Consider the following 461,373-nt stretch of genomic DNA (forward strand, 5'->3'; position numbering starts at 1 on the left):
CGAATCCAGTCCGGCCTCGACGCATTCGTGCATGAACACCGAGTTCAGCACCTGGCGCGCGGCGGGGTTCAGGCCGAAGGAGATGTTCGACAGACCGAGGGTGGTCTGCACGTCCGGGTGCCTGCGCTTCAATTCCCGGATGGCCTCGATGGTTTCGACGCCGTCGCGACGCGACTCCTCCTGGCCGGTGCCGAGGGTGAAGGTGAGCGTGTCGATGATGATGTCGCTCTCCAGCAGGCCCCAGTTGCCGGTGATGTCGGCGATGAGCCGTTCGGCGATCTCGACCTTCTTGGCCGCGGTGCGGGCCTGGCCCTCCTCGTCGATGGTGAGCGCGACCACGGCGGCGCCGTGCTCGGCCACCAGCGCCATGGTCTGCTGGAAGCGCGATTCGGGGCCCGCGCCGTCCTCGTAGTTCACCGAGTTCACCGCGCAGCGACCGCCGAGGTGTTCCAGACCGGCGCGCAGCACCGGGGTCTCGGTGGAGTCGAGCATGATCGGCAGGGTCGAGGAGGTGGCCAGGCGGCTCGCGAGCGCCTCCATGTCCTTCGCGCCGTCGCGACCGACGTAGTCGACGCACAGGTCGAGCATGTGCGCGCCGTCGCGGGTCTGGTCCTTGGCGATATCCAGGCACTTCTGCCAGTCCTCGGCGAGCATCGCTTCGCGGAATGCCTTGGAGCCGTTGGCGTTCGTGCGCTCGCCGATCATCATGATCGAGGCGTCCTGCGCGAACGGCACGGCCGTGTACATGCTGGCCACGCTCGGCTCGTGCTCGGGCCTGCGCCGCTCGTCGATCGGCGGCAGGCTCGGCTCGATCTCGCGCACCGCCGCGGTGACCTGGCGGATGTGTTCCGGCGTCGTGCCGCAGCAGCCGCCGACGAGCGCGAGCCCGAACTCGGAGACGAAGCCGCTCAGCGCGATCGCCAATTCCTCCGGCGTGAGCGGGTATTCGGCGCCGTGCGCGCCGAGCACCGGCAGGCCGGCGTTCGGCATCACCGACACCGGCACCTGCGCGTGCCGGGACAGGTGCCGCAGGTGCTCGCTCATCTCGGCGGGACCGGTCGCGCAGTTCAGGCCGATCATGTCGATGCCGAGCGGTTCGAGCGCGGTGAGCGCCGCGCCGATCTCGCTGCCGACCAGCATGGTGCCGGTGGTCTCCACGGTGACGTGGGTGATGATCGGAATCCGGCGCCCGGCCTGACGCATCGCCGCCCTGCTGCCGGTGATCGCCGCCTTGACCTGTAACAGATCCTGGCAGGTCTCGACCAGGATGGCGTCGGCGCCGCCGTCGAGCATGCCGAGCGCGGCCTCGGTGTAGGCGTCGCGCAGCACGGTATAGGGAGCATGGCCCAGGGTCGGCAGTTTGGTGCCGGGGCCCATCGAGCCGAGCACGTAGCGCGGCGTCCCGTCGGCGGCGGGGCCCATCTCGTCGGCCACCTCGCGGGCCAGCCGGGTGCCGCGCTCGGACAGGTCGCGGATGCGATCGGCGATGTCGTAGTCCGCCAGGTTCGGCAGATTGCAGCCGAAGGTATTGGTCTCCACCGCGTCCGCACCCGCCTCGAAGTACGCGCGATGGATATGGCGCAGCACGTCGGGGCGGGTTTCGTTGAGGATCTCGTTGCAGCCTTCGAGCCCGCGGAAATCGTCCAGGGTCAGCTCGGCGGCCTGCAACATCGTGCCCATCGCACCGTCACCGATCACGACACGGCGACGCAGCGTGTCGAGTAGCGTGGTGTCGAACTCGGCGGGAATGGACGCAGACATGTGTTCAAGCGTAATGGTCGCCTCTGACGTCACGGCCTGCCGCATCTTTGTCTGTCCTGCCACAGTCGCCTTCGCGGCGCTCGCGAACACGCCGAACCCGGTCGGGCCGCGCCGAGCGAGCACACACCGCGGCCATCCGGCGCGCCGTCGGCCGCGCCGTCGCCGTGCGCGATTCGATGACGGACTTCGCCGCGCGCCGCCCACTATGCTGACCGAGTGAACCCCAGTGAAACTCCCGATCCGGAACTGCCGACGTTGCGGGATCCGGTGTTGGTCGCGGCCTTCGAGGGCTGGAACGACGCGGGCGACGCCGCGAGCGGCGCCGTAGAGCATCTGGAACTGATCTGGGACGCCGAGCCCCTAGCCGAACTCGACTCCGAGGACTACTACGACTATCAGGTCAACCGGCCGACCGTACGTCAGGTCGACGGTGTGACCAGGGAGATCCAGTGGCCCTCGACCATGCTCTCGGTGTGCTCGCCGCCCGGTAGCGACCGCGATATCGTGCTGCTGCGCGGCATCGAACCCAATATGCGCTGGCGCAGCTTCTGCGCGGATCTGCTGGAGTTCATCGAACAGCTCGGCGTGCAGACCGTCGTCATCCTGGGCGCGCTGCTCGCCGACACCCCGCACACCCGTCCCGTTCCGGTCACCGGCTCCGCGTACAGCAAGGAGGCCGCGGAACGGTTCAACCTGGAACAGACCCGCTACGAGGGACCGACCGGCATCACCGGCGTGCTGCAGGACCAGTGTGTGAAGGCGGGCGTGCCCGCGGTGTCGTTCTGGGCCGCGGTGCCGCACTACGTGTCGCAGCCGCCCAACCCCAAGGCCACCATCGCGCTGCTGCACCGGGTCGAGGACGTGCTCGACATCGAGGTGCCGCTCGGCGAGCTGCCCAAGCAGGCCGAGGACTGGGAGACCGCGGTCAACGAGATGACCGAGGGCGACGACGAGGTCAGCGAGTACGTCCGCTCGCTCGAGGAGCGCGGCGACGCCGCCGTGGACGTGAACGAGGCGATGGCCAAGATCGACGGCGACGCCATCGCGGCCGAGTTCGAGAAGTATCTGCGCAGGCGAGGTCCGGGCAGCTTCGGCCTCTGATCCGTTCGGGGCCGCGCGATTCCGATACCCCGCGAGCCTTCCCGTTCGTGGTGACGTGTGCCGGGCGCGGTACGGCACACGTCGCACGGTCGCTGCGGTAGCCGTCGCGTTGCTGTTCGCCGGGTAGCGCGACCGGCGGAACCGGCCGCGCTCCTCGAGATCCTCGGCGCGCGTGCCAGCGATCGCCGGGCATGCCGGACGGCGCAGCGATCGTTTCCTGTCATGGGGCCTGAACACGTCGGCGCGGCGCGCCGGGCCGATTCGGACCGGGTGTCGCGCGGTCGCGCGGCGAAGAACGCGCAATCCTCGCCGCATCCGGCGGGTTTCCGGGCCGGTGGTCAAGGGACCGGGACGACGCACGACCATGCGACCGCACCGGCGGCGGCAGTTACGCGGCGACGCGTACCGCGGTAATCACCATCGCGGCGAAGTGGGGAAGAGGTCTGGTTGCCTTGTGCGCCCGGCTGTTTCGGCATCCCGATCGGGAGCGGCGCACCCGCCGCGAAGTCGGGCCGGAGCAGCGCACCCGGTACAGAGCCAGGGCGGAGCAGCGCACCCGCCGCGAAGTCGAATCGAAGCAGCGCACCCGGTACGAAGTCGGGTGCCGCGGCGGTCTCGCTCGTCGCGTGGCAAGGCGGGATAGGGCCGGACCGTCACGGTAAACGGCGACAGCACGGCCGGACCGCACGGGTTCCGGAGTTCGATTACCGGGCCGGACCAGCGATCCGGCTACCCGCGCTCCGGACGTCAACCTCTGATGGCGAGATCGCCGCGGTGCCGGACAAGGGCCGGATATCGGTGTAACCGCCACTGCGGCAGGTGTATCCACTGTTCGGCAGCACCGTGGTGTGGGCTGCTCGGCTCGCTGCCGGCCGGTGTGGCCGCGACGAGGGTGGGTAGGGCGGGCGACGGCGGCGGGGACCGGCCTGAAGCGCGGGGTGGCGCGTGCGGCGATCAGCGGTGCCGTCCGGCTCTTCAGGTCTCGATGGTCCAGACCTGGGCCGCGGCCTCCTGCGCCAGCTTCGCGAGCAGTATGTCGCGCGGAATCGTCTGGCCGGCAAGGTGATCGAGGGACGGGACCACGACGTGGTGCGCGTCGGCTCGCTTGAGTTCCTGGGTCAGCTCGACGAATGCCGTGCCGTCACCGGAAGTCGATTCATGGAACGTTGCGGCGAAGCAGAGCCCTTCCTCGCGGGCGAGGGTGTTCATCGCATCCTCGAGCTCTTCGCTGTGGCCATCGGCCAGATCGTCACGCACGTATCCATAGATCAACGCTTCCACCCGAACCTCCGTTGGATTGGGTACCGCTGTTCTCATGTGGATCTTCTCATGTCTAGCACTTGAGTGTGCAAGGACAGATGCAATTGCATCTGTGTCGAACGAAACGGGTCCGGCAAACTTTCCGCTCCCATGTCCAGCATGCACAACGCCAAACTGCGAATGCAGATGTCAACCCACTGACACCTATATGCCCTATCTCGGCCACCGAGCGTTAACTGGTGCGATACTACTGTCGTGGCCGCTGGAGACGATCGACCCGTCTGGGCAGTCCGGATGCGCTCCGAACGCGATGCGCGGGGGTGGTCACAGGCCGACGCCGTCCGCGTGATGCGCGCCAAGTCCTCGCACAACTTGCCGACCGACAGTACACTGCTGCGTAACTGGCGCCGCTGGGAATCAGGCGAGTCGCGACCGGACGATTTCTACGCCCCTATCATCGCCGCCGCCTTCGACACCGTCACGGCGGCGTTCTTCCCCAAGGCCAGGCCGAATCGCGACGACGAGGTGCTCTCGGCAACCGGCATGGACACCCTGGAGTTCATCGGCAGACTGCGCATGTCCGACGTCTCCCCCGCCACCCTCGACGCCATCCGGATCACCGCCGAGCGGCTGTGCTGCGAGTACTCCTACGCCGATCCGCACGAGCTGCACGCCGAGGGCACCGGCTGGTTACGCCGGATCACCGCGCTGCTGGACGGCCGACTGACCCTGGCCCAGCACCGCGACATCCTGGTGCTGGCCGGCTGGGTCGCGCTGCTCGTCGGTTGCGTCGACTACGACCTGGGTCGCCGGACCGCCGCGGAGGCCACCCGCCGGGCCGCGTATTCGCTCGGCCAGGAGGCCGACAACGCCGAAATCATGGGCTGGAGTGCGGAAATGGCCGCGTGGTTCGCCCTGACCCAGGGCAACTACCGTGGCGCGATCGACGCCGCCGACCAGGCATTAGAGGCCAGCCGGAATCTGGGCGTCGGGGTGCAGCTGGCCGCGCAACGCGCCAAGGCCTGGGCCCGCCTCGGCGATCGACACGAGGTCGAGACGGCACTGGATGAGGGCCGGGCAATTTTGCGGCGACTCGACCATCCGATCAATCTGGACAACCACTTCGTCGTCGATCCGCAGAAGTTCGACTTCTACGCGATGGATTGCTGCCGGGTCGCGGGCGAGGATCGACTCGCCGAGACCTACGCCAACGAGGTCATCCGCAACTCGACCAGGGCCGACGGCACCGTTCGCAATCCGATGCGGGTGTCCGAGGCCCATCTGACCCTCGCGGTGGTCGCGGTCCGCAACCGCGATCTGGAACTCGCGGTCGACGAGGGGCTGCGCGCGTTCGCGGGCAAGCGCCGGTCGCTGCCCTCGCTGATGTGGATCGCGGGCGAGGCGGCCCGTGAGATCATCGCCCGCTACCCCGGCGATCCGCGCACCCGCGTCTACCTGGATCAGCTGCGCGCGCTCTCGACCGAGTGACCGCGCGGGCGACCGACCAGCCGAATCGAGCGGCGAACATACGGCAAACCGGACACGGCCACGCCGAACCGGCCCCGTTCGTGCCGTGGGCGACCGGCCCGCTACTACCCTGTTCCCGGTGACCGACTCCGCCGACGGCGCCGCGAACGCCGCCTCCGTCCTCTGGGACGACCGGCTGCGGCTGTTCTCCTTCGCCACCGCAGAGCGCCGCACCGACTACCTGTGGGTGTTGCGCGCGTTCGACAGCGCCCGCGCGGCCTACGTGGTGTTGCTGCACGCCGACGATGTGGCGGAGTGGATCGAGCGCAACGGACAGTCGGCGCGTACGCCGGACCGGCTCGACGCCCCGCCCGCACCCGTGGCGACCGCGTCCGTCACAACTACACCCGGCACCGCCGAGGCTGCCCCGGATGCCGCTGACGTCGGAGGCCAGCAACCAACTGAGGACAATCGAGCCGCCGAGCACGCCCCCGACGACGGTCCCGCGAGTGCCGCCGCCTGGTCAGACGTCCAGGGCGACCGGCCGGCCGCACCGCGCCTGAGCGCCGCCGAGATCGGCCCGCTGCTGGATCAGTTGCACCAGTGGGGCGTGCTGGAACGCAGTTACGACGGCACCCGCGCCGCCACGCTGGCCGAGTATCGCAACCGGCACTTCGTCTATCAGTTCTCCCAGGCGGGTTTTCAGGCCTATCGCGCGGTGGCTGGCGTGCTCAACGCCCGGCTCGACGAGGCATCGCTGTCGCGGCTGGTGCTGCCCGAGTTGCTGGCCGATCTGCACACCCTGGCCGTGGCCAACCGCGACGGCGACGCCGAGCGCGTGTATCGCACGCTGCGCCGCCTCGACGCCGCGCTCACCGACATGGCCGCGCGCGCCGCGCATTTCTATCTCTCGCTCGGCGATCTGGTGCGAACCACCGAGATCACCCCGGAATCGTTTCTGGCGCACAAGGACGCGCTGCTCGCGCACATGCGCGAGTTCAGCCTGGACCTGGCCCGGTTCACCCCGCGGCTGGCCGCCGCGATCGCCGAGATCGAGGAGACCGGCGTCGAGGAGTTGATCGAACGCGCGGCGGGCTGTGACGAACGGGTTCTGCTGAGTCCGGCCGAACGACAGGCGGATTGGCAGGCCCGCTGGGACGGCTTGCGCACCTGGTTCGTCGCCGCGGGCTCGGGCGAGTCGGCGGGCACGACCGAGGCCGAGCGGTTGCGCGAGGCCACGATGAGCGCGATCGCGGCGGTGCTGTCGCTGCTGCGCCGGGTCACCGAGACCCGCCGCGGCGGGGTGAGCCGGGAGTCGGCGCTGCGCCATCTGGCCGGCTGGTTCACCGCCGCGCCCAGCGCCGACAGCGCGCACGCGCTCTTCGACGCGGTGTTCGGGCTCGGCAGGCCACGCCATCTCGCGATGGAGCATCCCGACGCCGACCTCATCCCGGCGCTGCGTTCCTGGTGGGAGGCGCCGCCGCTGGAGATCTCGCGCACCCTGGCCGAGACCGGGCGGCCGCCCTCGGCGGGCGCACCCGCCCGAATCCACCGCAACGACGCGGGAATTCGGCGGCTGCGCGAGGCGCAACTGGACGCACAGCGCGCCCGCGCCGCGGCGGCGAAGTCGCTGGCCGGGACCGATGTGCACAACCGGGTGCTCGACGAGCGGGAGACCGAAGTACTGTTGCGGCTGCTCGACGCGGCCTCCACCGCGTGGGTGCCGGTGAGCGGGCGGGTCGCGGGGACAACGGGATCCGACAGCGGGGTCACCCTGACCGTGTCCGAGCATCCGGGTTCGACGGTGGTGCGGACCGCGCACGGCCTGCTGCACCTGAACAACCGCAGGCTAGAGGTGCGCGAGACAACGCGGACCCGGGCGAAGCGGGACGCGCGATGACGGCCGCCGCGGTGGCGAGCGGTGCCGGCACGCACGCACGCGCGCGACGGGCGGGCCGCGATCTGCCGGACACACTGGAGCGCTCATGATGCACGGACGCAAGATCGACGCGCTCGCGCTGGACAACTACCAGCGCGCGGCCCGGGTCATCCTCGCCAATCATCTGGTGACCAGGACCTATCCGGACCGGATCGCGCTGCCGCTGATCCGGCGCTGGGCCACGGAATTGCGCGAGGACCTTGCCGAGCTGTTCGGCTACCGGCTCGAGGTCACCGAGACCACGGCCCGGGTGTTCCCGATCATCGATCGGCTCGATGCCGGCAAGCCCGCGCGCACGCCCGCCGACCGGGTGTTCGACCGCAGGCGCTACGCCTATCTCGCGCTCTCGCTGGCCGCGCTGGGTCGGGCGGGCGATCAGATCACGCTGTCCGAGTTGGCCGATCAGGTCGCCGCGTACGCGGGCCGGGTCGAGGGGCTGGAACTGTCCACCGACCGGGCCGCGGACCGGGACGCCTTCGTCGACGCGGTCGGCTGGCTGACCCACCGCGGCGCGCTCACCCTGGCCGACGGCGACGCGGGCGGCTGGGCCAGCGATCCGGAGGCGGGCGAGGCGCTCTACGACATCGACCGGCCCGTGGTGTTCGCGCTGTTCCGCCCGCCGCGGGCGCTGCAGCACCTGCACAGCGTGCGCGGTCTGCTCACCGAAGAGGGCGCGGGCGCAACGCATCCGCCCACCGCCGCGGACCTGGCCCGGCGGGTGCGCCGCACCCTGGTGGAACGGCCGGTGGTGTATCTCGAGGACCTGTCCCCCGCCGAACGTCCGGTGCTGGGCCAGGACCGGATCGTGGCCGACGTCGAACTGTTCACGGGGCTGCGCGCCGAACGCCGGGCCGAGGGCGTCGCGCTGATCGACACGTCGGGGCGGCTGTCCGACATCCGCTTCCCCAGCACCGGCACGCTGGCGCAGGTCGGTCTGCTGCTGGCGGGTGAGATCGCCGACCGGGTGCTCGATATCGACAACCCCCTGCCGCGCCGCGCCGCCGCGCCCGACGCAGGCGAGGCGCTGGCCGCGCAACTGGACGGCGCGATCCCCGAGTCCACCGTCTTCGCGCCGCTGGCCGAGCTGCGCAGCGTCTTCGAAGACGAACTGGCCCAAGCGGACTCAGCGATCGAGGCCGACGCCGACGAGCCGTTCGATGCCACCTACCCGCTGGTCGACACGGCGTGGGTCCGCGAGACCATGCAGGCGCTCGCCGACCGCTACGGCGCCACCTTCGCCGCCCAGTGGCAGGCCGACGTACCGGGGCTGACCACCGAGGTGGTCACGCTGCTCGAACGGCTGCGCCTGGTCCGGTCGGTCGAGGACGGACTGCTTGTCCTGCCCGCCCTCGCGCGCTATCGCGGCGCGGTGGTCACCGTACGCACCAAGCGCACCGAGGAACTGTTCGTCACCGCGGCCGACACCTACGGGTCCGACAGCACTGGCACGGAAGGGAACTGAGGCGATGTCGCTCATTCACGGTGGAGTGCGGTTCATTCCGACCCGCGCCGGGATCATCAACCTGTGGGACTACCGCGACCAGGAATACTGCTTCGCCGACGGCAGATTGGTGCTGCGCGGCCCCAACGGGTCGGGCAAGACCAAGGCGCTCGAGGTGCTGTTCCCGTTCGTGCTCGACGGCCGGATCGAACCGCGCAGGCTCAACCCGTTCGCCGGTGAAGAACGCACGATGAAGTCGAATCTGCTGTACCGCAAGCAAGAGTCGGCGTACTCGTATGTCTGGATGGAGTTCGCGCGCGGCGACTGGGACGACCCGGAGGCGGTGACCATCGGCATCGGCATGCGCGCCACCCGCTCCTCGGACAAGGTCACCCGGTGGTATTTCGTCGCCGACGGCCGGGTGGGCGTGGACTTCTCGCTGATCGGCCCCGACGACCGGCCGTTCACCCGCAAGCAACTCGCCGAGCAGATCGGCACCGACGCCATCGTCGATCGGCCGGTCGAGTATCGCAACGCGATCGACGCCCGCATGTTCGGCCTCGGCACCCAGCGCTACGACCAGCTGATCAATCTGATCCTCACGCTGCGCCGCCCGCAGCTGGCGAAAAACCTGGACCCGCGCGGACTTTCGCAGGCGCTCACCGACGGCCTGCGCCCGCTCGACGAGCAGCTCATCCTGGACGCGGCCCGCTCGTTCAGCGATATGGAGGAGGTCGGACGCACCCTGGAGGGCCTGGTGCACGCCGACAGCGCCACCAGGACCTTCGTCGAGGTCTATCGCAAATACCTTGCGGTGCAGGCCAAGACCGATGTCGACCAGCTGCGCACCCGGCTCGACGCGGTGACCCACGCGAGCACCGCGCTGTTCGCCGCGACCGCGCTGCGGGAACGGCGCGAGGCCGAACGCGCCACCGCCGAGACCCGCGCCGACGATGCCGACCGCGCCTACGAGCAGGCCCTCGGCGACCGGGAGAACCTGCAGCGTTCCAGCGCGTACGAGGGCAAACAGCAGCTCGACGACCTCGCCGACGCGGTGCGCAGGCTGGAGACCTCGGCAGGCGTGCACGGCGACAAGGCGCTCAAGGCGCGCCAGACCCTGGACCAACGGGCCCAGGAGGCCGAGCGGGCGCGCACCGCGGTGCAGAGCGCGGCCGCCGCGCTGTCCCGCGGCGAGGACGAATTGCGTTCCGCCGCAGCGGAAGCGGGCATCGACTGGACGCCGCTGTCGGAGGCGGCGCGGGCCGACCAGCTCACCACCGCGGTGCGCTCGCACGCCGAGGAACGCGATGCCGACGTGCGCCAGGTCCGGCAGGCGCTCGGCCTGATGGAGAAGGCGGCCGCCGAACGCACCAGGGCCGAGCGGCTCGCCGAACGCGCCCGCGAGCTGAAGGAGGCCGCCGCGGCCGAGGTCGCGCACGCCGAGGCCGCGGTCGTGCTGGCCCGCACCGAGGCCGCGGGCGCGCTGCGCGGTTGGTGGACCGAGCACCGCTCGGTATATGCCCCCATTGAGGACGGTTTGTTCGAGGCGCTCGATACCGCACTGGCCCAGGCGGGCTCGGAGGAGGCTACGGTCGCCGAGGTGCTCGCCGAGCGCACCGAGCCGCTGTTGGACGACATCCGCAACCGGCGCCAGGAGGCGCGCGGGCGGGCGGCGACGGCGGCCGCGCAGCTCGCCGAGCTCACCGCCGAACGCGACCGCGTCGCCGCGCAAACCGAGGACGCGCCACCGGCTTTCGCCGCGCGAGCCCGCGACGCGGCGGATCGGCCCGGCGCTCCGCTGTGGCGGCTGGTCCGGTTCGCCGACGACGTGACACCGGCGGCCGCCGCGGGCGTCGAGGCCGCGCTGCACGCCGCCGATCTGCTGGACGGGTGGGTGTGCGCCGAGCCGCCCGCGCGCTACGACTCCGACCAGTTCCTCGTCCCGCTGCCCGCCGCGCAGCGGCCGAAGGGCCGCACGCTCGCCGATGTGCTTGTCGTCGAGGAGGATTCGGACACGCTGACGGTGCCGCGACAGGCGGTCGCCGACCTGCTCGCCTCCATCGCGCTGCACGAGGGCAAGGGTGATCCGGCCGAAGCCATCGCGGTGAGCACCGCGGGCGGATTCCGGCAGGGCGTGCAACTCGGCAGGCATCACAAGACCGACGCCGAGTTCATCGGCGCCACCGCGCGGGCGCGCAGGCGCGAACTGCGGCTGACCGAACTCGCCGCCGCCTGTTCGGCCGCTGCGGCGGCCGAACAGGCGGCCAAGGACGAGGAGAGCGCCGCCACGGCCGAGCTCGCGCGAATCGCCGCGGCGGCCAAGGCGTTACCGCGCGCCACCGCGGTCGCCACCGCGCTGCGGGCGGTCTCGGAGACCGCGGGCATGATGCGCTCGCGCGCGGAGGCCGCCGCCCAGGCCGAGCGCGACCTCGACCAGGCGGTGGCCGAGGTCACCGCGGTCGAGAAGAAGCTGCGCGCGGCCGCCGTCAAGCACCGGACACCGCGCGACCCACGCGAGCTCGACGCGCTCGCCGCGGCGATCCGGCATTTCGAGAACACCGGCACCGGCCTGCTCCGCCTGCGCACCGAGCACGAACGCGAACGCGAGCGCGAACGCGAGGGCGCCGACCGCTACGCCGAGGCCAAGGATCTCGCCGAGGCCTTCGCCGAGGAGGCCGAGGCCGCGAGATCCGGCTACCAGGAACAGTTGCGCAAGCTCGAAACGCTGCGCGAGGCGCTGGGCGCGGGCGCCGCCGACATCGATCAGGAGCTGGAGAAGGCCCGCGCGAAGATCGAGGCGACCAAGGCCGCGCAGAAGGCCGCGCGCAAGGCCGCCAACGAGGCGATCGAGGCGATCGGCGATGCCGAGGCCGCCTACCGGACCGCACACGAATCGCTCGGCACCGCGCTCACCGAGGTGCTCGCCGACGTGAAAGCCCTTGCCCCGTACGCCCGTCCGGACCTGCTGCGGCTGCTCGGCGCGCCCGCCGACGGCCGCTGGCCCAGCAGCGATGCCGCCTGGTCCACCCCGGAGCAGCTGCTGTACCGGATCGCCCAGGCCGGCCCGGAGGCCGAACCGCAGGTACTGCCCGAGGAGGTCGCCGAACTCTTCGAAAGCCTGAGCACCGCAACGGCGTCCGTGCGCGCCAGCGAGGCGACCCGCAAGTCGACGCGCAGCGCGGTCACCGCGGCGCTGCAGGAATTCGACGCGGCCCTCGCCGGGTCCGGCCGGGACTACCGCCTGCAGTGGGATGCCGCCGACGGGCTCACCGTGGTGCAGGTGCAGGACGACGACGGCCTGTCGGCGCTTGCCGATTTCGCCGCCCGCATCGACAGCGCGCGCAAGGATCAGGAGCTGCTGCTCACCGACGCCGAGCGCCGCATACTCGAGGACGCGCTGCTGACCGGGCTCGCCCAGCAGATCTACGAACGCACCAGTGACGCCCGCGAGCTCATCGCCAAGATGGGCGCGGAGATGAAGCAGCGCCGGATGTCCTCGGGCAACACCATCGGCGTGCACTGGGTGCTCGCCGACACGCTCTCCGATCCCGCGCGCGCCATGTGCAAACTGCTCGACCGGGACGCCTCCGCGCTGGGCGCGGACGAACTGGCCACGATCCGAGCGCATTTCGCGTCCGAGATCCGCGCCGCACGGGCCGCGCATCCGGAACGCTCGTACCCCGAGATCCTGGCGGCGACACTGGACTACCGCACCTGGCGGGTGTTCTCGTTCACCCTCATCTCCGCCGACGGCAGCGAGGACAAGCTGACGGTGGCCAGGCACAGCGCGCTGTCCGGCGGTGAGCAGTCGGTCTCGCTGCACCTGCCGCTGTTCGCCGCCGCGCACGTGATGCTGGACTCCGCCGATCCGCAGGCGCCGCGGCTGCTCGCGCTCGACGAGGCCTTCGCCGGCGTCGACGACAACGGCCGCAGCGAGCTGCTCGGCCTCAGCGTGCAATTCGACCTCGACCTGTTCATGACCGGCTATGACCTGTGGATCACCTACCCGCACGTGCCCGGCTGCGCGCATTACGATCTCGCACACGCCGCCGCCGAGAACACGGTCAGCGCGACGCTGCTGGTGTGGGACAGCGGCGAACTGCTCGCCGAGCACGACGGCACCGATCTCACCGCCGCGCTCGGCTCCCCCAACCGCCGCCGCACCCACACCACCATCGAAGGAGGCCTGGAACTGACACCGGTCAGTTAGCCGATCTGCCCGATGGCATCGAGCAGGCCCGCCGTAGCGGACGGACCGGCACGGTCACCGCCGCGAGGTCAGTGCACGCTCGCGTCGGGTTTCATCGGCGGGCACACGCCGCCGGGCGTGGTGGCCAATTCGAAATGCCACCATTCGTTGTCGAACATGCGGCACAGGCCCCACGTGTTGCCGTTGACCTCCAGCCAGTGCGCCCCCTCCTGCGGGCCGACGTCGACCGCGCGGCCGGACACGTGTGTCGACTCCTCGGGCGGCAACACCCAGCGTCGCGCCTCGTCGGGACTGCCGTACTGCGCCAGGCCGTCGTTCCAGAGCCACTGCTGTTCCTCGTGCGAGCGATACCCCGAGGTGATCGACAGCGGCACCCCCTGAGCGTGCGCTTCGGCCTCGGCCAGCGTGTACGCCAGCGCCAAACGCGGCTGCAACCCTTCGGTTCCGGCCGCCGACCCCAACGCCGCACGTTGATCTATCGCCACGCCGGGCACCGCCGCCGCCCGCGGCGCCACCAACCCCGCCACCACCAACGGCAGCACCGCCACCGGTAGACCGATCAGCACCCGCCCGCGCACACCACTCCGCAACACCATGCGGGCGATGGTAGTGCCTATACCCCACCCACCCCGGCACCCCGAGTCGGCTCAGAGATCCTGTGCGGCGCGCAGTGCTGCCGAAACCCGGTCCATCGTCTCCGGATCCGCGACACCGACGCACTGATCGAGCCGCCGACGCACCGTCGCTTCCGGGTGCAGCGCGGAGGCCCACCCGTGCGAACCTACCTCGACGGCGAGCAGACCACCCGGATCGGAATCGAGCACATGCAGCGTCAACACGACCTTCAGGTGCGGATTCTCGTTGATCGGCGCGGCACTGATGATCAACCGGCGGGTCGAGGCTCCGGGGCGATGAAGAATCGGTTCATAGTTCCAGATCTCGCCGCGATTCACGCGAGCCCGGCTTCGCGCGCGGCCGCCTCGGCCTCTTCCGCGGCCGCCTCGGCGTAGCCGGGATGCGCGGCATCCCAGTCCACATAGGAGGCGACGGATTCGCGCACCGCCTGCTCGCGGAAGTGGCGTTCGACCCAGGCCGACACATTTCCACCCGCGGCCGCCGCCTGCCGCGTGATGTAGTCGGCGGTGGCCTGCTCCAGACTCAATGTCATCCGGGCCTTCATACCCAGCATCATACAGTCGATCGCACGCTTCGGTGACGAAATCGGCTCCCCTGGCCGCGGACGGGCAAACCATTCAGCCCGCGACGGCGAGCGGCCACCAAAGGGAAGGGACATCGGGTCATAGTCGTTGGACATGGACCCGTTGTACCCGAATCACGTTGCGCGGCAATCTTTTCATCCACAAGGAACGGGGGTTGTCCACAATCCGTTCCAGTGTTGTGGACCACATGATTCCAAAGGTGGCTATAAGTCTGTTTCGCGAAAAATGCGTCGTTCTCGCGGGATTGGGCGAGCGCGGGCAGTGCGATATGGGCGTGCCGGCGATCGCGGTCGGGTGGCGCCCGGGCGGCCGACACGAGCGACGACACCCCGGACGGGAGAGGTTGTGCACAGCCGGGGGCCGGTGTGCACAGTCGCTCCCCATCGATGTGAACAGCCACTGCAACGGACAATCCCCCAAGGGGCACCGGACAATTGGGGTGAATCACTCCCGTAACGGGGTGACCAGCGAAAGGTGGTCGCGGTCGGGCGCGGGTCGGCGCGGGGGCGCGGCACGCCGGATGACCTCGACGGCGGCGCGATTGCGTTCGATTCGCTCGATGATCTCGCCGCCGTGGTCGCGCGCGTAGGCGATGGCGGTCTTGATCTTGCCCTGGTGCAGACTCGAGCGGGCGCTGAGTATTTCGATGCGTCGCTCGACCGGACCGTCCAGTTCCTGCAGGCGCGCAACCACTTCCCAGACCTCGGGGCCCGCGACCAGCGCCGCGCGCCGATCGTTCATCGGCCCGCGGAAGATGATGCCGGGATGATCGAGCTGATCGACACCCTCGCGGATGAGGCGGTCCAGCAGTGCGGCGGAAGTGGTTCCTTCCCTGGCCGCGCGTGCGGCGAGCCTGCGCCCTGCCGATTGCGAGAGACGCAGCGTTCTCGTGACTGTTCGGAACGTACTCATTGCCCTCCTCGATCTGATGGCGTCTGCGATCAAGCACCTGGAATCAACGACGTACATCGCTAAGGGTGCCTCGCGAATCGGCCACCCGACCCCCGGCGATCGGGGGGACACTGCCATGTCCGCCAAAGCCGCAGAACCAGGTCAAACGCCCAGATAAGCCGCTACCTGGCGTCACCGCGCCACGCGACAAGCGGGTCCGCGGCAACCCGGAGCGGACAGCCGAGCATCCGAGCCCGCGCCGGGTCGCACGCGGGCGCGGCGCCCGATCCGGCGCCTTGGGCGATCGCCTGGCGGTAGATCGAGACGAGCTCGCTCGTGTAGGTCGACTGACGCACCCCGTCGGCACAGCCGACCAAAACCTTGCGCATCTCGACCAGCCGTTGCGGCGACTTCGTGAGCCTGCCGAGCGCCTCGGCCAGCGCCAGCATCGAGGGGCCGAGGGTGCGTACGCCGCCGCCGTTCGGCACGACCTCGTCCAGGTCCGGGTCGCAGTACAGGATGGGCAGGCCGACGGCGACAGCCTCCCGCAACACCATGTGCCGACTCTGCGCGCCGTACGAGCACGAGAGCAGGATGTCGTGGGTGCGCATGGCGGCCAGGCATTCGGCCTGGCCGACCTCGCCGTGCAACCGGACCCGATCGTGCAGACCGTGCCGTTCGACGAACGACCAGGCGCGATCGAGCAACAGCCCGGTGCCGTACATATCCAGCGTGCAGGAGCCGGGGGCGGCGTCCAACGCCAGGCGCACCGCCTCGAGCGCGGCGAGCGGTCGCTTCTCCAGCGCGAACCGGCCACACCAGAGCAGGCGCAAGGGTTGTTGCGCGGCAGTGGATTCCACGCTCGGGTCGTGCACGGTGAAGCGCGGATCGGGGGCGGCGTCGAGCAGCTCGTCATCGATCCCGTTGGGCACCACGTGAATCGGGCCGCGGACCCCCGCCGCGATCAGGTCGCGCGCGACCCGTCGCGACGGCGCCACGATCCGGTCGGCGGCCTGCCCCCGGCCCGGGAGCGGTTGGGCGGCGCGCAGACGCCGCAGGATCGAGGCCGACAGCAGGCGCATCGCGGAATACCGTTCGACCAACGCCTCGTCCTGCCTGCGCAGCGTCTGGACGAGCGGAATGCCGTGGCGGCGCGCCGCGTGCAGTCCGGCGATCCCGGCACCGGACGCGGTGAGCACGTGCACCACGTCGACCGGCCCACGCTCGGCGAAGGCGGCGTCGATCAGTCCGGCATTGGCGCCGTTCGGCACCACCAGCACCGACCCGTCCGCGCGCCAGCCGGAAACCCCCTCCAGCACAACCAGATCCGGGTCGGCCGCCGCGGCAGTGGCGGCCGATGCGAACATCGTGACCCGATGCCGGTGTCGCCGCAACGCGTTGCGCTGCGCGACCAGCGCGGAGGGCAATCCACCGACCGTTCCGAACGAGACGTCGGCGAAGATCGCGACGTGCAACCGAACTCCTCCCTTCGCGTTCCGACCATAACGCGTTCCCGCGACGGTCGCCCCACAACCGGAGCCCGGCGCCGATCGCCGCGAAAGCCGCTCGGCCCAACCGGATGCCCGAAGTTTGCTAATTAGCAAGGCGAACGCTTCCCGGTGCCGGGTGGGTGTGGTCGCGGCGGACGCCGCGAAGGAATACACTCACTTCGCTCTCGTAACGACTGACATATTCGCGGCGACTCCACTGTTGAAGGCACCGGGTTCACCGTGAATGTCGGCGAGGCGCAGCAGGTTCCGGCCGCGCGGTTCGCCGGAGTGTTACCGGAAGAGGAATGAAGATCAACCGTCGACCCCAACGAGGTCAGGATTCGAAGCGCCCGTTGTGGGTTCTCGGCCTTATCGCGCCGTCGTGCGCGCTGCTCCCGTCCCAGCTCGTGCTGCACACCGGCGCGCCCGTGTTCTGGTGGATCGGCCCGGTCATCGTGCTGATCGTGATCCCGGTGCTGGACTGGGTGGTCGGCGAGGACGGCGAGAATCCACGCGACGAAGACTACGAATTGCTCTCCAACGACCGGTATTACCGGTGGTGCACCTATCTCTTCCTGCCGATCCAGCTGACCGGCCTCGCCATCGCCTGCTACCTGTGGGCCGGACCCGAACTCGGCATCGCCGACAAACTCGGCCTCGCCGCCACCCTTGGCTTCGTCAGCGGCATCGGTATCAACGCCGCGCACGAATTGGGGCACCGGGTAGAACATCTGGAACGCTGGCTGGCGAAGATCGCACTCGCGCAATCGGGTTACGGGCATTTCTTCGTCGAGCACAATCGCGGCCACCACGTCCGGGTGGCCACGCCTGCGGACCCGGCCAGCGCCCGGTTCGGCGAATCCCTCTGGGAGTTCTTGCCGCGCAGCGTGTCCGGCGGCTTCAGCTCCGCGGTGCAGCTCGAGCGCGAGCGGCTGGCGCGCAAGGGCAAGGGCTGGTGGCACGTGGACAACCACATCCTGCAGGCCTGGTCGATGACCGTGGCGCTGTTCGGCGCGCTGGTCGCGGCGTTCGGTGTCGCGGTGCTGCCGTGGCTGGCCTTGCAGGCGGTGATCGGCATCGCGCTGCTGGAAACGGTGAACTACGTCGAGCACTACGGGCTGTTGCGCGAACGCCGCCCGAACGGCAACTACGCGCGCTGCTCGCCGCGCGACAGCTGGAACAGCGACCGGCTCGTCACCAACATCTTCCTGTTCCATCTGCAGCGCCACAGCGACCATCACGCCAACCCGGGCCGCCGGTATCAGACGCTACGCAGCTCGGCACAGGCACCACAGCTACCGGCCGGCTACGCGACCATGATCGTGCTCGCCGCGCTGCCTCCGCTGTGGCGGGCGGTGATGGACCCGCGGGTACTCGCGCACTACGACGGCGATCTCGCCAAGGTCAACGTCCAGCCCCGCAGATTCGGCCGGTTGCGCGCCGCCCTGACCTACCGGCGCGCGACCAGCTGAGGGCCTAGACCCGTTCGGCGCTGCGGGTGCGCACCCGCAGGGCGATCGGCTTCTGGGTTTCGGCGAAGAAGTCGTTGCCCTTGTCGTCGACCACGATGAAGGCAGGGAAGTCCTCGACCTCGATCTTCCACACCGCCTCCATGCCCAGCTCCGGGTACTCGAGCACCTCGACCGACTTGATGCAGTCGAGCGCGAGGCGGGCGGCGGGCCCGCCGATCGAGCCGAGGTAGAACCCGCCGTGCTCCTTGCACGCCTTGGTGACCTGCGCGGAGCGATTTCCCTTGGCCAGCATGACGAACGAGCCCCCCGCGGCCTGGAACTGGTCGACGTAGGAGTCCATCCGTCCCGCGGTGGTCGGCCCGAACGAACCGGAGGCGTAGCCCTCCGGCGTCTTGGCCGGGCCCGCGTAGTAGACGGCCATCTCGCGCAGGTACTCCGGCATCGGCTCGCCGGCGTCGAGCCGTTCCTTGATCTTGGCGTGCGCGATGTCGCGGGCGACCACCAGCGGCCCGGTCAGCGAAAGCCGGGTCTTCACCGGGTATTTCGACAGCTCGGCGCGGATCTCCGACATCGGCCGGTTCAGATCGACGCGCACCACGTCGCCGCCGAGGATCGAGTCGGTCTGCTCGGGCAGGTAGTGCGCGGGTTCGCGTTCGAGCTGTTCGAGGAACACGCCCTCGGCGGTGATCTTGGCCAGCGCCTGCCGGTCCGCCGAGCAGGACACCGCGATCGCCACCGGGCAGCTGGCGCCGTGCCGCGGCAGCCGGACAACGCGCACGTCGTGGCAGAAGTACTTGCCGCCGAATTGCGCGCCGATGCCGAAGGATTGGGTGAGCTTGAAGACCTCTTCCTCCAGCGCTAGGTCGCGGAAGCCGTGCGCGGCAAGCGAACCCTCGGTCGGCAGGTTGTCCAGGTAGTGCGCGGAGGCGTACTTCGCGGTCTTCAGCGCGAATTCGGCACTGGTACCGCCGATCACAACCGCGAGGTGATAGGGCGGGCAGGCCGCGGTGCCGAGCGAACGGATCTTCTCGTCCAGGAACTCCAGCATCCTGGTGGGATTGAGCACGGCCTTGGTCTCCTGGTACAGGAACGACTTGTTCGCCGAGCCGCCACCCTTGGCCATGAACAGGAACTTGTACGCAGGCTGCGCGGGATCGCCTGGCGTGGAATACAACTCGATCTGTGCGGGCAGGTTGTTGCCGGTGTTCTTCTCCTCCCACATCGTCATCGGGGCGAGCTGGGAGTAGCGCAGGTTCAGCTTGGTGTATGCGTCGTAGACGCCGCGGCTGATCCACTCGGCGTCGTCGACGCCGGTGAGCACGCCCTCGGACTTCTTGCCCATGACGATCGCGGTGCCGGTGTCCTGGCACATCGGCAGGATGCCGCCCGCGGAGATGTTCACGTTCTTGAGCAGGTCGAGCGCGACGAAACGATCGTTGCCGCTGGACTCCGGGTCATCGATGATCTTGCGCAGCTGGCCGAGGTGGGCCGGGCGCAGATAGTGGCTGATGTCGTGCATCGCCTCGGCGGTGAGCAGGCGCAGCGTCTCGGGCTCCACCTGCAGGAAGGTGCGGCCGCCCGCTTCGAAGGTGTGCACGCCCTCGGTGGTGAGCAACCGGTACGACGTGTCGTCGGGGCCGATCGGCAGCAGGTCTGAGTAGCGGAAGTCCGGCGCGGTCACGAGACGCACTCCTTCGAGGTGGGCCGGGCCGAGAGGCCGCGGCTGGTCACGAGCAGAGCGAGCCTATCCATCCGGCCGCATCCCACCCCGGATTAGGCAAGCCTAATCGCGGCGAACAACCAGGTGGCCCGCGTTCGTCCAGTTGGCACAAAAGGTTGCACGTTCAACCCCGGTAGTGCTACCTGTCGTCTCACACAAAACGCTCGGACGTTCCGACCGTCCGGTCGCCACACAAACCGTCACGCGAACGTACAACGGCGCGCGACAATGTATGACACGCCAGAGTTTGGAGCGCTATCGTGACCGATCCCCATTGGCTCGATGACGTCGAAATGCGCGCATGGGTGGGTTTCGTGCGCACACGCGACCTCATCGCCGCGGCGGTCGGGCGGGACTCGACACGGGAGTCCAACCTCACCTACGTCGAGTACTCGGTGCTGGCCTTCCTGAGCGGCACCCCGGATCACCGGTGCACCTTCGCCGATCTCGCCCTCAGCCTGGAGTGGTCGCAGAGCAGGCTCTCGCACCAGATCACCCGAATGGAGAAGCGCGGGTTGGTCGTTCGCGAACCCATCCCCGACGACGCGCGGCGCACCGCGGCGCGGCTGACCCAGCGCGGCGCCGAGGTGCTGACCGGCGCCGCGCCAGCGCACGTGAACAGCGTGCGCAGGCACATGATCGACGTGCTGGACCGGCAGCAGCTGGCCGCGCTCGCCGACATCTACGACACCCTGCTCGCCCACCACCGCAAGGCGACCAGCGAGAACTGACCGATCAGCCGATGGCCACCGGCTCGGCCGCACCCGAAGCCGTGACCGCCCGGCTCGAATCCGTTGCGGCCGTGCCGGACTCACCCGGCGCCGGGGCGGGCACACCGAGCGCGCGCTCGAATCCGTCCGGCACCACCAGATCGGCGCGTTCGAGTTCGGTGACACTGGTCTTACGCAGGCCGAGCAGCGCCGAATCGATGCCGCCGCGCAGGATGTCGAGCACGTTCTCCACGCCCGCTTGCCCATTGGCGGCCAGACCCCACAGGTAGGCGCGCCCGAGCAGCACCGCGCGCGCACCGAGGGCCACCGCCTTGACCACATCGCTACCGCGCCGGATGCCACCGTCGAGCAGCACCTCGATCTGATCGCCGACGGCGTCGGCGATGGCGGGCAGCGCCCGGATCGAGGCGGGCGTGCCGTCGAGGTTGTTGCCGCCGTGATTGGACACCGAGATGGCGGCGACGCCCGCGTCCACCGCGCGCAACGCGTCGTCGACCCGGATCACGCCCTTGAGCAGCACCGGTCCGTCCCACTGTGCGCAGATCCAGCGCACATCGGCCCAGTCCGGCGGCGGCGTGCCCATCCATTCGCCGTAGGCGCCGAAGAACCCGGGGGCCGCGGCGTCGCCGATCGCCATGTTCGGCGCGGTGAGGTCGGGGATGTGCCCGGACCTCACGTAGGCCGCGAGCCAGCGCGGCCGGGCCAGGGTCTGCGGCGCGAACTTCAGCATGGTGCGCAGATCGAGCCGCTCCGGGATCACCGGACTCCCCCAGTCCCTGCCGTGCGAGAACGACCAGTCCAGGGTCAGGATCAAGCCGACCGCGCCCGCGGCCTTCGCGCGCGCCATCCGCTGCGCGATCTCGTCTTTACCGCCGCACCAATACAACTGGAAGAAGGTCGCGGGGTTGGCGGCGATCACCTCTTCGATCGGCTTGCTGGCGAACGAACTGAGCCCCATCGCGATGCCACGCGCCGCGGCCGCACGGGCGACCGCGACCTCACCGTCGGGGTGCACCGCCTGCACGCCGGTCGGCGAGATCAGCACCGGCATCGAAAGCTGTTGGCCGAGTACGGTCGTCGACTGGTCGCGGGTGCCGATCGGGCCCGCGACATGGGGCGCGAAACCGAGTTCGGTGAAGGCCCGCTGGTTGTCCTCGATGGTCTGCCCGCGTTCCGATCCGGCGATCAGCGCGCCGTACACCGACTTCGGCAGTCGTTTCTTCGCACGCCGCTGCGCCTCGGCGACGGTTTCGAACCATGGGTTCATGGTCGGATCCTTTCAGGCGGAATCCGGCCACCACAGCCGGATTCGGTCGAGCAGGTCGGTGGTGAGGTGGTCCAGTAGCGCGGCGCCCTCAGGGGCCGCGGCGCCCGCCGGATCGCCGAGCACGCCGTTGGGGCTGATCGCGCGCACTCCCGAGGAGCGCAGCAGCGTGAGCAGTTCCGGCAGCGGCCGCGGGTCACCGGGTGCGGCACGATCGAGCAGCACCCGCCGCGGGGTCAGCGCCAGTTGCACCGAGGTCTCCGAGCGGCCCGCGTGCAGATCCCCGGGAAAGCGCGGCAGATACAGGCGCACGTCCCGGGATTCGCGCTGCAGCAGCGCCTGCGCGCGCCGCAACGGCTCCAGGTTGCCGCCGTGCCAGTTGACGAGCAGGATGCGGTCGAAAGTGTCGGTCGCCGAGCGGCACAGCTCGACGATCAGCAGTTCCAGCGCGGCCTGGCCGATCGAGAGCGTGCCGGGGAAGCCGGCGTGCTCGCCACTGGCCCCGTAGGGAATCGGCGGCGCGACAAGCACATCCGAGCGCAGCGCGGCCAGGCGCAGGCACAGGGCCGCGGCGATATCGGTGTCGGTGGACAGCGGCAGGTGCGGACCGTGCTGTTCGGTGGCGCCGACGGCGATCGCGAGAATCGCTCCGGCAGCGGCCCGTTCGCCCGCTTCCGGCCAGGTCAGCTCGGCGGCCTCGGACAGCCGCGCGCGAGCGCGCACCGCCTCGGCGCCCGCGGGTTCGGTCGCGGCGCCGGTGTGGCGTGCGACACTCCGGGACATGCCGCGAGATTATCGTCAGTCACTGACATAATCAATAGCCGTGACCGCCCGCAACACCCGAGGCCGCCCCCGCGGCACCACCAAACGCGAGCTCGAACTGATCGCCATGCGGTTGTTCAGCGAGCAGGGCTTCGACGACACCACCGTCGAACAGATCGCGGCCGCGGCCGGTATCAGCGGCCGCACCTTCTTCCGCTACTTCCCCACCAAGGCCGAGGTGCTCTGGTACCAGTTCGATGACGAAGTCGCCGCTCTGCGCTCGGCATTCGCCACCGTGCCCGACGATGTTGCGATGATGACCGCGGTCCGTCGAGTTGTCGTGGACGCCAATCGATATCGCGCTGAGGACGTCCCTGAGCTCCGTATCCGTATGCAGCTGGTCGCCACGAACCCAGCGCTGGCCGCCACCGCGGGCGCGCACTATGACGCCTGGGAGCGCGCCGTGAGCGCCTTCGCCGCGCGCAGGCTGGGTCAGCCCGCGGACGGATTGATCCCGCTGGCCGTGGGCCGCACCACACTCGCCGCGGCCAGGGCCGCCTTCGACGCCTGGCTCGCCCGCGCCGACGCGGACCTCACCGTCTACCTGGACCAGGCGTTGCTCGGTCTGGAGCGGGGATTCGCCACCCCGCCGTGAATCACTGGAGAACAACCGGCAGGTTTCGTCGTGGACTGCCATGGGGTATGACTAGGCTCGGTGTCGGTCCGACGACCGAGACGCACGATGATCCCGACTGTAACCGTCGAAAGGGGCAGGAGTTTCCATGTCCGAGGTGTCCATGAGCCTTTCGGCGGATTCGTTGCGCGCGGGACCGGTCGACAACCTGTTGCCACAGCTGGTCGAGCACCTGCGCCAGAACCGCACCGCGCTGCGCGAGGAATGGGCGCGCCGCATCACCGACGCGCAACTGCTCACCGCGATGACCCCGGAGGAGATCTTCTCCGAGGCGACCTCCGTCTACGACAACTACGTCGAGGTGCTCGAGACCGGTAGCGTCGAGGCGCTGCAGGCCTACGCGCGTGACCTGTCCGAGCGCATCATTCCGAGAGGCGTCGAAACCGACGAGGTGCTCGGCATCGTGCTGCTGCTGCGCGACGTGCTCGCACGCTCGCTGTTCGAGAAGTACCAGGCCGACTTCCAGCTGCTCAACGCCGTCCTCGACGCCTACGAGCCCGCCGCCAACCGCATCGCCAACACCGTGGGCGTCTCGTTCGTCCAGGAGCGCGAGCGCGTCATCCGCCAGCAGCAGGAAGCCATCCGCGAACTGTCCACCCCGGTGCTGCAGGTCCGCGAACAACTGCTCATCCTGCCGATCATCGGCGTGCTCGACAGCCAGCGCGCCCGCCAGCTCACCGAACAGCTGTTGCGCGCGATCCGGGCCAACCGCGCCAAGGTCGTCGTCATCGACATCACCGGTGTGCCGCAGATCGACTCCACCGTGGCCAACCACCTGGTGCAAACCGTCGACGCGTCCGGCCTCATGGGTGCCAACGTGATCATCACCGGCCTGTCCTCGGAGATCGCGCTGACGCTGGTGACGATCGGTCTCGACCTGTCGAAGATGAATGCCGTCGGTGACCTCCAGGGCGGTATCGAGGAAGCGGAACGTCTGCTGGGCTATGAGGTTTCCCGAGTCGCCGAGCGGGTCACCGAACGCGACGGCCGCTAGATCGGGGCGGGCACATGCCGGTACCGATTCTCAAACAGGGCACCTATCTCATCGCTTCGGTGCAATCCGCGTTGACCGACGCGGATACCGAACGACTGCAGGACGACCTGATGAAACAGGTCAGCAAATACCGGGCACACGGCATCATCGTCGACGTCACCGCGATCGACATCATGGATTCCTTCGCGGCGAGATCCTTGCGTACCATCGCGCACATGACGCAGCTGCGGGGCGCCGAAACGGTGATCGTCGGGCTGCAGCCGGAAGTCGCCTTCGCCATGGTGCAGCTCGGGCTCACGTTCGAAGACATGCACACCGCTCTCGACCTGGAAGAGGGCCTGGCCTGGTTGAACCGCAAGACCACCACCCGACGCCAGCGAGACGGTCGTGACAGTGGCCGCTGAGAATCTGGTGATCGCGGTCAGAGTGTCGGGCGACATCGTGATCGCACGTCAGGCCGGACACGAACTGGCCGCGAAGCTCGGATTCTCTCTGACGGACCGCACCATGATCTCGACGGCGATCTCCGAAATCGCCCGCAACATCACCAGTTACGCAGGCAGCGGCGAGATCCGCCTGCTCGTGGACGAACGGGAAGGCAGGCAGGCGCTGGTGGTGCAGGCCGAGGACCAGGGCCCCGGCATCATCGACATTCCTCGCGCGCTCGAGGACGGCTACTCCACCGGACGTGGACTCGGCCTCGGTCTGCCCGGCGCCCGCCGACTGATGGACCGGCTCACCATCGACTCCGCACCCGGCCGCGGCACGTTGGTCGAGATGTGGAAGTGGGTACCCAACGGTGCATGACGACGGGTTCATCGGCCGAATCGAGTGGGCGGTGGCCGGTCGGGCCCTGCCCGGACAGCGGGTCTCCGGTGATCGCAGCGTCGTGCTCGACACCGGCGGCGGCACAGTGCTTTTCGCGGTGCTCGACGGCCTCGGGCACGGCGCACCGGCCGCCGACGCCGCCGACCGCGCCACCCAGGTGCTCGCCGAGAACCGCGCCGAACCGCTGGACGTGCTGATGGTGCTGTGTCATCGAGCCATGGCCGACACCCGAGGTGCCGCGGTCTCGCTCGCGCTGTTCGATCCCAGCGACACGGTGCGCTGGCTCGGCGTCGGCAACGTCGAATCACGGGTGCTCACCGTGAGTCCCGGCGGCCTCACGGTGCGTGCCACCGTGTTGCTGACCGCGGGCATCGTCGGCTACCGGCTGCCGCAGAATCTGCAGCCGCAGACCATTCAGGTCCGGCCGGGCGATCTGCTGCTGATGTCCACCGACGGCATCGTCAGCGAATCCGCCGACGGCATCGACCTGTCCAAATCCACCGCGGAGATCACCGCCGACATCCTGGCCAGGCACGCCAAGGACACCGACGACGCGCTGGTGCTCGCCGCGCGGCACCGCGGCAGCGCGCACGGACCGAAGACATGAGCCATCTCGCGATCCCGACCAGACCCGGCGAGGCGTTCAGATGACCGCCCAGCTGGCCGAATTCCTCGACGCGTACGCGCAGGCGCTGCGTAGACACCTCGACGCGACGGCGGAGGACAGCCTCGCCGAGGGGTACGAACTCGGCAGACGAGCACTGGTCGAGGGCGTCAGCCTGCTCGACCTCACCGAGCAGCATTTCCGCGTGGTGCGCGCCGCGGAGCAGGCCGCGGGCAGCACCGACAACCGGCTGGAGGAGGCCGGTCTGGAGTTTCTGCTGCAAACCCTTGCGGCACTGGACATCGCGACCCGCGGCTACCTGGACGGTGTCGGCCGCTACGAGCAACAGCGTTCGCGCGCGGACGATCTCGCAGGCCGCGACGCCTTCCGCACCGCCCTGGTCGAGTCGCTGCAGGACGGCTTCTTCGTCGCCGACGCGCAGGGCACCATTGTCGAGGTCAACTCCGCGTTCGGCGCGCTGACCGGATACGGCGCGGCCGAGGTGCCCTATCCCCTGCCCCACCCGTGGTCGATCTCCGACGGGCCCCGCTACCCCGATCTCGGTACGGCCGCACAGCGATTCGTCATTCCGGTGCGCCATCGCGACGGTCGTTCGGTCTGGCTCGCGGTCAGCACGAGCACGCTGGTCAAGCCGGAGAACAACGAGCGGATCTTCGTCGGCACCATCCGCGACGTCACCGCGGAGCACGACGCGCAGGCGCGGGATCAGGCGGCCTCCCGGCTTGCCACCGCCGTCGGCGCGGCCACCAGCGTGGTCGAGGTGCTCGCGGTCGGCCTGGACGAATTGCGGCGCACGGTCGGCGCGCAGACCGCGGTGGTCGCGGTGTGGCCGAACCGGCAAGGCGCACCGGAGGTGTACGTCTCCGGCACCGAAGGCACACCGGACGGGCCGGAGCGCACCGAACTCGACGCGCGGGCACAGGCCCTGCTGGATCGGGCCAGGCGACGGCCGGGCCGCAGCCTGTTCGCGATCCCGGAGGGCACCGAGAGTTCCGAGGGCATCGTCGCACCGCTCGGGGAGACCGGTGATGCCGCGATCTGGTTGCGCTTCGCCGCGCCGCGCGCGGTCAGCGCCGCCGACTGGACCCTGTTCTCCCTGCTGATCGGGCACCTCAGCCTCGCCGTGCAGCGGGCGCGCAACTTCGACCAGGCCCGCTCGACCTCGCTGACGCTGCAGCGGGCGATGCTCGGGCCGATCGAGTTGCCGCCCCGGTTCTCGGTGCACTACGAGCCCGCGCTGCCGCCGCTGGAGATCGGCGGCGACTGGTACGACGTGGTGCCGCTGCGCGACGGCACCATCGGTGTCGTGGTCGGCGACTGCGTCGGCCGCGGTTTGTCCGCCGCCGTCGTGATGGGCCAATTACGCACGGCCGCACGGGCGTTGCTGTTACGCGGCGCCGGTCCGGCGCAGTTGCTCGCCGAGCTCGACACGGTGGCGGGCCGGATTCCCGGCGCGATGTGCACGACCGTGTGCGCGGCGGTGCTCGACCCGGTGCGGGGGCTGGTCCGCTACAGCAGCGCCGGGCACATGCCGCCGATCCTCGCCGATGTCGGCACCGTCGGACGGATGCTGGAGGGCGGCCGATCGGTGCCGCTGGCCACCTTCGATCCGCCCCGTCGGCCGGAGGCGACCACCGCGCTGACCCCGGGCTCCACGCTGGTCCTGTTCACCGACGGGCTGGTCGAACAGCGCGGCGTCGACATCGACGACAGCTTCGCCAAGATCGCCGACGTGCTCGCGGGCACCGCGACCAAGCTGCCGCGCGAGGTGGCCGACGCGGTGCTGTCGCGGCTGCGCCCGGCCGCGGGCTACGACGACGACGTCGCCATGGTGGTGTACCGGCAACCGCCGGCACCGCTGCGGCTCGAGGTGCCCGCGCACCCGGATGAGCTTGCGGCACTGCGTCGTACGCTCAAGGCGTGGCTGGCCGCCGCCGCGGTCCCGCACGATCTGGCCTCGGATCTGGTCGCCGCGGCGAACGAGGCGTGCAGCAACAGCATCGAGCACGCCTATCGCGAGGGTGCGCGGCCCAGCGGCAAGCCCGCCAGCACCGACCTGTCCATGGGACGTACCGGCACCGCGGCGCCGCGCGAGCTCGCCGCCGACGCGGACCGGGTCGTGCTCACCGCCACCTGCAACGTCGAGACCGTCGTGATCACCGTGACCGATACCGGAGCCTGGAAGCCGCGCGCGGCCGACCCGGGTCATCGCGGCCGCGGCATCGACATGATGCGCGCCCTCACCGAGGAACTCGACATCGATCACAGCGGGCCCGGCACGCACGTGCGCATGTCCGTCACCCTCCCGGCCATCACCTTCCCCGTGGCCAACCCGCTGCGCGGGATGACCCCCCGCATCACGAGCTAGCACGTCGGCCGGTCTCGGCCGTCCCGGCAGGGGTGACCGACGCCTCGTCCGGGCGCGTGGCCGTCGCGGCGCGGCGACGGCGGCGCGGGCCCAGGCGGGCGAATCCGATAGCGCCACAACGGCAACTTCGGTATGCGTCCTACGGTAGGGTTGACCCCTATGAGCACGCCGAGGTTGCGAATTCGCCGCTACTTGTGTGTTGTGATCGCGTGAGCAATACATCCGGAGACGCGTACCCCGTAGCGGACACGATGACGACCACCGTCGCCTCGCAGGACGGTGCGACGGTCCTGACGGTGGCCGGAGAGGTCGATCTGGCGACCGCGCCCGCGCTGGAGAGCTCGATCGAGGCCATCCTCGACGGCAAGCCAGCGGCCCTGATCATCGACCTGACGGCCGTCAGCTTCCTGGCCTCGGCCGGCATGGCGGTCCTCGTGGCCACCCATCAGCGCGCGGGCACCACCACCGCGATCGCCGTCGTCGCCGACGGCCCCGCCACCAGCAGACAACTCCGCATGACCAACCTCGACCAGGTCTTCGCCGTCCACTCCACCCTGCAAGCCGCCCTCACCGGGTTGCGCGAGCGCTGACCTCGAGCCCGCGAGCGGTCGCCGCGTCGCGGGACCGGTCGCGTTCCCCGGGCTCCACGACATCGAGGGCAGCGCGACCGAGAGCGGCGGCGGCATCGACACCATCGCCGAGCTGGCCGGGCTCGGCTGATCCGGGCTCAGTCGCAGAGTTCGCGCAGCTGCTCGATCAGCTTGACCCGCTCGGCGGGGGTGGCCGCCATCGGGATCACGTTGAGCACGGTCACACCCGCCTCGGCGAACGCCGCCACCCGCTCCTTGACGTAGCCCGCCGAACCGACCAGCGAGACGTCGCGCACCAGCGCGTCCGGCACCGCCTTGGCCGCCTCTTCTTTCTTGCCCGCGAGGTAGAGCTCCTGGATGCGATCGGCCTCGGCGCCGTAGCCGTACTTGGTGGCCAGCGTGTGATAGAAGTTCTTGCCCTTGGCGCCCATGCCGCCGATGTAGAGGGCCAGGTGCGGCTTGACGAACTCGAGCAGCGGTTCGACGTTGTCGCCGATGGCCAGCGCCGGGCCCGCGTACACCTGGAGCGCACCGAGCTGCGGGTCGCGCTTGGCCAGGCCGGCCGCCAGGGACTCACCCCAGACGTCCTTGGCCTTCTCGGGCAGGAAGAAGACCGGCTGCCATCCCTCGGCGATCTCCGCGGTCAACTCCACGTTCTTCGGGCCGAGCGAGGCGAGCAGCACCGGAATGCGTTCGCGCACCGGATGATTGATCAGCTTGAGGCTCTTGCCCAGACCGGTGCCCTGCCCCTCGGGCAGCGGGATCTGGTAGTACTTGCCGTGGTATTCGAGCCGTTCGCGACGCCATACCTTGCGGCAGATCTCGACCAGTTCCCTGGTGCGGCCGATCGGCGCGTCGTAGGGCACACCGTGGAAGCCCTCGATCACCTGCGGGCCCGAGGCGCCGAGGCCGAGGATGTAGCGCCCGTCGGAGACGAAGTCGAGCCCGGCCGCGGTCATCGCGGTCAGGCTGGGCGTGCGGGTGTAGATCTGCAGGATGCCGGAGGCCAGCTCCAACCGTGAGGTCTTGGCGGCGAGGTAGCCCAGCGCGCTCACCGCGTCGAAGGAGTAGGCCTCTGGCACGAAGACGATGTCCAGACCGGCCCGTTCGAGGTCGGCTACCTCGGCGGCCGCCTCTTTGAAACCGCCCGAGTAGTTGATGCTCAATCCGATCCGCATGGCACTCAACATAACGCCGTATACGGCAGGGCGGTGCAGTGGGCCGGGCACGGGGGCCAACCGGTAGCGTTGACCGCGCATTGCCACCCCTCTCCGGATACCGAAAGGGCCACCCACCCGTGTCGCAGCCGAGCACTTCGTCCCAGGAAACCGCATCGTCCTTCGGCGAGGCCACGCTCGCGCAGTACCTGTCCGACCTGGCCGCCAAGATCCCCGCGCCGGGCGGCGGCGCGGTCGCCGCGCTGCACGCGGCGCAGGCCGCCGCGCTGGTCGCGATGGTCGCGCGCTACACCACCCGGGCCAAGGACGCCGAGAACCGCCCCGTGGTCGAGCGCATCATCGAGGCCGCCGACACCGCGCGCGGGCGGGCACTGGCCCTCGCCGACGCCGACGCGGCCGCGTTCACCGCGGTCGGCGCCGCCTACAAGCTGCCCAAGGGCACCCCGGAGGAGGAGGCGGCCCGCACGACGGCGATCAACACCGCGCTGCTGGAGGCCGCGCGGGTGCCCGCCGCCGTCGTCGACGAGGCCGACGAGGTGCTCTCGCTGGCCGCCGAGCTCTTCCCGATCGGCAACCCGAACGTGGTCACCGATATCGGCGCGGCCGCCGACGCGTGCCGGGCCGCCGCGGCGAGCTCGCAGCTCAATATCGAGATCAACGTGGCCTCGCTGCCCGCCACCGAGGGCGACCGGTTCGCCCCGGTGCTGCTCCGGATCGAGGAGCTGGTCGCCCGCGCCGACGCCCTGCACGCCGACGTGGTGCACGCGCTGCGCAAGTAGCCCACAACGTTTCCGGTCCGCACGTCCGGGTATGTCGGCGCTGAACGCCAGGTGCGCACGGTCGATCCGGCCGTGCCCGACAGTGCCGAGGAGGTAGCCGTGCGGATCGGATACAAGTTGGCCGCGGAGGCATTCGGGCCGAAAGAGCTGATCCGCCAGGCGGTTCGGGCGGAGTCGGCCGGCTTCGACTTCGTCGAGATCAGCGATCACTATCACCCGTGGCTCGACGAGCAGGGACATTCTCCGTTCGCCTGGACCGTGCTCGGTGCGATCGCGGCGCGGACCGAGCGGATCGGCCTGGCCACCGGCGTGACCTGTCCGACGGTGCGGTATCACCCGGCGATCATCGCCCAGGCCGCGGCGACGCTCGCGCTGGTCTGCGACGGCCGGTTCACGCTGGGGTGGGTTCGGGCGAGCGGTTGAACGAGCATGTGGTCGCGCGCGAGTTCCCGGACGCCAGGATCCGGCAGGAGATGTTGCGCGAGGCGCTGGAGATCATCCGGCTGCTGTGGCGCGGCGGCTACCAGTCCTACGACGGGCGCTACCTGTCGCTGTCGGACGCGCGCGTCTTCGATCTGCCCGAGCGACTGCCCGTGATCGCGGTCGCGGCCAGCGGCCCGCCCTCGGCCCGGATCGCCGCGGAACTCGGCGACGGACTGTTCGCCACCGAACCGAAGTCCGAGATCATCGAGCACTATCGGGAGCACGGCGGCACGGGACCGCGGTACGCCGAGGTGCCGATGGCGTGGGCGCTGGACGAGTCGAGCGCGGCGAAGGCGGTGCTGGAAACCAGCAGGTGGGCGCTCACCGGCTGGAAGGTGATGAGTGAGCTGCCCAACCCGGTGAACTTCGACGCCGCGTCGCGCACCGTGCGCGAGGACGACGTGCTGGCCCAGTTCGCCTGCGGCCCAGACCCTGCCCGCTACGTGGAGGTCGCTCAGCGCTACGTCGACGCGGGCTTCGACCATCTCGTCATGCAGAACGCGGGCCCGGACCCCGACGGCTTCCTCGATTTCTTCCAGCAGGAACTCGAGCCCAGGCTGCGCACGCTCACTCCCGCGCCCGCCTGATCAGCCCGGGGTGAGCACGATTTTGCCGTGACCGCGAACCGTGGTCGCCGCCGACGAGGTCGCCCACGAAATCGACACCGCGGGCTACCGCGGCGAAATCTACTGCGGTGTAATAGATCAGCTCGGCCGCCGCGTGCACCAGGACCCGCTGTCCCGCGCCGACGGCGGCCAGCGCCTGCCCACCGAGATTCGAATATTCGCTCACCCGCTCGGGCGCGGCATCGGCGAAATCGGCGACGCCATGGGGCAATGGTCGATGGCACATCCAGACCACACCGGTCGAACCGCTTTCGCCCTGAATACTGTTCCCGCGCACGAGATGTTTTCCGTGCCCGTACGAGACCGCATACAGGTCACTGATCTGCACGAACGAGTATTTCAGCGAGTTGGCCAAGGTTTGGCCGAAGTCACGGCGGGTAGGCGAAACAATGAGGGGCATGGTCCGGGTTACGACTGGACTACGGCCGAGATCGATGCGTAGACCGAGTTGATCATGAGGCCTAAAATTGTCTTCCTGCCTACCCATATCTCGTAAGGGGTGGAGCCATGAGAAATGTGCTCCGGTATCTGTTCTTGATGATCTTGGTCGCGGCAATGGCCCTCTGGTGGTCCGGTATCGCGACGGCCGGTATGGCCGGCCCGGCGACAGCGAATCCGATCGAGCTGATCGCACCCTCCGACGGACAGGTGGTCGGTGTCGCCCACCCGGTCACCATCCGGTTCACTCAGCCGGTCGCCGACCGGGCCGCCACCGAACGAGCCGTCCACATCGCAGCCACCGATCCGCTGCCGGGCACGTTCGCGTGGACGAACGATCGGGAACTCGTCTGGACGCCGACCGGGTTCCTGCCCGCCAGTGCCCGCATCGACGTCGGCATCGGCCAGGCCCGCACCGAATTCCGCACCAACGTAGGCGTTTACGGTGACGCCGACATGTCGAGGCACACCTTTACCCTGACCGTCGGCGGCGTGCCGACGCAGATGCCGGCCTCGATGGGCAAGCCCGGCTTCGAGACGCCCTCCGGCCGGTTCCCCGTGCTGCAGAAGCAGCGCTCGGTCGTATTCGACTCCAGGACCATCGGCATTCCGCTGAGTTCACCCGAGGGCTATGTGATCAACGGCGAATTCGCCGAGCGCCTCACCTGGGGCGGGGTGTACATCCACTCCGCACCGTGGTCGGTGGCCCAGCAGGGCAACTCCAACGTCAGCCACGGCTGCATCAACTTGGCCCCCGAGAACGCCGAGTGGGTGTTCAACACCATCAGCGTCGGCGATCCCGTCACCACCCACTGGTGACCAGCCACCGCCGTCACCGCCCGGATGCGCGGCGACGGCAACCCGCCCGCTGTGACGGGCGCCACCGTCCTATGCCCCCGATTCGTGCCATGATCGAAGCGATTGGGACACAGGGTCTCTTTCGATGGCATCAGGAGCTGACGGATGGCACCACGTTCGGACATCGAATTCCGTTCGCATGGAACGACACTGCGCGGCTGGCTGTACCGGCCCGCGACCACGGGCGGCGACGTCCCGCTGGTCGTGCTGGCCCACGGGCTCGGCGCGGTGAAGGAGATGCGACTGGATGCCTTCGCCGAACGCTTCGCCGCCGCGGGTATCGCCGCCCTCGTCTTCGACTACCGCCACTTCGGCGCGAGCGACGGCACGCCCCGCCAGCTGCTGAGCATCAGCCGTCAGCTGGCGGACTGGTCGGCCGCGATCGACTACGCGAGCACCCTCGACGGCATCGACGCGACCCGAATCGCTTTGTTCGGAACCTCTTTCAGCGGCGGCCACGTGCTGCGGGTCGCGGCGCGGGACCGTAGGGTCGCGGCGGTCGTCGCGCAGTGCCCGTTCACCGACGGCCCCAGTTCCACGACCACCGTCGGGCTGCGGCCGCTGCTCGGCATCGCGGTCCGGGCCGGTCTCGACGTCGGCGCCGCCGTGCTGCGCCGCCCGCCGGTCACCGTCGCGCTGACCGGCGCACCGGGCACCACCGCCCTGATGAACGCGCCCGACGCGGCCCCCGGGTACACCGGACTGGTGCCCGCCGAGTTCACCCACCAGGACGCGATCGCCGCGCGGATCGGGCTCACCCTCCCCCTCTACCGGCCGGGCCGCGACCTGCGCAAGATCCAGTGCCCCGTCTTCCTCGGCGTCTGCCTGACCGACTCCGTTGCGCCGCCCGAGCGCACCCTGCGCTACGCCGCTGCCGCCGGGCCGAACGTGCAGGTGCACGAGTACCAGGCGGGCCACTTCGACATCTACGTCGCGCCCGACTTCGACAGGGTGGTGGCCGATGAAACCGCCTTCCTCGTCGAACATCTACGGCCGCAGCCGGTTTCGGCCTGACCGCGCTCAGGCGGCGGTAGCCGACGCGGCGTTGCGCGAAACCAGGGCCGCGTAGCGGTTCTCGCGGGCCATGAGCTCCTCGTGCGTCCCGCTCTCCACGATCCGCCCGTGGTCGAGCACCACGATCTGATCGGCGTCACGGATGGTCGAGAGCCGGTGCGCGATGGTGATCGTGGTGCGACCGGCCGAAAGCGCATCGATGGCCTGCTGCACCTGCTGCTCGGTCCTGGTGTCCAGGGCGCTGGTCGCCTCGTCGAGCACCAGGATCGGCGGGTCGCGCAGAATCGCGCGGGCCACCGCGAGCCGCTGCTTCTCCCCGCCGGAGAACCGGTAACCGCGCTCGCCCACCATGGTGGCGTAGCCGTCGGGCAGGCTCATGATGTGGTCGTGGATCCGCGCGGCGCGCGCGGCGGCGTGCAGTTCCCGGTCTGTCGCATCGGGTTTCGCGAAACGCAGGTTGTCCGCGACCGAAGCGTGGAACAGGTAGGTCTCTTGCGAGACCACGCCGACCGCGGCGGCCAGATCGGCGAAAGACACCTCGCGCACGTCTTTTCCGTCGATGGTGATCCGCCCGGAACTCACGTCGTAGAGCCGGGCCACGAGGTAGCCGAGTGTGGTCTTGCCGGAACCGGTTGCACCGACAACCGCCAGGCTGGTCCCGGCGGGCACGGTGATATCGATATCGCTCAGCACCGCACGCTCCCCGCCGTCGTAGGAGAATCCCACGTGCTCGAAGCGCACCGCGCCGGTTACCGGCCCGAGCGGCACCGGGCGCGCCGGCTCCTCGATATCCGGTGTGAGATCGAGGTATTCGAAGATCCGGCCGAACAGCGCGAGCGAGCTCTGCACCTCGACGCCGGTCGAGAGCAGCTGCACCATCGGGCGCAGCAGGGTGGTCTGCAAGGTGGTGAACGCGACCAGGGTGCCGATCGACACCAGCGGCTTACCCGCCGTGACGGTCAGACCGGCCGCCCAATAGATCACCGCGGGCATCGCCGACATGACGATCGTGATGGTCGACTGCCGCCAGCGCCCCGCCATGCTCGCGCGGATCTCCAGGTCGACCAGCCCGCGCGATTCGCGCGCGAACGCGTCCACCAGCGCGGGTGAGCGGCCCATCGTGCGGCCGAGCAGAATGCCGCTCACCGACAGCGATTCCTCCACGATCGCGGACATGCCCGCCAGCTTCTGCTGGCGCTGGGCGGTGATCTTACGGCGCTCGTCGCCGACCCGGCGGCTCACCCAGACGAAGAACGGCAACATGACCAGCGAGACGAGGGTGAGCCGCCAGTCGAGCACGATCATGGCGATCACCGCGGCGAGCACCGTGGTGAAGTTCGAGACCAGCGAGGTCGCGGTGGAGGTGACCGTGGACTGCATGCCGCCGATGTCGTTGGCGATGCGCGACTGCACCTCGCCGGTGCGCGTTCTGGTGAAGAACGCCAACGGCATTCGCTGCAATCGCGCGTACACCGCCGAGCGCAGGTCGTGCATCACGTCCTGGCCGACGGTGGTCGAGATATAGGTCTGCAATACGCCGAACACACTGGTCAGCGCCGCGACCGCGACCATGCCCGCGGCGAGCAGGGTGAGCAGCCCGGTGCGCCCGTGCGGCAGCGCGTCGTCGAGCACCGCGCGCAGCATGAACGGCGAAGCGAGGGCGACCACGGAGGACAATCCGACCAGTGCGGCCACGGCGGCCAAGCGCGCCCGATAGGGCTGGAACAGCCGGAGGATCCGGCGAAGCTGAGCTGGGGGCCGCATAGGCGCCTCCTTCCGAGAAGACTATGACATGAAACTGAGCATGGCTCATAATTGTTCCAGAAACAATGAGTTATGCTCAGAATCATGGAGCCCGCCGAGACCGACCTCCCCGAGCTATTCCTGCGCGCGGCCAAGCGCATCCGCCGCAACCAGGCGGCGCGGCTCGCCCCGCTCGGCCTCACCCCGGCTCAGGCCCGAGCCCTGCGGATCATCGGTCACCAGGAACAACCACTGCACATGACCGCGCTCGCGGAGCGGCTCGGCATCGTGCCGCGCTCGGCGACCACCGTCGTCGACGCGCTCGCCGCCGCAGGCCTGGTGGCCCGCGGCACCGATCCGGCCAACCGGCGCGCCACCCTGGTCACGCTCACCGACACCGGCCGCGCCACGCTCACCCGCATGGCCGAGGCGCGGCGCGAGGCCGCGGCGGAATTGTTCGACACGCTCACCCCGCGGCAGCGCGAAACCCTGCGCGCCTTGCTGGCCGCCTTGGACACGGCAACCTGCTAGCTTCGGCAACTCGCCTGGATTCTGGTCGTAGAATTGGGCAATTCGCCCATTTCGCGAGACTTACCGATCGGCACCCGCCCGCTGTGCGGGTGTACCCGCAAATGGGCAGTATTCTGCCCGGGGCGACGGCGTCGTCGACGGGACTTGCGGGTCCGAGTGTTGCTGCATTCCGGGAACGCTGCGGATAACCTGGCGGTATGACCTGAAGAAGGTGGGGCGATGGATCGACCGGAGCGAGGCTCACGGCCCGAATACGATTACGGGCGGGGGCCACAGATGACGCGACACGGCGGGCCGTATCAGCGGCCCGGGATCGGCGACCGGTATCAGGGGGCGTATTCGGATTGGATGGACCAGCTGCCGGAGCCGGAACCGGAGCCGTCTTTCGAACCCGGTTACGAGTCCGGCTATTTCGAGGACGAGTTCAGTGGGCTGATCGATCGGTCCCGCGGTAAGCGTTCGGTCAAGCGGTGGCTGCTGCCCGTGCTCGGCGTGGTCGTGGTGGGTGCGCTGGCGGCCGTCGGGTTCCTGATGTTCGGCGGCGGCGCCACCACCGACACCGCGGCCGCGCCGACCCAGGCCCCGACACCGGCCGCGGCACCGGACGGCCCGTGCACGGCGGAACGGGTGGGCAACCGGATCAAGGGGAACGATCCCGGCGGCTTCGACTCCGGCCCTGCCGCGATCTTCGCCTTTCAGCACGCCTACTACGTCGAGCGTTCGGGTGCGGCGGTGCGCGCGGCGACGACCGCCGATGCCGCGGTGGAGTCGGCCGAGGCCATCCAGCGCGGTATCGACAGCATCCCGGTGGGCACCACCTACTGCGTCGCGATCACGCCGGGCGCGTTCGCCGGCCAGTACATGGTGGTGGTGACCGAGAACCGGCCCGGCCGTACCCCGGTCACCTACAACCCGCAGCTGGTCACCACCACCCAAGCGGGCGCGCGCACCCTCATCAGCGCCATCAGCCCCGGCCAATAAGACCGGGCGCCAGGCGAATTCGTACACCCGGCCGGCCCGGAGAACGCCGACGGCCGGACCGGGAGCCTTGCGGGCCGGGTCCGGCCGTGGGAGCAGCGACGCGCGCGGATCAGCGGCGGGCGTTCGCCGCGGCGACGACGACGTGCCGCATCAGCAGCGCGGTGGTCACCGGGCCGATGCCGCCGGGGACCGGGGTGAGCGCGGCGGCCTTGCCGCGCACCGATTCGGCGTCGACATCGCCGACGATGCCGCCGTCGGCGGCCTCGTTGGTGCCGACGTCGACCACCACCGCGCCCTCGCGGATGTGCTTGCCGGTGACCAGGCCGATCCGGCCCGCGGCCGCGACGACGATGTCGGCGGCCGAGGTGACGGCGGGCAGGTCGGTGGTCTTCGAATGACAGACGGTGACCGTGGCGTTCTCCGCCAGCAGCAGCTGTGCCAGCGGCTTGCCGACGATATTGGAGCGGCCGACCACAGCGACATGCCTACCGGCGAGCGGCACCTGGTGGTGCTTGAGCAGCTCGACGACCGACTCTGAGGTCGCGGCCACGAAACCGGGCAGCCCGGAGGCGAGCAGTCCCAGCGAGAGCGGGCTCACCCCGTCGACGTCCTTCGACGCCGCGATCGCCGAGCTCACGTCCTCTAGCGTGATGCCGGCGGGCAGCGGCGTCTGCAGCATGATCCCGTCGGTCGCGGGGTCGGCGCTGCGCGCGGTGAGTTCCGCACGGATCGTCTCGACGGTCGCGTCGGCGCCGAGATCGACGGTGTCGCAGGCGATGCCGAGCCGCTCGGCGGCCTTGCGCAGCGAGTTGACATACCAGGCGCTGGCCGGGTCGTCGTTCGCCACGATCAGCGCAAGGCGCGGTGCGGCACCGGACTCGGCGTGCGCGGCGGCGCGCTGCTTGGTGTCGGCGTTGAGGGCGGCGGCGAGTTCCTTGCCGGTCAGCGAAACGGTATCCACGGTGTGACACCCTATCGGGCGCCCGCGCGGGCCCCGCCCCACGGCACCGGCGGCGCTTTCGGACAACGGTGACGACTCGCCCACACGGCCGGTCCGATTTGTCCTCGTGTCCGAAATAAACCTCAGAATCCCCCCGGTTAATACGTGATTTCCAGATCAACCCACCGTAGGGTGAGCACTGCTTGCCCCCGGCTAACTGCCAGCACGTGCCCAACCCGGTCTCATTCGCGGAAAGGTGTCGACTGTAGTGAAGATCTCGAGGCACTGGACACATCTCGCCGCGACGGTGCTCGCGGCGTGCACCCTCACCGCCCTATCCGTGGTCCCGGCCGAGGCCGCCCCGGAGACGGACGCCCTCTACAACTCCGCCCAGCGCCACTTCACCGACGGCGACGACGCCGCCGGACGCGCCGACCTGCGCAACCTGATCGGCGCGGACCCCACCGACGCCGAAGCCCTTTCGCTGCAGGCGATCTGGTCGCACTACGCGAACGACCTGCCCGCCCTCGCCGACGCGATGGCCCGGTTGACCGCGGTCGATCCGCAGCTGGCGGCCGGCACCAACAACGTGCTCGGTGCCATCGGCGCGGCCGTTGGCACGCTGCCCAACCCGATGCCCGCGCTCATCGGCCCCGAGACCGGCATCGTCGTGCTGGGCTACGGGCTGCTGCCCGACGGCGCGTTGCGGCCCGAGCTGGTGAACCGGTTGATCGCGGCCTGGTTGCAGTCGGTCGCGGCGCCGCTGTCGCCCATCGTGGTGACCGGCGGCAACCCGCAGAACGGGATCGCCGAGGCCGACGCGATGGCAGGCTGGCTGATCGGGCACGGGGTGCCCCCGTCGCGCATCCACGTGGAGAACCGGGCCGGTTCGACCGTCCAGAACGCGCTGTTCTCCAGCAGGATGCTGCGGGATATCGGCGCGACCAGCGCGGTGGTGGTCACCTCCCCCAACCACATTCGGCGCGCGGTCGCCGACTTCATCGTCGCGGGCACCAGGGTGGTGGGTGCGACCACGTCGCTGGATCAGCTGGTCTCGCAGCTGCCCCCGCCCTCGCGACAGTCCCAGCGCGGCATCTATCTGGACGCGACCCGCACGTTCCAGCTGGACACGTCCCGCTGAACCGCGCCTGCCGCGCGCGTGTTCGTCCCGACGCGCGCGCACGCACGGTTCATGTGCGCCCGCCGGGGCCCGAGAGCGACGTCACCGGATAACCGCTGGCCAGTCCATCTCCCGGCACGGCAGGATGGCCGGGTGATGGCAGGTGGAACCGAGGTGGTGGCGACATTGCGGGCGGCGGGATGCGTGTTCGCCGAGGACGAGGCCCGCCTGCTCACCGCCGCCGCGGCCGACACCGGCATCGCGCTCGACGAGCTCGTCGCCCGGCGGGTGTCCGGCACTCCGCTCGAGCACCTGCTCGGCTGGGCCGAGTTCCACGGATTGCGGGTGACCGTCGCACCGGGCGTGTTCGTGCCGCGACAGCGCACCGCGTTCCTGGTCGAGCAGGCGGCGGCGCTGGCACGCACCAGGACCCGCCATCAGATGGTGGTCGATCTGTGTTGCGGCTCCGGCGCTTTGGGTCTGGCCCTGGTCACCGTCCTGGCCGCGGAGAACCGTCCGGTGACGCTGGCCGCCGCCGACATCGATCCGGTCGCGGTGGACTGCGCGCGCCGCAACCTGACCGCGCTCGGCGCGCCGGTCTATCAGGGCGACCTGTTCGATCCGCTGCCCGAGGAACTGCTCGGCTGCATCGATATCCTGCTCGCCAACACCCCGTACGTCCCCTCGGACATGATCGCGCGGATGCCACCGGAGGCCAGGGATCACGAGCCGCGCACCGCCCTCGACGGCGGCCCCGACGGCCTCGACGTCTTCCGCCGGGTGGCCGCCGGCGCCAGGTCCTGGCTCGCCCCGGGCGGACACCTGCTGGTGGAGGCCGGGGAAACGCAGGCGCGGCGCGCGCTCGCGGTGCTCGCCGAGCACGGCCTCGCCGGCCGGATCGCCGAATCCGAGGAGCAGTACGCCACCGTCGTCATCGGCACCAACCCGGCCGGCTGAGCTCCTACTTCTTGCGGCCGGTGAACTCCTCCATCGAGTGGTAGACGCCGACCGAGTTGAGGAACAGGTCGCGCAGCTTAACCGGGAGCAGCCCGGAGATCGCCTTGTTGAGCCGCGAGGTCCAGGGCAGGATCACCAGCGGCGTGCCGTTCTTCATCTCGCGCCACGAGGTGTCGACCACTTCGTCCTGCTCCAGGATCGGCGTGAACAGAAAGCCTTTCGCGCCGTCGAACATGCCGGTGTTGATGTAGGTCGGGCAGACCGTGGTCACCTTGACGTGCTCGTGGCCCGCCTGTTCGAGTTCGATCCGCACCGAATCGGACCAGCCGAGCGCCGCCCACTTGGACGCGGCGTAGACGCTCATCCGCGGATTGGCGACCAGACCCGCCGAGGAGGCGATGGTCAGCACGCGCGCCTCGGTCGAGCCCGCCACCATCGCGGGCAGGAATTCCAGCGTGACGTACATGGGCGCGTGCGCGTTGATGGCCATCGTCTGCGCGATGTCGGCGCGGTTCTCGGTGTCCCAGAAGTAGCTGTTGCCGCGCACGATGCCCGCGTTGTTGACCAGGATGTCGATGCCGCCGACCGCGGCGCGCACCGACTCGGCGGCCTCGGCGATCGCCTGCGGCGCCGACACGTCGACGACGAAGTGGTGGATGGTGCCGCCCTGGGCGATCAGCTCCGCGGCGGTCTCCTTCAGCGCCACCTCGTTGATGTCCCAGAGCACCACCGCGGCAGCGCCTTCGCGCACCGCGCGCGCGGCGAACAGCTTGCCAAGCCCCATGGCGGCACCCGTGATGAGCACCTTCTTACCCGCAACCGTGTCGAGTTTCATCCGTTCCTGTCTCTTGGTCGATGCCGCCGGAAGTCACTTCTGGCGCAGTGTTTTCATGACGCCGAAGTAGAACGTCATGGTCTTGGCCCACAGCTGCTCGGACATGCCGGGCAGCGGCGCGATCGGCAGCACCCGCTGGACCGCGATGGTCTGGGTGTCGATGTATTTCAGCAGGCCCTCCGGCCCGTGTCGACGACCGGTGCCGGAGATACCGAGCCCGCCCGACGGCGCGTCGGCGCTGCCCCATGCCGCGATGAAGCCCTCGTTGACGTTCACCGAACCGGCGTTGATCCGGGCCGCGACCGCGCGACCGCGCTCGGTGTCCCTGGTCCAGACGCTGGCGTTGAGGCCGTAGGCGGTGTCGTTGGCCTGCTCGACCGCCTCGTCGTCACTGCCGACCCGATAGATCGAGACGACCGGGCCGAAGGTCTCCTCGCGGTACACCGTCATGCCGGGGCGCACCCCGCTCAGCACGGTCGGCTCGTAGAAGTACGGCCCGAGGTCGGGCCGGGCACGGCCGCCGGCGAGCACCGTCGCGCCCTTGGCCACCGCGTCCTCGACATGCGCTCGCACCGTGTCCAATTGACGCGGGAAGGTGAGCGAGCCCATGTCACTGTCGTAGTTCAGGTCGGCGCCGAGCACGATCTGCCGCACGTGCCCGACGAATTCGCTGACGAACTGGTCATAGACCTTCTCGTGCACATAGATTCGCTCCATCGATTCGCACAGCTGCCCGGCCGAGGCGAAGCAAGCGCGGATGGCGATCTTCGCGGCGCGCGGCACGTCGGCGTCGGCCAGCACCACCAGCGGGTTCTTCCCGCCGAGTTCGAGCGAGTAGCCGATGAGCCGCTCGCCCGCCTGCCGCGCGATGGTGCGCCCGGTGGCGCTGGACCCGGTGTAGTCGACATAGTCGGCACGACCGATCACCTCGGCGCCGATCACCGACCCGCGCCCGAGCACCGCCTGCCACAGGCCCTTAGGCAGTCCGGCCCGTTCGGCGGCGTCGATCGCCCACAGCGCGGCGAGCGCGGTCTGGTTGTCCGGCCGCGCCACCACCGCGTTGCCCGCGACCAGGGCGGGCAGCGCGTCGGAAACGGCAAGGGCGAGCGGATAATTCCACGGTGAGATGACCGCGACCACGCCCTTCGCACGGTGCCGCACATCGACGCTGGTCAGCACCGGCAGCACCCCGCGCGGCTTGCGGGTGGCCAGCAGCTTCGCGGCGACCTGCGCGTAATACCTGGCGTTGACCGCGACGTCGCCGACCTCGTCGAAGGCGTGCGCGCGGGACTTACCGGTCTCGGTCTGCACGATGTCGAGCACGACGTCCTGCTCGGCGAGCACGATGTCGTGGAACCGGCGCAGCACCGCGGCTCGCTCCCGGATCGGACGGCGGGCCCACTCCCGCTGGGCCGCCCGCGCGCTGGCGAAGGCCCGGTCGATATCGGCGACCGAGGACTGCGGCAGATCGGCGATCTTGCGGCCGGTGGCGGGTGCCAACACCTCGACGGCGGGCGCGCCGCCCGCGACCGCGCGCGCGAGCAACGGCTGGACCAGTGCCGACGGCAGCGCGTCGGCGGCGGCCAGCGGGGAGGCGGTGGTCATCGTCGGCCCTCTCGATGGGTGCTTCATTAACTGAACACTGGTGTTAGATTAATGGGCGTGCCGCGCTTCGTGTCAAGCTGTTCGTCATGGGACACAGACATGGCAGGCTGCCGATTGTGAGGCAGCACCATGGGAGTGGCGCCGCGTCGTGACCGAGACGACCACGCGGCGCGGTCGCCCGCCGCAGACCAGAGAACAGGCCGAGGAGATCCGGGCCAGGATCGTGCTCGCCACCGCGGAAGTGTTCACCCGCAACGGTTCTCGCGGCCTGAGCGTCGCCCAGATCATCGAGCGGGCCGGGCTGGCCCGGCCGACCTTCTACCGCTACTTCGGCAACGCGACCGAGCCGCTGCACGTGCTGCTGGAATCCTCGAACGCCGGGTTGGTCGACGGCATCGCGCAGGCGCTCACCGGCACCGATGAGCCCGTTGAGCTGGGCATCCGGCTGATCGACGCCTATCTGGCCTGGGCGGGCGGGCACGGCGCGATGCTGCGGCCGCTGTTCGCGGAGCTGCACGACCCGGCCTCACCGGTCTCCGCCTACCGCGAACGCGCGCTCGACGACATCCGCGAACTGGTCCGCGCGACCTTCACCGAGCTGGGCCGCCCGGTCCCGAGCCCGCTCGACCTCGACGCGGCCCTGCATGTCTGCGAATACGTCGTCTACCGGATCTCCGCGGGCACCGCACCGGGCGCCGAGCCCGATCCGGCGACCGTCGCCGAGGCACGGCTCACCATGATCCGGGTGCTGCTGACCACCCTCGGCACGCGCACCGATCTGGCCTACGCACTGGAGCTGCCCGGCATCTTCCCGCACTGACGGACACCGGGTCACATCGTTTCAGCCCCGCGAACTCGGCGAGCATCGTTGATCGCCGAGTTCACAGGCTCATTGGGATGCGTTGTCCCGCATCGGTACCGGGGCGAAACGTTCGGTGTGCACCGTGGCGGTGGGATCGTGCAGGGCCAGCAGTTCCCGGCCCGCCTCGGCGAGCACGGGCGGGCCGCAGACGTAAACCGCGGCGCCGGTGGGGGTCTGCGCGAAGATCATGCGCGGATCGGGCATGCCGTATTCGTCATCGGGCCGCACCACCACGTCGCCGCCGGTGAGCCGGGCCAGTTCGCACAGGAACGGCATCCGGCTGCGCGAACGGCCGAAATACATGAGCCGCCACGGTATTCCGGCGCGCTCGACGGCGCCGACCATCGGCAGGATCGGCGTGATGCCGATCCCACCGGCGACGAACAGATAACGGGTCGCCGCGAGAAGCGGAAAGGCGTTGCGCGGACCTCGGATCGACAACCGGTCACCGACGCGCAGCCGCTCGTGTATCTCACGCGAGCCACCCGCACCATTTTTGATGTAGCGCACCGCGATTCGGTAGTGCTCACGCTCGGCCGGGTCGTTGGTCAGCGAATAGTGGCGCAGCAGGCCCGACGGCAGGCACAGCTCGACATGCGCGCCGGGCGTCCACGCGGGCAGCGAACCACCGTCGGGATCGCGGAGCCACAGGCCAACCACCTCTTCGGCTTCGGCTTCGATCTGGTCGACCACGACCTCGAAACCGTTGCGGCGCAGTGGCTGCGGTAATGTCTCGGGCAGCATCGCAGGGTGCTGCACGGCCGCTGCCACCGGTCGGCGCTGTCCGACACGAGGCGTGACCGTCGGCTCGCCGGAGCGGAAAGCTGCTGGGCCCGTACCGAACTCGAGGGTCACGGCGCATGTGCGACGCACCTGCGGCTGATCGACGTAGCCAGTAGAGCCCATCTCGCATCCTCATCTCTGATCGGCGAAGCACAAGCGTTCTCGCAATCTATTGATGACATCAACTGCTGTCAACATCACTCGATCTCCGTGACCAGGCTGTGAGAAGATGGCGCCATGGCCGCCGAAGACGACGGAGCGATCCCGGGAATGCGCCGCTGGCGCGGCCGGTCACCCGCCGCTCGGGTCGGTATGCGCCGCGACCAGCTGATCGAGGCGTGCACCGAACTGATGGCGACGGTCGGCGCGGCGGAAACCTCGATGCGCGGAGTATGCCGACAGGCCGGACTCACCGAGCGCTACTTCTACGAGAGTTTCCCCAACCTCGACGCGCTGCTCACCACCGTGCTGGACACCGTTGTGCTCGGCGCCCGCGACCGACTACTCGCGGCGCTACCCTCGGCACCCATCGACCGCGCCGCCATGTTCCGGCACCTGGTCGCCGTGTTCACCGACTACCTCACCGAGGACCGCCGCCGCGGCCGGATCATGTTCATCGAATCGCAGGCCACCCCGGTGCTCATGCCACGCGCCAATCAGCTGATCGGGTTATTCACGGCGCCGATCGCATTGACGATCGGCGCCGGCGACTACACCAATCCCGTACCGGACGAGCTCGACAACGCACTCAACGCCAGCGCCATCTTCGGCGCGCTGGCCTATCTCTACCGGCCGTGGCTGGACGGCGAGATCCCAGTATCCCGAGAACGATTCGATGAGCACGCCGCGACCGTGCTGGAAAATGTTGCCCGCGTACGCTCTTCGGCCGAATCACAGCCCTGAGCGATAATTCATCCGATGTATCCCGGGTCGCGCGCACCAGGCACGAACCCGCGCAGCACACGGGTTCCCTTCGGCCGCAACGCAGTTGATGACATGACAGGTGATGCCACCCGGACACTTTCCGGCCATCGTTCCCGCATGACTCGCAGTGAAGTCACTCACATCCAACCCATACCCGCACCCAGCGACGCGCCAATTCAAGTACGTTAACTACATGTTTGCCACAACGCCGCCGATGGCCCCATGGAACGATCGGTCCAGCCGGGGGTTGTTGGAGCCAAACCCATTGGCAAGCACCGAAATTTACCCCCGCACGACACTGTCGACACGCCTTAGCCAGTCGGTCACCAGTTAGTGATACCTCACGGAACATGTACTCGAAAATGCATGCGCAGCTGGACATGTGGACCAGAGCGCTTGTTGTTACCGTCGGGTAGTGTCCGATCCACCGAAGATCGAAGACGATCCCGGAACCGTATATTCTCAACGATTTCAGGAGCGCGCGTGTCGCATTCTCGATTCGAATCCATCGGCGCCTATCTGCCCGCGAATGTCGTGACCACCCAGGAGCTGCTCTCCCGGTTGAAGGAACCACCGTCGTTCGATCTCGAGAAAATCACGGGCGTCAAGGAACGCCGCGTGCACGACACCCGGCCGGAGTCCTACGAGGACTCGTTCGCGATCGCGATGAACGCCGCGCAGGATTGTCTTTCCAGGTCACGATACGAAGCGGCAGAACTCGACGTGATCATCTCCACCTCGATCACGCGGAGCAACCACGCCACCCGCATGTACATGGAGCCGTCGTTCGCCGGCTCGATAAGCCGCCTTATCGGTGCGAAGAACGCCATTACCTTCGACGTTTCCAACGCTTGCGCCGGAATGCTCACGGGTACCTACATTCTCGATCGGATGATCCGCTCCGGCGCCGTGCGCAACGGCATGGTGGTCAGCGGTGAGGCCATTACTCCGATCGCGGACACCGCGGTCGCGGAGATTTCCGAGAAATACGATCTGCAGTTCGCGTCGCTGTCGGTGGGCGACTCGGGCGCCGCGGTCGTGCTCGATCAGGCCGTGGACGACAACGACAAGATCCACTACATCGAGTTGATGACCGCGTCGGAGTACTCGCACCTGTGTCTCGGCATGCCGAGCGACAAGAGCCAGGGTGTTGCGCTGTACACCGACAACCGCAAGATGCACAACGAAGACCGCTTCCTGTTGGGCACCAACAGCCAGATCAACTATCTGGAGGCGCGGGGGCGCACCTTCGCCGACGAGAAGTTCGACTACGTCATCCACCACCAGTTCGGCGCCGCCGCGATCCCGTGGATGAACGCCATCTGCGAGCGCGAGTTCGGCGCCCCGATGCCGCCCGATCTGCGGGTCATCGAGAAGTACGGAAATACCTCCACCACTTCGCATTTCATCGTTCTGCACGACCAACTCAGCGAGCAGAACATTCCGGCGGGCTCGAAGCTGCTGATGATCCCGGCCGCCTCCGGCATCGTGACCGGCTTCCTGTCCACCACCATCTCGTCTCTGAAGGTCTGAGGTCAGCCATGGGCGTTCGCATCAAATCCACCGGCGTCAGCCGCGCCGAGGACACCAACAGCAGCGTGGAGAACAGCGGCCGTGCCGCCAAGCAGAGCCTGGAGCGGGCCGGCGTGCGGCCCGATCAGGTCGGCGTGCTGATCAACGCCGGGGTGTTCCGTGACTCCAACACCGTGGAACCCGCGGTGTCCGCGCTGATCCAGAAGGCGGCGGGCATCGGCCTCGAATACGCCAAGGACGATCCGCGGACCTTCTCCTTCGACCTGATGAACGGCGCGACCGGCGTGCTCAACGCGGTCGGCGTCGCCACCTCGATCCTCGAGACGGGCAGCGCCGAACACGTGCTGATCGTCGCGGGCGACGCACATCCGTCGATGACCCGCAAGGCCGCCACCGACGACTTCCCCTATGCCGCATCGGGTGCCGCGCTGCTGCTGGAGCGCACCGACGAGCCGGAGGGCTTCGGCCGGGTGCACACTGTCAACGGCGAGGGCACACCCGCGATCGAGGCCTACGTCGACACCGCGACGATGGGCAGCGTCGGGCGCGGCCTGATGACGGTCGAGCGGGAACCCGACTTCGCCGCGCGGCTGCTGAACGTCGCGGTCGAGGCCGCGCTGGCCGCCCTCAACGAGGCCGGACACCGCGACCTGGCCGGCACCGCCCTGATCGCGTCCACGCCGACCGCCGAGTTCCCCGTGCAACTCGCCGACGCGCTCGGCATCGACGAGGACGCGGTCCGCACCCCCGACCTCACCGACGGCGACCCGCACACCGCCTCCCTGCCGCAGGCCTACCACCGCGCGATCGTGGACGAGACGCTGCGCGAGTTCAGCCACGTGCTGTTCGTCGCCGCGGGCGCCGGTCCTTCGGCGGCGGCGGTGCTGTACCGGTTGCCCGCGCTCGCCGGGGCGACTGCGTGACCTCGGCCACCTATTGGCAGGCCATCGACCGGTTCCGTGCGTTCGCGCGCACGGAACCGGATCGTGCGGCCGTCATCTACCCGGACGGCACGGATGCCGCGGGCCTGCCGGCCTACCGGCACGTGAGCTACCGCGAGCTCGACGACTGGTCCGAGACCATCGCCGAACGGCTCACCGAGGCGGGCGTCGGGTCGGGCACGCGCACCATCGTGCTCGTGCTACCGAGCCCCGAGCTGTACGCGATTCTGTTCGCGCTGTTGAAGATCGGCGCCGTGCCGGTGGTGATCGACCCCGGCATGGGCTTGCGCAAGATGGTGCACTGCCTGCGCGCGGTCGAGGCGGAGGCGTTCATCGGCATCCCGCCCGCGCACGCGGTGCGCGTGCTGTTCCGGCGCAGCTTCCGCAAGGTGCGCACCACGGTGACGGTGGGCAGGCGCTGGTTCTGGCGGGGTGCGAAGCTGGCCGATTGGGGCACCACACCGAGCCGGACCGGCGCGGACCGGACCCCCGCCGACCCCGACGACGTGCTGGTCATCGGATTCACCACGGGCAGTACCGGACCCGCCAAGGCGGTGGAGCTGACCCACGGCAATCTGGCGTCGATGATCGACCAGGTGCACACCGCGCGCGGCGAGATCGCGCCGGACACCTCGCTGATCACCCTGCCGCTGGTCGGCATTCTCGATCTGCTGCTCGGCTCGCGGTGCGTGCTGCCGCCGTTGATCCCGAGCAAGGTCGGCTCGACCGACCCGGCGCATGTCGCGCACGCCATCGAAACCTTCGGCGTGCGAACGATGTTCGCCTCCCCCGCGCTGCTGATCCCGCTGCTGCGCCACCTCGAGCAGCAGCCGAACGAGCTGAAGACGCTGGCCAGCATCTACTCCGGTGGCGCGCCGGTGCCCGACTGGTGCATCGCGGGGTTGCGCGCGGCGCTCAGCGAGGATGTACAGATCTACGCGGGGTACGGGTCCACCGAGGCGTTGCCCATGTCGCTCATCGAGTCCCGCGAACTGTTCGACGGTCTGGTCGAGCGGACCCACCGCGGCGAGGGCACCTGCATCGGACGGCCCGCCGATCGGATCGACGCCAGGATCGTCGCCATCACCGACGACGCGCTCCCGGACTGGGCGCGGGTCGAGGAATTGGCCGGCGAGCTCGAACACTCCCGTGGCATCGGCGAACTCGTCGTCGCGGGGCCGAATGTCAGTACGCACTACTACTGGCCGGAGTCGGCCAACCGGCAGGGCAAGATCGTCGACGGGGACCGGATCTGGCACCGCACCGGCGATCTCGCCTGGATCGACGACCTCGGCCGGATCTGGTTCTGCGGGCGCAAGAGTCAGCGGGTGGACACCGCCGCTGGACCGATGTTCACCGTGCAGGTAGAACAGATCTTCAATACCGTTGCGGGCGTGGCACGGACGGCATTGGTCGGGGTCGGCGCCAAGGGTGCCCAGCGCCCGGTGCTGTGCGTCGAACTGGACGCCGATGCCGATGGCGCCGCGGTCGGGGCGGCACTGCGGACACGCGGATCCGAGTCCGAGCTCACCGCGTCGATCACCGATTTCCTGATCCATCCCGGCTTCCCGGTCGATATCCGGCACAACGCCAAGATCGGCCGCGAGCAGCTCGCGCAATGGGCGGCCAAGCAGCTGGGAGCATCGGCATGAGCGTGAAGACCCTCGCGCTGCGGGCGATTCCGGTGCTCGGCTGGATATATCTCGCGGGCGGACTCGTCGCGCTGGCGCAGGACCGGGTGCCCGCGAACCGGTTGTTGCGCGCGGCGTGGTGGATCGATGCGTTTCTCAGCATCGTGGTGCACGCCGCGCAGATCCGGCCCGCGTTGCGCGCGGCGCGGGGGTCGGGGCGGTCCCCGCTCGAAACGGCAGTATTGACCCAGATCTTCGGAATGACTTGGTGGCGAACGCAATGAGCAAGGTTTTGGTCACGGGCGCGTCCGGCTTTCTCGGCGGGGCGCTGGTGCGCAGGCTGGTCCGCGACGGTGTGCACGACGTGTCGATTCTGGTGCGGCGCACCAGCAATCTGGCCGACCTCGGCCCCGACGTGGACAAGGTGCAACTGGTCTACGGCGACCTCACCGACGCCGCGTCGCTGGTGCAGGCCACCAGCGGGGTCGACATCGTATTCCACAGCGCGGCCAGGGTGGACGAGCGCGGCACCCGCGCGCAGTTCTGGCAGGAGAACGTCCGCGCCACCGAGCTGCTGCTCGATGCCGCGCGCCGCGGTGGCGCGTCGCGGTTCGTATTCATCTCCAGCCCCAGCGCACTGATGGACTACGACGGCGGCGACCAGCTCGACATCGACGAGTCGGTGCCGTATCCGCGCCGCTACCTCAACCTGTACTCCGAGACCAAGGCCGCCGCCGAGCGCGCCGTATTGGCCGCGAACACCACGAATTTCCGGACCTGCGCGCTGCGGCCGCGGGCGATCTGGGGCGCGGGCGACCGGTCCGGGCCTATCGTGCGGCTGCTCGGCCGCACCGGCACGGGCAAGCTGCCCGACATCTCGTTCGGGCGCGAGGTGTACGCCTCGCTGTGCCACGTGGACAACATCGTCGACGCGTGCGTCAAGGCGGCGAACTCCGAAGCCGTCGGCGGCAAGGCCTACTTCATCGCCGACGCCGAACAGACCAACGTGTGGGCGTTCCTCGGCGAGGTGGCAACGCGGCTCGGCTATCAGCCGCCGAGCCGCAAGCCCAACCCCAAGGTGATCAACGCGGTGGTCGGCGTCATCGAGACCATCTGGCGCGTTCCCGCGGTGGCCACCCGCTGGTCGCCGCCGCTCTCGCGCTACGCCGTCGCGCTGATGACCCGCAGCGCGACCTACGACACCGGCGCCGCCGCACGCGATTTCGGCTATCAGCCCGTCGTCGACCGCGACACCGGGCTGGCGACCTTCCTGACCTGGCTCGAAAAGCAGGGCGGGGCCGTGGAACTCACCCGCGCCCTGCGCTGACTCCCGACGAAAGCCGCCATCGGAGGCACTGATGACCAACGACACCGTCTTCCGCAGGAAGATCTCGCCCACCGAGCGGCTGTACTTCTTCACCCGTGAGGTGACACCGCCGTTCCTGATGCATCTGGCCGTGCACGGCGCGGGCACGATCGACCCGGAGGCGCTGCGGCGCGCCGTCGAGGTGGCCTCGGCCGCCAACCCGGGCGCCCGGCTGGTCCGCGACGGAAAGTACTGGGTGGACAGCGGTGTCGCGGCCGCGGTCCGGGTGGTGCCGGACTGGACGCTCGATTACCGCGCACTGGAAAACGATGCGGTGCTGAACAGTGCGATCGGGCCGACCCCGGAGCGCACCACCGAGGTGCTGCTGCTCACCGGCGCCGAGACGACCATCGTGTTCCGGGTGTTCCACGGCGTGATGGACGGCATGGGGATGCGGATGTGGGCCGACGACGTACTGCGCGCGCTGCGCGGTGTCGAGCCGCTCGGCGCTCCGGACGCGATCGCCGACACCGAACTGGTCGCACAGGTGGGCGCGCCGGGCAGGCAGACGTTGGTGCTGCCGACCTATCGGTCCGCCATCGGCACCGGCCGCCAGGACCCGAACGCGGTGCGCTGGCTGCTGCGCCATCGCACCATCGACGCCACCGGCAAGGGCATCGTGGCGCGGGTCTCGGCGATCCTGGCGGAGGCGACCGGGGCGAAGTCCCGCTTCATGGTTCCGGTCGATCTGCGCCGCCACGACCCGGCGCTGCGCTCCACCGGCAACCTCGCGCTGCCGCTGTTCCTCGACGTGCGGCCGGGCGAGAGCTGGGAAGCGGTGAGCGCCCAGATGCGCACCGGCCTGCAGGACAAGCGGGAGCTGAACCAGCTGGACAACGGCGGGCTGTCGAAGTTCCCGCCCGCCGTCATCCGCGCGGTGCTGCGGGCGAGTAACTGGCTCGGCGCGCGATGCAACCGGAACATGGTCTCCGCCACGGTCTCCCACATGGGCAAGGTCGACCTCGACGAGCTGGCCGTGCCCGGCTGGACACCGACCACGATGCGGGTGCTACCGCAGCACACCGGATCGATGCCGCTGCTGTTCGGCATGGTCGAGGTAGGCGGGCGGATCGAGCTGATGGTCTCGGCGCGCAACGGCGCCGGCATCGAAGCGCGGCTGGAGGCACTGCTGGACCGGATCGCCCAGACGCTGGAAGCCGAACTCGCGCCACAAGATTCGCCGACCCGATGACCGCGTGGGCACGGTTCGTCAGCGCCCGGCCGCGTACCGTGCTCGCGGTGGTGGTCGGGGCGATGCTGCTGTTCGGGCTGCTCGGCATGAACACCGCCGACAAGGTGAGCGCCGCCGGATTCACCGACCCGCACAGCGAATCCGCCGCGGTAGACCGGCTGGTGCGGGCGCACTTCGGGCCGCAGACCCCGGACGCGATCGCGCTCTACACCGCACCGGACGGGCAAACGCTCGACGACATCGGCCCGGCCGTGCAGAACTCGCTCGCCCGGATCGACCCCGCGCTGCTGCAGCGACCGGTCGAAACCTATTGGAACAGCGTGCCGCCGCGAAAGCAGTTCCTGCGCTCATCGGACAACCGGCAGGCGATCGCCGCGGTGTACCTGGCCGGTGACGACAACCGGCGCGTCGCCGCGTATCCGGATATCGAAGCCGCCCTTCGGGTTCCCGGCATCGACACCAAGTTGTCCGGCTACAGTGCGCTGGCCACCGAGATCAACAAACAGTCCCAGCACGATCTGGTCCGGGCCGAATCCCTTTCGCTGCCACTGACGCTGCTGATCCTGGTGCTGGTGTTCGGCGGCGTGGTCGCCGCCTCGTTCCCGGTGGCGGTCGGCGTGCTCGCGGTGCTCGGCGCGATGGGCGCCATCCGCGTGCTCACCGAGTTCACCGAGGTGAGCACGTTCGCGGTGAATATCGCGTCGCTGCTCGGCCTCGGCATGGCGATCGACTACGGGCTGTTCCTGGTGACCAGATTCCGGGAGGAGCGCGCCAACGGCCGTGCACTCGACGCGGCGATCGAACGCACCTGCGCCACCGCCGGCCGGACCGTCGCGTTCTCGGCACTGCTGCTGATCTGTGCTTTCGCGGGCACTTTCGTGTTCCCGCAGGCGGTGCTGCGCTCGCTCGGATTCGGCGCGATCGCCGCGGTCGCGCTGGCGGCGGGGCTTTCGCTGACCGTGCTCCCCGCGATGCTCGCGCTGTTCGGTGCGCGCATCGGCAAGGCGGCGGAAAAGGATCGGACCGAACGCTTCTGGGGCCGGGTGGTGGACGCGGTGCTGCGGCGCCCCGGCCTGGTCACCGTCGTGGTCGGCGTCGTGCTCGTGCTGCTGGCGCTGCCGCTGAGCGGGGCGAAGCTCGGCGACATCGATCATCGCGCGTTGCCCGCGGGCAACGAGATGCGTACCACCGTCGAGGAACTCACCGCAGGCTTCCCTGCCGCGAGCAGCGGTGTCACCGCCGTCCTGCACGGCACGGACGGCCCACCGCAGTCGGCGGCGGTGGACGCGGCGCACACCGCGCTCGGCGCGGTCGACGGTGTCCGGCAGGTGCTCCAGGTCGGGCGCGCCGACGACTTCGTGGTCTACCACGTCTTCCTGGACGCCACCGACCGCAGCGAACGGGCAACGGCGACGGTCGAAAGCCTGCGCGCGCTGTCCGCGCCGGACGGCACGACCCTGCGCTTCGGCGGTGACACCGCCGCCACCCTGGACAGCGTGCACTCCATCGTGGCGGGCATGCCGTGGATGATCCTGGTGATGGTGGCCGCCACGGTGCTGCTGCTCGCGGCGGCGTTCCGCTCGATCGTATTGCCGCTCAAGGCGGTCGCGATGGCCTTCCTCAGCCTTGCCGCCACCTTCGGCGTACTCACCTGGATCTTCGGCGAGGGTCACCTCGCCGGCGTGCTCGGCGTCAGCCCGGGACCGCTCGCGGCGGGCATGCTCGTGCTGATCATCGCGGTCGTCTTCGGCCTGTCCACCGACTACGAGGTTTTCCTGTTGTCGCGCATGGTGGAAGCGCACGCCGCGGGCGCGGACACCGCCGCCGCGGTGCGGATCGGCACGCTCAAAACCGCAAGGGTCATCACCGCGGCCGCCACCCTGCTGGTCATCGTCACCGGCGCGTTCACCCTTTCCCCATTGACGCCCATGCGTTTTCTGGGTCTCGGCATGATCGTCGCACTGCTCATCGATGCCACGCTGGTGCGCATGCTGCTGGTGCCCGCGCTGGTGAAGCTGATGGGCCCGGCCAACTGGTGGAGTCCCTTCGGCGGACCGCGGCGGATTCCCGCCACCGTGGAACGGGTGCAGGAGTCGGCCCCGATCCGCTGAATCGCGGGTATTTCCAGAAAGATCGCGCGCCACGCCGCCGCGAAGGTTGCAATACATCCGATCACTACCCAGGCTTAGCACCCATGTCCGCCGCCTGCCCCGCCTGCTCCTGGCCATCGCCGATGCTCGTCTCCAGGCACGGGTCGGTGCGCTATCTGCGCTGCGTGTGCGGGAAGTTCCTGGTAGCGCACGGCGGCGGGGTGAACCTGCTGAGCGACCGAAGCGCTTGCGCCACACCGAAGGCCGCCGAGCATCTGGAGCTGATTCCGCTGCCCGAGGCCTGAGGGACCTCCGAGGGCTTCACAGGCCGTGTCTGCGCTCGGCGCAGACCAACTCGCCGACGCGCATCTCGTTTCGCGCCGAGAACGGGTCCTCGTCGGCCTGCCGCGCCGGCATCGGCGCACCGTTCGATCCGGCGGCGTCCTTACCGATCTCCACCGCGTCGCCGCCGTCCTGCCGCTGTTCAGTCACCATGACCACCACCTCCGCGACCACCTTGCGGGTGCGCGCACCGAATGCGCAAACTTTGTTGCGGTATCGGCAACGGTGCCGAGCAAATCCTTCGACCGTGTGCCAGTGGTTCACTACGCTCCGAGGCCATGGAGTGATGCCGTGTCCGCCCGCACCGCGCTGCCGCCGAGGCGGTTTCAGCGCGCGAGCGGCGCTGCCCCTATCCGTCACTCCGATCGAAGGAACTCCGTGACCGACGAACAGTTTCTCACCCAGGTCACCGCACGACTGGCCGCACTACCCGGAGTCGGCACGGTGACGCTCGGCGGCTCCCGCGCACAGGGCACGCACACGCCGGCGAGCGATTGGGATCTCGCCATCTATTACCGCGACACGTTCGATCCCGCCGCATTGCGCGAGATCGGCTGGGACGGTGCGGTATCCGAGCTCGGCGGCTGGGGCGGTGGCGTCTTCAACGGCGGCGGCCGGTTCACCATCGAGGGCCGCGAGGTCGATGTGCACTATCGCGACCTCGACGTGGTCGAGCACGAACTCCGCGAGGCCGAACAGGGCCGATTCCATTGGGAGCCACTGATGTTCCACCTCGCGGGCATACCGAGCTATCTGGTGGTCGCCGAGCTGGCCGTCAACAGGGTGCTGCACGGCGAGCTTGTTCGCCCCGACTACCCAGCGGCTCTACGCGCCGCCGCACCACCCTTCTGGCGCGACCGGGCCGCGCTGACCCTGCGCTACGCCGCGGCCGCCTACGTCCAGCGCGGCCAGGTCACCGCGGTCGCCGGGTCGATCGCCACTGCCGCGATGAGCACGGCGCACGCGGTTCTCGCGGCGCGCGGCGAATGGGTGACCAACGAGAAGAGGCTGCTCGATCGGGCGGGCCTGCGCGGCGTCGACGCGATCGTGCGGCAGCCGGCACCGGACCCGAAGTCGTTGGCGCGGCAGATCGGTGCGGCGCGGGAAATGTTCGCCGCGGCAACTTGATCGGCGCCCGCCTGGTGCGAATCGGCGAAAATCACCGGTTCGCATCGGGTTTCACGCGGAGACCGTCGACGATCAGGTCCAGGATGCGCGCCACCCGCGCGGCGCCGCCGTTGTCCGGATCGATACGCCACAGCACGCTCAACTGCAGCAGCACATCCTCGGGATCGAGCTCCGGCTTGAGCAGGCCTGCCGCGATGCCTGGCGCGAGCAGCCCGGCGATCGCGTCGACGAACGGCCGGTAGTACTCGTCGTCGAGGCCGCCCGCGGTCGCCGCGTGGACGACCTCGGCCACACCGTATTTCAGGTGCCCGTACCGGGCGAGTTCGTCGAGCCACCGGCGTAGCGCGACCAGCGGCGGCCGGGTGTCCAGTAGGGTCGGCGCGAGGTCGATGAGTTCCTGGAGATCGTGCCGGTACAGGGCGACGATCAGCGCCTCGCGATTCGGGAAGTGCCGGTAGAGCGTGCCGATGCCGACACCGGCCCGCTTGGCGATCGCGGTGAGCGACGCGCCACCGGATGCGGCGAACTCGTCCCTGGCCGCGGCGAGGATGCGGGCACGGTTGGTTCGCGCGTCCGATCTGGCCTGCTTCGCCGAGTTCACCAAGGTCAGCGCTCCATCCGTAACACTTTGCAAAAACGGAGGCCCCTCCGGTACCTTGGGGCGGCATTAGCGGAGGGGTCTCCGTTTCATTCTGGCACAGCGTACCGGACAGTGGAGGACGACATGAGTGAGCTCGTTCTGGTTACCGGAGGAACTGGCTATATCGCGGGGTGGTGCATCGTGTCGCTACTCGAGCGCGGTTACGACGTACGCACCACGGTGCGCGGACCCGACCGGGAGCAGGCGGTGATCGATGCCGTCGCCACGGTCATCGATCCCGCGGGCCGGTTGAGCTTCGCCGTCGCCGACCTGACCGCCGACGACGGCTGGGCCGACGCGGTGCGCGATGTCGACTACGTGCTCCATGTCGCGTCGCCGCTCGGGATCAACGCGGCGGGCGATCCCGACGCCATGCTCGCGACCGCCCGCGACGGCGCGTTGCGCGTGCTGCGCGCCGCGACCGCGGCCGGGGTGCGCCGGGTGGTCATGACGTCCGCGGCGAACGCGGCCAGCCCCTCGTCCTATGCCACCGACGGGTGCACCGACGAGACGCTGTGGACCGACCACGACGACCCGACACTCATCCCCTACCGTCGCTCGAAAACCCTTGCAGAGCGCGCGGCTTGGGACTTCATCGCGTCCACCGACGGCACGACCGAGCTCACCACGGTGCTGCCGGGCGCGGTGTTCGGCCCGATCCTGAGCACCGGCACGACGGGGTCGGTCGACATCGTCGGGCGCATGGTGTCCGGCAAGATGCCCGGTGTGCCGCGCATCGGGCTCGAGATCGTGGACGTGCGCGATCTCGCCGACATCCACATCAAGGCGATGACCGCGCCCGCCGCCGCGGGCGAACGTTTCCTCGCCACCGGCGAATTCACCTGGATGCGCGATATGGCGCGCACCCTGCACGAGGGTCTCGGCCCGCGCGGCAAACAGGTGTCCACCCGCCAACTCCCGGATTTCGCGGTCAAGCTCGCCGCCCGCTTCAGCGACGCGCCGCTCGGCGAGATCACCCCCGCGCTCGGGCGCCGCAACCAGCACAGCACCGACAAGGCCAAGCGGCTGCTCGACTGGCAGCCCCGGCCCGCAAAGCAGACCGTCCTCGACTGCGCCAACAGTCTGATCGCGCACAGCGTCGCGTGACGCGCGCGCCCCACACCGCCGCAACCGGTGTGGGGCGCGCACGAAGGCCGGGCTCAGGGCCGCGCGGACCCCGAACCGAGCAGGCTCGGCGCGCCGAGCACCGCGTTCAGCAACTCGCCGAGCCGCTCCCCCGCCAGGCGCAGCCGGGTCTCAGCCACCGGCAGGAACTGCTGGGTGTACTCGTCGCCGATGGTGGACGACGCGGGGTAGAAGCCGGGCGTGTCCACGACCCGGCAGCTGTCCTCGGCCCACCGCACCGGGTCGGCGTCCGGCTGCGCGGGCGGCAGGGCGGGCGCGGGCAACGCGAGCAGGCGCCGCAATTCCTCGGCGTCACTGGCGTGGCGGGTGTCGAGCAACCGGCTGTCCCACACCGAGTGCAGGTTGGTGGCGTGGCCGAGGTAGGTCACGTGGAACTCGTTGCCGCCGCGGTCGCGGGCATACCCGGCGTGCAGCGGCTGGTGGATGTCGCCGACGAAGTGCACGACGAACTTCAGCGCCTGCGCACGGTCGGTGTCCGAGCGCGACCGGTCGGCCAGGATCTTGGTCTGCGCGCGCAGGGCGTCGACGACATTGTCGCCGTTGTTGCCGTTGATCGCCGCGTCGTAGACGCAGCCGTTCTCCCCGATGTTCACGTAATGCCATGGCGCCGTGCGCTTCCCGAGGTCCGGATCATCGCGGCGGAGTTCGTCGGCCCAATTGGCGACGCCGGCCAGCGTCGGATTCGCCTCGCCCGCCAGCAGCTTGCCCACCTGGTCCCGTGCCACGGGATCGAGCCGGAGGTCGGCGATCGCGCCGACGGTGTTGTGCCCCTGCACACCCCACGCGTTGGCCGGCGGCGCGCCGGCGAACAAGAGTGCACCGAGCGCGCATACGCTCGCCAAAGCTGCTCTACCTCGCATCGAGAAGAATCCTTTCGCCCGCGTGCCATGACTACCGCCCAGAATGCCCGCGACGATTCCATCCGGAATTTAACATCGGATAAACGGCGTGCTACGAGCACGGTCATCCGTCCAGCATGCCCGAATTGTCGGCCCGCACGGGCACACTCGGCACCTATACGGCGAAATCACGCTGCCGCGGTAGCTCGCCCGGACGACGGGCGTATGGCGTCGAGCTCAGGAGGCGAGGTCGTCGGCGCGACGGGCGCGCAGCAGACGCCGGGCGCCGGTGAGAGTTTCGGCGCCGAGGACATCCTCCAGTTGCTCCCACCGGCAGACCAGATCGGCGAGCATCATCATCATGACGTCAGGGAACGCGTAGAGGAACGTCTTGTAGCGGTAGTGATCCAGGTAGTAGGCGCGCACGTCGGTCACCGCCGTGACGGACGTGGTTCTGGCGTCGAAGAACAGGTCGTGGCCGCCGAGCACGCTGCCGCGCGCGAGCACGGCGCGGTCGTAGATGCCGCCGAAGTCCACCTCGACCTCGCCCGCGGCGACGACGTAGACCCCGTGCGCGGCATCGTCTTCCCGGCAGATCGGATCGCCCGGCCCATAGGCGAGTTCGTCGAACATCGACGCCAAGGTCTCGAGATCGGCGTCGACGAGCGCGCCGAACAGCCGCACCCCGAAGGGATCGACGCCGTCGGCCAGGCACGCCACCCGTTCCCGGAGCTGGTCGAAACTCAAGTGGCTCATGCGCATTCGGGCGAAGCGCTTCATCCGTTCGATGTCGCGGCGCTGCCTGCGCGAGGTCTCGGTGGCGGGCGGGCTGTAGATCGCCGGGGCGTCGGCGATCCGCGCCGCCTCCCGCAGTCCCGACTCGTACGCGCTGTGCACACAGCCCCAGTGGAAGCTGTTGGTCGCCTCCCCCGCGAAGAACAGGCGGCCGCCCACCGGTTCGGCGAGGGTGTCGAGATCACGCGGGGACGCGCCGACGCCGATGCACGCGTAGGACCCGTGCGCGAACGGGTCCGAGGCCCACGCCGTGCGCGAAATATGCTTGGGCGCGGGTGTATCCGCGCCGAAGATGTCGCGCACCACGGTGTTCGCGTAGTCCTCGACCCGCGCGTCGGACCAGCTCTCCATCGCACGTCCCAGTGACGCCCCGAGCAGCAGCACCAGGATCGGTGTGCCGTGGGACTTCCACATGCTGATCACGACGGTCGGATAGCTGTCGGTCTCTCGGCACAGGTAGCCGAACACGTATTGCTCGGCGGGCCAGAACCTTTCGTCGTAGTGCAGGGCGATCTTGTTGAGCGTGCCGAAGCCGAGCGCGTCGATGGCGCGGCGCTTGTTCTCCGGCAGGGCGGGAACGAACTCGATCTCGTTCGCTTTCAGCACGCCGAGCGGCACGGTGACCAGCACCTTGTCGGCCTCGCGCCGGCCGCGATCGGTCAGCACCCGCACCGGCCCAGCGCCGTCGCCGAGGTCCACCCGGCGCACCACGGTCTCCCGCTCGATGTCGAGTCCGTCGGCGAGCGCGTCCACCACCGCCTGGTAGCCGCCGTGCAGCACGCTGTCGCCGTAGCCGTACAGGCGATAGCCGTCCTCCCAGAACTTGAACGAGAGCTTGCCCGGGTCCTCGGCCACGTCTTCGCGCAGAATCACGTTGAGGTGGTAGCGAATCGCTTGTTCGTCGTCGTGGCCATAACTCGCCTCGGCGAGGATCTGATCGACCACGACCGCCAGCGGCATATCCGGAAGGCCGCGCCTTCGGGCGATTTCGGCACGCTGCTCGATTTCGTGCAGCACTTTGTCGGCGAGTTCCAGCGTACGATTCTTCGTCGGCGCCGGTGCGATCAGCCGATCCGGGCCGAACAATGTCAGACTGTCGAATCCGCCGGTGTACGAACTGTCCCCGCCGACATAGCTGTAGGGAATTTCGAGTTCTTCGACCAATTCGGTGAGCGGGTTTCCCTCGGTACCGTGAATCCAGTGCGCGCCCAGATCGACCCCGTCCGCGTCGGTCCAGATCCGCCCGCCGATCCGCGCCCGCGCCTCCAGCACGGTCACCGGGTGCCCGAGCTTGCGAAGTGCCTGTGCGGCAGCAAGTCCCGCGATTCCCGCGCCCACGATCAGTACGCTCGACGGCCGCCCGGCCGTGGGCTCGCCGACGATGATCTGCCCCGCGAGTGCGGGCTCCGAGCCATTGTCCGTCGCGATATCACCCGGCTGCGCCATCACCCCAGTATCGGACAATCGCGCCGCGCCACACCCCGAATTACCATATTTCCCCCACCCCACTATCTGAAACAGAAACCCCCAAATTTCCGCACGAACCAGACCGGCTCAAGCTGGACAATTGATCACCAGGTAATGATGGCGGCATCGTTCGAGTTGCCGCCGCCACCATTACCTGGTGATCGCGTGTCCAGAAACATTCGCCCGCGGAGACGGCCGAATAGCGCGTCCCGTCAGGCGGCCGCGGGGACGGGCTCCGGGGTGCGCGGGGTGGCGGCGGTGAGTGGGGCGGCCGGTTGGTCGAAGGCCGCTTTGTCGAGGATGCCTTCGCGCTTGGCGACCAGGACCGGGACGACCATCTGGCCCGCGACATTCGTTGCGGTGCGGATCATGTCGAGGATGGGGTCGATGGCCAGCAGCAGGCCCGCGCCTGCCAGCGGGAGGCCGAGGGTGGACAGGGTGAGGGTCAGCATGACGATCGCGCCGGTGAGTCCGGCGGTGGCGGCGGAGCCGACCACCGAGACGAACGCGATCAGCAGGTAGTCGCGCAGGTCGAGGTGGGTGCCGGTGACCTGGGCGACGAAGATCGCGGCCAGGGCCGGGTACACCGCCGCGCAGCCGTCCATCTTGGTGGTCGCGCCGAAAGGCACTGCGAAGGAGGCATATTCGTTGGGGACACCGAGCCGCTCGGTGACCATCCGCTGGGTCAGCGGCATCGTGCCGATCGAGGAACGAGACACGAACGCCAATTCGACGGCGGGCCACGCCTTGGCATAGAACCGCAGCGGGTTGACGCCGCCGACGACGCGCAACAGCACAGGGTACACCACGACGAGCACGATCAAGCAGCCCGCGTAGACCGCGATGGTGAAGGTGGCCAACGGCCGCAGCAGATTCCAGCCGTAGCTGGCGATCGCCTTGCCGATCAGCCCCGCGGTGCCGATCGGAGCGAGCCGGATCACCCACCACAGCGCCTTCTGCACCAGCTCGAGCACCGATTCGGCAAGGGTGAGAAACGGTTTGGCGGCCTCGCCGAGTTTCAGCGCGGCGACACCGAGCACCGCGCCGAGGAAGACCAGTTGCAGCACATTGCCGTTGGTGAACGCGCCGATCACGTTGGTGGGGATGATGCCGGTGAGGAAATCGGTCCAGCCGCCCTTGGACTGTGGCTCCTTGGCCCCGGCCAGCGAAAGGTCGACGCCCTGACCGGGATTGCTGAGCAATCCGAGCACGATGCCGACCGCCACCGCGACCAGGGCGGTGCCCATGAACCACAGCAGGGTGCGGCCCGCCAGCCGCGCCGCGTTCGTGACGTGGCGCAGCCCGGCCACGCTGACCAGCACCGCGGTGAACACCAGCGGCGGCACCGCGAGCTTGAGCAGCTGCACGAAAAAGCTGCCGACCTGAGTCAGGGTGCCGGTGAGCCAGGCGGAGCCGGTCGCGCGGGCCAGCAGGCCCGCGACTATCCCGACTGCGAGACCGAGCAGGATCTGCACGCCGAACGACCAGCGCACCGGATTCAGGGCACGGCTACGCGAACTGGGTGAGGACATGGTGGAACTCCAAGACAATCAAGGGATCTGGTGAGACGGACGCAGGCGTCAGCGACACAACTGCGCGGCCAAGCGGCCCAGATCCACGTGCAGCCTGGCCACCAGGTGCACAACCGTCAGAGAGAGATTCACAACCCATCCAGCCTAAGAGCTCCTATCGGGTTCGATTGCTGAGTCGTCGCCAGCAGATCAGTGCTGCGGCGAGGTCGAGGAATCCGTGGTGGATGTCGGTGCGGCGTTCCCATCGGATGGCCAGTCGCCGGTACTGGTGCAGCAGGGCGAAAGTTTGCTCAACGATCCAGCGCCCGGCGGTGACCTTGTCGCGGGTGCCGCGGCGGGCGATGTAGCCGGTGATATGTCGTTGCCGCAGTTCGGCATACACGCTGGGATAGTCGTATCCCTTGTCGGCGATCAGGGTGGTGATCCGGCGCCGAGGTCGGCCCGCACGCCCACGCAGGGGGCGAACCCGATCGAGCAGTGTGGGCAACATCAGGTGATCGTTGACGTTGGCCGCAGACAACGTCAACGCGAGCGGGAATCCGTTCGCGCAGGTCAGGATGTGGTGCTTGGTCCCGGTCTTGGCGCGGTCGACCGGGCTCGGACCTGTTGCAGCGCCCCTTTTTTCGCCCGCACGTGCGAGCCGTCGACCATGACCCGGTCGAAGTCGATCAGCCTGGCGGCATGGGCGCGGGCGAGCACGGCCTGATGGATCTGCTCGAACACCCCGGCCGCTTGCCAGTCCCGCAACCTGCGCCAACAGGTCATCCCGGACCCGAACCCCAACTCCTGGGGCAGGTCCTCCCATCCGATCCCGGTGATCAGCACGAACAAGATCCCCTGCAGCACCAGACGGGAGTCCATCCGTGGCGGTCCCGGCGCCCCGGTCGGCTTCACCGGGAGTAGCGGTTCGATTACTGCCCACAACTCGTCATCCACGATCCATGGTGCTGCCACAGCGAAACATCCTGCACTGCAACATAACCCAACGCCACTCGAAGGAACCTGTTAGGAGCTCTAAGCGATTCGTCCGACCAATTTTCCCCAGTGCCGCGCAACAGCGTTATGCCATGGGTCACATGTCCGCGTCGGCGCGCGCCCGCCGTGACAGCAGTGACTCGAGCACGACGAGTGCGCCGAGTCCGAGCACGGCCACACCGATCACCCACAACCCGAGATCCGCGCTCGACACGAACGCCGCGACAACGTCGCCGGAGCGCGCGTCCGTGGTCGCGGCGAGCGCCTCGGCCACGGTGTGCGGATCGTGCTCGGCCCGGATGTCCGGCGGCAGCGCGGCGGCGAACCGGGCGGTGAGCACCGTGCCGATGACCGCGACACCGAGCGCGCTGCCGAATTCGCGAGTGGTGGCCTGCAATCCGGCGCCGACGCCGGCCTGCGCGGGCGGGAGCGCACTCGCGATGGCGCCGGACAGGCTCGGCAGCGCCAGCGTCAACCCGATCCCCAGCACCACCAGCCATGCCGCGTAGCAGAGATACGGCGTCCGCGCACCGCTGGTGGACAACCCGAGCAGCCCGCCGCCGATCAGCACGAACGCCGACGCGACGGTGGCGTCGAGCCCGATGCGCGCCACCAGGCCGCCGACGTAACGCGGCCCGAACAGCATCGGGATGGTCAGCGGCACGATCCCCAGTCCGGTCGACAGCACCCCGAATCCCTTGGCGTACTGCAAGAACGACGCGTTGACATAGAATAGCGCGAACATACCGAAGAAGACCGTTGTCATGCCGAGGCAGGCACCGCGCAGTCGAGGCAGCCGAAACAGGCGCGGATCGAGCAGCGGGTGTTCGACTTTCAGCTCGACCACCGTCCAGGCAACGAAAAGCACTGCCGCACAGACGAACCCTGAGATGACCGGGACGCTACCCCACCCCGCCTCCGGCCCTTCAACGATCCCGAGCAGCAGCGCGACCGACGCGCCGACCAGCAGCAGGGTGCCGAGCGGGTCGATCCGGCGCGCGTGCCGCGGCGAGACCGGCGCGATCAGGGCCGAGAGCGCTAGCAGCGCCAGGGTCAGCGGCACGGCCGCGAGGAACAGCCAGCGCCACGATCCGCTCGAAAGGATCGCTCCACCACCGATATTGCCGATCACGCCGCCGAGCCCCGACATCGACGCCCAGGTCGCGATCGTCGCGGCCCTGCGGTCGGCGGGGACTGCGTGCAGCAGGACGGCCAGCGTATTGGGCAGCACGGCGGCGGCGCCGACACCGGTGATCGCGCGCCCGACGAGCAGGACGACCACGGTGGGCGCGCCCGCCGAGACCAGCGCGCCCGCCGCGAACAACCCGAGCCCGGCCAGCAGCACGCCCTTGCGCCCGAACCGATCTCCCGCGGCCCCACCGGGAATCACCAAGCAGGCGAAGAAGATCACATACATATCGACGATCCAGATGAGTGCCGAGGCGGACGGGTGCAGCTCGCCCGCGGCGAGCAGGGGCACGGCCAGATTGGTCGCGGCGATCATCCCGACGACGAGCGCCACGCAGGCGCGCATGACGGCGACCAGGCCGGCTCGCGCGCTCGGCCGAGCGTGCGGCGCGAGCGTCCGGCCGCGGCGCAGAGCATTCGATGACATGATCCGAACGCTAGGTACGCAGGCAGTATGCGTGCCATGCAATCTCGGCAAAAACTTCTTGCCTACGATGCAAACATGCCCCAGCAGCTCGACCTGAATCTCCTGCGCGTGTTCGACGCGCTGCTCCAAGACGGCAGCGTCACCGCCGCCGCTGAGCGCCTGCACCTGTCCATCCCGGCGACCAGCCGGGCACTCGGCCGGTTGCGCAGGGCCATGCAGGACCCGATCCTGGTGCGCGCCGGGCGCGGCTTGGCGCCGACACCGTTCGCGTTGCGCACCGCGCCGCGGGTGCGCTCGCTGCTCGACGAGGCGGCGGCGTTGATCAGCGCCGACCGCGAGATCAGCATCGCGGAACTGGAACGCACCTTCACGATTCGGATCAACGACGGGGTGGCCGCGACGCTGGCGACCACGGCGGTCGAGGCCACCTCGGCGGTGGCGCCCGGGGTGGTGCTGCGCTTCGTCGCGGAGGGCAGCGAGAGCGCAGAGGCGCTGCGTGACGGCTCGGTCGATCTGGACATCGGCGCGAGCGAGGTCGCGGCGCCTGACATCCGCTCGGCCACGCTGTATCGCGAACGGGTGGTCGGCATCGTGCGCACCGACAGCGCGCTCGGCCGCGACGGCGAGCCCACCCTCGCGCAGCTGTGCGAGTATCCGCATGTCTCCGCGTCCCGTCGAGGTCGTCAGCGTGGCCCGCTCGACGACGTGCTCGCCGCGGCGGGCCTGCACCGCCACGTCGCTGCCGTCGTGCCGACCTCGGCGGTGGCCGCGCTGCTGGTCTCGACGAGCGGCTACGTCGGTCTCGTCCCGCAGCGCCTCGCCGAACAGCACGGCCGCGCCCTCGACTTGCGCTGGTTCCCGATCCCGGCTGAACTACCCGACGTCGAGGTGCGTCTGCTGTGGCACGCTCGCCTCGACGCCGACCCCGCTCAGCGCTGGCTCCGCGACACCCTCCGCACCGCCCTCGGCGCTGATATGCGCGCCAACTAATGTCTGGGTCATGTCACGGGACGAGCGCGGGGTAACCGCCCAGAGTGAGGATTTCGCTTCCTGGTACAACGAGGTCGTTTTCAAGGCCGGCCTCGTCGATCGGGGCCCGGCCAAAGGCACCATGGTCATCCGACCGTATGGGTACCGGTTATGGGAGCAACTGCAGGCCGAACTCGACCGCCGCATCAAGGCCACCGGGCACGAGAACGCCTACTTTCCGCTGCTGATCCCCGAAAGCTACCTCAGCCGCGAAGCCGAACACGTCGAAGGCTTTTCGCCGGAATTGGCCGTCGTCACCCACGCGGGCGGTAAGGAACTCGAAGAGCCGCTGGTGGTGCGACCCACCTCGGAAACCATCATCGGCGAGATGATGTCGAAGTGGATCAACTCGCACCGCGATCTGCCGCTGCTGCTCAATCAATGGGCGAACGTGGTGCGTTGGGAGTTGCGGCCGCGAATGTTCCTGCGCACCACCGAATTCCTGTGGCAGGAGGGGCACACCGCGCACGCCGACGAGGACGATGCCCGGCGCGAAACCATGCTCGCCCTCGACATCTACGACGAGGTGGCCCGAGATCTGGCCGCGATGCCGGTGATCGCGGGCGAGAAGACCCCTGGCGAACGTTTCGCGGGCGCGGTCACCACCTACACCATCGAGGGCATGATGCGCGACGGCCGCGCACTCCAGTGCGGCACTTCGCATTACATGGGCACCAATTTCGCGACCGCCTTCGATATCCGCTTCACCGGCGAATCGGGCCGGGAAGAGTTGTGCCACACCACCTCCTGGGGCATGACCACGCGCATGATCGGCGCCATCGTGATGACCCACGGCGACGACAAGGGCCTGGTCTTCCCGCCGCGGCTCGCGCCGTACCAGGTGGTGATCGTGCCGATCACCCGTGGCGGCAACACCGAGGTCGAGGCCGCCGCCGAGGGGTTGGCCACCGCGTTGCGCGAGGCGGGCGTGCGCACCCATGTCGACGCGCGGGCGCAGCTCACCCCGGGGTTCAAGTACAACGAGTGGGAGCTGCGCGGCGTGCCGATCCGGCTCGAGCTCGGCCCGCGCGATCTCGAGGCAGGCACCGCCATGCTGGTGCGGCGGCTCGGCGACGAGGGCAAACAGGCGGTCCCGCTCGACACGCTGCCCGAGGTGCTGCCGCGCATCCTGGACGAGTTCCAGGCGTTCCTGCTCGCCAGGGCCACCGAGTTCCGCGACACCCACACCCGCACCGTCGACAGCTGGGCAGCGTTCACCGAGGCGGTCGCCACCGGCTGGGCACTCGCCCTGCACTGCGGCAACACCGCCTGCGAGGAAGACATCAAGTCCGTCACCGCGGCCACCCCGAGATGCATTCCCGCACAGGCTGACCCGGCCTCCGGCACCTGCGTCCGCTGCGGCTCCCCCGCCGCCTACGGCAAACGAGTGATCTTCGCCCGCGCCTACTGACCTGGACATTCGATCACCAGGTAATGGTGGCGGAGGCTACTCGGCCGATGCCGCCACCATTACCTGGTGATCAGCTGTCCAACCGTGCGCCCCGAGCGCGGCACGGACTCGATCGAGCACCACGTGCGGGCGGTGTCGCAGCAGGGCGGCGTTCACGCGGACCACGCGCCAACCGGAGGCTTCGAGTGTCGCTATGCGGTCGATGTCCTTGGTGCGTTGCCCGGGGTCGGACCAATGCTGAATGCCGTCGTATTCGACCGCGACCCGCCATCGCTCCCAGCCCATGTCGACGCGAGCGATGAATCCACCGCCCCCACCGCGTACCACCAACTGGGTTGTCGGCCTTGGTAATCCGTCATCCAACAGCAGCAGCCGGGTGTGTGATTCCTGCGGCGATTCGGCGCCGCCGTCGATGACCTCGAGCAACGCCGACAGGCGATGCGCGCCGCGCGCGCCGGGATGGGCGGCGGCGACGGCCGCGATCTGCGCGGCCGCCAATCCGGTTGCGGCACAGAGCGCATCGATGACCGGCACGGCTTCCTCCCGCGGCAGGCGACGGCCGAGGTCGAAGGCCGTCCTGGCCGGTGTCGTCACCAGAAACCCCGCCGCCGTGCAGCATTCGGCGGGGCCGAGTTCGACCTGCACCGCACGGATTCCGGCGGGCGCCTTGTAATGTCCGGCCCGTGCGATCTCCGGTGGCTGCCGCGGGTCCAGCCAGCGAGTACCGTGCAGGGCCGCCGCCGAGTACCCGACCAGGATCCCGTCCCCCTTGGCCCAGTGCCCTGCCGCTCGGGCTCGCGTGACAGCGTCGATCGGACATCCCTTGCGCAGGTAGACATCCGGGAGCAGCCGCACGAAGTTGTGCCGGAGTTCCCATCGAGAGACCAGCCCTGCCCGCCGCGCCCAAGACCCGGGAAACGGTTCATCGAGTACCCCCATGCCCGAGCACTATGCCGCCACCCACCGACAAGTTCCCGCTGCGCGACCGTCCCACGCTCTCGCGCGGTCGAACCTGGCGCCACCACCGCGACGCTCGACACCACACCTCGCGTCTGCACGCTGAACTCCGCGGCTGAGCCCGGTCGCACAAGTCCGGCCGGACGCCCGCACGGTTCGGCTCGTCATTTGGCAAGGCGGAGCAGGAGGCCGACATCCGGGGGTTGTACCGGTACGGACGACAACGCCGCCAGACAGAGAGCCGAACCGCGAAGGCGTCGGATGACAGGGCCTAGCCACGCCGAGCAGTCCGGTATCAGCCCGGTCAACGGCTATCGAGCCGGTAAGCCACGAAATCCCCTCAGCCACTTTACATCTCGGACAATCTGTACATCAGCAGGCATCCTCACGACGTCGGGTATCCGATCGGCCACGCGATGCGCGTTCCGGGTGCGCTGAGCAAGGAAGGAACGTAGACAATTGAGGGCGCAATCAGACGACGCCCACCCACCCGGGCACCCCTTGCCGACGATCACATCGAACCGGACCGGCCCCCGCCACTGCCACGTTGCAGCGCGGCACCCAACCTGCACGACTGCACCTGTAGCAACGCGGGTATCGCTGCCACCAACGGCGAACAAAGCCAGCGACGCGGTGCCTCGCCCCCGTCCCGTGGCCATGGCCGCGACGAGCATTGACCACACACACTCCTGGACACTCGATCACCAGGTAATGGTGGCGGAGGCCACTCGGCCGATGCCGCCACCATTACCTGGTGATCAGGTGACCAGGTCAAGAAGGCCCACCATCGTCAAATTGCAGCGCGGCACCCAACCTGCACAAATGCACCTGTAGCAACGCGGGTATCGCTGCCACCAACGGCGAACAGGGCCAGCAACGCGGCGCCACCCTCCGTCGCACCCCGATGGCCGCAACAAGCCGGGCATTGGCCACACACACTCATGGTCGTCTGATCACCAGGTAATGGTGGCGGAGGCCACTCGGGCGATACCGCCACCATCACCTGGTGATCGAGTGCCCAGGTCAGGACCGGCCCGCCACCAGCACGTTGCAGCGCGGCGACCATCCTGCACGAACGCACCTGTGGCACGCGGGTATCGCTGCTGCCAGTGGTGAACAGGCCAGCGGCGCGATGCCTACCCCCGTCGCGCACCGGTGGCACGCGGTGTCGCTGCCACCAACGGTGAACAGAGCCAGCAACGCGGTGCCTGGCCCCCCGTCCCGCGGCCATGGCCGCGACGAGCATCGGCCACGCACCCTCCTGGACACTCGATCACCAGGTAATGGTGGCGGAGGCCACTCGGCCGATGCCGCCACCATTACCTGGTGATCAGGTGACCAGGTGCGGGCTCGGCGTGGCGGGGCGGCGGGGCGGGCTCGGCGGGGATCAGTTGCTCTGCACTGCGATTCGGAGGCCGAAGGCTACTAGGAGGGTGCCCATTACGGTGTCGATGGCGCGGCGGACGCTTTGGCGCGCCAGGACTCCGCGTAGCGCGTCGACGACGTTCGCGATGACGGTGAACCAGGTCAGCGAGACCAGTGCGGCGATGACGCCGAGCGAAATGCTGTCTACGGCAGTCGGTTCGGCGGGCAGGAACTGGGGCAGCAGCGCGATGAAGAACACCGCGACCTTCGGATTGAGCAGGTTGGTCAGCATTCCCTGCCGGAACGCCGCCGCCGCGCTCAACCGATTGTCCAGAACATCGGCGTTCACGTCGTAACCACCGCGCCGGGCCGCCAGCAGCGCCCGCACACCGAGCACCACCAGATACGCCGCCCCGATCAGTTTGACCACGGTGAACGCCACCGCCGACGCGGCGAGCAGCCCGGCGACGCCGAGCGCGCTCACCACCGACCAGCCGAAGACCCCCACGGCTATCCCCGCCGCACACGCCATCCCCGCCCGTCGTCCCGACAGCACCGAACTCCGGGTGACGATCACGAAATCCGGCCCCGGCGACATCGCCGCCACCCAAACCACGCCCCCCAAAGCGAGCGCCTGCGCTGTAGACATCACCCCGCCACCCTAAACGAGCCCCCGCCCGCCGGAACCCGCCAACTACCCGGCTCCATCACCCGCACCCGCGCCCTGCTCGACTGGGCGGCCCCACGCCTCGGCGAACCGCTCACCGCCGAGGATCTGGCCCGCGCAGGCCGGTGTCCGCTACACCCTCGCGCGCCGGATCATCGACCAGCTGGGCACCGGCTCGCCCAGCGCATCACCCGCGCCCTGCTCGAGTAGGCGGCCCGGGGCTCGGTGATCCACTTACCGTCGAAGGGACCTGGCCGCGCGGGCCAGTGTCTCGCCGCACACCCTCGCACGCCGATTCACCGACCAGCTGGGCACCTGCCCCGGGCAGGGGCTGCTCGCCCAGCGCATCAGGTGCGGCCGCGCCCTGCTCGAAATAACCGAGCTCCCAGTGGAATTCGTTGCGCGACGGGTCGGTCTGTCTTCCGCGACCAACCTCCGCCGCCGGTTTCTCCTGCACTCGGCACGACGCCTGGCGCCTACCGTCGAGCCTTTCGTACCGAGGGTTGACCCGCGCTGAACCATCGAGCAGGACAGTCTGGGGCATGCCGCCGGCCCGAGAGGTGATTCGCCTGCGACCCGCCGCCCGAGGCATGTCGTCGACCCGGAGGGCGACCCCAGCGGGCAACCCCAGCGGGCAACCCCAGCGGGCAACCCCAGCGGGCGACCCGGACGAAGCATCTACGGGGGCGCGCTGTCGATACGTCGTCGTCCGCTGCTGGGTGGACCGGTAGGAGGCATGCCTGAAGATGGTGCCGCCTATAACACCAGGGCTTCTGTTTCGTGTTGATCGACGTGCTCAGGATGCTTCTGGCGCACAATGGGCCCAGCCGGGTTTTGGGTCCGGGTGGCCGAGCTGGGAGGTCCTGGGGTGCGGTCGAGGAGCTGGTTCGGGATGCGGGCGGGGGCCGCGGTGGTAGTGCTCGTTGCGCTCTGTGGATGTGGATCCGGGGGCGACGGGGCGGCGAGCAGTTCGCCGCAGGCGCAGCAGCAGCGGGGTACCTCAACGACGCCGGCGCCGCCGAGCGAAGGGGCCGACGCGGGCGAGATCACTTCTGGGGGAAAGACGTACGCGGTCAGGCGGGTGGAGGTGCCCAATGGTGTCGGCACCACCGACATCGCCGCGTCGCTGGAGCTGGTCGGTGGTGACGCGCGGGTGAGCGAGGTGTTCAACCGTGGGGTGCGCACCTACGTCAAGGAGCAGGTCGATCTGGTGAACGGTGGTGACGATCAACGCCAACGCTCCGTCGGCACCGACGGCAAGATCTTCAGTACCGACAGCACCGTCAGCGAGGTAGTGTCGGGCCTCATCGTCTACCGGGACGCGGCGCACCCCAACAAGATTCTGGGCACCATCACCACCGACAGCCGCACCGCGACGCCCGTGCTGATCGGTGACCTGTTCACCGACCCCAGCACCGGCATCGCCGAATTGGCCAGGGCCACCGCGGAAGCGGTCCGCGCGGTGCGCCCTCAGCTGGCCGACGACAAGCCCATCACCGACGCGCTGCGACCGACCGAACGGAATTTCGCGAATTGGGTGCCCACACCCACCGGTGTGCGGATCTATATCGACACCGGCGTCTACCTCTACGGCTATCCCTGCGTAGAAGTGCCCTGGTCGCGGCTGCGCCCGGTGCTCGGCCCGGCCTTGCGCGCGGTCGCCGAGCAGGCACCCGACGCACCGCCGAAGACCTGCGGCGAACACTGAACGAACCCCACTCGGCGCACACGGTACCTATGCCGCGCGGCTTAGTCGACGCGTGCGGATTTCGGTAGCCGGGTAGATGCCCGCGATGCGCCCGGATCCTTAGGTTCAGCAGTGCGCCTGCCGCTCTCGGCAGGTCGTCGCGGCGCGTTGCCGCGACACGACGCTACTGTCTGTGAGGTTTCGATGGGTGTACACAGCCACGTCCGCGTGGCGGCCATGACGGTCTCGATCGCGGTCGCGGCGTTGGCGCCGACGGGTTGCGGCACCGACGCCGAGTCGCCGGTGCGCGGACTGCCGAATGCGTTGTGGGACCGGGTGATCGGCTGGCACGACTGCCGGACCGGACCGGAGGACGAGATCGGCGCGCGGCTGGCGGCGGTCGGTGCGGAATGCGGAGAATTCCAGGCGCCGTTGGATTATGCCGATCCGGGCGGGCCCGCGCTCTCGATCGCGGTGGCGCGCCGCGCCGCCACGGACACCGCGCATCGCCTGGGCACCTTGCTGGTCCAGACCGGCGGCCCCGGCCCGTCCCGGGACGGGGTGGCGATCATGGTGACCGGACCCGAGGGCGGCCATCCCGCCGCGGCGGACCTGGTCGCCCGCTACGACCTGGTCGGCATGGATCCGCGGTTCTTCGGTGCCAGCTCACCGCTCGACTGTGGTTGGCCCACCGGCGATTACCTCACGCTCGCGCAGGCGGCGCCGCGCGCACGCGCCGACTTCGACCGCACCGTCCAGGCCGCGCGCGACCTCGCCGCACGCTGCGAACCGCAGCGGGCACTGCTCCCGCACGCGTCGACGCGGGCCGTCGCGCGCGACACCGATCTGCTGCGCGAGCTTCTGGGCGAGCCGAAGATCTCCTACCTCGGCTGGTCCTGGGGCACATATCTGGGCGCGGTGTACCTGAGTTCATTCAGCGAGCGGGTCGACCGGATCGTGCTGGACAGCGCGCTGGATCCGAGCGCGCCCGGCCCGGACCTGACCAGGACCACGGCCACGGCTACGGCGGCGGCCCTGCGGGACTGGGCGCGCTGGGTGTCCGCGCGCGACAATGAATTCGGCTTCGGCAGCACCGCGGACGCGGTGCTGGACTCCGTGACGGAGCTGGTCCGCGCGATCGCCGAGCGGCCGATCTCGCTCGGCGGGTTGACGATCACCGCCGACCTGGTGCCCGGCCTGCTGCTGACCGTCGACGATTCCGACGAGTACTACACCGAGTTCGCCAGGCAGGTGGGCACATTGCGCGACGCGTCGCTTGGGCGTACCCCAGACCTCGCGCCGGGCCTCGCGCAAAAGCTCGCGCTGTACACCGAACCCAGCTCCGTGGCCGAATTCGGTTTCAGCGCAACGGTGGCCAACCAATGCGCCGACCGCCCCGCCCGTGACGTGGAGTCCTACTTCACCGATATCCAGCGACATCGCGACCAGGAACCGCTGTTCGGCGCGCTGGCCAGACACCTCACCCCGTGCGCGGTATGGCCGGCGGGCCCAGCCGAGCCCGCCGTCGAGGTAGCGAGCCCACATCCGGCGCTGCTCGTCGGCGCGTCCGGTGACCCGGTCGCACCCGAGACCGGGCAGCGGGCGCTGCGCCGGGCACTGCCGGGCGCCCGATCGGTCACGCTGGCGAACGCGTTCCGCCACGGCGTATACCTGTTCGACCCCGCGCCGTGCGTCGACGCGGCGGTGACGGGCTATCTGCTCGACGGCACCCTCCCCGCCACCGACACGGTGTGCGAACGAGACTGAGCCAGAACAGGTGTCGAAGCCTTGTCGAGTGCGAAACACGATGGGCTTCGACACCTGGGCTCTGCCTCGAGGTCCCATTCGGCGCCGCCACGGTTCAGCTCGCCGCCTGACCGCGTTGTCGTCGGCACCGATACAACCCCGGTATCGGCTCCTCCGCCTTGCCAGGCGACGAGCTGAACCGCGGCGGCATCCGGCCGGACTTCGAGACGGAGCCTAGTCCGCGCCGGGACGCCGCAGCCCCGCCTCGTGCGCGATGATCACCGCCTGCACCCGGTCGCGCACCGCGAGTTTCGTAAGGATATGGCGCACATGTGTTTTCACGGTCCCCGCACCGACCGCGAGCTCGGCCGCGATCTCGGCGTTGGACAGTCCGCGCGCCATCACCCGCAGCACCGTGGTCTCCCGTTCGGTCAGGGTCGACACGAGCGCGCGGGCGGCGAGATCGATCGGCGGCGCGAGCCGGTCGAGCAGCCGCCGTGTCGTCGAGGCGGCCAGCACCGCGTCCCCGGCGTGCACCGACCGCACCGCGGACAGGAACTGTTCCGGCGGCGCGTCTTTGAGCAGGAAGCCGCTGGCGCCCGCGCGCACCGCCGCCACGGCGTAGTCGTCCAGATCGTAGGTGGTCAGCACCAGCACCCGCGGCGGGCGCGCGCTCGCCAGCACGCGCCGGGTGGCCTCGATGCCGTCCAGCCTCGGCATGCGCACATCCATCACCACCACGTCGGGGGCGAGCCGAGCGGCCGCGGCGACCCCGTCCACCCCGTCGCCCGCCTCGCCGACCACGCGCAGGTCCGGCTGGGAATCGATGACCATCCGGAACCCGGTGCGCACCAGCGTCTGATCCTCGACCAGCAGCACGTCGATCATCGGCCATCCCTCGACCGCAACGGAATTCGCGCCGTCAACACGTGCCCCTCGGCATCGGGACGCGCCAGCAACTCCAGCTCTCCGCCGTAGGCCTCGACCCGTTCTCGCATGCCGATCAGACCGTAACCGGGGCGCGCCGACCGCCGCACGGGGCGGCCGTCGTCGGCGACGCTGACCCGCCACCGGTCCCGCTCGCGCCGCACCGAAACCTCCGCTCGCGCACCGGGTCCGGCGTGTTTGACGACATTGGTCAGTCCCTCCTGCACGATCCGATAGATCACCAACCACACCCCCGCGTCGGCGGGCTCGGCAGGCACATCGAGGTCGAGGGTCACCGGCAGCCCCGCACCGCGCACCTCCTCGACCAGCCGGGTGATATCCGAAACAGCCACGCGCGCGGCCGGATCCGGGTCGGTCTCCGCGCGCAGCACGCCGATCGCGCGCCGGGCCTCGGCGAGCGCCCGCCGCCCCTGTTCGCCGATGGCCCGCAGCGCGTCGATCGCGGAGCGCGGATCGGCGGGCGCGGCATACCGGCCGCCGTCGGCCTGCGCGACGATCACCGCCAGCGAGTGCGCGAGGATGTCGTGCATGTCGCGCGCGATCCTGGTGCGCTCGGACAGCACCGCCAGCCGGGTCCGCTCGTCCCTGGCCCGCTCGAGCAGCGCGGCATGTTCGGCCAGCGCACGGAACTCGCCGCGGCGCGACCGCTGCCAGGCCCCGCCCAGCCAGGCCGCGAGCACGGTGCTCGCCAAGAACCCGCCGACGAGCAGGTGCGCCAGGGCCGGCATCGGCAGTTGTGGCCAACTCCAGCCGCCGAGCACCGCCCCGACCAACCCGAGCACCAATCCGCCTCGGCTCCATATCCGCGTGCTGTGCGCGGCCAGGGTGTACACCGCGATCGGCACGGCGATGTCGGCGGGCAGCGCGCCGGTGGTGTCGCGCACCGTGCACCACTGCGCGAAGGCCACCGCCGCGATCGCGACGGCCATCGCCTCCGGCCACCGTCGCCGCACCGTCAAGGGGGCGAGCAGCAGCACCGAGAGCGCGAAGTAGGCAACGTCGGCGCCGATCAAGAGCCCGAACAGCACCGCGACGAGCACCAGCAGCCCGGCGGTCCCGGCGTCCACCAGCGCCGTGCGCCGACGCAGCCACCCCACCACCCGCTCGTCGACCATCCGACCACCCTAGATACCCGGGCGGCACCGCCACCTCTGCCCACAGGATGACCTCGCGCCACGATCGGTCCACCGCGCGGCATACCGGCGGGCTGCCCACCGATAGCCGATCGGTCGCGCGCGCCACGCGGACGACGCACCGGACAATCGAATCCGCCGAGGAAGTCCGGTGGAAGTTGCCTTGAAACTGGAACCTCTAGGGCTACGATCGAAATCAGCCACGGTTTGTGTAGCGATGCTCAGGCGCGTGCATCATACTGTCGGCTTTTTGCGAGCAGCGGAAGTAGGAGTCCATGATCATGGAACCGGGACGGGTCGGCGGTGTCGACCCTCGGGTCGCGGACCGCGGCCCGACCGCGCTGCGGATCGCGGTCGGCGGTCAGCTGCGCGCGCTGCGGGAGAAGTGCGGTATCACGCGCGAGGCCGCGGGTGATCACATCCGCGGCTCACACGCCAAGATCAGCCGCCTCGAGCTGGGCCGCACCGGTTTCAAGGAACGCGACATCCTCGATCTGCTGACCCTGTACGGCGTCTCGGATCCGGACCAGCGCGCGATGCTGGTCGAATTGGCACGCAAGGCGAATCAGCCCGGCTGGTGGCACAGCTACAACGACCTGCTCCCGTCGTGGTTCGAGACCTACCTCGGCCTCGAAGGCGCCGCGCAGACGATCAGAACCTTTGAGGGCCAACTGGTCCCGGGCCTGTTACAGACCGACGACTACACCCACGCGGTGATCGCGGTCAGCCACCACAACGCCGAGGCGACGCGCCGCGTCGAGCTACGCCGCAAACGCCAGGAGATCTTGGACCTCGAGAACGGTCCCGCGCTGTGGGCGGTGCTGGACGAGGCGGTGCTGCATCGACCGATCGGCGGCAGCGAGGTGCTGCGTGACCAGATCCGGCATCTGGTCGAGATGTCCGACAAGCGCAACGTGACCATCCAGGTGCTGCCGTATCGGGCGGGCGGACACCCGGCGGCGGGCAGCTCGTTCACCATGCTGCGCTTCGCCGAACGCGAACTGCCCGACATCGTGTATCTGGAGCAACTCACCAGCGCGCTCTACCTGGACCGCCGGGAAGACCTGCAGCTGTATCGCGAGGTGATGGACCGGCTCGCCGTCCAAGCCGAGCAGCCGGCCCGCTCACGTGAGTTGCTGGTCGCCGCGGCGGAAGCGCTGTAGGTCCGAATCACCGCGGTGCCGCCGCCGAGGCGAACTCGGCGCAGGCTCACCAGAATTTGCGGGAGCGCTTCGGACGCACGGTCCAATCCGGCTGATAGTCCGGGTGATCGTCGTACGGCTTTGCCAGCGCACGCAGGACCTCGGTTGCCAGCTTCTTGGCCTTGTCCTCGTTCGAGTCCCCGAACAGCCAGGAGATCGCGGACTCCTCGTCCAGCCAATCCCATGCGTCCGCATCGGCGTTCGCCTTCACGTCGCGCGCCAGGACCGCGAGCACCTCCCGTTTGGCGGCGCACTCGGCGAGCACCCGATGCGAGGGCCAGCCACCCGCCCAGCCGATGTGCGCGGCCGCCTCGTCCTCCTGGATCCGGGCTTGGAGAAAGTGCACGAGCGATTTCATGAGCCAACGCTAAGGGCGCGCAAACCCCGTGCGCGTCCGCCGAAAGGACGACCGGAGCAACTATTTCTCGTTGTCGCGCAGCCGGGCGTAGAGCGCATCGAAGCGGTTGCCGAGCACCGTGTAGAGGTCCAGCCACCCGCTGCTCGCGGCGATCTCGCAGAGCGAACCGGTGGGCGCGAAGACGAGACTCAGCTCGTCCAATCGACTCAGATCGTGCCGCCGGATGCGGCCGACGCAGTCGTCCAGATCATCGATGAGCTCTTGCTCGTTCGCATACCGCCGCTGCCAGGTCAGATCCTGCGGCACCGCGCGCACCGCGGCGAGCACCTGGTCGAGGAGGTCGACCAGTTCGGTCTCGGGCGACTGCATACCGACAGCATGGCAGGTGCGCCTGCTCAATACCGACGCAGGATGAGATCGGTCTTCAGCACCGCGGCCGGGGCCAGCCAGCCCCGGGCACGCAGTGTGCCGATCGCCTTGTCGCGCAGATCGCGCGCCTGCGCCGAACCGTCTGTCTTGAAAGACAGTTCGATGATCGTCTCGGTGCCCTCGCCCGTGGCGGCGCGCACCGGCACCACCTCCAGGTCGAGGTCGACGCCTTGCCAGCGGCCGGACCAGGTTCTGGCCTGCACCGGGCCGTGCTGCCGCGAGTCCGCGAGCGTCGTTCTGCCCCAGTTCGATCCGGACCAGTTCCGCAGCTTTCCGGGCAGCTGATCGAGCAGGAGTTCGCGCGCCGCAGGCTCGGCGGGCAACGCGGTGCCCTGGTAGCCCTTCGCCGCGGCGGACTTCTTGTTCGCGAAGCTCAACGTCATCTTGTCGGAGGTCCAGTCGACCTGGGCGTCGTAGTTGGTGTCGGAGGAGTCGAAGCCCTGCGCGTTGGCCTCGGTCAGCGCGGCGTCGAGATCCTCGCCGGTGACCGGGAAGCGCTTCTTGTAGTTGAGGTCGAAGGAGCTGCCGTCCTTGTGCCGCAACCGCACGCTCCAACCCGCGCTGTTCAGCTCGAGCGGCGCGGTGTCGAAGTATTCGTAGGCCAGCGCCTTTGCGGTGCCGCCGAGCCCGAAGGTGGTGCGCACGTCCGCGTTCGGCGCGCCGGACCCGTCCAGCGCCCCTGGCGCCAGGTTGAGCTTCACCTCGAAACTCGGTGTCGCGTTCGAGGCCGCCGCCGCTACCGGAACCCGCACGGGCGCGATCGCGCTCAGCGGCACGGCCAGCGCCGCGACCGCCGCGAGCAGGCCACGCCTGATCTTCGTTGTCGACATCATCGAAGCGTGCGAGCGCGAGGTGGCCGCAGGGCAAGGGGCAGGCGGCCGCAACGTGAAGTCTCCCGGGCGAACACACCGCTACCCTACGGAGCCGTTGGCACTAGCGACGAACCGGACGTCGATAGGCGAGCCAGCGACCGGTCGAAGGGGCGAGCGCACAGCACAGCGGGATCAGGACCAGGACCAGCCCGATGCCGACGGCGGTCTGGTCGATCAGATAGTGCGAGATGCCGCCCAGCAGCTCGAACATCGCGGCAAGCACGGTGCACAGGCAACCCCACACCACCATGGTCCTGCCGATGCGCTTGCGCGCCAGCAAGATCACCGCGCCGATACCGAGCAGCGCGGCGAGCACGACGCCGACGAACCCCACCGCGAGATGCTCGACGGCGAAGCCGAAGCCCGCCCCCTGTCTGCGGGCCGCACGCAACTCGGTCACCACGGTAAGCGTGGGCAGCACCGAAACCAGGACGTACAGCCCGGCCAGCCCGGCGAGTACGGCGGCCGTGCGCGCGAGCGCCCCCGACGGCGGCGGCGCATCGCCCACCGGCGACATGTTCCATGGGTAGACCGACCCGGGCGAACCGACCGCACCCGAGGGCTGGGCGACCATCGTCGGCCCGACCCCACGCCGCGGATCGCTGTCTCCGGCACCCGACCGCCGCGTCTCGGGCAGCTGCGGGTCGGCGTGCGCCGGGTCCGGACGATGGGGCTCGGGGCGAAGGAGTTCGTGACGCAGAGGTTCCGCGCGCTGAGAATCCGCGCGTTGCGGTTCCGAGCGCAGAGGTTCCGCGCGCTGAGGGTCCGGACGCAGAGGTTCTACGCGCTGAGCATCGTGGCGCGCGGGAGCCGGGCGCGCGTTGAGCGCCGTCGGCGAGACCCGCGCGGCGGGGACCACGGCACGACCGTGCAGCGCGGCCGCCGCCGCGTGCGCGAATTCACTACAGGTGCCGAATCTTTCGTGCTGCGTCTTGGCCATCGCGCGGGCGATCACCTCGTCGAGCGCAGCGGGCAGGTCACGACGGCTTTCGCTGAGCCGGGGCACCGGCTTGGTGAGGTGGCCCGCGATGATCTGGCCGGGGTTGGTCGCCGGGTACGGCGGCTGTCCGGCCAGCAGCGTGAACAGCGTGCAGGCGAGCGAGTACTGGTCGGCGCGATGATCGATCGCCGTCCCGGAGAGCTGCTCGGGCGAAGCGTAGGCGAGGGTGGCGGTGAACGTACCGGTGGCGGTCAGCTTGGTGTCGGAGTCGAGCTGGCGGGCGATGCCGAAATCGGTGAGGATCGCGCGCGGCCCGCGCCCGGAATCGGGTTCGGACAGCAGGATGTTCGCGGGTTTGATGTCGCGGTGCAGCACGCCGCGGCTGTGCGCGTAGTCGAGCGCGTCGGCGGTCTCGGCGACCAGCCGCACGATCTGCGCGGGCGCCGTCGCGCGTGCGTTCATCCGCGCCGCGTCGGTGCCCGCGACGTACTGCATCGAGATCCACAGGTGCCCGTCCTGGGTGCCGCGATCATAGATGCCGACGATGCCCGGATGTTCCAGGCGGGCAACGACATTGGCCTCGTGCTCGAACCGGCGGCGCAGCTCCGGGTCCTCGGAGATCGCCCGGTGCAGCAGTTTGAGCGCGACCAGCCGGGGCAACCGGGGATGTCTGGCCCGGTAGACGGTGCCCATTCCACCGTGTCCGAGCACGCCGTCGACGAGGTAGTCCGCGAATGTGTCACCCACCCCTAACACTGCGATCCTTCCCGTCGAACGTCACGCTCATCGACGGCGAGCATAACGTGCGAACGCGGTACGGCACCCGCCGACAACGCGAGGCGCCCGCCACCACACCGCGCCGCTCGACAGCGACGGCAACCCGGTCCGGCGGCCGCCCGTGACAGCTGAGCATCATCCCCCCGGCAGCATCTCCGGCTGCACGCGCAGATCCGCGACCGCGGGCCGACCCGGGACGCGCCAGGGCCTGGCCGAGTTCGGATCGTCCGGTGCGGCGACCACGACGGCATTGCCGCCGAGCCGCTTCGCCCGGTACATGGCCGAGTCGGAACCGCGCAGGAGTTCGCGATAGAGCGCGGGAGTGTGCCCGGCCTCGGCGTGGTCCGGATCGAGGACCGCGACGCCCACACTGGCCGTGATCCGCACCGGCAGGCCCGGCATGGTGGCCAGCGCCTCGCGCAAGCGCTCGCCGACTGCCGCCGGGTCCGTGCGCAGATGGCCGACCACCACGAACTCCTCGCCGCCGGTGCGCGCGATCAACGCGTCGGCATCGACGGCCGCCGCCAGCCGCCGCGCCGTGCGCACCAGGACTTCGTCGCCGAACGGATGTCCGAAGGTGTCGTTGACGACCTTGAACCGGTCCAGGTCGAGCGTGGCGACATAGGCCGCACAGCGCCTGCCCTGGCCGAGGTAGCACGAGAGCTTGTTGTCGAGCCCGCGCCGGTTGAGCAGCCCGGTCAGCGGGTCCGAGAGCGCGTCGCGGCGCAGCAGCCAGTGACTGAACTGCATGAACGGCAGCATCACACCGACGACGACCATCATCACGAGCACCACCGCGAGACCGAGGGCCAGATCGGCGGTGCGCGTGGTCCGCCCCTCGCCCGCCAGCGCGCCGAACACCATCAACGCCGCGAGCGCCACGCTCGTCAGCAAGGTCCACCCGATGTGCAACGCGAGCACCCGCGGACCGTGGAAGACGGCCACATAGGTGCCGATCGCGGTCAGCAGCACCACGCCGAGCACGCCGACGACCCGATCGTGCACCAGCACATCGTTGGCGGCGGTGTCGAGATCGAAGAAGACGATCCACAGCAGCGACTCGGTCTCGCGCGGCCAGGGCAGAAACCACCAGCGCACGGTCCACACCCCGGCGACGAGCGCCTCCACGATGCCCTGCACCACGCCGACCGGGCCCGCCTCGTCACCCTGGGCGATCGAGGCAAGCACCGCGATGGTCAGCATGACGATGCCGCCCGCGCCGAGCATGAATTTGAATCCGCCCAGCGCGGACTGCGACCCGAAGGTTTCGACCAACCTGCGATAGTCGACCGGGTCCAGCCACCACGTTCGAAACATCGATCGCCCGTCGGCCATCGGTTCACCGCCTCAGGTCGGACTTCTCCTGGTCATCCAACTCGGCACGCTGATCGACAGTAGAACGGGTTTTATCATCGACGCAAGGTGAGCTATCCCCTAGCTAAACGAGAATCGCGGTCGGACCGGCCTGCGGGTCACGGACCTGGGGCGATGATCGCCCCGGTGTCGGCGTCCCTGACCCGGATCGCCTCGATCGGGCACGATTCGGCGGCGTCGACGACGAATTCGTCCGGGGCGACGATCTCGGCGATCGGCCTGGACCGGCCGTCGACCAGGGTGAAGTGCTCGGGGGCCATCCCGACGCACATTCCGGAACCGAGACACTGCTCCCGGTCGACTTCGATCTGCCACTTCTGCTCGGTCATGGGTCTCACCAGCTCACCGGTAGCGCCTTCGGCCCCCGCACCAGGAGGCCGGATTTCCACGGCACGTCCTCGATCGGCACCGCGAGGCGCAGGGTCGGGAACTTCCGCAGCAACGAGCCTAGCGCCACCTGCAGCTCGACCCTGGCCAGTTGCGCGCCGAGGCAGTGGTGCACGCCGTGCCCGAACGCCAGGTGCGGATTGTGCCGCCGGTCCAGATCGAGGGTCTCCGGGTCGGCGAACACGGACTCGTCGCGGTTGGCGGCCTGGGTGTTCACGAACACCGCCTCCCCCGCCCGGACGGTGACGCCGCACAGCTCGATGTCCTCGGTGGCGATCCTGGGCGAGGAACCGCCGGAACCCAATTGGACGTAGCGCAGCAGTTCCTCGATCGCGCCCGGCACCGCATCCGGTCTGGCGCACAGCATTTCCCACTGGTCCGGGTTGGTGAGCAGGACGTAGGTGAAGTTCGCCAGCTGGTTGGCCGTCGTCTCGTGGCCCGCGATCAACAGGCCGATACCGAGGTTGACCAGTTCGTCCTCGGTCAGGCGGTCCTCGTCGTCGCGGGCGGCGACCAGCGCGCCGAGCAGATCGTCGGACGGCTCGGCCCGGCGCTGGGCCACCAACTCGGCGAGGTAGGCCTCCAGATTCACCCGCGCGGCGGCGATCTGCTCGCGCGTGTAGGCGGTGGTGGACAGCACGGTGTCGGAGAAGTCGCGGAACCGATGCTGGTCTCGCGGTGGCACACCGAGCATTTCGCAGATCACGGTGACCGGCAGGGGCAGCGCGAGCTGCTGGACCAGATCGGCGGGCGGGCCGAGCCGTGCCATCTCGGCAAGGCGCTCGTCCACGATCTGCTGTGCGCGCGGCCGCAGCAGCTCGACCCGGCGGCCGGTGAACGCCTTGGCCACCAGCTTGCGCAGCCTGCTGTGCTCGGGCGGGTCCATGCTGAGCAACGAGTTGGGGCGGGCGGGTTCCGGGGTCGCGCGCGGGATGTCCTCGCGGTCCACCGCCGCGGCCCGGCTGAAGCGCTGATCGGCGAGCACGAGTTTGACGTCGTCGTAGCGGGTGACCAGCCAGCCCGCACCGCCGTAGGGCAGCTCGACGCGGGTGATCGGCTCCTCGCGGCGCAACTTCGCGTAGAGCGGGTCCATGTCGAGACGGAACGGTTCACCGAAGGGGTATCGGCGAACCTCGGCACTCGCGGTCATGAGCTCTCCCTTCCCCGGCGCCGGCACCCGGCGATGTAAGCGCCCGCTTACATTCATCCCATGTTAGGCAGCGCACAATGCCCCGTCAACGGACGGATTCCGTTACGGCGGAGGGAAATTCACCTCGACCCGGGTCAACAGCACCTGCGCGGCGCGCAGCACATGCCGGGCAACCACCTCGGCATCGGCGCTCGCCAACGGTTCGCGCCGGTGCACCGAACGCATCAACCCGATGCCGAGCACCCAGGCCAGCACCAGGTCGGCCAGTAGCTCCGCGTCCGGCTCGTCGCTCAATGAGGACAGCGCGCGCACGTAGTCGTCGCCCAGTTCGCGCCGGATCGCTGAGGCGCCCTCGTCGTGGCCGCTCGAGCGCAGCGCCGCCTGCAACCAATTGCCGCGGGCCGGGGCGCCTTCGGCCTCCAGCACCCGGGCGAGCACCCTGGCGAGCAGTCCCTCGGCCGAGCCCTGCTCGAGCACCCGGCGCTCGCGATCGGCGAGCGCGGCCCGGAACAGCTCGTCCTTGTTGCCGAAATACCGGAACAGCAGAGCCTGATTCACCTCGGCGCGCGCCGCGATATCGCGCACCGTGGCGCGCTCGTATCCGCGCTCGGCGAACAGCTCCTGGGCCGCGTTCAGGATCGCGGCCCGCGTGCCCGCCGCGTCCTTCTTGCGGCCGACCGGCTGGTCGTCACTGGTCATACATCCTCCGCCTCGACCGATCTCGGAAGAGCAGCGTATTGCAGCGCCGACCGGGCGGGCGGGTACCGAGCCCGACCCGGATTGCGGTGCCCCGGTTTCTCAGGGCCACCGCGCCGCCGCCGCGGCTCGTAGCCTGGAAGCCGGGCGGTAACTGCGGCGCGGACGTACGAAGCGGTACGCGAAAGCGTTTCGCTCGCGTCCGGGCCGCTGCGGCCGGGCGGTTCTGGATCGGGACGCGGCGCAGGGGGTTTCAGCATGATCATCCAGCGGTATTTCGAAAGGATGGCGTTGACAAAGTCGTTGACCTACGCGGCCGGGGTGCTGCTCGCGTGTGCCGTGGTGTCGGTACTGGCCATCCGGCCCGCCGCGGCGCAGGCCCGCCTGGTGGCGGAGGTGCCGCTGGCCGAGACCATCTCACGGATCGACGTCTACTCCCCCGCGATGGATCGGGTGGTGAGCAACCGTGTGATCCGCGCCGCGGGTGGGCCGGCGCCCACCCTGTACCTGCTCACCGGCATCGGCGGCGGCGAGGACGGCATCTCCTGGTGGGACGACACCGACGTGCGGGAGTTCTTCGCGGACAAGCACGTCAACGTGGTGATGCCGGTGGGCGGCAAGTTCAGTCTGTACACCGACTGGGTGGCCGACGATCCGGTGATCGGCCGCAACAAGTGGCAGACCTACCTCACCGGGGAACTGCCCGGCGTACTCGACGCGCGGCTCGGCAGCACCGGGCGCAACGCGATCGTCGGGGTCTCGATGAGCGCGGGCTCCGCGGTCGATCTCGCGATCCAGTCCGGCGGCCACTACAGCGCGGTCGCGGCCCTCAGCGGCTGCCCGTGGACCGCCGACGCGCTCGGCACCGCGATGATCAACGCGCAGGTGGGACGCGGCGGCGCGAACACCGCCAACATGTGGGGCGCGCCCGGCGACCCGATCTGGCGGGCGCACGACGCCTTCGCCAACGCGGGCGCGCTCGCCGGGAAGACGATCTATCTGTCCGCCGCCACCGGAGCGCCGGGCGCGATCGACCAGGGCGGGCTGCCCTTCCCGCCGGTCGAGGCGATCGCGAGCGCCTGCACCGCGGCCTTCGCGGCCCGGCTGACCCAGCTCGGCCTGCCGGTGATGCACGTCAACCGACCGGAGGGCGCGCACACCTGGGGGCAGTTCGAGACCGACCTGCACGACGCGTGGCCGCACCTGGCGCGCGCCATCGGCGCCTGAGCCGAGCACGGTGACCGCGGGCACGACCGTCTCCGTTCGGAAGTAGCTCGGCGCGCGCGGCCCCGGTCGGCGCGCGCCGGTCAGATCGCCAGAGGCAGGCGCAGATCGGCGGATTCGAGGTCGAGCAGCGCGCGTTTCGCGGGCAGCCCGCCCGCGTAACCGGTGAGCGCGCCGTCCGCGCCGAGGACCCGATGACACGGGATGAGCAGCAGCAGCGGATTTCTGGCGAGCGCGCCACCGATCTTGCGCGCGTCGGCGGGCCCGCGACCGAGCGCGCGGGCGAGCGCGCCGTAGGTGGTGGTGTGGCCGTACGGGGTGCTGTCCTCGAGCGCGCACAGCACGTCGCGATCGAAGGAGCTCAACGCGGAACGGTCTAGAGGAACGGTGAATTCGCGGCGGCTGCCCGCCAGGTAGGCATCGATCTGACGGGTCGCGGCGAGCAGATACTCCAGCGCGCAGGAGTTCTCGGCGCTCGGCGCGGCCGCGGGCGCGTCGGTGAACGCCACGCGGGTCAGGCCCGCGGGCCCGGCGGCCAGACGCAGATTGCCCAGGGCCGAGGCGTGCACGGTGCGGGCGGCGGTGTTCATGACTGACTCCTGTTTCGTCGATCTTGTGTCAGCTGGTAGACGTCCGGCGCGGACGGAACGTGAGATCACGCGGAGTCGTGCTGCCGCAGCGCCTTCCACGCCGCGTACCGCTCGGGCAGGCAGACCGCGCACGGTCGATAGCCCGCGCCGATCGCGGTCGCCTCGTCGGCGAAGAACACCCGGTGCGCGCGATACGCACCGCGCGCGAGCGCGCGCAGCGCGGACGGGCAGTCCAGCCGTCCGTAGAGCTTGCCGCGGCGATGGCCGCCGTACCGCCCCGGCGTCGGGCTGCGGTACGGCCGGCCCGCGGCGTCGAGCAGCGTGTACATCCTGCCGGAATTCCTGGGCGAGGCGCTAACGCGCGTCGTGCAGGACCAGGCCCACCGTGTGCCGGACTCCGCTGCGAATTCGGCTGACGCCGTGCCGGACCGGCGCGCGGGACCAGCCGCGGCTCGACGGCGTCGGACGGTCACGGGTGGTGAAGATCAGGCCGTGGCCCTGCTCTAGCACGGTGACCGTGGCCTTCGACTGGGCGCGTGGGCGTTGCTCGACGAGCAGGAACTCCCCGCCGGTGTGATCGAGGCCGGCGCGGTCGAGGCCGAGCACGACCTGCAACGGGAAGACCAGGTCGCCGTAGAGGTCGCGGTGCAGCGCGTTCCAGTCACCCGCGGTGTAGCGCAACAGGATCGGGGTCGGCTTGGTCTGTCCCGCCGCATGGCAGTCCGCGAGCCACTCCTCGAAGTCGTCGGGCCACGGCGCCGGATCACCCAGTCGCTCGGCCCAGGAACGGGCCACGGGCAACAACTTTCGGTAGAAGGCCGCGCGTAGCGCCATGATCGGCGCGGGCACCGGGTCGGCGAAGTAGCGGTAGGTGCCCTGGCCGAAGCGGTAGCGGCCCATGTCGATGGTCGCGCGGAAGCGCTTCAGGTCGTCCCACATGGCGCTGAATTCGGCGCATTCGGCCGGGGTCAGCAGTGGCCCGGTCTGGGCGCAGCCGTATGCGTCGAGTTCCGCGATGAGGTCGGGCCAGGGTTGCGCGGCCACTCGGTCGGTCAGCGCGGCAAGGGTATTCGTGTTCGTCATACCGCCTCCAAGATCAGCGGGACTGTCCGCCGCGCGGGCACTCGGCCTGCGCGGCAGCGGAATTCATGCGGCTTCGAGGGTGAGCAGCGTGGACTTGGCGGCACTGCCGCCGACGTACTGGCCGATCGAGCCGTCACTGCGGACCACCCGGTGGCACGGGATCACCACGGGCAACGGGTTGTGCGCGCAGGCCGAGCCGACCGCGCGCACCGCGCGCGGATTGCCGACCGCGGCCGCGACCTCGGCATAGCTTTCCCTGCGGCCGTAGCCGATCGCGCTCAGATGCTCGATCACCTGGCGCCGGAAGCCGGCCGTCAGCCGCAGGTCCAGCCGCAGGTCGAACCGGGTGCGCGCGCCCGCGAAGTACTCGTCGAGCTCGCGGGCCGCGGTGTCGAGCCGGGCCGGGGCCGCGAGCACCCGGGGGCTGACCCGCTCGGCGAGCAGCGACAGCACCGCGTCGTGGTTCTCGTTGGGGTAGGCGACCCGCACCAGTCCGGTCGGCGTCGCCGCGAGCAGCAGCGTGCCGACGGGGGTGTCCACGGTGCGATAGGCGACGTCGAGCAGGCCCGCGTCCTGCGCCTGCTCGGCCAGCCGTCCGCGCAGCGTCGCCAGCAGCTCGGCGCTGCCGGACGCGAGGCCGTCGAACAGGCCGTCCGGGTCGCCACGGTCGATGGTGGCCATCATGTCTCATCCTTCGGGTAGAGCGTGCGCAGCGATTTGAGGCCGTCCGCGGCGGCACGGCGGGCGGCGTCGGTGGAATTGCCGAGCAGCACGGCGATCTCGGCGTAAGGCAGGCCTGCCAGGTAGTGGTAGGCGACCGCCTGACGTTGCTTGGGCGGCAACGCTTTCAAGGCGGCCCACAGGTCGGGGTCGTAATCCGCCGGGTCGGGGCTCGCGGCGGGGCGCTCGGGCAGGGTCGGCGCCGGAACGGGCGCGCGGGTCAGTGCGCGGCCGACGTCGATCGCGCGCCGATGCGCGATGGTGACCAGCCATGCCTCGATGTTCGCGTCGGCGTCCAGGTCGGGGTAGGCGCGCAGCGCGGAAAGAAACGTCTCCGACCACGCGTCGGCCGCGTCCGTCGGGCCGAGCACCGCCCGGCAGACGCGCAACACCATCGGGCCGTACTCGGCCACCACTTCCTCGAACGGAGGCAATCTCACACCGGGTAGACGCACGGGGCGCCGCGAACGTGAGATCCCCAGGTCATCGCCCGTCCGCTCCGCCCGGCCTGGACAACCCGCTGGCGCGCAGCACGCGGCGGGCGATACCGGCCCTGATCGACTCGTCGGTGCCGATGACACGCACGTGCCCGCGCGCGCGGGTGATCGCGGTGTAGAGCAGTTCCCTGGTCAACAGGGTGGACTCGGGTTCGGGCAGCACCACCGACACGGTGTCGTACTGACTGCCCTGACTGCGGTGGATGGTCATGGCGAACACGGTGACCACCGCCGGGAATTGGGTCGGGTGCACCAGATAGGGCTCGCTGCCGCGCTGCAGCGCGGCACGTAGCGAGCCGTCGGGCATGCGCACCACCACACCCGTGTCGCCGTTGTAGATGCGGGCCTCGTGGTCGTTCGCGGTGACGAGCAGCGGCTGCCCGGGATACCAAGGCGCGTGCTGGGATTCGGGCCCGGCGCCGCCCGCGGCCGCCCATTCCGCGGCCAACCGATCCCAGCGCTCGACGCCGAACGGACCCTGCCGGTGCGCGCACAGCAGGCGATGGGATTCCAGCGCGGTGAGCGCGCCCGCCGCGTCGCCGTCGAGCGCGGCGGCCGTCACCGCGCGGGCCGCGCGCACGACATCGGCACGCACGGCGGCCATTTCGTCGGGCGCGCTGAGCGAGAGCTCGTCCCCGCCCGCGCGGAGCAGGTCGAGCGCGGTCTCGGCGTCGCCTGCGCGCACCGCGACCGCGAGGTCGGCGATGCGGCCGCCGAAGCGGCGACCACGGGTCAGCCGGACGATGCCGCCGCGCAGGCGGGTGCGTTCGAGCGCGCTCAGCGCGGCCGGATGCTGGTGCGGCGCGGCCGATTCCGGCGAGTCCGGACCGAGGATCTGATCGAGCACCGGATTGGGCGTCCCGGCGACCGGCCCAGCGACGAGGTCGGCGAGCACCGCGCCCGCGTCCACCGAGGCCAGCTGGTCCGGGTCACCGACGAGCACCAGCCTGGTGTCCGGGCGCAGCGCGGCGAACAACCTGCTCATCATGGTCAGCGACACCATCGAGGTCTCGTCGACGACGATCACGTCGTAGGGCAGGCGGTTGAATTCGTGATACTTGAACCGGGTGGTGCGCCCGCGCTGCCAGCCGAGCAGCCGGTGCAGGGTGGCCGCGGTGAGATCGGGCAGCCCGAGCGCGTCGGCTTGTTCGCGCACCGCCTCCTGCAACCGGGCCGCCGCCTTGCCCGTCGGCGCGGCCAGCGCGATACGCAACGCGGGCAGTTTGGGATTGGCTTTGCGATGCGCGTCGAGCAGGCCGATGATGCGCGCGATGGTGTGCGTCTTGCCGGTGCCGGGACCGCCCGCCACCACGGTGGTCCAGTGCGTCGCGGCGAGCGCGGCGGCCAGCCGCTGCCGGTCCGGCGCCCCGTCCACCGGAGCGTCGAACAGCCGATCCAGTTCGCGCCGAACGATGTTCGGGTCGACCACCGGATGATCGCCGCTGCGCTCGGTGAGCACCCGGCGCACCGTCTGTTCCTGCTGGTAGTACCGATCGAGATAGAGCAGCGGGCCCGAATCACCGCCCGGTGACTCGACCAGCCGCAGCGGACGCAAGGGGCCGGCGGGCCCGCCGGTCACCAGCGGGCTCGCCCGCAGCGCGGAGACCACCGCCTCGATATCGGGCCACGGCAAGGTCGCCGGGTCGATCCGTTCACCGGTGTCCCAGGTCTCGTCGGCATCGATGCCGATCTCGCGCATCCGGTGCAGCTCGAGGCACACCGAGCCGGACCGCACCGCGCGCACCGCCAGTGCCGCCGCGAACAGCACCTCGCCGTTCTGTTCGCGCCCCAGACGGCCGAGCCGCACCGCGACGTGCACGTCCGCGGCCGACAGCACGCCCGCCTCGTTGAACGTGCGCAACAGCCCGGTTCCCCGCTGCGCCAACTGGATCGAGGTCATCGCGTCCTCCGCTCACCGCGCGCGCACCACGTCCGCACGCCCGTGCCGACACGCGCCGGCGGGCGCGGCGAGCCAGAAACCGTACCGCTCACCGCACGTCCCCTGCCAGCAGCGCGGACAACGCGACGATCAGCGACGCGGGCGGATCCCAGTCGAAAACGCCGTGGCCCGGCGGGGTCTCGGGACCGACCATGCCGCGGACGAACAGGTAGCGGGCGCCGCCGAGGTGACGGGCCGGGTCGTAACCGGGCAACCGCCATCGCAGATAACGGTGCAGCGCAACCGAATACAGCAGTGCCTGCAACGGGTAATGGGAGCGGATCATCTCGGCGGCCATCCGCTCGCGGGTGTAGTGCTCGACGGTGAGATCGCCGGTGCCGAGCCGGTTGGTCTTGTAGTCGACGATCACGTAGCGGGTGTCGGCGCCGTCGGCGACCCGAAGGACGGCGTCGATGCTGCCGGTGAGGTAGCCGCGCAGCGGCAGGTCCTCCAGGGTGGCCAGGTGCTCGGCGTAGTCGAAAAGGACATCACCGGAAGGCAAATGGGTACCTAGCAGCTCGGCGATCCGGCGCAGCGTGGCCGACGTGGCGCTCGGCGCGTCACCGCCCGCCAGTGGCAACTCGAATTCCAGCTCGTTCAACCGATCCCGGCTGGAGATGTCGGCGAGCGCGCCGATGCCCAGCGGGGTGCGCAGCACGGCGAGCAGCGCGGTTGCGAGCACCTCTGGGTCCACTTCGGCCATGATCTCACCGATCACGGCACGACACCGCGTGCGCACCTCGGCGGCCAGATCCGGTGTGTCGGTGTCGATCAGCTCCAGCACGCCGTGCACCAGCGTGCCGAACTCCGCGCCGTAGGGCAGGGCGTTCATCAGTGACGGCGCGCCACCGAACACCTCGGCGAGCGCCTCGACCGGTGCGCCGTCCGGCTCGTCGCCGAGGCCGCGGCTGTCCTCGGGCTCGAGCGCCTCGACCGCGGCCGGACCGTGTGCGGCGGCGGTCAGCGCCGAATACGAAGTCCGGCGCCACTGTTGGTCGAGGGTGCGGTCGAACCGCGCGGTGGCGAGCTCGCCGGTGACCTGCTCGGTCCGCACTCGGCGGATCGCCACATCCTCGGCCCCGGCCACCGCGGTCACCGAGACCGCGGCCGCCGCGCCCGCGGCCCACGCCGAAAGCAGCCCCGGCGCAACGGCATCCGCGGGGACCGCGGCCCGTGGCGGCACGACGTCGCCGCCGTCGGGCCTGCCGAGCACCATCCGGTGCAGCGGCGAGGCGGCCGTGGTGATCGCGGGCGCCCACCACGCGACGACCTGGCACATGGCCCTGGTCAACGCGACATACAGCAGGCGGAGCTCCTCGCCCGCCTCCTCGGTTTCGCTGCGCAGCTTGCGTTCGGCGTAGCCGGGCGCGTCCGGCCCGCCGACATCGAGCACGCGCGCCCCGTCGTCGTCGTGGAACAGCAGCGTCGCCGGGTAGGGGTTCTTCGCGTTGTCCCAGGCGAAAGGCAAATAGACGATCGGGAATTCGAGCCCCTTGCTGGCGTGCACGGTGGCGATCTGCACGGCCGCGGCGTCCCGGTCGAGCCTGCGGCTGCGGTCGGCGACCGTGCCGGAGGCGGGATCGCGCACCCGGTCGGCCAGCCAGCGGGACAGCGCGGTGAGCCCGAGCGACTCGGTGAGCGCCACCTGATCGAGCAACTGCGCGACGTGGCGCAGATCGGTGAGCTGACGTTCGCCGTTCTCCACCGCGAGCAGCCGCTGCGCCAGATCCGCCTCGGCCGAGATCTTCTCGAAGACGGCCGCGAACCCCGCGCGCGCGAACAAACGGGCCGCGTCGCGCAGCTGCGCGCTCACCCGGCCGACCAGATCCGCACCGCCGCTGTCGATCTCGGCGGCGGTGACACCGATCAACGGGGTACACGCGGCCAGGCGCACCCGGTCGGCGCGGTGCGGCTGTTCGAGTGCGCGCAGCACCCACAGCCAGTCGGTGGCGCTGCTTGTCGCGAACACGCTGGTGCCACCGGCGAGCACCGAGGCGACGCCGACCCGGTCCAGCGCCGCGCGCACCACATCGATCTGCGAACGGGTCCGGACCAGCACGGCGATATCACCCGGACCGATCAGCCGGTGCTGCGGCGGTTCGGCGTCATCGGCGCTGTCCGCCGTATCCGGCTGCCGCGCAGGGGCATTCGAAGTCTTGGGACGGTGCGGCGCGGTGACCAGCAGCATCCCGGACTCGAGCAGCCGGACGATATCGGCGGCCAGGTCGTCGGCCACCTTCGCCCGCATCCGGCCGACCGCCGGGAACCCGGACTTGTTCAGCGGGCCCGCACCGGTGCGGGTGAGGCAGCGCACGCGCAGCGGGGTGCGCAGCTCCTGCGGCCCGCTCAGCCGCGACCACGGCCGGGTGGCGGCGACCGGGTAGACGTTGATCTCCTTGTGCCCCAACGCCGCACCGCCTTGCAGGTGGTCCAGCGCGGCGATCAGCCCGGCGTCGCTGCGCCAATTGGTGGTGAGCTCCTTGCGCGTGTCGGCGTGCGCGACCGCGTCCAGGTAGCTGAGCACCTCCGCGCCGCGGAAGGCGTAGATGGCCTGCTTCGGGTCACCGACGAGCACCATCGTGGTGTGGCCGTGAAAGGCCCGGCGCAGGATGTCCCACTGCAGCGGGTCGGTGTCCTGGAACTCGTCGACCAGCGCGACCCGGTAGCGCGCCCTGATGCGACGGCAGGCGCGCGGCCCGTGCTCGGGATCGGCGAGCACGTCGTGCAGCAGCACCAGCAGATCGTCGAAATCGCGCAGCCCGGCCAGGCGCTTGCGGCGTTCGGTTTCGGCCCGCACCGCGGTCGCGAACGCCACCCGTTCGCCCGACGCGGACGCACCGGCGGGCACCAGCACGGCGTGGCGATCCCGCACCGCGGCCAGCGCGAGAATGTGCGCCTCCTTGACCGTGAACGGCGGTTCGCCGCGGGCGTACCGATGCAGGTACAGGTCGTCGGCCACGGTGGCGACCAACTCGTCGACGGATTCGACCAGCCGCGCGCCGGGGTCGTGCTCCCCCGCGAGGCCGAGCTCGTCGAGCATCCGCTGACAGAAGCTGTGCGTGGTCGCGATGGTGCCCGCGTCGAAATCCGACAGCGCGGCCAGCAGGCGGGCGCGGCGGCGCCGCACCTCGTCCGGATCGGCCTGCGCCAGCTGGCGAATCAGGTCGTCGGCGTGCGCGCGCGCCAGTTCCGGGTCCGCCAAACCCGCTGCCACCAGCACGAACCGATCCCTGGTCCGCTCGCGCAGCTCCTGGGTCGCGGCCCGGCTGAACGTGACGAGCAGCAATTCGGAGATGTCGATGCCCGCCTCGGCCACGTACCGCACCGCGAGCCCGACGATGGCGTGTGTCTTGCCCGTCCCGGCGCTGGCCTCGAGCACGGTCGTCCCGGTGGGCAGCGGGCCGTATGGCTCGAAGGCATCGGGCCCGTCGACCTCGGGCACCACGAACGAGGTGTCTTGCACGGTCACGCGAACACCCGCCTCTCGACCCGCCGAAACCGCCATTCTGCCCGGTAGACACGCGAATCCGGCCCACCGACACGCGTGTGCCGCCACACTCGTGCACCACTCACGACCGCACCTCGGCGACGTTCGGCGCCGCGCACGCGCGCGGCGCGCTGTGACCTGATTCCCTCTCTCATGGCTGGCCCTGGCTCTCCGCGGTCAGCAGCGGCGCCCACAGCCTGCGCGCGAGCGCGCCGAAGCGCGTGGTCTCGCCCGGTTCGCCGGCCTGGGCGGGAATCGCCATGAGGTGTTCTAGACGGGGCGCAGGCCCCCACACGTAGCGCAGGTGCCGGTCGGTGTGGTCGCCGAACGGGCCGGGGCCGTTCGGGCCGCCGTTGAACTCGCGTTCCGCGGCGACGACGGCCTCCTCGACGGTCGCGCCGCGGAAGCGGCGTTCGGCGTAGGCGGCGGTGGCGCCGGGCGTGATCGGCAGCGGCTCGGTGAGCCCGGCATCGCGCAAGGCGACGAGCTCACGCAGGATCGTGCGGGCGGCGGGCATTTCGGGTGCGGTGATCTCCGAACGCCAGGCGGGACGGCCGAATTGGCCGCGACCGGTGGTGACGGCCCGCCAGGTTCGATCCTCGGTGACCGCGAGGGCGAGCAGGGAAACCCACGCCGCCAGCCGGTGTTTCGGGGCCAGCCGGGAAAACGTGGTGCGCACCAGGGTTTCTCCGCGCACCTCGGGGACGGTGCCGGTGAGCCTGCGGCCGTTGCCGAGATCGACCGCGACATCGACCGCGCGCGCCGGGCCCTCGTAGTCGGCCCGCGAGGCGCGCACCAGCTTGTCCACCGTGTGCTCGACCTCGTCCAGCACCGCGGCGCCGAAACCGAAGGGCGGCAAGGTTCCCCGGCGCCACTCGGCCGCGCGCAGGGCCGCCGGATCCGCCCCGTTCAAGCGGGCGGCGAGCAGGCGCTCCCCCAGCTCCCACTTGGCCAACCCGTCGAGTTCGATGGGCAGCCGGTCGGCGATGTCCTCGTCGTGTTCTGGCACGCGCAACCCGAGCCGCTGCCACAGAAACGCGCGCACCGGATGCTCGACGAACGAGATCAGGTCGGCCAGTGCGACATCGGTGAGCTCCGGAGTCGACAGCGGCTCGGGCAGGAACGCGGGCCGCGGCCGCGCCGGCTGCCCCGCGGCCACGGCGCCGGTCAGCGCCACCGTGTCGAAACTGAACGGCGCGTCGGCCCGGAAATTGCGACGATCGAAACCCTGCAACGGATGCCGGGTCACCACCGCGTCCATCCCCGCCGCGCCGACGTGGGCCCGCAGCACGTCGAGCAGCTCGGCGACCGGGATCGCGGGCGGACGGTGCGCGCCGGTCACCGGGTCGGCGCCGGTGTGCAACACCAGCAGCCGCTGCTCGGCCGCGAGAACGGCGTCGAGCAACAGCTGACGGTCCTCGCTGCGCGGATCGCGTTCGCCCAGCAGCGGATCGCGCGCGAGCACGTCGTCACCGTCCACGCCGCCCGCGCGCGGGAACACGTCGTCGTCCAGGCCGAGCAGCACCACCACCCGGTGCGGCACCGAACGCATGGGTGTCAGGCCGCACACAGTCAGCTCGCCGGTGCGGAAGTTGGCGCGGGCGGGGCGCGCGGCCAGGCGCGTGTGCAGCAGCACCGCGACATCGGCCAGGCGCAGGTCGACCTCGTCCGCGCGTTCGAGGGCGGCGGCGAGTTCGGTGCGCGCCTCGGTTCGTATCCAGGACTGCGCGCTCGGCACGTCGGTCAGCAGATCCAGCGCGCGGCCCAGCACCTCCGCCCACTCGTGTGCGGGGCGGGGACCACGCAGATCGCGCAGGCACACCGCGAGCCGATCGATGAATTCGGCGAATCGGCCCGCCAGATCGACATCGTTGCTGTCCACGTCGTCCAGCGGCAGGGCGAGATCGAGCCAGTCCTCGGAGGTTTCGCCCGCGGTCACACCGAGCAGGATCCGATCCACCGCGCTGTTCAAGGTGTTCTGCGCGAAGTCGGCAAGGCCGAAGGCCTGCCGCTGGCGCTGGCCGATCCCCCAGCGCGCACCCGACTCGGCGGCCCACTCGCGCAACCGCTCGATATCGTCGTCGTCGAATCCGCAACGCCGCCGGACGGTTTCGGCCGCCGCCAGATCGAGCACCTGGGTGACCGTGACGCGTCCGTCGGCCAGCTCGAGCAGCACGCCGATCACCGCGAGCAGCGGATTGGTGACACCACGACCGCGGTCGGCGAGACGCACCCGCAGCTGGTGCGCCGGATGGGCCGAATCCGTTACGGGCCCAGCCGATCCCGTGCCCTGCTGCCCGAAGGCCGCCCGCACCAGCGGGGCGTAGGTCTCCACCTCCGGGCACAGCACCAGCACGTCACGCGGTTCCAGGGTGTGGTCCGCGGCGAACAGGCCGAGCAGGCACTCGCGCAGCACCTCGACCTGGCGCGCGGGTCCGTGGCAGGCGTGCACCCGCACCGTCCCGTCACCGGCGTGCCGGGTATCGGGCGGCCACCGGTCGTCCCGGACACCCGCCTGCACCGCTTCCAGCAGCGTCGCGGCGCGCGGCGCCGCGGGGTCGGCCGCGACCGGGTGATAGGTGTCGGTATCGGCCACACCGGCCAAGCGCTGCTGCAACTCCCGCACGTCACGGGCGAGCCCCGCGAGCAACGGATGGTGCGGCACCACCGCGCTGTTGTGCGCGGCGCGGGTGCCGGAATTCGCGACGGCGGCGGCGAGATCCGTTGTGCGGGTACCGGACTCTGCCGCACCGGCGCTCGGGGCGGATGCCTCGGCCACGGCGCGCCACATGGCCGGGCTCGGGTGCGGGAGCCACAGGTGGATGTCCCGGGATCGGGCCAGGGCGCTCAGGACGGCGAGTTGATCGGTCGACATCCGGGCCGCGCCGAAGAGCGAGAAGCGTTCAGGCAGGGGCACGAGTTCCGGCTCTGCGCGCAACCGGGCGCAGGCGGCTTCGAGTCGTTCCGCCGGGCTGGGAGTGCCGACCTCGGCGCGCAACCGCCGCCACAGCTGCGGCTGCCACAGCAGGTCCTCCGGCACTGGGTGGCCGGCGCCGTCGGTGTCCGACTCCGCGGCCCACGCGGCGATCAGGCCGGGCCGTTGACTCGCGTAGCTGTCGAACAGCGCGGCCAGGTGCGCGGCGGTGGCGTAGCGGCGACCGATCCGGTGCTCGCCGCCGGTGCCGTCCTGGCCGCCTAGGTGCCGGGTCAGCACCGCGCACCACGGTTGCCCGAGCGAGGCGTCGATCACCCGCAGCAAGGTCCACACCAGCTGCTCCGGCGCCCACGGGTCGTCCTCGGGCCGAATCCCGCTCGCCGCGGCCAACGCGGTGGCGACCAGTGCGGCGGGCGTGGGGAACTCGATGTTCGCGGCGACGCCGTCGGTCGCCGGGGTGCCGGTCGACGGGGCGAAGGCCATCGCGCCCGACCCCGCGGCGACACCGAGCATCGTGGACAGCCGCTGGGTCAGCCACCGCTGCACGCCCTTCGCGGGCACCGCGACCACCTCCGCCGCGAACGGGTCCGGCAGCGGCGTGGCCAGCAGCCCGGCCAGTTCGTCCGCCAGCACGCCGGCGCGCTCGGCACGGTGGATGTGCAACGGCATCTGCGCCCTCTCGGTCGGTCGGGTGTCGGACTGCGGGTGGCTTGCGCGCGGCTGCTCGCTCGCGCACGAACCACGCGATGTCCCGCACGTTTATACGCCCAACCCGCACAAGACGGCCGCGCTACCCGCTGAACCCCACCCGCGCGCCGGTCGAACGGCCCGCCGAACCCCACCCCCATGCCGGCCGCACTACCCGCCGAGCCCCAGCCCCGCACCGGTCGAACGGCTCACAGAGCCCCACCCCCGTTCCGGTCGCACTATCCGCAGAACCGCACCCCGCACCGACCGAACCGCCCGGCACCGCCCCACCGCTTCACCCACGCAGTGCGGCCACGACGAGGTCGGCGACACCGCGCGCCCCGCGCGTGTTCGGATGGAACGGAGTGGTGGGTGCGGCGGGAATCAGCGGCTCGACCCACCGGACGCCGGGCGGTCGGCACATATCGTGTCCGAGCACGTCGTAGGCGTTGACTCCGACACCGCCGACGGCCGTCGCCTCTTCCAGCAACGCCTGCACCAACCGGCGCATCGTGTCGTACAGGTAGCCGACGTCACCGGCCGCGACGGGCACCGCGGGGAAGCAGCCCTCGGACGGCGGCAACGGTGCGAGATAACCGACCGCGACGATCGTCGCGTGCGGTGACCGGGCGCGGATCTCGCGCAGCACCGCGGCGAGCGCGGGGCGGATCTCGGTCTCGATCCGGTGCGCCGCCCGGTCGACATCGTCGCGCACGGAGCGCCGCGGGCACGGGTCACCGCCCGGTGCGCTCGGCTCCCCCGCCGCACACGCATCCGCTGTCTCGGGGAGCTGGAGGTCGTTGCCGCCGAGGGTGATCGTGACGAGATCGGTGTCGGCGGAGAGCGCGTCCAACTGCGGCGGGTTCACACCCACACCGAGTTCCTGCGGCCGGGTCATGTGCTGGGTTTGCGCATTGCCGCACGAGACGTCGCGGAAATGCGCGGGGGTGAGAGCGGCGGCGACCAGCGCGGGGTAGTTCGATCGGGAGCGGAAGCAGCCCGGCGTGCCGTACAGGTCGGTGAGGTCCGCCACTGCCACGAACGAATCCCCCAGCGCGACATAGGTATCCACCGCGGGCGCGGCCACGGCGGGCCCGGACCACGGCGGCGCGACCATGAGTGCGATTACCACCAGGAGCTTGCGCATCAGCGGGTTCCTCTCGGCGCTGCCGATGATCGGGGCGTCGGCCGCCTGGACCGATCATCGAGGATTCCTCCGAGTTTAAGCGAACATGCTTAAATTCGGAAGGTAATGCGCTCAGTCCGTGACTCGCTGTGGAGACGCGCCGGTCTGCCCGGCGACGACCGTGTTGCCGCCCAGCTGTTTCGCGCGGTACATCGCGGAATCGGCGTGCCGGAACAGGTCTCGCACCGTCGCGGCCGCGCGGCACACCGATACCGCGGTGCCGATGCTCGCGGTGATCGGGATCGGCAGCGCGGCGATCGCGCGCCGCACGCGCTCGGCGAGCTCGCCGACGGCCTGCTCGCCCAGCTTGCCGACCACCACGAACTCGTCGCCGCCGGTGCGCGCGATGACCGCGTCGGGCGGCACCGCGGCGCGCAGGCAGTCCGCGGTCCGCACCAGCACCTCGTCGCCGAGCGAATGCCCGGCGGTGTCGTTGACGGACTTGAAACGGTCCAGATCGATGATCACGACGTAGATCGGATCCTTGCGCCGCGCGTTGGTGTATTGCGCGAGACGGGAATCGAGGCCGCGCCGGTTCAGCAGGCGGGTCAGCGGGTCCGACAGCGCGTCGAGGCGCAGCAGCCAGTGACAGAACTGCACCACCGGCAGCACCACACCGGTCACCGCGATATTGGCGAGCACCACCCCGACCGCCAGCGCCGGATCCCCGGTGGCGTGCGTGTCGCCGCCCGGCATCCCGAGCACCAGCAGCACGGCGAGCAGCACGATCGACAGCAGCGACCAGCCGAGATGCCAGGCCAGGATCCGGGGACCGTGGAAGATCGTCACGTAGCCCCCGGTGGTGGCCAGCAGCACAATGCCGAGGGCGCCGAGCAGCCGATCCTGGACCAGGATGTTGTTCGCGGTGATGCCGACATCGATGGCCGCGACCCACACCAGGGATTCGCGCTCGGACGGCCACGGCAGCAGCCACCAGCGCACGGTCCACAGCCCGGCCAGCACGCTCACCGCGACCGCCTGGGTGACGCCGATCGGTCCGCTCTGCCCGGCCCGCGAGGCCAACGCCAGCAGGGTGATCGCCATCATCACCAGACCGGCCGTGCCGACCATCAGCTTCAGCGCCGCGAGCGCGGAGTGCGAGGCGAAAGTCTCGACCAGCCAGCGATAGTCGACCCGCTCGCGCCACCAGGCCCGCAGGATCCGTCGGATGTCGGTCATGGTCACCGCCTCGCGTCGCCTTCGAGCGTCCGGCCGGTTGTGCGCCTGCCCACAACGGCGCCGCACAGTTGCGGCATATTAACTGTAACCGAATGTAACATCATGATTCGCGCGCCGCCCGCCCCGAACGTGTTCACTCCCCCGCATCACCCCCGGCCACCTGCGTCGATACCGAACGGCCGCCCGTCAGGCAGGCAAAGCGACCAAAAGGTCTACCCACCAACGAGAGTGAGTTAAACCACACCAGAACACGTTCCTTCGCCGTGTCCGCTCGGATCCGCGCCGCCGATGTGCGACAGTGCTCATCCGGGGAGGAACGAGAGAGCTGCACCGAAAGGCTGGTTCGCGTTCATGGATGCGATGGTGATTCCCCTGGTCCCGAGGGGCGGGTTCACAGTCCGCCGCGTGGGTGACCGCTGGGAGCTCGTCAACTCGCGAGGCTACGGCCGCACCGTCGTCCTACATTCCTGGCCGCGCGATCAACACTCCGAGGCGTTCGCCCACTGCTACCGGCTCAACGGCCGCACCGTAGAGGAACTACAGGCCGCGTTCCGGTGAACGGCCGGCGGGTGACCGAAACCCGCTGGGGCACAAGCGCGCAACGACCCCGATAGCACAAGCCGCACCGGAGCTCAAGACGTGCGTCCTGGGCTCCGATGTGCGATCGTGTTCCACCGTGCGTTACCCGTCGCCCGCCACCCGTGCCGTTCCCCGCGTGGCCGCCTCCGCCTGTGTCCTCGCCGCCGCGGCGATCCTCATCCCGAGCGCGCCCGGCCTGCTCCCGAACGCGGCCGCCGTGCCGGTGCCGCTGGCGCATGCCGATGCGTGCCGATCCGGCTTCGACTGCGATATGAGCAACCGGATCACCAAGGTCGACAACTATCTGAAGGGGCGCCCCGGCGTCACCGGTTATGTTGTGCGCGACCGGGTTTCCGGCGGCGTGTACGCCAACGAGAACGCGGAGAACGCGGTGTGGACCGCGTCGACCATCAAGCTGGCCATCGCCGAGGATCTGCTGAACCGGGCCAGGGTCGGCGCGATCAACCTGACGCCGGAAGACCGCGGCCTGATGGAATCCATGCTGGCCACCTCCAACGACCGCGCGGCCGACGTGCTCTGGGCCAAGTACGCGGGCCTGGACCGGATGGCGTTCAACAACGCCTTCCGCGCCAACGGCATGGCCACCCTGGTCCCGCAGCCGACCAACACCGCGCTGTTCCCGGACTGGTCGTTCCAGAAGTGCACCGCCGCCGACCTGGACCGGCTGATGGACAACATCCTGACCCAGATGCACCCCGACGACCGCGCCTACCTGCTGGACCGGATGCGCTCGGTGGACAGCAACCAGCACTGGGGCGTGTGGGGCGCGGGCGCGCCGATGCGGCCGGGCCTGAAGAACGGCTGGTCCGCCGAACAGGGCGGCTGGGTGGTGAACTCGGTCGGCTTCGCGGGGCCCGGCGAGCGCTACACCCTGTCGATCATGACCGCGCTCGGCGATGCGGGCGGCTACGAGGACGGTGCCGCCACCGACACCAAGGTCGCGGAGATGCTGTTCGCCGGACGCTGACTCCCGCTGCCCCGCACCGGCATTCGGGTGCGGGGCGGAGGCGTCCCGGATTCAACGGCGGCACAGGGTGATCGGCGCGCCGTCCCTGGGGAACGGAATACTGGTGAAGCCCCATGGCATTCGATAGTCCTCGGGGATCTGCCAGGTGTACGCACGCACCAGCGCGGCGATCACCGTCTTCACCTCGAACGTGCCGAAATGCATGCCGATGCACTTGTGCGCGCCCGCGCCGAACGGCAGGAACGCCAGCCGGTGCGATTTGTCCTCGTGCCGTTGCTCGTTGAAGCGTTCGGGATCGAATCGCTGCGGCTCGGTCCACAATTCGTCGAGCAGATGGTTGACCTGGTAGGCGAGGTCGATCTGGGTGCCCGCCGGAATGTAGTGACCGGCGATCTCGGTGTCGCGCACCGCGCGCCGGCACAGACCGGGCACCGGCGGCATCAGCCGCAGGCTCTCCTTGACCACCAGATCCAGGTCGCGCATGCCCTCCAGGTCGGCGATGGTCGGTGCGGCACCGTCGGTTTCGGCGTCGAGCGCGAGCACCTCGGCGCGCACCCGCCGCTGCCAGTCCGGATGCTTGCCCAGGTAGTAGGTGACGGCGGTGGCCGCGGTCGTGGTGGTGTCGTGCGCGGCCATGATCAGAAAGATCATGTGGTTCACCACGTCCGCGTCGCCGAACACGCCGCCGTCCTCGCTGCGCGCGTGACACAGGCCGGAGAACAGATCCCCGCCCTCGGTCCGTCGCTTGTCCGGCAGCATCGCCCGGAAATAGTCCTCCAGCACACGCCTGCCGCGCAGCCCGGCCCGCCAGTTGCCGCCGGGCACCGGATGTCGGATCAGCGCGAGCGCCGCGTGGGTGCAGTCGAGGAACGCCTCGATCAACTCGCGCCGCCGCGCACCGACATCGGCGGCCATGAACATCTCCCCCGCGATGTCGAGGGTCAGTTCCTTGAAGGTCGGATAGAGCCGCACGGTCCGTTCGGCGTTGCCGCCCTGCGGAACCCAGCGTTCGATGCTGGTGCGCACCACCGGGGTCAGCGCCGCCAGGTGCGCGGCCAGCCGGTCCCTGGTGAAGGCCTGCTGCATGATCCGGCGATGGAATTTGTGCTCGTCGAACTCGAGCAGTAACAGACCGCGCCGGAAGAACGGGCCGATGAAATAATCCCAGCCCTGGCCGAAATCGCGGCGCCGCCTGCCGAGCACCTCGTCGATCGCCTCCGGCCCCGCGACCAGCACCCGATCGACGCCGAGCGAGGTATTCATCGAGACCGGTCCGTATTTTCGATATCGGCCCATCATTTCCGCGGGCCCCCAGCGCATGTACTGCAGCATGCGGCCCAGATAGGGCAGGCCCGCGTCGCCGTGCACCGCGGTGGTCGCGCTGTCACTCGGCGGCTCGGCGAGAATATGGTGGCGTTCCGGAATCAGATCGAGTGCGCGATCGAGCAGATGATCGTGCGGAATTTCGATCAAACCGATGTTCTCCGAATCGGGTGGTATTCCGGATTTCCCGCGCACGCTGGGCTTTCTGCCAACGATGCGGTCCCCGGCGACCATGGCAAACCTCCCTGAACGACCGTATTCATCGTATTCTCTTTCGCATATTCCCAAGGTCGGTTCGCCGCAACGCACTACGGCCCGGGCGGGTCGGCGTCCGCGCGCGACACACCCGGAACAGGGATGTCGTCGCGACGGCGAAGATGGACCCGACTACGGTTGAGCCCTGTCAGCAACCGTTCTCGGGGGACGAACACCCCGGTCTGTCGAGGAGCAGGACGATGAACACAGCATCGCGCGGCGATTCGGTGCGGGGTGATGCTCCCGCGACGGGAGCACACGAGAAGCGGCGGCACCAGGTGGTGGTGATCGGTTCGGGCTTCGGCGGCCTGTTCGGCACCAAACACCTCAAGCGCGCCGACGTCGATGTCACGCTGATCTCCAAGACCACCTCCCACCTGTTCCAGCCGCTGCTCTACCAGGTCGCGACCGGCATTCTCTCGGTCGGCGAGATCGCGCCCGCGACCCGGCTGGTGCTGCGCAAGCAGAAGAACGCGCAGGTGCTGCTCGGCGATGTCATCGACATCGATCTGGCGGCGAAGACCGTCACGTCCCGGTTACTCAATTCGAACACGGTCACCCCGTTCGACAGCCTGATCGTGGCCACCGGCGCGCAGCAGTCCTATTTCGGCAACGACCATTTCGCGACCTACGCGCCGGGCATGAAGTCCATCGATGACGCGCTGGAATTGCGCGCGCGCATTCTCGGTTCGTTCGAGGGCGCCGAGCTGGCCACCACCCAGGAGATGCGCGACCGGCTGCTCACCTTCGTGGTGGTCGGCGCCGGGCCGACCGGTGTCGAATTGGCCGGGCAGATCGCCGAACTCGCCGACCGCACGCTCGAGGGCACCTTCCACAACATCGATCCGCGCGACGCGCGGGTGGTGCTGCTGGAGGGTGCGGGCGCGGTGCTCGGCCCGATGGGCCCCAAGCTCGGCAACAAGGCCAGGAAGCGGCTGGAGAAGATGGGCGTCGAGATCCAGCTCAACGCCATGGTCACCGATATCGACGCGCTCGGCGTCACGGTCAAGGATCCCGACGGCACGATCCGCCGGATCGAGTCCTCGTGCAAGGTGTGGTCGGCGGGCGTGCAGGCCAGTCCGCTGGGCAAGATGCTCGCCGAGCGCTCCGACGGCACCGAGGTGGACCGGGCCGGGCGGGTCATCGTCGAACCGGACCTGACGATCAAGGGCCACCCGAACGTCTTCGTGGTCGGCGACCTGATGTCGGTGCCGAACGTGCCAGGCCAGGCGCAGGGCGCCATCCAGGGCGCGACCTACGCCGCCAAGCAGATCAAGGCGGGCCTGCGCGGCCAGTCGCCGCAGGAACGCAAGCCGTTCAAGTACTTCAACAAGGGCAGCATGGCGACCGTGTCGCGGTTCAACGCCGTGTGCCAGATCGGCAAGCTGGAGTTCAGCGGGTTCTTCGCCTGGCTGGCCTGGCTCGCGCTGCACCTGTATTACCTGATCGGCTACCGCAGCCGGATCGTCACCGTCATCCAATGGTTCGTCACGTTCCTCGGCCGCAGCCGCGGTCAGATGGCGGCCACCGAGCAGTGGGTGTTCGCCCGGCTCGCGCTCGAGCAGGTCAATGCCGACGAGGAGGAGGCCGACGAGCTCGCGGCCGCGCTCGGCGCACCGCCCGCGGACAGCCGCAAGCTGGTCGAGAAGGCCAAGGCCGCGGTGGAGGGCCGGGTCAGCTGACTCATCGGTAGCTATTTCCAGGCAACGCGAAAGCTGTTGTGGCGCCCCCAATTCGACCCATCCAGGTGCCCGGTGGGTCCGAATGTCGGGCGTCGAACCTGACAGCTATTCCGACCTGACGAAAGGCGATCTACCTATGGGCACAGGCAAGCACAGAGCCCCCAACCCGCAGCGGCAGAAGGTGGGCTCGATGGTCGCGGCCGGTGCGGTTCCGCTGGTCCTCGCACTGGTCGGCACCGGCACCGCGAATGCCGAGCCTGCACACCCCGCCCCCGCCACCCAGCCCGACCAGCCCGCGCAGTGGCCGGCCGCCGAGCCGCCCAACGCGGTGCCCTACGAGGGTTTGAACATCCCGGACAACACCTACAGCTCGCTGCAGTGGTCGCGCCCGATGCCGGAGAAGAAGTACCTCGCGCCGGTCGGCGTGCTGCACGCGCCGGTCCCGGTCGCCCCGGTGCCCCCGATCGCGCCGCCGTCGGGCAAGTTCCGCTTCGGTGACGTGCAGGTGGACGCGCCGGCCTGGATGGACCAGGAACAGGCGATCCAGATCAACGACAACGCGGCCATGGCCGAGGCCAACCTGGCCACGTTCCTCGACTCGATCGGCATGGAGCGCAGCCGCTCCGACCGGATCGCGGGCCAGACCGTCGGCACCGCCGCCATGGGCGCGGTCGCCGGTGCCGCAGCGGCCGTGCCGGTGGCCGCGACCTCCGCGCTCGTCGGCGGCGCGGTGGGCCTGGTGCTCGGGCTGCCGCTGCTGCCGGTCGGCGTGGTCGCGGGCCCGATGCTCGGCGCGAGCGTCGGCGCGGCCGTGATCACCGTGCCCGCCGCCGCGATCGGCGCGGCGGCCGGTGCGGCCGTCGGCGCGGTCAACGCGTTCAATGCCCCCTCGCGGGTCGTCGGCGACTGATCGTCGGCTAGTGCGCGACCCCCACTCAGGGTGGGAACCCGACCACGCTGTCGAGTTCCCACCCTTCCCTTTTGTCCCGATCCGGGTGCGCTAACCCTCGAGGTGACGTGCGCCACTCCCCCATCGGCGCGCCGCGCGAGTCGGGCTCTGGCGAGTCGCCTTACCGTACGGCGTCGTGCAACACAACAGCAAACGCCGGGCAGCGACCGAATGGAAACCGGCGCGCACACAGGAACACGTGCGCGAGTCCGACGGTCAGCAGCAGACGCGCACCCGTGCCGCGGTCAGCGGTTCCGTCGAGGCGCGGACTCAGCGATCGGCGGCGAGGACGCCGCTGGTGCGGGTGCGCAGGGTGCCGCCCGCGGCAAGCGGGAGGCGAGATTCGGTGAGTCCCACGGTTTCCGCCGGTCGATCATCCGGATAGCACAGCTCGCTGGCGAGGGCGCGCGGGGCGTCGATGGGGTCGTCGACGGCGGTGCCCAGCCCCAGTTCCAGGCGATGGCGCAGCAGCGGCGTCGGGCCGATATCGGCGATCAGGTCGCCGCGCCAGCCGCCGTGCGCCTCGCCGGAACGACCGATCTGCACGCGCTCGCGCAGCCGCAGCCTGGCGTCGGGCGCGAGCCGGACCGTGCTGACGGTGTGGTGCCGCGCGCCGCCTGCGACAATGGTCGGCTCGGGATCGAAGTCCAGTTCACCGCCGCTGCCCACCTCGAACCGCCAGTGCGCCAACGACATCGGCGTCGACGCACTGGGCAGCGCGATGGTCGCCGCGACCGAGCGCACGACCAGGCGCGCCCCGGGCCCGACCACCAGGGTGACCTCGATCTCGTCACCGCCGAGCGGCGTCGCGGCGGTACCGATCAGATGGACCGTGTCGGGCCCGGTGCGGCGGGCCGAGAGCCCGCCGCTGGCGTGGATCTCGGGCAGCGTCGCGGCCCGCGCGACAATCCGGACCTCAGTGCGCAACAGCGGCTTCGGCGTCGGCGCGGTCCTGCTCGGCGAGCAGTCGCAGTTGCTCGCGCACCCAGGCGAGCACCGGGGTGGCGGCCGGGTCGTCGGTCAGCGAGATCAGCGCGGTCGGGCGGCCCTCGCGCACCTTGGCCGCGTCGCGCTCCATCACCGCGAGATCCGCGCCGACCAGCGGGGCCAGGTCGGTCTTGTTGACCACCAGCAGATCCGAGAAGGTCACGCCCGGCCCGCCTTTGCGCGGCACCTTGTCCCCGCCCGCCACGTCGACCACGAAGATCTGCACGTCGATCAGGCCGGAGGAGAAGGTCGCGGTGAGGTTGTCGCCGCCGGATTCCACCAGGATCAGATCCAGCGGCGGATTCGCCGCGATCAGATCGTCGATCGCGTCCAGGTTGGCGGTGATGTCGTCGCGGATGGCGGTGTGCGGGCAGCCACCGGTCTGCACCGCGGTGATCCGCTCGTCCGGCAGCACCGCGTGCTTGCGCAGGAAGTCCGCGTCCTCGGTGGTGTAGATGTCGTTGGTCAGCACGGCCAGCGACAGCTCGTCGCGCAGCTGCCTGCACAGCGCCGCGACCAGCGCGGTCTTGCCGGAGCCGACCGGACCGCCGATGCCGACGCGCAGCGCCTCGCCGGCGGTGCGCTCGCGCTTGGGCCGATCGTGCGAATGGTCGTGCGGTTCACCGTCGATCAGGTGCGGTGGCATGGTGAGCTCTCCTTCTTCCGGGATTCAACTGGCGAACAGCGGCATGTCGCGACACAGGTGACGTTGCGCGAGCACATCTTGCAGCGGGTCGGACAGGCAGGCGAGGCCGTCGATCGCGTCGGCGGCGGTGCGGTCGCACAGGTCGGCGAGGCGGACCGTGCAGGCGGCGATGGCCGCCGGATCGAGCGCGAGCAGCCGTTGCGCGGCGGTCGCGGCGCCGGTCAGCGTGGTGTAGACGACCACGCCCGCGATCTCCTGCGGCGTCACCAGGCAGGCGGCGCCCACCATGCCGAACACCGTGGACAGGTGCGGGCGCGGACCCACCGCGGCCCAATCATGATGCGGCCACAGTTGTTTCGACAGCCGCAGCAGGCCACGCCCCTGCGCCCGGGACGCGGTGCGCGCGGCGGGCGCCGGGGTGCGCGCGTCGGCCTCGGCCTCGGCCCGCTCCGGTGTCAGCGCGCCCGCGCAGACCGCGGCCGCCAGCGACGCCGCGACCAATCCCGACGTCCGGATGCGCCGCCGCAGGTACAGCTCGACCGTCGTCACATCCCGCACCACGCCCGCGGCGATCGCCTCCTCGACCCCGCCGGAGTGCACGTGCCCGCCGATCGGCAACCGCGAATCCGCCAACGCGAACAGCGTCGCCAGACTCGCCGAACCGATTTCACCCACCGACGGATCTTATGCCCGGCGTGTCGCGCGGGCGTGTCCCGGTCACCCGAGTGAGCTCGGGCACGACCGCGATTCCGATACCGACCGCCGAATTGACGCTGCGCTAATAAAGTCGGAGGGGTGACTGAGACTCCGGCCAAGAGCAACGGCCGGCCGATCGCCGAGCGAGTGGCCAGCCGCCTGTTGTATCCGACCACCCGCCCGCGCGAACAGACGTTGCGCGCGGCGGTCGCGGGCAAGGTCGTGCTGGTGACCGGCGCGTCGCACGGCATCGGCAAGGCGAGCGCGCGCAAGCTCGGCGCGGCGGGTGCGATCGTGCTACTGGTCGCCCGCTCGGCCGAGGATCTGCACCGGGTCGCCGCCGAGATCACCGCCGAGGGCGGCACCGCGCACGTCTACCCCACCGACCTCACCGACATGGACGCGGTCGAGCTGCTGGCGCGCGGGCTGCTCGCCGAGCACGGACACCTGGACGTGGTGATCAACAACGCGGGCAAGTCGATTCGCAGGCCGATCGAGGAGTCCTACGACCGTTTCCACGATTTCACCCGCACCATCGACATCAACTATCTCGGCCCGGTGCGGTTGCTGCTCACGCTCCTACCGGACATGCGCGAGCGCGGGCAGGGCCACATCGTCAACATCTCCACCTGGGGCGTGCTCATGCCGCCCGCGCCGCAGTGGGCGGCCTACGGCGCGTCGAAGTCCGCCTTCGACGTCTGGCTGCGCAGCGTCGCCGCCGAGGTGTCCGGCGACGGGATCACCACCACGTCGATCTACATGCCGCTGGTGCACACCAGGATGAGCGCGCCCACCGACTTCAGCCGGGTCCCCGGCCTCACCGTCGACGAGGCCGCCGACCTGGTCTGTCACGCGGTGACGGCGAAGCCGCGCGAGATCGCGCCCTGGTGGTCCAGCCCCGTCCAGGCCTGGACCAACCTGACCCGCAATCAAGTTCAGCGCTTCTTCGAACGCGCCTTCCGCCGCTGAGCGCTCAGTGCGCCGCACCGCCGCCGGCTCGCAGCCCGCGCGGCGAGGCGAAGAACGCGATCAGCGCCATGGCGACCAGGATCGTCGCGCCCACCGCGGTCGCGATATGCATTCCGGCGACGAAGGATTCGCGCGCGGACTCGATGAGCGCGGCATTGCCGTTCGCCTCCTGGATGGTCTCCCCGATCGTGGCCGCGTAGTCGCCGCCGGAGCGGAAGATCAGCGCCGCGAGCGATCCGAGCAGCGCCAGGCCCAGCGAGTTACCGAGTTCGAAGCTGGTCTCGGAGATCCCGACGGCCGAGCCGGCCCGCTCGGGCGGCACCGAGGACACCGCGACATCGGAGACCAGGGTGAAGGCGATGCCGTAACCGACACCGGCGACGGTGGATCCGACCAGATACCACCAGATTCCGCCGTGCACACCGACGCCGAGCAGCATCAGGTTGCCGATCGCCGCGGCGACCAGCGCGAAGGTGAAGCTGTTGCGGGCGCCGAAGCGTTGCCCGACCCGCGCCCCGCTCATCGAGAAGATGAACACCGCCACCGCCATCGGGATGCCGAGCAGCGCCGCGGCGAGCGGATCGCGTCCGGTCACCGATTGCAGGTAGATGCTGGTGAGGTAGCTCAACGCGGCCAGCGACATCATGCCGACGAGGCTGGAGCCGATCGCCACCGAGAACCCGGCGCGGGTGAACAGCCGCAGATCCAGCAGCGGGTCGGCGAGCTTGCGCTGCCTGCGCACGAAGACCGTCAGCACCACGACACCGACCAGCGCGATGACGATCGATTCGGCGTCGATCCCTTCGGCCGCGGCGTGTTTGATGCCGTAGACCAGCGGCAGGATGCCGCCGATCGACAGCGCGACGCTGGGCAGATCCAGCGGTCCGCGCACGCCGGCGCGGTGCTCGGGCAGCACGAACGGACCGAGCGCGAGCAGCACCAGCAGCACCGGAATGTTGATGAGAAATACCGAGCCCCACCAGAATTGGTGCAGCAGCAGGCCGCCGATGATCGGGCCGACCGCCGAGCCGCCCGCGAAGAACGCGGTCCACACGCCGATGGCCGCGGCCCGCTCCTTGGCCTCGGGGAACAGGCTCGAGATCAGCGCGAGGCTGGACGGCAGCAGGGTCGCGCCGCCGACGCCCATCAACGCGCGCGCCGCGATCAGCACCGCGGAGCTGGGCGCCAACGCGGCGAGCACCGAGGCGATGCCGAAGATGGTGGCGCCCGCGAGCAGGATGTTGCGCCTGCCGATCCGGTCGCCGAGGTTGCCCATGGTGATCAGCAGGCCCGCGATGAGGAACCCGTAGATGTCGAGGATCCACAGCTGCTGCGCGGCCGACGGATCGAGGTCCGCGGTGAGCGTCGGCATAGCCAGGAACAGCACTGAGATGTCCATCGACACCAGCAGCACCGGTAGCAGCAATACCGCCAGGCCCAGCCAGGCACGGCGCGACCCGACGGGCTGCGCCTGCGCGGCGCGCGCGGCCTCGACGTCTGTCATTCTGTAACTTCCTCTCCATCTCGCGTACGCCGTACGCACAAGGTCGGGTACAGTGTACGCAACCTCCCCCGGAAGTGAAAGTGAGTCATGGGATGACTGAGCTCAAGCTCAATCGGGCCGCCATCATCGACACCGCCATCACGCTTGCCGACGAGGAGGGACTCGACGCCCTGTCGATGCGCCGGATCGCCGACACCATGGGCGTCGGCGCCATGTCGCTGTACCGGCACGTCGCGAACAAGGACGAACTGCTCGCGGCGATGACCGACGAGGTCGCGCGGCGCAATCCGTATCCGTCGCCGGAGGGACAGCAGTGGACCTGGCGCGACCGGGTACGCATCGCCGCCGAGGTCGATTGGGCGCTCTATCTGCAACATCCGTGGGTCCTGCTCACCTTCGCCACGCCGCGCTACAGCTTCGGCCCGCAGAGTCTGGCCTGCCTGGCATGGATGGTCGAGGGGTTGTCCGAACTGAATGTTTCCACGCGCGAGGCCACGACGATGGCGTTCACGATCTGGAACTACATCTCCGGCGCGACGCTGCCGCACATCAGCGCCACGCTGATGGCGCGCAAGGGCATGAACCCCGAAGGCGACAACGGGCTGCGCACCATGCTGAAAGGAGAATCACAGTATCCGGTGCCGCCCGCGCTCGCCGATTTGGAGGGCACCGGGGTCAGCGACCTCACCCAGGAGGAACTGCTCTACATCGGGCTGTCGGCGCTCTGCGACGGTTTCGAGGCCAGGGCGAAGCTGCACGCAGCTTCGTCCTGACCAAAGCCGTACCCGGGGATTGACCTGAACCCAACTTGATGTTGCACGGTGGTGGAGATCTACACCACGAACAGGAGCCACCGTGCACGCGATTCGTCTTCACGCCTTCGGCCCGGCCGAAAACCTGCGCTACGAAACCGTTTCCGACCCGGCACCGGCACCGGGCCAGGTGCGCATCGCCGTGGCGGCGGCGGGCGTCCACCTCATCGACACCACCCTGCGCCGGGGCGTGGCCGGGCCGTATCCGGTGCCCGAACTGCCGACGGTGCCGGGGCGTGAGGTGGCCGGAACCATCGATCGGGTCGGCGCCGACGTCGACCCGAGCTGGCTCGGCAAGCAGGTGGTGGCGCATCTCGGCACGGCGCCCGGCGGCTACGCCGAGCTCGCCGTGACCGAAGTCGCTCGGCTGCACGAGATTCCGGACGCGCTCGGGCCGGACACCGCGGTGGCGATGATCGGCACCGGGCGCACCGTGCTGGGCGTGCTGCTGTTCGCCGACCTCGGCCCGGACAGCGTCGCGATCGTGACGGCGGCCGCAGGCGGCCTCGGCACGCTGCTGGTGCAGGCCGCGAAGAACGCCGGCGCGACGGTCATCGGCCTGGCCGGCGGTCCCGCGAAAGTCGAACTGGTGCAGGACAATGGGGCCGACCTCGCGGTCGACTACCTGCGCCCCGACTGGCCCGAGCAGGTCCGCGCCTTCCTCGGCGAGCGCGCCGCGACCATCCTGTTCGACTCGGTCGGCGGCGACATCGCCCGCGCCGCCCTCGACCTCGTCGGCAAGGGCGGGCAGCACCTGGTGTACGGCGCGTCCGGCGGCGACCCCAAAGATGCTGCCACGCCGCCCCTTTCCGAGGACGAGCTGGCGGCGCGCGGGATAACCTCGCAACTGGTGGTCGGTCCCGCCATGCTGCGGCGCACCGGTGGCGACACCCGGCCGCTCGAAACATCGGCCCTGGCCGCCGCCGCGGCGGGCCGGCTGCGCCCCGCCGTGCACCGCTTCGCCCTCGCCGAGGCCGCGGCCGCGCACCGCGCCCTGGAACAGCGTGGCACCACCGGCAAGGTCGTGCTCATCCCCTGACCCGAACTCGCGACCGATGCCGCCGCGGATCGCCGTGATCCGCGACGGCATCACGAAACTCAGTCGTGCGCTTCGTCTTTCACGACGGCGTAGGCGAAGCCGTCCCAGCCCTTACCACCCACGGTCTGCACCACGGTGGCCTCGAGGGTCGGTTCCGCGGCGAGCAGCGCGATGACCTCGCGGCTGGCCTTGATGGCCGGGTCGTCGGAGTTCGCGTCGGCCACGCCGCCCTGGCGCACGACGTTGTCCACGATGATCACCGAGCCAGGACCGGTCAGCCGCAGCGCCCACTGCACATAGTTCGCGTTGTTGACCTTGTCGGCGTCGATGAACACCAGATCGAACGGCTCGGGGTGCTCCGCGGCCAGTCCGGGCAGGTTGTCCAGTGCCGCACCGACCCTGATCTCGACGCGCTCGCCGACCCCGGCACGGTCCAGATTCCGCCTGGCCACCTCGGCGTGCTTCGGCTGGTATTCGAAGGTGATCACCTGCCCCTTCGCACCGACGGCGCGAGCCAGCCAGATCGTGCTGTACCCGCCGAGCGTGCCGATCTCGAGCACCCGCCGCGCCCGCGCGGACTTCGCCAGCAGATACAAGAACTTGCCCTGCGGCGGGGACACGTCGATCGCGGGCAGCTCCGCGGCGGCATTGGCGGTCAACGCCGCCGCCGTCGCCCCGTCCTGCACCAGCGAGTCCACCAAGTACCGATCCACCTCGGCCCATTCACCTGTCGTCATACCGCAGAGTCTGCCACCGCCCCGCGGCCCCCGCGGTGCGCGCTGTCGCGCACCCGTCCCGGGCACGGTGTCAGTCGGGCGGGTCGGTGGCGGGGAGGGGCCAGCGGTCGATCTCGGTCAAGGGGGCGTGCGATGGGGTGCGGTCGAGGAGCGCGCGCAGGCCAGTGCGGCGGGTGCCCCCGAGTTGGGCCTCGGCTTGTGCCGCATAGTGTTCGGCGTAACGCAGGTCGCGGTGCAGGCGGCGGGCCGTGGCGAGCCAGCCGGTGACCTGACGGGTCACCTCCAGGCGAGACAGGCCGGGTCCGAGCAGCGTCTCGGCATGGCCGGGGTCCTCGAGCAGGGCCGAGCCGAGGTGTTGCAGGCAGCGGGCGATGCCGTGATCGTCGGCCATGACGCGATATTCGCCGAGCGCCTGTTGCCAGCGGTGCAGCGCCTTGGCCGCGTCGCCGCGCACCCACCAGACCAGGCCCATGGTCTCGTGCACGTGCGCGCGACCGTCCGGGTCGCGGCCGGTGCGGGTGAGCGCGTCGGCCAGGTCGAGGCGGTCCTTGGCGGCGTCGAGGCGCCCCTGCCACAGGTGCGCGACGGCAAGATTTATCAACGCGCACACCTCACCGGCCACGTCCTCTCTCGGCAGCAGCCACCACGACGCCTCCAGCTGCGCGACCACGGCGGGCAGTTCCCGCGGCCCGGGCCGCTCCAGCCTGCGCAGCGCCGCACGATGCTCCCAGCGCGCGGCCAAACCGGTGGACAGGCTGCGCGGCCGATACCGTCCTGGCCGTTCGCGCAGCCGGTCCGCCCGCAAGCGGGCCAGATCCCGGTGCAGCACATGGTCGTTCAGTCCCGGTAGCGCACACAAGTCGGCCGCGAGGCCCGCGTGGTTCTCCTCCAACCCGATTCGGGCGTACCAGACGTCCAGCGCGTCACCGATGCGCGCCAGCTCCGGCACCACGGCCGCCGGGAGCTCGGCGCCGAGTTCGGCGCACCGGTGGACGAGGGTGCACAGATACGGTTCCTCGGCCTCGAACCAGCGCCGGGCTCCTGCCGCGAAACGCACCGTCTCCAGCGCGGTCGCCCAGCGCGCGGAGCGATCGGCGTAGTGGTGCACCAGCGCGGTCAGCGCCGCGGGCCAGCGCGCGCCCCCGCGCACGTCCGCGCGGTCGGGCAGCACGGGCACCTTGCGCAGACAATAGCGTTGCGCGCCCGCGGTATTCACGATGCCGTCCCGGCGCAGCTCGCCGAGCAGCACCGCGGCCGTCGGCGGCGCGGCCAACCGCTCCACCGGCAATCGCGCGGGCGCGTCGAGCGCCGCGTCCAGGACGGCGAGCAGCGCCGCGGTCTCGAAGTCGCGCACCGGCAGCTCGCGCAGCACCGCGACGATGATCCGATCGTTCAAGGCCGCGGTACTGCGCGGCGGGCCCGAACACCGGTGCGCGGTGGCCCGCTGCGGCGCAGGCTCGATCAGATCCGCGAGCAACGCGAGTTCCTCGGTGACGCGCACCTTTTCGCGATACCACTGGACGAACCGGTAGCCGACGTACACGGCCGCGGCGACGATCACGAGCACCGACAACCAGCGCAGGGTGCCCGCGAGCACCTTCACCCCCGTGCTGTCGCCGAGGGAGTTGATCACCAGGCTGCGCGCCAGTTCGAACAGCAGCGCGTACGCCACCACCGAGGCGGTGCCAAGAAACCCTTGCCAGACGGTCGATCTCGGGGTGCTCGGCGCAGCGGGATCGTCGGGGCGCGCCTGTTCGTCCGGATTACGCACGGGCAGGCCTCCGCTCGCTCGGCACCGCCGCACGCCATGACCCGACGCTCACCGCAACGCTCCCCCGGTGAGTCCGGGAACCAGCCAGCGCCGCCAGGTGACCAGCAGCAATGCGACCGGCAGCACCGCCGAGATCAGCGCGCCCGCGGCCAATTGCGCCGAGTTCTCACCGAATTGGCGCGCCTCACCCCACAGCAGCAGCGACCACGGTGTCGCGCCCGCGCCGCTGATCAGCAGGCCGATCACGAAATCGTTCCACACCTGGATGAATTCGAGCGCGGCCACCGCGCCGAGCGCGGGCCCCGCGGAGACGAGCACACGGCGCGCGATGGTGCCGGGACCGGCCAGCCCGTGCAGCGCGTCAGCGGCGGGACTGCCCGGCGGCGCGAGCAGCGCACCGCGCAGCACCAGGATCGCGATCGGCAGCCCAGCGGCGGCATGCAGCAGGATCAACGGTATTCGGGTGCCGGACAGCCCGTAGGCATCGATGAAGGCGTCCACCGGCCCCAGATAGCTCTGCACCGGCAGCACCGAGAGCACGACCAGCGCCACCACCGCGCCGGTCGCGGCGGGCCGGTTCGGGCGCAGCGCGGCGAGCCGATACGCCACCGGCACCGCCGCGGCGACCACCACCAGAGTGGCCAAACCCGCCACCCACACGGTGGTTTCGAGCGCGCGCGGCAGGGCGGGGTCGCGCCACACCCTGGTGAGCGCGCCCGTGCCGTACCCGTCCCGATCCCGCAGGCAGGCGTGCACCAGCCAACCGATCGGCACCAGCGCGAGCACCGACACCGCGACGATGCCCAACAGCCGCAACGGTTTCCGCGGCGACCGTGCCACCGCCCCGGTCACCGCCGCCCGCCCGGACCAGCTGGTCCGATGCCTGCGGATGTCGGTCTGCAGCAGCCAGGCCAGGAATCCGACGAGCACCGCGAGCGGCAGGCCGTAGGCCGCGGCCTCGCCCGGGTCGGTCGCGGTGTCGACGGCCATCCGCCACCAGTGCACGGTCGCGCTGTCCAGCTCGTACTGCATCGAACCGGGCACCCCGATCAGCACCACGTCGAACACGCGCGCGGCGGCGACGCCGACGGCGAGCCCGACGATCAGCACCACCGGACGCAGTAAGCCGAACAGCCGCAACGGAAATCGTCCCGGGCCGTGGTGCAGGAAGCCCGAGCGGACCGAGTCGGTCTCGATGGCCCGGATGCCCGCGCGGAACAGTCCGGTCACGAACCCGAACCAGGTCCACACGAAGGCCGAGCACAGCATCAGGGCGTACCAGATCCGATAGCCCACCACGCTGTCGATGCCGAGCAGGTCGCCAAGGTATTCGAAGATCAGCCGGAACGCCACGCCCGACACCACCGCCGAGATGCCGAACGACACGATGAGCGGGCGCCACAGCCACTGTGAATCGCGCGCCCACCACGCCACGCACAGCGCCGCCGCCAGCATCAGCACCCCCACCAGCAGCCAGCCGAGCGTGCGCAGATAGGCCAGCCCGCCGTCGCGGCCGAGCGCGGTGCCGAGCAGCCACGATCCGCCACCGACGAGCGCCAGCGCCGCCGCCAACAGCACGAGCGCGACCGCGCGCGGCACCACTCGAATCAGCCACCGCGGCAACGGCACTCGACGCCGCGCGAGCCACCGCCGACCCCTGATCACCGGCCGCGCCCCCACCGCGCGCCGCTGCCTGGCCAGCAGTGTGAGACCCACCCCGCCGAGCGCCGCGAGCAGACAGGAACCGACCAGCAGCGGTCGCGCCCGCGCCGCGCTCACCACGGTCCATACCACCGGCGCCACGACCAGCGACACGGTCAGCACCGTCGCGGGCAGCGCGGCGGCGACCCCCGTCCAGCGGCGCGGGTGACTCCCTGGGACGAGCGGGCCGCGCATGCGCCGGGTGGCGAGCTCGAGCAGCAGGCCGTGTGCCTGATAGTCCTGCCGTCCGGTCACCGCCGCCGCCGATCCACCGCGTCCAGGGCGGCGATCGCGCGATCGGTCGCCTCGTCCAGACGCTCGGTCGCCCCGTTGCCCACCGTGGTCAGGAAGTCGGTGAGGATGCGCCACAGGCCGTTGCGGCCGCCGACCGCGCCGATCCGGTCGGACAGGTCGAACGCGGTGCGCGTGCGCAGGGTGCGCGCCGACGGTTCCAGCAGCGGCGAATACCGGGCCTCGGTGCGCAGATTCGGCGCGATGAACCCGCCGTAGCCGTCGATCCATGGCAGCGGGGCGTTCGGCGCGGCCAGTGCCTCGACGAGCGCGATCGCCCGATCGCCGGCCGACTCGGTCACCACTATCACGTCACCGCCGACGATGCGCGGCGCGGCCACCGCCGCCGTCACGGCGGGAAACGCGGCAACGCCGACCGCGTCGGGCACCCGCCGTCCGGACCGGCGCACCGCCGCACGCACGATCGGCTCGGCGAAATCCGGGGCCACCACCATCACCGCGCGCCGCTGCTCGAACACCGTGCGCACGGCGTCCGGGAACTGCTGGGTCAGGGCCACCGCGATGCCGCCGGGGAACGCGTGCCGGTGCCCCCACAGCGAGCCAAGATGCCCGAATGCCGCCCGCACCGCCGGACTCGCCCAGGTCCGGTTGGCCCGGCCCGCGGCGACCTCGTCGTAGATCCGCGGGGACTCGGCGAGCAGCGCGTTCTCGAACACGTCGGTGAGCACCCAGCCGTCGGCCGCGCCGAGCGCGAGCAAGCGCACGGGCGCGTCGGCGAGAAACTCCATCCGGTCCAGCCAGTCCGCCAGCGTCCAGCCCGCCGGGTCGCCGAGCCGGTACCGTTCGACCAGTTGCCGGTCGTACCAGACCAGCGATTTGTCGGCGGCCTTGAACGGCACTGCGTACGGTTTTCCGTTGTGCTGCAACAACTGTCGCCAGATTTCGGGATAGGCCGGGTCCGCGCCGTCGGACCACAGCCGCTGCGGCAGCGCCCGCAGTTTGCCACGCTCGGCCAGCGGGCGCACCCGGCCCGCCTGCGGCAGCAGCACGAGGTCGGGCGCCGAACGCCCGCCCGCGGTGAACGCGGTCTCGATCTCGTCGCCGAGCGGCACCACGTCCACCGGATGGGGGTAGCGCAGGCGAGCCAGCACCGCGCGAAATGCGCTCAGTTCGGTCCCACTCCAAGACACCCCGACCCGCACCGCATCGGGATTCCCGAGCAGCAGGTCGGGGGCGCATGCGGCGGCAAGCGGCGCGACGAGCGCCACCTGCAAAAGTTCGCGCCTGGTTCGCATCGCCCCCCGAAGCCGCCTCGCTGTCGCGAATTCGCCTACTTGGCGAAGTTCTCCGGCGGCTGCCACGGCCTGCCGTGCGGGTCCTCCGGTCGATAGGCGGGTGGCTGCGGCGGTTGCGGTTGCTGCGGCTGCGGTTGCTGCGGCTGCTGCTGTTGTAACGCCGGGGGCTGCTGCTCCTGCGGCAGCACCGGCTGGTGCGGCGCGGGCTGGTGCGGCGCGGCGGGCGGCGCGGACATCAGACCCTCCACCGGCGTGCGCGCGGTGGCCTCGGCGGCGCGGACCGCGCGTTCGATGTTCGGGTCCGATGCCGTATCGAACCAGCCCGCGACATCGGAGTCGTCCTCGACCTTGACCTGTTCGCTGTCGGAAGACGGTGGCTCGTAACGGAATACGCCGTCCTCGCCCTTGGTGCCGAAGCTGGTCGCGAAGCCCTCCAGCGCCTTGCCGAAGTCGCTCGGCACCAGCCACACCTTGTTGGCGTCACCGCGCGCGACCATGGGCAGGGTCTGCATGTATTGGTAGGCAAGCAGTTCCGGCGTCGGCTTGCCGTTCTTGATGGCGGCGAAGACCTTTTCGATGGCCTTGGCCTGACCTTGCGCCTGCAGATAGGACGCGGCCCGTTCACCCTGCGCGCGCAGGATGCGGCTCTGCCGTTCACCCTCGGCGGCGAGGATGGCCGACTGCTTGGCGCCCTCGGCGGACAGGATCTGGGCCTGCTTGGAACCCTCGGCGGTCTTGATCTGCGATTCGCGGGTGCCCTCCGCGGTGAGGATCATGGCGCGCTTCTCGCGGTCGGCCTTCATCTGCTTTTCCATCGACTCCTGGATCGACGGCGGCGGGTCGATGCTCTTCAGCTCGACCCGGGCCACCCGCAGGCCCCAGCGGCCGGTCGCCTCGTCGAGCACGCCGCGCAGCTGGCCGTTGATCTGATCGCGGGAGGTCAGCGTCTGTTCCAGGGTCATACCGCCGACCACGTTGCGCAGCGTGGTGACGGTGAGCTGCTCGACCGCGGCGATGTAGTTGCTGATCTCGTAGACCGCCGCCTGCGGGCTGGTGACCTGGAAGTACACCACCGTGTCGATGTGCAGGGTCAGATTGTCCTCGGTGATCACCGGCTGCGGCGGGAAGGAGACCACCCGCTCGCGCAGGTCGACCTTGGCACGGATGCGATCGGCGAACGGCACGAGGAAGGTCAGCTGGCCGGACACGGTGCGCGAATACCGGCCGAGCCGTTCGATCACCGCCGCCTCCGCCTGCGGTACCAGCGCGATCGACTTGAAGACCACCACCACGACCAAAAGGACGAGTACGGCGGCAACGATCAGTACACCCATCACGGCCCCTTCCAGACGACGGCGGTCGCGCCGTCGATCCTCATGACGAACACCTTCGTGCCCGGTTCATACACCTCGGACTCGTCCATCGGACGCGCCGTCCATACCTCCCCGGCCAGCTTCACCTGACCGGCGTGCGCACCGACCTGCTCCAGCACCACCGCCGACTTACCTTGCAGGGCATCGACATTCGTCGGAATCGGCGGCGGGTTGCCGAAGCGGCGACGCAGCACCGGCCGCACCCCGAGGAACAACACCAGCGTCATCACGCCGAACACGATCGCGTCCACCACCAGCGAGGTGTCCGCGACCGAACTCACACCCGCGGTGCCGAGCGCGGCGACGCCGAGCATGAGCAAGGTCAGGTCCCCGACGAGCATCTCCGCTGCCGCGAGCAGGATCCCCGCGACCAGCCAAACTATTGCGGCCACGCTGCCCACTCTAGTGCGCCGCCACCGGTCGACGCGCTGGTTGACGATCATGTGTGCCTGGAATGTTGCATCCGCCTGGTCAGGCACGGCACCACCACCCCCGCGATTCGCGGAACCGAATGCGGATGTCCGCCTGCTATCTTCGGGCGGATGAGCGGGCATGACAGGTACGGCGGCGACATCTTCTCCGGGCACTCCCGGGCGAAAAAGCGGGCGGTACCGCAGGTCACCGCCGAGCGCGACCTCGTCGTCGAGGACGCCGCCAGCGGATTCTGCGGCGCCGTGGTGGGTTTCGACCGCAGCTACGACGGCGAGTTCGTGAAGCTGGAGGACGCGCGCGGCGCGGTGCGGTTGTTCGCGCTGCGCGAGGCCGCGTTCCTGATCGACGGCAAGCCGGTCACGCTGGTCCGGCCCCGAGCAGCGGCCCCGAAGCAACAGACCCGCTCGGCCTCCGGCTCGACCAAGGTGACAGGCCTGCGCGCCCGGGTTGCCAGGACCAGCCGCATCTGGGTCGAGGGCGTGCACGACGCCGCGCTGGTCGAGCGGGTCTGGGGCCACGATCTGCGGGTCGAGGGCGTGGTCGTCGAGCATCTGGAGGGGCTGGACAACCTGGCCGAGCGGCTGGTGGAGTTCGAGCCCGGTCCGGGCAGACGGGTCGGCGTGCTGGTCGACCACCTGGTCACCGGCTCGAAGGAAACCCAGCTCACCACCGGGCTCGGCCCGCACGTGCTGGTCACCGGTCATCCGTTCATCGACGTGTGGCAGGCGGTGCGGCCCGCCACGGTCGGCATCGACGCGTGGCCGCAAGTACCGCGCGGCGAGGACTGGAAGACCGGCATCTGCACCCGGCTCGGCTGGGGCACCCCACAGGACGGGTGGCGGCGGGTCTACGGCGCGGTCGAGTCCTTCCGGGATCTCGAGGCGCCGCTGATCGGGGCGGTGGAACGACTCATCGACTTCGTCACCGAACCGGCATGAGCGAACGAAGTGAGCGAATCATGACACAGCGCGCATCGCGCATGACGGAGCCGAGCGCCAGCGAGGCGGAGTCATGAGCGAACGAAGTGAGCGAATCATGACACAGCGCGCATCGCGCATGACGGAGCCGAGCGCCAGCGAGGCGGAGTCATGAGCGGTACTCCCGACGCAGCTCAGGAATGCCTCTCGCGGGAATGCCCGGGAATAACGGTCACCCTTTATGCTCGATAATTATGTGCTCTCCTAGTGCCACGCTGACGGTGTGGGCCGGCTCCTGGCTGGCCGGCCGCAGCGCGCCCGACGACGTATTGGAGGCCCTGCACGCCTGGGCGGGCAGCCACACCATCGCGGCAGGCGACCCGGTCACCGGCGGCCGCTCCGACCTACCCTGGTCCTCGCGCGGCAACCTGCCCGGCACGGGGATGATGGCGCTGCTCAAGGTGATTCGCGAGGCGACGGCGCAGCCCGGCGCGCGGATCCGGCTCGTGCTGCCAGTGCCGGGCGACGTGCGCGGACTACCGGTCGGCACCGCCTTCGCCGCCGACGCGATCGAGGCGCAGGAGGGTCTGCTCGTCGGCGCGCCGGGCACGGAGGGTACCGGACTGATCCCGCAGTGGACCGATGACGACACCCTGCAGTGGTCGGTGTACAGCACGCCGATTCCGGCCGAGCCCGGCCCCGACATGTCGCTCGGTGAGGCGGAATTCGCTATGCGCGAAGCGGTTCGCGACGCCGCCGACGCCCTGATGCAGCTGCACACCACCTCGGTCGGCTCGGCCGATTCGGACCCGCGCGAGCTCATCGAGGCCGAGCTCGCGGACTACTCCAGGCACGACTACCCGGACTCGATTCCGTTGCGGGCCAGGAAGATTCTCGACACCGCCGACCATGTCGCCGCGATTCTCACGGTGGCGCAACGGGAACCGGCGTCCTCGCCGACCTCGGCGACCGCGATCGGCGCCCAGGAGTCGCTGCTGCGCCCGCTGTGGGACGCGATCCGCGCGGCGCGGTTGGTCGCGGTGCACGCGGCGGCCCGCGGCGCCTGAGCGCCCGCTTCGCGGCGTTCGCCGCACTGCGCCGCAAGGCGGTCCGGCACCGGTCGCACGCGGCGCGATCACGCAATAGTGTGCGTCGAGTAAGGAGGTGCGCGATGCGTGCTACGGCGATACTCGCGGCCGCCGTCACCGCGGCGGCGATCGGCCTCGGCCCGCCCGCGACGCCGCGGGCGCAGGCGGTGGTCGGCGGGCAACCGGCCGACGCGTCCGCGTATCCGTGGCTGGTCGCCATCGGCACCCCGCTGCTCCCGCCGCGCCCGAGCGGGCAGTTCTGCGCGGGCGCGCTGATCGCGCCCGACCGGGTGGTCACCGCGGCCCACTGCGCGGTGTTCACCGGCGGGACAGCCGCCGCGCTGCGTGTCACCTTCGACCGCTCCGACCTGCGCACCGACGCGGGCATCTCGGTCGGTGTCACCGAGGTCAGGGTGCATCCCGACTTCGGGGTCACCGTGTTCGACACCGACCTCGCCTATCACCATGATCTGGCGATCCTCACCCTCGACCATCCGATGCGACGCCCCACGGTGCGGATCGCCCCGGCCAACGGCGCCTCCGGCACCGTCCTCGGCTGGGGCGCCACCACGGCCGACGACTGGACGAACCCGCTGCTGCACGCCGCCACCGTCCCGCTCGACGCCGACTGCTCGGCCTACCACGAGGCCTTCGATCCCCGAGAAGCCTTGTGCGCCGGTTCGACCGACGCCGATACCGCCCAATTCGACAGTGGCGGGCCACTTCTCGTCGACGGCGAACTAGTCGGGCTCACCTCGTGGGGCAAGGGCGCCGGCGAACCCGGTTACCCCGGCGTCTACACGCGCGTGTCGTCCACCCTGTTCTGAACCGACGCCCCCGCACCCTGGCTGTCACTGGACACGTTGTGTCACAAAGCAAGCCAGGATGCGGGGGCGTCGGATAGCGGATGCTGATCCGGGTCAGCGCTGCGGCGGATACGGCGCCTGCTGGGGGTACTGCTGCCCCTGCGGCGGGTAGGGCTGCTGGTACGGCTGCCCCTGGCAGGGCTGCTGGCCTTGATAAGGCTGTGCCTGATACGGCTGCTGCCCTTGCTGATACGGCTGCTGGCCCTGCTGATACGGCTGTGGGTAGCCCTGCTGCTGGCCCGGATACGCCTGTTGCTGCGGATACTGCTGCCCGGGATACTGCTGCTGCGGATACTGCTGCGCGCCATTACCCTGCTGCGGCAACTGATTCTGATTCTGTCTTCTGCTTCTACGGGAGAGCCAGATGATGACCGCCATGCCGGCGACGACCAGACCGAGGCAGATCAGCCCCACGACCCAGGAACCACCCTTGCCACGGCTCCCCCGCCGTCGCGCCTCCGTGGCCTCCATCGCGGCCGTCCACACCGTGTCGTCGGACCATGCCCCCAGGTCCAACTGTCCGGTTGCGGTCATCATGTCGATATATGTCATCAATTCTCACCTTGCGCCCCGCTTCGGCTTCGTCCGAAGGCGACAGCGATGCTATCGCAGAGCTAACCGCGGGTCATCGCTGAACGGTGCCCCTACTTGGGAGGGCACAGCACCCGATGAAGCACGGTGCGCCGTCGGCCGTACAGCCGTAACCGGGTACCTCGCCGAGCCGCCGCGGGGCCGCGTCGGCCAGGTGCTCGCTGAGCAATTCGACGACCAGGCGCGCGAATCGGGGATCGGTGCCCGGGGTGCGCGCCCGCGCGAAGGCCATGCCGAGCTCGGCGGCCTTCTGCGCGGCCTCGTTGTCGAGATCCCAGATCACCTCCAGGTGATCGGAGACGAAGCCGACCGGGCAGACGATGACCGCCTCGACCCGCTTGGCGCCCAGCTCGTCGAGGTGATCGACGATGTCGGGATCGAGCCATGGCACCTGCGGCGGACCGGAGCGGGACTGCCACACCACGTCGTAGTCGGTGAAACCGGTTGCGGCGGCGACCAGTCGGGCCGCCTCGGCGACCTGACGGCTGTACAGGTGCCCGCCGTCGGCGGCTGGACCCGCGGCGGCATCGGCCGCGATCGGGATGGAGTGCGCGGTGAAGACCAGCCGGGCCGCGGCGCGGCGCTCGGCCGGAAGCTCCTGCCGCGCCGCGGCGACGGCGTCGGCGAAGGCCGCGATCAGCAGCGGGTGATCGAAGTACTGGCGCAGCTTCACCAGCTCCGGCGCACCGTCGCCGAAAGCCGTTCGCGCCCTGGCGATGTCCTCGTGGTACTGCAGACAGCCCGAGTAACCGCCCCAGGCCGAGGTCGGAAACACCAGCGCGGAGCGCACACCGTCGGCGGCCATCCGCGCGACGGTGTCCGCCACCATCGGGGTCCAGTTCCGATTGCCGAAGTACACCGGCAGATCGATACCGGCCGCAGCCAATTCGCGTTCGACCGCCGCGATGATGTCGCGGTTGAGCGCGTTGATCGGCGAGACGCCGCCGAAATGCAGGTAGTGCTGGGCGACCTCGTCGAGCCGTGCGCGCGGCACGCCCCGGCCCCTGGTGACGTTCTCCAGGAACGGCAGCACGTCTTCGGGGCGCTCCGGGCCGCCGAAGGACAGCAACAGCAGTGCGTCGGCGGCCCGTGCCACGATCTCTCCTCCGGGATGACTCAGTTGATCGACATGTCCTCGGGGAACCAGGTGTTGTGGCTGGCCCCGCCGTCGACGTAGATGATCGAGGCGGTGGTGCCGGGCAGCCAGTCCGAGAGCATCGCGACGATCGACTTGGCGACGACCGTCGGGTCGTCGACGTCCCAGCCGATCGGCGACGCGCCGTCCCAGTACTCGTTGAGCTGGTTGAGCTTGGCGGCATCGTCGGTCGCGGTGCCCGCGATGGCCTTGGCGGCGAGGGTCTTGATCGGACCCGCGGCGATCAGGTTGGAGCGAATCTTCTTGGCCGCGCCCACCTCTCGCGCGACGTAGCGGTTCACCGACTCGAGCGCGGCCTTGGCCACACCCATCCAGTTGTAGAACGGCATCGCGGTGCGCGGATCGAAGTCCATGCCGACGATCGAGCCGCGCTCGTTCATCACCGGCAGCACCGCGCGCGCCAGCGAGGCGTAGCTCCACGCCGAGATCTCGAAGGCCTTGGCCGCGTCCGGGCCAGGACCGTCGAGGAACGGCAGCGCCTCGGGGCCCATCAGGGTGCGCGGCGCGAACGCGATGGAGTGCAACACGCCGTCGATGCCCTCGGGAGCCAGCTCACGCAGCTTGTCCGCGAGCTCGGCGAGGTTCTCCTCGCTGGTGACGTCGAGCGGGATAGCCGGGGGGACCTCCTGCGGCAGCCGCTTGGCGATGCGGTCGATCAACCGCAGCCGCTCCGGAATGCCGGTGATGATCACCTTCGCGCCCTGCTCCTGCGCGACCGCGGCCGCGTGGAACGCGATCGACGAGTCGGTGATGATGCCGGTCACCAGAATGGTCTTGCCTTCGAGCAGTCCGCCCATGGGTTCTCGGTTCTCCTGATTTCGGGTTGTGTGGTGAAAAGACCAAGGCTCTGTCTCGAAGTCCGGCCGGATGCATCCGCGGATCAGCTCGTCGCCTGGCAAGGCGGAGGAGAAGCCGATACCGGGGTGGTATCGGCGACGACGACAACGCGGCCAGGCGGCGAGCTGAACCGTGGAGGCGCCGGATGGGACTTCGAGACAGAGCCTAGTGGCCCATGCCGAAGCCGCCGTCGACCGGGATGACCGCGCCGGTGATGTAGCCCGCGTCGTCGGAGGCCAGGAAGCTGATCGCCCCGGCGACCTCCTCCGGCTGGCCCATCCGCTTGGCCGGGATGCCGTACTTCAGCACCAGGTCACGCATTTCGTCGGTCATCTCTTCGCGGGTCATATCGGTCTCGATCAGGCCCGGCGCCACGACGTTGGCGGTGATGTTGCGCGAGCCGATCTCCATGGTGATCGCGCGCGCCATGCCGACCAGGCCCGCCTTGGCCGCAGCGTAGTTGACCTGCCCCGGCGCACCCTTGAGGCCGACCACCGAGCCGAGGAAGATGATCCGGCCGAACTTCGCGCGCAGCATCGCGCGGTTGGCGCGCTTGGCGCAGCGGAAGGCGCCGGTCAGGTTGGCGTCGATGACGCGGGTGAACTGCTCCTCGTCCATCCGCATCAGCAGCGTGTTGTCGACGATGCCCGCGTTGGCCACCAGCACCTCGACCGGGCCCTGCTTCTCCTCGACCTCGGTGAAGGCGCGGTCGATCGATTCCGCGTCCGTCACATCGCATTTCACGCCGAGCATCCCCTCGGGCGCGCCGGAACCGCGGTGGGTGACGGCGACCTTGTGACCGTCGGCCGCCAAACGCTGCGCGACTGCGAGACCGATGCCACGGTTACCACCGGTGACCAGGACAGACCGGGATGTGATGTTCGACATGGGGAACAACCTACCTGGTGCGAGCCGCCGCTCGAAAACCCGCCCGCCCCTGGTCCGGACGGTGCCGCGACCGTAGCGAAGCAGGTTCGGACAGAACGGTCATCGGCCCGGTGCGGGACCCGCGCGAGCGCGCGGAACCGGCCCGTCACCCCGGCGTCGGCGCCCGCGGCAGCGGCCGAAACGTGCGTGGCGCCAGGGCGACTCGGCGGAGACTTCCGAGAACGTCTAGGGCAGGCGCTGGCGGTACAGCAGCCCGGCGATCACACCGGCGGAGGTGATCAGCAGGCCGAGCAGCAACCACGGCCTGCTCGCGTCGCCCCTGGTCAGCTCGAAACCGATCTGCTGCTCGAGGGTGTCGTACACCTTGCTCAGTTCCTGCAGCGTGGACGCGGTGTAGAACTCGCCGCCGGACAGCCGCGCGAGCTCGCGCATCGCGTCGTCGTCGACCGGCACCGGCACGTCGTCGCTGGACCCGTCCTCGCGCGGGATGCTGACCTTGCCCCACCGGGTGCCGTAGGAGATCGTCGAGATCGGGACGTTCTTGTTCTTCGCCAGTCGCGCGGCGACGAATTCGTGCCGCGGGTTGTCCACGTCCTCGAACGCGGGCACGGTCTGCTTGCCGTCCGACATCAGCACGATCCGGGCCGGCGGCGGCTCCTGCGCGCCGCCGAGCACCGAGGCGAGGGTGTCGATCGCGTTGAGCGCGGTGAGGATGCCCTCGCCGGTCGCGGTGCGCTCGGCCAGCTTGGCGTTGTCGATGGCGGCCTTCACCGATTCGTGGTTGGTCGTCGGCGAGACCATCACCGATGCGGTGCCCGCGAAGGTGATGAAGCCGATGTTGAGTCCGCTGGGCAGGCCGTCGACGAACTCCTTGCCCGCCTTCTTCGCGACCTCGATCCGGCTCGGTGGCACGTCGGTCGCCTCCATCGACAGCGACACGTCCATCACCAGCATGACGGTCGCGCGGTTGCGGGCCACCTTCTTCACCGCCGTCGGCCCGGCCGCCGCGATGGTCAGGAACACCAACCCGACCAGCATCAGCGCGATCGGCACGTGCCGTAACGGACTCGGACGCGCGGGCGCGACCTTCTCCAGCAGCTCCATGTTGCTGAACCGCAGCATGTGCTTGTGCTTGCCGCGCTGTACCAGGACATAGCCCAGCGCGATCAGCGCGAGGACGGCGAGGAAGCCGAGCCAGAGCGCCGCGGTGAAATGCGAAATACTCACTGACGTGGGACCCGCCCGCTCGGGGCGCCGAGGCTGTGGCGCCGGGTGGACACGAACCGGACCACGTCGGCGATCCAGTCCCTATCGGTGTGCAGGGTCAGGACCGGCGCGCCGCAGCTGCGCAGGGCCTGTTCGACCTGGGTGCGGTGGCGCTGGGCCGCGGCCGCGAAATCCGCGCGCAGCGTGGGCGTCACGCTGAACTCGCGGGTGCGCCCGGTCTCGGGGTCGTGCAGCACGACATCGCCGATATCGGGCAGCGCCAGATCGCGCGGATCGATGATCTCGACCGCGAGCAGGTCGTGGCGCGCGGAGATGGCACGCAGCGAGCGCTGCCAGTCGATGTCGCCGAGGAAGTCGCTGATGATCACCGCGAGGCCGCGTTTGCGCTGCGGCCTGCGCAGCGACTCGATGCCGCCGCGCAGATCGCCGCGCACCCCGTCACGCGCGTGCGGCGTGGTCGCGATGCTGCGCAGCAGCGACTGCGCGTGCACCCGACCGCTGCGCGCTGGTACCCGGACCAGCCGCTCGCCGGTGGCGACGACCGCGCCGATCCGGTTGCCGCCGCCGCTGGTGAGATGGGTGATGGCGGCCGCGGCGGCGATCGCCAGGTCCCGCTTCTGGCACAGCGCGGTGCCGAAGTCCAGGCTCGCCGAGAGGTCGACGACCATCCAGGTCTCCAGCTCGCGGTCGGCGATCATCTGCCGCACGTGCGGGTGGGTGGTGCGGGCGGTGACCGACCAATCCATCTGCCGCACATCGTCACCCGGCTGGTAGGTGCGCGCCTCGCCCGGCTCCGAACCCGGGCCGGGAATGAGCCCGAGATGGTCACCGTGCAGTACGCCGTCGAGCCTGCGGCGCACCGTCAGCTCGAGTGTCTTCAGCGCCGCGGACAACCGAGGGTCGGTCAGCTCACCAGCCTGGAACGAGGGCGGCGCGTGCGGCGACGTGGCCACGCGGGGCAGCGGTTCTTGCGCCGCGGTCACTTGTTCTGGACGTTGCCGGCGGGCTGGGACTGCTGCCCGTTCGGCGGCTGCGGCACCGGCTGCGGCACACCCTGCTGCGCGCCGGCCTGCGGCGGCGGAAGCTGTTGCGGCGCGGGCGAACCGGCGCCCGGCGCGACGGCCTGCGGCGCGACCTGCGGCAGGCCGACGGTCTGCAGCACGCGCTTGATCACGTCCTCCGGGCTGACCTCGTCGGCGAGCGCGTCGTAGGACAGCACCAGGCGGTGGCGCAGCACGTCCGGGATCACCTCGACCACGTCCTGGGGCACCACGTAGTCGCGGCCGCGGATCAGCGCGACGGCGCGAGCCGCGGCGATGATGCCGAGGCTGGCGCGCGGCGACGCGCCGTAGGAGATCCAGCTGGCCACGTCCTGCATGCCGAAGTCGGCGGGCCTGCGGGTCGCCGCGATCACCCGGACCACGTAGTCGACCAGCGCGTGGTGCACGAAGACATTGGCCGCGACCTTCTGCAGCCGCACGATCTCCTCGGGTTCCAGGATGCGCGTGGCCTCCGGCGGGGTGACACCCATCCGGTAGATGATCTCGCGCTCCTCCTCCACCGAGGGGTAGTCGACGACGACCTTGAACAGGAAGCGGTCGCGCTGCGCCTCGGGCAGCGGGTACACGCCCTCGCTCTCGATCGGGTTCTGCGTCGCCATCACCAGGAACGGGTTCGGCATCGGGTAGGTCTTGCCGCCGATCGAGACGTGCCGCTCGGCCATCACCTCGAGCAGCGCGGACTGCACCTTGGCCGGCGCGCGGTTGATCTCGTCGGCGAGCACGAAGTTCGCCACGACCGGGCCGAGCTCGGTGTCGAATTCCTCGCGGCCCTGCCGGAAGATGCGGGTACCGATCAGGTCGGTGGGCACCAGGTCGGGGGTGAACTGCACGCGGGAGAACGAGCCGCCGACCACCTTGGCGAAGGTCTCCACCGCCAGGGTCTTCGCGATGCCCGGCACGCCCTCGAGCAGGACGTGACCTCGCGCGAGCACGCCGACGAGCAGCCGCTCGACCAGTCGATCCTGGCCGACGATCACCCGCTTGACCTCGTAGATCGCCTTCTCCAGGGTCTGGACGTCTCGCTCCAGGGTGTTCGGCGTGGACGCAGGCGCATCTTTCGCCAATTTCGCCCCGCTGACACCGTCTGTCGAAGTCACCAACATCCCCGCTTTCGCCTTGGTCCTGTGCGTGCTGCCACAACTATTCCAGGTAATGGCCGTATGTGCCGCAACCGGACCCGACATGAAGAGAATTCGAAGCTTCGCCTCGTCTCCGGGCGGCGAATCCGGCGCTGCCGCGTGTTCGCCAGCTATGCAACCAGCTCAGCTGACGATCCGCACCGCGTAGGGCATGATGCCGCCCTCGCGCACCGGCGAAACCCGCACCACCTCGCCCGATTGCGGCGCCTCGACCATCTGTCCGTCGCCCAGGTACAACGCGACGTGCTGGCTGGCGTTCGCACCCCAGAAGAGCATGTCGCCGCGGGCTCGTTCGGCCACCGGCACTCGGGTACCGGCGTTGTACTGATACCCGCTGTAGTGCGGCAGCGAAACCCCGATCCCGGCAAAGGCATAGATCATCAGGCCCGAACAATCGAAGCCGACCTTCTCGTAGTCGCCGAAGCTGTCGGCGACCCCGCCGTCGCGGATGCCGAGCGTCGGGCCGTTCGCGTCGCCGCCGCCCCACGCGTAGATGACGCCCAGCTGCGACAGCGCGCGGTCGACCACCGTCTCCACCGCGGCCGAGCCGGTGATGGACGGAAACGACGGGCGCGGCGTCGAGCGCTTCGGCGGTGGTGTGTCCCCCAGCTGAGTGTGCGGGCGCTGCTCGGCGTTGAGCTGACCGGCGCGGCCCTGCGCGTTCTTGTCGGCGGCGGCCCTGGCCGCCGCGGCGGCGGCCGCGGCACGCACGGCGGCCTCCTCGGCCTTACGTTGTTGATCCCAAGCCAGATACGCGTCGCGCTGTCCTTGTAACCCGGCTACGTGCTGTCGCGCGAAATCCAAGCGCCCCTGCGCGTCTTGGCGCTGGCGGAGCAGGTCGTCGCGGCGCACGGTCTGCTGATCCAGTTCGGCCTTGGCGGCGGCGACCGCGTGCTCGGCATCGATCTTCTTCTGCTCGGCGACCGCGGCCGCGGCGTCGGCCTCCGATTTCGCTTGGCGCGCACTGGAGTTCTTGTTGCCCTGATCGATCTGGGCCCGACGTAGTCGATCGAGCACCTGCTGCTGGTTCTTCGAGACCAGCGATAGGAGCTGGGCTTGATCGAGCGCGGCGCCGGGCGTGGCGGCGGCCAGGTAGACCACCATCGAGTCGGCGACCGGTCGGGTGTAGGCCTGGGCCGCGAACTGGTCGAAGTTGCGCCTGGCCTGGTCGACCTGTGTTCCGGCATCGGCCAATTGGCGCTGCGTGTCGAGCACGACGGCGGCGGCCGCGTCCGCGGCCTCGCGCGCGTCCTGCAGGTCGACCAGCGCCTTGTTGACGGCCTCCCGTTTGCGCGCGACCTCGTCGTCGAGCTGCTGCAACTGCTGGTCGACCGAGGCGACCTGGTTGATCAGCGCGCCGACCTCGCTGATGCTCGCGTCGACTTGCGCTCCGGCATCGGCGATTTCGCCGTCGCTCGGATTGGGCGGGGCGGGCGGCACGGCGACGGCGGGTCCGGCCAGCACCACGGCGACCGAAACCAGCAACCCCAGAGCGATCCCCAGCGGCCGCCGATAGGCCGCCCTGCCGTTGTTGCGCATCGCACCTCCCAAAGGACCCGACTCCGGCAAACACCCCATGGGCATCACCGGAACCATCCAGCCCAGCGGTCCGCAGACGCCCCTGACAACACTCTTTTCCCACAAGCAAGCACTCGAACCGTACGACACTTCTGTCCCCAAAGGAACTTCAGCAACAGAATGACAATCGCGTAATTTGTCCATTGCCGGTTATTAGCCGGATGCGAACGAGGTTTCCAGGCGGAAAAACGAACCGGTCGTCAGGAAAAGTAGCTGGATCGAAACCAGCTATGCGGGAGCGGTCCCCAAGCTCAGCGAGATACGGATTGGTCGTCGGCCACGCTCGCCGCGGCCTCCGGCGTTTCGTCCTCGGCACGCCGACGGGACTTCACGACGTAGAGACCGACGACCACCACGGCGGTACCGGCCAGCAACACACTGGAAATCGCGGTCCAGGAGATGGGCTCCGGCTTCGTCAGCTGATCGACGAAAGCCTGTGCCGCCTCGGTGGTGTGGGCGCTGCCCTTGAACTTGGCCTTGTCCTCGGCCCACTCCAGCCGGACGCGGCTGATCGAGTCGCTGTAGGTACCCGCGAAGTCGTCGCTGAGCACCACGACGGTGCCGTGCTGGGTCTTGGCGACCTCGGTGGCCAGGTCGCGCAGGTTCGAGTCGCGGCCGGGATTACCCGGAACCACCACGATGCTCAGCGGAATGCCGTTCGCTCTCGCCTCGGCGGCGACCGCCGCCAACCCCGACTGATCCTTGCCCGGATCCACGGTCGCGACGTGATTGTCGGCCAGGTCGGCGTTGATGGTGGTGACGGTGTCCTCGGTGACGTTAGGCGGCAGTTCGGCGGCCATGGGCGAAAAAACCGAGGTGTGCGAGACGGTCATCTTCCATCCGGTCTGTCGAGCCGCATCGGCATCCGAAGCGACATGCATCCAACACTGCGGGGTGAGCGCAACACCCCCGGGCTGGCTCCGAAAGCACAGTACGCGACCGAGTGTCGCAGCACCCGCAGACGCCACGCGACGCGCCCCGCGCATCCGGCGAACGAGTCGGCGGCCCGCGCGGCACCCCGGGCCCGCGCCCTGGCATGGTTCGAAGCGGGCTGGGCACACCGTCGAGTAGGTAGGCCCGCACCGACCGGACCCGTGCGCTTCACAGGACAAGCGTACTGTTAAGGTCATAGCGCATAGGAACTCCGCGCTGCGGCGCTGGAATACCTGCAACGACACCGGAGCGACTGCTTGCAGGTCGCTCGAAAGGCCAGCCGCCGACACAGCCCCGTCGGCGGCCAACCCTCACAGATGAGTGGAGCTGACGTGACGACAAGTATCGATACTTTCGGCGCCAAGGGCACCCTCGAGGTCGGAAGCAACTCCTACGAGATCTTCCGTCTCTCGGCCGTGCCGGGCACCGAGAAACTCCCCTACGCACTCAAGGTCCTCGCGGAGAACCTGCTCCGTACCGAGGACGGCGCCAACATCACCGCCGATCACATTCGCGCCATTGCGAATTGGGATCCCAACGCCCAGCCCGACACCGAGATCCAGTTCACGCCGGCCCGCGTGATCATGCAGGACTTCACCGGTGTCCCCTGCATCGTCGACCTCGCCACCATGCGTGAGGCCGTCACCGCCCTCGGCGGCGATCCGAGCAAGGTCAACCCGCTCTCGCCCGCCGACATGGTCATCGACCACTCGGTCATCCTCGACGTGTTCGGCCGCGCCGACGCCCTCGAGCGCAACGTCGACCTGGAGTACCAGCGCAACGGCGAGCGCTACCAGTTCCTGCGCTGGGGCCAAGGCGCCTTCGACGACTTCAAGGTCGTCCCGCCGGGCGTCGGCATCGTGCACCAGGTCAACATCGAATATCTGGCGCCCACCGTCATGGTCCGCAACGGCCAGGCCTACCCCGACACCTGTGTCGGCACCGACTCGCACACCACCATGGTCAACGGCCTCGGCGTATTGGGCTGGGGCGTCGGCGGTATCGAGGCCGAGGCGGCCATGCTCGGCCAGCCGGTCTCGATGCTGATCCCGCGCGTGGTCGGCTTCAAGCTGACCGGTGAGATCCAGCCCGGCGTCACCGCCACCGACGTGGTGCTCACCGTCACCGACATGCTGCGCAAGCACGGCGTGGTCGGCAAGTTCGTCGAGTTCTACGGCAAGGGCGTCGCGGAGGTTCCGCTCGCGAACCGCGCCACCCTCGGCAACATGAGCCCCGAATTCGGTTCCACCGCGGCGATCTTCCCGATCGACGAGGAGACCATCAACTACCTGCGCCTGACCGGCCGCACCGACGACCAGCTCGCGCTCGTCGAGGCCTACGCCAAGGAGCAGGGCCTGTGGCACGACGCGGACAACGAGCCCGCCTACTCCGAGTACCTCGAGCTGGACCTGAGCACCGTGGTGCCCTCGATCGCGGGCCCGAAGCGCCCGCAGGACCGAATCCTGCTCTCGGACTCCAAGACCGCGTTCCGCAAGGACATCCACAACTACACCAACGACGCGGAGACCGGCCCCGCCGCGACCACCCCGCACACCCACCTGGACGAGGCCATCGAGGAGTCGTTCCCGGCCTCGGACCCGGCCGTGCTGTCCTTCGCCGACGACGATGCGGTGCTGATCCCGTCCGCCGCCAACGGCAACATCGGCCGTCCGTCCAAGCCGGTCAAGGTGTCGGATCCGGAGCGTGGTGACTTCGTGCTCGATCACGGCGCGGTCGTGGTCGCGGGCATCACCTCCTGCACCAACACCTCCAACCCGTCGGTCATGATCGGCGCGGCCCTGCTGGCCCGCAACGCGGTCGAGAAGGGCCTCGCGTCCAAGCCGTGGGTCAAGACCAACATGGCGCCCGGCTCGCAGGTCGTCGCCGACTACTACGAGAAGGCCGGCCTGTGGCCCTACCTGGAGAAGCTCGGCTTCTTCGTGGGCGGCTTCGGCTGCACCACCTGCATCGGCAACACCGGTCCGCTGCCGGACGAGATCTCCAAGGCGATCAACGACAACGACCTCTCGGTCACCGCGGTGCTCTCGGGCAACCGTAACTTCGAGGGTCGCATCTCCCCCGACGTGAAGATGAACTACCTGGCCTCGCCGCCGCTGGTGATCGCCTACGCGCTCGCGGGAACGATGGACTTCGACTTCGAGACCGACCCGCTGGGCAAGGACACCGACGGCAACGACGTGTTCCTGAAGGACATCTGGCCCTCGGCGCAGGAGATCGACGACACCATCAAGTCGGCGATCAGCCGGGACATGTTCACCAAGTCCTACGCCACCGTCTTCGAGGGCGACGAGCGCTGGAAGGGCCTGAGCACCCCCGAGGGCGACACCTTCGCGTGGGACGAGAACTCGACCTACGTGCGCAAGGCGCCGTACTTCGACGGCATGCAGATGGAGCCGAGCCCGGTCGAGGACATCAAGGGCGCGCGCGTGCTCGCGCTGCTCGGCGACTCGGTCACCACCGACCACATCTCCCCGGCCGGTCCGATCAAGCCGGGCACCCCGGCGGCGCAGTACCTCGACTCGCACGGCGTGGAGCGCAAGGACTACAACTCCCTCGGCTCGCGTCGCGGTAACCACGAGGTGATGATCCGCGGCACCTTCGCCAACATCCGGCTGCGCAACCAGCTGCTCGACGACGTCTCGGGCGGCTACACCCGCGACTTCACCCAGGAGGGCGGCCCGCAGGCGTTCATCTACGACGCGTCGCAGAACTACCAGGCCGCGGGCATCCCGCTGGTCGTGCTCGGCGGCAAGGAGTACGGCTCGGGTTCCTCGCGCGACTGGGCGGCCAAGGGCACCTCGCTGCTCGGCGTGAAGGCCGTGATCACCGAGTCCTTCGAGCGCATCCACCGCTCCAACCTGATCGGCATGGGCGTCATCCCGCTGCAGTTCCCGGCCGGTGAGTCCGCCGCGTCGCTGAAGCTGGACGGCACCGAGACCTTCGACATCGAGGGCATCACCAAGCTGAACGAGGGTGTGACCCCGAAGACCTTGAAGGTGACCGCCACCAAGGAGAACGGCGAGAAGGTCAGCTTCGACGCCGTGGTCCGCATCGACACCCCCGGTGAGGCCGACTACTACCGCAACGGCGGCATCCTGCAGTACGTGTTGCGCAACATGATTCGCGGCTGATCTCGCATCTGCCGTACGTCGAGGACCCCGCGCACCGCGTTTTCGCGGTGCGCGGAGTTCTCTCACCTCCTGGAGGAGCACGCCTGACATGCCCAAGGTCAGTGAAGATCATCTCGCCGCCCGGCGGAGCCAGATTCTCGACGGGGCGCGGCGTTGCTTTGCCGAATACGGGTACGAGGGCGCCACGGTGCGGCGCCTGGAGGAAGAGATCGGCCTGTCCCGGGGCGCCATCTTCCACCACTTCCGGGACAAGGACGCGCTGTTCCTCGCGCTCGCGCAGGAGGACGCCGAGCGCATGGCCGACGTCGCCGCCAATCAGGGCATCGTCCAGGTCATGCGCGACATGCTCACCCACCCCGAACAATTCAACTGGCTCGGCACCCGGCTCGAGATCGCCCGGCGGCTGCGCACCGACCCCGAGTTCCGGGCGGGCTGGACCCAGCGCTCGGCCGAACTCACCGCCGCCACCCTGGCCCGCCTGGAACGCCGCAAGGCGGCGGGCGCGCTGCGCGACGACGTGCCGACCGACGTGCTGCTCGGCTATCTCGACCTGGTGCTCGACGGTCTGATCGCGCGCATCGCCTCCGGTCACACCAACGAAAACCTCACCGCCGTACTGGATCTCGTCGAGGCCTCGGTGCGCCGCCGGGACTGAGCCCGCTCAGAAGTTGTCGTCGATGTACTCGGCGGCATGCGTGGTCCACAGCACGTCGGTGCCCGGCAGCAGGTGGCTCGAGTACAGCACGTGCTCCCCCTCCGGCCACGGCGTCAGGTACCCGATCACCCCGTACATCGCGACGACGTAGCGAGTCAGGTTCGTCAGGGGATCACGCATCAGCCAGGCCAGCAGTTCCGCGAAGATCAGCGGGCCGACGTCACCGATCCGCGCGCCCTCGAGGAACGAGAACGGCGAGATGCCGACGTCGATGACGCGCAGCGGGGAATCCGCGGGCGCGGCGGTGATGATGTCGCCAGGATTGGCGTATTCGCGGATGGCAACGCCCGCGGGCCAGGGCCCCCGTTGACCGTGCAGGCCGAAGGTGTTCGACGGGCACAGCCCGCCCACCGATTCGCCCGCCTTGCGCAGCGGATTGGCGATGTTCACCGCGAAGGCGATCTCCAGCGGTGAGCCGTCCGCGTTCTTGTACTCGCCCGAGCGGACTCCATCGAGTATCCGGCTCGCACATATTCCGCCGAGCGAAAAGCTCAGCAACCCACACACATTCGGTGAATCCTGGATCGCCTTGACGCCCGCTGCCGTGCCGAGGCGCACCGAGGTGTCCAGCGAAGGACCCCAGACATCCGGCGACGGACCGACCGAGGCGGGCCAGTCCGGTTCGAACGCGGAAAATCGCGTCGGGTCGAGCAGGTCGGTGACGGCTCGCAGCATGCCCGCCGGCTTTCCGTCGGAATTACGCGGTTCACCGGTGCCGCGCAGGGTAATGATGTCGATCATCGTTGATCTCCTCGCACACGCGCCGATCCGATCGGCACATACCCCACGGTATGCCCGCTGTGCAGCGAAAACGCGAGTACCGAACTACTCGACCAGGCGCACCGACCAGGCCCGACCACCCCGCCACCCCGACCGCCGGCAGCACCGTTGCGCGCCGCCGCCTTTGGCCGGGCCCGGCCAGTTCGCCACATCGACCGCGGGCAGGATCGCGGCTGCCTCTCGCCGCCGGGTACCGACCGCGCGACAGCATCGCATCTACCGGCGTCCGAGTGCGGCGGGGCAACAGAGAGAACGGATCAAGCTGGGCCGCAATGGCTTACGGCTCAGTCGGGGTGGGCTTCTCCAGGCTGGTGAGCAGTATCCGCACGATCCGGTCGAGTTCGCGACGGTCGGCGGCGGACAGCACCGAGAGCATGCGGGTCTCGTTCTCGGTGTGCGCGGTGACGACCCGGTCCACCAGCTCACGCCCCGCGGCGGTGAGGGCGACCCGCACCGACCGCCGGTCCACCGCGTCCGCGATCCGGCGCACCAGTCCCGCCGACTCCAGCCGATCGAGGCGCCCGGTCATGCCAGCCCGCGAGAGCATCAGCGTGTCGGCGAGCACCGACGGGTTGAGTTCGTACGGCTCGCCCGAACGCCGCAGCGCGGCAAGCACATCGAACTCGCCGCGCTGCAATCCGTGCGCGCCGAACACCTCCTCGATCACACGCTGCGCCACGACGAGCAGCCTGCCGAGGCGGCCGACGATCGCCATCGCCTCCAGCTCGAGGTCGGGTCGTTCGCGCTGCCACTGGCCGACGATCGCGTCGACCGGATCTGGTTCCGCCATGGACACGATTCTATTCGCCGGTATATAGTTCGGTAGCGAATTATCAATCAGCGAATCAGTTGGAGAGCTTCATGGACACCACCACCCGCACCGAAGCCGCGATCCGTCAGCCGCAGGACGCCGAGACACTGGGCACCGAGGCGGTCACCATGCGACTGCTGCTCGACGCCGCCGACACCGGCGGCACGCTCAGCACGCTCGAGGTGACCATGCGGCCGGGCGCCGATGGCGCGGCCCCGCACTATCACACCCGCTCGGACGAGCTGTTCTACGTCGCCGAGGGCGAGCTGCAAGTACTGGCGGGCGATCGCATCGTCACGGTCGGCGCGGGCGGCTCTATCGTCGTACCGAAGCTGATGCCGCACGCCTTCGGCGCCACCCCCGACAGTTCCGCGCGCCTGATGATCGCGCTCATGCCCGGCGTGCAGCGCTTCGAATACTTCCGGCTGCTCGACCGCATCGCGAAGGGCGAGTCGCCCCTGTCCGACCTCGCCGCCGCGCAGGACGAGTTCGACAATCACTTCGTCGACGCGCCGCACTGGTGGGCCGAGCGCACGGCCAACCGCCGCTGACACTCGATGTGACGAACGCGTCGGCGCGGATCGGGAACAAGAGCATCGGACGCCGCGCTGGTCAGGACATGACCTTCACCATTGCGATCGTTGTGCGCGGCTACGAACTCGACACGCAGGGCCATCTGAATCAGGCGGTCTATCTGCAGTACACCGAGCACGCGCGGTGGGAGATGTTGCGCGCGGCCGGCCTGCCGCAGGACAAACTGATCACCGCGGGCGTCGGACCGGTCGTGCTGGAGACGAACATCAAATACCTGCGCGAGTTACGCGGCGGCGACGAAGTCACCGTCGACACCGACATCGAATACTCCGGCGGCAAGACCTTCACCTTCCGGCACGAGATCCGCAAACTCGACGGCACCGTCGCGGCCGAGGCGCGCGTGGTCGGTGGACTGCTCGACCTGCGCGAGCGCAAGCTGCTGCCCGCGCCCGCCGAGCGCTTCGGCGCCCTCGCAGAACGCCCCGACCTGCTCGGCCTGTGAAATCGCACGTACGAATGCACAGCCGCCAATCCGGGGCTATGCGATGGATATCTTGCCATTCGGAAGTAGCTCATTGATTGCGCCGGAACTATCGGTGCCCTGCCGAAAAACTTTCGGCCCTAGCGCATCCGGGATCGGAATCCGGTTTGCCACCGGCGGTTAAATCTGTCGATCCGAACCGGCGAAGGGCCTTCGCACGTTATGATCGGGCACACGCTCGGGGGTCGTGGCAAATCGCGAGCAGATCGGAGAAATGGCTATGACCGACGCACTCCGCCTCCACGGAACCGCGCCGAAGAGTGACCGCGTGCCTCCACTGCACGGATTGTTGGTGGCGGAGTCGGACAGAGATATCAGCGTTCGCGTGGCCGAGGGCACGTGGACGTTTCGCCGTTCCGATGTGCTGCGGGTGCTCGATTCGGCCGTGCCGGAAGGACTTCGCGCCGAACAGGGCGCGCGGCCGGTCCTGGTCGACATCCGGGTCGGGGCCACCGCGGATTTCACCCGCCGCCTGCGCATCGACGTGCTCGACCGACCGATGACGATGCAGCAGGCACCGTCGGCCGCACTCGGTGACGATCAGCTGCGCGCGCTCACCGAATCCTGGGCCGACCGCATGAATCTGGTCGACCTGCCCGGCACCAACGGCGCCACTTTCACCTACTGCCAGACCAAGTCGCTCGCCACCAGTGACGACGGTATCAACTGCGACAGTCTCGACTGAGCGGCGCATTCATGGCGGGACGCCGGACGGGTTCAGTCCTCATCGTGTCCGAATCCGACGATCTGCACGCCACCGCCATGGCGGCGACGCTGCGAGAATTCCACGGGCTCAGTGCGATTCAGCTCGACCTGCGTGACTTTCCGCGGGAATCGGGCAGCTTCCGGCTGGACCGCTACGGTACGGCCCGATCGGTCTCGCACCTGATCGGCCTCGACGACGTGCGCTCGGTGTGGTGGCGCAGGCCGCACCCGACCCAGCCGCCCGCCGGAGTCCGCGTCTCCGACAACGACTTCCGCCAGGCCGAATGCGACGGCTTCATCCAGGGACTGCTGTGGTCCATTCCGGCGCACTGGGTCAACGATCCCGGGGCCGACCGCACCGCCGCCCGCAAGATCGTCCAGTTGGAGACCGCGCTGCGGGCCGGCTTCGCGGTGCCAGAGACGCTGATCACCAACGACCCGGACGAGGCCCGCAGCTTCGCCGAATCCCGGCCCGGCCCAGTCGTTTACAAGCGCACCGGGACCAGCCGCGCCGAATTCGCGGAGACCAGGATCATCACCGAGCAGGACTACGACCGGCTGACCGGCATCCGCGCGGCGCCGACCACCTTCCAGGATTACGTCGACGCCGAGTGCGATCTGCGGGTGGTCTGGGTGGACGGCGTCGAGTGGACGGTGCGCATCGACTCGCAGGCCGGCGTGGGCCGCGTCGATTCCCGGCTGGACACCTCGGTCGATTTCGTGCCGGAACATCTGCCCGCCTCGGTCAGCAAATCACTCGCGACCCTGATGGGCGCGCTGGGATTGTCGTTCGGCGTCTTGGACATTCGACTCGGCCTCGACGGCGAGTACTACTTCCTCGAGGTCAATCCGCAGGGACAGTTCGCCTACCTGGAGATCAAGACCGGGCTGCCGATCTTCCGCAGCCTCGCCAACCTGCTCGTCGACGGGGACGGCGCCGTCGAGGGCTACTGACGCCGATACGTGCGCCGCACGACACCGGATTTCGGAAACGGGTGCGCGACGACCAGCCGCAGCCGCCGTGCGGGCACCCCGTCGAGCGGCCGCCGCCCGGCGCCGAGCAATACCGGAAACACCGGCAGCCGAAGCTCATCCACCACGTCCCGGCGCAGGAACTCCTGCGCGGTGCCGAGCCAGGCGCACACCACGATCGGCTCGCTGTCCGCGCGCCGCGGCTCGGTGATCTCCGTCGTGCGGTCCCCCCGCCGTTCCGGCTGCCGGGCAGCGCGACCTCGGGGCAGACAAGACCACGAGTTCAGGCAGCCCGTGCACCAGTGGTGCCGACCATCGTGTCACTGGATCCTGTTGCGTCCGGCCCATACTGGGCCGACAGCTCGCAGGACACAGGTCCGTAGACCTGGACGCGCACGGTACGCAGTAGTCCGGCCAGGCAGCCGTCCGCCGTGCCGTCGACCTCGATCCGGTCGCGCGCGCCGTCGCGGCCTGCCGCGCGCGAACTCACCGGCCCCGGCGAAAAGCGTTCCGCCGAAACCGGTTCGAGCCGGGTGCGGTGCTACTGACTCTTGCGGCGGTTGGCGCCGCCGCGGCTGCGGAGTTGCACATGCGACTCCACCAGTACGTTGTGGATGAAGCCGTAGGAGCGACCGGTTGCTCGCGCCAGCGAGCGGATGCTCGCACCTGCTTCGTACTGCTTCTTCAACTGGGTCTGTAGGCGGTCACGGGACTTCCCCGTGACGCGTGTTCCCTTACCCAGGGTGGCTTTGACTTGTGCGGGCCTGTCGCTCATGGCTTCCTCCGAGTCGCCGAGCAGCGTCTTTCCAGGCTAAGCACTCGAGGGTCCGTGATCAACGGGTTCTTGTGATGAAACTCACGCGAGCTGAATCAATTCCAGGTAATCGGCGGACCAGTGGTCCTCGGTGCCGTCCGGCAACAAGATCACCCGTTCCGGCGACAGCGCCTCAGCGGCACCCGGATCGTGTGTGACGAGCACGACCGCGCCGGCGTAAGTGCGCAGCGCATCGAGCACTTGTTCGCGCGAGACCGGGTCGAGGTTGTTGGTCGGCTCGTCGAGCAGCAACACGTTGGCAGCCGAGGACACCAGTCCGGCGAGCGCCAAACGCGTCTTCTCACCGCCGGAGAGCGTGCCCGCGGGCTGATCCAACTGGGGACCGGTGAACATGAACGCGCCGAGCAGTCCGCGCAGGTCCTGCTCCCCCGCGTCCGGCGCGGCATGGCGGATGTTCTCCCACACCGTCGCGTTGTCGTCCAGGGTGTCGTGTTCCTGCGCGAAGTACCCGACCTTCATGCCATGGCCCGGCACCAGCGTGCCCGCAGTGGGCTGTTCTACCCCGGCGAGCAGCCGCAGCAGCGTGGTCTTGCCCGCGCCGTTGAGCCCGAGCACCACGACCCGGCTGCCGCGGTCGATCGCGAGATCGACGCCGGCGAAAATCTCCAGCGAGCCGTACATCTTGGTCAGGTTCTCCGCCATCAGCGGCGTCTTGCCGCACGGTGCGGGCTCGGGGAACTTGATCCTGGCCACCTTGTCGGCGACGCGCACGTCGTCGAGTTCGGCCATCAACCGGTCGGCGCGCTTGGCCATGTTCTGTGCCGCAGTGGCTTTCGTGGCTTTGGCGCCGAGCTTGGCCGCCTGGACGCGCAGCGCGCTCGCCTTCTTCTCGGCGTTGGCGCGTTCGCGCCTGCGGCGCTGTTCGTCGGTGGCGCGCGCGTCCAGGTACTTCTGCCAGCCCATGTTGTAGACGTCGGCCTCGCCGCGCACCGCGTCGAGGAACCACACCTTGTTCACCACGTCGCCGAGCAGTTCCACGTCGTGACTGATCACGATCAGACCGCCGTCGTGGTTCTGCAGGAACCCGCGCAGCCAGGTGATCGAGTCGGCGTCGAGGTGGTTGGTCGGCTCGTCGAGCAGCAGGATGGTATCGGAGCGACCGCCGCTGCCGTCGGAGGCGGCGAACAGGATGCGCGCCAGCTCGATTCGGCGGCGCTGACCACCGGAGAGGGTGCGCAGCGCCTGGCCGAGTACCCGATCGGGCAGGCCGAGGCTGTGGCAGATGCGGGCCGCGTCACTCTCGGCGACGTAGCCGCCCAGCGCCGAGAAACGGTCCTCGAGCCTGCCGTACTTGCGCACCGCCTTCTCGCGCTCGTTCTCGTCGGCCACCTCGGCCATCAGCGCCTGCTGCTTCTCCATGTCGCGGATCAGCGTGTCCAGTCCGCGCGCGGACAGCACCCGATCGCGCGCGAGCACGTCCAGGTTGCCCTCCCGCGGATCCTGCGGCAGATAGCCGATATCGCTGGAGCGCAAGATCTTTCCGGCGTAGGGCTCGCCCTCGCCGGCGAGGATGCGCAGGGTGGTGGTCTTGCCTGCCCCGTTGCGCCCGACCAATCCGATCCGGTCGCCGGACTGCACCCGCAATGCCGGTCCAGGGGCCGACAGCAGCGTGCGGACTCCGGCCCGGACCTCCAGGTCGGTCGCGGTGATCACAGTTTTCTCCTTGCGGATCGGTAGTGCTGGGCGGTTGCTACTCGATTGTGCGACGCGTAACACACAAGAACCACCGATTTTACCCGTGATCGCAACGGCTCTTCACACCCCGCGATCGGTATGTGACGGCCGTAACTGAACGGCGGGTAACCTGCGGACACATGAGCGAGCGAAGAGAGCGAATCATGACACAGCGCGCATCGCGCATGACGGAACCGAGCGCCAGCGAGGTGCAGGCATGAGCGAGCCAAACAACGGGACCGGGACCGATCTGGTCGGCAAGAGCGCTTTGGTCACCGGGGCCAGCCGGGGCATCGGCAAGGCGGTGGCGGCCGAGCTGGTCGCCCGCGGCGCCAACGTGTTGATCAGTGCCCGTAAGAAGGACCCGTTGGAGGAGGCCGCCGCCGAGCTGCGCGCGCTCGGCCATCAGGGCGAGGTGGTGGCGCTGGCCGCGAACTCCGGTAACGCCGAGGATCGCGCCGCCTCGATCGACCGGATGATGGCCGAGTTCGGGTCGGTGGACATCCTGATCAACAACACCGGCATCAATCCGGTGTTCGGCTCGCTGATGGAGGCCGACCTCGACGCGGTGCGCAAGATCTTCGACGTGAACGTCGTCGCCGCGCTCGGCTACGTGCAGCTGGCCCACCGGGCCTGGATGGGTGAGCACGGCGGCGCGGTGGTGAACGTGGCCAGCGTCGCGGGCATCCGCTCCTCCGGCGTGATCGCCGCCTACGGCGCGTCCAAGGCGGCGCTCATCCGGCTCACCGACGAACTGGCCTGGCAGCTGGGCCCGAAGATCCGGGTGAACGCCGTCGCGCCCGGCGTGATCAAGACGAGGTTCGCCGACGCGCTGTACTCCGCCGACGAGGAGCGGGCCGCGAGCGTCTACCCGATGAAGCGGCTCGGCACGCCGGAGGATGTCGCGCGGTTGATCGGCTTCCTGGTCTCCGACGACGCCGCGTGGATCACCGGCGAGACGGTCCGGGTGGACGGCGGCCTGCTCTCCACCGGCGGTATCTGATTTCCCCGAATCTCCTTCGGGCGACCCGGTGAGCGTCGATGTCGTGGTGTGCGGCCTCGGCCCGGCCGGGCGCGCACTCGCCCACCGCTGCCTGGTCCGTGGCCTGACGGTGACGGTGGTGGACCCGGCGCCGCAGCGGCGGTGGCAGGCGACCTATGCCGCCTGGGCCGACGAACTGCCGGACTGGCTGTCCGCCGACGCGGTCGCCGCCACGGTCGCGCGGCCGCTGGCCTGGGGCGTCCGCGCGCATCGGCTCGATCGGCCCTATGTCGTGTTCGATGCGGCACGCCTGCGGGATTCGCTCGACCTGACCGGCGCGCGGATCGTCGCCGACCGCGTGCTCGAGTGCGGCGCGGAGACCGCGGTGCTGGCGTCGGGCACCGTGCTGCGCGGTGACCGGGTGATCGATGCGCGCGGGATCGGCCGCTCCCCCGCGCTGGCCGAGCAGACGGCGTACGGACTGGTACTGGACGCGAAGCGCTGCGCCGAGACCGAGCCGACGTTCATGGACTGGCGGCCGGACAACGGCGCACCCGCCGACGCGCCGCGCTCGTTCCTCTACGCGGTGCCGCTCGACGGCGAAACGATGCTGCTCGAAGAGACCTGCCTGGTCGGGCGGCCCGCGCTCGACGGCGGCGCGCTGCGCGCCCGGCTGCGGCACCGATTGCGTTGCCGCGGTATCGAACTCACCGGTGCCGAACGGATCGAGCGGGTCCGTTTTCCGGTCGAGGGCGGCAGACCCGGACGGCACGCCTTCGGCGCGGCGGGCGGTTTCGCGCACCCGGCCACCGGCTACAGCGTGGCCGCCGCGCTCGCCGCCGCCGACGCCGTCGCCGCGGGCACCCCGGCGTGGCCGGTGACGGCACGGGCGGTCCACCACCTGCGCGCCGCCGGATTGCGCGCACTGCTCGCCCTGCCACCAACCGACCTACCGGTTTTTTTCGACGCATTTTTCGCGCTTCCCCCGGATGCCCAGCGCGCGTACCTCTCGGGTCGCGACGACTTGAACGGCACCGTCAGAGCCATGCTCGGCCTGTTCGGCGCACTGCCGCCGACGCTTCGTCGGCGCGTCGCCACCGCGACACTCGGGTGGCCCAATCGCTCGCGCCCGCGAATACCGTCGGCCATCATGGAGGAATGAGTGGACCGTACCGTCCAGCACTCATCCGTCCCGGGCCCGCGGATCGTCGGGTTCGCGGACGCGGTACCCGCGTCGAGGGGATGCAGCAGTGAGGTCGATCTGGAAAGGCTCGATCGCATTCGGGCTGGTGAACGTCCCGGTCAAGGTCTATACCGCCACCGAGGACCACGACATCCGATTCCACCAGGTGCACGCGAAGGACGGCGGCCGGATCAAATACGACCGCGTCTGCACCGTCTGCGGCAAGTCCGTGCAGTACGCGGACATCGATAAGGCCTATGAATCCCCCGAGGGCGACAAGGTCATCCTGACCGACGAGGACTTCGCCAAACTGCCCGCCGCCGAGAAACACGAGATCCCGGTATTGCAGTTCGTGCCGTCCGAGCAGATCGACCCGATCCTGTACGAGAAGAGCTACTACCTCGAGCCCGACTCCAGCACACCCAAGGCCTACGTGCTGCTGGCCACCACACTCGAGCGCATCGACCGCACCGCGCTGGTGCACTTCACGCTGCGCCAGAAGACCAGGCTCGCCGCGCTGCGCGTGCAGGACGGGGTACTGGTGCTGCAGACCCTGCTGTGGCCCGACGAGGTGCGCGCGGTGGAGTTCGAATCCCTCGACGGCGTCGCCGAACCGAAGCCGCAAGAGATCAAGATGGCCGAGACGCTGGTCGAGACCATGTCCGACGACTTCGATCCGGACCAGTTCACCGATGAGTACCAGATCGAGCTGAAGCGACTGCTGGACGAGGCGATCGCCAGCGGCACCGGCAAGGTGCCCGAACAGCCCGAGTCGGCGCCTGCGGAGATGGACGCGGAGGTGGTCGATCTGGTCGCCGCGCTGCAGCGCAGCCTGGAAGCCAGCGGGCGGCGCAGCACCGCCGCGGACAATGGGAAGCCCGCGCCCGCGAAGAAGACCGCCAAGAAGACCGCGGCGAAGAAGGCGCCCGCCAAGAAGACCGCGAAGAAGGCGGCCGACAAGCCGGCCAAGAAGACCGCGGCGCGTAAGGGCGCGTGACGGCAGCGACACGTCGTGCTGGCAGACTTGTCGGCATGGATTCTGCCGTAGTGATCGTCCCGATGGGTCTCGGCCACCTGCGCCAGGTCCTCGATCTCGGGCACGAAGTCTTCGACGTCACCACCAAGCCGTACACCTCGTGGTCGCTCACCTCGGTCGCCGAGCACCTGGACAGCCCCGACAACGCCTGCTGGGTCGCCCTGGACTCGGACCGTGTGGTCGGTTTCGTGCTCGGCTCGATGGAGTTCGAGAACCGCGACGACTGGGCCTACCTCGAATGGATCGCCGTCGCACCGGACATGCAGGGGCTCGGCATCGCCCGCCGCCTCGTCGACGTCTGCTCCGAGGCGTTGTTCGCCCGCGGCGCACGGCGCATCGTCACCGATGTCGAAGATCGCAACGCGGCCTCGACCGCACTGATGACCCGCAGCGGCTTCACCCCAGCCGCCACCGTCACCCTGTTCGTCCGCCCGAATCCCGATGACCCCGACCCGGATGCGCAGCTCGACGCCGCGGCCATCGCCCCGGGCACCAAGCGCGCGCTGATCCGTCGCGGTCGCCTGGCCGGCGACAATCACCGCGCCGCGCGCTAGCGTCTACTTCGCCGCCGCCGCGCGCCCTTCCTCGAAAAACGCCAACAGGCTTGCCGGCGAATCGAACTCGGCACTGGAGCGCAGCGCGCCGAACGGCGCGTTCCAGAACTCGCCTGTGCGCGGCGTCCACGGTCCCACGTACGCGTACGGCCCGGGATGCGTCGAATCCCCCGGCGACACACCGTAGTTCACCTCGCCGAGCGCGCTGGACAGGTCGAAATGCTCCGGCCACAGCACCGGCGTGCTGTCCGGGGCCAGACATCGTAACGCCTTGTCCCCCATGGCGAACCAATCGCTGATCTGCTGCGCCGCGACCGGATCGATGTCCATCGAGCTGTCCGGCGCCACACCGGTGGTGTCCTGATACGACCCGACCGGCGCGCCCGGTTCGATGTTCGCCAGGCGCCCGAGTTCCCGATACGTCCCGGCCAGCGCGGCGCGCCCCTCCGGCCAGACCAGTTCGGCGCCGACCACCGATACCGGCCACTGCACCCCGCCGAACCCCTGGTGCACCACCCGCAGCCGGATGGTGCCGTACTGCCGATACTGCGGCCCGGCGATCAACAATTCCGCCACCGCATGCAACCCGCGCCGCGATCGCTCGTACAACTGTTCGTCCACATCGGCATCATTGCCGCTGCGGACCGAACCCGCAGCCGTTTCCGCGCACGGCATAGCGCCTCCGCCGTGCGGCGGACCCGGGCGCGAGGTTTACTCGAATGTGATCCGAACGAGCGCCCGGCACAGCGGGTACCGACCATGCTGGGAGCGGTTCACCGGCTACGGAAGGACGGCGCGTCGTGGAGTTCCACGTTCCCCTCATCGATATCTCGCCGTACGTCGACGGCACGGACCCCACGGCGCGGGCCGCGGTCGCACGTCAGGTGGACGAGGCGGCGAGCACGGTCGGGTTCATGCAGATCCGCGGGCACGGCATAGCGGCGCCGGTGCTCGACGAGTTCGCGGCCGCGCTGGACGAGTTCTTCGCGCTCGCGCCCGCGACCAAGCAGCGCTACCGCACCGCGGTCGAATTCAACCGGGGCTATTCACCACCCAAGAGCGAGAGCCTGAGCGCGAGCCTCGGCGTCGCTGCGGCGAGCAGGATGAACGACTTCTTCGAGGCGTTCAACATCGGCACGACGACCGAGGACTATCCGGGACTCGAGCTCCCCGCGCAGGCCGGCTACGCCGACAACGTCTGGCCCGCAGAGCTTCCCGAGTTCCCCCGGCGCGTACGGGCGTACTACCGCGAGGCCGCGCGGGTGGCGAGCACCCTGACCACCGTCTTCGCCGACGCGCTCGAGCTCCCCGCCGGTTACTTCGACAGTTTCACCGATCACTCGCTGAATGTGTTGCGCATGAACAACTATGCGCTGCCGCCGGGCAGCGTGGACCTCGACGGCGAGCTCAAAGGGATGGGTGAGCATACCGACTACGGCATCGTCACCGTCCTGTGGGCCGACCAGGTGCCCGGACTGCAGGTGCTCGGCGCGGACGGCCGCTGGCACGACGTGCAACCCGCCGACGACGCGCTGCTGGTGAATCTCGGTGATCTCATAGCCCGCTGGACCAACGAGCGATGGCTCTCCACACTGCACCGGGTGATGCCGCCGATCGTCGACGGCGCCGTCGAACGCAGGCGCAGCGCCGCGTTCTTCCACGACGGCAACTTCGACGCGGTGATCGAGACGCTGCCCTCCTGCCGCGGCGCGGGCAGCAAGTACCCGCCGATCACCGTGTCCGAGCACGTGCAGGCCAAGCTCGCCGGTTCCCGTGCGCTGCAACCGAATACCACCGCGCACCGGGAAGCGGCCAGGGTGCTCTCGGCGCGCGAGTGAGCCGGAACTACTCGCGGAACTTCGCTTCCAGCTCGGTCGCCGTCGCCTGCAGATCGGCCGGGGTGTTCGTCTTGAAGATGCCCGCGTAACCGGTCTCGGCCCGCACCGCGGCCTCGACCTCCGGATCGTGGTACAGCTCGGCCAGTTTCAACAGGGTCGGGTTGTCCTTGTCCGCGGCACGGGCGGCGAAGATATTGATGTACTGCTTGAGCTCCGGACGTTCCGGATCGTCGGTGTAGATGGTGTCGTTCTTGGTCAGGCCGGCCGGGCGCGCGAAGGTGTCGTCGACGAACGCGGCGTCGACGCTGGCCAGCGACTGCGCGGTGAGGGTCGGGTCGATGGTCGTGAGCTCGACCTTCGACGCGGCCTTGTCCACGTCCTCGATCTTGGAGTCCCAGCTCGCACCGCCCTTCAGTACGATCAGGCCCGCCGCGGCAAGGCTGAGCAGCGGGCGCACCTGGTTGGCGGGATTGTTGCTCAACGTGATCTGACCGCCCTGCGGGATGTCGGCGACGGACTTGTGCTTACGCGAGTACAACGTCAGCGGGAAGATCTCGGTCGCGCCGATCGGCACCAGGGTGTCGTTGTTGCGCGCGTTGTAGTTGGCCAGATACCGCACGTGCTGGAACTTGTTGAGATCGATACGCCGTTGGGCCAGAGCCGGATTCGGCTGGTTGTAATCGGTGAAGTTGATGAACTCCACCCGGATGCCCTGCTCGGCGGCCTTCTTCTTGTATACGTCCCAGTGCGGTTGCGCGAGATCGTTCACACCGATGCGGATAGTCCCCTCGTCGTGCTCCGCGCCACACGAGATCGTCGTCAAAGCCAGGGCAAACAGGATCGGAATCACCAAAAAACGGTGCATGAAGCGCATTGCGAGCAAATTAGACGGTCGTCCAAGATCTGGGAAGGGTTTCGCTCACCACAATCCCAACCGTTGTCCGCGCCCGCGCCGGATCGCTTGGATTACCGGGTTCATATCGCGACAAGCTTTTCGGGAGCAACGAAGTGAAATTCCATCGGGTACTGGCGATCCCGGTCCTGGTAGCAACCGCGGCCCTCACCATCACGGCGTGCGGTTCCGACGACAAGGCCTCCTCCGACACGGTAGTGCGGATCGGCACCACCGACAAGGACAAAGCCTGGGACGTCTTCGAGCAGCGGGCCAAGGACCAGGGCATCACGCTGAAGATCACCAACTTCTCCGACTACAAGCAGCCGAATCTCGCGCTGTCGCAGAAGCAGATCGACGTGAACCTCTTCCAGCACCTGCAGTTCCTCGGCGCGTACAACGTCGCCAACAAGGACACGCTGACCCCGATCGGCTCCACCTACATCGTGCCGCTCGGCCTGTACTCCAAGAAGCACAAGGCGCTCGCCGACCTCCCGCAGGGCGCCGAGATCGCCATTCCGAACGACCCGACCAATCAGGCGCGGGCGCTGTTCGTGCTGCAGGCGGCCGGGCTGCTGAAGCTGTCCGGCAGCTCCAGCGCGCCGACCGCGGCCGACGTCGACAAGGGCGCGTCCAAGGTCAAGGTGACCACGGTCGACGCCGCCCAGACCGCGCTCTCGCTGGCGTCGGTGGACGGCGCGGTGATCAACAACACCTTCCTCGACCGCTCCGGCATCGACCCCAATTCGGCGCTGTACAAGGATGATCCGAAGAACCCGTCGGCCGAGCCCTACATCAACGCGCTGGTGACCAGGGCCGAGGACAAGGACAACCCGAAGCTGCTGCAGCTGGTCGAGCTCTGGCACGACCCCGAGGTGCAGCGCGCGCACGCCGAGGTCACCAAGGGCACGGCCGTCGAGGTGCGCCGCACCGGCCCGGAACTGGAGCAGGTGCTGCAGCGGGTGCAGCAGAGCATCCGTGACGGCAAGTGAGCGGTAATCCGCCCGCCGTCGAATTCCGTTCGGTCACCAAGGTTTTCGGCAAGGGCGCCAAGACCCATGTCGCGCTCGACGCGATCGATCTGCGGATCGAGCAGGGCGAGATCTTCGGCGTGATCGGCTATTCCGGCGCGGGCAAGAGCACCCTGGTGCGCCTGATCAACGCCCTGGAGCGCCCGACAAGCGGCACCATCGAGATCGCGGGCACGCCCATCACCGGGGTGCGCGAGGCCGAGGTGCGCCGCCTGCGCCGCGATATCGGGATGGTGTTCCAGCAGTTCAATCTGTTCCGATCACGCACGGCCGCAGGCAATATCGAATACCCGCTCAAGGTGGCGGGCTGGCAGCGGGCCGCGCGCAAGGCACGGGTCGCCGAACTGCTCGACTTCGTCGGACTGGCCGACAAGGCGCGCAGCTACCCCGATCAGCTCTCCGGCGGCCAGAAGCAGCGGGTCGGCATCGCGCGTGCGCTGGCGACCTCGCCGTCGCTGCTGCTCGCCGACGAGTCGACCTCGGCCCTCGACCCGGAGACCACCGCGGAGGTGCTGCGGCTGCTGCAGAAGGTCAACCGGGAGCTCGGCGTCACCATCGTGGTGATCACCCACGAGATGGACGTGATCCGCGCGGTCGCCGACCGGGTCGCCGTGCTCGCCGAGGGCCGCGTCGTCGAACTCGCCAGCACCTTCGAGGTTTTCGCGACCCCGCAGGCCGCGCCGACCAAGTCGTTCGTGGCCACCGTGCTGCACAACCGGCCCTCCGCGGACGAATTGCGCAGGCTCGGCGAACTCCACGGCGGCAGGCTGGTCACGGTGGACGTCGACGACGAGCACGGCATCGGCGACGCGCTGACCACCGCGGCGCGGGCCGATGTCCGCTTCGAGGTGGTCTACGGCGGGGTCGCCACCTTGCAGAACAAGACCTTCGGCAGCGTCACCCTGGCGCTGCACGGACCGCAGGACGCCGTCGACAAGGTGGTCGCCGAACTCGGCCCGCACACGGCCTGAAAGGAGTACCGATGCAAGCGGATTGGGACAAACTCCGGCCGTTGCTGACCGAGGCGATCGGCACCACCCTCTACCTGGTGCTGATCACCTTCGTGATCGGCGGCCTGATCGGGCTGTTCCTCGGCACCGTGCTCTACACCACCCGCAAGGGTGGGCTGCTCGCGAACGCCCCGATCAACCTGCTGCTCAACGTGATCGTGAACGTGGTCCGGCCGATCCCGTTCATCATCCTGCTCGCCGCGCTCGGGCCGGTGACGCTGGAGGTGGTCGGCACCACCATCGGCCGCGACGCCGCGGCGTTCGTCATGATCGTGGCGGCCTCGTTCGGTATCGCCCGGATCGTGGAGCAGAATCTCGTGACGGTCGACCCCGGCGTGATCGAGGCCGCGCGGGCGGTCGGCGCTGGACCGCTGCGAATCATCGTGACACTGTTGATTCCCGAGGCGCTCGGGCCGCTGATCCTCGGCTACACGTTCGTGGTGATATCGATCGTCGACATCTCCGCGATGGCGGGCACCGTCGGCGGCGGCGGACTGGGCGATTTCGCGCTGGTCCACGGGTATCAGCAGTTCAACTGGCAGGTCACCTTCGTGGCCACGCTGATCATCGTGGCAGGCGTGCAGGGCATCCAGTTCTTCGGCAACTGGCTGGCCCGAAAAGTACTGCGCCGCTGAATCACCGGGTGCCCGGACCGTTCCGGGCACCCGGTGGCCGCGCTTCTCGTGCCCGCCGCCGAGGCGGGCACGGTGCCGAAAGTCATCGGCGGCGAGGCTGTTTCGTCACGCGCCTGGCCCACTCAGCCCGCGTTCGTCGTGCACGTGGACAGCACGACGCGCGCGGCACGCGGCACGGCGCTACCGAGATCGGGGAACGGCGGCGAGCTTTCGCCGAGCTTGGCCACGGCGAGCCGCTCGGCCTCCTCCTTGGTCACCGCCCAGTCCGCCGCGATCGCGCCGTCGGCGCCGCGTGCCGCAGCCGCACAGCCGTTGGCGAAGCGCACGAGGATCTTGCAGTCGTACACGCCGCAGTCCCGAATCGCCACCGCGTCGGCGGCCACCCAGGAGGGCTGATCGACCGAGCCGACCACCGTGCCGGTGCTGGGCGAAAAGGCCAGCGTCCCATGATAATCAGGCGCCGCGCCGGCGGAGCCCGCGCCGACCGTGGTCAGCGCCGCGGTGCATGCCAGGACCGCACCGAAGGCGGCCCTACCCAGTTCGAACAACAGATACTCCCGTTCAGAGAAGATGACGCGAGCTGATCATCGCCCAGGACCTCTCCCCTGTCCAGCACCGGGAAGGGTGCCGCCAGAACCCGGGGCATCGGTCGGCGCGGCACCGAATCCAGCAGCCGGGCATCGGATTTGGCCGTGCCGGGTCCTGGGCGCGGGGCCGGGTCCTGGGCGCGGGGGTGGGACCGGTCTCATGAGTCCGGCTGGATGCGTCCGCGGTTCAGCTCGTCGCCTGGCAAGGCGGAGGCAGCGCCAGGGTTGCTTCCCGACGACACCGCGGCCAGGCGGCGAGCTGGACCGCGGAGACGCCGGATGAGAATTATCAGTCAGGGCCTAACGCCGTGTGCGCAGGTATTCGTCGTGCTCGCGATCCTCGCGGTAGTACCGCTGGGTCAGCGTGGTGAGACGGCGGATCTCGGCCGCCATCGCGGCCGCGTCCATCGGCTTGGCGATCACGGGATCACCGGTCTTCACGTAGTAGCGGCCGTCCGGGTAGTCCATCCACCAGAAGCCGCGGCCGAAGGTGGGGCGCGCGTCCACGGCCGGGCCGGGCAGTACCGTGATCTCACCCAGCGCCCTGCGCTCCCGCTTGAACAGCCGATCGAACCGCTGAGCCGGCCCCACCTCATAGGCGCCGCGTACCGGGCGCTCCCGGTCCGCGGTGATCTCCGCCCGCCGCGCCTCGAACGTCGGGTGGGTGCCTGGCGGGGAATCCGGCAGCGCGGCAACCGCATAGGCGGCGGCTTTAGCGGCGGCGCAGTACCGCAAGGCCACCGCACCGCCGGTGTCCTCGGCGTCACCCGGCAGCTGCACCAGCGTCGCCGCGGCATCGTCGCGCACCGCGCCGTGGAAACGGTAGATCCGGGTCAGCTCCGGCGCACCGAAACCCTTGATCTCGATCCGGACCTCCGGCTCCAGCAGGATCCCCAGCGCCCGCTCCAACTCGATCGAATGCCGGTCGAGCAGCGCGGCCGCCGCCGCGTCCCGCTGCGCCACCAGATCGGCGAAATCCACGGCCTGCGGGCGAAATCGCAGCGGATACGGCAGCCGGTCCCGGCCGTAAGCCTGCCAGAGCAGCTGGAACTCCAGACCGGTGAAGCGCATCTCAACCATGGTCACCGATGACCGGCGGCACCGTCTTCGGCAGGGCGTCCAACCCCGTCACTTCCTCGCCGTGCTCCTTGGTGATCAGGTAATCCTTTGTGCCGGTGGTCTTCTCGTCGTCGTTTCCGCGACCGGCCGCACCCGGCGCCATGCCGGGCATGCCACCCGCGCCCGCCCGGGCGGCACTCGTGCCCGCGGCGGTCCGTGCGTCGGCGGGCGCGACGGCGGGCTGCTGCGGAGTGGCAGGCACGCTGCGGCCGGGCTGCCTACCTGGTTCGCCGGTGGTGGCACCCGGGCCCGGACGCGACAGTGGCGCAACGGGATTCACGCGGGATGGCCTGCCGGGGAGGGGCGTTCCCGTGGGTGGCGGCGTCGGCGACAGCGGCGTGCCGGCGGGAGTGCCCGTGGTCGTAGTGGGTGTGGCGGTCGACGGGTTCGCGGTCGAGGGGTTCGCTGTCGTCGGCGCGGCGGCGCTCGCCGCCTGCGTGCTGGACGACGGATTCGCGTCCGACGCAACGTTGTTCGGCTGATCGGCCGGTTCATTCCGGGTGCCCGCGTTGTCATCGGTACCGGTCGGCACGGCGGTGCTCGGGTTCGACGCACCCGGATCCGACGGTCCGGGCGAGGGCATCACCGGCGCCTGCGGATCGCTCACCACGGTCGGTGCGGGCGGGATGATCGGCACGCCGTTGTCGGTCTGGTTCGCCACCTGCCAATACACCGTCTGCAGAATGCGCTTGGCCTCCTCCCGCGCCTCGTCCTCGGTGTAGTCGCCGGTCTTCATGACACCGTCGGCGGGCAGGGTCTTGCCCTTCAGATCCACCGGGTCGGTGAGTCCGGGCATCAACGCCTGGGTCTGGTTCAGGCCCGTGTACATCTCGGTGAGCTTGACGTACAACAGATGCGCCGAGGTGCTCAGCTGTCCCGCGCCCTCGCTGTAGGTGCGCACCGCCTCGGCGGCCTTGCCCGCCGCCCGACCGGACCACCCGTTCGCGATCGTGCGCTGCACACTCGTGTTGAACGTCTTCGTCGTCTCCTCGAACGCGGCGCCGATCTTGAACCACGCCTCCGCGGCCTGCAACACCGTGCCCGGCCGCATCGCCGCCACCCGCTGCACCAGATCCGCCAGCGGCAAGGTCTCGAACAGTGCCAGATCCTCGTTCGTGATCCGCGGCGGCTCGTAACCGCCATGGAACCGGTCGGTGCCGATACTCGTCACGACATAGATGTTCGCGCGGTCCCGGTTCCACTGCTCCTGCGCGGCGATGATGCGCGCGCGATACTCGTCGTAGGTCATGCGGGAAAGTCGATTCCGGTGAGCTGGTCAGCGCGCGACTGGTCGACGGAGCGGTAGTTCGCCATGGCCTTGGCGAAAACCTCCTTCATCAGGGTGATCTCGTCGATGTGTTCTCTGATGCGGTTCTGGATCGAGTCGGCGCCAGTGGAGCCCTTCGAGGTGAACTTGTCTTCGAGGACCTTGCCGGAGGGAAAGCCGCCGAAGCCGGTGACCGACTCGACATCGCGCGTGCTTTCCAAGATGTCACGGAGGCTCTCGATGTTTCGGTCACAGTCCTGGTCGAGCTGGGCGCCCACGTCGGGGTTCAACAGAAGTTCCCCAGCGTTCGCTGAAACCAGCAGAGCTTGCCATTCGGATTCCGCCCCATCAGCCATGGCTTCCCCCTCCTCTACGGTAAGTACTTCGCTAGATCGTTGGCGTGCTTGGCTGCAACCGAGCACGGGTCAGCCTGTTGCGGCTCGCCGTAACGAGTAAGCATGTCAAAGATCACCGACCCTGCCGGAACCTCAACGGCCACACTGCAACCCAGGCGCTCAGGATCGCTGGCCCGGCCGAATTGGACCGCAGGGCGACCCCCGACTTGGAACGACTTGAAGCCGTTGAAGTCACTTCTGTTCTGAACATCTTTCAACGTCGGGGTGCCCGCCAGCACGCCGAGGCTGTACCACCGTGTCTGCGCTCGCCAGCGACAGACCTTCCACCCATCGAACTCCACACCGGCAGCACCCGACTTCTTGCTGTCCGGATCAAGTCCGGTGGCTCGTAGGGCATCGACCGGCAACGAACACGGATCCCACGGCGCCTGATCCTTCACCGGCACCCCGACCGACGTCGTCGCGCTCGTGCTCGGCGCACCGCTGGTGCTCGGCGTACCGGAGGTGTCGTCGCAGCCGCCGAGCACCAGTGCCGCACCAACGATGATCGTCAAGGTCCGGATGATGGTCCCGGCGCTCGGCATGACTCCCCTTCTGCTGGTCAGTTCCCCGGCTGCGGCCGCAGATCTTGTTCACGGTACCGGCACCCGGTCAGTCCGCCTAGCACGGCGGCCGCGCCGGTACCGAGGGTGATCTCGTTGCCGTGGTCGGGCGAGTGCAGGGTGATGTCGTGCCGGCCGGGGGTGTCGGCGCGCACGGTCAGCGCGGTGATCCCGGCTTCGGCGGCGAGGTCGCGCGCGAGCCGCAGGACGTCGGGCCAGCGACTGTCGCTGATCGGCACCGCCGAGGTGAGCGAGTCGGTGGTCATGGAGACGCCCGCGGTTTCGAGATAGGGCGACGGGCAGCCGAGTTTTCCTTGCCCGCGGTCGCTGATGGTGCGCCACTCGAGTTCGGGCGCAACGGTTTTCGCCGCGTCGGCGATCCGTTGCAGCAGTGCGGCGAGTTGCCGTTCGGTGTCCTCGACCGACGGTAGGGCGCGCATCATGGCCTCGGCGTGCGCGATGTCTTCCTCGGCCGCCGGGCGGTGGGGGTCGGACATCGTGTCTCCACATCCACTCAGGACCGTCACGCAGACGATCGCCGCGAATATCCCGGCCGCCGCATTGCCTGCCACGTCAGCGCACCGCCAGTTCCGGTAGTCCGGCGATGACGACGGCCATGTTGTAGCCCGCGGTGCGCAGTTCGCCGTTGCCGCTGGGCCGCGGATATTCGCTGTGGCCGTTGGCATCTTCGCGACGCACGTGGTCGGTGGTGGTGGCCTCTCGGACGGACAGTTGCTCCAGTTCGGTGGTGACGGGGTCGGGGCCGAATCGGCCGAAGCCGTCGACCAGCGTGATCGGGTCGTCGGGCGCGCGCATCACGTAGCCGTGGCCCTGCGGCAGCCCCAGGTCGGGTTCGTCGTCGGCGTTGATGCCGGGCGAACCGTAGAAGACCGCGTCGTCGACCGGCTGGGTGCGGCCGTGTGCCTGGAGCGCGAGCGCCGTCGTGTAGGACCCGTAGGAGTGGCCGAGCGCGGTGATGTGCGGGTCCGGCCGATTCGACGCCACATCCAAGCCGGTGCAGAAGTTCGCGAGTTTGGGCGCACCGTCTTCGGCGCGCGCGGAGCTCGCCGCGGCGAACCCGAGCTCAGGCGGTGGTTCGTAGCCGAGCCAGGCGATCGCGGCCACCCGCTCGTCGGGCCGTCCGGCCAGCCGCAACTGTTTCTCGGCCTCGCGCTGCACCGCCTCGGCCTCGCGGGTCATGCCGTCGAGCGACTGCACGGTGGTCGATACGCCGGGCACCGTCACCGAGACGTGCTCGGCGTTGTCGGGGTCGCCGACCGCCACCGCCGCCATGCCGCGCTCCCCCGAGTGCATGTCGAGCAGGAGCAAGCGTGCGCCCTTGCCGGGATTGCCGGGGTCGAGCGGGTGCTCGTCCAGGATCTTCTCGATCGAGTCGAGGTCCCGCAGTTTCGCCTCGACCCGCGCCAGTTTCGCCCGCTCGCTCCCATACGGATCGGGGGCGTTGGGATAGCGGGAGCCCGCGGGCACGTCCGTCAGCTGTGCCGCGAGCGCGGCGCGTTCCCTGGTCAATCGAGTGCGCTCGGCGTCGATCCGGTTGACGTTGGCCTCGTGGCGGGCGGTGGCCGGGATGCCGTCGCCGTTTCCGATCCATTCGGGATGCCGGTCGATGACCTCGCGGCGCTGCCGCTCGTCCATCGCGTCCCAGTATTCCCGGTTCTGTTGCGGCGTACCGTTTTCCGGCGGTGCGGGCGCGGTGAGTCCGCCCTGGGCGGCGCCCGCGGCGGAGGCGGCCGCGACATCGGTCGCGCCCCGGTCAGCGATCTTGCCGTCGGCGGCCTTGCGCAGTACGGCGGCCGCGTCGGCGTCGATGTCGTCGGCCTGCTTCAGCACCGCGTGCACCGCGTCCTGCAGCGCCAGCCGCAACGACTCCACTCGCGCGGGATCGGGCGCGCCGGGCAGGTCGGCGATGGTCACGTGGCCGGCGTCCCAGATCTCGAGTCCGTTGGCGGCCGCGGTCTGTTCGATGGTGGCCAGCGTTCGCTTGAGATGTACTACCGCCTCCCTGGTCTGCTTCGTCAGCTCACGGACCGCGCCCAGGGTGGCGGCCTCATCGATCAGCCGATCGGTGGTGACGGTGAATCGACGCCGTGCGGCCACCGCGGACTCGCCCTGCCAGCCGGGCAGCGCGCCGATCGCGGCGAGCTGATCGGATACGTCCCGCACGGTATCGATCCGCCGGGACAGCGCGGCCTCGAGCATTTCCAGCGCCAGTTCGTTCCACCAGCGAATCTCGGGTAGCAACACAGGATCCCCCACAGAAGTCAGGACCGCTTGCGACTATAGGTATCGTAACCGTGAACTAACGCGAAAAATGGATCAGGGGGCGTAAATGGGTGATTCTGTTTCTGCCGATCCGGAAACGCTGCGTACCACGGCAAAAGACTGGACGCGCTGTACAACTCCGCAGGCACCACGCTGCGCGCCACCGACCAGGAGATCGCGGACGGCCGCGACGGCTGGCAAGACACCGCGTCGACGGCGTTCACCCAGTTCACCATCTACTTGGACGGCCGCCGCACGCTGCTACAACAGCAGCTGGCCGAGCTGTCGGAGGATCTGACCACGACGGCGGCCACCCTGCACACCCAGGATCAGTCGCGGGCCGCCGCGGCGAACCGGCTGCGATCAAGCCTCGATCTCTGAGGATAACCAGGTCGGTGATTTCAATAACACTGGCCGCCTTTATCTTTTGCGATGAAATCGCCGTAATTACAAGCGCAGCCAGCTGATTCGACCCGGTTGAATACCTCCGCACCGCCGACCGAGCTCGGCGCGGCGCATAAGCCCCGCACCTATTCGACCGCCGGCAGCTCGCCGAGGCGCTGGTGGATACCGGGCCATCCCCACCTTCGTCCGCGATCGCGGCGAGATCGGCCGATACAGGTCGAAGCCGTTGTGCGTGAACAGCATTCGAGTACCGCTACCCTCCGGACGCAGGCACCAGCCGATCCCCTTTCCGATCCCCGTGTCCACCTCGGCAGCGTTCCAGGTGATCCGCAGCAGCTCCGGCGCGATCGCCTCACCGCTGCACGTACCCGGAGAAACTGACCACAGGCAGCGACCGCCCGGACCAGCCTGCCCGAAACCGCCTCGAGCCCAACCGGTTCCATCCCACCGCGGCATCAGGCGCGGCGTGGTGCGTGCCCGTCACACCTTTGCCGGCGAATACTGACAGCGGCCACGCCCACCGGTGCAGCCACCTCGAGTCCGCACACCCAAGGCCGCGCAACGTCTCGCCTGTCGACACGGATGCTCGTGTACGAAAGCGGACCCGGCGGGATCGAGCAGTTGTCGCCGCCGAGATCCCCGGTGTCGATACCTGGTTCGGCACCGACGACGCGCGCCGTCGGTGCCGAACCAGGTTGCGATTCACGCGCACGGATCAGCGTGTCGAGGTTCAGCGCACGATTCGGTCGAGGAAGACGAGGGCGTCCGACGTTGCGGCACCGACGACGCCGCCGTGGTCGGCGTCGTAGATTCGAAAGTCCGGCCGGACACCGTTCACCGCCATCTGTGCGAGCAGTGGAGCCAGCGCGGGCAGTGGCGCGAGAATGTCCTTGTAGCCGTGGGCGATGAACAACGGCCGAGCGTATCCGCTCGTCGGCGTCGCGACGTAGCGCTGGAGCGGAGCCTCCAGCGGGCTGCCGGGTATCGGCCTGCTCAACAAGTCTCCGATGCCGAGGCCCGCGGTGGCCTCGTTGAGGCCTTTGATGCACAGAGTATTGGTCATGCCGAGGACCCGTTTGCCTTCGGCGGTGAGGTAGTCGTCCACATTCAAGTCGGGTCGGGCAGCACGGATGCCGGCGAGCACGAGGGCGACCTGAGAAGTGAGCTCGTGCATCATCGGGATATCCGGAACACCGGGCCTGGCTTGGGCGAACAACGACAGGTCCGGCGGGGTGCTGAACGAAACCGCGCCGCGGAAATCGAGTTCCGGCGCATCCGCGGCGGCGATGGCCGCGGCATTTAGTGCCGCGTGCCCGCCCTGCGATACCCCCATGGCGGCCCATCGGCTACCGAGTCGGCTGTCGAGCGTTCGAGACGCGCGGACGGCATCGATCACAGCGTGTGCTTCCGTGACCCCGTCGAGATGACGCGGTGTGTCGGGGGTGCCGATCCCGGGATAGAAAGTCGCGGTGACCGCGTAGCCGCCGCGAAGCAGCGAAGTGAGCGGCTCTTCCTCCGATGCGGACGTGCCACCGACGCACTGATCACCGTTGCCGGACGTACCGTGCGCATACGAAACGACCGGCCATCCTCCCGCGGGGGCGTCGCCTTCCGGTAGCCACAGATGTGCCCTGGACAAAACCGGCTCGCCGTCAGCCCACCGCGTCCAATACGAGAACTCCACCGCCTTGCCGGAGCCCTGCACATCCCCGCCTGCCACCACTTGCGCCACACCACCTGGCGCCCTGTCGGCACCTGCCGCACCGAATCCTCCGGCACTGGAAGACACGGGGTAAACAGCAGAAAACACAGCTAACGCGACAGCGAGGAAGCCCGCTATCCACGCCGCAATACTACGTGTCGACATGCCGACACCCCGGTCAACAATCACCTTTTCCTTCACGAGTGAATAGTTAACCATTCGATTGCTGCCACGTTGGGAACGAGGTGGGCCGCCATCGCATCGAGCCCCGGCCATGCCAACGCCCGTAGAGACAAAATCGCGCGGGCCCCCGCAGCTGCGGGGGCCCGCGCGACCGGGGTATAGATCAGACGGTGAAGCCGAGGGCACGCAGCTGCTCGCGGCCGTCCTCGGTGATCTTGTCCGGGCCCCACGGGGGCATCCAGACCCAGTTGATCTTGAGGTCCTCGACCAGGCCGCTGCGCACCAGGGCGTTGCGCGACTGATCCTCGATGACGTCGGTCAGCGGGCACGCCGCCGACGTCAGGGTCATGTCGAGAATCGCCACCTCGTCCTGCACGGCCAGGCCGTAGACCAGGCCGAGATCGACGACATTGATGCCGAGCTCGGGGTCGACGACATCACGCATCGCCTCCTCGAGGTCCTCCAGCCGTTTGATGTCCTCCTCGGACAGCTGCTCGACGGATTGCGATGCCGGTGTTTCAGTCATTGCTGGCCCCATTCGTGGACGTGGTTTGCTCGGGCGCGATCCGGATCACCGCGTCCTTGAACGCCATCCAGCCGAGCAGCGCGCACTTCACCCGGGCCGGGTACTTCGACACACCGACCAGCGCGACGCCGTCGCCGATGACCTCCTCGTCACCCTCGATGGTGCCACGGCTGGAGATCATCTCGCTGTATGAGTCGACGACCCGCAGGGCCTGTCGCACCGGCAGGCCGATGACCTGATCGGTGAGGATCGAGGTCGCGGCCTGGCTGATCGAGCAGCCCTGTCCGTCGTAGGAGACGTCGGCGACGTCGCCGTTGTCGTCGAGGTGCACGCGCAGGGTCACCTCGTCACCGCAGGTCGGGTTCACGTGGTGCACTTCGGCACCGTAGGGTTCCCGCAGCCCGCGGTGATGCGGGTGCTTGTAGTGGTCCAGGATCACTTCCTGGTACATCTGCTCCATGCGCATGGTCTATGCAACCCCGAAGAAGCTCTGAGCCTTCCGCACCGCGGCCACCAGCGCGTCCACCTCGTCGAGCGTGTTGTAGGCGGCGAAGGACGCGCGCACCGCGGCGGGCGCGCCCAACCGGCGCAGCAGCGGCCACGCGCAGAAGTGTCCGACGCGCACCGCGACGCCTTCGTCGTCCAGGATCTGGCCGACGTCGTGCGCGTGGATGCCCTCGACCACAAACGACACCGCGCCACCGCGCGCGACGTTCTCGGTCGGACCGAGAATCCGCACGCCGTCGATCGCGCCGAGTCCGGCCAGCGCGGCCTCGACCAGCGCGTGCTCGTGGTCGGCGACCGCGGCCATGCCGAGGCCCTTGAGATACCGCACGGCGGCGCCCAATCCGACGACCTGCGAGGTCATCGGCACGCCCGCCTCGAACCGCTGCGGCGGCGCCGCGAAGGTGGTGGCCTCCATGGTGACCGTCTCGATCATCGAGCCGCCGGTGATGAACGGCGGCGTCTGCGCGAGCAGCGCGGCACGCCCGTACAGCACGCCGACCCCGGACGGGCCGAACATCTTGTGCCCGGAGAACGCGGCGAAGTCCACGCCGACCGTTCGGAAGTCGACCGGCATGTGCGGGACGGACTGGCACGCGTCGAGCACCGTCAGCGCGCCGACCTGCTTTGCCCGGCGCACGATTTCGGCGACGTCGCTGATCGCGCCGGTCACGTTGGACTGGTGCGTGAACGCGACAACCTTGGTGGCAGGCGACAATTCGAGCGAATCGAGGTCGATCCGGCCGTCGTCGGTCGCCCCGTACCACTTCAGCGTCGCCCCGGTACGGCGCGCGAGCTCTTGCCACGGAACGAGATTCGCGTGATGCTCGAGCTCGGTGATGACGATCTCGTCACCGGGGCCCACGTGATACGGGAACCGGTCGTCGGCGAAGGAGTACGTCACCAGGTTCAGCGATTCGGTCGCGTTCTTGGTGAACACGATCTCGTCGGCGGCCACGCCGACGAACCGGGCGATGGCGGCGCGCGCGTCCTCGTAGGCGTCGGTCGCCTCCTCGGCGAGCTGATGCGCGCCGCGGTGCACCGCCGCGTTCCGCGTGGTCAAGAACTCGTATTCGGCGTCGAGCACGGCGGTCGGACGCTGCGAGGTCGCACCGGAGTCCAGGTACACCAGCGGCTTCCCGTCCCGCACCGTGCGGCTCAAGATCGGGAAGTCGGCCCGGACGCGGGCCACGTCGAGTGCGGGGACCGTGGCGGTCATATCAAGCTCCTGCGGTGGCCTGCGTGAAGCGGACGTAGCCGTTGGCGTCGAGTTCGTCGGCCAGTTCGGGGCCGCCCTCGGCGACGATGCGGCCGCCGACGAAGACGTGCACGAATTCCGGCTGGATGTAGCGCAGGATGCGGGTGTAGTGCGTGATCAGCAGTACGCCGCCCGCCGTAGACTCGCCGGAGCCATCGGTCCAGCCACGCTCCTTGTAGCGGTTCACGCCCTCGGAGACGATGCGCAGCGCGTCCACGTCGAGGCCGGAGTCGGTCTCGTCCAGGATCGCGATCTTCGGCTTGAGCAGGCTGAGCTGCAGGATCTCCTGCCGCTTCTTCTCGCCACCGGAGAAGCCCTCGTTCACATTGCGCTCGGCGAAGGCCGGATCGATCTCCAGCTCGGCCATCGACTCCTTGACTTCCTTGACCCAGTGCCGCAGCTTGGGCGCCTCGCCGCGCACAGCGGTGGCGGCGGTACGCAAGAAGTTCGAGGTGGACACGCCGGGCACCTCGACCGGGTACTGCATGGCCAGGAACAGCCCGGCCCTGGCGCGCTCGTCGACCGACATCGCGAGCACGTCCTCGCCGTCGAGGGTGATCGAGCCGGAGGTCACCGTGTACTTGGGGTGGCCCGCGATCGCGTAGGACAGCGTCGACTTGCCGGAGCCGTTGGGGCCCATGATGGCGTGCGTCTCACCGGACTTGATGGTCAGGTCGACGCCGTTGAGGATCTTGATGGGCGCGCCGGACTCGTCCGGGTTGGCGACCTCGACGTGCAGGTCCTTGATTTCCAGGGTGGTCATCGAATTCGAGTTCCTTTGTGGGAGTGAGGTGGTTCAGGCGCCGATCGCGGCGAGCTCGGCCTCGATGGCCGACTCGAGCCGCTCCCGGACCTCGGGGACCGCGATCTTCTGGATGATCTCCTGGAAGAAGCCACGCACCACGAGCCGTCGCGCCGCGTCTTCCGGGATGCCACGAGCACGCAGATAGAACAGCTGCTCGTCGTCGAAGCGGCCGGTCGCCGAGGCGTGGCCGGCGCCGGCGATCTCGCCGGTCTCGATCTCCAGGTTCGGCACCGAGTCGGCGCGCGCGCCGTCGGTGAGCACCAGGTTGCGGTTCACCTCGAAGGTGTCGGTGCCCTCGGCGGCCGCACGGATCAGCACATCGCCGACCCAGACCGTGCGGGCGTCCCCCTTGGGCGAGGCCGGATCTCCTTGCAGCGCACCCTTGTACAGCACGTTGGACTTGCAGTTCGGCTGCGCGTGATCGACCAGCAGGCGCTGTTCGAAGTGCTGGCCCGCGTCGGCGAAGTAGAGGCCGAGCAGTTCGGCGTCGCCGCCGGGGCCCGCGTAACGCACGGTGCCGGTCAGCCGGACCAGGTCGCCGCCGAGGGTGACCGCGGTGTGCCGCAGCGTCGCGTCGCGACCGAGCTCGGCATGGTGCGCGGTCGCGTGCACCGTGTCGTCGGCCCAGTCCTGCACCGCGACGACGGTCAGCTTCGCGCTGTCACCGAGCACGAATTCCACGTTCTCCGCGTAGGTTCCGCTGCCGCGCTGGTCGATGACCACGGTGGCGACGGCGAAGTTGCCGAGCCGGATCTGCAGGTGGCCGTAGGCGGTCTTGCCGACGCCGGGACCGGTGACCGTGACCACGACCGGCTCGGCGACCTCGGTCTCCGCGCCGACGGACACCACGGTGGCCTGTTCGAATCCGGAGTACGCCTGTGCGGCAACACGATCCGCGGGGGTACCGGCCGCACCGAGGCGAGCGTCGTCGCGTCCTACGGTCTCCACCCGCACACCGTCGACGGCGCCGACCTCGATCGTGGCCTGTCCGTCGCGCACCGCCGTGCCGTCATGCAGCCCACGCAGGCGGCGCATCGGGGTGAAGCGCCACTCCTCGTCACGACCGGACGGGATCTCGAAGGCGTCGACATCGAACGAGGTGAACACCTCGCCCTTGTTGATCGCGGCCGTCGCGCCCGGGTTCTGGATCGGCTTGGCGGGGTTCTCGCCCTCGACCGCTCCGATGACACCTGTCGCCATCAGCCGACGGCTCCTTCCATCTGCAGCTCGATGAGCCGGTTCAGTTCCAACGCGTATTCCATGGGCAGTTCCTTGGCGATGGGCTCGACGAAGCCGCGCACCACCATGGCCATCGCCTCGTCCTCGGTCATGCCGCGGCTCATCAGGTAGAACAGCTGATCCTCGGAGACCTTCGAGACGGTGGCCTCGTGGCCCATCGTCACGTCGTCCTCGCGGATGTCGACATAGGGGTAGGTGTCGGAGCGACTGACCGTATCGACAAGCAGCGCATCGCATTTCACCGTCGACCTTGACCCGTGCGCGCCCTTGTTGACCTGCACGAGGCCACGGTAGGAGGCCCGGCCGCCGCCGCGCGCCACCGACTTGCTGATGATGTTCGACGAGGTGTGCGGGGCCAGGTGCAACATCTTCGCGCCGGTGTCCTGGTGCTGTCCCTCGCCGGCGAAGGCCACCGAGAGCACCTCGCCGCGGGCGTACTCACCGGTCATCCAGACCGCCGGGTACTTCATGGTGACCTTGGAGCCGATGTTGCCGTCGACCCACTCCATCACCGCGCCCGCCTCCGCCTTGGCCCGCTTGGTGACCAGGTTGTAGACGTTGTTCGACCAGTTCTGGATGGTGGTGTAGCGGCAGCGGCCGCCCTTCTTCACGATGATCTCGACCACCGCGGAGTGCAGCGAGTCGGACTTGTAGATCGGCGCGGTGCAGCCCTCGACGTAGTGCACGTAGGCGCCCTCGTCAACGATGATCAGCGTGCGCTCGAACTGGCCCATGTTCTCGGTGTTGATCCGGAAGTAGGCCTGCAGCGGGATGTCGACGTGCACGCCGGGCGGCACGTAGATGAACGAACCGCCGGACCACACCGCGGTGTTCAGCGCGGAGAACTTGTTGTCGCCCGCGGGGATCACCGAGCCGAAGTACTCCTGAAAGATCTCCGGGTGCTCCTTGAGCGCGGTGTCGGTGTCGAGGAAGATGACGCCCTGCTGCTCCAGGTCCTCGCGGATCTGGTGGTAGACGACCTCGCTCTCGTACTGCGCCGCGACACCGGAGACCAGCCGCTGCTTCTCCGCCTCCGGGATGCCGAGCTTGTCGTAGGTGTTCCTGATGTCCTCCGGCAGGTCGTCCCAGGTCGCGGCCTGCTTCTCGGTGGAACGCACGAAGTACTTGATGTTGTCGAAGTCGATGCCATCGAGGTTGGAACCCCAGTTCGGCATGGGCTTGCGATCGAAGATGCGCAGCGCCTTGAGGCGGATGTCGAGCATCCAGTCCGGCTCGCTCTTCTTGGCCGAGATGTCGCGAACAACCGCCTCGGACAGGCCTCGTTGCGCACTCGCTCCGGCCACATCCGAATCGGCCCAGCCGTAACCGTATTTACCCAGCGACGCGATGGTCTCTTCCTGAGTGAGCGGTTGCACCTGGTCGGTGGTCGTCGTCATTCGGCACTCCTTCCGGAGTCGTTCGTTCGTACCGTTGCGGGCTGTGCAGCGGTTTCTGATGAAGTTTTGCCGGTCGGCAGCACGAGCAGCGGCACGTGCGTGGTGCACGCGCAGTCGCCGTTGGCGATCGTGGCCAGCCGTTGCACGTGGGTGCCGAGCAGCTCGCGGAACGCCTCGAGCTCGGCCGCGCACAACTGCGGGAATTCCTCCGCGACGTGCGCGACCGGGCAGTGGTGCTGGCAGATCTGCACGCCGGCGCCCACCTTGCGGGTGGACGCGGCGAAGCCTGCCTCGGTGAACGCCTCGGCGATCTCCTCGGCCTTGGCCTCGGTGCGTTCCGGGGTGTGCTCCTCGACCGGGGCGATCCCGGCCACGATAGTCCTGGCGCGTTTGCGCGCGAACTCGGTGATGGCCTGGGTGCCGCCGATCTCGCCGAGCTGGCGGATCGCGGCGCCCGCCAGGTCGTCGTAGGCGTGGCCGAGTTGCCCCCGCCCGGCGGCGGTGAGCTGGTACTGCTTGGCGGGGCGGCCGCGGCCCTTCTGCTGCCACGGCGCCGAGCGGCTCGCCCTGGCCTGACCGGAGTCGATCAGCGCGTCGAGGTGCCTGCGCACCCCGGCCGGGGCGAGCCCTAGCGTGGTGCCGATGGCGGTCGCGGTGATCGGCCCCTCCTCCAGCAGTAGCTGGACGATGGCCGCGCGGGTATGCCCCTCGGTGACCGTCGCGGCGGCAGCGGAGGACGCGGCGCCGGCCCGACGACCAGCCCCTTCATCGCTTTTCCGCAAACCCACGGTTTTCACAACATCAGTGTGGCGGAATTCGTTCCCGAAATCTAATAAGGGTGCCCTGACTTCCGGACCCCCGTGACCTGCGTCGACCGCCCCCGGCGAGCCGTACCGATCGGTATCCACCGTGCCGCGCGGTTGCCGACCGCGCCCGCATCGCCCCAGAAATTCTGCGGAATCGACATCCGCCCGATCTGTCACCCCCTGACCTGCGAGAACCGCTTCGACCCTGGATCGGCGACCGTCTGCGCACCGTTCGCCGCGCGGGTGGCCCACACGCGGACGACCGTCGCCGGATTGATAAGTCCGAGCTGTAATTGCTTCAGTGCGTTACGTCACAGACGACCGGACGACCCGGCTCGGGCCGACATCGCACACCGCGAAACGGTTCGGCGGCGTACCGGTCGAGGCGGCCGTCACGGCACCGCCGTTAGCTGAACGGATCGATAGCCGTCAGAGCTCCGCTTCGGGCCCACGCTCGGCGGGCTCGCCCTCAGCAGCGGCGGCCACCACCCTGGCATCGACATCCCGCGGCGCCGCGTCGCCGGACGACACGTCCATCGGAATGCGCGGGGGCGCGCCGAAATCGGCGTCCACCATTTCCGCGTCGCGATCCGACGTGCCGGTGCCGATCGGCCCGCCCGCCGCCGTGGACTGGGCGGCTTCGGTGAAGGTGACCCGAACCAGCCGTTCCATCGCCGCCGCCACCGTGCGCAGCGGGTCCGGTGAGCGCCGCACCCGGGCCAGCACGGTCGCGCCCTCGTACGCGGCGACCACCGTCGTGGCCAGTTCCCCCGCGTCCTGCGCGGACAGGCCCAGCTCGGCGAGCAGCCCGGCGAACGCCTGCTCCATCGCGTCGAACGCGGCGGCGCAGGCCTCCCGGACCGCCGCGACGTCGCTGCCGCCGTCGAGCGCCGGGGTGCCGATCGCGCAGCCGTCCACCCAGTCCGACCGGGTCAGCTTGCTGATCATGAACTCGAACAGCGTTGCGGTGGTGGCGAATACGTCGGTCGGGGCCTGCCTGATCATCCGGCCCGCCAGCGTGCCGGTGCCGGTGATCGCGGCCACCGCGATCTCCTCCTTACCGCCGGGAAAGTGGTGATAGATCGACCCGTACGGCAATCCGGCCGTCTCGCTCAACGCCTTCAGGCCGAATCCGTGATAGCCGTGCCGCGCGAGCAATTCGCACGCGGCGACCTCGATCCGTCGCCTGGACTCCGAAACCATATGTCCGATTGTCCCCCGCCCGGCAGCGCTGCCGAGCGGAACGAACGTGCCCGTACGCGGTATCGGATCGCGGCGCGAACTAGGCTGCGTCTCGTGGCGGTACTGGAGGGCGCGCGGCGCAGAACACTGGCATTCGGGCGCCGGGCACTCGGGTTGGACGTGCCCGCCAACGATCATTCGATCGCGGTCCTGCACCAGGACGAGTCCGAAGTGCCCGGCCTCAACCGCAAGGAACTGGTCCAGCTGGACCGGATCCGGCTGATGGGCGCCACCGGCACGGTGCTGATGGCGATCAGCGCGCTCGGCATCGGCGCGCAGCCGGTGCATCAGAACCCGACCTCGGGCGTGCGCGTACTCGGCATCTTCGCCCGCGCGCACACCGGATCGCTGGCCATGTGCATGACCGGCACGGTGATCGTGGTGCTCGCCTGGCTGCTGCTCGGCCGCTTCGCGATCGGCGGCATCGGCGGTTCGCCGATCCACCGGCTCACCCGCTCGCAGCTGGACCGCACGCTGCTGCTGTGGATCATCCCGCTCAGCGTCGCGCCGCCGATGTTCAGCAACGACGTGTATTCCTATCTGGCACAGAGCGAGATCGCGGCGCGCGGCATCGACCCCTATCAAGAGGGGCCGGTCGCCGGGCTCGGCATCGACAACGTGCTGACCAACAACGTGCCGACCATCTGGCGCGACACCCCCGCGCCGTACGGCCCGCTGTTCCTCTGGATCGGGCGCGGCATCGCCGAACTCACCGGCGACAACATCATCGCGGGCGTCTGGGTGCATCGCATGCTGGCCCTGGCCGGCGTCGCGCTGATCGTGTGGGCGCTGCCCCGGCTGTCCCAGCGCTGCGGCGTCGCGCCGGTGAGCGCGCTGTGGCTGGGCGCGGCCAATCCGCTGGTGCTGTTCCATCTGGTCGGCGGCGTGCACAACGACGCGCTGATGCTCGGACTGATGCTGGCGGGCATGGAGTTCTGCCTGCGCGCCATCGAGGACATCCATCCCTTCGATGGCCGGGCCTATACCTGGCTCATCGCCGGGGCGATCGTCATCACGATGTCGTCGTCGGTGAAGTTCACCTCGATCATCGCGCTCGGTTTCGTCGGCATGGCACTGGCCCGGCGGTGGGGCTTCTCGTTGCGTTCGGTCGCGGTCTCGGCCACGCTGCTCGGCGCCATCGCGATCGGGACGACGCTGTTGATCGGCTCGATGAGCGGGCTCGGCTTCGGCTGGATCCACACCCTCAATGTGGCCAACGCGGTGCGCAGTTGGATGTCGCTGCCGACGGTGCTCGGCATCATCACCGGCTTCGGCGGCGTGCTGCTCGGACTCGGCGACCACACCACCGCGATGATCAGCATCACCCGTCCGATCGCCGCGGCGGTCGCCGGTTTCATCGCGGTGCGCATGCTGGTCGCGACCGGCATCGGACGGTTGCACGCGGTCGGTGCGCTCGGCGTCGCGCTCGGCGCGATCGTGCTGCTGTTCCCGGTGGTGCAGCCCTGGTATCTGCTGTGGGCGATCGTGCCGCTGGCCGCCTGGGCCACCCAGCCGGTGTTCCGTGTTCCGGCCGTGACGTTCTCGGCGATCGTCAGCCTCATCCTGATGCCGCGCGGCGCCGAGTTCGAGGTGTTCCAGATCGTCGGCGCCGCCATCGCCACGACCATCGTCGCCGTGCTGTTCCTGGTTCTCACCCGCCACGCCCTGCCTTGGCGCGGTCAGACGGGGGTGTCGGCTTCGTCACAGCCGACCACGTCTTACGGTGTGACATCGTGACTCAGCGCAGCGCACCCGCCGTTCGGGTCGAGGGTGTCCTCAAGCGATACGGCGAGACCACCGCGGTCGACGGTCTCAGCTTCGATGTCGAACGCGCGCAAGTGCTTGCGCTGCTCGGCCCCAACGGCGCGGGCAAGACCACCACCGTGGAGATGTGCGAGGGATTCGTCGCACCGGACGCGGGCACGGTGCGGGTGCTGGGGTTGGATCCGGTCGCGGATTCGGATCGGCTGCGCCCGCGCATCGGCGTGATGTTGCAGGGCGGCGGCGCGTATCCGGGCGCGAAGGCGGGCGAGATGCTCGATCTGGTCGCCGCGTATTCGGCCGATCCGCTCGACCCGGACTGGCTGCTGCGCACGCTCGGCCTGCAGGACAATCGCGCGACGCCCTATCGCAGGCTCTCCGGCGGCCAGCAGCAGCGGTTGGCGCTGGCGTGCGCGCTGGTCGGCAAGCCGGAGATCGTGTTCCTGGACGAGCCGACCGCGGGCCTGGACGCACAGGCGCGACTCATCGTGTGGGAGTTGATCGATGCGCTGCGCCGCGACGGCGTGACGGTGGTGCTCACCACCCACCTGATGGACGAGGCCGAGCAGCTCGCCGACCAGCTGGTGATCATCGACCACGGGCAGATCGTCGCCTCCGGCACCCCGGCCGAGGTGACCGCGCACGGCGCGGCCGGGCAGCTACGGTTCAGCGCCCCACCGAAACTCGACCTCGAACTGCTGAAATCGGCACTGCCGGAAGGGTTCGCGCCGCGCGAGACCACGCCCGGCACGTATCTGGTGGAGGGCGAGATCAATCCGCAGGTGCTCGCCACGGTGACCGCGTGGTGCGCCAGGGTCAACGTGCTCGCCACCGACATCAGGATCGATCAGCGCAGGCTCGAAGACGTCTTCCTGGAACTGACCGGACGGGAGCTGCGCGGATGACCCAGCCAGATCGGACCGCCAACCGCTTCGCGTCGGGCACCTTCGCGCCCGACCCGCGCCCGAATTCGCGCTTGGCGATGATGACCGCGCAGACCCGGCTCGAGCTGATCCTGTTGCTGCGCAACGGCGAACAGCTGCTGCTGACCATGTTCATCCCGATCACCCTGCTGGTCGGGCTGAGCCTGCTGCCGTTCGGCGACCTCGGCGACGACCGGGTGGACAAGATCGTGCCCGCGGTGATGATGGTCGCGGTCATGTCCACCGCGTTCACCGGCCAGGCCATCGCGGTCGGCTTCGATCGCCGCTACGGCGCGTTGAAACGGCTGGGCGCCACCGCGTTACCGCGCTGGGGCATCATCGCGGGCAAGTGCGCCGCGGTGCTCATCGTCGTTGTGCTGCAAGCGATTCTGCTCGGCGTGATCGGTTTCGCGCTGGGCTGGCGCCCTGACCCGACCGGCCTCGTGCTCGGCGCGTTCGTGATCGCGCTCGGCACCGCGACCTTCGCGGCGATGGGCCTGCTGCTCGGCGGCACGCTCAAGGCGGAGATCGTGCTGGCGCTGGCGAACATCTTCTGGTTCGTCATGCTCGGCATCGCCAGCGTGGTGTTCGCCACCGACGATCTGCCGAGCGCGGTGAATGTCCTTGCCCGCCTGGTTCCTTCGGGGGCGCTCGCGGTCGCCCTGGAGGACGCGATGCGCAACCGCATCGACTGGTTCGGCATCGCGGTGCTCGCGGTGTGGGGCCTGGTGTCCGGCGGGCTCGCGGCCCGCTGGTTCCGCTTCCAGTAACCGCCGTACCTGCGCCGACCGTTCGAGCGGCACCCGTCGGCAGCGGCGCGAACCGGTACCAACGACAGCGTGTAGTTGACCGTGCTCTACCATCGTGACGTGCTGTATCGCGCGTTTCTGCGACTCGTCGACAAGCTGCCGCTGCCCTCGCTGCGCACGCAGCGGATCCTCGCGATCGCGGTCATCCTCACCCAGGCGGGCATCTCGGTCACCGGGGCGGTCGTGCGGGTCACCGCGTCCGGTCTCGGCTGCCCGACCTGGCCGCAGTGCTTCCCCGGCAGCTTCACCCCGGTCGGCGTCTCGGAAGTGCCGGTGCTGCACCAGACCGTGGAGTTCGGCAACCGGCTGCTCACCTTCGTGGTGTCGCTGTGCGCCGCGCTGATCGTGCTCGCGGTCACCCGCGCCCGCCGCCGCCAGGACGTGCTGGTCTATGCCTGGCTGATGCCCGGCGGCACCCTGCTGCAAGGCATCATCGGCGGCATCACGGTGCGCACGGGACTGCTCTGGTGGACCGTCGCGATCCACCTGCTCGCGTCCATGCTCATGGTCTGGCTCTCGGTGGTGCTGTACGCGAAGATCTGCGAACCCGACGACGGCGTCACCACCGTGCAGGCCCCGGCGCCGCTGCGCTGGCTCACCGGACTCAGCGCGGTCGCGATGAGCGGGGTGCTGGTCGCGGGCACGCTGGTCACCGGCGCCGGTCCGCACGCGGGCGACAAGAGCATCGAGCGGCAGGTCGAGCGGCTGCAGGTGGAGATCGTCACGCTGGTGCACCTGCACTCCCAACTACTCGTCGGCTATCTCGCGCTGCTGATCGGCTTGGCCTTCGGCCTCTTCGCCGTCGGCATCACCCCGGCGGTGCGCAAGCGCCTGTTCGTCGTCCTCGCGATCGTGTGCACCCAGGCCCTGATCGGGATCGTCCAGTACTTCACCGATGTGCCCGCCGTGCTGGTCGTCTGCCACGTCGGCGGCGCCGCGGCCTGTGTCGCCGCCACCGCCGCGCTGTGGGCCGCCTTGCACACCAGGGAGCCGCTCCCGGCCACGGTCACCCCCGCACACTCCGCCTGAGGTCGGTAAGGTCACCGTAATGGGGACCACGATGCCGGAACCGCCCGCGCCACAGCGGTTCCCGGCGATCGAACCGTACGCGCACGGCCACCTGGACGTGGGCGACGGAAATCGGATCTACTGGGAGACCAGCGGCAATCCATCCGGCAAGCCCGCGCTGGTGGTGCACGGCGGCCCGGGCGGGGGCGGTAAGCGTGGCGCGCGCCGCAGCTTCGATCCCGGCGACTATCGCATCGTGCTGTTCGATCAGCGCGGCTGCGGACAGAGCCTGCCGCACGCCGCCGATCCCGCCGTCGATCTGTCGGTCAACACCACCGAGCACCTGATCGCCGACATGGAGCGGCTGCGCGAGCACCTGGGCATCGAGCAGTGGCTGCTGTACGGCGGCTCCTGGGGTTCCACCCTGATCCTCGCCTACGCCGAGCGCTATCCCACGCGGGTCACCGAGATCATCCTGATCGGTGTCACGATGACCAGACCGGAGGAGACGGACTGGCTCTATCGCGGTGTCGGCCGCTTCCTGCCCGGCCCCTGGGCCGCGTTCCGGGACGCGCTGCCCGCCGCCGAGCGCGACGGAAATCTCGTCGCCGCCTACCACCGCCTGACCAACGACCCCGACCCCGCGGTGCGCGCGCGGGCCGCCCGCGCCTGGTGCGCCTGGGAGGACGCGGTCATCGCCCACGAAACACAGGGCAGCCCAGGCTATTACAGCGCCAAGCCGGAGGCCGACCTGTTCGCCTTCGTGCGGATCTGCACGCACTACTTCGCCAACGACGCCTGGCTCCCCGACGGGCAACTGCTCCGGGACGCGCCCGCGCTCGCGGGGATCCCCGGCGTGCTGATCCACGGACGGCTGGATCTGAGTTCGCCGCTGTACACCGCGTGGCAATTGGCGCAGGCGTGGCCGGAGGCCGAGCTGCACGTCATCGACGACTCCGGGCACACCGGCAGCGCGCGGATGCTGCGGGCGATCCTCGATGCCACCGCGCGATTCGGTTCGTCAGGGCGCCAGACTGGCGTGGGTGAAGGCGACCAGCTGGGCCCTGACCCGCGCCCGGTCGAGTCCGTCGGTACCGTCGCGGATCGCGGCGAGCAGGGCGGTCAATAGCGTCGAGAGCAGGATCTCGCCGGTCAGGCGCGGATCGAGGGTCGGGTCGATGTAGCCGAGTTCCATGCCCCTGCGGATCCGACCAGTGGCCTCGTCGCCGTACACTCGCAGGTTCCGCAGCGCGCGCTCGGCCACCCGATCATCGATCGTAGCCGCCTCCAGCAGGATGAAATTCACCAAACCCGGCTCGTCGGCGACCAATTCGTAGCAGTGGTCCACGATGGTGGCGGTGACTTCGCAGAACTCGTCGAGGGTCCTCGGCCGCCTGCCGAGGATCGCCCGGCCGAAGACGCGCTCGCGGATCAGGGCGAAGTAGTGGTCGATGACCGCGTCGAGGATGTCGCGCTTGTTGTCGAAATAGTTGTAGAACGTACCGTGGCCCGCACCCGCCCTGGCCGCGATATCGGCGACGACGACCGAGCGATACCCCTTGTCCACGAACAGTTCGTGCGCGGCGAGCACCAGCTCGGCACGGCGCTTCGCGCTGCGGTCCGCGGCGTTCATCGCGCTGGCCCGCCCGCGACGGGACCGCGTGGCCGCAACGCTTTCCCGAGCAGGGTGAGCACGCCGTTGGTGGTGCGCTCGCGTTCGGCCGCGGCGTTCTCCCCGCGCATCTCCTGCAGTACGCCCGGCACGCCGAGGGTCAGCACGATGTGCGCGGTCACGTCCACGTCGAGGTCGGCACGAATCCAGCCCGCGGCCATGCCGAGTCGCAGCTCGTGTGCGACGAACGTGCTGACGAGCAGTTCCAAGCCGAGCAGCCGCTCGCTGAGCTCCTTGTCGATGGCGCCGGCCTCGACGAGCAGCAAGCGCACGAAATCCGGCTCCTCGTCCAGCATCTCGTACCACCGGCCGATCGCGGAACGGAGCTCGGCGATCAGCTCCTCGGCCGAGGTCGGGCGCTTCAGCACGGCCCGCGGCTGCACCATGTCCACGAATTTCGTGATGCCGAAATCGACTACGTGGTCCAATATTTCGCGCTTGCTCGCGAAATAGCGATACACCGTTCCCTGTCCGATGCCCGCGTGCGCGGCGACATCGGCGATGGTGGTCGCCTCATAGCCGCGGGCGACGAACACGGCGTAGGCCGACTCGATGATCTGCTGCCTGCGCCGTTGCGCCAGGCCCGGTTGTGGTGGCCGGCCGCGGCGTGGCGCGCTGGACTGGTCCGGCACAGCACTCCTTCTCGACACCAACCAGGACCCGTGAGTTTATCAACGCCCCAGCGCTTCTCCCTTCGGGCCGTAGTCGATGACCTGCCAGTCGCCGCCGTTCTCGGCCACGGTCACGGTCAGGATGTTCGGCACCGTCACCGGATTCGGCTGCTGGATGTTCTGCGTCTGCTGGGTCGCGAACACGGTCACCGAATACTGGTTGTTGCCTTGCGCGTCCACCGAGGTGCCCAGCACCTGACCGGAGGCGACCACCTGCGCCTCGGTCATGATCTTGGCCAACGTGTCGTGCACCTCGTCGTAGCGCTTGCGCAGCGCGTCCGACGTGCCGCGCTGCACGCTGTCGAAGAACGCGGGCAGATTCTTGTGGTCGTAGGTGAGCGAGCGCAGCGTGTAGTCCCCGGCCACCTCGGCGGCCTTGGCCCGATCGGCGTCGCGCTGGCGCAGCGCGGCGAGCTCGTCCGAACTGGACTGCCAGGACAGCCCGAGGGCGATGCTCAACGCGGTCAGCAGCACGGTGAGACCGCCGAGCAGGTAGCCGATCCCCTTGCGCGGCTGCGCCTTCGGCTCCTCGACGCGGGACTCGGTCGCGGTCTCGATCTCGATGGTGCTCATGACGTCCTCAACTCTCTACTTCGGCATATCCAGCGTGATACGGGCGGCCCCGTGCTCGGGGAAGGCGGCGGACAACAGGTCGACGATCGAACCGGCGTCGACCCGAATCGGTTTGAGCACGCTGGTGGCCGGGCGCAGCGCGGTGGCGATGTGCGCGAGATCCGGGCCGAGCGTCGACAGATACCCGTCGATCTTCCGCACCAGCGGCCCCAGCGGCTCATCCCAGACATGCTCGCCCGCATAGGAATAGCCCTGGAAGGATTCGATCAGGTGGACCACCTCGGGCAGCATGTCGGCCAGCTCCCCTGCCCAGCCGCCGATCACCGGACCATAGCCATCGAAGTTCTCGGCGAGCTGCTGGCCGTGCACGTACAGCCGGGTGATCGCGTCGCGCTTGTCGTGCAGCAGCTGCGCGGTCATCGTCAGTGTCCGGGTGAGCAGCGCGATCTCCTTCTCGCGCCCCGCGTACCCCTGCGAGACGATCGCGGCCAGCCGCTCGACCTTCGCCGGATCGATCTGGGAATTCAGCACATCCAGCTTGGCGAGCGCCTCGCTGACCGTCGTCGCGACGCGCACCTGGCTCGTCGGCACGACACTGCCGTCGGTGAGGTAGGGACCCGCCGTTGTGGTGGGACGGAAGTCCATGAACTGCTCGCCCGCCGCGGACAGGTTGCTGACGTGCACCTCGCTGCCGAGCGGCACCTGATATTTAGCGTCCAGCTCGATCCGGACCGCGAGCCCGGTGCCGGTGGCCGTGATCGCGCGCACCTTGCCGATGCGCATCCCGCGCAGGTCGACCTGTGAGGTCGGCATCAAGCCGCCGGACGAATCCATCAGCACGGTCACGGTATTCGTGCTGCGCCGCGGGTCGATGTCGAGCACGCCGACCGCCATGTAGGCCGCGCACAGCACGGTCATCACCAGCAGCAGCACCAGCGAGACGGGACCGGAGAGTTTCATCGCACCATGCCGATCGATCGCAGGACCTGGATCATCTGATCCGAGCGGGCGGCGGCGTCGGCGGCGACCGCGTCGGCGCTCACCCGCTGCACCCGGATATTGGGCGCGGCGCTGAAGAACGGAATCAGCTTCTCGCGCAACAGCCGGTTCATCGTGTCGACGTTCATCGCGACGGTGGTGTCCGCGCTGCCGATGGTCCCCGCGGCCGGCGCCAGGATGGCGATGATGTCGTGCAGGTCCCCGCGCAGCGGCAACGCGAGATCGCCGACATAGGTGGCCAGCGTGCCACCGTCGATGATCAGCTGGACCAGGCCGAACAGCACGTCGGCCAGGCCCGCCGCGCGCCCGGGGCCCAGCGTCAGGGTCCGGTCGACGTTGTCCTTGTTCGCCTCCAGCGTCGTGGTGACGCTCGCCGCGCCTGCCAGAATCCGATCGAGTTCGTCCGAATGCGTGGCCAGGTCGTGCAGCGCGTTGCGCCCACCCGTCAGGATGCGCTGCAGGTCGGCCTGATCGGTCGGGAAGGCGGCGTTGACGCTGACGATCAGGTCCTGCATCTCGCCGAACCGCCCGCCGGTGACGATGTTCGACATCGCGCGCAGGATGTCCTCCACGTTGGCGGCGGGCACGGTCCGATCGCGCGTGATCACGTCACCGTCCACCAGGAACGGTGGCCCCGCGTTCGGCGGCGCCGTCAGCGCGATGTGGATATCGCCGAGGATGGTGCTCTGCCGCAGTTCCGCGGTCGCCGACTTGGGCAGTCGCACATCGGATTTCAGGTCGACGGTGGCGACGGCGGTAGCACCGATCAGCTCGATCCGGTCGAGCATGCCGACCTCGACCCCTTCGGAGATGACCTTGGCCCGGTCGGGCAGGTTGAGCACGGACCCGAACTCGATCCGGATGGCGAAGGTGTCCCCCGCCAGATAGGTGCCGGGGATCGGCACGTCGGTCGCACGGACGCCGCAGCCGGTGAGCAGCAGTACGAGCGCGGCGAGCAGCAGGCGTTTCACGGCGCACCCACCGATCCGAGGATGACCTGGAGCAGCCCGACCTGCCTGCCGTCGGCCGACTCGTAGTGCGGTGGTACGTAGTTCACCCGCGGCGCGCCCGTGGCCGGGTCGAGGACGGTGGCCAGCCCGGACACCACCGGCGGCAATTGCATCAGCAGATCCACGATGCTGCCCGCCAGCACCGCGTACCGATGCACCTCCGGCACGATCCGGTCGAGGAACTCGAAGGACTGCTGGTCGTACTTGCCGACGTTGCGCGCGATCACCGGCAGGAACTCCAGTGCGAGATCGACGGCGCGGGACAGCTCCGTGGAGAAGCCGTCGACCAGCGCGATACCGTTCTTCAGATTGTCCAGCAGCGCCTGCATGTCGGGCCAGTTCGTGATGAACATGGTGGTGAGCTGATCCAGGTTGTCGACCAGCCTGCGCAGCACCGCGTCCCGGTCGGCCGGGTCGCCGATCACCTGGGACAGCCGCTGCAACAGGGCATTCCACTGCGGCGCGGTGCCGTCGAGCGCGTCGACCGCGCCGGTGAGCGTCTGATCGAGCAGCCGGTCCGACGGTGCGCCCGGCGTCGGCGTTGCCTGCATGCCGACCAGATCGCCGGACAAGCGAGCCAGCGCGTCGAGCGCCTCGCTGATACCCACCGGGGTGCGCGTGCGGTCCAGCGGAAGACAGTGCGCGGTATCGAATTTCGGGCCGCCGGTGTAGGTCTTGGACAGCTCGACATGCCGGTCGGTGACGATCGAACTGGACAGGGTCGCCGCCGTCACATCGGCGGGCAGCTCGATCGATCCGTCGATCGTCATCGTCACCCGCATGCGGTCACCCTGTGCCTCGATGCCGGAGACGGTGCCGATCTCCACGCCGAGCAGGGTGACGCTGTTGCCCTCGTAAAGCCCTACCGTGTCGGCGAATTCGGCACACATCGCCTGTTTCGCCGGCCGTACCCGGTCCACCCAGGTCGCCCCGCTCACCCCCACCACGACCGCGATCGTGACGACCGCGACCACCGCGACGATCGCCGTGCGCGCCCAGCGTCTCATCAGCACGTCCTCCCCTCGAACGGCACGCACAGCGCCGGACCGCGCACCACACTGGCCGATTGGTCGACCGTGATCCCGTCGGCGCCGAGCATCGCCGAGATCTTCGCGATGAAGTCCTTGATGCCCGTGATCACCGTGTCGATGCGCCCCGGATCCTGCACGAGTTTGTTGAACAGCTGCTCGAATTCGGTGACCGCGGGCTCGATCGAGTCGCCGTAGGCCAGCACCGGGCGGTGGATGATCAGGAACAGCCGGCGCAGCAGATCGAAGACCTGGACGACCTCGCCGCGGCGCTGCCCGAGCACCACCGCGACGGTGCCGAGCTCGCGCACGAACTGGGCGAGCACCGCCCGGTCGGTGGCGATCGCGCCGACGAATTCGTCGGAAACCCGTAGCGCCGAGTTCAATTGGTCCGAGCGCTGCGCCAACACCCCCGACAGATCGTTGAAATTGCCGACGATCGAGCGCACCGCGTCGGGCTGACCGGCCAGCGCCGCGTTCACCTCGGCGATGGTGCCGCGCAACGTGTTCGCGTCGACCTTGCTCAGCACGGGGGTGGCGACGTCGATGATGTCGGTCAGTTCGAACGGGGTGGTGGTGCGCTCCGGCGGAATGTGCTTGCCGCCCAAGGACTGTTCGCCCTTCGGCTCGAGCGAGAGATAGTGCCCGCCGATCGGGGTCAGCATCTTCACCGCGACCGCCGAGCCGTCGCCGACGTGCACCGCCCGATCGACCCCGAACCGCACCTCGACGTGATCGCCCACCAGCGCCACCGAACGGACCTTGCCCACCTTGATTCCCGCGATCCGCACCTCGTCACCCGTGCGCGCCCCGCCCGAGTTGCGGAAGTCCGCGGTGTAGGAGTGCTCGCCGAAGGGCACCACGTAGAGCACCCCGGCGGCCAGCAGCGCGAGCACCGTCACCAGCACACCGGCGACCCCCCAGCGCAATTGAGTCCAGGACTGCGACTTCTCGGCGCGCTGCGCCTTCAGCTCGGCAAGCAGCCGGGCCGGGATCGCGCGGAGTTGTCCGATGCCGCCGGTCATTTGCACACCACCAACTTCTGGTTGCCGAGCACAACGATGCCGATACCGGGGACGCCGAGCTCCCCGTTCGCGCACGAGTACGTCTTGGCCTCGGTGCCCGACGGGACCCGCTGGTTCAGCCCGGTGAGCAGAGACGGCACGAGCGAGAGGATCTCGACCAGCTGATCGGTCTGCGGCAGCATCCGGCGCAACAGCCCGTCCAGCGGCAGGTAGCTGTCGTCGTAGGCGCCGCGCAGCTCCTCCAGCAGCGGAATCAACGGCACCAGAGTGCGATTGGCCTGCTCGATCGCGGTAAGGATCATCGAGGTCCGGCTGCCGAACTGGTTCAGCACCCCGTTGAGCTGCTTCACCAGGTCGCCGACCGCCGCCGACTTGCCGCCGATCGAGCCGGAGATCTCGCCGAGGTTGTGGATCAGCAGCACCACCACCGCCTCACTGCTCTTGGCGTGCTTGGTCAATCGGTCCAGGTCGGCCATGGCAGGGGCGATGCCGCTGCCGTCGCCCTGCAGCACCCGCAGCAGGTTCATGCCGAACTGGTTGAGCTGCGCGGTGTCCAGCGTCTCGAACAGCGGTTTGAAGCCGTTGAACAGCTTGGACACATCGAAGCTCGGGATGGTGCGCGCCACCGGGATGGTGCCCTCCGGCGCGAGCGGCGCGCCACCGGCCTTCGGGGTCAGCAGTTCGACGTAACGCTGCCCGATCAGATCCTGGTACCGCACAGCGGCTTCGGTGGTGTCGTAGAGCGGGCGCTGCCGGTCGACGGTGAACCGGACGCGCGCCTGGGTACCCGCCAGTTCGACGGCCTCGACCTTGCCGACCGCCACCCCGGACATCCGCACCACGTCGCCCGCGTACAACCCCGAGACATCGGTGAAGACCGCGTGATACGCGACTTTGTCCTCGGGCACCGGCGTATTGAGCGCCGCCACGATGAACGCGGCGCAGGCCGCGACGATCACCATGAAGACCCCGAGCCTGATCCCCGCGCCGGTGACACTGTTCATCGCGGCACCCCGATGATCGAATCCGCCAGGTAGGGCATATTTTTCACGATGACCTCCAGCTGCAGCTGGACCTTTCCGTCCACCACGGGGAACGCGCTGTCGATCCGGTCCAGCAGTGCGGGCAGGCGATTGTAGGCGGGTGCGACGGTGCCGATCGACGCGCTGATCGGCACCACCAGGTCCAGCACCGCGCCGATGATCTGGGCCAGGTCCGGGTTGTCGCGGCGCAGCAGGTCCGCGACCGGCAGCAGCAGCGCCGTATCCAGCATGGCCAGTGCGTGTTTGGTGCGCTCCCGGTTCTCCTCGTGGCCGAAGTACTCGCTGTTGTCCAGCACGCCGAGGATCACGTCGACCGCGGGCGGTGTCGTCTGCGCGACCCCGTCGGTCACCGCCGCCCCGATATCGAGGTAATGCCCCACCGGCGCACGCTGATTCGTGGCGAGCACGCGGGCGGTGGCGAAGAAGGACCGCACCGCGGGGCCCAGCGACGCGGTGTTGTCGAGCAGCAGATCGAACAGCGCGTGCACGGTGTCGGAATCGAGCACCTGGGTCAGCCGCGCGGCGCGCCGGAACACGCTCGACACCGTCGCGTTCGTCGCGTTGGCGCCGATGAACAGCGTGGTGTTCTCGGGCAGCCTGGCGCCCTTGCCGGTGTTCACCAATTCGATGGCGCTGGAACCGAAGATGTTCGACGAGGTGAACCGGGCCGAGACGGCGTCGGTGAGCGCCGCCGCCTGCCCGCGGTCCAATTCCAGCTCGATGCGCTGGTGGCCGTAGCCCACGGTGTCGACCGTGCGCACGGTCCCGATGGCGAGGCCGCGGAACTTCACCTCGGCGCCGGGCGCCAGTCCCTCGCCGAGGGTGGCCGCGTCGATGGTGAGCGCGAAGCGATCGGCGTACTCGCCCTGCGCGTACCGGGTGGTGAGCGCGGCGACGACCACGAGCACGGCGGCCACCGCCAGCCCGCGCAGCCGCAGCATCCAGCTCCCTGCCGAACGTCCCGAGTAATCAACGAATACCGGCATGTGTCACCCCGAGATCCTGATTCCGACATCGAGACCCCAGAACACGATCGTCAGGATCATGTCCGCGACCACCACGAGCACCAGGCTGGCGCGGATCGCCCGCCCCGATGCCCGGCCGACGCCCTCGGGCCCGCCGGTCGCGTAGAAGCCCTGGTAACCGTGGATCAGGATGATCATCACCACGAACACCGTCGCCTTGAGCAGCGAGGCGACCACGTCGCCGGGTTGGAGGAAGGCGTCGAAATAGTGGTAATAGGTGCCCGAGGACTGACCGTGCAGCACATTGACCACGACCGCACAGGACAGATAGCTGAGGATCAGCGTCAGCAGGTAGAGCGGGACGATGGTGATCATGCCCGCGATCACCCTGGTGGTCACCACGAACGGAATCGGCCGGATGCCGATGGCCTCCAGCGCGTCGATCTCCTCCGAGATGCGCATCGCGCCGATCTCGGCGGTCATCCGGCAGCCTGCCTGGGCCGCGAAGCCGATGGCCGCGACCATCGGGGCCATCTCCCTGGTGTTGGCGTAGGCCGAGACGAATCCGGTGAGCGGGCCCATACCGACCATGTTCAGCGCCGTGAAGCCCTCGACGCCGATCGAGCCGCCGACCGCGACGCCGAGGAAGATCAGCACCGCGACGGTGCCGCCGCCGACGATGATATTGCCGCTGCCCCAGGTGATATCGGTGAGGGTGAGCATGGTCTGCCTGCGATAGCTGCGCAGCGTGTGCGGTACGGCGGCGAGCACCTGGGCGACGAATGTCAGCTGATGCCCGAGTGATTCGAGCAGCGTCAGCGGTGGCCGGGTGCCGCGCTCGGCGAAGCGCACGGCCCTGCCGAACGGGCGGTACGTGGCGGGAATCTCGGTCATCAACCCACCTTCTGCGGCAGGAACATCGAAACGAGCTGGGTGATCACGAGATTCACGCCGAACGCCGCGATCACCCCGATCACCACGGCGGCGTTCACCGCGTTCGCGACTCCCTTCGGACCGTGCGTCGCCTCCAGACCGCGCTGGCACGCGACGATCAGCACGATCACGCCGAAGACGATGGACTTCGCGATCGCCACCCCGAGATCGGCCATGGTCGCGAACGCCGCGAACGAGGACAGGTAGCTGCCCGGCGTCACCCCTTGAAAGCCGACGGCCACCACGTAACCGGTGAACACCCCCATGAAGATGATGAGCACGCAGAGCAGCGGCGTGAGCACGATCATGGCCGCCAGCCGCGGTGCGACCAATCGCCGCACCGGGTCGATGCCCATGGTGCGCAAGGCATCTACTTCCTCACGGATGGTGCGCGCGCCCAGATCGGAGGCGATCGCCGAGCCCGCCGCGCCGCCGAGCAGCAGCGCGGTCACCATCGGCGCGCCCTGGCGGATCACGCCGAGTCCGCCCGCCGCGCCTGCCACCGAGGTGGCGCCCACCTGCTGGGTCAGGCTGCCCACCTGGACCGAGACGATCACGCCGAACGGAATCGCCACCAGCACCGCCGGTATCGCGGTGACGCTGACGATGAACCAGCCCTGCTGGAGCGTGTCGCGCCACGGATGTCGAAGCTTGAGCAGGTCGCTGATCAGGTAGCCGAAGGCCGCGACGGCCAGCTGCAAGGTCCGGCCGAAGGTGCGCAGGCTGTTGAGGACGAGAGCGAATCCCCAGTGCGCCAAGGGTTCGGACGCACGGGCGAGTTTGTCGACGACCACCGCAACCTCTATTCCGTCGGCTCCACCCCCGACCACGGACAATTTAGCCGACTGATATGTCACTCTGCGGCGGAATGAGCCGATCCGGAAAATTGACTGAGACAGTTGCCTCTGCCCGGACGGTCCCGCACACCGACCAGACGGTCGGTCGGAAATTGTCCGGCGCGGTGGCCCCCTGCCGCCTTCGGACGTCGTGGATGGGACAGCCGACCGGCACCGCCCCGACCGGGAACGCCTAATCTGTGGGCATGGCGGTCATCGTTCTGGTGCCGGACGACCAAGGCGTCGCGGCACTCTCGGGCATCGACGGCGTGCGGCCGATGCGCTACGAACCCGGCGCAGCACTGCCAGCGGGGGCCGAGCACGCGGAAGTGCTTGTGCCCGCGTTTCTTTCCCGGCCCGGCGCGATGAACCTCGCGGGCCTGCCGAAACTTCGCCTGGTCCAATTGCTCACCGCGGGCGCCGAAGGCTGGATCGGGGCACTGCCCGCCGGGGTCCGCCTGTCCAACGCGCGCGGCGCGCACGGCGGCAGCTCGGCGGAATGGGCGCTGGCCGCGCTGCTGTTCCTCTACCGCGATCTCGGCGGCTTCGCCGCGGCCAAGCAGGCGCGGCACTGGGCCTACCACCAGACCGAGACCCTCGCGGGCAAGCGGGTGCTGGTGGTAGGCGCGGGCGATCTCGCGGCCGAACTGGCGCGCAGGCTGGCCGGTTTCGACACGACGGTGACGCTGGTCGGCACCCGGGCCCGCGGCGGGGTGCGCGGCATCGACGAACTGCCGGGACTGCTCGGCGCGCAGGACGTCGTGATCCTCACTGTCCCGGTCACCACGCGCACCCGCGGCATGGTCGACGCGAAGTTCCTCGCCGCCATGGCCGACAACGCGATCCTGGTGAATGTCGCGCGCGGTCCGGTGGTCGACACCGACGCGTTGCTCGCGGAACTGCGCTCAGGGCGGTTGCGCGCGGCCCTCGACGTCACCGATCCCGAGCCGTTGCCGCCCGAGCATCCGCTCTGGGACGCTCCGAACCTCGTGCTGACCCCGCATGTCGCCGGCAGCAGCACCGGCAGTCTCGAACGCGCCTGGGCCGTCGCCCGCGCGGAGGTCCTGCGCTTCACCGCAGGCGAGCAACCGCGAAACCTGGTCCGCGGCGAATACTGACCCCCACCGTAACCCCTTGCCCGCAAACGCTTTTCCCTGAGCACCGGGAATCACGAACGCCCGTTGACGACACCGCGGCGGGACGCGGGCTTCCTCGACCACGGGCCACCGACCTTGCGATGGCCGACCTCGCCGCGCACCTCTACCTCGCGGTGACCGACGCGGACCGCGCGGTCGAGCTGCAGCGGTGGCGCGACTGGCTGGACTCGCTACCTCTGCCCTGAACCGTCTACGCGGTGGCGTCCGGGCCGATCCACTGGGCGAAGAGACGATCGGTTGCGCCCGTGGCGATCTGGGACGCCAGCCAGGCGTTCAACGAGATCGCCAGGCCCGGGTCGTCCTTGCGCACCAGCATGATCTTGCCGAACGAGTCGAACGGCCGGTCCGGGTGCAGCACCCGCAGGCCTGGGTGCTGACGGACGCGGTAGCGGCCCTCGACGGCGTCGGTGACGAAGACGTCGGCGCGGCCCTGCTCGACCTCGTCGAAGATGGTGAGGTTCTCCGGCCACAGGGTGAGCTGCGCCTGCGGGAAGTTCCTGCGCGCGAATTCCTCGTTGGTGCCACCGCGATTCGCGATGACCCGCACGCCGGGCCGGTTGATCTGCTCGATGGTCGCGTACTCGGTCTCGTTGCCGCGCCGAGTGATCGGAGTCTTGCCGTCGGTGCCGTAGGTGATCGAGAAGTCGGCGAACGCACGCCGCGCCGGTGCGTCGGAGATGCCGCCGACCGCGATATCGCAGTGCAGTGCCGCGAAATCGGTCTTCAAACTCGCCCAGGTCAACGGAACGAAGGCGATCGGACGGCCGAGCAGGTCCGCGAAACCGCGGGCCAGGTCGATGTCGACGCCGCGATAACCGCCCTCGGCGGTCGCGTACGGCGGGTAGTCCCCCGGCGTGCACACGCGCAGCTCGGGCGGCTGAGCGAGGGCCGGAACGGCCGGGGCGACAAGCAGACCCACCGTGAGCACCGCGCCCGCCCTGGCCACCCACCGGCCGAGCGCGCGGGCACGACTGCGCATCCGGCTCATTTCTCGTTGCGCGCCTTGGGGAATCGGGTCTGCCGGGCCACCCAGCCCGCCATCTGCGCCCAGTGGCTGCGTCGCGGGGTGACGATCGAGGTCAGCTCGCGCTCCCATTCGTCGGCCTCGGTGAGACCGTCGACGGTGGCGACGAGTTCCTTCGCGGTGGCCATATCGTCGACGACGCGGTCACCGAGGATGCCGTCGGCGCCGACCAGCGTCACACGGACACCGATCCGTCCGATCGGCTGCAGGACCGCGGTGGCCGAACCGTCGTGGTCGGCGACGAAACCCTTGACGGACTCCACGAGGGCGCCCGACAACTTCACTGGAGCCGTGGCGGCATGAGCACTCATGTGTTGGAGTTTACCGGCCAGTAGGAACCGATCCAGCCCCTCGGGTGTAGAACGGATCTCATGCGCGCCATTCAGGTATCCGAGCACGGCGGTCCCGAAGTCCTGCACTACGTCGAGGTGCCCGACCCGACGATCGAGGCCGGCCAGTTGCTCGTCGAGGTCCAGGCGAGCGGCGTCAACTTCATCGACACCTATATCCGCACCGGCCGCTACCCCCAGGCCGTGCCTTACATTCCGGGCGGGGAAGCCTCGGGCGTGGTCACCGAGGTCGGCGCGAACGTCACCGAGTTCGCGGTCGGCGACCGGGTCGCGTGGGCGAGCGCGCCGGGCAGCTACGCCGAGCGCGTCGCGGTGCCCGCCGAGGTCGCGATCAAGGTGCCCGACGGCGTCGAACCGCCGGTCGCGGCCTCGGCACTGCTGCAAGGGATGACGGCGCACTATCTGCTCGAATCCATCTACACCCCCGAACCCGGCGAGACCGTGCTGGTCCACGCGGGCGCGGGCGGTGTCGGGCTGATCCTGACCCAGCTCGCGGTCGCCCGCGGCGCCCGGGTCATCACGACCGTGTCCTCGGATGACAAGGAGAAGCTGTCGCGCGAGGCGGGCGCCACCGAGGTGCTGCGCTACGGCGACGAGCTCGCCGACGAGGTCCGCACGCTCACCGACGGTGTCGGCGTCGCCGCGGTCTACGACGGCGTCGGCGCGTCGACCTTCGAGGCCAGCCTGCGAGCGCTGCGCGTGCGCGGCATGCTCGCCCTGTTCGGCGCGGCCAGCGGCCCGGTTCCCCCGTTCGATCTGCAACGTCTCAACGGCGCGGGCGCGCTGTTCGTCACCCGGCCCAGCCTCGCCTTCTACACCCGCGATCGCGCCGAACTGCTCTGGCGGGCCAATGACATCTTCACCGCCGTCGCCGACGGCAGCCTGCGGATTCGCATCGGCGCCACCTACCCGCTCGCCGAGGCCGAGCAGGCCCATCGAGATTTGGAGTCCCGCAAGACCACCGGATCGATCGTGCTGCTCCCCTGATCGGGATCAGTAGTCGCGGCCGGTGAGGCCGCGGTAGATGAAGCGGGTCAGGCCGTCGACGGCCTGCCGATCGGTGAGTTCGACGGCGCCCTCCTCGACGGCCTGGAGCAGGCCCGTGGTGAGCAGGAACATCATGGCCAGACTGGCGTCCGGCGTGCTCGGCAGGGTCGGGCCGTCGGGGCCGAAGCCGTCCAGGTGATCGGCGATATCGCGGCGCTGCTGGATCGCGAACTGACCTGCCTGCCTGGCGAATTCGTCGTTGACCAGGGCGGCCTGCTGAATCGATCGGAAGACGGCCCAGTGCTGCCGTGCCGAGACCCAGTACTGCTCCACGTGGAAGCGGACCGCCGCCGGATCGGTGAAGTCGGGGTTGTGGTCCGCCCCCTCCGCCGTCACGTCGCCTTCGGCCGCGACGTCGTTCAACAGCGCCTGGAGTAGCTCCTCCTTGCTCGTGAAGTGGTTGTAGAACGACCCCGCCGCGCGATTGGCGGCCGTGGTGATGTCGGCGATCTTGGTGTTCAGGTAGCCGCGCTCGGCGAACAGCCGCAGCGCGGCCGCCTTCAGCGCGTGCTCGGTTTCGGCCGACTTCTCCTTGCGACTCATCGACACCCGCACCCACCTCCTCTTGACAGGCAACCTACCAACTCCAATACTGAATACGCATTCATTGAATCAGCATTCAGTTTTGGAGGAAACGTGCACGACCAGGTACTCATCGCAGGTGGCGGCCCGACCGGACTCACCATCGCCATCGAGCTCGCCCGGCGCGGACTCCCGGTTCGCATCGTCGACCAGGCCACCGAGTTCTTCGCGGGTTCGCGCGGCGACGGTATCCAGCCCCGGACGCTGGAGGTGTTCGACGACCTCGGCGTGCTCGACGCGATCCGCGCGGCGGGTCGCGCGATGCCGACCATGCGGGTCCATCTCGACGGCGCGTTCGTCGGCGAGCGGATCATGCGCGAACCCGTCGACCCGACCCCCGCGGTCCCCTACCCGAACGCCTGGATGCTCGGCCAGTCCAAGACCGAGGCGATCCTGCGCGATCGGCTCGCGGAGCTGGGCGTCCAGGTCGAACTCGGCACCGCGCTCGGCACGTTCACCCAGGACGCGACCGGCGTCACCGCGACCCTGGTGCGCGACGACGGCACCGAGACCGTGCGCGCGGCCTACCTGGTCGGAGCCGACGGCGGTCGCAGCACGGTACGCAAAACACTCGGCATCGCGTTCGAAGGCTCGACCGACGAGTCGATCCGGATGCTGCTCGGCGACGTGCGCGCGGACGCGCTCGACCACGAGTTCGGCTACTGGTTCGCCACGGCAGGTCAACCGATGGCGGGAATTGCGTTGTCCCCCTTGCCCGGTGGGCGTCAGTTCCAGTTCGCCGCACCACTGCACGGCGCGGCCGAGCCGACCATCGAGGTCCTGCAGGAATACCTCGACCGCTACTCGGGGCGCACCGACATCACACTGACCGACCTCACCTGGGTCACCGAGTGGCGGCCCAATATCCGCTTGGCGCAACGATTCCGGGACGGGCGGGTGTTCCTGGCCGGTGACGCGGCGCACGTGCATCCGCCGACCGGCGGCCAAGGGCTGAACACGGGCATCCAGGACGCCTACAACCTCGGCTGGAAGCTGGCCGCCGCGCTGGGCGGGGACGAATCACTGCTGGACAGTTACGAATCCGAACGCCGCACCGTCGCGGCGCGGGTGCTCGGCGTCAGCGCGGCATTGCTCGACAAGCTGACCCGCGGCGACGAGGACGCGATGGAGCGCGGCCCGCAGACCCAGCAGTTGGATATCACCTACCGGGATCCAGGCGCGCGCGGCGAGCTCGTCGCGGGCGATCGCGCCCCGGACGCGCCGCTGAAGGACATGGCGGGCAATTCGATCCGCCTGTTCGATCTCTTCCGCGGCCCGCACGCGACGATGCTGTGCTTCGGCGAGACCGGGCCACTGCCCACCGTGCCGCAGGCTCGGGTGTACGCGGTGGTTCGACCCGGCGCCGCGGCGAGGGGACCGCACGTCGTCGATGTCGAGGGGCACGCCTTCGCCGCCTATCACGCGCTCGACGGCACCCGGATCACCGTCCGGCCCGACGGCTACGTCGGCGAGCGCGACTGAGCCGGCCTCAGCCGAAGAAGCTGCCGATCGTGTCCCAGCCGAGCACCGAATCGACCGCGAGACCGCAGAACACCACGGCCAGATAGTTGTTCGACTGCAGGAACAGCCGCAGCGGCTTCACCGATTCGCCCCGCCGCACGCCCGCGTACAGCTGGTGGGCCATGAGCAGGAACCAGGCGCCTGCCACCAGCGCGACGGCGGCGTATACGACGCCGGTGGCGGGCACCAGCGCCAGCGTGGTCAGCACGGTGAGCCAGGTGTAGATGACGATCTGCTTGGTCACCGCCTGCTCGGTGGCGACCACAGGCAGCATCGGCACGCCCGCCGCGCGGTAGTCCTCCTTGTAGCGCATGGCCAGCGCCCAGGTGTGCGGCGGCGTCCAGAAGAAGATGACGCCGAACAGGGCGATCGCGGGCCAGCCGATGCCGCCCGTCGCCGCCGACCAGCCGACCAGGGCGGGCATGCAACCGGCCGCGCCGCCCCACACCACGTTCTGCGAGGTGCGGCGCTTGAGGCCGAGGGTGTAGACGAAGACGTAGAACAGGATCGTCGCGACGACGAGCGCGCCGCTGAGCAGGTTCGCCTGCCACCACAGCCAGGTGAACGAGGCCAGGCCGAGCACGACGCCGAACACGAACGCGTGCGAGGTCGGCACCGCCTCCCTGGCCAGCGGCCGCTTCGCGGTGCGCTTCATCACCTTGTCGATATCGGCGTCGGCGACACAGTTCAGCGTGTTCGCGCTCGCCGCGCCCATCCAGCCGCCGAACAGGGTGACCAGGATGAGCCGGATGTCGATGGTGCCGCGGTCGGCGAGCAGCATCGTCGGAATCGTCGCGACCAACAGCAGTTCGATGACCCGCGGCTTGGTGAGCGCGATGTAGGCGAGCACTCGTCGCATCAGCCGCGACGGCAGGCCGGGTCCGGTGAACCGTTCGGTCAGCACCGTCGGAGCGGAGCCGTGTGCGCCATTGCCACCCGGCTGTTGCCCAATCCGCACTGTTTCTCCTCGCACGCTGTGCATCGCCTCCGGCATGGACCAAGCAGCGCGCGCGTCCCCCGCCGTACTGGACGCACGAGACCTGGACATACGTCCGCTCGGCGCCCCTTCAGCCGATGCGGCGCGGCTACTACTACAGAGGATGGTAGACCCCCACCGCCCCCACCCTTCCCAGAGCCCCAAGCAACCAGCCCCCAATTGTGGTCGAGCACACGATAGATCGACACCCGAGCGAACCCCGTCAAGCCCCCGCCCAACAGACACAACACTCGACGGCACACCCGAACCCACCAGGGACCGCGAACACTCACGCCCCTCCCGACCCAACGCAACCACCACGGAGCGAGTCTTACGAGCGACCCGTTCGCGGCCGTCTCGTGGCTCAGCGGTCGAAGCGCACGCGCCGCAGGCGCAAGTCTCGACCGCTGAGACACGAGACAAAAGGGGCCGCGAACACGCCGCGCCCGCGCGGCCAACAACACCGCCTGCTCGCATGCCGCTCAGCGGGCACATCTAGGGTGGTTGGGTACACACCCGGTATGCACACCGTCGCTGCCGCGCGTTCATCGCCGCCAGCAAGCCGCCGTCGACGAAACCAATGTCAGGAGAACCTCGGTCGTGTCAGTCACAGATGACATCCGCGCCCTCACTCAGCCGAACTACCCGGACGACTGGACGGATCTGGACACCAAGGCCGTCGACACTGCCCGGGTGCTTGCCGCGGACGCGGTGCAGAACGCCGGGAACGGGCACCCCGGCACCGCGATGAGTTTGGCGCCGTTGGCGTATTCCCTCTATCAGCGCGTGATGCGGATCGATCCGAGCGACCCGTCGTGGGTGGGCCGGGACCGGTTCGTATTGTCGTGCGGCCATTCCAGCATCACCCAGTACATCGAGTTGTATCTGGCCGGTTTCGGTTTGGCGCTCGATGATCTGAAGAACCTGCGCAAGTGGGGTTCGCTCACGCCGGGTCATCCGGAGTTCCGGCACACCGACGGTGTCGAGATCACGACCGGTCCGTTGGGTCAGGGTCTGGCCTCGGCGGTCGGCATGGCGATGGCCGCGCGTCGGGAGCGTGGCTTGTTCGATCCGAGTGCCGCGCCGGGTACCAGCCCGTTCGACCATTTCATCTACGTGGTCGCCTCCGACGGTGATATGGAGGAGGGCGTCACCGCAGAGGCGTCTTCGCTGGCGGGCACGCAGCAGCTCGGCAATCTCGTGGTGATCTACGACGACAACAAGATCTCCATCGAGGACGACACCACCATCGCGTTCACCGAGGATGTCGCCAAGCGCTACGAGGCGTACGGCTGGCACGTGCAGGTGGTGGCGGGCGGCGAGGACGTCGTCGCGATCGAGAACGCGCTGGCGGCCGCGAAGGCGGAACTGGACCGGCCGTCGATCATCGTGCTGCGCACCATCATCGGCTATCCGGCCCCGAACAAGATGAACACCGGTGCCGCGCACGGCGCCGCACTGGGCGCCGACGAGGTGGCCGCCACCAAGAAGGTGCTCGGTTTCGATCCGGAGCAGACCTTCGAGGTCGCGCCCGAGGTCATCGCGCACACCCGTAAGGCGGTCGAGCGCGGCAAGGCGGCGCACGCGCAGTGGCAGCAGCAGTTCGACGCGTGGGCGCAGGCGAACCCGGCGAACAAGGAGCTGTTCGACCGGCTCGCCAAGCGCGATCTGCCGGCCGGCTGGGCGGCGAATCTGCCGACCTACGAGGCGGATCCGAAGGGCATGGCGACCCGCAAGGCGTCCGGCAAGGTGCTGGCCGCGCTGGCGCCGGTGCTGCCGGAGCTGTGGGGCGGCTCCGCCGACCTGGCCGAGTCCAACAACACCACGATGCCCGATGCCCCGAGCTTCGGCCCCGAGTCGATCTCGACCGGCATGTGGAAGGCCGACCCGTACGGTCGCACGCTGCATTTCGGGGTGCGCGAGCACGCGATGGGCGCGATTCTGAACGGCATCGCGCTGCACGGCCCGACGCGTCCGTACGGCGGCACCTTCCTGGTGTTCAGCGATTACATGCGACCCGCGGTGCGACTGGCGGCGCTGATGCGCGTGCCCGCGATCTACGTGTGGACCCACGATTCCATCGGCCTCGGCGAGGACGGCCCGACGCATCAGCCGATCGAGCACCTGGCCGCGCTGCGCGCGATCCCTGGCCTCAACGTGGTGCGTCCCGGTGACGCCAACGAGACCACCTACGCGTGGCGCACCATTCTCGAGCGCGACAGCAGCGAGCACACCTCGCACTTCTCCGTGTCCGAGCCCGCGCACCAGGACGGCCCGTCGGCGCTCGCGCTGACCCGCCAGGATCTGCCGATCCAGGAGGGCACCAGTTTCGAGGGTGTCGCCAAGGGCGGCTACGTGCTGGCCGAGGCGTCGACCGGCACGCCGCAGGTCATTCTCATCGCCACCGGTTCGGAGCTGCAGCTGGCCGTCGCGGCCCGCACTACGCTGGAGGAGCAGGGCATCGGAACCCGCGTGGTGTCGATGCCGTGTGTGGAGTGGTTCGACGCGCAGGACAAGGCGTACCGCGACGAGGTGCTCCCGCCGTCGGTGGGTGCGCGTGTCGCGGTCGAGGCCGGTATCGCGATGCCGTGGCACCGGTTCGTCGGCGCCGCGGGTGAGATCGTCTCGATCGAGCACTTCGGTGCGTCCGCCGATTTCAAGACGTTGTTCCGCGAGTTCGGAATCACCGCCGAAAACGTCGTTGCCGCCGCGCAGCGCACGATCGCGAACGTGAAGGGATAAGCGCTCATGGCACAGAACGAGAATCTCGCCGCCCTCGCCGCGGCAGGCGTCTCCGTTTGGCTCGACGACCTGTCCAGGGACCGGATCCAGTCCGGCAATCTCGCCGAGCTGATCGCCACCCGCAGCGTCGTCGGCGTGACCACCAACCCGACCATCTTCCAGGGCGCCCTGAGCAAGGGCCACGCCTACGACGGCCAGCTGAAAGAGCTTGCCGCCCAGGGCGCGGACGCCGACGCCGCGATCCGCATCATCACCACCGATGACGTGCGCGCCGCCTGCGACGTGTTCACCGAGGTGTTCGAGGCGTCCAACGGCGTGGACGGCCGGGTCTCCATCGAGGTCGACCCGCGGTTCGCGTTCGACGCGGACAAGACCGTCGCGCAGGCCATCGACCTGTGGAAGACCGTCGACCGCCCGAACCTGTTCATCAAGATCCCGGCCACCGAGGCGGGCCTGCCCGCGATCAGCAAGGTGATCGCGGAGGGCATCAGCGTGAACGTCACGCTGATCTTCTCGGTCGCGCGCTACCGCGCGGTGATGGGCGCCTACCTCGACGGTCTGCGCAGCGCCAAGACCGCGGGCCACGACCTCGGCAAGATCCATTCGGTCGCTTCGTTCTTCGTGTCCCGGGTGGACACCGAGATCGACAAGCGGCTCGAGGCGATCGGCTCGGCGGAGGCGCTGGCCCTGCGCGGGCAGGCCGGTATCGCCAACGCGCGCTTGGCCTACGCCGAGTACCAGGACGTGTTCGACGGTGGCAAGCACACCTCGACCTACAACCACCTGGGCGCGGCGGGCGCGAACCGGCAGCGGCCACTGTGGGCGTCGACCGGCGTGAAGAACCCGGAGTACTCCGACGTCATGTACGTCACCGAGCTGGTCGGCGCCAACACGGTGAACACGCTGCCGGAGAAGACGCTGGAGGCCGTCGCCGATCACGGCGAGATCCGTGGCGACACGGTGAGCGGCACCGCGGCGCAGGCCCGCGAGGTCTTCGACAAGCTGGCCGCGGTCGGCATCGACCTCGACGACGTGTTCCAGGTGCTGGAGACCGAGGGCGTGGACAAGTTCGAGAAGTCGTGGGGCGAGCTGCTCTCGGCCACCACCGAGGAACTCGCCGCGGCCGGGAACAACTGACCCGATGGCCGGCCCCGACAAAACTCCACGCTGGCAGAACCCGCTGCGCGACGAGCGGGACAAGCGCGTGCCGCGCATCGCGGGCCCGTGCAGCATGGTGATCTTCGGTGTCACCGGTGACCTGTCCCGGAAGAAGTTGATGCCGGCCATCTACGACCTCGCGAACCGGGGGCTGCTGCCCCCGGGCTTCGCGCTGGTCGGCTTCGCCCGGCGCGACTACGCGGACGAGGATTTCGCCGAGGTCGTGCTCGACGCGGTGAAGGCGCACGCGCGCACGCCCTTCCGGCAGGAGGTCTGGGACCACCTGGCCGAGGGCATCCGCTTCGTACAGGGCTCCTTCGACGACGACACCGCGTTCGCCACGCTGTCGGACACCCTGGCGAAGCTGGACAAGGACCGCGGCACCGGCGGCAATCATGCCTTCTACCTGTCGATTCCGCCGAACATGTTCCCGGTGGTGCTCGACCAGCTCTCCGAACACGGTCTCGCGCAACCGAGCACGACCGACGCCGCGGGCCGCAAGCCGTGGCGCCGGGTGGTGATCGAGAAGCCGTTCGGCCACGATCTGGAGAGCGCCCGGGAGCTCAACGCACTGGTCAACCGGGTGTTCCCGGAGGAGACGGTGTTCCGCATCGACCACTATCTCGGCAAGGAGACGGTGCAGAACATCCTGGCGCTGCGCTTCGCCAACCAGCTCTACGATCCGATCTGGAACGCCAACTACGTCGACCATGTGCAGATCACCATGGCCGAGGACATCGGATTGGGCGGGCGCGCAGGCTATTACGACGGGATCGGCGCCGCCCGCGACGTGATCCAGAACCACCTGCTGCAACTGCTCGCGCTCACCGCGATGGAAGAGCCGATCAGCTTCCAGCCCAAGCAGTTGCAGGCGGAGAAGATCAAGGTCCTCTCGGCCACCAAGCTCGTCGAGCCGCTGGACCAGACGACCGCGCGCGGACAGTACGCCGAGGGCTGGCAGGGCGGCGAGCACGTTGTCGGCCTGCTCGACGAGGAGGGTTTCGACCCCGAGTCGCGCACCGAGACCTACGCCGCGATCACCCTCGAGGTCAACACCCGGCGCTGGGCCGGGGTGCCGTTCTACCTGCGCACCGGAAAGCGGTTGGGCCGCAGGGTCACCGAGATCGCGGTGATGTTCAAGCGGGCACCGCACCTGCCGTTCGACCAGACGATGACCGAGGACCTCGGGCAGAACGCGCTGGTCATCCGGGTGCAGCCGGACGAGGGCATCACCACCCGGTTCGGCTCGAAGGTGCCGGGGTCGAGCATGGAAGTGCGCGACGTCAACATGGATTTCAGCTACGGCGAGGCGTTCACCGAGTCCTCCCCCGAGGCCTACGAGCGCCTGATCCTCGACGTGCTGCTCGGGGTGCCGTCGCTGTTCCCGGTGAACGCGGAGGTCGAATTGTCCTGGAGCATCCTGGATCCGGTGCTCGAGCACTGGTCGACCGAAGGCAAACCCGAGCCCTACGAGGCGGGCACCTGGGGCCCGGCCTCGGCCGAGGAGATGCTCGCCCGCACCGGGCGGGAATGGCGGCGACCATGATCATCGATATGCCGGACACCACCACCGGCGAGGTCACCAAGCGCATCGTGCAACTGCGCGAGAGCAACGGCGTGATCACCATGATGCGCGTGCTCACCCTGGTGGTGTGCACGCTGGACAGCTCGGAGGCCGAGGACGCGATCGACGCCGCCAACGACGCCAGCCGTGAACACCCTTGCCGGGTGGTCGTTCTGGCGCGCGGTGACCGGGAGGCCGAGACCCGGCTTGACGCGCAGATCCGGGTCGGCGGCGACGCGGGCGCGGCCGAGGTGATCGTGCTGCGGTTGCAGGGCGAGCTGATCAATCACGAGAGCAGCGTCGTCATCCCGTTCCTGCTGCCCGACACCCCCGTGGTGGCCTGGTGGCCGCGCGGGGCGCCGGAGTTCCCGTCCAAGGATTCGGTGGGGCGCTTGGCGACTCGACGCATCACCGACGCCACCTTCGCCGCCGATCCGCAGGCGACGATCAAGAAGCGGCTCGAGTCCTACTCGACCGGCGACACCGATCTGGCGTGGAGCCGGATCACCTACTGGCGGGCGCTGCTCGCCGCCGCGCTCGACGAACCGCCGTACGAGCCGGTCGAATCGGTGCTCGTGTCCGGGCTGCGCAACGAACCGGCCCTCGACATCCTCGCGGGCTGGCTCGCCATCCGCCTGGACTGCCCGGTGCGGCGCCGCTCCGGCGCGCTGAAGGTCGAGATCAAGCGGCCTTCGGTGTCGGTCGCGATCGAACGGCCGCAGACCGGCCGCACCGCGACGCTGACCCGCACCGGCGACCCCGACCAGCGAATCGCCTTGGCCCGCCGGGAAACTCGGGACTGCCTCGCGGAGGAGCTGCGTAGACTCGACGCCGATGAGATCTATGCAGAAGCTCTCGCCGGAATCGAGAAGGTGACCTATGAGTGAAACCGGAACGCAGGACAACGACACCTCTGCCAGCGACACCGTCGAGGTCCATGTCGACACCGACTCGCTGGTCGCCGCCGCGGCGGCCAAATTCGTCGACGTCGTGGTCGCGGCCCAGGCCGCTCGCGGCTGTGCCTCCGTGGTGCTGACCGGTGGCGGCACCGGCATCGGCCTGCTCGAGGTGGTCCGCAAGGCGCCCGGCGCCATCGATTGGTCCCGGCTCGACGTGTTCTGGGGCGACGAGCGATTCGTGCCCGCCGCCGACGGAGAACGCAACGACCTGCAAGCCCGCCAGGCCCTGCTCGACCATGTCCCGGTCGATCCGGCCCGCGTGCACCCGGTCGCCGCCTCCGACGGTGAATACCCGGACCCGATCGAGGCCGCCGCCGAATACTCCGCCGCGGTGCACGCCTACCTCGCCGAGCACGGCTCCTTCGACCTGCACCTGCTCGGCATGGGCGGCGAAGGGCACGTCAACTCGCTCTTCCCCGACACCGACGCGGTCCGCGAGGAGCACGAACTCGTTGTCGCCGTGACGAATTCGCCCAAGCCGCCGCCGGTCCGGGTCACCCTCACGGTCCCCGCGATCCGCCGCACCCGCCACGTGGTCCTCGTCGTCGGCGGCGCCGCCAAGGCCGATGCCGTGGCCGCCGCGATCGCTGGCGCCGACCCCGTCGACATTCCCGCCGCGGGCGCCATCGGCCTCGAGTCCACCACCTGGCTCCTCGACCAGCCCGCCGCCTCCGCGCTGCAGCTCCCGGACTGAATCGCCGCACCCCGCCGTCCCCGGACGGCGGGGTCTCGACCTTTCCTCGCTGCGTGAACGCCCGTTCCAGGTTGCCCGCGCACCTCCAGCCGTACCGAGTTGCCGCACCGATTCAGCGGTTTCGCCACCCGCCGGGTAATGCGCGGTAGATGGCGCTGGACGGTGTGGCTTCATCTCCGGCGATGCGACGTGGCGACAGGAAAAAGTTCGGCCAGATTGCCGATGGCGCGCATAATCGTCGGCGGTGGGGATAAAGTGGGGCCGTGAGCGAGCGGGAAGCTGCCCCGGGGGCCAGTCCGGGCAAGGTGCTTGACGAACGGTTTCGTACGGCGGTCGGCGCGTTGTCGCCGGGGGTGCGCCGGGCGGCGGAGATCGCGCCGGGCATCAGCGGGGCGACGCTGCTGGAACTGTTCGAGTCCCAGGTGACGAGCAGGCAGCTGGATTTGGCCGCGCGGCAACTGGGGGCGAGCAAGCGGGGCTACTACAGCATCGGCTCGTCGGGGCACGAGGGGAACGCGGCGCTCGGTCTGGCGCTGCGGGTGGACGATCCGGCACTGCTGCACTACCGCTCGGGCGGGTTCTTCGTGCAGCGCACCCGCCGGGTGCCCGGCCTCGACCCGATCCGGGACGTGCTGCTCGGCGTCGTCGCCGCGGCGGCGGACCCGATTTCCGGTGGGCGGCACAAGGTTTTCGGCAGCAAGGCCGCGAGCATCATCCCGCAGACCTCGACCATCGCCTCGCATCTGCCGCGCGCGGTCGGTCTCGCCTTCGCCATCGATCGTGCGGCACGCCTTGGTATTTCGAGCGAGTGGCCGTCGGATGCGGTGGTGCTGTGCAGTTTCGGGGACGCCTCGGCCAACCACTCCACCGCGGCCGGTGCGATCAATGCCGCGATTCACACCGCGCGGCAAGGGGTCGGGCTGCCGCTGCTGTTCCTGTGCGAGGACAACGGCATCGGCATCAGCGTGCCCACTCCCCCGGACTGGATCCCGCAGGCGTACGGATCACGCCCCGGCCTGCGCTATTTCGACGCCGACGGGTGCGACGCCGTCGACGCGCTGCGCACCGCGAGCGCCGCCGCCGACTGGGTGCGTGCGCAGCGCAAGCCAGCGTTCCTGCGCCTGCGCACCGTCCGGCTGATGGGCCACGCCGGTTCCGACGTCGAATCGGCCTACCGCAAGCCCGCCGATATCGCCACCGACCTGCTCCGCGACCCGCTCGTGGCGACCGCACGCCACCTCGTCAGCGCCGGCGTCGCCACCCCGGCCGAACTGCTCGACCGGTACGACGCGATCGCCCGCCGCGTGCGCACCACCGCCGAAGAGGTGTGGCGCGAACCGAAATTGGATTCCGCCCCCGCGGTGCTCGCCCCACTCGCCCCCTATCACCCCGCCCTGATCCGCACCGACGCCCTCCGCAGCGCACCGCTGCCCGGCACGCCCGCGACCGACTCGGCCGCCGGGCAAACCACCGGCGCGCCGCCACAGGCCGCACCGGGCACGAAGCTCTTCGCCGATGGCGAGGATTCGGGAACGCTGGGGCAGGCGGTCAATCGCACGCTGGCGCAACTGCTCGCGCGGGATCGGGACGTGCTGGTCTTCGGCGAGGATGTCGGGCGCAAGGGTGGCGTGTACGGGGTGACGAAGGGGCTGCGGAAGCAGTTCGGCCGCCGCCGGGTCTTCGACACGTTGCTCGACGAGCAGAGCGTGCTCGGCACGGCGCTCGGTGCCGCGCTGGCCGGGTTCGTGCCGATTCCGGAGATCCAGTATCTGGCCTACGTGCACAACGCGGCCGATCAGCTGCGCGGCGAGGCCGCCACCCTGTCGTTCTTTTCCGCTGGGCAGTACCGCAATCCGATGGTGGTGCGGATCGCGGGCTACGCCTATCAGAAGGGTTTCGGCGGCCACTTCCACAACGACAACTCGATCGCGGCGCTGCGCGATATCCCCGGGATCGTCGTCGCCTCCCCCGCCCGCGCCGACGACGCCGCAGCGCTGCTGCGCACCTGCGTTTCCGCGGCCCGCGTCGACGGCCGCGTGTGCGTGTTCCTGGAGCCGATCGCCCTGTACCACACCCGCGATCTGTACGAGCCGGGCGACAATGCCTGGCTCGCACCGGTTTCCGGGACCGAGCACGTCGATATCGGCCGTGCCCGGGTATACGGCGACGGCACCGATCTCACCATCGTCAGCTTCGCCAACGGCGTCCCGATGAGCTTGCGGGCCGCCCGCCGCCTCGCCGAGCGCGGCATCCACGCCCGCGTCCTCGACCTGCGCTGGCTCGCCCCCCTGCCGGTCGACGACCTGCTCCGGCACGCCCGCGCCACCGGCCGCGTTCTCGTCGCCGACGAAACCCGCCGCAGCGGCGGCGTCTCCGAGTCGATCTACGCCGCCCTCCTCGACGCAGGCTTCGACGGCCCCCTCACCCGCGCAACCAGCGAAGACACCTTCATCCCCCTAGGCCCCGCCGCCACCACCACCCTCCTCAACGAAACCCACATCGAAACCGCCGCCACCAAACTCCTGCACCGATCCACACCCCTCCTAGGGATCCACACCACTTCTGAGCGCCCGCAAAGGGTGTAGATCCCGAGAAGGGGTGTGGATTCGGGAGGGCTCGACGCGGCCGTCGGTGGGGGTGCGGCGGGCGCGGGTGAGCGCGGCGCGTACGCGCGCGGCTACGCGCTCGGTGGTGAGGTCTGACCATGTCCAGCGGACTAGTTGGTAGCCGCAGGCGCGGATGGCGTCCTCGCGGCGCTTTTCCTCGAAGACGGCGTCGGCCGCGTCTTGCCCGGGGCGGAGCAAGCGACCGTATTTGACGCGGCCGTCGAACTCGCACAGCACGCCGGTGCCCTCGAAGTAGAAGTCGACGCGTCCGAGGAACCTGCCCGATGGATCGAAAACGTTACCCTGCGAGGTCGGTTCGGGCAGACCCGCACGGGCCAGCAGCACCCTGCTGCGAGATTCGCCCACGCTTTCACTGCGCCCATCCAGGAACGCGACCACCCGCCTGGCTGCCGCGATACCGGTACGCGACTTGGCCTGCTCCAGCTCTGCCGCCAGCTCGGCCCGGGACACACCGAAGTCGTGCAGCAGCGCGTCACCGGTGACGACCGCGGATTCGAACGACAGCGTGCGCCCGAGATCGACCACCGTGCGCGCGGGTGTGGTGACCAGCAGCCCGTCGACCTCGGCGACGACGCCGACCGGCGCGCAGTGGACTCGGACGTCCGATTTGACCCGAGCACCGGTACGCCGATCCCGGGTCGCCTGAACCTTTTCCAGCGACACTTGCCACAGCGGCGCACCGTATACAACGGCGGCGGACTGATGACTGATCACGATCCCCGGCGCCGCGGCCGACGCGACAGCATCGATCAGCGTCCGATGTCGCCCGATCGCGTCCAGATCCTGAAAGCTCGCACGATCGACATAAGTACCGCGCCGCACACGGAACCAGTCACCGGCGGTGTACCGCCGCCGTATCTCCTCGTCACTCAGCCCACCCCGCAACTCCGCACCGCGCCGATGCAACCCCACCCCATCCATACCCCCATCCTCACCCCACCCCCACTCCCCGCCCCCTCCCCACCCACCCCCTGTGCACAACCCACCCCTGGGGAGAACCCGGGATCCACACCCTTTCTCGGGATCTACACCCTTTGCGGGCGCCCAGAGGTGGTGTAGATCCCGAGAAGGGGTGTGGATTCGGGGTTTACACGTGCACGGGGAAGGCGGCTAGGTCGTTTTGGGTGAGGACGGGGAGGTTGCGGAGGTCGGCGGGTGGGATTGCCAGGCGGAGGGTGGGGAAGCGGGTGAAGAGGGCGGGTAGGGCGATGCCCGCTTCTAGGCGGGACAGGGCGGCGCCTGGACAGATGTGCGGGCCGTGTCCGAAGGTCATGTGGCGGTGCGCGGTCGGCCGGGTGAGGTCGAAATCGTCGGAGTCGGCGCCGTGTACGGCGGTGTCGCGCCCGATCGCCCGGTAGGACATGACAACTCCGTCGCCCTTCGCGATCACCGTGTCGCCGATGGTGATGTCCTCGGTGGCGAAGCGCATCAGCAGGTGGGTGACCGGGCTGTCCCAGCGCAGCGTTTCCTCCACCGCCGCTTTCCATTCGACGTCGCCGCTGCGGACCTTGGCGAGCTGATCGGGGTGGGTCAGCAGCGCGCGCACGGCGTTGAGGATGAGGCCGACGGTTGTTTCGTGCCCGGCGGCGACGAGCGCTTTGAGGTTGCCGACGACCTCTTCCTCGGTCAGCGGTGCGCCCCCGTCGTCGGCGAAGATGAGCGCGGTGGTCAGGTCGTCGGTGGGGTCTGCTGTCTTCTTGCGCACCAGATCCGTGTAGTAGACGTCCATTTCGTCGATCACCCGCAGTCGCTCGTCCTGCGGGGTGAGCAGCGAGAAGAACGCCTTGTACCAATCCAGCAGCATGGGGTGGTCGGCGCGGTCCACCCCCATCAGCTCGCTGACCACCCGCATCGGCAGCGGGTAGGCGAACACCTGCTTCAGGTCGACGACCGCGCCGTCGGCACCGGCGGCCGCGAGATCGTCGAGCAGTTCGGCGGTGAGCCGCTCCACGACGGGGCGGATGTCCTCGAGCCGGCGCGGTGAGAGCGCCTGGGTGGTCTTGATCCGCAACCTTCGATGTTCGGCCCCGTCGACGGTGAACATGGACCGGCCCGCGTCGATCATGCCGATCAGCGGCCACTGCCGGGTCACCACCCCGGAATTCCAGAGCGACCAGCCGTTGATGTCCTTGATCAGCCGCGGATCGACGAGCAGTCGCCGGGCGACGGCGTGTTCGGTGACGGTCCAGGCGGGCACGCCGAGCAGCTCGATCCGGGTGATCGGGCCCGCCGCGCGCAGGTGTGCGGTCTCCCCGTCCAGGTCACCGACCATCGGGTCGATGGCGAATGGGCATGTTTGCGTCACGGGGTACCTCCAACCGCACGAACTGGTGTGAAACGAACCGGCAGCGACGTCATGCCGCGCAGGAAGGCCGAGGGCCGCCGGACGAGATTCTGCGCGGGCACCATGAGATCGATGTCGGGCAACCGGTCGAGGAGTACCTCGATGCTGGTGCGCGCGATGATCTCGGCCAGCTGCTGGGCGGGGAACGGGCAGCGGTATTCGCCGTAGCTGAACGCGAAGTGCGCGCTGTTGCCCGCGTGCGCGGTCGCGGCGCCATCGCCGAGGTGCTGGCGCACGTGCGGGTCGGCGTTGGCCGCGGCGAGCCCGAGCAGCAACAGGTCACCGGAGCGAATCACCTTGTCCGCCAACCGCGTGTCGCGTGCTGCCCAGCGCCCGGCGAGGATCTGGGTCGGGGTGTCCTCCCACAGCACCTCGTTCATCGCCTCGCCGATACTGCGCCTGCCGCCGCCCAGCGCGGCGGCGAAGCGGTCGTCGGTGAGCATCAACCGCACCGAGTTGCCGATCCAGTCGGCGGTGGGCAGGTGGCCCGCAGCGGTGATCGCCATCAGATCCTGCACGTACTCCTCGTCGGTGAACCGGCCGGGGTGCGCGAGCATCCGGGACACGAGATCGTTTCCCGGCCTTGCCTTTTTGGCGGCGAGCACCTGCACCATCTGCTCGTGGTAGCGGCCGTAGGCGGCTTGCGCGTCGGCGCCGCCGTCGGCGAGCGCCTTCATGTTCCACGCGAGCCGCGGCCCCTCCTCGTCCGGGAAGCCGAGCGCCCAGGCGAGCGCGAGCACCGGCATCAGCAGCGCGAACTCGGCGACCAGATCGGCTTCGCCGCGACCGCAGAAGCCGTCGATCAACCGGTCCGCCGATTCCTCACAGGTGCGGCGCAATTCGAACGGATCGACCGAGTCCAGCGCGGGCTCGACCATCGCGAGGTGCCTGCGATGCTCGACGCCCGCGGTGAAATAGATCGATGGCCGCGGCTGGCCGACCATCGGCAGCAGCGGCCAGTCCTCCGGAATGTTCGGCCACTGATTCCACCGGCTGACATCACGCGGGAACAGGTCGGGATCGCTGGTCACCTGATGCAGCTCGCGGTAGCCGATGACCAGCCACGCGGGCACGTCGCCCGGCAGCTCGACCGCGACGACCGGCCCGTGCTCCCTGCGCATCTCGCGGTACAGATGCTGCGGGTCGGTGTGGAAGCGCGGGCCGCTGAGCGGCACCGCCGACTGCGGGTGGGCAGGGCACCCACCGAAACCGGCGGCTGCGGCGCTCGGGCTGGTCATGAAGCGTTCTCCGCTCGCGGGGCGTCGGCGTAGAGGTGCTCGACCAGGGTGATCAGCACCTGTTTGCTGGATTCGCGCGAACGCGCGTCGCATTCGACCAGCGGCACGTGCGGGTCCAGGTCCAGCGCGTCACGCACCTCGTCCGGCCGGGACGGCCCGCCGAAGTTGTTGCATGCCACGACGAATCGGGTCCGCTGGGCTTCCAGCCGATCGATGGCGTACCACGAGTCGGCGATGCGGCGCTGGTCGACGAGCACGATGGCGCCGAGCGCGCCGGTGAACAGCCGATCCCACAGGAACCAGAACCGTTCCTGTCCTGGCGCGCCGAACAGGTACAGCACGTTCTCGGTGTCGATGGTGATCCGGCCGAAGTCGAAGGCGACCGTCGTGGTCGACTTGCCCGGCGCGCCGCTCGGGTCGTCGATCCCGACGCCCGCGTCGGTCATCGTCGCCTCGGTGTCGAGCGGGCGGATCTCGCTGACCGACCGCACCATGGTGGTCTTACCGACGCCGAACCCACCGACGATGACGATCTTGAGGCCCTGTGTGGTCGCGCTGTGCAGTGGCGCGTCGGCGCGGACGGGTCGAGGGTCAGAGATTGCGGAGTCCAACGAGCACCTTCTCGAGGGTGGTGGAGTCGGGCACGGCGTTCCACGGCGCGTCCGGCGCGCCGTGGCCGATGGTCGGATGCCGGACGGTGATCTTGCCCGCGTACAGCAGGTCGGAGAGCAGGATGGTGGCGATGCCGACCGGGAGCCGCAGTTCGGCGGCGATCTCGACGACGGCGGTCGGCGCGCGGCACATGTCGAGGATCGCCACGTGCTCGGACTGCATGCCCGGCGTCGGATCGCACTCGCTGACCACGAGGGTGACCAGATCGAAGCTGTCGGAGTCGGGTTTGCTGCGTCCCCCGGTGAGCGTGTAGAGCCGGTCGGGGTCGTCGTCACGGCCGGGTCTGATCACGACACGCCCGCTCCTGTATCTACCCGCCCCTGGTCGGCTCCGCCGCCCTGCGGGCCCCTGCCGCGCGGCGCGGAGGCGAGATGGTGGCCCAGTTGCTCGACCAACTCGCGCATGTTGTGACCGACGAGGCCCGCGTCGGCGTCCTCGGCGGCGACCACCGCGATGTGCGCGGCCAAGCCCGCCTCGACGATGAACAGGATGCCGCCGTAGAACTCGGTCATCGACTGCCTGACCCCGCCGCGTCCGTCCCCGAACTCGACCGACGCACCGTGCGAAAGGCTTTGGATGCCCGCGGCGATCGCGGCGAGCTGATCGGCCTTGTCCATACCGAGTTCCGGGGTATGGCAGATCTTGAGTCCGTCCCCGGACAGCAGCAGCGCGTGCCGGGTGCGCGGGGTGCGAGCGAGTAGCTGCTCGAGCAGCCAGCTGAGTTCGGACGGCACAGACGTGGTCATAGGTCGTTCTCCACGGCAACGGTAGGGGACGGGGAAGGTGTTGCGGCGGCGGCGTTCTCGCCGTCACGCCCGGCCAGCGCGCGCTGGAACGCGCCGAACGCGGCCGGACTTGCCGCGGGCGGGGTCACCGCCGCGGACGCGGCGGGTTCGGGCAACGCGAGACCGGCCGGGTGCACCGCGGCCAGGGTGCTGCCGCGCCGCCGCTTCGGCAGCCCCATGCTGGTGACCTCGACGGTCGGCGCGGCGGCCGCCGGGGTGACCGGGACTTCCCGCTCGGCCACCGGGTCCGGAATCGGCACCGCCCGCGGCGTGGTGCTGTGCGCCGCGGTCGGGACCGCGGGCAGGGACGGGTTGGTGGCCGGCGCCGCGGGTTGCGAACGGTCCACGCGCGCGGTGAGATCCCGCGGCACCACCACGACCACGGCCGTGCCGCCGATCGCCGACGGACGGTAGGACACGGTGAGCCCGTGCTTGCGCGCGAGATGCCCGACCACCGCGAGACCCAGCCGGGTGCCGCTGAGCGAGGACAGGTCCACCGAGCGCTGACCGCGCCCGTCCGGACCCGTCACCGACACGGTCTGTTCGGCGCGGCGCAGCGCCGATTCGCTCATCACCAGGCCGCTGTCCTCGATGGTGAGCACCACGCCCGCGGGCACCTCGGCGGCGTAGACGTGCACCTCGGTGGTCGGCGGGGAGAAGTTGCACGCGTTGTCGAGCAGCTCGGCCAGCGTGTGCATGATGCCCTCGGCGGCGTGACCGGCGATGGCGATCTCGGCGATGGCGCGCAGCCGCACCCGCTGGTAGCCCGCGACCCGACCCATGGCGCCGCGCAGAATAGATTCCATCGCAATGGGTTTGGCCCAGCGCCTGCCGGAGCGGGCGCCGCTGAGCACGGCGATGCTGTCGGCCAGGCGCCCGGCCTGGGCCGTGCGATGGTCCAGCTCCAGCAGGTCGGCGAGCACCTTCGGGTCGGCGTGGCGGTGTTCCATCTCGCGCAGCTCGGCGAGCATGCTGGTGGTCATAGCCTGCATCCGGCCCGCGGCGCCCGCGAACGCGGCCATCGCCGCCGAGCGGCGGCTCTCGTTGTTCTTCGCTTCCCACGCGTGGGCGGCGGCCGCGTCGTCCGCGGTCCGGACCCGCGCTGCCGCCGCCGCGGTAGCCGCCGCGGCCGCACGGGTCGCCCGCACGGCGACGTCACGAAAGTAGGCGGCCGCTGTGCTCGCGGCACACAGCGCGACCGCGGCGACGACGGCGCCGATGGTCAGCGGGAGGCGAAACTCGTTCGGCGCGTAGTACACCGCGACGGCCACCGCGATCGAGGTCACGACGACGCTGCCGAGCAGTACCAGCAGCGGCATGCGCCGACGTCCAACGACAGGCTCCCGAGGCTCGCCTTCCGGCGCGTTCAATGACTGTGACAAGTTCCGTACTTCCGCACTCACGTTCACCAAGAAGGCATGTCGGCCGAACGCCCGGCCGTTCGTGCCGGGCTCGGGCTGCACCAAATGTACCGATTGCCAAGCACTTCCGCATCTCGGCCGACCACCCGGCACCGCGTGCGCACGATAGCTGTATTCTATTGCGCTACTTTATTTTTCAATCGCATAGCCAACTGAACGAACGGTGTTGTTCAGCAGGACAACTCGAATCGCGAGCCACGGCCGACGCGAGGAACGCACCCTCGAGTCCACTGCACAAATCAACCGGCCCGCGCGAGTGTGCGGCGCACCTGGACGCGACGGCGCGGGGACGCGATGCCCGGATTCCGCCGATTCCCGATTGGACCGAGGAATACTGGAAAGACAGTGCCAGTGACGGTAACCAGCAGCGGAGGAGCGCGGCGATGACGATGTCCATGCTCGGCGAGGTTCGACCGGAGCACGATCGCACCGACGACGGCGATCTGGTGCTTCTGCACTATCTGCGGTCCTTCCACCGGCCGGTGCTGGAAGTGTGGACGGCGGCGACCGATCAGGCCCAGCTCGCACAGTGGCTCGGCACGGTGACGCGCGCCGCGGACACCGTGACGATCGAACCGCTGGACGGTCCCGTCGCCGGACCGATCACCGTCCGGATCGAGCACTGCCAGGCGCCGCACGAACTGGCGGTGCGGATCGAAGGGTGTCTGGTCGAGGTACGCATGACCCAGGTCGGCGTGGTCACCAATGTCGAGCTGATCCGCCGCCACGTGTGCCAGCGGGACGCGGCCGCGATCGGCCCGCGCTGGCAGTATCTGCTCGACCGGCTCACCGCCCACCTCGACCAGCGGCCACTGCCCGAGTGGAACGGCTACCCGAACCTGGCCGACGAATACCGTTGACGGGTCAGAAGAAGAACCCGGCGATCCCCCAACCGGGCCGGGCCTGCGCCTCGCGGATCCACTCCATGCACGATTCGATGGCGGCGAGCACCTCGTGGTCGACGGACGCACGCGACTCCGGGGTGGTCGACTCCCACTGCACCAACGCTTCGGCGCACTGCTCCGGCGTCCACTCGCCGTAACCGGGCAGCTCGTCCGGCTGCGGCAGGGCGACCGGAAAGGCATGGTAGAGAAAGCTTGTCAGGCTGATCGCCTTGATGCCGAGCTCGGCCAGGCCCTCGTCCACCTGTTCCAGCCAGCTGCCACGGAACGGCGAGAAGTAGCGGTTGTCCAGGAACCGGCCGTAGAACTGGCAGATCGTTTGGTAGGCATAGGCATATTGGAATCCGTAGGCCGGATCGAACGGGCCGCCCTCGATCACGGCGCGCACCGCGTCGTGCCGGGTGGGCGCGCCGTTGGCGATCTCCTCGGCGAACCAGTCGTCGGCGTGCGCGAGCTGGGCGGTGAAGCGACCGCCGATCATGCGCCGGAGCTTGTCGTCTCGCGACGCGATCGCGCCCCTGACCCTATCCAGTTCGACGACGTACACGCTCAGGCTGTAACTCATGAGCGAACATTAGCGGTGCCCACCGACACGAACGTGCCTCCGGCCGAACGCGTTCGGCCTACCGGGGCACGCCGGACGGGTTCGGCACGAGTTCACGCAGGTGGGCCGTCACCAGCGCGTCGACCTCTGCGGAACGTTCCAGTTGAACCAGGTGTCCGGCGTTCGCGATCTTGGTCACCGCGCGCAGGTCAGGAACGTAGCGGCGCAGGGTCGTCAGCGGATCGCGACCGCTGAAACCCTCCATGTCCGGGTCGCGTTCGCCGTACAGGAAGAAGGCGGGCACGGTGACCGACGCGTCGGCGTAGTCCGCGGTGAGTTCCCAGTTGCGGTCGAGGGCGCGGTACCAGTTCAGCCCGCCGGTGAAGCCGGTGTGTTCGAAATCCACTGCCAGGGTGTCGAATTCGTCCTGGCTCAGCCAGCGCCACGGCAGCGGCGGCGCCTCCGGCAGCACGTCGAGGTAGCCGGTGCCCTCGGCCGGGAACTGCCAGGTGTCGAGGTAGTGATAGTCGGCGCTGAGCGAGTAGTACACCCTGGCCAGGAATTCCCTTGGCCGAGCGCCCAATTCCGCGTCGGCAACTCCGGGTTGCTGGAAGTAGTGCAGGTGCAGGAAGTGGCGCGCCGCGGCTTTCGCCCACAGCTGCGACGGGGCGCGCGGCGGGCGCGGCGCGAACGGATTGTTCAGCACGATCACCCCACGCACCCGTTCCGGTGCGCGCACGGCCAGCTCCCACACCAGCGCCGCCCCGAAGTCCAGGCCGACGAACACGGCCTGCTCGGCACCGATGTCGTCGAGCAGGGCGAGTAGATCGCCGATCACCGCCTCGTTCGTATACGCGGCCGGGTCGGCGGGCCGGTCGGTTCGCCCATAGCCGCGCAGGTCCGGCGCGATGGCGCGGAAGCCCGCGTCCGCCACCGCGGCGAGCTGGCGGTGCCAGATGAACCAGGTATGCGGAAAGCCGTGGCAGAAGATCACAGGAAAGCCGCTCCCCTGCTCGGCGACGTGCATCCGGACGCCGTCGGTCGTCACGAAGCGGTGCGTCGACTCCACTGCCAGACCTCCAAAATCTAGAACGTGTTCTCATTTCACGGTAGTGTCTCTGTCTCATGAACGGAATAGCCAAACCGCTCGACGGGCGGGTCGCGGTGGTGACCGGGGCCAGCCGCGGCATCGGTAAGGGCATCGCGCTCGAGCTCGGCGCCGCGGGTGCGACGGTGTACGTCACCGGCCGCTCGGACACCCCCGGCCGCCTGCCCGGCACCGTGGGCGAGACCGCCGCCGCCATCGACGCGGCAGGCGGGGCCGGCGTCGCGTGCGTCTGCGATCACCGCGACGACGACGCGGTGCGCGGGCTGTTCGAACAGATCGGCGCCACGCACGGCCGCCTCGATGTGCTGGTGAACAACGTCTACAACTCCCCCGCCGCGGCCCGCTGGCTCGGTAAGCCGTTCTGGGAGGTGCCGCCGAAAGCCTGGGACGAGACCTTCGATATCGGTGTCCGATCCCATTACGTGGCAAGCGTTTACGCGGCGCCACTGGTGATCGCGGCGGACGGCCTGATCGTCAACATCTCCTCGCCGGGCGCGCAAAGGTACATGCACAACGCGGTATACGGCGTCGCGAAGACCGCGCTCGACCGGCTGACCGCCGACCTGGCGCACGACCTGGCCGGCACCGGCGTCACCGCGGTGTCACTGTGGCCCGGCATCGTGGACACCGAACTGCTGCAGCTGGTTCCGGCCGATGCCGACGGACGCCGCCTGGTCACCCTGCCCGGCGAGGGCACCTACGATCTCGCCGAGGCCGAGACCCCGCGCCTGTCCGGGCGCGCGGTCGTCGCACTGGCGACCGACACCGGCCGCCGCACGCGGACCGGATCCGCTTGGCGGGTGGCCGATCTCGCGCAGGACTACGGCTTCACCGATGTCGACGGCCGGGTGCCGCGCGCGGACTGACCTCAGGCGACGCCGAGAAAGCGTTGCACCGCGCGCGATTCCGGTTTGGTGTGCCAGGCCAGGTATACGTGCGAGGGCGGCGCGTCGGCCACGTCCAGGTAGACGACGCCGGGATGCGGGGCCCTGGTGCGGGCCAGCGCGGGCACGCCGCCGATGCCCCGGTTCGCCGCGACGAGCTCGATCCATTCGTCGAAGTTCCGGCAGGTGATGATCGGTCGATCCGGGTCGCCGTCGGCCCACGAACCGGCGTGGGTCGTCCCGGAGACCACGTTCACCACCAGCGGATATCCGGCGAGGTCGGCCCAGCGCAGCTCGGTCGCCGTCGCCAGCGGCGACTGCGCGGCGACCGCGAGCACGCGCTGTTCGGTCGCGATCACCCGGGAGCGCAGATGGCTCGGCAGGGAGGTTTCCCTGCGGTAGATCGCGATATCGATGGCCCTGGTCTCGAGCGCGGCCAGCGGATCGTCGATGCGGCGCAAGGCGATCCGGCCGCCGAGCGCCTCGTAGCGGCGCCTGGTGGCCGCCAGCCAGTGGTTGGGCAACAGCCAGGCGAAACCGATCTCGACGGCGGCGTGCGAGCGCAGCCGCGCGACCACGGCATCGACATCGGCGAGCACGCGCCTGCCGTGCGTGAGCAGCTCCGCGCCCTCCTCGGTCAGCTCGAAACGGCGCGCGGTGCGCTCGATCAACCGGCATTCGACCAGCCGCTCCAGCTGCTGAATGGTCCTGGTGAGCGCCGGTTGGCTCAGATGCAGCCTGGCCGCGGCCCGCGTGTAGTTCCGCTCCGCACACAGCGCGACGTACGCCCGCAGATGCCGTAGCTCGAGCGGCACGCCGCCGAGGTCACCGGCCACGGCAGCGGGCTGCGAGCCGTCCACCTCGTCACCATTCATGCGTCAAGCGTATACATGGTGCACAGAAAGCATTTCACGGGCGCAGATGCGGGCCGTACGGTCACCAGGGTGACCGCTGTCAGCGCACCCGCGCATCCACCCCGCCACAGTCTCGTCCCCGCGTTCGCTGCCGCCGCCGGGCTGGCGGCGGCGATGGGCGTCGGCCGGTTCGTCTATACACCCCTGCTGCCGATCATGGTGGACGCGCACCGCATCGACGCACACGACGGCGCCGTCGTCGCGACCGCCAACTACGCGGGCTATCTGCTCGGCGCCCTGCTGCTCACCCGCAGGCCGGAACTCAACACCCGCACCACCTTTCGGCTCTGCGCGGCGCTGCTCATCGCGAGCGAGCTGTTGATGGCCGTGCCCGCGCCCCTGCTGTTTCCCGCGACGTGGCGGCTGATCGCGGGCGTCACCAGCGCCGTCATCTTCGTCGCGTGCGCCGGGGTGGCGGCCCGGCCGGGCAGTGCGCGCGAGGCGGCCGGCATCACCTTCGGCGGCGTCGGTTTCGGTATCGCGCTCACCGGCCTGCTGGTGCTCGCGGTGCGACCGCTGCTCGGCTGGCAGGCGATGTGGCTGGTGTCGGCGGTGCTCACCGCGGTCTTGCTGCTGCCCGCGCTGCGGCTCGACATCCGGCCCGGCCACCGGGCGGGCAAGGCCGTCATCCGGTCGATCGGCGCGTGGCGGGCGCTGCTCGTCTCGTATTTCCTGGAGGGGCTCGGCTACATCGTGATCGGCACGTTCCTGGTCGCGGCGGTCAGCGACGCGCGCGGACAGGTGGTCGGCTCGGCGATCTGGGTGGTGGTCGGCGCGGCCGCCGTCCCGGCCACCGTGCTGTGGGGTGTCGCGGCGCGGCGCTGGTCCCCATCCGTCGCCATGCCGATCGCATTGCTCGCGCAATGTTTTTCCGCCCTGCTCCCGGCGTGGACGAGCGCGATCTGGGCGGCCGTGCTCGCGGCGGCGCTGTTCGGGGCGACGTTCCTCGGCATCGTGATGCTGGCCATGCGGATCGGTGCCGAACTGTGCGACAGCGGGGCCGCCGCCACACTGACCGCCGGCTACGGCGCGGGGCAGATGCTGGGTCCGCTCGTGGTGGCGCCGGTGATCGGCGACAGCTATCCGGCCGCGTTCGTCATCGCCGCCGTCATCTTGGCGGTCGCGACGCTCGCGGCCGGTGCAGTGACTCGCCTGATCAGGCGAACTTGATCTCCAGACCGATGCCGATGATGGCGATGAACCAGACCAGGCCGGTGAAGATGGTGATGCGGTCGAGATTCTTCTCGACGACGGTCGAGCCGGACAGGCTCGACTGCACACCGCCACCGAAAAGGCTGGACAGACCTCCACCCTTGGCGCGGTGCAGCAGCACCAGCAGCACCAGCAGCACGCTGGCGACGATCAGGAGGATATCCAGGAACATCCGCATGCCGCACAGTGTATGCGGTCGATCCGATCCCACCGAATCAGGCACTCGCCAAACGCTCCCCAGCCGCCGCGGACTCACCGGGTGGGCATCACCGCGACCAAGTGGGTGACCCGGTCGTCGCCGACGGTGTACTTCGAGGCCGCCTGCTCACGGATCTGGTCCTGCGCGGTGAGCCGGACCTGATGCTGGTGCATGTGCTCGGCCCAGGAGCGCACAACGAAGGCTTCCACGTAGCGGTCGAGCACGCCGACGTCGCGGTACAGCCGCCACTCCATCGCGCCGGTGCGCTGCCGGGACCGGCCGACGAACGCCATCGCGGTCATGAACTCCGCCACGTTGTCCGGCGGGACGTCGTAGGTGCGCAAGACCATGACCGGTCCGTCCGCCGGATCGGGCTCGACCACCAGTTGCGGTTCCGGCCAGAACGCCGACGGTGTCTGATCCAGGTGCTCCGCGTTGTGACTGATCGGCAGCCACACCGTGCTCACCGCGCACACCGCGAGCAGCACCGCCGCGCTCAACAGGGCGAACACCGGTCCGCGCGCACCGGCGATCAGACCCCAGACCAGTGAGCCGAGCGCCTGACCGCCCATGAACACCAGCAGATACACCGAGAGCCCGCGTGCCCGCACCCAGGTCGGCAGCAGCAACTGCATCGTCGAATTCATCGTCGACATCGCCAGCAACCAGGCGAAGCCGGCGAAAACCAGCAGCACCAGCACCACCGCCACCACGTGCAGCACCGCGGTGGCCGCGGTCGCGAGACCGAACAGTACGGCCGCGGTGGTCAGCCGTTGCGTGGGCGTCAACAGCGCGCGCAACCGGGACAGCGCCACCGCGCCGAGCACCGCGCCCACACCGAGCGCGGCCAGCATCAAGCCGTAGCCGGAGGACGTGAGCCCCAGTTCGTCGCGCGCGATCACCGGCAGCAACGCCCAGAGCGCGCTGGCCGGCGCGATGAACAGGATCGAACGCAACAGCACCCGGCGGATCGCGGGCGCGGCCCGGATGAACCGGGTGCCCGCCTGCAACGCCGCCAGCGGCCGCTCCGACGGCAGACCGCGATCGGCCCGCGGCCTGCGCCACACCGTCAGCACCGCCACGATGCCCGCGAACGACACCGCGTTCAACGCGAACACCAGCGTCGGCCCCGACACCGAGACCAGCACGCCCGCCAACGCCGGACCGACCGCGCGGCCGATGTTGATGTTCATGCTGCCCAGCGCCGCCGCCGACGGAATCTGTTCGCGCGGCACCAGTTCCGGTTGGATCGCCTGCCAGGCGGGGCCGGTCAGCGCCTGCCCGCAGCCCAGCAGGAACAGCAGGGTCAGCAGCACCGCCGGGGTGGTGTGCCCGGTCGCCGTGGAGATCGCGAGCACCGTCGCCAGCACCGCCATCGTCGACTGCGCGCCCACCAGCAGCCTGCGCCGATCCACCAGATCCGCGATCACCCCGGACGGGATGGCCAGCATCATCACCGGCAACGTGATCGCGGTCTGCACGAACGACACCAGCGCCGCCGCGTTCGGTTCGTCGACCAGAATCCACTGCGCGCCGACCGTCTGCATCCACGTACCGAGATTGGAGATCAACTGCGCGATCCACAGCGCGCGATACACCTTCGACCGCATCGGCGCCCAGGTAGAGACGGTAGTAGCCACAGTGGTCACTCCCCGGAGCCTAGCGTCCCGGACCACCCGGCCCACTCACGCAGTGGACCGGGTGGTCCGGCTCGAACCAGCTACGCGCGACCACCTCGGCAACGATCCGCCCGTCACGCTGTGGGGCGGGGTCCAGGTTCAGCGCAGAGCCGCGACCATCTCGGACGCACCTGCTCGGCCTCGGGCCGGGTCCATCACGACCGCCTCGGCGTCCGGCCCGCGGGCGGTACTGGACACCGCGGCGGTGATGACATGCGAGCGACGGGTGCGAACAGCGCCGACCACGCACTTCCGAGTCGGCACCGCGCAGATGCGGCGAGTCCGGCTACTCGCGGGTGTCCGCTGACTTGTTGGCCCGCGAGGGCCAGGGCCGTGGTGCCGACCGCGCACGTCCGAGGCACCCGCGGTGCGGCTGCGGCAGGAGTCGGTCTACTCGAGCTCGGGTCGGGGGTCTGCTGACTGTTGGCTCGCGGTGAGGATCAGGGCCGCGGTGAGGACGGCGGCTCCGGCGAGGCCGGTGGGGGTGAGTCGTTCGCCCAGGACGAGGGCGGCGAGCACCGCGCCGGTGAGCGGTTCGAGCAGGGCGAGCACGGCGGCGGTGCCGGAGCCGGTGTCGGGGAGACCGCGGAAATACAAGGTGTAGGCGATCGCGGTGGGGACCAGTCCGAGCACGAGGATCAGGGCGATACCCGCGACGGACGGCTCGAAGGCGCTGCCCGTCGTCACGGCGAGCGGGGCGAGCAGCAGTGCGCCGCCGGTGAATCCGAGACCGGTCGTGGTCATCGCGTCGAGACCGGGCACGGGTCGCGCGTTGATGACGGTGACCGTCGAGAACGCGGCCGCGGCCGCGACGGCGAGCGCCGCGCCCACGAACAGACCGGCGGCATCGACCGCGTCCGACGGCACACCGATCAACAACGCCAACCCGGTCAGCGCCAGGCCGATCGTGCCCACGCGGCGACGATCCAGGCGACGGCGGCCGGTCACCTGTTCGAGCAGCGCCACCACCACCGGCGACGTGCCGATGGTGAGCAACGTCGCGACACTGACCGACGAGGCCGCGACGGCGCCGAAATAGCAGGCCTGGAACGCCGCGGCCAACGCCGCGACCGCACCGATCCTGCGCCACGCCCGCGCGTCTCGCGGCCAAGATCGGCGCGTCACCGCCAGCACCGCGACCAGCAGCAGCCCGCCGACCGCGAGCCGACAGGTGGCGACCGCGACCGGCGACAGCCCGGTAGCCCGCCCGAGCAACGTGCCGAGCAGCCCGCCGGTGCCCCAAAGCATTCCGGCACCGACAAGATAAACCAGCCCCGAACGGCCGGCCGTGGACAGAGTTGTAGACATGAGAAAGTGCTCCTGCGACAGAGGGATTGGGGTCGCGGAAGCGAGGTGCACAGCGAATACCGAAGCGCCGCACTCCACCTGAGCCACGCGCACAGCGCCGCACCGAGCCGTAGCCACCGAGCGAAACCGCTACGCCCACCGGAGACATCGCTACAGGCCAGCGGCTGGACGGCCCGGCCGGTCCTCCGTTCCGAACGAGGACACCCGTATTCGAACGCAGCTGGCCGCCGGACTCACGACCGAAGCATTGCGGAGGTCCGCACACGGAGTCCGTCATCAGACGCGCGGCAGCAGCGAACGCCGAAGCACGCACTGCGGACGCAGCCGAAGGAAGGTCCTGTCCTCGAACCGGCATGACCGGAGTCCAGCGCGTAGGACGCAGCTAGGCCGAGTCCCTGGTCACGCATGGCTGCGGCGAAGGCGGAGGTACGCACCGGCACCACGCAGGCGGAGGTACGCAGAGCAGGCGCAGCAGGACGAAGTCCTTCCACAGCCGCGCACGGCCGGAGCGAAGGCGGAGGTACGCCTACACCTCGCTAGGAGGCGGGCGGCGGGGTTATCGGGAAGCATCGATGCACGGGGCGATACTAACGTTCGTCGGCTCGCTTTGTCTCTCCGGTATCCCTGGCGCGGGGCCGTTATGGGTGTGTGCGGAGGTCGGGGTCGGCGGCGATGCGGGCGGCGGTCTCCTGGTCGGGTGGGTACGGGACAGCCCTGGTGAGCCATTCGCGGCGGAGTTCGGGGATGGTGACTTGGCGGGAGTCGCGCTTCCAGGTGGGCGTGCCGGACCAATCCATCTGGTCGGGGGCGTCGGCGAAACCCATGGTGTGTGCGAGGTAGTCGTTCCAGGCGCCGTAGGAGGTGACGAGCGTGCACCGTTCGGGCACATCGAGTTTCAGCAACCAGCGGCCGTGCGCCCATTCATGGTCGCCCAGTAGGAGATTCGCGGTGGTCCGCACCTGCGCGGCACGCAGCGCGCGACCGGGCCAGCACCACACCGGCGGGGCGTCGGCGCAATCCATACCGCGCCTTGCCATCTCGGCCGTCATCGCCTCGAACGCGGTCCGCCAGTTCGGCGTGACCCGCGCCCAGCTCGCCCGATACCGGCCGCTCGTGCGCACAGCCGCAACGACTTCGGGCGCCTGCAATGTCCACAGTCGCATCGTGCTATCACTCTGCCGAGTCGGCGTACATCTGCAGCATCTCCTCCAGCAGGGCGAGGACCGCGTCGTCGACCTCTGGCTTCGGGTAGACGCCCCGCACCACGGCCTGACCCGAGAAGACGTGCAGCGCAAGGTAGAACAGCGGCTCGCGGACGCGGCGCGGATACCGGCGCAGCACGCCGGTATGCTCGACCGCGGCCACGATCTCGTCGTAATAGGTCTGCACGGTGGGCGCAATCCGCGCGCGTAACTCGGCGTCCGAGCGCGCCGCGAGGTAGATCTCGCGCAGAGCGTGGGTGCTGTCGGCGGATTGGGCCGCCCGCAGGAACCGCAGCGCGCTGTCGAGCGGATTCGCCTGTTCCTCCAGGTGTTCCATCATCAGGAGGAAGGCGATCCGCTGCCGGTCGACGATCTCTTCGGCGGTGCGCACGATCAGGTCCAGCCTGCCGTCGAACTGCCGGAACATGGCGCCGACGGAAAGCCCTGCGCGACCGCAGATCTCCTGCACCGTCGTGCGCTGGTAGCCGACCTCGCTGATCGCGGCGATGGTCGCGTCGACGAGCTTGGCGACGGTCGCGGCACGGCGTTGCTGTTGTGTCCTGCGTGGTCGCGATACTTCGGCGCTACCGGTCATGACTGTCCATCCTTCCCGCAACCGCGAACGCTACCGTCCGGGGAGGCAGAGTGATCGGCGCCACAATGCGACCACCCATGCCGACCACACTCCCTCCGGCGACCACAGAACACTCGGCCACGACGACACCCGTTACCGATTCGCTCGCCCGCCCCACCGACCGGATAGTGCTCGCGAGCTCGACAGCGACAGCGACAGCCTCCCAAACGCCCACCTAAACCACATGGCTCACCCCTACCGGAATCGCTGCGGCGACAGCCTTGACCAACGCTCTCGGCCACCGCATGCCCCGCAGGCACCACCACCGCAACAGGCGACCCATCCCCCTGCGGTGGTGCCGAGCGCCCGCAATAGCTCTGCTCCGCCCACTGGATCGACCGATCGCGACTACGACCCGCACCGCACCGCACCGCAACAGACATCGCGCCGATGACCGGCTCCGGACAACCCTCTCGGCATGCCGGTCCGACCTGCCGAAACCCCGGTCGTGCCGGGCGACATCGGTACCATCGCCCTCATGGCGGCTCATCTCGTGCGGTTCGGCCCGATCGTCCTGCTCGCGCTTCTCGCGGTCAGCGCCTGCTCGAGCGGGGAGTCGGATTCCCCGTCGAGCCCGCCGGATCAGACGCTGATGGGCCGTACGTTCCTTTCGACCGGGGTCGAGGGCACGCCGATTCCCGGTGGCGGCCCGCTCCGGCTGACCTTCAAGGACAACCGGGTCACCGCGGACGCGGGCTGCAATACCCATTCGGGCACGGTGGCGGCGGAGGACCGGAAGCTGGTCGTGTCCAGCCTGGCGAGCACCCTGATGGCCTGCGGCGGCGACCGCCAGGGCGCCGACGAATGGCTCAGCGGCTTCCTGAACTCGCAACCCGGCTGGCAGCTCGACGGCCCGAAACTGACCTTGAAGAACGACAACCTTACGGTCATCATGCTGGACAAGAAGGTCGCCCAACCCGACAAACCGTTGCGCGGCACCACCTGGGTCGTCACTGCGCTGCTCACACCGGAGGCGCAGATCCGTTCGCAGACCATCGATGACGTGAAACCGACCCTCACGATCTCCCCCGATGGCAAGGTGTCCGGCACCGCGGGCTGCAATACGATGAACGGCAGCGCGACCGGTACCGACCCCGACCTGTCCTTCCAGGTCGCCACCACCAGGATGCTGTGCGCGCCGGAGGTGATGGAGGTCGAGCAGGCGGTCTTGAAGGCGTTGGACGGCAAGGCGAACGCTACCGTCGACGCCGACACCCTCACCATCAAGAACGAGAACGGCAACGGCCTGGTGCTGCACGCGCAGTAAATTCGCCCCACCCCGCCGACGTCGAACACCGATACCATCGGCGACATGCCAGCAATCCGCACCGACCTCGGCGAGATCGAACTCCGCACCACCATCGACGATCCACTGATCGCAGAGTTACACGCTGGTCAACGGGCGACGGAGGACGCCGACGACGCGCTCAAGGAGCTGCGCGAGCAACTGACCGGCCCGCACGTCCACGGCGTGGTGACGGTGCGCCGAGCGGGTGCCGTGACAGCCTGGACGCTGTTGATCGACCCGAACGATCCGGAGCGGTACCTGCTGGCCGTGCCGGTCGTCGACGCGGGTGAGACCGACACCTATCGCGCCATGCTGACCGCCGCCCTCGACGCGGCGCGCTCGTCGGAATACGTTGCGGTGCAATGGATCGTCCAGGACCCCGACGGCGCCGCGGTCGCGGCCGCCCTCGGCGCGCAGCCGCATCTAGAACTCGAAAGCCAGTGGCGCGCCGAACGCGGCGAGTGGCCCGAGACCACGGCGGCGCAGGTCGCGGCACTCCCGACCCCACCGAACCGGGAAACACTCGCCCGCTACGCCGACCTGTACACCGCCGCGGGCCTGAGCCGCTGCGACGACAACAGCTGCACCGACCACTGGACCGCCGACACCGTCGGCGCCCTGCTCGCCGACCGTGACGAATACCTGCACACCACCTTCACCCTCGGCTACTTCGACGCAGACGGCACGCTTCAGGCCGAAGCCTCGGCCGGCGTGTACGGCGACACCGCAACACTGGCCATCGTGCACGCGCAGTCCCCCGCCCCGGACCTGACCGCCCTGCTGACGAGCACCCTGCACCGCCTGCACCGCGATCACCCCGAGGTCCGGACCGCCGACGTATCAGCAGACCCCAACGACGATCCCCTGCACAACGCCCTCACCGCCGCCGGATTCACCTTGCGCGGCAACGTCACCGAGTACCGCGTCGCTGTGGACTGAACGTCGAAGGGCCGAGCACCTAGTGGTGCTCGGCCCTTCGACGAGGCAAAACCCTTACGGCAGTGGGCCGCCCGCGGCGATCGCGGAGAGGGTGGCGAACTCGTCACCCTTCAGCGAGGCGCCGCCGACCAGCGCGCCGTCGATATCGGTCTGCTTGATCAGCTCGCCGATGTTCTTGGCGTTGACCGAGCCGCCGTAGAGCACCCGCAGCTCGGCGGCCACCTCCGCGGCGGCGAGCTCGACGAGCTCGCCGCGGATGGCGCCGCATACCTCCTGCGCGTCGGCAGGGGTGGCGACCTTGCCGGTGCCGATCGCCCAGACCGGCTCGTAGGCGATGACGATCTTCGAGATCTCCTCCGCCGTCAGGCCTTTCAGCGATCCACGCAGCTGCTCGAGGTTGTACTCGACATGCGCCTTCGCCTCGCGGACGTCCAGACCCTCGCCGATGCAGACGATCGGGGTGAGCCCGTGCTTCAGCGCCTGCTTGGCCTTGGCGAGCACGGTGGCATCGTCCTCGCCGTGGTACTGCCGCCGCTCCGAATGCCCGACCACCACATAGGTGCAGCCCAGCTTCGCCAGCATGGCGCCGCTGATCTCACCGGTGTAGGCGCCGGCGTCATGCTGCGAAATGTCCTGCGCGCCATAGGTGAGCAGGAGCTTGTCGCCCTCCACCAGGGTCTGCACGCTGCGCAGATCGGTGAACGGCGGCACGACGGTGACGTCGACCTTGGCGAAGTACTTCTCCGGCAGGGCGAACGCGATCTTCTGCACCAGCGCGATGGCCTCGAGGTGATTGAGGTTCATCTTCCAGTTGCCCGCGATGAGCGGCTTGCGTGCCATTGCTCAGCCCTCCAGCACCGCGATGCCCGGAAGTTCTTTGCCCTCCAGGTATTCCAGCGACGCGCCGCCGCCGGTCGAGATGTGCGAGAAACCGTCCTCGGGCAGGCCGAGCGCGCGCACGGCCGCGGCCGAATCGCCGCCGCCGACCACGGTGAACGCACCCTTACCGGTCGCCGTGACGATGGCCTCGGCCAGCCCACGGGTACCCGCGGCGAAGTTCTCGAACTCGAACACGCCCATCGGGCCGTTCCAGAACACCGTCTTCGCCTCGGTGAGCAGCGCCGCGAATCGATCGGTCGACTCGGGACCGATGTCGAGACCCATCCAGCCGTCCGGAATCTCGTGCGCCGGAACCACCTTCGAGTCGGCGTCGGCCGCGAACTTGTCCGCCGCGACGATGTCGCGCGGCAGATGGATCACGTCGGCGTACCGCTCGAGCAGGCTCTTGCAGGTCTCGATCATCTCCTCCTGCAGCAGCGAGGAGCCCACCGAAAGACCTTGGGCGGCAAGGAAGGTGAAGCACATGCCGCCGCCGATGACCAGCGTGTCGACCTTCGGCGCGAGCGCCTCGATCACCGCGAGCTTGTCGGAGACCTTCGAGCCGCCGAGCACCACCGCGTACGGGCGCTCGGTGTCGGTGGTCAGCTTCGCGAGCACGTCCACCTCGGCCGCGACCAGCTTGCCCGCGTAGTGCGGCAGCAGCTTTGCCACGTCGTAGACCGAGGCCTGCTTGCGGTGCACCACCCCGAAACCGTCGGAGACGAACGCACCGTCGTCGCCGACCAGCTCGACCAGCGCGGCCGCCAGCTTGGCCCGGTCCGCGTCGTCCTTGCTGGTCTCGCGCGCATCGAAGCGGATGTTCTCCAGCAGCAGCACGTCGCCGTCGGTCAGGCCCTCCGAACGCGCGAGCGCGTCCTGGCCCACCACATCACCGGCGAGCTGGACGTTGCGGCCCAGCTCCTCGGCCAGCTTCGCCGCGACCGGAGCCAGCGACAGCTTCGGGTCCGGCGCGCCCTTCGGCCTGCCGAGATGGGCGGTGAGCACCACCTTGGCGCCGGCCTCGACCAACGCCTTGATGGTGGGGACCGACGCGAGAATGCGACCGGGATCGGTGATGCGACCGTTGTCGTCGAGGGGGACGTTCAGGTCGGAGCGCACCAGCACGCCCCGACCCTCGACACCCTCGCTCAGCAGATCGTCGAGCGTCTTGACACTCACTGCACCATCCCCTCCGGACGCGGCTGCCCCGTCGTCCGCGCGCGCACCATGACCGTTCGAGCCGAGTGATCGCCGAATTCGTCTTGCCCGATCATGGCCTCAGAGCGACTTGCCGACGAGGCCGATGAGGTCGGCGAGACGGTTCGAGTAGCCCCACTCGTTGTCGTACCAGGACACGACCTTGACCTGGTCGTCGATCACCTTGGTGAGCGGCGCGTCGTAGATCGACGAGTGCGGGTCGGTGACGATGTCGCTCGACACGATCGGGTCGACGTTGTACTTGAGGATGCCCTTCAGCGGGCCCTCGGCGGCGGCCTGGTACGCGGCGTTGATCTCGTCGAGCGAGGCGGCGGTGCGCAGGGTGACGGTGAGGTCGGTGACCGAACCCGTCGGAACCGGCACGCGCAGCGCGTAGCCGTCGAGCTTGCCCTGCAGCTCCGGGAGCACCAGGCCGATGGCTTTGGCGGCGCCGGTGCCGGTCGGCACGATGTTCAGCGCGGCGGCGCGGGCGCGACGCAGGTCGCTGTGCGGGCCGTCCTGCAGGTTCTGGTCCTGGGTGTAGGCGTGGATGGTGGTCATCAGACCACGCTCGATGCCGAAGCTGTCGTTCAGCACCTTCGCCAGCGGGCCGAGGCAGTTGGTGGTGCACGAGGCGTTGGAGATGATGTTCTGGCTGCCGTCGTACTTCTCGTCGTTGACGCCCATGACGACGGTCAGGTCCTCACCCTTGGCGGGCGCGGAGATGATGACCTTCTTGGCGCCGGCCGCGAGGTGGCCCTTGGCCTTGGTCGCGTCGGTGAAGATGCCCGTGGACTCGACGACCACGTCGACACCCAGGTCGCCCCACGGCAGCGCCGCCGGGCCCTCCTTGATGGCCAGCGCCTTGATCCGCTGGTCACCGACCACGATGGTGTCATCGCCGTCGAGCGAGACGTCCTGCGGCAAGCGGCCCAGGATCGAGTCGTACTTGAGCAGGGTCGCGAGCGTCGCGTTGTCGGTGAGGTCGTTGACCGCGACGATCTCGATGTCGGTGGTGCCCAGCGCCTTCTGCGCCTCCACCGCCCGGAAGAAGTTGCGTCCGATACGACCGAAGCCGTTGATGCCTACCCGGACAGTCACGTTATCGCTCCTCAGCTTTCAAGCGGATCATTCCGATGTCTAGTAACAGTAGTGCCCGCCCGCCACCGCACCGACATGCACCTGTCCGTTGTGAACTGGACATCTGTCTGCGAGCTACCGGGCCGCCGGACGGCCGGCCGTTGCGGCGGCGTCCCGAAGTCGGCTGAGGTACCACACCCCCTACCGTAACCACCGCCCACAATCCCCGACCGGTCTGTTTCCTCACACCCCACCGCCCGGCCCAGCACGAACACCCCGTCAACCCCACTGCCGCCCCAACCGCATAGGGGTTATCGCCGGATTCGCACGATTCTCGGAGATCCGCGCTATTCGGTTCCACCGAGGCGAGGGCACATCCCGAGAACGGGCACGCACGCACCGAAACGCCCTCGCGCGGGCACCGACCCACTGGGTCGACCCGCGCGAGAGCGAATCCGGTTCAGGCCTCGTCGAGCAGTTCGGCGGTGACGGCCGACTCGGTGTCGGGCACGCCGAGCTCCTTGGCGCGCCGGTCGGCCATCGAGAGCAGGCGCCGAATGCGGCCCGCTACAGCGTCTTTCGTCATCGGCGGATCGGCGAGCTGGCCGAGTTCCTCCAGCGAGGCCTGCCGATGCTGCACGCGCAGCTTGCCCGCGGCCGCGAGATGGTCCGGCACCTCGTCGCTGAGAATCTCCAGCGCGCGCTCCACCCTGGCCGCCGCGGCGACCGCGGCCCTGGCCGAACGGCGCAGGTTGGCGTCATCGAAGTTGGCCAGCCGGTTCGCGGTGGCCCGCACCTCGCGGCGCAGCCTGCGCTCCTCCCAGACGATCCTGGTGCCGTGTGCGCCCATCCGGGTGAGCAGCGCGCCGATGGCCTCGCCATCGCGCACCACAACGCGGTCGGTGCCGCGGACCTCGCGGGCCTTCGCGGTGATGCCGAGCCTGCGGGCCGCACCGACGAGCGCGAGCGCCGCCTCCGGGCCGGGGCAGCTGACCTCGAGCGCCGACGAGCGACCCGGCTCGGTGAGCGAGCCGTGCGCGAGAAACGCTCCGCGCCAAGCGGCTTCGGCATCCGCGATGCTGCCGCCGACCACCTGCGCTGGCAACCCGCGCACCGGACGACCGCGCACATCGAGCAGGCCGGTCTGCCGGGCCAGCGCCTCGCCCTCCTTCGACACCCGAACCACATAGCGCGAGGTCTTGCGCAGACCACCCGCGCCGAGCACGTGCACATCGGAACCGTAGCCGTACAACTCGAAGATCTCCCTGCGGAGTCTGCGAGCGATGGAACCCATGTCCACCTCGGCCTCGACGATCACCCGCCCTCCGACGATGTGTAGACCGCCCGCGAACCGCAGCAGCGCCGACAGCTCCGCCTTGCGGGAACTGACCTGCGATACCGTGAGCCTGCTCAGCTCGTCCTTCACATCGGCTGTCATCGCCACGAGACGCGCTCCTTTCCACCCAACCCGGAACGCACATCCTGACCCATGTGCCGTCCCTCGACTCGAAGCCCTGCCATTTGCGACCGAGGTTGCCGGATCAGTTGATCCAGTGCGGCGGCAAGCTTTCCGGGGTGATGCCGGTCTGTTCCCGCTTCGGCGACATCGGAGAAGGTTACTCGCGCACGCAACTGTTCGGCAGCTCTGGCCACATGTTCTCTTTCGCGACCTTCGGGAACCGATCCTGAATCGACCACCACCTCATCGACCGCGAATTCCGGTGCGTGCTGGGACAATACATGCAGGTGCCGTTCGGCGGAGAAACCCGCCGTTTCGCCGGGCTCGGCGGCGAGGTTCAGCACGAGAACTTTTCTGGCTCGGGTGTACACGAGCGCCTCTCGTAGTTCGGGGACGAGCACATGGGGGATGACACTGGTGAACCATGATCCCGGCCCGAGCACGACGACGTCGGCGTGTTCGATGGCCGAGGTAGCTTCCGGACTGGCCGGCGGATCGGACGGAATCAACCGGACGCGGCGCACCTTGCCCGGGGTGGTCGCGATCGCGACCTGGCCGCGGATGCAGCGGCTGACCCGCGGATCCGCTTCCAGCCCAGCGACATCGGCTTCGATGTCGAGGGCGATCGGTGACATCGGCAGCACCCGGCCGGTGATCCGCAGCAGCTTGGCGACCTCGTCGAGCGCCGCGACCGGATCGCCGAGCACCTCGGTGAGACCGGCCAGGATGAGGTTGCCGACCGAATGACCGGCGAGCGCGCCGGTGCCGCCGAACCGATGCTGCACGGTGCCGGTCCAGACATCGTCGGCGTCGGCGGCCAACGCGGCCAACGCCATCCGCAGATCACCCGGCGGCAGCACGCCTAGTTCGCTGCGTAGGCGGCCCGAGGAGCCGCCGTCGTCCGCGACCGTCACGACGGCGCAGATCTTTCTGGTCAGCCGACGGACCGCGGTCAATGTCGCGTACAGGCCATGCCCGCCGCCCAGCGCGACGATGCTGGGGTCGGCTTCCCAGCCGCTCATTCGCGCCCCAGATCCCGATGCACGACCCGCACCACGTCGGACGCTCCCTCGGAGACGTCCGTGACCGCGCTCATCAGTTCGCCAAGGGCCTCGGCTATCGCCACGCTGCGGTGTTTGCCTCCGGTGCAGCCCACTGCCACCGTCATGTATCGCTTCCCCTCTTGGCGGTAACCGTTCATCGTCAGATCGACCAGGTGGTGGCAGGTACTCAGATAGTCCGCCGCGCCGGGACGCGACAGCACGTACTCGCTCACCACTGGCTCCTGACCAGTGTGTTCCCGCAATTCCGGAATCCAATGTGGATTAGGTAGAAAACGCACATCCAACACCATGTCGGCGTCCAGTGGAACCCCGTGCTTGAAGCCGAAAGATTGCACGGTGAGCTGCAATGCACTCGGCGCACCGCCGCCGTAGGCCTCCTCCAGCTTGCGATGCAGCTGGTGGATGGACAGCTCGGTGGTATCGATGACCAGGTCGGCGGCGGTTTTCACGGCAGAGAGCCGAATGCGTTCTGCGGCGATGCCCGCCGAGAGGGTGCCGTCTTTGCTTTCGCTTTGCAGCGGGTGCCGACGGCGCGCGAACCCGTAACGCCGGATCAGCACGTCATCGGATGCCTCGAGGAACAGCACCCTGGTCTCGATGCCGAGCGTGCGCAGCTGTTCGGTGACCACCGAGAGGTCACCGGTGAAGAACCGGCTGCGCACGTCCATCACCAGCGCGAGGCGCCGGATCGGCGGCTCGGTGGCCGCACCGAGTTCGATCATCCGGCCGATCAGTTCCGGCGGCAGATTATCGGTGACGTACCAGCCGAGATCCTCGAGCACGCGGGCCGCCGTCCCGCGGCCCGCACCCGATAGTCCGGTCACGATCACGACCTCGACCTGCGGGTTCGCCGCGGTGACAGCGCTCGCGAAACCATCGCGCCCCGCGGCCTGTCGCGGATTGCCCGCTGAGTTGTTCGATTCGACGCGTGTCATGTCCTACCGGATCCGTCTCTTGGTTACCTCTCGAATCATCCCGCACCGGTTCCGGTATCGGGCGCAGACATGCGCGGTCACCCGCCGTGGTGCCCGAGGTCGGTGATCGCACATGTGCTGGAACGGTAACGAGGATATAGGTGCATCGGTGAAAAGCTGGTGATTCCGAACTTCCTCACCCCTCCTGTAATGCGGCGAGCACCGCTTTGGCGGTCGCCAAACCGATCCCGGGGACCTCGGTGATCTCCTCCACGGTGGCCTGCTTGAGCTTGGCGACCGAACCGAAGTGGGTGACCAGCGCGGTGCGCCGCGCCGCGCCGAGGCCGGGCACCGAGTCCAGCGCGGACGCGGTCATCCGGCGCGAGCGCTTGCTGCGATGGAAGGTGATCGCGAACCGGTGCGCCTCGTCGCGGACCCGTTGCAGCAGGAACAGCGCCTCGCTGTTGCGCGGCATGATCACCGGGTCGCTCTCCCCCGGCACCCACACCTCTTCCAGCCGTTTGGCCAGACCGATCACCGCGACATCGGTGATGCCCAGCTCGTCGAGCACCTCGGCGGCGGCGGCCACCTGCGGCGCGCCACCGTCGACGACGTACAGGTTCGGCGGGTAGGCGAACTTGCGCGGGCGTCCGGTCTGCGGGTCGATGCCCGGCCTGCCCTCGAGTTCCAGGTCCTCGCCTTCGGCGGCCAGGTCCTCGCTCGCGCGCAGTTCGCGTTCCTTCTGCAGCTTGTAGAAGCGCCTGCGGGTGACCTCGCGGATGCTGCCAACGTCGTCGGAACGGCCCTCGCCAGCGGCCTCCTTGATCGCGTAGTGCCGATACTCGGATTTGCGGGCGAGTCCGTCCTCGAACACCACCAGCGAGGCCACCACGTCGGTGCCCTGCACGTGGCTGATGTCGACGCACTCGATTCGCAGCGGGGCGCTGTCGAGCTCCAGCGCGTCCTGAATGGCTTGCAGCGCAGCCGATCTCGAGGTGAGATCGCCCGCGCGCTTGAGCTTGTGCTGCTGCAGTGCCTCGAGCGCGTTGCGCTGCACCGTCTCGGCGAGCGCCTTCTTGTCGCCGCGCTGCGGCACCCGCAGCCGCACCGCCGAACCGCGCAGGTTGCACAGCCACTCCTGGATCTGCTCGGCGTCGCCGGGCAGTTCGGGGACCAGCACCTCGCGCGGCACCACGGTCGCGGGCTGCTCGCCCGCGCCCAGTTCGGCGACCGCCACCTGCTCACCGTAGAACTGGGTGAGGAACTGCTCGACCAGCACCGCCATCTCGCTGCCGGTCTCCGGTGCGTCGATCGCGTCGCCGGATTTGTCGACCACCCAGCCCCGCTGGCCGCGCACCCGGCCGTCGCGCACGTGGAAGATCTGTACCGCCGCCTCGAGTTCGTCGGTGGCGAAGGCGATCACGTCGGCGTCGGTGCCGGTGCCGAGCACCACCGCCTGCTTCTCCAGCGCGCGCCGCAGCGCCTGCACGTCGTCACGCAGCCGCGCGGCGTTCTCGAAATCGAGGTCCTCGGCCGCCTCCTGCATGCGTCGTTCCAGTTGCCGAACCATCCGGTCGGTACGCCCGGCCAGGAAGTCGCAGAAGTCCTCGACGATCCGGCGATGCTCCTCGGCGCTGACCCGGCCGATGCAGGGCGCCGAGCACTTGTCGATGTAGCCGAGCAGGCAGGGGCGGCCGATCTGGCTGTGCCGTTTGAACACCCCGTTGGAGCAGGTACGCGCGGGAAAGACGCGAAGCAGCAGGTCGAGGGTTTCCCGGATCGCCCAGGCGTGCGCGTACGGACCGAAATACCGCACGCCCTTCTTGCGCGCGCCGCGATAGACGAACAGCCGAGGAAACTCCTCGTTCAGCGTGACCGCCAGCACCGGATAGGACTTGTCGTCCCGGTACCGCACGTTGAACCGCGGATCGAACTCCTTGATCCAGTTGTATTCCAGCTGCAGCGCCTCCACCTCGGTGGAGACGACCGTCCATTCGACGCTCGCCGCAGTGGTGACCATCTGCTTCGTGCGCGGATGCAGCGAGGCCACGTCGGCGAAGTACGAGTTCAACCTGCTGCGCAGGCTCTTGGCCTTGCCGACGTAGATGACCTGTCGATGCGCGTCCCGGAACTTGTACACCCCTGGTTCGACGGGAATCGTGCCCGGCTTGGGCCGGTACGTCGCTGGATCTGCCACGGGTCAAGCCTAGAGGTCGCCTACGACAGATTTACCGGGGTGCTCGACCGCGTGGCGGCGTCCTTCGCCGGATCGCCTCGGTTGGCGTATTTCAGTCGAAATGCCTTGCGCCACAGCACGTATCACAGCCAGGACGGAAGACGCGACCGAATGACTCACGCCTGGCGGGCGATCCCGTGCCGCGCGAGGGCGTCGAGCAGACCGGAGGTCCGTTCGCTGGTCGGGTCCGGCTCGACCAGGGCGAAACGACAGCCGATCGCGGTGGCGCCGCCGTCGGCTTCGGCGCTGTCCCCGACCATCAGCGCCGCCGGATCGACGCCGAGCTTGTCCAGGGTGGCGGCGAAGATGCGCGGCTGCGGTTTGATCGCGCCGATCTCGAAGGAGAGGGCGAAGGCGTCGATGTAGCGGTCCCAGCCGCGGCTGCGGAAGGCCGGGCGCACGTCGAAGGCGATGTTGCTCACCACCGCTACCTGGATGCCTTGGGCGGCAAGGGAAGTCAGCACCGCCTCGACGTCGGGATACGGTGTCCACTCCAGCGGGTCGATCATGCGGTCGTAGAGTTTGGCGGCCTGCTCGTCGCTCGACACACCCGATTTGCGCAGGACCTCCAGGTAGGCCCGGCGGTGCAGGTCCGGATCGAGGTCGCGGTTCTCCCAGGCGTACTGGCCCTCGGCGTCGAACTGGACGATCTGGTGCACCGGCGCGGTCATCCGGCGCAGGATCTCGGTCTTCTCGTGGATGTCGAAGGCCCTGCCGTCGGCGGCGACCAGGTCGTCAGCCCATGATCGCTTCTCCTCCAGTCGAAACAAGGTCCCGGAATAGTCGAACAGCACCGCCTCGAGAGTCACGAAAACAGCCTACCGACGGGTTGGTGCGGGCCGGGGTCCACGCGGAGCACGGCAGCCGGGCCGGGCGTCGTGAATGTCCGTTGCGTCCGGGTGATCAAATACTCCCGGGGTGTCGGTATGGACGGTTAGAGTCCCCTGCATGAGTCGCACGCGAGGAACCTGGACCAGCGTGGTGGCGGCAATGTTGCTCGTCACCGGGATGGCCACCGCCTGTTCGTCCGATGAGGACAAGGCCGCCGACGTCTGCGCCACGGCGCCGAACGGCACGCTGGTCGCGGCGTCGCCGACCGGACCGGCGGCCAACAAGGACCTCAGCACCAACCCGGAGCTCTCCACCGGCTACCGGTCCGGCATGGTGGCGGCCCACACCAAGACCTTCGCCGTGTCGACCGCGAACACGCTGGCCAGCAAGGCGGCGTGCGAGGTGCTGCGCGACGGCGGCACCGCGGCGGACGCGCTCGTCACCGCGCAGACGATGCTCGGCCTGGTCGAACCCCAGTCCTCGGGCATCGGCGGCGGCGCCTTCCTGATGTACTACGACGCGGCGAGCAAGTCCGTCGAGGCCTACGACGGACGCGAGGTCGCCCCCGCCGCCGCCACCGAGAACTACCTGCGCTGGGTCAGCGACACCGACCGCACCGAACCGAAGCCGAACACCCGCGCCAGCGGCCGGTCCATCGGCGTACCCGGTGTGCTCCGGATGCTCGAGCTCGCGCACAAGGAGCACGGCAAGACCGGGTGGCGCGAATTGTTCGACCCGGCAATCGAACTCGCCGATCGCGGCTTCTCGATCAGCCCCCGGCTCGCCGCGCAGATCGCCGAACAGGCCAAGAACCTGGTCATGGACGAGGCCGCCAAGGCCTACTTCCTCAACCCCGACGGCACCCCCAAGCCCGCCGAGACGCTGCTCACCAACCCGGCGATGGCGAAAACGCTGGGCGCCATCGCCACCGACGGCGCGCAGGCCTTCTACACCGGAGCCATCGCGCAGGACATCGTCGCCGCGGCCGCCTCGACCAGCGGCGACCGCACCCCCAGCCTGATCACCGCCGCCGATCTGGCCGGCTACCAGGCGAAGAAGCGCACGGCCCTGTGCACCGACTACCGCGAGCACCAGATCTGCGGCATGCCGAACCCGTCCTCGGGCGGCAGCACCGTCGCCGCCACGCTCGGCATCCTGGAGAACTTCGACCTCGCCGCCCTGGGCCCGGACAACCTCGGCGCGGGCTCGGACACCGCGCGCAACGGCGGCAAGCCGAAAGCCGAGGCGGTGCACCTCATCGCCGAAGCCGAGCGGCTCGCCTACGCCGACCGCAACAAGTACGTCGCCGACACCGATTTCGTGCCGCTGCCGGGCAATTCGCTGCAGACCCTGCTCAACAAGGACTATCTGAAGCAGCGCTCCGCCCTGATCGACCGCAACCGCAGCATGGGCACCGCACAGCCCGGTGATTTCGGGCCCGTCCCGGTCGGTGTCGGCCCGCAGCCGCCCGAGCACGGCACCAGCCACATCTCCGTGGTCGACCAGTACGGCAACGCGGCCGCCATGACCACCACTGTGGAGTCGGAGTTCGGTTCCTTCCATCTCGTCGACGGATTCGTGCTGAACAACCAGCTCACCGATTTCTCGGCGGACCCGGTCGGCACCGACGGCGCGCCCGTCGCCAACCGGATCCAGCCCAACAAGCGGCCGCGCAGCTCGATGAGCCCTACGCTGGTCTTCGACAAGGCGCCCGACGGCACCCGCGGCAACCTCTCCCATGTCGCGGGTTCCCCCGGCGGCTCGGTGATCATCCAGTTCGTCGTGAAAACCCTGATCGGCATGCTGGATTGGGGCCTCGACCCGCAGCAGGCCGTCTCCGCCCTGTCCTTCGGCGCGGGCAACTCCCCCACCACCGGACTCGGCGGCGAGCATCCGAGCCTCAACGCCGCCGACAACGGTGACCACGACGCGCTGGTGCTACGCCTGCGCGAACTGGGCCACCAGGTGTCGGTCGCGCCTCAGACCAGCGGACTCAGCGTGCTGACCCGTGACGACAACGGCTGGACCGGCGGCGCCGACCCCCGCCGCGAAGGAGCGGTGCTCGGCGACAACCGCTAGCGCGGTCGGCACTCGATTCAGAGCCCGCCTTTCGTGTCCCGCGCGCGTGTCCTTCGACAGACAAGCACGCGGGGCAACGGGAACTGCGCGGCCTGGCTACGCCGTGGTTCAGGTGATTGATCAGGAGTGCCACAGCGCCGTTCTGGGTTTACCAGGCCACTCGCGGGCAGGAGTGCGGACTTCAGCGGGTCAGGCGCATGGGATAGAGGACGGGGCCGTCCTCCAGCGGGAGTTCGGGTTCGGGGGTGAAGCCGAAGCTTTCGTAGAACGGCATGGTGGTTTTGGCGTCCACGATGACGAAGCAGGGGTCGGTCGAGGTGGCCAGGCGCTGTTCCAGCAGCGAGGAGGCGAACCCGCGGCGGCGGGCGTCCGGACGGGTGCCGACGGCGGCGAGATAGAGGTGCGGGGTCGCGGGACGCGCGGCTTCCATCCGTTGTGAGGCCGCGAGCGCGCGCGGCAGACTGCTCCGCAACGCCCGAACCAGGGTGAATGGCTTGGCGATCGGCGAGATCACCCCGACGGGCTCCCACAGCGCGACGCTCACGATGTTGCGTTGCTCGTCCAGCGCGAGATCGACCATGCCCGTCTCGGCCCGTGCCGCGATCCGCGCCGCCCAGAACAGCGGCAACACCCGACGCCGCCGCCGCGCGTTCGGCCAGAAGTACGTCATCAGCGGATCCTCGGCATACGCCGCCGCCAGCACCACCGCACCCAACTCCATAGCGCGAGGCTATCGAACCCACTCACCCCACCCCGTTCGCCGCGCGGACAACCCCCGCACGCGTACCATCGCTCCACAACAACCCCGACTACCCACCGGGATGAAAAGCCGCCGAGCTGAACCTCGCCCACACCACCACCGCAGCACCTTCATCCCAGACGAATCGGCAGCTGCCTCAGCCGCGCCATTCGGCAACGGCGGCGCGGATTCCCTGTCCGCGGTGCACCGAACGCCGAGTTCGCGGAGCAGTTCCCGACAGCCACGTCGACGCCGAAGCCACCGGCCAGCTGCAACACCGAGATCACCGGAAGCTACGACAGAACGCATACTCGGCAACGGCGTACTTGGCACCCTCCAGTCCGCGGAGCTTGTTCCCGACAACTACGTCAATGTCGAAGCCACCGGCCAGCTGCAACACCGAGATCACCGGAAGCTACGACAGAACGCCTACTCGGCAACGGTGTACTTGGGCCGAGTTCGCGGAACTGGTCCTCGGCGGCCGCGTCGACGTCGAAGCCATCAGCCCTGCTTCAACACCGGGTTCGCCGGAAGCTACGACAAAGCGCCTACTCGGCGGCGGTGTATTTCGCGCCGAGTTCGCGGAGCTTGTCCATGGCTGCGGCGGCGTGGGCTTTGTCGTTGGAGCGGATGGCGAGCATGGGGACGTAGTCGTCGTTGATCAGTTCGAGGCGGGCCCAGGATTTGCGGTCCGGGAAGGCGACGCCGCGGACGGTGTGCCAGGGGAACTCGTTGTCGCCCAGGACATTCCGGACGGTGACGCCACGCGGGCCGACCCGCACGCGGGGGCGGGTGAGCATGAGGACGGCGCAGGCGATGAGCAGGCCGATGCCGATCATGGCGATCTGGTCGGCCACTCGGAAGTTCACGCCGGTCGATCCGGAGCGCAGCCAGATGCCGCCGACCAGGAAGGCCGCAGCGATCAAGACGGCGACGATCCACGCGGTCCGCACCGCGCGCCGCGGCCGCACCTCGAAGTCCCACGCCGGGGCGTCGGACTGCGCCGCTTCGGCACTGCGCCGGAAAATGCGAACCACCGGCATCGCTACACCAACTCCCGCACTAGAGCCGACCGCTGCTGACCGACACCCGGCCCGCGCGACACCGAGCGCACCGAGCGCACCGAGCGCACCGAGCGCACCGAGCGCACCGAGCGCACCGAGCGCACCGAGCGCATTATGCCGACTGGCGCAGGGCGCGCAGGGTCAGGGCGGCGTCGAGGGCGGCGGCGCAGGCCTGCTCGCCCTTGTTCTCGGCGGAACCCGGCAGACCGGCGCGGTCCAGCGCCTGCTCCTCGTTGTTGGTGGTGAGCACGCCGTTGGCGACCGGGGTGCCCGCATCCAGCGAGACCCGGGTGAGCCCGGCCGTCACCGCGTCACACACGTACTCGAAATGCGGTGTGCCACCACGGATCACGACGCCGAGGGCGACGACTGCGTCATGCGTGCGGGCCAGCTCCTGCGCCACCACCGGCAGCTCCATCGCGCCCGCGCAGCGCACCACGGTGACGTGCGTGACGCCGGCTTCCTTGGCCACCTGCTCGGCATTGGCCACCAGGGTGTCGCAGATCGTGGTGTGCCAGCGCGACGCGACGATGCCCAGCTTGAGATCCTTGGCATCCGCGAGCGCGAAAGTCGGTACGCCGGTACCGCTCATCGATATGTGCCTTTCCGTGGGTCAGCGGGCGGTTTCGCCCAGATCGATGTCGTCCAGCCCGATCAGATCGTGGCCCATGCGGTCTCGTTTGGTCCGCAGATAGTGCAGGTTCTCGGCGTTGGCGCGCAACGGCATCGGCACGCGCTCGGTGATCCGCAGGCCGTAACCGTCCAACCCGACTCGCTTGGCCGGGTTGTTGGTGAGTAGTCGCATGGAGCGAATCCCCAGGTCCACCAGGATCTGTGCACCGGTGCCGTAGTCGCGGGCGTCGGCGGGCAGCCCGAGTTCCAGATTCGCGTCGACGGTGTCGTGGCCGGAGTCCTGCAACTGGTAGGCCTGCAGCTTGTGCATCAGGCCGATGCCGCGTCCCTCGTGTCCGCGCATGTACAGCACCACGCCGCGGCCTTCCTGGGCCACCATCTCCAGCGCGGCGTCCAGCTGCGGGCCGCAGTCGCAGCGCAGCGAGCCGAACACGTCACCGGTCAGGCATTCCGAGTGCACCCGGACCAGCACGTCGTCGCCGTCGGCGAGATCGCCGCGCACCAGCGCGACATGCTCGACCTCGTCGTAGATGCTCTGGTAACCGACGGCCATGAACTCGCCGTGCGCGGTCGGGATGCGCGCCTCGGCGACCCGCACCACGTGCTTCTCGTGCTTGCGCCGCCAGGCGATCATGTCAGCGATGGAGATCAACGCGAGGTTGTGCTCGTCGGCGAAGACGCGCAGCTCCTCGGTGCGGGCCATGTGGCCCTCGTCTTTCTGGCTGACGATCTCGCAGATCACGCCCGCGGGCCGCAACCCGGCCATCCGGGCCAGATCGACCGCGGCCTCGGTATGACCCGGACGGCGCAGCACGCCACCGTCTTTCGCGCGCAGCGGCACCACGTGCCCCGGGCGGGTGAAGTCGTCGGCCTTGGTGTCGGCGGCGGCGAGCAGGCGCATGGTGTGCGCCCGGTCGGCACCCGAGATGCCCGTGGTGATGCCTTCCCTGGCATCGACCGCCACGGTGTAGGCGGTGCCGTGCTTGTCCTGGTTCATCGCGTACATCGGCGGCAGGCCGAGCCGATCGCAGTCGTCACCGGTCAACGGCACACAGATGTAACCGGAGGTGTAGCGAATCATGAAGGCCACCAGCTCCGGGGTGGCCTTCTCCGCCGCGAAGATGAGGTCGCCCTCGTTCTCACGGTCCTCGTCGTCGACGACGACGACCGCCTTACCGGCGGCGATGTCGGCGACTGCGCGCTCGATGGTGTCGAACCTGGTCACGTCTGTTGTGCTCCATCTCGAATTAGGTCCGCCCCCACACTACTGTGTCCGACTTGCCGCGCATGCGGCGCTGCGCGTTCGCGTGGTGAGCGGTTGCCGCGCGCCAGGATCGGTGCGCGGCCGCACTGTTGTTTTCGCGTTCAGCCGCGCTGCTGCAACCGCTCCACGTACTTGGCGATCACATCCACCTCCAGGTTGACCGTCGTGCCGACGGTGGCGAAGCCCAGATTGGTCAGGGCGAGCGTGGTGGGGATCAGCGAGACCTCGAACCAGTCCTTGCTGTCGGTGTCGGCGGGCTGATCGGTGACGCCGAGGCCGGAGACGGTGAGCGAAATACCGTCGACCGTGATCGAGCCCTTCTCCACCACGTAGCGGGCGATGGCGTCGGGCAGCGAGATGCGCACGACGTCCCAGTTGTCCGACGGCGTGCGCGAGAGCACGGTGCCGGTGCCGTCCACGTGGCCCTGCACCAGGTGTCCGCCGAGCCTGCTGTTGAGGGCGGCGGCGCGTTCCAGGTTGACCTTCGAGCCGGTGTCCAGCTTGCCGATGCTGGAGCGGTTCAGCGTCTCCTGCATCACGTCGACGGTGAACGCGTCGCCGAGCACCTCGACCACGGTCAGGCACACCCCGTTCACGGCGATCGAATCACCGTGTCCGGCATCGGAGGTCACCAGCTCGCCTCGGATGGTCAGCCGGGCGGCGTCGGCCAACCGCTCGGTGGCGACGATCTCGCCCAGCTCCTCGACGATGCCTGTGAACATGCCATGACTCCCTGTCGCGTTGTGGTCCCCGTTGCGGAACAGCCCGGCCGCGGCAGGAATTCCCGCCGGTCGCCGCCGGTTGTCTCAGCTTAGTTCGCGGGGTCGGCGACCGTTCGCCCGCGGACCGACCGGGTCGCCTCGCCCGCGATCAACCCGAACCCGTTCCCGGCAACCGCCGAGAGAAGCAGACCGTCCGCCGGACAAGGCGCAACCGACCGAGGGTTCGACAATGAATTACCGCGGAATTATGTTCACATATGCGGAAAAATCGCATTCTTCTTCTCGACGCGAATTAGCGAACGCAATTTTGATACCGCAAGAAGGCGATCCGGCTATCCGTAGCGCGCCCATTCGGGCACATACCCATCGGCAACACACTTTTAACGTTTCCTTGCGCGGTGATCGAAATAGACGCAATATTGTTATGTAGCTGATTCCTACCGTTCAACTTCCGATCCGACCAGTTCAGCGAGGAACGGTTCGACCTGGAGACGCCGATCAGGCGTCACAGGAAGTTCGACCCAGGGATGTCCACCACTCGAGGAAGTCAGAAACCACAGTGGGTCCAATCAAGTTCGACACAGTTGGGGGCGCGGCGTGACCACTTTTCTCGACTCGACGCTGGAGGTTCGCTGCGTGCAGTATCGCCGCGAATTCCACCTTCCCGCCTCGATCGATCCCACCTCGCGTCGCATACTCCTGCACATCGGCACCCATTACGGTGCCATCACCATGCCCGCCGATCTCGGCGCGCGGGTGCAGCAGCGGCTCGAACAGGCCGAGATCGCCGGGCCGGTCGTCGATCATCCACGCGCCAAGCGCTGGACCTTCCTCACCGGCCCCTACCGCCCAGACACCCTTCCAGCGGCGGTCTCCGCCGAACTGTTCCGGATGTACGCGACCGTCGCGTGCACGGGCAGCCAGGTCGTGCTGCCCTCACCTGACGACGAACGCACCGGCTATCGCACCTGGATTCGCCCACCCGAACCGGCGACCACCCGCCCACCCCTCAGCGCGGTCATCGAGGCCACCCGGGAGATGGGTGCGCGTAAGGGCGGCGCGCTCTGAACCGGGCCGACCGGGATATATACGTGTTCACCAGGTGACGGTGGCGGTTTCAGCCACCACCGTTACCTGGACGCGCGCTCAGCGGTGGGCGGCGGCCTGCTTGCGGAGGGCCTGCACGGTCGCGCCGGGGTCGGCGGTGTTGTAGACCGCGGAACCGGCGACGAAGCAGTCGATGCCCGCCTCGGCGGCGGCCTCGATGGTGTTCGCGTTGATGCCACCGTCGATTTCGACCAGCAGACGCAGCTCGCCCGCGTCGACCAGGCGGCGGACGGTGCGCGCCTTGTCCAGGACGTCGGCGATGAACGACTGGCCGCCGAAGCCGGGCTCGACACTCATCACCAGCAGCGTGTCGAACTCGCGCAGGATCTCCAGGTACGGCTCGATCGGCGTGTTCGGCTTCACCGAGAGCCCGGCCTTGGCGCCGGCCGCGCGGATATCGCGGGCCACCGAGATCGGGTCGTCGGTCGCCTCGGCGTGGAAGGTGACGTTGTAGGCGCCCGCCTCGGCGTACGGCGGCGCCCAGCGGCCCGGATCCTCGATCATCAGATGGCAGTCGAGCGGAATGTCGGTGGCCTTCAACAGGCTTTCCACCACGGGCAGGCCCAGGGTCAGGTTCGGCACGAAGTGCGCGTCCATCACGTCGACGTGCAGCCAGTCGGCGCCCTCGACGGCGCGGGCCTCATCGGCTAGATGCGCGAAATCGGCGGAAAGGATGGACGGGGCGATCATCGGGGCGGCCGGGCGCGCGTAAGTCGGGGTGGACACAACGTCGCAGTCTATCGGTACCGGGGGTTGCCCAGCGCAAGAGTGGGTAGCCTGCATAGGGTGATCAACATTTCGGCGGAACAGGGGCTCTACAGCACCCCGGTGGAGATTCGGGTGGCCGCATCGGTCACACAGCTGCCCATCGTTCGTGGGCTCGCCGAAACTCTGGTCCTACTAAGTGATTTCACCTTGGACGAGGTGGCCGATATCCGGCTCGCGGTCGACGAGGTGTGCTCGACGCTCATCGCGGTGGCCGGCCCTGGCACGAGTCTGCATTGCCGCTTCACCGTCGGCGAGACCGAATTGCTGGTCCGCGTCAGTGGCATCGCCGACAAGGAGGGTCTCCCCGATCAACGCAGCTTCGGCTGGCATGTGCTGCGCACCCTCACCGATGAGGTGCAGGCGACCCAGGATCCATTCGATTCGGCAGTATCCGGATATCCGACGACGGTCGAGTTCCGTCGGGTCCGGGGGAAAGCGTAGTGGCGGACGAGGATACCGTGTTCGACTCGGAACGAGATGACGCCAAGACCGCCACCGACGACTCCGAGGCCCCCGCCGACGACGCGCTCAGCGAGGAAGACGCCGCCGAGGACAGCGAAACCCTCGAAACCGCAAGCACAGTCACCGGCTACGACGATGTGGGCCAACTGTTCCAGCAGCTCGGCGCGAGCACGCCGGGTACCGCTCGGCATGCGGCGATCCGTGCCGAACTGATCAGCCGGTGCATTCCGCTGGCCGACCACATCGCGCGCAAGTTCAGCGGGCGCGGTGAACCTTTCGACGATCTGACCCAGGTGGCGCGGGTCGGGCTGGTGCACGCGGTGGACCGATTCGATATCGAGCGCGGTTCCAACTTCCTGTCTTTCGCGGTGCCGACCATCATGGGCGAGGTCCGCCGGTACTTCCGTGACAACACCTGGGCCATGCGAGTCCCGCGGCGGGTCAAGGAAACTCACCTGCGCATCGGCGCGGCCATCGACGCGCTGTCGCAGCGGCTCGGCCGCTCGCCGACCGCGAAGGAGATCGCCGCCGAACTCGACGTGGACCCGGACGAGGTGACCCAGGCCGTCATCGCGGGCAACGCCTACCAGCCGAGTTCCATCGACGCGGCCACCCTCGGACGCGACACCGACGCCTCGCTGCTCGACACCCTCGGCGAGGAGGAGACCCAATTCGACCGGGTCGAGGAGTATGTCGCGATCCGTCCGCTGCTGGCCGGGCTGCCCGAGCGGGAACGCCGAATCCTCACCATGCGGTTCTTCGAGTCGATGACACAGACCCAGATCGCGCAGCAGATGGGGATCTCGCAGATGCATGTCTCGCGCATCCTCGCGAAAACCCTTGCCCGCCTGCGGGAACAGACCAGCCGGGAGTAATCGGCCCGATTGCCGCTCGGCGCGCAGCCGCGCCGGGGCGGTGCGCCACCACGCGTCGTCGAGCAGTTCGCGCAGTCGCGCCCGATCAATGTGGTCGAGGTCGATCAGAATGTAGGGGTGGTCGTCGTAGTGCGGCGTGGTGAAGAAGGCCGGATCGGCGGCGGCGAGCAGTGCCTGCTTCTCCGCGAGGTCACAGGCGAGCACCAGCCCGCCCTCCGCCTCAACGCGCCGCCTCGCGAACCCTTTGCCGCCGACCTTCAGTGCTGGGCTGCGCCACCACGTCGCCTCCTCGACACCGGGCAGTTCGGTGCCGAGCGCAACCACATCGTGCCAGGTCAAAGCCATACTTCGAGAATGCGGCACACGCACCGCGCAACAATTGGACGAATGTAACCCGTGTCCCCCGGAGAGCCCGCCAGGGACGCATAGCTCTTGGTCGGTTGATCACCAGGTAATGGTGGCGGACGGCTCTCGGCCGTTGCCGCCACCATTACCTGGTGATCGACTGACCAGGATCCAGCGGTACGCGGACTGAGGGGGGCAGATATCGGGGGTCGTTTTGAGGGGCTGATGCGGGCTCGCCCCCGGCGCCCGCGCCACAGCGACACAGCCGAGGCGACCGTCCGGAGCGAAACCCCCGGGGCCACCTCGGGCGGCAGTGAGATGGTGTCCGACGCGACGCACCCTCGTACCCGGAGCACCCTCGAATGGCCTGCGCCGGCTATTTCGAGGGTGCTCGGGTGGTCAGGAGGTGGGTTTGCGGAGGGCGGCCATGAACATGGCGTCGGTGCCGTGGCGGTGCGGCCACAGCTGGGCGGTGGGGCCGTCGCCGACATCGGTGACGCCGGGGAGCAGGTCGCGGGTGTCGAGTTGTTCGGCGCCGGTGCGGCGGACCGCGTCGGCGACCACCGCCACCGTCTCGGGGAGATGCGGCGAACAGGTGGAGTACAGGAGCACGCCGCCCGGACGCAGGAGATCCCACGCGGCGGTGAGCAATTCGCGTTGCAAGGTGACCAGCTCGGCGACGTCGGCCGGGGTGCGCCGCCAGCGTGCCTCGGGGCGGCGGCGTAACGCGCCGAGTCCGGTGCACGGAGCGTCCACCAAGATGCGGTCGTAGCCGGGGGTCAGACCGCTGTCGCGGCCGTCGGCGACGTGCACGTCGACCGGTAGGCCGTGCACGGCCTTGCGGACGAGTTCGGCGCGATGCTCGGCCGGTTCGACCGCGTCCAGGTGAAAGCCGTCGATGCCGGCGAGCGCGCCGAGCAGCGCGGCCTTTCCGCCCGGTCCGGCGCAGAGGTCGAGCCAGCGGCCGCCGTCCGGTCCGTCGAGCGGCGCCCTGGTCAGTGCCAACGCGACCAGCTGGCTGCCCTCGTCCTGCACGGCCGCCATGCCCTCGCGGACCGGCTCGAGCTTGCCGGGGTCGCCGCCGTCGAGGTACACCGCGTACGGCGACCAGCGCCCTTCTTCACCACCGGTCACCAGTGCCAGTTCTTCGGCACTGATATCGCCGGGCCGGGCCACCAGGTGCACGGCCGGGCGGGCGTCGTCGGCGGCCAGCGCGTCGCGCAGCTCGCCCGCCCGCGCACCGAGTGCGTCCGCGAACGCCTGCGCGATCCACGCCGGGTGGGCGAACTCGAAGGCCAAGTGCCCCACGGGATCCTTGGGCGCGAGCGCCTCGACCCACTGCTCGACGGTCTTCTCCCCCGCGCGCCGCAGCACCGCGTTCACGAAGCCGGCCTTGCCCGCGCCCGCCTCGGTGCGGGCGAGTGCCACCGAGGTGTCCACCGCCGCGTGCGCGCCGATCCGCGTCCGCAACAGCTGATAGACGCCCAGGCGCAACACATCGAGCAGCGGTCCGTCGATCTCGGCGAGCGGCCGACCGGCCCCGGCCTCGATCACCGCGTCGAGCAGGCCTTGCGAACGGCACGCGCCGTACGCGAGTTCGGTCGCCAACGCCGCGTCTCGCCCCGTCAGCTTCCGGTCCCGAAGCAGCCCCGGCAGCACCAGATTCGCGTACGCGTCCCGCTCCCGCACGGCCCGCAACACATCCCGCGCCACCAGCCGAGCCGCATCCACCCCCTCCGGAATCCGGTCCTTCCCTCCACCGGCACCCCGGGCACCCGCCCCCCGCTTGGCGCCCCCACCACTGCCCCCCTTCGACCGCGAACCCCCTCGCCCCGCGCCACCCCCAACGCGCGCACCATCATTCACGCCGCCCGATCGACCACCGGACCGCGAAGCACTCGCCCCTCGACCGGTTCCAACGGCCCGAGCATCAGCGCGCGCCTCGTCACTCGCCCCACCCAAACGGCCCTCCGCTCGGGTTCCACGCTCGACATCTCGCCCCGCCTGGCCCCCAATGCGCGCACCATCATTCACGCCGGACCGACCGCCCGCTCGCGCGCCATCTCTCGCCCCGCCCGCACGAGCATTCGAAGCGCCGGAACCAACCGCTCGACTCGAACCACTGCCCCGGTCTTCACGCTGTCCTGATGCATTGCGGCGCGGGCCGTTCGCCCGAGTGCCGCCTTGCTCATCCGCACCGGTACGGGCCGGGCGTCCACCGAATCGGGCACCACTCTGCGCACTGCCCCGCTTGGCCGCGCCGCCGGTGTCGGGCCGGGACGAACCCTCGGCGCGCTGCCATTTCGCCTGTGCGACGGGCTGATTCAGGGTGGATCGGCTGTCGCCCCCGGCCGGCCTGCCGGGCCGACCCTCGTCGCGTCCCGGCGTGCCGGCGCGGCGGGCGTGGTCCGCACCGTTGCCGCGCCGTGGTTGCGTCGCGCCGCGGGCCGGCTTCGACCCGCGAGACTCGTTGCCGCCCTTGCCTTCCGCCGTCATGCGAGCACCGCGCGGGGGCGAATACCGGTGCCGACGGTCCGGCCCGGTCCCGAGATCGTGTGCCGTACTGTCATGTTCCACCGCTCTGTTCGCGGCCCCGGCGGGACGCCGCGAGCCTGGTCTGTACGCCGCGACCGGACCGCGCGGACCACACCGCCGGAGCACCGCACCGTAGGTATGCCCCGCCGACGATCGAGGATCGTCACTCGAACTCCGCGCCGGGTTGCAGGCGGGCGCCGCGCGCCCAGTCGAGCGCCGCCATCATGCGCTTGCCTTGGGGTTGGACCTGGTCGAGGCGGACCGCGGTGGTGGCGGTGCCGACGAAGACACCGGACTTGCGGACCTCGATGCTGCGCGCGGGCAGCTGTTCCTCGACGAGTTCGACGGGGCCGAGTTTCAGTCGGGCGCCGCCGATTTCGGTCCACGCGCCCGGCGCCGGGGTCACCGCGCGGATGCGGCGGCCGATGGCGAGGGCGGGCAGGTCCCAGCGGATGTGCGCGGCCTCCGCGGTCACCTTGGCGGCGTGCGAGATTCCTTCGGCGGGCTGCGGAACCGACTGCAGGGTCCCGTCTTCCACGCCGTCGAGGGTGGCCTCGAGCAACCGGGCGCCGCTGTCGGCGAGCCGGTCGAGCAGAGTGCCCGCGGTGTCGGTGACGTCGATCTTCTCGGTGACCGTGCCGAACACCGGCCCGGTGTCGAGCCCGGCTTCGATCTGGAAGGTGGACGCGCCGGTGATCTCGTCGCCCGCGTCGATCGCGGCCTGCACCGGCGCCGCGCCGCGCCAGGCGGGCAACAGCGAGAAGTGCAGGTTGATCCAGCCGAAGCGCGGAATGTCGAGCACCCGCTGTGGCAGCAGGGCGCCGTAGGCCACGACCGGACAGCAGTCCGGCGCCAATTCGGTGAGCTGGTCGATGAATTCGGGTTCGGACGGGCGGCGCGGCGTCAGTACCGGGATCCCGTGCTCGTCGGCGAGCAGTCCGACCGGCGAGCGCGTCACCTTGCGGCCGCGGCCCGCGACGGCGTCGGGCCGGGTCACCACGGCGACCACGTCGTGGCGGCTGGATTCGATGAAGCGACGCAGCGACGGCACCGCCGGTTCCGGCGTGCCCGCGAAGACGATGCGCATCAGCGGCCCCGCCCGAACGGACCGGCCTGGCCTGCTCCACTCACCGAACGCGACGGCCGGGCGGTGACACCCGCACTGAACCAGTCGGATTCGCGAATGGTGCGCATCGCGTCCTTGCGGGCGGCCGGGTCGAGCCGGTCGATGAACAGCACGCCGTCGAGGTGATCGGTCTCGTGCTGCACGCACCGCGCCAGCAGTCCTTCGGCCGTGAATTCGACCGGCGCACCGTGCATGTCGACGCCGCTGGCGCGCACCCGGAGCGCGCGCCTGGTGTCGTAGCGGACCCCGGGAATGGACAGGCAGCCCTCGGGGCCGACCTGTTCTTCGTCACCGATGGGCTCCCACCGCGGGTTCACCAGATGCCCCGCCGCGTCATGAGTGTCGTACACGAACACACGCAACCCCACTCCGATCTGCGGTGCCGCCATTCCGACGCCACCGTCGTCGTGCATGGTGTCGGTCAGGTCGGTCACCAGCTGCTGCAGTTCCCGGTCGAATTCGGTGACCTCCGCCGCGCGGGCGCGCAGAACGGGATCGCCGAACAGGCGAACTGGCTGAATGGTCACGGCAAACTCCCGGAGGCGGACGAACACGGTCGTCTCATTCTAGTGAGACGACCGAATGTCCCCGATGCACCAGTCGGAACCTGGTAGAACTCGAGTGCGGTCGGGCGGGGTGACGGTTCCCCCGCCCGGCCGCCCGCCGCGTGCGGGCCTCAGGAGTTGCCCGCGACGATCACCTCGGGAATCCCGGTGCCGAGCGCCACCGACCGGCAGACCGGCGTCGGCGCGCTCGGGTCGAGCACGGTCAGCAGCAGCTGCTGCACGAACGGGTCGTAGACCATGTGGAAGTGCCCGGTCAGGTTGTTCGCGCAGCGATCCTGCAGCACGATGTTGGTCGCGTTGGCCCCGCGCAGCGCGATGTTGCTGAACGGCTGGATCATCTCGTCCACCTCGCTGCCGATCGTGGTGTAGTGCGGGCCCGGCACGGTGTCGCCGCCCGCGTTCAACTCGAGCATGATGGGCGAGCCTGCCGCCTGCTGTACCGCGGCCAGCGAGGTCACCTGAGCGAAGGCCGCCATCCCGCCGGGCACGGCCTGCACGATCGGCACCAGTCCGTACATCACGCCGCCGTAGCTCGGCGACGCGAGCCCGACCCACTGGCCGACCTTCGGCGCGCCCCCGAGTTTGTTGACGTAATACCGCGTGACGGTCGCGCCCTGCGAAAAACCGACGAGGTCCACCTGGGCCGCGCCGGTCGCGGCGAGCACCCGGTCGACGAACTCGCCGATCTGGTACGAACTGAGCACCACATCTTCGGTGCCGTAGGTATCCGCGCCCGGCTTACCGCCATAGTTGAGCGCGAAGACGCAGAACCCCGCGGCGGCGAGTTGCGGTGCGATCCCGGACCAGTCCGAGTAGGCGCTGGAGTCGGTGCCGTGCGCGAGGACCACCGGGCGCGGGCGCTCGGCGGTCGGCTTGCAGTCGAAATCGTTGGCGCCCATCGGCACCGCGTTCGGATGTTCCTTCTTGTACGACGCCGCGGCCAGATGATCGGTCTGCGACGGACCGGCTTCGGTAGGCACCTCGGGCGGTAGATAGCCGGCGGGCACGGCCTGCGCAGGCCCGGAGCCGAGCACCACGGCTCCGGCCAGCGCGACGGCCACCCCGGCTCTGCACAAGAGTGACTTTCCCCAACCCCACGGACCACAAGACTGTCGCATCTCACAATGATCTACCGAAGTCGGCTCAAATGCGCACTCCGGCGCGGTGTTTCACACCCCGTTACTTTTCGGGGGTCTCGTCTTCAGCGAGAATTCGGTAGAGCGATTTGCGCGTCTCGATGAGCAGGTCCGCCGCACGCGCCGCCTGTTCGGGTGTGCCGACGGACGCCACCTGCGCGGCCGCGCCCATCACCTGGCCGATCAGACCACGCAGATCGATCGCCTGCGCACCGACGTCCTCCTTGACGTCGGCCCACGGGTCGCCCAGCTCGTCCTTGTGCTCGGCGACGTACGCGGTGCCCGCCTCGGTGAGCTTCGCGGTCTTGCGACCGGCGATCTTGTCGATGATGACGAGCCCCTCGTCTTCCAGCTGCGCCAGCGCGGGGTAGATCGACCCCGGGCTCGGCCGCCAGATGTCATCGCTGCGCTCGCGGATCTGCTGGATGAGTTCGTAGCCGTGCATCGGCCGCTCGGTGAGCAGCAGCAGCACGGCGGCACGCACGTCACCGCGCCTGCCCCGGCCGCCGCGGCCACGACCGCGTCCGAACCCCGGGCCGAAGCCCGGTCCGAATCCTGGGCCGAAACCCGGCCCGAAGTCGGGACCGTGCCCGTGCCTACCGCGGCGGAACCGCTGCCTGGGGTCGAATTCCTCACTGCCCGGTCGCGACCAGGGGCCGCGCCGTGCGAAATCTCGATGTCCTTGACCTTCCATGTCTGCCTCCTCGGGCCTCCGTGTTCGTTTCACATTATCGACGATATATCGGCAATGCATCGAACGCAAGGGTGTTGCGGGGAGGTCCGCACAAGTGCCGACTCAACCCGCGAGCGAGTCGATCCAGCGGGAGAGCCGCTCCCCCTCCGCCGACATCAGCGCCGGGTCACGAAAAGTGTTGGTGAGCAACGAGATTCCTTGATAAGCCGCGATCAGCGCGACCGCGAGCTCGCCCGCGTCGGCACGGCCCAGCGCGGCGAACTGCCGCTCGACCCAGTCGACCAACCGCCGCATCACCTCGGCGAGCTCGCGATCCAGACCGTCGGCCCGCTTGTCCAGTTCGGTCGCGAGCGTCCCCGACGGACAGCCGATCCGCGCCGCGGTCTCGCGCTGCTCGACCCACCCCCCGATCAGCGCCTTGAGCCGATCCGCGGGCGCCGACAGCTGCTCGAGCCGCGCGATCAGGTCGGTCAGCGCCTGGTCGTGCGCGCCGATCGCGGCGCGCACGAGCTGATCCTTGGTCTTGAAGTAGTAGTAGACGTTGCCGACCGGCACCTCCGCGGCGTGCGCGATATCGGCGATGGTGGTCTTCTCGACCCCTTGCTCATGAAAGACCCGCGCGGCCGCCGCGCCGAGCCGTTCCCGCTTGCCGCCCTTCGGCCGCTCCCCGGCCACTGAGTTAGTCACCCAACTCACTATAGACACGCGGCGCGAACCCAGCTATGTTCGATTTAGTCAGTCAACTAACTCAAAGGATCGAACAAGATGATCGTGGTCACCGGAGCAACCGGAAACATCGGCGCACACCTGGTGCGCACCCTCGCCGACGCGGGCGAGACCGTCACCGCGGTCTCGCGCGGCAACCGGCCGATCGAGGTGCCCGGCGGCGTGCGCACGGTACGGGCCGACCTCGGCGATCCGGACAGCCTCGCCCCCGCGGTCGCGGGCGCGGACGCGCTGTTCCTGCTCATCACGGGCGAACAACTGGTCGACGGCCCGGCACCGGAACGGGTGCTCGCGGTGGCGGCGGCGGGCGGCGTCCGGCGCGTGGTCTTTGTGTCCTCGCAGGGCGTGGCGACCCGTCCCGACGCCGCGGGCTATGCACGGCTGGCCGCCTTCGAGGCCGCCCTCCGAGCGTCCGAGCTGGAGTGGACCATCCTGCGACCCGCGGGCTTCTACGCCAACACCTACGCGTGGGCCGAGTCCGTACGCACGGACCGCACGGTCGCCGCACCCTTCGGCGGCATCGGCCTGCCCTCGATCGACCCGGCCGATATCGCCGCGGTGGCGGCCGCCGCCCTCCGCGAGGACGGGCACGCCGGGCAGACCTACACGCTGACCGGACCGGCCCTGAGCACACCCCGGGAGCAGGCCGCCGCCATCGGGGCCGCGCTGGACGCACCCGTGCGCTTCGTGGAATTGACTCGCGCGCAGGCGTTTACCGGGATGTCGCGATTCATGCCCGAACCGGTGGTCGAGCACACGCTCTCGATCCTCGGCGAGCCGACCGCGGCCGAACTCGAGCTCAGCCCCGACGTGCGGCGGGTACTCGGCCGCACCCCGACCAGTTACGCCGAATGGGCTCAGCGCAATCGCGGAGTCTTCGCCTGAGCGACGGGCCTCACGTCTGATCGAAGAAGCGAATGTGCTGCTCGCCCTGCCGGTCTCGGACATCGATGCCGAGGGCGAGCAGCTCCTCGTCGAGTTCTTCTACCACCAGCGGCGGATTCGCGGGGTGGTGGTCTTGCGGAGGGGGACCTAGAAGACGGGGGTGGTTTTCGCGCGTAGCTCGCAGCTGTTGCCGAACTGCTTCTCCCACTTGACCGCTTTGCCCTGCCAGGTGCCGGTCGCCGTCGCGGTGACCGGGTCGTAGACCTGCGCGCACATCGCGCTGGGGTCGCCGACCAACTTGTCGAAATCGCCACCCGCCGCGATCAGCGACGCACACGCCCCGTCCGGATGCGGATGGTCACCACCGGCAGGCTCACACGTCAGCGAGACCCGCGTCGGCTCGACACCCAGCGTCTTCCCCGCGGTGACCGAGAGGTCCAGCCGCGTCCTGGTCTCCGTACCATCGGATTTCCCGCACCCGACCGGCACGGTGAGAGCGGCGAACGCAAGGCACGCGGTCGCGAGGATGCGGCGGAGCGAAGTCGTCGGCACGCCCAGAGTTAAACACCGGACAAACCACACACGGAACCAACACACCGAGAAGCGCACAAGCTGTTGCCCACGCCCACCCCGACCGAGAACACAGCGAACCGCGCCTCCCCGCCGGGAACTTCACGAGCCGCATCCGATGGTCGGCAGTACGGTAGACCGGCTCAGCCGGTGTCGACCAGGTCGGTTCCGATCGAAACACGGGCGCGCGGAGGGGTGCGGCGAGCTGTTGCAGGCGGACGCCATGATCGAGTGCCCCGAGCGACACTCCCCCGCGGCTTCGGGGGCTGCGCACCGGCTCTGTGGCGCGGCGGGATCAGCCGATGTCGACCGGGTCGATTTGGATGCGCAGTGGGGCGTCGGAGCGGTGGGTGCTGCGGATTGCTTGGGCGGCGGTGAGGGCGCGAGCGAGGGCGGCGCCGGATTTGCGGTCCACGCGCAGCAGGATGCGTTCGACCTCGGCGGGTGAGTCGCCGGAGGAGAACGGTTTGCGGGCCGCGGGCGGCAGCGGAACCGGGCCGAGCACGTCGACCTCGCCGGGCAGGCTTGCGGTGGAGAGCAATTCGGCGATCGACTCCGAGGTACCGTCGACGGCCGCCATGCGCACCGCGGGTGGGAAACCGACCTCGGCGCGGCCGGCGAGCTCGGCCCTGGCATGCCCCACCGGATCCCAGCGGACCAGGGTTTGCACCGTGGGGATCGAGGGCTCCGCCACAACGAACACCTGACCGTGCGAGCGCACCAGGGTGGCGGCGGCCATCCAGCGCCGCAACGCGTCCTCGGCGGCGCGCAGATCGGCGCGACCGAGCAGCGCCCAGCTGTCCAGCAGCAGCGCGACTCCGTAGCCACCGGGCAGCACCGGCTCCGCGCCGACCGTGGCGACCACCACCTGCGGGCCCGGTTCCACGGTGTCGAGCATCGCGCCGCCGCTCGAACCGCGAATCGGGACACCGGGAAACGCGCGCCCGAGTTCTTCGGCCGTGCGGATCGCACCGATCACCACCGCGCGCAGCGCCCGCGAACCGCAGGCCGAACAGCGGAACGCGGCCTCGGTGATACCGCACCAGCGGCAGCTCGGGCTGTGCGCTGGCTCGGGTGAATGTCGTTGCCCCGCACGGCCGTCCGGCAGGGACAGCGGCCCGTTGCAGTGCCTGCACCGTGCCGGGGTCCGGCATTTCGCGCAGGCCAGCGCCGGCATATAGCCGCGCCGGGGCACCTGCACCAGCACGCCCGCCCCTTCTCTCAACGCCGATCGGGCCGCCCCGAAGGCGACCGCCGGAATGCGCACCGCCCGTGCGACCGGGTCCCGTTCCAACGCGGCGTCGGAGTCGCCCGGCACGCTGATGCGCGGAGAAGCCTTGCGCACCACGGCCCGATCGGCCACCAGGTCGTGCGCCCAGCCGGTTTCCACGACCGCCTGGATCTCCGCGGTCCGCGCGAATCCCGCCGCGACGAACGCGGCCCCGGTCTCGTGCGAGCGCAGCATGGCCACCTCGCGCGCATGCGGATACGGGGCGCGCGGCTCGGCGTAGGTGTCGTCGCCGTCGTCCCAGATCGCGAGCAGCCCCAGATTGTCGGCGGGCGCGAAGACCGCGCTGCGGGTGCCGACCACCACCCGCGCCGTCCCGCGCAGCACCGAAAGCCAGCGCCGATACCGCGCGGCCGGGCCCAGCCCGGCGGACAGCCCGACCGCCGAATCCCCCAGCAGCCGTTCGCATTCCGCCAGCACCCGATCGAGATCCCGCTGGTCCGGCACCATCAGGATGGCGCTGCGCCCCGTGCCCGCCACCGTCGCCGCCAACTCGGCGAGCCGCCGCGGCCAGTCCTCGCCAGGCAACGCCTGCCACGCCGCACGCGGCCCCTTCCCCTGCGCCAGCGCCGTCACGAACGCCGCCCCGTGCACATACCGATACCAAGCCTCCGGCACCTGCACCGCAACGGCACCGTCCGACGAAACCGCCTGTGCCGCGCCGCCATCGACTCCGCTCTCAACCCCAGCGAAATCAGCCGCTGCCCCGCCACCGGCCCCACCCTCAACCCCGGCAGAACCAGCCACCGCCCCACCACCAGCTCCACCCTCAACCCCGGCAGAATCAACCGCCGACGCGGCCGGCTCCCCCGTTCCCGGCGAAGCGGCCTCCGCCACCACCTCCCCTTTGGAATGCACCTGCCCACCAGCATGTTCCGGGGAGCCGGACGACTCTCCGTCCACACGAGGAAGCGCGGCCCCCGAAACCCGCTGGGGCACCGCACCTCGCGGCACCGCAGGCGAATCAGACTGCGCGACTTCCGAACCGCCCCTGCCCGCCACATCAGCCACGACGTGTTCCGACGGCGCGGGCGGCTCCCGTTCCGCACGCGACGAACCAGCCGCGTCAACGGCATCCGAGATCGCTTCTACCGCAGACTCCCCCGAAGACACAGACGAAATCGACTGCGCATCAACCGAACCGGCGGGGCCCCCGCCGATCACGGAACCTTTCGACGGTGTCGAATCCGACTGTCCCGGTTCGGGTTCCGGGGCACTCGACTGCTCGGGGTGGGACGGTGGGGCTGCGTCCTGCTCAGTCGCGCCCTGGTCGTCGGTCGGCTCGTCCGGGGGAAGTGTTTGGGAGGTGGCTGATTTCTTCTTGGTGCCGCCGGTTTCGGTGCGGGCGTGGCGGGGCGGGATGGCGAGGCGCAGGACGTCGGCTCGGGTGCCGGCGTAGCGGGCGGCGACGGCGGTGGTGAGGCGGACGATCTCGGGGGTCAGCACGCGTTCACCGGAGACCACGCGCTCTAGTTTCACGAGTTTTCCGCCGTGGTCGCTGTGCGTGCGACGTTCCAGGAGATAGCCGTCGACCAGGCGTCCGGCGAAACGGACCCGCACCCGCACGCCGGGTTGTGCGAGTTCGTCGAGTTCGAGCGGGACGAGGTAATCGAAGTCACGGTCCAGGTGGGCCGGGGACAGCAAAGGGAGTACCCGGGCAATCGGGTACTCCATGCTCGCGGGCCCTACCGGCAGTGCCCCCTGCGAGGCGGGGGCATCCGCCGCCGGTTCGCTCACGCAGCTCTGATCGGCTCAGCCGCCGACCGGGGCCCGACCGTCTTCCCGCATCCGCTCCGTGTTCGCGCACCCGGGGACCCGGGCAAGCCCGCACCCGAGCAGCCGGTCCCGAATCCGGATCGATACGAACCAGGTTCACCGCTGCCGGTCAGGTCGACGCCCGACCCGGCAACGACAGAAATGTCGATCCGCGCAGCACTCAGCCGCCCGCGGCAGGCCGAACTCGCCCGGATCGACATCACCAGCTACAGCCCGACGGCGGCGCGCAACTTCTCGGCGCGGTCGGTGTGTTCCCAGGGCAGATCGACGTCGGTACGACCGAAGTGGCCGTAGGCGGCGGTCGGCGCGTAGATCGGACGCAGCAGATCCAGGTCGCGGATGATCGCGCCGGGGCGTAGGTCGAAGACCTCCTTGATCGCCGTGGCGATGCGCTCCGGGTCGACCTTCTCGGTGCCGAACGTCTCCACGAACAAACCGACCGGTGCGGACTTGCCGATGGCGTAGGCCACCTGGACCTCGACCCGCTCGGACAGCCCGGCCGCGACGACGTTCTTCGCGACCCAGCGCATGGCGTACGCGGCGGAGCGGTCCACCTTCGACGGGTCCTTGCCGGAGAACGCGCCGCCGCCGTGGCGGGCCATGCCGCCGTAGGTGTCGACGATGATCTTGCGACCGGTCAGGCCCGCGTCGCCCATCGGACCGCCGAGCACGAACTTGCCGGTCGGGTTGACCAGCAGACGGATATCGGAGGTGTCGAGGCTGGGCAGCTCGAGATCGGCCAGCACCGCGTCGACGACCTTTTCCCGAATGTCGGGCGCGAGCAGATTGTCCAGGTCGATGTCGGCGGCGTGCTGGGTGGAGATGACCACGGTGTCCAGCCGGACCGGGCGGTCACCCTCGTATTCGATGGTGACCTGGGTCTTGCCGTCGGGCCGCAGGTACGGCAGCACGCCGGACTTGCGCACCTCGGTCAGCTTGCGGGACAGGCGATGTGCGAGGGCGATGGGCAGCGGCATGAGTTCGGGGGTGTCGCTGGTCGCGAAGCCGAACATCAGGCCCTGATCGCCCGCGCCCTGCTTCTCGATTTCGTCGTCGGAGCCACCGACGCGCGCCTCGTGCGAAGTGTCCACGCCCTGCGCGATATCCGGGGACTGCGCGCCGATCGCGATATTCACACCGCAGGAATTACCGTCGAATCCCTTTGCCGAGGAGTCGTATCCGATTTCGAGCACCTTTTCCCGGACAATGCGGGGAATATCGGCGTACGCGGAGGTGGTGACCTCACCCGCGACGTGGACCTGGCCCGTCGTCACGAGGGTTTCCACCGCGACCCGGCTACGCGGGTCGGCCGCGATCAACGCGTCGAGGATGGAATCGCTGATAGCGTCACAGATCTTGTCCGGGTGACCTTCGGTCACGGACTCACTGGTGAATAGCCGGCTGCCGGACGTGCGCACAGTTCTTCCCTCTCCCTCACGGGTCATTCGTACGATTTGCGACAGTAACGCGCTGCGTCGCCGCACAAACCTTTCGTTCCAGACTATGGCAAACCACTGACGCGCTGGGCCCGAAGAGAGCTGGCTCTCCGTCAGCGGGATCGATCGTTCACCCTGACGTCACTCGGTTGATGATAGTTCCTGGGGCATTATCCCAGGCGCACAATGAGTTTCAGCGCAACAGCGGACCGAGCGCGTCGAGCACCCGGCTGGCGAGCAGCGCCTTCGACCCGTGGTCGAGCGACTGTTCGGTACCGTCGGCGCCGAGCAGCCAGCCGTTATTGGTGTCGACCTCGAAGGCCTTGCCCTCGCCGACCGCGTTGACCACAAGCAGATCGCACCCCTTGCGCGCCAGCTTGGCCCGCGCGTAGGTGAGCACGTCGCCGTTCTCGTCACCGGTCTCGGCGGCGAAGCCGACGATCGCGGTACCGGGCAGCTGCCCGTCCCGGCGCGCCTGCACCAGGCCCGCGAGGATGTCGGTGGTCTTGGTCAACGCGATGACGTCGGGTTCGCCCGCGCCCTTCTTGATCTTGGCCGCGGCCACGTCGGTGGGCCGGAAATCGGCCACCGCCGCCGCCATGATCACCGCGTCGGCGCCGATCGCGTGCTTGTCCACCGCGGTCTTCAACTGCTCGGCGGTGGTGATGTGCACCAGGTCGACGGCCGCGGGCGCGGCCATCTCGATCGTATTGCCCGCGATCAGCGTCACGTGCGCGCCGCGCTGGGCCGCCACTCGGGCCAGGGCGTAACCCTGCTTGCCCGAACTGCGGTTGCCCAGGAAGCGCACCGGATCCAGCGGCTCTCTGGTACCGCCCGCGGTGATCACCACGCGGCGGCCCTCGAGATCACGCGGGATGGCGTCGGCGCGCTCGAGCAGCAGGGTCGCCAGTCCGAAGATCTCCTCGGGCTCGGGCAGGCGCCCCGGTCCGGTGTCGGTGCCGGTGAGACGACCCGACGCGGGCTCCATGACGATCGCACCGTGGGCGCGCAGCGTCGCGACATTGGCGACGGTCGCCGGATGCTCCCACATCTCGGTGTGCATCGCGGGCGCGAACACGATCGGACATCGGGCCGTCAGCAGGGTCGCGGTGAGCAGGTCGTCGGCGCGGCCCTGGGCCGCGCGCGCCATCAGGTCGGCGGTCGCCGGGGCGATGACCACGAGGTCCGCCTCCTGGCCCAGCCGGACATGCGGCACCTCGGGCACATCGGTGAACACATCGGTGTGCACCGGGCTCCCGGACAACGCCTCGAAGGTGGCCTTACCGACGAACTGCAACGCCGACTCGGTGGGGATCACCCGGACCCGGTGCCCGGTCTCGGTGAACCGCCGGACCAGCGAGCAGGCTTTGTAGGCGGCGATGCCGCCGCCTACGCCGACGACGATACGGGTGGTGCTCACTGTGCCTCCGGCTGCTGTGGCTCATCCCCGCGCCGCGGGGAACTCGATACCGCGACGTCCATCGGACGACGCGCACACTCGGCCCTACTCGCCTTCGGAGTGCTCGAGCAGGTCGGAGTGGATCTCACGCATGGCAACCGAGAGCGGCTTCTCCTGGAGGCCGGGCTCGACCAGCGGGCCGACGTACTCGAGGATGCCGTCGCCGAGCTGGTTGTAGTAGTCGTTGATCTGCCGGGCCCGCTTGGCCGCGTAGATGACCAGGGCGTACTTGGACGAAGTGCGCTCCAGCAGCTCATCGATCGGCGGGTTGGTCAGGCCGATCGGGGTGTCGTATGCGGGAACGGTCTTGAGGTCCGTACTGCTCACTAGGAGGGCTCCTGCGCGTTGGAGGTGGTGGCCGGGCGGAACCCGGCCGGGCTGGTGAACCCGAGCGTGCCGGACCGGCCGAAGCCGGTCGGGGGTCACGAACTCGAATTTGTGCTAACGAACAACGATACCAACTGCTCACAGGCGCTGGTCACCTCGTCGTTCACTATGACGATGTCGAACTCGTCACAGGCCGCCAGTTCGGTCCTGGCGGTTTCCAACCTGCGTGCGATCACCTCGGGCGATTCGGTGCCCCGCGAGGTGAGCCGGGAGACCAGCTCGTCCCAGCTCGGCGGGGCGAGAAACGCCAGCGTCGCCTCCGGTATCGCCTTGCGTACCGAGCGCGCGCCCTCGAGGTCTACTTCGACCAGCACCGGTAGGCCGTCCGCGAGTGCGGCCAGCACCGGCGCTGCCGGGGTGCCCGAACGCTGCAAGCCACCGTGTATATCCGCCCACTCGAGCAGCTCGCCCGCCTCGATCATGGCGTCGAACTCTTCCCGGGACACGAACCGATAGTCGAGACCGTCGACTTCACCGGGCCGGGGGGCCCGGGTCGTTGCCGACACACTGAAGATCAGGTGCGGCAGTCGCTCGCGGACGCAGCGGACCACGGTGGACTTGCCAACGGCCGAGGGGCCGACCAGTACAACCAGCCGACCCTTCCGCGTGTGTTCGACCACCCTCGTTATCAGGCGTCGAAGTCGAACCGGGCCAGCAGCGCCTTACGCTGCCGATCGCCCAGTCCGCGCAGCCGCCGGGTGGGGGCGATCTCCAGTTCACTCATGATTTCCGCCGCCTTGACCTTGCCCACCTTCGGCAGGGCCTCGAGCAGCGCCGACACCTTCATCTTGCCGAGAATCTCATCGGACTCGGCATCGGTGAGGACCTGCTTCAGGTTGGTGCCGCCTCGCTTCAGGCGCTCCTTGAGCTCCGCCCGAGCGCGGCGAGCGGCAGCCGCCTTCTCCAAAGCAGCGGCGCGCTGCTCGTCAGTCAGCTGGGGAAGGGCCACGGTTCCTCCGTCTCATCGTTCATTGCATCAACTCCTGCCGGTAACCCGGCAGTCTCAGCGACCGTACCCACGGCATCCGCAGATTGCGAACCCACCCCCCAGGTCAGCGCATGATTCCGGATGCCGTAGACGCGAGCGCGATGCGAATCGCAAGGGCCCTCTGCCGCTGCGCAGATCGTACCGCCGAAATCGCGAAATGGCCCTTCAGCAGGGAGTTTTCACATCCGACACACGTTAGCCAGCAGATAGCGGTGGCCGGAAACGCGGCGCTGGCAAACCGGGGCGAGTCCGACCAGGAACTTTCTCGGAAATTCCCGCGTGTCGTGGTGCCTTTCAGCGTGTCGCGCGCCACAGTCGAGCCAAATGACCGGTTGGGTGCCACCACGGCCGTGCGACCGACCAAGCGACGCGGCCCGTGCTGGTGCCATTCTGCGCGATCACGGGCCTGATCGGCCCGGATAGCCCGAATCCGGGGAAACTCCGTCGAGCGGGCCGTACAGGACCCGCTACGGGCCACATGCACGCGTGCACATGCCCGCACCCGAGCACCGCGCGCGGGGCCGGGCTTCCCCCGAAACGCGCCGAGACCGGCGCGGGTGCGCCGGTCTCGGAGTTCGTTTCATTTATTTCTGCAGAAAGGCGAACGCTTCCTGGAATCCGGCCAGCTCGGCCCGCAGCGCGGGCACGTCCGGGCCGGCGCGCAGCACCTCGCGGGACACGGCGGGCACCGCGGCCTGCAGCATCGACTCCGGCACCAGGTCACGGATGGTTTCCGGGCCACCGCCCTGGGCTCCGACGCCCGGCATCAGGATCGGCCCGTTGAGCGCCGACAGGTCCGGTGCATCGGTGAGCGTCGCGCCGATCACCACGCCGACCGAGCCGAAGCCCGCGTCGGCGTTACGCGCGGCGGCCTCGTCGACCATCAGCTGCGCGACCGTGCGGCCCTCCCCCGTGTCGACCCGTTGCACCTGTGCCCCTTCGGGATTCGAGGTGGCAGCCAGCACGAAGACACCGCGGTGCCCGGCCGCGGCCGTCGCCAGAGCCGGTGCCAGCGAACCGAATCCGAGGTACGGCGACACCGTCACCGCGTCCGAACCCAGCGGTCCGTCACCCAGCCAGGCCCGTGCGTAGGCGTCCATGGTCGAGCCGATGTCGCCGCGCTTGGCGTCGGCGAGCACCAGGGTGCCCGAGGCGCGCAACACCTCGATGGTGCGCTCCAGCACCGCGATTCCGGCCGCGCCGTACGGCTCGAAGAACGCCACCTGCGGCTTGACCATCGCGACCCGGCCGTCGAACGCCTCGACGCAGATCTCGGCGAAACGCTCGACGCCCTCCGCGTCGACGGTCAACCCCCAGGACTTCAGCAGTCCCGGGTGCGGGTCGATGCCGACGCACACCGGCCCGAAATGCGCCATGGCGTGCTGTAATCGCTCGCCGAAGGTCTTCATCCCAGCTGCCTCCTACCCTGTTGTTCCGACGTGATCAGCCACGCAGCACCGAATGCAGTTCCTGCAGCGACCGCACCCCGATCCCGCCGTTGATGCTGGCCTCGATGCCCTGCACGGCGGCAGCGGCACCCTGCACGGTCGTGATGCACGGAATGTTCACACCCACCGCCGCACTGCGGATCTCGTAGCCGTCCACGCGCGGACCGGAGTTGCCGTACGGGGTGTTGAACACCATGTCGACCTCGCCGTCCCTGATCTGCTCCACGATCGTGGGCTGCGGCACGCCCGACTCGCCGGTCGCCGCATCGGGTTCGGAGTGCTTGCGCACCCGCTCGCACGGAATGCCGTTGCGACGCAGCATCTCCGCGGTCCCCTCGGTGGCCAGGATGCGGAATCCCAGGTCGTGCAGGCGCTTCACCGGGAAGACCATGGCGCGCTTGTCCCGGTTGGCGATCGAGACGAACACCGTGCCCTCGGTGGGCAGCGAGCCGTAGGCCGCGGTCTGGCTCTTGGCGAAGGCGGTGCCGAAGTCGGCGTCGATGCCCATCACCTCGCCGGTGGACTTCATCTCCGGCGACAGCAGCGAATCCACGCCGGTGCCATCGGCCTTGCGGAACCGATGGAACGGCAGCACAGCCTCCTTCACGGCCACCGGCGCGTCCAGCGGGACGTGCCCGCCGTCGCCCTCACCCGGCAGCATGCCCTCCTTGCGCAGCTGGGCGATGGTGGCGCCGAGCATGATCCGCGCGGCCGCCTTGGCCAGCGGTACCGCGGTGGCCTTGGATACGAACGGAACCGTCCGGCTGGCACGCGGATTCGCCTCGAGCACGTAGAGCACGTCGTCCTTGAGCGCGTACTGCACGTTGAGCAGGCCCTTGACCCCGATGCCCTTGGCCAGCGCGACGGTCGAGCGGCGCACCGCCTCGATATCGCTGCGGCCCAGGGTGATCGGCGGCAGCGCGCAGGCGGAGTCGCCGGAGTGGATGCCCGCCTCCTCGATGTGCTCCATCACGCCGCCGAGGTAGACCTCCTCGCCGTCGCACAGCGCGTCGACGTCGATCTCGATCGCGTCCTCGAGGAAACGGTCCACCAGCACCGGGTGTTCGGGGCTGAGCTCGGTGGCCCGGGAGATGTAGCCCTCCAGGGACTGCTCGTCGTAGACGATCTCCATGCCGCGGCCGCCGAGCACGTAGGACGGCCGGACCAGCACCGGGTAGCCGATGCTCGCGGCGATCTTCTTGGCCTGCGCGAAGGTGGTCGCGGTGCCGTACTTCGGCGCGGGCAGTCCGGCCGCGACGAGCACGTCGCCGAATTCGCCACGGTCCTCGGCCAGGTCGATGGCGGCGGCGCTGGTGCCGACCACCGGCACGCCCGCCTCGGTGAGCCGCTGCGCGAGGCCGAGCGGGGTCTGCCCGCCCAGCTGCACGATCACGCCGACGACCCGCCCCGACTCGCTTTCGGCGTGGTAGACCTCGAGCACGTCCTCGAAGGTGAGCGGCTCGAAGTAGAGCCGATCGGCGGTGTCGTAGTCGGTGGAGACGGTCTCCGGATTGCAGTTGACCATCACCGTCTCGTACCCGGCCTGCGAAAGGGTCTGCGCCGCATGCACACACGAGTAGTCGAACTCGATGCCCTGGCCGATCCGGTTCGGACCGGAACCGAGGATGATCACCTTGTCCCGCTCACGCTGCGGCGCGACCTCGGACTCGGCGGCCGGATCCAGCTCGTAGGCCGAGTAGTGGTACGGGGTCTTGGCCTCGAACTCGGCGGCACAGGTGTCGACCGTCTTGAACACCGGACGCACACCGAGCCGGTGCCGCAGCGCGCGCACCCCGGTCTCTCCGGCCAGTTCCGGGCGCAGCGCGGCCAGCTGACCGTCGGACAGGCCGTAGTGCTTGGCCCGGCGCAGCAACGGCTCGTCCAGCACGGGCGCGTCGATGATCTCGGCGCGCAGCTCGACCAGGCCCGCCACCTCGGCGACGAACCAGGGGTCGATACCCGATGCGGCGGCGACGGTTTCGATGCTCGCGCCCAACCGCAGCGCGCGCTCCACCTGGTAGATGCGGCCCTCGGTCGGGGTGCGCAGGTCTGCCAGGATCGCTTCCACGTCGTTCCACTTGCCGTCGGCCTGGGTCCAGAAGCCCGCGGCCTTGGTCTCCAGCGAACGCAGCACCTTGCCGAGCGCCTCGGTGAAGTTGCGGCCGAGCGACATCGCCTCGCCGACCGACTTCATCGTGGTGGTCAGCGTCGGGTCGGCGCCGGGGAACTTCTCGAACGCGAAGCGCGGCGCCTTGACGACCACGTAGTCCAGCGTCGGCTCGAAGCAGGCCGGCGTTTCCTTGGTGATGTCGTTGACGATCTCGTCGAGGGTGTAGCCGATCGCCAGCTTGGCGGCGATCTTGGCGATCGGGAAGCCCGTCGCCTTGGAGGCCAGCGCCGACGAGCGCGAGACGCGCGGGTTCATCTCGATGACGATCAGGCGGCCGTCGGCGGGATTCACCGCGAACTGGATGTTGCAACCGCCGGTGTCGACGCCGACCTCGCGCAGGATCGCGATGCCGAGGTCGCGCAGCTTCTGATACTCGCGGTCGGTGAGCGTCATGGCCGGGGCGACGGTCATCGAGTCACCGGTGTGCACGCCCATCGGGTCCACGTTCTCAATCGAGCAGACCACCACGACGTTGTCGCGGCCGTCGCGCATCAGCTCGAGCTCGTATTCCTTCCAGCCCAGGATGGATTCCTCGATGAGCACGTTCGCGGTCGGCGAGGCGGCCAGACCGCCGCCGGCGATCCGGTCGAGGTCGTCGTGGTCGTAGGCCATGCCGGACCCGAGGCCGCCCATGGTGAACGAGGGCCGCACCACCACGGGGAAGCCGAGCTCGGCGACCGTCTCGCGCACCTCGTCCATCGTGAAACACACACGGGAGCGGGCACTCTCGCCGCCGACCTTGGCGACGATGTCCTTGAACTTCTGCCGGTCCTCACCGCGCTGGATGGCTTCGAAGTCGGCACCGATCAGCTCGACGTTGTACTTCTCCAGCACCCCGTTCTCGTGCAGCGCGACCGCGGTGTTCAGCGCGGTCTGTCCGCCGAGGGTGGCCAGGATGGCGTCCGGGCGCTCCTTGGCGATGACCTTCTCGACGTACTCCGCGGTGATCGGCTCCACGTAGGTGGAGTCGGCGAACTCGGGGTCGGTCATGATGGTCGCCGGGTTGGAGTTCACCAGCGACACGCGCAGGCCCTCAGCGCGCAGCACCCGGCAGGCCTGGGTGCCCGAGTAGTCGAACTCGCAGGCCTGACCGATCACGATCGGGCCGGAGCCGATGACCAGGATGTGTTCGAGGTCGGTACGACGTGGCATCAGATTCCCTTCCGCTGCGCGGCCGGGCCGCCTGCCATGAGACCGGCGAACCGGTCGAAGAGGTACGCGGCGTCGTGCGGGCCCGCGGCGGCCTCCGGGTGGTACTGCACGGAGAACGCGCGGCCGTCGACCAGCCGCACGCCCTCGACGGTGCCGTCGTTGGCGCAGACGTGACTCACCTCGGCCTTGCCGAACGGGGTGTCGAACCGCTCGCCCTGCTCGCCCTCCAGCGCGAACCCGTGATTCTGCGCGGTGATCGAAATGCGACCGGTCTCGTGCTCGACGACCGGGATGTTGATGCCGCGGTGGCCGAACTTCATCTTGTAGGTCTTGCGGCCGAGCGCGCGACCCAGGATCTGATTGCCGAAGCAGATGCCGAACAGTGGCAGCCCGCGCTCGAGCACGCCCTTGGTCAGCGCGACCGCGCCGTCCTGGGTGGCCGGGTCGCCGGGGCCGTTGGACAGGAACACCCCGTCCGGGTTCAGGTCGAGGATCTGCTCGAGCGGCGCGTTCGACGGCACCACGTGCACCCGCATGCCGCGCTCGGCGAACATGCGCGGGGTGTTGGTCTTGATGCCGAGATCGACCGCGACCACGGTGAAGCGGCGTTCGCCGGTCGGCTCGATGGTGTACACCGCGTCCGTGCTCACCTCCTCGGCCAGATCGGCGCCGAGCATCGACGGCTGCCCGGTCACCCGGGCCAGCAGCTCGTCTGCGCCGGCCAGGGCCGGTCCGGAGAAGATGCCCGCCTTCATCGAACCGCGGGTGCGCAGGTGCCGCACCAGCGCGCGGGTGTCGACGCCCGCGATGCCGACGACGTCCTGGCGCCGCATCGCCTCGGGCAGCGTGGTGGTGGCGCGCCAGTTGGACGCGCGCCGCGCGGGATCGCGCACCACGTAACCGGCGACCCAGATCTTGCCGGACTCGTCGTCCTCGTCGTTCCAGCCGGTGTTGCCGATCTGCGGTGCCGCGGCGACCACGATCTGGCGGTGGTAGCTGGGGTCGGTGAGGGTCTCCTGATAGCCGGTCATCGCGGTGCAGAACACCGCTTCACCGAGCGTCTCACCCACGGCGCCGTAGGCCGAGCCGCGGAATACCCGGCCGTCCTCGAGCACCAGCGCAGCGTCTTGCGCCGTCATTCGTCGTCTCCCGTCGTCGTGCTGGTCCGGTCGGCAGGCAGGCCCCGCGTCCAAGCCGGGTACACCGACTTGTCGTCACCCCGGAAACCGGTATCGATCTCGGTTCCGGTGGGCAGCTGCCAGCGAACGACCAGCACACCATCCTTTGTCATTACTTTCCCCGCGTGCCCGCGCTCGGTGCGCACCGCCGTGATCGACTCCTGCGGAATCCAGATCACGGTCGCGCCGTCACGTTCGAGCAGAATCCCCCGTTCGAACCGGGTCAGCTCCGCGGTGGCGCGAAAACCCAGGTCCCCCACCGTGATCCGGTCCTGCCAGCTCGGCGCGATGGTGCTGCCGAGATAGACGCCGGTGGTCGGCTCGAGCACCTGTGCGCCGAGATCGGCGGGCACGGTGGGCAGTTCACCGATCCGGTCCTGCTGGCGCGTCGCCCGGTTCTGCCAGCCTCGATACATCAACCAGACGCACAAAGCGAACAGCGCGAGCAGGCCGATCACCCACAGCGTTCTTTCCACTTACGGACCTCCTGTGCCTGATTTGCGGCACTCACGGTGCCCTGCGTGGGCCCGCCCGTCACCCACCGCCGCCCTCAACGGCCGGCCTTCGGCCGACCGCGCTGATCCTGCGCTACCGCCTCCGGGCCCGCCGCTCGCGCCGCGGCGCCCAGCGGTGTCGCCTTGCCCTCGCGGGCGGTTACCCGTCCCCTGAGCAACGTCGTTGTCACTCGAGCCGGAAACGTCATGTCCTCGAACGGGGTGTTGTTCGAGATGCTGGCGAGCTCCTTCGCGCGCACCGTCCAGGTGGCGTCCGGGTCGACCAGCGTCAGGTTCGCCGGCTCGCCGACCTCGATCGGCCTGCCGTGCTCGTCGAGCCCGACGATCGCGGCGGGCCGCTCGCTCATCACCCGCGCCACGCCCCGCCAGTCCAGCAGGCCGGGCTCGACCATGGTCTGCACGATGATCGACAGCGCGGTCTCCAGGCCGAGCATGCCCGGCCGGGCGGCAGCGAACTCGCAGCACTTGTCCTGTTCGGCGTGCGGCGCGTGATCGGTGGCGACACAGTCGAGCACGCCGTCGGCCAGCGCCTGGCGCAGCGCGGCGGCGTCTGAGGCCTCGCGCAGCGGCGGATTGACCTTGTTGACCGCGTCGTAGGTCTCCAGCCGCGAGTCGTCCAGCAGCAGATGATGCGGGGTGACCTCGGCGGTGATCGAGATACCTTGCGCCTTGGCCCATTTCACCAGCTCGACGGTGCCCGCGGTGGAGGCGTGGCAGATGTGCACGCGCGCACCGGCGTCACGGGCCAGCAGCGCGTCGCGGGCCACGATCGACTCCTCGGCGGCCCGCGGCCAGCCGGCCAGGCCGAGCCGCGCCGCGGTCGGGCCCTCGTGCGCGATCGCGCCGACGGTGAGCCGGGGCTCCTCGGCATGCTGGGCGATCAGCACGCCGAGCGTGTTCGCGTACTCCAGCGCGCGCCGCATCAGCAGCGGGTCGTAGACGCAGTGCCCGTCGTCGGAGAACATCCGCACCGCGCCGACACCCGCGGCCATGGTGCCCATTTCGGCGAGTTGCTTGCCTTCGAGTCCGACCGTGACCGCACCCACCGGGTACACGTCGACCAGGCCGACCTCCTGCCCGCGCCGCCACACGTGATCGGTGACCACCACCGAGTCGGCGACCGGATTGGTGTTGGCCATCGCGAACACCGCGGTGTAGCCGCCCAATGCGGCCGCGGCGGAACCGGACTCGATCGTCTCGGTGTCCTCGCGGCCGGGCTCGCGCAGATGCGTGTGCAGATCCACGAAGCCGGGCAGCAGGATCTGGCCCGCGGCCTCGATGATCTCGACGTCGGCGCGCACCGCCAGGTCGGCGTCGATCGCGGCGATCACCCCGTCGCGCACCAGCACATCCACCGGCTCGCCCTCGCCGTAGACCCGCGCTCCCCTGATCAGCAATTCACTCATGACGCCTTCGCTATCGGTCCTCACGCGATCGCCTCCTGGGTGCCGACCAGCAGCCGGAACAGGACGGCCATCCGCATGTGCACTCCGTTGGTCACCTGCTGCAAAATCGCGGACTTCGGCGAATCCGCCACCGGCGACGCGATTTCCATGCCGCGCAACATCGGTCCCGGATGCAGTACCACCGCGTGCTCGTCCAGCAGCGCCATCCTGCGCTCGGACAATCCGTAATTGATCGAGTATTCGCGGGCCGACGGGAAGAACCCGCCGTTCATCCGCTCCGCCTGCACCCGAAGCATGAGAACCGCGTCCGCGCCGGGCAATTCGGCGTCGAGCGCGTGCGCGATCCGCGCGGGCCAGGTATCGACGCCCACCGGAAGCAGCGTGCGCGGCGCGACCAGCACCACCTCGGCGCCAAGGGTGTTGAGCAGGAAGACATTCGAGCGCGCCACCCGGCTGTGCAGGATATCGCCGACGATGACGACCCGTTTGCCCTCGATATCGCCGAGCCGCTGCCGCAGGGTGAGCGCGTCCAGCAGGGCCTGCGTCGGATGCTGGTGCGTGCCGTCACCCGCGTTGATGATCGCCGGGCCCGAGGTGCGGCCCGACTGCACGGCCCAGGCGTCCATCCAGCGCGCGATCTGGTGTGCCGCACCGGAAGCCGGATGCCGCACGATCAGCGCGTCGGCGCCCGCCGCGTGCAAGGTGAGCGCGGTGTCACGCAGGGACTCGCCCTTGGACACCGAAGAACTGCTGGCGCTGACATTGATCACATCGGCGCTCATCCACTTGCCCGCCACCTCGAACGACACCCTGGTGCGCGTGGAGTTCTCGTAGAACACCGTCATCACCGTGCGCCCGCGCAAGGTCGGCAGCTTGTGCACCTCACGACCGAGCAACGCCTGCTCGAACCGTTCGGCCTCGTCGAGCAGGGCGGTCGCGCCGGCCCGATCCAAATCCGTGACCGTCAAAAGGTGCCTCACGACTCCACCTCGCTGACGCTCGGTTCCGTCGCGAGCCATACGGCCGCTGTGCTGATGGTTCCCTCGCTACGCTCGCTCACGACTCAACCTCCTGCCGCAGATAAACCCCGTCCCGCCCGTCGTGTTCGGTGAGCAGGACCGAGATGTCCTCGGTGCGGGAGGTGGGCACGTTCTTGCCCACGTAGTCGGCGCGGATCGGCAGTTCGCGGTGGCCGCGGTCGATGAGTACCGCGAGTTGCACGGCGCGGGGACGGCCGAGGTCGCGCAGCCCGTCCAGGGCCGAGCGCACGGTGCGGCCGGAGAACAGCACGTCGTCGACGAGCACGACCAGCGTGTCCTCGATGCCGCCCTCGGGCACCGAGGTGCGCTCCAGCGGCCGGTGCGGCCGGGTGCGCAGATCGTCGCGATAGAGGGTGATGTCGAGCGAGCCGAGCGCGGGGCGCACGCCGGAGAATTCCTCGATCTTGTCCGTGAGCCGCGCGGCCAGCGAGGTGCCCCTGGTGGGAATGCCGATCAGCACCACGCGCGGGGCGTCCGCGGCGGCCGCGTCCAGAGCGGTCTTCTCGATGATCTGATGCGCGATCCGCGCGATGGTCCGACTGACATCGGAAGCCGACAACAGCTCCCGTCCTGCCCCCACCCATTCCGGGGTGTGTCGCTGCGATGTCTCGGCAGCGCCGGACTCGGCGGCCCGATCTTCGGGCACAGCCATGCCGACCTCCTTCCCCGCCTCACGGGACGGTCCGTTAAAGGATGTCTTACGGCTTGCAGCCTAACAGCGCTCGCACCGGCACTTTCACCAGGTATCGACGGTGTGAGCGGTGCCACGCGCGCCTCGGGCCGCCTACTCCGATATGTCGCCTTTCGGCGAAAATATACGTAACTGACAGTAGCGTTAACCGCTTCCGTGTGCCACGCTGCATAGGCAGAGCAGCGAACCACGGGAGGGTCAATGGCGACCGATATCGCAACCGACGAGTCCACCGGCGAACTGAGCCGGATCACCACGTTCCGGCGGGACGGACTGGCGTTCCCGGTGCGCGACACCGGGCCGCTCGACGGCGAACCGGTACTGCTGCTGCACGGCTGGCCCCAGGATTCGCGCAGCTGGGCGCCGGTGGCCGCACTGCTGAACGCGGCCGGATACCGCACCTTCGCCCCCGACCAGCGCGGCGCGAGCCCGACCGCCGCACCGCGCCGCCGCAGGGCGTATCGAATGGACGAACTCGCCGCCGACGTCGAGGCGATGATCGACCAGATCGCACGGCCGACCCACGTCGTCGGCCACGACTGGGGCGCGGTGGCCGCGTGGGCGGCGGGCATCACCATGCGGGATCGCCTGGTCTCGGTCTCGGCGCTGTCCGTGCCACACCCCGGCGCGTTCATGCGCGCGATGCTGACCAGCAGGCAGGCGCTGGCGTCCTGGTACATGTACGTCTTCCAGCTGCCGCTGCTGCCCGAATTGCTGCTGCGCTCCGGGCTGTTTCCCCAACTGCTCCGGCGGACCGGGCAATCCGCCGAGGTCGCGGCACGCGACAGCGCGCGCATGCGCGACCGCGCGATCGCCCGCGGCGGCCTGAATTGGTATCGCGGCATGCTTTTCGGCTCGCCACGGATGCTGCGCGGCCACGTCACCGCGCCGGTGCTGCAGATCTGGAGTGACGAGGACAGCGCGGTCCTCGAGACCGGCCCCAAACTCTGCGAGCGTTACGTCGACGGGCCGTTCCGGTTCGAAGTCCTCGCGGGGGTGTCGCATTGGATTCCCGAGGAGGCGCCCGAACCGACGAGCCGGTTGCTCCTGGAACACTTCGCGACGTCCAGCGCGCGCTGATTCCACTGGGGCGCAACGGCACTGGCCAGTCCCACTATCCGGTGGTGGCGTCCAGCAAACAGCGCTCCAGCCCGTCCGCCAGATACGATTCGCTCGACGCGGCGACACCTACCGCCGCGACCTCGTCGAGACAGACCCGAGCACGGTCGGTCCCGCGCTTGAATCGTCCGTTCTGCGCGCCGCCCGCGATCCGCTGATCGATCTCGCTCTTCACGCAGTGCACGAATAAGTCCGTGCCCCAAGCGATCTCGCCCACTTGATGAACACATAAGCGCACCGAGGGATGAAAGATCTTGTCCGGCTCGACCGTTCCGGCTTCGGCCGCCGCGGCGGCGGCCAGCAGCATTCCGGTCAACGCGGCGGCGACGGCGAACGGAACAACCGAAAACTTGCGATCTGCGGGAGACATCCCGGGCTCCTTCACGGACGAGCATCCAGGCGCGGCGCCACGGCCGCACCACGATTCAGGGAGTGATACCGCATATTCGGCGCCACGACGGTTCCGGATGGGCGCAATCGTCGCTTTCGATACGAGCGACGTACGCCTGTCCGCATTGCGGATGGCACCCGCGTACCTCTCCGGTAGCCCCGAGATACACCGCTGAGGCGATGCCACGGACCCGCGCGGTGCTCGACACTGAGATCACCGCCGCACGTACGCGGCACAGCTGTCAGGTCGAGCGTGAGGAGCCGATGAATGACGCAGCAGGAGTGGCACGGGACCGTGGTGGAGAAGTCGCGCGGACTGCTGGACGGGTCGAATCTCTATCGCCGCCTCGTCGTCCGGCTCGACGACGGCAGCACCATCAAGGTGCGGGTGAATCGGTCGCTGTGGAATTCGCTCGAGCCGGGCGACGCGGTATCCAAGCGGGCCGGCGCCGACCCCACGAAGGGCTGATCACGGCGGCGCGCCAGCCCGACCGCCCCTGAGCCTTCCGTGACGGCGGCGAGAAACCGCTAGCACATATGTTCGATAGACGGTACTGTCGCAATCATGTCGACACCGTTGCAGGGATCACTGCTCGACGGGTTCGGTGACACCGAATTCGGGTCGCTGCGGCATGCCCGCCGCACGACACTGGACCGTGGCGCTTGGGTGGACGTGCTGCCGGGCTGGCTGTCCGGCGCCGACGCGCTGTTCGAGCGGCTCGCCGACGACGTGCCGTGGAAGGCCGAGCGCAGGCCGATGTACGACCGCGTCGTCGACGTGCCGCGACTGCTCAAGTTCTACGAGGAACACGAGCCGCTGCCCGATCCGGCCCTGGCCGACGCGCGCCGCGCCCTCACCGAGCACTACCGGCGTGAACTGGGCGAGCCGTTCCGCACGGCCGGGCTCTGCTACTACCGCGACGGCCAGGACAGCGTCGCCTGGCACGGCGATAACATCGGCCGGGGCGCCACCCACGACACCATGGTCGCCATCCTGTCCGTCGGCTCGCCCCGCGCCCTGCTGCTGCGACCGCGCGGCGGTGGCGAGAGCGTCCGCTACCAGCTGGGTCACGGCGACCTGCTCGTCATGGGCGGCTCCTGCCAGCGCACCTGGGAGCACTCGATCCCCAAGACCCGGCGCTCCGCGGGCCCGCGCATCAGCATCCAGTTCCGGCCGCGCGGGGTGCGGTAGCCGCTCGGCCCAGTCGGTGCGTGCCATCGCTCAGAAACCAGCGCCAGGTTCGGATCGTCGACCGCAGTGGCGATCAGGTTCGCGCAATTTTCCCCGCGGCCATCGGTTTTCCGCCGCGCAGGCGAGACAGCGTCCCATGGCGAGACCCTCGCGCCGCCCCCATCCGAACACGAAGGCCCCCTTGTGAGCTGAATGACGGTCGCGCCGCTTGACCTGATGTTATGTTCAGGTTGGAAGCTGATGTCCATGAACGCAAAGACTTTCGATGCACCGGTGCTCGCGGATACGAGCGTGGACCATCGCGACGACATGGCCGCCATCGAGCAGCTCATCGCCAGCGTGCAGACCGCCTACAACACCAACGACGCCGATCTGATGACCGAGGGCTTCACCGCGAACGCCGCCGTGGTCAACGCGGTGGGCACCTTGATGACCGGACGTGCCGACCTACTGGCCGCGAATCAGGCTGGGCTGGCCGGGTTCCTGAAGGACGAGTACGTGCGCTACGACGTCACCGACATCACCTTCCTGCGACCCGATGTCGCCATCGCGCACAAGGTGGCCCGCGCGACAACCGCCGAGGGGGAACTGATCGACACCGATCCCGCCATGATCGCCCTGTACGTACTGGTCAAGGAGAACGGCCGCTGGTGGACCGCCGCCCGGCAGAACACTCTGATCCCCAGTTGACCACAGCCGCACCGGCTTTGATCCCCGAATCCGTTGTGCATCCCGCGCACGGCAGGCATCCCGCTGACCCTCGCCACATCGATCTGGACCGGCCCGGTCAGCCGAGCGTCGACGCAGCGGTGACCGCTGCGTCGACAGGCCTGGCCGGTCCACACCGACCCGCCGGGTCGGCGAACCAGCCGGCCCCGGCAACGGCGGGTCAGCCCGTGATGCCGAAAGCGCCGGTCAGGCTTGATTTTCGGGGATTCGCGGCAGCCGGTTACGGCGGTAGGCGGCGGCGTGGGACCAGAGGGTGCGCTCGGCTTCCTCGGTGATCGGGCCGCGGTGGGCGGGACCGAGCAGGTCGGCGCGGGCGCGGCGGGCGGCGGTGACCTGGTTGCGGTACTGGCGGAAGATCTGGACCTCGCCGTTGCGCTCGGCCTCGTCGAGGTAGTGGTAGTCCATGCCCTGGTACGCGTAGGTGCCGAGGGTGGCGAGATTGCTTGCCATGGCTCGCAACCGATCGGGTGCGCCGAAGATCGTGATCAGCCCGCCGATGCGATCGACGCGCGACCACCCGGTCGGCTGCGCGCAGTAGTCGGCGCCGCGCTCGCCCAAGCTCATGACACGCCGAGCCGCGTCCGCGGCCACCGCCTCGGCCAGGCTGAACGTCTGCCAGCGCACGGTGCCTTCGGAGCGTTCGCGCCACGGCAGCCGGCGCCGCAGCGCCACCGCGGCGTCCTTGGTCAACACCGTCAGGTCCGAGGGCACCAGCACGATCGGGTCCGACGGTGCGCCGTCGAACGGGTTCGGGTCGAGGTGCGCCGGATCGAGCACGACCAGAGTCCCCGGCCGTCGCTGAAATGCCAGCCCCCACAGCAGCCGGGCGAGTACACGCGCGCCGCGCCAATCCGAGAGCACATGCCAGGTGTCGTGAAAACGATTGGTCGCGAAGCGGAAATCGCTGCCGGGACGCAGGCTGATGACGGTATACACCCGCCCGTCGAGCACCATGGTGCGTCGATGCAGCTCGAGCATCTCGTCGGTGGCCGAACCCGGTCGCGGCCGTTTGCGTTGCGCGGCCACGGTCACCTCCGGTCTCTGCCTCGCGTCCGGTCCAGGACACCACGAGCGGCGGGGCACGGCAACGGGTTTTCGGGCGGCCGCACCGCAGTTGCCGCTCGGCGCACCGCATCGCCCGTGCCGACACGGGAATCCCCGTCGGCTCGGCCGCACCGACCTTCGACGAGATCGCGGCCGGGGACCGACCACCCGGGTCCTCCCTTCGGCGGAGGCGGCGAACCGCCCCCGGATGGCAAGGTTGCCTTCCATGCGGGCGCCGCCGATCGACAAGGGACTACTGGTGGCGGGGGTCGCGGCATTCGTCGTCGCGGTGGCGACCTTGATCGTGACCGGCCACACCGCCCTGCGCTATTCGGCCGACAGCGACGACACGACGCCGCTGTGGACCGGGTGGGCGACGGTCGGCGCGGCGCTCGCCGTGGCCTGGCTGGTGCCGCCGAAGCCGCGAGCCGACGGCCCGGTCGCGGATTCGCGCGTCCTCGCCCGCCAGGGCTGGTGGCTGTACGCGCTCGGCGCGCTGTTCGCGGTCGCCTTCTTTCTAGCCGACGGCGACGACCTGTGCTTCCTCGGGTTGAAAGCCACACTGCTGCTGGCGATTCCGCTGCTGGCGCGGCTCGCTTCCTGGCGCGAATGGTATCGCGTCGACACCAGGGGACGTTGGCTGCGGCCCGCGCCCGCCGTGCTGACCTTCCTGGTGCTGGTCACGCTGTTCCACCCAGGATTCACCGGCACCCCGCCGCCGGTCGCCCTGCTCGTCTTCCTGTTTCTGGTGAACGCGGTGCTCGAAGAGATCTTCTACCGCGTCTGGTTGCAGACCAGGTTGGAAGTCCGATACGGCCGCTGGCCCGCCATCGTGCTGGTGGCGCTGCTGTGGTCGTGCTGGCATGTGGCGATCCAGGGCGGCAACGGTTTCGGCATCGACCTCGCCACCGTGGTCGCGCGGCTCGGCGCGGAGGGGTTGTTCTTCGGCTACCTGTGGTCGCGGTATCGAAACCCGTGGCTGCTCTTCGTGGTGCACGGTGTGACCAACGCGTCGGTGGGCATGCTCGTCGCGATGCGGTGAGGCGCGCGACATTTCGCCGTTCAGCGGCCGCGCAGCACCGATTCGACCAGTTCACGCACCGCGTCCAGCAGCCGGTCGGTCTCGCCGGCGCGGATCATCGCCTGCACCAGTTCGCCGCCGATCGACGCGAGCAGTAACCGCCCGACCGTTTCGGCATCGATGTCGGGCCGCGCCTCGCGCAGCAGCGTGGTGATGTGGTTGTCCCAGAACGCGTGGAACTCGCCGGTGCGCGGATGCGGCGGCACGGTGCGGTAGGCCGCCATGAGCTCGGAGTTCGCGATGACCAAGCGGGTCATCGCGTCGAAGTAGGCGAGCAGCCGGTCACCGGCGGGCGCGCCGGGCCCGAGCGGCGGCGGCCCGGTGGCGATGGCGTCCATCAGGGTGAGCGCGCTCTCGGCGACCATCTCGTGCAGCAGCCCCGCCCGGTTGCCGAAGCGGTGGAAGATCGTGCCCTTGCCCACTCCGGCCGCGGCGGCGACCCGGTCCATGGTGATCGCCTCCGCGCCGTATTCGGCGAGCAACGCGCTGGTCGCGTCGAGAATCGCGCGCCGATTGCGTGCCGCGTCGGCCCGTTCCTTCGGACGCCCGTCGCTCATCGCACCCACTTTCGTTGACAACTTGACCGCCGGTCCATATCGTTGCGCGAGATAACTGGACCGGCAGTCAATTTATGGAGTTCATGATGCAGGCAATCGTAATGACGGCGACCGGCGGTCCCGAGGTCTTGGTCGCCGAGCAGGTGCCCGTGCCAGCGGCGGGCCCCGGCGCGGTGGTCGTTCGCGCCGAAGCGATCCCCGTCCTGTTCCCCGAGACGAAGCTGCGCTCCGGCGCGTTCCCGCTCGCCGCCGAGCCGCCGCTGGTCTTCGGCTTCCAGGCCGTCGGCGTGGTGACCGAGGTCGGGGCGGACGCCGACCCGGCGCTGCTCGGCAGGCGAGTCGCGGTGAACACACCCGGCTTCGGCTCCTACGCCGAATTCGTCAGCGCGCCCGCGTCTTCGGCCGTCGCGATCCCGGACGGCCTGTCGTCGGCGGACGCGGCGGCGGTGCTCATGAGCGGTTCGGTGGCCATCCCGCTGCTCGAGACGGCCGCGCTGACCGGCACCGAAACGGTGCTGATCGAGGCCGCCGCGACCGGAATCGGCAGCCACCTGACCCAGCTCGCCAAGGAGTACGGCGCGGCCCGCGTCATCGCGACCGCGGGCGGCCCGGCCAAGACCGAGCGGGCCCGCGCGCTCGGCGCCGACGAGGTCGTCGACCACAACGACCCCGCATGGCCCGAGCGACTGCGCGAAATCCTCGGCGCCACCACGCTCGACGTCGTCTTCGACTCGATCGGCGGCGACACCGCCCGCGACGTCCTCGCGCTCACCACACCGCAGCGCGGCCGCATGCTCGGCTACGGCTGGCTCTCCGGCACGCCCGCCCAGCTCACGGCCACCGACCTCATCACGACCGGCCGCACCCTCATCGGCTGTGCGGGCCCCGAGTGGCTGGCGCGAGTCGCCGAGTCGCGCACCGCGATTCTCACTCGCGCGGCGGCAGGCGGCATCGATCCGCTGGTCGACGCCGTGCTCCCGCTCGACCAGGCCGCCCACGCGCACCGACTGCTCGAAGAGCGCACGCCGCTGGGCAGATTGATCCTGCGCCCCGGAGCCTGAGCGGCTCAGGGACGGCGGGCGAAGGCGGGGGCGTGCTCGGGCAGGATGCCGCGCGCGATCAGGAAGGGCGGAACGCTGCGCACGATCGGGATGCGCCGAAAGACCCGCAGGGGCAACGGGGCGGTCTGGCTGTTGGCGATATCGATGCCGCCCGACAGCGCGGGGCGGATCGCGCGGGCGTGCAGGAAGCGCTGCATGCCCTGGGTCACCATGGTCGGCAGGATGCGGCGCCGCTGCACCCTGGCCAGCTCACGCGCACCCACGGTGCCCGAAAGCAAGGGCGCGGCAAGGATTCTCGCGGCGGCGACGGCGTCTTGGACCGCGAGGTTGATGCCGACACCGCCGACCGGGGACATCGCGTGCGCGGCATCGCCGATGCACAGCAGTCCTTCGGTGTGCCAGGTGGTCAGGCGGTCCAGCTGCACGTCGAGCAGCCGCACCTCGTCCCAGCCGGTGAGCACATCGACGCGATCGCGCAGCCAGGGCACCGCAGCCGCCATCTGACGCACGATCTCCCCGACCGGCCCGCCCCGTGCTGCGGCGTCGGTGCCCTTGGCGATGAGCGTGGCGCACTGCCAGTAGTCACCGCGATCCAGCAGCACGGCGGCGCGCCGCGCGGTGACGATCGGAATGGCGCCCGCGGGATCGGTGTCGTTGCGCGGCAACCGGAACCACCACACGTCCATCGGCGTCGGCCAGCTCCGTGCGGGCAGGTTCGCGGCGGCGCGCAACACCGAGGAGCGCCCGTCACAGGCCACGGTGAGCGCGGCGCGAATCTCCCCCGTCGCCCCATCGGCGGTCCGATAGCCGACGCCGACGACCCTGCCGTCGGACCAGATCGGCCCGGTCGCTTCGGTATTCATGCGCAGCGTGCAGGTCGGTTCCTGCTCGGCGGCACGCGCAAGCAGGTCGAGCAGGTCCCACTGCGGCACCATCGCGATGTACTTGTGCCTGCCGGGCAGGTCTTTCAACGAGACGAGGGTCCGCAGCCCGCCCGCCGTCGGCAGCGCCACCTGCTCGAGCTTGCGGGCGGGCAGTTTCGCGAACTCCGCGCCGAGACCCAGTTCGTCGAGCAGGTCGAGCGTGGTGGGATGCACGGTGTCACCACGGAAGTCGCGCAGGAAGTCCTTGTGCTTCTCCAGCACGGTCACCTCGACGCCCGCGCGCGCCAGCAGCAACCCCAGCACCATCCCGGCCGGTCCACCGCCGACCACCAGGCATGTCGTGCGTTCCATCGACTGACTCCCCTCGGTCGTCGCCGCGCGGATACCCCCATGCTAGTGCGTGATCCACGCGCTAGGCGCCGAAGCGCCTGCGCGACGGCCGGTTCCGCATACTCCGGAGGCCGATCGGATCCCGGTGTCGCCCAGCGGTTTACCGGTAAAGGACGAAGAAGTACGGCTCGGCCAGCCCGCGCATGTCCATCACGCCGAGCAGCGTGCGCTCGTCGACCCGCCGGAAGTGATCGACGATCGGCAGGTGGTCGTAGATCATGGCGGCGCTGGTCGTCCCGCGGTATTCGATGTCACGCAGTCGCGCGGTGGGCTTACGGGTGCGCAGCGCGGGTCGCAGCACCGGCAGCGCCCGCTTGCCCGCGCGCACCATGCCGACCGGCACCCGCCCGGCGAGGCCGAGCGGCACCCGGCGCGGGTCGACCGGGAAGACGGTGCCGTCGGCCGTGGCGAACAGCAGCGGATGCACGGTGTCCGCGTCGTCGAATTGCTTGCCGTACCAGCCCGATGCGACCAGCACCCCGGCGAAGGGATGCCCGGTGTCGACCTCGTCACCGCGCCAGCGGCCGACGGTGACCTCCGCGACGGGCGCGGCAGGCAGCCGATCGAACAGCTCCCATGCCTGCGCCGAGGTGGCGCGCGCGGAGCGCAGCGCGGCCAGCTCGGCCACCGGTCCATTCTTCGCCACCATCCGGCTCTCCTCCCTACGGCAACGTTGCGAGACTTACTGTATCTATCTCTCACGCCGGTTCGGCGGCCGGGTACTCACAACGGCGCGTCCGGCGCGAGCCGCCCGACCTCCGGCAGGTACGGGTCCAGCTCCCCGGACTCGAACCGCGACATCCCGATCACATGCCAGAACTGCCCCGCCGTATTGCCCTCTGACTTGTACCGCCCGTCCGGCGCCAGCGCGGCCCAGCCTTCCGGCAGCCCGAGCAGCTCCGCCCGCACCGCGGGCTCGGCGTCGCCGCCGGGCACCGTCCACAGGATCGCGTTGCCGTCGTCACCGCCGCTGGCCAGCAGCCGCCCCGACGGATGGAACGCCAGCGCCCAGACCCGGCGCTTGTGCCCCTCCATGGTGTGCAGGTGCCGCCCGGTCGCCATGTCCCACAACCGGATCACGAGATCATCGCCCGCCGTCGCCAGCACACCGCGGCTCGGATCGACCGCCGCCGACCAGAGCCGCCCCGTGTGCCGGGTGAGCTCGTGCCTGCTCATCCCGGCCTCGACGTCCCAGATCCGGGCCGTCGTGTCCCACGAGACGCTGGCCAGCAGGTCACCGTGGAAGGCGACCGTGTACACGCGATCGCCGTGGCCGTGCAGCTCGCGCAGCAGTCGGCCGGAGTCGACGTCCCACAGCCGCACCACCGAGTCGTCGCAGCCGGTCGCCATCAACGAGCCGTCGGCATTGAAGGCGATCGAGCGCACCCGGCCGCGATGTTCGGCGCACACCATGTGCAGCGCGCCGGTGGTGCGCGTCCAGATGATCACCGTGTCATCGTCGTTCGCGGTGGCCACGTACTGATCGGTGGGATCGAACGCGATCGCCCAGACCGGCGCGGCCTCGATGTTGATGTGCCGCAGGAAGTCTCCGGTGTCCAGATTCAGCAGGCTCAGCCTGCCGTCGTTGCCGACCACCCCGAGCTGCTGCGGCTGCCCGGCGCTGAACAACGCGGTTTCGAAGGTGAGCAGCCGGTCCTCGCTGCCGACCACCCGCCGGATGAGCCTGCCCGTCACCGGATCCCACAGCCGCACCACGCCGTCGTTGCCGCCCGCCGCCAGAATCGTGCCGTCGGAATTGAAGGTGACCGACTTGACCTGCCTGCCGTGCCCGCTGAGCACGTGCCTGCACACCCCGGTCACGGGATCCCAGAGCCGGGTGGTGAATTGGTCGTCGGTGACGGCGAGTTGCGCGCCGTCGGGCCGGAACGCGAACGGCCAGATCGAACCGGCGTGCGCGGTGATCCGGTGCCGCGGTTCACCGGTCGCGCTCTCGCGCAGGCAGAGCAGCCCCGCGCTGTCACCGGAGGCGAGCACCTCCCCGGCCGGATCGAAGGTGAGCCAGTAGATCGCCGCGTTGTGCTCGGCGGGCGCGTATTTCGCGACGCCGGTGTCCACGTCCCAGACGCGCAGGCCACCCTCGGTATCCCCGCTGGCCAGCAGCGGCAGGTGGGGATGGAACGCCAGTGTGTACACCCGCCCGCCGTGGCCGGGTAGCTGGCGAATCAGCGTGCACCGCATCGGATCCCACAGCGCGACGGTGCCGTGCGCCCCGCCGACCGCGAGCACGTCACCGGCGGGGCTGAACGCGATCCGGAAGACCGAACCCGTCTCGCCGACGAATTCGCCACGCTGGGTGCCGGTCTCGACGTCCCAGAGCCGGACCACGCCGTCGCGGTACGCGGCGGCGACCACGCCGTCGTGAAAGGCCAAGCTGTAGATCAGTTCCCGGCCCGCGGCGGGCGCGCACTCGTGCAGCAGGTCACCGCTGGGCAGCGACCACAGCCGCAGCATGCCCCGCGCGTCCCCGGTGGCGAGCAGATCGCCCGCGCGGTTCAGCTCGACCGGCCACGGCCATTCGCTGTGGCCGTGCAGGACTCGGCGCGATTCGCCGGTGACCGCGTCCCAGATCCCGACCGCGCCGTCGGCGCCGCCGCTGACCAGCACCGTGTCGGTGAACGCGACCGCGAACGAGCGATTCCGATGCCCCTGCAGTGTGCGCAGCGGCAGCCCGGTCTCGCTGTCGCAGATCAGCACGCCGCCGTCGTCGCTGCCGATGGCCAGGGTGCCGCCATCGGGGCTGTAGGCCAACGGTTTCGGCAATCGGCCGTGTCTGGCGTGGAAGCCGTGGCGCACCCCGATCGAGGCAGGTGCGAACTCGGTCCGCGCGACCGAGCCGGGCACCCGCGCCGCGCCGCGCAGATCGGTCCCCGCCGGTGTCCCGATCACGTCCAACAGCGCGGCCCGATGCCAGCGACTGCCCGGCGCGCGTGTCCCGGTCAGATCCGTGCGGGCCAGTCGCGCCCTGGTGAAGTCGGCGCCGGTCAGGTCGGCGCCGACCAGGCTCGCCTCGTCCAGTCGCGCGCCGACCAGGCGGGCGCCGTGCAGCACGGCGCGGTCCAGATTCACGCCGACCAGCCGCGCGCCGGTCAGGTCCGCGTCGGTCAGGTCGACCTGACGCATGTCGCGGTAGGACAGATCCTCGCCGGCCAACACCGCGCCGCGCAGATCCGCCGACGGCGCGGTGCGCAGCCGCGTGGTGAGCCGCACGGCGTTGGTCTTGGAGACCTCGTCGGCGGCCGGATCGTCGAGCACACCGTCGGCCCAGGCGCGCGCGGTCCGGACGTCGGCGAGATCGCACAGGAAGTCGATGGACAGCTGCGACAGCGGCACCCGGGCCAACTGCGGCGGCGCGGTGACCCCCGCGGCGAACTGTTCGGCGATGTGGTTGGCGACCAGCCATTCGGTGACCGAGGAGTGGATGAACCCGAACAGGTTGTCCTCGGTGCGCACCAGCAGACTGCCCGATCCGATGGCATGGGCCGACTGCTGCACCGACATCCGGTTCGAGCCGGTCATCTCCACCAAACCCTGTGCGACCTCGGTCAATTCGGACAGGCGCAGGTACGGTTCCCCGGTCTCCCAGATGCGTAGCGCGAAAGCCGTGACCGCCAGCCATAATTCGTGCAATCGCAGGCCGGGCAGCGAGCCCGCGGTGCTCGCGGTGCGATCGGTCTCGTAGGCCAGCCAGGATTCGAGGATCTCCCGATACAGCCCCGCCGCGCCGACGGTCTGCTGCGCGCCCGCCGCCGCCCGCAGGCGTCGCTCGTCCAGATCCGCGATGAAGCTGAGCATGCGCGGGTTCTGCGCCAGACCGAGCAGATCCTGGATGCCGGTGATCAGCCGCATCCTGGCCTCGGCGCGATGCACGTCGCCGCCGTAGCGGTTGGTGAGAAACGCGTGCACCTGCGCGGGCGCGAAGTCCTCGACCGAGAGGATATGGCGATCCTGCAGCAGCCCCACCCGCTCCCCCAGCGCGGTCAGCACCTGGGCGCGGGAGGCGAAATGCTGAGTACGGCTCGCCACAATGATTTTCGCCTTGCCGACCGCGGCCTGCAGCAGTGTCTCGAGATGGTCAGTGGCGAACTCGTAGCTGATCCGGGTGACGAGTTCGTCGAAGCCGTCGAACAACAGCACCACCCGGCCCTCACGGAGCATGTAGCGCAACGCTTTCAGATCGATGCGCTCCTCACCGTGGTTGGCCAGGTGCGCGGCGACCAATCCGTCCACCGAGTGCGTCTTGTCCAGGTGCCGCAGTTCGATCAGGATCGGGATCAGCGCGGGCATGGTCTCGGTGATCCGGCGCGCGACCTCGTGCAGCGCGAAGGTCTTCCCGCGGCCGAAATCGCCGAGCACCAGGACGAATCGGCCGTGATCGGCGGCGACCAGGCGCAGCAGCTCGGCGACCAGGTCGTCCTGGACCACCTGGTCGCCGTGCTCCAGCATCCGGAAGCGCTGCGGCACATAGAGTTCGGGCGGATAGCGGCGATCGGTGCGCAGCCGCTCCACCTGCTTGGCCAGGTAGTCGTCCAGGTCGAGCAGTCCCTGGAACTCGGTGAAGCTGCGCACCCGCAGCCCCTGGCTCGCGGCCTCGTCGCGCAGCGAACGTGGCGGCGGCGCACCGCGGTACACCAGCTCCGAGCCGTATTCCGGATCGTGGCCGAGGAAGTCATCGATCACCTGCCTGGTCATGTCGCCGACGTGTGCGCCGATGCGCCACTGGGCGGTCACCTCGTCGCGCTGGTGGGTGATGATCAGATGCGGCGGCTCGGATTCGACGCGCCGGATCTTCGCGTCGGGGTAGCGCGTCTCGCACACCTCGGCCACCCGCTCGAGCAGCCGTCCCTGCGGATCGACCACCGCGGGCGTCTCCGGCACGACGTGCATCGGCTCGTCGGCGCCGGGTAGCTCCGGCATCGCGTTCGGCGACAGCGCCGCAACGGCATTCGTCCATGGCAGGTCCAGCTGGGCGGTGGGCGTGCCCGCGTCCCCCGAGGACGCGCTGTAGCGGGCCAGCCCCTCGGCGGTCAGGTGGATGATCTCGTCGCGGCCCGGCGCGGCCGCGGGAATGACCGGCAGCCTGCCGTCCAGCCGATCCAGATGCACCCCGCCCGGTCCCGGTCCGTGCAATAGCAGGTTCAACCGCCCGCCGAGCAGTCGGGACAGGGTGTCGACGTCGCGGAGCAGCGCCGGATCGTGCGGCGAGGCCGCCGTGCCGGGCAAGGGATCGTGCCGGACCGCCCCGAGCCGCAGCCACCCGTTCTCCTCGAACGCGCGCAGCCGCTCGGCGAACCAGGCGGCCTGCGGTTCCCCGATCTGACCGTAATCGTCGTCGGGTAGGTGCGTCGCGGCCATGGTGGAGTTCAAACCCGCGACCACCACCCGCAATTCGGGGATCGGGAACAACGTCCACGGCTGCCCGACGTCGAACACCAGATGGTCCAGCCCCTGATACAGCTCGCTGAACAGGCGCGCGTACTGCTCCAGTTTCGGGAAGTAGGGCGCCTGCGGTTTCCGGTCGCGCGCTTCGCAATTCAGGAAGTAGGCGTGACACGCGACCTTGGAGACGTCGTGATTTCCCGGCACCACGACCAGCCGGTCCGGTTCGAGCCCGAGCAGCACGCGCAATCCGGTCAGAAAGCTCAGCGCCTCGTCGACCTCGCGCGGCTTACCGGATTCGGTGAGATCGCCGGTCACCACGATCAGATCCGGTTTCGGCACACCGCGATCGATCGACTGGGTGACGTTCGACCAGATCCGGGCCTGGAGTTCGCGGGCGGTGCCCGGCTCGTCCGGCGCGAGCAGGCCGCGCCCGAAGCGCGGACCCGCGACATGCAGCACGCTGACCCCCGACCGCTGCTCGGCCCGCGCCGCGCCGCCCGGAAAGGCCGGTGGCGCAACGGGGGTGCGCCTGCTCATCGGCGACGCGACCGGCCCCTCTGCTTCCTCATCGGCATAGCGGTCCGGTTGCGTCACGTCCAGCTCGTTCGGAAAGCCAGGCGCTCTGACCGGCTTCGCCCGGCCCGCCAGCATGTGCCGCACCCGATCCAGCAGGTTCCGGCGTGCCTGGTCGTCGGTCGAGACGTCGACCAGATCGATGTAGGTCAGGGTGGCGAGCAAGCCTTCCAACTGGCATTCGGCGATCCGCACCGGCAGCAGCTTGCCCGGGTCGGTGCGGAACGCGGCCTGCCATTCCATTGTCCCGTAACGGGATTGGAGATAGTTGTCGGACAGGACCAGCAGCACGATGGCCGAATCCCGCACGCCGCGGTCCATGAAATCGATGAAGTTGGTGCCAGGCACGAAATCCCAGGCCTGGATCATGGTGCGATATCCGGCGCTCTCCAACTGCCAGGCCAGCCAGGTCGCCCACCGCTCGTCCGCCGGGGAATAGCTGATGAAGATGTCCCGCGGCCGCCCACCCTGCTGTGTCACGCCCCCAGTATGGCGCAGGCCAATAGCATGGCAGTCGTGCCCGAACAGGTCGACTCCCCCGAGCGCAACATTCCGCCGCACGCGTCGGCGGCCACCGCGCGCCCCCGCTGGGGCCTGAGCGTGCTCGATTGGGTCCGGATCGCGCTGCTCGTCGCCGGCGTGCTCTGCGTGCTGACCGGACTGCTGCCCAGGGACGAGGCGGTGGACAATATGCGCCGCATCGGCCCGCTGCTGCTGTTTCTCGGCAGCGTGATCGTGCTGGCCGAACTCACCCGCCAGGCCAAGGTGTTCGACGTGATCGCGCACCGGCTCGCCATTCTCGGACGCGGCTACTATCCGGCGCTGTTCCTGCTGTGTGTCCTGTTCGCCTCGGCGACCACCATCCTGCTCAACCTCGACACCACCGCCGTGCTGATCACCCCGGTGATGCTCGCGCTGGCCGCGCCCGCGCGCATTCCGCCGCTGCCGCTGGCGATGACCACGCTCTGGCTCGCCAACACCGCCAGCCTGCTGCTACCGGTCTCCAACCTCACCAATCTGCTTGCCGCCGACCGGGTCGCGCTGACCGCGACCGAGTTCGCCACCAGAATGTGGGCGCCCCAGCTGATTTCGATCGCCGCGACGATGCTGTGCCTCTGGCTGTGGTACTGGCGGCGGGGCAGGCGCGACGCCGACCGCTACCTCCCGCCCGAGCCGGTGCGTCCCTCGAACGCGAAAGAGCGTGCGCTGCTGTACACCACCGCGGGCGCCTGTCTGCTGTTCATCTTCGCGATCCCGTTCGTCGGCGACCGCATCGGCATCGCCGCGACCATCGCCGCCGCCATCGCGGTGCTCGCGTTCGCGGTGTTCGACCGCCGATCCTTGCGCTGGGCGCTGATTCCCTGGCAGCTCCTGGTTTTCGTGGTCGGCCTGTTCCTGGTGGTGCCCACCCTCGGCAGGCTCGGCCTCTCCGATCTGATGCACACCCTGATCGGCGACGACACCGGTGCGGCGGGCGCGTTCCGCGCGGCCGGCGCCGGCGCGGCCCTATCCAACATCGCCAACAACCTGCCCGCCTACACCGCGGGCGAGGCGGTGGTGCCCACCGGCAATCACGATCAGCTGCTCGCCCTGCTCATCGGCACCAATATCGGTCCGGTGGTGACCCCGTGGGCGTCCCTGGCCACCCTGCTCTGCCTGGAGTTCTGCCGCACGCACGAGGTGCGCGTCCCGATGCTGCGCTTCGTGCTCACCGGGTTCGGGCTGGCGCTGCTCGGCACCGTCGGCGCGGTCGGGGCGCTGCTCGTCCTCGGGTGAGCTCGTGCCCCACGATGTCTCGTGACTCGACCTAGCCCGGCAGCCCCGTCACCCGAACCGCACTCGCGGATTTCACCAGCAACGCGAGTTCGGGCAGCACCCGTGGGTCCCCCGCGATGAAATCCACCTCGCCGGCGGGCAGGTCAAGGCGCTCGTCGAGCGCGGCACCGGCGAAATCGGTGATGTGCATGCCGGATTCGCGGGCGAGCAGCGCACCGGCCGGGAGGTCGATCAGGCCTGCTCGATAGCCGACGAAACCGTCGATGTCACCGCTGCTCACCATGACCCAGCACAGCAGCGGTGACCAGAGCTGGATCAACCTGCGCGAGGACGACTCCAGCGTCAGACGCAGGGCCCGCGCGATCGGATCGGTGCGGGTGACGGGGTAGCCCTGCAGCCACGCGAGCACGGGGGCATGGTCGGGTCGCCGCGTCGGCTGCCGCAGCGGGCCGTTCGGCCCCATGGCGCCGCGCCCGCGCACAGCGGTCCAGGTGCGCTCGGCGATCGGATCGTGTACCACGCCGACGACCGGAGTTCCGTTGTGACACAGGGCGATACCGACCGTGCAGACGGGCAGCCCGATCGTGATGTTGTTGGTGCCGTCGAGCGGATCGACGACCCAGCACCAGGAATCGTCGCCGCTGTCGAGCACCCCGGACTCCTCGGCCAGGATGCGATGCCGCGGGAACGCGCGTCGGAGGTGTTCCAGGATGATCCGCTCGGCGCGCAGGTCCAGGTCGGTCACCACGTCTCCGCCCACGTCCTTGGTACTCACGGTGAGCGCACCGAGCAGACCCGCCCGGATCGCCCGGCCCGCTTCGACGGCGGCCGTAACCGCGACATCCGCGGCCACCTCCAGCACCGTCTCGGGCAGCACCTGGTGCATCACGTCGCCTGCTCGCATCGGTTCTCCAGTTGCTTCGGTCGGACGTGCAGGTGGTCGAGCACGGTGCGCGCGGCGCCGCGCGATTCCACGGGGGTGCACGGGGTTCGGTGCACCCAGTGGTCGGTCGTTGCGAGCGTACCCAGGGACAGGTCGGGGTGGCCGCGGTTGTCCTCGCCGAGCACCACGGTGGCCGCCGCGCCGCGCACATCGGAGACATGGAACGCGCCGTGCGGCAGCGTGTAGACCTCGCCCGCGCCGAATTCTTCCCTGGACCGAACGCGATAGGCGACCAGGCGCGGGGTCGCGCGGACCAGATCACCGTCGGCCGCACTCTGGATCTCGAACATGCGGTGCGTTGGACGCGATGGCGCACTGTCTATTTCGAGGATCTCGTTGCCGACCGTGCCGTACAGCACGGTGCTGAGCAGATCCCAGCTGTGCGCGTGCATCGGCGAGGTGGTCGGCCGGGCATACCCGCCCTCGGTCCAGACGTGCACGCAGACGCCGCGCCCCTCGCCACGCCACACCGGAAAACACAAGAACCCCAAGGGATGTCGGACGGCGACCAGCTCGGAGCTGCCGTCCGCGACACCCGCCAGCACCGCGCCCGCCCAGTCCCGCACGGCGTTCGCGGCGTCGTCGAGGGCGAGCAGCGTGCGCAGGCGGGCGTATTCGTTCATCAGTACGGGTTCCGGGGTTGTAGCGCGCGGCGCACGATATCGGCGACGTCGCGATCGGTGAAGGCGGCCGGTAACGCCAGACCGAGGGTCTGGAACACGCCACGGACCTGGTCGACGGTCGGCTCGTCGGACAGCGGCAGTTCCTCGGTGCGACTCAGCGGAACCTGTTTGGTCTGTTTGAAACTGGCGACCAGTTCGCGGTTGAAGTCGCGGTAGTACGGCTTGTCGCGCTCGAACATCATCGCCGGGGTGTTCGGATTGTCCTGCGTGACAATGACGCAACTGGACGACAGATCCCAGCGGAAGGTCGTCATCACCGCCGAGAGGCCGACATCGATGGTGAGGAAGGTGAACCGCTGCCGGTACCAGCAGGCCGCGAGCACCGTCGCGAACGCCTCCTTGCGGGTGCGCTCGGTGGTCCACAGCTCACCGGTGCGATCGGCTTCGGGCTGCAGCGAGGAACGGAACTGCGCGTAGGTCTTGCAGAGCTGTTCGTCGGTGGGATCCAGGATCTCCAATTGCACCCGCAGCGGCCGCTGTTCGCGCCGGGCGTTCTCCACGCATTCGCGCAGCGTCACCGCGCGGATGTAGGTTCCGGTGCCGCCCTTGAACATCCACTGCTCGGTCCCGCGCCGGGCGAGGGTGTGCGCGTGGCCGATCTCCGGCCCGTACAGCAGATGCACCGAGGTCGCGTCGCGCACCGCCTTCGCCGACAGATGTCGGTCCCGTAGCAGGGTGATCGCGACCAGGCCGAGCACCAGCAGCATGGCGGCGTTCACCTGGTCGGTCCCGATGACGTCGAGGAACTGCAGCAACCCCACGGTGATCGCGAGCAGCACCGCGAAAGAGCCGTCGACGTTGTTGCGGAACCAGATCAGAAACCGTGCCATGCGCTCCCCTGCGTTTCCACCAGAATAGGCGGCCCGAATCGCTCCGGACGAGGGAAACGAGAAGTCGTGCGCGCCAACGGACATCCTCGGCATGGTCGCACGCCCGCGGCGCGCGGGCACGAGTGGCCCATGGCACACCCCGCCGACTTGACCTCGAGTGCGGTTGAGCTACCAGGATGAGAAACGGTCGCGGGGAACATCTCCGGGACCGAGCGCCCGGCTCTGCGGGCGGCCCGCTCCCGCCGGCTCCCGTACACCCCCGGCGGGAGCGTACGGGCCCACCGCACAACGCGAAACGCACCCCGTCCGACTACTGACCGAGTCGAAGGGGGTGCGTCCGGTGTGTGCCGCTAAGCGGGTGTCGTCGGTTCCCACTCGTAGACGGTGACGTCCGAGGAGCCGGTGGTGTGCACCGGGTCGGCGAACGCGAGTGCCTTTGCCGCGTCGAGGCTTTCGGCGTGCACGAAGTACGCGCCGCCGCTACCGTCGCCGAACTTGGCGCTCTCCACCAACTGGGCGCCCAGATCCCTCAGGAACTGCTTGTGCGGCTCGATCACGGCCGGGTCGAAGCGCGGCGTGCGCATCGCCAGGACGAGGAACTTCTTCACGCCTCGGGCTCCGGACGGGGCGCGCGGGTGGCCGCCGCCGCGGCCCGCACCTGCGGCGCGACCAGCACGACCTGCCCGAGCACACCGTTGACGAACGAGGGGGAATCGTCGGTGGACAGCTCCTTGGCCAGCTCCACCGCCTCGTCCACCGCGACGACCGGCGGAACATCGTTGGCGTGGAACAACTCCCACACCGCGATCCGCAGGATGGCGCGGTCGACGGCGGGCAGCCGGGACAGCTCCCAATCCTTCAGATACGACTCGATGGTGCCGTCCACCCGGTCCAGGTCGTCGGCGACGCCCTCGACCAGCGTGTGGGTGTAGGCGTGCACCGGGGCGACCGCCTGGTCGCGGGTCGCCAGCTCGGTCCGCTCGTCGAGCAGATCGGCCGGGTCCACGTCGCGCGCCTCCGCCTCGAAAAGCAGGTCGACGGCCCGGCGCCGCGCCTTGTGCCGCGTGCCGAGCTTCTTGAACGTGGACTTCTTGTCCAACGGCTGTTCAGCCACAGTCACCATTATCCTGCTCGCGCGCGGCGATCAGGCGTTGACTCGGCCGAGGTAGCTGCCGTCGCGCGAGTCGATGCGCAGCTTGTCGCCGGTGTTGATGAACAGCGGGACCTGCACCTCGGCGCCGGTCTCCAGCGTCGCGGGCTTGGTGCCGCCGGTGGAGCGGTCACCCTGCAGGCCGATGTCGGTGTGCTGCACCTCGAGCTCGACGGTCACCGGGAGCTCGACGTAGAGCGGGGCTCCCTCGTGCGTGGCGACCTGCACGCTCATGTTCTCCAGCAGGAACCGGGCGCCGGGGCCGATGGTCTGCTCGGAGATCGAGATCTGGTCGAAGGTGTCGCCGTCCATGAAGACGTAGTCCGAACCGTCGTGGTACAGGTAGGTCATGTCCCGGCGGTCGACGGTGGCCGTCTCCACCTTGACACCGGCGTTGAAGGTCTTGTCGACGACCTTGCCGGACAGCACGTTCTTCAGCTTGGTCCGCACGAACGCGGGGCCCTTGCCCGGCTTGACGTGCTGGAATTCGACGATCTGCTGAAGCTGACCGTCGATCTTCAGCACAAGGCCGTTCTTGAAGTCGCTGGTGTCCGCCACTGTCCTCGGATCTCCTAGTTCGTAAACAACATGGGGGTCGAACCGGCGTCAGTCGACGACGGTCAGGTCTTTGCTGGTGTTGGTGAGCAGCTCCGGGCCCCCTTCGCGCACCACGAGCGTGTCCTCGATCCGGACCCCGCCGCGGCCGGGAAAGTACACACCAGGTTCGACGGTCACCGCCACGCCAGACAGAAGTGTACCGGTTCCGTTTTTCGCCAGTCCGGGCGCTTCATGGATCTGCAGTCCGACACCGTGCCCGAGCCCGTGCACGAACAGCGCGCCGTGCCCCGCGGCCTCGATCACCGACCGCGACGCGGCGTCCACGTCGGCGACCTGCACGCCGGGCCGCAACGCCGCGCATCCCGCCCGCTGCGACGCCGCCACCAGCTCGTACACCTCGCGCTGCCAGTCGCTGGGCGCGCCGAGCACGAAGGTGCGGGTCATGTCCGAGTGGTAGCCGCCGACCGTCGCGCCGAAGTCGAGTTTGACGAAATCGCCCGCGGCCAGCACCGCCTCGGTCGGCCGATGGTGCGGGACAGCCGAATTCGCGCCCGCCGCGACGATGGTCTCGAACGACACCGCCTCGGCGCCGTGCTCGAACATCGCCCATTCGAGATCGCGCGCGACCTGTCGTTCGGTGCGGCCCGGTCGCAGGCCGCCGCGCTCGAGCAGCGCGGCCAGGCCCGCGTCGCCCGCCGCGCAGGCCGCCCGCAGCTGCTCCACCTCGTAGGCGTCCTTCACCGTGCGCAACTGTTCGACCAGGCCGGGCGTGGCGACGAACTCGAGTCCGGTGCGCTGCTCGACGAAGCCGCGATGCTGGTCGACTGTGACGATGTGGCTCTCGTAGCCGATCCGGCCGAGCTGCCATTCCCCCGCCAGCTCGACGATGCGCCGGGCGGTCGCCCTGGCGATCTCGGCACGCAGATCCGGGACCTGCTCGGCGACCTGGGTCCGATAGCGACCGTCGGTGCCGATCACCGTGCGGTCCTCCGCGTCGCGCATGTCCCAGGAGTGCACCAGTAGCGCCGCGTTGGAACCGGTGAAGCCGGTGAGATATCTGAGGTTCACCAGGTCGGTGACCAGCAGGCCGTCCACCCCGTTCTCCACCAGCAGACTGCGCAACGCGCCACGCCGCGCCGCGTAGTCGGGCGCATTGCCCACGTGATCAGCACACATGCGTCAAAGTTACCGCCGACACGCCGAATGGCCATAGACAACACGTGGACCGGTCGCTGCCGGCGCGCCGCCGCGGCGATCCTTCCCGCTCACGCCGCGCCGGAATCCGTTGCCGCTCATCGATTTACACAAACCGGTCGGCATGCGAGGTGGCCGGTGTTCACATCTGGAAAAGTTGTCCCCATTCTGGGCGCGCGTTGTCGTTCCCGCCCGTGCTCGGACGAAGCTTGCAGGCATGACATCCGTCGCGTTCACCGCCCTCCTGGCGTGGTGTGCCGTGTTGAGCGGCATCGATCTGCGGCAGCGTCGGCTGCCGAACGAACTGACCGGTTCGGGTGCCCTCGCGGTCCTCGGATATGCCCTGTCCACAACACAATTCACAGCCGCGCTGCTGGGTGCCGCGCTGCTCGCGCTCCCCTATCTCGCGCTGCATCTGCTCGTCCCCGCGGCGTGCGGCGCGGGCGATGTGAAGCTCGCCGTCCCGCTCGGTGCGGTCGCGGCGCTCGGCGGCGGACAGGCCTGGGTGCAGGCGGCCGTGGCCGCCCCCTTGCTCACCGCCGCCGCGGGCCTCGTGCTGCTCCTTATCTGCCGCATCCGTGCACCCGGCACCCCGGTGCCCGCGCTGCCGCACGGGCCCGCGATGTGTTTGGCCACGGTCACGGCTTTGGTGGTTGCCCATGGCGGTTGATACGTCACGGTGCGGTCGCCTACCCCGCGCGGCCGGGCCGTGCATGCGCGCGCGACGAGCGCTGCCCTCGGTCCGACAACCCGTGCGCCCGACCGCCCGGGCGGCTGCCGATCTCAGCGGCTCAGCTGGGCGTCGGCGGCGAAACGGGCGAACGTGCCTGCCATCACGGCGGGCCGCATGCCGGACCGGGCGCGTCGACATGGGAAGATGGAGCACGTGTTGCGCTGGATAACTGCCGGAGAATCCCATGGTCCCGCTCTCGTCGCCCTCCTCGAAGGAATGGTGGCCGGAGTCGAGGTGACGTCCGACGAGATTTCCGCGCAGTTGGCGCGCCGCCGACTGGGCTACGGGCGCGGCGCCCGGATGAAGTTCGAGGCCGACAAGGTGACCGTCATCGGCGGCGTCCGGCACGGCCGCACCATGGGCGGCCCGGTCGCGATCGAGGTGGCCAACTCCGAATGGCCGAAGTGGACGACCGTCATGTCCGCCGACCCGGTCGACCCGGCCGAACTAGCCGACCTGGCGCGCAATGCCCCGCTCACCCGGCCCCGCCCCGGACACGCCGACTACTCCGGCATGCTCAAGTACGGCTTCGACGACGCCCGCAACGTGCTCGAACGCGCCAGCGCGCGGGAGACCGCGGCACGCGTGGCCGCGGGCACCGTCGCCCGCAACTTCCTCCGGCAGGCATTCGGCGTCGAGGTGATCTCGCACGTCGTATCGATCGGCACCGCGGTGAACAGCACCGGCGTCGTCCCGACCGCGGCCGACCTCGCTGCCATCGACGAGAGCCCGGTCCGCGCGTTCGACAAGGACGCCGAAGCCGCGATGATCGCCGAGATCGAGGCCGCGAAGAAGGACGGCGACACCCTCGGCGGCGTCGTCGAGGTGGTTGTCGAGGGCCTGCCCGTCGGGCTCGGCTCGTTCATCAGCGGCGCGGACCGCCTGGACGCGCGGCTCGCCGCGGCGCTCATGGGCATTCAGGCCATCAAGGGCGTCGAGGTCGGCGACGGTTTCGAGACCGCGCGCCGGCGCGGCAGCCAGGCCCACGACGAGATGCGGCCCGGCCCCGACGGCGTGCTGCGCTCCACCAACCGCGCGGGCGGCCTCGAGGGCGGCATGACCAACGGCGAGGCGTTGCGCGTGCGTGCCGCGATGAAGCCGATCTCCACCGTGCCGAAGGCGCTGGCCACCGTCGACATGACCACCGGCGAGGAAGCCGTCGCGATCCACCAGCGCTCCGACGTGTGCGCGGTGCCTGCCGCGGGTGTGGTCGCCGAATCGATGGTCGCGCTCGTGGTCGCGCAGGCCGCGCTGGAGAAGTTCGGCGGCGACTCGATCAGCGAGACCCTGGAGAACATCACCAGCTACGTCAAGCGGATCGGCGCCCGCCCGCACCTCACCTCAGTCGACACCAGCCCACAATGATCGTGCAGACCGATCCGCGCGCACCGCGCGTGGTGCTGGTCGGACCGCCCGGCGCGGGGAAATCGACGATCGGCCGCAAGCTCGCGAAAGCACTCGGCGTCGAGCTGTACGACACCGACGCGGGCATCGAACGCGAGACCGGACGCACCATCCCCGAGATCTTCGCGACCGACGGCGAGCCCGAGTTCCGCCGCATCGAAGAGCGGGTGGTGCGCCGCGCCATCCTCGCCGAACGCGGCGTCGTCTCGCTCGGCGGCGGCGCCGTGCTGTCCAAGGACACCAGGGCGCTGCTGCGCAACCGCACCGTCGTCTACCTGGAAATCAGTGTGGGCGAAGGACTTCGGCGGACCGGCGCGAGCACGAGCAGGCCACTGCTCAACGGCGCCGACCCCGCCGCCAAATACCGCGAGCTGATGCGCAAACGCCGCCCCCTCTACCGGGAGGTGGCCACCGTCCGCGTCCGCACCGACGGCCGCAGCCCCGGCCGAGTGGTCAAAATGGTGCTCGCCAAGCTCGGCCTCGAATCCGTGCAGCCCGTCACCGACAACGACACCGCGGACCCGATCACGCCGTCGCCCACCGCACCACCGGCGAGCGCCCCGAAACCCCAAGGCAGCAGCCGATCCCGGGCCCGTCGCCGCGCCCGTGCCCGCGCCGCCGCCCGTCGCGCCGCGTCCTTGGCCCAGGGCCAAGGCCAAGGCCAAGGCCAAGGCGAGATCACCACCGAAACCCCGGCCGCGAAGTCCACCGCGCCAACCCCGACCAACCGCAGCTGGCGCACCCGCCGCACCGCCGCGAAAACCCCCACCCCGGACCAAAACTCAGACCACCCCCAACCCACCCAATCCCCCCTCACCCGCCGCTGGCGAGCCCGCCGCCCCGCAGGCCCCCCAACCACCGTCGGCGGCCTGAACACAGACCCGAGCGGTACGCCGGACAAGACCGAGCGGGGCACGAACGATGCTGGTGGCGCAAGGAATACGTCCGGCACCGGCGGCACCTCCAGCACAGGCGATACGTCCGGCACCGACGGCACCTCCAGCACAGGCGATACGTCCAGCACAGGCGGCACCTCCAGCACAGGCGATACGTCCAGCACAGGCGGCACCTCCAGCACAGGCGATACGTCCAGCACAGGCGGCACCTCCAGCACGAGGAGCACGTCCAGCGTGAGCGAGCCGACCAGCACGAGCGCCGTACCCACCGTGAGCAGAACGACCGGCACCAACGGCACCTCCAACACGAGCGGGACCTCCAGCGCAGGCGGCACCGCCAACACAAGCGGCACCTCCAGCGGCAACGAGGCGAGCGAGGTACGCAACGCAACACAAGCAGCACCCACCACCGGCACATCCAGCGCACGCAGCGCACACATCGAGAACAGCGCAACAGACACCGACAAGCCGACCAACACGAGCGCCGTGCACACCGTGCGCACAACGACCGGCACCAACGGCACCCCCAACACAAGCAGCAACGAGGCGAGCGACCTACGCAACGCAACACAAGCAGCACCCACCACCGACACATCCAGCACGCGCAGCGCACACATCGAGAACAACGCGACAGACGCGGGCGAGCCGATAACCGCGAGCGGTGTGCCCAATGCGAACCGCCCCACCGGCGCGAGTAGGCCGAGCAGCGCGAACAGCACGGCCAGTGCGAGCGGAGCGGCGACCTCGACCAGCGCGGCGGGCGCGAGTAGTACGTTCGCTTCGGGCGGTGCGAGCGGCGTTGGCGGGCCTGCGGGCTCGGGCCGTGCGAACACAATGTCCGACCCGTCTGGCGTGCGCGGTGCGAGCGGGGTGACCAGCCCGCATGGATCGGCCAGCGCGAGTGGTACGCCTGGCCTTGCCAACGCGGACGCCGCTTCTGCCACGCGCGGTGCCGGCGCGGGGACCAACGCGAGCAGTGCCAGCGAGGCGACCAACGCGCGCGGTGCTGGCGAGGCGACCAACGCGCGCGGTGCTGGCGGGACGACCAACGCGAGTAGTGCCAGCGAGGCGAGCAACGCGCGCGGTGGCGGTGGGGCTAGCAACGCGCGTGGCGCTGGCGAGGCGACCGACGCGAGTAGTGCCAGCGAGGCGACCAACGCGCGCGGTGCTGGCGAGGCGACCAACGCGAGTGGCGCCGATGGGCCGAGCAACGCGAGTGGCGCTGGCGGGGCGAGCAATTCGACCGGCACGGATGGGACGGACGAGCACGCCGGTGGGGTGGACGGAGCGGGCTCGAGCGGTAGGGCGCGGCGGGCTCGGGCCAGGCGGGCCCGAATTCGGGCGCGCAAACATCAAGAAGCAAACACAGAATCGGAGCAATAGTCGTGAATGAGCCGAGTCGTATCGATGTTCGTACCGCCGACCCGTATCCGGTGATCATCGGCCGCGGGTTGCTCGGTGAACTCGTCGAGTCGGTCAACGGCGCGGCGAAGGGCGTGCGGACGGTGGCGATCTTCCATCAGCCGCCGCTCGCCGAGACCGCCGAGGCGGTGCGGAAGTCGTTGGCCGACACCGGCCTCGACGCGCACCGCATCGAGATCCCGGACGCGGAGGCGGGCAAGGAGCTGGCCGTCGCCGGGTTCTGCTGGGAGGTGCTCGGCCGAATCGGCCTGACCCGCAACGATGTCGTGGTGAGCCTCGGCGGTGGCGCGGCCACCGACCTGGCCGGCTTCGTCGCCGCCACCTGGATGCGCGGCGTCCAGATCGTGCACGTGCCGACCACGTTGCTGGCGATGGTGGACGCCGCGGTCGGCGGCAAGACCGGCATCAACACCGAGGCGGGCAAGAACCTCGTCGGTTGTTTCCACGAGCCTGCCGCCGTGCTCGTCGATCTGGCGACGCTGGAGACGGTGCCGCGCAACGAGATCGTCGCGGGCATGGCCGAGATCATCAAGGCGGGCTTCATCGCCGACCCGGTGATCCTGGACCTGGTGGAGCGCGACCCGGAGGCGGCGCTCGACCCGAAGGGTGCGGTGCTGCCCGAGCTGATCCGGCGCGCGATCCAGGTGAAGGCCGACGTCGTCGCGGCCGATCTGAAGGAGTCGAGCCTGCGCGAGATCCTCAACTACGGCCACACCCTCGCGCACGCCATCGAGCGCCGCGAGCGCTACCGGTGGCGCCACGGTGCCGCCGTCTCCGTCGGCCTCGTTTTCGCCGCCGAACTCGGCCGGCTCGCGGGCCGCCTCGACGACGCCACCGCCGACCGGCACCGCGCCGTGCTCGAAAGTGTCGGTCTGCCGGTCGGTTACGACGCCGACGCCCTCCCGCAGCTGCTGGGCTCCATGCAGACCGACAAGAAGACCCGCTCGGGCGTGCTGCGCTTCGTCGTCCTGGATGGTCTCGCCAAGCCCGGCCGCCTCGAAGGCCCCGACCCCACCCTGCTCGCCGCCGCCTACTCCGCGATCGCTCGCGAAGGCACCCCGAACACCGGCGGCATCCTGCTGTAGTCCGGTCACCGCGCACGAACCGCACCACGCGCAAAGGATCGTCGACAGATCGCGCGCGGCACAGTGCACGCGGCATCGACACAAGCAAAAGCGGCGCACCCCGATAACCCGGGGTGCGCCGCTTCTCTTCCGTCCTACCTGGGAATCCAGAGGTCGTAGCGGCCGTTGCCGTCGTTGCGCAGGACACACTCGCCCGGCTTACCCCAATCGTTCTTGTTCTTCAGGCAGTACGACAGGCTGACGTTCGAGCCGGCGGGCACACACACCCAGTTCCAGTGCGGCGCGTTCGACGCACACCCGTTCTGAGCACTCGCCTGCCCCGCGAACACGACCGCGGTCGCGGCAATCGACATCGCAGCGGCCACCCCAATGCGCAATATCATGAACCCTGCCCTCCCCATATGAAACCCACTGAACTACAACAGATTATCGACCATCTCCACCGAACAGCAGCCCGCCGACCTCAATGGCACAAAGTTGGCAGCCCGCCCCCAACACAGCACCACTCAAGCCAACGAGCCCCCAGACCGACAGCCCACCACCGCAGCCAGCACCCGCCTCACAGCACCGCACCCGACCTCACACAACGCCGCCCCACCACCACGTCCGAGCCCACACTTCACCCCACGCCACACCCGCCGCAGCACTCGACCTCACACAACACCCCGCCCACACCACGTCCCACCCCGCACTTCACCCACACCACGCCCACGTCGCACCCGCCGCACCTGACGCAGCACCCGACCTCACACAACTCCCCGCCCACACCACGTCCGACCCCGCACTTCACCCACGCCACGCCCACGTCGCACCGCGCCCCACCTGACACAGCACCTCACGCCACGCCTGACACAGCACGTCATCCCATGAGCGCACGCACCTTCCCTCGTGATCCGCCACGGCCCCTGCCAACGACACGGAGACGGCGACATCACAGCCGAAAAGTCCGCTACGCGGGCGTCTCCGACCCCAGATCACCATCCACGACTCGGTCAACCGATCACCAGGTAATGGTGGCGGCATCGACCGAGAGACCCCCGCCACCATTACCTGGTGATCAACCGCCCAACTCATACGAACGCCCACCTCAACCAGCGCCCACCTCAGGCAGCACCCACCTCAGGCAGCGCCCACCTCAGGCAGCGCCCACCTCAGGCAGCACCCACCTCAGGCAGCACCCACCTCAGGCAGCGCCCACCTCAGGCAGCGCCCACCTCAGGCAGCGCCCACCTCAGGCGCTTGCGCGCCTTCGTTCAGGGTTGGCCAAGGGTTTCCCTCGCTGGTGAGCGGACTGTGCACGGAGAAACCCGGGTCTCGTGGCCGAGGCGTCCGGGGTTAGGGCACTTTCGATGCGCGGCGTGACGCCTCGAGTCGTGGTCAATTGATCAGGAGGAAGTGGTGGCGGCATCGGCCGAGAGGCTGCCGCCACCAGTTCCTCCTGATCAATAGTCCAGATCGGATGGGCACGTGGGCACGCGTGCTGATCGGAAGGTGTGATACCCGAAAAGGGAAACGCGCGTCGAGAGTTCGGCCGCGAGCCTGGGACGCCTCGCTCCAGGCGAAATGCCACGTCAGGTGACGCGCAACCTCAGGCGACGCGCGGCTTCAAGCGACGCGCGATCGCAAGCGGCACGACCTCAAGCGACGCCCAACCCCAAGCGACTCACGACCCCAACGAAACACAACCCCAAACGACACACAACCCCAGGCGACGCGCGGCCTTGAGCGACACACGACCCGCAGGCCTAAGCCACTGCGGGCATCGTCGCATCAGATGATGCATTTCAAGGGAGTCGCGCTCGGCTAGTAGTCAGACAAGGTCGCACATCACCTTGACGAACGATCAGGTTCAGGCGGGCGTGCTTACCGGGGACTCCGCAGCGGAGTGCTTTTCTGCTCGGCGGTCGGCCAGGGCGCGGCCGACGCCGACGCCGATGAGGGCGGGGATGAAGACCAGCAGGACGATGAAGGCTGCGCCCGCGGTGAGTTCGAACAGCAGGCCGTTGTCGCCGAGGTCGAATTTGGGCAGCCAGTCGAGGATCCAGGCGGCGAGGCCGCTGCCGAGGCCTGCCGCGGCGGCGGCCTTCAACCATTGCAGGGTCAGGTCGGTGCCGTAGTCGGGGTTGGGGTTGGCCGCGCGATCCGTGCGTCCGTCCGAGAAGCCCCAGTAGACGATGGCTGCCACCAGAATGATCAGGCACAGCGCCCGCATCCAGACCCCGTGGGTCGGCCAGTACACCATCGCGAACCCGAGCACCGCACGCAGGAAGACGACCAGCGCGCCGAGCACGATGGCCCGCAACACCCAAGCATTCATGCGCACCACCATAACCCCGTGCCCCGCCGAACAAAACTAGAACCAGTATCAGTTTTTCGCCGAACCCGGCAAACCCTCCGACCCGACACATCCGGTCGACGCGATGCCACATTCCAGCGCCACCAACGATTCACCACCACACCCATCGACTACACCCACGGAAACCTGCACCCTGAACGTTCAGAACCCAGCACCCACTCGCCCCAACCCCAGAACCACCCAACGCCACCGCCATTCACCACCACACCCGCCAACACCACCGGATTCCCGAACCCCCGAACGTCAGAACCGAGCACCACTCCCCCAACCTCGAAATCACCCGACGCCACCGCCATTCCACACACGGCGCGGACGGCAGTTCCAGCGCCACCAACAATTCACCACCGCACCCACCGACTCATACCCGCGGAAACGCACCTGAACGTCAGGGGCCCAAAACCCGCTCGCCCAACCCCGAAACCACCCAACGCCACCGCCATTCCACACACGGCGCGGACGCCAACACAAAGCTGTTCCCCTGGCTCAACAGCAACCCACTGACCACCGCATATCCAGCCCCAACCACCGGAGCCAGCCACGGTTGCACATCCCGCCGAGCACCCCCGGCATCAGAAGCAACCGCAACCCAAAGCCAAGCAAACCCCCCGAACAGCGGAACCACACCCTGAACATCAGAGCCCAGAACTACACAGACCCCAGTGCCACAGCAATTTCCGCGCAGGGCGCCAGCCGACCGATGAACTGCTCGACCCAGCCGTAAACCTGGTTCAACAGCAACCCACTGACCACCGCATATCCAGCCCCAACCACCGGAGCCAGCCACGGTTACACATCCCGCCGAGCACCCCCGGCATCAGAAGCAACCGCAACCCAAAGCCAAGCAAACCCCCCGAACAGCGGAACCACACCCTGAACATCAGAGCCCAGAACTACACAGACCCCAGTGCCGCAGCCATTTCCGCGCGGGGCGCCAGCCGACCGGTGAACTGCTCGACCTGGCCGTAAGCCTGGTTCAGCAGCATCTGCAATCCGCTGACGACGGTGTGGCCGGCTTGGGTGACGGCCTCGGCCAGGGGTGTCGGCCAGGGGTTGTAGATGGCGTCGAGTACGACGGGGGCGGTGGCTACGGCGGGCGCTACCTGGGCGGCGGCTTCGGCGGGGATGGTGCTCACCACGACGCCCGCGCGCTCGCACAGGCCGACCAGGGCGGCCGGGTCGAACGGGGTGAGGGCGGCGTTCATGCCGAGTCGTTCCGCGAGGTCCAGTGCGCTGCTTGCCCGGCCGGCGTCGCGGGCGATCACGGTGACCGTCTTGGCGCCGAGTTCGGACAGGGCGAGCAGGGCGGGCCGCGCGGTGCCGCCCGCACCGAGCACGACGGCCTCGTCCAGGTCGGTGACTCCGCCGCCGCGCAGCGCGCCGAGCACACCGTCGACGTCGGTGCAGTCGGCCCGCCAGCCGCCGTCGACCCGGACGAGGGTGTTGGCCGAGCCGACCAGTACCGCCCGCTCGGTGCGCTCGTCGGCGTAGGCGAGCGCGACCTCCTTACCCGGCATGGTCACCGAGAGCCCGACCCATTCGGGTCCGAGCCCGTCGACCAGTCCGGGCAGCTGTTCGGCCGTGCATTCGATGCGCTCGTAACTCCAGTCGAGTCCGAGCGCGCGATACGCGGCCAGGTGCAGCTGCGGTGAGCGGGAGTGGGCGATGGGCTTGCCGAGCACCGCCGCTTTGCGTTCAGCGGCCACTGTCGAGGATTCCGCTCGCCTGCGCCTGCTGGATGTAGCGCTGGTGCTGCTTGTAATCATCGGTGAACAGGGTGGTGCCCTGCTTGTCGACGGTCACGAAGTACAGCCACGGCCCCACGTCCGGATTCTCCATGGCGCGCAACGCGTTCAGCGAGGGCGCGGAGATCGGGGTCGCGGGCAGGCCGGTTTTCGCGTAGGTGTTCCACGGCGTCTCCGTGGCCCGGTCGGTGTCGGTGGTCTGCACCTCGGTGCGGTCCAGCGCGTAGTTCACCGTCGAGTCGAACTGCAGCATCTGCGGCACCCGCAGCCGGTTCACGATCACCCGCGCGACCTTGCCCATGTCCTGCGGCTTGGCCTCGCGTTCGACGAGCGACGCGGCGATCAGCGTCTCGTACGGGGTCAGCTTGGTCTCGCCGCCGGACTGCAGCAGACCGGTCGACTCGTAGCTCTTGGCGCTGGCGGTGACGACCTGCCGGATCATCTGCTCCGGCGTGCCGCTCGGATCGAAATCCAGGGTGCCCGCGGCGATCAAGCCCTCCAGCTGCCTGGTTCGGTCCGGGCAGTCCTTGACGCCCTGCGCGGCCCAGGACGGCACGCCGAGCGCGGCGAGGTCGGCACTGGCGCCCGCGGCGTCGAGTTGTTCGTAGGTCGCGCACTTCTGGTTCGGGCCGATGCCGATGCAGCTGGCCTCGGCCATCATCCGATAGATGCCGTCGGTGCGCCGATTGGTGCCCACCTCGTACTGATCGTGCAGCAGTCGCCCCTCGGGAATGACCAGGTTTCCGACCCTGGCCTGCTTACCGACCAGCGCCGCGACCGCCTGCACGGCCGGGCTGCGGGTCGGGATCGCGTAGAAGCCCGGCTGCACCGACTGCATGTTCGAGTTGCGCACGGCCGCCTCGATGAACGCGCCGGTGCTCGCGACGATGCCCTTCTCCTTCATGCTCGCCGCGATCTGCTGTGAGGTGTCGCCGTCGTGCACCTGCACCACGGCCATCGGACCGACCGGCCCGGCGAAATCCTCGGGCGGGCCGAGCTTCTCGATCAGCTTCATGCCCGCGAACACCGCGGCGCCCGCGAACAGCAGCACGAACACGCCTGCGACGAGCCACATGGTCCGCCTGCGCCGCTTACGCTCCTGCGCCTTGCGCGAGGCCGCGCGCGAACGCCTGCCGCGCTGGGCACTGCGCGAACGCCGCGGCGGCTCCTCCGGTTCGTCGTCCTCGTCGTGCTCCACTTCCCGGCGACCGGCGCGGGTCCGCTGCCCGGCCCCGCGCGCCACGGCGGGACGCTGGCGGGTGCGAGGTCGCGGGGCGGGTTCGGGCGGGTCCATGTCGTCGGTGTAGCGCGGGATGACCGTGGTGTCGTCCTCGTAGTCGTCCCAGTCGTCCTGCTCGCGGCCGACCACCCGATTCGTTCTGGCGTGTGTGTCTCTGCTGTTCTGCCCGCCCCAGGCTCGGTCGTCACGCCGGTAACGCCGATCAGCTTCGCGCTGTCGGTACCGTTCCTCGGCCCGCGCCCATCGATCCGTCATGCATCGTCCTCCGACGACACCGCAGCGGACCCTGCGACGCGCCCGAGAGCCTCAGGACGCACCGCTTCACCCGACCTCAACACCGCACTCCGTTCGTCCAACCATCCTTGCAGGATCGAGACGGCTGCCGCCTGATCGATCACCTGCCGCTGGCCACGCGCGCGAACTCCACTGTCCCGCAATGCACGTGCAGCTGACACGGTAGTCAAACGTTCGTCGGAAAGCCGTATAGGCACCGGCGACACGGCGGACCGCAACTGCTCCGCGAACGCGGTGGCAATAGTAGCGGCGCTACCCTTCTCCCCGCGCAGGGTTCGAGGCAGCCCGACGATCACCTCGACGGCCTCGTACTCCCGCACAATCTCAGCAATTCTGGAAATATCGCTTCCGGGCGCGCCGCGACCGCCGCCGCGCGCGTTCGGCTTGGCGCGCGGCACGGTCTCCACCGGCGTGGCGAGGATGCCGTCGGGGTCGCTGGCCGCGATGCCGATGCGGACACTGCCGACATCGACGGCGATCCGCCTGCCACGTCCCGGATCGGTGTCGGGGTGCGGCCGGTCGGTGTCGACGCCCGCCGACCGGCCGGCACCCCCTGCGGAATCGCTGGCCGATGCCATCACTGGGTGAGTTCAGCCACCCGGGTACGGACCGCGGCCAGTCCCGCCGGAATACCCGACGGATCCGACCCGGCGCCCTGCGCCATCTCGGGCTTGCCGCCGCCACGTCCGGCGATGCTCGGCCCGAACGCGGCCACCAGATCCCCGGCCTTGAAACCGAGATCCTGCGCGCCCTTGTTGACGGTCACCACGAACGGCACCTTGCCCTCGGCGTTGCCGAGCAGCACCACCACCGCGGGCTGCGTGCCGAATCGACCGCGAATATCGGTCGCCAGCGTGCGCAGATCACCCGCGGCCACGCCCTCGGGCGCGGCGACGGCGACCAACAGCACCGCACCGATCCGCTCGGCCTCGTCCACGAACTTCCCGGCCGAGGACAACACCGCGGCCATCTTGGTGCGCTCGAGTTCCTTCTCGGCCACCTTCAGCCGCTCCACCAGCTGCTCGACCCGGGCCGGCACCTCGTCGGAAGGCACCTTCAGCGACGCCGCCACACCGGCGAGCAGCGCACGCTCCTTGGCGAGGTACTGGTAGGAGTCCAGGCCGACGAAGGCCTCCACACGCCGGATCCCGCTACCGACCGACGACTCACCGAGCACCGTGATCGGACCGATCTGCGAGGAATGCTGCACGTGCGTACCACCGCACAGCTCCATCGAGAACGGGCCGCCGATCTCCACGACGCGCACCTCGTCGCCGTAGTTCTCGCCGAAGAGCGCCATAGCGCCCATCTCCTTGGCCTTGGTCAGGTCGGTGACGAAGGTGTTCACCGGGAAGTCCGCGCCGACCGCGTCGTTGGACACGGCCTCGATCTCGGACTTCTGCTGCTCGGAAAGCTGCCCCTGCCAATTGAAGTCGAAACGCAGATAACCGGGCTTGTTCAGCGAACCGGCCTGCACCGCGTTCGGGCCGAGCACCTGCCGCAGCGCCGCATGCACCATGTGCGTACCGGAGTGACCCTGCGTCGCACCCCGACGCCAGGCCGGATCCGCTTGCGCGAGAACGGCATCGCCCTCGGTGATCTGGCCCTGCTCGACCGTGGCCTTGTGCACCCACACCTTCTTGGCGATCTTCTGCACATCGTTGACGGTCAGCTTCAGCCCCGAGGCGGTGATGCTGCCACGGTCGGCGATCTGACCACCGGACTCGGCGTAGAGCGGGCTGCGATCGAGAATCACCTCGACGTCCTGACCGGCCTGGGCGACCGGAACCCGCACGCCGTCGGCGATCAGGGCGAGCACGTGCGCCTCGGAGGTCAACTCGTCGAAACCGGTGAACTCGGTGGCACCGCGATCGACCAGTTCCTTGTAGACCGACAGATCCGCGTGCGCGTGCTTGCGGGCCTGGGCGTCGTCCTTGGCGCGCTTGCGCTGCTCGGCCATCAACGACCGGAACCCGTCCTCGTCGACCGAGAGCCCGGCCTCGGCGGCCATCTCCAGGGTGAGATCGATCGGGAAGCCGTAGGTGTCGTGCAGGGTGAACGCGTCCGAACCCGCGATCGTGCTGCTGCCCTTGGCTTTCACCGCCGCGGCCGTGTTGTCGAACAGGGCAGAGCCGGTGTTCAGCGTCTTCAGGAACGCGGTCTCCTCACCCACCGCGACCGTCTCGATCCGCGCGAAATCGGTGGCGAGCTCCGGGTAGGACGGCGACATCAGCTCGCTGACGACCTTCATGAACTCGCCCATCACCGGCTTCTCCGCACCCAGCAACCGGGCCGAACGCACGATCCGGCGCAGCAGCCTGCGCAGCACATAACCGCGCCCGTCGTTGCCGGGATTGACGCCGTCGGCGATCAGCATCGCGCCGGTGCGCGCGTGGTCGGCGATCACCCGGAACCGCACGTCGTCCTCGTGCGCGACACCGTAGGAACGGCCGGTCAGCTGCTCGGCCTTGTCGATGATCGGGCGCAGCAGATCGGTCTCGTAGACGTTGTCCACGCCCTGCAGCAGGAACGCGACCCGCTCGATGCCCATGCCGGTGTCGATGTTCTTGCGCGGCAGCGGGCCCAGGATCTCGTAGTCGTCCTTGCTGGTGCCCGCGCCACGCTCGTTCTGCATGAACACGAGATTCCAGATCTCGATGTAGCGATCCTCGTCGGCCTCGGGGCCGCCCTCCACGCCGTACTCCGGGCCGCGGTCGAAATAGATCTCCGAGCACGGGCCACACGGCCCGGGGATGCCCATCGACCAGTAGTTGTCGGCCATGCCGCGGCGCTGGATCCGCTCGGCGGGCACGCCGGTCTCCAGCCAGATCCGCTCGGCCTCGTCGTCATCGAGGTAGACGGTGGCCCACAGCCGCTGCGGGTCGAACCCGAAGCCGCCGTCCTCGACGCTGTTGGTCAGCAACGACCAGGCGAAGGTGATGGCCTCGCGCTTGAAGTAGTCGCCGAAGCTGAAATTGCCCGCCATCTGGAAGAAAGTGTTGTGCCGCGTCGTGACGCCGACGTTCTCGATATCGCCGGTGCGCACACACTTCTGCACGCTGGTCGCGGTCGCATACGGCGGAGTCTGCTGACCGAGGAAGAAGGGGACGAACTGGACCATGCCTGCGTTCACGAACAGCAGGTTGGGGTCGGCCAGGATCAGCGAGGCACTGGGCACCTCGGTGTGTCCGGCACGGACGAAATGGTCCAGGAAGCGCCGTCGAATCTCGTGGGTCTGCACAGATATCCAGCCTACCGGTGCGGTGCACGTGGTTTTTCATCGACCGGGGTGCTGCGGGCCACCCGGCCGACTGATCGACTTCAGCACGACACCTGCTCGGCTACGTATGTCCGGCATGCCTCGGCCAGGTCCGGCACGCCGCAACCAGAGCCAGCACACCGCAACCAGAGCCAGCACACCGCAACCAGGTCCGGCAGGAATCCACCGCGGCCCGTTACCTGCCGCGGATGATGCGGCGCAGTTTGTTCACCCGGGGACCGACCTCGCGTTCGTGGCCGTGGTCGGTGGGCTGGTAGTAGTCGACGCCGACCAGCTCGTCCGGCGGATACTGCTGCGCGAGCACGCCGTCCTTGTTGTCGTGCGGGTATTTGTAGCCCTGCGCGTTGCCGAGCTTCGCCGCGCCCGCGTAGTGCCCGTCGCGCAGATGCGGCGGCACCGCGCCCGCCTTGCCCGCCGCCACATCGGCCATCGCGGCGCCGATCGCGGCGACCACCGCGCCCGATTTGGGCGCGCTCGCCAGGTGAATGGTGGCCTGCGCCAAGGCGAGGCGGCCCTCCGGCAGACCGACCAGCTGCACCACCTGTGCGGCGGCGGTGGCGGTCTGCAACGCCGTCGGGTCGGCCATGCCGATGTCCTCGCTGGCGTGGATCATCAGCCGGCGCGCGATGAACCGCGGATCCTCCCCCGCGGTGAGCATCCGCGCCAGGTAATGCAGCGCGGCGTCGACATCGGAGCCGCGGATGGACTTGATGAAGGCGCTGATCACGTCGTAGTGCTGATCGCCGGCACGGTCGTAGCGCACCGCGGCCTTGTCCACACTGGCCTCGACCAGTTCGACGCCGACCGTGCCGTCGAGCGAGGACTCCGCCGACGCCTCCAGCGCGGTGAGCGCGCGGCGGGCATCGCCGCCGGCGATCCGGACGATATGGTCCAGCGCCTCGTCGGCGACCGTGTACTGGGCGTCGAGCCCGCGCGGATCCTCGATGGCCCGGCGCAGCACCTGACGGATGTCGTCGTCGGTGAGCGACTGCAATTGCAACACCAGCGAGCGCGACAGCAGCGGCGACACCACCGAGAACGACGGGTTCTCGGTGGTCGCGCCGACCAGCAGCACGATCCGGTTCTCCACCGCGGCAAGCAATGCGTCCTGCTGGGTCTTGGAGAAGCGGTGCACCTCGTCGATGAACAGCACGGTCTGCTCGCCGACCGTGAGCCTGCGCCGCGCCACATCGATGACCGCGCGCACCTCTTTGACCCCTGCGGACAGGGCCGACAGCGCCTCGAAACGCCGCCCGGTGGAATGCGAGATCAACGACGCGAGCGTCGTCTTGCCGGTCCCGGGCGGGCCGTACAGCAGCACCGACGCCGCGCCCGACCCCTCGACCAGTCTGCGCAGCGGCGAACCCGGTCCGAGCAGATGCTGCTGCCCGACCACCTCGTCCAACGAGGCGGGCCGCATCCGTACCGCCAGCGGCGCCCCGGCGTCCCGACGCACCACGGTGTCGATGCTGTGCTCGGCGGGCACAGCGTCGCCAGGCACATCGAACAGGCCATCGCTCACGACCGTGCCCCGCTGACACTCGGCCCCACCGTGCGCGATGCACCCTGCCTCACGATTCGCACACCCCGTTCACACACGACCGTGCCCCGCTGACGCTCCGCCCCACCGTGCGCGATGCGCCCTGCGTCACAATTCGCACACTTCGTTCGCTCACGACTGTGCCCGCGCAGCTGCGGTGCCGTCGCGATCGGTACGACCCCGCGTCCCCGGTTCGCTCGCACAAGCTCACTCACGTTTGCCAACGTTACCCAGCCACACCGACAACTCCGCACATGCCGGCGAGCGCCACGGGCACCCAGCGTCGGAGAGGCGTGCGGCGTGGTCAGCCGATACGGCCGAGGGTGTTCGGCGAGCCGATTTGCGTGCGGCCCGCGGATCGGATGTGATCAATACTCGTGGCTGAAAACGTGACTGTTTCAGATTCTGCGCAGCTCGGACCCATCGCGCGCCGCACCCTGTTCAAGGGTGGTGCGGCGGTGGCGGCCACCGCAACGACGCTGCTGGCGGCCGGTCCCGCCGCGGCGACCGCGCCAGTGTTCCGGCACGGCGTCGCCTCGGGCGATCCGCTGCCCGACGGCGTCATCCTGTGGACCAGGGTCACCGTGTCCGAGGACGCCACGCCCGGGTCGGGGGTAGGCGAATCGACCGGCGTGCGATGGGAGATCGCCGCCGACGAGGCGTTCGCCACGGTGGCCGCCGCCGGGACCGTCACCGCGACAGCCGCTGCCGACCACACCGTCAAGGTCGATGTCTCGGGCCTCGCGCCGGGCCGCGACTACTTCTATCGGTTCAGTGCGCTCGGTGAGACCTCGCCGGTGGGCCGGACCAGGACCGCACCGGCCGACTCGACCGCACTGGAGCGACTGCGCTTCGGCGTGGTGTCGTGCGCCAACTGGGAGGCGGGCTACTTCGGCGCCTACCGGCACCTGGCGGCACGCACCGACCTGGACGCCATCCTTCACCTCGGCGACTACATCTACGAGTACGGGCGCGGGGAGTACGGCGGCCGCTACGGCGCGGTGCGCCCGCACGATCCGGCGAACGAGACCGTCACGCTGGCCGACTACCGAATCCGGCACGCGCAGTACAAGACCGACCCGGACCTGCTGGCGTTGCACGCGCTGCTGCCGTTCATCTGCACCTGGGACGACCACGAATTCGCCGACAACACCTGGTCCGGCGGCGCGGACAAGCACGATCCGGCCACCAAGGGCAACTGGGCGGACCGCAAAGCCGCCTCCGCACAGGCGTATCTGGAGTGGATGCCGGTGCGCGCCAAGGGTTCCGGCGGGGACGTGCAGATCTATCGGCGGCTGCGCTTCGGCACCTTGGCCGAGCTGTCCATGCTCGACCTGCGCAGCTACCGCGACCAGGAGGCCAAACCGGGTGCGGGCTGGCGCGAGGCCGACAATCCGGCGCGCACGATCACCGGCAAGGCCCAAATGGAGTGGCTCACCGCCGGTTTGGCGTCCGCGCCGGTGCGGTGGAAGCTGGTCGGCAACTCGGTGATGATCGCGCCGCTGGTCTTCCCGCCGCTGGAGCCCGCCACCACCGCGGCCATCACCGGCACCATCGGCGTGCCGCAGGCGGGCCTGCACGTCAACGGTGACCAGTGGGACGGCTACACCGCGGACCGCACGAGGCTGTTCCGCGCGATCACCGACCAGCAGGTGTCGGACGTGGTATTCCTGACCGGCGACATCCATTCCTCCTGGGCCGCAGACCTTCCCGTCGACGCCGCCGACTATCCGGGCGGGCCGACGGTGGGCGCGGAGTTCGTCGTCCCCTCGGTCACCTCGAACAGCATCGGCGATGTGCTGAAGGCGAACTCCGCGCCGATCGCCGAGTCGATCAAGGGTCTGAACCACCACATGCGCTACGTGGAACTGGATTCGCACGGCTACGGCGTTCTGGAGGTCACCCCCGAGCAGACCCAGATGGACTGGTTCTACCTGTTGAACGTGGCGGACCCGAATTCCGGTGTGCGCCACGCCACCTCGCTGGCCGTCCGCTCCGGCGGCCGCCTGGAGCCCCGCCCCCACCCCGTGAGCTGACCGCCCAGGCTCCTCCGCCCGGGTCAACCGCCCCGGAACGCAGCCTCAGCCCCGCCACACACGACGGCGGTACTCGCCGCCGCACCCAGCACCGCAGGCTGCCTCTCCAACGAGGCCGACCGCACCGCGCGGCCCCCATCCTGGCGGGCTTACTCGCCGCCCCCGCCGCCTCCTCCACCCCCGCAACCTCCGCCGCCGCCCCCGCAGCTTCCGCCGTCGCCGCCGCTGCAGCCTCCGCTGATGTCTGTACCGACGCTGCCGAGGGCCCACCACCGGGGGTCCTTCTTGCGGATTCGGCGGTTGTGGCGGCCGCGGCGGTAGTCGCCGCTGAGTGCGCTGCCCGCGGTGCGGGCCCGGGTCATGGGGTCATCGACCGCGGCTCGGGCGGTGGTACGGCGGCGGATCAGCAGCACGACCGCGATCAGGGCCACCACGATGATGCCCAGCACTACGTATTCCATGAGGTTTCCCCTCTCACGTCCGCGTGGCTCACGGCATTCCGCCGGCGGATCCATCGAAGTGGCTACCCGCCCCGCCGATGGTCTTGTCCGCGAAGTCTTTTCGCTCACGGCGCCGGCGATCTCGACGCCGCACGTAGCCCGCGCTGAGCTCCGCGCCGCTGCGTCGGGCGCGGGTCAGCGCATCCACACCGCGAGCACGTGCGCGGGCCCGATACCCGAGCCAACCGGCCACGGCAAGGGCCGACACCACCGCGACAACGCCGACAACCAGCGGCACACCATTCATCGGGCCACCTCTTTCGCCACCCTGGTGAACAGCTCAGGATACGGCGCGACAGCCCCGGTCGAATGCCCTCAATTATGCGGTGGCCGTTGGGTTTACTCGGCCCAGCGCTCTTCCAGCATCGCCGACACGTCCTCGGCGAAATCGCCGATGATGTCGTCGCCGGTGCAGCGGGCGTCCTCGGCCAGCGCGGCCCAGCGGTTGATCAGCGCTTCCGAACGCGGCACGGACAGCCCGTGCTCGCGGGCGGCGGCGATGCGCGCGTGGTCTGCGGGCAGGAACCAGTAGGTCGACAGCCAGACCCAGATGAGCCGGGCTTCCAGGATGCGCTCGGCGAGCAGTTCGTCGTCGGCCAGCGCGGGCCAGACGCCGACGACCTCGGAGCGCCACGCCTCGACCATCTGCCCGGCCCGTTCCCGGGAGAGTTCGAAATCGCAGAGGCAGCCGGGGAACGAGACGAGCGCGTAGGCGATGTCGAGCGTGGCGTCGCGGAAACCGCCCCACTCGTAGTCCAGGAACCGCGCGCCCTCCTCGTTGAGGATGACGTTGTCGGGGCACAGATCCGAGGGGCTGAACGCCCGGAAGCGTCCCGCGGAGAACAACCGGTTACCCCGCACGATGCGCTCGGCGATCTCGCCGGGCACCTCGATGCCGAGCTCCCGCTGCAACATCCCGGGCACCTCGGCGATGGCGGATTCGGCTTGCTGCGCGATGCCGTCGACCCGGTGCACCACGTCGACCCGGCGCAGCAGCGCGACGAAATCGGCCTCGCGGCCGACGGTGGCGGCATGCATCCGGCCGAGCGCCTGCGCGAAGGCCATCAGCGCGTTCCTGGTCGCGGGTTCGGCTCCGGACTGCAGCACCTGCGTGAGCAGGGAGTTCTCCCCGAGATCACTGAGAATGAGCAACCGCTCCGGCAGGCTGTGCGCGATCAGGTAGGCACCGGGCCGGTGTTCCCGGCTCAAGGCGGTGGTGAACTGATACGACACGGCTTCACGGAGGAACGCGGAGTCGATGCTGGCGACTCCGGGGGCAAGACCGCCCGTCGTGCGGTCCTGCGAGTGCCCGCGGACCTGTTTGACGATGAGGGTTCGCGGCAACGAGAAGGCATTTTCCGCAACACGCACACGGAGAACCGTCGTTCTACCACTACCGCTGAGTTCGATCGGATCGCTCAGCTTTACCGGAGCACCCATTCGCTTTGTGAGCAACTGTTGCGCTGCGGACACGACTTCGGCGGCGCGTTCGGCCAATAGTGCGGTCATCGCCCTTCAAGTTACTCGCATCGGGTCACTTCTAGCGAGCGGTTACACAACCTTTCCGCGTCGTTCGGCGTGTCTCACTCGAGGTTACCGAACGCGAGCCGGTTGCTTGACACCATTGCACCCGTCAGGTTTTCTCATCGTCAACTGCTCTGCGCCACACCGCAAACCAGTTGAGTGGAAAGGTCTATGGCATGACCGGCACACCGCCTCCCCCGCCCCGCGAACCCACCGGCGACGCTCCCGATCACGGCGACGACGAAGGGCAACCGGCGCGGTCGGGCCAGCACGAAAGTCCCCTGCCGCCCGCCGCGGCATCGAGCGCGGAACACGGCAGACACGAGATGGCGGGCTCGGCCGGATACCCCCAGTTCGAGGGGCCGGGCGCGGCGCAGTACGGCAGCGAACCGGTGGAGCCCGCGCCGCCGCGGCAACAACCCAGCTATGCACCGCAGCCGAGCTACGGTCCGTCGGGGCCACCGCCGCAGCAGACCCCGCAGCCGGGCTACGTCCCGCCGCCGCAACCGAGCTACGGCCCACCGGGAACGCCGCCGCAGCAGCCCATGGAACCCAGTTACGGCCCGCAGGGAACCGGTGGCACGCCGCCGCCGTACGGGGCGCCGCAGGCCCCCGACCAGTACGGCGCACCGCAACCGGGCATGGCCCCTCCGCCCGGCGCGATGCCGCCCGACCAGCCGGTCTACGGCTACCAGCAGGCCGCGACCGCACCCGGCACGCTCGATGTCGGCCAGGCGCTCAGCTACGGATGGGAACGGTTCCGCTCGAACTTCGGACCGTGGCTCGCCCTGGTCGCCTGCGGTCTGGTGATCTATCTGGCGTTCGTGGTGGTCGTGCAGCTGACCGAGCCGACATCGATGCTGCCGCTGCTGCTGATCTTCCTCGCGGTCATGGTGGGCGTGTGGCTGTTGCAGGCGGCGATGGTGCGCGGGGCACTGTACGAAACCGACGGCACCAAGCCGTCTTTCGGCTCGTACTTCCGTTTCGTGAACGCCGGGAACGTGCTGCTCACCGCGTTGCTCGCGTTCGTATTGACCTGTATCGCCTCGGCCGCCTGCCTGCTGCCGGGGCTGGTCGTCGGCATTCTGTGCATGTTCTCGCTGCACTTCGTCGTCGACCAGAACGAAGGACCGTTCGAGGCGATCAAATCCAGTGCGATGCTGGTGATCGCGAACATCTGGCCGGTGCTGCTGCTCACCCTGGCGGTGCTGCTGGTCACCTTCGTCGGCGCGCTGCTGTGCGGGCTCGGGCTGCTGATCGCGGGCCCGGTGTCGGTCATCGCGGTGACCTACGCCTACCGCACGCTCACCGGCGGCGTCGTCGCCGCGCTGTAGCTTCCGTGACGTCCCCGCGTCTTTCGCAGGTCGCGTTACCGCCGCGAAAGATGCGGGGGCTCAGTGGATCCCACCGCGCGCATGCCGAGCCAGTGCTTGAACCGCTCGACCGGACCGGACTCCCGGCCCGCGCGCGGGCGCAGCTGCAGCACGATCACGCCCGCGATCACGATGCCCGCGAGGTTCACCGCCAGCTGCCCCGCCGACATGAACGCGATCCGCCACTGCCCCAAAGTCGCTGCGACAACAGCGAATCCGGCGGCGGGCACGGTCGTTACCGAGATGAACACCCCGATCAGCGCCGCCGATTTCGCGGTCACCAGCGAGAGCATGCCCGCCGCTCCGGCCAGCAGCGCGACCACCAGCGAGAACGGCCCGACCCGGTAGATGAAGTCGACGTTCTTGATGCTTTCCACGCCACCCAGCGTGATCCACCCGAACTGCTCCCACAGCAGCGTCGCCGCCAGCGTGACCAGCATCGCCACCGGGAAGCCCACCGCGAGCGCCACCGCCGAGCGGCGCGCGAGCCGAAAGTCGCGCAGCACCACGCCGACCGCGAACGCGGCCAGCGGACCGAACTCCGGGCCGACCACCATCGCACCGACGATGGTCACCGGCGAATCGGTGGCGACGCCGACCGCGGCGAGCAGGCAGGCGATGGTCAGGAACGCGCAGAAGCTCGAGTTGAGCGTCGACTCCTCGTGCACCTGGGACAGCAGTTCTTCCCACACCACCGCGTCGGTCGGATCGCCTGGCGCTTCCGCCTCGGCCCGATCGCCCGCCTCGGACAGCACAGTCTCGACCGGCCCAAGGGTAATGCCACCGGTCTTGCAGATGCCGAGCCCGGTCAGCTCCTCTAGCACGTCGTTGGCGGCTTCTCTGGCCACGTCGGCCTGGATCAGATCACCGGCGGGTTCCAGCGCGACACCGCGCGCCAGGGTCACGTGCGTGGCGCCCGGGTTCGCGGCCAGGACCGACAGCACTGCGTCGGTCGTCTCCGGCGGGCTGATCATGCGCAAGTGCAGCAACGGGTGTCCTCCGGTCGGCGCCCACCTGATGAAGGCGGCGGATCTGACCAGAAGGTACCGCTCGCAGCGGCGAGCGGGATGGCGCGACGGCCGGAGCCGCCCTCGTGTCGGGCGGCTCCGGCCTCGGACTACTCGGCCTTCGCCGCCGCCTGCTCACCCTTGGGGGCGGGCTTGGCGTCCAGTCCGGCTTCCTTGCGCTGTTGCGCGGTGATCGGCGCGGGCGCGTCGGTCAGCGGGTCGACGCCGCCGCCGGTCTTCGGGAACGCGATCACCTCACGGATCGAATCCAGCCCGGCGAGCAGCGCGACGATCCGGTCCCAGCCGAAGGCGATGCCGCCGTGCGGCGGTGCGCCGAAGGCGAAGGCGTCCAGCAGGAAGCCGAACTTCTCCTGGGCCTCCTCGTTGCTGATGCCCATCACCTTGAAGACGCGTTCCTGCACATCGCGGCGGTGGATACGGATACTGCCGCCGCCGATCTCGTTGCCGTTGCAGACGATGTCGTAGGCGTAGGCGAGCGCGGAGCCCGGGTCGGTGTCGAAGGTCTCGACCGATTCCGGCTTCGGCGCGGTGAACGCGTGATGCACCGCGGTCCAGGCCGAATGACCGAGCGCCACATCGCCGCTCGCGGTCGCCTCGGCCGCGGGCTCGAACATCGGCGCGTCCACGATCCAGACGAACGACCAGGCGCTCTCGTCGATCAGGCCGACCTTGCGAGCGATCTCGCCGCGCGCCGCGCCGAGCAGCGCGCGCTGCGCCTTGGCCGGACCGGCCGCGAAGAACACGCAGTCCCCCGGCTCCGCACCGACGTGCTTGGCCAGGCCCTCGCGTTCGGCGTCGCTCAGGTTCTTGGCGACCGGGCCGCCAAGCGTGCCGTCCTCGTTGACCAGCACGTACGCCAGTCCCTTCGCACCGCGCTGCTTGGCCCACTCCTGCCAGGCGTCGAGCTGGCGGCGCGGCTGGCTCGCGCCACCCGGCATGACCACCGCGCCGACGTATTCGGCCTGGAACACCCGGAAGGGCGTCTCCTTGAAGTACTCGGCGCATTCGGTGATCTCGATGCCGAACCGCAGGTCCGGCTTGTCGGAACCGAAGCGGCGCATGGCTTCCGCGTAGGTCATGTGCGGGATCGGCGTCGGGATCTCGTAGCCGATCAGCTTCCACAGGCCCGCCAGGATCTGCTCGGCGAGCAGGATCACGTCCTCCTGACGCACGAAGCTCATCTCGATGTCGAGCTGGGTGAACTCCGGCTGCCGGTCGGCGCGGAAGTCCTCGTCGCGGTAGCAGCGCGCGATCTGGTAGTAGCGCTCGATGCCGCCGACCATCAGCAGCTGCTTGAACAGCTGTGGGCTCTGCGGCAGCGCGTAGAAGCTGCCCGGCTGCAGCCGCGCGGGCACCAGGAAGTCGCGGGCGCCCTCCGGGGTCGACCGAGTCAGTGTCGGGGTCTCCACCTCGACGAACTCGTGACTGGCCAGCACCGCGCGCGCCGCGGCATTGGCCTTGGAGCGCAGGCGGATCGCGTGCGCGGGCGAGTCCCGGCGCAGATCCAGGTAGCGGTACTTGAGCCGGGCCTCCTCGCCGGGCTGCTCGTCGAGCTGGAACGGCAGCGGCGCGCTCTCGTTCAGCACCTCGAGCTCGGTGACGTTCACCTCGATGGTGCCCGTCGGCAGCTCCGGGTTCTCGTTGCCGTCCGGACGCGGTTCCACCACGCCCGTCACCTGGACGCAGTACTCCGCGCGCAACCGGTGGGCCTGCTCGGCGGGCGCACCCTCGCGGAACACCGCCTGCGCCACACCCGACTCGTCGCGCAGATCAATGAAGATCACGCCACCGTGGTCGCGCCGCCTGGCCACCCATCCGGTGAGGGTCACGGTCTGACCGGCGTGCTCGCTTCGCAGCGAACCAGCCAAGTGGGTGCGCAGCACAGGGTTCCTTTCGACGACTCCGGCACCGGCACGAAATGACCAGGTGCGCCCCCATCGTAGTGAGACACATCCGCCGAGCGGAAACCGATCCGACCACACCCGTGCCAAGCTGTACTCGCCGCGCCCGCACACCTCGATTCCGGACCCCGAATCCGGGCACTCCGAAACCGGCAGCACCTCGCCCGCGGCCGACACCACACCCGACAAGCTCGACACCGCCCACCCCACCCTCCACAATCACCATCCGACACCAAACAAAGCCCGCTCCACCCCCTTGAAAATCGAAAAGCGCGGCCCCAGCCCGCAACCGAATACCAAGTCCAGGCAAGACCCACCAGCCATTCAGCCGCGCACCACAACCGTGAAAGCAACAGTCCCCTTGTCCACCCAACGCCCCCACCACGGAGCGAGTCTTACGAGCGACCCGTTCGCGGCCGTCTCGTGGCTCAGCGGTCGAAGCGCACGCGCCGCGGGCGCGAGTCTCGACCGCTGAGCCACGAGGCCCACCCGTCGCCCGACCACCGCCCCTCATCGAATCGCTCCGCGATGCGGAGATTTATGGGGCCGCGAACACGCCGCGGCCACGCGGCCAACCAACACAGAAAGTGATACAGCCGATGACCTTCAACGAGGGCATGCAGATCGATCCGGATCGGGCGTCTTCCGGTGGTCCGGGGATGGGCGGCAAGATCGCGCTGGGTGGTGGCGCCGGCGGCTTGATCGTGCTGGTGCTGACGTTGCTGCTGGGTGGTGATCCGGGGTCGATTCTCGGGCAGTTCACCGGCGCCGAGGACCAGCAGCAGACGCAGCCGGGCTCGGCGGGCACACCGGCGCATTGCAAGACCGGCGCGGATGCGAACAAGTATGTCGATTGCCGGGTGGTGCTCACGGCACAGAGTTTGGACGCGGTGTGGTCCGCGGAGTTGTCGAAGCAGACCAATACCCGGTACGCCAAGCCGAAGCTGACGTTGTTCTCCGGTGCGACGGCGACCGGTTGCGGTAACGCGACCAGCGATGTGGGTCCGTTCTATTGCCCGGCGGATCGGACCGCGTATTTCGACGTGACGTTCTTCCAGGAGTTGGTGGATCGTTTCGGTTCCAGTGGTGGGCCGCTCGCACAGGAGTATGTGGTGGCGCACGAGGTCGGCCATCACATCCAGAATCAGCTCGGCGATATCGGTCGCGCGCAGCAGGATCCGCGTGGCGCGAATTCCGGCGCGGTGCGCACGGAGTTGCAGGCCGACTGCTACGCGGGCATCTGGGCGCACTTCGCGGACAAGACGCCGGCGCCCGGTGGTGGGCAGCCGTTCTTGAAGCCGTTGTCGGACAACGACATCAACGACGCGTTGTCGGCCGCGGCGTCGGTGGGCGACGACCGGATCCAACGGGCGTCGAATCGCCGCGTGAATCGAGACATGTTCACCCACGGCGATTCCGAGCAGCGGCAGAAATGGTTCCTCACCGGGTACCGCACCGGCCAGGTCCGAGCCTGCGACACCTACTCGGCTCCCGACCTGTCCAACCCCCCAGCACTGCGCTGATTCCGATACTGGTCAACTGATCACGGGGAACTGGTGGCGGCAACGCCCGAGAGCGCGCCGCCACCAGTTCCTCGTGATCAGTTGACCAGTGCAAGATTGCGGTCGGCACGCGCGGCGTGCGTCCAGCGTTGGGCAGTCATTGCGGGGTGTAACCGCGGATGCCACCGCTTCTGGATGGAACGGCGTCCACAACCGTGGCCGCGTCACTGCGGTGCCGTGGGGGCAGGCGGTGCCGCGGCGTCACCCGCACACGGACCAGCACGACCACATAGCCAGCGACGCCACAGGCCCAGCGGCACAGCGACGCGGCGACACAGCAGCACGGCAGCACGGCAGCACGGCAGCACAGCGACACAGCGACACGGCGACACAGCAGCACAGCGACACGGCGACACGGCAACACAGCAGCACAGCGACACGGCGACACGGCAACACGGCAGCACAGCGACACAGCGGCACAGCGACGCGGCGACACAGCGACACAGCAGCACAGCGACACAGCAGCACAGCGGCACAGCGACGCGGCGACACAGCGACGCGGCGGCACGGCGGCACGGCGGTGCGCGAATGGCCGTGTGGCTGAAGCTGGTTCAGTTCGGGCGGCTGTTCGTGCGCGAGCGGGTCGGTCCGTTCAATAATCGGCGTACGGCATGGATGGTGCCGGGTACCGGGATCGGTCGCGTCATGGACCGCTGCCGGTACACAGAAGCGGCAGAGAGTGAATTGATGCGTGGTCTGAAGACGGCACTGCTGGTGGTTATCGTGAGCCTTGTCGGGAGCTTGGGGACGGCGGGCGCTGAGCCGAGCGGTGATCAGCCCACGACCCCCGGCTCGCCGCCGGCTTCCGCCCCGATGGCGCTGCTGACGCTCACCACCTTCCCGAACGCCTGGCAGCCGCGTGTCGATCTGCGGCCGCAACTGCAGGTCTTCGAGGACGGCCGCGCCGTGCGCATCCCCGATGCCGTTGCCCCGCAACGTGGTCCGGACACACCGGCGACGGAGGTCAAGGGCCGTCTCCCCGCCGATGTGCTCGCCGCCGCGCTCACCGAGACCAAGGCGCTCAGCACCGTGGATCTCGGCGTGCCCACCGTCACCGACCAGGGCACGCAGATCATCGACTTCATGCCCGCACCGCCGGACGAAGCTCTGCACGTCGTCGTCTACGCCCCCGAGTCCGACGACGGCCTGAGCCAGCAGCAACTGACCGCGCGCAAGCGCTTCGCCAAGCTGTACCGCACCCTGCTGGACGCCTTCGTCAAAGACTGACGGTCCAGCAGGGCACGGAGTCGCCGTTCAGCGGCAACCGGAACCCGCGCCTAGAACTGATCCTGCTCGTAGTCCGAGCTGATGATCTCGTCGGAGTGGGTGGCGCCGATGACATCCGGAGTGGATTCACCGAGCGGACCGGTGAGATCGTCGTTGCCCGCGGCACTTTGGTAGGGCTGAACGGTGCGCGAGTGCTCGTCCTCGCTGCCGCGCTGCGCGCCCGCGGCGCCGGGGCCACCCATGAAGCCGCTGCCGGTGCCCGCCGTCGTGGTGCCCGGGGTACCGGTGGCGCCGGGACCGAACGTGGTGCCGGGCATACCGCTGATCGGGCGGCCGCCGGGCAGACTGGTGCCCGGCACGGCGGTGAGCTTCGGGCTGGCCGGGAGGCCGCTGGTGCCGGGCCGTCCGCTGACGCCGGGGCTGCCCGAGCGGCTCAGGCCGCTCGGCACGCCGGTGCCGAGACCGCTGTTGGTGCTGGTCGGCGTGCCCGAGCTGTGCACCGACGACGGCGTGGTCGAGCTCGGCGTTCCGGTGAGCGCGGAGTCGACGCCCGCCGCCTTGGTCACCGTGTCGGAGGCGGTGGACTGCGCCTGTTCCAGGATCGGCTGTCCGACGTTCTGCGCCAGCGCCTGCGCGACCTCCTGCGGCGCCGGTCCGCCGCCGGGCGCGACCAGCTGCTGCACCATGCTGCTGAGTTCGCCGGTTTTCCCGGCGAGGTCACCGCGGGTGGCGTTGACGACGCCGACCGCCTGGCCGAGATGTTCGGTCGCCGAAGCCATCAGGGTGGCCTGTGCGGGCGGGGTGAGGATCACCGGCGCCATCGCGGTGGCCTGCGTCGCGAACGAGGAGGCGATGCCGAGCAATTGCGCGTTGCCCTGCTGCACCACCGCGGCCGCCCGCTGGGTGAGCTCGGAGATGTCGATACCGCGCTGGCTGGTCTCCTGTCCCTCGGCGTTCGCCTTCGCGCCGGCCGCCTGCGCGTTGCGCGCGGCCTGGCTCTGCCACAGCTGCTCGACGGTGGTCATGCTGCCCTTGCCGACCGACATGGCCATGTCGATCACCTTGGACGACTGACTGAGGATCGCGGTGGGGTCGAGCGCACCGATGACGCCGCTGCCGAAGCTGTTGAGCAGCGACAGGATCGGCTGCATGAGCAGGTCGACACCGGGCAGCGCGGGTACCGCGATGCCCTGCATGAGCGCGCCGACCGGATCGGCGGGCAGGGCGGGCAGCGAGGTCGGGATGGCCGCCTGTGCCTGGCTGACCGCGGCGGCCACCGAACTGGGCGCGCTGCCGAGCGCACCGTTCAATACGCCCTGCGCCTGATCGAGCACGCCCGCGCCTGCCGCGGCCAGTGGGGCGGCGGCCTGCTGGATCGCCGCGCCGGTGTCCCCGAGCAGCGCCGAGACATCGGACGGCACACCGGAAATGGCGTTGTCGGCCGTAGGCGCACCGGACAGACCGGGCATGCCCATCCCCATCGCGTTGTGCTGGTCCTCACTGATCTTCTTGGCCAGCACGAATTCGGGCGGCTCGATGGGCGGCAGGTCCTCGGGCAGCTGCGGCAGCGACACGTCGAGCACCGCCTGCGGCGCGTTCTGTACGGAGTCGAACACCGCCTGCTGACCGATGGCGACGTTCTGATCGGCGGCGTGCGCCATCGCGTGCTCTTCGGGTGCGATCACCCCGGTGTCGAGTGGCTTCACACCGCACCTCCGATCTGGTTGCCGATGGCGCCGAGGGCACCCGCGTTGGACCAGTCCGTGGCGTCGTAGGCGGCGGCGGCGCTGAACGCCGATTCCGAGAGCTTGGCGTACTTGGCGGACAGGTCGTTGATGTCCTTGGCCTGCAGCACCTGCGCCGCGGCGAACATCGCCAGATAGTCGGCGCCGATCAAACCGAACACGGGAACGAGCGCCGCGACGTTCTTCACCGCGTCGAAATTGCCCGCCCCCGCCAGATCACCGGAGATCCCCGCGTTCGTGGCGGCGAACGCCCGGACCGCTTCGGTCTCTACCGAGAGATCACTCATCGAGTTGCCCCCCAAATCGTCGTGCACATCAGTGTCGTGAACTTCTTCGTCGTCACCGCTTGCCCTGCCGAACGGCAGGGCCGCCACGGTTGGGCTCAATATAGCCGACGGTACCGGCAACTTTCGAGTCCAACGGCACGTTGACAGTGGGAATAGGAAAGGAACTGGAACGTGTTGCAAATTAGAACAAGTTCTATATTCTCGTTCGCATGAAGGTCGCAGTGACCGGCGCAGCCGGCTACCTTGGCACGAACCTGCTCCGCCTGCTCGCCGCGCGCGGCCACGAGATCACGGCGGTCGACCGGGCGGTCCCACCCGCGTCGCCGCTGCCCAATGTCACCTGGGTCAGCGGCGACGTGCTCGACCCGGCATCGATGCGCGCGGCACTAGAGGGCGCCGAGATCGTCTACCACCTGGTCGCGGTGATCACGCTGGCGGAGAAGAACGACCTGGCCTGGAAGGTGAACACCGAGGGCGTCCGGGTGGTCGCCGAGGCCGCGCTCGCGGTCGGCGCGCGCCGAATGGTGCACGCCAGCTCGATCCACGCGTTCGACCAGTACCGCTGCGGCGGCCGGATCGACGAGAACGCCGCCCGCTCGACCGATGACGCGCTCCCGGTCTACGACCGCTCCAAATGGGCGGGCGAGGTGGCGCTGCGCAAGGTGATCGACGACGGACTCGACGCCGTACTGTGCAACCCCACCGGCGTATTCGGTCCCCTCGACTTCAGCAAGCCGCTCTCGCGGATCAATCGCACGCTGCGCGACGCCGCCCATGGGCGCATCCCCGCCATGATCGGCGGCGGGTTCGACCTGGTCGACGTGCGCGATGTGGCAGCGGGCCTGATCTTGGCCGCCGAAAACGGCCGCACCGGCGAGAACTATCTGCTCGGCGGCGAGATGATCTCGATGCTCGAGCTCTGCCGACTCGCCGCGAGGCACGGCGGCAAACGCGGCCCGAAGTTCGCCATCTCCCCCAAGCTCGTATCGGGCGCCATCCCGGTGCTTGCGCCGATCGGCAAGCTGTTCAAGTCCGACATCGTCTCGAAAGCCGCACTGGGCGCGCTCATCTCGGCGCCGCTGGTCGATCACGGCAAGGCCGAGCGCGAGCTCGGCTACCAGCCCAGAAGCACCGACGACACCATCCGCGACCTGGTCGCCTTCTTCGCCGACCCCACCCCGCTCACCCCGCCGGACACCCGGCAGATCGCTTGACACGCTATAGAACACATGTTCGACTGATGGGGTGCGGTGGCAGAACCAGACCCTGGACGCCGAGGACGGCGCACTGCCCGGACTCACCCGGGCGGGTCTGACGCGCACCGTGCGGACGCCCGAGTTCGAGGGCATCACCTTTCACGAGGTGCTGTGCAAGAGCGCGCTGAACAAACTGCCGGAAAGCTCGTCCATGCCGTTCCACTGGACGATCAATCCGATGCGCGGGTGCTCGCACGCCTGCCGCTATTGCTTCGCCCGCCCGACGCACGAGTACCTGGAGCTGGACGCGGGCCACGATTTCGATTCCCAGATCGTGGTGAAGACGAACATCGCGGCGGTGTTGCGTAAGGAACTGCGCAGGCGGTCCTGGCATCGGGAGCCGGTGGCGCTCGGCACCAACACCGATCCGTACCAGCGGGCCGAGGGACGATATCGGTTGATGCCGGGCATCATTCGCGCGCTCGCCGATTCCGGGACGCCGTTCTCCATCCTCACCAAGGGCACCCTGCTGCGCCGGGATCTGCCATTACTGACGATGGCAGCCCGCCAAGTTCAGGTGAACTTGGCAGTCTCGATCGCGATCAACGATCTCGACCTGCATCGCGGCCTGGAAGCAGGCACGCCGACACCCAAGGCGCGCCTGGAGCTGGTGCGCTCGCTCGCCGACGCGGGCTTCTCGGTGAATGTCCTGGTCGCCCCGGTGATTCCGTATCTCACCGACGGCAGGGCGCACCTCGACGAACTGTTCGGCGCGATCGCCGCGGCGGGTGCGCACTCGGCCGTCGCCTTCCCGATGCATCTGCGCGGCAGCACCCGCGGCTGGTTTCTCGGCTGGCTCGCCGAACACCATCCGGCGCTGGTGCGGCGCTACCGCCAGCTCTACGGCCGGGGCGCCTACGTGCCGCCGGAGTACTCGGCGTGGCTGCGTGAGCGCGTCGATCCGCTGCTCGAGCGACACGCCCTGAAGCCGGAAAAACCGGCAGAACCGCGGACACAACCGGAAAGTGCGCACGCGCCGGACCCGCAGCTGGCATTGTTCGGCTGACGCCTCCACCATCGGTTGCGCAGCAACGCACACCAGATTCCGTGGTGAACCACACATATCGGGCGCACGCACCGCGCGGTGCGGAGTAGTTTGGCGAATGGCACCCCTCTCATCGACGAGGAAGTGAAGCAGGCACATGGTTTCGCACCAGAATGATGTCGGCACCGGCCACGGCGCTGCCACCGGCTCGGCCCAAAGCGACACGGGCGCAGCGAAATTGGAAAAGGTCGTGATTCGGTTCGCCGGGGACTCCGGTGACGGCATGCAGCTGACCGGAGATCGCTTCACCCATGAAGCGGCCGCGTTCGGCAACGACCTCGCCACCCAACCAAACTTCCCCGCCGAGATCAGAGCGCCACAGGGCACGCTGCCCGGTGTCTCGTCGTTCCAGATCCAGATCGCCGACTACGACATCCTGACCGCGGGCGATCAGCCCGACGTGCTGGTCGCGATGAATCCCGCGGCGCTGAAGGCGAATCTGGCGGACCTGCCGCGCGGGGCCACCCTCATCCTCAACACCGACGAGTTCACCAAACGCACCCTCGCCAAGGTCGGCTATCGCGCCGACCCGCTCGACGACGACACACTGTCGGATTTCGTGGTGCACCGCGTCCCGATGACCTCACTCACCATGGGCGCCACCGAATCCACCGGTGTCGGCAAAAAGGACGGCCAGCGCGCGAAGAACATGTTCGCGCTCGGGCTGCTGTCCTGGATGTACGGCCGTCCGATCGGCGGCACCGAGCAGTTCATGCGGGAGAAGTTCGCGGCCAGGCCCGAGATCGCCGAGGCCAACGTGCTGGCCTTCCGCGCGGGCTGGAACTACGGCGAGACCACCGAAAGCTTCGCCACCACATACGAAATCGCACCCGCGAAGCTGCCGCCCGGCACCTACCGCCAGATCACCGGCAACACCGCGCTCGCCTACGGACTGGTGGCCGCGGGCCAATTGGCCGGGCTGCCGGTGTTTCTCGGCACCTATCCGATCACGCCGGCCTCCGACATCCTGCACGAGCTGAGCAAGCACAAGAACTTCGGCGTCACCACCTTCCAGGCCGAGGACGAGATCGCGGGAATCGGTGCGGCGCTCGGCGCTTCGCTCGGCGGCTCGCTCGGCGTCACCAGCACGTCGGGACCCGGTCTGGCGCTCAAGAGCGAGACCATCGGCCTCGCGGTGATGACCGAGTTGCCGCTGCTGATCATCGACGTGCAGCGCGGCGGCCCGTCCACCGGCCTGCCGACCAAGACCGAGCAGGCGGATCTGCTGCAGGCGCTCTACGGACGCAACGGCGAATCGCCGGTCGCGGTGCTGGCGCCGCGCTCCCCCGCCGACTGTTTCGCCACCGCGGTGGAGGCGGCCAGGATCGCGCTCACCTATCGCACGCCGGTGCTGCTGCTCTCCGACGGCTCGATCGCGAACGGTTCTGAGCCGTGGTCGATTCCGAACGTCACCGAGCTGGCGCCGATCGACCCGGCCTTCGAACCCGCGGGCGCGGAGACCGACCCGTTCCTGCCCTACGCCCGCGACCCGGAGACACTGGCCCGGCCGCTCGCCGTGCCCGGCACCAAGGGCCGCGCGCACCGGATCGGCGGTCTCGAGAAGGCCGACGGCAGCGGCAATATCTCCTACGATCCGGCCAATCACGAACTGATGGTGCGGTTGCGCCAGGCCAAGATCGACGGGATCGGCGTGCCCGATCTCGAGGTCGACGACCCGGACGGTCGCGCCGAGCTGCTGCTCATCGGCTGGGGTAGTTCGTACGGGCCGATCGGCGAGGCCTGCCGCCGCGCCCGCCGCCGCGGCGTGCCGGTCGCGCAGGCGCACCTGCGGCATCTGAATCCGTTGCCCGCCAACCTCGGTGCGGTGCTGCGCCGCTATCGCACGGTGGTCGCCCCGGAGATGAACGGCGGCCAGCTCGCGCTGCTGTTGCGCGGCAAGTATCTGGTCGACGTGCGGCCGTGGACCAAGGTCGCGGGCACCGCGTTCTCCGCGCAGGAACTCGTCGGGGTGATCGACGCCGCCCTGGACGGCTCGCTCGAGGAGATGGAACACGACAAGGCCTTCGCCGCACGGGCGCGGGCCACGTACACGACGCAGCCGGACAGCTCGGCGAACCGGGCACAACCGGGCGACGTCCGACCTACTGGGGGCAACGAATGACCATCATGGAGACCTCGCTCGTCGGTACCGATCTGGGCCTGACCGGACTGTCCGGCGTGCCCGCCGCCGACGGACCGCAGAAGGTCAAGGACTTCACCTCCGATCAGGAGGTGCGCTGGTGCCCCGGCTGCGGTGACTACGTGATCCTGGCGACCGTGCGCGGCTTCCTCGCCGAGCTCGGATTGCGTAGGGAGAACCTGATGTTCGTGTCCGGGATCGGCTGTTCGAGCCGCTTCCCGTACTACCTCGAGGCCTACGGCATCCACTCCATCCACGGCCGCGCGCCCGCCATCGCGACCGGGCTGGCGGTGACCAGGCCCGATCTGTCGGTTTGGGTGGTGACCGGTGACGGCGACGCGCTCTCGATCGGCGGCAACCATCTCATCCACGCGTTGCGCCGCAACGTGAACATGACGATCCTGCTGTTCAACAACCGGATCTACGGGCTCACCAAGGGCCAGTACTCGCCGACCTCGGAGGAGGGAAAGATCACCAAGTCCACCCCGATGGGCTCGGTGGACCATCCGTTCAACACGCTGTCGGTCGCGCTCGGCGCCGAGGCCACCTTCGCCGCCCGCGCCCTCGACTCCGATCGGGCCGGGCTGACCGAGGTGCTGCGGGCCGCCGCCGAGCATCGGGGCACCTCGTTCGTCGAGATCCTGCAGGACTGCCCGATCTTCAACGACGGCTCGTTCGACGCGCTGCGCCGCGACAATGCCGCGGACCATCTGATCCCGCTGCACCACGGACAACCCATCCGGTTCGGCGCCGACAATGAATTCGCCGTGGTGCAAAGCGGTTTCGGCCTGCGGATCACCCGCGCGGACGCGGTTGCCGAAGCCGACATCGTGGTGCACGACGCCTACAGCGACAACCCGGAATACGCCTACGCCCTGTCCCGGCTGTCCGACCAGTCTCTGGACCACGTCGTCACCGGCGTCTTCCGCAGCGTGAGCCGCCCCACCTACGACGACGGCGTCCGCGCCCAGACCACCTCCGCCCGCGAACGCAAACCAGTCGACCGGAACTCACTCCAGTCTCTGCTGACCGGCCCCGAAACCTGGACGGTCGGTTAGGCGGCGATCGCGGCGTAGGTCAGGCCCGCTTGGCGAAGCCGAGGTCGATGACCGCGTCGCGTTCCTGGGTGAGTTCGGCGACGGTGGCGTCGATGCGGGAGCGGGCGAAGTCGTCGATGTCCAGGCCGGGCACGATCGTGTACTCGCCGTCGGCGCAGGTGACCGGGAACGAGCTGATCAACCCCTCGGGCACGCCGTAGGAGCCGTCGGACGGGACGGCCATCGAGACCCAGTCACCCGCGGCGGTGCCGCGCACCCAGTCGTGGATGTGGTCGAGGGCGGCGCTGGCCGCGCTGGCGGCCGACGACGCGCCGCGAGCCTGGATGATCGCGGTGCCGCGCTGCTGCACGGTGGGGATGAAATCGTCGGTGAGCCAGGCGCGGTCGGCGATGCGGTCGAGCGCGGGCTTGCCGCCGATGGTCGCGTGCGCGATATCCGGGTACTGGGTCGCGGAGTGGTTGCCCCAGATGGCAATGCGCTCGATCTCGGCCGCGGGCGCGCCGGTCTTCTTGGCCAGCTGCGCGATCGCGCGGTTGTGGTCGAGGCGGGTCATCGCGGTGAACCGCTCGGCGGGCACGTCGGGGGCGTTGCTCATCGCGATGAAGGCGTTGGTGTTGGCCGGATTACCGACCACGAGCACCTTCACGTCGTCGGCGGCGCTGGCGTTGATGGCCGCACCCTGCTCGGTGAAGATCGTGCCGTTCGCGGCGAGCAGATCCGAGCGTTCCATGCCCGCGGTGCGCGGGCGCGCGCCCACCAACACCGCGACGTTCGCCCCCGCGAACCCCACCCACGGGTCGTCGCTGATGTCGATGGACTCGAGCAGCGGAAACGCCCCGTCCTCCAACTCCATCGCGACGCCCTCGAGCGAGGCCACCGCCGCGGGAATCTCCAGCAACCGCAGGCGCACCGGCGTATCGGCGCCGAGCATCGCACCGGAGGCGATCCGGAACAGCAACCCGTACGCGATCTGCCCCGCCCCGCCGGTCACCGCAACAGTCACAGGCGCATTCCGAACCGCGGTGTTCACCGATCAACTCCTTGCCGTAGGCCGATTCTCGCTCCAACCCTATCGACCCTCACCGGCCCCGAAACCACACGGTGAGCAACGCGACAGTCACCGGCGCACGCTCGTCGCACCGCGATCAGGCAGGCCCGCACCATGCGTGCGATATCGAACGACGACGGCTGTGGCAACGCCCCGCGTGCCCACGCGACAGCGCACCGTCACCGGCGCGGCCAATTGCGCTGCCGCGCCACCGCATCGGGCGATCGGCTCAGAGCAGGGCGGCCACCTCGCGGTCGGTGAGGACGATCGGGGAGACGTAATCCTTGCCGCGCGCCAGCTGGACGGCGCGGTAGAGCGGGCGCTCGGCGAGGTGGGCGTCGCGCGCTTCGGCACGCAGTTGCTGGACAAGCATGCTGGACACCGAGACCGCGGCGGCGAGCTGGCTGGTGGCGAGGGCGTCGGCAAGGCGGCGCAGGCCGAGCAGGTGCATCTCACGGCCGCTGCCCGCGTCGGTGTACATGGCGAGCGGGATGATCTGGGAGAACTCCCCCGCGGTCACGCGCAGCACGATCCGGCTCAGCCGCGCCGGAAAGACCAGCACCTCGACCCCGGTCGCCGCGGACACCTCGACCCGCCGTTCACCGAATGCACGGCGGGCATGAATCGTGGTGCCCGACAACCACATTCGCCGCCGTCGCAGCGCTACCGCGTACCCGACGGTCGGCGCGCCGACGACCACCCCGATGAGCACCGCGACGGGCCAGGTGAGCACGGTCGCCGCCAGCAGCGTGGTCCCGATGCCGATGCCCGCGGCGGCAAGAGCCAGCCTGCGCAGCATCGGCGCGTACATCTCGGGTGCGACGAGATCCAACCCGACCGGCGGATCCGTCTGCTGCTCACCAGAATTCGCCTGCACTCGCCCAACCCTCTCCGTGACACCGGCACCACGTCACGCGCGCTGTCACGTTACTCCAGCGGCCACCACGGCGTCGCCCGTTCGACCGGCCCCCCTCTCGATCGAACGCACCGCCGCGGATCAACGCGACCCGGAACCGGTGCGAATCCGCGGAACCGGCACCGACACCGATGCCGATGCCCGCCGGGCGCGACACCGATGCCCACCCGGCGCGACACCGATGCCCGCCCGGCGCGACACCGGTCGCGCCCGGCGCGCACGTGGCGAACGCCGCCCTACGGAGCGAGTGCCGCGCGCAGCGTGGCGACCGCCTCGTCGAGCGGAATCTGCCGCTGCTCACCGGTGCTCATGTCCTTCAGCCCGATGGTGGCCTCGGCCAGGTCGCGATCGCCGAGCACGAGGGTGAATCGCGCACCGGAGCGGTCGGCGGCCTTCATCGCGCCCTTGACCCCGCGCCCGCCGTAGGCGAGGTCGACGCTGATCCCCACCGCCCGCAGCCGCGCGGCGAGCACGACGAGCCGCTGCTGCGCGGCGTCCCCGAGCGGCACCCCGAACACCTGGCAGCGCGCCGGGTCGCCCGCGGTCTTGCCCTCGGCCTGCAGCGCGAGCATCGTGCGGTCGACGCCGAGCCCGAAGCCGATGCCGGACAACGGTTGTCCGCCGAGCTGTGCCATCAGCCCGTCGTAGCGCCCGCCGCCGCCGATGCCCGATTGCGCGCCCAGCCCGTCGTGCACGAACTCGAAGGTGGTCTTGGTGTAGTAGTCGAGCCCGCGCACCATCCTCGGGTTCACCACGTACGGCACGCCCAGGGCGTCCAGATGGCCGAGGACCTGTTCGAAATGCGTCTTGGCCGATTCGGACAGGTGGTCGATCATCAGCGGCGCGTCGGCGGTCAGCGCGCGCACCTCGGGTCGCTTGTCGTCGAGCACCCGCAACGGGTTGAGTTGCGCCCGGCGCTTGGTCTCCTCGTCAAGCGGCAGCCCGAACAGGAACTCCTGCAACAGTTCCCGGTATTGCGGACGGCAGGTCTCGTCACCGAGCGAGGTGAGCTCGAGCCGGAAGCCGTCGAGGCCGAGGCCGCGGAAGCCGGCGTCGGCGATCGAGATCACCTCGGCGTCCAGCGCGGGATCATCGACGCCGATCGCCTCGATGCCGACCTGCTGCAGCTGCCGGTACCGGCCGGCCTGGGGCCGCTCGTACCGGAAGAACGGCCCGTTGTACACCAGCTTCACCGGCAGCTGGCCGCGGTCGAGTCCGTGCTCGATGACCGCGCGCATCACCCCGGCGGTGCCCTCCGGCCGCAACGTGACGCTGCGGTCGCCGCGGTCGGGGAAGGTGTACATCTCCTTGCTGACCACATCGGTCGACTCGCCGACACCGCGGGCGAACAGCCCGGTGTCCTCGAAGACCGGCAGCTCGATATGTCCGTACCCGGCCAGTCGGGCGGCGCGGATCAGGCCGTCGCGGACCGCGACGAACTCGGCCGAGCCGGGCGGGACATAGTCCGGAACCCCCTTCGGGGCGGAGAAGCTGCTGGTCTTGGTCACGATGGTCCAGTTTCCACCACCACGCCCCCTCGCGTCCAACCGGTTACCGGCAGCGCGGCGCGCCCGTTGCGCCCGATTCCCCAGACACCCCCCATCGAGCACGGGTTTCGGCCGGTCGCGGCGGTGAGGCGCACCGCTCTCAGGAAGTGTCGAGCAGTCTCAGGAATAAATGGCAGACTCTAGGGCCGTAACAACCGGACACGGGAGGAACGTGGTAGTGCCGAGCAACGAACAGCGGCGAGCGGCGGCGAAACGCAAGTTGGAGCGCCAGCTCGCCAACCGGGCCGAGCGCGCACGCAGGCGTAAGCAACTCACGATCGCCGGGTCGGTGCTCGGTGTCATCGTGGTGGTCGCGGCGGTCACCGGGGTGTACTTCCTGACCAAGAGCGACGACAACAGCTCCGAAGCCAAGGACGCGACCCAGTCCAGCGAGCCGGCCGCCGCGGCACCGCCCGCACCGGTCGCCAAGCCCGCGCTGGTGAACTGCGTCTACAAGGACGGCCAGAAGCCCGCCGACAAGCCCGCGACCAAGCCCGCCAAGAGCGAGGGCATCCCGACCACGGGCAACGACGCGCGGGTCAGCGTCAGCATGGAGACCAACCAGGGTCCGATCGGCTTGACCCTGGACAACGCCGAATCGCCTTGCACGGTGAACAGTTTCGTCAGCCTCGCGTCGCAGAACTTCTTCGACGACACCAACTGCCACCGGATGACCACCGGCGAGGGCCTCAAGGTGCTGCAGTGCGGCGACCCGACCGGCACCGGCATGGGCGGCCCCGGCTACGAGTTCGACAACGAGTACCCCACCGATCAGCTCGACCCGAACAACCCGATGGCCGCGCAGCAGCCGATCGCGTACAAGCGGGGAACGCTGGCCATGGCCAACGCGGGCCCCGGCACCAACGGCAGTCAGTTCTTCATCGTCTACGGCGACTCCCAGTTGCCGCCGAACTACACGATCTTCGGCACCGTGGACGAGAACTCGATGGCCACGTTGGACAAGATCGCCAAGGCGGGCCAGGACGACTCCAACGGCCCCGGCGATGGCAAGCCGACCCAACCGGTCACCATCCAGTCGGTGCGCATCGACTGAGATCTTCACCACACGCTTCGGGCCCGGACCGATCTTGGTTCCGGGCCCGAAACACGTCCACCTCTACTTAGGTGTACCTAAACATCCGGTAAGGGTGGGCTTACACCGAAGAACGTCCGGCGCGTTCCCGAGCCTGCCGGAAATGTGCGATATATGCTGATAAGCGGCACAGCCGTACGGTTGCGTCGCGGCTTTCTCGGGTAATCTCGAAACACGGAGTTCCCGTAGCGTAGTAGTCCCAGAATTGGGTAATCCCCATTCCCAGGGAATGCCACGACACGAGCCCTCCCGGTGTCGAAGTTTGCAGCCGGGGCGTCGTCCGACGGACTACAGTTCGCGTGGCGGTGTCCGAGACGAAGCACCACAACATCCATAGTGATCACTGCAGCATCGGGGAGCAGCCATGTCCGAGGAACTGGACGACATCGGCCGCGAGACAGCGGCCATGATGAGGACAATGTTGCAGCTTGCGACCCTGGTCGCGCTGCGGACCCGCGAGCGTGGTCAAAAAGAAGCCGAAGCGCGCGTCAAGATCACCGAGGCCCGCATGAAAGAGGCCCGCGAGATGCAGGTGCGCGAGGCCAGGGACGCCAAGTCGAAGGATCCGCGCAACACCGAGCTCGCTCGGATGATCGAGCGCCCGATCCCGGAACGCGGTGTGTCCCTGGAGAAGGACCGCTTCTCCGCGCAGGCCGAGGCCACCCGGATGGCCGCCACCGCCGCGGCACACGCGAAGCCGGTGCTGCAATACGACTCCCCCGAACGCCGCATGGCGATCGCCGCGCACCTGGCCAAGATGGGTGTCGCGCCGGAGCTGGCCGCCGTTCGCATGCTGATCGAGGTGGGGCAGGCGCAGCCGCCGATCGAGGCGGTACGCACCCGCCCCGAGGAGGCGCCCGCGGTCACCAGGGCCAGGGAACAGGAATCCCGCGGCCTGGAACGCACCCGCTGACCCGAAGCCAAAAGCAAACGCCCGCTTATCAAGCGGGCGTTTGCTTTTGGCGGACGAACTCCTCCGCTACATCCGGAAGTCGCCGATGGTGGGATCGCCGAACATCCCGTGCTGCGGCGACTTCAACGGCAACGGACTCAGCATGTCCTTGTGCCCGTTGCGCACACTGCAGTACTTGAACGGGCCCTTGGGATCGAACAGCTTGGCCATGTGCGGGTCCGCGTGGTCGAGGAACCAGACGCTCAAACCCGTTGCGCCGTCTAGCCGGAAGTGCTCCCAGGCCCGCCACATCGCGTCCAGGCGGGCGACCGCCTCGGCGTGCTGCCACCACTCCGGACACCACACGGTGTCGCTGAGATCGGTCACCTGCCGCCGGTACACCAGGCTCAGGTAGTTCTCCACGAACTCGACGACGCTCGCGTAGATCATGGGTTGCTGCTGCTGTTCGGTCACGGCCGCACCTCGCTGACGCTCGGCTCCGCCGTGCCCGATAATGCTGTGCCCAAGGCTCGCTCGCTGCGCTGCCTCACAGTGGCCTGACCTCCTCGACCTTTCCGTATTCCGGCGGCGTCGTGCTCTTGCTGAGTGACGGCTTGCCCGGCATCAGGTCACCGATCTCCGTCTTGCGCTGCGGATCATGGTGCGAGATGGACTCCTTCACCTCGGCAGCGTACTCGCCCTCCCACCACGGAACGGTGCGAACCAGTACCGGCGGCGCGCCGGACGGGAAGACGATCACGCGACCGCGGGGCAACTGCGCAAGACCCTGCACGCTGAAGGTCTTCGATGAGCCGAGCGAGCGCGAATAGCTCTTGCCGCCTTTGGATTCCGAGACCGACGAGGAGATCACCTCGTAATCGCCGATCGCCTCGGAGCGCTCGCGCAGGAAGGCGGTGTCGTCCACCCCGCTACCGAGCACCTTGATGTTCGCGGCGGCCCACAGCGCGTTCATGCCGGGCTCGCCCCAGCAGCGCACGCCCTGCGCCCACGATTGCAGCACCGTCATCACCACGATGCCGCGCGAACCGAAGTGGCTGTACTGCTTGGGCAGATCCTTCCAGCGCACCACGTTGGCCGCCTCGTCCAGCACCGCGAGCAGCGGGATCGGCAACCGTCCACCGCGCGACTGCGACGCGGTCCGCATCGCGACGTCGATCACGGCCTCGGTGAGCGCGCTGACCAGCGGGGCGGCCGAGCCGCGCCCCTCGAGCGAGAGGCTGTACAGCGTCCCGTTGTCGCGGATGAACGCGAGCTCGTCGAACTGGATCCGGTCGCCGCCGCGGGTGATCCAGGGATGCACGTTCGACAGTTTCAGGCAGCGGATCATCTTCTTCGCGGTGCCGAAAATGCCACTGCGCGTACGGGCGTCGGCGTTGTACTGCGAGGACAGACCGGAGGCGGTGTAGTGGTGCCTGGCCGCGCGCAGCAGCTCGATCGGCTCGGTGTCCTGCGGGTTGGTCACCCATTCCCAGACCTGCACGATCGGCCTGCTGCCGTTGCGGTCGCCGACCGCGGCGGCCAGGAACAGACCGGCGAGCAGATCTTCGGCCTCGGGGTCGAAGAAGGCGTCGGTCTTGGCGTCGGAGCCGTCGTCGCCGTCGGCGAAGTGCCCGGCCAGCCGGGCCGCCCGCATCTCGCAGCCCTCGCGGCGCGCGTCGACCCAGGACAGCGGATCCCAGAACCAGCTGGGCTCCTCACCGGCGACACCCTGCGGGTCGAACACGAAGGTGGGACTTCCCTTGGCCTCGCGCACATCCCGGGTCGCGTCCACCACGTCGCGCTTGTTCGAGGTGGCCAGCACCGGGCCGATCGCGGTGAGGATGGCCGGGATCACCCGGGAGGTCGACTTGCCCTGGCGCGGACCCCAGATGTCGAGGTGCAGATCCTCGTAGGAGCCGTACAGCATCTGGTTGTCGGCGATGCCGATGCCGATCGGCACGCCGGGGATGTCCTGCGAGCCCAGCCGCACCTCGAGCTGCTTGGCCTTCTCCCGCACGCCCGCCTCGGTAAGATGCGCTATGGCACTGCCCTGCCCCATGTGGTCGGCCTTGTCGTCGACGGGCAGCCTGCCGATCGTCTTGCGCTTCGCGATCCGCTTCTTGATCAGCACATAGGCCAGCGCCGCCGCCGCGACCAACACCACGATCACGCTGGACGCGCGCGGCCAGACCAGCTTGCCGCGGATCAGATCGGCGACGATCGCGATCGGGTTGATCGGGAGCGACTGCGGCGTCGCCATCATCGCGTTGCCGAGATGCAGCGCCACCCACAGCGTGCCGAGAACCGCGAACCCGGCGTACAGCGCGATCATCGTGGTATCCGGCCCGACCGCGGCCGGATCCTGCACCGGCTTCTTCGCCATGTCTGCCTCCTGTTGTCCTCTGCGGGGCTGTTGGTCTGTGGGCGTGCTCTCTGCGAGAGATCTTGGTGCTCAGCGGAACGCGTCGAGCCGCCAGCCGTCCGGGGTCTGCACGACGGTCGCGATGACCGTCGCGGGCGGCAGCTGCTCCTTGCGCCCGTTCGGGTAGACCACCGTCTGCTCGATACCGATCTTGAACTGCTGGACGTTCGGATCACCGTCGTTCGGCGGGCGCTCCCCCGAGGCGAAGGTGAACGCCTCGACGCGTGCCTTCGCGGTAGCCCAGTCCGACCACTGCAACGTCGTCTTGGGCGTCTCCAGCCCGGTCGGTGTGCTGTCGAGCACCCGGATCAGGCTGGGCCCCAGCCACTTCCGCGCGCGGGCCAGCGAAGCGCCCTGCGCCTCCGTCGCGGGCTGCCAGGTGTAGATCTCGCGCAGCGCGGTCACCGCGACACCGTCGGGCGTGACCGGATCGGGCGCGGGCACCCCCTCCAGCATCCTGGTCGTGGACGTGGCCGGGTGCGCCCCGCCGGATCCCGCGTCCTCCCGGTTCCCCGTGCCGCAGGCCGCACTCAGCATCGCGACGCTCATCACCAGCATCACCACCAGTTTCGCGCGGGCCCTTATCGTCTGCACAGCGCTCGTACGTACCGCGCGGCGCCGCCCGTGCCGTTCGCGATCGGGCAGACCTGCCGTGCGCACCGCTGTATCTCTCCAGGCTAACCGCAACGACCGACACTCGGTCAGTCCATCACCTGCGTGTTTCACAGGACCCTCCTCGCCCTGCTGTCGCCCGGCACCGGCACCTCCGTCACGCCGCCACCCGCGCCGGGCACGGCCTGGATCATCCGGCCGTTGCCCGAGTAGATGCCGACTTGTGCGGGGCCGCGCGGACCGAACGCGCTGAAGACCAGATCGCCCTGTTGGATCTTGTTCATCGACACCTCCGCTCCTGCCTCCCACTGCTGTTCGGCGGTGCGCGGCAAGACGACCGCGCCGGACGAGGCCGCGAACACCGCGGCCGCGGTCAGGCCGGGACCGTCGAGCCCGCCGCCGCTGGGGCCCTGCGGTCCGCCGCCACCCCAGACGTACGGGGTGCCGAGCCAATCGTGCGCCGCCTCGACGATCTGACTGCCGCCGCCGCCCTCGCTCGGATCGAACCGGCCGAGCGCGCCGGGCGCGCGGTACTGCGCCTCCATCGCGAGGATGTTCGCCACGTACGGCTGGGTCTCGGAGTAGTGCGCGGCAACCTGATTCGGCATGCCACCGGACGCGAGCACCGCGCCCTCGCCCGCGTTGTACGCGGCCAGGGTCAGCGCGGTGACATCGCCGTGCACCCGCCCCTGCGCCTGCCACTGGGTGATCTTGTGCGCGATGGCGCACATATATCTGCCCTGGCCGATGATCGCGTCACCGTCGTCCCACACGCTGGCCGTGCCGTTGCCGTCGGCATCGATCACATATGGTTGCCCGTCATCGGGATTCACACTCGCCGCGGTGCTCGGCAGGAACTGGGCCAGGCCCTGCGCGCCCGCCGGCGAGGTGGCGCCGCGCCGGAAACCGGACTCCTGCCTGCCCTGCGCGGCGAGCAGCGACGGCGTGATCTGCGGGCAGATCGAACCCGCACGGCGATACCAGATCTCGAGCTCCGGGGGCACCTTGCCCGCCGCGAGCGCGCCGCCCGCGGTGCCGAACCCGCGGTTGCAGCGCGGATCGCTGGAATAGGCCAGCGCCCCACCGACATCCGGAGTCGGCGCGCCGTCCAGCCAGGGCAGCGGATCGATCTGGCGACCGCCGGTGAACCGCCCGCCGGGGACGATCTCGAAATGCAGGTGCGGACCGCTGGACTCGCCCGCGGAGCCGACCTGCGCGATCGGCTGGCCCGCGGTCACGGTGTCGCCCACCCGCACGTGCACCCCGGAATCCCACATGTGGCCGTACACCGCCGAATACGCGCGGCCGTTGGTGTCCACCGAGTCGATGACCACCCAGTTGCCGAAACCCGACGCGGGTCCGGCGGCCACCACCCGGCCGTCGGCGACCGAGTAGATGGTGGTGCCGTCGGAGGCGGCGAGGTCGATGCCCTTGTGCGCGCCACCGCGCGCGCCGAAGGTGTCCGAGACCGTGAAGGTGCCGGTGGCCAAGGGCAGCGTGCGCCGGATCGGGCCTGCGCCCGCGGCCAGCGACGGCGTCGCCGTGACCGTCGGGTTCGCCGACGTGCCCGCAGCCGCGGCCGGGTCCGCCGGTGTCGCCGACGCGGTGGCGCTCGCCCTGGGATCACCGGGCGGGAAGCCACCCAGCGGCGGCAGCGCCGCGGGTGAACCGAGCACCGACGCGCCCTCGCACGGATCGTCGACGGCGGGCATCACGATGACGAGCACGACCACCATCAGGCCGAGCACCGCGCCGAGCGCGCCCCACAGCAGCCCCCGTCCGCTCACCGTGGCCTCGCCCTGCCCGCCCCGGCGACACCCGCCACCCGCGCACGCCGATATGACCGGAGGTGCCCTTGCGCCCGACATGCGGGGGGAAAGGCAGCTTCGGTCGCATCGGCGGGCACCGGGCTCACTGGCCGCGCCGGGATTCGTTGAGGGTGTCGGCGAGCGTGCGGTTCATCTCGGCCGCCGCCGCCAATTGTTGTTGCAGCAGCGCCACTTTCCGGCGCAGCGCGGACGCGTCCAGGCGCTCCAGGCTCGGCCCCTCGGCCGCGCGCACCCAGTTGCGCACCGAATTGGTGTGCACGCCGATCTGTTCGGCGACCACACGGCAGGCTTCGGACTCGCTGCGCAGCTTGCCGGTGAGCGCGACGACCTGCTGGACAGCGGCCTGGCGCACCTCCGGCGAGACCCGGCGGTAGGAGCGGTGCGGCATCATCTGGCACACCTCCCGCGGCGGCGAACGATCGGTAAGTCGCGTCTGGCATCTCTCATGCGGCACTCCCGCCCTGCGAATCCGTGCCTCGGGCAGTCGATTCGGTGAATTCGCTGAAACGCTGGTTGGTGTCGTGGATTCCGCTCTCCTTCTCCGAGAGCGTGAACTCCATGTGAAACGGGATGCCCGGCCTGCGATCCTCACCGATCTTCAGCAGGAACTTGCCGGTACCGGGCGGCGAGGGGCGCTGCTGCCCCGGCTTGAGCGCCTCGCCGGTCAACGCCTGCGGCGCCGACCAGCCGGTCACCATCTGCTCCTCGGCGGAGGTGAACGGCACGATGCTGTCCAGTCGCTTGAGCTCTTCGGCGGGCAGCGCGCCGAAGATCTTGGCGCGCGCGCGTTCCAGGAAGCCGAGCGCCTTGGCGATGGCCGATTCCGACCCGAGCGCCTGCAGGTCCTTGATGGTGTGGCTGATCATGATCAGCGAGGTGGCGATGCCGCGCTGCAATCGGGTCAGCTCGTCGACGCGGTCGACCATGAAGTCGCCGAGGCCCAGCACCTGCCACAGCTCGTCCATCACCACCTGGAAGTAGCGCTGCGGCCCGAGGTCGGCGTCGGCGAGCACGTGCGCCGCTTCCACCGAGGCGAACCCGTCGGCCCAACAGGCAAGCATCACAGCCGCTTTGAGCTTCTTGTCGCCGGTCGGGATGTGCGAGACGTCGATGCAGACCGCGACGGCGCTGGTGTCGATCGGCACCGAGGTCTGCCCGTTGAAGACCGCGCCGAAGGGGCCCTGGGTGAGCGCACGCAGCGAGCGGCGCAGGTTCTTGATCGCGTTCTGGTATTCCTCGGCGTCGTCGGCGCCCGCGTCGAGCATCAGCTCCTCACCGCCGGCGACGATCACCTCGAGCAGGTTCTCCATGATCGGCGGCTGGTCCGGGGTGTAGCCGCTGCCCGGCTGGTAGAGGATGCGCAGCGCGGTGGCGATCAGCGTTTCCTCGTAGTCGCGCACCCGGGCGCCGCGGACCAGTTCGACCAGGCCCGCGATGAGTGTGACCTGGCGGGCCCGCATGTCCTGCAGCACCTGAAGCTGCAGTGCCGGATGGTCGTCCAGGCGCGGCACCACGGCACCGAGCACGCCCGCCGCGAGCGGGTTCAGCTTGCCGTGGCCGTAGCCGAGGTCGATCACCTGACCGCCGACCAGCTCCACCATCTTGCGGTAGTCCGGCTTGACGTCGGCCAGGATCAGCGGCGTGATGCCCTGCGCGATGCCGCCGAGCACGATCCGGCGCACCAGCGAGGACTTACCGAAGCCGTTGAGCCCCAGCACGAAAAGGCTCGGCGCGGTGATGAAGCTGCCGCGCATGAACCAGTTCATCGGGTCGAAGCAGACCGGCGCGCCGGTGTGCAGATGCGAACCGAGCGGCGTACCGATCAGCGGCGCGCCCGCGCCCACCGACCACGGCCACAGACCCGCGACCTGCGCTGTGGTGGCCCGGTATTCGACGGGGCGGCCGACCACGTTCATCCGGCCGCCGCCCTCGCCCGCATAGCCGCGGTCGGTGAGTTGGGCGGTGCTGCGGTCGAATCCGTCCTCGAACACCTGCTCCGCGCGGGCGGCGTAGTTGCGTCTGCGAATGTCGTCGGTGCGAATCCGGAACTGCGCGAAGGCCGCCCGCAGGCCGGTCTGCTCGCGCACGATCATCTCGAGCCGGGCCCTGGTCGCCTCGTCGAGCAGCGGCGGGCCCGCGTTCTTGCGCCGGTCCGCCTTTGCCTTGGCCCGCAGCGCGGCCTTGTCCATCGTCGGCATGCCCATGGCCCGGTCGGCGGTGTAGTCGGCCTTGTCGGCGCGCTGCGCGTTGCGCGCGGCCCGCGAACCGTTGCGGTCCTGCACCGTGCGCTCCGGGCGCGCGGTGCGCGGCACGCGCGGCCCACGCGGCTGGGGCTGACGCTCGCCGCGTTGTTGTTCGGACCGGACCGCGCGCTCACCGCGGGGCGCACCGTCGCGGGCGCGCGCCGCCCTGGCCGCGTCGCCGCGCACCCGATCCGAACTGCGCTCGCCCCTGCCGTTCTCGGCCCTGGACCGCTCGGGGCGGCCCTCGGCCCGCGCCCTTCGCTCGGCCGCCTCCCGCGCGCGCTCCCGCTCGGACATCTCGCCGAGTCCGGTCCGGTCGTCGCTCACGCGCGCCGCGCCCCGGCCGAATCGCCGTGCCCGCTGCGGCATCTCCTCGAGCCCGGAGCGCTCGCGCACACCCGCGTCACCGCGCCGGCCCGCCGGGCGTTCGCCCCACTGCTCGTATTCGGTGTCCTCGCTGCGCCTGCCGCGCCGCGGTGCGGGCTCGTCCCGTTCCCGTACGGGCGGCTCGTAGTCGCGTGCCATGAATAACTCACCCCGCCAGTGCCTTCGGAATAGTCGCGTGTTCCGGCAGGATCACCCCGCAACCGAGCGAAGCCGCGAAGGCCGCCGCCTGGTAGCGGTAACACCGCCGAATCTTCAAGCGCGCCTGCGTCGACAGGTCGCGTGTGATGGCTTCGATCCGCGGCAGGTCGCCGCGCAGGGGCTCGGTGATGGTCACCAGCGCCCCGAAGCGGGTCACACCGTGACCCCTGGCCTGTTCCTCGCGGGCCTGCTGGGTGGCGCCCACCCGCAGGGTCGCCGCCGCGGACACGACACCGCGCTCGCTCTGCTGGGCCACCAGCGCGTTCTTGAAGTCGTCGTCGACGATCTCGGCGGCGTCGGCGGCCGAGTGCGGGCGATAGACAATCGCGATACGTTTGCGCGGCACTTCGGGATTCGGGGCGAGCAGCCGCTGCAGCACCCGCTCGTCCACCGCGCCCTCCGGGGCGGCGTCCATCTCCCAGGTCACCGAGCGGCCGCCGTCGTGCACCAGATGATCCCACTTCTCGTCGTGCGATACCGGGCCCGCGTCGGCCCAGTCCAGGCCGTGGCCGTGCGGCTCGCTGGCGGCGACCTCGAGGTCGGCCTGCGAGGCCGGGTCGTAGCTGCGCCGGATGAACGAGATCACCTCGTCGGCCGACATCGGCTGGGCCCGCACGCCGGCCTCCGCGAGCGCCGCGCAGATGCCGGGCAGCCTGCGGCCGATCTCCACGGCCTCCTCGGCGGGGTTCTTGCGGCGTTCGGCGGTGGTCGCCTTGAAGGTGATCGCCACGCGCGGCAGCAGTTGCACCCGCTCCTGCGGCAGCTCGGTGGCCAGCTCGTACATCACCTGCTGGGCCAGCTCGGGCGCCTCGGGCCTGGTGATCGTGGAAACCTCGGTGAGCAAACGGTTTCCGGTCTCCGGCACGGTGTCGATGACGGGCACGACGGCGACGATGTCGCTGGTCTGGCCGACCGAGGCGAGGAAGGTGCCCCAGGCCGAGACCCACCGGTCGATCACCGGCTGGTCGACCGCCTCGTGACCCTGCGGCCAGGCCCGCAGCACCACCGTGTACTGCGCGAACTGCGGCAGGTGGATCATGCCGAAGCTGTAGCCGCCCGCGTCGATACCCTCGTAGAGTTTCGACGGCGCGAGCAGGCCCGGTAGCCGGGTGACCCCGCCGGGGATGCGGGAGAACCGGCCGCCGCGATACACGTGCTCGCCGCGCTTACGCGAGCGCATCCAGTTGAACATCATCAATCCCGTCTCGTAGCCCGAGCGGCCCCCCGTCCGCCACACCAGTGGAAGCATGATCACGACGCCGGTGCCACCGACGATCAGACCCCATTTGAAACCGCCGACCATCGCGGTGATCAACGCCGTGATGACCACCGCGAAGCCGAGCACGGTCTCCTCCCAGCGCAGGCCGAAAAGGCCTGCGCTGCGGGGCTTCTGCCACAGCCCGTAGGAGCGACGCTCGTAGGTGTCGTTCGTCGTCATCGTCATCGCGGAATGGTGCTCCTCCCGAGGTCGGGCGAGCGGTTCGCCCAACGGTCACCGGTCATGTCGCCCATCGCCTGATCGGCGCGGTTCAGGCTGCTGGTGGCGGCGCGTGCCGCGCCGATGCGGCCCGCCGCCCGCGCCGCACCGGACGGTACTCCCGCCGAGCCCTGCGGCCCGGAGGCGCGCGGTGCGCCGCCGCCGGCGGGACCGCCGCCGCGTGGCGGAGTCGGGCGTGGCGCGCCGCCGCCGCGACCACCCGAGCCGCCGGGCGGGCGGGGGCCTGCGCCGCTGCCGCTGACGTAGCCCGCGTTGCCCGGCGCCGCGGCGCCCTTGACGCCAACGGCCTTGGTGCCCATGGCTCCCAGGCCCGCGACGGCCAGCAGGGTGCCGCCGGTCGCGGTGAGACCGGAACCACCGCTACCGACGATCGCGACCGCGGGCGTGACCAGTCGCATCAGCGCGGGCAGCACGAAGGCGACGCTGCACAGCAGCACGATGGCGACCAGCATGCGCTGTGCCTGTTCACCATCCGGCAGACCGTTGGTGCCGGTCAGCGAATCCACATGGCCCGCGGTGGTGAAGGCGATCATGTAGACGATCGCGGCCACCGGTTTCCACAGCATGAAGGCGATGATCCAGCCGATCAGCTTCTGGTAGGACTGTTTTCCGACGTTCATCCCGGACGCGGCCGCCGCCAGCGGCAGCACACCGGCGGCGATGATCAGCAGGCCCTGACGCACGATGGCCAGCACGATCTGGGCGAGCGCGCCGAGCAGGCCGACGATCGCGATGATCAACACCAGACCCGGCGAGAACGCCTGCAACTTACTGGTTTTCACCATCAGCTCGGCCAGATCCTTGGCGTTGCCGTTGGTCGAGTCGTTGATGATCCACTCGGAGAAGCGATCCGAGGCCTGGGTGCCCGCCACGATCACCGCGCCGAGCATCCACGAGCTGAACACCACCCGGGCGAACATCCGGAACGATTCGGCCGCCTCGTTCATCGCGGCGCCGCGTCTGGCCTCGGCGAGCCGGGCGCCGGACAGGATCACCGAGGCGATCAACAGCAGTATCTGGGCTTGATAGGTGTAATCGTTGATCTTGGTGAACAGCGAGCCGGAGTCGCTGGCCGCCTCGTTGGGCACCTTCATCCAGAAGGTCAACGCCAGGATGATGGCCTCACCGAGACCGTTCATCAGCGAGTCGACCACCTTGCCGAAGGTGGAGTCCCACGCCTTGTCCTTCACGGCGGTGGCGGCCTGCCCCGGATGCGAGGCGGCGTTGCCCGCCTTGCACGCGGCCGAGGCGGCGTCGCCGAGCGAGATGCCGGGCAGACCGACATTGTCGAGCGTGTCGTGGATTTCGTTGCACGTCTCGTCGAAGCCGTAGGTCTGTCCGTACGCGACCGTCGGCGTCGCGATCATCACCGTGAAGATGACCGCGAAAATCGTGAGTATTCGCCTCACCATTGTGTGCACCCCTCGCTGCTGCGCTGGTCGGCCGTCAAGTGTTTCCCGCGCCTTTCTCACCGTGCTCACCATTTCGTCCACCCGCCGAGCGATTCCACGTACTCGGTCTGCGGGGTGTTGGACGTCGAGGGCTTGAGCCGCCAGTCACCGGCGTCCCAGACCATGACCAGGCGGACCGCCGCCCACAGTTGTTTGCCGTCCACCACCGGCCCGCGCGTGGCGAGCCGGACGATGGCCAGGTCGTCGGCGTAGTCGTCGACCTTGAACGCGTCGGAGGCGACGAAGTACTTGGTCACCTTCTCCGGCTGCTGCTCGGGCAGCTTGTCCGCCGCCAGCGCCCGGTCGTAGGCCGCGATCTGGGCCGCGGACACCCGCACCTGCCGCACGTACAGGTCACGAAACGCCGGTCTCGCGTTGAGCCGGTAGGTGATCTGGGCCGCCGCCAGCACCGCGCCCTGCGGAGTGTGCGAATAGCCGACGGCCAGATTGTCTTCGATTCGGGTCGGCCCGTCGGAGGTGGAGAACGGCACCGACGCGCCGTACACCCGCTGCCAGCCGTGCGGTGCCGTGGTGCCCTCGGGCGCCGCGGTCAGCCAGTCGCTGTCGTCGGGCTTGCGCTGGCGGGTCGGATCCTGCGGAAGGATCTGTCCCGCCGCGTTGTTCGGCACATCGACGCGCCTGCCCAGAATGTCGACCTCGGGCTCGCCGAAGCCGGAGCCGCCGGCGGATTCGGCGGCCGCGGGCCCGGTGGCCGTCGCGCCGCCGTCGTCGCGGCTGATATAGACGATGATTCCCACGATCACGATGAGCGCCAGCACGGCGGCGGACGCGACGGCACCGAAGGAGACGCGATCGCGCGCGTACGACTCCTTCTCGTTCATGACTGCGGTGCCTCCAATTTCACGGTGTCGGTGGGTAATACGTCGATCGGATCGATCGGTCTGGCCGTGGCGCCCGGATCGGGCAGGCGTAACCGCCAGTCCTTGGCGAACCATTCGACGGTGGTGTGGTTCACCGCCTTCGAGCTGTCGGAGTATTCGGTGTACACATCGACGGTGCTGCGCGCGTCGGTGTAGCCGGTGATCTGGTAGCCGAGCACTCTCGGCGCGTACTCGGGCGCGGCCGGGCCGGTGATCGAGAGCTGCACGCGATTGATCGCCCACTCGTCCTTGGCCGGGCCCGGAACGAGTTCGCGCGCGGCGACTTTCGCCCATTGGCTGTCGGCGGCCACCGCGAGCCGCACCATGTGCGTGATCGCGGCGACGCCCGCGCCACGCGGCGAATGCTCGAACCCGATGGCGGCGCCGTCGGTGATCGACTCGGGCCCCTGGTCGGTATGCGGCAACGGCACGCCCTGGAACGGCTGCCAGCGCACGCCGGTGGGTGCGGCGGCCAGATCGGGGCCCGCCTGCTCGTCACCGCCGCCGCAGCCCACCGTGGCGAGCAGCAGCGCGGCGCCGAAGGCCCCCGCCGTCGTGGTCCCCCTGCGCTCGTTCACGTCGGCAGGAACGCCAAGGCGATCCCCGACGCTGTGCTCGCCACCGTCGCCCCGAGCAGGCTCATCAGCACCCCGTGCGAGGAGTCGTTCATCGCGAGATCGCTGCGAAACGCGATCCACAGCCTGCCCGCCGAGACGATCATCCACGCCAGGCACACCAGCAGGACGAACCAGAGCAGCCAGTTCAGCAACTGCATCAGCGGTTGCAGAACGTCGGCGGGCATCTGCTTGTAGGCCAGCAGCTCCACTGCCGACACGCGCACGGTAGACATCGCCGACATCAGGTTCCGATGACGGCGTTCATGATGGTGCCCGCGCTGGTCGCGACGACGCCACCGATCATGGCTCCCGCCACCATCTTCGGCGACTCCAGCCCGCCACCGGTCCACTTCTCCCACGCGAATTTGCCGCCCGCGTAGGTGATTCCGCAGATTCCGGAGAGCAATACGAACCAGGTCAGGTAGCGCACCAGCTGCAAGATCTTCTCCGAGCCGGGAGGCGCCTCCGGGGTCGGGTTACCGACCTGCGCGAGGACGGTGCCGTACGTCTCCTGCACGGCGAGGAGAATCGTGCTCATCGGATACCTTTCTCGAAAGTAGTTGGGTCGTCGCCGATTCCATGCGTGAGGTCACTGATCGGGCGGTTTTCTGCCGCCCCGGTGCGCCGGATCGTCGAATTCGGCCTCCTCCAGTGCCGTGCGTGCCGCCGCGACGATGTCGGCGCCGAGCTCTCTGACATCGAGCGGAACCTCCTCCAGCGGGTCGATCCTGCGCTTCTTAGGTGGCAGTGGGTCACCCGGCGTCCAGACCGGCAACGCCTCCGGTTCTACCAGCGTCCACTCCTCATACCACGGGACCTGCCACAACTGGCCGGCCAGCGAACCGACCACGTCGCGGTAACGGCGGATCTCGGCGGGCAGCCTGCCCGGCCGGGCCGCGACGGTGATCAGCCCGAGCACCTCGCAGGAACCCGCGAAACCCGAATGATGTTGGCGCAGCAGGTCGTGCGCGCGGGTGAGCCCGGAGATGGTCTCCCTGGCCACCAGCACGACGAACGGGGACTCGCGATCGAAGACGCCCGGCCAGCGCCGGGCCGAATCCGCCGCTGGCGCAAGCACATGCGCGAGGCTGCTGGCCCCGGCGCCGCCGTGCACGCCGAGCAGCCAGACCAGTGGCGCACGGCCGACGCCCGGCACCGGGCGGTCCCAGATCGGGGCGCGGCGGGACTCCGGCGGGGCGACGACACCGACGGGCGCGGATTCGCTGTGCTGACGTCGAAAACTCATGGCGGCGGTCATGATGCCACCCCGGCGAGCAAGCGCCCATAAGCCCGGCGCGTCTCGATGGCCAGCGAGGCGTGGCGGACCAGTTCGCCTCTGGCGAGGTGCGGGTCGTAGGGAATCTCGCGGATGTCGCGGACCCAGCCGGACAGGTGCTCACGCAAATGCTCGGCAACGCGCGACTCGGTGCCCGGATGCTGATGCGAGATGACGATGGTGGTGTCGCCGACGATGCCGCCGCCCTGCCCCTCCGCGGAGTCACCGAACTGGTCATCCAACCATTCCAAGGTGACCCGAAGCCGGTTCGCGGCGTCCGCGCGCGCCGGAATGGCAAGCACCAGAGCGACATCGGCGTCATCGAGCAGCGGACGCAGCTGTCGCCCGGCAATCGGGCTGCCACCGTCGTACACCGCGGTGTGCCCCGAGTCGTAGACCGCGCGCGCCACCGTGAGGTAGGTCGCACGCCTGCGCAGCGGCGCGGAGTCGCGCCACAGCAGGCCGATGCCCGAGGTCGCCCGCGACAGGCATTCCTTCAGCGGCGCGGGTTCGTCGTCGCCGCGACCGTATAGCCAGGACTGCAGGCTGATCGGGTGCAGGTGCTCGTCCGCACCGCGCAGCGCCAGATCGCTGCCCGCCTGCGTCGCGTCCACCGCGACCGTGGGGGTGCCCGCCATGCCGAGTTCACCGGCGATGCCGAGCGCCGTCGTCGTGGTGCCCGCGCCGCCGCAGCCGCCGACCACCAGGATCGGGCGTTGCAACGGGTGTTCCGCGCCGGAATCCCCGCCTTTGCCGCGGCGCAATCGCACCACCGGAGCCTTGGAGCGCCCAGGCTTGCTCGGCGAGTCACCCGCTTCGGGCGCCTCGTCGAGCCAGCGGCTCCAGTCCTCTCCCATCGCTTCCTGCTCTCCTCTACCCGGCCGCGATGCCCGTGATCAGGGTGCGGCCGTCGATCACCGCGGTGGTGACCGTCTGTTTGTTGTACGTGGCGGGCACGCCGCCGGGACGGTACTCGGTGACCTCCACCGAGTACCGGTGGTCCGCGATGGTCACGATCCGCACGCAGTGGGTGGTTCCGGCGGGGATCGTATCGATGCCGCGCTGAATGGTCGCGGCGGGCGACACGGTCGCGTCGTCGGCGACCGCCTGCCTGGCCCGTTCACCGGACCGCTCGACGTAGTACGCGTACTGGAAGGCCATGATTGCGTCGGGACCTGTTGCGGTGCTGCCCTTTTCCGCGCCGCGCACGATGGTCGCCGCGTGCTCGGTGGGGCACGCGCCGTTCGGGCGGTGGGTGGACACCCCGGCCTGGGAACGGCTGAGCAGGCTGTCGGTGCTCACGCCCGCCTGCACGCTGCCCGCGGTGAACTGCACCGAGGCGGCCGGCGTCGGTGTGCGCTGCGCGGCCCGATGGCTACCGGAGTTCAGCAGGAACAGCACGCCCGCGGCCGCGGCGCCGAGCAGCAGCACCGCGATGACCAGCACCACGAACACCCTGGTCCGCCCTGACCCGCCCGCGCGGGCGGCGACGCGCAGCGCGCCCGCCGGACGGCGCCGCGGCGCGGCGCGATCGTCGTAGTCCTCGTCGGGCCACGGAAACCGCACCAGGTCCGCCTCGCGCGGCGGGTAGTCGTCGTCCGGGCCGGGCGCGCGGCCCACCCAATCCGACCAGCCGCCGGTGAATTCGCTGCGCTGGGCCGCGAGTTCGGCGGGCGCCTCCGGTACCGGCTCGTCGCGAATGTAGTGCGGGTAGCGGGCCGGGCCGTCGTCGTCGAGCTGGACCGCGTCCGTCTCGTCCCGCGGCACCGGGGCGGTTTCCGGCTCGAGCGCGCCGTACCACCGCGACAGATCTTTGTACGAGTTCAACATTCCCCCATTCCCGCTGAGCGAGACGCACAAGGCAGCATCGTCGGACCCTCTCGGCGATCAGTTCGTGGAGAACGGGTAGGTGTTGGCGGTGCCGGGTCGATCGGTGGGCGGAATCGACGTCGCGCCGCCGGATGAGGCGCCATCGGCTCCTGTCCCGAACGGAAATTGTCCCGTACCGGACGAATTCGGCGTAGTCGACGCGCCGGGTCGGCCGTCGAAGAATCCCGGGTGTGGCGTATCCGCGCCGCCACGTGGACTGCCGTTCGCGCCGAACGCACCGGCGATATCGCGGGCGAGCGCGGCAAACCACTCGGCCACGAAGGTCGTGGGTGTTTCGCCGTTCGCGGCGACCGTCGCGGTGTTGTACGCGTGATGACGCTGCACGGTGTCCCAATATCGCACCCAGGTGGTGGTATCGAGTAATTCGCTGTTGTCGGTGATGTTCTGCACCACCGCGTCGAAGGCCTGCCGCACCAGCCGCACCCCCGTGGTCGGCGGGACGAGCTGAGTCAGCGCGCCCGCCAGTTTCGCGCCGAGCGAGGCGAGCGCGGCGGGCGGATTCGACAATCCCGCGGTCGCCAGCTCGCCGATGGCGGCCGGGTTCAGCACCGACTTCACCACCGCGACTACGGCGTTGAGCCCGATCGTGCCGACCTTCAGCAGCGCCCGCAGCGCCGCGGGCAGCTCGAGCGGGGTCCGCGGGTCCGCGGCGTCGGCGAGCCGCTCGGAGATCGACTTCTTGGGCGAGAGCGACAGCGTGGCCAGCGAATTGCCCTGCACGTCCTCGTTGACCACCTTGGTCGCGGTCTTGATCGAGGTGTAGGCCAGGGCCTGGGCGATGGAGACCAGCGAGGCGATCGGGTCGCCACCGCTGAGCTTGGACTGTCCGACGATATTGGTGACGGCCTGCAGGATCGGTGCGCCCTGCGGTGCGTCACACGCGAGATCGCCCGCCGCGCAGAAGCTCGCCACCCGGCCGGTCAGGGCGCCGAAATTGGCCGCCCGGTCCCGATCCGGGCCGATGCCGCCGCCGGTGGCCGGGGTCAGCGGCAGCGCGGTGAGCGTCGACAACCGCTCCCCCGCGGTGCCCGGCGCGGGATCGGGCGTCGCCTTGCCCGGCGAACCGGGGAACAGCGGTGCGCCGGCGTTGCGGGTCGGATCGCCGAACAGGGCGACCGCGGCGACCTTGTCGGCGGGCAGCACCCCGTTGCCCTGACCGACCTCCTGCGCGAACACCGACGCGACATGCGCGCCCTGCGAGTATCCGACGACCGCGAATCTGGTGTCGGCACACCGATCGGCGACGTCCTTGGCCATCGATCGCAACCGGACCAGTCCGCCCATGACGGATTCGGAGTACGGCACCGCCGCGCCCGCGGTAGCGCCGCCGAAACTGGATTCGTAGGGCACATACGCGCGATCGACCAGGCCCGCCTCCGCCGCCTTCGCCAGCATCGGCCGGAAGACGGTGGACAGCATTCCGGTATCGGTGGACGGCGCGGCATCCGGCGACGATTCGCCGGTGCCCTGAATTCCCAAGGCGTACAGTGCCGGACAAGCGCTGAGCGCGATGTTCGTGGACGGTCCCGCGGGTTCCGGCGGTTCGGCTACGGCGATTCCCGCGGTAGCCACAGTCACGGCGAGTGCTGTCAGCACCCCCGTCGCACCTGCCGAATAGTTGGTCATAGCGATCCGCAATCAATCCGTGTTGCCGCAGCTATCGTCAACGCCATGAAACGCAATAGACCGTAACAGATTCCGACTATTGCTGGGGCACGGCCGAAAAGTTTGCATGAACTGCCGAAAGCGCTCTGACACATTCCGGCGTGCCATGGATAACCCTCCGGCAACTTTCCGATGGCCCGAAAACGAGAGCAACTGGACGGCGACCCACCCGCGACCCGAAATCCCCTCCGCGACGCCAACTTCCGGCCGCGCGAGGACGCCGGCATTCGGACAGATACCACCCGGTCCGCGAATTGATTGCTCAAATGTTGCCAGCGTCAAGACAAATGACACGTCAAGGGGAGCTGACCGGTAACTCCGATATCAGGCGGCGGAGGTAACGCGGTAGACGTCGTAGACGCCCTCCACATTGCGGACCACATTCAGCAGATGGCCGAGATGCTTCGGGTCGCCCATCTCGAAGGTGAACTTGCTGATCGCCACCCGGTCGCCGTGCGTGGCCACCGACGCGGACAGGATGTTCACCTTCTCGTCCGCGAGCACCTTCGTCACGTCGGAGAGCAAGCGGGTCCGATCGAGCGCCTCGATCTGGATGGCCACCAGGAACACCGACGACGGCGACGGCGCCCAGGCCACCTCGATGATGCGCTCGGCCTGATCCTGCAGCGAGCCGGCGTTGGTGCAGTCGGTGCGATGCACGCTGACCGCGCCACCCCTGGTCACGAAGCCCATGATCTCGTCGCCCGGCACCGGCGTGCAGCACTTGGCCAGCTTGGCCACCGTGCCGGGGGCGCCGGGGATCAGCACGCCCGCGTCGCCGGTGGTCCGCTGCCGCGCCGGGGTGGTCGACGGGGTGGACCGCTCGGCCAGCTCGTTCTCCACATCGCCGATGCCGCCCAGCTGGGCCATCAGACGCTGCACCACGTGATGCGCGGAGACCTGGTGCTCGCCGACCGCGGTGTAGAGCGTGGAGATATCGGTGTAGTGCAGTTCGTGCGCGACCGCGGTCATCGCGTCCACGCTCATCAACCGCTGCAGCGGCAGCCCGACCCGGCGGACCTCCTTGGAGATCTGCTCCTTGCCGTTCTCCAGCGCCTCCTCGCGGCGCTCCTTGGCGAACCACTGCCGGATCTTGGCCTTGGCGCGCGGGGAGACCACGAAGTTCTGCCAGTCCCGGCTCGGCCCGGCGTTCTGCGCCTTCGAGGTGAACACCTCGACGACCTCGCCGTTCTCCAGCTGCCGCTCCAGCGCGACCAGGCGACCGTTCACCCGGGCGCCGATGCACTTGTGCCCGACCTCGGTGTGCACCGCGTACGCGAAGTCGACCGGGGTCGACTTCTGCGGCAGCGTGATCACGTCGCCCTTCGGGGTGAACACGAAGATCTCCGGCGACTTCAGGTCGAAACGCAGCGACTCCAGGAACTCGGCCGGGTCGGCCGCCTCGCGCTGCCAGTCGAGCAGCTGACGCATCCACGCCATGTCGTCGACTTCGGTGGAGTCGTTGGAGTGCTTGCCGCGGGTCTCCTTGTAGCGCCAGTGCGCCGCGATGCCGAACTCCGCGGTGCGGTGCATGTCCTGGGTGCGGATCTGCACCTCGAGCGGTTTGCCGTCCGGACCGACCACGGTGGTGTGCAGCGACTGGTAGACGCCGTAGCGTGGCTGGGCGATGTAGTCCTTGAAGCGGCCCGCCATCGGCTGCCACAGCGAGTGCACCACGCCGACCGCGGCGTAGCAGTCGCGCACCTCGTCGCAGAGGATGCGGATGCCGACCAGGTCGTGGATGTCGTCGAAGTCCTTACCCTTGACGATCATCTTCTGATAGATCGACCAGTAGTGCTTCGGGCGGCCCTCGACGATCGCGTTGATCCGCGAGGCAGCCAGGGTGTTGACGATCTCGGCGCGCACCTTGGCCAGGTAGGTGTCCCGCGAGGGCGCGCGGTCGGCGACCAGGCGCACGATCTCGTCGTACTTCTTCGGGTGCAGGATGGCGAACGCGAGGTCCTCGAGCTCCCATTTGACCGTCGCCATGCCGAGGCGGTGGGCAAGGGGCGCGATGACTTCGAGCGTTTCCTTGGCCTTCTTGGCCTGCTTTTCCGGCGGCAGGAAGCGCATGGTGCGCATGTTGTGCAGCCGGTCGGCGACCTTGATCACCAGCACGCGCGGATCGCGCGCCATCGCGATGATCATCTTGCGGATCGTCTCGGCCTCGGCGGCCGCGCCGAGGTTCACCTTGTCCAGCTTGGTGACGCCGTCCACCAGGTGCGCGACCTCGGGACCGAAGTCAAGGGTCAGCTGCTCGAGCGAGTAGCCGGTGTCCTCGACCGTGTCGTGCAGCAGCGCGGCAACCAGGGTGGTGGTGTCCATGCCGAGCTCGGCCAGGATGTTGGCGACCGCGAGCGGGTGGGTGATGTACGGGTCACCGGATTTGCGGAACTGATGCTTGTGCCGCTCGTCGGCCACGTCGAAGGCGCGCTGCAGCAGCGTCAGGTTGGCCTTCGGATACAGCTCGCGGTGCACGGTGGCCAGCGGTTCCAGCACCGGCTTCACCGCGGCGATGCCGCGCTGACCGGTCATCCGGCGGGCGAGCCTGGCGCGCACCCGGCGCGAAGCCGAGGTCGGCACCGCGGCCGTCGCGCCCGCCTGCCTGGCGGGCGGCGTGCCGCCGGGTTTCGGCGGCTCTGCCCCGGTGGCGGCACCATTCGACTGCGGGGCGCCCGCCGATTGCTCGACATTCGCCTCGCCCAAGTGCTGAGTCATGCCACCACCTCTCAGTGCCCACTGGCGGCGCGCACGGACCTTCCGTGGTTACGCAGGCTGCCGCCTCCGGGCCTGTCGTTCACACCGCATGCCTCGATCGGACCACCCTAGCCGACCGCTGCAACCGCCCAGACCACCAACTTTAGTCCCGTCGGCGCGGTACTGTCCGATACGTTGCGGCGGGGGTGCGGTACCGGGTCACCGGCCGGGTGCGGCGAGCTTCGCGCAGAACTGACCGTGCGTACCGGAAAGCGTGACATATCAGGCGTTCGGCGGCGGCGTTCGTGACCGGAATGATCGACAACGGACGTGCCGTCGGTCGGATCTCGGTTGACACCCCGGCGACGGTGTGGCTGGCTGACGCCATGCCAGCCGATCCCCGCCGGAGCGGTGTCCGGGTCGCGGCCGTCGCGGACACCCATCTGCGCCCCGCCGTCGCCGGACGATTCCGGCCCGCCTTCGAGCGCTTGGCCGAGCACGCGGATGTCCTGCTGCTCGCGGGCGACCTGACCGACGGCGGCACCCTCGCCGAGACCGACCTGCTGTGCGCCGAGATCGCCGAGCTGCCGGTGCCGGTCGTCGCGGTGCTCGGCAATCACGATCACGACCGCAGGCTCGGCTATCGCATCGCCGCGCGGCTCACCGATCTCGGCGTGCATCTGCTCGACGGCACCGCGATCACCATGGAGCTCAACGGCGTTCGGCTCGGCGTCGCGGGCGTGATGGGTGGCAGCGGCGGGTTCCCCGGCCACCCGGGCGATCCGGACACCGGCACCGTGGCGCACCGCGAACGGATGCGCCGCGGCCCGCTGGACGCACTGCGCCTGCAGCAGGCCCTGGCGGGTCTGGACACCGAGATCCGCATCGCCCTCATGCATTTCGCGCCCACGCTGGAGACCGTCGTCGGCGAGCCGCCGAAGATCTATCCCGGGCTGGGCTGCGCCGACCTCGGCCGTGCCGTCGACACCGGACGCGCCACCCTGGCCGTGCACGGCCACGCGCACGCGGGCACCGAGATCGGCCGCACACCGGGCGGCACACCGGTGCGCAACGTGTCCTACCCGGTCCTCGGTCGCCCATACGCGGTGTACGAGGTGGGGCCGGATCGAACCTGCGGATCCGCACCGGTTCCTGGCTACTAGGACCGGTACGAATCCTTAACTGAACGCCCAGATCACGGCGGGACGGCCGGTGGCCTTCACGCGGCGGCGCTCCGCGGTGCGGGCGAGGCCGGGCAGCGCGGCGAGGGTGCGGTTGAGGTTGGCGGGATCGGGACGCGCGCCCGCCAGCGCGGTGGTGGCCGCCACCGCGCGGGTGGCCGGGAACTCGGCGCCGAGCAGGGCACGGGTGAACGTCAGGTCCTTCCACAGCAGGCCGGCGAGCAGTCCGCGGCCGGCCTCGACGATCCGGTTGTGGTCGAAGGCCAACTCGGGGACCGCGTCGAATTCGGACCAGCGCGCCGGGCCCTCGTGCGGCCCGACCACCGCCCACATCGCGATCGAGAGGGTGGGCCCGCGGGGATCACGGTTCGGTTCGTCGAACGTCACCAGCTGACCGACCGCGCCGATCGCCGCCTGCGGCACACCGAGTTTGGTGTGCACCGCCCGGCGGGCCGCCTCCGCCAACCGCTCACCGCGGCCGAGCAGCACACCCGGCAACGCCAGCTCGCCCGCGAACGGCGCCAGCGCCCGCGGCGCCACGCCGACGAGCACCCCGGCGTCGTCGCTCCAGAACCGCAACGTCACCACGTCCACCGACACCACAGACTGCTCCACGCCGCCCCATCCTGCCGCACCCGGCCCCGACCGGCACACACGGGACATCGCGGCGCTTCACGCGGCGGTGGCGAGGGCGGTCGCGGTGCGGTGTGCCCTGGTGGGGCCGTCGGAGGTGAGCACAACCGGGGCGCCGAGTCGTTCTTCCAGCCAGGGCACCACATCCGCGGGTATTTCGGTGCGGACCGGGTCGGCGTCGGTGAGCAGGTCGGTGAGGCGCCGCTGGTGCTCGAGGTCTTGCCATTCGCCGGGCGGCAGTGCGGTGACCACACCGTGTTCGGTGCGGTATTCCATTGCCGCGTAACGGGTTCCCGGCGCGTCGAGATGGGTCACGGCCAGCGCGTCGATGCCGCCGGACACCGCGATCGCGTAGCGCAGCAGGATCGGGTCCAGGTGACCGAGCCGGAACTCACCCTGGTATCGGCCGGTGGTGTTGTGCCGTTCCAGCAGATCCAGGGCGGGGTCCTCGGTGGGGAACGGGCCCGCGCCGTGCCTGGTCATATAGGTGCGGGTGACCCCGAGCACGTCGCAGGTCGCGCCGATCTCGGCGAGCAGCGCGCGGGCATTGCGCGGTTCGACGGTGGACCAGGTGGTGTGCGGATGGAAGCCGCGCCATTCGTCGAGCAGCACGCCCTGTGCCCCTTCGAAGACGAGCCTGCCGCGACGGGCGAACCCGGCCAGTTGTTCGTCGCCGACGATGCGGACGGCCGCGGCGAACTCCCGATACATCTCGACCAGATCCTCGATCGGCTCGTACCGGTGTTCACTGCCCGCGATCAGCGGACCGTAGTGCGCGGCCAGTCGCTCGAGCTTGTGCCGAAGCACCTTGGGGCGCAAGCAATCCGCCACGGTCGGCGCCGCGTGGGTCAGCGCGTACGCCGCCGTCTCGCCGATGCCTCGACCGCAGGAACCGTGCCGCGAGGAACCCCTCGCGTCCTCGCGGGCACGGTTGGCGGCGATGTGGATCGGCGTGGTGAGCCGGGCTCGACCGTCGATACGCAACAACGACAAGGGATCTCGCACCCCCAGCACGGCGAGCTGCTCGGCCTCGGCGGCCAGCGCGATCGGCTCGACGAGCATGTGCCGGGACAGCAGCGTCGGCACCCCGGAGAAGGTGCCGGACCCGAACTGGGCGAAGGTGTGGTGACGACCCTCGGCGATCACGTTGTGCGCCGCCTGCGCTCCCCCGTTGAACCGCACCACGGCCGACACCTCGAGCCCGGCGTCGGCCGAGCACAGCCAATCGACGGTCGCGCCCTTCCCCGCGTCGCCGAAGCCCAGGTCGACGACGACGATGTGTGATCGAAACATGCTCGGCTCCTGTCTGTTTCCTGCCCTGCGAGCTCAGCGGCGGCCGCTGGGCAGCGCCCGCATCCGCGGACCGGTAGCCGCCAGCGCCTTGCCGACCGACGCCGCCTCGTCCGCCGACCCGACATCGCGCAGATCCGCCAGTCCGGCGTCCACATCGACGCGGTTCTCCGCGACCCCGATGGTCAGCGCGATGAGCTCGCAGACCGCGGCCGGATCGTCGAGCTTCATGAAGTGCTGCCCGAGCAGGCCGCGCCAGTGCTCCGCGATCTCGGGATCGTCGTAGTAGTTCGACTGATTCGGCAGGATGTAATAGACGTGCCAGCGCTCGGCCAGCTCGCGGTAGATCGAATCCACCGCGATGTCGCGGCGCACGCTGTCGCCGATCACGGCGCGGATGTGCCGCGAGGCCAGCCTCGGCTTGTTCAGCTCGTCGCCGATCAGGAACAGATAGCCCTTCTTGCCGCGCTTGTCCCAGGCGTCGGTCACGACGTGGGTGGCCATGAAATAGGCGGCCAGCTCGTAGCTTTCGGACTTCTGTCCACCGCCGCCACCCTCGAGCAGAATGGCACGCAGCTGCTCGTCCATGCGATTGTCCGACTCGAACTGCCCCACCTGCAACGGAACCCGGTCGGTGTCGGCATCGCCGATGGCGCCGAACATGATCTGCGGATCGTCGGCGTATCCCTTGCGCTGCAACAGGCCGTGCAAGGTCCCCAGCTTCTGCTGCATGATCCGCGGCACCCGGCCCATCGAGCCGGTGACGTCGAACAGCACCGCGATGGGCAGCGAATTGTCGTGGTCGGCCGAGTCGCGGCATTCACGCACGCTGACCCCGAGCGGATCCAGGGTCGGATGCGCCTGCCACCGGTCGTAGGGCACGCCCTGCATCTCGGCGGTGTATCCGAAGTCGTCCAGACCCCGGCTGGCACGGAAGGTCTTGGCCGCCCGGTAGGCGGTGTCGTCCCAGTTCCCGTATCCCATGTGATCACTTCCTCTCGTGAACTGGTTTTAGTGTAAGTGACTAAAACTGGTCCGGTCAAGCGCCGGCCGCCCACCCTCTGCTGGCAGGATCGCCGGGTAGGACTGGAACCGCGCAGGTCGAGATCGAGGTCGCCGGGCGCGGGGAACATTTGTCCAAGCCATCGGCGCCGTCGGGCAGGGACAGTACGGACATGACTGTTTCCGAAGACAAAACGTGTGGCGGGGGCTCGACCGTCACGGTGGACGGCGGCGCGATCCAGGTGTATCAGGACGGGCCGCGCGACGCTCCCGTTCTCCTGCTCATCCACGGGACCGCCGCCTCGGCCGAAACGTGGGAGTCGATGGTGCCGCTGCTGGCCGCGGCGCACCACGTCGTCCGGGTGGATCTGCCCGGGTGCGGTCGATCGGATCACCCCGCCGACGCGAGCTACGCGGTGCCCGACCAAGCGCGCCGAGCGGCGGCCGCGCTCGACCGGCTCGGGATCGAACGCGCCTGGGCGATCGGCCATTCCAGCGGCGGCGCGGTGGCCACCGCCATCGCCGAGCAACGTGCCGACCTGGTGCGCGCGCTCGTGCTGATCGACTCGGGCCCCGACATGTCCGCCTACCTAGCGTCGGAGACCGCCCTCGATCCGCGCCGGTGGCCGGAGCTCACCGACGAACAGTTGCGCGCGGCAGCCGCGTCGGCATTCGCGCCGGGCTACCGGATTCCCCAAGCCCTGCTCCCGCAGTTGCGCGCCATGGATTTACAGGTGTTCGCGGCGACCTCGGCGGCGGTACAGGCATACCTGAACGAGCGCGGACTGCCCGCACGGCTCGCCCACGTCGCCAAGCCGCTGCTGGTCCTCTTCGGCGAACAGGACCAGCGGTGGCGGCCCGGCTCCGCCCTCGACTACCGCGCCGTGCCCGGCTCGACGGTGGTGCTCATGCCGGACGTCGGTCATTCACCGCCGCTGGAGGATCCGGCGCAGACCGCGCGAATCCTCCTGTCCTTCACCGATATCCACACCGACTGAGCGCACCACCGGCGTGGCCGAGCCGGCGCGGCATCCCTCGATCCGACCCGCGAATCAAGGGATGCCCCGCCGCGCTAGCGGACCAGCGTCTCGCTCAGCCCGTCGGCGGTGAGCTCGAGCTTGCGCGTCACGCCGATCTCGTCGAGAAAGCGCGGGTCGTGGCTGACCACGATCAGCGCGCCCTCGAATCCGGCCAGCGCCTGGGTGAGGTGTTCCAGGCTGGGCAGGTCGAGATTGTTGGTCGGCTCGTCGAGCAGCAGCAGCTTCGGCGCGGGCTCGGCGAGCAGCAGCATCGCCAGCGCCGCCCGCAGGCGCTCGCCGCCGGACAGCGCCGCCGCCGTGACATCGGCGTCGGCGCCGCGGAACAGGAACCGGGCCAGCCGGGCCCTGATCTGTTCCGGCAGCGCGTGCGGCGCCGCCGCGGCCACGTTCTCGAACACCGTCTTTCGCTCGTCGAAGATGTCAAGGCGTTGCGGCAGCATCCGCCACGGCACCTTCGGGCCGATTGTCGAGATCGCGTGCAGCAGCGTGGTTTTCCCCACGCCGTTGCGCCCGGTCAAGGCGATCCGCTCGGGACCGTGCACCCGCATCGAGACCGTCGGGCCGCACGCCAACCGCACCCGGCCCAGCTCGATCACGTCCTGTCCCGGATACAGCCGCGTATCCGGCAGATCCACCCGGATCTCCCGATCGTCGCGCAGCAGTTCCTGCGCGTGCTGCAGCTGATCCTTGGCCGTTTCCAGCTTGTCGATGTGGTTGTTGCGCAGCTTGCCCGCCGACACCTGCGCCTGCCGTTTGCGTTCGGCCATGATGATTTTCGGCTCCCGCTTCTGGTCCCACATCTTCTGCCCGTAGCGCATCCGGCGATCCAGCTTGATGTGCGCTTCGACGAGTTCCCTCGCCTGTTTGCGCACGTCACTGCGCGCGTCCCGGATCGCGGCCCGCGCGGCCTTCTGCTCGGCCTCGATGACCCGCTCGTAGGCGCTGAAATTGCCACCGAACAAACGGATCTCGCCTTGCCGCAGCTCCGCGATGGTGGTCATCCGCTCCAGCAGCTCGCGGTCGTGGCTGACCGTGAGCACGGTGCCGGCGAACTGGGTGACCACCTCGTAAAGCCGTTCGCGGGCAATCTGATCCAGGTTGTTCGTCGGCTCGTCCAACAGCAGGATGTGCGGCTCGGCGAGCAGTTGCGCGACCAGCCCGAGCAGCGTCGTCTCGCCGCCGGACAGGGTCGCCAACCGGCGATCCAGCTGCGCGGCCGAATCGGCGACGTAGTGCAGCCCGAGCCTGCCGAGCAGCGCGATGGCCCGCTCTTCGACGTCCCAGCGGTTGCCGACGAGGTCGAAGTCGGCCTCGTCGCCACCACCGGATTCGATGCGGTGCAACGCTTTACGGACCTCGGCGATACCGAGCACGGCGTCCACCCGCTGCCCCGCGGCGAGGCCGAGGTCTTGCCGGAGATAGCCGAGATGGCCGGTGCCGCCGATCGAACCGCGGGCCGGGGTGAGCTCGCCGACGATCAGCCGCAGCAGTGTCGACTTGCCCGCTCCGTTGCTGCCGACCAGGCCGATGTGACCGGGGCCGAGCACGCCGTCGAGCCCCTCGAACACCGGGGTGCCATCGGGCCAGGCGAAAGTGAGATCGGAAAATGAAATATTGGTCATGGCGACTCCATGAGGTTGCTCCGGAAGACGCGACGCGCGAATGCGGGCCGCCCGAGTGGCTACCTCAGAAGATCAACGGCATGACTCCGATCAACGGGAACAAGACTCGGCCAGGATAACCACACTCGCGCCCGATGCGCCAGTGCATTTTCGATCACACGCCACCGATGCCGCGCGCGTGCGGTGTTCGCCGGCCGTGGCCCGAGCGGACGCGGATCGCACGGTTTTGTCGGTGGGCGGGGCTACCGTGGACGCATGGTCACGCGACGCCAACTCCTTTGGGCAGTAACCGAAACCGCCGGGTTCGAGTCGTGCTGGCTGAGCACGGACGGGCTGGCGCTACACGCCGAGGGCCGCGCCGTCGGCCAGTCCCCCGCGCCGTACTGGCTGTCCTACACCCTCGACACCGACGAGCACGCCGTCACCACCCGGATGACCGTCACCGCGGTCACCGAGACCGACCGGCGCGACCTCGAGCTCCGGCGCACCGGGTCGGTCTGGAACGTCGACAGCACCCCGCGCCCCGACCTCGCGGACGCGCTCGATTGTGACCTGGCCTTCTCCCCGCTCACCAACACCATGCCCATCCTGCGCACCGACCTGCATCGCAACCCGGGCAGCGCGGATTTCCACATGGCCTTCATCGAGGTCCCCAGCCTCGAAGTCGCACTCTCGCAACAGAGTTACACGCATCTGACCACCACGGCGGAGGGCGCCACCGTCCGCTTCAGTGCCGGTACCTACATCAGGGACCTGGAGATAGATCGCGACGGCCTGGTCGTCACGTACCCGACCCTGGCGCACCGCGTCCCACCGACACCATGACGTGTTCTTCAAGAACCGCAACATAATTCGACTAGCGCGGTTATGCCCCGGTAGCTAGGAAGGTCCGCACCCGCTCGACCAGCGTCCCGTTGTCGCGAATCCAGGCATAGTGCGGGTTGCGGTGCACCGCATCGCCGAAAGCCAGATCGAAGCGGGTAACCGAAGCGTGCGTGAGCTTTTCGCTCAATGCCCGGACACCGTAGGCGGTCGCCATACCGTCCCCCACGATGGTGACGGCCAGCACCGGCAGCCGCACCCGCGACAGATCCGACTCGAAGTCCAGGGGCGAGGACGGCACCCGGTAGCGGCCGGAACGGATCTGGGCGGCGAAATCGCGCATGAGGCGCGTCGCCTCGTTGCCGAGGACGCCCAAGCGCCGCCCCGGGAAGTAGCCGACCACCGACCCGACGCCGACCGCCAGATGCGCCGCGGCGAAGATGCCGAGGTTCCTCGGAAACGGCCAGCCGCGGTAGTGGCACGACGGCGCCCCGACCAGGATCGCCCCGGCCGCCTGCTCCGGCTGCTGCCCCAGATAGAGCGCGCCGAGCTGCCCGCCGAGGCTGTGCCCGAGCAGATACCGCGGCGCCGCGGGGAAGGCCGCCGCGACCGCCTCGAACAGGGCGGGATAGTCGAGCGTCACGATCTCGTGGTAGCCGTAGCGCACCCCGCGCCGCAATCGCACCGAACTCGTGCCCTGCCCGCGCAACTCGCCGAGCACCACCTGAAAACCGGCCTGGAACAACGCCTCCGCCAAGGGCACGTAGGTGGCCGCCGGGGTCGCCATGGCGGGCATGCAGATCACGACCGGCGCGGCGGGGTCCTCGGCTTGCCGGTACATCCGGACCTCGCTGGTCGCACCATCTTTCGCGCGCACGGTCGCGATGGTGGCCTCGACAGCTGGGATCAACGGTCCTCCTCGTTCCTGCTCGCCCTCGAAACACGGAGGGTAGGACTCCCGTCTCGAAGTCCGGCTGGACCGTGTCGGCGCCGGATGTGACTCGAGACAGAGCCTAGTGCCTCGCGGACGGGGCACCAGTCCCGGTCTGACAGGTCCGGCCGGATCAGCTGGACCGCGGCGGCACCGGGTGTGGGATCGATCAGACCGGGTCTGTCCGTCGGCGAAACCTGCCGCGGTAACGCCGCTTCGGCGTCCAGGTAGCGAGCACCACGCCGACACCGACAACGGCGGCGCCCAGGAAACGCGGCGGCGAGCTCTCCGCAACGCCGAGCACGATCCCGGTGAGCAGCGCGCACACCGGCACCACGCCGGCGAACGCGCCCGCCGTCTCGACCGGGATCCGGTCCAGCGCGGCGTACCACATGAGGAACGCACCGGCCGAGGCCGCCACGGCGAGGTAGCCGATCGCCGCTGCCTCCCCCGCCGTCGGCCAGCGCAGCGTGGGCAGATCGATCAGCACCGCGACGATCCCGCACAGGAGCGCGCCGGCGGCCGCCGCGTACGCCGCCGTGGCCCGCGCCCCGATCTCGCGCACCAGCGGAATCGCCACCAGCGAGAACGCGCACTCACCGGCGAGCGCGCCCGCCGCGAGCAGCAACCCGATCGGGTCGCCCGCGCTGCCGCTCCATTGCACGACGACCGCGCCCGTCGTCACGATGCCCGCGGCCAGCACGGCCTTCGTCGACGGCGAACGACCGGCCATGAGCGGGCCCGCGAGCGCGAGCACCACGGGCACGGCGCCGACCACCGCGCCGACGACGCCCGCGTCGACCCGTTGCAGGGCGGTCACCAGGCAGATGTTGAAGCCGGCCAGGCCGGTCGCCCCGAGCACCCCGATCCTCACCAGTTGCGGCGTGCTGACCCGCGGCGGTCGTCCACGGATACACGCGACGAGCAGTACCGCGGCGATGCCGTAGCGGACCGCCTGGCCCGTCATGATCGGAAACTCCGTCAGCGCCGTGGTCGCCGCGATCGCGGAGCCGACCGCAACGCTGGACCCCAGCGCCAGCAGCGCCCCGGACCAGACGTCCGAGCGGCGCCGTTCGGCACGCGATAGCTCGAGACTCATCCCTGCTCGCTCGGCGGCACCGCGGCGAGCGGACAGTCCCGCGCGCACTCGGCAGCCTGCGCGCCACGCGATCCGCACCGCGCCGGATGACGAGACCGGATCTGCGCCAGCCGTTCCGGGGCGAGCACGTCCTGCACCACCGACGGACGGCAGCCCCGACGCGGCAGCGCGAAACCGTCGCAGTGATGCGCCGTCCGATACGACGGCACTGTTCCCAGCACCCGATGCAACCGGCGGATCCGATACTGCGGCACCGCCGGGTAGAGATGATGCGCCAGATGCCAATTGGCGTTGTGCGGCGCGAGGAATTGCCGGACGAACCAGGACGCGTCCCAACTACGCGTCGCCTGCCAGGGATCGTCCGAGCGCAAACCGGCATGGTCGGCGATATCGCTCCAATAGCGCAGAGTTTGATAGACGGTCGCGTAGGGCACGACCCACAGCAGAATGAAGTCGAGACCGAAACCGGCCACGAAGAATATTGCCGAGGCAACCGCCAGAAACACAATGCGAAGTCGCGTTTCCCGGCGATCCTCGTCCCGCCCGATAAGGTCGGCCGCGACCTGATACGGCACATGGATCAGCAGCAGCGGTTTCAACAGATGTTTGCCGACGAAATGCCTCATATCGCGCGGCTGCACCAGACCGAGGCGCAGGTAACCGAGCAGTTTCGGGTCACGGCGATCGTCCCACAGATGACGGTGATGTTCGCAGTGCGCGCAGGTGTAGGCGGACAGCCCGGAGAACAGCGGCCAAGCGATGAGCAACCGGCCCAACCAGATGTTGAGTGGGCCGTGCCTGGTCAGTTTCGCGTGGCTCGCCTCGTGCATGAGGCTGCGCAGCGCGCGCTGCCTGCTGCCGACGACGAGCACACCGGCCACGTACAGCAGGGGCTGATAGTTGCACAGCACCACCACGATCACCGCGCCGACGATCACCAGCCAATCGAAGCAGAGGCTCAGCGGGCCGTGCCAGTTGTCCCTGCTCTGATGGATTTCCTTCACCGCTTCTTTGGTCTCCGGCGCAAGCTCCCGCTTGAAGCCACCGACCTTCGGCCTTGCCGCCCGGCACCGTTGCCGAACCCTGTCCTCGTGCTGAATCAATTCGCTGTCTTGCGACATGGCTGAGCACCCCCAACGGTTGAACCCCGCAAATTCCGAGCAGCAAGAAAATACTTCGACTAATTACCGCATATCCCCCTGAACCACCCGGCAGAATTACGCGCCAAGCCTACGCCGGCCCGAACACCCCCGAAAGCCATGACAACTGGGGCCCACCCCATGAACCGCCCGGTCGGAATTACTTCGGCGTGAAAGGGACCCGGCCGGCCACGTTGCCCTTCAGCCGCTCGGACACCTCGACCGAGAACTGTGATTCGAGCTGCCCGCGACGTTCGGTCGATCCGAACGCCCCTGCCGATGACCGAACTGGGTCAGTTCGCGGCGCGGCGGGCGCGGAAGGCGGCGGTTTGGCGCGGTTCTGGCAGGCCGTGCCGCAGAAGCGTTTTGTGCCGTTGCGGGAGGTGTCGAGGTAGACGCGGTCGCAGTTGTCTGCCGAGCACAGGCCGTATTCCGATCAACTCGCCGAGCTCTACCGTCAGGCCGCCCAGCTGCTCCGGCCCGGCGGGATCCTGCTCAACGGCGACGATATGGCCGTGCGGGCAACGGATCTCGATCGGCTGCACGAAGCGATCGGTAGCAGGCAGTTGGAGCGTGAAGGGGTCGTCGGGCGGGAGAACTGGGAGCAGTGGTGGCGCGGGGTCAGCGTGGAGCCGGAGCTGGCGGCGGTCACCGAGCGCGCGATCCGGCGCTGGGAGCATCCGCGGACAGCGGGTCGGCTACGAGGAACATCTGAAGCTGTTGCGCGCGGCAGGTTTTCGGACCGCCGGATCCATCCGGCAGTACGGCCGCCACCACATCGTCGCGGCTGTCAGCTGACCATCGGCACCACCGCCAACCGGCACATAGGCCACCGCCGTCAGCTGACCCATCGGCACCACCGCCAACCGGCGCATCGGTGCCGTCGTCGGCTGACAGATCGTCGCGGCTGTCAGCTGGCGCATCGGTGCCGTCGTCGGCTGACAGATCGTCGCGGCTGTCAGCTGGCGCATCGGTGCCGCCGTCGGCTGATAGATCGGCACCACCGTCGACTAGTGCATCGGCACCGCCGTCAACTGACACATCGGCACCGGCTCGGCGCGCGCCCGGTACCGGCGCGCGCACGCCCCGTGTCAGACCTGGACGATGGAGGTCACAGGGTAGTCCCCCTGCCGCTCCCGGCCGTTGAGGAAGGTGAGTTCCAGAACCACTGCGGCCGCGACGATCTCGGCACCTGCCTGGCGGAACAGGTCGGCCGCGGCGGCGAGGGTGCCACCGGTGGCCAGGACGTCGTCGAGCAGCAGGACGCGCCGGCCCGCGAGCGAGACGCCGTCAGCGGGAATCTCGAGCGAAGCGGTGCCGTACTCGAGTTCGTATTCGCGCACCAGCACCGGCGGCGGCAGCTTGCCCGCCTTGCGCACGGCGATCACGCCGGTGCCGAGGCTGGCGGCCACCCCGGCGCCGATCAGGAAGCCGCGGGCGTCGACGCCGGCGACGAGGTCGGCATCGGGTGAGATGTGCGAGAGGCAGTCGATGACGGTGCGGAAGCCCTCCGCGTCCGCGAACACCGGCGTGAGGTCGGCGAAACGGACTCCCGGCGTGGGGAAGTCGTCGCGCCAGCGGGTCAGCCGCTCGACCGCGTCGGCAGCCAGGCTGGTCCGCTGGGCGGCTAGCTCGTCGGACTCGATCGCCGCGTGCTTACTCATCGACACCTCTCATCATCACTCGAACGCGCTCGACAGGGGCGAACCCCCGAAACCACGCACCCTCACAGCACCTGTTACCGCTTCAACACCCAGCGGTCCATGTTCCACCCGGTTCCGGCCTGACTGGGCGCGGGTATCCCGTTCTGCAAGCCGCCGCCGAACGCGATGGTGCGCGGGGTGGCAAACAAGGGGATGCTCGGCAACTCCGCCCACAGCAGGTTCTCGGCTTCGGTGAGCAGATTCAGCTGTGTGGTCGAGTTGTCGTCGACCGCAAGCTGATCGGTGATCGCATCGTAACGGCCGTTGCCGAACCGTCCGAAATTGAGACCGCTGCCCGTGCGCAACGAATTGATCGCGACGACCCCGCCGAGCGAACCCGCCGGGCCGGGCGCACCCCCGGTACTGCCCAGGATCGCGTCGACCTTCCCCTCGCTGAGCTGGGACGGAACAAAATCCGGCGCGCCGGCGTCGACGATCGTGATGCCCGCAGGCTTGCACGCCTCCGTGATCATCGCCACGGTCTGCGCGCGCCGCTCGTCCGGGCGCAGGTAGCCGATCCGGATGGTCGGATTCTGCGCCTTGGACGCGGCGACCGCCTGCGTGGCACCGGCCACATCACCGCCGCCGAACTTGCCGCCCGCACCGGCGGCGGGCCCGTAGTACAACGAATCCTGTTGCACGATATGGGTGTTCAACGGCCCGGAACCGAGGCCCTGCTTCGGCGCGTCCGGCACCCGGCCCAGCTTCTCGAACAGCGCCTGCCGCGGCACGCACAGGGCGAGCGCCCGGCGCAGATCCGCCGAGCCGAGCACACCGCCGGTCGCGAGCACCAACTGTTCGACACCGCGGCCGGGTAGGTTCTCCACCCGGAAGCCGTCCAGGTTCAGGTCTTTCACCGAACCGGCGCCGATATCGATGACGCCCATCGCGCTGTCGCCGACCTTGGATTTCAGGTCGACGTTCTTGGGCCACACCAGGATTCGCCCGGTCTCCGGCGTGCGGCCCCACCAGCGCTCGTTCGAGACCAGCACCAAACCGTCCTTCTCGCTGAAGGATTCGATCCGGTACGGCCCGGAGGAGGGGAACCGCGTCAGGTCCAGCTTGCCCGGCCGCAGATTCCAGCCGGTGTTCCAGAACTCGGCGATCCGCCCGATCGCGTTCGCGTCCCCGGACTGCACCGCCGACACGATGTTCGCCACGTTCGTCGCCTGCGCGACGACGTGCGCGGGCAGCACGTCACCGGCGGCGAACAGGTTGCGCCAGGCGGCGTAGCGGCGGTCCGGCCGGAACACCACGAGGGCGTCGCGCGAACCCGGCTGGCAGTCCACTCGCTCGATATCGGCGTAGCCCGCGGTGCTCGCCGCGTCGAACGCCGGAATCGGGCCCTGGTCACCGGGTTTGGTGAACCGGCCGCTGCGCGCCGCCCAGGTGAGCACCAGATCGTCGCAGGAGGTCGGCACCCCGTCGGAGTACACCCCGTCGGGGTTGAGCCGGTACTGGACGGTCTGCTGCTCGGCGGGCGTCTCCTTGGCGGTGCCGAAATCGGTGTCGGCGACCTGCTGTCCGTCCGGCCCGGTGTAGAAGAACCCGGTGAGCACCCGGCCGAACACGGCGGCGGCACCCGAGCTCACGCCGAGGGTGCTGCCGCCGTTGTAGGTGGTGATGGCGGCGTCGACGGCATAGCCGATGGAGGGCACCTGGTTCTTGCTCGAGCACCCGGCCGCCAGTCCGGCGGCGGTGACGCCCGCGGCAAGCACCGCGAGCAGGCGGACCGTCCGGCTGCGTGGCTTTCGCATGAACTCCCCTGCCTGTGTCAGTGCCGCCGCTTCTGCCGTTTGCCGCTGGGACGCGCGCCCGGCCGGGGCGCCTGGCCGGGATCACGCGGCCCGCGCGGTTCATCGGCGCCGAGGGAGCGCCCGGTCGCCGCGCTGACCCGGCGGTCGGCCTCGTACGCCGCCCGCGCGCCCGCCGCACCGGCCCGCTTGTTGAGCACCTTCTTGGTGTGCGCGGCGACCGGACCCCAGCGTTCCTTGATCGACACCAGCAGCGGAACCGCGAGGAAGATCGACGAGTACGCGCCGACGACCATGCCGACCAGCTGCACCAGCGCCAGGTCCTTCAGGGTGCCGACACCCAGCAGCCAGACCGCGATCACCAGCATGCCGATGATCGGCAGGATGCCGATTACGGTGGTGTTGATCGAGCGCATCAGGGTCTGGTTGGCCGCGAGGTTCGCCTGCTCGGCGTAGGTGCGCTTGTTCAGGTGCAGCACGCCGCGGGTGTTCTCCTCGACCTTGTCGAACACCACGACGTTGTCGTAGAGCACGTAGCCGAGGATGGTGAGCAGACCGATCACCGCGGCGGGGGTCACCTCGAAGCCGACCAGCGAGTAGATGCCGCCGGTGACGATCATGTTGAAGAACAGGGAACCGATGGCCGCGATGGACATGTCCCGTTCGAACCGGATCGCGATGTAGAGCATCGTCAGCAGCACGAAGACGATGAGCGCGATCACCGCCTTCTTGGTGATCTCACCGCCCCAGGTCTCGCTGATCTCGGCCACGCTGATCGCGTTGCGCGATTCGGCGCCGCTGCGATCCTTCGGATGGAAGGCGTTGAACAGCGCGGTCTGCAGCTCGTCGGCCTGGCTGGTGCTCAGCGTGTCCGAGCGGACCTGAATGGTCGCTGCCGCACCGGAACCCACCTTCTGCACCGACACCGGCTTGTGCCCGAAGGTCGCCGCGTAGACGTCCTCGACCTTCGAGGTGGTGACGTTGTCCGCGGCCGGGATACCGATGCGCGACCCGCCGGCGAAGTCGATGCCGAGGGTGAAACCGCGAATCCCGATGCTCAGCAACGAGATCAACAGGAACACCGCGGTCAGACCGTAGTAGAAGCGACGCCGACTGACGATCTTGAAACCGCCGGTGCCGGTGTAGAGCCGCTCGAAGACGCTGTGCTTGGGCGCGTCCGCGTAGTCGGCGTCGTCCGCGAAGCCCGGCTCCGCCTCCCCGACGCCACCCTGGCGCGCATCGCTGCGCGATGTCGTGTTCATCGTGACGCCTCCCGCACCAGTGCGCCGGTGCTCGCCTTACGTTCCCTGGCTATTTCCTGTACCGCCCCGAGGCCATTGACCGACGGTTTCGCCCAGTACGACGAGCGCGAGGCCATCATCATCAGCGGCGCGGTGACCAGGTACAGCACGATCACGTCGAGGACCGTGGTGATGCCGAGGGTGAACGCGAAGCCCTTCACCTGCCCGGCCGCGAGGATGTACAGCACGGCGGAGGCGATGAGGCTCACCGTCTTACCGGAGAGGTTGGTGCGCTGGGCGCGGGCCCAGCCGCGCGGCACGGCAGAACGGAAGCTGCGGCCCTCGCGCATCTCGTCCTTGATGCGTTCGAAGAACACCACGAACGAGTCGGCGGTCAGACCGATACCGATGATCAGACCCGCGATACCGGCGAGGTCGAGGGTGAAGTTGATCCACCGGCCGAGCAGGATGATCAGGCCGTACACCGCGACACCGGAGGCGAGCAGCGAGAACCCGGCGAGGAAGCCGAGCATCCGGTAGTAGAGCAGGCAGTACAGCAGCACCACCGCCAGGCCGATCGCGCCCGCGAGCAGACCGGCCCGCAGCGACGACAGACCGAGCGTCGCCGACACGGTCTCGGCCTCGGAGGTCTCGAACGACAGCGGCAGCGAGCCGTACTTCAGCGTGTTGGCCAGCTCCTTGGCCGAGGACGCGGTGAAGCTACCGCTGATCTCGCTGGTGCCGTCGGTCTGCACGCCCTGCACGGTCGGCGCGGTGATGACCTTGGTGTCCAGGGTGATCGCGACCTGCTTGTACAGCATGTCCTTGGTCAGCTGGGCCCACTGCTCGGCGCCGGTCGACTTGAACTTCAGCTGGACCACGTTCATCGCCCGCCGCGAATCGAAAGCCGAAGTCGCGTCGGAGATTTCCTGACCGTCGAGCCTGCTCTTGTCCAGCAGGTAGACGTTCCCGTCGGAACCGCAGGTGACCAGCGGCAGGTTCGGATCGTCGTTACCCGCCAGCGGATCCGGCTTGGTGCAGTCGATGGCGGCCATCGCGGCCTGCTGCACGGTGGGATCGGTGCTCTGCCTGGTCGCCCTGGCCTCCTGGATGTCCTTCTGCGTCTGCTCGCGCGAGGTGAGCGCCGGGTCAGGAGCCGGCGTCGGCGTCGGGGGCGCCTGGGCCGGGAAGACACGGCCCTGCGGCGCGGGTGCCTGCGGCTCTTCCGCGGGGGGCGCGGGCTCGGCGCCCGGCTCGGGGGCCGGGGGCGGCACTGCGCCGGGATCACCGGGCGGCGGCACGGCACCGGGTTCGGCGCCGGGGACCGGCTGCGGCGTGCCCGCCTGCGCCCGGCCCGCCTGCAGCACCGGACGGATGAGCAGCTTGGCCGTGGTCGCCATGGTGCGCGCCTGCGCGCCGTCGTCACCCGGCACCGTGATCACCAGGTTGTCTCCGTCGATGACGACTTCGGAACCCAGCACACCGAGACCGTTGACGCGGTTCTCGATGATGGTCTGTGCCTTACGCAGACTGTCCTGGCTCGGCTTGTTGCCGTCGGGCGTTCGCGCGGTCAACGTGACTCGGGTACCGCCCTGCAGGTCGATGCCGAGCTTCGGTTGCGGGGAGTCACCGGTGAAGAACACCAGCGCATAGATCACGGCCAGCAGCGCGGCATAGACGCCGAGCAACCGGAGCGGATGCGCCGATCCCTGGGAAGGTGGCACAGTACGTCATCTCCTAGGCGGGAAGTCGAGAGTGGAACAGGTGGGCACACCGGTGGCGCCGGGCACCACCGTAGCGGTGCCCGGCGCGCGGGCCGACGATCAATCCTTGGTCAGCCGGGTTTCGGTCTGCTCGGCGGATTCCTCGATGGTCTCGGCCGCGGGCGCGTCGACCGGGCTCTCGTCGGTGCTCGTCGCGTCGTCGTCGGTGCGTACCTCGCGGATGGCCGCGCGCAGCCAGGTGGTCACGACCTCCTCGGCGATCTCGAGATCGACCGTGGCGTCGTCGAGCTCGACGACGGTGCCGTACAGCCCCGACGTGGTGATGACCTGGTCGCCGGGCTTGAGGTTGTCCTGCATCTCCGTGATCTTGGCGGCTTCACGCTTCTGACGGCGGACACCGAGGAACATCGGTACGAGCAGGGCTACCAGCAGCAGCGGAAACAGAAGTTCCATCGTCGAAGTCAGTCCCTAGTCTTGTGGGTGGGATGGGTAAGTACCCACAGTCTGCCAGTTCGTGTCGCCACCGCCACACCGGCACACCCGCTGGGGAGCGGCAACCTCCGTCTGGGGACCGCGGGGCCGGGCACGCGAGCACGGCGAACGGCGATCGCCCCGCCGGAGCCGCTCCGTCGGGGCGCGGACCGACACCGAGTCCTCAACCGCTCTCCGTAGACGCGTAGTCGCCGAGCGGGAAGCCGACGGCCTCCGCGCGTTGCGCGTGCCGGTCGGACGCGGCAGGGGTCCGCTCGCCGCGACGGCACGGCACACGGAAGAACCCGGTCGGTTTGCCGGGAAATCTTCCGACGCGAAAGTCATTCGTAGCGAATTCCGTTGGCATACAGTAAGAATCGCAGGGAATTCAGCAGCGCAGGACGTCCCGACGGCGTGGCCGGGGAGCCTGATCTACGCACGCACTCATCGCTTACCGAGCCGTGCCCGGTGGGCCTTCTGCGCTTTCACAAAGGGGACGAGAATGGCCACCGAAGCCAGGATCGACGTCAAGACGCTCCTCCAGAAGGCCGCCGGGGATCTTCGGGCGCCCGAACTGTACGAACTAGCGCGCATCGCCGAAGCGGGACCGTGGTTCGGTATGCCCGCGGCCAGGTCCGGCGAGGCCGCCCGACCGCCGGAGTTCGAGTGGCCACTCGTGTCCGAGCATGCCTATCTGGGTAAGTACGGCCGCGGCACCGCGGCGGTGCACCTGGGCAACGGGCACGAACGCCTGGTCAATCCGATGATCTTCGCCGACGGATTCGGCTACGGCCCCAGCGATCTCGACGGACTGTGGCAGTGGTTCAACGAGCCCTACTCCGACGCCGGTGAGCGGCTGTTCGATCAGCTGCTCGCGGCGGGCATCGATATCGTGCTGCTCGGCTTCGACGCCAGGCACGACTACATCCAGGTCAACGCGGGCGTCGCCCGCGCCTGCATCGCGAAGGTGATCGCCGAGCGGCAGAGCAAGACACCGCTGATCACCGGCGGCGTGAGCATGGGCGGTCAGATCACCCGCTACGCGCTCGCGGCGATGGAACGCGCGGACGAGGCGCACGAGACCGAGACCTACCTGTCCTGGGATTCCCCGCACAACGGAGCGTGGATCCCGCTGATCCTGCAGCAGATGGCGTACTTCTTCGAGTCCTTCGAAGCGGTCCCGCCGGGCAAGGCGAGCAAAGCGGGCCTGATCCGCAGCCCCGCGGCGCAGCAGCTGCTCTGCGCATGGGTAGCCGACTCGCGGTACTCGGGTCCGGTGGCCACCGCATCGCCGCTGCGCGCCCAATTCGTCCAGGAGCTGGCCGATCTCGGCGGGTTCCCGCAGCGCCCGGTGCGGCTCGGCCTGGCCAACGGCCGCGGCGACGGACAGGGCGTCGGGCTCACCCCCGGCGAGATCGCCTTCGACAAGAAGTTCCTCGGCGGCCTGGTCGGCAGCGCCACCGCGCGCTTCCAGCCCGCGTTCGGCGAGCAGCAGCCGGTCGGCGGCATGCACCTCGGACTGACCACGCGCACCACGACCACCACCGCGGTCGCGCCGTTCGACGGTGCGCCCGGCGGCCTGCTCGACTCGTTCGGGCAGGTGGCCACCACGCTCGGGATCGACCTGGCCGAGAACAAACGCTGGAGCTGTTTCGTGCCGTCGATCAGCGCGATCGCGCTGGACTACGACCCGATCACCTGGGAGGTCGATCTCGATAAAGACCTGCGCTCGGTACCCCCGGAGCAGACGGCGCTCACCGAATTCTGTTGCAATGCGACGAATTCCGAGCATTCGGCGGTGACGCCGACCCTCGCAGAGTGGGTGCTGCGCAAGATCGCCAAGTAGACCGCGCCGGGCCCCGCCGGAGCAGTTCCCGCGGGGCCCGTGCGATATCGGCGTCGTCGACCCGGTTACGCGCTCTTGCCGTATACGTAGTCGTCGAGCGGGAAGCTGACGGCCTCCCGGTGCGCGTTGAGCGTGCTGGTCGGGCGCAGCAGGGCTGCCTCACCGTGCTGGTTGAAGTAGTAGCTGCGCGCGGTGGAGCAGTCACCGCCGTAGAACACCGAGGAACCGAGCTTGTCGGTGACCCGGTCCAGGAACCCGGCATTGGCCTGCTCGGTCACCTCGAAGGTCTGCTCGCCGCGGCGGCGCAGCTCGCCGAAGAGCCTGCCCATGTGCTTCATCTGCGCTTCGATGGTGGTGAAGTAGGACAGGCCGCTGTAGGAGTACGGGCTGTTGAGGCTGAGGAAATTCGGGAACTTCGGCACCGTGATGCCCTCGTAGGCCTGGAAACGGTTGTCCCGCCAGAACTTTCCGAGATTGACGCCGTCGCGGCCGATGATCTCTATGGCGGGGAAGTTCACGTCCCACAGGTTGAATCCGGTCGCCAGGATCAACGTATCGATCTCGGTCTTGTGCCCGTCCGCGGTGACGATGCCGTCGGGCTCGATGCGCTCGATCGAGTTGGTCTCCAAGCGCACGTTCGGCTTGTTGAACGTGCGGAAGTAGCTGTTGGAGAAGGTCGGCCGCTTGCAGCCGAAGTCGTAGTGCGGGGTCAGCTGCTTGCGAGTCCGCTTGTCCCGCACCGAGGCGCGCAGATGCGCCTTGGCCAGCACGCCCGCGCCCTTGTTGAGCAGCTTGGCCTGCTTGTAGTGCAGCACACCGACCACCATGAGCGCCTCGAGCAGGCTGGTGTTGACCAGTCGCGCCGCCTTCTGCGTCGCGGGCACCTTCTCGAAAAGCTTCTGGACCGGGCCGGGAATAGCGGTGTCGATCTTGGGCACCACCCAGATCGGCGTGCGCTGGAAGACGGTGAGCGCCTGTACCCGCTTGGCCACCTCGGGGACCAACTGCACGGCGGTCGCGCCGGTGCCGATGATCGCGGCCTTGCGGCCGGTGAGGTCGAAATCGTCCTCCCACGCGGTGGTGTGGATGATCTTGCCCGCGAACGAGTCGATGCCGGGGAACGGCGGGGTGTAGGGCTGCGACAGGAAGCCCGTCGCGGTGAGCAGGTAACGGCCGGTGACGGTTTCCCCGCCGGCCAGGCTGACCACCCACTGCTCGTGCTCCGCGTCCCAGCGCGCGCCGTCGACCACGGTGCCGAAGCGCATGCGCCTGCGCAGGCCGTACTTGTCGGCGATGTGGCTCGCGTACTTCTTCAGCTCGGCGCCCGGCGCGAACAGCCGGGTCCAGTACGGATTCGGTTCGAACGAGTACGAGTAGGTGACCGAGGCGATATCGACCGCGAGCCCCGGGTAATGGTTCACGTGCCAGGTCCCGCCGAGATCGTCCTCGCGTTCGAGGATCACGAAATTGCCGAGGCCGAGCCGATCGAGCTCGATGCCCGCGCCCATCCCACCGAATCCCGCACCGACCACGACCGCGTCGTACTGAGGCGCCACGCCGAACCTCCAGGTATGTGAATCGCTTCTCACGGAATGACACATCATTCCGTTTGTGACGACTGTATCATTGGCGTGGTGACGAAGCCATTGACCCGTGCCGAACGCCGTAAAGCCGAGTTGCGGCAGGAGATCATCGATACCGCTTTCGTCTGTTTCGCGGAGAAGGGCTATCACGCGACCGGCATCGCCGACATCGCCGGACATCTCGGCATCGGGCACGGCACCTTCTATCGGTACTTCAGCAACAAGCGCGACATCATCGACCACGTCATCGACGATCTCTCGGCCAAGATCATCGACACGCTGGGCACCGACAACGCCCCCGACGCCGCGACCACGCTGGACGAGTACCGCGCGCAGACCGACCGGATCGGCCAGGCGCTGACGCACATCCTGATGGGCGATCGCCGGGTGGCCCAGCTGCTGCTCGTGCATGCCCCCGGCATCGACGACGAACTCACCGCCCGCCTATACGGCCTGCTCGACATGGCCGACGCGCTCACCGCGAGCTATCTCGAGCACGGCGTCGAACTCGGTTATCTGCGAGCGGATCTGGATACCGTCAACACCGCGCGCGCGGTCACCGGCATGCTGCTCGCCGGCATCGTGCACGGCCTGCGCGACACCGACGAGGCCACCCTGCGCGGCTTGAACGAAGCGATCCGCAGGCTGCTGATCGACGGCGTCCGCAAAGAGTGAGCACACGACAAGCCCCCTGACGTGCTCCCCCGCGTTATGGTGGTGACAAAGTTCCGTCGCGTCGCCCAGGGGGCCGCTCGTGGTCGCAAGAGACCAGGGAGTACGAAAAATTCACATTCCGGCGGCCGGGCGCATCGAGCCTGACAGAATGTCGCCCGTGACCCCCGAGGATGTGAGCCGGATCAGTTTCGCGACACCACCATTCGGGCAGCGTGGCTACCACGCCGACGAGGTGGACGCCTTCCTCGATCTCGTCGCCGCGACCATGGCCGGTCGCGGCGCGCTGGCCGCCGACGATCTGCGCCACGTCACCTTCGACGCGCCGCGCCCCGGCGGCCGTGGCTACCGCGCCGATCAGGTCGACGAGTATCTCGACCGGGTCCGCATCGAACTCGAGCAGCGCCAGCACGGCGTGCGCCCGGCGCCCTCGGGCAACGGACAGGCCATGCTCACCCCGGATGACGTGCAGCGCATGCGTTTCACGCACGCACCCGTCGGCCGCCGCGGATACAACGAGGAAGAGGTCGACGCGTTCCTGGATTTAGTCGCCGCGACCCTGGCCCACGGCGGACCGGGCAGCCTGACCGTGGCCGACGTGCGCTCGGTGCGGTTCACCGAGGCGCGCCTGGGCGCCCGCGGCTATCAGCGCGACGAGGTGGACGCCTTCTCCGACCTGGTGGTCACCGCGCTGGAACACGCCGAGCATCAACACCATCGCTGGTCGTTGCACCGCGACGCCGATTAATTCGGTTGCGGGTCGGCGCGGCCGTTCCTACCGTGACGGGCATGCATTGCTATGCCACCCCCTACTTCATCCGGCTCCGCAGCGCTCGGGCTCTGGCCCGCTAGCGGACACGGAGAGCATTACTTCGGCGTCCGCGAGCGCGCCCAGGGCCCTTCGAGACTCATCCGACTCGAAGACCCGAAGGGGCAAGCGCTGTGGCGCAAGATTTCGCACACCGGAACTACTCACATACGCAAGGCAAGATCAAGAACGGCGGCGGTGGCCGTCCTTCGAAGGACCGCACCAGGCGGGCGCAGGCTCAGCACACACTGGTGAGTCCGGCCGCGGTGGATTCGATTCTCGCGGTGGCCGATCCGCGCGGAGCGGTACTCGAACCCCAGCCCGGCGACGGACTGCTGACGCAGGCCTTGGCTCGGCGCGGCGCCCAGGTCACCGCGTACGAACCGGATCCGCTCAGTGCCGCGAAACTGTCGGCCCGCACCCGCGGCGACCACGGAATCCGCGTGCTACGAGCCGATTTGAGCAAGACCAGGCCGCCGAGGGAACCGTTCGCCGTGGTCGGGAACGTGCCTGGCGCGGCGACCCGGATCATCGACTGGTGCCTGGCCGCACCGGCGCTCACCTCGGCGACGCTGGTCGTCACCTCGGAATGCGCCGGAGCGAACGGACACTGGGACATGGCGGCGGTCCAGCATTGGCCGTGGTTCGACCGGCAACCACACGGCACGATCGAACCCGCCAGCTTCCGCCCCGCCCTCACCACCGACGCCACCATCGTGCACCTGCACCGTCGCCCACAACCCCTGGTAAACGACCAGGATTCGTACACCACCCTGGTCCGCACAGGCTTCACCGCCCCGAACAGTCCCCTGCTCACCGCACTACGCTCCCATTACCCGAACGCGGACAAAGCACTGACCGCCAGCGGAATCCCCTGGGAGACAACGGCACCCGCCGTCCACCCGGACGACTGGATACGCCTACACGAGCACCTGCTCAGGTAAACCGAACGGAGCAAACCCAGTCCAGAAGTATGCATTCAGTTGGCCGAAAGCCAACGAAACGCATACTTCTGGACTGGCGGCCGTGAACCTCGTCTGCACGGCGATCCACAACTTCGGGACTTATCCGCGCGGCGCGCCATCCTAACCGCGCGCTGATCAGGCCGGCCGATAGCAGCCCGAGTCAGAAGAGGGTCAACGGCGACATGTAGACAGACCTCACCTGTGGCCGACAACAGCGCCGCCGCTCACGAGAGCGGATCGACTGTCCAGCGCATCACTTTTCGAAGAGGTCGAGGGTGGGTTGGGGGTCCCGGCCGCGGACCTCGATGGAGCCGAAGACCAGGTCGGGGGGCGGGACGAGGCCGAGGTGCTCCCAGGCCGCGGCCGTGGCGACCCGGCCGCGCGGGGTGCGGGCGACCATGCCGGCGCGGACGAGGAACGGCTCGCACACCTCCTCGACGGTGGCGGCCTCCTCACCCACGGCGACGGCGAGCGTGGAGACGCCGACCGGGCCGCCGCCGAAGCTGCGCACCAGCGACGAAAGCACCGCGCGGTCCAGGCGATCGAGCCCGAGCGCGTCGACGTCGTACACCTCGAGCGCCGCCTGCGCGATGGGCTGGGTGATCAAGCCGTCGGCGCGCACCTCCGCGTAGTCACGGACGCGCCGCAACAGGCGGTTGGCGATGCGCGGCGTGCCCCGCGAGCGACCGGCGATCTCCGCGGCCGCCGCGTGGTCGATCTCGACACCGAGAATCTGCGCCGAGCGTTGCAGGATGCGCAGCAACTCCTCGGGGTCGTAGAAGTCCATATGCCCGGTGAACCCGAAACGGTCGCGCAGCGGACCGGTCAGCGCGCCGGACCGAGTCGTCGCGCCCACCAGGGTGAACGGGGCTATGTCCAGCGGAATCGAGGTCGCGCCAGGACCCTTGCCGACCACCACGTCGACCCGGAAATCCTCCATCGCGAGATACAGCATTTCCTCGGCGGGCCGGGCGATCCGGTGGATCTCGTCGATGAACAGCACGTCGCCCTCGACCAGATTGCTGAGCATCGCGGCCAGATCGCCCGCCCGCTCCAGCGCGGGCCCGGACGTGATGCGCAGCGCGGTGCCGAGCTCGCCCGCGATGATCATCGCCATGCTGGTCTTGCCGAGGCCGGGCGGCCCGGACAACAGCACGTGATCCGGTGTTCCGCCACGCTGTTTCGCGCCGCGCAGCACCAGCGCCAGCTGCTCGCGCACCCGGGGCTGACCGATGAAGTCGTCCAGCGACTTCGGGCGCAGGCTGGCCTCGATCTCGCCATCGGACTTCAGATAGCTTGGCGTGACCTGGGATTCGGGCGCTTCGCCTTCGTCGTAGTCCATGACCGCTTACCGATTCTTGCCGAGCAGGTTGAGCGCGGCCCGCAGCGCCACGGACGTGCCAGCGGCGGGCTGGTCGGCCAGGACGGCGTCGATCGCCTGTTCGGCCTGTTTGAGGGGGAAGCCGAGACCGGTGAGCGCCTCCACCACCTGGTCACGCACCGGCGTGAGCACCGGGGCGGGCGTCGCGCCGGGCGGGCCCGATTGCACCGGAACGAGATCCACCTTGTCCCGCAGCTCGACCACCATGCGTTCGGCACCCCGCTTACCGATACCGGGCACCCGGGTGAGCGCGGCGACGTTGCTCTCGGCGAGCGCCTTGCGCAACGCCTCCGGCTCGAGCACCGCGAGCACCGCCATCGCCAAACGCGGACCGACCCCGGACACCGTCTGCAACAGACCGAACAGGTCACGGGCCTCGGTGTCGGCGAAGCCGTACAGCGTCATCGAGTCCTCGCGGACGATCATCGCGGTGTAGAGCCGGGTTTCCTCGCCGCGGGTCAGGGTGGCCAGCGTCGCGGGCGTGACGTTGAGCCGATAGCCGATGCCCGCCGCCTCGATCACCGTGTGATCGAGGGCGATCTCCAGCACCTCGCCGCGTACCGACGCGATCACCTCTGTACCGCCTTCCGTTGTTCGGCAAGCCGTTGCGCGTACTTGCGCTGCGCTTCGGCCGCGCGGGCTTCGGCCTGAGCCATGCGCTCCATCAGCGGCGCCCGCCAACAATGACAGATGGCCAGCGCCAGCGCATCGGCCGCGTCCGCCGGTTTCGGCGCGACCTGCAAGCCGAGTATCCGGGTGACCATGGCCGTGACCTGCGCCTTGTCCGCGGTGCCGTTGCCGGTGACCGCGGCCTTCACCTCACTGGGCGTGTGGAACATGACCGGGATGTCCCGGCGCGCGGCCGCCAGCGCGATCACTCCGCCCGCCTGCGCGGTGCCCATCGCGGTACGCACATTGTGCTGGGCGAAGACGCGTTCGATCGCGACGGCCCCTGGTTTGTGCGTGTCCATCCAATGCTCGGCCGCGTCGGCGACCTGCAACAGTCGCTGCGCCAAGTCCATGTCGGCGGGGGTGCGGACCACATCGACATCGATCGCGGTCACCTTCCGCCCCAGCCCGCCCTCGACGATGCTGAGGCCGCACCGGGTGAGACCGGGGTCGACGCCCATCACCCGCACGAATTCCCCTCTCGCAGACACGAACAACTGTTCGAGAGTGTAACGGAGGAGCCGGGGCGGATGGACCAACGACACGGGTGCGGTCCGACTACCGGTGCTCGAGGGGTGCTGGGGCACTTCGCGGGCACAGCGGGCGTGCAGTGAATTCACAGGGTCGCTCGAGGAACGGTGTCGACAATGCCGTAGGTGCCTGCCCTTGGAGTGTCGTTGGCCGCGCCGGCGACCCCGGCGCCGCCCGCGCCGCGGTTGCCGTCGGCGAATCCGGACCCGAACTACGGGAACATCTTTCATCACGGCGTCTCGCTGCTGCACGGCTGGCTGCCGCTCACCGTCGAACTCGTCGCGGTGGCGTTTCTGGTGGTCGCGGTGGCCAGGGGGACGCGGCGGTGGTGGGCGATCCAGGTGCCGATATGTCTGCTGCTCGGCGTGGCGGGCGCACTGGTCGCGCGCTGGTATGTGGCCGATCAGGGACTGTCCTCCGATCCGGCGCCCGCCTCGCTGTGGGTCGGTATCGGCGCAACGGTCGCGGCGCTGGGCGCCCTCGTGCTCGGCTGGCGCGGCGCACCCTGGTGGCGGCGCGGTGTCGCGGCGCTCACGATTCCGCTGGCGCTGCTAAGCACCGGAATCGTGCTGAATCAGTGGGTGGGCTACTACCCCACGGTCCAGTCGGCTTGGGGCGCGCTGACCGCGGGCCCGCTGCCGCAGCAGACCGACCTCGCCGCACTCGACGGCTTGCGCGGCACCGACGTACGCACCGGCAAGCTCGTTCCGGTCCGGATTCCCGACGCGGGCAGCGGTTTTCCGCATCGCACCGAGTACGTCTACCTGCCGCCCGCCTGGTTCGCCGGACCGAAGCCGCCGACCCTGCCGGTGGTGATGATGATCGGCGGCGAGTTCAACACGCCCGCCGACTGGATCCGCAGCGGCCAGATCATGCCGACGGTCGACGCGTTCACCGCGGCCAACGGCGGCCGCGCCCCGATCCTCGTATTCGTCGACGCCAGCGGCAGTTTCAACAACGACACCGAATGCGTGAACGGCCCGCGCGGCGACGCCGCCGACCACCTGACCCGAGATGTGCCCGGCTACCTGGCATCCCGGTTCGCCGCGTCCACCGATCCGGCGCGCTGGGCGGTGGTCGGCTGGTCGATGGGCGGCACCTGCGCCGTCGACCTGGCCGTGATGCATCCGGAGCTGGTGCACACCTTCGTCGATATCGCGGGCGATCTCGGCCCCGCCTCCGGCACCAAGGAACAAACCATCGCACGACTGTTCGGCGGCAACGCCGAACAGTGGTCCGCCTTCGATCCCCTCACCGTAATGGCCGCCCACGGCCGATACCCCGACACCGCAGGACTTTTCGACGACCTCACACCCCCGACCCGAAACTCCCGGCACGGCAAGGGCGGTGCACCGAGCAACGACGCGACGGGGCCCGACCCCGGCCCAGCAGGCGACGGCGACGGCACGACAGGGAGCGACCAGAACCCGACAACCGACAACCGCGGCGCGGCAGGCGACAGCCCCGGCCCAGTGGGCGCCGACCCGGGTGCGACAGGGAGCAACCGAGACCGCACGCGCGACAACCGCGGCACGGCAGGCGGCGCCAGCGCGACAGGCGACCATCGCCCTGTGGCCGACGACGACACCTCGGGGATCGGCGGTCACGACGACATCCAGGACACCGGCGAGGTCGGTGCGGCCGAAAAGCTTTGTGCGCGAGGACGAGAGGTCGGCATCGACTGCACGATCCACACCACCCAGGGCGGCCACACCTGGCAGTTCGCCGCGGCCGCCTTCACCTCGTCCTTCCCCTGGGTCGTCGCCCGACTCGGCTTACCAACCCCCTGACCCACACCCGTCAGCGTTCCCCCTCCCCCGCCGCGTACGACCCTGGCCACCCATCAATCGCACCCGGCAGCACGGAAACGCGAACGACACCCCGCCACGGCGGTATCCGGCCCGCTCTCCACCGAATTCGACTGCGCGACGGGACGTCTGAGCGAGTGCAACAGCGGCCAGGACCTCTGACGCATCGTGCCCAACCGCCGGACCGCGCCACCACCGACGCCTGCCGTTCCGGCCGAGGTCGCGGGCGGGACGGGCTGTTCGATGTATTGCGCCTGACCACCCTCGCGGAACGGCGGCACCACGCACCGCCGGGCGCCCGCGTTGGCGACCGCGCTGCCGTGATCGCGGCGCACCAGATGCAGGCACACGTCGAGGCCCGCTGCCGCGCCGGCCGAGGTGAGCACGTCGCCGTCGTCGACGTAGAGCACGAAGGGATCGAGCAGGACCCGGGGGAAGGCGCGCCGGAACCGGTCGGCCTCGCGCCAGTGCGTGGTCGCGGGCCTGCCGTAGAGCAGTCCGGCGGCCGCGAGCACGAACGAGCCGGTGCAGATCGCCACGATCCTGGCGCCGGGCCGGATCCGCGCGAACGCGGCACGCACCGGCGCGGGCAGTTCGCCGCCGAGGGTCATCCCGATGTCGCAGGCGGGCACCACCACGGTGTCGGCGCTCTCGAGCAGGCCGCTGTCGTGTTCGACGGCGATCGTGCAGTCCGCGCGGCTGCGCACCGGTTGCCCGGCGACGGTGCAGGTACGGACCTCGTAGCGACCACTAGCACTACCGAATACCCGGTTCGGGATGCCGAGCTCGAACGGATAGACCCGGTCCAGGGCGAGCACCGCCACTCGGTGATCGAAGCGCCGCGATCAGACCACCCCGCAGAACGACAGCCCGCGCGGCCGGACAGCTCGACACTTCCGGCTCCAACCATCCGGCACCGAATATTTTTCCGCGCGGCGCTTACCTGAATCCACCGAATCGGGGCCTGCACGCTTCTACCATCCGATGATGAGCACTGTTGTGAAGGCTGTCCTCGAGGGCGGGCCGAAAGACATGCCCGCGCGCATCGTTCCCATCACCCCGCCGGGGATCGAGTTGAAGGTCAAGCACCAAGGCGCGTACGAACACTTCAAGGTCACCGCGCGGGAGCAGGACACCCCCGAGGGGCGGTTGCGCGTCTACGAGTGGTGCGATCGCACCCCGATCCCGGAGTGACGCGGGAGTAATCGACCAGCGCGGCCGGTCGCCGTCGAGCGACCGGCCCGCCTTCCCGGGATGCCCGCCCTGGACAGATGCGTAACCAAGTGGTTACGCTTTGGCGGTGGAAGAAGCAGTTCCGTGGACGAGGTAGCGGGCGCGATCGCCGATCCGGTGCGCAGGCAGATCCTCGACCTGCTGCGCGACACCCGGCTCACCGCAGGAGATATCGCGCGGCACTTCGAGATCAGCAGGCCCGCGGTGAGCAGACACCTGCGCGTCCTGCGCGAGAGCGGCCTGGTCCAGGCCGAACTCGTCGGCAGGCAGCGGTTCTACCTGCTCGACTCGGCCCCGCTCGGCGAACTCGCCGCGTGGATCGCCCGCTTCGACACCGTATCCGCGTGGGAGCGCAAGCTCGACGCACTCGACACCGAGGTCTATCGCACGCGCCGCGAGCACCGTGCCGAACGGACCGATCCGAAGGAGAACACCGCATGACCCGCACCCCCACCGGCCGCCTCGATCGCACCGACGGCCGCCGCGACCTCGTTCTCACCAGGACCTATCGCGCGCCGATCGCCGACGTGTGGGCCAGCATCACCGAATCCGACCGCACCGCACGCTGGTTCGGGCCATGGGAGGGCACGCCGGGCACGGGCAACCGGATCAAGGTGCAGATGCTGTTCGAGGAGGGCGCAGGCTGGTGCGACGCGCGGATCGACGCGTGCGAACCACCGCGCCGCCTCGCCCTCACCACCGAGGACGACTTCGGCACCTGGCGACTGGAGATGGCGCTCACCGAGACCGACGGCACCACCGAACTGGTCTTCACCCACCATCTCGAGCCCGAGGCGCTGATCGGTGAGGTCGGCCCCGGCTGGGAGTACTACCTGGACGCACTCGGGGCGGCCCGCGAGAACACGGACCGCCCCGATTTCGAGGAGTACTACCCCTCGATGCAGCAGTATTACGACGAACTGTAGGCGTCAGTCGTCGAGCTGAGCCAGCACCTCGTCGGAGATGTCGACGTTGGTGTAGACGTTCTGCACGTCGTCGCTGTCCTCTAGCGCGTCGACCAGCTTGAACACCTTGCGCGCGCCGTCGGCGTCGACCGCGACCGACACCGACGGCTGGAAGCCGGATTCGGCGGAGTCGTAATCGATTTCGGCGGCCTGCAGCGCCTTGCGCACGGGGATCAGGTCGCCCGGCTCGCTGATGATCTCGAACGAATCCCCGAGGTCGTTGACCTCCTCCGCACCGGCGTCCAGCACCGCCATCAGCACGTCGTCCTCGGACAGGCCGTTCTTCTCGAGCGTCACCACGCCCTTGCGGTGGAACAGGTAGGACACCGAGCCCGGGTCGGCCATGTTGCCGCCGTTGCGGGTCATCGCGACGCGCACCTCGCCCGCGGCGCGGTTGCGGTTGTCGGTGAGGCACTCGATCAGCACGGCGACACCGTTGGGGCCGTAGCCCTCGTACATGATGGTCTGCCAGTCGGCGCCGCCGGCTTCCTCACCACCACCGCGCTTGCGGGCGCGTTCGATGTTGTCGTTGGGCACCGACGACTTCTTCGCCTTCTGAATGGCGTCGTAGAGCGTCGGGTTGCCTGCGGGGTCACTACCACCCGTGCGGGCCGCCACCTCGATGTTCTTGATCAACTTGGCGAAGAGCTTGCCGCGCTTCGCGTCGATCCCCGCCTTCTTGTGCTTGGTGGTGGCCCATTTGGAGTGGCCGCTCATTCCCTACTTCCTTCAGGTCGATGGCACGTTTGTGGTTGTACCGTACCGGCCGAGCCGGAAGGACAACTTCTCCAGCTTAGTGGACGCCACCAGACCAGGCCCGACCGCAGTCCCGCGCGCGGGCGACTACGCGTTTCGCACCAGGTCGACGAACATGCGGTGCACGCGCAGATCGCCGGTGACCTCCGGGTGGAACGAGGTCGCGAGCACATTGCGTTGGCGCACCGCCACAATGCGTCCGGCGAAAGGTCCGTCGGGCACGGTCGCGAGTACCTCGACCCCGTCGCCGACGCGCTCCACCCACGGCGCGCGGATGAACACCGCCCGCACCGGGCCGTCGTCCAGGCCGGCGAATGCCAGATCCACCTCGAACGAATCGACCTGACGGCCGAAAGCGTTGCGGCGCACCGTCATATCGATGCCGGACAGGTGCTTCGCGTCCGGCCGGGTGTCGAGCACCTCGTCGGCGAGCAGGATCATGCCCGCGCAGGAACCGAAGGCGGGCATGCCGTCGCGCAGCCGCGCGCGCACCGGCTCGAGCAGTTCGAAGGCTTCCAGCAGCTTGCTGATCGCGGTCGATTCGCCGCCGGGCAGCACCAGCGCGTCCACCGCGGCCAATTCCGCGGCGCGGCGCACCAGCACCGGCTCGGCGCCGCAGTACTCCAGGGCCGCGATGTGCTCGCGGACATCGCCCTGCAGCGCCAGCACGCCGACGTTCGGACGCGACGGCACAGGGTCCGCGACGGCGGGTGCGGCGACCGGGGAAGCGTTCACGCCGAAAAGTCTACGATCCGCCGCGATGTGGGCCTGCTCACGGTGCCCGTCAGCGTTCCGTCAACGCGGGGACCACCCGGCCGCAGGTTCGCATGGTCCTCAAAGTCGACGTTCTGCCATGACGACTAAGCCTGGTCCGCTCTTTTCATCCGCAGGAAGCCGGAGTTCGGCGACCGGGCGCAGGCCTGCCTGTTCGATCAGATTCCCGAGTTGCTCGGGCTGCCATTTATGGGTCGTCCAGCGCACGGGGACACCGCCGTATGCCCGGGTGCGCACGGCATCTTCATCACCGAGGTGTGTGGCGGTGATGAAGTGCCCACCGGGTTTCAGGGCCCGTGCGAACGAGGCCAGAACCTGCGGAAGCACATCGCGTGGCAGATTGAACAGGGACCACCATCCGAGCACACCGCCGAGCGAGGCGTCGTCGAGGTCGAGCTCAGTGGCCGAGGCGACGTCGAAGCGGCATTGCGGATGTAGACGGCGCGCGTTGTCGATCATGCGGGGTGAGAGATCGACCCCGGACACATCGAGTCCTCGTTCGGCGAGGTAGGCGGTCACCATCCCCGGACCACAGCCGACATCGAGAACAGGCCCGAGTCCTGCGACCGTGTCGGCGAACGCGTCGATGGAGGCCTTGAGCCACGGATGACTACGGACGTTACCTATCCCAGTCGAGATCACCAGGTCGGCATAGTTGTCGGCTACTCGGTCGTAGGATTCACGAACCACGTCGAGATCGGCTGGGCGGTCGATACGGTGCGCACGCATCAGGCCACGATAGGACTCGCCACAGCCCGCGCGCGAGAGACCCCAACCGTGGACACTGCCTACCTCGCGCCCAATCACAAGCTGGAACCGGTTGCAGAAGAAGGCTTTTCAATGGCTCCAGTCAAGAGGGCGAGCGGAGTTGAGCGTGGCATCGACGGCCAAGCGCGGCGCCATCGGTCGCACCGCGTCGTCATACGGATCGTCCGGCTGCCGGGCACACACCACGCCGTCCGCCGCAAGCCAGGATCACCAGCGGGAGGTACGTCGCGGTCATGGTCCAGAAACCCCATGCGACAGCCTGGCCGCAGCGCAGAGAGGAACAGTGTGGGTGGCACCGCGGTCGACAAAACGCCCAGGGTGTCGCTGAGGTTCGTTGCGCCGCGCCCGAAACCGCCAACGCGTCAGGCACCGAACACGGACGCGCGATTGCGCCGCACACGAAACCGTCGACGAAACAATGTGCGGGTCACGAATGTGGGTGCGGCGCAGTCGTATACGCAGAGCGACCGCATGCCCGGCCGAGGTCGGCATGCGGGCTGACGTGCACGGCGTGCAGGTTCACTCGCGCAGGGTGCGGATCAGGCCTTCCTGGACTACCGCGGCGACCATCTCGCCGCGCCGGTTGAAGATCTTGCCGCCGGTGAGGGCGCGGCCGAAGCCCGCGGACGGGGAAGACTGGTCGTAGAGCAACCATTCGTCCGCACGGAAGGGACGCAGGAACCACATCGCGTGATCGAGCGAGGCGTTCTGCGTCTGCTCGTCCGGATGGGTCACCTTCGACGAGCCGAGCAACGTCATATCGCTCATGTACGCCAACGTGCACACGTGGAACAGCGGGTCGTCGGGCAGCGGATGCCGATAGCGGAACCACACCTGCTGCTGCGACACCGCGCCGTCGCGGCGAGCCACCTGCTCCTGCGGGACCGTCCGGATGTCCCAGTGCTCCCACTCCCGCATCGCCCACAGCCGTTCCGGGCTCATCGTGGTGCTCGCGTCCGGGAGGTCGTCCGGCGCCTGCACCGGCGGCATCTCGTCCTGGTGCGCCGGGCCGACATCACCGGTGTGGAACGACGCCGACATCGTGAAGATCGCGGCACCGTCCTGCACGCCGGTCACTCGACGCGTGCAGAATGACCGGCCGTCCCTGATCCGCTCCACCAGATACACCGTCGGCTGGTCCGGATTGCCCGGCCGCAGAAAGTACCCGTGCAGCGAATGCACCTGGAACCGCGCGTCCACCGTGCGCACCGCCGACACCAAGGCCTGGCCGGCAACCTGCCCACCGAACGTGCGCGGGAGCTGTGTCTTCGTGGACGCGCCACGGAAGATGTCGCGCTCGAGCCGCTCGATCTCCAGCGCCTCTTCGATTGTCGCCATGGGCTGAGATTAACTCGCCGCACCACCCAGCCCACCCCCGGCTACCGGCTCCCCCACCACCCCACCCTGTCGCATATGCCCGGAATCCGACCACGGCACCGCGGAACCGCGCCCACCTGCTCGACCACGCCCAGCAACACGACCACGCGCGACGACTCCGACCACGCCCGGCAACACGACCGCGTGCCACGGCTCAACCACATCCGGCGACAGGACCACATGCAGCTGGGCTGCACGAGTGCACCGAGTACCTGAGACTTCCGAGACGATCGGGGCGAACAGGCGACGTACCGGGCCCCGGACTGTGCGGAGGCTCGCGTTGACCGCGCCAGTGGCGAGCGACCGGGCGGGGGTTGCGGTTGGTGGCGGTGTTGGATGGGGTGGTGCGCTTTGTTCCGATTACGCAGGATGCGCTTGCCGGGCAGGTGGTCGAACGCCTGCGGGGGTTGGACGGGTATCGGGTCGTCGCGGTGGACGGGGCGGATGCGGCGGAACCGGTCGAGTTCGCTCGGCGTATCGCCGCCGCGCTGCGGGACACCGGTCGGCCCGCCGAGGTGGTGTCGCTGCACGACTATGTGCGACCGGCGTCGCTTCGAATGGAATACGGCAGCGACGAATTGTCTTACCGCACCGCATGGTTCGACTATGACGCGGTACGCCGCGAGGTGATCGACGCGCTGCGCGCCGACGGTCGTTGGCTGCCCGCACTCTGGGACGAGACCACCGATCGCTCCGCCCGCGCCACCATTCGCACCGCCCTACCGGGCACCGTCCTGCTGGTCGCGGGACCCATGCTGCTCGGCCGCCCCCTCGACTTCGACCTCACCGTTCGCCTGGAGATGTCCGAACCCGCACTCCGCCGCACCACCCCACCCGAGCTGCACTGGACCATTCCCGCCCTCCGCCACCACAGCGAAACCCCCACCACCCCAACCTTCTTCGCCCGCTGGGACCACCCCACCCGCCCAGCCCTGCGCCTCCCCACCTAACCCGCCCCACGAACTCGGCGAGACTCGACCCCACCCAAACCTCCAGCCCGTCCTCCTTGCTTCTCTTCCTGGCCGACGACTATTAGGCCCCTTCACGGGCCAACATAGGTGGATGCGCATATCCGAGTAAGAGCATGTATCCACCCACATCCCAGTACTGTTCCACCATGGGGAGCGATGCCGCGTGTGCGCGAAGCACAGGGGGCTGACCCCGCTGTTACGTCCGGTGATCTACGCGGACGACCTCGTGGTGGTCACCCACAGGTCACTCGGCAAGAAGTCGCCCGTCCCCGGCTACCTGCTGATCGAAACCCGCAGGCACACCCCCCACCCTCGCTTCGCTCACCGACGAGGAGGCAGGCGCGGTCGGCCTCGCGGCCAGTCGTTCCGCCCGCGCGCTGCATCGAGAGCTGGCGCCGGAGTTCGTGTTCTCGACGGTCACCGGCCGCACGGTCGCGCATTTCCATCACCGCGTATTCGCCCGTCCCGCAGGCACTCCGGCGGACGTCCCGTGGTTCGACGTGGACTCCTGGCCCGGCGGCCCGCGCATCACCCCGGCCGAATTCATCGCCTTGTGCGCCAGGCTGGCCACACACTTCAGGGGCGGGGATCTGGACGGGTGATCACCAGGTAATGGTGGCAGGGGCTACTCGGGCGATGCCGCCACCATTACCTGGTGATCAGTTGTCCAGCAGGGGGTCAGGCGGGGCAAGCCGGGGATTGCTGGCCGAGGGTGGTGAGGGCTTGGCAGGCCCAGGTTTGTTGCACCTTCCATTTGCCCGCGTCGGCGACGAAGGGGACGTCGACCATGTTGGTCTGGTCACCGATGGTGAATTTCGCTTGGGCGCTGACGGATCCGCCGAAGGCGGTGACGCCGACCACCTCGGCGTGCGCGTTGGCGTCCTTGTAGGCCTGGGCGAGCCGGTTGGGGAGATCGGGGTCGGCTTCGATGCCTTGGACGAGGTCAAGTTTCTCCGCGCTCGGCACGGCCGGGTCGAGCGCGCGCTGCAGCAGCGCGTTGAGTTCGTCGGCGGTGGGCGCGGGCGGCAGGTTCGGGTCCGCGGTCACGCTGGTGCTGGTGCGCGACGGCTTGGGCGGGTCCTTGGGATCATCGCTGCCGCAGGCCGCGAGCCCAAGGGTGGCCACGGCGGCCAAGCCCGCGATCGCGATACGTCCGGTCTTACGAAGCTTCAACTACTCGTCCTTTGCGCTCGGCTGGTACAGGTCACCCGACAGCGATGCGGTACCCACCGCCCAGCGGCGTCGACGGCATCGAAACGCGAAGGTAATCAACATGATTGTGGAAACAGTAAGGCCGCTATGTGGTGCGGCGAAGAGTCGCGGCGAACCCGGGACCGCCTACGCGGGCGGTCCGGAAATACAGCACGAGCAGGGATCGCCGGATCCCTGCTCGTGTCAGTCCCGCAGTGGGCGAACCCTCACCAGCCGCGTTCGGCCAGCCGGTGATCGACGGGCAGCTCTTCGACGTTGATGCCGACCATCGCCTCGCCGAGCCCGCGCGACACCTTGGCGAGCACGTCGGGGTCGTCGTGGAAGGTGGTCGCCTTGACGATGGCGGCAGCCCGCTCGGCCGGGTTGCCGGACTTGAAGATGCCGGAGCCGACGAACACGCCTTCGGCGCCGAGCTGCATCATCATCGCGGCGTCGGCCGGGGTGGCGATGCCGCCCGCGGTGAACAGCACGACGGGCAGCTTGCCGGTCTCGGCGACCTCACGGACCAGCTCGTAGGGCGCCTGCAGTTCCTTCGCGGCGACGAACAGCTCGTCGGCGGGCAGCGAGGAGAGCCTGCGGATCTCCTGACGGATCTTGCGCATGTGCGTGGTCGCGTTGGAGACGTCGCCGGTGCCCGCCTCGCCCTTGGAGCGAATCATGGCCGCGCCCTCGGTGATTCGGCGCAGCGCCTCACCGAGGTTGGTGGCGCCGCAGACGAACGGCACGGTGAAGTTCCACTTGTCGATGTGGTTGGCGTAGTCGGCGGGGGTGAGCACCTCCGACTCGTCGATGTAGTCGACGCCGAGGCTCTGCAGGATCTGCGCCTCCACGAAGTGGCCGATCCGCGCCTTCGCCATGACCGGGATGGAGACGGCGGAGATGATGCCGTCGATCATGTCCGGGTCGCTCATCCGGGACACGCCGCCCTGCGCGCGGATGTCGGCGGGCACCCGCTCCAGCGCCATCACCGCGACCGCGCCCGCGTCTTCGGCGATCTTGGCCTGGTCGGGGGTGACGACGTCCATGATCACCCCGCCCTTGAGCATCTCGGCCATTCCGCGCTTCACGCGGGCGGTACCGACGGTCTGGGTGGTCTCGGGCGTCGTCACGGCAAACTCCTGGGTCATCTGCGCCAATCGGGTCGCAAGGGATTGAATCGACCCAATTCTAGGCGTGCCACCCAGGCCACTTTATAGCCAGTCGAAGATGACTGGCCTTGTCGATTACCAGCGCGGATGCCGACCGGGGGTCGGCACTGGACCGGTTCGGCCGGGTGGCGACCGCTCGGCGAACTCCGCCGCGCACCGTACAGACGACAAGTCCCGGCGTCACACCTCAGCTATTCGCGGGGTGAAGGCCGGGACGTGCGCGGTGGACTATCGGAAGACGCTCAGAGCGGGCCGACCACGAAGATCGAGGCCCAATACTCGGCGGCGGCGGGGCCGATGATCGGCAGCAGGAAATCGAACAACAGGTAGGACATCTACTAATTACCTCCGCGAGCCCAAATATTCTCCCGCCGTGACGCGGGAGCCGCAGCACCGGGCGTGCCGTTCCAGTAGCACTACCCAGGCGGCTTCGATCCAGTCGCGACCGTAGCACGATCGTGAACCAGATCACACCGCCGCGCGAAAACTAGCGGATGGAGCGGACTTCCGGGTCGACGGTGCCGGAGGCGGCCGAAGCCGCTTCCGGCAGTAGCTCATCGAGGTTGTAGGGGTAGACGGTCTCGCCCGAGCGGTCGAGGGCGATGATGTCCTCGACCGTGCACCACTTGTTGCCGGTGATCGAACGACGTTCTATCGCAGTCAGATTCGTGGCCTGCGGTGCGTAGCAGGGCACGCGCAACGCGAAGAAGAGCTCCTCGGAGCGGATGAGGTCACCGTCGAAGGGGAACACCGCGACCCGGCGCCAGATGGGTCCACGCAGGCTCTCTGGGTCGGCCCGGTATCCGGTCTCCTCGTACAGCTCACGCACGGCCGCCTCGCGCAGGCTCTCCCCCGGCTCCACCCCGCCGCCGACGGTGAACCAGAACGAGATGTCCGGCGTCTTGGGGTCGTTGCCGCGCATCAGCAGCGTGCGGTCGCTCTCATCGAAGAGCACGATCCTGGCGGCGGTGCGGGTGGTATCGACGTCGAGCCCGGTCGACGCGGCGGGCGTGGCCCGCTCGGTGATCTCGAAATACGTGGGCAGCGGGGCGGTGCCGCCGAGGTGCAGGATGCGCACCGGCCTGCGGGTGCGCAGTGCGAGGGTGTCGCGGACCGCGTCGTTGTGGAACCGCCGCGCGATGAGCACCCTGGCCTCGGCGTCGGCGAGCTCGGCCACCATCTGCGGACGCAGCCGCGCGCTGTCGACCGCCGAAAGCGCCGCGGAGAGTTGGTTTTCCACGGCTTCGCGGTCGGGGCGCCCGGTGCGCTCGGCCCGGTCGGCGAGCGCGGCGAGGATCTCGGCCCGTTCCAGCGCCGCCGGGTCGGCGCCGGGATCGGCGAGCGCCGACGCCACCGCCCTGGCCACCACCGCGCGCCGCGACAGCGCGGCCTCGAGCGCCTGCCAGGATTGATCGGAGCGCACGTGCAGCCGGTCGAGCCGGTTCGCGGTCGAGTACGCCCACAGCCCGATCGCGATGACGACCGCGGCGATCAGCGCGAGAACGAGGACCGTGGTCGCGGAGAAGGTGATCATCCGGCGGCCCGCACCCTGGTGTCGCCCACGGTCACCGTCTCGTAGACCCGCAGGATCTGTTCGGCCACCACCGGCCAGTCGTATTCGCCGACCACCTGGGTCGCGGTGTGCACCAGCGCCGCGCGGCGTGCGTCGTCGGTGAGCATGTCGTCGATCGCCGTCGCCAGCGCGGCCGAATCACCCACGGGCACCAGCACACCCGCCGCGCCGTCGCGCAGCACGCGCCGGAAGGCGTCCAATTCGCTTGCCACCACCGGGGTTCCGGCCGCCATCGCCTCGATCAGGATGATGCCGAAGCTCTCGCCGCCGAGGTTGGGCGCGACGTAGACGTCGGCGCTGCGCATCGCCGATGCCTTCTCCGCGTCCGAGACCTGGCCGAGAAAGCGCAGGTGCCCGGCATTGGGGCCGGCCTCGCGGCGCAGCCGCTCCTCGTCGCCGCGGCCGACGATCAGGATCTCCAGGTCGGGATGCTTGGCCACCAGCGCGGGCAAGGCGCCGAGCAGCACGTCCATGCCCTTGCGCGGCTCGTCGTAGCGGCCGAGGAACAGCACACTGCGCCCGGGGCGCGGATAGCCGGGCAGCATCGGCGCACGCGCGAACGCGGGCACGTCCACCCCGTTGGGAATCTCCACCGCGTCGGAGCCGAGCGCCTCCACCTGCCAGCGCCGCGCCAACTCGGAGACCGCGATGCGGCCGCTGATCTTCTCGTGGTACGGGCGCAGGACGCCCTGAAAGGTGCTGAGCACCAACGATTTCGTGGTCGAGGTGTGAAACGTCGCGACGATCGGGCCCTCGGCGATCTTCAACGCGAGCATCGACAGGCTCGGCGCGTTCGGCTCGTGGATGTGCAGCACGTCGAAGTCGTTACCTTCGATCCAGCGCCGAACCCTGGTGTAGGCCATGGGCCCGAAGGACAGGCGCGCCACCGAGCCGTTGTACGGGATGGCGACCGCGCGACCGGCGGACACCACGAAATCCGGCAGCGGCGTGTCGTCGGCGGCCGGCGCGAGCACGCTCACCCGATGACCGCGCTCGATGAATACCCTGGCCAGCTCGACCACGTGGGCTTGCACCCCGCCGGGGACGTCGAACGAATACGGGCAGACCATGCCGATTTTCATGAGGACTCATCCGTCGGGGCCGCGTGTTCGGTCGCCATGGGCGCGGTGTGCTCGCGCTGCGCCGCCGCGATCCTGGCCAGCCGCGCCTCGGACAGGTCGCCCTCCCACATCGGCTGCAGCATGTGCCAATCCGCCGGATGCGCCGCGATGTTCGCGGCGAACCGGTCGGCCAGTGCCTGCGTGGCGGCCGCGACACCGCGCGAGACATCCACGGGCGCCTCGACTTTCATGCCCCAGGCTTCGGCGCCACCGTCGGCGGTGAACCAGGTGTGCACCGGCAGCAGGACCGCGCCCGTCTGCGCGGCGAGCTTGGCGGCGCCCGCGGGCAACCAGGTGCGCTCGCCGAAGAACGTGACCGGCACCCCGCGACCGGTCAGGTCGCGCTCCCCCATCAGGCAGATGACCTTGTTCTCGGCCAGCCGGGCCGCCAGTTGCACGAACGGCGGCTGCTCGCCGCCGGTCAACGGGAACACCTCGAATCCGAGGCTCTCCCGATAGGCGACGAACCGCTCGAACAGCGACTCCGGCTTCAAACGCTCGGCGACGGTGGCGAACCTGCCATGGTTCTGCACCAGCCAGACCCCGGCCATGTCCCAGTTGCCCGAATGCGGCAGCACCAGGATCACGCCGCGCCCGGCGGCCAGGCCCGCTTCGAGGTGTTCGGTCCCGGCGACCGGCAGCGTACCGATCGCCACGTGGTCCATCGACGGCAAGCGGAAGGCCTCCCGCCAGTACCTGGCGTAGGAGCGCATGCTCGCCTGGATCAGCTCGTCCGGCACCTCGGCCGGGGTGCCGCCGAGGACCCGAGCAAGATTGCGGCGCAGTTGATTCGGCGCACCACCCGCCCGGAACGCCCGATTGGCCTTGCGCGCCACCCGATCCGCGCCCCAGTCGAACAGCCGCCGCGCCGTCGGCTCGGGCAAGGCCCGCACCAGCCGCCAGCCCGCCGCGTATCCGGCGTCACCGACCCGCTCCCCGAAACTCATACCACTGCCTCCCGCACCGCACTAGGCCCTGTGACCGTGGCGGCGCCGGATGGGACTTCGACACAGGGCCTAGCGCACGGCGGCGTTCTCACGACGGCAGCTCCGTCGCGTTCGCCGTTCCCGCCGTGGGGTTTTCCGGCCGCGCCGGCGTGATCACGTCCCGCGCGCCCGGGGACCTGCGGACCGCGAGCACCCGCTGGAACACCGTGACGATGCTGAGCACCGCCAGGATCCACATCGCGACATGGACCGCGTAGGTGAGCCAGTCCAGTCCCCAGTATCCGCCGATTCCGGTGAATCCGGCACCGACGAGCACGATGATCAGCCGGTCCGGGCGTTCGATGATGCCGCCGTCGGCCGAGAGTCCGCTGGCCTCGGCACGCGCCTTCGCGTAGGAGATCACCTGCGAGGTCACCAGCACCACGAGCGTCGCGGCGAACAGCGGCCGATGCTGCTCGTGATACACCGCCCACCAGGCCAGGCCGCCGAAGATGGCGCCGTCGGCGACCCGATCGCAGGTGGCGTCGAGCACCGCGCCGTATTTCGTGCCGCCACCGCGCGCTCTGGCCATCGCGCCGTCGAGCATGTCGAACATGACGAAGAACCAGATCACCATGGTTCCCCAGAACAGGTGCCCGGTCGGGAACAGCGTGACCGCGGCGACGATCGAGGCGGTGGTGCCGATGACGGTCACCGCGTCCGGGGTGAGTCCGGTGCTCACCAGCGCTTTGCCCAGCGGCGCAGTCGCTTTGGCGAACGTGTCGCGGCCGAAGAAGCTCAGCACTTCTAGTCGACTTCCTTCCAGGCCGCCGACAGCAGCGCGCGCGTCTCGCGCAGCAGCTGCGGCATCACCTTCGCACCGCCCACCACGGTGATGAAGTTGGCGTCACCACCCCAGCGCGGCACGATGTGCTGGTGCAGATGGTCGGCCAGCGAACCACCGGCCACGCCACCGAGATTCAGGCCGACATTGAACCCGTGCGGCCGCGACACCCGCTTCATCACCCGGATGGCCTGCTGGGTGAACGCCATCAGCTCGGCGCTCTCGGGATCGGTGAGATCCTCGAGGTTGGCGACCTTGCGATACGGCACCACCATCATGTGGCCGGGGTTGTACGGGTAGAGGTTCAGCACCGCGTACACCAGCTCGCCGCGGGCGATGACCAGGCCGTCCTCGTCGGACATCTTCGGGATGTCGGTGAACGGATGCCCGGTCGAGCTGGGATCGGTCGCCGCGGCCTCGGCGATGTAGGACATCCGGTACGGCGTCCACAGGCGCTGTAACCGATCCGGTTCGCCCGCACCGCGATCCACGATGCTGTGCTGCTCACCGGTGGCGTTCAGTTCGTCGAGGCCATCCGGCACGGTACGTTCGGTCATCCTGCGCCCTTGATCTCGAAGCCCTCAGCGGTCGGTGACGCGTTCTCCCGGTGCCGGATCCAGGCCACGATGGTGGCCACCGCGTCCGCGACCGGCACGCCGTTGACCTGGGTGCCGTCGCGGAACCGGAAGCTCACCGCGCCCGCCGCGACATCCCGCTCGCCCGCGAGCAGCATGAACGGCACCTTCTGCGCGGTGTTGTTGAAGATCTTCTTCTGCATCCGGTCGTCGCTGCGATCCACCTGCGCCCGGATGCCCTCGTCGCGCAACCGCTCGATCACCTGATCCAGGTGCGGCGCAAAGGCTTCCGCGACCGGGATGCCGACGACCTGTACCGGGGCCAGCCACGCCGGGAACGCGCCCGCGTAATGCTCGGTGAGCACGCCGAAGAAGCGTTCGATCGTGCCGAACAGCGCGCGGTGGATCATCACCGGCCGCTGCTTGGTGCCGTCGGAGGCGGTGTACTCCAGATCGAACCGTTCCGGCAGGTTGAAGTCGAGCTGGATGGTCGACATCTGCCAGGTGCGGCCCAGCGCGTCCCTGGCCTGCACGGAGATCTTCGGGCCGTAGAACGCGGCGCCGCCCGGGTCGGGCACCAGCTCGAGACCGGAGGCCGAGGCCACCTTGGACAGCGTCTCGGTGGCCTCCGCCCAGATCTCGTCGGAGCCGACGAACTTCTTCGGGTCCTTGGTGGACAGCTCGAGGTAGAAGTCGTCGAGACCGTAGTCCTTCAGCAGACCGAGCACGAACTCCAGTGTGCTGCTCAGCTCGGCGTGCATCTGCTCTTTGGTGCAGTAGATGTGCGCGTCGTCCTGGGTCATGCCGCGCACCCGGGTCAGGCCGTGCATGACGCCGGACTTCTCGTAGCGGTACACCGAGCCGAATTCGAACAGCCGCAACGGAAGTTCCCGATACGACCGGCCACGCGCGCGGAAGATCAGGTTGTGCATCGGGCAGTTCATCGGCTTGACGTAGTAGTCCTGGCCGGGCTTGCGGACGGTGCCGTCCTCGTTCAGCTCCGCGTCCAGGTGCATCGCCGGGAACATGCCGTCGCGGTACCAGTCCAGGTGACCGGAGACCTCGAACAGGTGGCCCTTGGTGATGTGCGGGGTGTTGACGAACTCGTAGCCCGCCGCCACATGCCTGCGCCGCGAGTACTCCTCCATCTCCTTGCGGATGATGCCGCCCTTGGGATGGAACACCGGCAGGCCCGAGCCGAGCTCGTCGGGGAAGCTGAACAGATCGAGTTCCAGCCCGAGCTTGCGGTGGTCGCGGCGCTCGGCCTCGGCCAGCAGGTGCAGGTACTCCTCGAGCGCCTCCTGCGATTCCCACGCGGTGCCGTAGATGCGCTGCAGGCCCTCCCGGTCCTGGTCACCGCGCCAGTAGGCGGCCGAGCTGCGGGTGAGCTTGAACGCCGGGATGAACTTGGTGGTCGGGATGTGCGGGCCGCGGCACAGGTCGCCCCACACCCGTTCGCCGGTGCGCGGATCCAGGTTGTCGTAGATGGTCAGCTCTTTGCCGCCGACCTCCATCACCTCGGGATCGTCGATCCCGGACTTGTCGCTGATCAGCTCCAGCTTGAACGGCTCCTTGGCCAGCTCGACGCGGGCGTCCTCGACCTCGACCACGCGGCGCGAAAACCGCTGCGCGCCTTTGACGATCTTCTTCATCCGGGATTCCAGCTTGGCCAGATCCTCCGGGGTGAACGGCTTGTCGACCTGGAAGTCGTAGTAGAAGCCGTCCTTGATCGGCGGGCCGATGCCGAGCTTGGCCTCGGGGAACTCCTGCTGCACCGCCTGCGCCAGCACGTGGGCCGCGGAATGCCGGATGACACTGCGGCCGTCCTCGGTGTCCGCGGCGATCGCCTGCACCTCGACGTCGGTATCCGGGGTCCAGGACAGGTCCTTGAGGCCCTCGGCGTCGCGCACCACCACGATGGTGTCCGGCCCCTTGGTCGGCAACCCGGCCTCGCGCACCGCGGCGCCCGCCGTCGTCCCGGCCTGTACAACGACAGTCACCGGGCTGTTGCGGGCTGAGGTGGTCACGGCAGTGCTCTCCTTGGCTTTTCTCGGGTGCGGGAAGGGTTCCCGCGGATCATGGCCGAGACAGCGGTGTCCCGGCGCGACCATGCTAGCTAGCCCGGTTTCCCGCGTCGTCCGCCGGTTACTGGGCGCGTCCAATCTTCGCATTGCCGACCGACAGTCGTGCAATTGATCGGGACGAGCACGTCAATCGTCGGTGGCCAGCTCCTCCAGCAGCGCGGCCCGCTCGGCGGCGGGGCGCTTCGGGCAGCTGGTGCACATCTCGCAGTTGGGGACCTCGTAGACCAGGCAGCAGGAGATCCGCTTGACGAACGTGCGGCCGCCGACCTCGACGAACCGGGGTTTCGGCAGCTTCGCGCCGATCTCGGCGGCCAGCCGGCTGCCTGCCTCCGCGTCGCCCGCGTCCAAGGCCCGATTCCCGACCGCGTCGGCGACGATCGCCCACAGCGCGGGCACGCCCGCGCCGGACACCTCGGCGACCGGGCCGATCACCGCCGCAAGGGTTTCCCGCAGCGCCGCGCCGGGCTCGGCCGCCGGGTCCGGCGCGGCCAGCACATGAATGCGTTCCACGCCGCCGTCGGGCCGGATCTCGCAGTCGAAGCGGTCCAGCACCGGCTCGACCGCGGGCTGTCCCTGCGCGTAGGCCCGCGCGACCTGCTCGACGAGCGCGGAGGCGACCATGCACCACCACAGCGTGCCCGCGATCCGCGGCGAGGTGGTCCCCCAGGAATGCCCCATCTCCGCGATCCGCGCGGCCAGCCACTGCGGCTGCGTCAGCGATCGACCGGGGACGGTGTTCACCACTTCAGGGGACTGCGTAACCATTGCCACTCGACTCCGATCCAGCTGCCGACCAACCCGAACGTGCCCAATATCCAGAGCGTCGCGACGACCAGCGCGCAGGTGGCGGCCGCCGCGAACACCCGCATGGCGAGACCCCGAGCGGAATACCACGCCATACCCTGCCGGTACTTGTCGCGCAGCCAGCCGAGTGCCCGGCGCGCCCAGGCGAATTCGGTAGCGAGGATGCCCAGTCCGGCGAAGACGATCGCCCAGCCGGGACCGGGGTAAGGAATCGCCAGGATGCCGAGCGCGAGCACCACGACACCGGCGAGTGCGACCCCGATCCGGTAGACCAGGTTCAGCGTAGGGCGCTCGGCGATGCGGGCACGGAAGGCGCGCCAGCCTGTTGGTCGGGTTTCCAGCTCCGCGGTCATCTCCCCAAGCTTACGAGTGAATCGGACAGCGCCGGGTGGGCAGAACGCGGCGAACCCGCCCGGCGGTGCGGGCGGGTTCGCTGCGCGTGTTGCTTCAGACCAGTTCGGGCACGACCCGCTGGCCCGCCGCGTCGTCGATGTGCGCCAGGCCCTGCTCGGTCACCTCGATGACCCGCCCGCTGGCAATATCGAAGAACAGGCCGGACACAGTGACCCCGCGCTCCTCCACCGCCCTGCGCACGGCCGGGTGCCGTCGCAGGTTCTCCACCTGCACCGCGACGTTCACCATGCTCAACTGATCGACCTCGTTGAACCCGGCGCGCGCCGCCGCCGTCGCCACCGGGTGGCCCCGGTGCATCCGGTCCAGGCTCGGCCGCGCGTGCGTGAGCCACTTGTCGATCTCCGGGCCGGTCTGCGCACCCGTGTGCAAGGCCATCATCGCGCCGCACGAGGAGTGCCCGCAGACCACGATCGAGCGCACGTTCAGCTCCTCCAGCGCGAAGACCAGCGCCGCGTCGACCGACGGATCGCCGACGGCAGGCACGAGATTGCCCACATTGCGCACGGTGAACAGGTCACCGGGGCCGCTGTTGGTGATCATGTTCGGCACGATGCGCGAATCGGCGCAGGTCAAGAAGAACGAATCCGGGTCCTGGCTGTGCACCAACTCGTCCAGGTGCGGACGCACCACGTGCGCGTGGCTGCGGTGGTAGGCCGCGACACCCGCCGCGATCGGGTCGTCGTGCTCGTCGCGCCGCCACGGGCCGAGGATGTCGGTCAGCACCGCACGGCCGAAGCTGCGCGAGGGCGGGCCCGCGGTGGCGTGCGCCATCCTGGCACTGCCGATCTCCACGAAATCGACACTGCCGCCGTTGCTTTCCTGCTGGCGCACCCAATCCTCGATCGCCTCGAACGCGGCGTGGTCGAGGAAGTCCACGGTCATCTCGACGGTGACGTCGGCATCGGCGGGCACCTTGGCGAACTCCGCGGACAGCTTCGGCAGCGCGAGGAAGGTGCAGGAGCCGTCGATGGTGACCATCCAGCGCTGTGAGCCCGGGATCTGCCTGGCGGTGATCGCGACGCGCACCACCCGCCACAGCAGCAGCCCGAACGCCAGCGCGAGGCCGATCAGCACGCCCTCGAGCAGGTTCAGGAACACCACGCCGAGCATGGTGACGACGTAGACGAGCAGATCGCCGGTGCGCCGGGCCAGCCGGATGTGGGCCAGCTTGACCAACTGGGTGCCGATCACGATCAGCAGGCCGGCCAGCGCCGCCTTCGGAATCTGTTGCACGACAGCGGCCAGCGCCACCGAGAACACCAGGATCCAGACGCCGTGCAGCACCGAGGAGGCCCGGCTGCGCGCGCCCGCCTGCACGTTGGTGGCGCTGCGCACGATCACGCCGGTCACCGGCAACCCGCCGAGCAGGCCCGACAGCACGTTGGACGTGCCCTGACCGATCATCTCTCGGTCGAAATTGGTGCGCTGACCGGTGTGCATCTTGTCCACCGCGACGGCGGAGAGCAGGCTCTCCACGCTCGCGATCAAGGCGATGGTGATGATCATCAGCACCACGGCCGACCAGTCGCCGCGCGGCAGTTCCGGCAGGCCGATCGCGTCGAACAGCGAGCCGTTCAATACGATTCGCTCCGCGCCGGTGGGCAGCACAATGGCGAGCAGGGTGCCGCCGACGACCGCGACCAGCGGTCCCGGCACCACCCGCACCTTGGCGGGCATGTACTTCCAGCCGAGCATGATCGCGATCACCACGGCGCCGATGAACGCGTCGCCGCCGTGCAGCGACATCAGCTGCCCGGGCAGCTGGGTGATGTTCTTCCACGCGGAACTGTGCGACGAACCGCCGAGCAGCACATGAATCTGCTGCAACGCGATGGTGATACCGATGCCGGCGAGCATCGCGTGCACCACCACCGGGGCGACGGCAAGCGCGGCGCGCGCGACCCGGCTCAAGCCGAACAGGATCTGCAGCACACCGGCCGCGACAACGATGAAACCTGTTGTTTTCCAGCCGAATTGGGTGATCGACTCGGCGATCACGACGGTGAGACCGGCGGCCGGGCCGCTCACCTGAAGAATAGAACCGCCGACCAGACCGGCGACGACGCCACCGATCACGGCGGCGATGAGACCCGCCATGACCGGCGCACCGGAGGCGAGGGCGATGCCGAGGGACAGCGGCAGCGCGACCAGGAAGACCACGATCGAGGCGGGCACGTCATGGCGCAGGATCGATTGGACACGCTCGGACATCTGTCCGGAACTTCGATCCGAGCCCGCGGGGACTGGTGGTGACATCGGTGGGGCCAAATCGTTATCGATAGCCATGACTTCTCCTTCGCCGAACCCGGTCCGGAGACCGAGGTCGGTTGACGATCAAATGTCCAGCAGGGCAAGCGACCGCGAACCGGCATTCTCGCGGTGAAGCAGTGTCCCGACACGGCACCGGGTCGGGATGTAAACCGAATCAAGATTATTAGTAAAGACTTAGCAAAGCCTGAGAACCGCGCAAACTATGCGTAAATTCGCAGTTCCCAGGCCTATGGCCTGTCTCACAACGTTGCGAAGACAGGTATCGCGGGCTCGCCCGGGAATCACACCGGCTGTGCGGCGACACGGCGCCCCTCGTCGTCGAACTCCGCGATGCCGTCCACCGTCACCTCGATCACCCGGGCGGTGGCCAGATCGAAGAACAGACCCGACACCGCGACGCCGCGCTCCTCGATCCCCTGCCGGACGGCGGGATGGGCGTGCAACGTCTCGAGCTGCACCGCGACGTTCACCATGCCGAGCTGATCCACCGCACCGAACCCGGCCAGCGCCGCCGCCTCGGCCACCGGATGCCCCAACCGGTAGCGCTCGAGGCTGGGCCGGGCGTAGGCCAGCCAATCCCCCAGACCCGGCCCGGTCCGCACGTCGCGATACAGCGCCTCCATCGCGCCGCAGCCGGAATGCCCGCAGACCACCACCGCGCGCACGTCCAGCTTCTCCAACGCGTAGATCAGCGCGGCCTCCACCGAAACGTCGCTGCTCGCGGTGGGCACCAGATTGCCCACATTGCGCACGGTGAACAGGTCACCGGGGCCGCTGTTGGTGATGACGTTCGGCACGACGCGCGCGTCGGCGCAGGTCAAGAAGAACGTGTCGGCGTCGGGACGATGCCGCAGGCCCGCCAGGTGCGGCCGCATCAGGTGCGCGTGCCCGCGGTGATAGGCGGCGATGCCCGCCGCGATCGGGTCTTCCCGGTTGCCGGTCCGGCGCCACGGCCCGATCGCCTGATCGAGGACCTTCCTGGAGTGACCGCGCTCGGGCGGCCCCGCAATCGCCGTGGCCATCCTGGCGCTGCCGATCTCGACGAATTCGACTGAACCGCCTTCGGTTTCGCGGCGGGCGGCCCACTCGGTGATCCGTTCATAGGCGGCATGATCGAGGAAGTCCACGGTCATCTCGACGGTGACATCGGCATCGGCGGGCACCTTGGCGAACTCCGCGGACAGCTTCGGCAGCGCGAGGAAGGTGCAGGAGCCGTCGATCGTGACCACCCAGCGCCGCGTTCCGGCCACCGGCGCGGCCACGATCGTCACCTTGACCACCCGCCACAGCAGCAGCGCGAACGAGAGCATCAGCCCGATCACCATGCCCACCAACAGATTCAGGAACACCACGCTCAGTACCGTCGCGACATAGACGTAGAGTTCGCCGGTGCGCCGGGCCAGTCGGATGTGCGCCAGCTTGACCAATTGCACGCCGATCAGGATCAGCAGCCCCGCCAGCGCCGCCTTCGGGATCTGCTGCACCAGCCCGGCGAACGCGACCGCGAACACCAGGATCCAGATCCCGTGCAGCACGGTCGCGGCCCTGGTCTGCGCGCCCGCGTTGGCGTTGGTGATGCTGCGGACGATCACCGCCGCGATCGGCAGACCGCCGAGCAGGCCGGAGACGGTGTTGGCGGTGCCCTGACCGATCAGTTCCCGGTCCAGGTTGGCCGCGCTGCCGGGTCGCAGTTTGTCCACGGCCACCGCCGAGAGCAGGGTCTCCACGCTGGCGATCAGCGCGATGGTCACCATGGTCAGCGCGACCGCCGTCCAGGTGCCAGATGGCACCGCGGGCAAACCGATCGAGTCGAGCAGCGAACCGTTGAGCACCAGCCGTTCCACGTGCGCGGGCAGGACCAGCGACAGCACGGTCGCGACCACCACCGCGACCAGCGGGCCGGGCACCGACCGGACCTGGCGCGGCAGGAACCGCCAGCCGACCAGGATGACGATCACCACCAGGCCGATCACCAGGTCGCCGCTGTGCACCGACCGCAGCTGGTGCGGCAGCTGCACGAGGCTGTCGAACGAGGAGCTGAGCGAGGCGCCGCCGAGCAGCACGTGCACCTGCTGCAGGGCGATGATCACGCCGATCCCCGCGAGCAGCGCATGCACCACCACCGGCGCGATGGCCAGCGCGCCCCGCGCTATTCGACTGAGCCCGAACAGGATCTGCAACACACCGGCCCCCGCGGTGATGAAACACGTGGCGGCCCAGCCGAAATGGTGCACGCTCTCGGCGACGACCACGGTGAGACTGGCGGTCGGCCCGCTGACCTGCACCGCGGAACCACCCAGCAGACCGGCGACCACACCGCCGACCACTGCGGCGATCAGCCCGGCGGCGACCGGCGCACCGGAGGCGACCGCGACGCCGAGGGAAAGGGGCAGTGCGACAAGGAAAACGACGATCGAAGCGGGCAGATCGTGCCGGCCGATGGTGGCCAGAAAACCAGGTAGAGCGGCAGTGCGCGGCAACGTCCGTAGTGCGGGATCGGTGTCGGTGGACATATTTCTCCTTCGCCGGGCGGACGTCGGCCGTCCCGGTTCATCGGTGGAACATGTACTGGCATCGAAAGCGAGCAGCGGGCGAAGCTCAACCGCCCGAGGGCGGCAAACCCGGGTGACGCGAAGGTCGGGACAATAGTAAAGACTTCGCAAAGTATATGAAAAGGTTTCCAACGGAATCATCGGGCACCGTCATCAAATTGTGACCGTGGTCACATGACCTTCTCTTCGTCCGGCAACGCGAAAGCCCCTGCCGGACACGCTGTCCGCAGGGGCGTTCGGGGCGGCGGCTGTTACTCGCCGTGCTTGCCGGGGGCCGCGCTCCCGAGATATTCGCCGAGATCGGAGACCAGCCTGGTCAGTTCCGGGTCGCTGGCGTAGCGGCGGCGGTGCAGTTCGGCGATCTTCTTGCCCATCTCCGGGTCCGGGTCGTCGGTGATGTCGAAGGAGGCGAACTTGTCCACCAGGGGCAGGCCGACGCGGTCGGTGTTGCGGTGCGCGGGGTGGATCAGGTACTCCCAGTAGCCGTCCAGATCCTCGACGGCGAACACCGCGCCCCACTCGTATTCGCCACCGAAGTCGGGGCCGACGACGAAGGACTTCACCGCGGGGATGACCCGGCCCTGGTTGCGCAGGCTCTCGAGGGCCTCCTCGATCGCCTCCGGGGTGGCGTCGGCGCGGAGGGTGAAGCGGTTGCCGTGGTAGATCATTTTTTTCCAGCCTTTTCTGTGCGGGGAAATCGGTTGACTTACTTGGCTTTACGGAACAGCGGCAGGGCGAGGGCCGCGCCCGCGGTCATGGCGAGGCCGGTCCAGAGGAACGCGCCGCCGATGCCGGTCGCTCGGATGAGCGGCTGGACGATGAGTGGGGAGACGAACTGGCCGAGAAAGATGCCGGTGACCAAGCCGCTGAGGATCCGGCCGCGGGTCGCGGCGGGCGCGAGGTCGCTCAGGCGCAGGTTCAGATTGGGGACGGCGAGGCCGACACCGAAGCCGCCCACCAGCAGTCCGGCGACCACCTGCGCCACCGCACCGGCGGTGCCGACGAGCACCCAGCCGAAGCCGAGCAGCGCGACGCTCACAGCGGTGACGGTGCTGGGCGCCCACCGCACTCGAACCGGTGAGAAGGCAAGGGCGCCAAGAACACTGCTCAGGGTCGTGGCCGCGATCACCATCCCGACCACAGCCGGGCCCGTGCCGAGTTCGGCCAGCAGGAAAGGCAATTGGGTGGGTGCCATGTAGAAGGCGAGGGTCACCAGGAAGGCGAGCAGATACAGTCCGGCGATCGGGCGAAGGATGTTCGACCGCGACGGACCCGCGTCGACCACACCGGAAGCCTGGTCGCGTCGCTGCTCTCGCAAGGTGAACAGCGCGAACGGCAGGATCGCGAGGGAGACGGCGTAGATCCAGAACGGCGCCTGCCAATTCGATGCGGCCAGCAATCCGGCCAGCGGCAGGAACATAACGCCGCCGATACTGGCGAAAGCCTGTTGCAGCCCGAGGAATGCGGCTCGCTTCGGCCCCTCGAACCAGTCGGTGATCGTGGCGCTGACCGCCGTCATGATGCCGCCGACCGCGACACCGACCAGCGCCCGCGTCACCAGCAGCACGCCGATCGAGTCGACGAAGAAGCCTGCGACACCCGCCACGGCGAACAGCGCCAGGCTGGTGACCAGCAACGGCTTACGCCCGATCCGGTCGGCGATCATGCCCGCCAGCGGCGCGGTGAGGCCGATGGCCAGCGAGGTGATGGTCAGCACCAGCCGCACCAGCACGTCCGCGCCCGCCACCCCGGCGAAGACCTCCCGCATGGCGGGCAGACTCGGCGCGATGACCGCCGGGGCCATCACGGTCAGCATCGCGGCGGCCAGCACAGTGGCACGGGCGGTGCGCGCCGGTGCGGCCACCGCCCGAACCCCCTCCTCGATCGCGGCGCTCATGATCTTCTCCTCGATGTCCCGCAGGGTCGTGCTTCCCTGCCGACATCGACGTTCCCACCCCCACCCGGCCCCTCGCGTCGGTGATTCTCACCTAGATCCACCTACCCGCGGCTCGGCCAATTCGGCGTGTCGGATGGATAGGCGCCGCATGATGTTCGGTAGGGGCGCTGAGGAGAGTGGGACCATGCCGGAGCACCGCACGACACCACAGCAAGGGACCTATCTGTGTGACAACGCGGGCGACTCGGCCAGCCGGTTCGGGCTCGGATCAAGCGATCTGGGCATCCCCTATCGTCGCTACGACGGCTCGTGGGGGTACGTCTTCGGCGATTCCTTCCGCGGGCAGGGGGCGACCGGCGAGTTCATCGGCAGCCCGGTCGTGTTGTACCAGGCCGATTTCGACGCGACCGGACAGACGCCGATCACCTTCACCGCGGCCGAACCGCTGCCGACGTGCGCGCAACTGTTCGACTATCAGCACAACGCGGACAACGGTTTCGGCTTCGAGGTCAGTCGCATCCCGAACGACGCGATCACGCTCACCGTCGACGGCCGGAACCGGATCTTCATCCAATACACCTCGGTGCACCGGTGGGTGGGACCGCGCAGCCGGGTGGACGGGTCGCTCATGGCGGGCATCGCCTACTCCGACGACAACGGCGCGAGCTGGCAGGATTTCGAACGCCATTGGCCCGGCGACGGACAGGGCAACACCGGCAGCCTGGACATGATGTGGTCGTTCGCGGGCGTCGACCCGGACGGCCTGCTGTACGTCTTCAGCAAGGCGTGGAACGGCAGCCATTTCTACGCGGACGATCGCGGTCGGATCCAGCTGTTCCGTTACCAGCCCGCCGATTTCTTCCGTGGCGATCTCGATGCCCGCGAGCACTGGGTGTACCTGGATCAGACGTGGCAGTGGGTGCCCGCCGCGCAGGCGGCGCCCTCGTCACTGTTCGGACCGGACAACGGCATCGGCGAGTTCTCGGTGAAACGCATCGGCGAGCTGTATGTGATGAGCTATTTCGACGTCACGGATTTCAGCATCCGCACCCGCACCGCCCCACGTCCCGACCGGGTCTGGACCGCGCCGAAGACCCAGGTCGTCGGGAGCACGCTGTGGCCGCCGACGCATTGGTTCCGCCGCAGGCAACCCTTCCCGTACGGCGGGTACCTGCATCCCGGCAGCGCGAGCCCGGAGAACCTGACCCTGCTCATCAGCTCGTGGGACGGCCAATTGGGCCACCGGCCCTACACCGTCACGCAGTGGTCCGGACTGGCCGCCTGATCCGTTGCGGCGCACCGCCTTCAGCGCCCGGCGAGACCGGAGGTGGCGATGCCGCGCACGAAAGCACGCTGGGTGAGCGCGTATACGACCAGCATCGGCGCCAGCATGATCATCGACGCGGCCATGAACACCGGCCAGTTCGCGGTGTACTGGCCTTGCAGCCAAACCAGGCCGAGATTCAGGGGGGAGATGCTGTCGCGCTGGATCATGATCAATGGCCACAGGAAGTCGTTCCATACCGTCACCCAGGTGAGCACGGCGAGCACCAGAACCGCGGGTGTGGTGTGCGGCAACAACACTCGCCAGTACGTCTGCCAGAGCGAACAGCCGTCGAGGATGGCCGCCTCTTCCAATTCGGCGGGCAGTGTGAGGAAGAACTGCCGCATCAGATAGGTACCGAAGGCGCTGCCGAACAGGCCGGGCACGATCATAGCGAGCGGACTGTCCACCCAGCCGAACGTACGCATGAGAATGAACTGCGGAATCACGGTGACCGTCAACGGCACCATGAGGGTGCCCAGATAGGCCAGGAATATCGCGTCGCGCCCGCGAAACGGCAAGCGGGCGAATGCATATCCGGCCAGCGAGCAGAAGAAGACCTGCCCGGCGGTCACCAGCCCCGCATAGAGCACCGTGTTGAGGAACATTCGCCCGAACGGGACGAACTCGAAGACGAGGCGGTAGTTCGACCCCTGCGGATCGTCGGGCACGAGATCGGTGCCCGTGATCCGGCCCGGCGGCTGCAGCGAGCCGGCCAGCGCCCACAGGATCGGCAACAGTGCGCACCACGCCATCACCACCAGCGCGAGATAGACCAGCACACCGCGCAGGGTGCGGCGGGCGATGACGCGCTGATAGCGCGCGGTGGCGGCCATGTCAGGTCTCCTCGGCGCCGCTGCGTGAGAGGCGCAGCTGAAAATAGGTGAGCGCGAGCAGGATCGCGAAGATCACCCAGGCCAGCGCGCACGCGTATCCGAGATCGTTGAAGACGAAGGCATTCTGGAACAGCATGATGCCGAAGAGATAGGTGCCGGTCTCCGGGCCGCCCGCGCTGCCGGTCAGCACGTAGGCCTGATCGAAGGCCTGCACCGTGTTGATGATCGAGATGACGAAGACGAAACCCAGTGCGGGCCGGATCAACGGCAGCGTGATCGATCGGAACCGCTGCCACCCGCCCGCGCCATCGATGCGCGCGGCCTCGTACAGATCCGCGGGCACGCCCTGCATCGCCGCCAGCAGCACCGCGGCGGCGAACGGCACGCTCTTCCAGATGCTGACCAGGCACAGCGACACCAGCGCCCAGTTCGGATCGGCCAGCCACTGCACCGGATCGACGCCGAACCACCCGAGCAAGGCGTTGAACAGCCCGCCCTCGGTGGCGAACATGAACTTCCAGACCACCGTGATCGCCGCGGTCGACGCGACCAGCGGCATGAACATGACACTACGGAAAAGCGCTATGCCCCTGACCTTTTCGTTGAGCGCCGCAGCGACGGCGAGGCTGATCACGATGGTCGGCACCAGCGTGAGGACAGTGAACAGCGCGGTGTTGCGCAGCGCGATGTAGAACAGCGGGTCCTCGGCGAACAGCCTGCGATAGTTCGCGGTGCCGACGTATTCCGGGGCAGAGAACATATTCCAGTGGTGGAAGCTCAAATACAGCGACAGCCCGAGCGGGAACACCAGGAACACCAGTACCGCCGCCAGATTCGGTGCGATGAAGGTGCGGCCCGCCGCCGCCTTCCGGCGGGTGAGGCCGGACTGCCGCCGGTCCGCGCGTGGTCCGAAGGCGGTCATACCGGCCCCGCGAGCAGGCGGTTGAGCTCGGCGGCCGGGCCATCCTTGAACCAGGACGCGGGTGCCGCACCGCGCAGCACCCGATCGGAGAAGCGGGTGAAGGCGGCGTCGACCCGCGGCCACTGCGGGCTGACCGGAAGATGATGGGAATTGTCCGGCCCGTCGATCAGGACCTCGAGGTTGCGGATCCTGGTGTGGGACCGGAGGAATTCGGGAGAACGCCGCGCCGACTGCAACGCCGGGACGAACAGACCCGACTCCGCGACGGCCCGCTGCCCCTGCGGCCCGGTCGCGAATTTCACGAACTCCCACGCCAGTTCCTTCTTCGCACTGGACGCGGCGATAGCCAGACCCGTGGTCCCGACATCGGATCCGGCACGGTCCCCCTGCGGGCCGACCGGCAGCACGGTGACATCGAAATCCAGATCGGGGGCGGCGAGGAAGCCGCTGTACTGCCAGTGCCCGGTGAGCACCATCGCCGCTTTCCCCTGCATGAACAGGTCGAGCGCCGACTGGGCCTGCAGGTCGGCGGCCCTCGGTGCGACGTGGTGGCGCACCGAGAGGTCGGTGTAGAACTGGAAGCCCTCGATGAAACGGTCGTCGTCGATGTTCGTCCGCGTCGGATCGATCGCGGGAGTGAACCATGCCGCGCCGTTGTTCATTCCGAAGATCGCCGCCGACCAGCGCGGCACCGGCCAGGCGTCGACGAACCCCCACCGGCTGGCGCTGCCCGACGCGTCGCGCTTCGTCAAAGCTTGTGCGGTGGCGAGGAATTCGTCGAACGACCAGGCGTCCTGCCAGCGCGCGGGCGGGGGTTTCAGCCCGGCCTCGTCGAACAACCTTCTGTTGTAGTAGAGGAAGATTCCCGCCCACTGCTCGGGCAGCACGTATTGCCCGCCTTGGAAGGTGAAGGTCTCGTACAGGTTCGGCGTGCTGTCGGCCCGTAGCCGCGCCGCGTAGGCGGGATCCTTGTCCAGCAAGACATTCAAGTCCTGCAGCACGCCGAGGGCGGCGAATCGGGAATACGATTCCCATTGCATCAGAATGTCCGGGCATTTACCGCCCGCGCAATAGGTCAGGATCTGCTGCTGCGGATCGGGGCCCGAAAGTTGCACCCGGATCTCGATTTCCGGATGCAGCCGCCCGAACTCCTCGATGATCTGCCTGCGCACCCGCGCCTCGGCGGGGGCGGCCTGAAAGAAGAACGTCAGCGAGTTCGAGTCGTCGCCGCAACCGGCGAGTCCCGGCGCGGCCAGCGCGGTCCCGAGCACGGCGGCGCCGGACAACACCGCGCGCCGTGTCACCATCGGGCCCTCCGTAACTCGGCTATCCGCCGTACTCCGTCAATTTCGCGTTCAGGTAGTCCCACGGGAAATTCGGCCCCACATCGGTGTGCGTGCCGTCCCGCTTGCCGATCGTGTACGCGTTGTGGTCGGCGACGCCGCGCTCGTCGGCGCCCAATTCCTCGGGCGAGATCGTCCGGATCGGCAGCCCGTATTTCCGGCAGTCCTGCACGGCGATCCAGGCCGCACAGTCGATTCCGCGCTGCATCCGCCCGAACCACTCGTCGCGCGACCACGCCGCCCGCGAGCCCGCGAAGCACAGGTTGATCGAGCGCGAATTGCCGCCGAGCACCGACCACGAGGCCCGGTCGGTATCCACCACGTCGATCACCGTGCCGGTGTTGTCGTCCGTGTAGTGGTAGGAGACACCGGAATTCGGGTTCTGCAGATAATTGGCCAAGGACTGGGCGTCACCGTTGCCCTCCTGGGTGTGCAGCAGGAACCACAGCACCGCGGCGCCGCCGCGGGAGGAGGTGTTGGGGCTGATACCGGTTTGGTCGTCCTCCCGGCTGATCGGCGAAACCGGTCCCGGTGCGCGGGCGGCCGACCACTGCCCGTAATCGGGTTTCAGCACCTCGTTGACGTCGATGCCGACGCCGGAGATCTCTCGCTGATCGATCTCGATCTGGTGCAGGTGCGCCGCCGGATGATGGAAGTTTATGGACGGGTCGCCGGACCAGTTGTGCTGCCAGAACCATTGCCCGACACCATCTTCCAACGCCCAATCGATGCATCGGGCATTGCAGTACACGCCGGTCCATTCGGGGCCGACCACCGAGGCCCAGCCGCGCAGGAACGGCGCGATCAGGCTGTTCCACTCGTCCAGGGTCGGATTGTCGTCCACCGGCGCGTACAGCGGCCGCCATCCGGGCCCGCCCGCCTCGAAATGGAAGCGCAGCGCCGTCTCCGCGTGCCGCGCCCCACCGTCATAGCCGCCGCGCCAGTCCGCCGTCGGCCCCTTGCCGTATTGATAGTTCGTGACGATCTCGAGGCCTTCGACGCGCAGTCGATCGCAATAGTCCCGGCGCAGCGGTTTGGCCCCGAAGTTCGTGCCGGGCCGGGATTCCGAGAAATATCCGATGACGCCGGAGAATCCGGCCGCACGGATATCGGCCGGCTCGATGAGCGCGGCAGAGAAGTCGATCAGCTGGGTCACGATTCTGCCCATCCTGTGGTCGCGGCGAAATCCGAACAGCCCACAACCTCAACGGTATGCGCCTCGGGTACCGCCTGTCCTCGAATCCGCCTGCGCACGCGGAATTACCGACCGGCGGCGATACCGGCCGGCGCGGGCGCGCGTCGGCCGGTGACAACCGATGTCTCAGCACCGAGCGCCGGTGACGGCGAAGTGTTCGACCTCGGCGATATGACCGCCCGTCGAGACCGCGATCGTGAGCACGCTGCCCGGTGCCGCGGTGTACGGCACCGTCGCCGACCACGGGTCGTCCATGCCGCCCGCGGCGATGCCGGAGACCATGCCCACCGGTTCCGTGCGGCCGTGCACCCGGATCTGCACCGTCAAACTCTCGTCCACGCCGGTGATGTGGCCACGGACCGCGAGCGGCGAAGCGACCTTGGCCCCATACCTCGGCGCCTCGACCGACAGCGTGCCGCCCTCGGATCCGACCACCTCCCACGGCGCGTCGTCACCGCCGCCGATGCGCGCCAGATGCAACACCGCGGCCGTGATCTGCGCCCCGTTAGGCGCGGCGAACCCCACCCCGACGAAACGTTCACTCCCGCCGGCGATGCCGCGACTCGCGTCGACCACCTGATCGACCGTTCGCATGCCGAGATACTCCTGGGTGAACGCGAGCGCCGTCATCTCCGCGTCGAGATGCCACGGTTCAACCCCGTTCGTCCGATACCCCGCCTGCCACTCGACCGCTTCGGCCTCATCCCGAAACGGCCACAACGGTACGAACTCGAAATCCCCCTGCTGCGCCACGATCCCTCCCCTCTCCGGATAATCCGGCAACCCGGGGTGGGCTGCTAACCCACCATAACGCGCGCGCACGCCCTTCAGGGCGGTTGACGCCGATTCAGCGCCGGTAGACCGCGCTGTCGAAATCGACGAAAACCGCCAGTGCCGCATGGGCGTTGCGGCATCCTGCGCGGAGGTTCACGCGCACATCGACGCGTCGAGCACCCGGGTCATCCAGATCGAGTCTCCCCGAACGGGATCCGGGGTGACCCGTCCGCTGTCGACGAAATCGAGCTTCGCCGGCACCCGCAACGAAGCGGTGTTCCATGCGCGCACCGTGGCCCACAACCGGCGGCGCCCGGTGCCCGCCGCGGCCGCGACCACCGCCCGCCCCGCCTCGGTGGCATACCCGAATCCGTGTGCCCGCTGGGCGAGTTCGTAGGCGATCTCCGGTTCATCGAAGGACCCTTTGCCGATGATCAGCCCGCAGTACCCGATGAACTCACCGGTGTCGCGGCGCTCGATCGGACGCAACCCCAACCCGGGGTCAGGGCCGAGTGGGTTGGCCCGCAACCAGATCCGCATGTCCTCGACCGTCGGGCGGCCCTCCGCGGTGATCCGATGCATGGCCCGCGGGTCACGCTCGGCCCACAGCTCCCGATACCCCGCCGCGTCCGACGGGAGCCAGGAGCGCAGCCGCAACCGCTCGGTCCCGAGACTCGCCGGAAAGTCCGTGTAATTCCCCATGATTCCAGCGTAAGGGCGAGATGCGGGCATCCTGCCGCTCGGCAATTGGCGGAGGTTCGCTGGGTTTCGCGGTGCGAAGACTTCGTCGGCTGGAGCCCCCGGCGATCACGGCTGAGTGCCTTCATGCCTTGCGCCTACGAAACTCGCTCGATTTCCTTGCAATCGCCTTCCGCGCACCGGTCGACGAGGACGATGCGCCATCGCGCCTACAGGCTGCAGAGCGCGTGCCGCCGATTCAGGTAGCCCGCGACATATTCTCGCGCGACCCGCCCGGATGCCGACGCCAGCACTCGCGCGGAGAATTCCCGTGCCGCGGGCCACGTACCCAACCGGCCCGTGGTTTCCTCCCCCGTCCAGTCGAGCATCGCTACGAGCGAGCGGGCCACCGCCGCAACGTCGGTCTCCTTCGACAGGTCCCGCTCCCGAATCGCGCGCAGCAGCGTCCGATGCGAGAACACCAGCAGTTGCCGCCGCACCCCGAACTGACCGATACCGCCCGCCCAATCGGCGCCCGGAACCTCCAGCGCGATCAGGTTCTGCCTCGGACCGGCCGCGAGAACAGCCACCTAGACGTCGATCAACTGCGCATTGATCAACTCAGCGTCCAACCATCGCTCGACAGCCGTGAACGTGTCAGACCCCAGACGAATACTGCGTCTATGTGCCAGTACAACCCGGGATGCCCTGTCGGGCGGCATCGGCCGAGCACGGTCTGCCGCTACAGGCCCGCGCCGATGACCTTCCGGTCGGCGCCGCGTCCACTGCACCTGATGCCCGCCGGTCTGGGTCCGCGAACCGGACACTCCGGCGCCACCGCAGTTCACCCAGCTGACGCGATTCCCGAGCAGAGGCTTTCCGATGTTCCCGGTTCACCAGATCCGGTTCCTCGCACCGGCACCCCGCCGTCTCTTGTCCTGGGTTTCGGACTGCTGACATGGTCGATGCTGGCATTGATTGCGGTTCAAGGACTTTCGCCGTGGGCGGTACTCGCCCGGGTCGTTCTCGTTGCGGGCCCGACGGCCGCGGCCGGATGGTACTTTACGCGGTGCGGTGCGCCGACTGGTAGCGGTGAGCCTTGCCTGCGTGGACGGCGCGGACCGAGGACGCGATGCGAGCCCCATCGCGGAGAGGTAACCGCCTTCGACCGGTGGGGGTCCGGGTTCCTGCTCCTAACGGTGTTGTGCGCCGGTGTGGTCACTGCGATCGTGTGGTGAATATCAATGTGCGGCAACGGGTCGCGTAGACGCCCCGGATATCGATGAAAGCGCCCAGGCACGCAAAGCGAGCCGGGGGCGCTTTGATCGATGCCTAGTCAGGCGCGCCGTCGATGACGCGCCCGTCGCGCATGCGCGCGCGGTAACTCGTCGAGTTGTGCTCGTCCGAACGCATGGTCTCGTCGAGTGCTCGAATGATCGCGTCCGGGTCGAGCCCGCACCGCCGTAGGTCTTGGGTCGGCACGGCGTCCGGGTCGGCGAGGATCGCGAGCATGAGGTGCTCGACGCCGAGGTATCCGTCGCCGCGTTCGATGGCGATCCGTGCCGCGGCTGCCACGGTGTCGTGGTAGCGCGGGGTGATGATGAGTCCGTCACCGGTGGCCATAGCTCATCCTCCCATCAGCCAGCGCCGAGGACTTCGTCCCAGTCCCAATAGTCCGGGCCGATCAAGTCGGTGTGCTTGCGGCAGATGAAGTAGGACCAGCCGCCCTGAGGGTGTCGCACGCGAACGTGCTGACCGTCATTCAGCCGCGAGCGGCGTGACTACTACCAGGACCCCAACGCACCCACAGCCAACAGTCTGGTTCCGGGCGGCTCGGCGCTGATCACCGACGATAAAGGCGCGATCCTCATGCAGCGCCGCGGCGACTCCGGAAACTGGTCCCTACCTGGGGGAATCATGGAGATCGGCGAAACGCTCGAGCAATGCGTCATCCGCGAAACTCGCGAAGAGACCGGGCTCGACATCGAAATCACCGGCCTCCTCGGCATCTACACCGACCCCCAACACGTCATCGAATACTCCGACGGCGAGATCCGGCAAGAATTCGCCATCACCTACTACGGTCGAGTTACTGGCGGACAACTCCAGGTCAGCGACAAATCGACCGCGGTCCGATTCATCAGCCCCGCCGAACTAGCCGACCTACCAGTCCACGACACAGTCCGACTGCGGCTCCAGCACCAGGGGCTGCTGCAGGGGTGGGTGACAACCAAGATGGCTTGCCGGGAGGCTGGCCTGAGAGGATGTCGCAGTGCCCAAGCCGTATCCGAAAGAGTTCCGCGACGATGTCGTGCGAGTCGCCCGAAACCGCGAAGACGGGGTGACCCTGGAGCAGGTCGCGGCCGATTTCGGCGTGCACCCTATGACGCTGTCGAAGTGGATGCGCCAATCCGACATCGACGACGGAAACAAACCGGGGACCACGCGCAGCGAGTCTGCCGAGTTGCGTGATGCCCGTCGCCGGATCCGGTTGTTGGAGCAGGAGAACGAGGTCCTGCGCCGCGCCGCGGCGTATCTGTCGCAGGCGCAGATCCCGGGAAAAGGCTCTACCCGCTCGTGAAAGAGCTTGCCGCCGAAGGGATTCCTGTGGCGGTGACGTGCCGGGTGCTGCAGCTCGCCCGCCAGCCCTACTATCGGTGGCTGGCCGAACCGGTGACCGCCGGCGAACTCGCCGAGGCGTATCGGGCCGACGCCTTGTTCGATGCCCACCGCGACGACCCTGAATTCGGCTACCGGTTTCTGGCCGATGAGGCCCGCGAGGCCGGTGAATCGATGGCCGATCGGACCGCGTGGCGGATCTGCTCGACCAACCGGTGGTGGAGCGCCTTCGGCAAACGGCGGCGCGGTAAGAACGGCAGACCCGGTCCGCCCGTCCACGACGATCTGGTGCAGCGAAACTTCGTTGCCGATGCTCCGAATCGTTTGTGGCTCAGCGACATTACCGAACATTGCACCACTGAAGGCAAGCTGTATTTGTGTGCGGTCAAGGACGTGTTCTCCAACCGGATCATCGGTTACTCGATCGATTCGCGGATGAAGTCACGGCTGGCGGTGACCGCGGTGAACAACGCTGTCGCCCGGCGCGGCGATGTGGCCGGTTGCATCCTGCACAGCGACCGCGGAAGTCAGTTTCGCTCGAGGAGATTCGTCCACGCACTCAACCGTCACCGCATGGTCGGATCCATGGGCAGAGTCGGCGCGGCCGGTGACAACGCCGCCATGGAAAGCTTCTTCAGCCTGCTGCAACGCAACGTCCTGGACCGTCAGCGCTGGGAAACTCGCGAACAATTACGGATTGCGATCGTCACCTGGATCGAGCGCACCTACCACCGTCGGCGCCGACAGGCCCGGCTCGGCCGGTTGACCCCGATCGAATTCGAAACCATCATGTCCCCAGCAGCCCGACAGGCTGCCTAACCACTGTCACCCAATCCTGCAGCAGCCCCCCACGCCGAGCAACGCAGCCAGCCCTACCTTGGCTAGCAAACTCACCCGTCCGGGAAAGCATTTCGGCCCAAATCCTCACGCAACTCTGTCCGCGTCGACAATGCCTCGCTGTCACCCCCGAACCGGCGCACCATCACTCCGGACTGCCCCGATAGACGCTGACCTATACCCCCTACACCGCCCGGACCCGCATCGACCCTGAATACGCGCCGTCTCCCGGCCACGGAGCCGGGCGTCGAGCACGTCGTGATCGCCCGGCCGCGCCCACTCCGCCCCTGACAGCGCAACTGCCCACAGAATCGCGTCACCATCTGGCATGTATCCGAGAATCGACGCCGGACGGCCCTCGACATTGCCCCGCCGACGCAAACGGCCTCCCGCTGACCGACCCCGTAGCCCCCGCAGCATCGAGCGTCGACTCACCGCCTCCACCGTCGGAGAGCTGATCCAGGCATACGGCGACAGCGCCACCACCGCGTAACTGGCTAGCGACGGAACCGCGCACCGAGTACGTCAGGCTCCGGTGACGACAACGCAGATCCGCCCCACGACGACCACAACCCAGACGAGGATGCCGAAAAGTCCGGGCCGAATAAGATGGCGACGTTCTTCGTGCTCGCGATCCCTTTCGTCGCCGGTGCCATCGCAGCAATCGCTTCCCTACCGTTGTGGGCGATCATCCTCGGCGTCGTCCTCGCCGTCGGAACGACGTCAGGAAAGCGCTAGGAAAAGGCGGAAAGGCCCAAAAAAGATCATCGGAGACACAAACCGGTTCGCTGTCGAGTACGAACTGGATGCACAGCTGCTCGCCGACCCCGAGCTGCGCGAATGGCTCTACGGCCGCATCCGCTGGTGGTGCGGAGGCGAGCAGGTCGGAATCTTCGAGCCGAACACCACCATCAGAGATGTAGCGATCAACGTGAAGCACTTCCTGTCCTATGCGGGCCTCCGTCACGATGACCACCTGATGAAGGAGTCCACCGAGACGGTGCACCGGACGGTGATAGCGGCGATCTACGAAGATCACGGCCAATCCGATGACCAGATCGCCGCTGACAGTGACCACTACAGCCGCTTCCTGATCAACCCCACCGTAGACGTGTTCGACCCCTGGGACATCCTGCTCGTCGAAGACGACCACCGTGGCCGCCTCATCTGGTCCTCACGGAAGCGCCGCGACGAGACCGGACGAATAGTAGACCCCACCGGCCTGCGTGAAGTCGACCTCACAGCGGGTGAGTTCGATGACGTTCAGCGTAGGTTCCTAGCTGGACTCCCGCGCCAGTGAAAGTCGCTTGATCGCATACCGCGCGGATCCAACTCTCCAGCCGTTATTCCGAAACCGAGAGTCGCCGGAACGCTCAATGCTGGCTGTATCAGGCGTAACCGAAGAGCTTTTCGGCGCTAAGGACCTGCGCGAGGACGAACGCAACCGGATGCTCAGTCGCCCGTTCAAGGACTGGATGACCCAGCGCATCGAGGCCAACGATACGGTCGACGATCTCGATGGCCGGCCGGGATTCACGCTACGAGACAGCGACGGTGTTCTACCTGGTGGTGAGGTGATCGAAGAATTTGTCCCGCGCGCTCGGATCGACTCCGAGTTGGTACGAGCGGTCACCGAATCCGGCCTCGCCGATTCCGGCACCGCCGACGTCGCGGTCCTCATCAACGGCGTCAAGGATGTTCGCCACTACCTGCCGGTTTACAGCAGGCCGGCTTCAAGACCTTGCCACTCAAGGACTACGACGGCACCCAATTCGGCGTGATCAAGGTCGGCACCGTCCACCGGGCCAAGGGCATCGACTTCGCTGCCGTCTTCCGTATCGTCCACGCGACCGACCTCGCGACCAAAGATGCGAGCGGTGGTGCCCGAGACCGCACCGAACTGCTGGCCCGCCAACACCTCGTGGCCACCAGCCGAGCGCGAGACTTCCTCTGGGTCGCGACCGTGAAGGATTGAACCCGAGGTGGCGCGAATCGGCGATCACTCGAATAAGGCGATCATGGTGGTCCCAGCTGGTTTCGAACCAGCGACCTTCCGCGTGTGAGGCGGACGCTCTCCCGCTGAGCTATGGGACCGGGAGGGGGTGTTCGGGGCGCTGGAGTGCGCTTCGAACGAGATGGAACATTAGCATGGGGCACCGGCGGTTCACCAAATCGCCACCCTGATGAGGGGAAGGCGCCTGTGCGCAGCGGGTCGGGAGAGGCCGGCGGGCAGGCGGCCAGCCCGGTGGCGTTCGGGCAGTGCGTGTTTCGCAGAGCCGGTGACGAGGGGTGGTGTGCGCGAGGTGCGGTTGCCAGCCCGTCGACGTCAGGGGTTTGGAAGACATTGCTACGTAAGCCGTCCGCGTCGCCAAGGGCGAGTGCGGACCCTGGAGGTGTCGCAGCACGGAAGAGTTTCCAGAGTGATCTGCCGGGCCCAGGCGAGGCGAGGGCGGGTTGATGAAACCAGCGGAAGGCACGTCGGCACGTCGGCACGTCGGCACGTCGGCACGTCGGCACGTCGGCACGTCGGCACGTCGGCACGTCGGCACGTCGGCACGTCGGCACGGAAGAGTGCGTCTATACGGACTGGTTCCGCGAGTTGAGAACGTTGCGACTTCGGATCGCCGGCAACGCTCTCTGGTCGACATACGCGTCCGCGGCGGCGGGGCATGCCGTACCGGGGCGATGAATGACCACCGGCGCAGACGGCACTCAGCGGCAAGGTCAGGTTCGCGGCGCATCCAGCGGCGCACAGACGATCGCCGGCCGGGAGCTGACTACAGGTCCCCATGACCGCGCAGTCGGAGACAGCCGCTCGCACCTCTCGCACCACTGCGCTCCCCTCAATCACACCAACCCCCCGCGCCACAGTGGCAACCTTCTCGATTTCAGCCGTTCTACCAGCCGATTTGTAGCTTTCACCGGGCGTCGGCTAATGTTCTGTCTCGCACCACGGAGGCCGGAACAGCCACCGAGATGCACGCGGATGTAGCGCAGCTGGTAGCGCATCACCTTGCCAAGGTGAGGGTCGCGGGTTCGAATCCCGTCATCCGCTCGAGAGGTAGGGCCAGGCAAACTAGTTTCGCCGTCCCCCTTCGCACGGTGGAGTGGCCGAGTGGTGAGGCAACGGCCTGCAAAGCCGTGCACACGGGTTCGATTCCCGTCTCCACCTCGCGCGATTAGCTCAGCGGGAGAGCGCTTCCCTGACACGGAAGAGGTCACTGGTTCAATCCCAGTATCGCGCACCACCGTAATACCAGGTCAGCCCCGGTTTTGCCGGGGCTGATTTTTGTTTTATGCCCAACACGTGCCCCACCAATCACTCGACAAGTGTCTGGCATCAGCCGCGCATTGCCCGCTGTGTCATGTGCATGTCACAGATCCCATAGAGCTGGTGCGAACCTCGGGGAGTCCAACGCGAATGCGCTTCGGGCTGCGAAATATTCGTAGCCATCCCGGCCCGGTACACCCAGGCATGTCCGTGGGGCAGGCTATAGTTCGCGGCATGAGCGAGGAGACTGCAGCGCCGAAGGCGGCCGATCAGAACGAAGCCTTCCTTGAGCGTGCCAAGGCCTCCGGTCTGGCTCGCCTGGCCGAGGCTCAAAGCGACACCGCCGCGGTGCGATGGGCTGAGCGCACAGCCGACATGCTCGTACGTCGGCTCCGCGACCGTCACGCCTCGTAGACCCCGGTGTTCGGTTACGTCTTCGACCTCTCAACGCTGGTGTCGTTGGGTGCCGACGGCCACGAATCCGGCGCGCTCCTTGCGTCCTTGGACGACCGCGACGTCCGGGTATCCGTCCCGGCAGTGACTCTCGCCTATGCCTTCACCGAACTGTCACCCGATCAGAGTGCCGAGCTGCTGGGCATCGTCGAAGCGATGAACAACGTCGCCGTGCAGCCGCTCGACGACAGCGTGACAGCCCTCGAACTGGCCGAGATCCTTGGACTGATCCCCGACGACCCGGCCGCCGCTCACACCCTTGTCACCGCACGGACGCACGACATGGAGATCATCACTGTCGCCCGCGTCCGTTGGCGAACAGTGGAGCCGCGACTACCCTTCCGCGTACCACTTGTCGAGCTGAGTGACGACTAGCCCAACTAATATAGGTAGTTCAGCTTGACGCAGTGAGCAACAGCCCGTTGCAACGGTCTTCGATTCGTCACGACCAGGGACTGAGACCGAGAACCGACTCGGGGGGCAGTACTTCGGAGTGTCCTGGACGCACTCGATCAGCTCCAGCGCTTGGCTCAGCATTCAATCCGACTGTATGAGTTGGTGAATGAACCAGGAATCGACCCATCAGGCCAGTTCAGGGAGGGCTTCGAGCACGGACAGCGGGCATAGATAGCATTCCGCACCTCTACAGTCCGCGCTTTCGGCGGTTGGCGAGCCCGTTGTACTTCACTCTCCGGTTCTTGAGCAACCCGCGTCCGCAGTGCGGAATCGAATACCGAGTACCAAGCTCCGAGTTATTCTTTCTGTACAGAAATTCTCGCGCTCCATGCAGGGCATCGTTGTCCGGATCGGGCGTGATGTGGTGCCTACCTTGTGCCTGTACAGGTGCGAAGGCGTCGGCAGTCAGGGGGCTGCGGTGTCAAAAGGAACGACCTCTGGTCTGCTGGACGAGGTCCGAGCACAGTCGATCTTCAAGCATCAAATTTTGGACAGTTACATCATCCGGTTCGTGACGATGACCGGTCGCCGTGCTGGGCGTGCGGTCCTCCTGGATGGTTTCGCTGGCCGCGGCCGCTACCCAGATGGCAAACCCGCCTCCGGAGAGCGGATGCTCCTAGCGGCAAAAAAGTCTAAGAACACACTCACTGTCGAGGTCGTTCTGGTCGAGAGGCAGCAGTCGCTCTATCGACGCCTCGCGGAGGTGGCGGCGGAGTACCGCGCTCAAGGTGTCACCGCTGAGGCTTACCGCGGTCAAGTTCAGGATCATCTCGACAGGGTGATCAGCCGATCACAGGGTGCACCGTTGTTCCTGTTCCTCGATCCGTGTGGCCGGAACTTGGCGTTCGACATCTTGTCTTCTGCATTGCGGAGACGCCGCCCGGCCTGGCCTCCTACCGAGGCGCTGCTAAACATGAATGCCGATTTGATCCGTCGCGCCGCCGGCGTCGCGCGCAAAGAACTCGCTGACCACGCGGCTCTAGCCTGCGTTGACGTGATGTGCGGCGGGGATTGGTGGCGCCAACTGGCGCTTGATGCCCATTCAGCTTCGCATTCCGCCACGTGGGAGAACGCCGCAGAGAAAGTCGTGCACGAATACGCACGCCGACTGGGGCTGGCGACCGGGATGAGGTCGGTTGTCGTGCCGGTACGCCGCAAGCAACACCATCAGCCCGTCTATCACCTGGTGTTCCTGACTCGCAGTGAGTACGGAAGGTGGGTATTCGGTGACGCGGTGGCCGCCGCGCGGCAAGCTTGGCTGGGCGCATTGGGACCCACGGACGAGGAGGTGGCCGACATGCTGTTCGACACGGTCGAGTGCCAGATCGACGCCGAGCAAGACGGTGCGCTACGCGCCATCGCGGACAACCTGATCGCACTGGCCGCCTCCGGACAAAGAGTGAAGCTGGTCGACCACACTATGGCTGTGTTCGGCGACAACTATTATGGCGTCGCGCAGGAGCGGTTGGTACGCATCGCGGCGCGCGAACTGAGCAAATCGGGGCGTATCAGGCTCGAAGCGAGTGCGAAACAACCACGCGATTGGGTTATCGGCCCTGTCCTGCAGCCATAGGCACAGTAGGCATCTGATCCCAGAGTTCCCCATCTAGCTTGCGGCCCAGAGCTTTTGGCGTCCGGCCGCCCCATTGCTTGAAAAAGAACGGCACGTCAGCCTCGTGACAGGCATCGCGGATGCGGCGCACCCAGGCCGGATCCATCAACCGATGATTGGGGCCGGATTCGCCACCGGCGATCACCCAGCCGACCCCGTCGAGTACGAGTCCGTCCAGCGGGCCAAGCAGGGGTTCACACGACAAAAACCGCACTGCTGCCGGCACTTGGCGAAGATGGTCGATTCGATCCAAATGGTCTGCGTTCTCAACCGATACGCCCATCCAAACGTTCGCCGGCCAATCCAGTCGATCTGCCATGCGCTGCAGTCGAAGTGAGCGTTTGGTGAGAATCTGGTAGGTGTGCTGCGGTGTCTCGTGCATCACGTCGAACACGTCACGAACGAACCCCGCTGGAACCTTTGCGTGAAACAAGTCAGACATACTGTTGACGAAGACGACCCGTGGAGCGCGCCACCGTCGCGGAATATCAAGGGCGCCTTGGTGAATCGATACCCCGAACCCTGGTCCAGAAGTGCGTGGATCGCCGTCGGTTTGATATTTCGCTGCACCCATCGCTTTGAGGCGCTTCGCCAGCGTCATCGCATAGCAGTTGTCGCAGCCGATCGACACCCGGTCGCACCCAGTTACTGGATTCCAGGTGACCTCGGTCCACTCGATCCCCGATTTATCTGCCACGGCACCTCCCTCTAGTTGTTCAATGTGTCCTCGAGACTTGCTACTCCCTCTGCTTCGGCGGATCGGACCAATCGACTCCGGTGATCCGCCACGCCGCACAGTCAACCAGGTAGACGACCACTAGAAGCCAGCGACCGTGCCCCTAGCCCAACGGATCGATCTGCTCGAACTGCCGTGCACGCCTGCCGGGGCGTACATCACGGCTGCTATTCCTTCGTGATCGTGGGAGTGGGCTCCGCCGGCGATGAGGCCGAAGCCGTTGTGTTCGGCGGCGCCTCCCCTGTTTCGATCGGCGCGTGCTGCGTTGCGGCTGTTGCGAGCAACATCGTTGGTGTTGCTTTCGGCAACGATGCGCGCTCTGATGGCCCGTTGCGCCAACTCCCCTCGACATGGGCTCATCTTCTGGGAAGCGAATTCAACCAGGGACGGGCTCGCAGACCTTCGAGGGCGCGCCGGGAAGGTCTGTGAGTTTCGAAAGACGGTCGATTACGGGCGGATGGCCAGTTTTCCTGTGGTGGCGCGGGATTCGAGGGCGATGAGGGCTTCGCGGCCTTCGGGGAGGGGGTAGAGGGTGGGGGTGCCGGGTGGGTAGACGCCGGTGTCGATGAGGGTGGTCAGTTCGGTCATGAGCTCGGCGAAGAGGGCGGGGGCGGTTTGGATGAGGATGCCCAGGTGCAGGCCGATGACGTGGATGGGGTGCCGGAAGTTGAGTTCCCAGTTGGTGATCGCGGATTCGCCCGCGGCGACGCCGTAGACGACGACGCGGCCGGTGACGCGTTTGGTGGCGGCCAGGCTGGCGCGGAAGTTGTCGCCGCCGACGGATTCCAGCACCAGGTCGGCGCCTCGGTCGTCGGTGTGGCGCAGGACCTCGGCGGCGACGTCGGCGGTGCGGTAGTCGATGACGTGGTCGGCGCCCAAATCGCGGACGACGTCGTGTTTGTCGGCGGACGCGGTGGCGATGACGGTGGCGCCGTAGTGTTTCGCGAGCCGGATCGCGGCTTGACCGACGGCGCCGGCCGCGGCGTGGATGAGCACGGTCTCGCCTTTGGCGATGCGGCCCAAGGGTTTCAGCGCGGCGAGCGCGGTCGCCCAGTTGAGGATCATGCCGAGCGACTGTTCGTCGGACCAGCCGGCGGGGACCGGGGCGAGCCCGGCGGCGTCTTGCACCATGTATTCGGCGAAGGCGCCGTAGCCGGTGCCGATCACGTGCGAGCCGAGCGCCACCCCGGTGACGTCGGGGCCCAGCGCGACGACCTCGCCCGCCGCCTCGAAACCGGCGAGATAGGGCGCTTCGGGGCCGCCGTTGTAGGTGCCGTGGGTCTGCATGACGTCGGCGAAGTTCACCCCGGCCGCGGTGACGCGGAGCAGGACCTCGCCCGGTCCCGGGGTGGGCACGGGTGCGTCGGTGATCAGGCGCAGATCCTGCGGACCGGTCAGGGAAGGCTGCTGCAGGGCACGCATCGTGGCGGGAATACTGCTGCTGGTCATGACGTTCGAGCTCCGTTCTCCGAGGGCCGATTCGATACCATCGGCCACCTCCGTACCTGTAAGCCCGACGCGCCCTGAAGTGTTCCCGCCCGACCGCACGGAATTGCGCTGCCCAGTTCGCTTCGACGGCGCGCGATCGGCGCCCCCGGCCGATGGCACAGACCGGTTCACCGAATGTGAACTGTCCGAACCCGGCTTCGTCGGCCGGGCCGAGCTCGCCGCGGTGCCCTCTTCGCCGACCTCGACCGCACGGACACCGCGTTCGCCGAGATCAAGGTGCGGGTCGAGAACACCGCGCGGCTGGGCCCCAACGGCCCGGCCCGCTCGGTGCGGCCGATTTGTCGGTACCCGGGATTAGGCTGAGCCGACAGTCCAACCGAGCCGAGGGGGTCGCAGCGTGACGGCAAGCCGGGAGCTCGAGGCGTCGGACGGCACCGACCCCGAGCTACTCGATCTGCAGGACGACATCTCGTTCGAGCTCGAGGAGGTCAACGAGCTGTTGGCCGAACTGATCGCGCTACAGGCCGACCGCAAAGCCAAGACCGGCGAGATCCTGTCGGCCCGGCTCGGGGTCAGCGGCGAGCAGCCGGAGACCCTGGCCAAAATCGGGGCGCGCTATGACCTTTCCCGCGACCGGGTCCGCCAGTTGCACACCAAGGCGGTGGGCCAGCTGATCCGCGACGCCCAGCTCGGCGGGCACCGCGCGACCGGTGTGTTCGCCCAGCGCTATCCGGTCGGCACCCGCGACCAGCAACTGGTCCGCGCGCTGCTGGTGGAGACCTATGCCACCGACACCGACATCGCGGCCCACGAGCTGTCGTATCTGAAGCTGCGCCTGGCCGGGCACGCGGCCGAGGACGCGAAACGGGTGGCGGGCTTCGTGACCCAGCGCATCGCGGCCTGGCAGAAGAAGACCAACCGCAGACTGGCCAAGCTCCGCGACGCCGAACCGCGCGCGACCAGCCAGCTGAATCCCTGGCTGGGGCAGGTGGATTGGCCGGGCGCGGGGTCCCCCCACCCGTTGCCGCTGTCCTCGGCGCGCACCGTCGACAGTGACGACGACGGTCGCGGCCGGTTCTACCTCGACAAGGTCGGGCGCGACGTGCCGTTCGATTCGGGGCTGGCGGCGCGGCTGCTGTGGATCCTCAACGCCAGCGACCTGGTCGACTCGTTCCAGGAACAACCCGTGGCGATCGACTACACCATCGACGGCACCGCACGGACCGGCTACCCGAGCATCGCGGCACGGCTCACCGACGGACGCGTGGTGCTGATCGACGTGCAACCGCTCGGACACGTTGCGTTCCACCTCAATCGAGCGAAGTCGGCGGCCGCGCGCGCCTACGCGCATCAGCAGGGCTGGGGTTGGCTGATCTGGACGGGCAGCCTGCTCGGCGTGCCCGATCTGCTGGCCAGGAAGGTCGACGCGGGCGCGCTGACCGAACTGGTCGAGCGCGGCCCGGTGCCGTGGCCGCAGGTCCGGCAGTTACACCACGAGACCGGCCTGCCGCTGTTGGACTTCATCGCGCTGGTGCTGCGGCACGAATGGCGCTGGGACCGTGCGCCGTTCCGGCTCAGCGCACCACCAGCGCGCCCGCCACGAACGTGACGATCAGCATCATCGCGCAGCAGGTCACCAGCTGCCAATGATTGATCGTCTGGTGCAGGCTCTTGATGGTGTTGCGCAGCATCGCGTCCACCCGGTGATGGTCGTCGAGCTTGCGCCGCGCCTGCGCCAGCTCGTCGGCGCGTTCCTGAGCCTCGAGCTCCGCCCGCTCCAGCCGGGTGGTCAGCTTCATCACGTTCTTCTGCTTGTCGCGCACGGTCTTCCGGGACAGGGCCAGCGCGGTGCGCTGATTGACCAGCTCCTGACGCTGGCGGGCGATGATGGTCGCCTGCGTCCTGGTGTGGTACTCCCAGTCGGCCACGGTGGCCCACCCTCCTGTCGTCACGTCACGATATCCCCACACGATGTCGCCGGTGACCCAGCCGTGGATGAACTCGCGCAACTCGAACGGGTCGCGGCGCGGGGCGGCGACGGCGCTCTGCGCGGTATCGAGCATGCCGCGCACCGTCAGGTAATCGCATGCGGGCGGGGCGAAGTCGGCGATGCCGAGCGCGTGCAGATGGTCCACCCAGTAGCCGGGCGGGCACAGCCACAGCACATCGGCGATCCCCGCGGCACGCAACCGTTCCGTATGTTCCTGCGCCAGAGCGCGTTCCAGCGAACCGCTGCGCACCTCGACGACGCACTCCCGCGCGCCCTTGCGCCAGTAGATGTCGACGGGCACGCCGTCGACGCGCCGGTCCACCTCGGCCACGTCGGCGCCGAACGCGAGCAATCGACCGCACAACCAATATTTCAACCGCCGCATATCCCATTGCGCGGCGTCACATTCCGGACACTTGCAGCCGTAACCGGCGGAGGGTCGACGGGCTTTGCCCGGACCATCCGCGATACCCAATTCGGCGAGCATCGCCCGGCGACCGCAGGCGATCTCCGCCCGCTGCTTCGTTCTCACGCGACCACTCCCCTGCACACCTCCGCAGGCCTGGCGACCTACGCCATAGATCAAGAGTGCGCCACTCGCGCAAACCTCGCCAGTCCCCTTTACCCCGCGCCCGGGTGCGCCACCCTGGCAGATTTCCGGTTCAGTGCCTGGCCCAGGCTGTGGCACAAGGAATTTCACCGTTTCCAGCGGCCGGAACAACTCGGTAAGACCGGTGGATTGACAGTAGCCGCCATCCTGCGATCGCACCGCGCCGCGCGCCGAGTGGGGCCGGACGCGCCGACGCCGACTGCCATCCGCGGGCGTCGGGCTGCCATCGGAGCGGCACACCGCATAGGCTACGGACGGGGTGCGCCTCGGCTGGTCGCTGATTCGCCTCGGCGGCGCCGATCGCCGAGCAGATCCGTTCCGGACAAACCGGATTACGCTGACCACCGCCTGCAACGGCGCGGGACGGTCCGCCTACGCTGCTTCGATCAGAACCCGAGAAGCCGGTACGACCGGCGTTGGTGAGCTCGAGCGAGGCGCAGCAGCAACCGCATATTTCCAAGTGGGCGGATAGAATCGTCCGGCCCAGCGCGAGCTGAGCCGATACGGGGAAGTGGGTACTGGATGGAGCACGGTCAGCAGGCCGAGGAGTCGATCGGCGCGATGTTGTCGAGCATCGCGGCGGTCCTGCGCGAGGTCAGCGACAAACTGGACGCCGTGGCGGCCCGGGTGGACGGTGCTGTTGTGCTCCCACCGGCCGAGCACGGCCTCGAGGCCAGGCTCGCCAAGCTGGAGGCCTGGGCGTTCCGTGCCGGACAGGACATCTCGGGCATCGACGGACGGCTGGAGAAAGTCGAGGCAGGCGCCGCACCCGCCGCCGCCCGTCCGCCACTACCCCGCGCGACCCGCAGGAATGCCGCGTCGAGCGACGCCACCGAGCCCGACGCGGTGGCACCGACCGCCCGCGAGGGCGGGGCCCGACGCTACGACCCCGGCAGCGAGCACAGCACGTCCCGGGAGTCGGCGGCGCCCGAGTCGAACGCGGTGCCGCAGCGCGGCTTCACTCCGCCCCGCGAGCCCGCCCCGCAAGAACAGAGCGCCACGTCCGGCTTCACCGCGCCAACGCCCCGTGCACCGACCACGGCGCCGCGCGAGCCGATCCAGTCCACCCGCGAGCCGATCCAGGCGGCGCCCGAGTCGATTCCCTCCTCGCGCGAGCCGGTCCGGGCGAACCACGAGTCGATCCAGTCCGCACGCGAACCCGTTCAGGCGGCACACGAGCCGAATCAGCCCGCACACGAACCCGTTCAGGCGTCGCACGAGCAAACCGACACACCGCGCGAACAGAGCGCCCAGTCGCGCGAACCGACGACACCGCGCGAACCGGTCGCCGTGCCGCGCGAACCGACGCCCGCCGCGCAGACTTTCACCGCTCCGACGCCGCGCGAGCCGCTACCGGTCCGGCAGTCGAGTTTCACCGCGCCGCGCGAATCGGTGGGGTCGCCCTATCAGAACTTCACCAGCCCGCAGGAACAGCCTTACGAGAGCGCGGTTCCCTCGGCGCACGACAGCGGCGACCACGGTGCGGGCCGCACGAACGGCGCCGCGCCGCAGGACAACGGGGTCGCACTCACCGGCGCGCAGCACCGTGCCTCGGACGAGAGCCTGCTACCCGTGGACAACACGCACGTGGACAAGTTGCAGGCGATGCTCGACGAACTGAAGCGGACCGCGGCGGCCCCGCTCGGCCGCAACGACATCTTCGGCCCGCCCGCGACCGATCTGGGCGCGAACAGCTATCAGCCCGAGCGCAGCACCGACACCCCGCGCGACTACCGCTTGTCCAGCCCGCCCTCGTCCTGAGCAACCGCGGCCTCGACCGTCCGGGTGAGCACGGCGGCGATAAGCTCGCGCAGCCAACGGTGCCCGGCGTCGGCGGTGTTGCGCGGATGCCAGGCCATGCCGATCGGCACCTCGGGCAGCGGTAGCGGAATCTCGAACGCGCCCAACCCCAGTGCGGGCAGCGCCGACCTGGTGAGCAGCGCGGGCGCGGGACAGACCAGATCGCCCGCGTGCACCGCGAACAGCGCGGTGGTCAGGTTCGGCACGGTGGCCACCACGCGTCTAGTGCGGCCGTGCAGGGCCAGCCGGTCATCGATCGGGCCGCGGGCCTGCCCGGTCCGCGAGATGCTCAGATGGGCGGCGGCGGCGTACCTCGCGACGGTCACCCGGCCGGTGACCAGCGGATGATCCGCGGCGGCGATGCCGAGCACGCGATCGCCGAGCACGCGCCGCACGGTCGTCGCCGGGTCGGCGTGCTCGATGACGCCGACCTCGATGTCGACCCGGCCGTCGCGCAGCGCCGCCGAGCCGTCGGGGGTCTCGGGCAGAAAGCGCACGGTCACGCCGGGCGCCTGCGCGCGCACGGCGCTCAGCAGCGGCGCGGCCAGTTCGGCGAGCACCGCGTCACCGGCCTGCACCGCGAAGGTGCGTTGCAATCCGCTCGGGTCCAACGCGGCCTGCGGCGCGAGCAGTGCCCGGCTCTGGGCCACCAGTGTGCCGACCTCGTAGCGCAATTCGAGGGCACGCGGCGTCGGCACCAGTGTGCGACCGGCCCGGACCAGGAGTGGGTCGCCGAGTACCCGGCGCAACCGGGCCAGGGTCCGGCTCATCGCGGGCGGGGAGGTGTGCAGCCGCTCGGCGGCCCGGGTGACGCTGTTGGTGTCCAGTAGCGCGTCCAGGGCCACGAGCAGATTCATGTCCAGCGCCTCCATGCCTGGATTATCACCAGCGCAATGGTGCGCGACCAACATTGCGCCACAGTTCACCCCGGCGAGTCTCGGCCACGCCGAACCGGATTCGCCGCGACGGCGGCGCGGGCGCTAACGGCGGCGCGGCCGCTATCGGCCGCCCGCGCGTTGATCCGCGGGGCCGGAGGCCCGCACGGGCAGGAATTCGGTCGGCGCGTCGGCCAGCGGGTCCGCGGTCCGGAGTTCTGTCGCCTGCGGGCCGAAGCCGGGAGCGGGCGCCTGCGGGGCGGCTCGCGGTCCGAATCCGGGAGGTGTCGCCAGCGGTCGTCCGAACTCGGAATGGGGCGCGCCCTGCGATCCGAATCCAGGCGGGGCCTGGGGCACATCCCGCGGCCCGAACTCAGGATGCGCCGTGGTCGGCCCGAATTCCGGGTGACCCGCGCTCTGCTCGACCACCGCGGCGGGCGTGGACTGCTCGGGCTCGGTGTGCTGCTTGCCGTGCAGCCCGCGGTAGGACTCGGGGCGCACCGGCCGCACCCATTGCCGCGCACGGGTACCCAGCGGCAGCTTGAACTTCAGATCACTGAGCAGGTCGTCGAGGTCGCGGATGGAGAAGGGGGTGACCACAGTGCCGTGCGCGTGATGGCCGCCGGTCCGCTCGGCCAACCAGTTCAGGCGCGCGTCGATCCGTTCGCTGAGCACGTCGTGCTCGGGCAGCTGTAGCTCGCCCGCGAGCAGCGCCGCGGTCCAGTGCGCGGTGGCCTCCGCGCTGACGGTGCTGATGGAGGAGGAGTTGTAGCCGGCGAAGCTGAGATTCGGCACGTCCAACGGCAGGATCTGGCGGTGCAGCCGGAAGTTGCCGTGCTCGTCGGTGAGCCTGCGCTGCACGTACGGGGTCAGGAACGGCACCCGCTGCTGGAAACCGGTGGCGCTGACCACGATATCGGCGGGCACGATCTGCCCGTTGGCCAGCTGCACGGCGGGAGCCGAACGCCCACCGTGCATTTCGGTGATGGTGGTGTCGCGATGCACCACGATGCGGCCGTTGCCGACCTGCTCGTAGAAGGCCTCGGCGGCGATGCCGAGGGTGCTCTCCGCGATCTGTTCGAACCGTCCCTCCGGCACCAGGTCGAGTTCGCGCAGCCGCAGACGTTTGGTCGCGAGCTCCTGCATGAGATCGAAGTTGCTGACCCGGAACGAATTTCCCGCCCCGGTCAGGAAGCGGTCGATCAGTCCGGGTTCCGGGTGCTGGAAGTGGGCCTGGCCGAAGCGGGTCAACAGCATCCGCTCGTAGTCGAAGGCCCGGCCCAGCTTGCGCGGCAGTTTCCACAGCAGCCGCCGCGCCACCACGGTGGTCGAGGCGGCGACCTCGCTCACCGCCGTCGCGATATCGCAGGCCGAGGTGCCGTAGCCGACCACGACCACCGACTTGCCGCGCACCGCCTCGACATCGCCGAGTTCGGTCGAGTGCCCCAGCTGACCGCCCGCGGCCCGGAACAGCTCGACGCCGCGGTAGTCCGGGATCGCGGGCTCGCTGAACACGCCGTTGGCGATGATCAGGTGATCGCAGGAGCTCCGATGTATGCCGCTCGCGTCCCGGATCTCGAGCAGCCAGCCGCTGTCCACCGGGTCGGCCGCGACCACCTCGGTGCTGAGGCGCAGATATTCGCGCAGGCCGAAATGATCGGCGTAGGCCTCCAGATAGGCCTGCATCTGCTGACCGTCGGGGATCTTCGGATAATCCGACGGCATCGGAAAGTCCGAGAAGTGGTAGGTGTTCTTGGAATTCTGCGTTCGCAGCCCCGGGTACCTGCGGGTCGCACTCCACACGCCACCGACATCGGGGGCACGGTCGAATATCTCGACCGGAAAACCCTTCTGGATCAGCACTTTCGCGCAGGCAAGACCTGCGATACCCGCGCCGACGATCGCGATGCGGTTTCCGCTCGTCATGGGCGAGAGATTACGTCGCTCACGGCGCACAGCAAAGTCGGTTGACCGAAACGATGTTTCGATGCACAGCCCGCATGACGGCCACCGACCGGCCGCGACCGCGCCTGCGCAGTGACGGACGCGAAGACCGCACGCGCGACGACCCGGCTCGGCCACGGCGGGATCGGCGCGATGACCTTCGTCACGACAGCCGGGGACACACCGCTGAACCGATTCGCCCCCCGTCGCCCGGGACCCCCGCTACCCTGCGCAGATGAGTTCGATCGCGCCCGTCCTGCGGGGTGCCAGAAGGGCGAACTCGGTCGCCTTCGGCTTGCAGGGCTTCTTCTTCGCCGTGGTGCTGACCGAGTTACCGCAGCAGAAGGACAGATTCGGGCTCTCCGACGGGTTGATCGTCGGCTCGGTGGTGCTGGTCTCGCTGCTCGCGGGCGGCGGCAGCGTGCTCGCCGAGCGGGTGGCACTGCGCTGGTCCAGCCGGGTCGCGGTGCGCACCGGGCTGCTGCTGATCTCCCTCACCGGAACCGCGGTCGCGGTCGCGCCGAACACGGCGGCACTGCTGATCACGTTGGGCTGCTACGGCATCGCGGTCGGCATCGTGGACGCGAGCACGAACATGCAGGCCGTGTTCATTCAGCACGGGTACGCGACGTTCATCCTGTCCTCCTTCTATGCCGCGTGGAGCGCCGGTTCGATCGCGGGCGCGTTGTTCGTCTCGGGGTGCGAGGCGCTCGATGTGACGCTGCGCCAGACCCTGCTCGCCGCGGCGGGGCTCGTGCTCGTCGCGGGTGTGCTGCTCGGGCCACGCCTGCTCGGACCGCGGCAGGCCGAATCCGGTCCGGCCGAACAGGGCAGCCCGGTCGAGGCCAAGAAGGTGGCGTTGCGTGCCTATCTGCTGTTCGGCATCGCGATGGCACTGGTGTTCGCGATCGATCTGGCCGTCGGCAACTGGTCGGCGCTGTACCTGACCGAGGACCTGCTGGCCGCGTCGGCGACCGCGGCGCTCGCACTCGCCGCGTATCAGGGCGCCTCGCTGGTGGCGCGGCTGACCGGCGACCTGCTGGTCCGGCGCTTCGGTCCGCGCCGAGTGGTGCGCAGCGCGGCCCTGATCGGGGCGATCGGCCTGCTGATCGTGATCTGCGCGCCCGGCCCGCTCGTCGCGATCATCGGGTTCCTGATCGCGGGCGCAGGCATGCCGGTGATCGCGCCGCTGTGTTTCAGCGAGGCAGGCCGGTTGACCAGCGGGCGCGGCCTGGACGCCCTGATCGCCCGGCTGAACCTGTTCAACTACGCGGGCACGCTGATCGGGGGCGGCGTCGTCGGCGCGGTCGCGGCGGGGTTCGGTCACCGCGTCGGCTTCGTGATCCCGTTGCTGTTCGCGGTGCTGCTGATCGCGCTGGCGCGGGTGTTCCATACCGGACCAGAAGCCGATAAACATCCCATCTCTGCCGACGACCGTGCTCTACTGGAGTGATGAGCAACATCCCAGTCATCGTCGACCGGGCCGGTCTGTGGGACGCCGAGGAACTCAGTGACGTTGCGGCGGCGACCTTTCCGCTGGCCTGCCCGCCGAATGCCACGCCCGACGACATCGACCTCTACGTCACCGAGGTGCTCTCGGGCGACCGATTCGGCGAGTACCTGAGCGACCCGGCCAGGACCGTGCTCAAGGCGGTCGCGGGCGAGGACATCGTCGGCTACGCGATGCTCGTCGCGGGCGAACCGGCGGACCCGGCGGTCGCGCGGATGCTGGACGTGCGCCCGATGGTGGAGATCAGCAAGATGTACGTGCTGCCGGGCCATCACGGCAGCGGGGTGTCGACCGCGCTGATGCGGGCGGCGCTGACGCGGGCCCGCGAGGGCGGTTTCGCCGCGGCGTGGCTCGGCGTCAACCAGGAGAATCCGCGCGCGCAGCGCTTCTACGCCAAGCACGGATTCGTCCAGGTCGGCACCAAGTCCTTCACCGTCGGCACCCAGACGCACCACGATTTCGTGCTGCGGGTGGTCTTCTAGCGCCGCGACTCAGCGCACGAATTCGGTCAGCGCGGCATGGAATTCGGGCGCGACCACGGCCAGCAGGTGATCACCCGGCACCAGCGCGAGCGTGCCGTCGGGTAGCGCCGCGGCCAACCGGGCGGGTTCGGCGGCGAACGGATCGTTGTCGCCGGCCAGCACCAGCGTCGGCACTTTCACCTCGGACAATCCGTCGATCGGCCGGGAATCCAATCCGGTCGCCAGCGCCGTGATCGCGGCCCGGTCGGCGTGCACCGCGTCGGCGAGGATACGGAACATCATCGCCAGGTGCGGCACGTCGGCGGCGTCCTCCCCCATCGCGGCCTGCAGATCGGTCAGTTCGACCACCCGGCGGTCGACACCGCCGCAGTCGAGCACGCCCGAGCCGACCCCGCCGATGGCGAGCCGCTCGACCCGCTCGTCGGCCGCGGCGGCCAGCAGCGAGATGATCGCGCCCATCGAATAGCCCACCTGCACAACCCGATCGAAGCCCAGCTCGTCGTACAGCGCGCTGAGGTCCTTGGCCATGAAATCCCAGGTGTAGCGCGCCGGATCATGCGGCTTCTCGGAGCGCCCGTGCCCGCGCGCGTCCAGCGAGACCACGGTGCGGCCCTCGGCCTGCAGCGCGCGGACGACGCCGGTGCTCATCCAGTTCGCGTTGGTGTCGGCGACCACCCCGTGCTGCAACACAACGGGAACACCCGCGCCCTCCCAAACCCGATAGTTGAGTTCCAGGCCGTCCCACGTCTTGAACTTCGTCATGACCCCGGATCGTAACCGCCGGTACCGGGTTGACAAGTTTTGCAAGTTCAGTATCTACTGAACGCATCGTTCCTTGCAGAACATCCAGTACTCAGGAGTGCTTCATGACAGCCGCGATTCGCACCGAGGGTTTGACCAAGCACTACGGCAAGCACGTCGCCCTGGCCGGCCTAGACCTGGAGGTACAGGCCGGTGAGGTGTTCGGCTTCCTCGGGCCCAACGGCGCGGGCAAGTCCACCACCATCCGCATCCTGCTCGATCTGATCCGGCCGACCGCGGGCCGCGCCGAGGTGTTCGGCGTCGACCCGCGCGAGGGCGGAGCGCGGCTACGCAAGCGGATCGGCTACCTCCCTGGCGAACTGGCACTGGAGGGCCGCAACACCGCGCGCGAGCTGCTCGGCTTCCTCGCCGACCAGCGCGCCGGCGCCGTGCCCGCCCGCCGGATCGCCGAACTCGCCGAGCTGCTCGACCTCGATCTGTCCAAGAAGGTCGGCGCCATGTCCAAGGGCAACAAGCAGAAGGTCGGCATCGTCGCCGCGTTCATGCACCGGCCCGATCTGCTGATCCTCGACGAACCGACCTCCGGCCTGGATCCCCTGTTGCAGCAACGGTTTCTGGACCTGGTCACCGCGGCGAAGGCGGACGGGCAGACCGTGTTCATGTCCTCGCACGTGCTCAGCGAGGTTCAGCAGTGCGCCGACCACGCCGTGATCATGCGCGCGGGCACCCTGCTCGGCACCGAGAACGTCGACGAATTGCGCCGCCGCTCACCGCGTTCGGTCGAGCTGGTGTTCGGCGCGGACGTCTTCGCCGACGATTTCGCGAGCCTGCCCGGCGTCCGGGACCTGGCCATCGACGGACGCACGCTGCACTGCACCACCGAGGGCGAGGTGGACGGGCTGTTCAAGGTGGCGGCCAAGTACCCGCTGGTGAGCGTGCTCTCGACCGAGCCCGACCTGGAGCAGATCTTCTTCAGCCTCTACGGCCGCTGACTCGAACCCCCTTACCGCACAGGAGAATTCGTTATGACTCGCTCGGTCTTCACGCAGACGCTGAAGGAACAGCGCCGCGGCCTCATCGGCTGGTCGCTCGGTATCGCGCTGGTGCCGCTGCTCTATCTGCCCTCGTTCAACTCGCTCAAAGAGCAGGGCTCGCTGAACAACATCAAGCAGAACCGGGTCTACGACGCGCTCGGAGCGGGCGATTTCGCCAGTGCCACCGGCTTTCTGCACTCGATGATCTACTCGATGATCGGCCTGCTGCTCATGGTGATCTTCGCGGTGACCTTCGCCGCCCGCTCGGTCACCCAGGAGGAGAACGGCACGCTGGATCTGCTGCTGGCCCAGCCGATCAGCCGGGTCCGACTGCTGAGCCAGCGCTTCGCCGCGCTGACGGCGCAGCTCACGTTGCTGACGATCATTCTCGCGCTGAGCGTGATCGGCGGCACGCGCGCCGGGAAGATGGTGGTGCCCACCGGGCAGATCCTCGCGGCCAGCGTGGCCCTCGGACTGCTCGCACTCGCCATCGGCACACTCGCGCTGCTGGCCGGGGCGCTCACCGGAAAGCGTTCGCTGGCACTGGGTTCGGTTTCGGTGCTCGCGCTCGGCGGCTACTTCGCCAACACCCTCGGCGCGGACTGGCTGCGCAGGCTGTCGCCGTTCTACTACGCGGTCGGCGAGAAACCGGTGGTCAGCGGCTGGAACGCGATCCATCTGAGCGTGCTGATCGCGGTGGCCGCGGTCGCGATGGTCCTCGCGCTGGCCGCGTTCGACCGGCGCGACCTCGCGGTCTGACCGAGCGAGACGGGGGCGGGCACCGCCCGCCCCGTGCACCTGTCCGCGTGACCCCGAAGGGATACTCGAGCCGTGAGTGAAAGCAAGAACCGAACCGGGCGGGCCCGGCACACCGCCGAGCCGAGCGAGGCGCGGCCGTGAGCTCCGCCGACACCGCGCCGACCCCGGAACAATTGGCCTTCGTCGAGGACTTCGCGATCGTGCTCGAACGCATGGGCCTGGTCCGGATGACCGGACGCGCGGCGGGGTGGCTGCTCGTGTCGAATCCGCCGGAGCAGACCTTCGGCCAGATCGCCGACGCGCTGCAGGCCTCCAAGGGCTCGATCTCCGGCGCGCTGAAGATCCTGGTCACCATGCGCTGGGTGGACAAGATCTCCAAGCCCGGCGATCGCAAGGACTACTACGCGATCCGCGCGGGGATCCTGCCCGAACTCACCCGCCAGCAGAGCGGCATGTACAGCGACCTCACCGCGATGACCGCCCGCGGGCTCGCGCTGTTCGACGATCCCGACGGGGAGCAGGCCGCCCGGGTGCGCGACATGCACGAGTTCTTCATTTGGATGGGCAAGGAACTGCCCGCGCTGATCGACCGCTGGTACGCCGAGCACCGATCCTGAATGTCTCAGGCGAGCAGGGCGTCCCGCAGCGCGGCGATCTCGTCGGCGGACAGGCCCAATCCGTCGCGCACGTAGTTGTCGAAGCTGCCGTAGGTCTGGTTCGCCTGATCGAATGCCGCGTCCAGCCAAGGCTGTTGGACGCCGTTGAGCGGATCGTCCTGGCTCGCGCCACGGAACTGGTTGGACAGCAGGTAATCCTGGTTCACTGTGGCGCGGTCGACACCGAGCAGGGTGAGCAGCACGGCGGCGGTCCAGCCGGTGCGATCCTTGCCCGCGGTGCAGTGGAACAGCACCGCCTTGCCGTCGGCGGCGATGATGTCGCGCAGCACCGAGGCGACCGCGGTGTTCGCGCCGGGAGCGGTGATGAACGCGCGGTAGAGGCTGTCACCGCCGGTGAGGGTGCTCGCCAGCACCTGCGGTGGCGCCTGACCGATGACGTCGTCCCAGTTCGCGACCGCGCCCGCGGGCACCTTGTCCGGCCCGACCGCGCGCTCGTAGACCGTGCGCAGGTCGTCGACGACACCCACTTTGCGATCGGCCAGGACCGCGAGGTCGTCCGGTGTCGCGTTGTTGAGCTGGCCGGTGCGATAGACCAGACCGGTGCGCACCGACTTGCCGTCGACCGTGCGATAGCCGCCGAGGTCGCGGGCGTTCTGTACACCCTGCAACGGCAGCGCACGATCGAAGGTCACCGCCGCTGCGGCGGGCGGGTCGGCGAGCGCGACACCGCCCACCGGGCCGAACGCGATGGCCAGACCGGCGGCGAGGGCGATCGGGGCGCGCATCGAGCGCTGGGTCATGCGAGTGCTCCCATCCGTGGTTCGAGCTCCCCCACCGACCCAGCAAACCAACTGAAACATCAGCCGGTCACACTGGGGTCGGGTTTACGCCGGAACCTCGAAGCGAGACAGAGCCAGCAGCCGGGAGATGGCACGCAGGTACTTCTTGCGATAACCGCCGTCGAGCATCTCCTGAGAGAAGATCTCGTCGAGCTTGGCACCGGACACCGTGACGGGCACACTCGCGTCGTACAGGCGGTCGGCGAGCACCACGATGCGCAGCGCGACGGCTTGATCGGTCACCGGGTGCACGTTCGAGATGAACACCGAGGAGACGCCGGCGATCAACTCACCGTACTTCGACGGGTGCAGTGTGCTCAGATGCTTCAGCAACGCGTCGAACTCGTCGAGCGTGGAATGCTTTGCCGCGGCGGCCCGTTCGACCAGCGCCTCGGGCGAGGTCGGGTCGGGGGCGGGCGGCAGGTCGCGGTGCCGGTAGTCCGGGCCGTCGACCCGCACGGGCTCGAAGATCGAGCCGAGCTTCTTGATCTCGCGCAGGAAGTCCTGGGCGGCGAAACGCCCCTCACCCAGCTGGCCCGGCAGCGTGTTGGAGGTCGCCGCGATCGAGACGCCCTGCGCGGACAGCTCGGTGAGCAGCCGCGAGACGAGCATGGTGTCGCCGGGATCGTCGAGCTCGAACTCATCGATGCACAGCACGCTGTTCGCCGACAGCCGCTGCACCGCGTTGGTGAAGCCCAGCGCACCGACCAGGTTGGTGAGCTCGCCGAAGGTGCCGAACGACTTCGGCGCGGGTGCACTGTGGAAGATCGAGGCGAGCAGGTGGGTCTTGCCGACACCGAAGCCGCCGTCGAGGTAGAGACCCGCTCCGGAAACCGGCTTCTTCTTGCCGAACAGGCTCTTCTTGTTCCCGGCCTTGTGGATCTTGGCGACCTCCCCCGCGAACTCCTCGGCCTTGCGGACCGCGGCGGCCTGGCTCGGTTCCTTGGGGTCGGGAATGTAGGAGGCGAAGCTGACCTCATCGAACATGGGCGGCGGCACCATCTGGGCGACGAGCTGGTCGGCCGGAACCTCCGGGTGGCGGTCGACGAGGCGTTCTTGCATACGCGAGAGCCTAGTGACGTGGTGTGATCTATCTTCATGCAGCGTAGCCACAATGCGATCCAGCTCACAGACCTGAACCCGGGCGATCTCGCGCGGCTGTACGCCTACCCCGAGAACCTGTCCGCGCCATGGGTGCGCGCCAATTTCGTGGCGAGCATCGACGGCGCAGCTACCAGCGACGGCCAGTCGGAGGGACTCGGCACGCCCGCCGACAAGACCGTGTTCCTGATGCTGCGCGAACTTGCCGATGTCGTGCTGGTCGGCGCGGGCACGGTCCGTTCGGAGAACTACGGCGGCGCGCGGACCGATCCGCAGGTGCGGCGGACGCTGCACCAGCGTGGCGCGGGCGGACATCCGGACGGCGCGGCGCCACCGATCGCGGTGGTCACCGCGAGCGCGGCGATCGACGTCGGCGCCCGGCTGCTCACCGATACGACGGTCCCGCCGTTGATCATCACCACCGCCACCGCGCCCGCCGAGCGCAAACAGCAACTCGCCGACGCGGGCGCGGAGGTGATCGAGGCGGGCGATCTCGCCGTCACGCCCAACGGCCTGTTACGCGTGCTGGCCGAACGCGGGCTCTACCGCGTGCTGTGCGAGGGCGGACCGCATCTGTTCGGCGAACTGCTCACCGCCGACGTGGTCGACGACCTGTGCCTGACCACCGCCCCGATCCTGGTCGGCGGCACCGCACGGCGGATCTCGTTGTCCGCACACGAGTTCCATCGGCGGATGCGCCGCGCGCACCTGCTGCTCGACGACGACGGCACGATGCTGACCCGCTGGATCCGGCAATAGCCGCGCCGGCGCGGCCCGTCGACCCCTGCTTTGTGAAAGACCGGCCCGAACCTGGCAGGCTGTAGCGCATGCGCTGGACTCGGGCCGTCGTGCTGGCCGCGACACTCTCGACAGTTATCGCCGGATGCGGGGCGGGGCCCTCCGACCGTCCCGGCGTTGCCGTCGAGCGCCAGCGGGTCGGCGGCGCGGCTACCACCTCGCCCGCCCCGCCCCCGCCGCCGAGCGCCGAACTGCCGAAATCCGATCTGTCCTGGCGTGAATGCACCAAGCCGACCCTCGACCTGCTCGGCTTCGGGCCAGCCCCGGCGGGCCTGGTACTCGACTGCGCCGAGTTCACCACGCCGATCGATGCGGCGGGCTCGGTGAGCGGCAAGTTCCGGACCGCCGCCATTCGCGCCAAACTGCCGCAGACCCCCGCCGACGTGGCCCCGCTGGTCCTCACCTCCGGCTCGGACCGGTCCTCGACGGCCACCCTCGCGGGTCTGGCCACCGGGCCGGCGAGCGCACTGCTGGCCGCGCGGCCGATCGTCGCGGTGGACCGCCGCGGCATCGGCAGCTCGCTGCCGATCGACTGCCTGCCCGCCGAGATCCGCAAGGGCATGGCCGACAACGCCCAATTCGGGCCGGGCGCAGCCGATCCGGTCGAGGCGATGATCGAGTACAGCCAGGACGGCACCATCGCCTGCCGCGACTTCCTGCAGCCCTCCGAGGGCACCTTCGACGCACCTCACGCCGCCGACGACATCGAGCAGCTGCGCAGGGTGTGGCAGGTCGAGCACATCGCGCTGCTCGGCACCGGCAACGGAGCGAAGGTCGCGCTGAGCTACGCCCGCAAGTACGGCGATCACCTGGCCCGGCTCGTGCTCGACTCCCCCGAGGCCGTCGCCGTCGACGCCACCACCCGCGCCGAACAGCAATTGACGGGCGCCGAAGCCGCGTTGACCGCGTTCGCCCAGCGCTGCACCGGACTCGGCTGTTCGCTCGGCGCCGATCCGCGCGCCGCGATCACCGAACTGGTGAACCGCGCCGGTTCCGGTCAGCTGGGCGATATCTCGGCCAACGCGCTGCTCACCGCGGTGTCGGGATTCCTCGGCGGACCGCGCGCCGACCAGGCCGACCGGGTCGGTGAACTCGCCGACGCGCTGTCGGCGGCCGGGCGCGGCGATCGCGCCGCGCTCGCCACCCTGATCCAGCGAGAATCCGCGGCGATCAGCAGCGACGGCCAATTCGTGAACCGCTGCACCGACATTCAGCAGCCGCCCACACCCGTCAGGGCCAAGGAACTGATGGGCGAGTGGGCGAGCAAGTATCCGGTGTTCGGTCGCGCGAAGGCGATCTCGCTGATGGGCTGCGCGGCCTGGCCGGTGTCGAACACGCCGCAGCTGCCCGAGAAGCTCGACCTGCCGGTGCTGCTGCTCGGCGGCATCGCCGATCCGGTGGTCGGCAACGCCGGGCAGGCCTCGGTCGCCGGTGCACTCGGCAAAGCGGGCGCCAGGCAGGCCGGACTCACCTGGCAGGGCTTCGGTCATCCGGTGACCAATCATTCGACCTGTGCCCAGCGCATCCTGGTCGACTACCTGAAAGACGCGAAGCTGCCCGCCGACGGCACCGCCTGCCCGGCCTGATCGAGCGTCGATCAGCGCCTCTAGCGGCGCGTCGAGGAGGTCCGGGCAACCGGATCGACGGGATCCGGTGTACCGTGCCCCAGTGTTACTTCGACAGCTCGAGCCCCGCACCGCTCGCACCACCGCCGAGGTGATCAAGTTCGCACTCTGGCCCATCGCGGTCATGACCGTGCTGAACCGGGTTTTCATCAAGGCTGTCAACGGATACATCACCGATGACTTCCGTCCGGTCTACCAGGCATCACTGGACTTCCTGAACCGGCGGCCGGTCTACTGGGCGAACTTCGACTGGGTCGATCCGCACTACCTGTACTACCCGAGCGGCACGCTGCTGATCGCGCCCGTGGCATGGGTACACGACTACGAGAAGGCGCGCTGGCTGTTCATCCTGGTGAACGTCATCGCGATCCTGCTCGCCTGGTATCTGCTGCTGCGGCTGTTCCGCTTCACGGTGGGTTCGGTCGTCGCGCCGGTGTTGCTGCTGGCGATGTTCATGTCCGAGACCGTCACCAACACACTGGTCTTCACCAACGTCAACGGCTGCATCCTCGCCGCCGAGCTGATCTTCCTGCACCTGCTGCTCAAGCGTCGCGATCTGTGGGCCGGTGCGGCCCTCGGCTTGAGTCTCGCGGTGAAACCGACACTGATACCGCTGCTGCTCATCGCTCTCGTACGCGGTCAGTGGAAGGTCTTCCTCACCGCCCTCGGCGTGCCTGCCGCGTTGATGGCGATCGCCTGGCCGCTCTCGCAGGACCCGGAGAAGTTCTTCACCCACACCGCGCCCTACCTTTTCGAGACGCGCGACTACTTCAACAGCGCGATCGCGGGCAACGGTGAGTACTACGGCCTGCCGCCGTGGCTGATCTGGGGCATGCGCCTCGGCATGGGCGTGCTCGTCGCCATCTCGCTGTGGCTGCTCTACCGGTACTACCGCGAAGACGAACTGTTCTTCGTGTGCACCTCGTCCGGTGTGCTGCTCACCGCGATGTTCCTGCTGCCCTCGCTGGGCCAGATGTACTACTCGATGATGCTGTTCCCGTTCCTGATGACCGTGGTGCTGCGCAATTCGGTGCTGCGCAACTGGCCCGCCTGGCTCGCGGTCTTCGGGTTCATGAGCTACGACAAGTGGCTCTCGGACCGGCCCGGCTGGCAGCACTGGGGTCGCGATCTCGAGTACCTGCGCATCACCTTCGGCTGGGGTCTGCTGCTGCTCGTCGTGTTCTGCGTGCTCGGCGAGCGGTACCTGTCCGCGCGGCGCGAAGGACGGCTGCAGTTCGGCATCGACCCGACCTGGATCAAGCCGGTGCCCGGCACGGCGAAATCCGCGGCGCCCAGCTCGTCCAACGGCGCGGCGACAGCTGTCGCCAAACCTATTAGCGTGGAGTGATGAGTTCCGAAGCCGACACCTCCCTGCCCGCACCGCGGATCCAGCTGACGCCGCAGCAATGGCGGTCGAAGCTGAGCCCCGAGGAGTACGCGGTACTGCGCGAGGCCGCGACCGAACGCCCCTTCGTCGGTGAGTACACCGACACCAAAACCGAAGGCGTGTACCAGTGCCGGGCCTGCGGTGCCGAATTGTTCCGCAGCACCGAGAAATTCGACTCGCACTGCGGCTGGCCCTCGTTCTTCGACCCCGCCGAATCCGACGCGGTGATCCTGAAAGCCGACGACACCCTCGGCATGCACCGCGTCGAAGTCCTCTGCGCCACCTGCCACAGCCACCTCGGCCACGTCTTCGAAGGCGAGGGCTACAACACCCCCACCGACAAGCGCTACTGCATCAACTCGATCTCACTGCGGTTACAGCCCACTGAGGCTCCTGCCGACTGAGTCGACCCTGGTCTCGAACTGCCAGCGGGTTCGGTGGCTACAGTTCAGCGTGCTCGAAGGTGGGCCGATGGGTTGTGCTGGGATGCTGCTTCGGGGTGTAGGCGGCGGTCGGCGCCGCCGCACAACACTTGGTGTGCAACGTTGTTCGTAGTCCAGGTCGTGACCCCGACCTTGCGGGCGTTACGAGGCGAATCGTTGTCGTCACGCCCGCGGGTCTGCCGGGACTCCTACGGCAGTGCGGTGATGAGCTTTTCGAGTTCGACGCGGGGGCCGGTGAAGAAGGGGACCTCTTCGCGGACGTGCAGGCGGGCCTCGGTGGCGCGCAGGTCGCGCATCAGGTCGACGATGCGGTGCAGTTCGGGGGCCTCGAAGGCGAGGATCCACTCGTAGTCGCCGAGGGCGAACGAGCTGACCGTGTTGGCGCGCACGTCGGGGTAGCCGCGGGCGGCCTTGCCGTGGTCGGCGAGCATCTTGCGGCGCTCTTCGTCGGGCAGCAGGTACCACTCGTAGGAGCGGACGAACGGGTAGACGCAGATGTAGTTGCCCGGGTCCTCGCCGGCCAGGAAGGCGGGGACGTGGCTCTTGTTGAACTCGGCAGGGCGGTGCAGTGCCACGTTGCTCCACACGGGGGCGCTCGCGCGACCCAGTTCGGTGGTGCGGCGGAAGTCCGCGTACGCGGCCTGCAGGTCCTCGACCCGCTCGGCGTGCGTCCAGATCATGAAGTCCGCGTCGGCCCGCATGCCCGCCACGTCGTAGATGCCGCGGACCACGACCTCGCGGTCGGCCAAGCCCTCGAAGAACGCCCGCGCCTCTTTGATCGCCGCGGCCCGGTCGTCGCCGAGCACGCCCGGCTGCACCTGGAATACCGAGAACATCAGGTACCGGATCGTCGAATTGAGTGCTTGATAGTCCAGTCGCGCCATACCCCCCATCGTGCCACTCCCCCTCCCTCGCGCGGCGGTGCGGTAGCTCACTGCGCTTAGGCCGGGAAGCGCTGCTACACCGTGGCGGCGACGCGATGGGCGGCGGTGGTGCCGGAGGCGACGCAGGCGGGGACGCCGACGCCGTGCAGGTAGGCGCCGGCGAGGGCGAGGCCGTCGAGCGACGCCACGGCGGATTCGGCGGCGGCGACGCGCTCAGTGTGGCCGGGAGCGTATTGGGGTAGTCCGCCGCGCCAGCGTTGCACGGCGGCGTCGGTGGGCGCGATGACGGTGCCGGTGACGGTGCCCAGATCCGCCGCGGCGGTGGTGATCAGGTCGGTATCGGACCAGGACAAGGTGCTGTCGTCACCGAATTTGCCGAAGGAGACGCGCACCAGCGCGGTGTCGCGCTCGGCGAGATGCGTCCATTTGCGACTGGAGAGCGTGAAGGCCTTGGCGCGCAAGGGTTCCCCGGTCGCCACCAGAATCCCGGAATGCCGGGGCAGCTCGGCTTCCACCGGAAGCGCAAGGGCGACAACGACGGACGAGGACAACTCGATGCCCGCGAGCGCGGTCGCGGCGTCCGGCGCTACGGCGCCGAGCAGGCGCGCGGTCACCGGCGCGGGCGTGGCGAGCACGACGGCGTCGACCGCGCCGACCGGATCGACCACCCATCCGCGCAGGCCGCGCGCGAGCCGGGTCGCGGGCGTCGCCGTGACGAACTTCGCGCCGGATCGCGCCGCCAGCGCCTCCAACAGCACCCGGTATCCGTCCCGGATACCGCCGAACACCGGCGAATTGGACGGCGGCGGCAGCGCGACCGCGACGGCATGGGTGAGGCTGGGCGCGCCGTCGTCGAGGGCGGCGGCCAACGTGGGCAGCGCGGCCCGCACCCCGATCGAGCGGGAGCTGCCCGCGTAGACACCGCCGAGCAGCGGATCGACGCTGCGTTCGGCGACCTGCGCGCCGAAACGGTCGGCGATCAGTCGGTAGACGTCGATGTCGGCGCCCGGCTCCCAGACCAGCGGCCGTCGCGGTTCCGCGGCGATCCGGGCCAGGGTTTCCGCGTCGACAAGGCCGCGCATCGACTCGGCGTCCGACGGTATGCCCATCAGCGTTCGCTCGGGCAGCGGACGCGCCGCGCCGCCGGACCACAGCAGCGGCCGCAGCCCTGCGGGCGTCACGAGCTGGGTTTGCAAGCCGAGTTCGCGCAGCAGCTCCGGCACCTCGGGCCTGCGGCCGACGAACGCCTCGGCGCCGAGATCCAAAGGGCCCCCGGCGAGTTCGCCGGTGTAGAGGATGCCGCCGAGCCGTTCGGCCCGGTCGAGCACCAGGATCTCGGCCTCGGTGCCGAGCAGCACCCGCATCCGATACGCGGCGACCAAGCCGCTGATCCCGCCACCGACCACCGCGATCCTCATGCCTTCGACGCTATCCCCCGGCGTGGCCGCGTGTCCCACCGGTCCGCCGCGGCGCAGGCGGACTGTGCGCCGCGCACCGCGGACGCCCGCGCCGCGCACCGCGAGACCCGACCCACAAGGCCGAATTGCGGCATTTGTCCGATTTACTCGAACACCCTTCCGGCGTCCATGTGAGCGAATCTTATACCTGCTCACATGGGGAGGGTTGCAATCATGAGTTTTGAACCATCTAGAGCGCATCTAGGCATCTTTAATCGCCATCATAGATTCGTCGGGCCAGGTTCTGAGATTGCCTAACGGTATGATGGAGGTCGACAAGATTTTCTGGGCGCTTCCGGTGGGGCCGCGGCGTCCGGCTCGCAGACAGGTCTCTGTTCCCCGAAGAAGCCGTTGTGCCGCGTAGGCACACCGGGGGACCTTTTGCGCCCTGAGCCCGGCCCGCCGGATCCGGCATGTGAGGAGAGTTACCGACTCGTGGCTACCACCGACCGCTCCACCCCGTCGCGATCCGCCGAGGCGGCATCGGACACGCAGAGCTACAACGCGTCCAATATCACCGTGCTGGAGGGACTCGACGCGGTCCGCTTACGGCCGGGCATGTACATCGGGTCCACCGGCGAATCCGGCCTGCACCACCTGATCAAGGAGATCGTGGACAACTCCGTCGACGAGGCGATGGCAGGCTACGGCGACCGGATCGACGTCACGCTGCTGGCCGACGGCGGCGTCCAGGTGGCCGACAGCGGTCGGGCCATCCCGGTCGAGCTGCACGCGCTCGGCATTCCCACGGTCGAGGTGGTGATGACGCAACTGCACGCGGGCGGCAAGTTCGACTCCGACACCTATGAGTTCTCCGGCGGTCTGCACGGTGTCGGGCTCTCGGTGGTCAATGCCCTGTGCGCCAGAGTCGAATTGGAGATCGACCGGGACGGCTACCACTGGACCCAGACCTACATCGACGCGAAGCCCGACGCACTGGTCCGCGGCGCGGCGACCGAGCGCACCGGCACCACCACCCGATTCTGGGCCGACCCCAACATCTTCGAGACCACCACCTACAACTTCGACACGGTGGCGCGCCGCCTGCAGGAAACGGCGTTCCTGAACAAGGGACTCACCATCACCCTCACCGACGAGCGAGAGGTCGACAGTGCGGCGGAGAGTTCGCGATCGTTTCACTACCCCGGCGGTCTCGAGGACTTCGTCCGGCAACTCAACCGCACCAAACAGCCGATCCACCACTCGGTCATCGGGTTCACCAGCAATGGCAACGGCACCAGCGTCGAGGTCGCGATGCAGTGGAACTCCGGCTATTCGGAGTCGGTGCACTCGTTCGTCAACACGATCAACACCCACGACGGCGGCACCCACGAGGAGGGTTTCCGCGCGGCGCTGACCACGGTCGTCAACCGGTACGCCAGGGAAAAGAAGATCCTCAAGGAAAAGGACGTCAGCCTCACCGGTGACGACATCCGCGAGGGCCTGGCCGCGATCATCAGTGTGAAGGTCTCCGAGCCGCAGTTCGAGGGCCAGACCAAGACCAAGCTGGGCAATACCGAGATCCGCTCGCTGGTGCAGAAGGCGTGCAACGAGCACATCACGCACTGGTTCGAGGCCAATCCGGCCGACGCGAAAACCATTGTCACCAAAGCGATATCCTCGGCTCAGGCGCGGACCGCCGCCCGCAAGGCGCGAGAGTTGGTGCGCCGCAAGTCCGCATCCGATCTGGGCGGGCTACCTGGCAAGCTGGCGGACTGCCGCGCCAAGGACCCGGGGCGCTCCGAGATCTACATCGTGGAGGGCGATTCGGCGGGCGGCTCGGCCAAGTCCGGTCGCGACTCGATGTATCAGGCGATCCTGCCGTTGCGCGGCAAGATCATCAACGTCGAACGGACGCGCATCGACCGGGTGTTGAAGAACAACGAGGTCCAGTCGATCATCACCGCCTTCGGCACCGGTATTCACGACGAGTTCGACATCGCCAAGCTGCGGTATCACAAGATCGTGCTGATGGCCGACGCCGACGTCGACGGCCAGCACATCACCACCCTGCTGCTGACGCTGCTGTTCCGGTTCATGCGCCCCCTCATCGAGCGAGGGCACGTCTATCTGGCGCAGCCGCCGCTGTACAAGCTCAAGTGGCAACGGTCCGAACCGGAATTCGCCTACTCCGACCAGGAACGCGACGCACTGCTCGAAGACGGTCTCGCGGCGGGCAAGAAGATCAACAAGGACGACGGCGTGCAGCGCTACAAGGGTCTGGGCGAGATGAACGCCAAGGAGCTGTGGGAGACAACCATGGACCCGAGCACCCGCATCCTGCGCCGCGTCACGCTCGACGACGCCGCGGCCGCCGACGAGCTGTTCTCCATCCTGATGGGCGAGGACGTGGAAGCGCGCCGCACCTTCATCACCCGCAACGCGAAAGACGTGCGGTTCCTGGACCTTTGAGTCCCGCAGAAATGGCAGCCGTGCTGGTACACCGCGGCGTGTTCCTCGAGGCTCCTCGGTGGCGCAGCGATTTGCGCCACCGAGGGGCCGACCACACACCGCCGATACGTCGACTCCCTACAGCTCGTGGATCAACTCCACGAGCGCGGTCAGCACGCCGGGGTCGGTGTCGGGGAGGACGCCGTGCCCGAGATTGAAGATGTGTCCCTTGGCGCCCAGGGTGATCGCCTCGTCCGCCTCGGCGGCGATGCGGCGGGCCTCGGCCTCGACCGCCGCCGACCCCGCGAACAGCACGGCCGGATCGAGGTTGCCCTGCAACGCTTTTCCGGGGCCGACCCGGCGCACCGCGTCGGTGAGCGGCACCCGCCAGTCCACGCCGACCACATCGGCGCCCGCCTCGCCCATCGCACCGAGCAGCTCACCTGTGCCCACCCCGAAGTGGATGCGCGGCACACCGGCGGCGGCGACCTCGGCGAACACCCGCTCCGAATGCGGCAGCACGAACCGGCGGTAGTCGGCCAGCGACAGCGCCCCCGCCCACGAATCGAACAGCTGGATCGCGTCGACCCCGGCCGCCAGCTGCGCCTGCAAGAACGCGATGGTGATGTCGGTGAGCGCGCCGAGCAGCGCGTGCCAGGTCTGCGGGTCGGCGTACATCATCGACTTGGTGCGCTCGTGGTTCTTGCTCGGTCCGCCCTCGACCAGGTAGGACGCGAGGGTGAACGGGGCGCCGGCGAACCCGATCAGCGGAGTCTCGCCGAGCGCGTCGACCAGCAGCCGCACGCCGTCGGTCACCGCGCCCACCTCCTCCGGCCGCAATCGCGGCAGCGCGCGCACATCCTCGACGCTGCGCACCGGCGCGGCGATCACCGGACCGACGCCCGGCACGATATCGAGGTCGATGCCCGCGGCCTTCAACGGAACGACGATGTCGGAGAACAGGATCGCCGCGTCCACCCGATGCCTGCGGATCGGCTGCATCGTGATCTCGCACACCAGCTCCGGATCGAAGCAGGACTCGAGCATGCCGACGCCCTTGCGCAGTTCGCGATACTCGGGCAGCGATCGTCCGGCTTGACGCATGAACCACACCGGGCGCCTGCTCGGCGTCGCGCCGGTGGCGGCGGCCAGGAACGGGGCATCGGTCAGGCGGCGGCGGGTGTATGTGCTCATCACGGCTATCGTATGCGGCCCCTGATCCGCGCCGAGCCGGACACCGGTGACGCATCCCACCCGAACACACCGACCGGTCGCCCTCGCTCGGCGCGGCGGCCGAGCCGCCGACACAACCTGTGCTACCACGGAAGTTCCGGCAGAGCCCGCGCCGACTCCAGCGGCGCGCCTCCGCCTGCGCGGGGTGCACAAGGTCTACCGTCCCCTTCGTGACACCGCTCGACTTCCGCGACGGCGCCGCACCGACCGAGGGACCTCATGGCGAGCCAGCTCAATTTCGCGCCGCGGTCGATGCGATGGGGACCGCTACAGTGCATCCTCGGATCGAGCTTGCGCCCATCCGGCCGCCGCAACGTCTGGCGCCCTACTCGTACGCGCTCGGCGCCGAGGTAAAGCACCCGGAAGCCGGTGTGGTGCCGGTCGATTCGGAGGGCGACGCGTTCGGCAGGCTGATCCTGCTGCACGATCCCGACGGTGCCGAGGCCTGGCACGGCACGCTGCGACTGGTCGCCTACATCCAGGCCGACATCGACGCCGCGCTGGCCACCGACCCGCTGCTGCCCGAGGTCGCGTGGAGCTGGCTGGTGGACGCCCTCGAATCCCGGTCCGAGCCGTTCACCGCGCTCGGCGGCACGGTCACCTCGACGAGTTCGGTGCGCTACGGCGACATCGCGGGCCCGCCCCGCGCGCACCAGCTGGAACTGCGCGCCTCCTGGACCGCCGTCACCACCGACATCCGGCCGCACGTGGAAGGCTTCTGCGAAGTCCTCGCCTACGCCGCCGGACTCCCGCCGGCCGGAATCACCCAGCTGGAGATGCGTCCCGGAGGTGCCGCGGACAAGCGGTAGCGGATTTTCGCGGCCGAGCGGAAGAGACAACGACGCCGCGGCGTTGCAGAACAACGAAAGCACCCTCCGGTTCGTCGTTCCGACACACGGAAGTCCGATAGGACGACGACGGCCGCACCCCTGCACGTAAAGTTCAACAACATGTCCGTACCCGAAGAATCCGAAACCACCGGCGCGCCTCCTCTGCTCGCGCCGGTGGATGGCGTGCCTCCGGTACTGGACACCGCCGCCGAGATCGCCGCCGCCGCCACTCGTCTCGCCGCGGGCACCGGCCCGCTCGCCGTCGACGCCGAACGTGCCTCGGGATTCCGGTATTCGGCGCGTGCCTATCTGATCCAGCTCCGCCGCAAAGGCGCGGGCACCTTCCTCATCGATCCGATCCCCGTCGCCGATGACCTCGCCCCGCTGGCCGCCGCGATCAACGACCTCGAATGGGTACTGCATTCGGCCGACCAGGATCTGCCCGGCCTCGCCGAGGTCGGCCTACGGCCGCAACGGTTGTTCGACACCGAATTGGGCGGCCGGCTCGCCGGATTCGAACGCGTCGGCCTGGCCGCCATGGTGGAGAATCTGCTTGGCCACGCGCTACGCAAGGGCCACGGCGCGGCGGACTGGTCCACCCGACCACTGCCCGACGAATGGCTCAATTACGCGGCGCTGGACGTCGAACTGCTCCTCGAACTGCGCGAGGCGGTCGCCGCCGAACTCGACGCCCAGGGCAAGAGCGATTGGGCGGCACAGGAATTCGAACACGTCAGGACCACCGAACCGCCCGCACCGAAAGCCGACCGCTGGCGGCGCACCTCTGGCATCCACACCCTGCGTCGCGCCAGGCAGCTGGCCGTCGTGCGCGAACTGTGGACCACCAGGGACGCCCTGGCCCGCGCCCGCGACGTGGCGCCCGCGCGCATCCTGCCCGACGCCGCGATCATCGCCGCCGTGACGGCTGACCCGAAAACCATCGCCCAACTGCGCGGACTCCCGGTGTTCGGCGGTCCGCGCCAGCGCAGGTACTCCCGCGAATGGCTGGCAGCCGTCGAACGCGGGCGCACCATGCCCGACAGTGAGCTACCGCCGCTGACCCAGCCGTTCGACGGACCGCCACCGGTCAACCGGTGGGAGCGCCGCGACCCGGCCGCCGCCGCCCGCCTCACCCGCGCCCGCACGGCGATGGGCGAACTGTCCACGCTGCATTCGATCCCCGTCGAGAACCTGCTGTCCCCGGACCTGGTCCGCCGGCTGTGCTGGGACGGACTCCCGGACTACGACCGCGTCCCCGACTCCCCCGAAGAACTCGCCGCCGCCATCGACGGCTTCCTCAAATCCGGTGGTGCCAGGCAGTGGCAGCGTGAGCTCGCGGTGCCGCCGCTGACGGTCGCACTGACACCCGCCGCCTGAGCTGCTCCCGCGTCACGCGGGAACAGCCAGTGCATCCTGTTGCGCCACCGGAGCATGCTCTCGTGGAACCTCCTCGGCGCCACCCGCTCCGGGAGCGCCTTCGACGGACCGGCGAAACGCGGCCAGCCCCTTGTCCATCGCCGCGGCGAAGGGGCGGCCAGACCCTCGGGCAGCAAATCGTGGGCCCAGACCAAGCGGCTTCGTCCCGCACCGTACACAAACACGCCCCCGCCCCTGTGCTCCCGCAAGAGCTGACCCCACATCCACACCCGTTCTGCGCCGAACCCCGGCGTGTCCCCCGGCAAGTCGAGGTGTAGATCCCTAGAAGGGGTGTGGATCTCAGCGGGCGGCGAGCCAGCCGCTGATGCGTCGCGCGATGTCGGGGGCGGTGAGGCCGAGGTCGGCGTGCAGCTCGCCGCGTGAGGCGTGGTCGAGGAACTGCTGGGGGACGCCGAGGTCGCGGGTGGGGATGTCCAGGCCGGAGTTGCGCAGGCGGGCCGAGACGGTGGAGCCGATGCCGCCGTGCAGGCCGCCGTCCTCCAGGGTCACCACGAGCCGATAGTTCTCGGCGAGCTTGACCAGGGTGTCGGAGACGGGCAACACCCAGCGCGGATCGATGACGGTGACCGAAACACCTTCGTGCTCCAGCAGATCCGCTGCTTGCAGGGCGAGCTCGGCGAAGGAGCCGACCGCGACGAGCAGCACGTCACCGCGCACCGCCTGCACCGAGCCGCCACCGTCGAGCGCGGGATCGGCGGCGGCGAGCCGAAGGACGTCCACGCCGTCGAGCCGTTCCACCGCCGAGATATCGTCGGCCACACTGCCTTTGGGGAACCGGATCGCGGTGGGCCCGTCGTTGACGGCGAGCGCCTCGGCCAGTTCCTCGCGCAGGGTCGCGGCATCGCGGGGCGCGGCGACCCGGATGCCTGGGACGATGCCGAGCACCGAGAGATCCCACATGCCGTTGTGGCTGGCGCCGTCGGGTCCGGTGATGCCGGAACGGTCCAGCACCACGGTCACCGGCTGCTTCAGCAGCGCGACGTCCATCAGCAACTGATCGAACGCGCGATTGAGGAAGGTCGAGTAGATCGCGACGACCGGGTGCATGCCGCCCAGCGCGAGCCCGGCCGCCGAGGCCATGGCGTGCTGTTCGGCGATGCCGACATCGAACATCCGCTCCGGGAACCGCTCACCGAAGGCCGCGAGCCCGGTGGGCCCCGGCATGGCGGCGGTAATCGCGACGATGTCCTCGCGCTTCTCGGCGTGCGCGATCAGTTCCTGGGAGAAGACCGAGGTCCAGCCCAGCGCCTTCGGTCCGCCGACGGGGCGGCCGGTGAGCGGGTCGATCGGATCGCAGGCGTGCATCTGGTCGGCGATGTGGTTCTCGGCGGGCGCGTAACCGCGCCCCTTCTGCGTCACCGCGTGCACCACGACCGGTCCGCCGAAATCCTTGGCGCGGCGCAGCGCGGCCTCCAGCGCGACGATGTCGTGCCCGTCGACCGGGCCGACGTACTTCATGCCCAGGTCGCTGAACAGCTCCTGCGGGCTCACCGCGTCTTTTATCCCGGCCTTCACCGCGTGCATCATCGAATACGCCGACTCCCCGACCCCGGGGATGCTCTTGATGATTCGCTTCCCGGCGTCGAGCGCGTGCTCGTAGGCGGGCTGGGTGCGCAGGGCGGTCAACCGGTCGGCGAGTCCGCCGATGGTCGGCGCGTAGGAACGTCCGTTGTCGTTGACCACGATGACGACCGAACGATCCGGCGCGCCCGCGATGTTGTTGAGCGCCTCCCAGCACATGCCGCCGGTGAGCGCGCCATCGCCGACCACGGCGACCACATGCCGGTTCTGTCCGCTCAGCTGGAACGCCTTCGCCAGCCCGTCGGCGTACGACAGCGAGGCGGACGCGTGCGAGGACTCGACCCAGTCGTGCGCGCTCTCCGACCGGCTCGGATAGCCGGACAGGCCACCCTTCTTGCGCAGGTCGTCGAACTGGTCCTTGCGGCCGGTCAGGATCTTGTGCACGTAGGCCTGGTGGCCGGTGTCGAAGATCAGCGGGTCGGCAGGCGAGTCGAAGATCCGGTGCAGGGCGATGGTCAACTCGACCACACCGAGGTTCGGGCCGAGGTGCCCACCGGTCGCGGCGACCTTCTGCACCAGGAACTCGCGGATTTCGTCCGCCAGCTCACGCAACTGCGGCGCGGTCAGCGGACGCAGATCTTCGGGCGTGTCGACCCGGGAAAGCACTCCCACCTGAACTCGCTCCCTCCGGATAGCGCTTCTGATCCGATCAGTCTACGGAGCGGCGGGCGGTGCCCTCGAACGAGAACCGAACTGTCCCACCTTGCCACGACGATCACCAGCCGACATCGAACCGAAATGTGAGCCTCGGCATACCGTACTCGGCCTAGAGTGATCATGTGGCCGAGGTCGAAGAGGCGATCGACAGGACAATGGATCCCGGCGTCGTGTCCAGGATCGTCAGCGACGTCTACCAGCTGTGCCGCTCCGACGAATCCGGCACGCTGGCCGACTACATTCCCGAACTGGCTGCGGTGCAGCCGGATTCGTTCGCGCTGTGCCTGGCGACCGCGGACGGGCGGATATACGGCACCGGCGAGATGGAGACTTCGTTCACCATCCAGTCGATCTCCAAGCCGTTCACCTACGCGCTCGCGCTGGCCGATCGCGGCACCGAAGCGGTGGACGCGCGCATCGACGTCGAGCCCTCCGGCGAGGCGTTCAACGAGATCAGTCTGGACCCGGTGACCGAGCGCCCGCGCAATCCGATGATCAACGCGGGCGCCATCACCGCCGCGTCACTGATCACCGGCCATGACGCCGCCGCGCGTTTCGAGCGCATCCGCCGCTGCTATTCGCGCTTCGCCGGACGCGAACTGAGCATGAACGATGCGGTGTACGCCTCCGAGGCGCGCACCGGATTCCGCAATCGCGCGATCGGCTACATGCTGCGCTCGTTCGGCATCATCGACTCCGACCCGGACGAGGCCGTCGACCGCTACTTCCGGCAGTGCTCGATCGATGTGACCTGCCGCGACCTCGCGCTGATGGCGGCGACCCTGGCCAACAACGGACGCAATCCGGTCACCGGCGAGCGCGCGCTGACCACGGCGTTGACCGAGCGGGTGCTCAGCGTGATGACCACCTGCGGGATGTACAACGCGGCGGGCGACTGGGTGAGCAGCGTCGGCCTGCCCGCCAAGAGCGGGGTCGGCGGCGGCATCGTCGCGGTGCTGCCCGGTCAGATCGGCATCGCGGTGTACTCGCCGCGGCTGGACCCGCACGGCAACAGCGTGCGCGGCGTCGCGGCCTGCCGTGAGCTGTCGCGGCGGTTGGAACTGCACTTCCTGCACGTCACCCGGGCGGCGCGGACGGCGATCCGGGCCGGCTATTCGGTGGCCGAGGTGCCATCGCGGCTGCGCCGGACCGCCGAGGAGATCGCGGTGCTCGCCGAGCACGGGCACCGCGCGCGGGTCTACGAACTGCACGGCGACCTGCTGTTCGCGGGCGCGGAGAGCGCGGTGCGCACCATCGAGGAGCAGGCCGGCGAGCTCGAGGCGCTCGTGGTCGACCTGCGCCGGGTCGGTGAGGTGAGCACGATCGCCGTGCGCATGCTCGACGACTTGCAAAGCGAACTCGCCGCCGCGGGCGTGCGCGTCGCGCTGGTGGACCCGGACGCCAAACTCGGGCACATGACGTCGAGCCTCGACCCGGCCGATCCGCACGGCCGGGTCTTCATCGACCGCGACACCGCCACCGAATGGTGCGAGGAGATCGTGCTGGACCGCCGCAGGCCCGCCGACGAGCCGGTATGCACGTCGATCACGATCGAGGACCATCCGGCGCTCATGTCGCTCGAGCCGGATGATCGGGCCCGGCTGGCCAAGGAGTTCGAAGTGCGCACGTTCGCGCGCGGCGAGGTGATCGCCGAACGCGGGAGCGCGCGTTCGGGTCTGTACCTGATCCTCGAGGGCCGGGTCCGGATCACCTTCCTCGGCAGCGATGCCCGCACCCACCGGCTGGTCAGCCTGTCCGCGGGCATGCAGTTCGGCGAGATCCCGATGCTGGTCGGCGCGGCCTTCGCGAACGAGGTCCGAGCCGAGGCGGGCGTGCGGCTCGCCGTGCTCAGCCCCGAGCGATTCGATCAACTCACTCCCCAAGCCCCCCACCTGAAACTCGCCCTCCTCGAGCGACTCGCCGCGGGCGCCTACGCCCAAATGGACGCCGCCGTGCACGCGATCGCGGTGCGCGGGGGCGACTATTGAGCGAGAGCAAGGGTGGGGGGCGGGGCGGGGACGATTGTGTGCCGTCGACCGTTGAGCAGACCGGAGCCCGAACCATCGACTCGAGGAGCGTGCAGTGAGCAAGAAGTCCGATTCCCGCAAGGCGGGCACCGTCACCCTGTTCGGTCAGGGCACCGCCCGCGCGACGCCCGACCTGATGCGGGTCACGATCTCCATCGAATGCCGGGCGAACAAGGTCGCGCTGGCCTACAGCCGGGCCGGTGAGCGGATCGCCGCGGTCAGCGCCTCGCTGCGCTCCGACGGAGTGGCGGGCACCGATATCGCGACCAGCGGGCTGTCGATCCACACCGAGACCGTGTGGACCGAGGGCGAGGGCAACCGGATCACCGGCTACCTCGCGAGCACGTCGCTGACCGTCGCGCTGCGCGAGATCGGCGACGAGGCCGACCCCGGCCCCGCGGTCATCATCGCCAACGCCGTCGACGCGGGCGGCGACGACGTTCGCCTCGGCGGCCTCAACCTCACCTTCGCCGACCAGGAGTCGCTGCTCGTGCAGGCCCGCGACGCCGCGTGGGAGAACGCGGTCGCGAAGGCGCGCCAGTACGCCGAACGAGCGGGGCGCACTCTCGGCGCGGTCCTCGAGATCTCCGAGAACACCTCTGCCGCACCGCCTTCGGTCCCCCGCCTGAAGGCGATGTCGGTCTCGATGGACGCCTACGGCGCCGCCCCGGTCCCGGTAGAACTCGGCGAGAGCGAGATCTCCGCAGGCATCCGCGTCACCTGGCAACTCGACTAGGGCCTCGTCCAGGAAGGTCGGTGCGTTCATCGGCGGTCTGGGGCGTCCGCTGGCAAGGCGGAGAAGGACCCGATACCGGGGCTGTATCGGCGACGACGACAACGCGGCCAGGGACGCCCCAGGCCGTCGAGAAACGTGCCGAAGCTATTGGACGAGGCACTAGGGCATGTCTCCCAATCGACCTTTTCGGATCACGCCCGGTGGGCCGGTTGGTCGGGCATCATGGTCGCCGTGGCGACGGTGGTTGGTGATCGGTATCGGGTTCTGACGGATAAGCAGTGGGAACTGCTGGAGCTGTTGTTGCCGAAATCCGATGGCCAGGTAGGCCGTAACTTCGCCAACAATCGGCTGGTGGTGGAGGGGATGCTGTTCCGGTTGCGGACGGGGGTGCCGTGGAGGGACTTGCCGGAGGCGTTCGGTCCGTGGCAGACGGTGTGGAAGCGGCATCGCCGCTATGCCGGTGACGGGACCTGGGATCGAGTGCTGGTCGCGTTGACCGCGCTCGCGGACGCGACCGGGAATCTGGATTGGGTCGTGTCGGTGGATTCTTCGATCATGCGAGTTCATCAACACGGCGCGAACACCTCTCGTGGCGGCGAGGAAGCCGGCGGCCCGGACTCGGATTTACGAGCCCGCTGATCACGCCATCGGCCGGTCCCGAGGTGGGCTGACCACGAAAGCACATCTGGCCACCGACGGCCACGGCCGAGGTTTGGCGGTGTTGCTGACAGCGGGCCAAGCCGGTGATTCACCGATGATGCCTGCCGTGCTCGAGGCGGTCGCGGTGCCGCGCCTGGCCGGTGGCCCGCCACGACGCAACCCGGACCAGGTGCTCGCCGACAAGGCGTACTCCGCGGCAAGCAACCGGAAGTTCCTGCGCAGCAGAGGTATTCGCTCGGTTATTCCGGAACGCAGCGATCAGATCGCCCACCGTAAGCGGCGTGGTCGTACCGGTGGGCGACCGCCGGGGTTCGACCCGATGGCCTACAAGGGTCGCAACGTCGTCGAACGCGCCTTCAACAAGGCCAAACACTGGCGTGGCGTCGCCACCCGATACGACAAACTCGCCATGACCTACCGTGCGGGCTTCGTCATCGCGCTGGTGGTCGAGTGGCTCAGACTATTGGGAGACATGACCTAGCACCACCGGCCGGAGCGCAACACCGCCCACCCCACGGCGTGCCGCACCGAATGGGGTCGGTACCGCACAAGCGATGCGCGGCCGCAGCGTGGGTTCAGGGGCGGTCCAGTAGGGCGATGCATTCGACGTGGTGGGTGCCGGGGAAGGCGTCGAAGGCGCGGAGGTCGGCGAGGCGGTAGCCGGCGGCTCGGTAGAGGCCGAGGTCGCGGGCGAAAGCGGCCGGGTCGCAACCGATGTGGATGATGCGGGTGGGGCCGGTGGTGGTGAGGGCGCGGATCACCTCTTTGCCCGCGCCCGCGCGCGGCGGGTCGAGGACGACGACGTCCGGCGCGGCGGCGTCGATGCGGTCGGCGACCCAGCGCTCCACCCGCTGGGCGTGCTGATCGAGCCAGGTCAGGTCACGGAGGGCGGCTTTGCCCGCGGCGACGGCCGGGCGGGCGGATTCGACGGCGAACACCGCGCCGGTGAGACCGACCTGATCGGCCAGCCGGGCCGCGAAAACGCCTGCGCCGCTGTACAGATCCCAGGCCAGCCCGCCGGGACGCAGGCCCGACCACTGGGCTATCAGGTCCGAATAGCATTGCGCCGCACCGTGATGGGCCTGCCAGAAACCGGTCGCGGCGACCTCCCAACGCCGTCCGCCCACGTATTCGACCGCGCGGCCGCTCCCGGCGACCACCCACTCGTCCCGCGCCGCGTGCGTGGCCGCGCGCCGCGCCGACGCGTTGCGCCGTTCCCGCGCCTGCGGCCCCTCCAACCGCCCGTCGGCCGTGTACCGCTCCCCTATTTCGCCGAGAGCGCTGCGCTCGTCGGCCCGCAACGAGTCCGGCCGCCGGCCCGCGTCGCCGTGCCGCACGCCGCCGATCGACCCGGGCCGCCGCCTACCTCGCCCCGCACCACCGGGCCCGACGCCGGCCCCATCCGCACGACCCGGACGACCCGCGACCCCCGAGTCCCCGCCGGAGCGCCCGGCACCGGGCCGCCCGCCCGCTCCGTCACGAGAACCACGGTCCTCGAACGCCTTACCGCGCCCCTCAGATTGATCACCGAAGTCCTCGCCGTGCAGTCGATCATCGGACCGTCCATCACCACCCTGCGCATCGGCCCCGGCCCGGAAACGCCGGTTGTCGGCGTCGCGCCCCACCCCGCCCCGGCTCGACGAACCGCCGGACCCGTCCCCCCGGTCGAAACGATTCCCGGACTTACCTTCAGAGCGACCATGCCCCTCGGTGTCGTCCCATTCGGCGCTCGTCTCGCGGCGACCGCCCGCGGACCGACCGCGGCGATCTCGCCCGCGCCGGTCACCGGGCTCCCCTCGCCGCCGATCCGCATCGCCGGAGGCGGGCGCCAGTTCGACGATGTGCCGCACGCCGTCGCCGTCGACGGCGATCACCAGGTCGGCGCCGGGAGTCCACAGGCGCTCGGCGACACCGTCGAGCGCACCGGAAACCGGTTGCGGGCAACGCAGATCCGCGATCACCTCGGTGCTGCGGTAGCCGTGCACGCCGGCCCGGCCGGACGCGTCGACCGCGAGCCGGATACGGGTGCGCCAACCGGTCGTGCCGTCACCCGCGCCTGCGATCGGCTCGACGACGATCTCCCGTTCGATCCCCGCGAGCCTGCGCAGCTGCTCGGTGACCACCGAAGCCTTCAGCGCGCGTTGGGCTTTCGGTGTCGCGTAGGAGAAGTCACAGCAGCCTGCGCCGCCGGGGCCGGACACCGGGCAGGTGGCGGGCACCCGATCCGGTGACGGTTCCAGGATCTCGAACGCGTCGGCCCGGCAGAACGATCCGCCGCGGTCCTCGGTGACGCGCACTCGCACCAGTTCCCCTGGCAGCCCGTGCCGGACGAACACCACCCGTCCCTCGTGGCGGGCCACGCAGAACCCGCCGTGTCCGGGCGGTCCGAGCCGCACCTCGAATACGTTGTCGCGCCAATCACTCATGCCAACACCTCATCCGCATCGCGCCGCACGCCGCTGCCACGCCGTCGTCCGCTGTCATGTTCCGCCCGGCGCGAGCACGCCAGGTCGCCGAGCTCACGATCGATCGTCGAAACCGCGGCGAACCGCACCTGGCGCGTTCACCACGCCGGGGGTGCGGGCGCGGGTGGAGGAGCTCAGCTGCCAGGGCACGCTGGTGACCATGACGCCGGGCTCGAAGAGCAGCCGACCTTTGAGCCGCAGCGCACTCTGATTGTGCAGCACCTGTTCCCACCAGTGGCCGACGACGTATTCGGGAATGAACACGGTCACCACGTCGCGCGGTGCGTCCTTGTGCACGCGCTTCACGTAATCCAGCACGGGCTTGGTGATTTCGCGGTAGGGCGATTCGATCACCTTGAGCGGTACGGTGATATCGCTCTTCTCCCATGCGCGCACCAGCGCCCTGGTATCGGCGTCGTCGACATTCACCGTGATCGCCTCCAGCGTGTCGGGCCGGGTGGCGCGGGCGTAGGAGAGCGCCCGCCTGGTCGGCAGATGCAGCTTGGACACCAGCACGATCGAATGCGACCGGCTCGGCAGCACACCGTCCCACTCCTGGGACTCCAGCTCGCGCGAGACCGAATCGTAGTGCTTACGAATCATTTTCATCACGACGAAGATCGCCACCATGGTGGCGATGGCGATGTAGGCGCCCGCGAAGAACTTGGTGATGAGCACGATGATCAGCACCGTGCCGGTGGCGCTGAGGCCGACCGCGTTGATCACCCGGGACCGCTTCATCCGCGCGCGCTGCGCCGGGTCGGTCTCGGTGCGCAGCAGGCGGGTCCAGTGCCGCAGCATGCCGGTCTGGCTGAGCACGAACGAGACGAACACCCCGACGATGTAGAGCTGGATGAGCTTGGTCACCTCGGCGCCGAACAGCACGACGAACGCGATCGCCGCGCCAGAGAGGAACAGGATGCCGTTGCTGAAGGCCAGCCGGTCGCCGCGGGTGTGCAGCTGCCGCGGCAGGTAACGGTCCTGCGCCAGAATCGAACCGAGCACCGGGAACCCGTTGAACGCGGTGTTCGCGGCGAGCACGAGGATCAGCGCGGTCACCGCGGTGATGAAGAAGAAGCCGATCGGGAAGCCGTGGAAGACGGTCTCGGCGAGCTGGGCGATCAGCGTCTTCTGGTGGTAGCCGGCGGGCGCGCCGACGAGGTCGGCGGTGTCGTGCGCGTAGACGACGTTGATCTTCTGCGCCAGGATGATGATGCCCATCAACAGCACGACGGCGATGGTGCCGAGCATCAGCAGCGTGGTCGCGGCGTTGCGCGACTTCGGTTTCCGGAACGCGGGCACGCCGTTGCTGATCGCCTCGACGCCGGTGAGCGCGGCGCAGCCGGAGGAGAAGGACCGGGCGATCAAAAAGGCGAAGGCGAGTCCATACAGGTGCTCGTCCTCCGCCTTCAACCCGAATCCCGCCGATTCGGCCTGTAGTTCGTCGCCGAGTACGAAGATGCGGAACAGCCCCCAGCCGAGCATGACGGCCATGCCGACGATGAAGGCGTAGGTCGGGATCGCGAACGCGGTGCCGGATTCCCGCACGCCGCGCAGGTTGATCGCGGTGAGCACGGCGATCGCGACCACGGCGAACAGCACCTTGTGCGTGGCGACGAACGGGATGGCCGAGCCGATGTTGGAGGCGGCCGAGGAGATCGACACGGCCACGGTGAGCACGTAGTCGACCAGCAGCGCGCTGCCGACGGTCAGCCCGGCGGTCGGTCCGAGGTTGGTGGTCGCGACCTCGTAGTCACCGCCACCGGACGGGTAGGCGTGCACGTTCTGCCGGTAGCTGGCCACCACCACGGCCATCACGCACGCGACGGCCAAGCCGACCCAGGGCGCGTAGACGTAGGCCGAGATGCCCGCGGCGGAGAGCACCAGGAAGATTTCCTCCGGCGCGTAGGCCACCGAGGACATCGCGTCGGAGGCGAACACCGGCAGGGCGATGCGCTTCGGCAGCAGGGTATGGCCAAGCGAATCACTACGGAAAGGCCTGCCCAGCAGCATTCGTTTCGCTGCCGTCGTCAACTTGGACACTGGAGCGAGCATAGCGGCACCGGCGCCGTTTCCGGACTCGGCAGGCACGGCGTAACCACCCAGCAACCCCGGCGCGGCGCGATCCGGCGCCCGGCTCGACACCGTCGGTGTTGCGCACGCGACTGTCAGGTTTGGCGCCGCGGCGGAGGGGGAACGTGGCCGATGGAATCATTCGACGGGTACCGTTCGACCGGATGGGAAGCAGACCGAACACCACGGTTCCAGGAACGAGGGTTGCACGGTGTACGTAGTGGTCATGGGGTGTGGACGCGTCGGTTCGGCGCTGGCTCGCGCCCTGGTCCGAGTCGGCCACGAGGTCACGGTGATCGACCGCGATCCCAGCGCCTTCCTGCGGCTCGGCGCGGACTTCCCCGGCGAGCGCGTCACCGGCGTCGGCTTCGACCGAGATGTGCTGGTACGGGCGGGAATCGAGCGGGCCGACGCGTTCGCCGCGGTCTCCTCCGGGGACAACTCCAACATCATCTCCGCCCGGGTGGCCAGGGAGATGTTCGGCGTCGAACGGGTGGTCGCGCGCATCTACGACGCGAAGCGGGCCGAGGTGTACGAACGGCTCGGCATCCCGACCATCGCGACGGTGCCGTGGACCACCGACCGGTTCCTGCGCACGCTCATCAGCGACACCAGCACGACCACGTGGCGCGACCCCACCGGCACGGTCGCAGTTACCCCGCTGCCACTGCACGAGGATTGGTACGGCCGTACCGTCCGCGACCTGGAGCAGACGGTCGGCGTCCGGGTCGCCTTCATCATCCGGTTCGGCCAGGGCCTGCTGCCCGACGGCAAGACCATCGTGCAGGCCGACGATCTCGTCTACGCCGCCGCGACATCCGGCTCGGTGGGCGAGGCCATCGCGCTGGCAGGCAAGCCCCCCGTGAGCGAGGACTGAACATGAAGGTGGCCATCGCAGGCGCAGGCGCCGTCGGCCGATCCATCGCCAGGGAACTCCTGCGCGGCGGGCACAGCGTCATGCTGCTGGAACGCCAGCTCGACCACATCGATCCCGAGGCGATCCCGGACGCGGTCTGGGTGCATGCCGACGCCTGCGAGCTGTCGCTGCTCGAGGACGCGGGCCTGGAAACCTACGAGGTGGTCATCGCCGCCACCGGTGACGACAAGGCGAACGTGGTGCACAGCCTGCTCGCCAAGACCGAGTTCGGGGTGCGCCGGGTGGTGGCGCGGGTCAACGATCCGCGCAACGAGTGGCTCTTCGACAGCTCCTGGGGTGTCGACGTCGCGGTGTCCACCCCGCGCCTGCTCGCCTCGCTGGTCGAAGAGGCCGTGACGGTGGGCGATCTGGTGCGGCTGATGACACTGCGCCAGGGCCAGGCGAATCTGGTGGAGATCACCCTGCCCGGCGACACCGCGCTCGCCGGAAAGCCGGTGCGCACGCTCACCCTGCCGCGCGATGCCGCCCTGGTGACGATCCTGCGCGGCGGGCGGGTGATCGTGCCGCAGCCCGACGATCCGTTCGAGGGCGAGGACGAGCTGTTGTTCGTCACCTCGGTGGAGGCAGAAGAGGACCTGCGCTTCGAACTCGCCAACCACGGCATCAAGCCTTGACTCCCCGACAGGGCTGATGCGCGCGGGCCGCGCACGAGCTACGCGGCCGACTTCAGTTCCGCGCGCAGCTTGTTCAGCGCGCGATGCTGCATCACCCGCACGACGCCGGGGCTGGTACCGATCGCCGCCGCGGTCTGCGCGGCCGACCAGCCGAGCACGATCCGCATGACCAGCACCTCACGATGCGCGGGCGCGAGGATCTTCATGAGTTCCCTGGTGGCCGCGCCGCGTTCGGAGGCCAGCGCCCACTCCTCCGGTCCGGCGGCGGTGCACGGCGCGTCCGGCAGATCGGCCATCGGATAGGTGGGGTGCTGCTGGGAGCGGCGGAACGCGTCGGAGACCTTGTTCGAGGCGATGCCGTAAACGAAGGCGAGGAAGGACTTGCCCTGGTCCCGGTAGCGCGGGATCGCCTTCACGGTGGCGATCAGGATCTCCTGCACCACGTCGTCGGCCGTGACCTGCAGATGCGCCGTATTACCAAGGCGCGCACCGCAATACCGGCGAACCAACGGGTGCACGATGCGGACGATCTCGCTGACCGCACCGCGATCGCCCGCCGCGGCGGGACCGATCAACTTGTCCAGTTCGGCGCCGACGCGGCGGCTCTCCGACAGGGCCGGATGATGCTTCTTCGACGGTGCTGCGGTGTTGTGCTCGGTGGCCACGTCCGAGTCCTTTCGTGCGATCGTGCGTGTTTTTCGGTACGCAACGATCGTCTGCCGAACTCGGGTCGCCTTCCAGACACCCCAGGGTGGGTAACCACCCACCTCTGCGGTGGAATCCCCCGCACCCCACTGTGTTTTCGCGGGACGTGCCCGCGGAGTTAACGCGCTACGCGGCTTCGGTGGCCGCGGCGCCGCGGCGCACGGGCAAATGCCCCGCACGGCGCACCGCCCACACCGTGACCACCAGCGCGACCGCCGTCAGCGGCCAGCCCATCGCGATCCGGGCGACGGCGAGCCACCCGGTCCGATCGGTGTCGTAGAGCTGGGACTGCACCAGGTAGCGGGCGCCGAACACGACCACCCAGGTGGTGGTCGCCAGGTAGTAGAGGCGCTGCACGCGCGCATCGGAACGCCAGTCGGTGCCGTGGCCGTTGAGCACGCCCCAGATCACGCCGACCAGCGGCCAGCGCACCAGCATCGACACCAGGAACACCCCCGCGTACACCAGGCTGGTGTAGATGCCGAACAGGAAGAATCCCTTCGCCTCGCCCATCCGGTAGGCGATGAACGCGCAGATACCGACGCCGAGGAAGCCGGAGATGGCGGGCTGGATGGGGCTGCGCCGCACGAGGCGCCAGATCAAGATCAGTGCGGCCGCGCCGAGCGCGGCCCAGATGGCGGCGGTCAGGCCCGCGAACCCGTTCACGGGGACGAAGACGACAACGGGGACGGTCGAAGAGATCAGACCGCTGAACCCGCCGAGCTGCTCGAGCAGGGTCTGCTCGGCGACGGCTTCGTCAGGGTCGACCGCGTCGGGGTCGAGAGCCGTTGCGGGCTCGATCTGTTCGCCTGGGGCGGCGTTGTCGTTGCTCGATGGCATACGTCAGCTGTTCCCGCGCAATTCGTAGTAGGGGTTGTAGATCACTTTGCGGCCGTCTCGATCGCCGACCCGGCCGCGCACCAAGATACGTCGTCCCGGCTCGATCCCGGGAATCCGCCGGCGACCGATCCACACCAGGGTGATGGCATCGGTGCCGTCGAAGAATTCCGCTTGCACAGTGGCGCCCACGGACTTCGGACACGCTTCGACGCTGCGTAGCCTACCGAGCATGGTTGCCTCGTCGCCGCGGCGACACTCCGAGGCCCGGCACGCACCGGAGGCTTCGGATTTCTCGGCGAGTTCTTCTGCGTCCAACTGGTCGATATCTTCGGTCAGTCTGCGGCCCAGACGTCGAAAATACCCTGAGGCTGCGGATGACATTTCGCACGCTCTCCTGCATAGAGCAGACAGTGTGGGTCGCACACCATCGTGGTTTCCACATACGACCGGCAGTGGCCGTACCCCCGCCACTGTAGATGCCCCGGACCACCCCCGCTACGCTCGGACCGGTGTTCGACTCCCCACACTCCGTGTCGCCCGCTCAGGTCGTCGTAGCCTTGCCCGGCAGCGGATCCGACGCGGATTTCGCCCGGCGTGCCTTCGAGCCGGCCGGCAGAGCGCGCCGGCTCGACGTGGTCGCGGTAGAGCCCGATCCAACCGGCGTGGTCGAGAGCTACCGCGCCGCGCTCGACACCGCCGCCGCGACGGGTCCTGTTGTTGTGGCGGGAATCTCGCTCGGCGCGGCGGTCGCGATCGAGTGGGCCGCCGAACATCCGGAGCTGACCGCGGGCGTGGTCGCGGCGCTGCCCGCGTGGACCGGTTCCGACACCGCCGCCTGCCCCGCCACGGTGAGCGCCGGGTTGACCGCGGCCCAGTTGCGCACCGAAGGACTCGAGGCCGTCGTCGAGCGGATGCAGGCCAGCAGTCCCGCCTGGCTCGCCGCCGCGCTCACCCAATCCTGGCGCTCGCAGTGGCCCGATCTGCCGAGCGCGCTGGACGAGGCCGCCGACTACAAATGGCCGGGCACCGAACGGCTCAGCACGCTCGAGGTGCCGGTGGCCGTGGTGACGGCCGTCGACGACCCGGTGCATCCATTCGCCATCGCCGAGGAGTGGGCCGCACTGATCCCGCGCTCCGCGATCCACCGGATCACCCTGGCCGACCTCGGCGCCGAACCGGCCGTGCTGGGCCACACCGGCTTCGCCGCACTCACCCGCACCGGCGCCTTCTGACCGAATCACACTGGCGCGCAAAGAATCTCACGGCGGCGTCGCCGGTAAGGGCGGCCCACGGCACGGGTCGATCCCCCTCCCGCGGAAATACGCGCGGTGGGCGCGCTCCCCAGTTGGTCGGCCGATCAGGAGGAAATGGTGGCGGCATCGGCCGAGAGGCTCCCGCCACCATTTCCTCGTGATCAATTGACCAGTACCGACCGCGCGGCGCGTCGCGGCGAGTCGGGTTGGTCGGCGGGTTAGTTGAGGCCGAGTTGCTGCATGGCGGAGCCGTCGGCACCGCGGCGCGGCCCCTCCGGCAGGCGCGGCGGCAGCTGCGGGGTGGCCTGTGCCTGCGCCTGGGCCTGCATCTGCTGCTGTTGCGCGTCGATCTGCGCCTGATGCGCCGCGGCCAGCTGTTCGGCCAGTTCCTGCGGCAGCACCACGGGCAGCGGCTCGCGCACCGGCAACGGATCGTCACCACGACGAACCACGGTCTCGCGCAAGATCGCCCGAGCCGCCGCGACCAGCGGGCTGCCCTCGTTCGCCGCGCCGGACGGGCCCGCCGCGACCAGCCGCACCATCCAGCGCGGTCCGTCGACCCCGATGAACCGCAGGTCGGCGCCCTCGGTGAGAGCCAGCAGTTCCCGGCCCCACGGGCCGGTCTCCACCGCGACCCGGGAGCCGTCCTTGCGCAGCGATTCCGCGAGATCCGCGGCCACGGTGCGCCACTGGCCCGCCGACTTGGGCGCCGCGTACGCCGCGACGGTGATCCGTCCGTGTTCGGTCGCCAGGTGCACGGCCTGCGGTGCGCCGTCGGGGGTCATCTCGACCTGCAGCTGACCGCCCTGCGGCACCGGCAGAATCACCGAGCCCAGATCGAGCCGCTGCTCGGCGATCCGCTCCAGCAGCTCGGCCACGTCGTCGTAGTCGTGCGGGCCCGACGGCGTCTCGTCCTCGGCGGCGACATGGCGACCGGCGGGCACGATCGGGTGCTCGTCGGTGTCGTAGTCGTCCTCGTCGAAGTCCTCGACCTCGTCGTAGTCGTCTGCCTGGTACCGGTCGTCGTAGTCCGCAGACCGCTTCTTCTTGCCGAACAGTCCCATTACGCCTCCTTGCCGGCTGCCCGGACCGCACCGGTCAGACTCGCGTGACCGCCGCTGGACCCGTAACCGCCCGCGCCCCTGCTCGTCTCGTCGAGCGAGTCGACCTCGACGAAATCCACCAACTCGACCCGCTGCACCAGCAGCTGCGCGATCCGATCGCCCCGGCGCAGCTCGATCGGGGTGCGCGGATCGTGATTGATCAGGCAGACCTTGATCTCGCCGCGGTATCCGGCGTCGACGGTGCCCGGGGTGTTCACCACCGACAGACCGGCCTTGGCGGCCAGTCCCGAGCGGGGATGGATGAGACCGACCGTGCCGACCGGCAGCGCGACCGCCAGGCCGGTGCCGACCAGCGCCCGCTCCCCCGGTTCCAGGATCACGTCGGCGGTGGTGCACAGGTCCACGCCCGCGTCGCCGGGATGGGCGCGCGTCGGCAGGGGAATGCCGGGATCGAGCCGCAGCACCGCTATCGGTGGCAGTTCACTGTTCACGACTCGGCCTCCTGGTAGTCGGCTCCCTCGTGAGCGGGACTTGGTGTGTCCATGGTTCGCTCGCTTCGCTCCCTCACGTTGGTCGAGCCTACGCGTACAGCCCGGACAGACGTGACTTAGTGTTGACTCGTGTCGGACCAGCCCAACCCAGTGACTATGGACGAGAAACAGCCGAAACCACAGCCCTATCGCGAGCGCCTCTGGGTGCCGCTGTGGTGGTGGCCGGTGGCCTTCGCCGTGACCGGCCTGCTGGCTGCCGAAATCCATATGGGCGCACCGGGTTTGCGTGCCTGGCTGCCGTATGTGCTGCTGTTCCCGGTGCCGGTGTGGGTACTGCTCTGGCTGAGCAGGCACCGGGTGGAGGTCGCCGCTGATGCGTCGGGCACGCTGGAGCTACGCGCCGATCGCGCGCATCTACCGGTGAATTTCGTTGCCCGTGCGGCCATCGTCGCCCACACGGCCAAGAGCGCGGCGCTGGGTCGCCAGCTCGACCCCGCCGCCTATGTTCAGCACCGGCCATGGATCGGGCCGATGGTGTTGCTCGTGCTCGACGATCCCGACGACCCGACGCCGTACTGGCTGGTCAGTACGCGCAAGCCCGAACGAGTCCTGGCCGCGCTCGGAGTGCCGAGCGCGGGCTGATGGCCTGGAACTCGCGCCGAGATCGTTGACCGAGCGGTGTGGTGGAGCTAGGCCGCGCAGTCCATGCAAATCATCTGACCGCCCTTCTCGCTGGCCAGCCTGCTGCGGTGGTGCACGAGGAAGCAGCTGGAGCAGGTGAACTCGTCGGCCTGCTTCGGGATCACTCGAACCGTCAGCACTTCCTCGGACAGGTCCGCGCCGGGAAGCTCGAACGACTCCGCGGTATCGGATTCGTCGATATCCACGACGGCGGACTGTGCCTCGTTACGACGAGCCTTCAGCTCCTCCAGCGAATCTTCCGACACGTCGTCGGTTTCGGTGCGCCTCGGTGCGTCATAGTCGGTTGCCATGTCGTCTTCCCCTCGTCCTTACTTCGTATATCCCGGACCGGCTCGCTCACACCGACCCCGTCAGGATCGCCGTGACTCGTACCGCCCCGCCGGTGGTGCACGTCACACGCACACCGGTCACTCATCAGGGCGGATCGGGCTGATCCACTCCGGATAGCGCTCGGTAAACGCAGGACATGCCCTACTTGTTCCCGCGACCGACCACCAATTTCGCCACCGGCGATTCGATCTGGGCCGCCAGACAATAGCGGACCCCGCGACAAAAGTCGCAATCAAAACACAGACGATTCGAAACCGACGGGTAATCGACACCATCTGTCGTGCTGGCCGAGACCTGGCCGCATGTTGCCCCCTACCTGGGGCGCGTCCGCCACACATGCCGACCGGTCGGCTCTGTCTATGTGCCGTTGCCCACGCCGCACCGATCCGGCCGGTCGGCTTTCCCTCGGGCGTGGCAAGCCGCGCGAACTCCGTCGGCCTGCCTGCGCCGGGACCGGAAACCTTTTCGTAGAGTGTGCTGGTGGTTTCACTGATCACCGAAGGCCGCCCCGTGGATTCCCAGGGCAGGCCCTTCCTCCGCCGACGACCGCAGCCCTGGCTCATCATGCTCGGCGTCCTGCTGCTGATCTGCACGATCGTGTGGGTCAAGGCACTGACGACGACCGAGCGCGACACCAGCGCGATGGCGTGCAACTCGCCGAGCCCGGCCACCGATCCCGGCGCGGCACCGCCCCCCGCCCTCGGCCAGCGGGTCGGCAACGGGCGGTTACAGGACGTGGAACCGGCCCCGCTGGCCGCGGCCAAGGTGCGCGTGCTCAACGCCAACAACCAGCGCGGCCAGGCCGCGCACGTCGCGGCCCAGTTCGGTGACCTGGGATTTGCCAGCGCGCCGGGGACGCAGTTCGGCAACGATTCCATATATGCCAACGGTGACCTCGAATGCACCGGTCAGATCCGGTTCGGTGTGAGCGGCCGTCCGGCCGCCGCGTCGGTGCAACTTGTGGTGCCGTGCGCCGAGCTGATCGAGGATCAGCGCACCGACGACACCGTGGACCTGGTGCTCGGCTCGCTGTTCCGCGACATCCGGCCGAGCAACGACGCCGAAGAGGTGCTGCGGTCGCTGAAGAACCCGGCGCCCGGCGGGCCGCCGCAGATCGACATCAAGCTGCTCGACGCCGCCCGGCAAGCTCGCTGCTAGGCGACGGCTCAGCCCGCAGTCGAGGCGCCCTCGAGACCGCCGGTCTCGAGGGCACCGGTGTCTAGTGGTCCGGAATCGGCTCGGTCGCGCCGACCCGCTCGAGCAGTTCGGCCAATTCATCGGCGATGCCGGGCGCCGCGGCGAGCACGAGATCGCCCGCCGCGCTCGTCGCGGTGGCGGGCGGCAGGGTGAGCCGGGCGCCCGCCTCGGCGGCGATGAGCGCCCCGGCGCCCCAGTCCCAGGCGTTGAGGCCGTGTTCGAAGTAGGCGTCGACCCGGCCTGCCGCGACGTGACACAGGTCCAGCGCGGCCGCGCCGAGCCTGCGGATGTCGCGCACCTGCGGCAGCACCTCGCCGATCAGCTTGGCTTGGCGTGTGCGCCGCTGCTTGCCGTAGGCGAAACCGGTGGCCACCAACGACATCGAGACCGTCTGGACCGGCGTGCAGCTCAGGTGCTCGACCGCGCCGTCGGCGTCGACGCGGATCGCGCCGAGCCCGAGACCCGCGCTGTAGGTGGCCCGCCTCGCCACGTCGACCACCGCGCCCGCCACCGGCCTGCCGCCGCGCAGCGCGG

At 69.1% G+C, this 461,373-nt stretch carries 421 protein-coding genes, 4 tRNA genes and 5 pseudogenes (2 of these 430 only partly in view); 158 read left to right on the forward strand and 272 right to left on the reverse strand.

The genetic code is table 11. The features are described 5' to 3' along the window. Nucleotides 1-1,761: the 5' end (the start) of a methionine synthase gene (gene metH, locus F5X71_RS21920; RefSeq protein WP_167463740.1), read on the reverse strand. It extends 1,836 nt beyond the left edge of the window; only the first 1,761 of its 3,597 coding nucleotides appear in the window; the start codon lies at nucleotides 1,759-1,761; the stop codon falls past the left edge of the window. 216 nt (nucleotides 1,762-1,977) lie between these two features. Here metH and F5X71_RS21925 point away from each other — a divergent pair, with 216 nt between their 5' ends. Next, entirely contained in the window at nucleotides 1,978-2,862 is an 885-nt protein-coding gene (locus F5X71_RS21925; RefSeq protein WP_029902048.1) for a PAC2 family protein, read from the forward strand. A 975-nt stretch (nucleotides 2,863-3,837) separates the two neighbouring features. Here the strand turns inward: F5X71_RS21925 and F5X71_RS21930 are convergent. Further along, on the reverse strand, nucleotides 3,838-4,143 hold the full coding sequence (locus F5X71_RS21930; protein WP_029902050.1) for a hypothetical protein: 306 nt from the start codon (nucleotides 4,141-4,143) through the stop codon (nucleotides 3,838-3,840). 234 nt (nucleotides 4,144-4,377) lie between these two features. Here F5X71_RS21930 and F5X71_RS21935 point away from each other — a divergent pair, with 234 nt between their 5' ends. The 4 genes from F5X71_RS21935 (at nucleotide 4,378) to F5X71_RS21955 (ending at nucleotide 13,179) form a co-directional block, all read left to right on the forward strand. After that, entirely contained in the window at nucleotides 4,378-5,610 is a 1,233-nt protein-coding gene (locus F5X71_RS21935) for an XRE family transcriptional regulator (protein WP_342803737.1), read from the forward strand. 175 nt (nucleotides 5,611-5,785) lie between these two features. After that, complete coding sequence (locus F5X71_RS21945) at nucleotides 5,786-7,489, forward strand: TIGR02677 family protein (RefSeq protein WP_428981499.1); 1,704 nt, start codon at nucleotides 5,786-5,788, stop codon at nucleotides 7,487-7,489. Between the two features lie 88 nt (nucleotides 7,490-7,577). Continuing rightward, nucleotides 7,578-8,990, forward strand: coding sequence for a TIGR02678 family protein (locus F5X71_RS21950; protein ID WP_167466636.1), 1,413 nt, complete (start codon nucleotides 7,578-7,580; stop codon nucleotides 8,988-8,990). 4 nt (nucleotides 8,991-8,994) lie between these two features. Continuing rightward, nucleotides 8,995-13,179, forward strand: coding sequence for a TIGR02680 family protein (locus F5X71_RS21955; RefSeq protein ID WP_167463741.1), 4,185 nt, complete (start codon nucleotides 8,995-8,997; stop codon nucleotides 13,177-13,179). A 68-nt stretch (nucleotides 13,180-13,247) separates the two neighbouring features. On the opposite strand, the gene F5X71_RS21960 is transcribed toward F5X71_RS21955, so the two are convergent. The 5 genes from F5X71_RS21960 to F5X71_RS21980 form a co-directional block, all read right to left on the reverse strand. Beyond that, nucleotides 13,248-13,775 (reverse strand): M15 family metallopeptidase, encoded by a 528-nt coding sequence (locus tag F5X71_RS21960; protein ID WP_167463742.1) that lies wholly within the window; start codon nucleotides 13,773-13,775, stop codon nucleotides 13,248-13,250. 51 nt (nucleotides 13,776-13,826) lie between these two features. Further along, complete coding sequence (locus tag F5X71_RS21965) at nucleotides 13,827-14,066, reverse strand: hypothetical protein (RefSeq protein ID WP_167463743.1); 240 nt, start codon at nucleotides 14,064-14,066, stop codon at nucleotides 13,827-13,829. 62 nt (nucleotides 14,067-14,128) lie between these two features. After that, nucleotides 14,129-14,347, reverse strand: a complete 219-nt coding sequence (locus F5X71_RS21970; RefSeq protein WP_167463744.1) for a hypothetical protein — start codon at nucleotides 14,345-14,347, stop codon at nucleotides 14,129-14,131. 496 nt (nucleotides 14,348-14,843) lie between these two features. Next, nucleotides 14,844-15,311: a hypothetical protein gene (locus tag F5X71_RS21975; protein ID WP_203218198.1), complete on the reverse strand. Its 468-nt coding sequence runs from the start codon at nucleotides 15,309-15,311 to the stop codon at nucleotides 14,844-14,846. A gap of 161 nt (nucleotides 15,312-15,472) precedes the next feature. Next, nucleotides 15,473-16,765 (reverse strand): glycosyltransferase, encoded by a 1,293-nt coding sequence (locus F5X71_RS21980; protein ID WP_167463745.1) that lies wholly within the window; start codon nucleotides 16,763-16,765, stop codon nucleotides 15,473-15,475. A gap of 320 nt (nucleotides 16,766-17,085) precedes the next feature. Between F5X71_RS21980 and F5X71_RS21985 the strand changes: the two genes are divergently transcribed. Further along, on the forward strand, nucleotides 17,086-18,252 hold the full coding sequence (locus F5X71_RS21985; RefSeq protein ID WP_167463746.1) for an alkane 1-monooxygenase: 1,167 nt from the start codon (nucleotides 17,086-17,088) through the stop codon (nucleotides 18,250-18,252). 4 nt (nucleotides 18,253-18,256) lie between these two features. Here the strand turns inward: F5X71_RS21985 and F5X71_RS21990 are convergent, their stop codons facing one another. Next, nucleotides 18,257-19,933 carry a fumarate hydratase gene (locus F5X71_RS21990; protein WP_167463747.1) on the reverse strand — a complete coding sequence of 559 codons (1,677 nt, stop codon included), beginning with the start codon at nucleotides 19,931-19,933 and terminating at the stop codon, nucleotides 18,257-18,259. Between the two features lie 299 nt (nucleotides 19,934-20,232). Here F5X71_RS21990 and F5X71_RS21995 point away from each other — a divergent pair, with 299 nt between their 5' ends. Beyond that, nucleotides 20,233-20,703, forward strand: a complete 471-nt coding sequence (locus F5X71_RS21995; RefSeq protein WP_167463748.1) for a MarR family winged helix-turn-helix transcriptional regulator — start codon at nucleotides 20,233-20,235, stop codon at nucleotides 20,701-20,703. A gap of 4 nt (nucleotides 20,704-20,707) precedes the next feature. Here the strand turns inward: F5X71_RS21995 and mftD are convergent, their stop codons facing one another. Both mftD and mftE read right to left on the reverse strand, forming a co-directional pair. Further along, on the reverse strand, nucleotides 20,708-21,970 hold the full coding sequence (mftD, locus tag F5X71_RS22000; RefSeq protein WP_238815391.1) for a pre-mycofactocin synthase MftD: 1,263 nt from the start codon (nucleotides 21,968-21,970) through the stop codon (nucleotides 20,708-20,710). 12 nt (nucleotides 21,971-21,982) lie between these two features. Then, the gene (gene mftE, locus F5X71_RS22005; RefSeq protein WP_167463749.1) at nucleotides 21,983-22,750 is read right to left on the reverse strand and encodes a mycofactocin biosynthesis peptidyl-dipeptidase MftE; all 768 of its coding nucleotides are present in this window, start codon (nucleotides 22,748-22,750) and stop codon (nucleotides 21,983-21,985) included. A 40-nt stretch (nucleotides 22,751-22,790) separates the two neighbouring features. Here mftE and mftR point away from each other — a divergent pair, with 40 nt between their 5' ends. The 7 genes from mftR (at nucleotide 22,791) to F5X71_RS22040 (ending at nucleotide 28,828) form a co-directional block, all read left to right on the forward strand. Next, a complete protein-coding gene (mftR, locus tag F5X71_RS22010; RefSeq protein ID WP_167463750.1) occupies nucleotides 22,791-23,384 on the forward strand; it encodes a mycofactocin system transcriptional regulator in 594 nt (197 codons plus the stop codon). Between the two features lie 127 nt (nucleotides 23,385-23,511). Beyond that, on the forward strand, nucleotides 23,512-24,417 hold the full coding sequence (locus F5X71_RS22015; RefSeq protein ID WP_042259746.1) for an STAS domain-containing protein: 906 nt from the start codon (nucleotides 23,512-23,514) through the stop codon (nucleotides 24,415-24,417). 14 nt (nucleotides 24,418-24,431) lie between these two features. Next, on the forward strand, nucleotides 24,432-24,821 hold the full coding sequence (locus F5X71_RS22020; RefSeq protein WP_029892961.1) for an STAS domain-containing protein: 390 nt from the start codon (nucleotides 24,432-24,434) through the stop codon (nucleotides 24,819-24,821). Then, nucleotides 24,811-25,224 carry an ATP-binding protein gene (locus F5X71_RS22025; RefSeq protein WP_167463751.1) on the forward strand — a complete coding sequence of 138 codons (414 nt, stop codon included), beginning with the start codon at nucleotides 24,811-24,813 and terminating at the stop codon, nucleotides 25,222-25,224. Before F5X71_RS22020 ends, F5X71_RS22025 begins: the two co-directional genes overlap by 11 nt. Continuing rightward, complete coding sequence (locus tag F5X71_RS22030) at nucleotides 25,217-25,852, forward strand: SpoIIE family protein phosphatase (protein ID WP_167463752.1); 636 nt, start codon at nucleotides 25,217-25,219, stop codon at nucleotides 25,850-25,852. The genes F5X71_RS22025 and F5X71_RS22030 overlap by 8 nt, the downstream gene beginning before the upstream one ends. 40 nt (nucleotides 25,853-25,892) lie before the next feature. After that, a complete protein-coding gene (locus F5X71_RS22035; RefSeq protein WP_167463753.1) occupies nucleotides 25,893-28,238 on the forward strand; it encodes a SpoIIE family protein phosphatase in 2,346 nt (781 codons plus the stop codon). Between the two features lie 251 nt (nucleotides 28,239-28,489). After that, nucleotides 28,490-28,828 carry an STAS domain-containing protein gene (locus tag F5X71_RS22040; RefSeq protein WP_167466637.1) on the forward strand — a complete coding sequence of 113 codons (339 nt, stop codon included), beginning with the start codon at nucleotides 28,490-28,492 and terminating at the stop codon, nucleotides 28,826-28,828. 137 nt (nucleotides 28,829-28,965) lie between these two features. On the opposite strand, the gene F5X71_RS22045 is transcribed toward F5X71_RS22040, so the two are convergent. Continuing rightward, nucleotides 28,966-30,006, reverse strand: a complete 1,041-nt coding sequence (locus F5X71_RS22045) for an LLM class F420-dependent oxidoreductase (protein ID WP_167463754.1) — start codon at nucleotides 30,004-30,006, stop codon at nucleotides 28,966-28,968. A 119-nt stretch (nucleotides 30,007-30,125) separates the two neighbouring features. Between F5X71_RS22045 and F5X71_RS22050 the strand changes: the two genes are divergently transcribed. Both F5X71_RS22050 and F5X71_RS22055 read left to right on the forward strand, forming a co-directional pair. Continuing rightward, nucleotides 30,126-30,785 (forward strand): cyclodeaminase/cyclohydrolase family protein, encoded by a 660-nt coding sequence (locus tag F5X71_RS22050; RefSeq protein WP_174817112.1) that lies wholly within the window; start codon nucleotides 30,126-30,128, stop codon nucleotides 30,783-30,785. Between the two features lie 99 nt (nucleotides 30,786-30,884). Then, nucleotides 30,885-31,855, forward strand: a pseudogene (locus tag F5X71_RS22055) (TIGR03557 family F420-dependent LLM class oxidoreductase). On the opposite strand, the gene F5X71_RS36480 reads toward F5X71_RS22055, so the two are convergent. Next, nucleotides 31,836-32,381, reverse strand: a complete 546-nt coding sequence (locus F5X71_RS36480) for a hypothetical protein (protein ID WP_174817113.1) — start codon at nucleotides 32,379-32,381, stop codon at nucleotides 31,836-31,838. The pseudogene F5X71_RS22055 and the gene F5X71_RS36480 sit on opposite strands and share 20 nt — an antisense overlap. A 20-nt stretch (nucleotides 32,382-32,401) precedes the next feature. Between F5X71_RS36480 and F5X71_RS22065 the strand changes: the two genes are divergently transcribed. After that, a complete protein-coding gene (locus F5X71_RS22065) occupies nucleotides 32,402-33,151 on the forward strand; it encodes a L,D-transpeptidase (RefSeq protein WP_167463755.1) in 750 nt (249 codons plus the stop codon). A gap of 144 nt (nucleotides 33,152-33,295) precedes the next feature. Then, complete coding sequence (locus F5X71_RS22070) at nucleotides 33,296-34,204, forward strand: alpha/beta hydrolase (RefSeq protein ID WP_167463756.1); 909 nt, start codon at nucleotides 33,296-33,298, stop codon at nucleotides 34,202-34,204. Nucleotides 34,205-34,210: 6 nt separating this feature from the next. Here the strand turns inward: F5X71_RS22070 and F5X71_RS22075 are convergent, their stop codons facing one another. Next, nucleotides 34,211-35,968 (reverse strand): ABC transporter ATP-binding protein, encoded by a 1,758-nt coding sequence (locus F5X71_RS22075; protein WP_167463757.1) that lies wholly within the window; start codon nucleotides 35,966-35,968, stop codon nucleotides 34,211-34,213. An 84-nt stretch (nucleotides 35,969-36,052) separates the two neighbouring features. Between F5X71_RS22075 and F5X71_RS22080 the strand changes: the two genes are divergently transcribed. Both F5X71_RS22080 and F5X71_RS22085 read left to right on the forward strand, forming a co-directional pair. Beyond that, complete coding sequence (locus tag F5X71_RS22080; RefSeq protein WP_238815392.1) at nucleotides 36,053-36,478, forward strand: MarR family winged helix-turn-helix transcriptional regulator; 426 nt, start codon at nucleotides 36,053-36,055, stop codon at nucleotides 36,476-36,478. 276 nt (nucleotides 36,479-36,754) lie between these two features. Further along, nucleotides 36,755-37,459 (forward strand): hypothetical protein, encoded by a 705-nt coding sequence (locus F5X71_RS22085; RefSeq protein WP_167463759.1) that lies wholly within the window; start codon nucleotides 36,755-36,757, stop codon nucleotides 37,457-37,459. Between the two features lie 109 nt (nucleotides 37,460-37,568). Here the strand turns inward: F5X71_RS22085 and F5X71_RS22090 are convergent, their stop codons facing one another. Then, nucleotides 37,569-38,420, reverse strand: coding sequence for a bifunctional 5,10-methylenetetrahydrofolate dehydrogenase/5,10-methenyltetrahydrofolate cyclohydrolase (locus F5X71_RS22090; protein WP_167463760.1), 852 nt, complete (start codon nucleotides 38,418-38,420; stop codon nucleotides 37,569-37,571). Between the two features lie 247 nt (nucleotides 38,421-38,667). On the opposite strand from F5X71_RS22090, the gene F5X71_RS22095 reads away from it, so the two are divergent. Beyond that, nucleotides 38,668-39,540 (forward strand): YdcF family protein, encoded by an 873-nt coding sequence (locus F5X71_RS22095; RefSeq protein ID WP_167463761.1) that lies wholly within the window; start codon nucleotides 38,668-38,670, stop codon nucleotides 39,538-39,540. A gap of 135 nt (nucleotides 39,541-39,675) precedes the next feature. Then, nucleotides 39,676-40,476: a putative protein N(5)-glutamine methyltransferase gene (locus tag F5X71_RS22100; RefSeq protein WP_167463762.1), complete on the forward strand. Its 801-nt coding sequence runs from the start codon at nucleotides 39,676-39,678 to the stop codon at nucleotides 40,474-40,476. A gap of 4 nt (nucleotides 40,477-40,480) precedes the next feature. Here F5X71_RS22100 and F5X71_RS22105 read toward each other — a convergent pair whose 3' ends face one another. Both F5X71_RS22105 and F5X71_RS22110 read right to left on the reverse strand, forming a co-directional pair. Further along, a complete protein-coding gene (locus F5X71_RS22105) occupies nucleotides 40,481-41,311 on the reverse strand; it encodes an SDR family NAD(P)-dependent oxidoreductase (protein WP_167463763.1) in 831 nt (276 codons plus the stop codon). A 33-nt stretch (nucleotides 41,312-41,344) separates the two neighbouring features. Next, complete coding sequence (locus F5X71_RS22110; protein ID WP_167463764.1) at nucleotides 41,345-42,916, reverse strand: succinic semialdehyde dehydrogenase; 1,572 nt, start codon at nucleotides 42,914-42,916, stop codon at nucleotides 41,345-41,347. 148 nt (nucleotides 42,917-43,064) lie between these two features. Here F5X71_RS22110 and F5X71_RS22115 point away from each other — a divergent pair, with 148 nt between their 5' ends. Then, nucleotides 43,065-43,736: a TetR/AcrR family transcriptional regulator gene (locus tag F5X71_RS22115; protein WP_167463765.1), complete on the forward strand. Its 672-nt coding sequence runs from the start codon at nucleotides 43,065-43,067 to the stop codon at nucleotides 43,734-43,736. Nucleotides 43,737-43,805: 69 nt separating this feature from the next. Here F5X71_RS22115 and F5X71_RS22120 read toward each other — a convergent pair whose 3' ends face one another. Then, nucleotides 43,806-44,537, reverse strand: a complete 732-nt coding sequence (locus tag F5X71_RS22120) for a ferredoxin reductase (protein WP_167463766.1) — start codon at nucleotides 44,535-44,537, stop codon at nucleotides 43,806-43,808. 261 nt (nucleotides 44,538-44,798) lie between these two features. Between F5X71_RS22120 and F5X71_RS22125 the strand changes: the two genes are divergently transcribed. The 9 genes from F5X71_RS22125 (at nucleotide 44,799) to F5X71_RS22165 (ending at nucleotide 54,543) form a co-directional block, all read left to right on the forward strand. Continuing rightward, on the forward strand, nucleotides 44,799-45,464 hold the full coding sequence (locus tag F5X71_RS22125; protein ID WP_167463767.1) for a TetR/AcrR family transcriptional regulator: 666 nt from the start codon (nucleotides 44,799-44,801) through the stop codon (nucleotides 45,462-45,464). Nucleotides 45,465-45,968: 504 nt separating this feature from the next. Further along, complete coding sequence (locus F5X71_RS22130) at nucleotides 45,969-47,018, forward strand: 3-oxoacyl-ACP synthase III family protein (RefSeq protein ID WP_167466639.1); 1,050 nt, start codon at nucleotides 45,969-45,971, stop codon at nucleotides 47,016-47,018. Nucleotides 47,019-47,026: 8 nt separating this feature from the next. Continuing rightward, complete coding sequence (locus tag F5X71_RS22135; RefSeq protein WP_167463768.1) at nucleotides 47,027-47,941, forward strand: hypothetical protein; 915 nt, start codon at nucleotides 47,027-47,029, stop codon at nucleotides 47,939-47,941. Then, entirely contained in the window at nucleotides 47,938-49,611 is a 1,674-nt protein-coding gene (locus F5X71_RS22140; RefSeq protein ID WP_167463769.1) for a fatty acid CoA ligase family protein, read from the forward strand. Before F5X71_RS22135 ends, F5X71_RS22140 begins: the two co-directional genes overlap by 4 nt. Next, nucleotides 49,608-49,874 (forward strand): hypothetical protein, encoded by a 267-nt coding sequence (locus F5X71_RS22145; protein WP_167463770.1) that lies wholly within the window; start codon nucleotides 49,608-49,610, stop codon nucleotides 49,872-49,874. The genes F5X71_RS22140 and F5X71_RS22145 overlap by 4 nt, the downstream gene beginning before the upstream one ends. Next, on the forward strand, nucleotides 49,871-50,917 hold the full coding sequence (locus F5X71_RS22150) for an NAD-dependent epimerase/dehydratase family protein (protein WP_167463771.1): 1,047 nt from the start codon (nucleotides 49,871-49,873) through the stop codon (nucleotides 50,915-50,917). The genes F5X71_RS22145 and F5X71_RS22150 overlap by 4 nt, the downstream gene beginning before the upstream one ends. A gap of 31 nt (nucleotides 50,918-50,948) precedes the next feature. After that, nucleotides 50,949-52,148, forward strand: coding sequence for a peptide synthetase (locus tag F5X71_RS22155; RefSeq protein WP_167463772.1), 1,200 nt, complete (start codon nucleotides 50,949-50,951; stop codon nucleotides 52,146-52,148). Then, the gene (locus F5X71_RS22160; RefSeq protein ID WP_167463773.1) at nucleotides 52,145-54,259 is read left to right on the forward strand and encodes an MMPL family transporter; all 2,115 of its coding nucleotides are present in this window, start codon (nucleotides 52,145-52,147) and stop codon (nucleotides 54,257-54,259) included. Before F5X71_RS22155 ends, F5X71_RS22160 begins: the two co-directional genes overlap by 4 nt. Before the next feature lie 83 nt (nucleotides 54,260-54,342). Continuing rightward, complete coding sequence (locus tag F5X71_RS22165) at nucleotides 54,343-54,543, forward strand: hypothetical protein (RefSeq protein WP_167463774.1); 201 nt, start codon at nucleotides 54,343-54,345, stop codon at nucleotides 54,541-54,543. 16 nt (nucleotides 54,544-54,559) lie between these two features. Here F5X71_RS22165 and F5X71_RS22170 read toward each other — a convergent pair whose 3' ends face one another. Then, entirely contained in the window at nucleotides 54,560-54,733 is a 174-nt protein-coding gene (locus F5X71_RS22170) for a hypothetical protein (RefSeq protein ID WP_167460073.1), read from the reverse strand. Nucleotides 54,734-54,958: 225 nt separating this feature from the next. Here F5X71_RS22170 and F5X71_RS22175 point away from each other — a divergent pair, with 225 nt between their 5' ends. Then, entirely contained in the window at nucleotides 54,959-55,708 is a 750-nt protein-coding gene (locus tag F5X71_RS22175) for a nucleotidyltransferase domain-containing protein (RefSeq protein ID WP_167463775.1), read from the forward strand. A gap of 31 nt (nucleotides 55,709-55,739) precedes the next feature. Here F5X71_RS22175 and F5X71_RS22180 read toward each other — a convergent pair whose 3' ends face one another. Continuing rightward, on the reverse strand, nucleotides 55,740-56,309 hold the full coding sequence (locus F5X71_RS22180) for a TetR/AcrR family transcriptional regulator (RefSeq protein WP_167463776.1): 570 nt from the start codon (nucleotides 56,307-56,309) through the stop codon (nucleotides 55,740-55,742). A gap of 123 nt (nucleotides 56,310-56,432) precedes the next feature. On the opposite strand from F5X71_RS22180, the gene F5X71_RS22185 reads away from it, so the two are divergent. Then, a complete protein-coding gene (locus F5X71_RS22185; protein WP_167463777.1) occupies nucleotides 56,433-57,455 on the forward strand; it encodes an NAD-dependent epimerase/dehydratase family protein in 1,023 nt (340 codons plus the stop codon). A 53-nt stretch (nucleotides 57,456-57,508) separates the two neighbouring features. Here F5X71_RS22185 and F5X71_RS22190 read toward each other — a convergent pair whose 3' ends face one another. The 5 genes from F5X71_RS22190 to F5X71_RS22210 form a co-directional block, all read right to left on the reverse strand. Further along, nucleotides 57,509-58,354, reverse strand: coding sequence for a S1/P1 nuclease (locus F5X71_RS22190; protein WP_167463778.1), 846 nt, complete (start codon nucleotides 58,352-58,354; stop codon nucleotides 57,509-57,511). A 216-nt stretch (nucleotides 58,355-58,570) separates the two neighbouring features. Beyond that, entirely contained in the window at nucleotides 58,571-60,574 is a 2,004-nt protein-coding gene (locus F5X71_RS22195; protein WP_167463779.1) for an FAD-dependent oxidoreductase, read from the reverse strand. 233 nt (nucleotides 60,575-60,807) lie between these two features. Beyond that, nucleotides 60,808-62,127, reverse strand: a complete 1,320-nt coding sequence (locus tag F5X71_RS22200) for a dicarboxylate/amino acid:cation symporter (protein ID WP_167463780.1) — start codon at nucleotides 62,125-62,127, stop codon at nucleotides 60,808-60,810. A 154-nt stretch (nucleotides 62,128-62,281) separates the two neighbouring features. Further along, a protein-coding gene (locus F5X71_RS22205; RefSeq protein WP_167460169.1) for an IS5 family transposase occupies nucleotides 62,282-63,081 on the reverse strand; the annotation gives its coding sequence in 2 pieces (ribosomal slippage) (nucleotides 62,282-62,751 and nucleotides 62,751-63,081; 801 coding nt in all). A 118-nt stretch (nucleotides 63,082-63,199) separates the two neighbouring features. After that, nucleotides 63,200-64,717, reverse strand: a complete 1,518-nt coding sequence (locus F5X71_RS22210) for an MFS transporter (protein ID WP_203218201.1) — start codon at nucleotides 64,715-64,717, stop codon at nucleotides 63,200-63,202. A gap of 75 nt (nucleotides 64,718-64,792) precedes the next feature. On the opposite strand from F5X71_RS22210, the gene F5X71_RS22215 reads away from it, so the two are divergent. After that, a complete protein-coding gene (locus F5X71_RS22215; protein ID WP_167463781.1) occupies nucleotides 64,793-65,707 on the forward strand; it encodes a LysR family transcriptional regulator in 915 nt (304 codons plus the stop codon). Nucleotides 65,708-65,717: 10 nt separating this feature from the next. Then, nucleotides 65,718-67,157 (forward strand): proline--tRNA ligase, encoded by a 1,440-nt coding sequence (gene proS / locus F5X71_RS22220; RefSeq protein ID WP_167463782.1) that lies wholly within the window; start codon nucleotides 65,718-65,720, stop codon nucleotides 67,155-67,157. Nucleotides 67,158-67,193: 36 nt separating this feature from the next. On the opposite strand, the gene F5X71_RS22225 is transcribed toward proS, so the two are convergent. Beyond that, a complete protein-coding gene (locus F5X71_RS22225) occupies nucleotides 67,194-68,096 on the reverse strand; it encodes an endonuclease domain-containing protein (RefSeq protein WP_167463783.1) in 903 nt (300 codons plus the stop codon). 1,405 nt (nucleotides 68,097-69,501) lie between these two features. Then, nucleotides 69,502-70,128, reverse strand: coding sequence for a LysE family translocator (locus F5X71_RS22230; protein WP_238815393.1), 627 nt, complete (start codon nucleotides 70,126-70,128; stop codon nucleotides 69,502-69,504). 325 nt (nucleotides 70,129-70,453) lie between these two features. On the opposite strand from F5X71_RS22230, the gene F5X71_RS22235 reads away from it, so the two are divergent. The 3 genes from F5X71_RS22235 (at nucleotide 70,454) to F5X71_RS22245 (ending at nucleotide 73,600) form a co-directional block, all read left to right on the forward strand. Further along, nucleotides 70,454-70,663 (forward strand): hypothetical protein, encoded by a 210-nt coding sequence (locus F5X71_RS22235; protein ID WP_238816021.1) that lies wholly within the window; start codon nucleotides 70,454-70,456, stop codon nucleotides 70,661-70,663. Between the two features lie 570 nt (nucleotides 70,664-71,233). Further along, a complete protein-coding gene (locus F5X71_RS22240) occupies nucleotides 71,234-71,854 on the forward strand; it encodes a hypothetical protein (protein WP_167463785.1) in 621 nt (206 codons plus the stop codon). A 183-nt stretch (nucleotides 71,855-72,037) separates the two neighbouring features. Beyond that, nucleotides 72,038-73,600 carry an alpha/beta hydrolase gene (locus tag F5X71_RS22245; RefSeq protein WP_203218202.1) on the forward strand — a complete coding sequence of 521 codons (1,563 nt, stop codon included), beginning with the start codon at nucleotides 72,038-72,040 and terminating at the stop codon, nucleotides 73,598-73,600. 213 nt (nucleotides 73,601-73,813) lie between these two features. On the opposite strand, the gene F5X71_RS22250 is transcribed toward F5X71_RS22245, so the two are convergent. Together F5X71_RS22250 and F5X71_RS22255 are read right to left on the reverse strand one after the other, a co-directional pair. Continuing rightward, entirely contained in the window at nucleotides 73,814-74,467 is a 654-nt protein-coding gene (locus F5X71_RS22250; protein ID WP_167463786.1) for a response regulator, read from the reverse strand. After that, complete coding sequence (locus F5X71_RS22255; RefSeq protein WP_167463787.1) at nucleotides 74,464-75,642, reverse strand: sensor histidine kinase; 1,179 nt, start codon at nucleotides 75,640-75,642, stop codon at nucleotides 74,464-74,466. The genes F5X71_RS22250 and F5X71_RS22255 overlap by 4 nt, the downstream gene beginning before the upstream one ends. A gap of 293 nt (nucleotides 75,643-75,935) precedes the next feature. On the opposite strand from F5X71_RS22255, the gene F5X71_RS22260 reads away from it, so the two are divergent. After that, nucleotides 75,936-76,823 (forward strand): helix-turn-helix domain-containing protein, encoded by an 888-nt coding sequence (locus F5X71_RS22260; RefSeq protein WP_167463788.1) that lies wholly within the window; start codon nucleotides 75,936-75,938, stop codon nucleotides 76,821-76,823. 46 nt (nucleotides 76,824-76,869) lie between these two features. Here the strand turns inward: F5X71_RS22260 and F5X71_RS22265 are convergent, their stop codons facing one another. The 8 genes from F5X71_RS22265 to F5X71_RS22300 all read right to left on the reverse strand — a co-directional run bounded on the left by F5X71_RS22265 (nucleotide 76,870) and on the right by F5X71_RS22300 (nucleotide 83,848). Further along, a complete protein-coding gene (locus F5X71_RS22265) occupies nucleotides 76,870-77,220 on the reverse strand; it encodes a DUF6221 family protein (RefSeq protein WP_167463789.1) in 351 nt (116 codons plus the stop codon). A gap of 60 nt (nucleotides 77,221-77,280) precedes the next feature. Further along, entirely contained in the window at nucleotides 77,281-77,589 is a 309-nt protein-coding gene (locus tag F5X71_RS22270; protein WP_167463790.1) for a hypothetical protein, read from the reverse strand. A gap of 26 nt (nucleotides 77,590-77,615) precedes the next feature. Further along, nucleotides 77,616-78,479: a hypothetical protein gene (locus tag F5X71_RS22275; protein WP_167463791.1), complete on the reverse strand. Its 864-nt coding sequence runs from the start codon at nucleotides 78,477-78,479 to the stop codon at nucleotides 77,616-77,618. 103 nt (nucleotides 78,480-78,582) lie between these two features. After that, entirely contained in the window at nucleotides 78,583-80,208 is a 1,626-nt protein-coding gene (locus F5X71_RS22280) for a serine/threonine-protein kinase (RefSeq protein ID WP_238815394.1), read from the reverse strand. Between the two features lie 165 nt (nucleotides 80,209-80,373). Further along, the gene (locus tag F5X71_RS22285) at nucleotides 80,374-81,555 is read right to left on the reverse strand and encodes a GGDEF domain-containing protein (protein WP_238815395.1); all 1,182 of its coding nucleotides are present in this window, start codon (nucleotides 81,553-81,555) and stop codon (nucleotides 80,374-80,376) included. A 155-nt stretch (nucleotides 81,556-81,710) separates the two neighbouring features. Continuing rightward, complete coding sequence (locus F5X71_RS22290) at nucleotides 81,711-81,941, reverse strand: ferredoxin (protein ID WP_167463794.1); 231 nt, start codon at nucleotides 81,939-81,941, stop codon at nucleotides 81,711-81,713. Between the two features lie 5 nt (nucleotides 81,942-81,946). Further along, entirely contained in the window at nucleotides 81,947-83,149 is a 1,203-nt protein-coding gene (locus F5X71_RS22295; protein WP_167463795.1) for a cytochrome P450, read from the reverse strand. A gap of 102 nt (nucleotides 83,150-83,251) precedes the next feature. Further along, complete coding sequence (locus F5X71_RS22300; RefSeq protein ID WP_167463796.1) at nucleotides 83,252-83,848, reverse strand: TetR family transcriptional regulator; 597 nt, start codon at nucleotides 83,846-83,848, stop codon at nucleotides 83,252-83,254. 282 nt (nucleotides 83,849-84,130) lie between these two features. Here F5X71_RS22300 and F5X71_RS22305 point away from each other — a divergent pair, with 282 nt between their 5' ends. Further along, complete coding sequence (locus F5X71_RS22305) at nucleotides 84,131-85,072, forward strand: alpha/beta hydrolase (protein WP_174817114.1); 942 nt, start codon at nucleotides 84,131-84,133, stop codon at nucleotides 85,070-85,072. Nucleotides 85,073-85,152: 80 nt separating this feature from the next. Here the strand turns inward: F5X71_RS22305 and F5X71_RS22310 are convergent, their stop codons facing one another. The 10 genes from F5X71_RS22310 to F5X71_RS22355 form a co-directional block, all read right to left on the reverse strand. Continuing rightward, nucleotides 85,153-85,659, reverse strand: coding sequence for a methylated-DNA--[protein]-cysteine S-methyltransferase (locus F5X71_RS22310; RefSeq protein ID WP_167463798.1), 507 nt, complete (start codon nucleotides 85,657-85,659; stop codon nucleotides 85,153-85,155). Nucleotides 85,660-85,724: 65 nt separating this feature from the next. Next, complete coding sequence (locus tag F5X71_RS22315) at nucleotides 85,725-85,988, reverse strand: Ada metal-binding domain-containing protein (protein ID WP_167463799.1); 264 nt, start codon at nucleotides 85,986-85,988, stop codon at nucleotides 85,725-85,727. A 25-nt stretch (nucleotides 85,989-86,013) separates the two neighbouring features. Further along, nucleotides 86,014-86,742 (reverse strand): 2OG-Fe(II) oxygenase, encoded by a 729-nt coding sequence (locus tag F5X71_RS22320; RefSeq protein WP_167463800.1) that lies wholly within the window; start codon nucleotides 86,740-86,742, stop codon nucleotides 86,014-86,016. Between the two features lie 63 nt (nucleotides 86,743-86,805). After that, nucleotides 86,806-87,423 (reverse strand): methylated-DNA--[protein]-cysteine S-methyltransferase, encoded by a 618-nt coding sequence (locus F5X71_RS22325; protein WP_174817257.1) that lies wholly within the window; start codon nucleotides 87,421-87,423, stop codon nucleotides 86,806-86,808. Next, complete coding sequence (locus F5X71_RS22330; protein ID WP_167466643.1) at nucleotides 87,423-87,896, reverse strand: RNA polymerase sigma factor; 474 nt, start codon at nucleotides 87,894-87,896, stop codon at nucleotides 87,423-87,425. Before F5X71_RS22330 ends, F5X71_RS22325 begins: the two co-directional genes overlap by 1 nt. Nucleotides 87,897-87,945: 49 nt before the next feature. Continuing rightward, nucleotides 87,946-89,859 carry an exodeoxyribonuclease V subunit alpha gene (recD, locus tag F5X71_RS22335; RefSeq protein WP_167463801.1) on the reverse strand — a complete coding sequence of 638 codons (1,914 nt, stop codon included), beginning with the start codon at nucleotides 89,857-89,859 and terminating at the stop codon, nucleotides 87,946-87,948. Nucleotides 89,860-89,947: 88 nt separating this feature from the next. Beyond that, complete coding sequence (locus F5X71_RS22340) at nucleotides 89,948-93,367, reverse strand: UvrD-helicase domain-containing protein (protein ID WP_174817115.1); 3,420 nt, start codon at nucleotides 93,365-93,367, stop codon at nucleotides 89,948-89,950. A gap of 169 nt (nucleotides 93,368-93,536) precedes the next feature. Continuing rightward, complete coding sequence (recC, locus tag F5X71_RS22345; RefSeq protein ID WP_167463802.1) at nucleotides 93,537-96,989, reverse strand: exodeoxyribonuclease V subunit gamma; 3,453 nt, start codon at nucleotides 96,987-96,989, stop codon at nucleotides 93,537-93,539. A gap of 313 nt (nucleotides 96,990-97,302) precedes the next feature. Further along, nucleotides 97,303-98,154, reverse strand: a complete 852-nt coding sequence (locus tag F5X71_RS22350) for an SGNH/GDSL hydrolase family protein (protein WP_167463803.1) — start codon at nucleotides 98,152-98,154, stop codon at nucleotides 97,303-97,305. Between the two features lie 111 nt (nucleotides 98,155-98,265). Then, nucleotides 98,266-99,372, reverse strand: a complete 1,107-nt coding sequence (locus F5X71_RS22355; RefSeq protein ID WP_167463804.1) for a GGDEF domain-containing protein — start codon at nucleotides 99,370-99,372, stop codon at nucleotides 98,266-98,268. Nucleotides 99,373-99,777: 405 nt separating this feature from the next. Here F5X71_RS22355 and F5X71_RS22360 point away from each other — a divergent pair, with 405 nt between their 5' ends. Both F5X71_RS22360 and F5X71_RS22365 read left to right on the forward strand, forming a co-directional pair. Further along, on the forward strand, nucleotides 99,778-99,930 hold the full coding sequence (locus tag F5X71_RS22360) for a hypothetical protein (protein ID WP_226887278.1): 153 nt from the start codon (nucleotides 99,778-99,780) through the stop codon (nucleotides 99,928-99,930). Nucleotides 99,931-100,048: 118 nt separating this feature from the next. Continuing rightward, nucleotides 100,049-100,939 (forward strand): tat pathway signal sequence, encoded by an 891-nt coding sequence (locus tag F5X71_RS22365; protein WP_238815396.1) that lies wholly within the window; start codon nucleotides 100,049-100,051, stop codon nucleotides 100,937-100,939. Nucleotides 100,940-100,990: 51 nt separating this feature from the next. Here F5X71_RS22365 and F5X71_RS22370 read toward each other — a convergent pair whose 3' ends face one another. After that, complete coding sequence (locus F5X71_RS22370) at nucleotides 100,991-102,412, reverse strand: cytochrome P450 (RefSeq protein ID WP_238815397.1); 1,422 nt, start codon at nucleotides 102,410-102,412, stop codon at nucleotides 100,991-100,993. 305 nt (nucleotides 102,413-102,717) lie between these two features. Here F5X71_RS22370 and F5X71_RS22375 point away from each other — a divergent pair, with 305 nt between their 5' ends. After that, entirely contained in the window at nucleotides 102,718-104,199 is a 1,482-nt protein-coding gene (locus F5X71_RS22375) for an NAD(P)/FAD-dependent oxidoreductase (RefSeq protein ID WP_238815398.1), read from the forward strand. A 136-nt stretch (nucleotides 104,200-104,335) separates the two neighbouring features. Continuing rightward, entirely contained in the window at nucleotides 104,336-105,109 is a 774-nt protein-coding gene (locus F5X71_RS22380) for a hypothetical protein (protein WP_238815399.1), read from the forward strand. 309 nt (nucleotides 105,110-105,418) lie between these two features. Here F5X71_RS22380 and F5X71_RS22385 read toward each other — a convergent pair whose 3' ends face one another. From F5X71_RS22385 to F5X71_RS22395, 3 genes are read right to left on the reverse strand one after another with little or no spacing between them, the layout of a single operon-like run. After that, nucleotides 105,419-106,075, reverse strand: a complete 657-nt coding sequence (locus tag F5X71_RS22385; RefSeq protein ID WP_167463807.1) for an urease accessory protein UreD — start codon at nucleotides 106,073-106,075, stop codon at nucleotides 105,419-105,421. Continuing rightward, a complete protein-coding gene (ureG, locus tag F5X71_RS22390; RefSeq protein ID WP_167463808.1) occupies nucleotides 106,065-106,781 on the reverse strand; it encodes an urease accessory protein UreG in 717 nt (238 codons plus the stop codon). Before ureG ends, F5X71_RS22385 begins: the two co-directional genes overlap by 11 nt. Before the next feature lie 24 nt (nucleotides 106,782-106,805). Next, entirely contained in the window at nucleotides 106,806-107,456 is a 651-nt protein-coding gene (locus F5X71_RS22395) for an urease accessory protein UreF (protein ID WP_174817116.1), read from the reverse strand. Between the two features lie 120 nt (nucleotides 107,457-107,576). Here F5X71_RS22395 and F5X71_RS22400 point away from each other — a divergent pair, with 120 nt between their 5' ends. Further along, nucleotides 107,577-108,446, forward strand: coding sequence for an SDR family NAD(P)-dependent oxidoreductase (locus F5X71_RS22400; RefSeq protein ID WP_238815400.1), 870 nt, complete (start codon nucleotides 107,577-107,579; stop codon nucleotides 108,444-108,446). A 4-nt stretch (nucleotides 108,447-108,450) separates the two neighbouring features. Here the strand turns inward: F5X71_RS22400 and F5X71_RS22405 are convergent, their stop codons facing one another. Continuing rightward, nucleotides 108,451-109,950: an MFS transporter gene (locus F5X71_RS22405; protein ID WP_167463809.1), complete on the reverse strand. Its 1,500-nt coding sequence runs from the start codon at nucleotides 109,948-109,950 to the stop codon at nucleotides 108,451-108,453. Nucleotides 109,951-110,042: 92 nt separating this feature from the next. Between F5X71_RS22405 and F5X71_RS22410 the strand changes: the two genes are divergently transcribed. Next, nucleotides 110,043-110,723 (forward strand): TetR/AcrR family transcriptional regulator, encoded by a 681-nt coding sequence (locus tag F5X71_RS22410; protein WP_167463810.1) that lies wholly within the window; start codon nucleotides 110,043-110,045, stop codon nucleotides 110,721-110,723. 82 nt (nucleotides 110,724-110,805) lie between these two features. Continuing rightward, nucleotides 110,806-111,801, forward strand: coding sequence for a zinc-binding dehydrogenase (locus F5X71_RS22415; RefSeq protein WP_167463811.1), 996 nt, complete (start codon nucleotides 110,806-110,808; stop codon nucleotides 111,799-111,801). 59 nt (nucleotides 111,802-111,860) lie between these two features. Here F5X71_RS22415 and F5X71_RS22420 read toward each other — a convergent pair whose 3' ends face one another. The 6 genes from F5X71_RS22420 to F5X71_RS22445 form a co-directional block, all read right to left on the reverse strand. Beyond that, nucleotides 111,861-112,538 carry an O-methyltransferase gene (locus F5X71_RS22420; RefSeq protein WP_167463812.1) on the reverse strand — a complete coding sequence of 226 codons (678 nt, stop codon included), beginning with the start codon at nucleotides 112,536-112,538 and terminating at the stop codon, nucleotides 111,861-111,863. A 70-nt stretch (nucleotides 112,539-112,608) separates the two neighbouring features. Next, on the reverse strand, nucleotides 112,609-114,309 hold the full coding sequence (locus F5X71_RS22425; RefSeq protein WP_167463813.1) for a hypothetical protein: 1,701 nt from the start codon (nucleotides 114,307-114,309) through the stop codon (nucleotides 112,609-112,611). 48 nt (nucleotides 114,310-114,357) lie between these two features. Next, a complete protein-coding gene (locus F5X71_RS22430; RefSeq protein ID WP_167463814.1) occupies nucleotides 114,358-116,265 on the reverse strand; it encodes a hypothetical protein in 1,908 nt (635 codons plus the stop codon). Continuing rightward, nucleotides 116,262-117,557 (reverse strand): extracellular solute-binding protein, encoded by a 1,296-nt coding sequence (locus F5X71_RS22435; protein ID WP_238815401.1) that lies wholly within the window; start codon nucleotides 117,555-117,557, stop codon nucleotides 116,262-116,264. The genes F5X71_RS22430 and F5X71_RS22435 overlap by 4 nt, the downstream gene beginning before the upstream one ends. Before the next feature lie 35 nt (nucleotides 117,558-117,592). After that, nucleotides 117,593-118,891: an SPFH domain-containing protein gene (locus tag F5X71_RS22440; RefSeq protein ID WP_167463815.1), complete on the reverse strand. Its 1,299-nt coding sequence runs from the start codon at nucleotides 118,889-118,891 to the stop codon at nucleotides 117,593-117,595. Next, complete coding sequence (locus F5X71_RS22445; protein WP_174817117.1) at nucleotides 118,891-119,322, reverse strand: NfeD family protein; 432 nt, start codon at nucleotides 119,320-119,322, stop codon at nucleotides 118,891-118,893. The genes F5X71_RS22440 and F5X71_RS22445 overlap by 1 nt, the downstream gene beginning before the upstream one ends. A 150-nt stretch (nucleotides 119,323-119,472) precedes the next feature. Between F5X71_RS22445 and F5X71_RS22450 the strand changes: the two genes are divergently transcribed. The 3 genes from F5X71_RS22450 (at nucleotide 119,473) to F5X71_RS22460 (ending at nucleotide 122,194) form a co-directional block, all read left to right on the forward strand. Then, on the forward strand, nucleotides 119,473-120,300 hold the full coding sequence (locus F5X71_RS22450) for a DUF3097 domain-containing protein (RefSeq protein ID WP_167463817.1): 828 nt from the start codon (nucleotides 119,473-119,475) through the stop codon (nucleotides 120,298-120,300). 233 nt (nucleotides 120,301-120,533) lie between these two features. Then, on the forward strand, nucleotides 120,534-121,346 hold the full coding sequence (locus F5X71_RS22455) for a hypothetical protein (protein ID WP_167463818.1): 813 nt from the start codon (nucleotides 120,534-120,536) through the stop codon (nucleotides 121,344-121,346). Nucleotides 121,347-121,450: 104 nt separating this feature from the next. Further along, nucleotides 121,451-122,194 (forward strand): S1 family peptidase, encoded by a 744-nt coding sequence (locus F5X71_RS22460; protein WP_167463819.1) that lies wholly within the window; start codon nucleotides 121,451-121,453, stop codon nucleotides 122,192-122,194. A 93-nt stretch (nucleotides 122,195-122,287) separates the two neighbouring features. Here the strand turns inward: F5X71_RS22460 and F5X71_RS36530 are convergent, their stop codons facing one another. The 9 genes from F5X71_RS36530 to F5X71_RS22505 all read right to left on the reverse strand — a co-directional run bounded on the left by F5X71_RS36530 (nucleotide 122,288) and on the right by F5X71_RS22505 (nucleotide 131,543). Continuing rightward, the gene (locus F5X71_RS36530) at nucleotides 122,288-122,785 is read right to left on the reverse strand and encodes a hypothetical protein (RefSeq protein ID WP_194250725.1); all 498 of its coding nucleotides are present in this window, start codon (nucleotides 122,783-122,785) and stop codon (nucleotides 122,288-122,290) included. A gap of 73 nt (nucleotides 122,786-122,858) precedes the next feature. Further along, nucleotides 122,859-123,920, reverse strand: coding sequence for a ferrochelatase (locus F5X71_RS22470; RefSeq protein WP_167463820.1), 1,062 nt, complete (start codon nucleotides 123,918-123,920; stop codon nucleotides 122,859-122,861). Between the two features lie 20 nt (nucleotides 123,921-123,940). Beyond that, entirely contained in the window at nucleotides 123,941-124,777 is an 837-nt protein-coding gene (gene inhA / locus F5X71_RS22475) for an NADH-dependent enoyl-ACP reductase InhA (RefSeq protein ID WP_167463821.1), read from the reverse strand. 205 nt (nucleotides 124,778-124,982) lie between these two features. Further along, the gene (gene fabG1 / locus F5X71_RS22480; protein ID WP_167463822.1) at nucleotides 124,983-125,705 is read right to left on the reverse strand and encodes a 3-oxoacyl-ACP reductase FabG1; all 723 of its coding nucleotides are present in this window, start codon (nucleotides 125,703-125,705) and stop codon (nucleotides 124,983-124,985) included. 225 nt (nucleotides 125,706-125,930) lie between these two features. After that, nucleotides 125,931-126,932, reverse strand: a complete 1,002-nt coding sequence (locus F5X71_RS22485; RefSeq protein WP_167463823.1) for a VWA domain-containing protein — start codon at nucleotides 126,930-126,932, stop codon at nucleotides 125,931-125,933. Then, complete coding sequence (locus F5X71_RS22490; protein WP_238815402.1) at nucleotides 126,929-127,915, reverse strand: DUF58 domain-containing protein; 987 nt, start codon at nucleotides 127,913-127,915, stop codon at nucleotides 126,929-126,931. The genes F5X71_RS22485 and F5X71_RS22490 overlap by 4 nt, the downstream gene beginning before the upstream one ends. Then, nucleotides 127,912-129,096: an AAA family ATPase gene (locus F5X71_RS22495; protein WP_167463824.1), complete on the reverse strand. Its 1,185-nt coding sequence runs from the start codon at nucleotides 129,094-129,096 to the stop codon at nucleotides 127,912-127,914. Before F5X71_RS22495 ends, F5X71_RS22490 begins: the two co-directional genes overlap by 4 nt. A gap of 159 nt (nucleotides 129,097-129,255) precedes the next feature. Next, on the reverse strand, nucleotides 129,256-130,671 hold the full coding sequence (locus F5X71_RS22500) for an NlpC/P60 family protein (protein WP_167463825.1): 1,416 nt from the start codon (nucleotides 130,669-130,671) through the stop codon (nucleotides 129,256-129,258). Nucleotides 130,672-130,961: 290 nt separating this feature from the next. Beyond that, on the reverse strand, nucleotides 130,962-131,543 hold the full coding sequence (locus F5X71_RS22505; RefSeq protein ID WP_167463826.1) for a DUF6676 family protein: 582 nt from the start codon (nucleotides 131,541-131,543) through the stop codon (nucleotides 130,962-130,964). 417 nt (nucleotides 131,544-131,960) lie between these two features. Here F5X71_RS22505 and F5X71_RS22510 point away from each other — a divergent pair, with 417 nt between their 5' ends. After that, the gene (locus F5X71_RS22510) at nucleotides 131,961-134,795 is read left to right on the forward strand and encodes an aconitate hydratase (protein ID WP_174817118.1); all 2,835 of its coding nucleotides are present in this window, start codon (nucleotides 131,961-131,963) and stop codon (nucleotides 134,793-134,795) included. An 88-nt stretch (nucleotides 134,796-134,883) separates the two neighbouring features. Next, a complete protein-coding gene (locus F5X71_RS22515; RefSeq protein WP_014986321.1) occupies nucleotides 134,884-135,450 on the forward strand; it encodes a TetR/AcrR family transcriptional regulator in 567 nt (188 codons plus the stop codon). Between the two features lie 6 nt (nucleotides 135,451-135,456). On the opposite strand, the gene F5X71_RS22520 is transcribed toward F5X71_RS22515, so the two are convergent. Continuing rightward, nucleotides 135,457-136,251, reverse strand: coding sequence for a hypothetical protein (locus F5X71_RS22520; RefSeq protein ID WP_167463828.1), 795 nt, complete (start codon nucleotides 136,249-136,251; stop codon nucleotides 135,457-135,459). 316 nt (nucleotides 136,252-136,567) lie between these two features. Beyond that, nucleotides 136,568-137,080: a MarR family winged helix-turn-helix transcriptional regulator gene (locus tag F5X71_RS22525; protein WP_167463829.1), complete on the reverse strand. Its 513-nt coding sequence runs from the start codon at nucleotides 137,078-137,080 to the stop codon at nucleotides 136,568-136,570. 149 nt (nucleotides 137,081-137,229) lie between these two features. Between F5X71_RS22525 and F5X71_RS22530 the strand changes: the two genes are divergently transcribed. The 4 genes from F5X71_RS22530 to F5X71_RS22545 all read left to right on the forward strand — a co-directional run bounded on the left by F5X71_RS22530 (nucleotide 137,230) and on the right by F5X71_RS22545 (nucleotide 139,835). After that, entirely contained in the window at nucleotides 137,230-137,652 is a 423-nt protein-coding gene (locus tag F5X71_RS22530) for a cupin domain-containing protein (RefSeq protein WP_238816023.1), read from the forward strand. Nucleotides 137,653-137,720: 68 nt separating this feature from the next. Then, entirely contained in the window at nucleotides 137,721-138,137 is a 417-nt protein-coding gene (locus F5X71_RS22535) for an acyl-CoA thioesterase (RefSeq protein ID WP_167463831.1), read from the forward strand. A 364-nt stretch (nucleotides 138,138-138,501) separates the two neighbouring features. Beyond that, nucleotides 138,502-138,861: a hypothetical protein gene (locus tag F5X71_RS22540; protein WP_238815403.1), complete on the forward strand. Its 360-nt coding sequence runs from the start codon at nucleotides 138,502-138,504 to the stop codon at nucleotides 138,859-138,861. A 44-nt stretch (nucleotides 138,862-138,905) separates the two neighbouring features. Then, nucleotides 138,906-139,835 carry a hypothetical protein gene (locus F5X71_RS22545; protein ID WP_238815404.1) on the forward strand — a complete coding sequence of 310 codons (930 nt, stop codon included), beginning with the start codon at nucleotides 138,906-138,908 and terminating at the stop codon, nucleotides 139,833-139,835. On the opposite strand, the gene F5X71_RS22550 is transcribed toward F5X71_RS22545, so the two are convergent. From F5X71_RS22550 to F5X71_RS22565, 4 genes are all read right to left on the reverse strand, one after another. Beyond that, a complete protein-coding gene (locus F5X71_RS22550) occupies nucleotides 139,829-140,029 on the reverse strand; it encodes a dihydrofolate reductase family protein (RefSeq protein WP_167463834.1) in 201 nt (66 codons plus the stop codon). The two genes, F5X71_RS22545 and F5X71_RS22550, sit on opposite strands and share 7 nt — an antisense overlap. A 107-nt stretch (nucleotides 140,030-140,136) precedes the next feature. Next, nucleotides 140,137-140,343: a hypothetical protein gene (locus F5X71_RS22555; RefSeq protein WP_167463835.1), complete on the reverse strand. Its 207-nt coding sequence runs from the start codon at nucleotides 140,341-140,343 to the stop codon at nucleotides 140,137-140,139. Nucleotides 140,344-140,394: 51 nt separating this feature from the next. Further along, a complete protein-coding gene (locus F5X71_RS22560; protein WP_014986328.1) occupies nucleotides 140,395-140,628 on the reverse strand; it encodes a helix-turn-helix domain-containing protein in 234 nt (77 codons plus the stop codon). 81 nt (nucleotides 140,629-140,709) lie between these two features. After that, nucleotides 140,710-142,341, reverse strand: coding sequence for an ABC-F family ATP-binding cassette domain-containing protein (locus F5X71_RS22565; RefSeq protein WP_167463836.1), 1,632 nt, complete (start codon nucleotides 142,339-142,341; stop codon nucleotides 140,710-140,712). Nucleotides 142,342-142,579: 238 nt separating this feature from the next. Here F5X71_RS22565 and F5X71_RS22570 point away from each other — a divergent pair, with 238 nt between their 5' ends. The 4 genes from F5X71_RS22570 to F5X71_RS22585 all read left to right on the forward strand — a co-directional run bounded on the left by F5X71_RS22570 (nucleotide 142,580) and on the right by F5X71_RS22585 (nucleotide 146,117). Beyond that, complete coding sequence (locus F5X71_RS22570) at nucleotides 142,580-143,365, forward strand: SDR family oxidoreductase (RefSeq protein ID WP_167463837.1); 786 nt, start codon at nucleotides 142,580-142,582, stop codon at nucleotides 143,363-143,365. A 28-nt stretch (nucleotides 143,366-143,393) separates the two neighbouring features. Then, nucleotides 143,394-144,506, forward strand: coding sequence for a lycopene cyclase family protein (locus F5X71_RS22575; protein WP_167463838.1), 1,113 nt, complete (start codon nucleotides 143,394-143,396; stop codon nucleotides 144,504-144,506). 88 nt (nucleotides 144,507-144,594) lie between these two features. Continuing rightward, a complete protein-coding gene (locus F5X71_RS22580; RefSeq protein WP_167463839.1) occupies nucleotides 144,595-145,524 on the forward strand; it encodes a Ku protein in 930 nt (309 codons plus the stop codon). 35 nt (nucleotides 145,525-145,559) lie between these two features. Beyond that, nucleotides 145,560-146,117, forward strand: a complete 558-nt coding sequence (locus F5X71_RS22585) for a GNAT family N-acetyltransferase (protein WP_167463840.1) — start codon at nucleotides 145,560-145,562, stop codon at nucleotides 146,115-146,117. 3 nt (nucleotides 146,118-146,120) lie between these two features. On the opposite strand, the gene F5X71_RS22590 is transcribed toward F5X71_RS22585, so the two are convergent. Next, the gene (locus F5X71_RS22590) at nucleotides 146,121-146,738 is read right to left on the reverse strand and encodes a hypothetical protein (protein ID WP_238815405.1); all 618 of its coding nucleotides are present in this window, start codon (nucleotides 146,736-146,738) and stop codon (nucleotides 146,121-146,123) included. Between the two features lie 179 nt (nucleotides 146,739-146,917). Between F5X71_RS22590 and F5X71_RS22595 the strand changes: the two genes are divergently transcribed. Continuing rightward, complete coding sequence (locus F5X71_RS22595; protein WP_167463842.1) at nucleotides 146,918-147,955, forward strand: isopenicillin N synthase family dioxygenase; 1,038 nt, start codon at nucleotides 146,918-146,920, stop codon at nucleotides 147,953-147,955. Nucleotides 147,956-147,962: 7 nt separating this feature from the next. Here the strand turns inward: F5X71_RS22595 and F5X71_RS22600 are convergent, their stop codons facing one another. Beyond that, nucleotides 147,963-148,805, reverse strand: coding sequence for a MetQ/NlpA family ABC transporter substrate-binding protein (locus F5X71_RS22600; RefSeq protein WP_238815406.1), 843 nt, complete (start codon nucleotides 148,803-148,805; stop codon nucleotides 147,963-147,965). 158 nt (nucleotides 148,806-148,963) lie between these two features. On the opposite strand from F5X71_RS22600, the gene F5X71_RS22605 reads away from it, so the two are divergent. The 3 genes from F5X71_RS22605 to F5X71_RS22615 are packed head-to-tail and all read left to right on the forward strand — an operon-like array spanning nucleotide 148,964 to nucleotide 151,523. Next, nucleotides 148,964-149,839: a MetQ/NlpA family ABC transporter substrate-binding protein gene (locus F5X71_RS22605; protein ID WP_167463844.1), complete on the forward strand. Its 876-nt coding sequence runs from the start codon at nucleotides 148,964-148,966 to the stop codon at nucleotides 149,837-149,839. Continuing rightward, complete coding sequence (locus F5X71_RS22610; RefSeq protein WP_167463845.1) at nucleotides 149,836-150,849, forward strand: methionine ABC transporter ATP-binding protein; 1,014 nt, start codon at nucleotides 149,836-149,838, stop codon at nucleotides 150,847-150,849. Before F5X71_RS22605 ends, F5X71_RS22610 begins: the two co-directional genes overlap by 4 nt. 11 nt (nucleotides 150,850-150,860) lie before the next feature. Then, on the forward strand, nucleotides 150,861-151,523 hold the full coding sequence (locus F5X71_RS22615) for a methionine ABC transporter permease (RefSeq protein ID WP_167463846.1): 663 nt from the start codon (nucleotides 150,861-150,863) through the stop codon (nucleotides 151,521-151,523). Nucleotides 151,524-151,645: 122 nt separating this feature from the next. On the opposite strand, the gene F5X71_RS22620 is transcribed toward F5X71_RS22615, so the two are convergent. From F5X71_RS22620 to F5X71_RS22650, 7 genes are all read right to left on the reverse strand, one after another. Beyond that, complete coding sequence (locus F5X71_RS22620) at nucleotides 151,646-152,071, reverse strand: DUF4189 domain-containing protein (protein WP_167463847.1); 426 nt, start codon at nucleotides 152,069-152,071, stop codon at nucleotides 151,646-151,648. A gap of 339 nt (nucleotides 152,072-152,410) precedes the next feature. Continuing rightward, nucleotides 152,411-153,190, reverse strand: coding sequence for an ESX secretion-associated protein EspG (locus tag F5X71_RS22625; protein ID WP_167466651.1), 780 nt, complete (start codon nucleotides 153,188-153,190; stop codon nucleotides 152,411-152,413). After that, nucleotides 153,183-154,478 (reverse strand): PPE domain-containing protein, encoded by a 1,296-nt coding sequence (locus tag F5X71_RS22630; protein ID WP_167463848.1) that lies wholly within the window; start codon nucleotides 154,476-154,478, stop codon nucleotides 153,183-153,185. Before F5X71_RS22630 ends, F5X71_RS22625 begins: the two co-directional genes overlap by 8 nt. Then, complete coding sequence (locus F5X71_RS22635; RefSeq protein ID WP_167463849.1) at nucleotides 154,475-154,852, reverse strand: hypothetical protein; 378 nt, start codon at nucleotides 154,850-154,852, stop codon at nucleotides 154,475-154,477. Before F5X71_RS22635 ends, F5X71_RS22630 begins: the two co-directional genes overlap by 4 nt. A 14-nt stretch (nucleotides 154,853-154,866) precedes the next feature. Continuing rightward, complete coding sequence (locus tag F5X71_RS22640) at nucleotides 154,867-155,406, reverse strand: DUF3558 domain-containing protein (RefSeq protein ID WP_167463850.1); 540 nt, start codon at nucleotides 155,404-155,406, stop codon at nucleotides 154,867-154,869. Between the two features lie 47 nt (nucleotides 155,407-155,453). Continuing rightward, entirely contained in the window at nucleotides 155,454-155,951 is a 498-nt protein-coding gene (locus F5X71_RS22645; protein ID WP_167463851.1) for an LppA family lipoprotein, read from the reverse strand. Between the two features lie 76 nt (nucleotides 155,952-156,027). Next, nucleotides 156,028-157,719, reverse strand: coding sequence for an alpha/beta hydrolase (locus tag F5X71_RS22650; RefSeq protein ID WP_167466652.1), 1,692 nt, complete (start codon nucleotides 157,717-157,719; stop codon nucleotides 156,028-156,030). Between the two features lie 258 nt (nucleotides 157,720-157,977). Here F5X71_RS22650 and F5X71_RS22655 point away from each other — a divergent pair, with 258 nt between their 5' ends. Continuing rightward, on the forward strand, nucleotides 157,978-158,118 hold the full coding sequence (locus tag F5X71_RS22655) for a hypothetical protein (protein WP_167463852.1): 141 nt from the start codon (nucleotides 157,978-157,980) through the stop codon (nucleotides 158,116-158,118). 754 nt (nucleotides 158,119-158,872) lie between these two features. Here the strand turns inward: F5X71_RS22655 and F5X71_RS22660 are convergent. From F5X71_RS22660 to F5X71_RS22700, 9 genes are all read right to left on the reverse strand, one after another. Next, a complete protein-coding gene (locus F5X71_RS22660) occupies nucleotides 158,873-160,045 on the reverse strand; it encodes a lipase family protein (RefSeq protein ID WP_167463853.1) in 1,173 nt (390 codons plus the stop codon). A 145-nt stretch (nucleotides 160,046-160,190) separates the two neighbouring features. Beyond that, nucleotides 160,191-160,553: a metal-sulfur cluster assembly factor gene (locus F5X71_RS22665; RefSeq protein ID WP_167463854.1), complete on the reverse strand. Its 363-nt coding sequence runs from the start codon at nucleotides 160,551-160,553 to the stop codon at nucleotides 160,191-160,193. Then, nucleotides 160,546-161,019, reverse strand: coding sequence for a Fe-S cluster assembly sulfur transfer protein SufU (gene sufU, locus F5X71_RS22670; RefSeq protein ID WP_167463855.1), 474 nt, complete (start codon nucleotides 161,017-161,019; stop codon nucleotides 160,546-160,548). The genes F5X71_RS22665 and sufU overlap by 8 nt, the downstream gene beginning before the upstream one ends. 3 nt (nucleotides 161,020-161,022) lie before the next feature. Further along, the gene (locus F5X71_RS22675) at nucleotides 161,023-162,276 is read right to left on the reverse strand and encodes a cysteine desulfurase (protein WP_167463856.1); all 1,254 of its coding nucleotides are present in this window, start codon (nucleotides 162,274-162,276) and stop codon (nucleotides 161,023-161,025) included. Between the two features lies 1 nt (nucleotide 162,277). Then, on the reverse strand, nucleotides 162,278-163,078 hold the full coding sequence (gene sufC, locus F5X71_RS22680; protein WP_167463857.1) for a Fe-S cluster assembly ATPase SufC: 801 nt from the start codon (nucleotides 163,076-163,078) through the stop codon (nucleotides 162,278-162,280). A gap of 33 nt (nucleotides 163,079-163,111) precedes the next feature. Next, a complete protein-coding gene (sufD, locus tag F5X71_RS22685) occupies nucleotides 163,112-164,320 on the reverse strand; it encodes a Fe-S cluster assembly protein SufD (protein ID WP_167463858.1) in 1,209 nt (402 codons plus the stop codon). Continuing rightward, a complete protein-coding gene (gene sufB, locus F5X71_RS22690; protein ID WP_167463859.1) occupies nucleotides 164,320-165,756 on the reverse strand; it encodes a Fe-S cluster assembly protein SufB in 1,437 nt (478 codons plus the stop codon). Before sufB ends, sufD begins: the two co-directional genes overlap by 1 nt. Further along, entirely contained in the window at nucleotides 165,753-166,553 is an 801-nt protein-coding gene (locus F5X71_RS22695) for a helix-turn-helix transcriptional regulator (RefSeq protein WP_167463860.1), read from the reverse strand. The genes sufB and F5X71_RS22695 overlap by 4 nt, the downstream gene beginning before the upstream one ends. 438 nt (nucleotides 166,554-166,991) lie before the next feature. Further along, complete coding sequence (locus F5X71_RS22700; RefSeq protein WP_167463861.1) at nucleotides 166,992-167,765, reverse strand: TetR/AcrR family transcriptional regulator; 774 nt, start codon at nucleotides 167,763-167,765, stop codon at nucleotides 166,992-166,994. Nucleotides 167,766-167,858: 93 nt separating this feature from the next. Between F5X71_RS22700 and mptB the strand changes: the two genes are divergently transcribed. From mptB to pip, 5 genes are all read left to right on the forward strand, one after another. Next, a complete protein-coding gene (gene mptB, locus F5X71_RS22705; RefSeq protein ID WP_167463862.1) occupies nucleotides 167,859-169,541 on the forward strand; it encodes a polyprenol phosphomannose-dependent alpha 1,6 mannosyltransferase MptB in 1,683 nt (560 codons plus the stop codon). Further along, nucleotides 169,538-170,470 carry an ABC transporter ATP-binding protein gene (locus tag F5X71_RS22710; protein WP_167463863.1) on the forward strand — a complete coding sequence of 311 codons (933 nt, stop codon included), beginning with the start codon at nucleotides 169,538-169,540 and terminating at the stop codon, nucleotides 170,468-170,470. The genes mptB and F5X71_RS22710 overlap by 4 nt, the downstream gene beginning before the upstream one ends. After that, nucleotides 170,467-171,258 carry an ABC transporter permease gene (locus F5X71_RS22715; protein ID WP_167463864.1) on the forward strand — a complete coding sequence of 264 codons (792 nt, stop codon included), beginning with the start codon at nucleotides 170,467-170,469 and terminating at the stop codon, nucleotides 171,256-171,258. The genes F5X71_RS22710 and F5X71_RS22715 overlap by 4 nt, the downstream gene beginning before the upstream one ends. A gap of 99 nt (nucleotides 171,259-171,357) precedes the next feature. Then, nucleotides 171,358-172,326 (forward strand): COX15/CtaA family protein, encoded by a 969-nt coding sequence (locus tag F5X71_RS22720; RefSeq protein WP_167466653.1) that lies wholly within the window; start codon nucleotides 171,358-171,360, stop codon nucleotides 172,324-172,326. Nucleotides 172,327-172,345: 19 nt separating this feature from the next. Further along, nucleotides 172,346-173,434 carry a prolyl aminopeptidase gene (gene pip / locus F5X71_RS22725; protein WP_167463865.1) on the forward strand — a complete coding sequence of 363 codons (1,089 nt, stop codon included), beginning with the start codon at nucleotides 172,346-172,348 and terminating at the stop codon, nucleotides 173,432-173,434. Here pip and F5X71_RS22730 read toward each other — a convergent pair. Genes F5X71_RS22730 through F5X71_RS22780 form a run of 11 tightly spaced genes read right to left on the reverse strand, consistent with a single transcriptional unit; the run spans nucleotide 173,327 to nucleotide 182,982 of the window. After that, complete coding sequence (locus F5X71_RS22730; RefSeq protein ID WP_167463866.1) at nucleotides 173,327-173,938, reverse strand: TetR/AcrR family transcriptional regulator; 612 nt, start codon at nucleotides 173,936-173,938, stop codon at nucleotides 173,327-173,329. The genes pip and F5X71_RS22730 overlap by 108 nt on opposite strands. Continuing rightward, the gene (locus F5X71_RS22735; protein WP_167463867.1) at nucleotides 173,935-174,609 is read right to left on the reverse strand and encodes a TetR/AcrR family transcriptional regulator; all 675 of its coding nucleotides are present in this window, start codon (nucleotides 174,607-174,609) and stop codon (nucleotides 173,935-173,937) included. The genes F5X71_RS22730 and F5X71_RS22735 overlap by 4 nt, the downstream gene beginning before the upstream one ends. Before the next feature lie 39 nt (nucleotides 174,610-174,648). After that, on the reverse strand, nucleotides 174,649-175,221 hold the full coding sequence (locus tag F5X71_RS22740) for a hypothetical protein (protein ID WP_167463868.1): 573 nt from the start codon (nucleotides 175,219-175,221) through the stop codon (nucleotides 174,649-174,651). 15 nt (nucleotides 175,222-175,236) lie between these two features. Then, nucleotides 175,237-176,181 carry an MlaD family protein gene (locus F5X71_RS22745; RefSeq protein WP_167463869.1) on the reverse strand — a complete coding sequence of 315 codons (945 nt, stop codon included), beginning with the start codon at nucleotides 176,179-176,181 and terminating at the stop codon, nucleotides 175,237-175,239. Next, nucleotides 176,178-177,191, reverse strand: coding sequence for an MlaD family protein (locus tag F5X71_RS22750; protein WP_167463870.1), 1,014 nt, complete (start codon nucleotides 177,189-177,191; stop codon nucleotides 176,178-176,180). The genes F5X71_RS22745 and F5X71_RS22750 overlap by 4 nt, the downstream gene beginning before the upstream one ends. After that, nucleotides 177,188-178,237, reverse strand: a complete 1,050-nt coding sequence (locus tag F5X71_RS22755; RefSeq protein WP_167463871.1) for an MCE family protein — start codon at nucleotides 178,235-178,237, stop codon at nucleotides 177,188-177,190. The genes F5X71_RS22750 and F5X71_RS22755 overlap by 4 nt, the downstream gene beginning before the upstream one ends. Continuing rightward, on the reverse strand, nucleotides 178,237-179,283 hold the full coding sequence (locus tag F5X71_RS22760; protein WP_167463872.1) for an MlaD family protein: 1,047 nt from the start codon (nucleotides 179,281-179,283) through the stop codon (nucleotides 178,237-178,239). Before F5X71_RS22760 ends, F5X71_RS22755 begins: the two co-directional genes overlap by 1 nt. Then, nucleotides 179,280-180,287, reverse strand: coding sequence for an MlaD family protein (locus F5X71_RS22765; RefSeq protein ID WP_167463873.1), 1,008 nt, complete (start codon nucleotides 180,285-180,287; stop codon nucleotides 179,280-179,282). The genes F5X71_RS22760 and F5X71_RS22765 overlap by 4 nt, the downstream gene beginning before the upstream one ends. After that, complete coding sequence (locus F5X71_RS22770) at nucleotides 180,284-181,267, reverse strand: MlaD family protein (RefSeq protein ID WP_238815407.1); 984 nt, start codon at nucleotides 181,265-181,267, stop codon at nucleotides 180,284-180,286. The genes F5X71_RS22765 and F5X71_RS22770 overlap by 4 nt, the downstream gene beginning before the upstream one ends. Nucleotides 181,268-181,315: 48 nt before the next feature. Further along, nucleotides 181,316-182,185 carry an MlaE family ABC transporter permease gene (locus F5X71_RS22775; RefSeq protein WP_167463875.1) on the reverse strand — a complete coding sequence of 290 codons (870 nt, stop codon included), beginning with the start codon at nucleotides 182,183-182,185 and terminating at the stop codon, nucleotides 181,316-181,318. Next, nucleotides 182,185-182,982, reverse strand: a complete 798-nt coding sequence (locus F5X71_RS22780) for an MlaE family ABC transporter permease (protein ID WP_167466654.1) — start codon at nucleotides 182,980-182,982, stop codon at nucleotides 182,185-182,187. The genes F5X71_RS22775 and F5X71_RS22780 overlap by 1 nt, the downstream gene beginning before the upstream one ends. Nucleotides 182,983-183,266: 284 nt before the next feature. Between F5X71_RS22780 and F5X71_RS22785 the strand changes: the two genes are divergently transcribed. After that, nucleotides 183,267-184,178, forward strand: coding sequence for an NAD(P)-dependent oxidoreductase (locus F5X71_RS22785; RefSeq protein WP_167463876.1), 912 nt, complete (start codon nucleotides 183,267-183,269; stop codon nucleotides 184,176-184,178). A gap of 229 nt (nucleotides 184,179-184,407) precedes the next feature. Here F5X71_RS22785 and F5X71_RS22790 read toward each other — a convergent pair whose 3' ends face one another. Next, entirely contained in the window at nucleotides 184,408-185,196 is a 789-nt protein-coding gene (locus tag F5X71_RS22790; RefSeq protein ID WP_167463877.1) for a transporter substrate-binding domain-containing protein, read from the reverse strand. A 5-nt stretch (nucleotides 185,197-185,201) separates the two neighbouring features. After that, entirely contained in the window at nucleotides 185,202-185,552 is a 351-nt protein-coding gene (locus F5X71_RS22795) for a hypothetical protein (RefSeq protein ID WP_029892701.1), read from the reverse strand. Between the two features lie 60 nt (nucleotides 185,553-185,612). On the opposite strand from F5X71_RS22795, the gene F5X71_RS22800 reads away from it, so the two are divergent. Next, entirely contained in the window at nucleotides 185,613-186,578 is a 966-nt protein-coding gene (locus F5X71_RS22800; RefSeq protein ID WP_167463878.1) for a quinone oxidoreductase family protein, read from the forward strand. Nucleotides 186,579-186,584: 6 nt separating this feature from the next. On the opposite strand, the gene F5X71_RS22805 is transcribed toward F5X71_RS22800, so the two are convergent. Further along, entirely contained in the window at nucleotides 186,585-187,181 is a 597-nt protein-coding gene (locus F5X71_RS22805) for a TetR/AcrR family transcriptional regulator (protein ID WP_167463879.1), read from the reverse strand. 93 nt (nucleotides 187,182-187,274) lie between these two features. Between F5X71_RS22805 and F5X71_RS22810 the strand changes: the two genes are divergently transcribed. Further along, nucleotides 187,275-188,702: an FAD-dependent monooxygenase gene (locus F5X71_RS22810; RefSeq protein ID WP_167463880.1), complete on the forward strand. Its 1,428-nt coding sequence runs from the start codon at nucleotides 187,275-187,277 to the stop codon at nucleotides 188,700-188,702. A gap of 7 nt (nucleotides 188,703-188,709) precedes the next feature. On the opposite strand, the gene F5X71_RS22815 is transcribed toward F5X71_RS22810, so the two are convergent. Beyond that, a complete protein-coding gene (locus tag F5X71_RS22815; RefSeq protein ID WP_428981384.1) occupies nucleotides 188,710-189,735 on the reverse strand; it encodes a heme o synthase in 1,026 nt (341 codons plus the stop codon). Nucleotides 189,736-190,317: 582 nt separating this feature from the next. Between F5X71_RS22815 and tkt the strand changes: the two genes are divergently transcribed. From tkt to F5X71_RS22845, 6 genes are all read left to right on the forward strand, one after another. Next, complete coding sequence (gene tkt, locus F5X71_RS22820) at nucleotides 190,318-192,459, forward strand: transketolase (protein ID WP_167463881.1); 2,142 nt, start codon at nucleotides 190,318-190,320, stop codon at nucleotides 192,457-192,459. A 6-nt stretch (nucleotides 192,460-192,465) separates the two neighbouring features. Then, complete coding sequence (tal, locus tag F5X71_RS22825) at nucleotides 192,466-193,596, forward strand: transaldolase (RefSeq protein ID WP_167463882.1); 1,131 nt, start codon at nucleotides 192,466-192,468, stop codon at nucleotides 193,594-193,596. A 4-nt stretch (nucleotides 193,597-193,600) separates the two neighbouring features. Beyond that, nucleotides 193,601-195,163, forward strand: coding sequence for a glucose-6-phosphate dehydrogenase (gene zwf / locus F5X71_RS22830; protein WP_167463883.1), 1,563 nt, complete (start codon nucleotides 193,601-193,603; stop codon nucleotides 195,161-195,163). Next, nucleotides 195,160-196,068: a glucose-6-phosphate dehydrogenase assembly protein OpcA gene (gene opcA, locus F5X71_RS22835; RefSeq protein ID WP_167463884.1), complete on the forward strand. Its 909-nt coding sequence runs from the start codon at nucleotides 195,160-195,162 to the stop codon at nucleotides 196,066-196,068. The genes zwf and opcA overlap by 4 nt, the downstream gene beginning before the upstream one ends. After that, nucleotides 196,061-196,834 (forward strand): 6-phosphogluconolactonase, encoded by a 774-nt coding sequence (pgl, locus tag F5X71_RS22840; RefSeq protein WP_167463885.1) that lies wholly within the window; start codon nucleotides 196,061-196,063, stop codon nucleotides 196,832-196,834. The genes opcA and pgl overlap by 8 nt, the downstream gene beginning before the upstream one ends. Before the next feature lie 263 nt (nucleotides 196,835-197,097). Continuing rightward, nucleotides 197,098-199,419 carry a thiamine pyrophosphate-dependent enzyme gene (locus F5X71_RS22845; protein ID WP_428981385.1) on the forward strand — a complete coding sequence of 774 codons (2,322 nt, stop codon included), beginning with the start codon at nucleotides 197,098-197,100 and terminating at the stop codon, nucleotides 199,417-199,419. Here F5X71_RS22845 and F5X71_RS22850 read toward each other — a convergent pair. From F5X71_RS22850 to F5X71_RS22880, 7 genes are all read right to left on the reverse strand, one after another. Then, nucleotides 199,378-200,382 carry a hypothetical protein gene (locus F5X71_RS22850; RefSeq protein ID WP_167463886.1) on the reverse strand — a complete coding sequence of 335 codons (1,005 nt, stop codon included), beginning with the start codon at nucleotides 200,380-200,382 and terminating at the stop codon, nucleotides 199,378-199,380. The genes F5X71_RS22845 and F5X71_RS22850 overlap by 42 nt on opposite strands. A gap of 166 nt (nucleotides 200,383-200,548) precedes the next feature. Next, the gene (locus F5X71_RS22855) at nucleotides 200,549-201,766 is read right to left on the reverse strand and encodes a cytochrome P450 family protein (protein ID WP_167463887.1); all 1,218 of its coding nucleotides are present in this window, start codon (nucleotides 201,764-201,766) and stop codon (nucleotides 200,549-200,551) included. Beyond that, complete coding sequence (locus F5X71_RS22860; RefSeq protein ID WP_167463888.1) at nucleotides 201,763-203,043, reverse strand: cytochrome P450; 1,281 nt, start codon at nucleotides 203,041-203,043, stop codon at nucleotides 201,763-201,765. The genes F5X71_RS22855 and F5X71_RS22860 overlap by 4 nt, the downstream gene beginning before the upstream one ends. Further along, nucleotides 203,040-203,654 (reverse strand): ATP/GTP-binding protein, encoded by a 615-nt coding sequence (locus tag F5X71_RS22865; RefSeq protein ID WP_174817120.1) that lies wholly within the window; start codon nucleotides 203,652-203,654, stop codon nucleotides 203,040-203,042. Before F5X71_RS22865 ends, F5X71_RS22860 begins: the two co-directional genes overlap by 4 nt. Next, nucleotides 203,635-204,006 (reverse strand): DUF742 domain-containing protein, encoded by a 372-nt coding sequence (locus F5X71_RS22870; RefSeq protein ID WP_167463889.1) that lies wholly within the window; start codon nucleotides 204,004-204,006, stop codon nucleotides 203,635-203,637. Before F5X71_RS22870 ends, F5X71_RS22865 begins: the two co-directional genes overlap by 20 nt. Beyond that, the gene (locus F5X71_RS22875) at nucleotides 204,003-204,461 is read right to left on the reverse strand and encodes a roadblock/LC7 domain-containing protein (RefSeq protein WP_167463890.1); all 459 of its coding nucleotides are present in this window, start codon (nucleotides 204,459-204,461) and stop codon (nucleotides 204,003-204,005) included. The genes F5X71_RS22870 and F5X71_RS22875 overlap by 4 nt, the downstream gene beginning before the upstream one ends. Beyond that, nucleotides 204,458-205,819: a sensor histidine kinase gene (locus F5X71_RS22880; RefSeq protein ID WP_167463891.1), complete on the reverse strand. Its 1,362-nt coding sequence runs from the start codon at nucleotides 205,817-205,819 to the stop codon at nucleotides 204,458-204,460. The genes F5X71_RS22875 and F5X71_RS22880 overlap by 4 nt, the downstream gene beginning before the upstream one ends. Before the next feature lie 485 nt (nucleotides 205,820-206,304). Here F5X71_RS22880 and F5X71_RS22885 point away from each other — a divergent pair, with 485 nt between their 5' ends. Beyond that, nucleotides 206,305-206,781, forward strand: a complete 477-nt coding sequence (locus F5X71_RS22885; RefSeq protein WP_167463892.1) for an SRPBCC domain-containing protein — start codon at nucleotides 206,305-206,307, stop codon at nucleotides 206,779-206,781. A gap of 4 nt (nucleotides 206,782-206,785) precedes the next feature. Here the strand turns inward: F5X71_RS22885 and F5X71_RS22890 are convergent, their stop codons facing one another. Continuing rightward, nucleotides 206,786-207,388 (reverse strand): DUF7691 family protein, encoded by a 603-nt coding sequence (locus tag F5X71_RS22890; protein ID WP_167463893.1) that lies wholly within the window; start codon nucleotides 207,386-207,388, stop codon nucleotides 206,786-206,788. Nucleotides 207,389-207,446: 58 nt separating this feature from the next. Continuing rightward, nucleotides 207,447-208,436 carry an alpha/beta fold hydrolase gene (locus F5X71_RS22895; protein WP_167463894.1) on the reverse strand — a complete coding sequence of 330 codons (990 nt, stop codon included), beginning with the start codon at nucleotides 208,434-208,436 and terminating at the stop codon, nucleotides 207,447-207,449. Nucleotides 208,437-208,492: 56 nt separating this feature from the next. Here F5X71_RS22895 and F5X71_RS22900 point away from each other — a divergent pair, with 56 nt between their 5' ends. Then, on the forward strand, nucleotides 208,493-209,341 hold the full coding sequence (locus F5X71_RS22900) for an SDR family NAD(P)-dependent oxidoreductase (RefSeq protein WP_167463895.1): 849 nt from the start codon (nucleotides 208,493-208,495) through the stop codon (nucleotides 209,339-209,341). Between the two features lie 2 nt (nucleotides 209,342-209,343). Here the strand turns inward: F5X71_RS22900 and F5X71_RS22905 are convergent, their stop codons facing one another. Continuing rightward, nucleotides 209,344-210,234, reverse strand: coding sequence for a LysR family transcriptional regulator (locus tag F5X71_RS22905; protein ID WP_167463896.1), 891 nt, complete (start codon nucleotides 210,232-210,234; stop codon nucleotides 209,344-209,346). 69 nt (nucleotides 210,235-210,303) lie between these two features. Between F5X71_RS22905 and F5X71_RS22910 the strand changes: the two genes are divergently transcribed. After that, nucleotides 210,304-211,443: a YbfB/YjiJ family MFS transporter gene (locus tag F5X71_RS22910; protein ID WP_167463897.1), complete on the forward strand. Its 1,140-nt coding sequence runs from the start codon at nucleotides 210,304-210,306 to the stop codon at nucleotides 211,441-211,443. On the opposite strand, the gene secG is transcribed toward F5X71_RS22910, so the two are convergent. The 5 genes from secG to F5X71_RS22935 form a co-directional block, all read right to left on the reverse strand. Next, a complete protein-coding gene (secG, locus tag F5X71_RS22915; RefSeq protein ID WP_167463898.1) occupies nucleotides 211,430-211,663 on the reverse strand; it encodes a preprotein translocase subunit SecG in 234 nt (77 codons plus the stop codon). The genes F5X71_RS22910 and secG overlap by 14 nt on opposite strands. Nucleotides 211,664-211,737: 74 nt before the next feature. Next, nucleotides 211,738-213,333 carry an MFS transporter gene (locus F5X71_RS22920; RefSeq protein ID WP_428981386.1) on the reverse strand — a complete coding sequence of 532 codons (1,596 nt, stop codon included), beginning with the start codon at nucleotides 213,331-213,333 and terminating at the stop codon, nucleotides 211,738-211,740. Nucleotides 213,334-213,753: 420 nt separating this feature from the next. Continuing rightward, on the reverse strand, nucleotides 213,754-214,671 hold the full coding sequence (locus F5X71_RS22925) for a DMT family transporter (protein ID WP_167463899.1): 918 nt from the start codon (nucleotides 214,669-214,671) through the stop codon (nucleotides 213,754-213,756). A 638-nt stretch (nucleotides 214,672-215,309) separates the two neighbouring features. Beyond that, entirely contained in the window at nucleotides 215,310-215,834 is a 525-nt protein-coding gene (locus tag F5X71_RS22930; RefSeq protein WP_238815409.1) for a DUF3841 domain-containing protein, read from the reverse strand. 7 nt (nucleotides 215,835-215,841) lie between these two features. Further along, nucleotides 215,842-216,468, reverse strand: coding sequence for a TetR/AcrR family transcriptional regulator (locus F5X71_RS22935; RefSeq protein ID WP_167463900.1), 627 nt, complete (start codon nucleotides 216,466-216,468; stop codon nucleotides 215,842-215,844). Nucleotides 216,469-216,985: 517 nt separating this feature from the next. On the opposite strand from F5X71_RS22935, the gene F5X71_RS22940 reads away from it, so the two are divergent. Together F5X71_RS22940 and F5X71_RS22945 are read left to right on the forward strand one after the other, a co-directional pair. Further along, on the forward strand, nucleotides 216,986-217,774 hold the full coding sequence (locus F5X71_RS22940; protein WP_167463901.1) for an META domain-containing protein: 789 nt from the start codon (nucleotides 216,986-216,988) through the stop codon (nucleotides 217,772-217,774). Nucleotides 217,775-217,819: 45 nt separating this feature from the next. Beyond that, on the forward strand, nucleotides 217,820-218,734 hold the full coding sequence (locus tag F5X71_RS22945) for a hypothetical protein (protein WP_167463902.1): 915 nt from the start codon (nucleotides 217,820-217,822) through the stop codon (nucleotides 218,732-218,734). Between the two features lie 54 nt (nucleotides 218,735-218,788). On the opposite strand, the gene tpiA is transcribed toward F5X71_RS22945, so the two are convergent. The 8 genes from tpiA to F5X71_RS22985 all read right to left on the reverse strand — a co-directional run bounded on the left by tpiA (nucleotide 218,789) and on the right by F5X71_RS22985 (nucleotide 228,372). Beyond that, complete coding sequence (gene tpiA, locus F5X71_RS37095; protein WP_167463903.1) at nucleotides 218,789-219,574, reverse strand: triose-phosphate isomerase; 786 nt, start codon at nucleotides 219,572-219,574, stop codon at nucleotides 218,789-218,791. A 3-nt stretch (nucleotides 219,575-219,577) separates the two neighbouring features. Beyond that, nucleotides 219,578-220,792, reverse strand: a complete 1,215-nt coding sequence (locus F5X71_RS37100; protein WP_167463904.1) for a phosphoglycerate kinase — start codon at nucleotides 220,790-220,792, stop codon at nucleotides 219,578-219,580. Between the two features lie 99 nt (nucleotides 220,793-220,891). After that, complete coding sequence (gap, locus tag F5X71_RS22960; RefSeq protein ID WP_167463905.1) at nucleotides 220,892-221,911, reverse strand: type I glyceraldehyde-3-phosphate dehydrogenase; 1,020 nt, start codon at nucleotides 221,909-221,911, stop codon at nucleotides 220,892-220,894. 439 nt (nucleotides 221,912-222,350) lie between these two features. After that, a complete protein-coding gene (gene whiA / locus F5X71_RS22965; protein WP_014986417.1) occupies nucleotides 222,351-223,334 on the reverse strand; it encodes a DNA-binding protein WhiA in 984 nt (327 codons plus the stop codon). Next, nucleotides 223,325-224,371: a gluconeogenesis factor YvcK family protein gene (locus tag F5X71_RS22970; protein WP_167463906.1), complete on the reverse strand. Its 1,047-nt coding sequence runs from the start codon at nucleotides 224,369-224,371 to the stop codon at nucleotides 223,325-223,327. Before F5X71_RS22970 ends, whiA begins: the two co-directional genes overlap by 10 nt. Continuing rightward, complete coding sequence (rapZ, locus tag F5X71_RS22975) at nucleotides 224,368-225,348, reverse strand: RNase adapter RapZ (protein ID WP_167463907.1); 981 nt, start codon at nucleotides 225,346-225,348, stop codon at nucleotides 224,368-224,370. Before rapZ ends, F5X71_RS22970 begins: the two co-directional genes overlap by 4 nt. A gap of 175 nt (nucleotides 225,349-225,523) precedes the next feature. After that, nucleotides 225,524-227,524 carry an excinuclease ABC subunit UvrC gene (gene uvrC / locus F5X71_RS22980; protein ID WP_167463908.1) on the reverse strand — a complete coding sequence of 667 codons (2,001 nt, stop codon included), beginning with the start codon at nucleotides 227,522-227,524 and terminating at the stop codon, nucleotides 225,524-225,526. Nucleotides 227,525-227,679: 155 nt separating this feature from the next. Next, nucleotides 227,680-228,372: an HAD family hydrolase gene (locus F5X71_RS22985; RefSeq protein WP_167463909.1), complete on the reverse strand. Its 693-nt coding sequence runs from the start codon at nucleotides 228,370-228,372 to the stop codon at nucleotides 227,680-227,682. 139 nt (nucleotides 228,373-228,511) lie between these two features. Here F5X71_RS22985 and F5X71_RS22990 point away from each other — a divergent pair, with 139 nt between their 5' ends. Beyond that, entirely contained in the window at nucleotides 228,512-230,473 is a 1,962-nt protein-coding gene (locus tag F5X71_RS22990; protein ID WP_174817121.1) for a gamma-glutamyltransferase family protein, read from the forward strand. A 181-nt stretch (nucleotides 230,474-230,654) separates the two neighbouring features. Here F5X71_RS22990 and F5X71_RS22995 read toward each other — a convergent pair whose 3' ends face one another. From F5X71_RS22995 to F5X71_RS23015, 6 genes are all read right to left on the reverse strand, one after another. Next, on the reverse strand, nucleotides 230,655-231,194 hold the full coding sequence (locus F5X71_RS22995; RefSeq protein ID WP_167463910.1) for a GNAT family N-acetyltransferase: 540 nt from the start codon (nucleotides 231,192-231,194) through the stop codon (nucleotides 230,655-230,657). 566 nt (nucleotides 231,195-231,760) lie between these two features. Beyond that, entirely contained in the window at nucleotides 231,761-232,255 is a 495-nt protein-coding gene (locus F5X71_RS23000; RefSeq protein ID WP_167463911.1) for a PH domain-containing protein, read from the reverse strand. Between the two features lie 2 nt (nucleotides 232,256-232,257). Continuing rightward, nucleotides 232,258-232,380, reverse strand: coding sequence for a hypothetical protein (locus F5X71_RS37510; protein ID WP_275106741.1), 123 nt, complete (start codon nucleotides 232,378-232,380; stop codon nucleotides 232,258-232,260). An 8-nt stretch (nucleotides 232,381-232,388) separates the two neighbouring features. Then, the gene (ribH, locus tag F5X71_RS23005; protein WP_167463912.1) at nucleotides 232,389-232,868 is read right to left on the reverse strand and encodes a 6,7-dimethyl-8-ribityllumazine synthase; all 480 of its coding nucleotides are present in this window, start codon (nucleotides 232,866-232,868) and stop codon (nucleotides 232,389-232,391) included. A gap of 21 nt (nucleotides 232,869-232,889) precedes the next feature. Then, nucleotides 232,890-234,134 carry a bifunctional 3,4-dihydroxy-2-butanone-4-phosphate synthase/GTP cyclohydrolase II gene (locus F5X71_RS23010; RefSeq protein ID WP_167463913.1) on the reverse strand — a complete coding sequence of 415 codons (1,245 nt, stop codon included), beginning with the start codon at nucleotides 234,132-234,134 and terminating at the stop codon, nucleotides 232,890-232,892. 140 nt (nucleotides 234,135-234,274) lie between these two features. After that, nucleotides 234,275-234,895 (reverse strand): riboflavin synthase, encoded by a 621-nt coding sequence (locus tag F5X71_RS23015; RefSeq protein WP_167463914.1) that lies wholly within the window; start codon nucleotides 234,893-234,895, stop codon nucleotides 234,275-234,277. Between the two features lie 597 nt (nucleotides 234,896-235,492). Here F5X71_RS23015 and F5X71_RS23020 point away from each other — a divergent pair. Next, nucleotides 235,493-235,963 (forward strand): hypothetical protein, encoded by a 471-nt coding sequence (locus tag F5X71_RS23020; protein ID WP_167463915.1) that lies wholly within the window; start codon nucleotides 235,493-235,495, stop codon nucleotides 235,961-235,963. A gap of 78 nt (nucleotides 235,964-236,041) precedes the next feature. Here F5X71_RS23020 and rpe read toward each other — a convergent pair whose 3' ends face one another. Beyond that, nucleotides 236,042-236,692, reverse strand: coding sequence for a ribulose-phosphate 3-epimerase (gene rpe, locus F5X71_RS23025; RefSeq protein WP_167466661.1), 651 nt, complete (start codon nucleotides 236,690-236,692; stop codon nucleotides 236,042-236,044). 96 nt (nucleotides 236,693-236,788) lie between these two features. Between rpe and F5X71_RS23030 the strand changes: the two genes are divergently transcribed. Next, nucleotides 236,789-237,211 carry an ATP-binding protein gene (locus F5X71_RS23030; protein WP_167463916.1) on the forward strand — a complete coding sequence of 141 codons (423 nt, stop codon included), beginning with the start codon at nucleotides 236,789-236,791 and terminating at the stop codon, nucleotides 237,209-237,211. Continuing rightward, entirely contained in the window at nucleotides 237,211-238,107 is an 897-nt protein-coding gene (locus F5X71_RS23035) for an RNA polymerase sigma factor SigF (RefSeq protein WP_167463917.1), read from the forward strand. The genes F5X71_RS23030 and F5X71_RS23035 overlap by 1 nt, the downstream gene beginning before the upstream one ends. 108 nt (nucleotides 238,108-238,215) lie before the next feature. Here the strand turns inward: F5X71_RS23035 and F5X71_RS23040 are convergent. From F5X71_RS23040 to F5X71_RS23070, 7 genes and pseudogenes are all read right to left on the reverse strand, one after another. Continuing rightward, nucleotides 238,216-238,452, reverse strand: a pseudogene (locus F5X71_RS23040) (MmcQ/YjbR family DNA-binding protein); the annotation flags it as partial. 399 nt (nucleotides 238,453-238,851) lie between these two features. Continuing rightward, a complete protein-coding gene (locus F5X71_RS23045) occupies nucleotides 238,852-240,318 on the reverse strand; it encodes an RsmB/NOP family class I SAM-dependent RNA methyltransferase (RefSeq protein ID WP_167463918.1) in 1,467 nt (488 codons plus the stop codon). A gap of 832 nt (nucleotides 240,319-241,150) precedes the next feature. After that, nucleotides 241,151-242,074, reverse strand: a complete 924-nt coding sequence (gene fmt / locus F5X71_RS23050) for a methionyl-tRNA formyltransferase (RefSeq protein ID WP_167463919.1) — start codon at nucleotides 242,072-242,074, stop codon at nucleotides 241,151-241,153. After that, nucleotides 242,074-242,640: a peptide deformylase gene (gene def / locus F5X71_RS23055; protein ID WP_167463920.1), complete on the reverse strand. Its 567-nt coding sequence runs from the start codon at nucleotides 242,638-242,640 to the stop codon at nucleotides 242,074-242,076. The genes fmt and def overlap by 1 nt, the downstream gene beginning before the upstream one ends. A gap of 149 nt (nucleotides 242,641-242,789) precedes the next feature. Further along, on the reverse strand, nucleotides 242,790-243,755 hold the full coding sequence (locus F5X71_RS23060) for an esterase/lipase family protein (RefSeq protein ID WP_238815410.1): 966 nt from the start codon (nucleotides 243,753-243,755) through the stop codon (nucleotides 242,790-242,792). A 103-nt stretch (nucleotides 243,756-243,858) separates the two neighbouring features. Next, complete coding sequence (locus F5X71_RS23065; protein WP_238815411.1) at nucleotides 243,859-244,509, reverse strand: PadR family transcriptional regulator; 651 nt, start codon at nucleotides 244,507-244,509, stop codon at nucleotides 243,859-243,861. Nucleotides 244,510-244,611: 102 nt separating this feature from the next. Further along, nucleotides 244,612-245,196, reverse strand: a complete 585-nt coding sequence (locus F5X71_RS23070) for a TetR/AcrR family transcriptional regulator (RefSeq protein ID WP_167463922.1) — start codon at nucleotides 245,194-245,196, stop codon at nucleotides 244,612-244,614. Between the two features lie 78 nt (nucleotides 245,197-245,274). Here F5X71_RS23070 and F5X71_RS23075 point away from each other — a divergent pair, with 78 nt between their 5' ends. Then, nucleotides 245,275-246,120 carry an SDR family oxidoreductase gene (locus F5X71_RS23075; protein ID WP_167463923.1) on the forward strand — a complete coding sequence of 282 codons (846 nt, stop codon included), beginning with the start codon at nucleotides 245,275-245,277 and terminating at the stop codon, nucleotides 246,118-246,120. 10 nt (nucleotides 246,121-246,130) lie between these two features. On the opposite strand, the gene F5X71_RS37775 is transcribed toward F5X71_RS23075, so the two are convergent. The 16 genes and pseudogenes from F5X71_RS37775 to pyrR all read right to left on the reverse strand — a co-directional run bounded on the left by F5X71_RS37775 (nucleotide 246,131) and on the right by pyrR (nucleotide 263,585). Further along, nucleotides 246,131-246,226, reverse strand: coding sequence for a CysS/YqeB C-terminal domain-containing protein (locus F5X71_RS37775; protein ID WP_428981387.1), 96 nt, complete (start codon nucleotides 246,224-246,226; stop codon nucleotides 246,131-246,133). Between the two features lie 41 nt (nucleotides 246,227-246,267). Continuing rightward, nucleotides 246,268-246,672 carry a subtilase-type protease inhibitor gene (locus F5X71_RS23080; RefSeq protein ID WP_167463924.1) on the reverse strand — a complete coding sequence of 135 codons (405 nt, stop codon included), beginning with the start codon at nucleotides 246,670-246,672 and terminating at the stop codon, nucleotides 246,268-246,270. A 313-nt stretch (nucleotides 246,673-246,985) separates the two neighbouring features. Beyond that, nucleotides 246,986-248,602, reverse strand: coding sequence for a primosomal protein N' (locus tag F5X71_RS23085; protein ID WP_167466663.1), 1,617 nt, complete (start codon nucleotides 248,600-248,602; stop codon nucleotides 246,986-246,988). A 683-nt stretch (nucleotides 248,603-249,285) separates the two neighbouring features. Continuing rightward, a pseudogene (locus F5X71_RS23090) lies at nucleotides 249,286-249,652 on the reverse strand (primosomal protein N'); the annotation flags it as partial. Nucleotides 249,653-249,960: 308 nt separating this feature from the next. Then, entirely contained in the window at nucleotides 249,961-251,172 is a 1,212-nt protein-coding gene (gene metK, locus F5X71_RS23095) for a methionine adenosyltransferase (RefSeq protein ID WP_167463925.1), read from the reverse strand. 211 nt (nucleotides 251,173-251,383) lie between these two features. Next, nucleotides 251,384-252,610, reverse strand: coding sequence for a bifunctional phosphopantothenoylcysteine decarboxylase/phosphopantothenate--cysteine ligase CoaBC (gene coaBC / locus F5X71_RS23100; protein WP_167463926.1), 1,227 nt, complete (start codon nucleotides 252,608-252,610; stop codon nucleotides 251,384-251,386). An 84-nt stretch (nucleotides 252,611-252,694) separates the two neighbouring features. Next, nucleotides 252,695-252,976: a DNA-directed RNA polymerase subunit omega gene (rpoZ, locus tag F5X71_RS23105; protein WP_014986448.1), complete on the reverse strand. Its 282-nt coding sequence runs from the start codon at nucleotides 252,974-252,976 to the stop codon at nucleotides 252,695-252,697. Between the two features lie 95 nt (nucleotides 252,977-253,071). Continuing rightward, the gene (gene gmk, locus F5X71_RS23110) at nucleotides 253,072-253,656 is read right to left on the reverse strand and encodes a guanylate kinase (RefSeq protein ID WP_167463927.1); all 585 of its coding nucleotides are present in this window, start codon (nucleotides 253,654-253,656) and stop codon (nucleotides 253,072-253,074) included. 8 nt (nucleotides 253,657-253,664) lie between these two features. Continuing rightward, nucleotides 253,665-253,985 carry an integration host factor, actinobacterial type gene (gene mihF, locus F5X71_RS23115; protein ID WP_014986450.1) on the reverse strand — a complete coding sequence of 107 codons (321 nt, stop codon included), beginning with the start codon at nucleotides 253,983-253,985 and terminating at the stop codon, nucleotides 253,665-253,667. A 623-nt stretch (nucleotides 253,986-254,608) separates the two neighbouring features. Beyond that, the gene (gene pyrF / locus F5X71_RS23120) at nucleotides 254,609-255,433 is read right to left on the reverse strand and encodes an orotidine-5'-phosphate decarboxylase (protein ID WP_167463928.1); all 825 of its coding nucleotides are present in this window, start codon (nucleotides 255,431-255,433) and stop codon (nucleotides 254,609-254,611) included. A gap of 34 nt (nucleotides 255,434-255,467) precedes the next feature. Then, nucleotides 255,468-258,794 carry a carbamoyl-phosphate synthase large subunit gene (gene carB, locus F5X71_RS23125; RefSeq protein ID WP_167463929.1) on the reverse strand — a complete coding sequence of 1,109 codons (3,327 nt, stop codon included), beginning with the start codon at nucleotides 258,792-258,794 and terminating at the stop codon, nucleotides 255,468-255,470. Continuing rightward, nucleotides 258,794-259,933, reverse strand: a complete 1,140-nt coding sequence (gene carA / locus F5X71_RS23130; protein WP_167463930.1) for a glutamine-hydrolyzing carbamoyl-phosphate synthase small subunit — start codon at nucleotides 259,931-259,933, stop codon at nucleotides 258,794-258,796. The genes carB and carA overlap by 1 nt, the downstream gene beginning before the upstream one ends. After that, nucleotides 259,930-260,448, reverse strand: a complete 519-nt coding sequence (locus tag F5X71_RS23135) for a transporter (RefSeq protein ID WP_167463931.1) — start codon at nucleotides 260,446-260,448, stop codon at nucleotides 259,930-259,932. Before F5X71_RS23135 ends, carA begins: the two co-directional genes overlap by 4 nt. Before the next feature lie 74 nt (nucleotides 260,449-260,522). Beyond that, nucleotides 260,523-261,893 (reverse strand): dihydroorotase, encoded by a 1,371-nt coding sequence (locus F5X71_RS23140; protein ID WP_238815412.1) that lies wholly within the window; start codon nucleotides 261,891-261,893, stop codon nucleotides 260,523-260,525. 20 nt (nucleotides 261,894-261,913) lie between these two features. Then, the gene (locus F5X71_RS23145; protein WP_167463932.1) at nucleotides 261,914-262,873 is read right to left on the reverse strand and encodes an aspartate carbamoyltransferase catalytic subunit; all 960 of its coding nucleotides are present in this window, start codon (nucleotides 262,871-262,873) and stop codon (nucleotides 261,914-261,916) included. A gap of 76 nt (nucleotides 262,874-262,949) precedes the next feature. Further along, nucleotides 262,950-263,585 (reverse strand): bifunctional pyr operon transcriptional regulator/uracil phosphoribosyltransferase PyrR, encoded by a 636-nt coding sequence (gene pyrR, locus F5X71_RS23150; protein WP_238815413.1) that lies wholly within the window; start codon nucleotides 263,583-263,585, stop codon nucleotides 262,950-262,952. A gap of 240 nt (nucleotides 263,586-263,825) precedes the next feature. Here pyrR and F5X71_RS23155 point away from each other — a divergent pair, with 240 nt between their 5' ends. Continuing rightward, a complete protein-coding gene (locus F5X71_RS23155) occupies nucleotides 263,826-264,704 on the forward strand; it encodes an alpha/beta fold hydrolase (protein WP_167463933.1) in 879 nt (292 codons plus the stop codon). Nucleotides 264,705-264,738: 34 nt separating this feature from the next. Here the strand turns inward: F5X71_RS23155 and F5X71_RS23160 are convergent, their stop codons facing one another. Then, a complete protein-coding gene (locus tag F5X71_RS23160; protein ID WP_167463934.1) occupies nucleotides 264,739-265,113 on the reverse strand; it encodes a hypothetical protein in 375 nt (124 codons plus the stop codon). 288 nt (nucleotides 265,114-265,401) lie between these two features. On the opposite strand from F5X71_RS23160, the gene F5X71_RS23165 reads away from it, so the two are divergent. The 3 genes from F5X71_RS23165 to F5X71_RS23175 all read left to right on the forward strand — a co-directional run bounded on the left by F5X71_RS23165 (nucleotide 265,402) and on the right by F5X71_RS23175 (nucleotide 267,015). Next, complete coding sequence (locus F5X71_RS23165; RefSeq protein WP_167463935.1) at nucleotides 265,402-265,602, forward strand: DUF7489 domain-containing protein; 201 nt, start codon at nucleotides 265,402-265,404, stop codon at nucleotides 265,600-265,602. A 96-nt stretch (nucleotides 265,603-265,698) separates the two neighbouring features. Next, nucleotides 265,699-266,325, forward strand: a complete 627-nt coding sequence (locus F5X71_RS23170; RefSeq protein WP_167463936.1) for an alpha-ketoglutarate-dependent dioxygenase AlkB — start codon at nucleotides 265,699-265,701, stop codon at nucleotides 266,323-266,325. A gap of 246 nt (nucleotides 266,326-266,571) precedes the next feature. After that, nucleotides 266,572-267,015, forward strand: coding sequence for an SgcJ/EcaC family oxidoreductase (locus F5X71_RS23175; protein ID WP_167466665.1), 444 nt, complete (start codon nucleotides 266,572-266,574; stop codon nucleotides 267,013-267,015). A gap of 225 nt (nucleotides 267,016-267,240) precedes the next feature. Here the strand turns inward: F5X71_RS23175 and F5X71_RS23180 are convergent, their stop codons facing one another. Then, nucleotides 267,241-268,086: a hypothetical protein gene (locus tag F5X71_RS23180; RefSeq protein ID WP_167463937.1), complete on the reverse strand. Its 846-nt coding sequence runs from the start codon at nucleotides 268,084-268,086 to the stop codon at nucleotides 267,241-267,243. 238 nt (nucleotides 268,087-268,324) lie between these two features. Between F5X71_RS23180 and F5X71_RS23185 the strand changes: the two genes are divergently transcribed. Continuing rightward, on the forward strand, nucleotides 268,325-269,140 hold the full coding sequence (locus tag F5X71_RS23185) for a CPBP family intramembrane glutamic endopeptidase (protein WP_167463938.1): 816 nt from the start codon (nucleotides 268,325-268,327) through the stop codon (nucleotides 269,138-269,140). 20 nt (nucleotides 269,141-269,160) lie between these two features. Here the strand turns inward: F5X71_RS23185 and F5X71_RS23190 are convergent, their stop codons facing one another. Continuing rightward, the gene (locus F5X71_RS23190) at nucleotides 269,161-269,736 is read right to left on the reverse strand and encodes a TetR/AcrR family transcriptional regulator (protein ID WP_167463939.1); all 576 of its coding nucleotides are present in this window, start codon (nucleotides 269,734-269,736) and stop codon (nucleotides 269,161-269,163) included. Nucleotides 269,737-269,822: 86 nt separating this feature from the next. On the opposite strand from F5X71_RS23190, the gene F5X71_RS23195 reads away from it, so the two are divergent. Further along, complete coding sequence (locus F5X71_RS23195; protein WP_238815414.1) at nucleotides 269,823-270,797, forward strand: quinone oxidoreductase family protein; 975 nt, start codon at nucleotides 269,823-269,825, stop codon at nucleotides 270,795-270,797. Nucleotides 270,798-270,802: 5 nt separating this feature from the next. On the opposite strand, the gene F5X71_RS23200 is transcribed toward F5X71_RS23195, so the two are convergent. From F5X71_RS23200 to F5X71_RS23210, 3 genes are all read right to left on the reverse strand, one after another. Further along, a complete protein-coding gene (locus F5X71_RS23200; RefSeq protein ID WP_167463941.1) occupies nucleotides 270,803-272,032 on the reverse strand; it encodes an FAD-dependent oxidoreductase in 1,230 nt (409 codons plus the stop codon). Between the two features lie 139 nt (nucleotides 272,033-272,171). After that, nucleotides 272,172-272,720, reverse strand: a complete 549-nt coding sequence (locus F5X71_RS23205; protein WP_167463942.1) for a DUF4334 domain-containing protein — start codon at nucleotides 272,718-272,720, stop codon at nucleotides 272,172-272,174. Between the two features lie 74 nt (nucleotides 272,721-272,794). After that, nucleotides 272,795-278,524: a TIR domain-containing protein gene (locus F5X71_RS23210; RefSeq protein WP_167463943.1), complete on the reverse strand. Its 5,730-nt coding sequence runs from the start codon at nucleotides 278,522-278,524 to the stop codon at nucleotides 272,795-272,797. 27 nt (nucleotides 278,525-278,551) lie between these two features. Between F5X71_RS23210 and F5X71_RS23215 the strand changes: the two genes are divergently transcribed. After that, on the forward strand, nucleotides 278,552-279,820 hold the full coding sequence (locus tag F5X71_RS23215; RefSeq protein ID WP_203218203.1) for an SLC13 family permease: 1,269 nt from the start codon (nucleotides 278,552-278,554) through the stop codon (nucleotides 279,818-279,820). 31 nt (nucleotides 279,821-279,851) lie between these two features. Here F5X71_RS23215 and F5X71_RS23220 read toward each other — a convergent pair whose 3' ends face one another. The 7 genes from F5X71_RS23220 to F5X71_RS23250 all read right to left on the reverse strand — a co-directional run bounded on the left by F5X71_RS23220 (nucleotide 279,852) and on the right by F5X71_RS23250 (nucleotide 285,160). Beyond that, the gene (locus tag F5X71_RS23220) at nucleotides 279,852-280,724 is read right to left on the reverse strand and encodes an inositol monophosphatase family protein (RefSeq protein WP_238815415.1); all 873 of its coding nucleotides are present in this window, start codon (nucleotides 280,722-280,724) and stop codon (nucleotides 279,852-279,854) included. Next, nucleotides 280,706-281,386: a hypothetical protein gene (locus F5X71_RS23225; protein ID WP_167463944.1), complete on the reverse strand. Its 681-nt coding sequence runs from the start codon at nucleotides 281,384-281,386 to the stop codon at nucleotides 280,706-280,708. The genes F5X71_RS23220 and F5X71_RS23225 overlap by 19 nt, the downstream gene beginning before the upstream one ends. Next, nucleotides 281,386-282,276, reverse strand: a complete 891-nt coding sequence (locus F5X71_RS23230) for a hypothetical protein (RefSeq protein WP_167463945.1) — start codon at nucleotides 282,274-282,276, stop codon at nucleotides 281,386-281,388. The genes F5X71_RS23225 and F5X71_RS23230 overlap by 1 nt, the downstream gene beginning before the upstream one ends. Before the next feature lie 350 nt (nucleotides 282,277-282,626). Next, nucleotides 282,627-282,884 (reverse strand): YciI family protein, encoded by a 258-nt coding sequence (locus F5X71_RS23235; RefSeq protein WP_167463946.1) that lies wholly within the window; start codon nucleotides 282,882-282,884, stop codon nucleotides 282,627-282,629. Next, complete coding sequence (gene nusB / locus F5X71_RS23240; protein WP_014986477.1) at nucleotides 282,881-283,390, reverse strand: transcription antitermination factor NusB; 510 nt, start codon at nucleotides 283,388-283,390, stop codon at nucleotides 282,881-282,883. Before nusB ends, F5X71_RS23235 begins: the two co-directional genes overlap by 4 nt. A 30-nt stretch (nucleotides 283,391-283,420) precedes the next feature. Next, nucleotides 283,421-283,984: an elongation factor P gene (gene efp, locus F5X71_RS23245; RefSeq protein ID WP_167463947.1), complete on the reverse strand. Its 564-nt coding sequence runs from the start codon at nucleotides 283,982-283,984 to the stop codon at nucleotides 283,421-283,423. A 48-nt stretch (nucleotides 283,985-284,032) separates the two neighbouring features. Further along, nucleotides 284,033-285,160, reverse strand: coding sequence for a M24 family metallopeptidase (locus F5X71_RS23250; protein WP_167463948.1), 1,128 nt, complete (start codon nucleotides 285,158-285,160; stop codon nucleotides 284,033-284,035). 235 nt (nucleotides 285,161-285,395) lie between these two features. On the opposite strand from F5X71_RS23250, the gene F5X71_RS23255 reads away from it, so the two are divergent. The 4 genes and pseudogenes from F5X71_RS23255 to aroB all read left to right on the forward strand — a co-directional run bounded on the left by F5X71_RS23255 (nucleotide 285,396) and on the right by aroB (nucleotide 290,718). Continuing rightward, nucleotides 285,396-285,848, forward strand: a complete 453-nt coding sequence (locus F5X71_RS23255) for a prepilin peptidase (RefSeq protein WP_167463949.1) — start codon at nucleotides 285,396-285,398, stop codon at nucleotides 285,846-285,848. 216 nt (nucleotides 285,849-286,064) lie between these two features. Next, the gene (gene aroC, locus F5X71_RS23260) at nucleotides 286,065-287,276 is read left to right on the forward strand and encodes a chorismate synthase (protein ID WP_167466668.1); all 1,212 of its coding nucleotides are present in this window, start codon (nucleotides 286,065-286,067) and stop codon (nucleotides 287,274-287,276) included. Beyond that, nucleotides 287,273-287,860 (forward strand): annotated as a pseudogene (locus tag F5X71_RS23265) (shikimate kinase); the annotation flags it as partial. The gene aroC and the pseudogene F5X71_RS23265, both read left to right, overlap by 4 nt. A 1,736-nt stretch (nucleotides 287,861-289,596) precedes the next feature. Further along, on the forward strand, nucleotides 289,597-290,718 hold the full coding sequence (gene aroB / locus F5X71_RS23275) for a 3-dehydroquinate synthase (protein WP_167463950.1): 1,122 nt from the start codon (nucleotides 289,597-289,599) through the stop codon (nucleotides 290,716-290,718). Nucleotides 290,719-290,852: 134 nt separating this feature from the next. Here aroB and F5X71_RS23280 read toward each other — a convergent pair whose 3' ends face one another. From F5X71_RS23280 to F5X71_RS23310, 7 genes are all read right to left on the reverse strand, one after another. Continuing rightward, nucleotides 290,853-291,071, reverse strand: a complete 219-nt coding sequence (locus tag F5X71_RS23280) for a hypothetical protein (RefSeq protein WP_238815416.1) — start codon at nucleotides 291,069-291,071, stop codon at nucleotides 290,853-290,855. Between the two features lie 1,496 nt (nucleotides 291,072-292,567). Continuing rightward, complete coding sequence (locus tag F5X71_RS23285; protein WP_238815417.1) at nucleotides 292,568-293,035, reverse strand: B-4DMT family transporter; 468 nt, start codon at nucleotides 293,033-293,035, stop codon at nucleotides 292,568-292,570. A gap of 929 nt (nucleotides 293,036-293,964) precedes the next feature. After that, on the reverse strand, nucleotides 293,965-294,777 hold the full coding sequence (locus F5X71_RS23290) for a shikimate dehydrogenase (RefSeq protein WP_174817123.1): 813 nt from the start codon (nucleotides 294,775-294,777) through the stop codon (nucleotides 293,965-293,967). Beyond that, entirely contained in the window at nucleotides 294,767-296,311 is a 1,545-nt protein-coding gene (gene mltG, locus F5X71_RS23295; RefSeq protein ID WP_167463954.1) for an endolytic transglycosylase MltG, read from the reverse strand. The genes F5X71_RS23290 and mltG overlap by 11 nt, the downstream gene beginning before the upstream one ends. Beyond that, nucleotides 296,308-296,928 (reverse strand): Holliday junction resolvase RuvX, encoded by a 621-nt coding sequence (gene ruvX / locus F5X71_RS23300; RefSeq protein WP_167463955.1) that lies wholly within the window; start codon nucleotides 296,926-296,928, stop codon nucleotides 296,308-296,310. The genes mltG and ruvX overlap by 4 nt, the downstream gene beginning before the upstream one ends. Further along, complete coding sequence (gene alaS / locus F5X71_RS23305; protein ID WP_167463956.1) at nucleotides 296,928-299,591, reverse strand: alanine--tRNA ligase; 2,664 nt, start codon at nucleotides 299,589-299,591, stop codon at nucleotides 296,928-296,930. Before alaS ends, ruvX begins: the two co-directional genes overlap by 1 nt. 214 nt (nucleotides 299,592-299,805) lie before the next feature. After that, nucleotides 299,806-301,152 carry a replication-associated recombination protein A gene (locus tag F5X71_RS23310; protein WP_167463957.1) on the reverse strand — a complete coding sequence of 449 codons (1,347 nt, stop codon included), beginning with the start codon at nucleotides 301,150-301,152 and terminating at the stop codon, nucleotides 299,806-299,808. A 407-nt stretch (nucleotides 301,153-301,559) separates the two neighbouring features. On the opposite strand from F5X71_RS23310, the gene F5X71_RS23315 reads away from it, so the two are divergent. Then, a complete protein-coding gene (locus tag F5X71_RS23315) occupies nucleotides 301,560-303,206 on the forward strand; it encodes an alkaline phosphatase D family protein (protein WP_238815418.1) in 1,647 nt (548 codons plus the stop codon). Between the two features lie 149 nt (nucleotides 303,207-303,355). Here F5X71_RS23315 and F5X71_RS23320 read toward each other — a convergent pair whose 3' ends face one another. The 3 genes from F5X71_RS23320 to F5X71_RS23330 all read right to left on the reverse strand — a co-directional run bounded on the left by F5X71_RS23320 (nucleotide 303,356) and on the right by F5X71_RS23330 (nucleotide 305,215). Further along, entirely contained in the window at nucleotides 303,356-303,667 is a 312-nt protein-coding gene (locus tag F5X71_RS23320) for a hypothetical protein (RefSeq protein WP_167460074.1), read from the reverse strand. A gap of 28 nt (nucleotides 303,668-303,695) precedes the next feature. Continuing rightward, nucleotides 303,696-303,953: a hypothetical protein gene (locus F5X71_RS23325; protein WP_167463958.1), complete on the reverse strand. Its 258-nt coding sequence runs from the start codon at nucleotides 303,951-303,953 to the stop codon at nucleotides 303,696-303,698. A gap of 92 nt (nucleotides 303,954-304,045) precedes the next feature. Continuing rightward, a complete protein-coding gene (locus F5X71_RS23330) occupies nucleotides 304,046-305,215 on the reverse strand; it encodes a phosphotransferase family protein (protein ID WP_167463959.1) in 1,170 nt (389 codons plus the stop codon). Between the two features lie 191 nt (nucleotides 305,216-305,406). On the opposite strand from F5X71_RS23330, the gene F5X71_RS37110 reads away from it, so the two are divergent. Next, nucleotides 305,407-306,564, forward strand: a complete 1,158-nt coding sequence (locus F5X71_RS37110; RefSeq protein WP_238815419.1) for a hypothetical protein — start codon at nucleotides 305,407-305,409, stop codon at nucleotides 306,562-306,564. 35 nt (nucleotides 306,565-306,599) lie between these two features. Here the strand turns inward: F5X71_RS37110 and F5X71_RS23340 are convergent, their stop codons facing one another. Continuing rightward, complete coding sequence (locus F5X71_RS23340) at nucleotides 306,600-307,592, reverse strand: DUF389 domain-containing protein (RefSeq protein ID WP_238815420.1); 993 nt, start codon at nucleotides 307,590-307,592, stop codon at nucleotides 306,600-306,602. A gap of 128 nt (nucleotides 307,593-307,720) precedes the next feature. Then, entirely contained in the window at nucleotides 307,721-309,514 is a 1,794-nt protein-coding gene (gene aspS, locus F5X71_RS23345; protein WP_167463960.1) for an aspartate--tRNA ligase, read from the reverse strand. 617 nt (nucleotides 309,515-310,131) lie between these two features. Between aspS and ypfJ the strand changes: the two genes are divergently transcribed. Beyond that, nucleotides 310,132-311,055 carry a KPN_02809 family neutral zinc metallopeptidase gene (ypfJ, locus tag F5X71_RS23350; RefSeq protein WP_167463961.1) on the forward strand — a complete coding sequence of 308 codons (924 nt, stop codon included), beginning with the start codon at nucleotides 310,132-310,134 and terminating at the stop codon, nucleotides 311,053-311,055. Nucleotides 311,056-311,622: 567 nt separating this feature from the next. Beyond that, on the forward strand, nucleotides 311,623-312,321 hold the full coding sequence (locus tag F5X71_RS23355; RefSeq protein WP_238815421.1) for a hypothetical protein: 699 nt from the start codon (nucleotides 311,623-311,625) through the stop codon (nucleotides 312,319-312,321). A 50-nt stretch (nucleotides 312,322-312,371) separates the two neighbouring features. Here F5X71_RS23355 and F5X71_RS23360 read toward each other — a convergent pair whose 3' ends face one another. After that, the gene (locus F5X71_RS23360; protein ID WP_167463962.1) at nucleotides 312,372-314,027 is read right to left on the reverse strand and encodes a hypothetical protein; all 1,656 of its coding nucleotides are present in this window, start codon (nucleotides 314,025-314,027) and stop codon (nucleotides 312,372-312,374) included. Beyond that, nucleotides 314,024-314,353, reverse strand: coding sequence for a type VII secretion target (locus F5X71_RS23365; RefSeq protein ID WP_167463963.1), 330 nt, complete (start codon nucleotides 314,351-314,353; stop codon nucleotides 314,024-314,026). Before F5X71_RS23365 ends, F5X71_RS23360 begins: the two co-directional genes overlap by 4 nt. A 209-nt stretch (nucleotides 314,354-314,562) precedes the next feature. Between F5X71_RS23365 and F5X71_RS23370 the strand changes: the two genes are divergently transcribed. The 4 genes from F5X71_RS23370 (at nucleotide 314,563) to F5X71_RS23385 (ending at nucleotide 319,852) form a co-directional block, all read left to right on the forward strand. Next, nucleotides 314,563-315,567 carry an NAD-dependent epimerase/dehydratase family protein gene (locus tag F5X71_RS23370; protein WP_167463964.1) on the forward strand — a complete coding sequence of 335 codons (1,005 nt, stop codon included), beginning with the start codon at nucleotides 314,563-314,565 and terminating at the stop codon, nucleotides 315,565-315,567. A 31-nt stretch (nucleotides 315,568-315,598) separates the two neighbouring features. Next, the gene (locus tag F5X71_RS23375) at nucleotides 315,599-316,615 is read left to right on the forward strand and encodes an Rv2578c family radical SAM protein (RefSeq protein ID WP_167463965.1); all 1,017 of its coding nucleotides are present in this window, start codon (nucleotides 315,599-315,601) and stop codon (nucleotides 316,613-316,615) included. 136 nt (nucleotides 316,616-316,751) lie between these two features. Further along, nucleotides 316,752-318,776 carry a 2-oxoacid:acceptor oxidoreductase subunit alpha gene (locus tag F5X71_RS23380; protein ID WP_238815422.1) on the forward strand — a complete coding sequence of 675 codons (2,025 nt, stop codon included), beginning with the start codon at nucleotides 316,752-316,754 and terminating at the stop codon, nucleotides 318,774-318,776. After that, complete coding sequence (locus tag F5X71_RS23385; RefSeq protein ID WP_167463966.1) at nucleotides 318,773-319,852, forward strand: 2-oxoacid:ferredoxin oxidoreductase subunit beta; 1,080 nt, start codon at nucleotides 318,773-318,775, stop codon at nucleotides 319,850-319,852. Before F5X71_RS23380 ends, F5X71_RS23385 begins: the two co-directional genes overlap by 4 nt. Before the next feature lie 19 nt (nucleotides 319,853-319,871). Here F5X71_RS23385 and F5X71_RS23390 read toward each other — a convergent pair whose 3' ends face one another. From F5X71_RS23390 to hisS, 3 genes are all read right to left on the reverse strand, one after another. Continuing rightward, nucleotides 319,872-320,882 (reverse strand): malate dehydrogenase, encoded by a 1,011-nt coding sequence (locus F5X71_RS23390; protein WP_167463967.1) that lies wholly within the window; start codon nucleotides 320,880-320,882, stop codon nucleotides 319,872-319,874. A gap of 247 nt (nucleotides 320,883-321,129) precedes the next feature. Further along, nucleotides 321,130-321,777 (reverse strand): hypothetical protein, encoded by a 648-nt coding sequence (locus F5X71_RS23395; RefSeq protein ID WP_167463968.1) that lies wholly within the window; start codon nucleotides 321,775-321,777, stop codon nucleotides 321,130-321,132. Nucleotides 321,778-322,052: 275 nt separating this feature from the next. Further along, a complete protein-coding gene (gene hisS, locus F5X71_RS23400) occupies nucleotides 322,053-323,324 on the reverse strand; it encodes a histidine--tRNA ligase (protein WP_167463969.1) in 1,272 nt (423 codons plus the stop codon). Nucleotides 323,325-323,541: 217 nt separating this feature from the next. On the opposite strand from hisS, the gene F5X71_RS23405 reads away from it, so the two are divergent. Next, on the forward strand, nucleotides 323,542-324,417 hold the full coding sequence (locus F5X71_RS23405; protein ID WP_167463970.1) for a peptidylprolyl isomerase: 876 nt from the start codon (nucleotides 323,542-323,544) through the stop codon (nucleotides 324,415-324,417). A gap of 403 nt (nucleotides 324,418-324,820) precedes the next feature. Continuing rightward, a complete protein-coding gene (locus tag F5X71_RS23410; protein WP_167463971.1) occupies nucleotides 324,821-325,369 on the forward strand; it encodes a hypothetical protein in 549 nt (182 codons plus the stop codon). A 66-nt stretch (nucleotides 325,370-325,435) separates the two neighbouring features. On the opposite strand, the gene F5X71_RS23415 is transcribed toward F5X71_RS23410, so the two are convergent. The 17 genes from F5X71_RS23415 to F5X71_RS23495 form a co-directional block, all read right to left on the reverse strand. Continuing rightward, the gene (locus tag F5X71_RS23415) at nucleotides 325,436-325,822 is read right to left on the reverse strand and encodes a DUF4913 domain-containing protein (RefSeq protein WP_226887260.1); all 387 of its coding nucleotides are present in this window, start codon (nucleotides 325,820-325,822) and stop codon (nucleotides 325,436-325,438) included. A gap of 73 nt (nucleotides 325,823-325,895) precedes the next feature. Continuing rightward, complete coding sequence (locus tag F5X71_RS23420; RefSeq protein WP_167463972.1) at nucleotides 325,896-327,731, reverse strand: type IV secretory system conjugative DNA transfer family protein; 1,836 nt, start codon at nucleotides 327,729-327,731, stop codon at nucleotides 325,896-325,898. Between the two features lie 69 nt (nucleotides 327,732-327,800). After that, entirely contained in the window at nucleotides 327,801-328,364 is a 564-nt protein-coding gene (locus F5X71_RS23425; protein ID WP_238815423.1) for a hypothetical protein, read from the reverse strand. 128 nt (nucleotides 328,365-328,492) lie between these two features. Beyond that, nucleotides 328,493-330,169 (reverse strand): peptidoglycan DD-metalloendopeptidase family protein, encoded by a 1,677-nt coding sequence (locus tag F5X71_RS23430; RefSeq protein ID WP_167463974.1) that lies wholly within the window; start codon nucleotides 330,167-330,169, stop codon nucleotides 328,493-328,495. A 124-nt stretch (nucleotides 330,170-330,293) separates the two neighbouring features. Beyond that, the gene (locus F5X71_RS23435) at nucleotides 330,294-330,602 is read right to left on the reverse strand and encodes a transposase (RefSeq protein ID WP_029899114.1); all 309 of its coding nucleotides are present in this window, start codon (nucleotides 330,600-330,602) and stop codon (nucleotides 330,294-330,296) included. 52 nt (nucleotides 330,603-330,654) lie between these two features. Continuing rightward, a complete protein-coding gene (locus tag F5X71_RS23440) occupies nucleotides 330,655-332,979 on the reverse strand; it encodes a hypothetical protein (protein WP_167463975.1) in 2,325 nt (774 codons plus the stop codon). Nucleotides 332,980-332,986: 7 nt separating this feature from the next. Then, nucleotides 332,987-334,477, reverse strand: coding sequence for an SCO6880 family protein (locus tag F5X71_RS23445; RefSeq protein WP_167466674.1), 1,491 nt, complete (start codon nucleotides 334,475-334,477; stop codon nucleotides 332,987-332,989). 2 nt (nucleotides 334,478-334,479) lie between these two features. Further along, entirely contained in the window at nucleotides 334,480-335,949 is a 1,470-nt protein-coding gene (locus F5X71_RS23450; RefSeq protein WP_167463976.1) for a conjugal transfer protein TraG, read from the reverse strand. 65 nt (nucleotides 335,950-336,014) lie between these two features. Beyond that, nucleotides 336,015-336,830, reverse strand: coding sequence for a hypothetical protein (locus F5X71_RS23455; protein ID WP_167463977.1), 816 nt, complete (start codon nucleotides 336,828-336,830; stop codon nucleotides 336,015-336,017). Then, a complete protein-coding gene (locus tag F5X71_RS23460) occupies nucleotides 336,827-337,447 on the reverse strand; it encodes a hypothetical protein (protein ID WP_167463978.1) in 621 nt (206 codons plus the stop codon). Before F5X71_RS23460 ends, F5X71_RS23455 begins: the two co-directional genes overlap by 4 nt. Beyond that, the gene (locus tag F5X71_RS23465) at nucleotides 337,444-337,719 is read right to left on the reverse strand and encodes a hypothetical protein (protein WP_238815424.1); all 276 of its coding nucleotides are present in this window, start codon (nucleotides 337,717-337,719) and stop codon (nucleotides 337,444-337,446) included. The genes F5X71_RS23460 and F5X71_RS23465 overlap by 4 nt, the downstream gene beginning before the upstream one ends. A gap of 8 nt (nucleotides 337,720-337,727) precedes the next feature. After that, nucleotides 337,728-338,024 carry a hypothetical protein gene (locus tag F5X71_RS23470; protein ID WP_014986528.1) on the reverse strand — a complete coding sequence of 99 codons (297 nt, stop codon included), beginning with the start codon at nucleotides 338,022-338,024 and terminating at the stop codon, nucleotides 337,728-337,730. 51 nt (nucleotides 338,025-338,075) lie between these two features. Further along, nucleotides 338,076-338,744: a hypothetical protein gene (locus F5X71_RS23475; protein WP_167463980.1), complete on the reverse strand. Its 669-nt coding sequence runs from the start codon at nucleotides 338,742-338,744 to the stop codon at nucleotides 338,076-338,078. Continuing rightward, nucleotides 338,741-339,619, reverse strand: coding sequence for a MinD/ParA family ATP-binding protein (locus F5X71_RS23480; RefSeq protein ID WP_167463981.1), 879 nt, complete (start codon nucleotides 339,617-339,619; stop codon nucleotides 338,741-338,743). The genes F5X71_RS23475 and F5X71_RS23480 overlap by 4 nt, the downstream gene beginning before the upstream one ends. A 16-nt stretch (nucleotides 339,620-339,635) precedes the next feature. Beyond that, entirely contained in the window at nucleotides 339,636-340,592 is a 957-nt protein-coding gene (locus tag F5X71_RS23485; RefSeq protein WP_167463982.1) for a hypothetical protein, read from the reverse strand. A 57-nt stretch (nucleotides 340,593-340,649) separates the two neighbouring features. Next, nucleotides 340,650-342,278, reverse strand: a complete 1,629-nt coding sequence (locus F5X71_RS23490) for a cutinase family protein (protein ID WP_167463983.1) — start codon at nucleotides 342,276-342,278, stop codon at nucleotides 340,650-340,652. A gap of 363 nt (nucleotides 342,279-342,641) precedes the next feature. Continuing rightward, a complete protein-coding gene (locus F5X71_RS23495) occupies nucleotides 342,642-345,035 on the reverse strand; it encodes a RelA/SpoT family protein (RefSeq protein ID WP_167463984.1) in 2,394 nt (797 codons plus the stop codon). 293 nt (nucleotides 345,036-345,328) lie between these two features. On the opposite strand from F5X71_RS23495, the gene F5X71_RS23500 reads away from it, so the two are divergent. Then, nucleotides 345,329-346,177 carry a metallophosphoesterase family protein gene (locus F5X71_RS23500; RefSeq protein ID WP_238816028.1) on the forward strand — a complete coding sequence of 283 codons (849 nt, stop codon included), beginning with the start codon at nucleotides 345,329-345,331 and terminating at the stop codon, nucleotides 346,175-346,177. A 15-nt stretch (nucleotides 346,178-346,192) separates the two neighbouring features. Here F5X71_RS23500 and F5X71_RS23505 read toward each other — a convergent pair whose 3' ends face one another. The 3 genes from F5X71_RS23505 to F5X71_RS23515 are packed head-to-tail and all read right to left on the reverse strand — an operon-like array spanning nucleotide 346,193 to nucleotide 349,102. Next, entirely contained in the window at nucleotides 346,193-346,810 is a 618-nt protein-coding gene (locus tag F5X71_RS23505; protein WP_167463985.1) for an NUDIX hydrolase, read from the reverse strand. Nucleotides 346,811-346,867: 57 nt separating this feature from the next. Continuing rightward, entirely contained in the window at nucleotides 346,868-348,121 is a 1,254-nt protein-coding gene (locus F5X71_RS23510; protein WP_167463986.1) for an adenylosuccinate synthetase, read from the reverse strand. 33 nt (nucleotides 348,122-348,154) lie between these two features. Continuing rightward, nucleotides 348,155-349,102 (reverse strand): hypothetical protein, encoded by a 948-nt coding sequence (locus F5X71_RS23515; protein WP_167463987.1) that lies wholly within the window; start codon nucleotides 349,100-349,102, stop codon nucleotides 348,155-348,157. Between the two features lie 191 nt (nucleotides 349,103-349,293). Here F5X71_RS23515 and F5X71_RS23520 point away from each other — a divergent pair, with 191 nt between their 5' ends. Continuing rightward, the gene (locus F5X71_RS23520; RefSeq protein ID WP_167463988.1) at nucleotides 349,294-350,118 is read left to right on the forward strand and encodes an alpha/beta fold hydrolase; all 825 of its coding nucleotides are present in this window, start codon (nucleotides 349,294-349,296) and stop codon (nucleotides 350,116-350,118) included. Nucleotides 350,119-350,192: 74 nt separating this feature from the next. Here the strand turns inward: F5X71_RS23520 and F5X71_RS23525 are convergent, their stop codons facing one another. Next, complete coding sequence (locus F5X71_RS23525; protein ID WP_167463989.1) at nucleotides 350,193-351,782, reverse strand: ABC-F family ATP-binding cassette domain-containing protein; 1,590 nt, start codon at nucleotides 351,780-351,782, stop codon at nucleotides 350,193-350,195. Between the two features lie 255 nt (nucleotides 351,783-352,037). On the opposite strand from F5X71_RS23525, the gene F5X71_RS23530 reads away from it, so the two are divergent. Next, a complete protein-coding gene (locus tag F5X71_RS23530; protein ID WP_167463990.1) occupies nucleotides 352,038-352,607 on the forward strand; it encodes a putative glycolipid-binding domain-containing protein in 570 nt (189 codons plus the stop codon). Nucleotides 352,608-352,647: 40 nt separating this feature from the next. Here the strand turns inward: F5X71_RS23530 and F5X71_RS23535 are convergent, their stop codons facing one another. From F5X71_RS23535 to yajC, 10 genes are all read right to left on the reverse strand, one after another. Then, on the reverse strand, nucleotides 352,648-353,514 hold the full coding sequence (locus F5X71_RS23535) for an alpha/beta hydrolase family protein (protein ID WP_167463991.1): 867 nt from the start codon (nucleotides 353,512-353,514) through the stop codon (nucleotides 352,648-352,650). Nucleotides 353,515-353,704: 190 nt separating this feature from the next. Next, on the reverse strand, nucleotides 353,705-354,634 hold the full coding sequence (locus F5X71_RS23540; RefSeq protein WP_167463992.1) for a DMT family transporter: 930 nt from the start codon (nucleotides 354,632-354,634) through the stop codon (nucleotides 353,705-353,707). Continuing rightward, on the reverse strand, nucleotides 354,631-355,755 hold the full coding sequence (locus F5X71_RS23545; RefSeq protein WP_167463993.1) for a fatty acid desaturase family protein: 1,125 nt from the start codon (nucleotides 355,753-355,755) through the stop codon (nucleotides 354,631-354,633). Before F5X71_RS23545 ends, F5X71_RS23540 begins: the two co-directional genes overlap by 4 nt. Before the next feature lie 178 nt (nucleotides 355,756-355,933). Continuing rightward, nucleotides 355,934-356,197, reverse strand: a complete 264-nt coding sequence (locus tag F5X71_RS36665; protein WP_203218370.1) for a CGNR zinc finger domain-containing protein — start codon at nucleotides 356,195-356,197, stop codon at nucleotides 355,934-355,936. A 274-nt stretch (nucleotides 356,198-356,471) separates the two neighbouring features. Further along, on the reverse strand, nucleotides 356,472-356,777 hold the full coding sequence (locus tag F5X71_RS23555; RefSeq protein WP_167463994.1) for a hypothetical protein: 306 nt from the start codon (nucleotides 356,775-356,777) through the stop codon (nucleotides 356,472-356,474). 87 nt (nucleotides 356,778-356,864) lie between these two features. Beyond that, a complete protein-coding gene (locus F5X71_RS23560) occupies nucleotides 356,865-357,437 on the reverse strand; it encodes an adenine phosphoribosyltransferase (RefSeq protein ID WP_167463995.1) in 573 nt (190 codons plus the stop codon). 74 nt (nucleotides 357,438-357,511) lie between these two features. Next, nucleotides 357,512-359,233 (reverse strand): ABC transporter substrate-binding protein, encoded by a 1,722-nt coding sequence (locus F5X71_RS23565; protein WP_167463996.1) that lies wholly within the window; start codon nucleotides 359,231-359,233, stop codon nucleotides 357,512-357,514. A gap of 17 nt (nucleotides 359,234-359,250) precedes the next feature. After that, complete coding sequence (gene secF, locus F5X71_RS23570; RefSeq protein WP_167463997.1) at nucleotides 359,251-360,492, reverse strand: protein translocase subunit SecF; 1,242 nt, start codon at nucleotides 360,490-360,492, stop codon at nucleotides 359,251-359,253. Beyond that, on the reverse strand, nucleotides 360,489-362,195 hold the full coding sequence (gene secD, locus F5X71_RS23575; RefSeq protein ID WP_167463998.1) for a protein translocase subunit SecD: 1,707 nt from the start codon (nucleotides 362,193-362,195) through the stop codon (nucleotides 360,489-360,491). Before secD ends, secF begins: the two co-directional genes overlap by 4 nt. A 99-nt stretch (nucleotides 362,196-362,294) precedes the next feature. Next, a complete protein-coding gene (yajC, locus tag F5X71_RS23580; RefSeq protein ID WP_167463999.1) occupies nucleotides 362,295-362,648 on the reverse strand; it encodes a preprotein translocase subunit YajC in 354 nt (117 codons plus the stop codon). 520 nt (nucleotides 362,649-363,168) lie between these two features. Here yajC and F5X71_RS23585 point away from each other — a divergent pair. Beyond that, complete coding sequence (locus tag F5X71_RS23585; RefSeq protein WP_167464000.1) at nucleotides 363,169-364,512, forward strand: hypothetical protein; 1,344 nt, start codon at nucleotides 363,169-363,171, stop codon at nucleotides 364,510-364,512. A 65-nt stretch (nucleotides 364,513-364,577) separates the two neighbouring features. On the opposite strand, the gene F5X71_RS23590 is transcribed toward F5X71_RS23585, so the two are convergent. Further along, on the reverse strand, nucleotides 364,578-366,068 hold the full coding sequence (locus tag F5X71_RS23590; protein ID WP_167464001.1) for a flavin-containing monooxygenase: 1,491 nt from the start codon (nucleotides 366,066-366,068) through the stop codon (nucleotides 364,578-364,580). Nucleotides 366,069-366,104: 36 nt separating this feature from the next. Between F5X71_RS23590 and F5X71_RS23595 the strand changes: the two genes are divergently transcribed. The 3 genes from F5X71_RS23595 (at nucleotide 366,105) to F5X71_RS23605 (ending at nucleotide 368,519) form a co-directional block, all read left to right on the forward strand. Beyond that, the gene (locus F5X71_RS23595; protein ID WP_167464002.1) at nucleotides 366,105-366,770 is read left to right on the forward strand and encodes a TetR/AcrR family transcriptional regulator; all 666 of its coding nucleotides are present in this window, start codon (nucleotides 366,105-366,107) and stop codon (nucleotides 366,768-366,770) included. A 148-nt stretch (nucleotides 366,771-366,918) separates the two neighbouring features. Beyond that, complete coding sequence (locus F5X71_RS37515; RefSeq protein ID WP_167464003.1) at nucleotides 366,919-367,515, forward strand: DivIVA domain-containing protein; 597 nt, start codon at nucleotides 366,919-366,921, stop codon at nucleotides 367,513-367,515. Between the two features lie 194 nt (nucleotides 367,516-367,709). Then, nucleotides 367,710-368,519 carry a ribosomal RNA small subunit methyltransferase A gene (locus tag F5X71_RS23605; protein ID WP_167464004.1) on the forward strand — a complete coding sequence of 270 codons (810 nt, stop codon included), beginning with the start codon at nucleotides 367,710-367,712 and terminating at the stop codon, nucleotides 368,517-368,519. A gap of 274 nt (nucleotides 368,520-368,793) precedes the next feature. Here the strand turns inward: F5X71_RS23605 and ruvB are convergent, their stop codons facing one another. The 3 genes from ruvB to ruvC are packed head-to-tail and all read right to left on the reverse strand — an operon-like array spanning nucleotide 368,794 to nucleotide 371,060. Continuing rightward, nucleotides 368,794-369,882, reverse strand: coding sequence for a Holliday junction branch migration DNA helicase RuvB (gene ruvB / locus F5X71_RS23610; RefSeq protein WP_167464005.1), 1,089 nt, complete (start codon nucleotides 369,880-369,882; stop codon nucleotides 368,794-368,796). A 6-nt stretch (nucleotides 369,883-369,888) separates the two neighbouring features. Further along, the gene (gene ruvA / locus F5X71_RS23615; protein ID WP_167464006.1) at nucleotides 369,889-370,494 is read right to left on the reverse strand and encodes a Holliday junction branch migration protein RuvA; all 606 of its coding nucleotides are present in this window, start codon (nucleotides 370,492-370,494) and stop codon (nucleotides 369,889-369,891) included. After that, nucleotides 370,491-371,060: a crossover junction endodeoxyribonuclease RuvC gene (gene ruvC / locus F5X71_RS23620; protein ID WP_167466676.1), complete on the reverse strand. Its 570-nt coding sequence runs from the start codon at nucleotides 371,058-371,060 to the stop codon at nucleotides 370,491-370,493. Before ruvC ends, ruvA begins: the two co-directional genes overlap by 4 nt. 186 nt (nucleotides 371,061-371,246) lie before the next feature. Between ruvC and F5X71_RS23625 the strand changes: the two genes are divergently transcribed. After that, nucleotides 371,247-372,911, forward strand: coding sequence for an alpha/beta hydrolase (locus F5X71_RS23625; RefSeq protein ID WP_428981388.1), 1,665 nt, complete (start codon nucleotides 371,247-371,249; stop codon nucleotides 372,909-372,911). Nucleotides 372,912-372,964: 53 nt separating this feature from the next. Here the strand turns inward: F5X71_RS23625 and F5X71_RS23635 are convergent, their stop codons facing one another. Then, nucleotides 372,965-373,753 carry a GlxA family transcriptional regulator gene (locus F5X71_RS23635; RefSeq protein ID WP_167464007.1) on the reverse strand — a complete coding sequence of 263 codons (789 nt, stop codon included), beginning with the start codon at nucleotides 373,751-373,753 and terminating at the stop codon, nucleotides 372,965-372,967. A 163-nt stretch (nucleotides 373,754-373,916) separates the two neighbouring features. On the opposite strand from F5X71_RS23635, the gene F5X71_RS23640 reads away from it, so the two are divergent. The 3 genes from F5X71_RS23640 (at nucleotide 373,917) to F5X71_RS23650 (ending at nucleotide 375,088) form a co-directional block, all read left to right on the forward strand. Further along, nucleotides 373,917-374,123: a DUF5988 family protein gene (locus tag F5X71_RS23640; protein WP_029901647.1), complete on the forward strand. Its 207-nt coding sequence runs from the start codon at nucleotides 373,917-373,919 to the stop codon at nucleotides 374,121-374,123. 123 nt (nucleotides 374,124-374,246) lie between these two features. Then, entirely contained in the window at nucleotides 374,247-374,603 is a 357-nt protein-coding gene (locus F5X71_RS23645; RefSeq protein WP_167464008.1) for a metalloregulator ArsR/SmtB family transcription factor, read from the forward strand. Continuing rightward, on the forward strand, nucleotides 374,600-375,088 hold the full coding sequence (locus F5X71_RS23650; protein ID WP_167464009.1) for an SRPBCC family protein: 489 nt from the start codon (nucleotides 374,600-374,602) through the stop codon (nucleotides 375,086-375,088). Before F5X71_RS23645 ends, F5X71_RS23650 begins: the two co-directional genes overlap by 4 nt. Before the next feature lie 3 nt (nucleotides 375,089-375,091). Here F5X71_RS23650 and F5X71_RS23655 read toward each other — a convergent pair whose 3' ends face one another. The 4 genes from F5X71_RS23655 to F5X71_RS23670 form a co-directional block, all read right to left on the reverse strand. After that, nucleotides 375,092-375,844 carry a YebC/PmpR family DNA-binding transcriptional regulator gene (locus F5X71_RS23655; protein WP_167464010.1) on the reverse strand — a complete coding sequence of 251 codons (753 nt, stop codon included), beginning with the start codon at nucleotides 375,842-375,844 and terminating at the stop codon, nucleotides 375,092-375,094. 126 nt (nucleotides 375,845-375,970) lie between these two features. Beyond that, complete coding sequence (gene pdxT, locus F5X71_RS23660; RefSeq protein ID WP_275106742.1) at nucleotides 375,971-376,618, reverse strand: pyridoxal 5'-phosphate synthase glutaminase subunit PdxT; 648 nt, start codon at nucleotides 376,616-376,618, stop codon at nucleotides 375,971-375,973. Between the two features lie 99 nt (nucleotides 376,619-376,717). Continuing rightward, a complete protein-coding gene (locus F5X71_RS23665) occupies nucleotides 376,718-377,386 on the reverse strand; it encodes a class I SAM-dependent methyltransferase (protein WP_167464011.1) in 669 nt (222 codons plus the stop codon). A 558-nt stretch (nucleotides 377,387-377,944) separates the two neighbouring features. After that, nucleotides 377,945-378,763, reverse strand: a complete 819-nt coding sequence (locus tag F5X71_RS23670) for an acyl-CoA thioesterase (RefSeq protein ID WP_167464012.1) — start codon at nucleotides 378,761-378,763, stop codon at nucleotides 377,945-377,947. Between the two features lie 371 nt (nucleotides 378,764-379,134). Between F5X71_RS23670 and F5X71_RS23675 the strand changes: the two genes are divergently transcribed. Continuing rightward, a complete protein-coding gene (locus F5X71_RS23675; RefSeq protein WP_428981500.1) occupies nucleotides 379,135-379,752 on the forward strand; it encodes a hypothetical protein in 618 nt (205 codons plus the stop codon). A 425-nt stretch (nucleotides 379,753-380,177) separates the two neighbouring features. Next, nucleotides 380,178-380,375, forward strand: a complete 198-nt coding sequence (locus F5X71_RS36670) for a hypothetical protein (RefSeq protein ID WP_203218204.1) — start codon at nucleotides 380,178-380,180, stop codon at nucleotides 380,373-380,375. A gap of 76 nt (nucleotides 380,376-380,451) precedes the next feature. Here the strand turns inward: F5X71_RS36670 and F5X71_RS23685 are convergent, their stop codons facing one another. From F5X71_RS23685 to F5X71_RS23750, 14 genes are all read right to left on the reverse strand, one after another. Continuing rightward, the gene (locus F5X71_RS23685) at nucleotides 380,452-380,946 is read right to left on the reverse strand and encodes a hypothetical protein (protein WP_167464013.1); all 495 of its coding nucleotides are present in this window, start codon (nucleotides 380,944-380,946) and stop codon (nucleotides 380,452-380,454) included. Between the two features lie 245 nt (nucleotides 380,947-381,191). Continuing rightward, the gene (gene pdxS, locus F5X71_RS23690; protein ID WP_167464014.1) at nucleotides 381,192-382,094 is read right to left on the reverse strand and encodes a pyridoxal 5'-phosphate synthase lyase subunit PdxS; all 903 of its coding nucleotides are present in this window, start codon (nucleotides 382,092-382,094) and stop codon (nucleotides 381,192-381,194) included. Between the two features lie 526 nt (nucleotides 382,095-382,620). Then, entirely contained in the window at nucleotides 382,621-383,664 is a 1,044-nt protein-coding gene (locus F5X71_RS23695) for an NUDIX hydrolase (RefSeq protein WP_167466679.1), read from the reverse strand. Then, complete coding sequence (locus tag F5X71_RS23700) at nucleotides 383,664-384,788, reverse strand: glycosyltransferase family 4 protein (protein ID WP_167464015.1); 1,125 nt, start codon at nucleotides 384,786-384,788, stop codon at nucleotides 383,664-383,666. The genes F5X71_RS23695 and F5X71_RS23700 overlap by 1 nt, the downstream gene beginning before the upstream one ends. Then, complete coding sequence (locus F5X71_RS23705) at nucleotides 384,785-385,774, reverse strand: phosphatidylinositol mannoside acyltransferase (protein WP_167464016.1); 990 nt, start codon at nucleotides 385,772-385,774, stop codon at nucleotides 384,785-384,787. Before F5X71_RS23705 ends, F5X71_RS23700 begins: the two co-directional genes overlap by 4 nt. An 88-nt stretch (nucleotides 385,775-385,862) precedes the next feature. After that, on the reverse strand, nucleotides 385,863-386,558 hold the full coding sequence (gene pgsA, locus F5X71_RS23710; RefSeq protein WP_167464017.1) for a phosphatidylinositol phosphate synthase: 696 nt from the start codon (nucleotides 386,556-386,558) through the stop codon (nucleotides 385,863-385,865). A 2-nt stretch (nucleotides 386,559-386,560) separates the two neighbouring features. Then, on the reverse strand, nucleotides 386,561-387,154 hold the full coding sequence (locus tag F5X71_RS23715) for an HIT family protein (protein ID WP_167464018.1): 594 nt from the start codon (nucleotides 387,152-387,154) through the stop codon (nucleotides 386,561-386,563). Beyond that, nucleotides 387,151-389,199 (reverse strand): threonine--tRNA ligase, encoded by a 2,049-nt coding sequence (thrS, locus tag F5X71_RS23720; protein ID WP_167464019.1) that lies wholly within the window; start codon nucleotides 389,197-389,199, stop codon nucleotides 387,151-387,153. Before thrS ends, F5X71_RS23715 begins: the two co-directional genes overlap by 4 nt. A 183-nt stretch (nucleotides 389,200-389,382) precedes the next feature. Beyond that, complete coding sequence (locus F5X71_RS23725; protein WP_238815428.1) at nucleotides 389,383-389,997, reverse strand: (2Fe-2S)-binding protein; 615 nt, start codon at nucleotides 389,995-389,997, stop codon at nucleotides 389,383-389,385. Continuing rightward, entirely contained in the window at nucleotides 389,994-390,413 is a 420-nt protein-coding gene (locus tag F5X71_RS23730) for a TIGR02611 family protein (RefSeq protein ID WP_167464021.1), read from the reverse strand. Before F5X71_RS23730 ends, F5X71_RS23725 begins: the two co-directional genes overlap by 4 nt. Nucleotides 390,414-390,507: 94 nt before the next feature. Then, a complete protein-coding gene (locus F5X71_RS23735; protein ID WP_167464022.1) occupies nucleotides 390,508-392,760 on the reverse strand; it encodes a bifunctional SulP family inorganic anion transporter/carbonic anhydrase in 2,253 nt (750 codons plus the stop codon). A 266-nt stretch (nucleotides 392,761-393,026) separates the two neighbouring features. Further along, nucleotides 393,027-395,258, reverse strand: a complete 2,232-nt coding sequence (locus tag F5X71_RS23740) for a SulP family inorganic anion transporter (RefSeq protein ID WP_167464023.1) — start codon at nucleotides 395,256-395,258, stop codon at nucleotides 393,027-393,029. Between the two features lie 290 nt (nucleotides 395,259-395,548). Then, on the reverse strand, nucleotides 395,549-395,965 hold the full coding sequence (locus tag F5X71_RS23745; RefSeq protein ID WP_167464024.1) for a Dabb family protein: 417 nt from the start codon (nucleotides 395,963-395,965) through the stop codon (nucleotides 395,549-395,551). 38 nt (nucleotides 395,966-396,003) lie between these two features. Further along, nucleotides 396,004-397,194 carry an MFS transporter gene (locus F5X71_RS23750; protein ID WP_167464025.1) on the reverse strand — a complete coding sequence of 397 codons (1,191 nt, stop codon included), beginning with the start codon at nucleotides 397,192-397,194 and terminating at the stop codon, nucleotides 396,004-396,006. Nucleotides 397,195-397,378: 184 nt separating this feature from the next. On the opposite strand from F5X71_RS23750, the gene F5X71_RS23755 reads away from it, so the two are divergent. After that, a complete protein-coding gene (locus F5X71_RS23755) occupies nucleotides 397,379-398,479 on the forward strand; it encodes a DUF4185 domain-containing protein (protein ID WP_167464026.1) in 1,101 nt (366 codons plus the stop codon). A 20-nt stretch (nucleotides 398,480-398,499) separates the two neighbouring features. On the opposite strand, the gene F5X71_RS23760 is transcribed toward F5X71_RS23755, so the two are convergent. The 8 genes from F5X71_RS23760 to F5X71_RS23795 form a co-directional block, all read right to left on the reverse strand. Then, complete coding sequence (locus F5X71_RS23760) at nucleotides 398,500-399,354, reverse strand: carbohydrate ABC transporter permease (protein ID WP_167464027.1); 855 nt, start codon at nucleotides 399,352-399,354, stop codon at nucleotides 398,500-398,502. A 1-nt stretch (nucleotide 399,355) separates the two neighbouring features. Continuing rightward, entirely contained in the window at nucleotides 399,356-400,276 is a 921-nt protein-coding gene (locus F5X71_RS23765) for a carbohydrate ABC transporter permease (RefSeq protein WP_167464028.1), read from the reverse strand. Continuing rightward, a complete protein-coding gene (locus F5X71_RS23770; protein ID WP_167464029.1) occupies nucleotides 400,273-401,583 on the reverse strand; it encodes an ABC transporter substrate-binding protein in 1,311 nt (436 codons plus the stop codon). The genes F5X71_RS23765 and F5X71_RS23770 overlap by 4 nt, the downstream gene beginning before the upstream one ends. A 19-nt stretch (nucleotides 401,584-401,602) precedes the next feature. Next, on the reverse strand, nucleotides 401,603-402,775 hold the full coding sequence (locus F5X71_RS23775; protein ID WP_167464030.1) for a glycoside hydrolase domain-containing protein: 1,173 nt from the start codon (nucleotides 402,773-402,775) through the stop codon (nucleotides 401,603-401,605). Between the two features lie 165 nt (nucleotides 402,776-402,940). Beyond that, entirely contained in the window at nucleotides 402,941-403,567 is a 627-nt protein-coding gene (locus F5X71_RS23780; RefSeq protein ID WP_167464031.1) for a hypothetical protein, read from the reverse strand. A 174-nt stretch (nucleotides 403,568-403,741) separates the two neighbouring features. Further along, entirely contained in the window at nucleotides 403,742-404,290 is a 549-nt protein-coding gene (locus tag F5X71_RS23785; RefSeq protein ID WP_167464032.1) for a GNAT family N-acetyltransferase, read from the reverse strand. A gap of 206 nt (nucleotides 404,291-404,496) precedes the next feature. Next, a complete protein-coding gene (locus tag F5X71_RS23790; protein WP_167464033.1) occupies nucleotides 404,497-404,856 on the reverse strand; it encodes a hypothetical protein in 360 nt (119 codons plus the stop codon). 742 nt (nucleotides 404,857-405,598) lie between these two features. Further along, complete coding sequence (locus F5X71_RS23795; protein WP_167464034.1) at nucleotides 405,599-405,889, reverse strand: Clp protease N-terminal domain-containing protein; 291 nt, start codon at nucleotides 405,887-405,889, stop codon at nucleotides 405,599-405,601. 219 nt (nucleotides 405,890-406,108) lie between these two features. On the opposite strand from F5X71_RS23795, the pseudogene F5X71_RS37135 reads away from it, so the two are divergent. The 5 genes and pseudogenes from F5X71_RS37135 to F5X71_RS23820 all read left to right on the forward strand — a co-directional run. Next, a pseudogene (locus tag F5X71_RS37135) lies at nucleotides 406,109-406,420 on the forward strand (NUDIX domain-containing protein); the annotation flags it as partial. Between the two features lie 118 nt (nucleotides 406,421-406,538). Beyond that, nucleotides 406,539-407,704, forward strand: a protein-coding gene (locus F5X71_RS23805) for an IS3 family transposase (RefSeq protein WP_238815430.1) whose coding sequence is annotated in 2 segments (ribosomal slippage) — nucleotides 406,539-406,823 and nucleotides 406,826-407,704 — 1,164 coding nt in all. Because the reading frame shifts where the segments join, the coding sequence is not laid out codon by codon here. A 667-nt stretch (nucleotides 407,705-408,371) separates the two neighbouring features. Then, nucleotides 408,372-409,022, forward strand: coding sequence for an Imm42 family immunity protein (locus F5X71_RS23810; protein ID WP_167464035.1), 651 nt, complete (start codon nucleotides 408,372-408,374; stop codon nucleotides 409,020-409,022). Nucleotides 409,023-409,098: 76 nt separating this feature from the next. Then, on the forward strand, nucleotides 409,099-409,503 hold the full coding sequence (locus F5X71_RS23815) for a hypothetical protein (RefSeq protein ID WP_167464036.1): 405 nt from the start codon (nucleotides 409,099-409,101) through the stop codon (nucleotides 409,501-409,503). Next, the gene (locus F5X71_RS23820; RefSeq protein ID WP_167464037.1) at nucleotides 409,500-409,697 is read left to right on the forward strand and encodes a hypothetical protein; all 198 of its coding nucleotides are present in this window, start codon (nucleotides 409,500-409,502) and stop codon (nucleotides 409,695-409,697) included. The genes F5X71_RS23815 and F5X71_RS23820 overlap by 4 nt, the downstream gene beginning before the upstream one ends. A 44-nt stretch (nucleotides 409,698-409,741) precedes the next feature. Here F5X71_RS23820 and F5X71_RS23825 read toward each other — a convergent pair. Further along, a tRNA-Val gene (locus F5X71_RS23825) sits at nucleotides 409,742-409,816 on the reverse strand. A gap of 888 nt (nucleotides 409,817-410,704) precedes the next feature. Here F5X71_RS23825 and F5X71_RS23830 point away from each other — a divergent pair. From F5X71_RS23830 to tcmP, 6 genes are all read left to right on the forward strand, one after another. Next, a tRNA-Gly gene (locus tag F5X71_RS23830) sits at nucleotides 410,705-410,777 on the forward strand. 46 nt (nucleotides 410,778-410,823) lie between these two features. Continuing rightward, nucleotides 410,824-410,894, forward strand: a tRNA-Cys gene (locus F5X71_RS23835). 1 nt (nucleotide 410,895) lies between these two features. Beyond that, nucleotides 410,896-410,970, forward strand: a tRNA-Val gene (locus F5X71_RS23840). A 257-nt stretch (nucleotides 410,971-411,227) separates the two neighbouring features. Beyond that, a complete protein-coding gene (locus tag F5X71_RS23845; protein ID WP_167464038.1) occupies nucleotides 411,228-411,407 on the forward strand; it encodes a hypothetical protein in 180 nt (59 codons plus the stop codon). A 6-nt stretch (nucleotides 411,408-411,413) separates the two neighbouring features. Further along, nucleotides 411,414-411,821 carry a hypothetical protein gene (locus tag F5X71_RS23850; RefSeq protein WP_167464039.1) on the forward strand — a complete coding sequence of 136 codons (408 nt, stop codon included), beginning with the start codon at nucleotides 411,414-411,416 and terminating at the stop codon, nucleotides 411,819-411,821. A 409-nt stretch (nucleotides 411,822-412,230) separates the two neighbouring features. Further along, the gene (tcmP, locus tag F5X71_RS23855) at nucleotides 412,231-413,475 is read left to right on the forward strand and encodes a three-Cys-motif partner protein TcmP (RefSeq protein WP_167464040.1); all 1,245 of its coding nucleotides are present in this window, start codon (nucleotides 412,231-412,233) and stop codon (nucleotides 413,473-413,475) included. Here the strand turns inward: tcmP and F5X71_RS23860 are convergent. After that, a complete protein-coding gene (locus tag F5X71_RS23860; RefSeq protein WP_167464041.1) occupies nucleotides 413,450-414,211 on the reverse strand; it encodes a DUF5131 family protein in 762 nt (253 codons plus the stop codon). The two genes, tcmP and F5X71_RS23860, sit on opposite strands and share 26 nt — an antisense overlap. A gap of 486 nt (nucleotides 414,212-414,697) precedes the next feature. Then, nucleotides 414,698-415,699: an NADPH:quinone oxidoreductase family protein gene (locus tag F5X71_RS23865; protein WP_167464042.1), complete on the reverse strand. Its 1,002-nt coding sequence runs from the start codon at nucleotides 415,697-415,699 to the stop codon at nucleotides 414,698-414,700. Between the two features lie 397 nt (nucleotides 415,700-416,096). Here F5X71_RS23865 and F5X71_RS23870 point away from each other — a divergent pair, with 397 nt between their 5' ends. Then, complete coding sequence (locus tag F5X71_RS23870) at nucleotides 416,097-417,308, forward strand: sigma factor-like helix-turn-helix DNA-binding protein (protein ID WP_167464043.1); 1,212 nt, start codon at nucleotides 416,097-416,099, stop codon at nucleotides 417,306-417,308. On the opposite strand, the gene F5X71_RS23875 is transcribed toward F5X71_RS23870, so the two are convergent. Then, complete coding sequence (locus F5X71_RS23875) at nucleotides 417,274-418,221, reverse strand: hypothetical protein (RefSeq protein WP_238815431.1); 948 nt, start codon at nucleotides 418,219-418,221, stop codon at nucleotides 417,274-417,276. The two genes, F5X71_RS23870 and F5X71_RS23875, sit on opposite strands and share 35 nt — an antisense overlap. Before the next feature lie 600 nt (nucleotides 418,222-418,821). Here F5X71_RS23875 and F5X71_RS23880 point away from each other — a divergent pair. Next, nucleotides 418,822-420,060, forward strand: a complete 1,239-nt coding sequence (locus F5X71_RS23880) for a hypothetical protein (RefSeq protein ID WP_167464044.1) — start codon at nucleotides 418,822-418,824, stop codon at nucleotides 420,058-420,060. Here F5X71_RS23880 and F5X71_RS23885 read toward each other — a convergent pair. Both F5X71_RS23885 and F5X71_RS23890 read right to left on the reverse strand, forming a co-directional pair. After that, nucleotides 420,030-420,971 (reverse strand): LysR family transcriptional regulator, encoded by a 942-nt coding sequence (locus F5X71_RS23885; RefSeq protein WP_174817125.1) that lies wholly within the window; start codon nucleotides 420,969-420,971, stop codon nucleotides 420,030-420,032. The genes F5X71_RS23880 and F5X71_RS23885 overlap by 31 nt on opposite strands. A gap of 126 nt (nucleotides 420,972-421,097) precedes the next feature. Beyond that, nucleotides 421,098-422,900: a flavin-containing monooxygenase gene (locus tag F5X71_RS23890; protein WP_167464045.1), complete on the reverse strand. Its 1,803-nt coding sequence runs from the start codon at nucleotides 422,898-422,900 to the stop codon at nucleotides 421,098-421,100. 253 nt (nucleotides 422,901-423,153) lie between these two features. On the opposite strand from F5X71_RS23890, the gene F5X71_RS23895 reads away from it, so the two are divergent. Continuing rightward, entirely contained in the window at nucleotides 423,154-424,371 is a 1,218-nt protein-coding gene (locus tag F5X71_RS23895; RefSeq protein ID WP_167464046.1) for an MFS transporter, read from the forward strand. An 8-nt stretch (nucleotides 424,372-424,379) separates the two neighbouring features. Beyond that, nucleotides 424,380-424,910, forward strand: coding sequence for a GNAT family N-acetyltransferase (locus F5X71_RS23900; protein WP_167466682.1), 531 nt, complete (start codon nucleotides 424,380-424,382; stop codon nucleotides 424,908-424,910). A 9-nt stretch (nucleotides 424,911-424,919) separates the two neighbouring features. On the opposite strand, the gene F5X71_RS23905 is transcribed toward F5X71_RS23900, so the two are convergent. After that, nucleotides 424,920-425,672, reverse strand: coding sequence for an alpha/beta fold hydrolase (locus F5X71_RS23905; protein WP_167464047.1), 753 nt, complete (start codon nucleotides 425,670-425,672; stop codon nucleotides 424,920-424,922). A gap of 104 nt (nucleotides 425,673-425,776) precedes the next feature. Here F5X71_RS23905 and F5X71_RS23910 point away from each other — a divergent pair, with 104 nt between their 5' ends. From F5X71_RS23910 to F5X71_RS23920, 3 genes are all read left to right on the forward strand, one after another. Beyond that, the gene (locus F5X71_RS23910; protein WP_167464048.1) at nucleotides 425,777-426,664 is read left to right on the forward strand and encodes an ABC transporter ATP-binding protein; all 888 of its coding nucleotides are present in this window, start codon (nucleotides 425,777-425,779) and stop codon (nucleotides 426,662-426,664) included. A 33-nt stretch (nucleotides 426,665-426,697) separates the two neighbouring features. Further along, entirely contained in the window at nucleotides 426,698-427,465 is a 768-nt protein-coding gene (locus F5X71_RS23915) for an ABC transporter permease subunit (protein WP_167464049.1), read from the forward strand. A 137-nt stretch (nucleotides 427,466-427,602) separates the two neighbouring features. Next, entirely contained in the window at nucleotides 427,603-428,082 is a 480-nt protein-coding gene (locus F5X71_RS23920; protein WP_167464050.1) for a GbsR/MarR family transcriptional regulator, read from the forward strand. Nucleotides 428,083-428,087: 5 nt separating this feature from the next. Here F5X71_RS23920 and F5X71_RS23925 read toward each other — a convergent pair whose 3' ends face one another. Next, nucleotides 428,088-428,882, reverse strand: coding sequence for a tyrosine-protein phosphatase (locus F5X71_RS23925; RefSeq protein ID WP_167464051.1), 795 nt, complete (start codon nucleotides 428,880-428,882; stop codon nucleotides 428,088-428,090). A gap of 84 nt (nucleotides 428,883-428,966) precedes the next feature. Then, nucleotides 428,967-429,983 carry a cell division protein ZapE gene (zapE, locus tag F5X71_RS23930; protein WP_167464052.1) on the reverse strand — a complete coding sequence of 339 codons (1,017 nt, stop codon included), beginning with the start codon at nucleotides 429,981-429,983 and terminating at the stop codon, nucleotides 428,967-428,969. A 36-nt stretch (nucleotides 429,984-430,019) separates the two neighbouring features. On the opposite strand from zapE, the gene F5X71_RS23935 reads away from it, so the two are divergent. The 4 genes from F5X71_RS23935 to msrB all read left to right on the forward strand — a co-directional run bounded on the left by F5X71_RS23935 (nucleotide 430,020) and on the right by msrB (nucleotide 434,236). After that, a complete protein-coding gene (locus tag F5X71_RS23935; protein WP_167464053.1) occupies nucleotides 430,020-430,781 on the forward strand; it encodes a pyrimidine reductase family protein in 762 nt (253 codons plus the stop codon). A gap of 68 nt (nucleotides 430,782-430,849) precedes the next feature. Continuing rightward, a complete protein-coding gene (locus F5X71_RS23940; RefSeq protein WP_167464054.1) occupies nucleotides 430,850-432,406 on the forward strand; it encodes an alpha/beta hydrolase in 1,557 nt (518 codons plus the stop codon). A gap of 82 nt (nucleotides 432,407-432,488) precedes the next feature. After that, a complete protein-coding gene (locus F5X71_RS23945) occupies nucleotides 432,489-433,793 on the forward strand; it encodes a glycosyltransferase family 87 protein (RefSeq protein WP_194250726.1) in 1,305 nt (434 codons plus the stop codon). Next, nucleotides 433,793-434,236 (forward strand): peptide-methionine (R)-S-oxide reductase MsrB, encoded by a 444-nt coding sequence (gene msrB / locus F5X71_RS23950; RefSeq protein WP_167464056.1) that lies wholly within the window; start codon nucleotides 433,793-433,795, stop codon nucleotides 434,234-434,236. Before F5X71_RS23945 ends, msrB begins: the two co-directional genes overlap by 1 nt. A 227-nt stretch (nucleotides 434,237-434,463) precedes the next feature. Here the strand turns inward: msrB and hemQ are convergent, their stop codons facing one another. Then, on the reverse strand, nucleotides 434,464-435,159 hold the full coding sequence (gene hemQ, locus F5X71_RS23955; RefSeq protein WP_167464057.1) for a hydrogen peroxide-dependent heme synthase: 696 nt from the start codon (nucleotides 435,157-435,159) through the stop codon (nucleotides 434,464-434,466). Between the two features lie 74 nt (nucleotides 435,160-435,233). Next, a complete protein-coding gene (locus F5X71_RS23960) occupies nucleotides 435,234-436,577 on the reverse strand; it encodes a protoporphyrinogen oxidase (protein WP_167464058.1) in 1,344 nt (447 codons plus the stop codon). A gap of 474 nt (nucleotides 436,578-437,051) precedes the next feature. Here F5X71_RS23960 and gyrB point away from each other — a divergent pair, with 474 nt between their 5' ends. Further along, nucleotides 437,052-439,028 (forward strand): DNA topoisomerase (ATP-hydrolyzing) subunit B, encoded by a 1,977-nt coding sequence (gyrB, locus tag F5X71_RS23965; protein ID WP_167464059.1) that lies wholly within the window; start codon nucleotides 437,052-437,054, stop codon nucleotides 439,026-439,028. 117 nt (nucleotides 439,029-439,145) lie between these two features. On the opposite strand, the gene hemE is transcribed toward gyrB, so the two are convergent. Then, on the reverse strand, nucleotides 439,146-440,201 hold the full coding sequence (gene hemE / locus F5X71_RS23970; RefSeq protein ID WP_167464060.1) for a uroporphyrinogen decarboxylase: 1,056 nt from the start codon (nucleotides 440,199-440,201) through the stop codon (nucleotides 439,146-439,148). Between the two features lie 209 nt (nucleotides 440,202-440,410). Between hemE and F5X71_RS23975 the strand changes: the two genes are divergently transcribed. Both F5X71_RS23975 and F5X71_RS23980 read left to right on the forward strand, forming a co-directional pair. Next, nucleotides 440,411-441,049, forward strand: coding sequence for a DUF3000 domain-containing protein (locus F5X71_RS23975; protein ID WP_167464061.1), 639 nt, complete (start codon nucleotides 440,411-440,413; stop codon nucleotides 441,047-441,049). A gap of 141 nt (nucleotides 441,050-441,190) precedes the next feature. After that, nucleotides 441,191-442,447, forward strand: coding sequence for a ribonuclease D (locus tag F5X71_RS23980; protein WP_167464062.1), 1,257 nt, complete (start codon nucleotides 441,191-441,193; stop codon nucleotides 442,445-442,447). 339 nt (nucleotides 442,448-442,786) lie between these two features. Here the strand turns inward: F5X71_RS23980 and dxs are convergent, their stop codons facing one another. After that, nucleotides 442,787-444,700: a 1-deoxy-D-xylulose-5-phosphate synthase gene (dxs, locus tag F5X71_RS23985; protein ID WP_167464063.1), complete on the reverse strand. Its 1,914-nt coding sequence runs from the start codon at nucleotides 444,698-444,700 to the stop codon at nucleotides 442,787-442,789. Between the two features lie 200 nt (nucleotides 444,701-444,900). Between dxs and glsA the strand changes: the two genes are divergently transcribed. The 3 genes from glsA (at nucleotide 444,901) to F5X71_RS24000 (ending at nucleotide 448,649) form a co-directional block, all read left to right on the forward strand. Next, nucleotides 444,901-446,733, forward strand: coding sequence for a glutaminase A (gene glsA, locus F5X71_RS23990; protein WP_167466683.1), 1,833 nt, complete (start codon nucleotides 444,901-444,903; stop codon nucleotides 446,731-446,733). Between the two features lie 94 nt (nucleotides 446,734-446,827). Then, entirely contained in the window at nucleotides 446,828-447,508 is a 681-nt protein-coding gene (locus tag F5X71_RS23995) for an SIMPL domain-containing protein (protein WP_167464064.1), read from the forward strand. A 222-nt stretch (nucleotides 447,509-447,730) separates the two neighbouring features. Then, nucleotides 447,731-448,649 (forward strand): IS5 family transposase gene (locus F5X71_RS24000; protein ID WP_238815329.1). Its coding sequence is split into 2 segments (ribosomal slippage): nucleotides 447,731-448,101 and nucleotides 448,100-448,649, totalling 921 coding nucleotides; the frame shifts between segments, so codons are not numbered across the junction. A 94-nt stretch (nucleotides 448,650-448,743) separates the two neighbouring features. Here F5X71_RS24000 and F5X71_RS37140 read toward each other — a convergent pair. Further along, nucleotides 448,744-450,594 carry a TRAM domain-containing protein gene (locus F5X71_RS37140; RefSeq protein WP_428981389.1) on the reverse strand — a complete coding sequence of 617 codons (1,851 nt, stop codon included), beginning with the start codon at nucleotides 450,592-450,594 and terminating at the stop codon, nucleotides 448,744-448,746. Nucleotides 450,595-450,687: 93 nt separating this feature from the next. Next, on the reverse strand, nucleotides 450,688-452,676 hold the full coding sequence (locus tag F5X71_RS24015; RefSeq protein ID WP_167464065.1) for an APC family permease: 1,989 nt from the start codon (nucleotides 452,674-452,676) through the stop codon (nucleotides 450,688-450,690). Between the two features lie 241 nt (nucleotides 452,677-452,917). Here F5X71_RS24015 and F5X71_RS24020 point away from each other — a divergent pair, with 241 nt between their 5' ends. Both F5X71_RS24020 and F5X71_RS24025 read left to right on the forward strand, forming a co-directional pair. Further along, a complete protein-coding gene (locus F5X71_RS24020) occupies nucleotides 452,918-453,583 on the forward strand; it encodes a potassium channel family protein (RefSeq protein ID WP_167464066.1) in 666 nt (221 codons plus the stop codon). A gap of 2 nt (nucleotides 453,584-453,585) precedes the next feature. After that, nucleotides 453,586-454,257, forward strand: a complete 672-nt coding sequence (locus F5X71_RS24025) for a potassium channel family protein (protein ID WP_167464067.1) — start codon at nucleotides 453,586-453,588, stop codon at nucleotides 454,255-454,257. Nucleotides 454,258-454,295: 38 nt separating this feature from the next. Here F5X71_RS24025 and F5X71_RS24030 read toward each other — a convergent pair whose 3' ends face one another. From F5X71_RS24030 to F5X71_RS24040, 3 genes are all read right to left on the reverse strand, one after another. After that, the gene (locus F5X71_RS24030) at nucleotides 454,296-454,922 is read right to left on the reverse strand and encodes a sigma-70 family RNA polymerase sigma factor (RefSeq protein ID WP_167464068.1); all 627 of its coding nucleotides are present in this window, start codon (nucleotides 454,920-454,922) and stop codon (nucleotides 454,296-454,298) included. A gap of 166 nt (nucleotides 454,923-455,088) precedes the next feature. Beyond that, the gene (locus tag F5X71_RS24035) at nucleotides 455,089-455,802 is read right to left on the reverse strand and encodes a DUF3159 domain-containing protein (RefSeq protein ID WP_174817126.1); all 714 of its coding nucleotides are present in this window, start codon (nucleotides 455,800-455,802) and stop codon (nucleotides 455,089-455,091) included. A gap of 3 nt (nucleotides 455,803-455,805) precedes the next feature. Then, complete coding sequence (locus tag F5X71_RS24040) at nucleotides 455,806-456,183, reverse strand: OB-fold nucleic acid binding domain-containing protein (RefSeq protein WP_167464069.1); 378 nt, start codon at nucleotides 456,181-456,183, stop codon at nucleotides 455,806-455,808. A 128-nt stretch (nucleotides 456,184-456,311) separates the two neighbouring features. On the opposite strand from F5X71_RS24040, the gene F5X71_RS24045 reads away from it, so the two are divergent. Then, a complete protein-coding gene (locus F5X71_RS24045; RefSeq protein WP_238815433.1) occupies nucleotides 456,312-457,034 on the forward strand; it encodes an alpha/beta fold hydrolase in 723 nt (240 codons plus the stop codon). 239 nt (nucleotides 457,035-457,273) lie between these two features. On the opposite strand, the gene F5X71_RS24050 is transcribed toward F5X71_RS24045, so the two are convergent. Both F5X71_RS24050 and dut read right to left on the reverse strand, forming a co-directional pair. Further along, on the reverse strand, nucleotides 457,274-458,113 hold the full coding sequence (locus tag F5X71_RS24050) for a DUF3710 domain-containing protein (RefSeq protein ID WP_428981501.1): 840 nt from the start codon (nucleotides 458,111-458,113) through the stop codon (nucleotides 457,274-457,276). Between the two features lie 5 nt (nucleotides 458,114-458,118). After that, nucleotides 458,119-458,610, reverse strand: coding sequence for a dUTP diphosphatase (gene dut, locus F5X71_RS24055; protein WP_167464072.1), 492 nt, complete (start codon nucleotides 458,608-458,610; stop codon nucleotides 458,119-458,121). Between the two features lie 156 nt (nucleotides 458,611-458,766). On the opposite strand from dut, the gene F5X71_RS24060 reads away from it, so the two are divergent. Next, nucleotides 458,767-459,252 carry a DUF3093 domain-containing protein gene (locus F5X71_RS24060; RefSeq protein ID WP_167464073.1) on the forward strand — a complete coding sequence of 162 codons (486 nt, stop codon included), beginning with the start codon at nucleotides 458,767-458,769 and terminating at the stop codon, nucleotides 459,250-459,252. Between the two features lie 47 nt (nucleotides 459,253-459,299). Here the strand turns inward: F5X71_RS24060 and F5X71_RS24065 are convergent, their stop codons facing one another. Beyond that, nucleotides 459,300-459,602, reverse strand: a complete 303-nt coding sequence (locus F5X71_RS24065) for a DUF4193 domain-containing protein (protein ID WP_014986697.1) — start codon at nucleotides 459,600-459,602, stop codon at nucleotides 459,300-459,302. 520 nt (nucleotides 459,603-460,122) lie between these two features. Between F5X71_RS24065 and cei the strand changes: the two genes are divergently transcribed. Continuing rightward, nucleotides 460,123-460,800 (forward strand): envelope integrity protein Cei, encoded by a 678-nt coding sequence (gene cei / locus F5X71_RS24070; protein ID WP_167464074.1) that lies wholly within the window; start codon nucleotides 460,123-460,125, stop codon nucleotides 460,798-460,800. Nucleotides 460,801-460,861: 61 nt separating this feature from the next. On the opposite strand, the gene F5X71_RS24075 is transcribed toward cei, so the two are convergent. Further along, nucleotides 460,862-461,373 carry the 3' portion of an inositol monophosphatase family protein gene (locus F5X71_RS24075; protein ID WP_428981390.1) on the reverse strand. 412 nt of this gene lie beyond the right edge of the window, so only the last 512 of its 924 coding nucleotides appear in the window; its start codon lies off the right edge, out of view; it ends in the stop codon at nucleotides 460,862-460,864.

This window comes from Nocardia brasiliensis (genome assembly GCF_011801125.1).
Taxonomy (GTDB): domain Bacteria; phylum Actinomycetota; class Actinomycetes; order Mycobacteriales; family Mycobacteriaceae; genus Nocardia; species Nocardia brasiliensis_C.

Bases quoted from the DNA above. Each gene is read 5' to 3' on its own strand.
- F5X71_RS21950 (WP_167466636.1), top strand. From the start codon at position 7,578: ATGCACGGACGCAAGATCGACGCGCTCGCGCTGGACAACTACCAGCGC.
- F5X71_RS21955 (WP_167463741.1), top strand. From the start codon at position 8,995: ATGTCGCTCATTCACGGTGGAGTGCGGTTCATTCCGACCCGCGCCGGG.
- F5X71_RS21960 (WP_167463742.1), bottom strand. From the start codon at position 13,775: ATGGTGTTGCGGAGTGGTGTGCGCGGGCGGGTGCTGATCGGTCTACCG.
- F5X71_RS21970 (WP_167463744.1), bottom strand. From the start codon at position 14,347: ATGACATTGAGTCTGGAGCAGGCCACCGCCGACTACATCACGCGGCAG.
- F5X71_RS21975 (WP_203218198.1), bottom strand. From the start codon at position 15,311: ATGAGTACGTTCCGAACAGTCACGAGAACGCTGCGTCTCTCGCAATCG.
- F5X71_RS21985 (WP_167463746.1), top strand. From the start codon at position 17,086: ATGAAGATCAACCGTCGACCCCAACGAGGTCAGGATTCGAAGCGCCCG.
- mftD (WP_238815391.1), bottom strand. From the start codon at position 21,970: ATGAACCCATGGTTCGAAACCGTCGCCGAGGCGCAGCGGCGTGCGAAG.
- mftE (WP_167463749.1), bottom strand. From the start codon at position 22,750: ATGTCCCGGAGTGTCGCACGCCACACCGGCGCCGCGACCGAACCCGCG.
- F5X71_RS22015 (WP_042259746.1), top strand. From the start codon at position 23,512: ATGTCCGAGGTGTCCATGAGCCTTTCGGCGGATTCGTTGCGCGCGGGA.
- F5X71_RS22020 (WP_029892961.1), top strand. From the start codon at position 24,432: ATGCCGGTACCGATTCTCAAACAGGGCACCTATCTCATCGCTTCGGTG.
- F5X71_RS22035 (WP_167463753.1), top strand. From the start codon at position 25,893: ATGACCGCCCAGCTGGCCGAATTCCTCGACGCGTACGCGCAGGCGCTG.
- F5X71_RS22040 (WP_167466637.1), top strand. From the start codon at position 28,490: ATGACGACCACCGTCGCCTCGCAGGACGGTGCGACGGTCCTGACGGTG.
- F5X71_RS22045 (WP_167463754.1), bottom strand. From the start codon at position 30,006: ATGCGGATCGGATTGAGCATCAACTACTCGGGCGGTTTCAAAGAGGCG.
- F5X71_RS36480 (WP_174817113.1), bottom strand. From the start codon at position 32,381: ATGGGTAGGCAGGAAGACAATTTTAGGCCTCATGATCAACTCGGTCTA.
- F5X71_RS22065 (WP_167463755.1), top strand. From the start codon at position 32,402: ATGAGAAATGTGCTCCGGTATCTGTTCTTGATGATCTTGGTCGCGGCA.
- F5X71_RS22070 (WP_167463756.1), top strand. From the start codon at position 33,296: ATGGCACCACGTTCGGACATCGAATTCCGTTCGCATGGAACGACACTG.
- F5X71_RS22075 (WP_167463757.1), bottom strand. From the start codon at position 35,968: ATGCGGCCCCCAGCTCAGCTTCGCCGGATCCTCCGGCTGTTCCAGCCC.
- F5X71_RS22080 (WP_238815392.1), top strand. From the start codon at position 36,053: ATGGAGCCCGCCGAGACCGACCTCCCCGAGCTATTCCTGCGCGCGGCC.
- F5X71_RS22085 (WP_167463759.1), top strand. From the start codon at position 36,755: ATGACGCGACACGGCGGGCCGTATCAGCGGCCCGGGATCGGCGACCGG.
- F5X71_RS22100 (WP_167463762.1), top strand. From the start codon at position 39,676: ATGGCAGGTGGAACCGAGGTGGTGGCGACATTGCGGGCGGCGGGATGC.
- F5X71_RS22105 (WP_167463763.1), bottom strand. From the start codon at position 41,311: ATGAAACTCGACACGGTTGCGGGTAAGAAGGTGCTCATCACGGGTGCC.
- F5X71_RS22110 (WP_167463764.1), bottom strand. From the start codon at position 42,916: ATGACCACCGCCTCCCCGCTGGCCGCCGCCGACGCGCTGCCGTCGGCA.
- F5X71_RS22125 (WP_167463767.1), top strand. From the start codon at position 44,799: ATGGCCGCCGAAGACGACGGAGCGATCCCGGGAATGCGCCGCTGGCGC.
- F5X71_RS22135 (WP_167463768.1), top strand. From the start codon at position 47,027: ATGGGCGTTCGCATCAAATCCACCGGCGTCAGCCGCGCCGAGGACACC.
- F5X71_RS22145 (WP_167463770.1), top strand. From the start codon at position 49,608: ATGAGCGTGAAGACCCTCGCGCTGCGGGCGATTCCGGTGCTCGGCTGG.
- F5X71_RS22150 (WP_167463771.1), top strand. From the start codon at position 49,871: ATGAGCAAGGTTTTGGTCACGGGCGCGTCCGGCTTTCTCGGCGGGGCG.
- F5X71_RS22155 (WP_167463772.1), top strand. From the start codon at position 50,949: ATGACCAACGACACCGTCTTCCGCAGGAAGATCTCGCCCACCGAGCGG.
- F5X71_RS22160 (WP_167463773.1), top strand. From the start codon at position 52,145: ATGACCGCGTGGGCACGGTTCGTCAGCGCCCGGCCGCGTACCGTGCTC.
- F5X71_RS22165 (WP_167463774.1), top strand. From the start codon at position 54,343: ATGTCCGCCGCCTGCCCCGCCTGCTCCTGGCCATCGCCGATGCTCGTC.
- F5X71_RS22170 (WP_167460073.1), bottom strand. From the start codon at position 54,733: ATGGTGACTGAACAGCGGCAGGACGGCGGCGACGCGGTGGAGATCGGT.
- F5X71_RS22185 (WP_167463777.1), top strand. From the start codon at position 56,433: ATGAGTGAGCTCGTTCTGGTTACCGGAGGAACTGGCTATATCGCGGGG.
- F5X71_RS22190 (WP_167463778.1), bottom strand. From the start codon at position 58,354: ATGCGAGGTAGAGCAGCTTTGGCGAGCGTATGCGCGCTCGGTGCACTC.
- F5X71_RS22195 (WP_167463779.1), bottom strand. From the start codon at position 60,574: ATGGCGCAGCCGGGTGATATCGCGACGGACAATGGCTCGGAGCCCGCA.
- F5X71_RS22200 (WP_167463780.1), bottom strand. From the start codon at position 62,127: ATGTCCTCACCCAGTTCGCGTAGCCGTGCCCTGAATCCGGTGCGCTGG.
- F5X71_RS22210 (WP_203218201.1), bottom strand. From the start codon at position 64,717: ATGTCATCGAATGCTCTGCGCCGCGGCCGGACGCTCGCGCCGCACGCT.
- F5X71_RS22215 (WP_167463781.1), top strand. From the start codon at position 64,793: ATGCCCCAGCAGCTCGACCTGAATCTCCTGCGCGTGTTCGACGCGCTG.
- proS (WP_167463782.1), top strand. From the start codon at position 65,718: ATGTCACGGGACGAGCGCGGGGTAACCGCCCAGAGTGAGGATTTCGCT.
- F5X71_RS22225 (WP_167463783.1), bottom strand. From the start codon at position 68,096: ATGGGGGTACTCGATGAACCGTTTCCCGGGTCTTGGGCGCGGCGGGCA.
- F5X71_RS22230 (WP_238815393.1), bottom strand. From the start codon at position 70,128: ATGTCTACAGCGCAGGCGCTCGCTTTGGGGGGCGTGGTTTGGGTGGCG.
- F5X71_RS22245 (WP_203218202.1), top strand. From the start codon at position 72,038: ATGGGTGTACACAGCCACGTCCGCGTGGCGGCCATGACGGTCTCGATC.
- F5X71_RS22250 (WP_167463786.1), bottom strand. From the start codon at position 74,467: ATGATCGACGTGCTGCTGGTCGAGGATCAGACGCTGGTGCGCACCGGG.
- F5X71_RS22255 (WP_167463787.1), bottom strand. From the start codon at position 75,642: ATGGTCGACGAGCGGGTGGTGGGGTGGCTGCGTCGGCGCACGGCGCTG.
- F5X71_RS22260 (WP_167463788.1), top strand. From the start codon at position 75,936: ATGATCATGGAACCGGGACGGGTCGGCGGTGTCGACCCTCGGGTCGCG.
- F5X71_RS22265 (WP_167463789.1), bottom strand. From the start codon at position 77,220: ATGAAATCGCTCGTGCACTTTCTCCAAGCCCGGATCCAGGAGGACGAG.
- F5X71_RS22270 (WP_167463790.1), bottom strand. From the start codon at position 77,589: ATGCAGTCGCCCGAGACCGAACTGGTCGACCTCCTCGACCAGGTGCTC.
- F5X71_RS22275 (WP_167463791.1), bottom strand. From the start codon at position 78,479: ATGTCGACAACGAAGATCAGGCGTGGCCTGCTCGCGGCGGTCGCGGCG.
- F5X71_RS22285 (WP_238815395.1), bottom strand. From the start codon at position 81,555: ATGTTTCGAACGTGGTGGCTGGACCCGGTCGACTATCGCAGGTTGGTC.
- F5X71_RS22290 (WP_167463794.1), bottom strand. From the start codon at position 81,941: ATGACCGAGCAGAAGTGGCAGATCGAAGTCGACCGGGAGCAGTGTCTC.
- F5X71_RS22295 (WP_167463795.1), bottom strand. From the start codon at position 83,149: ATGACCGCGAGTGCCGAGGTTCGCCGATACCCCTTCGGTGAACCGTTC.
- F5X71_RS22300 (WP_167463796.1), bottom strand. From the start codon at position 83,848: ATGACCAGTGACGACCAGCCGGTCGGCCGCAAGAAGGACGCGGCGGGC.
- F5X71_RS22305 (WP_174817114.1), top strand. From the start codon at position 84,131: ATGGCGTTGACAAAGTCGTTGACCTACGCGGCCGGGGTGCTGCTCGCG.
- F5X71_RS22310 (WP_167463798.1), bottom strand. From the start codon at position 85,659: ATGAACACCGCCGCCCGCACCGTGCACGCCTCGGCCCTGGGCAATCTG.
- F5X71_RS22315 (WP_167463799.1), bottom strand. From the start codon at position 85,988: ATGTACACGCTGCTCGACGCCGCGGGCCGGCCGTACCGCAGCCCGACG.
- F5X71_RS22320 (WP_167463800.1), bottom strand. From the start codon at position 86,742: ATGACGAACACGAATACCCTTGCCGCGCTGACCGACCGAGTGGCCGCG.
- F5X71_RS22325 (WP_174817257.1), bottom strand. From the start codon at position 87,423: ATGGCCACCATCGACCGTGGCGACCCGGACGGCCTGTTCGACGGCCTC.
- recD (WP_167463801.1), bottom strand. From the start codon at position 89,859: ATGACCTCGATCCAGTTGGCGCAGCGGGGAACCGGGCTGTTGCGCACG.
- recC (WP_167463802.1), bottom strand. From the start codon at position 96,989: ATGCCGTTGCACATCCACCGTGCCGAGCGCGCCGGCGTGCTGGCGGAC.
- F5X71_RS22350 (WP_167463803.1), bottom strand. From the start codon at position 98,154: ATGCGCAAGCTCCTGGTGGTAATCGCACTCATGGTCGCGCCGCCGTGG.
- F5X71_RS22355 (WP_167463804.1), bottom strand. From the start codon at position 99,372: ATGACCGACATCCGACGGATCCTGCGGGCCTGGTGGCGCGAGCGGGTC.
- F5X71_RS22375 (WP_238815398.1), top strand. From the start codon at position 102,718: ATGAACACAGCATCGCGCGGCGATTCGGTGCGGGGTGATGCTCCCGCG.
- F5X71_RS22380 (WP_238815399.1), top strand. From the start codon at position 104,336: ATGGGCACAGGCAAGCACAGAGCCCCCAACCCGCAGCGGCAGAAGGTG.
- ureG (WP_167463808.1), bottom strand. From the start codon at position 106,781: ATGCCACCGCACCTGATCGACGGTGAACCGCACGACCATTCGCACGAT.
- F5X71_RS22405 (WP_167463809.1), bottom strand. From the start codon at position 109,950: ATGACAGACGTCGAGGCCGCGCGCGCCGCGCAGGCGCAGCCCGTCGGG.
- F5X71_RS22410 (WP_167463810.1), top strand. From the start codon at position 110,043: ATGACTGAGCTCAAGCTCAATCGGGCCGCCATCATCGACACCGCCATC.
- F5X71_RS22420 (WP_167463812.1), bottom strand. From the start codon at position 112,538: ATGACGACAGGTGAATGGGCCGAGGTGGATCGGTACTTGGTGGACTCG.
- F5X71_RS22435 (WP_238815401.1), bottom strand. From the start codon at position 117,557: ATGCGAACCAGGCGCGAACTTTTGCAGGTGGCGCTCGTCGCGCCGCTT.
- F5X71_RS22440 (WP_167463815.1), bottom strand. From the start codon at position 118,891: ATGGGTGTACTGATCGTTGCCGCCGTACTCGTCCTTTTGGTCGTGGTG.
- F5X71_RS22450 (WP_167463817.1), top strand. From the start codon at position 119,473: ATGAGCGGGCATGACAGGTACGGCGGCGACATCTTCTCCGGGCACTCC.
- F5X71_RS22455 (WP_167463818.1), top strand. From the start codon at position 120,534: ATGTGCTCTCCTAGTGCCACGCTGACGGTGTGGGCCGGCTCCTGGCTG.
- F5X71_RS22460 (WP_167463819.1), top strand. From the start codon at position 121,451: ATGCGTGCTACGGCGATACTCGCGGCCGCCGTCACCGCGGCGGCGATC.
- F5X71_RS36530 (WP_194250725.1), bottom strand. From the start codon at position 122,785: ATGACATATATCGACATGATGACCGCAACCGGACAGTTGGACCTGGGG.
- inhA (WP_167463821.1), bottom strand. From the start codon at position 124,777: ATGGGCGGACTGCTCGAAGGCAAGACCATTCTGGTGACCGGCATCATC.
- fabG1 (WP_167463822.1), bottom strand. From the start codon at position 125,705: ATGTCGAACATCACATCCCGGTCTGTCCTGGTCACCGGTGGTAACCGT.
- F5X71_RS22495 (WP_167463824.1), bottom strand. From the start codon at position 129,096: ATGTTGGTGACTTCGACAGACGGTGTCAGCGGGGCGAAATTGGCGAAA.
- F5X71_RS22500 (WP_167463825.1), bottom strand. From the start codon at position 130,671: ATGCGCAACAACGGCAGGGCGGCCTATCGGCGGCCGCTGGGGATCGCT.
- F5X71_RS22505 (WP_167463826.1), bottom strand. From the start codon at position 131,543: ATGACCGTCTCGCACACCTCGGTTTTTTCGCCCATGGCCGCCGAACTG.
- F5X71_RS22510 (WP_174817118.1), top strand. From the start codon at position 131,961: ATGAGTGGAGCTGACGTGACGACAAGTATCGATACTTTCGGCGCCAAG.
- F5X71_RS22515 (WP_014986321.1), top strand. From the start codon at position 134,884: ATGCCCAAGGTCAGTGAAGATCATCTCGCCGCCCGGCGGAGCCAGATT.
- F5X71_RS22520 (WP_167463828.1), bottom strand. From the start codon at position 136,251: ATGATCGACATCATTACCCTGCGCGGCACCGGTGAACCGCGTAATTCC.
- F5X71_RS22525 (WP_167463829.1), bottom strand. From the start codon at position 137,080: ATGGCGGAACCAGATCCGGTCGACGCGATCGTCGGCCAGTGGCAGCGC.
- F5X71_RS22530 (WP_238816023.1), top strand. From the start codon at position 137,230: ATGCGACTGCTGCTCGACGCCGCCGACACCGGCGGCACGCTCAGCACG.
- F5X71_RS22535 (WP_167463831.1), top strand. From the start codon at position 137,721: ATGACCTTCACCATTGCGATCGTTGTGCGCGGCTACGAACTCGACACG.
- F5X71_RS22560 (WP_014986328.1), bottom strand. From the start codon at position 140,628: ATGAGCGACAGGCCCGCACAAGTCAAAGCCACCCTGGGTAAGGGAACA.
- F5X71_RS22570 (WP_167463837.1), top strand. From the start codon at position 142,580: ATGAGCGAGCCAAACAACGGGACCGGGACCGATCTGGTCGGCAAGAGC.
- F5X71_RS22585 (WP_167463840.1), top strand. From the start codon at position 145,560: ATGGATTCTGCCGTAGTGATCGTCCCGATGGGTCTCGGCCACCTGCGC.
- F5X71_RS22615 (WP_167463846.1), top strand. From the start codon at position 150,861: ATGCAAGCGGATTGGGACAAACTCCGGCCGTTGCTGACCGAGGCGATC.
- F5X71_RS22625 (WP_167466651.1), bottom strand. From the start codon at position 153,190: ATGGTTGAGATGCGCTTCACCGGTCTGGAGTTCCAGCTGCTCTGGCAG.
- F5X71_RS22630 (WP_167463848.1), bottom strand. From the start codon at position 154,478: ATGACCTACGACGAGTATCGCGCGCGCATCATCGCCGCGCAGGAGCAG.
- F5X71_RS22635 (WP_167463849.1), bottom strand. From the start codon at position 154,852: ATGGCTGATGGGGCGGAATCCGAATGGCAAGCTCTGCTGGTTTCAGCG.
- F5X71_RS22645 (WP_167463851.1), bottom strand. From the start codon at position 155,951: ATGTCCGACCCCCACCGCCCGGCGGCCGAGGAAGACATCGCGCACGCC.
- F5X71_RS22665 (WP_167463854.1), bottom strand. From the start codon at position 160,553: ATGACTGAAACACCGGCATCGCAATCCGTCGAGCAGCTGTCCGAGGAG.
- sufU (WP_167463855.1), bottom strand. From the start codon at position 161,019: ATGCGCATGGAGCAGATGTACCAGGAAGTGATCCTGGACCACTACAAG.
- F5X71_RS22675 (WP_167463856.1), bottom strand. From the start codon at position 162,276: ATGACCGCCACGGTCCCCGCACTCGACGTGGCCCGCGTCCGGGCCGAC.
- sufC (WP_167463857.1), bottom strand. From the start codon at position 163,078: ATGACCACCCTGGAAATCAAGGACCTGCACGTCGAGGTCGCCAACCCG.
- sufD (WP_167463858.1), bottom strand. From the start codon at position 164,320: ATGGCGACAGGTGTCATCGGAGCGGTCGAGGGCGAGAACCCCGCCAAG.
- sufB (WP_167463859.1), bottom strand. From the start codon at position 165,756: ATGACGACGACCACCGACCAGGTGCAACCGCTCACTCAGGAAGAGACC.
- F5X71_RS22700 (WP_167463861.1), bottom strand. From the start codon at position 167,765: ATGGTTTCGGAGTCCAGGCGACGGATCGAGGTCGCCGCGTGCGAATTG.
- F5X71_RS22715 (WP_167463864.1), top strand. From the start codon at position 170,467: ATGACCCAGCCAGATCGGACCGCCAACCGCTTCGCGTCGGGCACCTTC.
- pip (WP_167463865.1), top strand. From the start codon at position 172,346: ATGGGGACCACGATGCCGGAACCGCCCGCGCCACAGCGGTTCCCGGCG.
- F5X71_RS22730 (WP_167463866.1), bottom strand. From the start codon at position 173,938: ATGAACGCCGCGGACCGCAGCGCGAAGCGCCGTGCCGAGCTGGTGCTC.
- F5X71_RS22740 (WP_167463868.1), bottom strand. From the start codon at position 175,221: ATGAGCACCATCGAGATCGAGACCGCGACCGAGTCCCGCGTCGAGGAG.
- F5X71_RS22745 (WP_167463869.1), bottom strand. From the start codon at position 176,181: ATGAAACTCTCCGGTCCCGTCTCGCTGGTGCTGCTGCTGGTGATGACC.
- F5X71_RS22755 (WP_167463871.1), bottom strand. From the start codon at position 178,237: ATGAGACGCTGGGCGCGCACGGCGATCGTCGCGGTGGTCGCGGTCGTC.
- F5X71_RS22760 (WP_167463872.1), bottom strand. From the start codon at position 179,283: ATGACCGGCGGCATCGGACAACTCCGCGCGATCCCGGCCCGGCTGCTT.
- F5X71_RS22765 (WP_167463873.1), bottom strand. From the start codon at position 180,287: ATGAACAGTGTCACCGGCGCGGGGATCAGGCTCGGGGTCTTCATGGTG.
- F5X71_RS22770 (WP_238815407.1), bottom strand. From the start codon at position 181,267: ATGCTGCGGCTGCGCGGGCTGGCGGTGGCCGCCGTGCTCGTGGTCGTC.
- F5X71_RS22775 (WP_167463875.1), bottom strand. From the start codon at position 182,185: ATGACCGAGATTCCCGCCACGTACCGCCCGTTCGGCAGGGCCGTGCGC.
- F5X71_RS22785 (WP_167463876.1), top strand. From the start codon at position 183,267: ATGGCGGTCATCGTTCTGGTGCCGGACGACCAAGGCGTCGCGGCACTC.
- F5X71_RS22790 (WP_167463877.1), bottom strand. From the start codon at position 185,196: ATGCGCAGTCGTGCCCGCGCGCTCGGCCGGTGGGTGGCCAGGGCGGGC.
- F5X71_RS22795 (WP_029892701.1), bottom strand. From the start codon at position 185,552: ATGAGTGCTCATGCCGCCACGGCTCCAGTGAAGTTGTCGGGCGCCCTC.
- F5X71_RS22800 (WP_167463878.1), top strand. From the start codon at position 185,613: ATGCGCGCCATTCAGGTATCCGAGCACGGCGGTCCCGAAGTCCTGCAC.
- F5X71_RS22805 (WP_167463879.1), bottom strand. From the start codon at position 187,181: ATGAGTCGCAAGGAGAAGTCGGCCGAAACCGAGCACGCGCTGAAGGCG.
- F5X71_RS22815 (WP_428981384.1), bottom strand. From the start codon at position 189,735: ATGCCGGAGGCGATGCACAGCGTGCGAGGAGAAACAGTGCGGATTGGG.
- tal (WP_167463882.1), top strand. From the start codon at position 192,466: ATGGCACAGAACGAGAATCTCGCCGCCCTCGCCGCGGCAGGCGTCTCC.
- zwf (WP_167463883.1), top strand. From the start codon at position 193,601: ATGGCCGGCCCCGACAAAACTCCACGCTGGCAGAACCCGCTGCGCGAC.
- opcA (WP_167463884.1), top strand. From the start codon at position 195,160: ATGATCATCGATATGCCGGACACCACCACCGGCGAGGTCACCAAGCGC.
- pgl (WP_167463885.1), top strand. From the start codon at position 196,061: ATGAGTGAAACCGGAACGCAGGACAACGACACCTCTGCCAGCGACACC.
- F5X71_RS22850 (WP_167463886.1), bottom strand. From the start codon at position 200,382: ATGGATGGGGTGGGGTTGCATCGGCGCGGTGCGGAGTTGCGGGGTGGG.
- F5X71_RS22860 (WP_167463888.1), bottom strand. From the start codon at position 203,043: ATGACCAGCCCGAGCGCCGCAGCCGCCGGTTTCGGTGGGTGCCCTGCC.
- F5X71_RS22875 (WP_167463890.1), bottom strand. From the start codon at position 204,461: ATGACCACGTCTGTGCCGTCCGAACTCAGCTGGCTGCTCGAGCAGCTA.
- F5X71_RS22880 (WP_167463891.1), bottom strand. From the start codon at position 205,819: ATGCCGCTGCTGGTACTGCTCGGCAGCGTCGTCGTGACCTCGATCGCG.
- F5X71_RS22885 (WP_167463892.1), top strand. From the start codon at position 206,305: ATGACGATGTCCATGCTCGGCGAGGTTCGACCGGAGCACGATCGCACC.
- F5X71_RS22890 (WP_167463893.1), bottom strand. From the start codon at position 207,388: ATGAGTTACAGCCTGAGCGTGTACGTCGTCGAACTGGATAGGGTCAGG.
- F5X71_RS22900 (WP_167463895.1), top strand. From the start codon at position 208,493: ATGAACGGAATAGCCAAACCGCTCGACGGGCGGGTCGCGGTGGTGACC.
- F5X71_RS22905 (WP_167463896.1), bottom strand. From the start codon at position 210,234: ATGAATGGTGACGAGGTGGACGGCTCGCAGCCCGCTGCCGTGGCCGGT.
- secG (WP_167463898.1), bottom strand. From the start codon at position 211,663: ATGCGGATGTTCCTGGATATCCTCCTGATCGTCGCCAGCGTGCTGCTG.
- F5X71_RS22925 (WP_167463899.1), bottom strand. From the start codon at position 214,671: ATGTCTACAACTCTGTCCACGGCCGGCCGTTCGGGGCTGGTTTATCTT.
- F5X71_RS22930 (WP_238815409.1), bottom strand. From the start codon at position 215,834: ATGCGACTGTGGACATTGCAGGCGCCCGAAGTCGTTGCGGCTGTGCGC.
- F5X71_RS22935 (WP_167463900.1), bottom strand. From the start codon at position 216,468: ATGACCGGTAGCGCCGAAGTATCGCGACCACGCAGGACACAACAGCAA.
- F5X71_RS22940 (WP_167463901.1), top strand. From the start codon at position 216,986: ATGGCGGCTCATCTCGTGCGGTTCGGCCCGATCGTCCTGCTCGCGCTT.
- F5X71_RS22945 (WP_167463902.1), top strand. From the start codon at position 217,820: ATGCCAGCAATCCGCACCGACCTCGGCGAGATCGAACTCCGCACCACC.
- tpiA (WP_167463903.1), bottom strand. From the start codon at position 219,574: ATGGCACGCAAGCCGCTCATCGCGGGCAACTGGAAGATGAACCTCAAT.
- F5X71_RS22970 (WP_167463906.1), bottom strand. From the start codon at position 224,371: ATGAGCGGCTGGGAAGCCGACCCCAGCATCGTCGCGCTGGGCGGCGGG.
- rapZ (WP_167463907.1), bottom strand. From the start codon at position 225,348: ATGACACGCGTCGAATCGAACAACTCAGCGGGCAATCCGCGACAGGCC.
- F5X71_RS22990 (WP_174817121.1), top strand. From the start codon at position 228,512: ATGAGTCGCACGCGAGGAACCTGGACCAGCGTGGTGGCGGCAATGTTG.
- F5X71_RS22995 (WP_167463910.1), bottom strand. From the start codon at position 231,194: ATGGAGTTGGGTGCGGTGGTGCTGGCGGCGGCGTATGCCGAGGATCCG.
- F5X71_RS23000 (WP_167463911.1), bottom strand. From the start codon at position 232,255: ATGCCGGTGGTTCGCATTTTCCGGCGCAGTGCCGAAGCGGCGCAGTCC.
- ribH (WP_167463912.1), bottom strand. From the start codon at position 232,868: ATGAGCGGTACCGGCGTACCGACTTTCGCGCTCGCGGATGCCAAGGAT.
- F5X71_RS23015 (WP_167463914.1), bottom strand. From the start codon at position 234,895: ATGTTCACAGGCATCGTCGAGGAGCTGGGCGAGATCGTCGCCACCGAG.
- rpe (WP_167466661.1), bottom strand. From the start codon at position 236,692: ATGATCGCCCCGTCCATCCTTTCCGCCGATTTCGCGCATCTAGCCGAT.
- fmt (WP_167463919.1), bottom strand. From the start codon at position 242,074: ATGCGCATCGTCTTCGCGGGCACGCCGGAACCGGCGGTGCCGTCGCTG.
- F5X71_RS23065 (WP_238815411.1), bottom strand. From the start codon at position 244,509: ATGGAAGGTCAAGGACATCGAGATTTCGCACGGCGCGGCCCCTGGTCG.
- F5X71_RS23075 (WP_167463923.1), top strand. From the start codon at position 245,275: ATGATCGTGGTCACCGGAGCAACCGGAAACATCGGCGCACACCTGGTG.
- pyrF (WP_167463928.1), bottom strand. From the start codon at position 255,433: ATGAAGACCTTCGGCGAGCGATTACAGCACGCCATGGCGCATTTCGGG.
- carB (WP_167463929.1), bottom strand. From the start codon at position 258,794: ATGCCACGTCGTACCGACCTCGAACACATCCTGGTCATCGGCTCCGGC.
- carA (WP_167463930.1), bottom strand. From the start codon at position 259,933: ATGACGGCGCAAGACGCTGCGCTGGTGCTCGAGGACGGCCGGGTATTC.
- F5X71_RS23140 (WP_238815412.1), bottom strand. From the start codon at position 261,893: ATGAGTGAATTGCTGATCAGGGGAGCGCGGGTCTACGGCGAGGGCGAG.
- pyrR (WP_238815413.1), bottom strand. From the start codon at position 263,585: ATGGCTGTGCCCGAAGATCGGGCCGCCGAGTCCGGCGCTGCCGAGACA.
- F5X71_RS23155 (WP_167463933.1), top strand. From the start codon at position 263,826: ATGGCGACCGATATCGCAACCGACGAGTCCACCGGCGAACTGAGCCGG.
- F5X71_RS23160 (WP_167463934.1), bottom strand. From the start codon at position 265,113: ATGTCTCCCGCAGATCGCAAGTTTTCGGTTGTTCCGTTCGCCGTCGCC.
- F5X71_RS23165 (WP_167463935.1), top strand. From the start codon at position 265,402: ATGACGCAGCAGGAGTGGCACGGGACCGTGGTGGAGAAGTCGCGCGGA.
- F5X71_RS23170 (WP_167463936.1), top strand. From the start codon at position 265,699: ATGTCGACACCGTTGCAGGGATCACTGCTCGACGGGTTCGGTGACACC.
- F5X71_RS23175 (WP_167466665.1), top strand. From the start codon at position 266,572: ATGAACGCAAAGACTTTCGATGCACCGGTGCTCGCGGATACGAGCGTG.
- F5X71_RS23185 (WP_167463938.1), top strand. From the start codon at position 268,325: ATGCGGGCGCCGCCGATCGACAAGGGACTACTGGTGGCGGGGGTCGCG.
- F5X71_RS23190 (WP_167463939.1), bottom strand. From the start codon at position 269,736: ATGAGCGACGGGCGTCCGAAGGAACGGGCCGACGCGGCACGCAATCGG.
- F5X71_RS23195 (WP_238815414.1), top strand. From the start codon at position 269,823: ATGCAGGCAATCGTAATGACGGCGACCGGCGGTCCCGAGGTCTTGGTC.
- F5X71_RS23200 (WP_167463941.1), bottom strand. From the start codon at position 272,032: ATGGAACGCACGACATGCCTGGTGGTCGGCGGTGGACCGGCCGGGATG.
- F5X71_RS23205 (WP_167463942.1), bottom strand. From the start codon at position 272,720: ATGGTGGCGAAGAATGGACCGGTGGCCGAGCTGGCCGCGCTGCGCTCC.
- F5X71_RS23215 (WP_203218203.1), top strand. From the start codon at position 278,552: ATGGCAGTCGTGCCCGAACAGGTCGACTCCCCCGAGCGCAACATTCCG.
- F5X71_RS23220 (WP_238815415.1), bottom strand. From the start codon at position 280,724: ATGCGAGCAGGCGACGTGATGCACCAGGTGCTGCCCGAGACGGTGCTG.
- F5X71_RS23225 (WP_167463944.1), bottom strand. From the start codon at position 281,386: ATGAACGAATACGCCCGCCTGCGCACGCTGCTCGCCCTCGACGACGCC.
- F5X71_RS23230 (WP_167463945.1), bottom strand. From the start codon at position 282,276: ATGGCACGGTTTCTGATCTGGTTCCGCAACAACGTCGACGGCTCTTTC.
- F5X71_RS23250 (WP_167463948.1), bottom strand. From the start codon at position 285,160: ATGTGTGCTGATCACGTGGGCAATGCGCCCGACTACGCGGCGCGGCGT.
- F5X71_RS23255 (WP_167463949.1), top strand. From the start codon at position 285,396: ATGACATCCGTCGCGTTCACCGCCCTCCTGGCGTGGTGTGCCGTGTTG.
- F5X71_RS23280 (WP_238815416.1), bottom strand. From the start codon at position 291,071: ATGTCGATTGCCGCGACCGCGGTCGTGTTCGCGGGGCAGGCGAGTGCT.
- F5X71_RS23285 (WP_238815417.1), bottom strand. From the start codon at position 293,035: ATGAATGCTTGGGTGTTGCGGGCCATCGTGCTCGGCGCGCTGGTCGTC.
- mltG (WP_167463954.1), bottom strand. From the start codon at position 296,311: ATGACGGATCGATGGGCGCGGGCCGAGGAACGGTACCGACAGCGCGAA.
- ruvX (WP_167463955.1), bottom strand. From the start codon at position 296,928: ATGGCATCGGCCAGCGATTCCGCAGGGGGTGCCGGCCGGTCGGCGGGC.
- F5X71_RS23320 (WP_167460074.1), bottom strand. From the start codon at position 303,667: ATGGAATACGTAGTGCTGGGCATCATCGTGGTGGCCCTGATCGCGGTC.
- F5X71_RS23325 (WP_167463958.1), bottom strand. From the start codon at position 303,953: ATGAATGGTGTGCCGCTGGTTGTCGGCGTTGTCGCGGTGGTGTCGGCC.
- F5X71_RS23330 (WP_167463959.1), bottom strand. From the start codon at position 305,215: ATGACCGCACTATTGGCCGAACGCGCCGCCGAAGTCGTGTCCGCAGCG.
- F5X71_RS37110 (WP_238815419.1), top strand. From the start codon at position 305,407: ATGACCGGCACACCGCCTCCCCCGCCCCGCGAACCCACCGGCGACGCT.
- ypfJ (WP_167463961.1), top strand. From the start codon at position 310,132: ATGACCTTCAACGAGGGCATGCAGATCGATCCGGATCGGGCGTCTTCC.
- F5X71_RS23355 (WP_238815421.1), top strand. From the start codon at position 311,623: ATGGCCGTGTGGCTGAAGCTGGTTCAGTTCGGGCGGCTGTTCGTGCGC.
- F5X71_RS23365 (WP_167463963.1), bottom strand. From the start codon at position 314,353: ATGAGTGATCTCTCGGTAGAGACCGAAGCGGTCCGGGCGTTCGCCGCC.
- F5X71_RS23370 (WP_167463964.1), top strand. From the start codon at position 314,563: ATGAAGGTCGCAGTGACCGGCGCAGCCGGCTACCTTGGCACGAACCTG.
- F5X71_RS23380 (WP_238815422.1), top strand. From the start codon at position 316,752: ATGGTTTCGCACCAGAATGATGTCGGCACCGGCCACGGCGCTGCCACC.
- F5X71_RS23385 (WP_167463966.1), top strand. From the start codon at position 318,773: ATGACCATCATGGAGACCTCGCTCGTCGGTACCGATCTGGGCCTGACC.
- F5X71_RS23410 (WP_167463971.1), top strand. From the start codon at position 324,821: ATGTCCGAGGAACTGGACGACATCGGCCGCGAGACAGCGGCCATGATG.
- F5X71_RS23420 (WP_167463972.1), bottom strand. From the start codon at position 327,731: ATGGCGAAGAAGCCGGTGCAGGATCCGGCCGCGGTCGGGCCGGATACC.
- F5X71_RS23435 (WP_029899114.1), bottom strand. From the start codon at position 330,602: ATGATGCCGCACCGCTCCTACCGCCGGGTCTCGCCGGAGGTGCGCCAG.
- F5X71_RS23440 (WP_167463975.1), bottom strand. From the start codon at position 332,979: ATGGCACGCGACTACGAGCCGCCCGTACGGGAACGGGACGAGCCCGCA.
- F5X71_RS23445 (WP_167466674.1), bottom strand. From the start codon at position 334,477: ATGACGACGAACGACACCTACGAGCGTCGCTCCTACGGGCTGTGGCAG.
- F5X71_RS23450 (WP_167463976.1), bottom strand. From the start codon at position 335,949: ATGGTGAGGCGAATACTCACGATTTTCGCGGTCATCTTCACGGTGATG.
- F5X71_RS23455 (WP_167463977.1), bottom strand. From the start codon at position 336,830: ATGAACGAGAAGGAGTCGTACGCGCGCGATCGCGTCTCCTTCGGTGCC.
- F5X71_RS23465 (WP_238815424.1), bottom strand. From the start codon at position 337,719: ATGTCTACCGTGCGCGTGTCGGCAGTGGAGCTGCTGGCCTACAAGCAG.
- F5X71_RS23470 (WP_014986528.1), bottom strand. From the start codon at position 338,024: ATGAGCACGATTCTCCTCGCCGTGCAGGAGACGTACGGCACCGTCCTC.
- F5X71_RS23475 (WP_167463980.1), bottom strand. From the start codon at position 338,744: ATGACCGCCGCCATGAGTTTTCGACGTCAGCACAGCGAATCCGCGCCC.
- F5X71_RS23480 (WP_167463981.1), bottom strand. From the start codon at position 339,619: ATGGGAGAGGACTGGAGCCGCTGGCTCGACGAGGCGCCCGAAGCGGGT.
- F5X71_RS23485 (WP_167463982.1), bottom strand. From the start codon at position 340,592: ATGTTGAACTCGTACAAAGATCTGTCGCGGTGGTACGGCGCGCTCGAG.
- F5X71_RS23490 (WP_167463983.1), bottom strand. From the start codon at position 342,278: ATGACCAACTATTCGGCAGGTGCGACGGGGGTGCTGACAGCACTCGCC.
- F5X71_RS23495 (WP_167463984.1), bottom strand. From the start codon at position 345,035: ATGACTCAGCACTTGGGCGAGGCGAATGTCGAGCAATCGGCGGGCGCC.
- F5X71_RS23500 (WP_238816028.1), top strand. From the start codon at position 345,329: ATGATCGACAACGGACGTGCCGTCGGTCGGATCTCGGTTGACACCCCG.
- F5X71_RS23510 (WP_167463986.1), bottom strand. From the start codon at position 348,121: ATGTTTCGATCACACATCGTCGTCGTCGACCTGGGCTTCGGCGACGCG.
- F5X71_RS23515 (WP_167463987.1), bottom strand. From the start codon at position 349,102: ATGGGATACGGGAACTGGGACGACACCGCCTACCGGGCGGCCAAGACC.
- F5X71_RS23520 (WP_167463988.1), top strand. From the start codon at position 349,294: ATGACTGTTTCCGAAGACAAAACGTGTGGCGGGGGCTCGACCGTCACG.
- F5X71_RS23525 (WP_167463989.1), bottom strand. From the start codon at position 351,782: ATGACCAATATTTCATTTTCCGATCTCACTTTCGCCTGGCCCGATGGC.
- F5X71_RS23530 (WP_167463990.1), top strand. From the start codon at position 352,038: ATGGTCACGCGACGCCAACTCCTTTGGGCAGTAACCGAAACCGCCGGG.
- F5X71_RS23540 (WP_167463992.1), bottom strand. From the start codon at position 354,634: ATGAGTCTCGAGCTATCGCGTGCCGAACGGCGCCGCTCGGACGTCTGG.
- F5X71_RS23545 (WP_167463993.1), bottom strand. From the start codon at position 355,755: ATGTCGCAAGACAGCGAATTGATTCAGCACGAGGACAGGGTTCGGCAA.
- F5X71_RS23560 (WP_167463995.1), bottom strand. From the start codon at position 357,437: ATGAGTAAGCACGCGGCGATCGAGTCCGACGAGCTAGCCGCCCAGCGG.
- F5X71_RS23565 (WP_167463996.1), bottom strand. From the start codon at position 359,233: ATGCGAAAGCCACGCAGCCGGACGGTCCGCCTGCTCGCGGTGCTTGCC.
- secF (WP_167463997.1), bottom strand. From the start codon at position 360,492: ATGAACACGACATCGCGCAGCGATGCGCGCCAGGGTGGCGTCGGGGAG.
- yajC (WP_167463999.1), bottom strand. From the start codon at position 362,648: ATGGAACTTCTGTTTCCGCTGCTGCTGGTAGCCCTGCTCGTACCGATG.
- F5X71_RS23585 (WP_167464000.1), top strand. From the start codon at position 363,169: ATGGCCACCGAAGCCAGGATCGACGTCAAGACGCTCCTCCAGAAGGCC.
- F5X71_RS23595 (WP_167464002.1), top strand. From the start codon at position 366,105: ATGACACATCATTCCGTTTGTGACGACTGTATCATTGGCGTGGTGACG.
- F5X71_RS37515 (WP_167464003.1), top strand. From the start codon at position 366,919: ATGTCGCCCGTGACCCCCGAGGATGTGAGCCGGATCAGTTTCGCGACA.
- ruvB (WP_167464005.1), bottom strand. From the start codon at position 369,882: ATGGACTACGACGAAGGCGAAGCGCCCGAATCCCAGGTCACGCCAAGC.
- F5X71_RS23640 (WP_029901647.1), top strand. From the start codon at position 373,917: ATGAGCACTGTTGTGAAGGCTGTCCTCGAGGGCGGGCCGAAAGACATG.
- F5X71_RS23650 (WP_167464009.1), top strand. From the start codon at position 374,600: ATGACCCGCACCCCCACCGGCCGCCTCGATCGCACCGACGGCCGCCGC.
- F5X71_RS23655 (WP_167464010.1), bottom strand. From the start codon at position 375,844: ATGAGCGGCCACTCCAAATGGGCCACCACCAAGCACAAGAAGGCGGGG.
- F5X71_RS23665 (WP_167464011.1), bottom strand. From the start codon at position 377,386: ATGCGTGCGCACCGTATCGACCGCCCAGCCGATCTCGACGTGGTTCGT.
- F5X71_RS23670 (WP_167464012.1), bottom strand. From the start codon at position 378,763: ATGGCGACAATCGAAGAGGCGCTGGAGATCGAGCGGCTCGAGCGCGAC.
- F5X71_RS23700 (WP_167464015.1), bottom strand. From the start codon at position 384,788: ATGAAAATCGGCATGGTCTGCCCGTATTCGTTCGACGTCCCCGGCGGG.
- F5X71_RS23705 (WP_167464016.1), bottom strand. From the start codon at position 385,774: ATGAGTTTCGGGGAGCGGGTCGGTGACGCCGGATACGCGGCGGGCTGG.
- F5X71_RS23715 (WP_167464018.1), bottom strand. From the start codon at position 387,154: ATGACCGAACGTACCGTGCCGGATGGCCTCGACGAACTGAACGCCACC.
- F5X71_RS23730 (WP_167464021.1), bottom strand. From the start codon at position 390,413: ATGACCGCGGAGCTGGAAACCCGACCAACAGGCTGGCGCGCCTTCCGT.
- F5X71_RS23735 (WP_167464022.1), bottom strand. From the start codon at position 392,760: ATGGCTATCGATAACGATTTGGCCCCACCGATGTCACCACCAGTCCCC.
- F5X71_RS23740 (WP_167464023.1), bottom strand. From the start codon at position 395,258: ATGTCCACCGACACCGATCCCGCACTACGGACGTTGCCGCGCACTGCC.
- F5X71_RS23745 (WP_167464024.1), bottom strand. From the start codon at position 395,965: ATGATCTACCACGGCAACCGCTTCACCCTCCGCGCCGACGCCACCCCG.
- F5X71_RS23750 (WP_167464025.1), bottom strand. From the start codon at position 397,194: ATGAGCGCCGCGATCGAGGAGGGGGTTCGGGCGGTGGCCGCACCGGCG.
- F5X71_RS23755 (WP_167464026.1), top strand. From the start codon at position 397,379: ATGCCGGAGCACCGCACGACACCACAGCAAGGGACCTATCTGTGTGAC.
- F5X71_RS23760 (WP_167464027.1), bottom strand. From the start codon at position 399,354: ATGGCCGCCACCGCGCGCTATCAGCGCGTCATCGCCCGCCGCACCCTG.
- F5X71_RS23765 (WP_167464028.1), bottom strand. From the start codon at position 400,276: ATGACCGCCTTCGGACCACGCGCGGACCGGCGGCAGTCCGGCCTCACC.
- F5X71_RS23770 (WP_167464029.1), bottom strand. From the start codon at position 401,583: ATGGTGACACGGCGCGCGGTGTTGTCCGGCGCCGCCGTGCTCGGGACC.
- F5X71_RS23785 (WP_167464032.1), bottom strand. From the start codon at position 404,290: ATGGGGAATTACACGGACTTTCCGGCGAGTCTCGGGACCGAGCGGTTG.
- F5X71_RS23795 (WP_167464034.1), bottom strand. From the start codon at position 405,889: ATGGCCACCGGTGACGGACTCATCATCACCCCGCGCTACCACGACACC.
- F5X71_RS23815 (WP_167464036.1), top strand. From the start codon at position 409,099: ATGCTGGCTGTATCAGGCGTAACCGAAGAGCTTTTCGGCGCTAAGGAC.
- F5X71_RS23845 (WP_167464038.1), top strand. From the start codon at position 411,228: ATGAGCGAGGAGACTGCAGCGCCGAAGGCGGCCGATCAGAACGAAGCC.
- tcmP (WP_167464040.1), top strand. From the start codon at position 412,231: ATGCAGGGCATCGTTGTCCGGATCGGGCGTGATGTGGTGCCTACCTTG.
- F5X71_RS23865 (WP_167464042.1), bottom strand. From the start codon at position 415,699: ATGACCAGCAGCAGTATTCCCGCCACGATGCGTGCCCTGCAGCAGCCT.
- F5X71_RS23880 (WP_167464044.1), top strand. From the start codon at position 418,822: ATGGAGCACGGTCAGCAGGCCGAGGAGTCGATCGGCGCGATGTTGTCG.
- F5X71_RS23885 (WP_174817125.1), bottom strand. From the start codon at position 420,971: ATGGAGGCGCTGGACATGAATCTGCTCGTGGCCCTGGACGCGCTACTG.
- F5X71_RS23890 (WP_167464045.1), bottom strand. From the start codon at position 422,900: ATGACGAGCGGAAACCGCATCGCGATCGTCGGCGCGGGTATCGCAGGT.
- F5X71_RS23895 (WP_167464046.1), top strand. From the start codon at position 423,154: ATGAGTTCGATCGCGCCCGTCCTGCGGGGTGCCAGAAGGGCGAACTCG.
- F5X71_RS23905 (WP_167464047.1), bottom strand. From the start codon at position 425,672: ATGACGAAGTTCAAGACGTGGGACGGCCTGGAACTCAACTATCGGGTT.
- F5X71_RS23910 (WP_167464048.1), top strand. From the start codon at position 425,777: ATGACAGCCGCGATTCGCACCGAGGGTTTGACCAAGCACTACGGCAAG.
- F5X71_RS23915 (WP_167464049.1), top strand. From the start codon at position 426,698: ATGACTCGCTCGGTCTTCACGCAGACGCTGAAGGAACAGCGCCGCGGC.
- F5X71_RS23925 (WP_167464051.1), bottom strand. From the start codon at position 428,882: ATGACCCAGCGCTCGATGCGCGCCCCGATCGCCCTCGCCGCCGGTCTG.
- zapE (WP_167464052.1), bottom strand. From the start codon at position 429,983: ATGCAAGAACGCCTCGTCGACCGCCACCCGGAGGTTCCGGCCGACCAG.
- F5X71_RS23935 (WP_167464053.1), top strand. From the start codon at position 430,020: ATGCAGCGTAGCCACAATGCGATCCAGCTCACAGACCTGAACCCGGGC.
- F5X71_RS23940 (WP_167464054.1), top strand. From the start codon at position 430,850: ATGCGCTGGACTCGGGCCGTCGTGCTGGCCGCGACACTCTCGACAGTT.
- msrB (WP_167464056.1), top strand. From the start codon at position 433,793: ATGAGTTCCGAAGCCGACACCTCCCTGCCCGCACCGCGGATCCAGCTG.
- hemQ (WP_167464057.1), bottom strand. From the start codon at position 435,159: ATGGCGCGACTGGACTATCAAGCACTCAATTCGACGATCCGGTACCTG.
- F5X71_RS23960 (WP_167464058.1), bottom strand. From the start codon at position 436,577: ATGAGGATCGCGGTGGTCGGTGGCGGGATCAGCGGCTTGGTCGCCGCG.
- hemE (WP_167464060.1), bottom strand. From the start codon at position 440,201: ATGAGCACATACACCCGCCGCCGCCTGACCGATGCCCCGTTCCTGGCC.
- F5X71_RS23980 (WP_167464062.1), top strand. From the start codon at position 441,191: ATGTCCGTACCCGAAGAATCCGAAACCACCGGCGCGCCTCCTCTGCTC.
- glsA (WP_167466683.1), top strand. From the start codon at position 444,901: ATGGATCCCGGCGTCGTGTCCAGGATCGTCAGCGACGTCTACCAGCTG.
- F5X71_RS37140 (WP_428981389.1), bottom strand. From the start codon at position 450,594: ATGAGTGATTGGCGCGACAACGTATTCGAGGTGCGGCTCGGACCGCCC.
- F5X71_RS24025 (WP_167464067.1), top strand. From the start codon at position 453,586: ATGAAGGTGGCCATCGCAGGCGCAGGCGCCGTCGGCCGATCCATCGCC.
- F5X71_RS24035 (WP_174817126.1), bottom strand. From the start codon at position 455,802: ATGCCATCGAGCAACGACAACGCCGCCCCAGGCGAACAGATCGAGCCC.
- F5X71_RS24040 (WP_167464069.1), bottom strand. From the start codon at position 456,183: ATGTCATCCGCAGCCTCAGGGTATTTTCGACGTCTGGGCCGCAGACTG.
- F5X71_RS24060 (WP_167464073.1), top strand. From the start codon at position 458,767: ATGGACGAGAAACAGCCGAAACCACAGCCCTATCGCGAGCGCCTCTGG.
- F5X71_RS24065 (WP_014986697.1), bottom strand. From the start codon at position 459,602: ATGGCAACCGACTATGACGCACCGAGGCGCACCGAAACCGACGACGTG.